356 protein-coding genes, 7 tRNA genes and 1 pseudogene (2 of these 364 running past the window's edge) are annotated in these 461,373 nt (G+C 41.2%); 202 read left to right on the forward strand and 162 right to left on the reverse strand.

The annotated features are described in order from the left end of the window. The 7 genes from P2W73_RS02000 to P2W73_RS02030 all read left to right on the forward strand — a co-directional run. Positions 1 to 510, forward strand: the 3' portion of a protein-coding gene (locus P2W73_RS02000) for a mandelate racemase/muconate lactonizing enzyme family protein (protein ID WP_276500303.1). 987 nt of this gene lie to the left of the window's left edge; only the last 510 of its 1,497 coding nucleotides appear in the window; the start codon falls outside the window, past its left edge; the stop codon is at positions 508 to 510. Positions 511 to 570: 60 nt separating this feature from the next. Continuing rightward, positions 571 to 1,698, forward strand: coding sequence for a bile acid:sodium symporter family protein (locus P2W73_RS02005; RefSeq protein WP_276500304.1), 1,128 nt, complete (start codon positions 571 to 573; stop codon positions 1,696 to 1,698). Positions 1,699 to 1,725: 27 nt separating this feature from the next. Continuing rightward, positions 1,726 to 2,682, forward strand: a complete 957-nt coding sequence (locus P2W73_RS02010; RefSeq protein WP_276500305.1) for an RraA family protein — start codon at positions 1,726 to 1,728, stop codon at positions 2,680 to 2,682. 58 nt (positions 2,683 to 2,740) lie between these two features. After that, the gene (locus P2W73_RS02015) at positions 2,741 to 4,021 is read left to right on the forward strand and encodes a mandelate racemase/muconate lactonizing enzyme family protein (RefSeq protein WP_276500306.1); all 1,281 of its coding nucleotides are present in this window, start codon (positions 2,741 to 2,743) and stop codon (positions 4,019 to 4,021) included. 34 nt (positions 4,022 to 4,055) lie between these two features. Then, on the forward strand, positions 4,056 to 5,174 hold the full coding sequence (locus P2W73_RS02020; RefSeq protein ID WP_276500307.1) for a Gfo/Idh/MocA family protein: 1,119 nt from the start codon (positions 4,056 to 4,058) through the stop codon (positions 5,172 to 5,174). 84 nt (positions 5,175 to 5,258) lie between these two features. Continuing rightward, positions 5,259 to 5,855 (forward strand): DJ-1/PfpI family protein, encoded by a 597-nt coding sequence (locus tag P2W73_RS02025; protein ID WP_276500308.1) that lies wholly within the window; start codon positions 5,259 to 5,261, stop codon positions 5,853 to 5,855. Continuing rightward, a complete protein-coding gene (locus P2W73_RS02030) occupies positions 5,852 to 6,700 on the forward strand; it encodes an alpha/beta hydrolase (protein ID WP_276500309.1) in 849 nt (282 codons plus the stop codon). Before P2W73_RS02025 ends, P2W73_RS02030 begins: the two co-directional genes overlap by 4 nt. A gap of 201 nt (positions 6,701 to 6,901) precedes the next feature. Here P2W73_RS02030 and P2W73_RS02035 read toward each other — a convergent pair whose 3' ends face one another. The 13 genes from P2W73_RS02035 to P2W73_RS02095 all read right to left on the reverse strand — a co-directional run bounded on the left by P2W73_RS02035 (position 6,902) and on the right by P2W73_RS02095 (position 26,179). Next, positions 6,902 to 8,968 carry a polysaccharide deacetylase family protein gene (locus P2W73_RS02035; RefSeq protein ID WP_276500310.1) on the reverse strand — a complete coding sequence of 689 codons (2,067 nt, stop codon included), beginning with the start codon at positions 8,966 to 8,968 and terminating at the stop codon, positions 6,902 to 6,904. Positions 8,969 to 9,307: 339 nt separating this feature from the next. After that, on the reverse strand, positions 9,308 to 11,275 hold the full coding sequence (locus P2W73_RS02040) for a sialate O-acetylesterase (protein ID WP_276500311.1): 1,968 nt from the start codon (positions 11,273 to 11,275) through the stop codon (positions 9,308 to 9,310). 234 nt (positions 11,276 to 11,509) lie between these two features. After that, positions 11,510 to 13,003, reverse strand: coding sequence for a TolB family protein (locus P2W73_RS02045; RefSeq protein WP_276500312.1), 1,494 nt, complete (start codon positions 13,001 to 13,003; stop codon positions 11,510 to 11,512). Between the two features lie 124 nt (positions 13,004 to 13,127). Continuing rightward, positions 13,128 to 13,901 carry a cupin domain-containing protein gene (locus P2W73_RS02050; protein ID WP_276500313.1) on the reverse strand — a complete coding sequence of 258 codons (774 nt, stop codon included), beginning with the start codon at positions 13,899 to 13,901 and terminating at the stop codon, positions 13,128 to 13,130. Between the two features lie 224 nt (positions 13,902 to 14,125). After that, positions 14,126 to 15,535, reverse strand: coding sequence for a putative oxidoreductase C-terminal domain-containing protein (locus tag P2W73_RS02055; protein ID WP_276500314.1), 1,410 nt, complete (start codon positions 15,533 to 15,535; stop codon positions 14,126 to 14,128). 278 nt (positions 15,536 to 15,813) lie between these two features. Beyond that, positions 15,814 to 17,205 (reverse strand): Gfo/Idh/MocA family protein, encoded by a 1,392-nt coding sequence (locus tag P2W73_RS02060; RefSeq protein WP_276500315.1) that lies wholly within the window; start codon positions 17,203 to 17,205, stop codon positions 15,814 to 15,816. Positions 17,206 to 17,625: 420 nt separating this feature from the next. Continuing rightward, the gene (locus P2W73_RS02065) at positions 17,626 to 18,606 is read right to left on the reverse strand and encodes a DUF6807 domain-containing protein (RefSeq protein WP_276500316.1); all 981 of its coding nucleotides are present in this window, start codon (positions 18,604 to 18,606) and stop codon (positions 17,626 to 17,628) included. A 164-nt stretch (positions 18,607 to 18,770) separates the two neighbouring features. Beyond that, a complete protein-coding gene (locus P2W73_RS02070; RefSeq protein WP_276500317.1) occupies positions 18,771 to 19,838 on the reverse strand; it encodes an endo-1,4-beta-xylanase in 1,068 nt (355 codons plus the stop codon). 90 nt (positions 19,839 to 19,928) lie between these two features. Continuing rightward, complete coding sequence (locus P2W73_RS02075; protein WP_276500318.1) at positions 19,929 to 21,014, reverse strand: glycoside hydrolase family 43 protein; 1,086 nt, start codon at positions 21,012 to 21,014, stop codon at positions 19,929 to 19,931. A 73-nt stretch (positions 21,015 to 21,087) separates the two neighbouring features. Beyond that, positions 21,088 to 21,837: an SDR family NAD(P)-dependent oxidoreductase gene (locus tag P2W73_RS02080; RefSeq protein WP_276500319.1), complete on the reverse strand. Its 750-nt coding sequence runs from the start codon at positions 21,835 to 21,837 to the stop codon at positions 21,088 to 21,090. 36 nt (positions 21,838 to 21,873) lie between these two features. Continuing rightward, a complete protein-coding gene (locus tag P2W73_RS02085) occupies positions 21,874 to 24,015 on the reverse strand; it encodes an alpha-glucuronidase family glycosyl hydrolase (protein WP_276500320.1) in 2,142 nt (713 codons plus the stop codon). Beyond that, positions 24,012 to 25,067 (reverse strand): LacI family DNA-binding transcriptional regulator, encoded by a 1,056-nt coding sequence (locus P2W73_RS02090; protein ID WP_276500321.1) that lies wholly within the window; start codon positions 25,065 to 25,067, stop codon positions 24,012 to 24,014. The genes P2W73_RS02085 and P2W73_RS02090 overlap by 4 nt, the downstream gene beginning before the upstream one ends. 50 nt (positions 25,068 to 25,117) lie before the next feature. Continuing rightward, a complete protein-coding gene (locus tag P2W73_RS02095) occupies positions 25,118 to 26,179 on the reverse strand; it encodes a LacI family DNA-binding transcriptional regulator (protein ID WP_276500322.1) in 1,062 nt (353 codons plus the stop codon). 365 nt (positions 26,180 to 26,544) lie between these two features. Between P2W73_RS02095 and P2W73_RS02100 the strand changes: the two genes are divergently transcribed. The 3 genes from P2W73_RS02100 (at position 26,545) to galB (ending at position 34,338) form a co-directional block, all read left to right on the forward strand. After that, the gene (locus tag P2W73_RS02100) at positions 26,545 to 29,643 is read left to right on the forward strand and encodes a SusC/RagA family TonB-linked outer membrane protein (RefSeq protein ID WP_276500323.1); all 3,099 of its coding nucleotides are present in this window, start codon (positions 26,545 to 26,547) and stop codon (positions 29,641 to 29,643) included. Positions 29,644 to 29,667: 24 nt separating this feature from the next. Beyond that, positions 29,668 to 31,368, forward strand: a complete 1,701-nt coding sequence (locus P2W73_RS02105; protein WP_276500324.1) for a RagB/SusD family nutrient uptake outer membrane protein — start codon at positions 29,668 to 29,670, stop codon at positions 31,366 to 31,368. A gap of 123 nt (positions 31,369 to 31,491) precedes the next feature. Beyond that, entirely contained in the window at positions 31,492 to 34,338 is a 2,847-nt protein-coding gene (gene galB / locus P2W73_RS02110; protein WP_276500325.1) for a beta-galactosidase GalB, read from the forward strand. A 14-nt stretch (positions 34,339 to 34,352) separates the two neighbouring features. On the opposite strand, the gene P2W73_RS02115 is transcribed toward galB, so the two are convergent. Continuing rightward, positions 34,353 to 35,222 (reverse strand): AraC family transcriptional regulator, encoded by an 870-nt coding sequence (locus P2W73_RS02115; protein WP_276500326.1) that lies wholly within the window; start codon positions 35,220 to 35,222, stop codon positions 34,353 to 34,355. A 144-nt stretch (positions 35,223 to 35,366) separates the two neighbouring features. On the opposite strand from P2W73_RS02115, the gene P2W73_RS02120 reads away from it, so the two are divergent. From P2W73_RS02120 to P2W73_RS02140, 5 genes are all read left to right on the forward strand, one after another. Further along, entirely contained in the window at positions 35,367 to 36,884 is a 1,518-nt protein-coding gene (locus P2W73_RS02120) for a xylulokinase (protein WP_276500327.1), read from the forward strand. A gap of 15 nt (positions 36,885 to 36,899) precedes the next feature. After that, a complete protein-coding gene (gene xylA / locus P2W73_RS02125; protein ID WP_276500328.1) occupies positions 36,900 to 38,237 on the forward strand; it encodes a xylose isomerase in 1,338 nt (445 codons plus the stop codon). A 29-nt stretch (positions 38,238 to 38,266) separates the two neighbouring features. Then, positions 38,267 to 40,024 carry a sodium:solute symporter gene (locus P2W73_RS02130; RefSeq protein WP_276500329.1) on the forward strand — a complete coding sequence of 586 codons (1,758 nt, stop codon included), beginning with the start codon at positions 38,267 to 38,269 and terminating at the stop codon, positions 40,022 to 40,024. A 130-nt stretch (positions 40,025 to 40,154) separates the two neighbouring features. Further along, a complete protein-coding gene (uxuA, locus tag P2W73_RS02135) occupies positions 40,155 to 41,300 on the forward strand; it encodes a mannonate dehydratase (protein WP_276500330.1) in 1,146 nt (381 codons plus the stop codon). 92 nt (positions 41,301 to 41,392) lie between these two features. Then, positions 41,393 to 42,061 (forward strand): ferredoxin reductase domain-containing protein, encoded by a 669-nt coding sequence (locus P2W73_RS02140; protein WP_276500331.1) that lies wholly within the window; start codon positions 41,393 to 41,395, stop codon positions 42,059 to 42,061. Positions 42,062 to 42,216: 155 nt separating this feature from the next. On the opposite strand, the gene P2W73_RS02145 is transcribed toward P2W73_RS02140, so the two are convergent. Both P2W73_RS02145 and P2W73_RS02150 read right to left on the reverse strand, forming a co-directional pair. Then, positions 42,217 to 42,597: a cupin domain-containing protein gene (locus tag P2W73_RS02145; RefSeq protein ID WP_276500332.1), complete on the reverse strand. Its 381-nt coding sequence runs from the start codon at positions 42,595 to 42,597 to the stop codon at positions 42,217 to 42,219. An 87-nt stretch (positions 42,598 to 42,684) separates the two neighbouring features. Continuing rightward, positions 42,685 to 43,245: a helix-turn-helix domain-containing protein gene (locus P2W73_RS02150; protein ID WP_276500333.1), complete on the reverse strand. Its 561-nt coding sequence runs from the start codon at positions 43,243 to 43,245 to the stop codon at positions 42,685 to 42,687. Between the two features lie 369 nt (positions 43,246 to 43,614). Between P2W73_RS02150 and P2W73_RS02155 the strand changes: the two genes are divergently transcribed. Then, positions 43,615 to 45,162, forward strand: coding sequence for a B12-binding domain-containing radical SAM protein (locus tag P2W73_RS02155; RefSeq protein WP_276500334.1), 1,548 nt, complete (start codon positions 43,615 to 43,617; stop codon positions 45,160 to 45,162). Between the two features lie 6 nt (positions 45,163 to 45,168). Here P2W73_RS02155 and P2W73_RS02160 read toward each other — a convergent pair whose 3' ends face one another. Next, positions 45,169 to 45,420 (reverse strand): hypothetical protein, encoded by a 252-nt coding sequence (locus tag P2W73_RS02160; protein WP_276500335.1) that lies wholly within the window; start codon positions 45,418 to 45,420, stop codon positions 45,169 to 45,171. Positions 45,421 to 45,929: 509 nt separating this feature from the next. Here P2W73_RS02160 and P2W73_RS02165 point away from each other — a divergent pair. The 5 genes from P2W73_RS02165 (at position 45,930) to P2W73_RS02185 (ending at position 50,821) form a co-directional block, all read left to right on the forward strand. Further along, complete coding sequence (locus P2W73_RS02165; RefSeq protein WP_276500336.1) at positions 45,930 to 46,934, forward strand: YHS domain-containing (seleno)protein; 1,005 nt, start codon at positions 45,930 to 45,932, stop codon at positions 46,932 to 46,934. Positions 46,935 to 47,212: 278 nt separating this feature from the next. Then, a complete protein-coding gene (locus P2W73_RS02170; protein WP_276500337.1) occupies positions 47,213 to 47,707 on the forward strand; it encodes a GlcG/HbpS family heme-binding protein in 495 nt (164 codons plus the stop codon). Between the two features lie 35 nt (positions 47,708 to 47,742). Continuing rightward, positions 47,743 to 49,431, forward strand: a complete 1,689-nt coding sequence (locus tag P2W73_RS02175; protein WP_276500338.1) for an SMP-30/gluconolactonase/LRE family protein — start codon at positions 47,743 to 47,745, stop codon at positions 49,429 to 49,431. 34 nt (positions 49,432 to 49,465) lie between these two features. Beyond that, a complete protein-coding gene (locus P2W73_RS02180; RefSeq protein ID WP_276500339.1) occupies positions 49,466 to 50,077 on the forward strand; it encodes a hypothetical protein in 612 nt (203 codons plus the stop codon). Between the two features lie 54 nt (positions 50,078 to 50,131). Next, positions 50,132 to 50,821 carry an SDR family NAD(P)-dependent oxidoreductase gene (locus tag P2W73_RS02185; RefSeq protein WP_276500340.1) on the forward strand — a complete coding sequence of 230 codons (690 nt, stop codon included), beginning with the start codon at positions 50,132 to 50,134 and terminating at the stop codon, positions 50,819 to 50,821. 318 nt (positions 50,822 to 51,139) lie between these two features. Here P2W73_RS02185 and P2W73_RS02190 read toward each other — a convergent pair whose 3' ends face one another. From P2W73_RS02190 to P2W73_RS02205, 4 genes are all read right to left on the reverse strand, one after another. Continuing rightward, entirely contained in the window at positions 51,140 to 51,688 is a 549-nt protein-coding gene (locus P2W73_RS02190; protein ID WP_276500341.1) for a GNAT family N-acetyltransferase, read from the reverse strand. Between the two features lie 373 nt (positions 51,689 to 52,061). Further along, positions 52,062 to 52,925, reverse strand: a complete 864-nt coding sequence (locus tag P2W73_RS02195; RefSeq protein ID WP_276500342.1) for a hypothetical protein — start codon at positions 52,923 to 52,925, stop codon at positions 52,062 to 52,064. A gap of 50 nt (positions 52,926 to 52,975) precedes the next feature. After that, positions 52,976 to 54,010 carry a Rieske 2Fe-2S domain-containing protein gene (locus P2W73_RS02200; protein WP_276500343.1) on the reverse strand — a complete coding sequence of 345 codons (1,035 nt, stop codon included), beginning with the start codon at positions 54,008 to 54,010 and terminating at the stop codon, positions 52,976 to 52,978. A 3-nt stretch (positions 54,011 to 54,013) separates the two neighbouring features. Beyond that, positions 54,014 to 54,499 carry a hypothetical protein gene (locus P2W73_RS02205; RefSeq protein ID WP_276500344.1) on the reverse strand — a complete coding sequence of 162 codons (486 nt, stop codon included), beginning with the start codon at positions 54,497 to 54,499 and terminating at the stop codon, positions 54,014 to 54,016. Positions 54,500 to 54,739: 240 nt separating this feature from the next. Between P2W73_RS02205 and P2W73_RS02210 the strand changes: the two genes are divergently transcribed. Then, the gene (locus P2W73_RS02210; RefSeq protein WP_276500345.1) at positions 54,740 to 54,946 is read left to right on the forward strand and encodes a hypothetical protein; all 207 of its coding nucleotides are present in this window, start codon (positions 54,740 to 54,742) and stop codon (positions 54,944 to 54,946) included. A 28-nt stretch (positions 54,947 to 54,974) separates the two neighbouring features. On the opposite strand, the gene P2W73_RS02215 is transcribed toward P2W73_RS02210, so the two are convergent. Together P2W73_RS02215 and P2W73_RS02220 are read right to left on the reverse strand one after the other, a co-directional pair. Next, on the reverse strand, positions 54,975 to 55,193 hold the full coding sequence (locus P2W73_RS02215) for a hypothetical protein (RefSeq protein ID WP_276500346.1): 219 nt from the start codon (positions 55,191 to 55,193) through the stop codon (positions 54,975 to 54,977). Beyond that, entirely contained in the window at positions 55,190 to 56,878 is a 1,689-nt protein-coding gene (locus tag P2W73_RS02220) for a S8 family serine peptidase (protein WP_276500347.1), read from the reverse strand. Before P2W73_RS02220 ends, P2W73_RS02215 begins: the two co-directional genes overlap by 4 nt. 227 nt (positions 56,879 to 57,105) lie before the next feature. On the opposite strand from P2W73_RS02220, the gene P2W73_RS02225 reads away from it, so the two are divergent. The 4 genes from P2W73_RS02225 to P2W73_RS02240 all read left to right on the forward strand — a co-directional run bounded on the left by P2W73_RS02225 (position 57,106) and on the right by P2W73_RS02240 (position 59,648). Beyond that, positions 57,106 to 57,615 carry a hypothetical protein gene (locus P2W73_RS02225; RefSeq protein WP_276500348.1) on the forward strand — a complete coding sequence of 170 codons (510 nt, stop codon included), beginning with the start codon at positions 57,106 to 57,108 and terminating at the stop codon, positions 57,613 to 57,615. A gap of 499 nt (positions 57,616 to 58,114) precedes the next feature. Next, positions 58,115 to 58,423, forward strand: a complete 309-nt coding sequence (locus P2W73_RS02230) for a YdhR family protein (RefSeq protein WP_276500349.1) — start codon at positions 58,115 to 58,117, stop codon at positions 58,421 to 58,423. Positions 58,424 to 58,619: 196 nt separating this feature from the next. Then, entirely contained in the window at positions 58,620 to 58,988 is a 369-nt protein-coding gene (locus P2W73_RS02235; RefSeq protein WP_276500350.1) for a hypothetical protein, read from the forward strand. A gap of 174 nt (positions 58,989 to 59,162) precedes the next feature. Next, positions 59,163 to 59,648, forward strand: coding sequence for a hypothetical protein (locus tag P2W73_RS02240; protein WP_276500351.1), 486 nt, complete (start codon positions 59,163 to 59,165; stop codon positions 59,646 to 59,648). Between the two features lie 62 nt (positions 59,649 to 59,710). Here P2W73_RS02240 and P2W73_RS02245 read toward each other — a convergent pair whose 3' ends face one another. From P2W73_RS02245 to P2W73_RS02270, 6 genes are all read right to left on the reverse strand, one after another. After that, positions 59,711 to 60,658: a hypothetical protein gene (locus P2W73_RS02245; protein WP_276500352.1), complete on the reverse strand. Its 948-nt coding sequence runs from the start codon at positions 60,656 to 60,658 to the stop codon at positions 59,711 to 59,713. A 97-nt stretch (positions 60,659 to 60,755) separates the two neighbouring features. Next, positions 60,756 to 61,778 carry a VOC family protein gene (locus tag P2W73_RS02250; RefSeq protein ID WP_276500353.1) on the reverse strand — a complete coding sequence of 341 codons (1,023 nt, stop codon included), beginning with the start codon at positions 61,776 to 61,778 and terminating at the stop codon, positions 60,756 to 60,758. A 146-nt stretch (positions 61,779 to 61,924) separates the two neighbouring features. Further along, positions 61,925 to 62,764: an aquaporin gene (locus P2W73_RS02255; protein WP_276500354.1), complete on the reverse strand. Its 840-nt coding sequence runs from the start codon at positions 62,762 to 62,764 to the stop codon at positions 61,925 to 61,927. Positions 62,765 to 62,813: 49 nt separating this feature from the next. Beyond that, a complete protein-coding gene (locus P2W73_RS02260; protein ID WP_276500355.1) occupies positions 62,814 to 63,593 on the reverse strand; it encodes a hypothetical protein in 780 nt (259 codons plus the stop codon). A 151-nt stretch (positions 63,594 to 63,744) separates the two neighbouring features. Further along, entirely contained in the window at positions 63,745 to 64,110 is a 366-nt protein-coding gene (locus P2W73_RS02265; protein WP_276500356.1) for a DUF1622 domain-containing protein, read from the reverse strand. Positions 64,111 to 64,202: 92 nt separating this feature from the next. Further along, complete coding sequence (locus P2W73_RS02270; RefSeq protein ID WP_276500357.1) at positions 64,203 to 65,798, reverse strand: GMC oxidoreductase; 1,596 nt, start codon at positions 65,796 to 65,798, stop codon at positions 64,203 to 64,205. Positions 65,799 to 65,991: 193 nt separating this feature from the next. On the opposite strand from P2W73_RS02270, the gene P2W73_RS02275 reads away from it, so the two are divergent. From P2W73_RS02275 to P2W73_RS02290, 4 genes are all read left to right on the forward strand, one after another. Then, positions 65,992 to 66,435 carry a YHS domain-containing (seleno)protein gene (locus P2W73_RS02275; protein ID WP_276500358.1) on the forward strand — a complete coding sequence of 148 codons (444 nt, stop codon included), beginning with the start codon at positions 65,992 to 65,994 and terminating at the stop codon, positions 66,433 to 66,435. Between the two features lie 284 nt (positions 66,436 to 66,719). After that, the gene (gene nudK, locus P2W73_RS02280; protein ID WP_276500359.1) at positions 66,720 to 67,298 is read left to right on the forward strand and encodes a GDP-mannose pyrophosphatase NudK; all 579 of its coding nucleotides are present in this window, start codon (positions 66,720 to 66,722) and stop codon (positions 67,296 to 67,298) included. Between the two features lie 36 nt (positions 67,299 to 67,334). Beyond that, positions 67,335 to 68,123, forward strand: coding sequence for a PhzF family phenazine biosynthesis protein (locus P2W73_RS02285; RefSeq protein ID WP_276500360.1), 789 nt, complete (start codon positions 67,335 to 67,337; stop codon positions 68,121 to 68,123). Positions 68,124 to 68,306: 183 nt separating this feature from the next. Further along, entirely contained in the window at positions 68,307 to 68,780 is a 474-nt protein-coding gene (locus P2W73_RS02290) for a hypothetical protein (RefSeq protein ID WP_276500361.1), read from the forward strand. 62 nt (positions 68,781 to 68,842) lie between these two features. Here P2W73_RS02290 and P2W73_RS02295 read toward each other — a convergent pair whose 3' ends face one another. The 6 genes from P2W73_RS02295 to P2W73_RS02320 form a co-directional block, all read right to left on the reverse strand. After that, positions 68,843 to 70,900, reverse strand: coding sequence for an amylo-alpha-1,6-glucosidase (locus P2W73_RS02295; protein ID WP_276500362.1), 2,058 nt, complete (start codon positions 70,898 to 70,900; stop codon positions 68,843 to 68,845). A 27-nt stretch (positions 70,901 to 70,927) separates the two neighbouring features. Next, entirely contained in the window at positions 70,928 to 73,627 is a 2,700-nt protein-coding gene (locus tag P2W73_RS02300) for an MGH1-like glycoside hydrolase domain-containing protein (RefSeq protein WP_276500363.1), read from the reverse strand. Between the two features lie 275 nt (positions 73,628 to 73,902). Beyond that, positions 73,903 to 74,724: an SDR family oxidoreductase gene (locus P2W73_RS02305; RefSeq protein WP_276500364.1), complete on the reverse strand. Its 822-nt coding sequence runs from the start codon at positions 74,722 to 74,724 to the stop codon at positions 73,903 to 73,905. A 124-nt stretch (positions 74,725 to 74,848) separates the two neighbouring features. Next, on the reverse strand, positions 74,849 to 76,084 hold the full coding sequence (locus P2W73_RS02310) for a glycoside hydrolase family 57 protein (RefSeq protein WP_276500365.1): 1,236 nt from the start codon (positions 76,082 to 76,084) through the stop codon (positions 74,849 to 74,851). A 277-nt stretch (positions 76,085 to 76,361) separates the two neighbouring features. After that, a complete protein-coding gene (locus tag P2W73_RS02315) occupies positions 76,362 to 77,042 on the reverse strand; it encodes a Crp/Fnr family transcriptional regulator (protein ID WP_276500366.1) in 681 nt (226 codons plus the stop codon). 32 nt (positions 77,043 to 77,074) lie between these two features. Further along, on the reverse strand, positions 77,075 to 77,401 hold the full coding sequence (locus P2W73_RS02320) for a thioredoxin family protein (RefSeq protein WP_276500367.1): 327 nt from the start codon (positions 77,399 to 77,401) through the stop codon (positions 77,075 to 77,077). A 364-nt stretch (positions 77,402 to 77,765) separates the two neighbouring features. On the opposite strand from P2W73_RS02320, the gene P2W73_RS02325 reads away from it, so the two are divergent. From P2W73_RS02325 to P2W73_RS02350, 6 genes are read left to right on the forward strand one after another with little or no spacing between them, the layout of a single operon-like run. Next, positions 77,766 to 78,233, forward strand: a complete 468-nt coding sequence (locus P2W73_RS02325) for a YHS domain-containing (seleno)protein (RefSeq protein ID WP_276500368.1) — start codon at positions 77,766 to 77,768, stop codon at positions 78,231 to 78,233. A gap of 19 nt (positions 78,234 to 78,252) precedes the next feature. Continuing rightward, positions 78,253 to 78,663, forward strand: coding sequence for a DoxX family protein (locus tag P2W73_RS02330; RefSeq protein WP_276500369.1), 411 nt, complete (start codon positions 78,253 to 78,255; stop codon positions 78,661 to 78,663). Continuing rightward, the gene (locus tag P2W73_RS02335) at positions 78,660 to 79,082 is read left to right on the forward strand and encodes a DM13 domain-containing protein (protein ID WP_276500370.1); all 423 of its coding nucleotides are present in this window, start codon (positions 78,660 to 78,662) and stop codon (positions 79,080 to 79,082) included. Before P2W73_RS02330 ends, P2W73_RS02335 begins: the two co-directional genes overlap by 4 nt. Before the next feature lie 40 nt (positions 79,083 to 79,122). Next, the gene (locus tag P2W73_RS02340; protein WP_276500371.1) at positions 79,123 to 79,623 is read left to right on the forward strand and encodes a DinB family protein; all 501 of its coding nucleotides are present in this window, start codon (positions 79,123 to 79,125) and stop codon (positions 79,621 to 79,623) included. Next, positions 79,611 to 80,339 carry an NRDE family protein gene (locus tag P2W73_RS02345; RefSeq protein WP_276500372.1) on the forward strand — a complete coding sequence of 243 codons (729 nt, stop codon included), beginning with the start codon at positions 79,611 to 79,613 and terminating at the stop codon, positions 80,337 to 80,339. The genes P2W73_RS02340 and P2W73_RS02345 overlap by 13 nt, the downstream gene beginning before the upstream one ends. Then, the gene (locus P2W73_RS02350) at positions 80,336 to 81,406 is read left to right on the forward strand and encodes an ATP-grasp domain-containing protein (protein WP_276500373.1); all 1,071 of its coding nucleotides are present in this window, start codon (positions 80,336 to 80,338) and stop codon (positions 81,404 to 81,406) included. The genes P2W73_RS02345 and P2W73_RS02350 overlap by 4 nt, the downstream gene beginning before the upstream one ends. Before the next feature lie 455 nt (positions 81,407 to 81,861). On the opposite strand, the gene P2W73_RS02355 is transcribed toward P2W73_RS02350, so the two are convergent. Beyond that, positions 81,862 to 84,630: a sigma-54-dependent Fis family transcriptional regulator gene (locus P2W73_RS02355; RefSeq protein ID WP_276500374.1), complete on the reverse strand. Its 2,769-nt coding sequence runs from the start codon at positions 84,628 to 84,630 to the stop codon at positions 81,862 to 81,864. A 124-nt stretch (positions 84,631 to 84,754) separates the two neighbouring features. After that, positions 84,755 to 85,243 carry a GNAT family N-acetyltransferase gene (locus tag P2W73_RS02360; protein ID WP_276500375.1) on the reverse strand — a complete coding sequence of 163 codons (489 nt, stop codon included), beginning with the start codon at positions 85,241 to 85,243 and terminating at the stop codon, positions 84,755 to 84,757. 285 nt (positions 85,244 to 85,528) lie between these two features. On the opposite strand from P2W73_RS02360, the gene P2W73_RS02365 reads away from it, so the two are divergent. From P2W73_RS02365 to P2W73_RS02375, 3 genes are all read left to right on the forward strand, one after another. Next, a complete protein-coding gene (locus P2W73_RS02365) occupies positions 85,529 to 86,782 on the forward strand; it encodes a PQQ-dependent sugar dehydrogenase (RefSeq protein WP_276500376.1) in 1,254 nt (417 codons plus the stop codon). Between the two features lie 433 nt (positions 86,783 to 87,215). Next, positions 87,216 to 88,271, forward strand: coding sequence for a sensor histidine kinase (locus P2W73_RS02370; RefSeq protein WP_276500377.1), 1,056 nt, complete (start codon positions 87,216 to 87,218; stop codon positions 88,269 to 88,271). Between the two features lie 200 nt (positions 88,272 to 88,471). After that, positions 88,472 to 89,254, forward strand: coding sequence for a LytR/AlgR family response regulator transcription factor (locus P2W73_RS02375; protein WP_276500378.1), 783 nt, complete (start codon positions 88,472 to 88,474; stop codon positions 89,252 to 89,254). 57 nt (positions 89,255 to 89,311) lie between these two features. Here the strand turns inward: P2W73_RS02375 and P2W73_RS02380 are convergent, their stop codons facing one another. Further along, positions 89,312 to 92,368, reverse strand: coding sequence for a ligand-binding sensor domain-containing protein (locus tag P2W73_RS02380; RefSeq protein WP_276500379.1), 3,057 nt, complete (start codon positions 92,366 to 92,368; stop codon positions 89,312 to 89,314). A 247-nt stretch (positions 92,369 to 92,615) separates the two neighbouring features. Here P2W73_RS02380 and P2W73_RS02385 point away from each other — a divergent pair, with 247 nt between their 5' ends. From P2W73_RS02385 to P2W73_RS02395, 3 genes are all read left to right on the forward strand, one after another. After that, on the forward strand, positions 92,616 to 93,392 hold the full coding sequence (locus P2W73_RS02385; RefSeq protein ID WP_276500380.1) for a hypothetical protein: 777 nt from the start codon (positions 92,616 to 92,618) through the stop codon (positions 93,390 to 93,392). A gap of 147 nt (positions 93,393 to 93,539) precedes the next feature. Then, positions 93,540 to 94,898, forward strand: a complete 1,359-nt coding sequence (locus P2W73_RS02390; protein ID WP_276500381.1) for a glycosyltransferase — start codon at positions 93,540 to 93,542, stop codon at positions 94,896 to 94,898. Positions 94,899 to 95,050: 152 nt separating this feature from the next. Further along, on the forward strand, positions 95,051 to 95,731 hold the full coding sequence (locus tag P2W73_RS02395) for a hemerythrin domain-containing protein (RefSeq protein ID WP_276500382.1): 681 nt from the start codon (positions 95,051 to 95,053) through the stop codon (positions 95,729 to 95,731). A 385-nt stretch (positions 95,732 to 96,116) separates the two neighbouring features. On the opposite strand, the gene P2W73_RS02400 is transcribed toward P2W73_RS02395, so the two are convergent. The 7 genes from P2W73_RS02400 to P2W73_RS02430 form a co-directional block, all read right to left on the reverse strand. Then, on the reverse strand, positions 96,117 to 96,596 hold the full coding sequence (locus P2W73_RS02400; RefSeq protein WP_276500383.1) for a DUF1203 domain-containing protein: 480 nt from the start codon (positions 96,594 to 96,596) through the stop codon (positions 96,117 to 96,119). Positions 96,597 to 96,829: 233 nt separating this feature from the next. Continuing rightward, positions 96,830 to 97,042: a hypothetical protein gene (locus tag P2W73_RS02405; protein WP_276500384.1), complete on the reverse strand. Its 213-nt coding sequence runs from the start codon at positions 97,040 to 97,042 to the stop codon at positions 96,830 to 96,832. Between the two features lie 287 nt (positions 97,043 to 97,329). Further along, positions 97,330 to 97,719 (reverse strand): VOC family protein, encoded by a 390-nt coding sequence (locus P2W73_RS02410; RefSeq protein WP_276500385.1) that lies wholly within the window; start codon positions 97,717 to 97,719, stop codon positions 97,330 to 97,332. Between the two features lie 266 nt (positions 97,720 to 97,985). Further along, positions 97,986 to 98,357: an iron chaperone gene (locus P2W73_RS02415; protein WP_276500386.1), complete on the reverse strand. Its 372-nt coding sequence runs from the start codon at positions 98,355 to 98,357 to the stop codon at positions 97,986 to 97,988. Between the two features lie 56 nt (positions 98,358 to 98,413). Further along, complete coding sequence (locus P2W73_RS02420; protein WP_276500387.1) at positions 98,414 to 99,034, reverse strand: HD domain-containing protein; 621 nt, start codon at positions 99,032 to 99,034, stop codon at positions 98,414 to 98,416. A gap of 164 nt (positions 99,035 to 99,198) precedes the next feature. Continuing rightward, the gene (locus P2W73_RS02425) at positions 99,199 to 99,615 is read right to left on the reverse strand and encodes a hypothetical protein (RefSeq protein WP_276500388.1); all 417 of its coding nucleotides are present in this window, start codon (positions 99,613 to 99,615) and stop codon (positions 99,199 to 99,201) included. 151 nt (positions 99,616 to 99,766) lie between these two features. After that, positions 99,767 to 100,519, reverse strand: coding sequence for a hypothetical protein (locus P2W73_RS02430; RefSeq protein WP_276500389.1), 753 nt, complete (start codon positions 100,517 to 100,519; stop codon positions 99,767 to 99,769). A gap of 204 nt (positions 100,520 to 100,723) precedes the next feature. Between P2W73_RS02430 and P2W73_RS02435 the strand changes: the two genes are divergently transcribed. Then, positions 100,724 to 101,287, forward strand: a complete 564-nt coding sequence (locus P2W73_RS02435) for a hypothetical protein (protein WP_276500390.1) — start codon at positions 100,724 to 100,726, stop codon at positions 101,285 to 101,287. 106 nt (positions 101,288 to 101,393) lie between these two features. Further along, complete coding sequence (locus P2W73_RS02440; RefSeq protein WP_276500391.1) at positions 101,394 to 102,053, forward strand: VOC family protein; 660 nt, start codon at positions 101,394 to 101,396, stop codon at positions 102,051 to 102,053. Between the two features lie 183 nt (positions 102,054 to 102,236). Here P2W73_RS02440 and P2W73_RS02445 read toward each other — a convergent pair whose 3' ends face one another. The 3 genes from P2W73_RS02445 to P2W73_RS02455 all read right to left on the reverse strand — a co-directional run bounded on the left by P2W73_RS02445 (position 102,237) and on the right by P2W73_RS02455 (position 103,618). Next, positions 102,237 to 102,362 carry a hypothetical protein gene (locus P2W73_RS02445; protein WP_276500392.1) on the reverse strand — a complete coding sequence of 42 codons (126 nt, stop codon included), beginning with the start codon at positions 102,360 to 102,362 and terminating at the stop codon, positions 102,237 to 102,239. 50 nt (positions 102,363 to 102,412) lie between these two features. Then, positions 102,413 to 102,997: a cytochrome c family protein gene (locus tag P2W73_RS02450; RefSeq protein WP_276500393.1), complete on the reverse strand. Its 585-nt coding sequence runs from the start codon at positions 102,995 to 102,997 to the stop codon at positions 102,413 to 102,415. A 153-nt stretch (positions 102,998 to 103,150) separates the two neighbouring features. Next, positions 103,151 to 103,618 carry a hypothetical protein gene (locus tag P2W73_RS02455; protein ID WP_276500394.1) on the reverse strand — a complete coding sequence of 156 codons (468 nt, stop codon included), beginning with the start codon at positions 103,616 to 103,618 and terminating at the stop codon, positions 103,151 to 103,153. 377 nt (positions 103,619 to 103,995) lie between these two features. Here P2W73_RS02455 and P2W73_RS02460 point away from each other — a divergent pair, with 377 nt between their 5' ends. Next, positions 103,996 to 104,406: a putative quinol monooxygenase gene (locus P2W73_RS02460; RefSeq protein ID WP_276500395.1), complete on the forward strand. Its 411-nt coding sequence runs from the start codon at positions 103,996 to 103,998 to the stop codon at positions 104,404 to 104,406. Here P2W73_RS02460 and P2W73_RS02465 read toward each other — a convergent pair. The 7 genes from P2W73_RS02465 to P2W73_RS26450 form a co-directional block, all read right to left on the reverse strand. Further along, the gene (locus P2W73_RS02465) at positions 104,386 to 105,504 is read right to left on the reverse strand and encodes a M14 family zinc carboxypeptidase (protein ID WP_276500396.1); all 1,119 of its coding nucleotides are present in this window, start codon (positions 105,502 to 105,504) and stop codon (positions 104,386 to 104,388) included. The two genes, P2W73_RS02460 and P2W73_RS02465, sit on opposite strands and share 21 nt — an antisense overlap. A 67-nt stretch (positions 105,505 to 105,571) precedes the next feature. After that, positions 105,572 to 106,861: an OmpA family protein gene (locus P2W73_RS02470; protein WP_276500397.1), complete on the reverse strand. Its 1,290-nt coding sequence runs from the start codon at positions 106,859 to 106,861 to the stop codon at positions 105,572 to 105,574. Positions 106,862 to 107,240: 379 nt separating this feature from the next. After that, positions 107,241 to 108,908: a pyruvate dehydrogenase complex dihydrolipoamide acetyltransferase gene (locus P2W73_RS02475; RefSeq protein WP_276500398.1), complete on the reverse strand. Its 1,668-nt coding sequence runs from the start codon at positions 108,906 to 108,908 to the stop codon at positions 107,241 to 107,243. Positions 108,909 to 109,113: 205 nt separating this feature from the next. Continuing rightward, positions 109,114 to 110,961 carry a DNA polymerase III subunit gamma/tau gene (locus tag P2W73_RS02480; protein ID WP_276500399.1) on the reverse strand — a complete coding sequence of 616 codons (1,848 nt, stop codon included), beginning with the start codon at positions 110,959 to 110,961 and terminating at the stop codon, positions 109,114 to 109,116. 121 nt (positions 110,962 to 111,082) lie between these two features. Then, positions 111,083 to 112,279: a hypothetical protein gene (locus tag P2W73_RS02485; RefSeq protein WP_276500400.1), complete on the reverse strand. Its 1,197-nt coding sequence runs from the start codon at positions 112,277 to 112,279 to the stop codon at positions 111,083 to 111,085. 231 nt (positions 112,280 to 112,510) lie between these two features. Next, positions 112,511 to 114,136 (reverse strand): L,D-transpeptidase family protein, encoded by a 1,626-nt coding sequence (locus tag P2W73_RS02490; RefSeq protein WP_276500401.1) that lies wholly within the window; start codon positions 114,134 to 114,136, stop codon positions 112,511 to 112,513. A 215-nt stretch (positions 114,137 to 114,351) separates the two neighbouring features. Continuing rightward, positions 114,352 to 114,519 carry a prolyl oligopeptidase family serine peptidase gene (locus P2W73_RS26450; protein WP_369127513.1) on the reverse strand — a complete coding sequence of 56 codons (168 nt, stop codon included), beginning with the start codon at positions 114,517 to 114,519 and terminating at the stop codon, positions 114,352 to 114,354. A 120-nt stretch (positions 114,520 to 114,639) separates the two neighbouring features. Between P2W73_RS26450 and atpD the strand changes: the two genes are divergently transcribed. The 4 genes from atpD (at position 114,640) to P2W73_RS02510 (ending at position 118,713) form a co-directional block, all read left to right on the forward strand. Then, positions 114,640 to 116,139, forward strand: coding sequence for a F0F1 ATP synthase subunit beta (atpD, locus tag P2W73_RS02495; RefSeq protein WP_276500402.1), 1,500 nt, complete (start codon positions 114,640 to 114,642; stop codon positions 116,137 to 116,139). Between the two features lie 291 nt (positions 116,140 to 116,430). Next, complete coding sequence (gene atpC, locus P2W73_RS02500) at positions 116,431 to 116,694, forward strand: ATP synthase F1 subunit epsilon (RefSeq protein ID WP_276500403.1); 264 nt, start codon at positions 116,431 to 116,433, stop codon at positions 116,692 to 116,694. 707 nt (positions 116,695 to 117,401) lie between these two features. Continuing rightward, positions 117,402 to 118,289, forward strand: a complete 888-nt coding sequence (locus tag P2W73_RS02505; protein WP_276500404.1) for a class I SAM-dependent methyltransferase — start codon at positions 117,402 to 117,404, stop codon at positions 118,287 to 118,289. Between the two features lie 40 nt (positions 118,290 to 118,329). After that, positions 118,330 to 118,713 carry a transmembrane 220 family protein gene (locus P2W73_RS02510; protein ID WP_276500405.1) on the forward strand — a complete coding sequence of 128 codons (384 nt, stop codon included), beginning with the start codon at positions 118,330 to 118,332 and terminating at the stop codon, positions 118,711 to 118,713. Between the two features lie 28 nt (positions 118,714 to 118,741). Here P2W73_RS02510 and P2W73_RS02515 read toward each other — a convergent pair whose 3' ends face one another. After that, positions 118,742 to 119,470: a DUF4197 domain-containing protein gene (locus P2W73_RS02515; protein ID WP_276500406.1), complete on the reverse strand. Its 729-nt coding sequence runs from the start codon at positions 119,468 to 119,470 to the stop codon at positions 118,742 to 118,744. A 64-nt stretch (positions 119,471 to 119,534) separates the two neighbouring features. Continuing rightward, a complete protein-coding gene (locus P2W73_RS02520; RefSeq protein ID WP_276500407.1) occupies positions 119,535 to 120,086 on the reverse strand; it encodes a YqgE/AlgH family protein in 552 nt (183 codons plus the stop codon). Positions 120,087 to 120,291: 205 nt separating this feature from the next. Here P2W73_RS02520 and P2W73_RS02525 point away from each other — a divergent pair, with 205 nt between their 5' ends. After that, on the forward strand, positions 120,292 to 121,644 hold the full coding sequence (locus tag P2W73_RS02525; RefSeq protein ID WP_276500408.1) for a sensor histidine kinase: 1,353 nt from the start codon (positions 120,292 to 120,294) through the stop codon (positions 121,642 to 121,644). Between the two features lie 12 nt (positions 121,645 to 121,656). Here the strand turns inward: P2W73_RS02525 and P2W73_RS02530 are convergent, their stop codons facing one another. Next, a complete protein-coding gene (locus tag P2W73_RS02530; RefSeq protein WP_276500409.1) occupies positions 121,657 to 122,913 on the reverse strand; it encodes an S-adenosylmethionine:tRNA ribosyltransferase-isomerase in 1,257 nt (418 codons plus the stop codon). A gap of 45 nt (positions 122,914 to 122,958) precedes the next feature. Beyond that, the gene (locus P2W73_RS02535) at positions 122,959 to 123,462 is read right to left on the reverse strand and encodes a hypothetical protein (RefSeq protein ID WP_276500410.1); all 504 of its coding nucleotides are present in this window, start codon (positions 123,460 to 123,462) and stop codon (positions 122,959 to 122,961) included. Between the two features lie 182 nt (positions 123,463 to 123,644). On the opposite strand from P2W73_RS02535, the gene mraZ reads away from it, so the two are divergent. From mraZ to P2W73_RS02605, 14 genes are all read left to right on the forward strand, one after another. After that, positions 123,645 to 124,109: a division/cell wall cluster transcriptional repressor MraZ gene (mraZ, locus tag P2W73_RS02540; protein ID WP_276500411.1), complete on the forward strand. Its 465-nt coding sequence runs from the start codon at positions 123,645 to 123,647 to the stop codon at positions 124,107 to 124,109. A 17-nt stretch (positions 124,110 to 124,126) separates the two neighbouring features. After that, complete coding sequence (gene rsmH / locus P2W73_RS02545; RefSeq protein WP_276500412.1) at positions 124,127 to 125,098, forward strand: 16S rRNA (cytosine(1402)-N(4))-methyltransferase RsmH; 972 nt, start codon at positions 124,127 to 124,129, stop codon at positions 125,096 to 125,098. A 65-nt stretch (positions 125,099 to 125,163) separates the two neighbouring features. After that, positions 125,164 to 125,505, forward strand: coding sequence for an FtsL-like putative cell division protein (locus tag P2W73_RS02550; RefSeq protein ID WP_276500413.1), 342 nt, complete (start codon positions 125,164 to 125,166; stop codon positions 125,503 to 125,505). 310 nt (positions 125,506 to 125,815) lie between these two features. After that, positions 125,816 to 127,894, forward strand: coding sequence for a PASTA domain-containing penicillin-binding protein (locus P2W73_RS02555; RefSeq protein ID WP_276500414.1), 2,079 nt, complete (start codon positions 125,816 to 125,818; stop codon positions 127,892 to 127,894). A gap of 45 nt (positions 127,895 to 127,939) precedes the next feature. After that, positions 127,940 to 129,403, forward strand: a complete 1,464-nt coding sequence (locus P2W73_RS02560; protein ID WP_276500729.1) for a UDP-N-acetylmuramoyl-L-alanyl-D-glutamate--2,6-diaminopimelate ligase — start codon at positions 127,940 to 127,942, stop codon at positions 129,401 to 129,403. 87 nt (positions 129,404 to 129,490) lie between these two features. Beyond that, entirely contained in the window at positions 129,491 to 130,768 is a 1,278-nt protein-coding gene (gene mraY, locus P2W73_RS02565) for a phospho-N-acetylmuramoyl-pentapeptide-transferase (protein ID WP_276500415.1), read from the forward strand. A 239-nt stretch (positions 130,769 to 131,007) separates the two neighbouring features. Continuing rightward, positions 131,008 to 132,348, forward strand: a complete 1,341-nt coding sequence (murD, locus tag P2W73_RS02570; protein WP_276500416.1) for a UDP-N-acetylmuramoyl-L-alanine--D-glutamate ligase — start codon at positions 131,008 to 131,010, stop codon at positions 132,346 to 132,348. A gap of 57 nt (positions 132,349 to 132,405) precedes the next feature. Then, complete coding sequence (locus P2W73_RS02575) at positions 132,406 to 133,686, forward strand: FtsW/RodA/SpoVE family cell cycle protein (protein WP_276500417.1); 1,281 nt, start codon at positions 132,406 to 132,408, stop codon at positions 133,684 to 133,686. Between the two features lie 123 nt (positions 133,687 to 133,809). Beyond that, positions 133,810 to 134,949, forward strand: a complete 1,140-nt coding sequence (gene murG / locus P2W73_RS02580) for an undecaprenyldiphospho-muramoylpentapeptide beta-N-acetylglucosaminyltransferase (RefSeq protein WP_276500418.1) — start codon at positions 133,810 to 133,812, stop codon at positions 134,947 to 134,949. A gap of 1 nt (position 134,950) precedes the next feature. Continuing rightward, on the forward strand, positions 134,951 to 136,378 hold the full coding sequence (gene murC / locus P2W73_RS02585) for a UDP-N-acetylmuramate--L-alanine ligase (protein ID WP_276500419.1): 1,428 nt from the start codon (positions 134,951 to 134,953) through the stop codon (positions 136,376 to 136,378). Positions 136,379 to 136,584: 206 nt separating this feature from the next. Then, positions 136,585 to 137,556: a cell division protein FtsQ/DivIB gene (locus P2W73_RS02590; protein WP_276500420.1), complete on the forward strand. Its 972-nt coding sequence runs from the start codon at positions 136,585 to 136,587 to the stop codon at positions 137,554 to 137,556. A 443-nt stretch (positions 137,557 to 137,999) separates the two neighbouring features. Next, complete coding sequence (ftsA, locus tag P2W73_RS02595) at positions 138,000 to 139,373, forward strand: cell division protein FtsA (protein ID WP_276500421.1); 1,374 nt, start codon at positions 138,000 to 138,002, stop codon at positions 139,371 to 139,373. 175 nt (positions 139,374 to 139,548) lie between these two features. Continuing rightward, positions 139,549 to 141,477 (forward strand): cell division protein FtsZ, encoded by a 1,929-nt coding sequence (gene ftsZ, locus P2W73_RS02600; protein ID WP_276500422.1) that lies wholly within the window; start codon positions 139,549 to 139,551, stop codon positions 141,475 to 141,477. Between the two features lie 409 nt (positions 141,478 to 141,886). Then, on the forward strand, positions 141,887 to 142,390 hold the full coding sequence (locus P2W73_RS02605; protein ID WP_276500423.1) for a CHRD domain-containing protein: 504 nt from the start codon (positions 141,887 to 141,889) through the stop codon (positions 142,388 to 142,390). A gap of 115 nt (positions 142,391 to 142,505) precedes the next feature. Here P2W73_RS02605 and P2W73_RS26455 read toward each other — a convergent pair. From P2W73_RS26455 to P2W73_RS02645, 9 genes and pseudogenes are all read right to left on the reverse strand, one after another. Continuing rightward, positions 142,506 to 142,601, reverse strand: a pseudogene (locus P2W73_RS26455) (hypothetical protein); the annotation flags it as partial. A gap of 27 nt (positions 142,602 to 142,628) precedes the next feature. Further along, complete coding sequence (locus P2W73_RS02610) at positions 142,629 to 142,811, reverse strand: type II toxin-antitoxin system RelE/ParE family toxin (RefSeq protein ID WP_276500424.1); 183 nt, start codon at positions 142,809 to 142,811, stop codon at positions 142,629 to 142,631. Then, positions 142,805 to 143,026: a hypothetical protein gene (locus P2W73_RS02615; protein ID WP_276500425.1), complete on the reverse strand. Its 222-nt coding sequence runs from the start codon at positions 143,024 to 143,026 to the stop codon at positions 142,805 to 142,807. The genes P2W73_RS02610 and P2W73_RS02615 overlap by 7 nt, the downstream gene beginning before the upstream one ends. A gap of 92 nt (positions 143,027 to 143,118) precedes the next feature. Then, positions 143,119 to 144,627: a pyridoxal phosphate-dependent decarboxylase family protein gene (locus tag P2W73_RS02620; protein ID WP_276500426.1), complete on the reverse strand. Its 1,509-nt coding sequence runs from the start codon at positions 144,625 to 144,627 to the stop codon at positions 143,119 to 143,121. A gap of 190 nt (positions 144,628 to 144,817) precedes the next feature. After that, entirely contained in the window at positions 144,818 to 145,966 is a 1,149-nt protein-coding gene (locus P2W73_RS02625) for an AAA family ATPase (protein ID WP_276500427.1), read from the reverse strand. Positions 145,967 to 146,283: 317 nt separating this feature from the next. Beyond that, complete coding sequence (locus P2W73_RS02630; RefSeq protein ID WP_276500428.1) at positions 146,284 to 147,045, reverse strand: hypothetical protein; 762 nt, start codon at positions 147,043 to 147,045, stop codon at positions 146,284 to 146,286. Between the two features lie 144 nt (positions 147,046 to 147,189). Next, positions 147,190 to 147,975 carry an ABC transporter permease gene (locus tag P2W73_RS02635; RefSeq protein WP_276500429.1) on the reverse strand — a complete coding sequence of 262 codons (786 nt, stop codon included), beginning with the start codon at positions 147,973 to 147,975 and terminating at the stop codon, positions 147,190 to 147,192. A 74-nt stretch (positions 147,976 to 148,049) separates the two neighbouring features. Further along, positions 148,050 to 148,964: an ABC transporter ATP-binding protein gene (locus P2W73_RS02640; protein ID WP_276500430.1), complete on the reverse strand. Its 915-nt coding sequence runs from the start codon at positions 148,962 to 148,964 to the stop codon at positions 148,050 to 148,052. 9 nt (positions 148,965 to 148,973) lie between these two features. Further along, the gene (locus tag P2W73_RS02645) at positions 148,974 to 149,960 is read right to left on the reverse strand and encodes a glycoside hydrolase family 43 protein (protein ID WP_276500431.1); all 987 of its coding nucleotides are present in this window, start codon (positions 149,958 to 149,960) and stop codon (positions 148,974 to 148,976) included. Positions 149,961 to 150,042: 82 nt separating this feature from the next. Between P2W73_RS02645 and P2W73_RS02650 the strand changes: the two genes are divergently transcribed. Continuing rightward, a complete protein-coding gene (locus P2W73_RS02650) occupies positions 150,043 to 150,987 on the forward strand; it encodes a TIGR01777 family oxidoreductase (RefSeq protein ID WP_276500432.1) in 945 nt (314 codons plus the stop codon). A gap of 16 nt (positions 150,988 to 151,003) precedes the next feature. Here P2W73_RS02650 and P2W73_RS02655 read toward each other — a convergent pair whose 3' ends face one another. The 5 genes from P2W73_RS02655 to P2W73_RS02675 all read right to left on the reverse strand — a co-directional run bounded on the left by P2W73_RS02655 (position 151,004) and on the right by P2W73_RS02675 (position 157,908). After that, positions 151,004 to 152,341: a M16 family metallopeptidase gene (locus P2W73_RS02655; RefSeq protein ID WP_276500433.1), complete on the reverse strand. Its 1,338-nt coding sequence runs from the start codon at positions 152,339 to 152,341 to the stop codon at positions 151,004 to 151,006. 237 nt (positions 152,342 to 152,578) lie between these two features. Next, positions 152,579 to 153,952: a M16 family metallopeptidase gene (locus P2W73_RS02660; protein WP_276500434.1), complete on the reverse strand. Its 1,374-nt coding sequence runs from the start codon at positions 153,950 to 153,952 to the stop codon at positions 152,579 to 152,581. Between the two features lie 133 nt (positions 153,953 to 154,085). Continuing rightward, positions 154,086 to 154,772 carry a peptidase M10 gene (locus tag P2W73_RS02665; RefSeq protein ID WP_276500435.1) on the reverse strand — a complete coding sequence of 229 codons (687 nt, stop codon included), beginning with the start codon at positions 154,770 to 154,772 and terminating at the stop codon, positions 154,086 to 154,088. A gap of 45 nt (positions 154,773 to 154,817) precedes the next feature. Then, entirely contained in the window at positions 154,818 to 155,432 is a 615-nt protein-coding gene (locus tag P2W73_RS02670; RefSeq protein WP_276500436.1) for a hypothetical protein, read from the reverse strand. A gap of 82 nt (positions 155,433 to 155,514) precedes the next feature. Continuing rightward, positions 155,515 to 157,908 carry a 3-hydroxyacyl-CoA dehydrogenase/enoyl-CoA hydratase family protein gene (locus P2W73_RS02675; protein WP_276500437.1) on the reverse strand — a complete coding sequence of 798 codons (2,394 nt, stop codon included), beginning with the start codon at positions 157,906 to 157,908 and terminating at the stop codon, positions 155,515 to 155,517. A 320-nt stretch (positions 157,909 to 158,228) separates the two neighbouring features. Between P2W73_RS02675 and P2W73_RS02680 the strand changes: the two genes are divergently transcribed. The 4 genes from P2W73_RS02680 to P2W73_RS02695 all read left to right on the forward strand — a co-directional run bounded on the left by P2W73_RS02680 (position 158,229) and on the right by P2W73_RS02695 (position 162,776). After that, positions 158,229 to 158,948: a head GIN domain-containing protein gene (locus P2W73_RS02680; protein ID WP_276500438.1), complete on the forward strand. Its 720-nt coding sequence runs from the start codon at positions 158,229 to 158,231 to the stop codon at positions 158,946 to 158,948. Positions 158,949 to 159,058: 110 nt separating this feature from the next. Next, positions 159,059 to 160,420: a flavin monoamine oxidase family protein gene (locus P2W73_RS02685; RefSeq protein WP_276500439.1), complete on the forward strand. Its 1,362-nt coding sequence runs from the start codon at positions 159,059 to 159,061 to the stop codon at positions 160,418 to 160,420. A 391-nt stretch (positions 160,421 to 160,811) separates the two neighbouring features. Then, on the forward strand, positions 160,812 to 161,204 hold the full coding sequence (locus tag P2W73_RS02690; RefSeq protein WP_276500440.1) for a hypothetical protein: 393 nt from the start codon (positions 160,812 to 160,814) through the stop codon (positions 161,202 to 161,204). Between the two features lie 18 nt (positions 161,205 to 161,222). Then, positions 161,223 to 162,776, forward strand: coding sequence for a GMC oxidoreductase (locus P2W73_RS02695; protein ID WP_276500441.1), 1,554 nt, complete (start codon positions 161,223 to 161,225; stop codon positions 162,774 to 162,776). 20 nt (positions 162,777 to 162,796) lie between these two features. On the opposite strand, the gene pbpC is transcribed toward P2W73_RS02695, so the two are convergent. After that, positions 162,797 to 165,118: a penicillin-binding protein 1C gene (gene pbpC / locus P2W73_RS02700; RefSeq protein WP_276500442.1), complete on the reverse strand. Its 2,322-nt coding sequence runs from the start codon at positions 165,116 to 165,118 to the stop codon at positions 162,797 to 162,799. A gap of 325 nt (positions 165,119 to 165,443) precedes the next feature. On the opposite strand from pbpC, the gene P2W73_RS02705 reads away from it, so the two are divergent. Next, entirely contained in the window at positions 165,444 to 170,849 is a 5,406-nt protein-coding gene (locus P2W73_RS02705; RefSeq protein WP_276500443.1) for an alpha-2-macroglobulin family protein, read from the forward strand. Positions 170,850 to 170,917: 68 nt separating this feature from the next. Here the strand turns inward: P2W73_RS02705 and P2W73_RS02710 are convergent, their stop codons facing one another. From P2W73_RS02710 to P2W73_RS02745, 8 genes are all read right to left on the reverse strand, one after another. Beyond that, entirely contained in the window at positions 170,918 to 171,739 is an 822-nt protein-coding gene (locus P2W73_RS02710) for a universal stress protein (protein WP_276500444.1), read from the reverse strand. Positions 171,740 to 171,774: 35 nt separating this feature from the next. After that, on the reverse strand, positions 171,775 to 173,151 hold the full coding sequence (locus P2W73_RS02715) for a glycosyltransferase (protein WP_276500445.1): 1,377 nt from the start codon (positions 173,149 to 173,151) through the stop codon (positions 171,775 to 171,777). 289 nt (positions 173,152 to 173,440) lie between these two features. Then, positions 173,441 to 173,839 carry an RNA-binding regulator gene (rbp, locus tag P2W73_RS02720; protein WP_276500446.1) on the reverse strand — a complete coding sequence of 133 codons (399 nt, stop codon included), beginning with the start codon at positions 173,837 to 173,839 and terminating at the stop codon, positions 173,441 to 173,443. A 280-nt stretch (positions 173,840 to 174,119) separates the two neighbouring features. Further along, entirely contained in the window at positions 174,120 to 174,566 is a 447-nt protein-coding gene (gene rplI / locus P2W73_RS02725) for a 50S ribosomal protein L9 (RefSeq protein ID WP_276500447.1), read from the reverse strand. Positions 174,567 to 174,648: 82 nt separating this feature from the next. Continuing rightward, positions 174,649 to 174,912: a 30S ribosomal protein S18 gene (gene rpsR / locus P2W73_RS02730; protein ID WP_276500448.1), complete on the reverse strand. Its 264-nt coding sequence runs from the start codon at positions 174,910 to 174,912 to the stop codon at positions 174,649 to 174,651. A 3-nt stretch (positions 174,913 to 174,915) separates the two neighbouring features. Beyond that, the gene (gene rpsF, locus P2W73_RS02735) at positions 174,916 to 175,272 is read right to left on the reverse strand and encodes a 30S ribosomal protein S6 (protein ID WP_276500449.1); all 357 of its coding nucleotides are present in this window, start codon (positions 175,270 to 175,272) and stop codon (positions 174,916 to 174,918) included. Between the two features lie 149 nt (positions 175,273 to 175,421). Beyond that, positions 175,422 to 177,143, reverse strand: a complete 1,722-nt coding sequence (recJ, locus tag P2W73_RS02740) for a single-stranded-DNA-specific exonuclease RecJ (RefSeq protein WP_276500450.1) — start codon at positions 177,141 to 177,143, stop codon at positions 175,422 to 175,424. A gap of 30 nt (positions 177,144 to 177,173) precedes the next feature. Continuing rightward, positions 177,174 to 178,136 (reverse strand): polyprenyl synthetase family protein, encoded by a 963-nt coding sequence (locus P2W73_RS02745; protein WP_276500451.1) that lies wholly within the window; start codon positions 178,134 to 178,136, stop codon positions 177,174 to 177,176. 195 nt (positions 178,137 to 178,331) lie between these two features. Between P2W73_RS02745 and P2W73_RS02750 the strand changes: the two genes are divergently transcribed. The 8 genes from P2W73_RS02750 (at position 178,332) to P2W73_RS02785 (ending at position 185,295) form a co-directional block, all read left to right on the forward strand. Beyond that, the gene (locus P2W73_RS02750; protein ID WP_276500452.1) at positions 178,332 to 179,957 is read left to right on the forward strand and encodes an OmpA family protein; all 1,626 of its coding nucleotides are present in this window, start codon (positions 178,332 to 178,334) and stop codon (positions 179,955 to 179,957) included. 154 nt (positions 179,958 to 180,111) lie between these two features. Then, positions 180,112 to 180,930 (forward strand): outer membrane protein assembly factor BamD, encoded by an 819-nt coding sequence (locus P2W73_RS02755; RefSeq protein ID WP_276500453.1) that lies wholly within the window; start codon positions 180,112 to 180,114, stop codon positions 180,928 to 180,930. After that, positions 180,905 to 181,246 carry a DNA-directed RNA polymerase subunit omega gene (locus P2W73_RS02760; RefSeq protein ID WP_276500454.1) on the forward strand — a complete coding sequence of 114 codons (342 nt, stop codon included), beginning with the start codon at positions 180,905 to 180,907 and terminating at the stop codon, positions 181,244 to 181,246. The genes P2W73_RS02755 and P2W73_RS02760 overlap by 26 nt, the downstream gene beginning before the upstream one ends. An 89-nt stretch (positions 181,247 to 181,335) precedes the next feature. Beyond that, the gene (coaBC, locus tag P2W73_RS02765) at positions 181,336 to 182,532 is read left to right on the forward strand and encodes a bifunctional phosphopantothenoylcysteine decarboxylase/phosphopantothenate--cysteine ligase CoaBC (RefSeq protein ID WP_276500455.1); all 1,197 of its coding nucleotides are present in this window, start codon (positions 181,336 to 181,338) and stop codon (positions 182,530 to 182,532) included. Next, positions 182,525 to 183,445, forward strand: coding sequence for a type IX secretion system protein PorD (porD, locus tag P2W73_RS02770; protein WP_276500456.1), 921 nt, complete (start codon positions 182,525 to 182,527; stop codon positions 183,443 to 183,445). Before coaBC ends, porD begins: the two co-directional genes overlap by 8 nt. After that, a complete protein-coding gene (locus P2W73_RS02775) occupies positions 183,442 to 183,921 on the forward strand; it encodes a DUF4296 domain-containing protein (protein ID WP_276500457.1) in 480 nt (159 codons plus the stop codon). Before porD ends, P2W73_RS02775 begins: the two co-directional genes overlap by 4 nt. Positions 183,922 to 183,936: 15 nt before the next feature. Further along, positions 183,937 to 184,635: a CoA transferase subunit A gene (locus tag P2W73_RS02780; RefSeq protein ID WP_276500458.1), complete on the forward strand. Its 699-nt coding sequence runs from the start codon at positions 183,937 to 183,939 to the stop codon at positions 184,633 to 184,635. A gap of 3 nt (positions 184,636 to 184,638) precedes the next feature. Continuing rightward, positions 184,639 to 185,295 (forward strand): CoA transferase subunit B, encoded by a 657-nt coding sequence (locus tag P2W73_RS02785; RefSeq protein WP_276500459.1) that lies wholly within the window; start codon positions 184,639 to 184,641, stop codon positions 185,293 to 185,295. 38 nt (positions 185,296 to 185,333) lie between these two features. On the opposite strand, the gene P2W73_RS02790 is transcribed toward P2W73_RS02785, so the two are convergent. Genes P2W73_RS02790 through P2W73_RS02800 form a run of 3 tightly spaced genes read right to left on the reverse strand, consistent with a single transcriptional unit; the run spans position 185,334 to position 187,584 of the window. Further along, entirely contained in the window at positions 185,334 to 185,984 is a 651-nt protein-coding gene (locus P2W73_RS02790; protein WP_276500460.1) for a response regulator transcription factor, read from the reverse strand. 50 nt (positions 185,985 to 186,034) lie between these two features. Beyond that, the gene (locus tag P2W73_RS02795) at positions 186,035 to 186,865 is read right to left on the reverse strand and encodes a sensor histidine kinase (protein ID WP_276500461.1); all 831 of its coding nucleotides are present in this window, start codon (positions 186,863 to 186,865) and stop codon (positions 186,035 to 186,037) included. A gap of 23 nt (positions 186,866 to 186,888) precedes the next feature. Beyond that, positions 186,889 to 187,584, reverse strand: a complete 696-nt coding sequence (locus P2W73_RS02800; RefSeq protein ID WP_276500462.1) for a hypothetical protein — start codon at positions 187,582 to 187,584, stop codon at positions 186,889 to 186,891. 812 nt (positions 187,585 to 188,396) lie between these two features. Between P2W73_RS02800 and P2W73_RS02805 the strand changes: the two genes are divergently transcribed. The 4 genes from P2W73_RS02805 (at position 188,397) to P2W73_RS02820 (ending at position 192,023) form a co-directional block, all read left to right on the forward strand. Next, positions 188,397 to 189,053 carry a response regulator transcription factor gene (locus P2W73_RS02805; RefSeq protein WP_276500463.1) on the forward strand — a complete coding sequence of 219 codons (657 nt, stop codon included), beginning with the start codon at positions 188,397 to 188,399 and terminating at the stop codon, positions 189,051 to 189,053. A 54-nt stretch (positions 189,054 to 189,107) separates the two neighbouring features. Then, positions 189,108 to 189,857, forward strand: coding sequence for an SAM-dependent methyltransferase (locus P2W73_RS02810; RefSeq protein WP_276500464.1), 750 nt, complete (start codon positions 189,108 to 189,110; stop codon positions 189,855 to 189,857). Positions 189,858 to 190,430: 573 nt separating this feature from the next. Next, on the forward strand, positions 190,431 to 191,105 hold the full coding sequence (locus P2W73_RS02815; protein ID WP_276500465.1) for a response regulator transcription factor: 675 nt from the start codon (positions 190,431 to 190,433) through the stop codon (positions 191,103 to 191,105). A gap of 72 nt (positions 191,106 to 191,177) precedes the next feature. Further along, positions 191,178 to 192,023 carry an aminotransferase class IV gene (locus P2W73_RS02820; protein ID WP_276500466.1) on the forward strand — a complete coding sequence of 282 codons (846 nt, stop codon included), beginning with the start codon at positions 191,178 to 191,180 and terminating at the stop codon, positions 192,021 to 192,023. 12 nt (positions 192,024 to 192,035) lie between these two features. Here the strand turns inward: P2W73_RS02820 and P2W73_RS02825 are convergent, their stop codons facing one another. The 3 genes from P2W73_RS02825 to P2W73_RS02835 form a co-directional block, all read right to left on the reverse strand. Next, positions 192,036 to 192,875: a 1,4-dihydroxy-6-naphtoate synthase gene (locus P2W73_RS02825; RefSeq protein WP_276500467.1), complete on the reverse strand. Its 840-nt coding sequence runs from the start codon at positions 192,873 to 192,875 to the stop codon at positions 192,036 to 192,038. 34 nt (positions 192,876 to 192,909) lie between these two features. Then, a complete protein-coding gene (gene mqnB / locus P2W73_RS02830; RefSeq protein WP_276500468.1) occupies positions 192,910 to 193,572 on the reverse strand; it encodes a futalosine hydrolase in 663 nt (220 codons plus the stop codon). Between the two features lie 61 nt (positions 193,573 to 193,633). Next, complete coding sequence (locus P2W73_RS02835; RefSeq protein ID WP_276500469.1) at positions 193,634 to 194,167, reverse strand: Hcp family type VI secretion system effector; 534 nt, start codon at positions 194,165 to 194,167, stop codon at positions 193,634 to 193,636. A gap of 156 nt (positions 194,168 to 194,323) precedes the next feature. Between P2W73_RS02835 and P2W73_RS02840 the strand changes: the two genes are divergently transcribed. The 4 genes from P2W73_RS02840 to fabD all read left to right on the forward strand — a co-directional run bounded on the left by P2W73_RS02840 (position 194,324) and on the right by fabD (position 196,874). After that, positions 194,324 to 194,734, forward strand: a complete 411-nt coding sequence (locus P2W73_RS02840; RefSeq protein ID WP_276500470.1) for a 6-pyruvoyl trahydropterin synthase family protein — start codon at positions 194,324 to 194,326, stop codon at positions 194,732 to 194,734. A gap of 63 nt (positions 194,735 to 194,797) precedes the next feature. Next, on the forward strand, positions 194,798 to 195,211 hold the full coding sequence (locus tag P2W73_RS02845) for a 6-pyruvoyl trahydropterin synthase family protein (protein ID WP_276500471.1): 414 nt from the start codon (positions 194,798 to 194,800) through the stop codon (positions 195,209 to 195,211). A 43-nt stretch (positions 195,212 to 195,254) separates the two neighbouring features. Beyond that, positions 195,255 to 195,857 (forward strand): GTP cyclohydrolase I FolE, encoded by a 603-nt coding sequence (folE, locus tag P2W73_RS02850; protein WP_276500472.1) that lies wholly within the window; start codon positions 195,255 to 195,257, stop codon positions 195,855 to 195,857. Positions 195,858 to 195,968: 111 nt separating this feature from the next. Continuing rightward, complete coding sequence (gene fabD, locus P2W73_RS02855) at positions 195,969 to 196,874, forward strand: ACP S-malonyltransferase (protein ID WP_276500473.1); 906 nt, start codon at positions 195,969 to 195,971, stop codon at positions 196,872 to 196,874. Positions 196,875 to 196,951: 77 nt separating this feature from the next. On the opposite strand, the gene P2W73_RS02860 is transcribed toward fabD, so the two are convergent. From P2W73_RS02860 to P2W73_RS02885, 6 genes are all read right to left on the reverse strand, one after another. After that, positions 196,952 to 197,446, reverse strand: a complete 495-nt coding sequence (locus tag P2W73_RS02860; protein WP_276500474.1) for a GNAT family N-acetyltransferase — start codon at positions 197,444 to 197,446, stop codon at positions 196,952 to 196,954. Between the two features lie 79 nt (positions 197,447 to 197,525). After that, a complete protein-coding gene (locus tag P2W73_RS02865; RefSeq protein ID WP_276500475.1) occupies positions 197,526 to 198,749 on the reverse strand; it encodes a trans-sulfuration enzyme family protein in 1,224 nt (407 codons plus the stop codon). Positions 198,750 to 198,884: 135 nt separating this feature from the next. Next, complete coding sequence (locus tag P2W73_RS02870; protein WP_276500476.1) at positions 198,885 to 199,604, reverse strand: LytR/AlgR family response regulator transcription factor; 720 nt, start codon at positions 199,602 to 199,604, stop codon at positions 198,885 to 198,887. A gap of 24 nt (positions 199,605 to 199,628) precedes the next feature. After that, positions 199,629 to 200,756, reverse strand: a complete 1,128-nt coding sequence (locus tag P2W73_RS02875) for a sensor histidine kinase (protein ID WP_276500477.1) — start codon at positions 200,754 to 200,756, stop codon at positions 199,629 to 199,631. Continuing rightward, positions 200,743 to 201,879, reverse strand: a complete 1,137-nt coding sequence (locus tag P2W73_RS02880) for a sensor histidine kinase (RefSeq protein WP_276500478.1) — start codon at positions 201,877 to 201,879, stop codon at positions 200,743 to 200,745. The genes P2W73_RS02875 and P2W73_RS02880 overlap by 14 nt, the downstream gene beginning before the upstream one ends. A 44-nt stretch (positions 201,880 to 201,923) precedes the next feature. Then, complete coding sequence (locus P2W73_RS02885; RefSeq protein WP_276500479.1) at positions 201,924 to 203,009, reverse strand: hypothetical protein; 1,086 nt, start codon at positions 203,007 to 203,009, stop codon at positions 201,924 to 201,926. Between the two features lie 310 nt (positions 203,010 to 203,319). Between P2W73_RS02885 and P2W73_RS02890 the strand changes: the two genes are divergently transcribed. Beyond that, positions 203,320 to 204,126, forward strand: coding sequence for a DUF5602 domain-containing protein (locus P2W73_RS02890; protein ID WP_276500480.1), 807 nt, complete (start codon positions 203,320 to 203,322; stop codon positions 204,124 to 204,126). Positions 204,127 to 204,490: 364 nt separating this feature from the next. Here the strand turns inward: P2W73_RS02890 and P2W73_RS02895 are convergent, their stop codons facing one another. Beyond that, a complete protein-coding gene (locus tag P2W73_RS02895; protein ID WP_276500481.1) occupies positions 204,491 to 205,486 on the reverse strand; it encodes a beta-ketoacyl-ACP synthase III in 996 nt (331 codons plus the stop codon). Positions 205,487 to 205,627: 141 nt separating this feature from the next. Between P2W73_RS02895 and ruvA the strand changes: the two genes are divergently transcribed. From ruvA to P2W73_RS02920, 5 genes are all read left to right on the forward strand, one after another. Next, positions 205,628 to 206,209, forward strand: coding sequence for a Holliday junction branch migration protein RuvA (gene ruvA, locus P2W73_RS02900; RefSeq protein ID WP_276500482.1), 582 nt, complete (start codon positions 205,628 to 205,630; stop codon positions 206,207 to 206,209). Positions 206,210 to 206,249: 40 nt separating this feature from the next. Continuing rightward, complete coding sequence (sov, locus tag P2W73_RS02905) at positions 206,250 to 213,524, forward strand: T9SS outer membrane translocon Sov/SprA (RefSeq protein WP_276500483.1); 7,275 nt, start codon at positions 206,250 to 206,252, stop codon at positions 213,522 to 213,524. Between the two features lie 85 nt (positions 213,525 to 213,609). Beyond that, positions 213,610 to 214,629, forward strand: a complete 1,020-nt coding sequence (locus P2W73_RS02910) for a Gfo/Idh/MocA family protein (protein ID WP_276500484.1) — start codon at positions 213,610 to 213,612, stop codon at positions 214,627 to 214,629. A gap of 87 nt (positions 214,630 to 214,716) precedes the next feature. Further along, positions 214,717 to 215,205, forward strand: a complete 489-nt coding sequence (locus P2W73_RS02915) for an acyltransferase (RefSeq protein WP_276500485.1) — start codon at positions 214,717 to 214,719, stop codon at positions 215,203 to 215,205. A gap of 18 nt (positions 215,206 to 215,223) precedes the next feature. Continuing rightward, positions 215,224 to 216,498: a nucleotide sugar dehydrogenase gene (locus P2W73_RS02920; protein ID WP_276500486.1), complete on the forward strand. Its 1,275-nt coding sequence runs from the start codon at positions 215,224 to 215,226 to the stop codon at positions 216,496 to 216,498. On the opposite strand, the gene P2W73_RS02925 is transcribed toward P2W73_RS02920, so the two are convergent. The 14 genes from P2W73_RS02925 to folD all read right to left on the reverse strand — a co-directional run bounded on the left by P2W73_RS02925 (position 216,495) and on the right by folD (position 233,657). After that, entirely contained in the window at positions 216,495 to 216,998 is a 504-nt protein-coding gene (locus P2W73_RS02925) for a hypothetical protein (RefSeq protein WP_276500487.1), read from the reverse strand. The genes P2W73_RS02920 and P2W73_RS02925 overlap by 4 nt on opposite strands. Positions 216,999 to 217,194: 196 nt before the next feature. Further along, positions 217,195 to 217,962 (reverse strand): SDR family NAD(P)-dependent oxidoreductase, encoded by a 768-nt coding sequence (locus tag P2W73_RS02930; RefSeq protein WP_276500488.1) that lies wholly within the window; start codon positions 217,960 to 217,962, stop codon positions 217,195 to 217,197. 94 nt (positions 217,963 to 218,056) lie between these two features. Then, a complete protein-coding gene (locus P2W73_RS02935; protein ID WP_276500489.1) occupies positions 218,057 to 220,684 on the reverse strand; it encodes a PKD domain-containing protein in 2,628 nt (875 codons plus the stop codon). 8 nt (positions 220,685 to 220,692) lie between these two features. Beyond that, complete coding sequence (locus P2W73_RS02940; protein WP_276500490.1) at positions 220,693 to 221,496, reverse strand: alpha/beta fold hydrolase; 804 nt, start codon at positions 221,494 to 221,496, stop codon at positions 220,693 to 220,695. A gap of 26 nt (positions 221,497 to 221,522) precedes the next feature. Next, entirely contained in the window at positions 221,523 to 223,127 is a 1,605-nt protein-coding gene (gene lnt, locus P2W73_RS02945) for an apolipoprotein N-acyltransferase (RefSeq protein WP_276500491.1), read from the reverse strand. 67 nt (positions 223,128 to 223,194) lie between these two features. Next, positions 223,195 to 223,713, reverse strand: coding sequence for a 5' nucleotidase, NT5C type (locus tag P2W73_RS02950; RefSeq protein WP_276500492.1), 519 nt, complete (start codon positions 223,711 to 223,713; stop codon positions 223,195 to 223,197). 27 nt (positions 223,714 to 223,740) lie between these two features. After that, a complete protein-coding gene (gene guaB, locus P2W73_RS02955) occupies positions 223,741 to 225,237 on the reverse strand; it encodes an IMP dehydrogenase (protein ID WP_276500493.1) in 1,497 nt (498 codons plus the stop codon). A 163-nt stretch (positions 225,238 to 225,400) separates the two neighbouring features. Further along, positions 225,401 to 227,434, reverse strand: coding sequence for a T9SS type B sorting domain-containing protein (locus P2W73_RS02960; RefSeq protein ID WP_276500494.1), 2,034 nt, complete (start codon positions 227,432 to 227,434; stop codon positions 225,401 to 225,403). 87 nt (positions 227,435 to 227,521) lie between these two features. Next, positions 227,522 to 228,628 carry a DNA-processing protein DprA gene (gene dprA, locus P2W73_RS02965; RefSeq protein ID WP_276500495.1) on the reverse strand — a complete coding sequence of 369 codons (1,107 nt, stop codon included), beginning with the start codon at positions 228,626 to 228,628 and terminating at the stop codon, positions 227,522 to 227,524. Positions 228,629 to 228,860: 232 nt separating this feature from the next. Then, a complete protein-coding gene (locus P2W73_RS02970) occupies positions 228,861 to 229,067 on the reverse strand; it encodes a type II toxin-antitoxin system HicB family antitoxin (RefSeq protein WP_276500496.1) in 207 nt (68 codons plus the stop codon). Between the two features lie 39 nt (positions 229,068 to 229,106). Further along, positions 229,107 to 231,023, reverse strand: coding sequence for an OmpA family protein (locus P2W73_RS02975; protein WP_276500497.1), 1,917 nt, complete (start codon positions 231,021 to 231,023; stop codon positions 229,107 to 229,109). A 114-nt stretch (positions 231,024 to 231,137) separates the two neighbouring features. Continuing rightward, positions 231,138 to 231,962 (reverse strand): DUF8692 domain-containing protein, encoded by an 825-nt coding sequence (locus tag P2W73_RS02980; RefSeq protein WP_276500498.1) that lies wholly within the window; start codon positions 231,960 to 231,962, stop codon positions 231,138 to 231,140. A gap of 163 nt (positions 231,963 to 232,125) precedes the next feature. After that, positions 232,126 to 232,746: a 7-carboxy-7-deazaguanine synthase QueE gene (locus tag P2W73_RS02985; protein ID WP_276500499.1), complete on the reverse strand. Its 621-nt coding sequence runs from the start codon at positions 232,744 to 232,746 to the stop codon at positions 232,126 to 232,128. A gap of 35 nt (positions 232,747 to 232,781) precedes the next feature. Continuing rightward, positions 232,782 to 233,657: a bifunctional methylenetetrahydrofolate dehydrogenase/methenyltetrahydrofolate cyclohydrolase FolD gene (folD, locus tag P2W73_RS02990; protein ID WP_276500500.1), complete on the reverse strand. Its 876-nt coding sequence runs from the start codon at positions 233,655 to 233,657 to the stop codon at positions 232,782 to 232,784. Positions 233,658 to 233,783: 126 nt separating this feature from the next. Between folD and P2W73_RS02995 the strand changes: the two genes are divergently transcribed. From P2W73_RS02995 to P2W73_RS03045, 11 genes are all read left to right on the forward strand, one after another. Further along, positions 233,784 to 234,614 carry a hypothetical protein gene (locus tag P2W73_RS02995; RefSeq protein WP_276500501.1) on the forward strand — a complete coding sequence of 277 codons (831 nt, stop codon included), beginning with the start codon at positions 233,784 to 233,786 and terminating at the stop codon, positions 234,612 to 234,614. Next, positions 234,611 to 236,650 carry a ComEA family DNA-binding protein gene (locus tag P2W73_RS03000; protein WP_276500502.1) on the forward strand — a complete coding sequence of 680 codons (2,040 nt, stop codon included), beginning with the start codon at positions 234,611 to 234,613 and terminating at the stop codon, positions 236,648 to 236,650. Before P2W73_RS02995 ends, P2W73_RS03000 begins: the two co-directional genes overlap by 4 nt. A 289-nt stretch (positions 236,651 to 236,939) precedes the next feature. Next, a complete protein-coding gene (locus P2W73_RS03005; RefSeq protein ID WP_276500503.1) occupies positions 236,940 to 240,170 on the forward strand; it encodes a SusC/RagA family TonB-linked outer membrane protein in 3,231 nt (1,076 codons plus the stop codon). Between the two features lie 10 nt (positions 240,171 to 240,180). Continuing rightward, positions 240,181 to 241,605 carry a SusD/RagB family nutrient-binding outer membrane lipoprotein gene (locus tag P2W73_RS03010; RefSeq protein WP_276500504.1) on the forward strand — a complete coding sequence of 475 codons (1,425 nt, stop codon included), beginning with the start codon at positions 240,181 to 240,183 and terminating at the stop codon, positions 241,603 to 241,605. Between the two features lie 433 nt (positions 241,606 to 242,038). Beyond that, the gene (locus tag P2W73_RS03015) at positions 242,039 to 245,221 is read left to right on the forward strand and encodes a SusC/RagA family TonB-linked outer membrane protein (protein WP_276500505.1); all 3,183 of its coding nucleotides are present in this window, start codon (positions 242,039 to 242,041) and stop codon (positions 245,219 to 245,221) included. A 30-nt stretch (positions 245,222 to 245,251) separates the two neighbouring features. Further along, on the forward strand, positions 245,252 to 246,781 hold the full coding sequence (locus tag P2W73_RS03020; RefSeq protein WP_276500506.1) for a SusD/RagB family nutrient-binding outer membrane lipoprotein: 1,530 nt from the start codon (positions 245,252 to 245,254) through the stop codon (positions 246,779 to 246,781). 18 nt (positions 246,782 to 246,799) lie between these two features. Further along, positions 246,800 to 247,465: an immunoglobulin-like domain-containing protein gene (locus tag P2W73_RS03025; RefSeq protein ID WP_276500507.1), complete on the forward strand. Its 666-nt coding sequence runs from the start codon at positions 246,800 to 246,802 to the stop codon at positions 247,463 to 247,465. A 144-nt stretch (positions 247,466 to 247,609) separates the two neighbouring features. Next, positions 247,610 to 248,101, forward strand: coding sequence for a lipid-binding protein (locus P2W73_RS03030; protein WP_276500508.1), 492 nt, complete (start codon positions 247,610 to 247,612; stop codon positions 248,099 to 248,101). Between the two features lie 367 nt (positions 248,102 to 248,468). Further along, a complete protein-coding gene (locus P2W73_RS03035) occupies positions 248,469 to 251,648 on the forward strand; it encodes a SusC/RagA family TonB-linked outer membrane protein (protein ID WP_276500509.1) in 3,180 nt (1,059 codons plus the stop codon). A gap of 33 nt (positions 251,649 to 251,681) precedes the next feature. Further along, a complete protein-coding gene (locus P2W73_RS03040; RefSeq protein WP_276500510.1) occupies positions 251,682 to 253,130 on the forward strand; it encodes a SusD/RagB family nutrient-binding outer membrane lipoprotein in 1,449 nt (482 codons plus the stop codon). A 172-nt stretch (positions 253,131 to 253,302) separates the two neighbouring features. Next, a complete protein-coding gene (locus P2W73_RS03045) occupies positions 253,303 to 253,614 on the forward strand; it encodes a DUF3467 domain-containing protein (RefSeq protein WP_276500511.1) in 312 nt (103 codons plus the stop codon). Between the two features lie 46 nt (positions 253,615 to 253,660). Here P2W73_RS03045 and P2W73_RS26425 read toward each other — a convergent pair whose 3' ends face one another. The 3 genes from P2W73_RS26425 to radC all read right to left on the reverse strand — a co-directional run bounded on the left by P2W73_RS26425 (position 253,661) and on the right by radC (position 254,783). Continuing rightward, a complete protein-coding gene (locus P2W73_RS26425) occupies positions 253,661 to 253,897 on the reverse strand; it encodes a four helix bundle protein (protein WP_439145487.1) in 237 nt (78 codons plus the stop codon). Beyond that, positions 253,822 to 254,022: a four helix bundle protein gene (locus P2W73_RS26630; RefSeq protein ID WP_439145485.1), complete on the reverse strand. Its 201-nt coding sequence runs from the start codon at positions 254,020 to 254,022 to the stop codon at positions 253,822 to 253,824. The genes P2W73_RS26425 and P2W73_RS26630 overlap by 76 nt, the downstream gene beginning before the upstream one ends. Before the next feature lie 68 nt (positions 254,023 to 254,090). Continuing rightward, positions 254,091 to 254,783, reverse strand: a complete 693-nt coding sequence (gene radC, locus P2W73_RS03050; RefSeq protein WP_276500512.1) for a RadC family protein — start codon at positions 254,781 to 254,783, stop codon at positions 254,091 to 254,093. Between the two features lie 107 nt (positions 254,784 to 254,890). Here radC and P2W73_RS03055 point away from each other — a divergent pair, with 107 nt between their 5' ends. From P2W73_RS03055 to P2W73_RS03080, 6 genes are all read left to right on the forward strand, one after another. Then, on the forward strand, positions 254,891 to 255,109 hold the full coding sequence (locus P2W73_RS03055) for a hypothetical protein (RefSeq protein ID WP_276500513.1): 219 nt from the start codon (positions 254,891 to 254,893) through the stop codon (positions 255,107 to 255,109). An 83-nt stretch (positions 255,110 to 255,192) separates the two neighbouring features. Further along, positions 255,193 to 256,140: a ribose-phosphate diphosphokinase gene (locus P2W73_RS03060; RefSeq protein WP_276500514.1), complete on the forward strand. Its 948-nt coding sequence runs from the start codon at positions 255,193 to 255,195 to the stop codon at positions 256,138 to 256,140. A gap of 41 nt (positions 256,141 to 256,181) precedes the next feature. Further along, positions 256,182 to 256,805 carry a 50S ribosomal protein L25 gene (locus P2W73_RS03065; RefSeq protein ID WP_276500515.1) on the forward strand — a complete coding sequence of 208 codons (624 nt, stop codon included), beginning with the start codon at positions 256,182 to 256,184 and terminating at the stop codon, positions 256,803 to 256,805. 128 nt (positions 256,806 to 256,933) lie between these two features. Continuing rightward, positions 256,934 to 257,503, forward strand: a complete 570-nt coding sequence (gene pth, locus P2W73_RS03070; RefSeq protein WP_276500516.1) for an aminoacyl-tRNA hydrolase — start codon at positions 256,934 to 256,936, stop codon at positions 257,501 to 257,503. 148 nt (positions 257,504 to 257,651) lie between these two features. Beyond that, positions 257,652 to 258,263 (forward strand): fumarylacetoacetate hydrolase family protein, encoded by a 612-nt coding sequence (locus tag P2W73_RS03075; protein ID WP_276500517.1) that lies wholly within the window; start codon positions 257,652 to 257,654, stop codon positions 258,261 to 258,263. Positions 258,264 to 258,459: 196 nt separating this feature from the next. Continuing rightward, a complete protein-coding gene (locus P2W73_RS03080; RefSeq protein WP_276500518.1) occupies positions 258,460 to 260,487 on the forward strand; it encodes an alpha-ketoacid dehydrogenase subunit alpha/beta in 2,028 nt (675 codons plus the stop codon). On the opposite strand, the gene P2W73_RS03085 is transcribed toward P2W73_RS03080, so the two are convergent. The 3 genes from P2W73_RS03085 to P2W73_RS03095 form a co-directional block, all read right to left on the reverse strand. Then, a complete protein-coding gene (locus tag P2W73_RS03085; protein ID WP_276500519.1) occupies positions 260,488 to 261,183 on the reverse strand; it encodes a response regulator transcription factor in 696 nt (231 codons plus the stop codon). A gap of 6 nt (positions 261,184 to 261,189) precedes the next feature. Continuing rightward, the gene (locus tag P2W73_RS03090) at positions 261,190 to 262,461 is read right to left on the reverse strand and encodes a sensor histidine kinase (RefSeq protein WP_276500520.1); all 1,272 of its coding nucleotides are present in this window, start codon (positions 262,459 to 262,461) and stop codon (positions 261,190 to 261,192) included. A gap of 151 nt (positions 262,462 to 262,612) precedes the next feature. Continuing rightward, entirely contained in the window at positions 262,613 to 262,861 is a 249-nt protein-coding gene (locus P2W73_RS03095; protein WP_276500521.1) for a hypothetical protein, read from the reverse strand. Between the two features lie 337 nt (positions 262,862 to 263,198). Between P2W73_RS03095 and P2W73_RS03100 the strand changes: the two genes are divergently transcribed. The 3 genes from P2W73_RS03100 to P2W73_RS03110 all read left to right on the forward strand — a co-directional run bounded on the left by P2W73_RS03100 (position 263,199) and on the right by P2W73_RS03110 (position 266,378). Further along, positions 263,199 to 263,489 (forward strand): hypothetical protein, encoded by a 291-nt coding sequence (locus tag P2W73_RS03100; protein WP_276500522.1) that lies wholly within the window; start codon positions 263,199 to 263,201, stop codon positions 263,487 to 263,489. Positions 263,490 to 263,571: 82 nt separating this feature from the next. Beyond that, the gene (locus tag P2W73_RS03105; RefSeq protein ID WP_276500523.1) at positions 263,572 to 265,974 is read left to right on the forward strand and encodes a TonB-dependent receptor; all 2,403 of its coding nucleotides are present in this window, start codon (positions 263,572 to 263,574) and stop codon (positions 265,972 to 265,974) included. Between the two features lie 158 nt (positions 265,975 to 266,132). Continuing rightward, positions 266,133 to 266,378, forward strand: a complete 246-nt coding sequence (locus P2W73_RS03110) for a hypothetical protein (protein WP_276500524.1) — start codon at positions 266,133 to 266,135, stop codon at positions 266,376 to 266,378. A gap of 74 nt (positions 266,379 to 266,452) precedes the next feature. Here P2W73_RS03110 and P2W73_RS03115 read toward each other — a convergent pair whose 3' ends face one another. Next, the gene (locus tag P2W73_RS03115) at positions 266,453 to 267,796 is read right to left on the reverse strand and encodes a sensor histidine kinase (protein WP_276500525.1); all 1,344 of its coding nucleotides are present in this window, start codon (positions 267,794 to 267,796) and stop codon (positions 266,453 to 266,455) included. Between the two features lie 147 nt (positions 267,797 to 267,943). Continuing rightward, complete coding sequence (locus P2W73_RS03120) at positions 267,944 to 269,302, reverse strand: sigma-54-dependent transcriptional regulator (RefSeq protein ID WP_276500526.1); 1,359 nt, start codon at positions 269,300 to 269,302, stop codon at positions 267,944 to 267,946. A gap of 461 nt (positions 269,303 to 269,763) precedes the next feature. Here P2W73_RS03120 and P2W73_RS03125 point away from each other — a divergent pair, with 461 nt between their 5' ends. From P2W73_RS03125 to P2W73_RS03240, 24 genes are all read left to right on the forward strand, one after another. Further along, a complete protein-coding gene (locus tag P2W73_RS03125) occupies positions 269,764 to 271,020 on the forward strand; it encodes an efflux RND transporter periplasmic adaptor subunit (RefSeq protein ID WP_276500527.1) in 1,257 nt (418 codons plus the stop codon). A 326-nt stretch (positions 271,021 to 271,346) separates the two neighbouring features. Beyond that, a complete protein-coding gene (locus P2W73_RS03130) occupies positions 271,347 to 272,024 on the forward strand; it encodes an ABC transporter ATP-binding protein (protein ID WP_276500528.1) in 678 nt (225 codons plus the stop codon). Between the two features lie 35 nt (positions 272,025 to 272,059). Next, on the forward strand, positions 272,060 to 274,474 hold the full coding sequence (locus P2W73_RS03135; protein ID WP_276500529.1) for an ABC transporter permease: 2,415 nt from the start codon (positions 272,060 to 272,062) through the stop codon (positions 274,472 to 274,474). A 26-nt stretch (positions 274,475 to 274,500) separates the two neighbouring features. After that, complete coding sequence (locus tag P2W73_RS03140) at positions 274,501 to 276,894, forward strand: ABC transporter permease (protein ID WP_276500530.1); 2,394 nt, start codon at positions 274,501 to 274,503, stop codon at positions 276,892 to 276,894. 82 nt (positions 276,895 to 276,976) lie between these two features. Further along, on the forward strand, positions 276,977 to 279,340 hold the full coding sequence (locus P2W73_RS03145; protein WP_276500531.1) for an ABC transporter permease: 2,364 nt from the start codon (positions 276,977 to 276,979) through the stop codon (positions 279,338 to 279,340). A 146-nt stretch (positions 279,341 to 279,486) separates the two neighbouring features. Then, the gene (locus P2W73_RS03150; protein ID WP_276500532.1) at positions 279,487 to 281,871 is read left to right on the forward strand and encodes an ABC transporter permease; all 2,385 of its coding nucleotides are present in this window, start codon (positions 279,487 to 279,489) and stop codon (positions 281,869 to 281,871) included. A gap of 10 nt (positions 281,872 to 281,881) precedes the next feature. After that, a complete protein-coding gene (locus P2W73_RS03155; protein ID WP_276500533.1) occupies positions 281,882 to 284,266 on the forward strand; it encodes an ABC transporter permease in 2,385 nt (794 codons plus the stop codon). 59 nt (positions 284,267 to 284,325) lie between these two features. Next, a complete protein-coding gene (locus P2W73_RS03160; RefSeq protein WP_276500534.1) occupies positions 284,326 to 286,722 on the forward strand; it encodes an ABC transporter permease in 2,397 nt (798 codons plus the stop codon). Positions 286,723 to 286,783: 61 nt separating this feature from the next. Then, positions 286,784 to 289,189: an ABC transporter permease gene (locus tag P2W73_RS03165; protein ID WP_276500535.1), complete on the forward strand. Its 2,406-nt coding sequence runs from the start codon at positions 286,784 to 286,786 to the stop codon at positions 289,187 to 289,189. Between the two features lie 60 nt (positions 289,190 to 289,249). Continuing rightward, positions 289,250 to 289,525: a hypothetical protein gene (locus P2W73_RS03170; protein WP_276500536.1), complete on the forward strand. Its 276-nt coding sequence runs from the start codon at positions 289,250 to 289,252 to the stop codon at positions 289,523 to 289,525. 27 nt (positions 289,526 to 289,552) lie between these two features. Then, positions 289,553 to 291,919, forward strand: a complete 2,367-nt coding sequence (locus tag P2W73_RS03175; RefSeq protein WP_276500537.1) for an ABC transporter permease — start codon at positions 289,553 to 289,555, stop codon at positions 291,917 to 291,919. Positions 291,920 to 291,930: 11 nt separating this feature from the next. Continuing rightward, complete coding sequence (locus P2W73_RS03180; protein ID WP_276500538.1) at positions 291,931 to 294,375, forward strand: ABC transporter permease; 2,445 nt, start codon at positions 291,931 to 291,933, stop codon at positions 294,373 to 294,375. 126 nt (positions 294,376 to 294,501) lie between these two features. Beyond that, the gene (locus P2W73_RS03185; protein ID WP_276500539.1) at positions 294,502 to 296,874 is read left to right on the forward strand and encodes an ABC transporter permease; all 2,373 of its coding nucleotides are present in this window, start codon (positions 294,502 to 294,504) and stop codon (positions 296,872 to 296,874) included. Between the two features lie 10 nt (positions 296,875 to 296,884). Next, positions 296,885 to 299,260 carry an ABC transporter permease gene (locus tag P2W73_RS03190; protein WP_276500540.1) on the forward strand — a complete coding sequence of 792 codons (2,376 nt, stop codon included), beginning with the start codon at positions 296,885 to 296,887 and terminating at the stop codon, positions 299,258 to 299,260. A gap of 151 nt (positions 299,261 to 299,411) precedes the next feature. Further along, positions 299,412 to 301,829, forward strand: coding sequence for an ABC transporter permease (locus P2W73_RS03195; protein WP_276500541.1), 2,418 nt, complete (start codon positions 299,412 to 299,414; stop codon positions 301,827 to 301,829). Positions 301,830 to 301,895: 66 nt separating this feature from the next. Continuing rightward, complete coding sequence (locus P2W73_RS03200; protein WP_276500542.1) at positions 301,896 to 304,301, forward strand: ABC transporter permease; 2,406 nt, start codon at positions 301,896 to 301,898, stop codon at positions 304,299 to 304,301. A 179-nt stretch (positions 304,302 to 304,480) separates the two neighbouring features. Next, positions 304,481 to 306,874, forward strand: coding sequence for an ABC transporter permease (locus tag P2W73_RS03205; protein ID WP_276500543.1), 2,394 nt, complete (start codon positions 304,481 to 304,483; stop codon positions 306,872 to 306,874). A 92-nt stretch (positions 306,875 to 306,966) separates the two neighbouring features. Then, complete coding sequence (locus P2W73_RS03210) at positions 306,967 to 309,384, forward strand: ABC transporter permease (protein WP_276500544.1); 2,418 nt, start codon at positions 306,967 to 306,969, stop codon at positions 309,382 to 309,384. A 45-nt stretch (positions 309,385 to 309,429) separates the two neighbouring features. After that, complete coding sequence (locus P2W73_RS03215) at positions 309,430 to 311,823, forward strand: ABC transporter permease (protein WP_276500545.1); 2,394 nt, start codon at positions 309,430 to 309,432, stop codon at positions 311,821 to 311,823. 29 nt (positions 311,824 to 311,852) lie between these two features. Next, positions 311,853 to 314,225, forward strand: a complete 2,373-nt coding sequence (locus P2W73_RS03220; protein ID WP_276500546.1) for an ABC transporter permease — start codon at positions 311,853 to 311,855, stop codon at positions 314,223 to 314,225. A gap of 165 nt (positions 314,226 to 314,390) precedes the next feature. Further along, entirely contained in the window at positions 314,391 to 315,401 is a 1,011-nt protein-coding gene (locus tag P2W73_RS03225; protein WP_276500547.1) for a carboxylesterase family protein, read from the forward strand. A 199-nt stretch (positions 315,402 to 315,600) separates the two neighbouring features. Beyond that, positions 315,601 to 318,015, forward strand: a complete 2,415-nt coding sequence (locus P2W73_RS03230) for an ABC transporter permease (protein WP_276500548.1) — start codon at positions 315,601 to 315,603, stop codon at positions 318,013 to 318,015. Between the two features lie 10 nt (positions 318,016 to 318,025). Further along, positions 318,026 to 318,718, forward strand: a complete 693-nt coding sequence (locus P2W73_RS03235; RefSeq protein ID WP_276500549.1) for an ABC transporter ATP-binding protein — start codon at positions 318,026 to 318,028, stop codon at positions 318,716 to 318,718. A gap of 212 nt (positions 318,719 to 318,930) precedes the next feature. Beyond that, positions 318,931 to 320,349, forward strand: a complete 1,419-nt coding sequence (locus P2W73_RS03240) for a TolC family protein (RefSeq protein WP_276500550.1) — start codon at positions 318,931 to 318,933, stop codon at positions 320,347 to 320,349. 204 nt (positions 320,350 to 320,553) lie between these two features. Here the strand turns inward: P2W73_RS03240 and P2W73_RS03245 are convergent, their stop codons facing one another. Continuing rightward, the gene (locus P2W73_RS03245) at positions 320,554 to 321,825 is read right to left on the reverse strand and encodes a sensor histidine kinase (protein WP_276500551.1); all 1,272 of its coding nucleotides are present in this window, start codon (positions 321,823 to 321,825) and stop codon (positions 320,554 to 320,556) included. 219 nt (positions 321,826 to 322,044) lie between these two features. Here P2W73_RS03245 and P2W73_RS03250 point away from each other — a divergent pair. Both P2W73_RS03250 and P2W73_RS03255 read left to right on the forward strand, forming a co-directional pair. Continuing rightward, a tRNA-Met gene (locus P2W73_RS03250) sits at positions 322,045 to 322,118 on the forward strand. Between the two features lie 125 nt (positions 322,119 to 322,243). After that, positions 322,244 to 322,825 carry an arsinothricin resistance N-acetyltransferase ArsN1 family B gene (locus tag P2W73_RS03255; protein WP_276500552.1) on the forward strand — a complete coding sequence of 194 codons (582 nt, stop codon included), beginning with the start codon at positions 322,244 to 322,246 and terminating at the stop codon, positions 322,823 to 322,825. Between the two features lie 38 nt (positions 322,826 to 322,863). Here the strand turns inward: P2W73_RS03255 and P2W73_RS03260 are convergent, their stop codons facing one another. Further along, a complete protein-coding gene (locus tag P2W73_RS03260; protein WP_276500553.1) occupies positions 322,864 to 325,713 on the reverse strand; it encodes a TonB-dependent receptor in 2,850 nt (949 codons plus the stop codon). A 233-nt stretch (positions 325,714 to 325,946) separates the two neighbouring features. Beyond that, entirely contained in the window at positions 325,947 to 327,173 is a 1,227-nt protein-coding gene (locus P2W73_RS03265; protein WP_276500554.1) for a pyridoxal phosphate-dependent aminotransferase, read from the reverse strand. Between the two features lie 248 nt (positions 327,174 to 327,421). Between P2W73_RS03265 and P2W73_RS03270 the strand changes: the two genes are divergently transcribed. The 4 genes from P2W73_RS03270 to P2W73_RS03285 all read left to right on the forward strand — a co-directional run bounded on the left by P2W73_RS03270 (position 327,422) and on the right by P2W73_RS03285 (position 337,099). Continuing rightward, positions 327,422 to 328,261 (forward strand): hypothetical protein, encoded by an 840-nt coding sequence (locus P2W73_RS03270; RefSeq protein ID WP_276500555.1) that lies wholly within the window; start codon positions 327,422 to 327,424, stop codon positions 328,259 to 328,261. Positions 328,262 to 328,397: 136 nt separating this feature from the next. After that, entirely contained in the window at positions 328,398 to 330,776 is a 2,379-nt protein-coding gene (locus P2W73_RS03275; protein WP_276500556.1) for a hypothetical protein, read from the forward strand. Positions 330,777 to 330,824: 48 nt separating this feature from the next. After that, positions 330,825 to 331,853: a hypothetical protein gene (locus tag P2W73_RS03280; RefSeq protein WP_276500557.1), complete on the forward strand. Its 1,029-nt coding sequence runs from the start codon at positions 330,825 to 330,827 to the stop codon at positions 331,851 to 331,853. Positions 331,854 to 331,858: 5 nt separating this feature from the next. Further along, the gene (locus P2W73_RS03285; protein ID WP_276500558.1) at positions 331,859 to 337,099 is read left to right on the forward strand and encodes a hypothetical protein; all 5,241 of its coding nucleotides are present in this window, start codon (positions 331,859 to 331,861) and stop codon (positions 337,097 to 337,099) included. A gap of 58 nt (positions 337,100 to 337,157) precedes the next feature. Here P2W73_RS03285 and P2W73_RS03290 read toward each other — a convergent pair whose 3' ends face one another. The 4 genes from P2W73_RS03290 to P2W73_RS03305 form a co-directional block, all read right to left on the reverse strand. Continuing rightward, the gene (locus P2W73_RS03290; protein WP_276500559.1) at positions 337,158 to 337,469 is read right to left on the reverse strand and encodes a hypothetical protein; all 312 of its coding nucleotides are present in this window, start codon (positions 337,467 to 337,469) and stop codon (positions 337,158 to 337,160) included. A 149-nt stretch (positions 337,470 to 337,618) separates the two neighbouring features. Then, positions 337,619 to 338,083 (reverse strand): DinB family protein, encoded by a 465-nt coding sequence (locus P2W73_RS03295; protein ID WP_276500560.1) that lies wholly within the window; start codon positions 338,081 to 338,083, stop codon positions 337,619 to 337,621. Between the two features lie 81 nt (positions 338,084 to 338,164). Continuing rightward, positions 338,165 to 338,566, reverse strand: coding sequence for a DUF1573 domain-containing protein (locus P2W73_RS03300; RefSeq protein ID WP_276500561.1), 402 nt, complete (start codon positions 338,564 to 338,566; stop codon positions 338,165 to 338,167). Between the two features lie 12 nt (positions 338,567 to 338,578). Next, on the reverse strand, positions 338,579 to 339,019 hold the full coding sequence (locus P2W73_RS03305) for a DUF1573 domain-containing protein (protein WP_276500562.1): 441 nt from the start codon (positions 339,017 to 339,019) through the stop codon (positions 338,579 to 338,581). Between the two features lie 122 nt (positions 339,020 to 339,141). On the opposite strand from P2W73_RS03305, the gene P2W73_RS03310 reads away from it, so the two are divergent. The 4 genes from P2W73_RS03310 to P2W73_RS03325 all read left to right on the forward strand — a co-directional run bounded on the left by P2W73_RS03310 (position 339,142) and on the right by P2W73_RS03325 (position 343,506). After that, positions 339,142 to 341,535, forward strand: a complete 2,394-nt coding sequence (locus P2W73_RS03310; RefSeq protein ID WP_276500563.1) for an alpha-ketoacid dehydrogenase subunit alpha/beta — start codon at positions 339,142 to 339,144, stop codon at positions 341,533 to 341,535. 80 nt (positions 341,536 to 341,615) lie between these two features. After that, positions 341,616 to 341,981 carry a four helix bundle protein gene (locus P2W73_RS03315; RefSeq protein ID WP_276500564.1) on the forward strand — a complete coding sequence of 122 codons (366 nt, stop codon included), beginning with the start codon at positions 341,616 to 341,618 and terminating at the stop codon, positions 341,979 to 341,981. An 86-nt stretch (positions 341,982 to 342,067) separates the two neighbouring features. Next, the gene (locus P2W73_RS03320; protein WP_276500565.1) at positions 342,068 to 342,694 is read left to right on the forward strand and encodes a trimeric intracellular cation channel family protein; all 627 of its coding nucleotides are present in this window, start codon (positions 342,068 to 342,070) and stop codon (positions 342,692 to 342,694) included. Then, positions 342,691 to 343,506: a PhzF family phenazine biosynthesis protein gene (locus P2W73_RS03325; protein WP_276500566.1), complete on the forward strand. Its 816-nt coding sequence runs from the start codon at positions 342,691 to 342,693 to the stop codon at positions 343,504 to 343,506. The genes P2W73_RS03320 and P2W73_RS03325 overlap by 4 nt, the downstream gene beginning before the upstream one ends. 95 nt (positions 343,507 to 343,601) lie before the next feature. On the opposite strand, the gene P2W73_RS03330 is transcribed toward P2W73_RS03325, so the two are convergent. From P2W73_RS03330 to P2W73_RS03345, 4 genes are all read right to left on the reverse strand, one after another. Continuing rightward, positions 343,602 to 344,006, reverse strand: a complete 405-nt coding sequence (locus tag P2W73_RS03330) for a thiol-disulfide oxidoreductase DCC family protein (RefSeq protein ID WP_276500567.1) — start codon at positions 344,004 to 344,006, stop codon at positions 343,602 to 343,604. 37 nt (positions 344,007 to 344,043) lie between these two features. After that, complete coding sequence (locus tag P2W73_RS03335) at positions 344,044 to 344,766, reverse strand: YebC/PmpR family DNA-binding transcriptional regulator (RefSeq protein ID WP_276500568.1); 723 nt, start codon at positions 344,764 to 344,766, stop codon at positions 344,044 to 344,046. 101 nt (positions 344,767 to 344,867) lie between these two features. Beyond that, positions 344,868 to 346,031 carry an ATP-binding protein gene (locus tag P2W73_RS03340; protein ID WP_276500569.1) on the reverse strand — a complete coding sequence of 388 codons (1,164 nt, stop codon included), beginning with the start codon at positions 346,029 to 346,031 and terminating at the stop codon, positions 344,868 to 344,870. A gap of 183 nt (positions 346,032 to 346,214) precedes the next feature. Continuing rightward, positions 346,215 to 347,867, reverse strand: coding sequence for an amino acid permease (locus P2W73_RS03345; RefSeq protein WP_276500570.1), 1,653 nt, complete (start codon positions 347,865 to 347,867; stop codon positions 346,215 to 346,217). 183 nt (positions 347,868 to 348,050) lie between these two features. On the opposite strand from P2W73_RS03345, the gene P2W73_RS03350 reads away from it, so the two are divergent. The 3 genes from P2W73_RS03350 to P2W73_RS03360 are packed head-to-tail and all read left to right on the forward strand — an operon-like array spanning position 348,051 to position 351,452. Next, a complete protein-coding gene (locus P2W73_RS03350; RefSeq protein ID WP_276500571.1) occupies positions 348,051 to 349,451 on the forward strand; it encodes a dicarboxylate/amino acid:cation symporter in 1,401 nt (466 codons plus the stop codon). 18 nt (positions 349,452 to 349,469) lie between these two features. Then, positions 349,470 to 350,201 carry a DedA family protein gene (locus P2W73_RS03355; protein WP_276500572.1) on the forward strand — a complete coding sequence of 244 codons (732 nt, stop codon included), beginning with the start codon at positions 349,470 to 349,472 and terminating at the stop codon, positions 350,199 to 350,201. 6 nt (positions 350,202 to 350,207) lie between these two features. Then, positions 350,208 to 351,452, forward strand: a complete 1,245-nt coding sequence (locus P2W73_RS03360) for an MFS transporter (protein ID WP_276500573.1) — start codon at positions 350,208 to 350,210, stop codon at positions 351,450 to 351,452. A 9-nt stretch (positions 351,453 to 351,461) separates the two neighbouring features. Here P2W73_RS03360 and P2W73_RS03365 read toward each other — a convergent pair whose 3' ends face one another. The 5 genes from P2W73_RS03365 to P2W73_RS03385 form a co-directional block, all read right to left on the reverse strand. Next, positions 351,462 to 352,493: a glycosyltransferase family 9 protein gene (locus P2W73_RS03365; protein WP_276500574.1), complete on the reverse strand. Its 1,032-nt coding sequence runs from the start codon at positions 352,491 to 352,493 to the stop codon at positions 351,462 to 351,464. Beyond that, positions 352,483 to 353,097, reverse strand: coding sequence for a DUF4254 domain-containing protein (locus P2W73_RS03370; protein ID WP_276500575.1), 615 nt, complete (start codon positions 353,095 to 353,097; stop codon positions 352,483 to 352,485). The genes P2W73_RS03365 and P2W73_RS03370 overlap by 11 nt, the downstream gene beginning before the upstream one ends. A gap of 105 nt (positions 353,098 to 353,202) precedes the next feature. After that, on the reverse strand, positions 353,203 to 353,445 hold the full coding sequence (locus P2W73_RS03375) for a hypothetical protein (RefSeq protein ID WP_276500576.1): 243 nt from the start codon (positions 353,443 to 353,445) through the stop codon (positions 353,203 to 353,205). Between the two features lie 28 nt (positions 353,446 to 353,473). After that, complete coding sequence (locus P2W73_RS03380; RefSeq protein WP_276500577.1) at positions 353,474 to 353,986, reverse strand: RNA polymerase sigma factor; 513 nt, start codon at positions 353,984 to 353,986, stop codon at positions 353,474 to 353,476. A gap of 356 nt (positions 353,987 to 354,342) precedes the next feature. Further along, positions 354,343 to 356,238 carry an ABC-F family ATP-binding cassette domain-containing protein gene (locus P2W73_RS03385; RefSeq protein ID WP_276500578.1) on the reverse strand — a complete coding sequence of 632 codons (1,896 nt, stop codon included), beginning with the start codon at positions 356,236 to 356,238 and terminating at the stop codon, positions 354,343 to 354,345. 120 nt (positions 356,239 to 356,358) lie between these two features. Between P2W73_RS03385 and P2W73_RS03390 the strand changes: the two genes are divergently transcribed. Further along, positions 356,359 to 356,919 carry a hypothetical protein gene (locus P2W73_RS03390; RefSeq protein ID WP_276500579.1) on the forward strand — a complete coding sequence of 187 codons (561 nt, stop codon included), beginning with the start codon at positions 356,359 to 356,361 and terminating at the stop codon, positions 356,917 to 356,919. A 4-nt stretch (positions 356,920 to 356,923) separates the two neighbouring features. Here the strand turns inward: P2W73_RS03390 and P2W73_RS03395 are convergent, their stop codons facing one another. Together P2W73_RS03395 and P2W73_RS03400 are read right to left on the reverse strand one after the other, a co-directional pair. After that, a complete protein-coding gene (locus P2W73_RS03395) occupies positions 356,924 to 357,574 on the reverse strand; it encodes a DnaJ domain-containing protein (protein WP_276500580.1) in 651 nt (216 codons plus the stop codon). Between the two features lie 64 nt (positions 357,575 to 357,638). Continuing rightward, a complete protein-coding gene (locus tag P2W73_RS03400) occupies positions 357,639 to 358,490 on the reverse strand; it encodes a dienelactone hydrolase family protein (protein ID WP_276500581.1) in 852 nt (283 codons plus the stop codon). Positions 358,491 to 358,677: 187 nt separating this feature from the next. On the opposite strand from P2W73_RS03400, the gene P2W73_RS03405 reads away from it, so the two are divergent. Beyond that, positions 358,678 to 360,129, forward strand: a complete 1,452-nt coding sequence (locus tag P2W73_RS03405; protein ID WP_276500582.1) for a DUF6600 domain-containing protein — start codon at positions 358,678 to 358,680, stop codon at positions 360,127 to 360,129. 150 nt (positions 360,130 to 360,279) lie between these two features. Next, entirely contained in the window at positions 360,280 to 360,774 is a 495-nt protein-coding gene (locus P2W73_RS03410; RefSeq protein WP_276500583.1) for a hypothetical protein, read from the forward strand. Positions 360,775 to 360,779: 5 nt separating this feature from the next. On the opposite strand, the gene P2W73_RS03415 is transcribed toward P2W73_RS03410, so the two are convergent. The 4 genes from P2W73_RS03415 to P2W73_RS03430 all read right to left on the reverse strand — a co-directional run bounded on the left by P2W73_RS03415 (position 360,780) and on the right by P2W73_RS03430 (position 365,661). Continuing rightward, positions 360,780 to 362,756: a glycoside hydrolase family 97 protein gene (locus P2W73_RS03415; protein WP_276500584.1), complete on the reverse strand. Its 1,977-nt coding sequence runs from the start codon at positions 362,754 to 362,756 to the stop codon at positions 360,780 to 360,782. Between the two features lie 74 nt (positions 362,757 to 362,830). Next, positions 362,831 to 364,075, reverse strand: a complete 1,245-nt coding sequence (locus P2W73_RS03420; RefSeq protein ID WP_276500585.1) for an MFS transporter — start codon at positions 364,073 to 364,075, stop codon at positions 362,831 to 362,833. A gap of 326 nt (positions 364,076 to 364,401) precedes the next feature. After that, on the reverse strand, positions 364,402 to 364,566 hold the full coding sequence (locus P2W73_RS03425; protein ID WP_276500586.1) for a phosphatidate cytidylyltransferase: 165 nt from the start codon (positions 364,564 to 364,566) through the stop codon (positions 364,402 to 364,404). 141 nt (positions 364,567 to 364,707) lie between these two features. Then, positions 364,708 to 365,661, reverse strand: coding sequence for a CvpA family protein (locus tag P2W73_RS03430; RefSeq protein WP_276500587.1), 954 nt, complete (start codon positions 365,659 to 365,661; stop codon positions 364,708 to 364,710). A gap of 163 nt (positions 365,662 to 365,824) precedes the next feature. On the opposite strand from P2W73_RS03430, the gene P2W73_RS03435 reads away from it, so the two are divergent. Together P2W73_RS03435 and P2W73_RS03440 are read left to right on the forward strand one after the other, a co-directional pair. Beyond that, positions 365,825 to 367,243, forward strand: coding sequence for a sensor histidine kinase (locus tag P2W73_RS03435; RefSeq protein WP_276500588.1), 1,419 nt, complete (start codon positions 365,825 to 365,827; stop codon positions 367,241 to 367,243). Positions 367,244 to 367,441: 198 nt separating this feature from the next. Beyond that, entirely contained in the window at positions 367,442 to 368,461 is a 1,020-nt protein-coding gene (locus tag P2W73_RS03440; RefSeq protein WP_276500589.1) for a hypothetical protein, read from the forward strand. 47 nt (positions 368,462 to 368,508) lie between these two features. Here P2W73_RS03440 and gcvP read toward each other — a convergent pair whose 3' ends face one another. Beyond that, positions 368,509 to 371,394 (reverse strand): aminomethyl-transferring glycine dehydrogenase, encoded by a 2,886-nt coding sequence (gcvP, locus tag P2W73_RS03445; RefSeq protein ID WP_276500590.1) that lies wholly within the window; start codon positions 371,392 to 371,394, stop codon positions 368,509 to 368,511. Between the two features lie 184 nt (positions 371,395 to 371,578). On the opposite strand from gcvP, the gene P2W73_RS03450 reads away from it, so the two are divergent. Then, positions 371,579 to 372,064 (forward strand): YkgJ family cysteine cluster protein, encoded by a 486-nt coding sequence (locus P2W73_RS03450; RefSeq protein ID WP_276500591.1) that lies wholly within the window; start codon positions 371,579 to 371,581, stop codon positions 372,062 to 372,064. A gap of 9 nt (positions 372,065 to 372,073) precedes the next feature. Here P2W73_RS03450 and P2W73_RS03455 read toward each other — a convergent pair whose 3' ends face one another. The 4 genes from P2W73_RS03455 to folK form a co-directional block, all read right to left on the reverse strand. Further along, positions 372,074 to 373,333, reverse strand: coding sequence for an MFS transporter (locus P2W73_RS03455; protein ID WP_276500592.1), 1,260 nt, complete (start codon positions 373,331 to 373,333; stop codon positions 372,074 to 372,076). Between the two features lie 230 nt (positions 373,334 to 373,563). Continuing rightward, on the reverse strand, positions 373,564 to 374,196 hold the full coding sequence (locus P2W73_RS03460; protein ID WP_276500593.1) for a deoxynucleoside kinase: 633 nt from the start codon (positions 374,194 to 374,196) through the stop codon (positions 373,564 to 373,566). Between the two features lie 37 nt (positions 374,197 to 374,233). Next, a complete protein-coding gene (locus tag P2W73_RS03465) occupies positions 374,234 to 374,620 on the reverse strand; it encodes a GxxExxY protein (RefSeq protein ID WP_276500594.1) in 387 nt (128 codons plus the stop codon). 108 nt (positions 374,621 to 374,728) lie between these two features. Further along, on the reverse strand, positions 374,729 to 375,214 hold the full coding sequence (gene folK, locus P2W73_RS03470; protein WP_276500595.1) for a 2-amino-4-hydroxy-6-hydroxymethyldihydropteridine diphosphokinase: 486 nt from the start codon (positions 375,212 to 375,214) through the stop codon (positions 374,729 to 374,731). A gap of 62 nt (positions 375,215 to 375,276) precedes the next feature. Between folK and sppA the strand changes: the two genes are divergently transcribed. From sppA to P2W73_RS03510, 8 genes are all read left to right on the forward strand, one after another. After that, positions 375,277 to 377,025, forward strand: coding sequence for a signal peptide peptidase SppA (gene sppA / locus P2W73_RS03475; RefSeq protein WP_276500596.1), 1,749 nt, complete (start codon positions 375,277 to 375,279; stop codon positions 377,023 to 377,025). Positions 377,026 to 377,103: 78 nt separating this feature from the next. After that, positions 377,104 to 378,207, forward strand: coding sequence for an ABC transporter permease (locus P2W73_RS03480; protein WP_276500597.1), 1,104 nt, complete (start codon positions 377,104 to 377,106; stop codon positions 378,205 to 378,207). Between the two features lie 248 nt (positions 378,208 to 378,455). Next, positions 378,456 to 378,845 (forward strand): hypothetical protein, encoded by a 390-nt coding sequence (locus P2W73_RS03485; protein ID WP_439145488.1) that lies wholly within the window; start codon positions 378,456 to 378,458, stop codon positions 378,843 to 378,845. A 62-nt stretch (positions 378,846 to 378,907) separates the two neighbouring features. Continuing rightward, the gene (locus tag P2W73_RS03490; protein WP_276500599.1) at positions 378,908 to 379,423 is read left to right on the forward strand and encodes a DUF2911 domain-containing protein; all 516 of its coding nucleotides are present in this window, start codon (positions 378,908 to 378,910) and stop codon (positions 379,421 to 379,423) included. Between the two features lie 135 nt (positions 379,424 to 379,558). Further along, a complete protein-coding gene (locus tag P2W73_RS03495; protein WP_276500600.1) occupies positions 379,559 to 380,119 on the forward strand; it encodes an RNA polymerase sigma factor in 561 nt (186 codons plus the stop codon). After that, on the forward strand, positions 380,106 to 381,623 hold the full coding sequence (locus tag P2W73_RS03500; RefSeq protein WP_276500601.1) for an outer membrane beta-barrel protein: 1,518 nt from the start codon (positions 380,106 to 380,108) through the stop codon (positions 381,621 to 381,623). Before P2W73_RS03495 ends, P2W73_RS03500 begins: the two co-directional genes overlap by 14 nt. Before the next feature lie 53 nt (positions 381,624 to 381,676). Further along, positions 381,677 to 382,939: an LVIVD repeat-containing protein gene (locus P2W73_RS03505; RefSeq protein ID WP_276500602.1), complete on the forward strand. Its 1,263-nt coding sequence runs from the start codon at positions 381,677 to 381,679 to the stop codon at positions 382,937 to 382,939. Position 382,940: 1 nt separating this feature from the next. After that, on the forward strand, positions 382,941 to 383,513 hold the full coding sequence (locus P2W73_RS03510; RefSeq protein WP_276500603.1) for a hypothetical protein: 573 nt from the start codon (positions 382,941 to 382,943) through the stop codon (positions 383,511 to 383,513). Positions 383,514 to 383,522: 9 nt separating this feature from the next. Here P2W73_RS03510 and P2W73_RS03515 read toward each other — a convergent pair whose 3' ends face one another. Then, the gene (locus P2W73_RS03515) at positions 383,523 to 384,725 is read right to left on the reverse strand and encodes an anhydro-N-acetylmuramic acid kinase (protein ID WP_276500604.1); all 1,203 of its coding nucleotides are present in this window, start codon (positions 384,723 to 384,725) and stop codon (positions 383,523 to 383,525) included. 128 nt (positions 384,726 to 384,853) lie between these two features. Here P2W73_RS03515 and P2W73_RS03520 point away from each other — a divergent pair, with 128 nt between their 5' ends. Genes P2W73_RS03520 through P2W73_RS03530 form a run of 3 tightly spaced genes read left to right on the forward strand, consistent with a single transcriptional unit; the run spans position 384,854 to position 390,114 of the window. Then, positions 384,854 to 385,603: a DeoR/GlpR family DNA-binding transcription regulator gene (locus P2W73_RS03520; RefSeq protein WP_276500605.1), complete on the forward strand. Its 750-nt coding sequence runs from the start codon at positions 384,854 to 384,856 to the stop codon at positions 385,601 to 385,603. A 47-nt stretch (positions 385,604 to 385,650) separates the two neighbouring features. After that, complete coding sequence (locus P2W73_RS03525) at positions 385,651 to 388,815, forward strand: SusC/RagA family TonB-linked outer membrane protein (RefSeq protein WP_276500606.1); 3,165 nt, start codon at positions 385,651 to 385,653, stop codon at positions 388,813 to 388,815. Positions 388,816 to 388,827: 12 nt separating this feature from the next. Then, complete coding sequence (locus P2W73_RS03530; RefSeq protein WP_276500607.1) at positions 388,828 to 390,114, forward strand: RagB/SusD family nutrient uptake outer membrane protein; 1,287 nt, start codon at positions 388,828 to 388,830, stop codon at positions 390,112 to 390,114. A 70-nt stretch (positions 390,115 to 390,184) separates the two neighbouring features. Here P2W73_RS03530 and queG read toward each other — a convergent pair whose 3' ends face one another. Next, entirely contained in the window at positions 390,185 to 391,123 is a 939-nt protein-coding gene (queG, locus tag P2W73_RS03535; RefSeq protein ID WP_276500608.1) for a tRNA epoxyqueuosine(34) reductase QueG, read from the reverse strand. A gap of 109 nt (positions 391,124 to 391,232) precedes the next feature. Between queG and P2W73_RS03540 the strand changes: the two genes are divergently transcribed. Further along, positions 391,233 to 393,239: a DUF3858 domain-containing protein gene (locus P2W73_RS03540; protein ID WP_276500609.1), complete on the forward strand. Its 2,007-nt coding sequence runs from the start codon at positions 391,233 to 391,235 to the stop codon at positions 393,237 to 393,239. Between the two features lie 2 nt (positions 393,240 to 393,241). Continuing rightward, positions 393,242 to 395,149, forward strand: a complete 1,908-nt coding sequence (locus P2W73_RS03545; protein WP_276500610.1) for a DUF3858 domain-containing protein — start codon at positions 393,242 to 393,244, stop codon at positions 395,147 to 395,149. Between the two features lie 19 nt (positions 395,150 to 395,168). Here the strand turns inward: P2W73_RS03545 and P2W73_RS03550 are convergent, their stop codons facing one another. After that, positions 395,169 to 395,513, reverse strand: a complete 345-nt coding sequence (locus tag P2W73_RS03550) for a hypothetical protein (protein ID WP_276500611.1) — start codon at positions 395,511 to 395,513, stop codon at positions 395,169 to 395,171. A gap of 55 nt (positions 395,514 to 395,568) precedes the next feature. Continuing rightward, positions 395,569 to 396,621 carry a serine hydrolase domain-containing protein gene (locus P2W73_RS03555; RefSeq protein ID WP_276500612.1) on the reverse strand — a complete coding sequence of 351 codons (1,053 nt, stop codon included), beginning with the start codon at positions 396,619 to 396,621 and terminating at the stop codon, positions 395,569 to 395,571. 351 nt (positions 396,622 to 396,972) lie between these two features. On the opposite strand from P2W73_RS03555, the gene clpB reads away from it, so the two are divergent. Continuing rightward, positions 396,973 to 399,600 (forward strand): ATP-dependent chaperone ClpB, encoded by a 2,628-nt coding sequence (clpB, locus tag P2W73_RS03560; protein WP_276500613.1) that lies wholly within the window; start codon positions 396,973 to 396,975, stop codon positions 399,598 to 399,600. A gap of 170 nt (positions 399,601 to 399,770) precedes the next feature. Then, positions 399,771 to 400,868, forward strand: coding sequence for a hypothetical protein (locus P2W73_RS03565; protein ID WP_276500614.1), 1,098 nt, complete (start codon positions 399,771 to 399,773; stop codon positions 400,866 to 400,868). Between the two features lie 55 nt (positions 400,869 to 400,923). Here the strand turns inward: P2W73_RS03565 and P2W73_RS03570 are convergent, their stop codons facing one another. Then, the gene (locus P2W73_RS03570) at positions 400,924 to 401,496 is read right to left on the reverse strand and encodes a thymidine kinase (RefSeq protein WP_276500615.1); all 573 of its coding nucleotides are present in this window, start codon (positions 401,494 to 401,496) and stop codon (positions 400,924 to 400,926) included. A 171-nt stretch (positions 401,497 to 401,667) separates the two neighbouring features. On the opposite strand from P2W73_RS03570, the gene P2W73_RS03575 reads away from it, so the two are divergent. Further along, the gene (locus P2W73_RS03575) at positions 401,668 to 402,336 is read left to right on the forward strand and encodes a DUF8457 domain-containing protein (protein WP_276500616.1); all 669 of its coding nucleotides are present in this window, start codon (positions 401,668 to 401,670) and stop codon (positions 402,334 to 402,336) included. Here P2W73_RS03575 and P2W73_RS03580 read toward each other — a convergent pair. Then, positions 402,309 to 403,586 carry a 3-deoxy-D-manno-octulosonic acid transferase gene (locus tag P2W73_RS03580; protein WP_276500617.1) on the reverse strand — a complete coding sequence of 426 codons (1,278 nt, stop codon included), beginning with the start codon at positions 403,584 to 403,586 and terminating at the stop codon, positions 402,309 to 402,311. The two genes, P2W73_RS03575 and P2W73_RS03580, sit on opposite strands and share 28 nt — an antisense overlap. Positions 403,587 to 403,777: 191 nt before the next feature. Between P2W73_RS03580 and P2W73_RS03585 the strand changes: the two genes are divergently transcribed. From P2W73_RS03585 to rfbD, 6 genes are all read left to right on the forward strand, one after another. Beyond that, entirely contained in the window at positions 403,778 to 404,920 is a 1,143-nt protein-coding gene (locus P2W73_RS03585) for a DegT/DnrJ/EryC1/StrS family aminotransferase (protein ID WP_276500618.1), read from the forward strand. Positions 404,921 to 404,951: 31 nt separating this feature from the next. Further along, entirely contained in the window at positions 404,952 to 406,283 is a 1,332-nt protein-coding gene (locus tag P2W73_RS03590; protein ID WP_276500619.1) for a UDP-glucose dehydrogenase family protein, read from the forward strand. 55 nt (positions 406,284 to 406,338) lie between these two features. After that, positions 406,339 to 407,352: a UDP-glucuronic acid decarboxylase family protein gene (locus tag P2W73_RS03595; protein ID WP_276500620.1), complete on the forward strand. Its 1,014-nt coding sequence runs from the start codon at positions 406,339 to 406,341 to the stop codon at positions 407,350 to 407,352. Positions 407,353 to 407,421: 69 nt separating this feature from the next. Beyond that, the gene (locus P2W73_RS03600) at positions 407,422 to 408,711 is read left to right on the forward strand and encodes a nucleotide sugar dehydrogenase (protein WP_276500621.1); all 1,290 of its coding nucleotides are present in this window, start codon (positions 407,422 to 407,424) and stop codon (positions 408,709 to 408,711) included. A 1-nt stretch (position 408,712) separates the two neighbouring features. After that, the gene (gene rfbC, locus P2W73_RS03605; RefSeq protein WP_276500622.1) at positions 408,713 to 409,273 is read left to right on the forward strand and encodes a dTDP-4-dehydrorhamnose 3,5-epimerase; all 561 of its coding nucleotides are present in this window, start codon (positions 408,713 to 408,715) and stop codon (positions 409,271 to 409,273) included. A gap of 4 nt (positions 409,274 to 409,277) precedes the next feature. Next, positions 409,278 to 410,165 carry a dTDP-4-dehydrorhamnose reductase gene (gene rfbD / locus P2W73_RS03610; RefSeq protein ID WP_276500623.1) on the forward strand — a complete coding sequence of 296 codons (888 nt, stop codon included), beginning with the start codon at positions 409,278 to 409,280 and terminating at the stop codon, positions 410,163 to 410,165. Position 410,166: 1 nt separating this feature from the next. Here rfbD and P2W73_RS03615 read toward each other — a convergent pair whose 3' ends face one another. Further along, positions 410,167 to 412,263 carry a TonB-dependent receptor gene (locus P2W73_RS03615; protein WP_276500624.1) on the reverse strand — a complete coding sequence of 699 codons (2,097 nt, stop codon included), beginning with the start codon at positions 412,261 to 412,263 and terminating at the stop codon, positions 410,167 to 410,169. Positions 412,264 to 412,502: 239 nt separating this feature from the next. Here P2W73_RS03615 and P2W73_RS03620 point away from each other — a divergent pair, with 239 nt between their 5' ends. From P2W73_RS03620 to P2W73_RS03650, 7 genes are all read left to right on the forward strand, one after another. Next, on the forward strand, positions 412,503 to 415,493 hold the full coding sequence (locus P2W73_RS03620; protein ID WP_276500625.1) for a family 78 glycoside hydrolase catalytic domain: 2,991 nt from the start codon (positions 412,503 to 412,505) through the stop codon (positions 415,491 to 415,493). Between the two features lie 129 nt (positions 415,494 to 415,622). Beyond that, the gene (locus P2W73_RS03625; protein WP_276500626.1) at positions 415,623 to 417,965 is read left to right on the forward strand and encodes an alpha-L-rhamnosidase-related protein; all 2,343 of its coding nucleotides are present in this window, start codon (positions 415,623 to 415,625) and stop codon (positions 417,963 to 417,965) included. Positions 417,966 to 418,076: 111 nt separating this feature from the next. Continuing rightward, complete coding sequence (gene rhaT / locus P2W73_RS03630; RefSeq protein WP_276500627.1) at positions 418,077 to 419,219, forward strand: L-rhamnose/proton symporter RhaT; 1,143 nt, start codon at positions 418,077 to 418,079, stop codon at positions 419,217 to 419,219. After that, positions 419,194 to 421,341 carry a bifunctional aldolase/short-chain dehydrogenase gene (locus P2W73_RS03635; RefSeq protein WP_276500628.1) on the forward strand — a complete coding sequence of 716 codons (2,148 nt, stop codon included), beginning with the start codon at positions 419,194 to 419,196 and terminating at the stop codon, positions 421,339 to 421,341. Before rhaT ends, P2W73_RS03635 begins: the two co-directional genes overlap by 26 nt. 422 nt (positions 421,342 to 421,763) lie before the next feature. Continuing rightward, on the forward strand, positions 421,764 to 422,078 hold the full coding sequence (rhaM, locus tag P2W73_RS03640; protein WP_276500629.1) for an L-rhamnose mutarotase: 315 nt from the start codon (positions 421,764 to 421,766) through the stop codon (positions 422,076 to 422,078). A gap of 9 nt (positions 422,079 to 422,087) precedes the next feature. Further along, a complete protein-coding gene (locus P2W73_RS03645) occupies positions 422,088 to 423,362 on the forward strand; it encodes a sugar isomerase (protein WP_276500630.1) in 1,275 nt (424 codons plus the stop codon). Then, positions 423,362 to 424,750, forward strand: a complete 1,389-nt coding sequence (locus P2W73_RS03650; RefSeq protein WP_276500631.1) for an FGGY-family carbohydrate kinase — start codon at positions 423,362 to 423,364, stop codon at positions 424,748 to 424,750. The genes P2W73_RS03645 and P2W73_RS03650 overlap by 1 nt, the downstream gene beginning before the upstream one ends. A 98-nt stretch (positions 424,751 to 424,848) precedes the next feature. On the opposite strand, the gene P2W73_RS03655 is transcribed toward P2W73_RS03650, so the two are convergent. After that, positions 424,849 to 424,919, reverse strand: a tRNA-Gln gene (locus P2W73_RS03655). 104 nt (positions 424,920 to 425,023) lie between these two features. Continuing rightward, complete coding sequence (gene cphA, locus P2W73_RS03660) at positions 425,024 to 427,672, reverse strand: cyanophycin synthetase (protein ID WP_276500632.1); 2,649 nt, start codon at positions 427,670 to 427,672, stop codon at positions 425,024 to 425,026. 229 nt (positions 427,673 to 427,901) lie between these two features. Here cphA and P2W73_RS03665 point away from each other — a divergent pair, with 229 nt between their 5' ends. Both P2W73_RS03665 and P2W73_RS03670 read left to right on the forward strand, forming a co-directional pair. Beyond that, positions 427,902 to 429,197, forward strand: a complete 1,296-nt coding sequence (locus P2W73_RS03665; RefSeq protein ID WP_276500633.1) for an aminotransferase class V-fold PLP-dependent enzyme — start codon at positions 427,902 to 427,904, stop codon at positions 429,195 to 429,197. Positions 429,198 to 429,321: 124 nt separating this feature from the next. Then, positions 429,322 to 430,218 (forward strand): cyanophycinase, encoded by an 897-nt coding sequence (locus tag P2W73_RS03670; protein ID WP_276500634.1) that lies wholly within the window; start codon positions 429,322 to 429,324, stop codon positions 430,216 to 430,218. Between the two features lie 17 nt (positions 430,219 to 430,235). Here the strand turns inward: P2W73_RS03670 and P2W73_RS03675 are convergent, their stop codons facing one another. Continuing rightward, positions 430,236 to 430,874 (reverse strand): alpha/beta hydrolase, encoded by a 639-nt coding sequence (locus P2W73_RS03675; RefSeq protein ID WP_276500635.1) that lies wholly within the window; start codon positions 430,872 to 430,874, stop codon positions 430,236 to 430,238. A gap of 13 nt (positions 430,875 to 430,887) precedes the next feature. After that, positions 430,888 to 432,165 (reverse strand): tyrosine--tRNA ligase, encoded by a 1,278-nt coding sequence (gene tyrS / locus P2W73_RS03680; protein WP_276500636.1) that lies wholly within the window; start codon positions 432,163 to 432,165, stop codon positions 430,888 to 430,890. A 207-nt stretch (positions 432,166 to 432,372) separates the two neighbouring features. Between tyrS and P2W73_RS03685 the strand changes: the two genes are divergently transcribed. Both P2W73_RS03685 and porU2 read left to right on the forward strand, forming a co-directional pair. Beyond that, positions 432,373 to 433,494, forward strand: a complete 1,122-nt coding sequence (locus tag P2W73_RS03685; RefSeq protein ID WP_276500637.1) for a putative type IX sorting system protein PorV2 — start codon at positions 432,373 to 432,375, stop codon at positions 433,492 to 433,494. Between the two features lie 31 nt (positions 433,495 to 433,525). Then, the gene (gene porU2 / locus P2W73_RS03690) at positions 433,526 to 438,610 is read left to right on the forward strand and encodes a putative type IX secretion system sortase PorU2 (protein ID WP_276500638.1); all 5,085 of its coding nucleotides are present in this window, start codon (positions 433,526 to 433,528) and stop codon (positions 438,608 to 438,610) included. 96 nt (positions 438,611 to 438,706) lie between these two features. Here porU2 and P2W73_RS03695 read toward each other — a convergent pair whose 3' ends face one another. The 5 genes from P2W73_RS03695 to P2W73_RS03715 form a co-directional block, all read right to left on the reverse strand. After that, a complete protein-coding gene (locus P2W73_RS03695; protein WP_276500639.1) occupies positions 438,707 to 440,305 on the reverse strand; it encodes a hypothetical protein in 1,599 nt (532 codons plus the stop codon). Further along, positions 440,302 to 442,425 carry a YfhO family protein gene (locus P2W73_RS03700; RefSeq protein ID WP_276500640.1) on the reverse strand — a complete coding sequence of 708 codons (2,124 nt, stop codon included), beginning with the start codon at positions 442,423 to 442,425 and terminating at the stop codon, positions 440,302 to 440,304. Before P2W73_RS03700 ends, P2W73_RS03695 begins: the two co-directional genes overlap by 4 nt. A gap of 2 nt (positions 442,426 to 442,427) precedes the next feature. Next, a complete protein-coding gene (locus P2W73_RS03705; RefSeq protein WP_276500641.1) occupies positions 442,428 to 443,138 on the reverse strand; it encodes a class I SAM-dependent methyltransferase in 711 nt (236 codons plus the stop codon). Further along, the gene (locus P2W73_RS03710) at positions 443,135 to 444,082 is read right to left on the reverse strand and encodes a glycosyltransferase (RefSeq protein ID WP_276500642.1); all 948 of its coding nucleotides are present in this window, start codon (positions 444,080 to 444,082) and stop codon (positions 443,135 to 443,137) included. Before P2W73_RS03710 ends, P2W73_RS03705 begins: the two co-directional genes overlap by 4 nt. 532 nt (positions 444,083 to 444,614) lie before the next feature. Beyond that, a complete protein-coding gene (locus tag P2W73_RS03715) occupies positions 444,615 to 445,205 on the reverse strand; it encodes a riboflavin synthase (protein ID WP_276500643.1) in 591 nt (196 codons plus the stop codon). Positions 445,206 to 445,388: 183 nt separating this feature from the next. Between P2W73_RS03715 and rpsU the strand changes: the two genes are divergently transcribed. From rpsU to P2W73_RS03775, 12 genes are all read left to right on the forward strand, one after another. Continuing rightward, positions 445,389 to 445,586 carry a 30S ribosomal protein S21 gene (gene rpsU / locus P2W73_RS03720; protein ID WP_276500644.1) on the forward strand — a complete coding sequence of 66 codons (198 nt, stop codon included), beginning with the start codon at positions 445,389 to 445,391 and terminating at the stop codon, positions 445,584 to 445,586. A 76-nt stretch (positions 445,587 to 445,662) separates the two neighbouring features. Beyond that, a complete protein-coding gene (locus P2W73_RS03725) occupies positions 445,663 to 446,562 on the forward strand; it encodes a tyrosine-type recombinase/integrase (RefSeq protein ID WP_276500645.1) in 900 nt (299 codons plus the stop codon). Between the two features lie 160 nt (positions 446,563 to 446,722). Further along, positions 446,723 to 447,022 carry an HPF/RaiA family ribosome-associated protein gene (locus P2W73_RS03730; RefSeq protein ID WP_276500646.1) on the forward strand — a complete coding sequence of 100 codons (300 nt, stop codon included), beginning with the start codon at positions 446,723 to 446,725 and terminating at the stop codon, positions 447,020 to 447,022. 321 nt (positions 447,023 to 447,343) lie between these two features. Then, a tRNA-Thr gene (locus P2W73_RS03735) sits at positions 447,344 to 447,416 on the forward strand. A gap of 29 nt (positions 447,417 to 447,445) precedes the next feature. Next, positions 447,446 to 447,528: transfer RNA gene (locus P2W73_RS03740), tRNA-Tyr, on the forward strand. 66 nt (positions 447,529 to 447,594) lie between these two features. Continuing rightward, positions 447,595 to 447,667 (forward strand) — tRNA-Gly (locus P2W73_RS03745). Between the two features lie 87 nt (positions 447,668 to 447,754). Continuing rightward, positions 447,755 to 447,826, forward strand: a tRNA-Thr gene (locus P2W73_RS03750). Between the two features lie 175 nt (positions 447,827 to 448,001). Then, complete coding sequence (tuf, locus tag P2W73_RS03755; protein ID WP_276500647.1) at positions 448,002 to 449,189, forward strand: elongation factor Tu; 1,188 nt, start codon at positions 448,002 to 448,004, stop codon at positions 449,187 to 449,189. Between the two features lie 153 nt (positions 449,190 to 449,342). Next, positions 449,343 to 449,413, forward strand: a tRNA-Trp gene (locus P2W73_RS03760). Positions 449,414 to 449,512: 99 nt separating this feature from the next. Next, on the forward strand, positions 449,513 to 449,710 hold the full coding sequence (secE, locus tag P2W73_RS03765) for a preprotein translocase subunit SecE (RefSeq protein ID WP_276500648.1): 198 nt from the start codon (positions 449,513 to 449,515) through the stop codon (positions 449,708 to 449,710). Further along, on the forward strand, positions 449,710 to 450,291 hold the full coding sequence (gene nusG / locus P2W73_RS03770) for a transcription termination/antitermination protein NusG (RefSeq protein ID WP_276500649.1): 582 nt from the start codon (positions 449,710 to 449,712) through the stop codon (positions 450,289 to 450,291). Before secE ends, nusG begins: the two co-directional genes overlap by 1 nt. 142 nt (positions 450,292 to 450,433) lie before the next feature. After that, positions 450,434 to 452,194, forward strand: a complete 1,761-nt coding sequence (locus tag P2W73_RS03775; RefSeq protein WP_276500650.1) for an LTA synthase family protein — start codon at positions 450,434 to 450,436, stop codon at positions 452,192 to 452,194. 4 nt (positions 452,195 to 452,198) lie between these two features. Here P2W73_RS03775 and P2W73_RS03780 read toward each other — a convergent pair whose 3' ends face one another. Then, a complete protein-coding gene (locus tag P2W73_RS03780; RefSeq protein WP_276500651.1) occupies positions 452,199 to 452,480 on the reverse strand; it encodes a type 1 periplasmic-binding domain-containing protein in 282 nt (93 codons plus the stop codon). Between the two features lie 28 nt (positions 452,481 to 452,508). Continuing rightward, a complete protein-coding gene (locus P2W73_RS03785) occupies positions 452,509 to 456,510 on the reverse strand; it encodes a hybrid sensor histidine kinase/response regulator transcription factor (protein WP_276500652.1) in 4,002 nt (1,333 codons plus the stop codon). 493 nt (positions 456,511 to 457,003) lie between these two features. On the opposite strand from P2W73_RS03785, the gene P2W73_RS03790 reads away from it, so the two are divergent. Continuing rightward, on the forward strand, positions 457,004 to 460,123 hold the full coding sequence (locus P2W73_RS03790) for a SusC/RagA family TonB-linked outer membrane protein (protein ID WP_276500653.1): 3,120 nt from the start codon (positions 457,004 to 457,006) through the stop codon (positions 460,121 to 460,123). A gap of 130 nt (positions 460,124 to 460,253) precedes the next feature. After that, positions 460,254 to 461,373: the 5' portion of a RagB/SusD family nutrient uptake outer membrane protein gene (locus P2W73_RS03795; RefSeq protein WP_276500654.1), read on the forward strand. It continues 614 nt past the right edge of the window; only the first 1,120 of its 1,734 coding nucleotides appear in the window; its start codon is at positions 460,254 to 460,256; its stop codon lies off the right edge, out of view.

Genomic DNA, 461,373 nt, shown 5'->3' on the forward strand with positions numbered 1-461,373 from the left:
GAATATACGGAACAATGGAAGCGATTGACAGATGCGTTAGAAACCCCTACTCTTACCGGGGAAGATATTTTTCTTTTGAAATACTTTAAACCGTTGATAGATGAACGTGCAGTCGATATTGTTCACCCAGACCTGGCTTCTTCCGGCGGATTGTTAGAAACAAAACGTATTGGCGATTATGCTGAAGAATACGGTATAGCAATGGCGATGCACCAGGCCGGTACACCGGTTTCATTTATGGCGAATGTTCATTGTGCTGCCGCAACGCAAAACTTTTTAGCACTGGAGCATCACTCGGTTGATATTCCGTGGTGGGAAAGTTTGGTAAAAACAACCGACGGAAAAAAGATGATTAATAAAGGATTTTCTGACGTTCCGCTTTCACCGGGGTTAGGTATTGAATTGAATGAAGAAGTATTGAAACAACATCTTCATCCGTCTGATAAAAATTATTTTGCTCCTACGCCTGAATGGGATGCCAAACGTTCACACGACAGGATATTCAGCTAATGAAAAATAGTTTCCTGTTTGTATAAGTAAAAAAACTGTATTGAACCTTTAACCTGTTTTATGGCTTCAAAAAGAAACGCTATCATTTTTTACAGCCTTGCAGCGGGTTGCCTGGTCTTGTATATTATCCTTACTGCGCTGGATAAACATGAATGGTCGGGTTGGTTGCTGATGTTATTCTTCGCGGGTCTTGCTATTGCATTTCGAAGTAAGAAATTATTAAAAGGCCTTTCCTTTACGCTGATCATTTTTGCTGCGGTTACATTGGCTTTATATCATCCTGAATATTTTCAGCAATGGGGTAGTTTTAAGTTAAGCGGGTTGATCATTCCATTGATACAACTGATCATGTTTGGAATGGGCACGTCCATGAGCGTAAATGATTTTGCCAGCGTGATCAAAACACCCAAAGGCGTGGTGATAGGAGTATTGAGCCAGTTTATCATTATGCCAATGATGGGATTTTTGTTAGCATCCGTCACCAATTTCCCTCCTGAAATCGCTGCAGGTATTGTTTTGATCGGTTGTTCACCCAGTGGTCTTGCCTCCAATGTGATGTCTTATTTGGCAAAAGCTAATCTTGCGTTATCCATCACCGTTACATCCATTACAACCTTGCTTGCGCCTGTTGTAACACCGCTGCTGATGAAACTGCTTGCAGGTGCATTGGTAGAGATTGATGTGCTGAAAATGATGTGGGATATTATGAAGATGATCATTATTCCCATTGGAGCCGGATTAATTTTCAATAAACTGCTCAGCGGAAAATCACAATGGCTCGATAAAGCCATGCCGCTTGTGTCCATGTTTGGCATTGCATTTATCATCACCATCATTACTGCTGCGGGGAGAGAAAATCTTTTAACCATCGGCCCTGCACTGATTGGTGTAGTGGCTATTCATAATTTGTTTGGATATTTTTTGGGTTATTGGTCAGCAAGATTGTTTAAAATGCCGGAAAGGGATTGCCGCACTATCGCTATTGAAGTAGGCATGCAAAATGGCGGTCTTGCTTCCGGTATCGCCAAAGAAATGGGAAAGATTGCAACAGTTGGTTTGGCTCCTGCCGTCTTTGGACCATTAATGAATATTACCGGTTCTGCATTGGCAAGCTGGTGGCACAATCGTCAACCTGAAGAAAAAGCAAATGAAGAGGTAACAGAACAACAGGTTTTAACCGCTAAATAAAATTTAACGTCAATACATTTAATTCTTATGCGTTGCCTGAAATACTTATTTCCTTTTTCATTGATGATCTGCTTTCATTTCTCTGCAAGAAGCCAGCAGATACAAATTTCAAAAGTGCAGCTTATAGACCTAACACCCCTTTGGAAAGGCGAACGTTTTGCTGATGGTCGGCCGAAAGCTCCCGATAGTTTGCTTGACCGCTTGAAGCAGGTAACGCTGGAAGAAGCATGGGCCGTTTTGCGCAATGAAAATTATAAGTTTCAATATGAAGATGGCTGGCAAACTATCAATCCTGACAGTGTATTGGTAGGTCGTGCTGTTACAGCCATGTTCATGCCCGGACGGCCGGATATACATCGTGTTATTGACAGCTTTGGGCATTCAAAAGGCGGTAGAATAAAATCACAAAACTCCTGGCCGCTTGATCTGTTGGTGAAACGTGATGTTTATGTCGCGGATCAGTTTGGCGCACATAATGACGGACCTACTATTGGCGATAATCTTGGCAATTCCATTTTTGCAAAAACAGGTAATGGTATCGTGTACAACGGCGCTATCAGGGATATAAACGGATTGAAGGAATTAGGATCATTCACTTCGTTTTTCCGCAGCTATCATCCCTCACATCATTTGAATAATCCGGCGGGACAACTGAACACAACACTTGTTGCCATTAATCAGCCGACAAGAATTGGCAATGCGACCGTGATGCCGGGTGATGTTGTATTGGGAAGAGACGGCGGTGTACTATTTATTCCGCCGCATCTTTTAGAAAGAGTTGTGAAGACTTCTGAGATCGTAAGATTGAGAGATATGTTTGGTCACCAGCGATTGCGTGAAGGGAAATATACACCGGGGCAAATAGATACAAGATGGAGCGATGAAATTGAAAGAGATTTTTCAAAATGGCTCAATGATCATATTAATGAATTGCCTGTTCCAAAATCACAGATACAGGAATTGCTAAAAGCCCGTACCTGGTAAAAGTCAATTGGCAATACGCAATTGGCAAAAATCAATTAACCATATCAATTAAAAGACAATGTCAACTTCAACTTCACGAAGATCATTTATCACGAAAGCAGCTCTCGCATCTGCTTTTGCACCATTGGCGTCACTATCCACTTTCGGCCAGGGCTACCAGGATGCGATTGATAAAACATCAAAACCATCAGCACCATCCGATCTCAAGATCACTGACATCAAATGCGGTTATATAAGAGGTAGTTTATTTGTAAAGATTTATACCAACCAGGATATCTGGGGCTGTGGTGAAGGAGTGGATGCTATTTCGGGTACTTATCATTTGGTAAAAAATTTTGGTGCGAGGATCAAGGGAAAAAATCCGTTGAATGTACACCGCTTGTTTGAAGATATCCGCAAGTCAGGTTTTTTCCAGGGTGCACAATCGGGAATGTATATCGCGGTTTTATCAGCGATTGAAACAGCGTTGTGGGATATTGCCGGCAAGGCATTGAATCTGCCCGTGTATCAATTGCTCGGTGGTAAATTCAGGGATAAGATAAGAGTGTACTGTGATACCGCTTTGTATCAACGTAATTTACCCACACCAAAAGATTTTGCAGAAGCTGCGCTCAAATCAAAGCAAATGGGTTTTAATGCCATCAAGTTTGACCTGGACCAGGCCAATGATCCCAACAAATATGATTTTTACAACTGGACGGCCAGTCCTGCGGAATTGAAAAGAATGGTTGATCAAATGACAGCGGCCCGTGAAGCCGTTGGACCGAATATTGATATTTGCGTGGATATGCATGGACGTTATGATGCGCTAACCGGGCAGGCTGTTGCCAAACGATTGGAACATCTCAACCTGATGTGGTTGGAAGAACCGATACCGGCGGAGAATGTAGAAGCATACAAACTCATTACTGAATCAACGAGCACACCGATATGTGCCGGTGAAAATCATTATCTCGCTTATGGCTTCCGGCGATTGCTCGAGATCGGTGCCGTTGATATTGTGATGCCTGACCTACAGAAAGCAGGTGGGTTAGGCGAGGGTCAGCGTATCGCCAACCTCGCTAACTTGTATTATACTCCATTTGCTCCGCATATGGTGGCTTCATTTTTGGGTGCAATGGCCGCAGCACATGTGTGTGCATCCGTACCCAACTTTTTAATTTTAGAATGGCAATCTTATTTTCATACACAACCCATGTTTAAAGAAATAGTAAATTATGAAGGCGAATGGGTAAAGAACAGTTTTATTACGATTTCAGAAAAGCCCGGTATTGGTGTTGAAATAAATGAGGAGGGAATGAAAAAATATGCGATCCCCGGTATTCCATTTTTTGAATAAATTTTGATCATATCATTTTTAAAAGCCTATTGTTATGAATACACGTCGTGATTTTTTACAAAAGATTACTGGTTCTTTGATCATCTTACCTGTTTTATCAGTGGAGAATGTTCTTTGCAGCAACGATGACAAAACCAAAACCTATGATGGCCCCGTATTAAGGGTTGCGATTATGGGACTTGGTGGTTATGGAACCCGGGTGGCCGATGCAATGAAGGATAGTACGAAGGCCAAACTGGTGGGAGTAATTAGTGGCACACCGTCCAAGATCACCAACTGGCAAAGTAAATACGGCATTCCTGAAAAGAATTGTTATAACTACGAAAACTTCGATGCCATAAAAGACAATCCTGATATTGATGCGGTGTATGTTATTACTCCCAACGCATTGCACAAAGACCAGGCAATACGGGTGGCCAAAGCGGGCAAGCATGTTATCTGTGAAAAGCCGATGGCGCTGAATGCCAAAGAAGGAGAGGAGATGGTTGCGGCTTGTAAAAAAGCGAATGTGAAATTGCTGGTAGGTTATCGTATGCACTTTGAAGCGAAAACATTGGAAGTAATCCGCATGCGGAAAGATGGTGAATTGGGCAAGATCATGTTCTTCCAGGGATTGTGCGGATTCAGGATCGGCGATCCTACGCAATGGAGATTGAATAAGCAACTGGCCGGTGGTGGTTCGTTGATGGATATTGGTATTTATGCCGTCAATGGTGCCCGTTATATGGTGGGTGAGGAGCCTGTTTGGGTTACGGCGCAGGAAACCAAAACGGATACCGTAAAATTTAAAGAAGGCGTTGATGAGACCATTCAATTTCAATTGGGTTTTCCCAGCGGTGCCGTTGCAAGTTGTTTGTCAACTTACGCAATGAATGGTTTAGATAAATTTTATCTAAATGCAGAAAAAGGATTTGCAGAAATGCAGCCATCAACAGGATATGGTCCAATAAAAGGAAGAACACATAAAGGAGAGCTTACACAGGAACATAAAACGCACCAGACTGTTCAAATGGATGAGATGGCTGCCATTATTTTAGAAGGCAAACAGCCTGTTGTACCGGTAGATGGTGAAGAAGGGTTGAAGGATTTAAGGATTATGGACGGCATCTATGCAGCAGTGAAATCGGGTAAGAAGGTAAACTTAAAATTGTGATGCAGAAATTGTTTTCATAAAAAGATTTTAATACAGATTTGAAATAGGACCTGCGATACTTGGAAACCTTAAAACATTATTATCATGATATCAACAAATAAAATACTCATCATAACCGGCGATGCCGGTGAAAGTTTTGAAATTCTTTATGCATCGCACCGGTTAAAAGAAGCAGGTTTTGTTCCTGTGATAGCAGCACCCGCCGTAAAAAAATTGAACCTGGTAATGCATGATTTTGAACCGGGGTGGGATACCTATGTAGAAAGAAAAGGTTATCTCGTGGAATCGGATATTCCATTTGATGATGTAAACGCGGCAGATTATGAAGCTGTGTTAATACCTGGAGGCAGGGCGCCGGAATATTTACGCAACGATAGAAGAGTAATAGAAATAGTAAAGGAATTTTCAGAGAGTGACAAGTACGTATTTGCTATTTGCCATGGCGTACAGGTGTTGGTAACTGCAGGTTTGGTGAACAAGAAAAAAATCGCCTGCTATGAGCATGTAAAGTTTGAAGTGGAGTCCTGCGGTGGTGAATACATAACACCTGATGAAGCAGTACAAGATGGTAAAATTGTTACGGGGAAAACCTGGCAGTCGCACCCGGAGTTTTATAAATTGGTTTTTAGCTGCCTGGCAGAATCAACTGAAAGCATAGCTCGCCCGGCTCTTATTAAATGATAATTTATAAAAAATACAACCAGCAGGAGCTGGACCTTCAATACAATAACCGGTTTCATGTTCCCGGTTTTGAAAATTATCTGCAGCGATGGGAAAAGCTAAGTAGTAGTGCTCGGAAACAATACAAGGTTTATCAAGACATCCCTTATGGCGACAGATCCCGTGAGTGTTTAGATATTTTTTCTTCACCCAATCCGTTTTCAAAAACAGTGGTCTTTATTCATGGTGGATATTGGCAAAAGTTTGATAAAACTTTATTTCATTTTATTGCCGGGGCTTTTGTGAGTTATGGAACTACGACCGTGTTGATAAATTATCCGTTGGCTCCAGATGTTTCTATAGATCAAATAGTGAAGTCATGTTCGGAAGCCATTAGTTGGATAAATAAAAACAGTGCATCATTCAATGGAGATGCTGATCAAATTTACATTGCCGGGCATAGCGCCGGGGCACATCTTGCTGCTATGTTAATGACAGCTGAAGAAAAACAAAAACACAGAACATCTATTAAAGGAGTCTGCGCCATTAGCGGGCTGTTTAATTTGACACCTATTCAGCTTTCCAATATTAATGAAGTGTTGAAGATGGATAAGGAGACTGCGATCAGAAACAGCCCGGTTTTCAAAGAACCTGTTGAACAATGTCCGTTACTAGTCGCAGTGGGCGGCGAAGAAACGAATGAATTTTTAGATCAAAGCATGGAACTCTATAGTAAATGGAAGAATAAAACCAGTTCTATAGAGCTTATAGTAATGCCCGGCCTGAATCACTTTTCACTTCTTGATTCATTTTGTGATGCAAATTCTTTACTGCATCAGTCAATGTGCAAACTGATGAAGATGTAATTTGCTTAACATGAGTTTTGGATGTTCTAACATTCTAACATCCCGTAGGGATGATTCGTGGGTAAAAATCAATGTAAACAAGCACGATGCGTCCCGATAGGGACGCTTGGTGCAAACCTTTATTAATAACTACTACCCACGATTTGTCCCTACCGGGACAGTTATAGCATTCATACTCATTAAAAACATCCAAAACTCATGTTATTTAATATACCGGCTTGCCCAGGTTAAAAACGTCGGCCAGTTAGGTCCCGTTGTATGCCCGCCGCTATGTTGACGAAATGCAATCTCACCATTGGTCAATGTTGTTTCGAGAGGAGGGAATTCAATTGTACCCAGATCTTTTTTCCCTAAAAGTTTATAAACAGGTCCTGCATGCACACCACCCAAAAACATTCCTTTGGCATCAACCCATTGTCCTTCTACGGAGGGTGAGCCCGAACTGATGAAAACCGGTCTTGGAGCACACAAAGCAACCAGTTCATGTGCATCAACCCGTAAGTCATTTGCAGTAAACGGCCCTGCATATTTTATGAAGTTGCCGGCAAACCAATGATAGCCTCCTGATGAAGCAAGGTTTTCTACCTGTTCACCAAAAATGCGTCTTAATATTTTTACACCTCCTGCACCGGATGAACCAATGAATCCAATTGCAATGCGCGGCTCATAGGCCATGGTGACAACCGCTGCCTTTCCATATCTTGATAATCCTTCAATTCCTATCTGTTTTGCATCAACCGCTTTATCTGTTTCAAAATAATCAATGGCACGGCTGGCGCCCCATGCCCATGCACGGAGTGCACCCCAGTCATTGGGTTTGCGAGGTTGGCCTTTATTCACTAAACCGATGATGCCTTGTGTTAATCCAGCACCGTTATCAGCCTGGTAACTGGTTGGAACCAGTATGGCAAACCCCCATCCTTTTTCCAGCACTTGTTCCTGCCAGCTTTTCTGAGGTGTTGTTCCAACGGGTGGTAATGGAAACCTAAAACCAGGAGGAAATACAAAACCAAATTCCATCATGACAGGAACGGGTTTATTACTATTTTTCGGAACAGTTAATGAAAGCTGTATATCCACTTTAAGTTGCGGATAGGATGAATTGTCAACATGCCCCAGTAAATTTTTTGTGATTGCTTGTGTGTTGCCAAACATTGTATCAACCGTGCTGACTACTTCCCAGTTTACTTTCGGTGTGTTCTTTGGAACACGGCCGTAAATTTCACGGTCAAATTCTTCTGCAATTTCAGGACGGCGTTTCTTCCACCAGGTCTTTGCATCAGTTACCTTCTTTCCGTTTTTTAACACTAATGGATCGGGCAAGGATGCGTATTGTGTAGCTTTTGATTCATCTGTGTTGGCAGCATTGGGTGCAGAAGGATTACCTGATGGTCCTCTGCGTATGGAATCAATCTTTAATAGAGCAAGCATATTTTTATAATCAGCCTGTGTAGCTTGTTGTATTGCCTTGTTTTGTTTATCTCTCACTTGCCATTCGTTGACATGTTCCGCCACCTCCAGCATGGTGCCGATCATTAAGTCATTTTCATTTTTCTTCAGGTACTGAAGCAGTTCACGATGTGCTTCTGTTGAAACATTTATATTATGCTCTCCACCCACGCCATGAAATAATATCACCAGCAATGAATTTGTTTCAATCGCCTTGTTTACCCATTCAATCATCTGTGCGCCGGTTTCTCCATTTACCGCATAGCAATCCACATTGTACAAATCAATCTCACCGATCTTGTGCATTTCATGTCTTACGGCCCTTGCTGCCGCAAAATCATTTTTCATTCCCTTGATAAATAACGAGTCGCCAATCTTCATATCGCCGCAGGTAAATGCAAATGTTCTTTTTGTTTTCCCATCTATCGCCTGTAGAAAGACATTGGTCATTCTTACTTCATTCACCATTCGCTGCAGGGAATATTTGCTCATGTCTGTTTCGGCGCTTACCCACTCTCTTCCTTTGCCACCGATGCAGGGATGAAATAACGTGTGATTGCCCAGTTCATGACCGTTGGCAGCCGCTTTTCTCCAGTCAATGATCCTGTTTGTGCTGCCGGGTGCAAATGCTGTGAGGTAAAAGGTTCCTTTCAGTCCTAATGAATCGAGCAGGGGAATGGCGTTATCCAGGTGGACATTTAATGCATCATCATAGGTGAGTACAACGGCAGCTTTCTTTCCACGCCAGGGCTGGTTGAATTGGGCTGAAGCATTTAGTATGGTAATAAGAATGATAAACAGCAGGCAAGACTTTTTCATCTTTAACGTATAATTAATGAATATTCAATTTACTTCCGATTGTATCGGAATCAATGTTCAATGCACAATCAATATCGTTTAGTTAAGCTCCGTCCGGAGCTGCCTGCTTATTAGAAACAATTAGTTAGACCGTAGTGGCTCCATTGGAGCCTGCTGTTTCGTTTAGGCGACTCCTACGGGAGTCTTTATAAATGAAACAATGGGTTTCTAATAAACAGGATGCCACTACGTGGCGCTAAATATGCCTACTAAACGACAATGGTCAATGAATAAACTCACAATATCTTAATATCGCAATGTCGTAATGCCCCATTTCGCTGTTCCTTTCATAACTCCCCTTTAGGGGGTGGGGGTATCAGTTCTGAAGGGCGATGCCGGTAATCCTTCTTTGTTGTATAGATTCGGATTCACGGGGTTATCGGCCCAGGCATAGCGCACATACAAAGGGTCGGTGAGATCATCGCTCCATACAATTATCTTATCGCCTTCTATTTTCACTTTTGCCCATACAAATTTTTTATCCGCACCTGCAATGGCAAAGGCCCCCTCCAACTCCCCCGAAGGGGGAGAGATAAGGGAAGAGTCTTTGAATATCAAGCCGCTTCCAATATGATCAAACGTAATGATGATTTTATTGCCTTCTTTTTTGAACGATTGATAAATGGGGCCGGAATAAACTATGTCTTCTTTGTAAACAATCTTTTTTGCTGCTAACGCCAGTCGTTCACCTACGTCTTTCTTATTGTCGGGATGGACATCATTCCATTCTCCCAGATCAATCGCAACGGCCATCGCTGTATTAGAAACAGACAATGCTTTCAGTTGTGCTTCTCTCAATACAGCCCATTTACTTTCCGAAGGCAGATAGTTGTAATCCATAAAACCCGGAAGCTGCACATAGAAAAAAGGCAACTCTCCCTGTTTCCATTTGCTGCGCCAGTCATGTATCAGCGCCGGCAACAACTTTGCATACTCGTCCGGCCGGCCCGCATTGCTTTCACCCTGGTACCAGAGTATTCCTTTGATGTTATAATTAATAACCGGCGCTACCATGGCATTGAATAAAGCTGTGGGCTGATGGGTTGCGTTGATCCCTGTAACCGCATTCCTGTTATTTACCGGTTCAAATACCTCGCCTACTTTATACTGCCAGTAACCTTTCAGATCAATGCTGTCTTTTCCTGCAAAGAGACAATAAGGTTTGTCGGGAACAAATCCTCCTTTGCCACCTGTGTTTGTCACCCTTATGACAAAAATGTTTTTACCAGCTTTCAATACATCCGCTGGTACATTGTACCTGCGCTGTGGATATTGATAAGCGGTACTGCCAACCTGCTTGCCATTGATATATAAAACATCGGCATCCACAATTCTTCCTAAAAAAACGCTGGCTGGTTTACCAATCATCGAGGCCGGCACATCAATTTCTCTTCTATACCAAACCACGCCGTTTAACTCTTTAATGCCCTGGTCCTCCCAATAGCCGGGAATATTAATAATGTGCCAGTTTTTAGGAACATAGGAAACGTCAAACCATTTTTTTTCACTCATCATGCCCAGGTCTTTTGAGGGATTAGCTTTTATGCCTGCGGCTGCAGCCCGGTTGGTTTGATTGACGTAAGCCGTGTCTTTATTTTTTTGTATAGTATTGATCACTGAGGAAAATTCTTTCAGCCCTTCTTCACTGGTCCATGCTTCAATGGGAGTGCCACCTACGCTGGCATTGATGATACCAATCGGCACACGGTACTTTTCATAAATCTTTCTTGCAAAGAAGTAGGCAACCGCAGAAAATGGTCTCACATCTTCACCTACAGCAGATTTCCAATAACCAGTTGGTAAATCATTTTGTGGTGTTTGTAAGTTAGTGAGTGTTGGAATCCAAAATTGTCGTATCTGCGGATAGTTGGCTTCGGCTATATCTTTTGCATAGGTTACATCATGAATATTCATCTGGTGTACCATGTTCGACTGGCCGCTACAAAACCATACATCGCCGAAAAGAATTTCTTTCAGTGTGATCTTATTGCTCGCAGTAATATCAATGGTATAGGGGCCGCCTGCTTTGGTCGGAGGAAATATCACTGACCATTTGCCGTCTGCACCCGCCTTTGTTTTATAAGTTTTGCCATTGAACTTAACATTTACTTTTTCATTGACAGCAGCCCAGCCCCAGATAGTTGCTTTGGTATCTCTTTGCAGGATCATGCTATCCCTTACGATTTGCGGCAGCCTTGCCTGCGAAAAAGTTAGAGACGACTTCAGCAGGAAGAAGACAATAGTTGTATTTATTATGACAAACTTCATTTACTTGAATTAATTATTCTCTTTTAGGCAATGTCATTTAGTTAAGCTCCATCAGGAGCTTCCTGTTTATTAGAAAAATATTTTATTTAGCCGTCATAGGCTCCATCGGAGCCTCCTGTTTTATTTTAGGCGACTCCTACGGAGTCTCTTACAAATGAAACAATGTTTTTCTAATAAACAGGATGCCACTACGTGGCTATGATGATATCTATCTAAACGCATCTTCTTTTTGGGTTAGGGATATTGGGTATTACTGACAAATGCAATTTTCTTACTATCGGGTGACCAAGATGGAACATTGATGGTACCCTGCCCACCATATACATAAGCAATCGTTTTTGGCACACCGCCACTCGCCGGCATCAGGCGCAAATAAACTTTCTGATACCAGGGATGATCAGTGGCACTGACATCTTTCGGATACGATAAATAAACAATCCATTTGCCATCGGGTGAAAAATGCGGGAACCAATCGTTGTATTCATCAAATGTTACCTGTTCGGGGTTGCTGCCATCGGGTTTCATACGCCAGAGTTTCATTGTTCCTGTTCTGGCTGAATTAAAATAAATCCACTTGCCGTCAGGGCTATACTCCGGCGAATCATCCAATGTGGGCGTATTGGTCAATTGTGTTTCCTTTTTAGTTGCAATATCAACGGTCCAGATATCGAATTGATTTTTTCTTTGTCCCGTAAAAATTAATTTTTTCCCATCCGGTGACCAGCTATGCAAATAGGAATGGCCTGACTCAGGTGAAGTAATTTGTACAGGATTATCTGAACCCGTTACGGGTAATGTAAATAAAGTTGAAGTTCTTTTTTCGCCCGCATGGTGGCTGATTGCTAATTGCTTTCCGTCGAATGAAAGAACATGATCATTGTTATTCTGGTTAGCAAAACCGGTGTTTAGTTTACTTACCGTATTAGTGGAAAGATCCAGTTTGTACAACAAGCCTTCGGAATTATAAATGAGATGTTTGCCATCTTTTGTCCAGTTGGGAGCCTGCAATGAATTGGATGCACTGTACAAAATTTTCCGGAGACCGGTAAACACATCCATTACTTCCACATGGCTGCCGATATAATCACTGTAAGGCTTGAAATCTTTTGGAGCAGGTATGATGATGCGGACATTGCTGAAAACAGCTTCTTCGGTTATATCTTCATTATGAGAACAAATAAACAGACCTGCATACACTTCTTCATTCAATGCGATTTCTTTCGAAGCGGATTTATAATTTTCTCCCGGGGTGGCTGCAGAAAAAGTAAACACATTTCCTGTACGTTGCAATTCGATGTGAACAGGATTGTTGGATGTCAGGGTGACCTGCTCTGTCTCTGCCCCATCAGATTGCCGGTATTGCAATGATGTCAACCCATCCCCATGCACACAAGCATCTGCATAACGGGAATCGGTAGTAAGTTTATCTCTTGCAATGATGCCGATCTTACGATGCGCATCAGTGCCTTTGCCAATGAAACGAATAGTGGCAGAAATAATAAAATCGCCTTTGATCTTTTTCCATAAAAAATGAAACTGGTCGGACGCAGCCCACATGTTGCTACCGGAGCCACGCATGATGTACTCCTGTGTGTAGGTATTGTACACGACACTCCCGGAATTTTTGGGATTGCCTACATCTTCATGGTTTTCGAAAATGCCGGTCTTTTGCGAGAAAACCTGGAGAATGCAGATAACTGTGATAAAAAGTAAAGCTGTTTTTTTCATGCATTATTTTTTATTGTTTTGTTTGACACATGGAATTCGACATGAAATTTTCATCGGCGATTGGTATAATTTGCCTCGAAAATTTTAAGTCTCATTTCATACAAACTATATTTAAGTCTCGCAATTAGTTTCTCCATTGAAAAGCGAAATATTCACATTGTTCCTTTCCTGTATTCAGCAACGCATGCGGAATGCGGGAAGAAAGAAATATCAAATCACCCGGTGCTGCGGGAAACAGTTTTCCATCTATATGCATCGTTACATTTCCCCGCAATATCAAAATGATTTCTTCCTGCACATGTGTATGCGGCGCATGGCTGACTGAATCGGCATTTAAGGCTGTGGTGTGCATTTCAAATTGTGCCAGCTGCGATGTGGGCCGGTTGAAAAAATCTCTGCGGTAGCCCTTGCCCGTATTATTTGTTTTCAACTCATTCCAGTCAAGCGTAAAGGAGCCGCCGGCTTGTTTTCCCCTTTGCTGATCCGGCAACCTGCCTTTGTATTTCAATATATAATACGTCGCATTTGCGTTGCCTGCATTTTCTATTCCATGTTCATCTCCGGGCATGGCAAAGGCAATGCTGCCGGGACCTACTATTTTACTTGTTCCATTGATGGTGATCTTTACGGTTCCTTCTTTTATAATTATCAATTCTTCCTGGTTGTCATGTTTGTGTGACGGGTGAGGGGCTTTGCCGGGTTCCAGCGTGGAAGTATGTATTTCAAAATGAGAAAGCGAGGTGGTGCTGCCTTCCAATATTTGTCTTCTTATCCTTGTATCTTCTTTTACAAGCTGCAGGCCATTCCAGTGATACACACGGGGATGAAGCGAGTCATTTTGCTGTGCCTTTGATGCGAAGACAAGGAACATAAGAGGCATTAAAAAAATATATTTCATTGCATACCTGTTTGTTTCAATCGTTCGATGCATCACTTTATGACCTTAGTAGAAAAAAAGATGAATGAAAGCCCAACCTTATTACCTTATTTCGGCTTGAAATAAGGTTTTTAGTTTTGCTTCTTCATGCTACTAAGGTTTATTCTTTGCAATTCTTAATAACCCTATCTCTATAAAACAATTACTGTCACCACATTAATATTATCAATACCTAAATACTAATCTTATTGTTTGATTGTATTTTGACTTGAGGATAAGGTTGCTGTTTCCAATGCCTTGGTCGTTGTATAATACTTCGCCAGCATATTCGGCACTTCCCAGGCTGGCATGTTTTTATTTTTTAAATAATCCAGAAACTTTTGCATTACTCTCGCAAAATGCGCTTCATGTCCTTCTATCAATTGTGCCGGCAATTTAATATTCCATCCTTTCGCAGTCTTGTATAATTCAACACCGGGAAATTTTGTACTTATTTTTTTGAAATGTTCTTCCAGTATTGCTGCATACGATCCATCACTGCTTACGGGTTCGATATACAGCACAGGTTTATAATTTTCTTCTTTACCCTGGCGGATTACCAGGTTGGCCTTTGTTCCCCGCATGATGGAGTAATGGGTGTCGCCGGTTCCTTCCAGAGCTTTATAGTTCCAGATAACGGATGTTTTTGCGTGCACGCCTTTGATCGTATAGTTGATCTCGCCGTTACAATACACTTGTAGTATTGAATCGCTGGAAACATTTTTGGCCAGGTAGGAGGGGAAGCTATCGAGTTTTGTGATGGCTTTAAATTCTGAAAGGTTCATTGCTGTTGTCCATCTTTTAGCAGTGTTGATGGAAATATCTTTGGTATAATCGATGACCTGTTCGGGGAAACATTCCCATTGCACCAGATCAACGAGGTGTGTCATGACATCCACGATGCCTTCGCCCTGCTGCGATACGTCCATGAACCAGCCTGGTCTTGTCAATATATTGCCGGAAACATATTTATAAAAATGATGCACACTTTCTTTGGTGATAGCGGGATTATCCGGTGATCCTTTTTCAAGCTGACCAAATATTTCCGGTATCATGGAAAGCTCCAGCTGCAGCAGCGTAGTGATCTCGAACCGTTCGGTCATGATATCATAGAGCAACAAATTGTTTTTCTTTGCTATGTTGAATGCTTCTTTCAATTGTTCAAAGCCTTTGCCATCGATCACCATAGGTTTGTCGGCAAATACATTCAATCCATTTTGCAGTGATTTTAAGATGTAATCGGTTTTCTTTTGGTTGTTACCAGATAAGACTACCACATTCCCTTTCTTTTCCGCAATCATCTTTTCAAAAAAATCAGCACCGGTATACACTTCTTCTTTCCAGCGGGTGGGTGATTCGCTTCTTGTATTGTATGCGTTGATCCTGTCAAGATGCAGTTTCAGGTCGTTGCCTTCCGGGGCATACACATGCACAACCGAGTCCACATCTTCATACATTGTCTTTTGCACCAGGGCAGCATGAAAATGCCCGGGATCGAGGGTGATGAGCTGAACGGGTTTTGTTGTAGCCATTTTATTATTCGTACAGGAAACTAAAAATAGAATGCTTATGACACGAATTTGCCAGGGAACATTGATTTTTTTTAAAGCTTTCATTTTGGAGATTAATTATTTTTTCAAAGTAGATAAGGTAATAAGGTTAGAGTTGCTTTCCGCTCTATTTCCACTAAGGTAATAAGGTTAATTGCGACCGATTTAAAACCTTATTGCGTTAGTAACTACAATTATTAAAAGAATTCAACCTTATTTGCTTATTCACTGTTCGCAATTTTTATTTCCGGCACATTATAAAAAGCTCAATAGCGAACAGAACGATAAACGGAGCGTCGCAAGGGACGATCAATCAGGGAACCGAATCCGGCAACATAAAAATTCTAAGCCTTCACTTCATATCCCTTACGTTGCGTACGACTCAGCATTTTATTAGCCTCATCATCATTCTTAAATTGCTCTTTTAGCGGGTCCCAATATATTTTTCTTTTCAGCTTCATCGATATGTGATGTAGCAGGCAAGCCGAGCAGGAACGATGGGCTTCCTCGGCTGGTGCGATCGTTGCTTTATTATCACGAATAGCTTCCAGCCAATTGCCATGATGATCTTTACTAACAGGAAGATGAAATTCTTTTTCACCAATCACCGAAGTAAGAATCTTTGGATCGCTGGCATCAATCTTCTTTGCCTGCACAGCACCGGCACCGGGATCGCTGCTCGTTGCCTGGTAGTCACCTCTCGAAACAAAGCTCCAGCCATCAGTGCCTTCAAACTTTATCCCGTTTGGAAATTCATTACTTACAATCATCTTTACACCATCGGCATATAAAGCCTGCGTTTTAAAGATACCATGTACATCCCATAAACCACCGGTTGCAAACTCGGCTTTATCACACCATATTTCCACAGGGCCACTGCGTTCCATCCCCATGCCCCAATGCGCCGAGTCGATATGATGAGCACCCCAGCCCGTGATCATACCGGCGCCAAACTGTTCGCAACGCAACCAACCGGGCCGTCCATATCCCTCTTGTGGATGCACCCGGTCGTCGGTATAGTACACCATTGGTGTACTGGCCAGCCACATATCATAGTTCAGATTTTTCGGCACGGGCATCTCTGCTGTTTTGCCGCCGGGCGGATCACCGGGCAAACCAACATACACCGTTTTCAATTTGCCAATGCGTCCGTTGCGCACCAGTTCTGCACCATAGCGAAATTGTTCTGCGGAACGTTGCTGACTCCCGATCTGGAATTTCACCCCGCTGCGCTGCACTACCTCACTGATCACTCTTCCTTCCTGTATGGTGAGTGATGCAGGCTTTTGCATATAGATATGTTTTTTGGCATTGGCCGCTGCCACACCAATCAGGGCATGGGTATGATCCGGGGTGCTGATGAGCACGGCATCAATGTCTTTATTGTGCAGCAGTTCACGGTAGTCAGTGTAGACCTTTACACCATCGTAGGGTTTGCCATCTCTTTTACTGTAATATTCATTCACTAAAATTTTGCCTTCTTCAGCTCTTTTGGAATCTACGTCGCATACAGCCATCAATTGGGCATAATCATGTTTCCACACTCCCGGCATATCATGACCGCGGGAGATGCGACCGGTACCGATTGCCGCTATATTGATGCGATTGCTTGGTGCATTTTTTCCAAATACACTGACAGGAACGATAGAGGGAAAGCTCATGGCTATCGACGTACCTAAAGCAGTTTTTGCCGTGTTGCCAAGAAATTGCCTGCGGGTTTGTTTACTTTTTTTCATCCTGTTATTTTATATGATGAATTATTTTATGTTACCAGCTTCAGTAATTATTATCATCGTCCTTTGCGCCTGCCCCGATGAGGAGCGAAGCGACGGAACTCGGGGTCGCACACTTGTACTTCCTGTTCTCTATTCGGTCTCATCTCTCTTATCCCTTCTCCACTCCATCGACAAGCTCAGGACAAGGGACGGTACTGCATTGCAAATCCAAACTACATATCTACCACATCAGCATTATATCACTACTCAACATTTTCGAAGACCCCAATAATTATTTTGAGTCGTCGAAAAGCAGGGGCAGTGTGTTGTTCCTCTCCGCCGCGGCGGAGAGGTTAGGTGAGGCCCTATTCAGCATTTTCGAAAACTCCGATATGATGTGGAATCTCCAAAAAGCGAGGGCTGCGCACCAGCAAGCCCCCTTTAGGGGGCTTGGGGGCTTGCAAAACTCCCCCATGCGTTTTCCGCTTTTTCCCTTGTCATCTTCCCATTAAATACAATCAATCTATATTTTAACGTATAAGTCTTTCCCGGTTCCAGTAACCAGTCTTTATCTTTTGTCGGTGCAAAATTGGCAAACACATCACCTCTTCCACCATTTGCTTTCTTGTCCCAGATACGTAAGGGCTCGGGGTGATTATAATTCGAAGGATGCGATAGCATTACGATACCGCCTTCATCGTTACCCGGTAAGTCGCCATACACTATGATCCATTTTCCTTTTGTGTTATCCGTATTGTCTCTCGTTTTTCCTTCAGAGGTTAGCATTTCCGAATTATCCTTGTTCCAGTATTCGGTAGCCCGCCATCCCAATCCTGCATAGCGATAAGCGAGAATCAACAGAGGACTTTGCGAAGCGCAACTCATTTTGGAAGTAATATCAACGATGTAATAATTACTGTCGGGTTTCGGGTTATAAACCCGTACTGTTTGCAATTCATTTAAAGCAACTTTTTCGGAACCATCTTTTTTAAATACCACATGTTCATGTAAAGCCGTAAACTCAGAAAATTCCAATGCAGTCGTTTTCGAAATAAATTTTACAAAGCGAACAGTCCCTTGCCGGCCTTTTATGTTCCAGAAATCGACGGTGTCATTTTCAAACAGGGTATGTGTCCAGGGATTCCAGATACCGTAGTGGTGATAATGATCGGGTGGCTGTATCCGCGTCAGCACCTGGCCATGCGGCGTATAAAGCGGATGGATAAAACCACTTCGCTTATAGTTAGTATCCTGGCCCGCAGGCGGGTACACGGTTTTATACTGGTAGCTCAGCAGATCTTTATTGCCTGCACGAAAGGTGAGGGTGCCATTGTTATCATTCAACTCCATTTTTTGAGCCAGGCTTTTCTGGGTTAAAAAGCAGGTAACAATTAGAGATAGTAAGGTAATTCGATTCATCATGGTTATAAAAATGAAATGGTTTTGACAAGTACATTGCTGGTCGTCTTATTTTTTACTCCCGGTTGCCCGCCACCAACGCTGATAGAAATTTTTCCCTTTAATGGTTTCAATCCGCCTTTGCCATCCGTAACGGAAAGGTCTTCAGGCGTTTTTATTCAATGCACTCAGAACTTCACTACTTCCCAAAAGGCTTTCTTCGGTTTCAGCTCTTTATCAAACAACAATGGGTAATCTTTTCTTTGCGGCACGGGAAAATTATCCAGCCAACTGGTACGGTCGCTGATATTCCAGAACGTAACACTGGTCAATACATTTTTATAATTCCTGAATACACGGAATAACATCTTATACATTTCAGCCTGTTTGGCCTCCCGCTCTGCTGTATAGTCTGCATCGGCATCCTCCGGCTTTCTTTCCCTGCGGCTATGCTCTTTCGGGTAAACGGAAATATCGAGTTCTGTTACCTGTACCTGTAAACCGAGTCCTTTGAATTTTTCCAGCGTGGCTGTCAGCACTGCTTCCGTGGGTTCATAGATGGACCAATGTCCCTGCAACCCGACGCCATGAATAGGGACGCCTTTATCCTTCAGACCTTTTACCAGTTTAAAAATCTTGTCTCGTTTTACCGGGTTGATTTCATTGTAATCATTATAGAAAAGCAACGCTTTTGGATCAGCTGCATGTGCATATTCGAATGCTTTGGCAATAAACTCTTCACCACAAATCCGGTAGAAGGCAGAATTTCTATAAAACTCGTTGGGGCTATCAGAGATTACTTCATTTACCACATCCCATGCATAGATGACATCTTTGTATCGTGTTACTACAGTCGTGATATGTTGTTTCAACCGCTGCAATAAAACTTCTTTGGTAACGGTATCACCACTGGCATTGGTGAAAAACCAGCGTGGCGTTTGATTATGCCAGCATAAAGTATGTCCACGCAACTTCATATTGTTTCTTTTGGCAAAGGCAGCTATCGAATCACCGCCGGCCCAATTGTATTTATTTTCTTCCGGGTGTACCGGGCCCATTTTCATGGCATTTTCCGGGGTCATACTTCCGAATTGCTGCACTATCAGTGACGCTTCGTCTGTCTGCAGGGCCAGGGGAGATACGGCCACACCGATAGTAAAATAGTTTTTGTAATAATCTTTCAACCCTTTTTCCTGTTGTGCTATGCAGACAACCAGTTGCGTCATAAACAGGAATGTCACAAAAACATTTTTCATCTGTATATTTTTTTATTTGATTTTGGTCCCGAACCTGTTCGGGAAACTTATCATGGACGTTTCATTTGCTTTCATTTTTTGCGACAGAAACTATTTATGTGCTGTCAGTGTCTGTATGCTTCCATCTTCATTAAACCTCAACTCTGCTACTTTTACATTTCTCAAATGTGTTTTGCCGCTCAACTGTACATCATGATAAAACAAATACCACTTGCCATTGAATTCAATGATGGAATGATGATTGGTCCATCCGTCAACAGGATTTAATAATACTCCTTGATAAGTGAAAGGTCCGTAAGGATTGTCACCGGTGGCATAACAAAGAAAATGCGTATCACCGGTTGAATAAGACAAGTAATATTTGCCATTATACTTATGCATCCAGGCTGCTTCAAAGAAACGCTTGTCGTTATCTTTTTCCGTAAAAGGTTTGCCATCTTTGTCAACGATCTTTATTTCTTTTACCGGTTCAGCAAAACTTTTCATATCCGCACCCAGTCTTGCTATTCTTGATAAGATGGCTGGCTCTTCGGGTTTCCGGTTGCCGGCGGCCGAATCATATTTATTATTGTTCCAGCGTTGCAGTTGTCCGCCCCAGATCCCACCGAAATACATATAATATTTTCCATCGTCATCTTTAAACACGGTTGGGTCGATACTGTAACTATTTTTGATTGGCTCCTTCTCTGCGGTAAAAGGCCCTTCGGGTTTGTCGCTTACAGCCACGCCAATTTGAAAAACACCCTGTTTATTTTTTACGGGGAAATACAAATAATATTTTCCGTTGGCAAAAGCTGCATCGGGCGCCCACATTTGCCGGCCTGCCCAGGGAACATTTTTAATATCCAGCGCTACACCATGATCCGTAACGGGTCCTCCAATGGAGTCCATCGACAACACATGGTAATCCCGCATATCAAAATGACTTCCTAAATCATCTTCTTTGGTGCCGGTAGCTGTATCATGCGAAGGATAAATATAAATACGACCATTGAATACATGGGCTGATGGATCTGCGGTATAGATATGCGAAACCAGGGGTTGTGAAAGATATTCTTTCTTAGCCTCCTCCGTTGTGGTATCAGCAGCAGTCTGCTCTTTTTTTTCTTTTGATTCATTATTGCAGCTTAGAATCATGGCGACAATAAAGACAATTGGAAATATCTGTTTTTTCATTTTATGGAGTTGTATTTAAGATAATTATTGTGTTTGTTGTTGTATTTTCTATCTCCCCATTAGGGGATGGGGGTTAAAATCCAATACTGTTGCCACCATCTACGGGCAATACGACGCCGGTGATATATTTTGACGAATCGCCGGCCAGGAAAAAAGCTGTTTCGGCTATATCTGATGGCTGACCCATATGGCCCATCGGTGTCCGGCTGAATACTTTTGCTTTTCTTTCGGGATCTGCGTTTAGGGCTGCATCCGTCATCGCCGTTACGATAAAACCCGGAGCAATAGCGTTTACCCGGATGCCTTTTGGCGAAAGTTCTACGGCCATGGCTCTTGTCATTCCTTCGATGGCCGTTTTACTGGCACTATAAGCCACTACCAGTGGGATGCCATACTGTGCCGCCATCGAACTGATATTGATGATAGAACCTTTTCCTTTGGACAGCATGTGTTTGGTGACTTCTCTTGAAATAGCAAACACCGAACAAAGATTGGTGGTAAGCACCAATTGAAATTCTTCATCCGTCACTTCTGTAAAATCTTTTTTCATATTGATACCTGCGTTGTTAACAAGAATATCAATATGACCAAACTGTTTGATGATCCCATCAATTAAACCGGGGATGGATTTTAAATTGCTGATATCACATGGCACCGGGTAGCACAATTCTCCAAGCTCGTTTTTAGCTTCGGCCAGTTTTTTTTCATCACGGCCAATGATGATGCTGTGAATGCCTTCGTCGACAAACTTTTTGGTAATGGCAAAGCCCAAACCCGAACCACCACCAGTGATAACAGCTATCTTTTTATTTTCTTTGGTCATACATTTTTATTTATAACCGGGCTGTTCAGAACGAAATCAGTTTCCCGGTGCATAAGGAAATTTTAGTTTTTTATAATAATCTAATGTTTGGCCGGGTTGTTCATATTTGCCAGGTATTGGCATGCCGCTGAATGACTGAAAGTAAAGCAGGCAGGCATTTCGCCACCATACCGCTTCCTGTTCCTGAATGGCCAATAACATTTTAACCTGGCGGAAGCGTTCGGCGTCAAGATATTTTTCCAATAAGTTCCATTGCTGCTGCATGTTCCGGATATCACTAACTCCTTTATAATAATGATAGCAGAGTTCGTCCCACAGCGACCTGCCGGATTTCATCGGATGTTTCCAGCTCACATGATGAAACCATAACAGGTATTTTTCATCACAGGTGTTCGGGTCTTCGAATTGCTTTCTTACTTCCGGCGCATATTGCGCTAAGGCATTAGAACCTTTAGCCGTACGATCAAAGCCTATTCCGGTGGAATCTGCTTTATGATAATAAACAGGATTCCAGTCTGGCCGGGGTAAATTATTGCTCCAGGGCGCGGGACCATAATGGTGGCCGTTGCCCATGATATGATGCAGACCCAATGGCGTCATATAATTTACCATGGTTTCATGTGAGGACAGCATGACTTTTTTTGTTGCTGCAATGAAACCTGCATTGTTATTGAAAGTCTGTCGTATCCATTCATCCGCTATTGCTTCACTACTGAGTGTATAATCCCAGGCGAGCCGGCCAAACGCATACCAGTTAGCTTGCCCAAACAGGTGACCTGTCCAGTTCCTGTCATTACCAATATTAGCAACCCCGGCTATTCCATTCAGTGAGAAGTTATATAAACTTCCATCTACTATTCGAGAAACCAATGACCCTTTGCCTTTTGCCCAGGTATCGGCATCCAGCACTTCTTTAAACATGGGTGCTTCATACACCAGGTGTGTTCCTTGACCAAGATATTCCTGCGTGAGTTGGAATTCCATCATCACGGGTGTTTTTTTCATAGCGCCGAATAATGGTGAGAAAGGTTCTCTTGGTTGAAAATCTATCGGGCCATTTTTTACCTGCACCAATACATTTTGTTTAAACTTTCCATCCAGCGGTTGGAATTCTTCGTAAGCCTGTTTGAAACGATCATCCGACTGTTCTCCATACACAAATGCACGCCACATCACGATACCGTTAAATGGTTCCAAAGCATTGGCAAGCATATTGGCGCCGTCAGCATGTGTGCGGTGATAGTTTTGCGGACCGGGTTGTCCTTCGGAATTTGCTTTTACCAGGAAACCGCCGAAGTCGGGGATGAGTTCATAAATTTCCTTCACTTTATCGTTCCACCATTGCCGCACCGTATCGTTTAATGGATCAGCTGTTTTTAAACCGCCTATTTCTATCGGCGCACTAAAGCGGGCAGTGAGATAAACTTTGATCCCGTAAACCCGGAAGAGGTCAGCAAGAGCTTTCACTTTTTCGAGCCATGGTTTTGTCAATATGTATGCATTGGCATTTACATTGGTAAGCACTGTTCCATTGATGCCAACAGATGCATTTGCTCTTGCATAATCAATATATCGCTGATCGATATAACCCGGTAAGCTGTGCCAGTTCCAAATGGAAAAACCGGCATAACCTCTTTCTACGGTGCGATCTAAATTATCCCAATGATTTAATACCCTGTTTTTTATTTTAGGCATGCTTACAACAGCAAGTTGGGTGATTGACTGCTGTGTTTGTAACAAACGGAGAAAATGAAACACGCCGTATAAAACGGCTTTATCAGTATTCCCCGCGATAGCGATTATTTTTTTTCCGCCTGTTATTTTAGTTTGAATAAGAAATCCTTCGCCGCCTAATTTTTGTAAGTCGTTAGAGGATACGAGTGATTGAAGGGCAGGAGATGAGGCCGACGTTCCGGCTAGAATGCATTTGTCTGTTATTGATGACAAGCCAATCGTTTTTTTTGCCAGCAAGCCATTCAAACCATTGTATAATTCTTCTTTGGCCGCTTTTAAAGTAGCAGTAGTGGCATTGATCAAAACTCCTGAAATCGTATTCCGGTATTGTTGAAGCAGTGCAGCATTATCTATTTTATCATAGCGAAGCCATAGCCGGTAACCGTCCTCTGCATTGACAGTGATGGTACAAAGCAACCATATGAAAAGAAATGTTTTTTTCATAGTGAACGGCGATGTTTAAAATTGCTTTGCTTTTTTAACGATGACTTACGGATGATCAGTTCCGATCTCACCACGATGGTTTGTGTATGCCTGATATTGGATCGCCCTGTTAAATGACTAATTAAATTGCGGGCCGCTATTTCTCCCATATCCATCCCCGGATAGTAAATAGTGCTAAGCTGCGGTTCCACGATTTTGCTGATCGCATCATTGTTAAAGCCTACTATTGCTATATCTTCCGGGATGCTCACACCATGATCTTTCAATGTCTGCATGCAAACCGCCGCTGAAAAGTCGTTGGTGATAAAAGCTCCGTCGGGCATTGGTTTCATTTTTAAAATTTGGAGTGCCGCTTCCACACCGCATTGTTCGCTAAGGTCTTTTATCAATACCAGGTCTTTTTCATAGCTGATGCCGTTAGCAAGCAGGGCTTCCATATATCCCTTATGACGCTGGGCGTACACATTTCGCTTCAGGTTTGCAGTAACCAATATTATTCTTTTACAACCCTGATCAATTAAATGCTGTGTGGCCTCATAGCCACATTTATAATTATCAATAACGACTTTGGTCGTTTCACTGTTTTCCTCCACCCGGTCAAAAAAGATAACAGGAATGCCTTTGTCTTCAAGCGGCTTGAAATGATCAAGTCCGGTTGTATCAAATGCCAGCGAAGCGATCACTCCATCAACCCGCTTGTGAAAAAGATTCAATGCATTGGCCGCTTCTTTCTCATAGCTTTCCGATGAATGGGCGATGATCAGGTCATAACCTGCGTCTGTCGTCACTTTTTCAATACCGGCGAGCACAGAGGTAATGAAGTTACTGTTCAATTCATGTACAATAACTCCGATAGTATTTGTTTTTTGTTTGCGCAGGTTGCTGGCAAAATTATTATGCCGGTAACCCAGCTCTTTAGCGGTGTCCTTTATTTTCTTGCGGGTGTTTTTGTTGATCGCGGGATGGTCCTGCAAAGCACGGCTTACAGTGGTTGATGAAAGGTCAAGCTGCTGGGCAATATCATAAATAGTAATGTCTTTTTTCGGCTTCATTTTGCAATCGGTTGCATAAAAATCGAAAAAAAATGATCAATTACAAATTTTTATTTTTTTAACGATGAATCGCGGATGATAAGATCCGCACGAAGGATGATGGTATTAGTTGTCTTTACATTGGAAATACCGGCAAGATGGCCTATCAAACTGGTGACAGCGGCCTGGCCTATGTCATAACCGGAATAATTAACCGTCGTAAGATTGGGTTCGATGATTTTGCTGATGGGGTCATTGTTAAAGCCGGCAAAAGCGATGTCAGCGGGTATTTTTATCCCGGCTTCCTTCAATCTTTTCATACAAAAAACAGCGGCCGTATCGTTGGCAGAGAAAACAGCATCGGGTTTCTTCGCCATTTTCAAAATCAGTTCAGCTGCCTTATTACCGGCATCCTCACTCAGGGTACTAATAAAAACCGATTTCTTTTCATCGAACGGCAGGTGGTGATCAGCCAGGGCTTGTTTAAAGCCGCGAAGCCTGTCAGCATACACATTGCGCAACGTATTGCCACCAAGGTGCATTAGTCGGCTGCAGCCCTGATCTATCAAGTGTTTCGTGACATCGTAGGCCGCTTTATAGTTATCAATTACAACACTGGTGCTGTCATTGTGCGGATACACCCGGTCAAAGAAAACAACCGGGATGCCTTTCTTAAAAAAGGGCTCGAAATGATCGATATTCTTTGTGTCATAGGCCAGTGACGCCAGCAATCCATCCACCCGTTTGTTGAACATGGTCTGCACATTTGATACTTCTTTTTCCAGTTTTTCAAGCGACTGGCTGATGATGAGGTCATAGTTTTCCTGGCTTGCCGCATTTTCCATACCCGCTAAGACAGACGACATGAAATAACTGTTTAACCTTGGCACTATTACCCCGATCGTATGAGTTTTCTTACTGCGTAAACTGCTGGCAAATGTATTGGAGCGGTAACCCAAAACGCTGGCAGCATCGGCTATTTTCTTCCGCGTATTCTTATTAATGGCAGGATGACCTTTCAGCCCGCGGCTAACGGTGGTAGCCGAAATGTTCAGGTGTTTTGCAATATCATAGATCGTTATTTCTTTTTCATCCGCCATGCTTAGCCATTGTTTTACAAATAAAAGAAGCATTATTCAAAAAAAAAATTGCAATCGGTTGCAATTTTCAAAAAAATGTCTTTACATTCGGATTGCCAAATCAATTTCATGCTTGCCATAACTACAAAAAGAAATCTGTTGAATGAGCCGAAACCCTCTCCGGAACAGGGTTTCGTCCTTCTCCCCATCTTCACCCGGGGTCTTTTCCTTTTTTTCTTACTTGTTTTTAGCGCAATTGCCGGACTTGGGCGGCTACAAATCAGTCACCCGCTGCGACGGCCTGGGCTGACAATGGTTGGCTGAAATGATTCCATCCCGATGAAACAGAGCTACCAGTAAAAATTTTGACAAGTTGGTTACCAACTTTCTAAACTTAAACTCAAAAAAAATTGCTGTTTATGAAAGTTTTATTCAGAGAGAACTTAAAACAAACCTGCCCGCCAAAAAACCGGCTATTCGAAAGAGCAATAACCTGGTTATTATGTTTCCTGCTTTTCGCTTTTGTGTCGACGCCTGCGTCAGCACAAGGCAACATTAGTGTGAAAGGCCGCGTCACCAATGAAAACGGCCAGGCTGTACCAGGAGCCTCTGTTACAGTAAAAGGTTCTTCATTGGGAACAACGGCAGATGGCAATGGTGATTTTAGTATTAATGCGCCTGCCAATGCAACGCTGATTATTTCTGCCATCAATTATCTCGAACAGGAAATAAAAATAAGCAACCGGCAAACGGTGAACATTGGTCTTACTTCGCTGGCGAAGACAGAGACCGAGGTGATCGTGGTAGGATATGGAACGCAGAAGAAAATAGATGTTACTGGTTCCGTGACAAGGGTTAATCTTGAAGCAATGGGCAATGCGCCTAATACTAATATCGGCCAGTTTCTCCAGGGAACGGTGCCGGGATTGAATGTCGGCTTATCAACTTTTGCAGGGGGTACTCCTCCTATATCCATTCGTGGTCGGGTTACAATTAACGGCAGCCAGAGTGTTTTAATCATCATAGATGGGGTTCAATACACCGGGTCATTATCTTCTATCAACCCTGATGATATTGCATCAATTGATGTGCTGAAAGACGCCAGCTCAACAGCTGTATATGGCGCACAGGCAGCGAACGGGGTTATTCTTATTACTTCCAGAAAAGGTAAGTATAATCAAAAACCGCGTATAGCTTTTTCAACTGCTTATACCACTCAAAACCCAACTGTTGATCTGCGACCGTTAAACCGTGAGGAATACCTGGAACAATTTAAAGACGCCTTTTATACCCAGGCTTTTATGGGTCCCGATTATACACAACCCAATCCGGCCTTTAATGTTGCTGCAGTTATGGATCCCACAATGGTTAATGCAACAAGAACAGAAGTACTGCCCAATGATTTTGATTGGTGGGATGCCGGAGTTAACACTGGATCTATTTTTGAAAACACCCTTAGCTTTTCAGGCGGTGGTGATAAGGTTACCTACCTCCTGTCTGGCGGACTGGTAGATCAGAAAGGCTATATAATCAATGATAAGTTTAAAAGAAAATCAATCCGGGCCAACCTGGAAGTGAGGCCGGTGAACTGGTGGAAAGTGGGTTTGGTATCATCCGGTTCTTTCGTTAACCAGGATGGGGCAGAGCCTTCGTTAGGTAATTTGAGTATTGCATCTCCGGTACTGGTGCCATTTGATTCAGCCGGTAATATTATACCCTTTCCAACCAATACCGTAGTGCCCAATCCCTTTAATACCTATTATGTGGATGATTACGACAGGCACCAATACTACTTTGCCAATATTTATTCTGACCTGGATATTCCTTTTATTAAGGGGTTAAATTATAGAATGAATTTTGGAAACAACTACAGAACTGATCAGCATTATTACGCCAGCAAATTTGATGGTGGATTGCAGGGCCGTGCCTATAAAGAAAACCAGACTTATTATGATTACACATTTGATAACATCCTTACCTATACCAAAAATTTTGGCCGGCATGATATAACTGCTACAGCCTTATACGGAGCCATTGAAAGAAAATACAGCAGAACTTTTGCTGAAGGAGTCGGCTTTTCACGGCTTAACCTTAGTTATAACGATCTTTCAAGCGCCACCACTAAGAATATAACTACCAATGCAAATACTGAAGCCCTGAATTATCAAATGGGAAGGGTGAACTATAAATATAATGACAAGTATCTGCTAACAGCCACGGTGCGCAGGGACGGATATTCTGGTTTTGCCGAAAACTTTAAGAGTGCGGTCTTTCCAACTGTTGCGCTTGGCTGGATTATTTCAAGTGAGAAGTTTATGGCTAATGTAAATGCTGTTAACTTTCTTAAGCTAAGAGCCGGTTATGGAGCAATAGGCAACCAAACCCAAAGGTATCAGTCACTTTCCCGTGTTGGTACAAATTCTTCCTATGTTTTTGGTGATGGTGGCGGTACAGCATTTGGTCAACAGGTAAATTCTCTTGAGAATCCGAACCTGAAATGGGAAAAGACAGAAGGTGTGAATTTTGGCCTGGACTTTACCCTTTTGAAGAACCGCTTAACAGGTACCCTGGACTATTATAATAATAACACCAAAGACTTATTGTTTGATGTGTCTATTCCTTCTGTTACAGGTTTTCTCCTTATAGCTTCAAACGTTGGAAAAATTAATAACCAGGGGTTTGAAGCCGGACTCACTTATAAAATAATTGACAAAAAGGATTTTACATGGTCTTCCACATTTAATTTCTGGACCAATACAAACAAAATCAAAAAACTTACCGGTGTGGATGCAAACGGTGATGGTATAGAAGATGATCTTGTGTCAACTGGTTTGTTTATTGGTAAGTCCATCCAAACTATTTTTAATTACAAGGTTGAGGGCATTTACCAGTTAAATGATACAAGATTACCAGGCTTTCCCGTTGGTAGTAACAGGATCGTTGATCTTGACAAAAACAATGACATTACTGCTGCCGACCGGATGTTTCTTGGCCGGCAGGAGCCTGCTTACCGGATGAGCTGGTACAATACGTTCTCCTATAAGAATTTTTCTTTAAGCTTTTTCTTCAACTCAATACAGGGAGGAAAAGATGGATACCTTGGTGATAATACACGGGAGTATTTTCGTGAAGACAATTCGGTTCGTAATAATGAACTGAATGCAGTTGATTTCTGGTCGCCCCGGAATCCTGGCGGCAAATATCCCAGAAACATCTCAGGCGGCCGCACTAAAGTAGCTGGTAATAATTATGAAAGCAGAAGCTTTGTAAGATTACAGGATGTTTCTCTTTCTTATAGCTTATCTCCTAAAATTCTTGAGAAAATCAAAGCCCAGGCGATCAATATTTATGTGAGCGGAAAAAATCTTGCTACATGGACCGATTGGGAAGGCTGGGACCCGGAGTCTCTTGTTCCTGTTTTTAGGGATGGCAGGACTATTGACGTTCCAGACGGGCTTTTATTAGACGGAAGGCCGGCGCTAAGGGCAATTACGGTCGGAGCTCATATAACTTTTTAATTAAACACCGGTAAAAATTATTATATGGAAAGAATAAAATCATTTTTAATACTGTCTTTACTCCTTACCGGAACGTTTTCCTGTAAGAAAGAATTTTTAGATGAAACGCCGCTTGACTTTTTAAGTTCAACAAATGCTTTTAAAACGGCCGCCGATTTTAATGCGTCAGTTAATAACCTGTACCGGTTAGTGCGTGCCGAATTCTATACAGAGAATGATAATAATCCGATGGAGTACCAGTATAGAACAGATATTGCATTTTATGTTCCGGCTGCTTTTCCTGCTAATCTTTCCGGCGAAATAAGCCCAACCTCGGGTATAATGGAGCGGCATTGGCGGGCACTTTATAAAATAGTGTCAGAGGCTAATACAGTTATAAGTCGTATTCCTGCATCAGAAATGTCAGATGCAGACAAAACATTGTTTGAAGCAAGGGGACGTTTCTTCAGGGCGTTTGCGTTTAGATCTCTTGCATACATATGGGGCGGTGTCCCATTGGTAACCGAAGAGGTGACAGAGCCAAAGGTTGATTATGTAAGAGCAAGCCGTAAGAACGTATATGCACAGGTAATTGAAGACCTGGCTTTTGCTGTAGCTAATTTACCCGGCATTACGATAGTAAAAGATGGAGAGATTTCCAATCTTGCTGCACAGCATCTGCTGGCAGAAGTTTATCTCGCCGACGGACAGTTTCAGAATGCCATTACTGCTGCATCCGCTGTTATTGACGACCCCGCCACAGATCTTATGACAGCAAGGTTTGGTACACGCAAAACAGAAACACCCGGCGATGTTTATTGGGATTTATTCCGCCGGGGTAATCAGAACAGGAAAACTGCCGGCAACACAGAAGGCATATGGGTAATTCAGATTGAGGCTGATGTACCTGGCGGAGCAGCGACTACTGCAACCAGTTTTGCAAGCGGTGATGGTTTCTCGCTGGAAAGGGTGCATGCGCCACTGGTTCGTGATCTGACTATTAATAATATTGCAGCTTTCCGGTGGCCCACCAGTGATTATTCGGGTGGCAGAGGTGTAGGATTTTGGGCTCCTTCAAAATATTTTATAGACAGCGTTTATTCATCTGATCCGGTAAATGATATCAGAAATGCTAATCACAATTTTGTAAGAAAATTTAAAGCTAATAACCCAGCAAGCCCTTATTACAATACGGAGATTGACTTTCATAATCTGCCTGCGGGAACAAAGGGGACAAGCGGTGCTGTTTTAACTTCAGGTGTTCCCAGCAGGGCTTTTTACCCATACCAGACAAAATGCACTGATCCTGGTAATCATCCTGCTAGTCTTTTTTCAGGTGCTTATCCAATGGCGTTAAAGGGCGGTGCAGGATTTACCTACCAGGATCAATATTTGTTCAGGTTGGCTGAAACTTATTTGCTCAGGGCAGAAGCTTACCTGGGAGCCGGAAATACCGCAGCTGCAGCTGGCGATATTAATGTAGTGAGGGCAAGGTCTGGCGCAGCACCAGTTGCTGCAGGCGATGTAAGCATTGATTATATTCTCGATGAAAGAATCAGGGAACTGGGTACAGAGGAAAAAAGGCTGTTGACGCTAATGCGCTTAGGAAAATGGTACGACAGGATTGTCAAGTGTAATCCTTTTTATGCGAGTGCGGCACAGCCCACGTACAATCTTTGGCCGATACCACAATCAGAAATTGAAAGAAACAGGGGTGCAGTATTGGAGCAAAATACAGGTTACTGATCCGGTAAGTTAAATACCGATAAATATCGTTTTGACATAGCAAGGCAGTTACAACAGCAGTTAGACAGAGGAGAGATGCAATCATCTCTCCTTATTTTTAAAGAAAATTAGAAACTGATAATGATGAGATACATGCCTGTTTGTTTATTTACTTCAGTGATTCGTTTTTCATACGGTCGTATAGGTTTACTGATCCTTATAGGGTCACTCATGCTGGAGAGCTGTAAAGGTTCCCAATCGTCTGCAAACTCCGGAAATGTAAAACAAACAGGATCTCCATACAGGGAACGCATCACCATCAACCAGGGCTGGAAGTTTATGCGATATAATTCGGAGCCCGATAAATTAATTTACGATATACGACCCGAGGTTACTGACCGCAATGATAATGTAGTGGCCGATACCAAACCCACAGAAGCAGTAGTACTGGGTTCTTCAGAGAAGGTTTTAAAGAAATGGATTTTACCTTCTGCAAATGATTTTATCAAAGATCCGTCAAAACATTATCAACGCCCTGCTGGTAATCCCGGAAGTGATTTTCCTTTTGTACAAAACAATTTCAACGACAATGCATGGGAACAGGTGAATTTGCCGCATGATTGGGCCATCAAAGGACCGTTTTATAAAGAAGACAATGCAATAGTTGGCGGCGGAATGGGACGCCTTCCCGTTCATGGCGTGGCATGGTACAGAAGAAAGCTGGATATCTCTTCTGCTGATAATGGAAAAAACATTTACCTCGATATGGATGGCGCTATGTCATATGCCATGGTTTGGCTGAATGGTAATCTCGTTGGCGGATGGCCATATGGTTATAATTCTTTTCGTCTTGATCTTACACCTTACATAAAACCAGGCGGCGATAATCAATTAGCTATAAGACTGGACAATCCAACCAATTCGTCACGGTGGTATCCGGGTGGAGGTATTTACCGCAATGTATGGCTTACCAAAGTAAACCCTGTGCATATAGCGCAATGGGGAACATTTATTACTACAAGAAACGTATCTGCATCATCAGCCACTATTGATCTTAAAGTTGATATTGAAAACAAATCAAGCGTAAATAAAAATATTGAAGCAGTAACAGAAGTGTATTTATTGGATGATAAGCTAAACCGAAAAGGAAAAGCTGTGGCAATTTTTCCTAAATCAGTTTCAACTATACAAGCAGGAAAAAAACTAAAAGTTGAAAATTCCGCTGTCATAAAAGATCCATTGCGGTGGGGACCTCTGCCCACACAAAAACCAAATCTTTATGTGGCCGTTACCCGGTTGTATGCAGATGCCCGCCTGAATGACGCAGTCGGGCAGGGAAAACCTGTTGATGAATATGAAACCCGCTTCGGAATCCGTTCATTGCAATTTGATCCTTTAAAAGGCTTAATGGTTAATGGTGAGCAAGTACGCATGCAGGGTGTGAATCAGCATCATGATCTGGGAGCATTAGGCGCTGCATTTAATACAAGAGCTGCGGAAAGACAATTAGAAATTTTAGCTGAAATGGGATGTAATGCCATTCGTATGGCACACAATCCGCCGGCACCTGAATTGCTGAATCTGGCCGACCGAATGGGTTTCCTGGTCATTGATGAAATATTTGACAACTGGGAAAGAAAAAAAACGCCGCTTGATTTTCATTTGGTATTTCCCGATTGGCATGAAGCGGATGCAAGATCTTTTATCAGGAGGGATAGAAATCATCCATCCATCATCGCATGGAGTTTTGGCAATGAAGTGGGAGAACAGTATACGGCTGACACGGGTGCAGTACTGGCAAAAAAACTTTATGACATAGTCAAAGAAGAAGATTCTACAAGACCTGCTACCGCATCTATGAATTATGCTAAACCTAACATGCCTTTTCCGAAAGTGATGGATATAATAAGTTTGAATTACCAGGGCGAAGGGATACGTGATGCACCGGCCTATGCACATCTCAAAGGAATCAGAACATCGCCCTTGTATCCCGCCTTTCAAAAAGCATTTCCTGATAAATTAATTATTAGCAGTGAAACGGCATCTGCACTAAGCACCCGCGGCACTTATATATTCCCGGTATATGAGGGTATAAGTGCGCCTGTAAGCGACAGCACCGGTGGTGATCCGCAAAAAAAATATGTTAGTGCTTATGAATTGTATACGGCCGCGTTCGGATCATCGGCTGATAAAGTCTTTGCATCGCAGGATAAACATCCTTATGTGGCCGGTGAATTTGTTTGGTCAGGTTGGGATTATTTAGGTGAGCCTACGCCTTATTATTCCGCACGCAGTTCTTATTCAGGCATTATAGATTTAGCAGGGTTTAAGAAAGATCGTTTTTATCTCTATCAATCACGTTGGCGACCTGGTTTACCAATGGTGCATATTCTGCCGCATTGGAACTGGCCTGATCGTATCGGGAAAATTACACCCGTGCATGTTTTCACCTCGGGTGATGAAGCCGAACTTTTTTTAAATGGCCGTTCATTGGGAAAAAAGAAAAAAGCAGCATTTGAATACAGGCTGCGTTGGGATGATGTAAAATATGAACCCGGCGAACTGAAAGTTATTGCTTACAAAAACGCCCGCCCGGATGACCTGGTCGGACGGGGGAAACGATGGGCAGAACAAATTGTACGCACTACTGATAACGCTGCTCAATTAGTCATCAGTGCGGACCGAAATGTGATTAATGCAGATGGTGAAGACCTTTCATTTATAACAGTTAGTGTCGCAGATAAAAATGGGTTAACAGTACCGGAAGCAAGTAATAAAATAAGTTTTACTATTGAAGGGCCCGCAGAAATTGTGGCAACTGATAATGGAGACCCTGCCAACCTGGTTTCTTTTGCATCAAAAGAAAGGGAGGCCTATTTCGGACTGGTATTGGCCATTGTTCGTTCCGAAAAAGGCAAGCCTGGTACAATAACAATCAGTGCATCATCAGAGGGTTTGAAAATGGCGACAATGGAAATAAAAAGCCAATAGATAGTATCAATCGACTAAACTTTCACCGGTTTCCAAAGCTCGGTAGTAAAATTTTTGCGGAAGGAAGAGGGAGTTGTTTTTTTCAATTTTAAAAATTGCTTATTAAAATTAGCCACGGTATTGAAACCGCTTTCAAAACAGATTTCGAGGATTGTTTTTTGTGTGTCGATCAATAACTGGCAGGCATGGCTGATGCGGATTTCGTTTAAGAAATCGATATAGGTTTTTTTAGTACTCTTTCGAAAGTAATTGCAAAAAGCCGGGACACTCATGCCGGCATAATCGGCGATAGTGTTTAATGAAATCGGATCCTGGAAATGATCAATGGTGTAGCGAAAAATTTTGTCAATGCGTTCCTGTGTTTTGGAAGTAAATGATTTTACCTCATGTGTTGAAACGGTTTCATATTCTTTGCTATCCGCTATCAGCTGCAGGCAATCGCAGAGGCAGGTGATGCGGCGGAGGCCCGTTAGGGTTTCCAGCCGGCAAATCATCGGGGCCAATTTTTTTTTGGTGTTGCCGGTTAGTTTAAGTCCCTTTATAGACTTTTCGAACAGGCGGCGTATAGACCGGCATTCAGGCATCCCGAGAAAATCTTTACCCCAGAAATCTTCCTTAAACTGTACTACCACGGCACTCGTAATCATGTTTTTCCCGGCTTTTTGAAACGTATGCGGCAGGTTGGCGCCAAGAAAAAATATATCATCAGTCTTAAAATCACCCACGTAATTCCCAATGAAACTACTTCCTTCGCCTTCCTTGAAAAGTATGAGCTCGTACTCCTCGTGCTGGTGCCAGGGCACTTCAAAGTTAGGTGTACGGAAGGTGCAGGCCAGGAAAGAGTTATTCCTGTTACTGGGAAGTTTTTCGATCATGGGCTTCATAAAATACTATTTTAACCTTTTATGGGGGTTCAAATTAATGTTTTTATTAAAATAGTTTATGTTTTTGAAAATAAAGTAGAAGCTTTTTGTTTAAATCACTTATACCTTCGGTTCTGTTTTTAACTAACGAAAATTTTTTGCCGTATGCTTTTGATGGGTATTGATCTTGGCACTTCCTCAATAAAGATTTCCATTCTCGATGCACAATCGCAACAGTGCATTACTTCCGCTACTTATCCCGAAACGGAAGCAGATATTATTTCCTTACAACCCGGCTGGGCGGAGCAGGATCCGAATGGTTGGTGGGAGTATGTGCAGCAAGCCATTTTAAAATGTAATGCAACCGGCAAGTATAATCCAAAGGACATAGCTGCAATCGGTATTGCTTATCAAATGCATGGGTTGGTATTGGTTGATCAGCAACAGCAGGTTCTTCGTCATTCCATTATCTGGTGTGACAGCCGTGCGGTAGAAATCGGCGAAAAAGCATTTCATGCAATCGGTGAAGAGCGATGCCTGTCATGTTTGTTAAACTCACCCGGTAATTTCACGGCAAGCAAATTGGCCTGGGTAAAAGAAAATGAGCCGGCCTTGTATGAAAAGATAGATAAGGTGATGTTGCCCGGCGATTTTATTGCAATGAAAATGACGGGCAGTGTTACCACAACAAGTTCTGCTTTATCAGAAGGTGTGTTTTGGGATTTTGGCCAGGATAAAATTTCTGATGATATCATCAATCAATTTGGATTTCACAGTGACCTGTTTCCGGCAATACATTCTTTGTTTTCATCACACGGTGAGTTGAAAGAAGATATTGCCTCAGCCTTATCATTAAAGAAAGGAATTCCCGTTGCCTATAAAGCCGGTGACCAGCTCAACAATGCCTTATCATTAAATGTGCTGAACCCCGGTGAAGTAGCTACAACAGCGGGCACATCAGGTGTCATTTATGGCGTAAGCGATGAGTTGTCGTATGATCAGCAATCCCGCATCAATAGTTTTGCCCATCTCAATCATGATAGTCATAAAAGAAGAATTGGAATCTTGCTTTGTATAAATGGCACGGGCATTTTTAACCGTTGGATAAAAAACATGGTCGGTCCGAATCAATCCTACCAGTCATTGAATGAAGCTGCTGCCAAAGTCTCCGTTGGATCTGCAGGTCTTTTGAGCTTGCCATTTGGCAATGGTGCAGAGCGGATGCTCAATAATAAAATTATCGGCGCTCATTTTCACAATTTGGATTTCAATATTCATGGTGCAGCGCATATGGTAAGAGCGGTACAGGAAGGTATTGCTTTCTCCTTCCGGTATGGATTGGACATTATGCGGGAAAATGGTATCAATCCAACAGTAGTGCGTGCCGGCAGGGCCAATCTTTTTTTAAGTGATGTATTCGCCCGGTCATTTACCAATGTAAATGATGTGTCGCTTGAATTTTATGAGGGCGATGGAAGTTTTGGCGCTGCGGTCGGTGCCGGTATTGGAGCAGGCATTTATCAGTCGGCCGAGACTGCTTTACAAAACAGGAAGCCCATTGGAGTGGTTTCACCTGAAAGCTCCGGTCAATATGAAGAACTATATCAGCAATGGAAAGAACGACTGAATGATCAGTTGCGTAAAATAAATCAACCGAACAGTTTGTCCTTGAGTTTATCTTAATTTTTTAACTTAACAATGAAGAAAATGCCAGTTACAACAGGTCAAAAAGAATTTTTTAAGGGAATTCCTCAAATAAAATATGAGGGAAGAGAAAGTGATAACCCGCTTGCATTTAAATGGTATGATGAAAATAAAATGGTTGCCGGTAAAACCATGAAAGAATATTTACGTTTTGCGTGTGCTTACTGGCATTCCTTCTGCGGCAACGGTGCTGATCCCTTTGGTGAGCCTACGCATTTATTTGCCTGGAACGATAAAAATGATGCCGTGGAAAGAGCAAAAGATAAAGCCGATGCTGCATTTGAATTTATCACCAAGCTAGGTTTGCCGTACTATTGTTTTCATGATGTGGATGTGGTGGATTATTCCAATAATGTCACAGAAAACGACAGCCGCCTGCATGCAATGACGACTTATCTTGCTGATAAGCAAAAGGCGAGTGGTGTAAAATTGTTATGGGGAACGGCAAATCTTTTTTCCAATCGCCGCTATATGAATGGCGCAGCTACCAATCCTGATTTTCATGTGCTGGCACATGGTGCAGCCCAGGTAAAAGCTGCATTGGATGCCACCATTGCATTGGGTGGTGAAAACTATGTTTTCTGGGGTGGACGTGAAGGGTACATGAGTTTGTTGAACACCAACATGCAAAGAGAAAAGGCGCATCTCGCCAAATTTTTACATGCTGCAAAAGATTATGCAAGAAAGAATGGCTTTAAAGGAAAATTTTTTATTGAACCAAAACCCTGTGAGCCATCCAAGCATCAATATGATTATGATTGCGAAACCGTGATTGGTTTTTTACGGCAACATGATCTGTTGAATGATTTCAGTTTGAATATTGAAGTAAATCATGCTACATTAGCTGGTCATACTTTCACACATGAATTACAGGTTGCCGCTGATGCGGGTTTGCTGGGAAGCATTGATGCCAATCGCGGCGATTATCAAAACGGGTGGGACACAGATCAATTCCCCAATGATATTAATGAGCTGACAGAAGCCATGCTGGTGATATTGCAAGCAGGTGGTTTTAAAGGAGGCGGTATCAACTTCGATGCAAAGATCCGCCGCAACTCTACTGATCCGGAAGATCTGTTCCATGCACATATCGGCGGTATGGACGTTTTTGCAAGAGCATTGATCACAGCAGATACTATTTTACAAAAATCAGATTATAAAAAGATCCGGAAAGAAAGATATGCTTCATTTGATGCAGGGAAAGGAAAAGAATTTGAAGAAGGCAAACTATCTTTAGAAGATATGAGGGCTTATGCTATTGAAAATGGTGAACCGAAGGTAGCAAGTGGCAGGCAGGAATATTTAGAGAATATCATTAATAGATTTATATAACAGCAATATTCAAATTCTAAACCACTGCTATGAACACCTATCTTACGGGGTTGGACTGGGCTATTATTTTATTTTATTTCGCCATTATTGCCGGCATTTCCTGGTGGGCTGTCAAAAAGAAAGATAAAACTTCAGCTGATGACTATTTTCTGGCCGGCCGTCATTTGGGCTGGTTTGTGATCGGCGCTTCCATTTTTGCATCCAATATAGGATCAGAACATCTCGTAGGCCTGGCGGGTTCGGGTGCAACTGATGGAGTAGCACTTGCCCATTATGAATTGCACGCATGGTGCCTGCTGGTACTAGGATGGGTAATGGGGCCGTTTTTTATGCGGTCAAAAGTCTTTACGATGCCAGAGTTCCTGGAAAGAAGATTTACTCCAAAGGCAAGAACTGTTCTTTCCATTATTTCACTCATCGCTTATATACTGACAAAAATAGCGGTGGGCATTTATGCAGGAGGTATTGTATTCCGGGCCTTGTTGCCTGAAATAAATTTCATGGGAATGGATACCTTCTGGATCGGGTCCATTCTATTGATAATATTAACCGGTATATACACCATCATCGGCGGATTGCGTGCAGTGGTTTATACGGAAACGCTTCAGACTTTTGTGAAAATAATCGGGGCAATATTTGTTACCTATTATGGTTTACAAGCGCTGGGCGGATGGGATAAACTGAAGGAAATTTGTGGTAGCGAAATGTTTAATTTATGGAAACCAGTTGTGCCAGAAGGTGTGGATGCCACCTGGGCCCCGGTAAAAGAAGCCGGCAGGCAAGCCTGGTATTTTAATGATAAATACCCATGGCCAGGCATGTTGCTCTGTGCACCCATTATCGGTTTATGGTATTGGTGTACCGACCAGTATATTGTGCAGCGCATATTGGGAGCACCGAATGAAAAGGAAGCAAGGCGTGGTTCTATATTCGCGGCCTTTTTAAAACTGACTCCTGTTTTTCTTTTTATCATTCCGGGAATGATCTGTTTTGCATTGGCAAAAAGCGGGATCAACCCTGACATTCAAAAAGAATTATTTGATGCAAACGGAGTCCTGATCAGGGATCGTGCACAAGCTGCTTTTCCTCTATTGGTCATGCATGTGCTTCCGATAGGAGTAAGAGGGATTGTGGTGGCGGGACTATTAGCTGCTTTGATGAGTGCCCTTGCCGGAGTATTCAATGCTTCTTCATCTCTCTTTACAATGGATTTTTATTCCAGGATAAGACCCAGAGCCTCGCAGGCTCAGTTGGTTCGGGTAGGTCGTGTGGCAACGGTCGTGATGGTAATTATCGGGATACTTTGGATTCCCGTGATCCAGGGAGCAAAAGGGCTTTATGATTATTTACAGGGTATCCAGGCATACCTCGCACCACCGATATTTGTGGTTTTCTTTTTTGGAGTTTTTATGAAGCGGTTAAATGGTCCGGGATGTCTTGCCACCTTGCTCACGGGTTTTGCTATGGGACTTTTTCGCCTGATTGTGGACACGCCAGTTAAACTCGGGGGTGCTGCTTATGCAGAAGGCTCTTTCCTTTGGATCGTTAATAATATTTTCTTCCAATATTATAGCTTGCTGATAACTATTGTCTGCATCATCGTATTCTTGGTTGTTAGCTATGCAACAAAGCAACCTGATTATACAAAGATTGCCGGTCTCACTTTTTCTACAATGTCGGAACAGGACAGGATGGAAACCCGTTCATCATGGAATTGGAAAGATGTGGGCCTCTCGGTTCTGCTTGTTGCAGTAATCATAGCCATTTATCTGTATTTCACAGGATAGATTATTTTTAGGTGATTGGTTGAGTAGTTGAATTAAAAAAACATAATCTTTGCCGACTATTCAAACAAACCGATTTTCAATCAATTAAATAACTATTCAACTGATATAACCAATGTTGATGCATCAAACTATGCGATGGTTCGGACCCAATGACCCGGTTAGCTTATCAGATATCCGGCAGGCAGGATGTGAAGGAGTGGTAACCGCTCTTCATCATATAGCGGTCGGTGATGTATGGACGGTGGATGAAATCAATAAAAGAAAAGTGGCGGTGGAAGAAGCCGGTATGACATGGACCGTGATCGAAAGTCTGCCGGTTCACGAAGACATAAAAAAACAAACCGGGAAATATCCTGAATACATCGAAAATTATAAACAAAGCCTGCACAATGTTGCCGCCTGTGGATTAAAGGTTGTGACGTATAATTTTATGCCCATTCTCGATTGGATGAGAACGGATATTTATTACACGGTAGCAGATGGAAGCAAAGCGTTGCGATTTGAGAAATCTGCCTTTATTGCTTTCGATCTTTTTTTATTGAAACGTCCCGGTGCTGAAAAAGATTATACCGCTGAAGAAATAAAAAAAGCGCAACAACGCTTAAAGTCAATGACGGATGAAGAAGAGGAAATTCTTTACCGCAATGCCTTATTAGGCTTGCCGGGAAGCGAAGAAAGATTTACACCCGAGCAGATATTGGCAGCATTAAAGACGTATGAACATATTGATGCTGCTAAACTGAAGGAGCATCTCTTTTATTTTTTGCAACAGGTAGTACCGGTAGCCGAAGAATGTGGTTTGAAAATGGCTATTCACCCGGATGATCCTCCTTTTCCGCTATTAGGTTTGCCACGAATTGTGAGTACAGAACAAGACGCTAATGAACTGCTCGCGGCTGCTCCATTGCCTGCGAATGGTTTGTGTTATTGCACGGGTTCATACGGGGTAAGGCCCGACAATGATTTGCCGGGCATGGTCAAAAGGTTGGGCGATCATATTCACTTTATTCATTTAAGAAGTACCAAGCGGGATGCAGAAGGTAACTTCTTTGAAGCCGATCACCTGGATGGCGATGTAGATATGTATGCCGTGATCAAAGAAATTGTTTTGTTAATGAGACGCAGAAATATTTCCATACCTATGCGACCCGATCATGGTCACCAGATGCTCGATGATCTGAAGAAAACAACCTATCCCGGGTATTCGGCTATCGGAAGGCTGCGGGGCCTTGCGGAATTGCGTGGTGTGGAATATGCGATAAGCAGAAGTTTATAAACAAGATTTGGCAATAAGCTTTTTGTCGTCTTATGCAGCCTTAGTAGCTTTAATAAGCATAAGCATCATTTTCACTTTTTCAAAATTGAAAAATGGAATCGCATATTCTGAAGATAAAATCAATTGGTAAAGTAACACATGATGTAGTAAGGATAGTTTTGCCAAAGCCGGATAACTACAATTTCTTACCAGGACAAGCAACAGAAGTAGCGATTAACAAAGAAAAATGGAAGGAGGAAAGAAGGCCGTTTACTTTTACCTGTTTACCCACTGATGATTACCTCGAGTTTACGATCAAAACATACCCATCCCGTAAAGGAGTAACAAACGAGTTATTATCGCTGGTGCCGGGCGATGAATTAATATTGCACGATGTGTGGGGAGCGATTTCATACAAAGGTGAAGGACTTTTTATTGCCGGCGGCGCTGGCGTTACACCCTTTCTTTCCATTTTCCGTTATTTGAATTCCACCAGCCACATTGGCAACAACAAATTGATTTTTGCCAATAAAACAAAGGCTGATATCATTCATGAAGATGAGTTTAAAAAAATGCTAGGTGACCGGTTTGTTAATATTCTATCCGATGAAACGGTAGAAGGTTATGCTCACGGATTTATCACGGAAGATTTTATAAAGAAAAATCTTCCGGCTGCAAATGGCAAATTTTATTTGTGTGGTCCTCCGCCAATGATGGATGCTATACAAAAAATTTTTTCCAACCTGGGAGTGGGAGAGGACTCTGTGGTTGTGGAAATATAACAGTTACATAATAGCAGATGACATAGAAGGGTGGAGAAGGTGGTTGAGTGTTTTCATGGCTACCATCTGTATTTGCCTGCATATATCAACAATCTATTTTTCGCCAGGTGAAATAACCGGAATACATAGCAATGGCTTGTTTTTGCTTTGGAAATTTATTCATACCCGCTTTTGATGATTGTCGAAATCAGTTTAAAACGTCCGTTAGGCCTTATCAGGTTGGAGCGGTGAGCAGGGATAATAATACCCTGGCCGGTTTCTATTATACTGGATTTGCCATCAATAACTATCTCTGCTTTCCCTTCTATTATTTGTATAAAAGTGTCGAAAGGGGAAATTTGTTCCGTTAACCCCTCGCCGCTGTCAAATGACATAACGCTGACATTGCCGGTTGATTTTTTAAGGATTGTTTTTATCACAACCGAGTTTGGAACATATTCAATGATCTCAACAATAATATGGATTTTTGATTTTTCTATATCCGTGGTGATCATAATGCAGGTATGCCCTGGGTTGATATTGCCGCCGGTTTCCATTGCAAGTGGTGAAGGTGAATACTTAATTTCAAATTAGTGTTACATAATTAATTTTGTCGTTTACAAAATTCACACATCCAACGATGCTTATAGGTTTTCCAGGTTTTGGCGCCGCTTCTTTTTCAACTTTTTAAAATGGGAAGGAGTCAACCCGGTTGTTTTTTTAAACTGGTTCGACAAATGAGCTACACTACTGTAACAAAGCTTATCCGCGATTTCTGTAAGATTCAGATCGTCATATATCAACAATTCTTTCACCCGCTCAATTTTATGCAGGATGATAAAATGTTCAATGGTAATACCCTGTACCTCTGAAAAGAGATTTGCCAGGTAAGTATAATCGTATTGCAGTTTTTCACTCAGGTAAACGGAATATTTAGTTTGAGGGGGTTCATCGGCGTAGTGGATCATCTCAACAATTACATTTTTGATTTTTTCGACAAGCATGGCTTTTTTGTCATCCATCAGTTCGAGCCCAGCTCTTTTAAGGGATTGGTTCAGTTGATCCCTTTGAGTATCTGTAATTCCCTGGGGAATATTTACTTCTCCTAGTTCAACGGTACTGTAATGAATCCCCAGGTTTTCCAGTTCTGCTTTTACGAGCATTTTGCAGCGGATGCTTACCATGTATTTAATAAACAACTTCATTCTATGTTATTCTTTTTCGTTAAAGATGGCATTACTAAAAAAATAATCACAGCGGCGCTCTGAAAATCGGTAGTAAAGTTATTAATGCAGTCATAATTTTCAACCACATGGATGTGTGAATTATGTAAGGGCGACCTGCAATTGTGTAACGTTTAATTTCCCCGATAAGCTGAACTTTAAATTTGTATGATAACGAATCCGATAGCTATCGGATCTATGTGGCCGGTATAAAAACTAAAATGTACGCATGAAATGAGCCATAAAAATTTTCGAGCAAATTCATACTAGCCGCGATGAAAATTTTTATGGTGAATTCCCTGCCCGTCCGGTCAGGCGGGCATTTGACTAAAAAGCAATAAAAATTACCGCATGAAAAAACTTAAAATTGGCGTAATTGATCTTGTTGCAAAAGGCCCCACCAATACTTTATGGGCGAAGATCATGTATGCTAACCTGGCCAGCATCATGCCCCAGGTAGTAGCTACCTGGTGTGAGGAAGAAGGTCATGAAGTAACAATGATTTGCTACACAGGTCAGGAAGATCTCAGCAAAGAATTACCGCCAGAAGCTGATCTTATATTTATCAGTTCTTTTACACATGCAGCATTACTGGCTTATTCGTTGAGTAGTTATTTTCAAAGCAAAGGCGCAGTGACGGTTCTGGGCGGCCCTCATGCCCGTTGTTACCCGGATGATGCAATTCGATACTTTGATTATGTATTAGGGTTTACCCATAAATCTACTATTGCAGAGGTGTTAAATAATTGCATGCCCCAAAGACCTGTGGGAATACAACTTTCTGCAGGCAGGCAACCTGATAGCCTACCAGGCGTTAGGAAAAGGTGGAAATTTATTGAACCAACGCTTGCCAAGGCGCCCTTTATTAAAATGGTGCCTATGCTCGCCAGCATGGGTTGCCCATATACCTGCCCCTTCTGCATAGATTCCGTTGTGCCTTATCAGCCACTTGATTTCGAACTGATCAAAGGAGACCTGAGATTTCTTCTTACCAAATTTAAGAAACCACTGGTCGGTTGGCATGATCCGAATTTTGGGATAAAATTTGAAGATAACATGCAGGCAATTGCTTCTGCAGCCCCGCTAAATAGTTTTCGGTTTATTGGTGAAAGCAGTTTATCTATTCTTACGGAGGAGCATTTGAAGGTAATGCAGCAAAATGGCTTTTGCGCAATTTTGCCCGGTATCGAATCGTGGTATGAACTGGGTAATAAATCAAAAACTTCTCACATTGCAGGTAAAGAAAAAGTAAAACAGATATCTGAACATATCAATATGCTAATACGGTACATTCCTTATGTGCAGACCAATTTTGTGCTGGGCCTGGATAGCGATGCCGGAGAAGAACCATTTGAACTAACCAAACGGTTTGTAGATAAATCGCCTGCAGCTTTTCCCGGCTATTCATTGCTTACCGCTTTTGGCGAAGCTGCGCCACTGAATCTTGAATACCAGAAAACAGGCCGTGTATTGTCTTTCCCGTTTCATTTTCTGAACAACCACCTGGCTATGAATCTTAAACCAAAAAACTATGAATGGGTGGATTTTTATGATAAGATCATTGATCTCACCCGGTACACTTTTTCTAAAAAAGCTATTTACCGCCGCTTTATGGCGACGCCCAATCTTACTTCAAAGTGGATGAATTTTATGCGGGCTATTTCGTCGGAAGGCTATGGCCGTATTCGGTTCTATTCCCGGGTCCGTGAGAATCTTATCCATGACCGTGCATTTAGAAAATATTTCGAAGGCGAGACAAAGGAGTTGCCTGTTTTTTATAAAAATATAATAAAACAGGACCTCGGTATATGGGGGCAATGGCTTCCTGAAAACGCAATGGAGCATAACCCCAATATTTATCTGCAGAAAACATTTAGAAAAATAGTTGCAGTGAATTAACTTTTTCTAAACGTCTGAATTTTCTTCGTTCACTTTTAGGAGTTTATAAGAAATGGATTGTTTTGAAAAAGATATAAAAAATTCAATTCCAATATATTTCCCGCGGTATTCATAAAGGTAAATAAGGCCTTCTTTTTCTTCCATGATTCCAATGATTGTTCGTTCCTCTTCGTTGAAACTGTACGTAATCATTTGTTTTGAGTCAGGAAATGATTTCTGCTCATGCTTAGTGTAATAGTTGGAATATTTTGTGTTCATTAAAAGTGAGTTCAATTGAGCAGGCCTAAAATTCTAAACGAAAAAACTCATACAGCTCCGGCAAGGTAAATCATTTACAATAAGAACATCTTATTATTTTATCATTACTTCTTTAAAGCATACATACTGATCCCTGCTGCACGGGTGAATAGGTGTTGAACACTTTTAGTCCATGAGTATGAACAAAATAAACAGCAGGTAACAGAATGAAATTCATCTGAACTGTTTACAAGGTTGTTCGGTTATGTTCATTATTAAACCAGGAGGAAAGACACTTCGCCCCCTGAAGACAATAAGGTGCCGGGTGAGAGAAAACAACACTATACCTGGTTCCCCCTTCAATTACTGATCCATCAATTTGTATGAGCCCGGCATACACTAGCCCCCGGTTTTGTAAACCGCCCGACACACAGCCCTCTTTTTTATTTTGATGTGCCTGTATTTGTAAAAAACCAGACACCCGATCGCCATGAGCATGGGTTTCTTTGTTATTCAATAAAAAAAATAAAATGGATACAAGAATAAAAGCTCTGCGGGTAGAGCAAATACAAAGAAAAAAAGCGGGTGAGAAAAGGCTTTTCATGTATGCTTTTGCAACGATCATGTTGCTGTTTGCGATGTTGCTGGCTGTCGGATCATATGCCCAGGAGCATAGTGGGAAGCCCTTCAATAATGTAGATGCAAATGGGGTGATACTCGACGGGTATGATGCAGTTGCATTTTTTACCGATAACAAACCGGTAAAAGGTGATGCGAAGTTTCAGTATAAGTATGAAGATGCCATTTACCAGTTTGCATCACAGGAACATCTCGATCTTTTCAAGGCAATGCCGGAGAAATACAAGCCGCAATTTGGCGCCTGGTGTGCTTATGCGGTATCGCTGGGAAGAGTGGCGCCGATTGATGTCAATACATTTTCAATTGTGAATGATCGGTTGGTAATTCAACATAATCAAAGGGCAGTGAATGGCTGGAAGAAGGATGTACAGGGCAACCTGGCTTTAGCCGATAAGTATTGGCCAAAGGTGGCAGAGAAAGGCGGCAAACAAATAACTACCGATGCGGAAAAATCATTTCTGAATAATACGGATCCGGATGGTGTCACTTTGCAGGGATATGACGCAGTAGCTTATTTCACCCAAATGAAAGCGGTAAAAGGCGATCCTAAATATGCTGCCCGCTACAATGGCGCCACCTATTGGTTCTCTTCCGAAAGCAATGCCGGCATGTTTAAAGATCATCCCGAAATGTTTGCACCACAATTTGGCGCTTTCTGTGGTTATGCCATGGCTTTGAATAAACTTAGACCGATCGACCCCGAAATATTTGATGTAATAGACGGCCGGTTGATATTACAACATTCAAAGGATGCTTATGAAAGATTTCACAAAGATGTTGCGGGTTTAACTGCCAAAGCCGATCACAACTGGCCGGGCCAGGTGAAAAAACATGCGGGTAAAAAAGTAAAGTTTGATAAGCCGGCGAAGCCAACGGAGACGGTTGCTGCTAATTGAAAAGCCGTCCTCCTCCCGATCCCGTCAGGGCGGGACCATCAACACGCAGCCCTCGCTTTTCGGAAATGTTGATAATAGTTTTGAATGTTGAAAATGTCGAGTGGCGATATAATGTCGATGTGGTAGATATGAAGTTTGGATTTGCAATGTAGCACCGTCCTTCTCCCTTGGAGAAGGATGAGAGGATGAGGTCTGATGAGCAGTGAACAGAAAGTACAAGTGCGACGCAACGAAGCCGAATAGAATTACTAAAGCTGACACAATAAAAAACAAAAAATATGCAAACAAGTAAACTAGCTGCTGTATTATCAGTTGCTGCTATGGTCATGGTCGCTACAAATGCCCATTCACAGACCATCGCTACAAAAAGTATTTCACTCGAAGGTGCCAAAAAAGTAGCAGGCGCTGCTGTTAAGTATGCAAAAGAAAATAATGCTCCGGGCGGCGCCATTGCAGTAGTAGACAATGGTGGCAACCTGGTATATCTCGAAAGACTCGATGGTACATTTGCAGCCTCTGCCGAAGTATCGATAAAAAAAGCAAATACTGCTGCGTTATTCAAAGCGCCATCAGTAAAACTGGAAAATTCAATTAATGGAGGCCGCCAGGCTTTGATTACAGTGGGCCATACTTTTTTGCAGGGCGGTATTCCCATTATAGTAGATGGACAGATGATCGGTGCTATTGGTGTGAGCGGTGCGTCAAGTGCACAGCAAGATGAAGAAATTGCCATCGCCGGCAGTAAGGCAAAATTTGAAACCCCCAACCCCTAAAGGGAGTTATAAAAGCGGACATAAAAATAGAAGTCATGAGCAGGATATATGATTTTTTAAAACTGTACTTATTGGTGTTGCTTGCATTGTTGTTGGCAATAGCGGTCTTCAGCCAGGAAACAAGACAACTGGCAGTTGATAAACCACAGGCTATCGCTGATTTGAAAACAATAGAAGGAGCGGCGCTTGTGAATGCAAAATGGTATGTGCAGCCCGCACATATCATGGATAAAGAGTTTTACCTGCCAGGTCCTAAAAAAGGTGGTGGCGATGCTTTGTTATTATATCCGACCGGGCGGGCGATACAAACACAAACCCTGCATCCGCAACCCGGCGCCGCCGATTTTGAGAAAGGATTTGTGTCGCTAAATCCAAACGAACTGGAGAGCCGCCAGGGCACTGGTTTGCTTTCCTTCGTTTGGTACAAAGTTGAACTCACTATTCCGGAAGCAATAGGAAAATTGAAGACGGATGGAACAACGGCCGTTTTTGAAATAGTAGTAGACGATTACAGCGAGATATGGGTAAATGGTAAACAGCAGGCAGGTTTGGGACAAACTGGCAATGGATTGATCAGCGGGTATAATGCAAGAAATCGTGTTATACTTACTAATCATGCCAAAGCCGGTGAAAAATTCCTGGTTTATATCCTTGGAATAAATGGTCCTGTCGGCAAGTTGCCTGATAACTATATCTGGGTAAGAAATGCTGTAGTTGATTTTTATAAAGATGGATTACCCGTCAATGCTTCCTGGAAAAATACCGGCAAGATCTATACGATCGATGGAAAATTAAACAACATCATTGCTCCCGGTACAATAGTTGAAAAAGTAGCCGACGGTTTTTCTTTTACCGAAGGGCCAGTGTGGCATCCCGATGGGTATTTACTGTTCAGCGACCCCAATACCAATACTATTTATCGCTACAATCCTACCAATCATAATGTAACAGTGTACATGAGTCATAGTGGGTACACCGGCGCCGACATTGGTGAATATGGACAGCCGGGTAGTAACGGCTTAGTGATCGATAACGAGGGTAGATTGATCATTGATCAGCATGGTAACAGGCGGGTAGTTCGTATTGAGAAGAAGGGGCCTGTTACCGTACTTGCTGATAAAATTGATGGTAAGCGGTTTAATAGTCCCAATGATATTGTGCTGAAAAGTGATGGCACGATTTATTTTACTGATCCACCTTATGGACTGCCCGGTTTTTTTAATGATCCGAAAAAAGAATTGGATTACCAGGGAGTGTTTATGATAAAAAATGCCCGCCTGCCGGACGGGCAGGGCAGGACACAGGTTGTATCAAAAGATTTGGGCGGGCCCAATGGGCTGGCTTTTTCTCCCGACGAAAAATATCTCTATGTCACCAATTGGGATATTCGTGATATCCATCATACGAAAACATTGTGGCAATATGAAGTGCAGACTGATGGCACTTTAAAGAATGGAAAAGTTTTTTATGATTTCAGTTTCACTGAAGACGATGAAGCATTAGACGGAATAAAAGTGGACAAAGAAGGAAATCTTTTTGTATCAGCGCCGGGTGGGTTGTGGATATTAAGCAACGAAGGAAAATTATTGGGTAAAATCGTAACGCCGGAGCGACCGGCCAATATGGCCTGGGGTGATAAAGATGGAAAAACATTGTATATGACTGCTCATACCAGCTTATACAAGATCAGGATTAATACGGGTGGTAAATTTTCATGGCAGTAATACTTATCTATAATTCCTACAAAAAAATAATATCATGCAGATAGTAAAATATTTGTTATTGGTCACAGTTAGTGCGGCTGTACATTCGGTTAATGCCCAGGATAGTAGCAAAGTTTTTGTTACAACCGGGGCGGGAATAATAAAATCCCCCGGGGCTTTAAGTCATGTTCTGCATCCTTCCATAGCTTTCAATTCCGGTTTGGAGCTCGTGAATAAAAAAGGTTGGTTTGCGCAGGGCACCGTTGATTTTAATTCGCTAAAGTATAATCAGCGAATTAAAGAAGATGGATCGCCCTACCTGTTTAAAAATACAAGCAGCTCATTGATCATGCTGGCGATAAATGGCGGTAAAAACTTCTATTGGAACGAGAGAAAATGGTTTGCTTCCCTGTATACCGGTGCCGGCTATTTAAACATTGGCGAGCCAAGATTGTTGCAGGATAATGAGACCACCATCCGGCAGGAAGTGAGCCGCAAGGGATCAGTTTTTGGTAAGGCAGGAACGAGGATCGCTTACAAAACAAAATTGAAATTGCTGCAAACAATCTATTTTGACGGATCGTATTGGCGTTCGCCATTGACAGTGCAGGGATCAAAACTGAGTGGTGTGTCATTGTTCCTGGGACTTCGTATGACCATGAAATAGCTCCGGCAGTTTCAACAAATTCTATTTACGTAAATTGACAATAAAATCATAAGTATGCAAACAGCTATCGTTACAGGAGCCTCAGGTAATTTAGGACAAGCCGTGGTGAAAAAATTTATTGAAAATGGTTTCCATGTGACAGGTACGATTTTGCATAATGATGCTTCAGTAATGGATTTTCCAACCGACCGTTTTGAAGCGAAGGTGGTTGACCTGTCCAGTGAAGCTGGTGCTGCTACTTTCGTGCAGTCCGTGCTGGAAAAAAATAAATCGGTTGATGCGGCTGTTTTGACGGTCGGTGGTTTCGCGGCGGGTAAGATCGTCGATACACCAACCGCTGATATTTTAAAACAATACCAACTCAATTTTGAAACGGCTTACAATATTGCCCGGCCCGTATTCACCCAAATGCTACTGCAAGGGTATGGCCGCATTTTTTTGATAGGTTCCCGTCCCGGTTTGGATGCAAAGAGTGGTAAAGGAATGGTGGCCTATGGCTTGGCCAAGTCCCTAATTTTCCGATTGGCTGAATTAATGAATGACGAAGCAAAGGGACATAACGTGGTTACCAATGTGATTGTTCCCAGCACGATTGATACGCCACAGAATCGTAAGTCGATGCCCGATGCCAATTTTGATAATTGGGTAAAAGCAGAAGATATTGCTGACATTATCAGTTACTACTGTTCGGCCGAAGCAAAGACACTGAGAGAACCGATTATCAAGGTGTACGGCAATGCCTGATCATGGGGCGAGAGGACATTTCATGTTTTGTTCAGTAGCACAGTACACTAAGAGTACCCAACGGGCACTAAGAGGATGGCGATTCTGTTAAATACGTTGTGTTCTTCGTGTCATCCCCTGTGTTCGTTGTCCTTCTTGCTTTTGTTTTAATAATGATGACCTGAGTTTTGATGTTGTTGCACCACAGGAGGACAGTTGCATAGGCAACACATCAAAATTTATTTCAGCTTATTTATGTATTTTCTCTATGATTACTATCTGTGTGGTGACTCTTGAATTGTAAGTCTAATGGATCGGGCTGTGAAATTGATTTAAGGATTAAGTTATTTCCTTCACCATGTCATAGTTATCTTTTCCATCATGCCAGAAAGATGCGATAAAGTGATAGCCATTCTTTTTATAAAAGTTCAGTGCCTTTTCATTCGAAGCCTGCACACCACCCCATAAAATTATCTGGCGAACTCCTTGTTTAATCAATTCTTCTTCGATGATCTTGTGCATGGCGGTGCCCAGCCCGGAACTTTGCCAATCGTCAGCGACGGAGGGAGCATACGTGACAGTAGTATTATAGTCATAAAAAAGATTTCGTTGACCATAGCGTTGCTGATCATGCTCAATCAACCCTCGTTTGACGAGCATGTAAGCGATAATGCCTTCACCCGTTTCGTCCAGTGCAATGAAGCGTTGAATAGTATTGTCGGGTAGGGTAGAAAATGCCCCGATGGTTTGCTGATCAAAAGCATGTGGTCCAAATCTTGACCGGCTTTCCGCTGATAATCGCACCAGGTAATTCAACAAGCGACTGGAATCACCCGGTTCAAAATGCCGGACAGTTACCGTCTTTCCGTTGGCCAATGATAATCTCATTGTTTTAAGCTAATGATAATTGCGAATAGAACTGGTCGGTTGTTGGTTAATTCATATTTTGAGGTGCTGGGTTGAGTTGTAAATATTCCAAAACCTTATTTTTATTTTCGGTATCGCTGAATGGTAAGCTAGTTCTTAACCTTGGTAGAAAAATGATTGGTTTGAACCTTTAAACCTTATTTCGGCTAATGCTTCGCAAGATGCAAAATTACTTTTCCCGGATAAGGTAATAAGGTTAAATCAGTAATGTAATTTTTTTCTACTAAGGTTTGTTCAAAAATTGATTGATATGTTTTTTTAATCACCACAGCAATGGAGAACATCAAAGACCCGTATATTTTTTAGCACCTCAAAATATGAATTAGCCCGGTTGTTATCGGGCGGAAGTCCCGCAGGAAATAGTTTTATCCTGCTGTTTAAACCAGCTTAAGCCACCGGTTCTTTTGATACTTGCTTTATTAACGTATAACACGACCCAGTCATCATGCTGTACGGCCCTGGCGGTGAGTGATACAGGTTCGGCGATATGATCTTTTATGGCCTCATTCAGTTTCCTCCCATTTTCATCCAACAGCAGGTAATAGTTTGTTTCCCCGTTTTCATTGCGTACCCAGAATACTGGACTTATGCCTCCGGCTATACAACGTATGGCACAATCACGATGTGGTTTGCCATGGCCGGGTTTCATGACGCCGAAATAGCATTTGGGATCGAGTATTTCACCGGTTAATTGAACCGTGCCTAATTCTTTTATTTCATTGCTGATGTTGGAGATGGAACTGCTAGCCGCTAACAGCGGGTCATCGTTTTTGTCGATCTGCAACAATGTTTTTCCATCATTATAAATGAGAATTCCTTTCAGCGTTATTTCTTTTTTATCAAGGATAATATTTTTTTCTTTTTCCAATTCAGCCATCACTCCTTCGGCGCCAAATTTTCCATAGCCCACCAATGGCATGGTGATATACGAAGTATTTCCAAATGCATCCGGTCTTGTCATTACTTTCAACGAAGGAATGGGAAACCGCTGATAGATTCCCTTTACTTCTGTCAATTGTCCAAATTCAAAACCAGACGTTGAAAATTTTTTCTGCTGCAATGCCAATATAATTCCTCCTGCAATGACAAGAACAATTAGTACAATGACTACTTTGCGAACATGTTTTGCAAAACCAACTGGCGCATTTGGCATCCAGCCTATATAAAACTCGTTTGTATTCATCTTCTGTTCTGACATATCAATTATATATTTTCAATCATCTGGTTTGTGGGCTGGCATGCCCCCCTTCAGGGGAGGTCTGGAGGGGTTCTCTCTGTCCCTTCCGGGTACGGTGTCGGATTCAGCCACACTTTATTGTCCACTATTTTTACATCGTATGTGTTTACTTTTTCTTTGAAGGGTGGAGGAGATTGCCCATTATGCGGCAGGTATTGATAACCATGCCAGGGGCAGGTGATACAACCATCAATAATTTTCCCTTCGCCCAGCGGTCCGCCCTGGTGCTTGCAGACATTATGAATAGCATACAATTTTTTTTCGTGGCGATACACGGCGATCCGCTCTTTATCCACGCAAAATATTTTTGCCCGGCTATCTTCGATCTCGGTTACATCACACACCAGCACAAAACCGTCCTCCTGTAGTTTGAATGTCGTTGTGTCAATTTTCTTTTCTTTAAAAGCCGCTAACAAATGAAGGGTGACTAATATAGTGGTGCCGATAAAAAGAAGGAGAACAAAAACCGGGTTCTTCTCATATTGTATTACGCCCAGCATCACATGCATTACCACCAGGAAATAGGCGAGATAGACAAACATGTGCAATGTTTTCCAAACCTTCGGCGACAGGTTATGCAGCCAGAAATCGTGACTGGTAATAGCCATCAGGAAAAAAATAATCAACGCAAAAAATCCCAGTGCCTGGAACGGAAAGGCCGGTAATGAACCGAAGTTGGTGTTGGATGTAAATAGAGACACAATAGGATTGGTATTGCCCAACGAATGGAACTGGAGAATACTAAACACTCCATGGATTGCAGCAAAACAAAACATCGTTACACCTAAGTGGCGGCGATTGTATAATAAGGGAAGAAATTTTTTATTGAGCCGGCATAGAGGCCCGATAGCCAATATTACATGCAGGATCAGTAAAGCTAAGGTGGAAGTACTGCGTATCAGCAATGTTTCAAACGTTACTTCTTCATTGAACAATAGTGTCAATGAAATGAAGAAAGCCAGGTAGCTGGTACAAAATCCTGCGATCAGCCAGTCATATATTTTCTTCTGCCGGTTCCAGCCTACGGCCGAATAAGATGTACTCATGCCCTATCCCCTAAAGGGGAATTTAAAATTTAAAAAATCAATTACTCTTTCATGAATAAAATCATATACTACCAGATTCAACTGTTTGTTTTGAGTTGAATCAGTTTTCAATGGAAACACATAATCACCTCTTGCCTCTATTCTGCCGATCAGTTGAGCATCTCCTGGTTTAAACGACCCGGAAATCCCTTCTTTGGAGGGGCTTGCGGAGATTTTGTAAATAGCCGCGGACGGCACAGTCAATGCCAGCTTGTTCTTCCATTCCAGTTGCCAATTGGTCTTTGTTTCATTCGTACGGATATTAATGCAATATTGATCAGTTTCTTTTTTTGCCTGGATAATGGGTAATAATGCGGGCTTTTCTGTTTGTACTATTTTTACCGGCATAGGGTTGGGAATTACCAGCCAGGAAAAAATTATTCCTAATGGCAGCACTACGGCGAGAGCTGCCCATATTTGTAAATGTCTTTTTCGTAGTGGTTTGATCATTTTCTACCTCCTGTAATCGGTAAGTCTACATCTTCTATATGACATCAATCGGTTTTTATTATTGTTCCGCAGGAACAAATGATGGGTACAAGCTTAACCAATAACTAACGATACGTTCCGTAGGAACGTTTGGTGCGTTGCACCATTAACACCAGGCGTTCCAACGGAACGCTGAACCCGCCATCAAAGTTGCGTTACCCATCATTCGTCCCTCGGGGACGATTAGCCAAGAACTTTTATATGTTTATTCTTTCAATTCCTTTTGCTCAGCAGCGAATACCGGCGATGAATGTCGGCATCTCAATCGGCTCTGCTGCATTGGGACCAACTCTGAAGTATCCCGACGAAGCGAAGCTTGTCGGGATACTGATCGAAGTGTCAGCATGCGATGTTTCGGCTTCGCTCAGGACAGTAATGCAGCCTTGTACATCATACAGCCTTCAATGAAACAGCTTACATGCAATAAGAACTTTCCTCACTCCCCTTTAGGGGCGGGGGTTTTCATCCACTTCTTCAAAAGCATTGGCCAGAACACAATCACTCCCGGTATGATGATCACCCGGAAACCCCATTTGGAACCGATGGCACTTTCATCAATTTGCGTAACACCTTTTATCACAAACGGGATGGCAAATGCCAGGCCCGCTAATAAATAAATGGCGACGATGATCAATATGATATAAACGATGGTCATTGATTGTCGACGATTAAGATGCTGTTGAAACCGCTAAAGCCATCAGGCTCACGGTACGGGTTGTTAATGTCTTCCATCCACGACCGGTCGTCCACAAAAAATTTGTAGAGGTAACGACCGGCTGGCAGCATGGGAATCTCAATTTTCCAGACGCCATTGGTGCCGGGTTCGAGCAACAACACATCGTGCTCCCAATGATTAAAAGAGCCGGCTAATGATATTTGCGAAGCACACTCATGCTGCACATAAAACCCAATTGTTTTTTGCCGGCTGTTGATAAGCGGCGAAATTTCCGGTTTGATCATGAGTGGTTTGTTTACGATTTTCAGAATTGCTTTTTTCGGCTGCACTGTTCCAAATCCTTGTCGTTCGGCAGGAAAATTATTTATTCGTTTCGCGGTACTGAATAGAAGGTGACGGATCATAGCCGGTGTAAGCGTTGGATCGGTCTCCAGCAATTGAGCAATGATGGAACTAACGATGGGTGCGGCAAAGGATGTTCCGTCGACATGCATATAATGCGGAGAAATATACCTGCAGGTCTGGATGCGCTGCAGTACGGAGTCTTTTATTAAACCTGCATCACCTGATTGCAAAATTGCTGGATTGATTTGTATATCGCCGGAAAATTTTTCAAAGGCTGTGTATAAGTCGCCTGTTTGCAGGATGCAATGCAGCGCTTCGGCTTCCCGTTGCTCCCTTGTTTCGGGTAGTATCGGCGCTGCTATCCAAATGGCTGGCGCTACCAGCTCGGGTTTCATGATGTCGTCGGCAGTTTTTCCAAACGTAGAATGATAGAGCTTGCCGGCGGGAACGGCCAGTTGATTATCATCATCCGTACCACCCACGGTGATCACGTTGGGTGAGTTGGCCGGCGCTTTGATCATACCGTTTTCATCATTGCCTGCGGCTGCTACTACCACGATGCCTTCTTCAATTAGTTGTTCCGCCAGCAGGTCCACCGGGCTTTGCTTGTAGGAAACAGCTTCGTCATTGCCAAGGCTGATATTGACAACACGAATATCATATTCGCGGTGATGCTGCAGAACCCACTGCAAAGCCTTTACGATATTTTCACTCCTGATACGGGCCTCCCCTAAATCCCCTCCTAAGGAGGGGACTTCGGATACCTTCAGCAATACAAGTTCTGCATCGCTGGCGATGCCTTTGTATAAACCTTTGCTGAGATAACCATCACCGGCGCAAACAACGGAGGTCATGGTGCCGTGCCAGGCGGCCCCCTCTAAATCTCCTCCGCCAGTTGGCGGAGAGACTTTAAGAACCCTATTGTTTGGAATGTCTAATATTAATTTGATGCGGTTTTTATGGGCTGTGAGATCGAGGTGGGGATAGAAGCCACTGTCGATAAAACAGATGGTGACACCTTTGCCGGTATAGCGGGGATCAGCATTCAACCGCAAACCGGTTGGTAGGATGATAAAATCATCGGCTGATTTAATGGGGAAATGCGGGCCAATCTCCGGCAATATCCTTTGCTGCATCACCAACTCTGTATGATAATAATCCACGCAGCGGCTGCAGGCTCCATCGTTCACCGTCCAATCAGGATTATTTGCTTTGATCTTTTCCAGCACTGCTCTTTCATTATCGAAATGATAACGGTAAAGCAATTTATCGACCTGGTCATTGCAAAGAGGGCACAATATGGTAACAGCTTTGCTCATCTTTTGCAAAGCAACGATGGATTGGAATTTTTGGGTGTCGGGTGGGTGACGGATGAGATGAAAAGAAAGACAAGACTTCGCAAATCAGTCTTTATGGGTTGTATTTGCGAAAATCATTTAGTTCGTATATTCGGCAATACACACGTTGTGTGGCATCCGAAGTTCGACCAACGACTGCAATCATTATGAGGACAAGATTACTACAGCGACACAGTTTCATTTTTCTTGTGACTTTGCTTTTTGGGGGGCTTACCGGCTGTAGTGACACGCCAAAGAAAGTTACCAAAGACGAACAACAATATTCCAGTAATCAGCGGTATTTGTTTCAACTTCTTGATGATTATGAAAGGAATTACCGTGCTGCAAAGGAAACAAATGAAAGAGAAAAAATTCGGGCAATCTTTCAGGACAGGATGAAGCAATTTCTTGTCGACTCGCTGGGGCGCTACATTGACAGTATGACCGTAATCGTTGACTCAGTAGTGCAAAAAGATTGGGTTGTAACGACACAGTTTCATTCAAGAAACATAGAGTTCACATATGGCATGAAGTTTCAGGACAGTATGCCGCCTTCAGGAGACTCGATGTACCAGTTCATGAAAGGCTTTACTCCTGGTCAGCAGGTGAATGTTGGCTTTGTTCATTTGGGCGGTGGTGAACTAAATTACCCTGACGACAAAAGCAGGAGAACAATGCGGATTTTTGCTTACCCGGTGCCTTTGAAAACTGCCAATTGAAAAGGACGGGCACACAACAGTGCATTGCTGCAAGTGTGGCTGGACGTAATTCTATTAGGATGCCGAATAAAACGGCATCTGATTAACTTTACTGATCAGCACTGCGGCCAATGCCACACCTGACAGCAATGCTTTAACGTTAGCGGTAATGCTATGACGACACAAATACCGACAGAAGGCTAAGAATTAAGCTTGACTACTACTAATTTTGCTAAAATACTTCAATCGGTTACAAATAAAAATCCATTAACAATCCTACACGACCGAATAATACAAGAAGCAAAGAGACTTTTATTTATACAAATGAAAGAAGTAAAACTATTGCTTACGAACTTGGTTTTGAAAATAAAGCACATTTTAGTAGGTTCTTAAAAATAGAACAGGTTTCAGTCCGAAAGAATTCACAAAAGAAATGTGTATTAAATTTTATGATTTGTGCATTTTTTAGGTGCTGGTACACTTTTACTTTTGCATTATTATTAATTTAAAATATCGAACAATGCAAGCACAAATAATCACTTATCAATTAAATGATATTTCTCAAGCGGAATATCTTAAGCAAATGGTGGAACCAGATGCACCAATTTTAGCGGAAGTAAAAGGTCTTATTTCAAAAGTTTGGCTCGCAGACATAGAAAAAAACACTTTTGGCGGTTTCTATTTATGGGAAAACAAAACGGCAATGGAAGATTTTATGAATTCTGACTTGGTAAAAGCAGTTGTAAGCCGACCGTTCGTAAAGAATGTTTCTTCGGTTGACTATGAAGTAAATCAGAATGCTTCATTAATTACTCGGGGACTCAAATAGGAATTAGATCTTCTATTGTGTTGACAGAAGCACTTCCGCTAACATCGGCCGTTGGCTGCAAGCATAGAAGACCATCCATTCATATAAAGACTTAACAAAATACTTTGGAGCTCCTTTATCAGACATAAACTTTCTGACATTCATTAAGAGTACATTTAGCGACTTGATCGAGTATAATGTCACAGATAGTAATTATATGCCATCAGAAAAGTCTGGATTGGAGTTAGGTTTTGTGAATAATGAAGAAGTTTTTGATGAAGACGATAATGTTGTTATTGAAAAAGGCAATCCTATTTTTTCTACCGTCAACATCTTTCCAAAATCTACTCTGACTGAACTTCCGTTTAATATCACTTTTGGTGATTACAGAGCGCAAGTTTTTGAAAAAGCGGGAAAGCCCACGCAAACACGACAAGGCGAGGCATCCTTTCTTGGCTCAGCCTACTTGGTAGACAATTACAAGGTAGGTGATACTGTAGTATCTATCGACTACGAGCCAAAAAGGGAAAGCATCAACTTTATACTAATCAGGGATAACAACTTAGTAGAACATTTGAAGCTGTAAAATGCCAACAGCAAGCATCGATTGACGAATATGTTGTGGACAAATTATCTTTAACGAGCAGCAAAAAGTAAATGAAGCTGAAGTTTTCAAATGCTCTTACTTCTTAAGGCTATTCTACTTTGTCTGTAACGTTATTTATAGATAAATTCAAGTTAAATTCAAGAAGAACAAGAAATGAAATCTGACGAAAGGAAATCAAGATTAACGTGGCACAAAGACATCTTATTAGCCACACTTGACTACATTCTTGAACAGGCTGTAAAAGATTTATCAAACAGCGAATATGAATATGTGGTTGAGCATTATCAGCAGCAAAAACAACAGATTGAAAAATATTGTCAACAGGGTAGAATGGACAGGCTTCAGCAAAAACTCAATAGCTTAGCCGAACACCCAAGGCGAAGAAGTGACTTGGCTTTTCGCAGTTATATCAAAGAAAAAACAGGTCACGATATTGACATTTTTGAAAGTGTGGAAGCCCGGGTAGATGGGATTATAAGACAAAATCAAATCAGGAATAAAAAGGAACTTCAAGATATCAGTATAATGCTATTCGTTTATGAACAAAATCCAATGAAACAGGGGAAGGTTAATGTTTTGAAAAGCTTACTTATTGATTTCGGCAATCGAACTAAATCACCAAAAAATCCTAAATTATAAATGGTTGCAATCGTATTAAGAGATTGTATTTCCACCAATTGCACAAGACCGGGAAATCATTTTCAAAAACTAAACTGATACTCCAAACTTGTCACAAACGATCTTGTTAACCCATCAGGGCGTTGATCTCTTACGACAAATGGCGCACCAATTGAAAGTTCAAAACCATTTCCATTTTTAAGGCGACAGTCAACAAATACATTTCCATTCAGTGTAAGCCCGGGAGAGTTATAAATCTTCCGCCTGGTTTTATTATCATCTGCATAGCTGTCATTGCCCAAATGATAAATGCCCAGCAGGCTTGGCCGTATCGAAAATCGTTCGCCTGTGTGAAAGCTATAAGAAACTCTTCCAACAATATCTCCTCTTCTTTCAAACTCATTGGTAGGCCAGTATTTTAAGGTGAGTGGTGTAGCCGGGTAATCACCCGGCAGGAATTTATTTTCATTGTTTGCTTTCAGTGGCTGCTGCAAAGCCAGGGTAGCGCCAAAATTTTTCCGGTTATAGTTCAACGCCAGCACCAGGTCAATCGTACCCAGGCTTGTTTGATAGGGCATGGGTAAGTGAATGCCATGCTTCACAATGTCGGCGCCATCTAAGGGCAGCTTCAAGCCCAGCACAAAAGATTTCTGCCATTTTTTATTGGCGCCTTTCTTGTCAGCCGGCTGGTCAAAAGCATGGTTGACGGAAAAAAACAAATCTGTCCAGCCATTGGTATTGGCTAGTTCTCCATTGACAAATGAATAGCCGAGTTTCCCCGTTACAGATGTTTGGTTGGTTATACTCCTTGTGTATTCGAGATAACCGGTATAGTTGTCGGTTGACCGTTCACCCTTGCCAAAGGCAAAGCCCACTGAAATATCATTCTTCTTTCCTTCTTTTGATTCATGGGCTTCCGCATTGTTTTTTATCGAATGCAGTGTACATACACCCGCATCGCTGCAGCCCTGAGAATGAGATTGGACAGAAATGATAGTTACAATTGATAAGATCGGAAGTATTTTTTTCATTGTTGTTGTTTTCATTGAACATTGAGCGTTGAGCATTGAAAATTGAACATTTCCTTCACCGCAACAAGAATGTTCAATGCTCAATTTTCAATGTTCATTATTTATTAACATATTCTTTTATCAATAAGGCGTGTCCATCCGGATCACGCACTATAAATGATTTGTTGTGTATTCCGTTGACATCCTGCTGCACTAATTCTTTTGAAACAAATTTTGCATGACCGGTTTTGAATTTATTGTATAAAACTTCTGCATCCTTCACGATCAGCTCAGTTTGCCAATGCCAGGCATCATCGGTTCTTGAATCTGCGGGATAAGGCTTGCCGGGTCCGGGCACGAGGTATTGCAAAAACTCAATGCCCGGGCCTTGTGCGGCCCGGTAACCGGTAATATGCAACGATGCTCCTTCTACATTGTTTAAATGCTCCTGTTCTTCGCCCTTGTTCCAGCTATCACCTTTTCGTTCTATGCCCAGCATGTCCCTATAAAAGGCATGACTGTTTTCAGTATTGCTCACCCCGATGGCAGTATGGTCGATGCCGAGAAATAATTTGCCGTTGTTCCGATAGCTATCGGGATGCCATTTTCCCAGGCCTTTTCCTTTTGGAAAAAATATCAGTTCGAGATTGTGCTTATCGGGATCATGAAAGTAAAATGCTTTGATGCCCTCAGCCGCAGGTATAGATTTGGGCAATGTTTGCGGTGCAGTGGATACATGTTCCACCTTGTATTTCTTTAATTGCCTGTAGGCTTTATCCATATCACTTACCACGATAGCGATATGCTGGAAAAAAAGATCATTGCTTTTGGCATCTTCGGGAATGCTGCGGCCACCGGTGGTCAGGTAATCTGTCAGCTCAAGGAATTCATCTCCCAGCTGCAAGCGAACCACTCTTGCATTTAACCCAAACAGGCCATTTAGCTTTTCAACTTTTTCACCACTCCACTCCGTGTCACTGATTTTTTTAAAACCCAATACTTCAGTATAGAATTGCACAGAACGATCCATATCCTTTACCGTCATTCCAATCGCTTCCACTTTGCTCACCTGTGAAAGAGAAATAATGGAAATAAGGATGGCTTTGATTAAAGCCATTGTATAGCGTAATTTCCTTTTCATGTGTTGTTTTTTACATAACTCAAAACTGATTAGCTGTTTAAACAGGAGACTCCCACGGAGTCTTATCCATTTATTGTTATTGTTTTTTATAAACAGGTAACCACTACGTGGTTTAAGAAAGAAACGGTTCAAGGTTAAGAGATCTTTCATAAGAATGAGTCTTGCGGTTCGGTAATTTTACTAGCTGTGTTTTTGATATGCACCACACGACCTTGATTTATGTTCTTTCTTCGTTGGATAAAAAGAAAAACTTCGGTGGCTGTTAACATGCCGGCAAAAGGAATAAAAAGGTAGATCCAAAAAGATGTCCAAATGCCGGAAGGCAATGCCGATGCAAAACTGCGGACCGGGTTCATACCAAAGCCGCTAATAGGTCCGGCAATTATTACCCAGCAACAAACCAGGATAGCGGAAACGATCCGGGTATATCTTTTCAACTTTTCATGATGCGAAGTGAATAGTACCATGCTCATCGTGATAAAGGCAATGATGTATTCTGTGAGCAATGCATAGCCTGGTCCCCATTTGCCCGGAATGGTAACGGATGAGTTCACCGGCGGATCGGTTAAAATAGTTCCCATCAATGCCTGCATGATAAAAACTGCTGCTGTGCCACCAATGAATTGAAAGATGACGAAGAACAGAGCATCGTAGCGGCACATTTTGCCGATGCGTAAAAAACTCAGCGTAACAGCAGGATTGATCTGCGAACCGCTTGGCGCCGTCCAGGGAGAATAAAAAATAAACAGCGCAGTAAATCCCATCATCAATCCCATCAACAAATTCTTCGCCATTTCACCAGGGATAGCATTATGCCATGTACTTTTTTCTGAAAAGATCATCGCACTGAAAAAGCAGGCCGAGATCATAAAGATGGCAAGACCCAATGCTTCCTGCAGGTAGTGTTTCCAGTTTTTACGGAACACTGCCTTCATCTGCTTTGCACCTTTCGTGCCGGTAAATACCTGTATCGGCATTGCTCTCATGATGCAAAAAGAAGCAATGTCATGAGTGGATGCTGTCGGGTGTTTGACTTTAAGCGCTTATTTCAGGATAACCCAATAAATAAGTCACTTTCATGCCAAATTTGTTTTTGAGGTTTCCTGCCTTCCAGGTAAAAGAATGATTGTTGATTGAATTGGCTATTACTAACAGTTCAGCCGGTTTGTATAACCGCATGATAGAAACTACTCCATCCCAAATGGTGCAAAGTGGGATAAGCGGTACCAGGTAAGTGAATATGATCCTGGAAAATCTGAATGGCCTGAAAAATGGAGTAAAAAGAAAAAAGATAACCGGGTGAAAAATGATAATTCCCAATACTGTAAAAATATTTTTATCACCCCCGTCAAAAACGGCGATTGGTTGCCGGGCTGTTACAGCATCCTGCAACACTAGCTTTGCGTGTTCTTTATTGAAATGATGGAAGGCTGAGAAAATGGTCCTTAATCCTTTTAACTCCGGAGGCACGTTCATTGCATCAACGGGATAACCGGCAAAGTCAATATCTCCGTTGCTTTCTTTTTTAAGAAGATGGAATGCTTCAAAGTTTGGGAATTTATCGGTTAAGATTACCGGTAAGCTGAGGAAATAAGTGTCGTGGAAATTTTTTTGAATCTTTTTAATTGCTCCGCCACCCCCGGAGCATAAATCAATAATTGTAAAACGTTCAGCATTTTCCAGTCCTTCCCTGATAATTGTTGTTACCGGATAATAAAAATTGACAGCACTAAGAACGAATCGTAAATAATCCGTCATGCTCTCCCTTAAAAAATCAGGGAACCAGTCCAGGTCTTCAAATTCAAATAAACGCATGGCCTTGAAAAGATAGGCAATTTTAACATCGCAGCTTTTGAGACTATGCTTATTGTACTTAATCCAGCTAAAGGAAGTTGTGAGAGGAGTAGTGAAAAGCGAAAATTCAAAAGTTAAAATTATTTCGGAACTATTTCTGTCCACTTAGCACTCACTGTTCCCTACATGCTATCCCGATCTCTTTTAATTCTTTTCCCAAAAAATAATTCAATGCGGTTCTCAATATGGCAATGGCGGCGAGTTTCCCAATATCGTTCCAACTGGGTGCAACAGCAGTGGCTAATACATCAGCACCCAACAACAATTCCAGGGATACAGCCACTGCACTGCCAAATCTTACTCTAAGCCCCTCCAAACCTCCCCGGTGGGGAGGACTTTTGAAAAACTCCTTTTTAAAAGTAAAACCCACATAACGGTATAATAATTTTAAAACAGCGATGCCGATTATTGTTGCTGCCATTATTTCCAGTCCATGACTGATACAAACGGTTATTTTTTTTGCAAATTCTTCCATCATTTTTTAAGAAAGCCCCATATCCCTTAGCAGGACAGGGGCCCATTAACCCCTGCCTGACGGCAGGCAGGAAAACCAACTGTTATGAGAGAGCGTTAAGAAAGGACACGTTGAAAAGCATTTTGTTTGTCTGCTTTACTTGCTTGTTTGTTCAGTACCTGGTTGATGATATGATCACCCACCCGCAATGCATTGGCTGCAATAGTCAACGCAGGATTAAAAGCACCACAGCTTGGGAAAAAACTCGCATCTACGACATAGAGATTTTCCAGGTCATGGGCTTTGCAATTTATATCCAGCACCGACGAGGATGGATCAGTGCCAAATCGCAAGGTTCCATTCTGGTGACTCATGCCACTAATGTCCAGGTCATAGCCACCCCATTTCACATTTTTATAATCCGCATCTTTTTCACCCAATTTTTCAAAAATGCCTTTTAGTTTTTCTTTTAATTTTTCGTAAGCGGTATAATTATTCCGGGTGTAATTCACCTGGATGTTTCCATCATCCCGAAGGGAGACACGATTGTCGGGACCAGGAAGATCTTCCGCCGTTAACCAAAAATCAATACTCATCTCTTTGAGTTCTTCGTAAGTTTTGCCCGGGAATAATGTTTCGCCCATCCATAATATTGTGTCGGGATCGTTTCTTCCCATCAACTGTATTTCGCCCAGGGGGTATTCGCTGTCATCAGCACCGTGATAAAAATCGGCGAGGCCTAAACTTTTTTGAAAGACACAATCATTTTTCTTTTTGGTAAAAGCCACCAGGCAGCCGTTGTGATGCAACATCAGGTTTCTTCCCACCTGGTCTGATGAATTGGCCAATCCTGTTGGATGTTTTGCATTGGCACTGCGCAATAACAAAGCAGCGGAGTTCACCGCGCCACAAGCCACGATCACTATGTCGGCATTAAATACAATGCGTTCGCCTTTTACATCGGCAATCACTTTGGTTATTTTAGTTCCTTCTTCATTTGTATCAAGCTTTTCCACGTAAGCATGGGTGAGTAGCGTAACATTTTTATTCATCAATGCGGGACGCAGGCATCTTACCTGTCCATCGGCTTTGCTGTCGGTGAGATCAGGAAAGCCATCAAAATTTTCCAATACCAGTGGTGCTTCCGTTTCCGTATAGTCCTGTGGCAGCCGCACACCCATTGGCAGGGGAAAAGGTTTTAATCCCAGTGTTTTCATTTTTTGTTCCAGGTCCATGATCAATGGCTCATAGGGCAGTGGTGGTAATGGATATTCACTATTGGCAGGCGGCTCGCTGGGATCAACACCTCTTTTGCCATGAACACTGTATAACTGCTCGGCCTGGGTATAATAATTTTCCAGCGTAGGATAACCAAATGGCCAGGCAGGCGAGGTACCGCCATAATGTTGTACTTCTTCAAAGTCAGATTCACGGAAGCGGAATAAAGCAGCGCCATACATTTTGCTATTGCCACCAACATTATAATGGATATAAGGTTTGAAAGGCTTGCTATCTTTATCATACCAATCTTCTTTGGGGCGATAGCGTCCCAGTGTTACCACTTCATGCGGATCCCAGTTTTGTTTTTCTTTGGGAATAAAGCCACCTCTTTCCAGTATCAAAATTTTTTTGCCGGTCGGCGCCAGTTTATAAGCCATGGTGCTGCCACCGCTACCGGTGCCAATGATGATGATATCGTAATGGTTGATCATATTTGAAGTTTGAGATTTGAAGTTTTCATTTCTTCTGTTGATACAAAGAGAAGATGAAAACAAAAAAATCTTTGTCGGGCAAGTGACGGAAAATTTTTATTACCCGAATCCACGGCATAATGTGGACAGAAGTGTCAGTTCTTTTACAATTGGCGCCGCGGCTCCTGATCAACTTTGGTTAAAATTTGATTGTATGAACAAAATAAAGTGGTTACTCATTCTTACCCTGTTGGCAAATCTTTCTTTGCAGGCGCAACGATCTGCTACATTTATTGAGTCTGGAAAAGCGATCCGCGGTTATGACCCTGTTGCTTATTTTACCCAAAGCAAAGCGGTGAAAGGAAATGATAAACTCATTTACCAATGGAATAATGCCAGCTGGCATTTTTCTTCGGCGGAAAACCTGGAGCTTTTTAAGACAAACCCCGAAAAATATGCGCCGCAATACGGTGGCTATTGCGCCTATGGGTTATCGAATGGCTACAAAGCACCGACTTCTGCTGATGCATGGACTATTGAGAACGGAAAACTTTATCTCAATTATAATTTAAAAGTAAGAGAGGAGTGGAACAAAGACCGGCAACAGAGAATTGAAAAGGCTGATAAGAACTGGCCGGAAGTAAAGGATAAGGGATAGGCTAAAAAAAATGTCACTTCAATTTTCCCGGGTGGTGAGTTTATAACGGAAAAGGTTAGAACAAAATCATAAATTACATGGCTGTAAATTTTTGCCGGCGCATTTCCAAGTTTCGTTATCCTAAGAATAGCTATGTGCTAATATCTATGTGCCTGTGTTTCTATTGTGGTTAAAATTTTTTACCACATCGGCATAGAGAAAACATAAGTGTTCACATAGACTGGTAGTTAGTGAAACTTTTAAATGCGCTGCTTAACCCCTGCAACTATAAATAACCCTTCCTGATGAATGAAAAAGTAAAGATCATTAGCACTGAAATTCTTTCCAGCAACTGGTATACGCTCAAAAAACTCACTTATCAAATTCAAAAAACCAATGGGGATCTGCAAACGCAGCAGCGGGAAGCTTATGACCGTGGCAATGGCGCTACCATCCTGCTCTATAATAAAGAAAAGAGAACGGTGATACTGACCCGCCAGTTTCGGCTGCCTACTTTTATCAATGGCAATGAAACCGGCATGCTGATAGAAGCATGTGCTGGTTTGCTGGACCAGGATAACCCGGAAGATTGCGTCCGCCGGGAAACCGAAGAGGAAACTGGTTATAAAGTATCGGATGTCCGCAAGATATTTGAAGCCTATATGTCACCGGGTTCGGTAACGGAACTGATCTATTTTTTCATCGCCGAATATTCACCGCTGATGAAAGTGCACGATGGCGGCGGGATGGAACATGAACAGGAAGATATTGAAGTGCTGGAGCTGTCGATGGACAAGGCCTATGATATGATCAGCAACGGTGAGATCAAAGACGGAAAAACGATCATGCTTTTACAGTATGCAAAGTTGAATAATATTGTTTGAAGCAATCAAAAGGACGACAATTAAAAATTTTGGAACATGAAACTAAATTACTACCAGGTTGACGCTTTTACCGATGCCATCTTTGGCGGTAATCCAGCTTGCGTCGTACCGCTGGATGAATGGTTGCCTGGTGAACTGCTGCTGAAGATTGCGAAAGAAAACGCTGTTCCGGAAACCGCTTTTTTTATACCTTCTGGCGATGCATTTGCATTAAGATGGTTCACCCCGGAGATCGAAATGGATCTCTGCGGCCATGCCACACTGGCGACCGCTCATGTTTTAAAGCAACATCTTTCGCTGGAAAGTGGCAAGATTATTTTTCAGTCGAAAAGCGGTGAATTGCAGGTGACGATAGCAAATGAATTGTATACGCTGGACTTTCCATCGCGGATGCCGGTGCGGGCAGCATTGCCGGCTATCATTCAAGCTTCATTGAGTGTACAACCTGCGGAAACCTGGCTGTCGAGGGATTATATGCTGGTGTATGAAAATGAACAGGCAATCAGGGAGATTCAAATAAACAGGCAGGTATTGGACCAGGTTAACCTCGATCCCGGTGGCATCATCATTACAGCTAAAGGTGAACAATGTGATTTCGTATCTCGTTTTTTTGTACCACAGGCTTCCATCTTTGAGGACCCGGTTACGGGTTCGTCGCATTGTAGCCTGATACCTTACTGGAGCAAAAGATTGGGTAAGACAAAAATGACAGCCCGCCAACTTTCTGAAAGAGGAGGCAAGTTATCTTGTGAGGATAAAGGAGACCGGGTATTGATTGCCGGCCATGCGAGAACTTATTCGATGGGAACATTGTGGACGGAATGAGGTTGTTTTTGTTATGAATAAGAGGGATAGTTGTTATGTTTGGGGTAAAAAATACGGACACCCCGGCGTCAGCAGCATCTCATGAGACTAGTCATCATAATTTCAGTTTTCTCTTTCTTGATTTCTTGCAGTTGGAAGAAATATCCAGCAGAGAAGTACACAATTTCCAAACGGCATAGAGATTTGATATCTTCTTACAAAGTGGGCGATACATTGAAATTTAAGAACAGCAAAGGAAACCTTGCTCTCTACTTAATTCCCAGGATCGATTCTTCACTACATAATGAACGAGGATTCTTTATGAATGCAAGAGAGTATAAAGACATTTCAATCGCTTGTCATGAAATAACAAATCCAAGAAGAGGGTATGATGACTATAGCCTCATTTTGATAACGAAATATCCTGACGAAGATTCAATATATTTCAATTTACGATTGAAAGACTTTTACGGGATAAACCCAGGTGACCAGTTTTGCCATAACAAGGATACGGTGATTGTTAACGACTTTTCATTTTCAAATTATTACTCGTTTCGACCGTATAATTATGCACAGCAAAAAGATTCTAACTCTATTGCAAAAATTTATATGACCAACGATCAAGGCATTGTTGCTTATCAGTACGTGAATGGAGAATGGTGGACAAAGGTAAAATGAATGCTCACTTGCCTAGTAGTCAACGATTATTTGTGCAACCTTATGCAGGCAATAGTTTCCTTTCACACTTCCTCTACTTCCACTTTCATCTTTGCTTCTTCCATTTTACTTTCATACAAACGATATTGCTTTATCACTCTCAACACTTCTGCTACACCCCAGGCCTGGGCTACGCAACCCCGTGGATGATGCGGTGGGGCAGCATCAAATATTTCAGACACGGAACCAATACATCCTTCCGCCAGGTGATAACTGAAGTCTGCGATTATTTTTTTGGCTTTGCTTTTTCCCATCAATCCATCTAATCCCACAAATTCCGGTACAGACATGATCGCATCTACATAAGGACCCAACAGCCAGCTCCACACAGTGCCCTGGTGGTACGCTGAATCCCGGTGCCATTGATCGCCGCCATACTTAGGTATATAATGAACGTCTTCAGCCGGTAAACTTCTTAAACCGACAGGTGTGTACAATTTTTCTTCCACCACCTGCAGTACTGACCTGGCTTTTTCTCCTTCTATCAAAGCAAAGGGCAGGCTGATCGCCAATAGTTGATTGGGTCTTAAAGTCGCATCTGGTTCACCGTTTTCATCGATGACATCGTATAAATAATTGCCTGTTTCATTCCAGAATTGACGGTTGAAACTGTCTTTGGCTTTTTCAGCACTGAGATTTACCACAATGGCATCATGCTCCTGTTGATTGAGCCGTAATAATTCAGCAAATATTTTTAGTGCATTGTACCAAAGAGCCTGTATCTCCACGGCCTTGCCCATTCTGGGTGTTACTACCCAGTCGCCGATCCTCGCATCCATCCAGGTCAATTGTTGTCCCTCTTCTCCAGCATACAATAAACCGTCGGTGTCCACTTTGATATTATACCTTGTGCCTTTGAAATGCCAGTCAATGATCTCTTTTAATACCGGTAATATTTCGTTTAAGATAAACTCGTTGTCCCCGGTAGCCTGCAGGTATTTATAGGTGGCTACAAAATACCACAGCGTTCCATCCACATTGTTGTATTCCGGCTCTTCACCATTATCCTGGAAGCGGTTGGGCAGCATGCCGCGACCTGTATTTTTTGCAAAAGCCAATAAGATTTTCCTGGCATCTTCATAACGTCCGGTACTGAGACAGAGGCCTGGCAAACTGATCATGGTATCACGTCCCCAATCAGTAAACCAATGATAGCCGGCGATGATGGTGGCGGCCTCCCCTAAATCCCCTCCCATGGAGGGGACTTGCGAAGACTCCGCTATTTGTATTCTGCGTTTTACAATGAATTGATCAGCGGCGAGTACTAATTGCTTTATTGTTGCATCATCCGGTTGATCGGTGAGTAGTAATTCTCTTCGCTGCCTTTCTTTTTCCATCAGCTCATCAGCATTACGACTTGCCGGGTTTTCTGTAGATACGATAATGCTCAACGAATCACCCTCCTGTAATGAGATGGAAAGAATTCCATGATTGAAAAGATCTTCCGTGTAATCCAGGCCACGGTATTGCTCTACGCTATATTGAAACTGGTTGAACCATCGCGGTGAATGCTGGTAAGCAGCACCGGGCATTTGAATATATAAATTTGTTTTACCATCCGGCACTACATGCAATAACCCATTATCAAAATTTGCATCCCAATGCATTTGAGGACCTGCCTGCTGCAGTGAATGGTATCCTCTTGCTGCAACGAGCGGTAAGAGTTCCATGGTGAACGATCCCGGTGCCTGCAACACATCATAACGAATAACGATAGTATTCTCGCCGTGTATCATCCCGATTGCCTTTTTCAAACGGATACCATTTATCTCATATGTCCATTCCGGAAAAATTTGCCTGCTAAAAAGGCTGAGATACTGATGACCTTTCGGGTGTATGATATTATCCGGGTAAAGATTGGTACCCAATTCAATTCTTTCTTCGCCGACTATAATGATTTCATCCAGTTTGGAAAGTAAAACCATTCGCTCTGTCGGTGGCACAATGGCGGCTACCAGCAAGCCATGATAGCGGCGGGTATTGCAGCCGATAATCGATGATCCCGACCAGCCACCGAGCCCGTTTGTTTCCAGCCACTCGGCCCCCTCCAAACCTTTTTGAAAATCATAAATGAATTTCATCTTCTAAATTTTATGCTGAGAAGAAAACTACAGTTGATGTGTTAGCACAGCAGATGATTGTTTAACCGCTGCCTGGCCTCCCTCTCCTTGGGAGAGGGAATGAGGGTGAGGTTTACTGATCCTATTGATCAATTCTGCAACCACACCGGTCCATCCTGTTTGATGCGAAGCTCCCACACCTCTGGCCGTGTCACCGTGAAAATATTCATAGAAAAGAACGAGGTCTTTGAAATGGGGATCATCACGATAAACAGCATAGTGATCATTAACCGGGCGGTGTCCTGTTTCATCTTGCCGGAAGGTAGACACCAGGCGTTTTGAAATTTCGTCCGCAATTTTTTGCAAGGGCATTTGATTACCTGAACCAGTTGGCAACTCAACAGTCAGTTCATCTTTGTAATACTCTGCATAATGATTGATGGCGTTGACCAATAAATAATTCATCGGCATCCATACAGGGCCGCGCCAGTTGCTGTTGCCACCAAATAAATTGCTGTTGCCTTCAGCCGGCTGATAATTCAATCCAAACTGTTGTCCATCGATATCTATAGAGTAGGGTGTTTCATGCAGTTTTGAAATGGAGCGAATACCAGCTTTGCTCAAAAACTCTTTCTCATCCAATAATGCTTTTAATAATTTTTCCAGTCTTTGCCTTGGTACCAGGGACAATAAGATGTCATCGTGATTTTTTAATTCTTCGATCACGAGGTACTGACCATTGTCCCGCCGGTAACGTTGAAACCATTTTAACCGGCGATGAAAATCGGGTAGTTTTTCCAGCAAATCTTTTTTGAGCACCATTACAGCAAACAACGTTGACAAGCCAACAAGACTGCGAACCTTTAACGGTATATATCGTCCATTGGGTAAGGAAAGCACATCGTAGAAAAATCCTTCGTCTTCATCCCAGGCGCCGGTCCAATTCTCGCCAATGCGGTTGAGTGATTCTGCAATGTAAACGAAGTGCTCAAAGAATTTTGTGGTCACATCTTCGTACCTGGGATTGTGCTGTGCAATTTCCAACGCCATCTCCAGCATGTTCAGGCAATACATCGCCATCCAACTGGTTCCATCTGCCTGCTCCAGTGTGCCGCCACCGGGTATCATATTGCTGCGGTCAAACACGCCGATATTATCCAAGCCTAAAAATCCGCCTTCAAAAACATTATTGCCCTTGTGGTCCTTGCGGTTGACCCACCAGGTAAAATTGATCAGCAGCTTTTGAAACACTCGTTCTAAAAAATCAATATCGGGTTTTCCTGTTTTTGCCTTGTCCATTTTATACACCTGCAAACAACTCCAGGCATGTACCGGCGGGTTCACATCACTAAAGGCCCATTCGTAAGCGGGTAGTTGTCCATTGGGATGCATGTACCATTCCCGCAAAAAAAGAATCAACTGGTCTTTGGCAAATTGCGGATCGATCATGCTAAGCGGTACACAATGAAAAGCGAGGTCCCACGCCGCATACCAGGGATATTCCCATTTGTCGGGCATTGAAATGATGTCTTCATTATTCAGCGTATGCCAATGATGATTGCGACCTGTCTTTCTTGACTCCGGTGGTGCTGGCTGGCCGGGATCACCATTTAACCATCGGGGTATATCAATATTAAAATACTGTTTGCTCCAGAGCATACTGGCAAAAGCCTGCCGCTGGATATTGATAAGGTCTTTGTCTTTGGCTGTTGTGATGCCTGCATAAAACTCATCCGCTTCCTCCATTCGTTGTTGAAACAGCTCATCAAATTTTTTTCCAAACGGTGATTCCTTTATTTCTTCTTTTGTCAAACGCAAATGAATAGAAGCGGATGAGTGGCCGGGAATATTGAATTCATAAACAGGAGAAAATTTGGTGCCTTCTTTTCTTTCCTGCAACCAATCGAAATTTTTATGGATGACAGCGTCATGAAAAGCATCTTTTACAAAAGGAGACGGATTGCGCTGACCGTATAATCGCTCTGTATTGGTTTCATTCTCCGTAAACAGGCAATGATCAGTCTTTTCAAAATAAAAATGATAGAGACCATTTTGTTCATGCGTAATAGTTGCTGCACCATGTTCATTCGTTAACTCAGCTAACCGGATCGATGGTTTCTTTTTCATCAACCCAAAACTCCAGAGGTTGCGCAGCCACAAAGTGGGCAACAAAGCTATATAAGCATTTTCGCTGCCGCGGTTGTGGACAGTAATGCGGATGCCAATATCTTCTGCATTATTTTTTGCATATTCTGTAAATACATCAAAGTATTTGCCTTCGTTAAAGACACCGGTATCCAGCAATTCATATTCCGGTTCATACCGTGACCGGTTGCGGTTGGTGTTTACCAGGTCTGCATAGGGATATGCAGCCTGCGGATATTTGTACAGGTGCTTCATATAAGAATGGGTCGGCGTGCTATCCAAGTAATAATAGAGCTCTTTCACATCCTCACCGTGATTGCCTTCGTTGCCCGTCAGGCCAAACAATCTTTCTTTCAATATGGGATCTTTTCCATTCCACAAAGTCAATGCAAAACAGATACGCTGCATTTCATCGCTAATGCCGGCAATGCCATCTTCACCCCAGCGATATACTCTCGACCTCGCATGGTCATGCGGAAAATGATCCCATGCATTTCCATACTCACTATAATCTTCCCGCACGGTGCCCCATTGACGTTCGCTGAGATAAGGTCCCCATTTTTTCCAGTGGTTATTTTTTAATCGAACCTGTTCTGCATTCATGGTAAATGATTTTTTATTTTTATGTAGCCGGCTTCAGTTATTCTATTCAGCTTCGTTGCGTCGCACACTTCAACTTCCTGTTCGCTATTCGGCCTCACCCTCCTTCTCCCTCTCCCAAAGAGAGGGAGCGGAACTGAATTACTAATCCAAACTTTATAACTACCATATCATCATTATCTCTCTATTCAACATTTTCGAAGACTCGGATAATTTTTTAAGTCGCCGAAAAGCAAGGGCTGTGTTTTGCAAGTCTCCCCTTTAGGGGACAGGGGGTTTTACCCATTATCCTCAAACCCCGGATACAATGTCATGCCACCATCTACAAACAAGGTTGTTCCGTTTACATAATCAGCATCATCGCTTGCCAGCCACACGGCCGCTTTACCAATATCTTCCACTTGTCCCACTCTTTTTTGCGGGATCAGTTTCAATAGATTTTGTAAATGCTCGGCGGTGTCCCATGCATCATGATTGATAGGTGTTGCAATAGCACCGGGAGCAATGGAATTGATACGAATTTTCTTCGGGGCAAATTCCTGTGCAATGGTTTTCATCATCAGGTTTACACCGCCTTTGCTGGCGGCGTAGTTGGCATGGCCTGCCCAGGGAATTACTTCATGTACACTACTCATACAAATAATTTTACCGGCACTCTTTGATTTGCCATTGACCCCGCGGCGCAAAAATTCCTTGATGGCTTCCCTGGCACATAAAAATTGCCCGGTGAGGTTTACGCCCAGCACAAAGTTCCATTGATCCAATGTCATTTCCGTAAATGGCGCATCTTTTTGTAAACCGGCATTGTTCACCAGTATATCTACCGTTCCAAACTGGCCGATCACATCGGCAAACATTTGTTGAACATCTGCTTCTTTACTGACATCTGCCTGGTAGCTGATCGCTGTTCCGCCATTGGCGGCTATTTCATCTACTACCTGTTGCGCCATTGCTTTGGTAGAAGCAACCGGGTAGTTTACTACGACTGTAGCGCCGGCTTTTGCCAACTCTTTGGCACAGCCGGCGCCAATACCGCTGCTGGCGCCTGTTACAATGGCGATTTGTCCGTCCAGTTTTTGTTTCATTTGTATATTTTTCATTGTTTTTTGGCCAAATGCCCGCCTGACCGGACGGGCAGGGAATTCGCCATAAAAATTTTCATCGCGGTTGGTATGAATTTGCCCGAAAATTTTTATGGCTCATTTCATCTGTTTTTTGATTGAGTTAATTGCTTAAAATGTTGAAAGGAATATGCCTGGAGGAACTCTTTTTTCCCTCGATTACTTTTTTGATCAGCGAGATTTCAAAATCGGCAACCAGGTTGGTATAATGTTGAAATACTTCTTTGGCGCTGGAATCGGTGACATATTTGCCGGCGCCATCCTTGCGGCTATCTTCCGCCATATAGTAGAAATAATCTGCAGATTGTAAACGTCCCCAAATATCAGCGGCCCTTTTATCCGTTGATTGCAGTACCAGGTTTTCGATGCTGTAAATTTTTTTCAGCGTATTATTCTGCATGACGTTTTCACACCAAACACAACTTGAACTGGACCGGTCTTCCCATGAAATAGTTTGCGGAACATCGTACAATCCTTTCGGGTATTTTTCTTCGAGTATATTAACCGGTGTAGAAAAAGAAAAGTTGTTGTTCGCCAATACGGCTGCAGGCAGTGAAGCGAGAAAATCGAAAATACCTGTTTCACTTTTTTTGTGTACTCCAAATGTTTCGTAGTCCATGAAAAGATTGATCACATCCGGATCGGCCGGGTGGTGATGCAACCATTCGGCAAACTTATCGGCCGTCAACGGATGCTCTGTCCAGTTAGCATCGCCAAAACGAAAAGCTATATCATCGGATAAAGTGACATTGCGCAGTAATACATACAAATCCTCATTTCCCGGTGCTGCATATACCAGGTTGCAGTCACGTCCCTGTAATATTCTTTCGGCCCCTTCACACAAAACGGCTTTGAATCCCATGCCCGCTGCGAGTTTAGCAATTCGGTTGTTATGGATAAGTTCTGTATTCCTGAAAATAACGGGATCGCTGTCAAAAAGAGTATTGATCAGCTCACAGTGTTTGTGAACCTGGCGTTGAAACTCTGCTATCGAATAAAGGGAACTCAGGGAATGGTAATAAGTCTCTGCTGTAAACTCCACGCAGCCGGTAGCAGCGAGTTCCCTGAATGATTGTATTACATCAGGCCGGTATTGTTGAATAAGCTCCAGCACAGTCCCACTGAGCGAAAAGCTGCAGCGAAATTTTCCTTTTTGTTGTCGGATCTGCTGGTATATGATTTCATTAGCCGGTAGCCAGCATTCATTAGCCAGCCGGTTAATGTTTTCTTCATCTGCTGCGGCATCTTCGTAGCAATGACAGGCATCAATATCTTTCGCCTCATATTTTTTCAGGCGATACGGTTGATGCACTTTGAAGTATAAGCATACTGATACCATTCGATTTGTTTTAAATACCGAAATAGAATTGTGAGTACTGAATTGGAATGGTGAGTAACCAGGAATTTTTTTTTTACTTGTCACCCTGATCAATCAATTCATCACGATGCATAGTAAGCAGGATTAACATGGCAAAAATTGCGGGCAGGGGAGTTACTTACTATTCTCATTTCTTCTCATCACTTGTCAATGTAAAACTAATACCGCGTGAACAGGTTCGCTGTCGTGCTATTTACATTCCTAACAAGTTTGTTGACTTTTTTTTCACTTCTCACTTCTAGTTCCACGCAACAGGGTTATTCAATTCAATTGATTTGCGATTGTAGCATAAGAGACCGGAACTGCGGAGTTCATTCAACAGCATATTTACGCTCTGGCGGGAGGTAGCGATAAAGCCGGCGATATCGCTATGCGTAAGATAATTATTCAGGATGATCTTATCGCCCTTACGATTACCATCGGTGCGGGCCCAATTTTTAATGAAACGTATCAACCTGTCTTTTGTATCAAGAAATACCAGGTCGGCATGTCGGGTTTCCAGTCGTTGTAATTTACTGGTCACTTTCCGGGCATAGTTTAATATCATCTGTGGATTATCTTCCAGTATGCGCCTGAAATCGCTGACATGAAAAGTACAGATAACCGTATTTGCCGTTAATGCTTCAGCACACTCGTCGCTGGTAAGAAGGCCTTCCAATCCCAGGTCGCCAAAGATGTCCGGTTCAGTAAGAATATCCTTTACTAATTCATTTTCCATGGCGCCGTTGTCAGTGATCTTTACTTTTCCTTTTACCAGGAAATGTATTTTGCTAAAACCTGTTTCGCCATAGCCGATGATCTCACCGCGGTATACGGTTTTCATTTTTGCCAGCGAGGCGGCGACTTGCAATTTTTGTTCTGGTAAAGAAGCCAGTAGTGGATGATTCTTCAGATAGAAGTATTTCATTTCGTCAGACATGGTAAAGTGGTTTTAAGATTTTCAATAAATATTTAGTAAGTGGTTAATGCATTTTCAATTTTAGAGATCATTACATTTTTGGGTGTAAGACCTGTTACATGGTCGATTACTTCGCCACGGCGGAAAAAAAGAATGGTGGGAAATTCCATTACACCGTATTCACGATCAATACCGGTTTCTTTTTCTACATCCACGGTATAAAAATCAGCCTGCCCTTTATAGGATTTTGCCAGCTCTTCATAGATCGGGGAAATGATCTGGCAGGCGCCGTTCCATTCTATTTTAAATTGTACCAATGTTAACCCGGTGCTGTTGACTACTTCCTGTTTGAAGGCTTTCCTGGAGATCATTTTATTCATGAGTTTTTGTTTTGTCTGTGACTATTAGCCAACCGGCGTGCCAGAAAAAAATAGGTGTCGTGGTATGTTTCATGAAAGCCTTTGCCGCAAAGGATTTCAAGGTTTTTTTCTGTGAAATTTTTCCAGGCCAAAGACGCCCTGTTTTTCCCAAAATTTTGGGATTGTCCCGAAATATTGGGAGGCCCTGTTGGGAGAAAATTTTTTATTTACACAGGTAAATCCCGGGGACTAAAAAAATCGTATTAGCCATATGATTTGTCTTTCGGCTCTTTCAATTCATTTAACAACTAAAACCCCGGGGTTGTCAATCAGCCGACAGGAGACGGGACCGACGATTGCTAGTTTTGAGAAATAAAAATCAGACATGAACAAACAATTTTATTTGACGCTGGTCCTGACAGGATTTTTTATTTCCCTTTTTGGCCAGGAACCTTCTGCTCTGCGAAAAAGGCAGTTTAACCTGGAAGATAATATTGCAATAGAGGGTTATGATCCTGTAGCTTATTTCAAAAACAACAAGGCTACTAAAGGCAAGAAAGAATTTGCGGTCAGCCACCAGGGGGTGATCTATTATTTTGCTTCCGCTGAAAACAAAGAGGAGTTTAAAAAAACACCAGGCCGTTACGAACCCGAGTATGGCGGCTGGTGCGCCTATGCTATGGGTGCAAAGGGAGAAAAAGTGAGTGTAGACCCCGCCACATATAAGATCGTCAACGGTAAGCTTTATCTTTTTTACAATAGCTTTCTCAACAATACGCTGAAGAGCTGGAATAAGGATGAAGCACACCTAAAGACCGAAGCGGATAAGAACTGGAAAAAAATCTATCATTAATCATTCAATACCATAACCAATGAACTGGACTATCGCCGGGATCTGGGCTTTGCGAATACTTGCCGCCCTGATCCTTTTGCAAACCTTATTTTTTAAGTTCTCCGGAGCGGAAGAATCGATATATATCTTTTCTACGCTGGGTATGGAACCATGGGGCCGTATCGGCACGGGTGTACTGGAGCTGATAGCTTCAGTGCTTATTTTGTATCCCAGGACAACTTTTATTGGAGCGGCCCTGGGGGCAGGACTGATGGCAGGTGCCCTGTTCTTTCATCTGGCAAAGTTGGGCATTGCGGTACGGGGTGATGGGGGCCAGTTATTTATTTATGCATTGCTGGTGTTTATGAGCTGTCTTGCTTTAATGATCATTTACAAAAAAGAACTGAATAATATTTTCAAATTAATCTTACATAAACCATTTAATCTATGAAAGGGATATTGATGACGATGATAGGCGCAGTACTTTTTTTAGCTGCCTGTGTCAAGGAAAATACTCCGGAAATTCAGTTGGATAACAACGTAGACACTACGATTGCAATACCACAGAATAACGGTAACTTCATGAACGGGCCGTATGGGTCAGTATCTGGTATGGCGACCGTCTATAGAAAGAACGATTCATTGCTTCTTGCATTGACTAATATGTCCATTTCAAACGGACCGGATCTCCACGTGTATATTTCCAAAGAAGTGCAACCGGCCAACTTTATAGATTTGGGCAGCCTTCAATCCACCAAAGGGAACCAATTATATGTCATTCCCGGCAATCCTGATTTTTCCCAATATAAATATGCACTGATCCATTGCAAAAAATATAATCATCTTTTCGGCAGTGCGGAATTAAAATAGGAAAATAAAAACCATAGATCATAAACCATAAACTCATAGTATGCTGCTAAAACAACCCATTCAAAATGTATTTGTGCAGTTGTCTGAGTCGCTGCACCAGTTATCGGATGCCGAATATTCACAGCCGAGTAAAATATTATTCAATGCCAGCATCGGGCAACATGTGCGGCACATTATTGAACTGTTTCTCTGCCTGGAAAAAGGCTACGAAACCGGTGTGGTGAATTATGAAAAAAGGAAAAGAGATTACCAGATCGAAACGAGTAAGGGTATCGCGGCCGAATTGCTGAAAGACATTTATCACCGGATCGACAGGCCGAATATTGACCTGGTGATGGAAGCGGAAGACTATGAAGATAGCGAAACAGTGATTGCTATTCCCAGCAACTACTATAGAGAAATAGCCTATAACCTGGAGCATACCATACATCACATGGCACTGATCCGGGTAGGCATCAACGAGGTTTCAGCTATTCAACTGCCGGATGATTTTGGTGTTGCTTACTCAACTATAAAATTCAGGAAACAATGTGCACAGTGACTTATATACCGTGCAGGGAAAAATATTTCATCACCTCTAACCGGGACGAGAAATATAGCCGCAGCACCGCGATAGCGCCTGTGGTTTATGAGGTCAACCAGCGAAAACTCATCTTTCCCAAAGATGCGGATGCCGGTGGAAGCTGGATTGCCCTGGATGAAAATGGTAATACAGCGGTTTTATTGAACGGCGCATTTGAGAAGCATGAGCCAACTCCGCCTTACAGGCAAAGTCGTGGCCAGGTTTTTTTGGCCATCGTTACTGCTCAAAAACCGGTTTTGCATTTTCAAGTGGTTGATTTATCAGGAATCGAACCGTTTACTATTATTATTCTCGACAGGCATCATTTACACGAATGCAGGTGGGATGGCGCGGACAAATACAGCAAGCAGTTAAAAAAACACCAGCCCTATATTTGGTCTTCTGTGACTTTATACGACAGTGATACAATAGAGAAAAGGGAAAAATGGTTCGTTGATTTTTTGAAACTTCATGGAGAGCCAACACAGAAAGATATTTTGGAGTTTCATCGTTTTGCCGGGGATGGAGATCCGGATAATGACTTGCTGATGGAAAGGGATGGTATGTTTTCAACAGTAAGTATCACCAATATTTTATTAACAAGCGACCGGGCCAGTATGAAATATATTGACATAAAAAACAATCGTACAACAGAACGAAAGATTGAACTTCTCAACACAATGGAAATGGCATGATCCGAAAAATTTTATACCGGCCTTTTTTTATACGCCTGCTGCATTGGGAATATTGGCCCTTTCATGTGGTGTATGGGCCCATGTATGTTTACTGGCTGATGCTTTGCGCCAGGTCCCGCTCATTCTTTTTTTTCAATACGGCAAATCCATCGATCATCAATGGGGGCTTCCTGATGGAATCCAAAAAAGCGATCTATGATCTGATACCAGGGGATTATTATCCTAAAACCATATTGTTTAAGGCTGGTGCCAGCGAAGAAAATATTTTACTTACGATCAGCGAACAGCAACTCCGGTTTCCACTGGTAGGTAAACCCGATATTGGCATGCAGGGCAAGGGCGTCAAAAAGTTGCACAATGCCAGCGAACTCTTTGCTTATGCATCGTATTCAAAAGTTGATTTTTTGGTTCAGGAGTTTGTGCCGTATGAAAATGAGTTGGGAATTTTTTATTATCGGTATCCGGACCAAACCCGGGGTCGCATTTCCGGCATTGTAGAGAAAGAATTTTTATCTGTTACCGGTGATGGCATTTCCAGTATTGAAACATTATTGCGAAAAGAAAAGCGATATGTGCTCCAGTTGGATGAGCTTCGAAAAACTTATGGTGGAAAATTAAATGAAGTGCTGGCACATGGCGAAAAATTCCTGCTGGTGCCCTATGGCAACCACGTTCGGGGTGCTAAATTTTTGGATTCAAGTCACCTGGCAGACGAGAAACTCCGCGGAGTGATTGACGAAGTTTGTCAACAGGTAGAGGGCTTTTATTTTGGTCGCCTGGATATTCGCTACAATACCCTGGAAGAATTGAGGGAAGGGAAAAATTTTTCAATCATAGAACTAAACGGCGCCGGTAGCGAACCTACACATATGTATGACCCCGGGCACAGCATCTTTTTTGCCTGGAAAGAAATTATCCGCCATTGGAACATCTTATCCCGTATCAGCCGCATCAATCACCGCTTGCTGCAAAAGCCCTATATGAAAATGACAGATGGTCTTGAAATGCTGAAGGCGAATAAACGCTATGTAAAACTGATCAACGGTCATGAACGACAAAGGGCCTGACTAAAGAGAACAGAGTTTCATTTTTTTTTATGACACCGATATGCACCCTCCGATTTGTGGGGATAATAATTTTTATTCTGCTTGCATTTAGCATCAGCAATCACTAAGCATTGAATCGATTCGACATTTGAACCAGTAAAATTTTCAGTGAATAATCAATGGTGTTTGATTCAACAAAATGTTTTGGGAAGATAAACCACGGGGTCAAAGAGCCGCTGAGATACACAGGGATATTTCAACCTGTCTCTTACGTGTAGTTCAATCAAACTATGCAAGCAGTTCGGCGTAAGTTTCACGCAGAGAACGCAAAGGGGCAGTGACGCAAAGGGTCACGATTCAAATAATCTTTGTGTCCCGGTGACTTTGTGCCTCCTGTGGTTCAAAAATATTCTTACCTAAACGACAGTGAATGCGCAATGTTCAATAATAAAAGTGACCTTTAAAAATATTGCTCGTTAGCGATTAGGAGTTTCTCTTTTAATTCCCAGCTTCTTCATCCTTGCTTCAAGGGTGGTGGCATTAAGCCCTAATATTTTTGCCGCGCCTTTCTCACCACTTACTTTCCAGCCTGTTTTTTTGAGTATTTCGATGATATGTTCTTTTTCTACATCCTCCAATCTTGCGGTGGTACTAGTAGCGCCATTAGTCGAATCATCCATTTTTTCAGTGGGTATCCAATCGCCATACTCCAGCGAACCATTGCGGCTTAAGATCATGGCCCGTTCAATAATATTTTCCAATTCACGGATATTGCCCGGCCAATCATAAGCCATCAGCGCTTCAATGACATCGGCGGGTACATTGGTAACCTTCTTACCGATCTTGCCTTCATGTTTTTGGCAAAAATGTTTTATCAATAATGGAATGTCTTCTTTTCTTTTTCGAAGCGGAGGGCAGATGATAGGAAAAACATTCAGGCGATAGTAGAGATCTTCCCGGAATTCTTTTTTTTCAATAGCCTGTTGCAGGTTGCGGTTGGTGGCGGCGATCACCCTCACATTCACCTTCATTGTTTTTGGATTGCCTAATCTTTCAAATTCTCCTTCCTGCAATACCCGGAGCAGTTTGGCCTGCAACTCAACCGGCAATTCACCGATCTCATCTAAAAAAATAGAACCGCCATCAGCCAGTTCAAAACGTCCGATCTTTCTTTCCATGGCGCCGGTAAAAGCGCCTTTTTCGTGACCAAACAATTCACTCTCGATCAGGTTAGCCGGTAACGTAGCACAATTTACTTTTACCAACGGCCGCTTGCTGCGGTTGCTTACATTATGCACGGCCCGTGCTATTAACTCTTTACCCGTACCGGATTCTCCCAATATCAACACCGTGGAGTCAGTTGCTGCAACCTGTTCGATCTGTTGTAATACTTTTTGAAAATTGTTGCTCTTGCTGATGATCTCTTCAAAATTGTAAGTCAGCTTTATTTCTTCCTGCAGGTATTTATTCTGCGCCTGCAATCTTGCCTGTTCCTGCTCCATCAACACCTTGTCGGTGATATCGACAAACATAGTGCGGGTAAATTGCCCGCCTGCATCCGGGTTTGACCACCATTGTATCCAGATAGGTTTGCCATTGTCTTTTCGTCTCAGTTCGAGAACAACACCACTCGTATCAGTGCCTCTGCCAATCGAGTCGAATGCTTCTTTCAATCTCCGCTGTGCATCCGGGGTATCAGGCGCCAATGTCTTTCCATATGTATAAGGGACCTCGTCCGGTCTAACTCCCAATATGCGCAAAGCGGCACGATTAGCTTTGATAAATTTTGAATCCAGCCCTTCATGAACATAGGCAATGGGTGCTTCTTCAAAAAGATCACGGTAGCGTTGATCACTTTCTTTCAGCAATACCTGCAGTTCGGCATTGGCGATTTTTAATTTCTCTTCAGCTTTCATTCTTTCCATTTCAGCGCCGATACGGGCTGCAAATATTTTCAGAATGGAAGTTTGATTTTTTTCGGTGGTTACAGGTTGGGGATCCAGGGCCAGGATATGTCCTATCACTTCGCCGGTTTTACTGCTATAGATCGGTACGCCAACAGCTGATTCAATTCCTTTTTCTTTGGGATAATTCAATTGCACATCACGGGCCATAAAAAATTCTCTTCCCGTCATAATGATTTCGCAGGGAATGCCCGCAGTATCGTATTCTATATTATCCAGGATTTTTTCGCCATCAACATAACAGAGAGTTCGCAACCTTGTTTTTTCTTCGTTGGCACATTCGGTAATTAATGCATAACGCATCTTTAGCGTGATGGTTATATGCCTTGCCAGTTCTACTAAAAAATCTTCGCCGGTCAATCCGGAAGTGGCTTCTGAAACAGTGCGAAGCAGTTCCTCTTCCATTTTTCTTTGGCGAATGTCTCTTACCGTGCTGCAGAAGTACTCATGCCCATCATGTTCCAAAAAATTATTCGTCACTTCAACCGGGTAGCGCCGGCCGTCTTTCGATTGGTGTTCTGTTTCCAGCACCTGGTGGCCAAGCTGCTTTGTTTCTTTCCAATGTGCATCCCACTCTTCCCGGGTTAATGTGGGGTTGACGTCAAATACCGTCATTTTATGCAACTCGTCTTCACTATATCCTGTTTCCCTGGAGACGGCAGCATTTACCCGGATAAACTTTCCATCGCTGTTTAACCAGTACACTTGTTCCCGGAGATTTTTTAACGTGGTATCATACAATTCAATTTCGTATAATCGCTGGTGGAGCTCCGCATTTTTTTTCTCAAGTTTTTTTTCGGCTTTCATCCTCTCAATTTCGGCGCCAATGCGGGAGGCAAAAATTTTGAGGATTGTAGTTTGATTACTTTCTTCTGTAACGGGCTGTAAGTTGGAAATGATAATGTGGCCAATAATCTTGCCCGTCACGGAGCTATGGATGGGTACACCTGTAGCGGCCTCAATGCCCCGGGCTTCCGGAAATTTTTTATAGACATCCTTTGGTACAAAAATTTCTTTTCCCTGCAGGATGAGTTCACAGGGACGGCCAGTAGTGTCGTATTCGATATTATCCATAACGGAGTCGCCGTTGACCATGCACAGTGTTCTTACCTGTGTGCTGCCTTCCTCAGTACACTCAGCGATCAACGCAAACTGCATGTTTAGTGCCCGGGTGAAATTGCGGCAAAGCTCTTCCAGTAAATCTTTACCTGCCAGGCCGGATGTGGCTTCGGAAATTGTATGCAAAATATCAGGCTTCTTGTTGGCGGCGGCTTTGGCCATAGATCAGGTTTCAAAAAAGATTGCCTTATAAAGTTAATGAATGTGGAAATGTAGCAACAAGGATTGATTCAAATTGTCACTTTAACGACAATGGGATAAAATGAGGTGCCGGGAGCAGTGAGTATCAATTCAACTTCTGATACATAATGTATGCGTTGGTCAGCCCCTTTTCAATATGATCAAAGGCTTCTGGTATCTCGCCGATAATTTGAAAGCCGATGGTTTTCCAAAGTTGTATCGCTGCATCATTTGATTTTACCACCAGGTTAAACTGCATGGCTTTATTACCCAGTTTTTTGGCTTCTGCCAACGAGTATTCACCCATGAATTTGCCAATGCCTTTTCCCGATTTGGCCGGTGACACGGCATAGCCGGCATTGGCAATGTGGGAACCCAATCCCGGTTGATTGTCCTGTATAAAAAAAGTACCTGCGATTTCACCCTCATCCACCGCTACGTAGGTGTGTTTGTCAAGGCCACACCAATAGCTTATCCTTTCTTTTTTAGTGGATGCGGGTGAACAGGCAAATGAATCTCCTTTTCGAATGATCTTTTCCAAAATTTCCCAAACCTTATCATAGTCTGCGGCTTTCACTTTTCTTACCTGCAACATCCCGTTTATTTTTAAGCGTAAGTAAAATTAAACACAGTTGACACAGTTAAATGTCCACGGGTAAATTTCAAGAATTTATAAATAGAGCATTGCCGAAAGAATCGCCGAAGGAGGTAAATGAATCGCCGAAATAGCTGTCATAATTGCCGGCTATGAAAAATGCTTTATATCGCCAATGATTAGGCATGATTGTGGAGGCATTTGCAGGATGCCAAAGAGGTGACGCCGAAGATGCGCTGGCTGCAACTCATAATCTTTAAATTTGTCAAATTAATTCATCAAAATATGTCAATCGTGAATAAAGCATTGCCAGGCCTTGTTATAGCCACCAGCTTTTTTTTAACCGCCTGTGGTAATCAGAGTCAGCAGGAAAAGGAAAGCAAACAGGTAACGACGGATACAAGTTCCACCCATGTGTCTGTGGAAACAAAAAAAGCCAACACGGATTATAAACCAGCATTTGCCGGGCAGACAAGAATTGCAGCGGTAAAAACAAAATCCGCTTTTGAAGCTAAAATAATTACCAAAGAATTGAAAATGCCCTGGGGAATCACCTCACTTCCGGATGGCCGGTTTTTGATAACAGAAAAGGAGGGAACAATGCGTATAGCCAGCGCCGATGGTGCTACCAGTGCACCTATTACCGGTATACCTGCCGTTGATGCCAGCGGACAGGGTGGCTTGTTAGGATTGACCATTGATCCTGATTTTTCGAGCAACAGAATGGTATATTGGTCTTTTTCTGAAAAGAAAGCCGGTAAAAATCTTACAGCGATAGCCAAAGGAAAATTATCAGCCGACGAGAAAAAAATAGAAAATGCTATGGTTATCTATAGGGCAGAACCAGCTTATGATGGCAGTTTGCATTACGGTGGCAGAATTCTTTTTGATAAAACAGGCAACCTGGTCATCAGTACCGGCGAAAGATCTGATAAAGAAACAAGACCACAGGCACAGGATATTAAGTCAGCATTAGGAAAAATCATTCGCATTACAAAGGATGGACAACCTGCAGCCGGTAATCCATTTGCGAACAATTCAGCAGCGAGGCCTGAATTGTATTCATACGGTCATCGCAATGTGCAGGGCTTAGCATTTCATCCTGTTACCGGTGATTTATGGGAAACAGAGTTTGGTCCAAGAGGTGGTGATGAGGTAAACCGCGTTGAACCCGGCAAAAACTATGGCTGGCCTAATATCACCTATGGAATTGAATATAGTGGTGAAAAGATTGGTGACGCCATTCAGCAAAAAGAAGGCATGGAACAACCGGTATATTATTGGGACCCGGTGATATCACCAAGCGGCATCACTTTTTATAGCAGTGATAGCATTCCTGAATGGAAAAACAATTTATTCATTGGTGGTTTAAGCAGTACCCATATTGCCCGGTTGGTAATTGAGAATAATAAAGTGGTGGGTGAAGAAAGATTATTATCCGAAGAAGGACAACGCTTCAGGGATATAACGCAAGGAAAAGATGGTGCTTTATATGCGATTACGGACGGTGGCAGATTGTACAGGATCAGTAAGAAATAAAACCGATTTTACCTGATATTGATAACAAGAGCCTTTCATTAAAGGCTCTTGTTATTTTAAAAAATTTGATTGATAAATTGTGTCACCCATTCGGGGTTTTCGTTCATAAATAAGGTTTTAATGGTTTGTTTGTTAATTGACACGGTAAAAATGTTTCAAAAGCAAAGGTGGTACAATCGCCGATCCCGTGTGATTTGTTACTGAAAGCGGTGAAGGGAGAGATTACGACAATGATGGAAACAAACAAATGTTTATTGAATGGGCAAAAAAATCAGGAAAACCTTGCTATTTTCTGCCAGCAAATCCGATCTTAATTAATAATTTGCCTTCTACAGTTCATCCCAAAAAATAACAATTCATCGTCAATAATAACAATTCATGCTGCGCCTGAAGCCTGTGCGGGGTTCAAAAAGATAATTTAGATATACAGCGCATGAGTGAGTTATTTTACAATATGAAGGCATTGAGCTACAGTAGTAAAGAAAAGCTAATAGGTGTTTTGATCATACCGCCGGTAGCCATTGTGATCAACTATTTTGTATTTGGGGCGATCTATTTTGAGAAATGGCGTTATTTCCTGGTCCCCACTTTAGTCACCAGCATCGTCGTGTTGATCATTTATATACTCTGTGGGATGATCGCCACGATACTGCTGAATCGTTTCCCTGAATATCACCAGACATTTAAGCGAATAGGTATTGAACTGCTTTGCTTTGTAGGTATAATGGCAGCCGCCATCACTATTTTGTTTTTCGGCTATGAGTATATCGACATACAGGGCATGCCGGTAAAAATGGAAAACTATTGGTGGGTGGTGATCGTAGGTGCTACCTGCAACCTGCTTGCCACCAGCTTTAATGAAGGTGCCGCCTTTTTTGAAAAATGGCGGGAGGTGGTGGATGAGTCGGACCAACTAAAAAGAGAAAATCTGCAAAGCCAGTTGGAAGGATTGAAGGGACAGGTGAACCCGCATTTTCTTTTTAATAGTTTGAATTCCCTTTCCTCGCTTATCAGTGTTGATCCTGACCAGGCAGAAAAGTTTTTGGATGAGATGAGTAAGGTGTACCGTTACCTGCTCCGAACCAACGAAGAAGGGCTTACGACACTTGAAGCCGAAATGCAATTCATCCATTCTTATTTTCACCTGCTAAAGACAAGATATGGTGATGGGCTTGAGATGGAGATCCGTATCAATGATAAATACAGTAGCTATCAGCTGCCGCCGCTCACCCTGCAAATGCTGGTGGAAAATGCCGTCAAGCATAATATGATCTTAAAGGACAGTCCGCTTCATATCCTGATTATGACGACCAATAGCGGTAAGCTGGTGGTCACGAATAACCTGCAGCGGAAAGACCGCATGGTGTCTTCCAATAAGGTGGGACTAACCAATATTGTAAAAAAATATCGCCTGATGAAAAAGGAGGAGATCAGTGTGCGGGACGACGGTAAGGAGTTTGCTGTAGTTGTTCCGTTGATACAACCTTAGGCATAACTTGTTTCCGGTTTCCTGTTGCTGGTAACCCAGAATTAAGACTCGCGGACTCAAGGTCAGACCTCATACTTCCTGCCTTTACAACTCATACCGGAAAAAATCAGTTCATCCTTAGAATATAGCAAATAAAAGGTGTTGCTGTTTTGTAATAGGTTTGGTTGAAGTATCTTGCTGAAACACACAAAAACTGAGCTATGAAAGTATTAATCATCGAAGACGAGGAGTTGGCAGTCAAGAAACTTCGTAAAACCCTGGAAAGTGTTGACAGTTCTGCTGAAGTAGTAGGCGTGGCCGACAGTATCCGTTCCTCTGTAAGCTGGTTGGAACAAAATCCAACTCCCGACCTGATCCTGATGGACATCGAGCTGGCCGACGGGCAGAGCTTCGAGATATTCGATAAAATTGAAGTGAAAAGCACTGTTATTTTCACTACTTCCTACGACGAATATGCGTTAAAAGCGTTTAAGGTAAACAGTGTGGACTATCTGCTGAAGCCTGTGCAAAAAGAGGACTTACAGACTGCGTTGAATAAGCTGAAAAACCTGCAATCCATGTATGGCAGCAATAATACCCCGGCTGATCCACTGAATGTAGACAGCCTGGTAAAAGAGTTAAGACAAAAATTGCAACCCAAAGAATTCCGCAAACGGTTTTTAGTAAAACATGCCCAAAAGCTCATTAGCATTGAAGTACAGGACATCGCTTATTTTTATAGCGACGGGCGGCTCAACTTTTTCAAGACCAATGACAATAAAAAATATGTAGTGGATTATACCATGGATGAACTGGAAGATATGCTGGATCCGGACCGGTATTTCCGCATCAGCCGTTCCTTCTATGTTTCCATTGGCAGCATCGACCAGATACATGATTATTTTGGCAACCGGCTTTTATTAAATCTTAAACCGGCAGTGGATAAAGAATCGATCGTAAGCCGTGAAAAAGTAGCCGACTTTAAAAAATGGATGGGGAAATAGCAAGAGAGATTGTTACTAGTTACCGGTTACCGGAAACTGGCAACCGGTAACATTTTCTTATATATTCATTTCCAACTTCACAATACTCCCTGTATTCATATTCGACTCAATGTAAAAAGAAGCATCGATAGCTGATGCACGACGGCGCATGTCGCTGATGCCGCGGCCCAGTACACCAGTCTCCAGGTCAAAGCCTTTTCCATCATCTTCTACCAGCATGATCAGTTTATTATTCCGAAGCCGAAGACTAAGTTGAATATGTTTAGCCAATGAATGACGGGCAGCGTTAGTAACCGCTTCCTTAAAGATGGATAGTAATTCATAACGGTATTCCATATCCAGCTTCAGTTTCATCACCTGCTGCTCAATATCAAAAACAACGGTTACATCGTACGAATTTTCGATCTCTGCGGCGAACTCCCGCATGCGGGCAATGGTATCGGGTAAATTGTCATTGCCGGGATTAATGCTCCACACCATATCATACATCGCCTGTACCATCCGGTTGCTGGCATCACTGATCTGGCCGATATATTCTTTGGTACGGGCGGTGTCGGTGTCAATTTTGTTTTTAGCCAGCTCACTGGAGATATTAATGCTGCTTAATGAATTACTCATGTCTTCGGTAAGACTGGTAGCAATCCTGGTACGGATACTTTCTGTGGCTCTTATCTTTTGTGTTCGCTGTTTATCGATCCAATAAAATAAACCCACTGTGGCAAAGACCGCCAGGCCAAGAAACCACCAGGTACGCCAAAACGGGGGTTTTATTTTCATCACCAACCGGGTAATGTTTTTCGAAGGATTTCCTTCTGCATCTTCTGCTTTTACCAAAAAAGTGTAATTACCCGCCGGTAAATAAGAATAGACAGCCTGGTTATTATTGTCGGCCACGATCCAATCCTTATCAAGACCCTGCAACATGTATTTGATGATATATGCACGGCCATAACCCAATCCCGAGAACTCAACGGTAATAGAATTCTCTTCCGGCCCCAGTGTTACCTGGTCGTTTTTCATCAGCGAGTCTACCAGCAACGGTTTATTGCGCAATTTAAAACCAGTGATCACAATATCTGGCGCGGGATCGTTCAGCATCACTTTCAAGGGATCAAAAAGGATAAGCTGGTTATCAGTGCCAAACACCAACCGTCCGCTCGGTAGCTTGTAAGATGCGGCCGTCACGAAATGATCATTCATCATGCCATCGATACGGTCAAAATGAATAAATATTTTATTGCGCGGGTTGAGACGGTATAGTCCATCACTCAACGACAGCCAGATATAACCATTCTTATCTTTTTCTACAGCAGCAAGATTGCTGGTACTGGATTGAGGCAATTGGATGGTCTTCGTGATCTTTCCTCTTTTTGTATTAAAAAGATGAACACCTTTAGCCGCAATGACGATGGTTGAATCATCATATTGTGTAATACCCGGCGCCCAATCGCCTAACAATCTTCTTTCAGGTGGTTCTGTCATGCTTAAATGAAAAACGATTTTATCGGTGACAGGGTCAATGGCATAAACACCAAAGTTGGAAGTGCCTACCCACACAAATCCCTTGCTGCAGACAAATATTTTCAAGATCTGGTTGACGGGAATGGCATCAAATGCCTTTACACCATCATCAAATCTTTTTTGACCGTTGGTTGCTGTCCATTTAAAAAGGCCTAAGCTTTGTGTTCCCATCCACAGGTTGCCAAACCTGTCTGCTGCTACTTGCCTTACCGTCCTGTTTTTCATGATTGGCGGATTGTAAGCGGTAACTGCTTGCGTAGTTTGGTTCAATGCATAAATGCCGGGCTGCGCTGCCATCCAAATGGTATTACTGTCGGGTGATAAACACATGCTCCATACCCATGGTGGGGCTTTCTCATCAATGCCCCGAATATTTAGTGGCAACATCCTGTAGTTACTATCAAAGCGATAAAGTCCGTCGCCCCAGGCCCCTGCTAATAAGGTTCGTTGTTTTGTCAAAATAAACGACATCATCGCACCTTTACCCGGTAACCTGGTAGAGCGGTTGATATGACGGATATTGGAAAAAAATTGCTCTGCAGGATTGAAAGAATACAAGCCATTGTTGTTGGTGCAAACCCAAATATTACGGTCACGGTCCTCGAAAAAATCATTGACCCGGTCATAATCGATGCTTTGTTCATTTTGATAGCCATTATAGACCTGTTGAAATTTTCTTTCCTTTTCAATATAACGGGCAAAAACATTTAGTCCCTTTATCCAGATGGTGCCATCTTTTTGTTGTAGTAATCCCCGGAGCTCGTGATATCCATCAATGATCGGAACAAAGCTGTACTTATTCAGAACAATTTCTTTTTTCTTCAGATCAAACACAAAAAGACAGGCTGCGCCCAGCCAGGCATCAAACCAAAGCCGTTCCTGTTTATCGATCATGATGCGGGTGGCGCCCGGCACATCACCCAACGAATCGATGATGGCTTCTTTGGCAACATTGTGTCCTTTATAGCTTAATTGTTTTGTTTGGTCATCGTATACAGCTAATCCTTTGGGGCCAGCGATCCAATATTTTTTAGTACCCCGTTGTTGTATGCACCAGGACGTTTGCCAATCGGGTGGTAAGGGGATAAAATTATGAGCCGATGAAAATTCACGGTTGACTTCGCTCCATGTGACAAAGGCGAGATGGGCATAAATGATATATAAATGACCTTCTTCATCCATGGTCAATACCCGCTCAGCAGGCAGGATGTTTTTATCTTTTACTCTTACCGGCATCTCCTCATATTTAAATGTTTTGGTATTAAATCTGCCCACTTTACCATCTCCGGTCAGCAGCCATAAATTCTTTTTTTTATCAAGGAGCAACTGTACAATATAATTGTTGGGGATGGAGGCCGGATCCTCTTTCTGATGAACAAAGTTTAAGTATCGCTGCCCATCGAAACGTTGTAAGCCCCGGTTGGTACCTACCCATATAAATCCCTGTTCATCCTGCAGGCTGGCGGTGGCTTCATTGGAAGCCAGGCCTGATGATACACCGTAGTGAGTGAAGGAGTATTGCCTCTCCTGTTGAGCACCGGCAGTGATAGCCAGCCATAACAAACAAAAAATATGCAGCCAATATTTTTGCAACAGCAGGAATTTGATATTCCCAAATATAACCAATGATGCTACAAATTGAGTATTTGCAAAGATGGATTAGATGCAGTGAAGATGAATTGTATAAAACAAGGTATGAATTGTAGAGAAAACGTTTGTCTGATGACGGTTTCATCCTGCCGAATTTTCAATTCATACAAGGGCCGGTTGACAACAGGCGATTCTTGTTTCAACTTTATGCCATCAAACCATTAATCATTAAACCTTTTAAGCATTAACAATGAAAAAATTTTTATTCCTCGCCCTTATAGCTGGCGTTAGTTTGACATCCTGTAAAAAAGACAAAGACGAGAATGGCGGTATCTTCAAAGGACCGGTTCAGCAGTTCCAACACGGCAAAGCCTGGACATGGGTGCAAGTAGACAAAGACAACAAACCAGAACGTATCGGCATTTCAATTGATGCAGAAGCTATGAACAGTCTTGACCCCGGTGATGAACATAACGGCGGACATAATCATGCCAATGCTCTTTCACTGGCTTTTCATCCAAAAGCAAATGTGACACCCTTTGTGCATGCCCTGTTAGACTGGAATCCTCATGGTCACGAACCAGAAGGTGTTTACACATTGCCCCATTTCGATTTTCATTTTTATATGACAAGCGAAGCAGACAGGAAAGCAATCCCTCCATTTGATGTCGACAATACCGGTTTTCTTAAGTTCCCGGCAGAAGGATATATGCCTGCGATCTATGTTCCTACGCCGGGCGGTGTGCCACAAATGGGTACGCATTGGATAGATGTAACCACCCCCGAAATAAATGGCGGAACGTTCACACAGACCTTCATATATGGAACTTACAATAGCGAGGTTACCTTTTACGAGCCTATGATCACCAAAGCATTTTTAGATGCCAACCCATCGTTTACCAGGGATTTTCCGGCGCCTGTCAAATTCAAAAAATCCGGCTACTACCCTACGAAGATGCGTGTAGAAAAAATAAACGGCGTAACGAATGTAGTACTGGAAGGATTTGTTTATCGCCAGGCCTCATAGAGACAGATAAAATAAAGTGTTGTGCCGCAAAATAATTTTTCGAATGCTTCTTGTCATGTTTCGACAAGCTCAACATGACAAGAAGCTCAACATGACAAGAAACAGGCACAACGGATCAGGATCATTAATTGTTAAACCTTATCAATCATGCAAAGTAGTGCCAACACTAAAGCATTAGCCGGTCAAAAAATTCTTTTTGCCAGCATGCCGGCTGAAGGTCATGTGAATCCGCTGACAGGTCTTGCGAAATATCTTCAATCCATCGGTGCAGATGTTCGCTGGTACACCGGAGCTTCTTACCAGGAAAAAATGGATAAACTCGGTATTCCCCTTTATCCTTACCGCAGGGCCGTTGATGTGAATGCCGCCAATTTGGAAGAAGTATTCCCCGGTCGCGAGAAGATCAAAAGCCAGGTAAAAAAACTGGTATTTGATATGATCCATTTTTTTATCGGCCAGGCACCAAAATTTTTGGAAGATCTGAAAGAAATAAGACAGGAGTTTCCTTTTGATTTAATAATAGCGGAGTCTACTTTTACCGCCATCCCGCTGATCGAAAAAACAATGAACCTGCCAGTGATTGGTATCGGTATCGTACCATTGGTTGAAACATCCAAAGACCTGGCACCTCCAGGCTTGGGTATTACACCTGTCCCCGGCATTGCTGGTAAAATCAAACATAGCGTATTGCGATATGTGGCTGACAAAATTTTGTTTAGTAAACCCAACAAGCTCACGCACCAGATCATGGAAAATCATGGCGTGGAACATGGTGGCTCCAATATCTTCGACCTGATGGTAAAAAAGCCGACTATCTTTTTGCAAAGTGGTACGCCGGGATTTGAATACAAGCGGAGTGACCTGGGAAAAAATATTCGTTATATCGGCGCACTGCTTCCTTATTCAAACAAAAAAGAATTCAAACCATGGCATGATGCCCGGTTGACGCAATATAACCGTATCGTGCTGGTGACACAGGGTACCGTAGAGAAAGATGTAGAAAAATTATTGGTGCCAACGCTGGAAGCCTTTAAGAACACGGACACCCTCGTGATTTGTACCACCGGTGGATCACAGACAGCAGAACTGCGCCAGCGGTTTCCGCAAAGCAACCTGATCATCGAAGATTTTATACCCTTTGCCTGCGTGATGCCTTATGCGAATGCGTATATCACCAATGGCGGTTATGGCGGTGTCATGCTGGGCATTGAAAATAAATTACCCATGATAGTAGCCGGTGTGCACGAAGGTAAAAACGAGATCTGTGCGAGAGTGGGCTATTTCAAACTCGGTATTAATTTAAAAACAGAAAAACCAGGACCGGGACAAATAAAGCAGGCAGTTAATAAGCTGATGGCTTCATCGCTGTATCGAAGTAATGTAGAAAAGCTTAGCAAAGAATTTCAACGATACAATCCCAATGAACTATGTGCCAGCTATGCGGCCTGGTTGCTGGAGCAGCCGGCAAGCAGAAAGACCAGGTTTTTATCGGAAGCAGCGGCGTAGGTCCGGGATCAAAAGAGAAAAGGGAAAGGTGAAAAGAGAAAAGTGAAAAGTCAAATATAGAAATTCCATTCCCTTCTCACTCTTCACTTTTGCCTAACAAGAGTATTCAATTCAAATCAAACAATTGCAACAGCAATTATAAATTCTATTTTATGACACGATTTAATATGTTCAACCAGATCCATAAAGCGTTAAGGGCTCTTTTATATGATACATCACTGGTGCTGCAACAAACCTGGTTTGGTGATGCCGAAGAAGCAGAAATTTCATTGGATAAAGTGAAAATGGTGGTCGACATGTTTGACAAGCATGCCCGGCATGAAGACAATTATGTATTGGCTGCCATTCAGCAATATGAACCATCGCTGGTTGATACGTTCGAACTCGAGCATATCAAGGATCATGAGATGACTGAACGTCTCCGTGGTTTGTTGACCGTTTATAACATGGCGCAAAAAAGCCAGGTAAAAATGGAAACCGGCCAGGCCATCGTATTAGCTTTCCAGGAGTTTATGATCTTCAACCTGCAGCATATGGCTAAAGAAGAAGCTGTATTGAATAAAGTGTTGTGGCGGTATTATTCTGATGAAGAATTACTGGCAATCAACCAAAAAATCATTGCTTCTATTCCCGCCGGGGAAATGGCGCTAAGCAGTGCGTGGATGATGCGTGGCTTAAGCAATACCGAGATCAGCGGTTGGTTAAAAGCGGTGGAGAAGAATGCACCGGAAGTTGTTTTCAATAACCTCTTCAGCATTGCGGAGAAAGAATTACCGCATGATCGCTTCCGCAAATTGCTGGAAAATTTGACGGAGGGAACAATGGTGGCTTAGGAATCATTGAAAATTGAACATTGAGTACTTGCCTGCCGGCAGGCAGGTTGAGCATTTTAAAAATGTTCCAGGTAGATACAAATGTTCAATTCTCATGTGACGAGGAAGCAGGATTACTTATATGGCGGCAGTTATTTCAAACCCAGCACCTGGTAACTTATTAAGCCTTATACCATGCAACGAATTATCCACTTTTTTGAACTCGCTTTTATTGTCGTACACCTGGCTGTAAAAAACGAAGACGCAAGAAGAGCTATGTTCAATAGCATCAAACCGGTGTTGTAAAAAATTTCTCAGGGCAACGGGGTAGTGATGGCAGTAGCAGGCATTGCAGCGGTGCCGCTACAACAGCCATCACTTTTTTATTCTTTCGATATTGTCCGATTTATGTAGCAGGTACTCTCCTGGCAACACAATTGTAACAGCCGGCTTTTGCATTGTGAATATGGATATACGAAATAGCGGGGTCATCAAATTTGATAGAGAGATGTTCTGCCAGCTCTTTGCCTTCAATAACAGTTGATCCTTTCATCATGCCAGCGGTATCATAGCTGCGGACGGAAAGTAAACGATGTTGCAGCATGAGAGGAATTTGATTGCTTTCAAATTGAGCAGTCTCCGCATCTTTTCGCACAAAGACCGGCCCGCTGGCCCGGTAGGGTGAGGCAGTTTCGTGAAACGCATAAGGCAATAATAATAGCTCGTCGCCAATATCAGCATCCTGCAAACTAACCCGGCAGGGGAAACCGGGTTTTGTATCAGCCGTCATTCTTCGGATACCCTGTCTTTTTAATTCGGTGTCACTGAGTGAAAACAAATTTTCAAACTCTTTCTTTTGTAATGATTGAATGATAAAGTCCGCCATAATTTTTTACTAAAGGTCGATGGGGGAGTGTGTGACGGCAACCCGGAACTTGCGGAGTTAGGTTTGTTAAGCTGATGTTTGCAAATGGTATTACCCGTTCTTATAATTTCCTAAAGTAGGATTGTTAATGAGTTCAGTTTCTAACTTAAGCAGATATTTCTGAAGAGAAGGATACTTTTTGAGGAGAGGTTTGGCAGCAGCTTTGAAACTCCTGGAAGCCCTGAAAACTACAATCACTTCAGGAAATCTTTAAGTGGTTGTAATTTTTTTCCCGATTTTTTATTTCGTTTTACTTCTGCAAGCCCGTCACGAACACCGCTTAAAACAGCAAGTTTTGCCTGGAGTTTTTCATAATTGGTATTTAAATCCTCCCAAACTTTCACAGGGACAAGTACAGACGTTTTATTTCCGTTATCATCCACAATATATCTTAAGGCTCCTGCCATGACTTTTTTTTACGAATTTAAGAAACAGTGATTAATGTATCCGTTCTTGCTTGTATGAATAATTTTACACCGTCGCCGGTAAAAAACACCCAGCGACCTGTCTTTAATGAATGCTAATTTTCTGAAAATTTTTTTAATCAATTCCGTTGGTGAAGGAAACTCTAGCTGCGGCGTAAAGAACTTTGATTATCGAAATACTTTTTAAGATCAGCGGTTGGTGAGCTGCCTTATATGTTAGCGGTTCGTTGCTTTTTGATTTATGGCTACGTGCAATTTTTTTTTCATACTTACAAGGTGTAACCAATTTCCCAAATGTGGCCAAATGGGTCTTTCAGTTTTCCTATTCGCCAATCACTTTCAGTTGTCATTGGACAAATTTCTGCCGCACCAAACTTTAGTGCTTTTTCAAATAATTCGTCAGCATTTTTAGTTTGTAAAATTATTCTGACTGGGCTATTTGATTTTAGGTCCGGGCTTAAATTTCCATTATGAGGTTCTTCGTCACCCACATAAAACTCTGCATTTTCTATTTCAATTATCGAGGATAGTTTTTGGTCTGGCATTTCAAACCTTTTTGTCTCAATGGCTCCAAATGCAGAAATGTAAAATTCTACAGCTTTTTTTCCATTGTTTACTGTAAGAAAGGGCTTTACCGATGTTATATCATTGTCTGTCATAAAAAATCTGTTTATTTCTGTTTTAGTCGTTTCTGAACTTACTTGATATTTAGTTGATGCGAATGTTGTGTCGGTTTGCAATGACCACTAAACCTGTATTGATGTAATAGATGCTATTGTACTAAAAATACAAATTATTAAGAAAGAAGAAAGTAATATTATACATTTTGTATTGTTTCTAGCATCAATACAAACTATTGGCTGTAATCTTTGCACATGCCTGCTTACCGGAGATACTTTAATGATCAGGTTTTGTTGGGAAAGCACTACATCCATCGTGCATCTTTTTCCCTCACTTCTTTAGCCCGAAAAGCAGCGATCTTGCGAATAAGCAATTTCGGCAGTGGTTTGTCATAAGGGAACTGAATCGTGTCTTTGCCGGTAGTATACGCTGCTAACTTCTCTTTGAAGGGCTCCATTGCGGAATGAGTCGGCATGAAATTAAGATGTGATTTAAATGCAGCATATGCAAAGAGTATTCGTTTTTCTTCAAATACAGGCGATCCCCATTTCAGCGTCTCTTTTGCATTTGGCGCAACCTTCTTCAGAATTTCACGTAGCTCACGCAATTTCTTTTGAGCTTCTTTGGGAGCAGCGTTGATGTATTCAGTAACCGTTGTTGGTTTATTAGTTGGCATGGATATTATGAATTATCCTTTTAGCATTGCTTGTAAAGTTCAGCCATTGCAACGGTTTACGAAGAAGAAAGTTCTTTCAATTCGTCGTTAAGATTTTTCCTTGCCTGCATTTCATATTTATTGCGAAAGAACTCCGTCTTGTAAATGTTTTTCATTTGGAGAAAGTGCTGCAATACTTTTTGCCGGCCGGGTTTATAAACAAAGTCCGGGTATAGCTTATATTCCTTTCTTATCATCGTCGAATACTGCTTATATAAAGTATAATCCGCACCCAAAACTGCCAGGTCTGCGTCGGTGAAAAAGTTGGTATCGTCATCAGAAATAGCGTGTCCTTTTGTCGCCATTATCTGGTTAAAGCATTTCTCTTTTTGGGAAGATGGTATTGACAATTTTGATAACCTGTCATAGGCGAATTTTGCGCTTTTTTCTTCGTTATCGTTTTTTACAGTGTTATAAATGATATCATGATAGGCGATAGAAAAAACCAGAGTCTGCCAATCGGCAATTTTGTCTTTGACCGGGAGAAGTTTTGAAACCAGATTGTCCAGGTGAGATAAGGAGTGATAGTATCGTCTCGGTTTTGAATAGGCTCTTTTGATTTCCTCCCAGAGATTTTCGATAAGTTCTTTATCGCTGGTAATAGTGGCGAGTTCGGTGTTGAAGATATGTTGAAACATAGGACGAAAAAGCGACTAACGCCTGTGCCGATGTAAGAGATGTTAAAGTCATTAAAACTACGAATTATTAAGAAGCAGCTATTCATTTCGTATTTCTAAATACAATCTATTCAGTCATGCCCGGCGAAGGCATAGGAACCCCATGTTGTGCGCTTTTTGGCGAGTTAGTTTTTCTTCTTTTTGACAAACAGTGCTTCTGAAAAGAGACTATCCAACAAGTTGTCCGGCTTATCAAAATAGATTTCATTGCCGTTAAATCTGGCAGTAGTTGTCACGCCGCCACCTTGAAGAAGTATGCTGTATTCCTTTGGTCCATTATTTTGAACATTCCAATAACCGATGATATTTATGTTAGTCCCATAAATATGAAAGTTGTTGCTGTCCTTCAGCGAAATTGTCCAATCCGATGCTTGTTGTGCACGAAGTATCGAGTTGGAGTCAAGTGGAACGACTGTGTCAATCTTGTAAGTGCCTATAAATTCGTTTTGTTCAGTCACATGTTTACAGGAATGAATCCCTACTAAAAGAATCAACAACACGTATTTAGTAGAACTGGATAAGATATTTTCAAGTATGTTCATTTAAATGACTGTTTAGAAAAATAGCGCACAACGTTTATCGGCTTGGCGAAGGCAGGTAAATAGAATTACGTCAGCATACACTTGCACCGATGTTTAATAAAGATATAAAGCTTAGCCGATGTTCTTCAGCCCTGCTTTTGCCAAACCGCTGTTACCTGCCGTTTGTTTCGTCAGGCTTTAACTTATTCATTTGTTCTTTTGCTAATTCCTGCATTTCGTCAAAACGGTCATACACCCAAGTGGCTTTTGATTTCAGTCCTGCAGCAATTGCACTTTGATAAGAAGTCAAACTGATTTCTTCCAGTCCGTTGATTTGCTCAATAATGCTCCAAAGCTTAGTGTCTATAATTTCTCCTATAATGCACGTAACAGCTTTGTTATTCTTAGTCAGTTGGTCATTGAGGATTTGAAAAAGTTCTTGGTCTTTATGCGGATGATGAAAAAGATAGAGCAGGGCAATGATTATCTGTTGCGGGTCGGATGAGTTTAAATAGTCCGGTAAAAGCTGATTATTAAAGTCGAGCCCGAACGAACTAAATGTAAGAGTCTCGTCCGTTATTTTCCCTGGACTAATCAAATTCTCCAATGAGCTTGCACAACGAGAACTGATGTACTGTTCTTCGTTGCCAATCCCAGTTATTAGAACAGGTAGAATTTTAAAAAGCGGATAGCTTCGACATGTCTCTAAAAACATGTTAATAGATAGATAGGCAACGTACTTTAATTCAGGATCTTTCAGATAAGTAAGAAAAAGGTCTAATGCTGCTTCACCTTCACTGTCACTGTAAGCAATATTCAGTAAAGCATGTTTTTTGTCGTCATAATTACCCGTCTGCAATGCCTGTAGTAATTCACTGTTGTCAGCAAACTGTTTTAAAACTTCGTATTGAGGTTTGTCGCTCATTAATGGCAGGTAACGGTTGTATTGATGTTATTACATGCTACCACGCTAAAGTACTAATTATTCAAAATCAACAAAATAGTGTTATACATTTTATATTGTTTATAGCGTCAATACAAAATAGTGCGTTATAATGCATCATTTATCAAAAGGCACAATTTGTCGGCCTGCGCCGACATTTATTAAATAGTCGTCTAACTTTATGACATGACCAACCATTTTCTTATCATCATTGGATTGTTTTATTTTTCGAATCAAACATTTAGCCAATCGACTGGTATAACATCTTTTATTCCGGCAGGCTATGCCATTTTAGACAGTGCCTCCGGTGATCTCAACAAGGACAGACTGAAAGATTATGTTCTTATACTCAAGGTAGATGAAGAAGAGGAGCATGCCGATACTACCCGGCCATTGTTGTTGCTGATGGGAACAGTTAGAGATCAATACCAGCTCCTTGCCCGGAATGACAGCGTGGTGCTCTGCAAAAGTTGTGGCGGCGTATTTGGCGATCCTTATGCTGGCATCACCATAAAAAATAATTTCTTTTCTGTCGAGCATTATGGTGGCAGCAACTGGCGCTGGACAAGGATCATTACTTTTCGTTATGATGCTAAAACAAAACAGTTCCTATTGCATCGGGATGCCGGTGAGTCATTTCATACATCGGACCCCGACAAAATGAAATTGAACCTTCACGAAAAAGAAGATTTTGGCAAATTGCCTTTTGCAAAATATTCTTACGATAAAGCATGGAGGGAACTGCCATGATCGCTAGCGGGAATTACAAAGTTATTTTCCCGTGTCAAGCTAGTAAGCGGCGCTGATTCAGTTAATTTTGATGGGAATAATGCCGGCGATAATTTAAACAAAACGCATGAACATTTTTGAAGTGCAACTGCAGACCACCAACCTTGAGGAAACAAAGCAATTTTATCATAACAAGCTGGGCATGGACCTGATGCCTTCCAATGGTGACGAGCTAAAATTGTCCGCTGGTCTTTCTACATTGGTCTTTACAAAAGCCACCAACAGTCATCCTTTTTATCATTTTGCATTTAATATCCCGCCAAATAAGTTTGAAGAAGCATTTGAATGGGCCAGGACGACAATTCCACTGATACCGGTGAATGGTAGCAATCCTGTCGCCGATTTCAGAAGTTGGGATGCAAAGGCTTTTTATTTTTATGATAACAACGGTAACATTGTAGAGTTCATCGCCCGGTTCGAACTGCCCGAACGTTCTGACAAACCCTTCGACGGATCAAGTGTTGTTTCGATCAGCGAAATTGGATTGGTAGGAGATAGTGCAAAAATCTATAGCGAACAATTGATGGCTGATTACGGGCTGAGTTATTTTTCCCGCCAGGCGCCTGCAGATGATTTTGTAGCACTGGGTGATGATAATGGTCTTTTCATTGTAGTAAACGATCAACGAAATTGGTATCCCACACAAAAAAAATCGGAAAAGCATTTTGCGCTGGTCAAAGCAGAGATCAATGGAAAATTATACACCGTTGAGATGAAGGGCGAATGATTGTTTGTAGAAGGTTTTATGAAAAGCCTAACTGATTTCAGCAAATGATAGAAGCTCTTTCTGGAATAGGGTTTTTGCCCCTCTCCCTCGGAGAGGGGTTGGGGTGAGGTATAAAAAAGAGCACAACTTTCATTGTGCTCTGCGTTGATCCTGGTTCTACATCGGCCCCATTCGAAACAAGTCTTATTTTGTTTTTACCACCAGGTTACATTCCCTGCATTGATCATGATGGCGGCCCGCCTGTATCGCAAATGTGATCACGATAATGCATACAGCCAGGAAGCCTGCGATCTCCAATTTCTGTTTCATGTATGATAAGGTTTAAGGTTATGTATGGTGAGAGTTAGTGTTATTAACAATTACAACTCATTCCATTTTTTCCATTCGGGCACCCGGTTCTCAACAGGTTTGGTTGATTTGAGAAAAGCAAAGATGGCTCTCAGGTCATCGTCTTTCAGATTGCGATATTGCGTCCATGGCATAGGTGGCAACAAGGGACGACTTTCTTTTAATCCTTTTGATTTGCCCTCACGGATGGCACGGAAAAATTGTTCTTCGGTCCAGTTGCCAATACCGGTTTGATCGGAACTGATGTTGGCTGCAAATGACATACCCCAGGGGCCCACTGCTGCTGTCAGGTCAGGTGCAAAAAGCATCCAGCCTTTTTTTGCAGTGGTAGTGTCCACTTTTGGTAAAGGTGAATCGGCATGGTGGCCGGAGAAGCGCTGGTCGGCGATAAGTTCAGGTCCATTCGGTCCAAATGTTTTGGGTGAATGACAATCATCACATCCCATACTGTTTACCAGGTAACTGCCGCGGCTGATAAGGCTGTCTTGCGAGATCTGCACTTTGGCGTTTGTTTCTGTTGGTTTGTTATTGCAGGCAATGATGGCTACTGCTACAGTAGCTGCCATAAAAAACATGATAAGGCTGATCTTTTTCATTCGTATATTTTTTGTTTTTTAACTATGTCGAATGGAACTTACCATGATAAAATTTTCATTTTCCTGTTTGTTATAATGAAAATTTTATCATGGCCGTTTCATCTTGATATTTATTATTGTTTAATGTCTAAGCTGAGTTTGTTGTTTGAAAAATCAGGCGCCGAATATCCATCCTGCCAACAGGCTGATAAAACCGGTGATGTTGATGGCCTGGCGGGTGTGATAATGCGAGAACCATTTGGCCCGGTATTGCTGCCAGTTGACCGGGTAGTTGGCAGTAGTCCAGCTGTTGATGTATTTGTTCAACGGGATATTTCCTTTTACCGCCAGCAAAGCATCAGCTACCAGGGTGATCAAAGCGATCACGGAACTGATAAAAAGCCAGCCGGTTGGATTTACCACACAAAAGGCAACTAACAACAATGATGAACCCAATGCCAGATAGTAAACAACCTGCAAGGGTGTTTCCAGTTTTTGTGTGAGGAGGTTCCTGGTTTCGATATAGGTTTCAGCCTGCATTTTTTTCATTGTGCCCGACATAGCCAGGATATAGAAAAAACTTTGGCTGATGACAAACGCATAGAGGAGCAGCGTTATGAATAAGGTGATTTTAATTTCCATGATTAAAGGTTTAAATGGTGATGCAAAATAGACCGGTAATAAGACGGGGTCAACGACAGCATGATTGGATTGCGTCAAATAGGGGATGAATTGTGATGAGGCTGTCCAAAACTATTAGTAACCCAGGTGCAACAAGTTTACACAATGAACACTAAGAGAGCTTCTACCTGATAGGTTGTGTTCTTCGTGGCATTCTTTGTCCGTTGTGTTCTATGGGGCATCAACTTTGAAAATGCTGAAGCAACATGAATTGAAGTTTAAGGCTTTTCTTTGAGTTGTTTTTTGCGTTATTTTGTTACCAGTTCCTGTCAACATTCCTCCCTTCCGAAGCAATTGTCCCGGCCCTTTTCCGATTTATTAACCTTTAATAAAACAATATGGAAAAGCAAATCCAGGTAATAGTAGAACTCAGCATTGTCAGCGGCAAACTCGGCGATGTAAAACAACAAATACCTGCCCTTGTTCAAATGGTAAAAATGACGGAGTCGGAATGCATCTCGTATGAATGGTTCTTAAACGAGGAGAAAAACAAATGTTATATCCTTGAAGGATTCAGCAACTCTGAAGCATTGTTGGCTCATTTGATAAATGTAGGGCCCTCACTACCCGCTTTATTTGCTAATGCACCGATCACCCGCTGGGAAATATTTGGCGACTTATCAGCCGAAGTAAGAGATGCTATTTTACCAATAGGTGCGGTTAATAATATTGCGCCTTTTATTTCAAGATCCGTGGTAGGGTTTAACCGGCAAAATAAAGTGGAGGAATTAACGGCGGGCCATAGTTGAAGAAGAGTCCTCTACAAAATATTCACCTAGGAAAATGGTTTTAAGGGCGGTTGCATACCTTTCAAGCTGTTGTTGGCAAAATTGCTGTTGTTTAGGTTGTAAATAATCAACCGGTCTTTTGCTGCCGGGAAATTCCATGGTGATCAGGCGAATGGCCTCCCTGTTTTTACTTGGATTGTTTTCATCCATTACGGCTGTCGAGGCCCAGGTACCCATCGATACTCCGCCACCTTTATGCCCGGGCATGGGTGAGCCACTAAAGTTTCTTTTTTGAAAAAGACCTTTTGCTACCGGCACGGGATCTTTGTAATATAGGGCTGTCGGTTTGCTGTTGATGCGATTGCCTGGTACATGACCACCATTTTCATAAATATGTTTTGCCATGCCAATCGCTAAGCTGCTGTCTGACGTATAACCTAATGCGATGCCATTTTGATCAGTTCTTGGATCGGCATACACACCAGCATTTTCTGTAGTGCGGATCGCATGCAGGTTAACGATACGCTGAGGCCGGTATTGATCGATCAGCTCCAGCAGGATCGCATTTTCATTTTCTGTTTTTCTGCCCACATGATCAAGGCTATCATCTTCATCAAAGGGTTTACCGGGTGTTGGCATTTGCCGATTAGGATCAACAGCACCCGGATAACTGTAACGCCCAATATTGTCGACACTGCCGATCAACAAGGAATTTTGTTTAGCCTGTTCTGCATTGTCAGGAAATAATGAAGGGATGATGATGACGTTATAATAAATGCTGTCATTCTTTTTTAATTGATCAAGCAGCTCATAGGCTATTTCAATAGATGATAACTCAGATCCATGCATGCCCCCGATCACCAATGCCCTTTTATCACTCGTACCGGGAAAAAAGAATGCATCGATCGCCCTGCCCAATTTTGATTTGCCAATAGTGAATCGGACGGCTTTACGATCCAACAAAATTCTTTTAAGCTCTTCCGGGTATAAAAAACCGGGTATGCCGATGTCTGGTACAACATTATTCGGGGTTACCGGCATTTTGATTTTATTGCTATTGCTGGCTGCCGACAAAACGGTGAAGGCAAGAATAAGAAATATGGATGGCCTGAGTTGCATGAGGTTTAATGGTAATGGCTGATTAAAATAAAAAGGGGAATATGAACCATTCCCCTTTTATGGATTTTTATAGTTTGATGAATTCTACTCTTCGGTTTGCCACTTTGCCTTCTTTTGTTTTGTTGTCACCAACGGGCTGAGTCTCGCCTTTTCCTTCCGTTTCCAGGCGACTTGTATCAAGACCAAATTCATTCACCAGTAATTCTTTTACGGCTTCGGCTCTTTTTTTCGAGAGTTCTATGTTGGCTTTATCGTCGCCATCACTGCTGGTATGCCCAACTACTTTTACGCGGATCGATGTATTTTCTTTTAATACACCGGCAATATCTTTTACTACCGCATAAGATTCGGGTTTGATCACCGCACTTTGAAAATCGAAAAGAATACCGGTTGTGGAGAATTTGCCTTCTTCAATCAGCTTATGTCTTGTATCAGGCTTGCCGGTAGCAACTTTAATATTGCTTACGTACACGGCATATTGTTCTTCGCTATAGTTGGTATGACCTACTTCAAAATAGATCTGGTTCATAATGACACCAACGGGTATGGCTTTGGGCACATCAAACAGTTTGTCTTCATTGATCCACATCCGCAATCTTTCTTTTTGAACCTGGATAGCTACGTGTACCGGTTTGCCATATGATTTTTCCAATCGCTCATACATTTTGTTGTCGCCGGTGAAATAAGATCTGCTTTCCAGGTATGAGTTCACTCTTGCCTTCGAATTTTTAAATTCAGCAGGATAGATCGTAGTCACAACCGATGCATACTTTTTTTGATCCTTTAAAAAATTGTTACCGCCATTGGGTTCATCTTTGGAGGAGAATAAGCCGAAATAAAATTCAGGATACATCCAGCCGGTATTTTTTAATTGCAGGATCACATCAAACTCGATCGTATAGTTTTCACCAAACTGTTTTTGATTACTACTGAGATAAGTAAAAGGCTTGTGCAGGCGCAGCCAGTTGCCGGCGAATTTATCCAGCGTAGTTACTTCACCCGTGCCACTGGTATTCCAGTTGGCAGGCAATTCAGCTAAAGCTTCGCCTTCGAAATTATCGTAGTATAAAATTTGCTCGCCGGGAATAAAATCATATTTGGTAAAACTCTTTGGTCCTGCTTCCTCGACTGCCTCTTCTTTTGTTTCTGTTTTGGGTGCAGGGCTTGCAGATGATGTTGTAGTTGTTGTCTTCTTTCCTTCTATTTCATCCAGTGATTTATCTATCCCCCGGTCAACTTTATTATCAGCTCTTTGTTTAGCTTTTGTTTTCACTTTATTCAGGATGCCTGAAAATTGGGCATCAGCTGCAAAAGGTAGGGCTGCAATTAATAATGCAATGATGATCTTCCTGTTCATGTCAATAATTTTAAAGTATATCAAAACTATTGGTGCGATATTGCAGCTGAAACAAGAAGATGTTCGAATTGCTAAAAAAGCAGGCTGAGATGAAAGAATAGGAGAAATAAAGAAACGTGTTTATCCTTCGTTTTCTTTTTGGATTGCGGTAGGAACAGGGTTAATTCTATATCAATGAGAGTACCTAACTGGCGGGGCTTATTATTCAAAAGAGCTTCCCTGCTTTTTCTTTTTAAGCAATAAAAAAACCGTCTCGCTATAAACAAGACGGTTTTTTAACATCATTCAAAAAAGATTATTGGCCTCCTGAGTTGCTTACGAATTATGTATTCAAGTTTTCTTTATTCTCATTATTCTCAAAAATCTCAGCAATCCCGGTTCAGACAAGCATCCTCAATGGTTCTTCCAGCAGACCTTTTAATGTTTGCAGGAAGGCAGAGCCGGTAGCGCCGTCTACAACACGGTGATCACAACTCAGCGTTACTTTCATCACATTGCCCGGAACGATTGCGCCATTTTTCACCACAGGTACCTGGCTGATTCCGCCCACTGCCAGTATACAGGCATCCGGCGGATTGATGATCGCAGTGAATTCTTCAATGCCAAACATACCCAGGTTAGAAATCGTAAATGTATTTCCTTCCCAATCGGCAGGTTGTAGTTTTTTATCTTTTGCTTTCTGCGCAAAGTCTTTTACTTCCGTAGCGATTTGTGAAAGCGATTTTGTATCTGCAAAACGAACAACCGGTACCAGCAAGCCATCTTCCACCGCTACTGCCACACCGATGTTAACATGATAATTGGTCCTGATCTTATCACCCAACCAGCTACTGTTGACAGCAGGGTGTTGTTTCAACGCCACTGCGCAGGCTTTCAACACCAGGTCGTTGAAAGATATTTTTACTTTGCTTACTTCATTCAATTTTGCCCGGCTGGCGACGGCTGCATCCATATCGATCGACATGGTCAGATAGAAATGGGGAGCGGAGAATTTACTTTCAGCCAAACGCTTAGCAATCACTTTCCGCATTTGCGATACTGGCACTTCGGTAAAGCTTACTTGTCCTGCCGGAGCAGCAGGTGCGGCTGCAGGTTTCGGAGTTTCGGCAGTAGCCGCTTTCGCTACAGATTTATAATTGTCGATGTCAGCTTTGATAATGCGGCCTCCATCGCCGGAGCCACTCACTTTGCTGATATCAATTCCTTTTTCAGCGGCCAGTTTTTTTGCAAGCGGGGATGCTTTTACCCGGCCATTTTCAACAGAGCTGCTCACTTCATGGCCACTTTCTTCAACCGGTTGAGCAGCCGGGGCAGCTTGTTGTTGTGGCTGATCTGCTGATTCTAGTTTAGGAGCCGGAGCTGCAGTTCCACCTTTAGCAGCTGCTACAATAGCATTAACATCTACTTTTCCTTCTTCACCAATGATACAAAGCAAATCATTGACGGCGATCTTTTCTCCTTTTTTAGCACCCTGGTATAATAATTTTCCATTTTTATAACTTTCCAATTCCATGGTAGCTTTGTCAGTCTCTATCTCTGCCAGCACTTCACCTTTTTTCACGGTATCGCCAACATTTTTCAACCAGCCGGCGATCACCCCATCTGTCATAGTATCACTCAGGCGGGGCATCAGCACGACTTCCTCCATTTTGGAAATATCAACGGCGGTAGCGGCAGGTTTTCCATTGGATGCCTGGGGAGCACTTGTTTCCTGTGTCTTTGTATCCGGAGTTTTTGTTTCCGCTTTCTTTTCCGTCTTCGGTGGCGCAGCGGTGCTGCCCCCTGACAAGAGCCCTGAAATATCTTCTCCTGCTGTACCAATGATGGCCAGCAAGTCGTTTACCTGTAATTTGCTTCCTTTGTCAGCACCCACATGTAAAAGAGTGCCATCCTTGTAACTTTCCAGTTCCATTGTAGCTTTGTCAGTTTCCACCTCAGCCAGCAAGTCACCTTTTTTTACTGTATCACCCACTTTTTTATGCCATGCAGCGATCACACCTTCTGTCATCGTGTCGCTTAGGCGGGGCATCAATATCACTTCAGCCATGTAGCTTTAAATTTTCGCCGAAATTAAGGTAAAATGATGAATGATAGGCCAATGAGAATTCGGGCAATAACACTCGTTAATGGTAATAGAAATATTTCATACCCAGAGCCTTGTTGATTTCGGTGATGCTTTACAGATGAATATTGGTAAAATATATCAATTTCACTTGTAAGTTAGAAGAACACCGTCGGAAAAGAAAGTAATATTAACCCCAATCGAGGTCAAGACGTAACCGGTCCTTTAATTCGATCAGGAGGGGATATTGTTCGGCTAACTTCATAAACTGCTCCTTGGATGAAAGTGGTGCATCGGGGATGGTTCTTTCTTCCTGGTTTTCGTTGACTACTACAATAAATTGTAGCAACCGGTTCTTCAATTCCTGCTGCAAAAAGGAGAATAGTTCATTCCGTTCCTGCTCTATAAATTTTTGTTCAATATTATTGGCTGTAATGACTTCAAACGAATTTTCATCGTTGATCTGTAATTGAGCCAGTTCAAAAGGCTGGGCTGCCGGATTTTTAGCAGCTTTTAGTTTTTCTATATAACCGGCCCACGCTTTTTGCAGTGCATCTTTCTGTAAAGGAAGATGCAGCAGGCTATCCGCATTCTTTCCGTTTCCTTTGTATTGTTTCCGGATGCTTTCGAGGGCCGATAATTTTGTTGCCGGTTGCCGGCCTGTCTGTCCGGTAGGCAGGTGACCTGTTGCCGCTTGTTGATTGATTGCCGCCGATTGTGGGTAAACTGGTTTTTCTTCCGCCAGTTTTATTTTTTCTATACCCGTACTTTCAATTATGAGTTTGGGTTCTGACTTTTCACTTTTCACTTCTGATCGCTGGCCCCCGGCTTCCTGCTTTGGATTTTTTACTTCAAATGCTGTTATTTGCCGGAAAGCGATGGGTCTTGCTGACTCAACCAGTTTTTTTTTACTTACCGTTGTTCCTTCTGAACTCAATTCGATCGCTTGTTGCAGGTAACAGAGTTTTATTAAAACCAACTCCACATGCAATCGCTTATTGCGGGCTGCTTTATAATTTATCTCCGCCTCATTCAAAATATTCAGTGAGCTGATGAGAACTGCCGTAGAAACATTGCGGGCAGTGTCGGTATACTTGTCTTTAAAGCTTTCTACTACTTCCAATAAAATAGCGGCTTTACCATCTTTGCAAACCAGGAGGTTTCGGATAAACTCGGCAAATCCATTGATGACAAGATCACCCTCAAATCCCTTACGATTGATATCGTCGTATAAAAGCATGGCGCCGGCCAAATCCTGCTGCAGCATGCAATCGAGCAGTTTGAAATAGTAATCTGCATCGAGGATGTTCAGGTGTTCGAGAGTGTTTGTATAGTTGAGCTCTCCACCGGTAAAACTGACGATCTTATCCATGATGCTGAGTGCATCCCGCATACAACCTTCGCTCTTTTGAGCTATCACCTGCAATGCAGCCTTTTCAGCTTTTACTTCTTCCTTATCACATATTTCCTGCAGGTGGTCAACGGTATCGTTGGTGGTGATGCGTTTGAAGTCGAATATCTGGCAACGGCTTAGGATCGTTGGGAGTATTTTATGTTTTTCCGTGGTTGCCAAAATGAAAATGGCGTAGGAGGGAGGCTCTTCCAGTGTCTTTAGAAAAGCATTGAACGCTGAAGAGCTGAGCATATGCACCTCGTCAATGATATACACTTTATAATTGCCTGCCTGTGGCGCAAACCGAACCTGCTCCACCAGGGTGCGGATATCATCCACCGAGTTGTTACTGGCGGCATCCAGTTCATGAATATTTAGCGAAGTGCCTTCGTTAAAAGAAACACAGGAGTTGCATTGATTGCAGGCTTCGCCATCCTTCGTTTTATTTTCGCAATTGATTGTTTTCGCCAGTATACGGGCACAGGTGGTTTTGCCTACGCCCCGCGGACCACAAAATAAAAATGCATGGGCCAGTTGGTTATGCTTAATTGCATTTTTTAATGTAGTAGTGATATGCGACTGCCCGACAACTGTATCGAAAAGCTGCGGCCTGTATTTCCTGGCTGAAACGATGAATTTGTCCATAAGCCCCAAACCCTAAAGGGGAGTTATAATCCCTTTAGCAGAACCTGCAAGATAAGAAAGGGAATTATTTCCGGGCATACGATGATTTTGCTGTTAATAAATTCCGTCCTGTTCCAGGAAATTAAAATAGTATCGGATGTGGTTTGAACTCTTTTGACTGGTCGAACAAATAACGGTAGGTAGTTAATATCCTGCTGCGATAGGTGCCGAGGTTTTCCGCCACATTGATCATTTTAGGATTAAACTCGCCGATCCACTGCATTTCATAGTCTTCATATATCGGCTTGCCGATTGAATACACGCCGTTTTCAATGCTGAGCTTTTGTATTATCCTGGCGCCTTCTATGATCATATAACTATCGAGTCCTTTGCCCTGCCATTCGGGCACAATGCCAAATACGAGCCCCACAAACTTGTCGCATTTTTTTGTCTTTTTCACCCACAGAAATTTCAGCTTATCCAGCAATCCGAACTTGCCGTGCAAATGTTTGAACCATTGATTAAGATCGGGCAGGTTGATCCATAGGCCGATCGGTTCATTTTTATGATAAATAAACCAGCTCAGGCGTTCGTCCATCACAGGTTTCATTGAATTGAACATCTTACGAACCACTTTTTCTTCTAAATGTTTCAGGCCGCCGTGTCCTGCCCACGCCTTATTATATACGATGGTAAAATCCTTCGCATATTTATCCAGTTGGTTCTTTTTTATATGTTGTGAACTGAAGTCCGGATTTTTTGCGCATTCAGCATGGCGGGTATAAAATTTTTCCTGCAGGCGGTTGCCCACTTTTAAAGCGAAGCACACCTGGTTAAAATAATTTTTAAAACCATAGTTTTCAAAAAGAGGCTGATAATACGGAGGATTATAATTCAGGCAATAAACCGGTGGTTCAAATCCTTTTACCAATAGCCCCCACCAGCGGTCACGTTCACCAAAATTAATGGGACCATCCATCGCCTGCATTCCTCTTTGCAGCAGCCAATGCCTGGCAACGTCAAAAAGCATGTCAGCTGCCTGCTGATCGTTGATGCAATCAAAAAAACCTACTCCACCGACCGGACCATCATCACCTTTGTTCTTGTATTTTTTATTGACAAAAGCGGCTATGCGTCCAACGGGTTTTCCATCGTCGCTTTTTAATATCCAGCGAATGGCTTCTCCATGACGAAACGCTTTGTTCTTTTTTTCGTCAAAAACATCATTGATGTCCTTGTCAAGCGGTTGGATATAGTTTGGATTGTTACCATTTATAATCTTGTTTACCTCCAAAAACTCCTTTGCTGCCAGGTCATCTTTTACCTCGAACAACTGCATAAATAATTCTTTGAACGGCAAAAGTAACAGAAACTGAGAACTGTGAGTAGAGAGGTGAAAAGCGAGAAGTGAAAAGCGAAAAGTAAAAAAGAGGGGAATAAGACGTAAAGCGTCTTGTAGGCTCACAACTTACCACTCACTATTCACCCTAATTGTTGCAATGCCTGATCTGCGTGGAAAAATAAAAAATCTTTCTGCTTAAAGGTTTTTTATAAATGGTAGCGGGATAGTTTAATAAACTTTGGTAAACATCTTTTGATAAAGACTTGCATCGTGACCATAGATATCTTCCCGGAAGTTTAGCAAACCTTTTTCATCTACCCATGCGGTGTAATAGGCAATGATCACCGGCACAGATTTTTTTAGTTTCACAAACTTTTCTTCGCCGCTGTTCATTGCTTCTTCAATTTTTGATTTCGTCCATTTCGGATCGTCACGCAAAAGATATTCAGCCATTTTTTTCGGATCGCTAAGCCGTATACAACCATGACTAAAGGCCCGCTTGTCACTGGAAAATAGACTTTTGGAGGGTGTATCATGGAAATAAATATTGAAGCTGTTTGGGAAAAGGAATTTCACTTTCCCCAACGCATTTTTTCCTCCCGGCAATTGGCGAACAACGGGCAATCCGTCTTCTTCCCCAGTGATTTCCATATTTTCCTTTTCGAGGTAATTGGGATTTTTTTCCATCGCCGGAATGATTTCTTTTTCCACGATACTTGGTGGCACATTCCAGTAAGGACTAAAGACCACCTGGTTGAGATTGCCGGTAAAAATTCGGGTGTCATGCCCATCTTTTCCAACCACTACATTCATGTCAAAAACTTTTTGTTTTCCTTCCATCACATGTAACATGAACTCTGGAATGTTGACGACAATCAGGTTGCCAGCCGGCTGGGAAGGCAACCAGCGCATCCGGTCCATATTAATTAATAGCTGTTGTATCCGGTGCATCACGGGCACATTCATTTCTTTTAATGTTGTTTCGTTGATAATACCATCGGTCTTCAGACCATGCCGCTGTTGAAAATGCCTGACGCCATTTTGTAGCGTGCTGTCAAAAACCTTCGTCGTATCTGCTGTAGCAATGTCGCCTGTCAATTGCAATCGCTTTTTTATGGTAACAATTTCCGGAGCCGTTATTCCTTTTTTATACAATTTTTTCTTTGCCTGGATGATCGGCCAGCCACCTTTTTTCTGAATATCGGTGTACAAAGCCAATTGCTCCTTTAACAACCCATACATTGGATTTACGTCCTCATAATATTTATCATCCTTATGTTTTTTTGAAACCAGGGAGTCGGCATATTCGAGCGCATCTCTTTTTTGAAAGGGGACAAAACGTTCCATCTCCTTTCTTTTTACATAATCACGGTCATAGGTTTGCAGGGTATGGCGGATGAATTGAGAAGTAAGTTCAACTTCTGTATTGCTATAAGTTTTGTTGTTTGACGAAGGTGACAGGCTGTCTTCTGAAATAAGCTTATCCATTCTTTTTTTCAGCGACTTGTTGTTAAGAGTAGTATCGTTTGTCGAACTGATATAATTGTTACGTAAATTCCAAAAGCCGCGGGCCTGTTCGGTAAGACCGTCGCTGGAAAACCAGGCAAATTGATAGTTGCGGGTATTATAAAAACTACGGATACGCCAAGCGATGGAATCGGGAATTTTTTTCTCACTGATGATTTTTTCTACAGTAGCACTGTCTAAAAATAGATCGCTGTATGAATTAGAACGGTTAATACCGTAGTTGCGGGACGATAGCTTTTTGTTTTTTTTACTGCTTTCTCCAGTGGTATCAGCTGCATTATTACAGGCAATAAAAATAAAGGGTACGGCTATCAATAATTTTTTCATACCTATTATTTTGCAAAGATTATGCCTGTGAAAATTATGCATCTGCAATCGAAAAAAGGCTGTTAAAAGTATTTTCTCGCAACGGGTAAGAAAGCATGCAAAGATTTAAAACTACTTTTTTTTCTTTGCGTCACTTTTCACTTTGCGATACTGAGCGAAGTCGAAGTATGCGTGAAATTATAAGCTTTTGACAGCTCTCCTGGAAAAAATAGTCTTTAATCTCTTTTAGGATTGGCAGGTTGGCCTTTCAAATGTTTATCTAAAAATTGCAGAATTTGGCCATAGCCTTTTATTTCATTTTCTTTTTTTACAAAACCATGTTCTTCGTCGGTGAAGATGGTGAAGTGAACCGAACCCTGAACTGAGCGTCGCAACAAGTCCAATCAAGGAACTTGAAGCCTGTTTAATAATGCTTTCTACCATTTTCAAAATTGCCGATTTTCGTATTTGCACATTCACCTCACTCCCTTACCTTTGCGGCCGAAATAAACCCCTCCTTATATATGGCTAACGTTGGTAAAGTAAAGCAAGTCATTGGTGCGGTCATCGATGTACAGTTTGATGGCACCCTTCCCGATATCTATAACGCCCTGGAACTGAAAAGAGAAAACGGTGAAACGCTGGTTTTGGAAGTACAGCAGCATCTTGGTGAGGATAGTATTCGTGCCATTGCCATGGATGGAACAGAAGGTTTAGTTCGTGGTACTGAAGTAGTTGACACAGGAAAAGGGATAGCTATGCCAACAGGTGAGGCTATCAAAGGACGTTTATTTAATGTAACGGGTGATCCCATCGATGGACTGCCTGTAGTATCAAAGCAGGGCGGACGTCCTATTCACGCCAAACCACCCATGTTTGAAAACCTGAGCACAGCATCTGAAGTGCTTTTTACCGGTATCAAAGTAATTGACCTTATCGAACCTTATGCAAAAGGTGGTAAGATCGGTTTGTTTGGTGGCGCCGGTGTGGGTAAAACGGTATTGATCCAGGAGTTGATCAACAATATTGCAAAAGCTTATTCTGGTTTATCCGTATTTGCAGGAGTAGGAGAGAGAACCCGTGAAGGGAATGACCTGATGCGTGAGATGATCGAAGCCGGCATCATGAAATATGGCGACGCATTTAAGCATAGCATGGAAGAAGGCGGATGGGACCTGAGCAAAGTAGATATGAAAGAATTGGCTGATTCCAAAGCGACTTTCGTATTCGGCCAGATGAATGAACCTCCCGGCGCCCGTGCAAGGGTGGCTCTGTCCGGTTTGACAATCGCCGAATATTACCGTGATGGTGATGGCGAGGGCAAGGGTCGTGACATCCTTTTCTTCGTGGATAATATCTTCCGTTTCACCCAGGCGGGTTCCGAGGTATCAGCCCTGTTGGGTCGTATGCCTTCAGCCGTAGGTTACCAGCCTACCCTGGCAACAGAAATGGGATTGATGCAGGAGCGTATCACATCTACCAAAAATGGTTCGATCACTTCCGTACAGGCGGTATATGTACCTGCCGATGACTTAACAGACCCCGCTCCGGCCACAACTTTTGCACACCTGGATGCAACAACAGTTTTGAGTCGTAAAATTGCCGACCTTGGTATTTATCCGGCTGTAGATCCTCTTGATTCAACCTCTCGTATCCTTACACCGAAGATCGTAGGTGATCTGCATTATGATTGCGCCAACCGTGTGAAATTAATCCTGCAGCGTTATAAGGAATTACAGGACATCATCGCCATCCTTGGTTTGGATGAGTTGAGTGATGAAGATAAAATGATCGTTGCCCGTGCACGGAAAGTACAACGTTTCCTTTCTCAGCCTTTCCATGTGGCTGAAGCCTTTACCGGTTTAAAAGGGGTGTTGGTACCGATTGAAGAAACGATCCGTGGTTTCAATATGATCATGGATGGTGAAGTAGATGATCTGCCTGAAGCGGCATTCAACCTGGTGGGTACTATCGATGATGCTATTGAAAAGGGTAAGAAACTGATGGCGCAGGCGCAGGGTTAGAACCCTCTGTCTCCGCCAGTTGGCGGAGAACTTAGGTTGATTAGTCATTATTTGTACTGATAGTTCTTTATACGAGTTAGTTGGTTGTTGTGTAACGAGCATTTGTTTTCATGGCATCTTCGTGCAGCCTGTGCCGAGCGAAGTCGAAGCATCGCACTCTTCAACTTTCTGTTCCTTACTCATGAGGGTATTAAGAAGTCACAAAAAGAATATTTGAAATTATTCTATAACGAGCTTTAAAGTTTTTACAGCTTTAGGGTTCTAAAAGTCCGCCGCGGCGGATTGGTTTTTATGAACTTAGAAATACTTACACCAGAAAAAAAAATATACAGCGGCGAGGTATACGGCGTGCAAATGCCGGGTATCAGTGGAAGCTTTGAAGTGCTTGATAAGCATGCTCCGCTGGTAAGTGCATTGAAAGCCGGCCGTGTGAAAATATTAAAAGACAGGCAAAATCATTTTGCTTACTTCGACATACAAGCTGGATTTGTAGAAGTGCTCAATAACAAAGTGACTGTATTGGCTGAAGGAGCAATGCCGGTGGAAACTACCTGAGACCTGACGCCTCCTCCGCTGAATGACTTTATTCATGAGAGGTAGAATAGACTGGCGAAAAACCAGCCTATCCGGATAATGAAAACTGTCCTTAGCCCTCCTGATTTATTTCGGGAGGGTTTTTTTATCCCATAAAAAATGCGGGGTTGCAAATTCCGCATTTTTACTTCTACTTATTAAAAAATAGAAATGTCCAGTATTTGTCGTTCCAGAAGGGAATGAAATTTTTCCAGAAATCCTGTTTTTTGATTTTCTTATTTTGACTTAATCTTATGCCACATATAAATGGACGATAAACGATAAAATAGGTAATGAATAGTAAGATGAATGTATTGTTACTAATATAGTCCTGCTTCACGGATAGTATAAGAGCCGCAAAAGGAATTAAAAGCAACAGATAAAAGAAAAATATATTTTTTGATAGCATGTAATGGATATTTTGGAATGAAATTTAAATAATTATGGACAGACCACATACGATTAGAAGGTATTTGGGTCAAAGAAATATGACCCTGCTTTTTTATTTGGAGTCATTCACCGGTTCTTATCCTTCCATCTCTCATGAAAAATGTTGTTGAGAAAGGAAATATTAGACAAACAAATCAAAAAGCTTTGACAGAAAGAATAAAATGAGTATGTTTTCAGATCAAAAAGGTTAGGTTTTTACGGCCATACCGAAGGAAAAACAACACTTAAAGGTACTCTTCATGGAAAATACAAACGATAAAATTGAACTGATAAAAAAGCATGTTTGCTGTCCGGACTGCAAGACAAGCATCCGGTACGAAGGCTCACATTTTAGGTGTGATAATTGCCAACGTCAATTTCCTTTTTATGAAAACGCCATTTTAGAAATATTACCAACGGCACCCTCCAAATATGCCTTTGATGTGCGCAGTGGTTATCATGAGAAAGTTTACAACCAGCTTTTTTCTTCTAAACGTGAAGTGGTTGATCCGGAGACATCCTGGGCCAACCCGGACAAAGTACCAGTTAAATGGCTAAAGAAAAAAAATGAACATGTAGGATTTATAAAGAATATAATTGAAAAGAATATTCCTGGACGGGAAGTTCTTTGCGATTTCACCGGAAGTTCGGGCTATTACACCTTCGAACTGCGAAAAATGTTCAGATGGGTTTTTCATTGCGATCTCAGTATTGAGTCGTTGTTATTTGCAAAAAAAAGAGCGGAGGCTCAACATATCGACAATCTCATTTTTATAAGAGCTGATTATACTAAGCCGCCATTTAATTCCACTCTCGACCTGATCATTTGTGGTGATACGCTGATTTATTCGCCTTATCATGAAGGTTTGCTGCTGAATGGTATGCAACAATCATTGAGGGAAGGCGGCCAGGCGATTTTTGATTTCCACAACTGGTGGCATAATCCGTTAAAGCAAATCGGAATCATGAAAACGGAGTTCGGATTTTGCTATAGCTATACTAAAAAAGAAACGGATGGATTTGTAAACCAATATTTCTCTTCTTTCAAATACTGGCCTTATTACCAGGAATTTTCCACCGGCCGGCCAGGGACCCTGGTGCCCGGTTTTTTCCCAAGCACCAGACATTGTTATATTGCCAGGAAATAAAGAGTAAGGTCAATTATTTTTTAATCATAAGATTTAACAGGTGAAAATTTTCAATATCATATTTTGTATTCTTTTCCTGGTATCGGCCGGTCTGCAATACAATGACCCCGATCCTTATATTTGGATACCCATCTATTTATATGGAGCAATCCTGTGCTGGCTTGCGTTTAGGAATAAGTTTTATCCTAAAGCTTATATTCTTGGCATCGTCGCATTTGCCGCCTATGCATTGTATTATTTTTTTACTGAAGATGGCGTCCTGGATTGGATTCAAAAACATGATGCTGAAAATATAGCGGCTACTATGAAAGCCACCAAGCCCTGGATCGAAGATACCCGGGAATTTTTTGGATTGGTTATACTGATTGCCGTATTGTCTATAAACTTAATCTATGCCAAAACAAAAAGAAGCCGGCTCTATTGAACCGGCTTCTTCGTTACTTTTTCAATAGCTAGTTTTGTTGTTGTTTTCTTTTCTTTAGTTGTTCGTCTGCGTAGGCAAATGCCTTTTTCATCATATCTGTTTTGCGAAATTCGTATTTGGTCCGGATATTTTCTTCCTCATTAGCGACGGATACAAACATTGCATCGATAGCCCGGGCAGCAATAAAATCGGTAAGATTTGTTTCCAGTGGTTTCTTGATAAAAGGTATCTTGTTGTAAACAGTGACAAGGTTGTTCCATTCCTTATTGGCTCCTTCCGTTTTTATGGTGCTATCTACGATGGGCCGGAAGGCTACCATTAGCTCAGGTGACATGTTGGATTTGAAATAGTCAGTTGCCGCATGCATGTTATCTGTTACTAAGATACTTGCCGCATCCCTGATCGACATTTGCTTAACGGAATTTAAAAAAATGGGCTTAGCTGCAACAACAGCAGAAGACATGGCCCGGGTAAATTTTGCTGTCACCTGGTCTACCACTTTATCCATTCCTACATCCTTTAAAGTTTTTTCGATTTTCGCCGCATCTCCGGGGAAAGCAAATCGAACCAATGGATTACCGCCAGGATTTGCAAAAGCATCAAACCCCCTGAAAAGGCCCTGCGACAAAGCATCTTTTAAACCCGCTGCCATTTCAAATTCAGTGATGCCTAGTTGTGATGCTACTTGTTTCAATGTATCACAGGAAGAAAGAAAAATAGAACTGCATAGAATTAAGCTAAGATAAAAACGTTTCATAGTGTTGTTTTTTCAGGGATGAGAATTGAGTATAATGCGTTGCAAAGAAAGGAAGTTTTCCAATTTAATTAAGCTGGGGATCTGTTGGAAAATGAATCATCATTTCATAATCGCCGCCAAGGTGCTTAAGCGACTCTTTCCATATTTCTTCAGGCTTGGTTTGGAAGATCAGTTTTCGGTTTGACTTTACGGTGAGCCATGATTTCTCCTTTATTTCCTCGGCCAGTTGGTCTTTGCTCCAACCGGAATACCCGATAAAAAAGCGGATCTTGTTTTCATCCAATTTGCCATTCTGTATAAGCTCAACCGTTTTACTAAAATCGCCACCCCAAAATACGCCTTTCATCACTTCTTCACCGCCGGGAATTTCTTCAGGATACTGATGCAGGAAATGAATAGTATCCATTTGTACGGGACCTCCATAAAAAACCGGGAGTTTAAACCCCTCCAGATCAGGGATCAATTCATCCAGCGTATTTTCATATTTGCGATTTAACACAAAACCAAAACTTCCATCTTCATTATGCTCGCAAAGAAAGACCACTGTGCGCAGAAAGTTGGGGTCTTTCAGGAAGGGATCTGCTATTAAAAGTATGCCTGGTCCGGGTTCAATCATACTTCAAGTTAGGACATTAAATCTTTTTTAAAAAAATCTTGTTTCAAATACTTTCGCCAAAAAATTGGCTAGAATACTGGCCTTAAAGCGGCGTTAAAAATCCATGTATTACCTGTCAAATTAAAGATGAAAGAACAACACGTAGTATTTTTGCAGGATGGGTTGGTAAAACCCTTTATCTTTCAGTACAAATAATTTTCTCTTTGTGAAACGCATCTTTACCGTAATTACTTTACTCATAACAATTTCTTTAATCGGCATCATCATCATTCAAATTTCATGGTTAAAGAATATGATCCTGCTGAAAGAAGAACAAATTAAAGGGAAGGTGGAGCAGGCGGTAATAATGGTGGGAAATGAGCTGTCCCAATACAAAGGAAATTATTTAAGTAGCAAGATAAGTTCACCTAATACAATTTTCCAGGATGAGTTTACGATGGAGTTTCTAAGACCTGTTACCGTGGGCAAACGGTTTACGGCTACCGAATTGCAGGATAAAATAAAAAAAGCTTTTAAATCACTGGAGCTCGATAATTTGAAATTTGAATTCATGCTGGCGACTGTCAGCCCCAGGACAGGGGCCATAGGCGCAATTGAACAGCGGTCAAAGAATTTTCCGGAAGAGTATGAGGACACAATAAACAATTACTCGAAAGGCTACGCCTTGTTTGCACCAAGCGGTTCGGCGGCAGAAAACCTTGCAGCGGATGAAAGTCTTATAATTGTAGCACTTGACTGGAAGGTTGCGGCGCTAAAAGAATTGCGTTTACGCATCGCTACTTCTATTCTTTTTACCATTATCATTATTACAGCTTTTTATCTTACTGTTCGTACTATGCTTCGTCAAAAAAAATTAGGTGAGATCAAAAATGATTTCATCAATAATATGACGCATGAATTTAAGACACCCATTGCTACCATCTCATTGGCGGTTGATGCTTTGAAGAATGAAAAAGTTTTACAGGATAGGGATAAGATGGGTTATTTCAGTGCTATCATCAAAGAAGAGAACCAACGTATGAATCGCCAGGTTGAAACGATTCTTAAAGCATCTCAACTGGAAAAACAGGAGATTGAATTGAATATGCAACCCTTACATGTACATGAAGTAATTAAAGACGTGGTTGATAATTTTGCTTTGCAATTACAGGAAAAAGGTGGAAGGGCCGAGCTGGTATTAAATGCGACCAATGACCTTGTGATGGCAGATGAGGTTCATTTTTCCAATATGATTAACAACCTTATTGATAATGCTGTCAAGTATTCAAAAGATAATGTTCCCCTGCTTGTCAAGGTCGCTACTCACTCCAATGGAAAAAATTTGACAATTAAAGTGGAAGACAATGGCATTGGCATGAGTAAGGAAACAGTGAAGCGGGTTTTTGAACGCTTTTACAGGGCTCATACCGGCAACCTGCATAACGTTAAAGGCTTTGGGTTAGGATTGAGTTATGTAAAAACAATTGTGCAGGCGCAGGGCGGTGAAATTAAAATCGATAGTATGTTGGGTCGCGGCAGCATCTTTATTTTAGATCTTCCATTGAAGAAAAGCAGTTAAAATTCCTGCCAACTATTCCTGGACCTGTGGGTACAGCAGGCAACCATCGCCGTAGCTTAAAAACCTGAATTCATTTTGAAGAGCATGATCGTAAATCCTTCGCCAATCCTCACCAATAATTGCAGCAATCAATAGCAATAAGGTGGATTGTGGTTGATGAAAATTGGTGATCAAGCCTTTTGCAATCCGAAGCTTGTATCCCGGTGCTATTATGATGCGTGTCCTGGTGACCAGTTTTTTCAATTTATTTTTTTTCATCCAACCTAGCAAAGACTCCAACGCCTCTTTCGCTTGTACATCCTGGGCCGGCATATCATAAGCCTCCCATTGATTTAATTCTGGAATTGCTAAATAGTTGTTGACCGTTGCTTGTTGACCGTTGCTTGTTGATAGTTTCACTCCCAACCAGTAAAGACTCTCAATGGTTCGCATGGACGTAGTACCTACCGGAATGATTGTTTTGTCGAGATATGCAATAATCGTTTCAATTGTTTCAATGGATACATCAATAAACTCCGCATGCATTTCATGCTGTTGCATAGTTTCACTTTTCACAGGTTTAAATGTGCCGGCGCCAACATGAAGCGTCACAAAATCTTTGTCAATATTTTTTTCTTCTAAACTTTTGAAAATAGCATCGGTAAAGTGCAGACCCGCTGTTGGCGCAGCCACTGATCCATCGTAATGGGCATAAATGGTTTGGTACCTTTCGGCATCACTTGATTCTGCCTTTCGTTTTATATAGGGTGGAAGAGGAATGGCGCCTGCATGATGCAATAATTCCGCAAAACTCATTTCCGGATCATTCCAGGAGAGTTCGATTACAAAAGAATCTATTCTCTTTTCCAGGTAAATGGCTTGCAATATTATCTCCTTGTTGAACGCATAAATTATTTTTTGAAGTATCTGTCCATGTTTCCATTTTGATGCGCCGCCAACCAGGCATAACCAATATACTTTCCCGCGTTGAAGCATGGCAGTCGTAATATCTGCATATTGCTCATGCGGCTCGAGACAAAATATTTCTATTACACCGCCAGTCGGTTTTTGAAACAGTAGCCTTGCTTCCACAACTTTGGTGTTATTAAAAATCAGCAACGAACTTGCCGGAATATGCGAAGCAATATTTTCATAGGTATCATCCCGGATATCTCCATTTCTATAAACAAGTAATTTGGATGAATCTCTTTTTTGAAGGGGGTAGCTGGCTATTCGATCCTCGGGAAGTGAATAGGTAAAATCAGCAATAGCAATATCTTTTGGGTGCATAAACAATTGCGACCAACTGTCGCAGTTTGATGAGTTACAAAAATACTAACGTTTCGCAAGTGGTACGACGAGTTTTAGTCCGCTCCAGATATCACTCACTGCACAAACTTTTACATCTACGAGATCATTTTTCAAAGCATAATTTCTGATAGCGTCTTCGGTAATATCAGTGGGAATTTTCGCCGATTTTTTATACCACGAGACCCAGATAACGATTGCAGGATTTTTTGAAAGCAAGGGCTGCAGTTTTTTTATTGCTGATTCAAAGACTTTGTAGCTTTCTGCAAATAAATGAATAAGATCCGGCAATTCATTTTTGGCGCATAGCTGATCACTAATATCTGCTTCCAACAATTCAAAATAGTTCGAAGGTGTATTGATCAACCGGATCTTCATGCCCGGTTTGATACCCAATTTTTTGATCAGGGGTGTGCCTGAATAGCCTGCAGTTGCCATGGCGCCAAAATACGAATGCCGTTTTAAATTATGGGCTGTAGCCGATCTGTATTCACATTTGCGATGGTTCCATTCACCGTTTTTCCACCGCAATTCACAAGTAATCCACGCCTTTTTTGATCAGTACCGGATAAAATCCGCGCAAATGTACTACAGGCAGGCCTTCCAGGCATCAGGAGTCTGTGGACAAAATAAAAATCCCAAAATTTGGAAGGTAAGTGGGAAAAAGTGTTATTTTGTGTGAATTAGTACAAAATTGACCCAAGAACCTGATAATGATAGATATTCTCGGCGAATACCAGGCGACTTTAGACTCAAAAGGTCGCTTTCTTCTGCCGGCTGCCTTCAAAAAGCAGCTCTCCGAAGAAGAGGGTACCCGCTTTGTTATGAACAGGGGTTTGGACAATTGTGTCACGTTATTCACATTAAAAAATTGGGAAGCTTTTTCGGCGAAGATCAGGACTTTGAATGATTTTAATGAGGAGGAAAGACCGGTTCGCCGATTTTTTTTAAATGGAGCCGCTTACGTAGAACCGGATAGTGCAGGAAGATTGCTGGTACCACCGCATTTGAAGGAGCATGCCGGTTTGCAAAAAGACCTCGTGATGCATTGGGCGGACGATAAATTAGAAATCTGGGATAGTAATAAGTACAAACAGCTCTTTGATTCAATCTCACCGGAAGCATTAAGCAAAATGGTACATAAAGTATTAGGGGGAGGGAACGGATTGGCAGGTTAAATTGTTAAATAGTTGACATGAAGAAAAAGTTGAAAAAAGAAGAACCGCTATTAACTGATCAACCAGCCAACCCGTCAACTGAAGCCTATCACATACCTGTTCTTCTACAGGAGACAATAGCAGGGTTAGCTATTCAACCGGAAGGCATCTATGTCGATTGTACGTTTGGCGGTGGCGGTCACTCAAAAGCTATTCTTGAGCAATTGGGTGCCAAAGGAAAACTGATTGCTTTTGACCAGGACGAGGATGCGAAACGAAATCTGCCTGACGATGATCGTGTCATTTTTGTGCCGCATAATTTTCGTCATCTGCAACGGTTCCTGAAGCTGCACCAAATAAACGCTGTTGATGGCATTATGGCGGATCTGGGTGTCAGCAGTCACCAGTTTGATGAAGCAGAAAGAGGGTTCTCGACCCGCTTTGATGCAGCACTGGATATGCGAATGGACCAGCGCCAAACCCTGACTGCCTTTGATGTTGTGAATACCTACACTGAGCAGCAGCTGCACAAGCTGTTTGAGCAGTATGGCGAAGTGACGAATGCCAAAACATTGGCGAGGACGATTGTCAATGTTCGCAATCACGTTTCATTGAAAACCATCAATGCTTTTAAAAATGCTCTCCGTGAGGTGGTAAAAGGAAATCCCAATAAATATTTTGCCCAGGTTTTCCAGGCGTTGCGCATTGAAGTGAATGATGAATTAGGAGCATTGAAAGAAATGCTGCAGCAAATCCCAAAACTGCTGAAGCCCGGTGGCCGGGCAGCTATCATCACTTTCCATTCTTTAGAAGACAGGCTGGTTAAAGTTTTTTTTCGTCGTGGTTCATTTGATGAGCCGGAAACAAATCCTTTTATCAATGAAGAGCCGGTGAATGAATTAAAAATCATCACCAAAAAATCGATACAGCCAACTGAAAAGGAAATGAAGGAGAACCCAAGATCAAGAAGTGCAAGATTAAGAGTGGCAGAAAAAATAATGATGGTGTAATGCGGTGGATAGCGAATGGTGAATGATAAATAAATGGTACTGAGGTTTAAAGTTTATTATACACAATGCAGGAGCAGGAAATAAATAAGGTAAAAGAAACAAAAACAAATTGGAAGAAGCTTCTTAATTATCAGTCGGTGGTAAGGCAGATCCCATTTTTTTTGTTTCTGACATTTCTTGCAGTGCTGTATATCTATAATGGGCATTTGGCTGATAAAACCGTTCGGAATATCAGCAAGACAACAAGAGAGGTACGAGAGTTGCAGCATGAATATAAAACGGTGAAGAGTGAAGTGATGTTTCGGAGCAAGCAAAGTGAGCTGGTAAAAGCAGTTGAGCCATTGGGATTAAAAGAGTTGATGGAGTCGCCGGTGGTGTTAAGGCCCCATCCCGACCTTCCCCAATAGGGAAGGCCACCAACACTCAGCCCTGCTTTTCGGAGAATTCGAAAGAAATCGGGGTCTTCGAAAATGTTGATTAGAGATATGAAGATGATGTGGTGGATATGAAGTTTGGGTTTGCGGTGTAGCACCGTCCCTTCTCTTTCGGAGAAGGGAGAGAGGGATGAGGCCGTGAACAGAATGATGAAGAGTGCGACGCAACAGACGATGATAGTAGCACTGAAGCTGGTAACAAAAAGAATAACAATAACAATCGCAGCAGAAATTGGAAGTAAGGCGTGACATATTATGGCGTGTTTATCTATGCTTTATCGGCATGGTGCTTTTATGTGTGCTGATCCTTGGGAAAGCATTCTATATACAGCGTTTCCAGGGTGAGCACTGGCGGAACATGAGTGATAGTATGCACCAGCGCATTGTTGAATTAGATGCCGACAGGGGAACAATTTACAGCGAGGATGGCCAGATGCTGAGTACCTCTTTGCCTGAATTTGATATCTATCTTGATTTCCAGGCCGATGGTTTGCGTGATAAGAATGGGAAGGTGTTTAGAGAAAACGTAGACTCATTTGCCATAGCCATGGCAAAATATTTTGGTGATAAAACCACGGCACAGTATAAAAAAGAATTGCAGGAAGGGTATAGAAAAAAAAGCCGCTATTATTTGCTGAAGAAGAAATTGTCGTTTGAAGAATATAAAAACTTCCGCCAGTTTCCATTGGTAAAATTGGGAAGAAATAAAAGCGGTGTAATTGTAGAAGAAAACAGCAAACGGTTATCGCCATTTGGATTACTGGCTAACAGGACCATCGGCCTTTCCCGTGAACATATTGCGAGCAATGGCAAAGTGAAAAAGCAAAATGTAGGTCTTGAAAAAAGTTATGATACGTTGCTGACTGGTCAAAAAGGCCAGCGGCTGGTAAGATATGCTTCGGGCGGAGCTATCCCGGTGGAAGGTTTCCAAATAGAACCTGAAAACGGGAAAGATATTTTCACTACACTGGATGTGAACATACAGGACATAGCAGAAAATGCTTTGTTGAAACAAATGGAAACAAGCGAATCGTTGTATGGCACCTGTATAGTGATGGAAACAAAAACCGGTAAGATAAAAGCGATTGCCAATCTTGGCCGCAGGCCGGATGGAGCTTATTGGGAGGATGATAACTATGCGCTACGGGTGACAGAACCGGGATCCACGATTAAGTTGGTGACATTATTAGCAGTGCTGGAAAAAGGTTCTTCAAAATTGAATGACCTGGTAGAAGTTGGCAGCGCTGGTCAAATGGTAGTGGGCCCGCGGAATGTAAATGATGCAGAACGTCAGCCAAAATCTGTACAGACAGTAAAGGAATGCTTTGCACATAGCTCAAATGTCGGGATGAGTAAGGTGGCATATAAAGCGTTTGCCCAAAACCCAAAAGAGTTTGGCGATTACCTGCACAAGTATCACATGGATGTTCGTTCACCCATCGATCTTTCAAATATTCCAAAGCCACAGCTGGCACCATTGGATAAAAATAAAGGCGGGGTGATGAATATGATCACGATGAGTTTTGGTTATGCTGCCCAGGTCAGCCCAATGCATACCCTTACCTTATATAATGCTATCGCCAATAATGGTAAAATGATGAAACCTTATTTGGTCAATAGCATTCAGCAGGATGGCATCGTGATAAAACAATTTGAACCGACTGTGCTGGAAGAAAGTATTGCACGGCCAGAAGTAATACAAGCGGCGAAAGAAAGTATGGAAGCGGTGGTTACCGAAGGTACCGGCAGAGTTGCTTTTAAAGACATGCCTTTTGCCGTGGCAGGGAAAACCGGAACTGCACACGTTGCAGATGGCAATATAAAATATAGTGCAGGTGTATACCAGGCATCATTTGTAGGCTACTTTCCGGCAAATGATCCCCAGTTTACCTGTATAGTGGTAATCAGATCCAAACCATACGCAGCATTGCACTATGGTGGGACGTTGGCAGGCCCGGTATTTAAAGAAGTGGCTACAAAATTGTATGCGATGTATGTAGAGAAAAAAGCATCGCATATGTATGCCGCGAAAAAAGATAGTAGCGGTTATTTCTATGCCGGTAATAATGCAGATATAAAAAATGTTTTCAAAACATTGAATATCGGGTACCGGGATTCGGCAACGCAGGGTGATTGGAGTAATGTGTTTGCAGTGGATTACCAGCCGGTAGTAAAAACAAGTGTGATCAGGAAACAGGTGATGCCCAATGTGAAGGGAATGGGATTGAAAGATGCATTGTACCTGTTGGAAAATATGGGAGTAAAAGTTTCGGTGAAAGGAAAAGGTAAAGTGACGAATCAATCGGTTGTGGCAGGAAGTGCCCTGTCAAAGGGAATGACTGTGGTTTTGGACTTGAGCTGATTAAAAGTTTGAAGTTAAAGGTTTAAAAGTTTTAAAAAGTTGACCGTGTTATTGCAGGATGTGTTATATAAAGTTTCGATCAGGTCTGTTGCGGGGAGTACTGCGATAACGGTAGATAATGTGCAGGTTGATTCAAGAAAAGTAAAACAAGGATCATTATTTATAGCGGTAAAAGGATCAGGAGCGGATGGTCACCAGTTCATTGACAAGGCAATAGAAAACGGTGCAGTAGCAGTGCTGTGTGAAACGTTGCCTTCTTCATTGAAAGAAGGTATTGTATATGTGCAGGCGGAAAACAGTGCGATGGCAGCCGGGTGGGTAGCAAATAATTTTTTTGGCCAGCCATCCGAAAAGCTAAAAGTGATTGGTGTCACCGGCACCAACGGTAAGACGACAATTGCCACCCTGTTGTTCAAGCTCTTTTCAGGATTGGGTTATAAATGCGGGTTGCTTAGCACAGTTGAAAATCACATTGGCGATAGAATCGTGCCGGCAACGCATACAACCCCGGATGCTATCAGTTTGAATCAACTACTGAGGCAGATGGCAGATGAGGGATGTTCACATGTTTTCATGGAAGTCAGTTCACATGCAGTGCACCAGCATCGCATTACGGGTTTAAATTTTGCCGGCGGAGTTTTTAGCAATATCACGCATGATCACCTGGATTACCATAAGACATTTGATGAATACATCCGGGTTAAAAAATCTTTTTTTGATTCGCTGCCTTCATCCGCATTTGCGATCAGTAATGCAGACGACAAAAGAGGAATTGTGATGTTGCAAAATACAAATGCCCGAAAGTATTTGTACAGTTTGAAGACGCTGACTGATTTTAAAGGAAAGATCATTGAAAATAGTTTGACCGGGCTGGTGATGACGGTAAATGACCAGGAAGTTCACTTCAGGTTGATCGGTGAGTTTAATGCCTACAATTTACTCGCCACCTATGCGGTGGCAATATGCCTGGGTGAAGAGAAACAGGAAGTGTTGAGATGCCTGAGCCTGTTAACCGGCGCTGAGGGAAGATTCGATTATATGGTATCACCTAAAGAAAGGATAATTGCTATCGTTGACTATGCTCATACTCCCGATGCTTTGTTGAATGTGCTGGCAACGATTAAGAAGTTAAAAAAGGGATATGAGCAGGTGATAACGGTAGTGGGTTGCGGTGGCGATAGGGATAAAACCAAACGGCCTATTATGGGTGAAGCGGCCTGCGAGCATAGTGACCGGGTGATTTTCACCAGTGATAATCCAAGAAGTGAGGACCCGGCGCAAATCATCAGGGACATGGAAGAAGGGTTGCCGGCAGCTGCAAAAAGAAAGTATATCTCGATTGTGGATAGACGGGAGGCAATTAAAACGGCGATCAGTTTAGCGAAGCAGGAGGATATCGTTTTGATTGCAGGCAAGGGACATGAGAAATACCAGGAAATAAAAGGTGTGAAGAATCACTTTGATGATAAAGAAGTAGTGAGAGAAGTTTTTGAAATACTAGATAAATAGCAGGAAGTTAAAAAGTTCACAAGTCAAATTGGTATTACCAATACTTGTAAACTAGTAAACGGATAAACTTATAAACCAGAGCAACGCATGTTGTACCATTTATTTGATTGGCTAAGGGAACAGGGAGTAAAATTTCCGGGCAGTGAGCTTTACAGGTTCATTACTTTCCGGGTTTTACTGGCCGTATTGCTTTCCTTATTCATCACCATGGTATATGGTAAGAAACTAATCCGTTTTTTACAAAGGAAGCAGATAGGTGAAAGTGTAAGGGACCTGGGACTTGCAGGAGAACAAACAAAGAAAGGAACGCCAACCATGGGCGGCATCATTATTATCCTTGCGATATTGATACCAACGCTTTTACTGGCAAGATTAGATACTGTGTATATCGTCCTGATGTTGGTAGCTACCGTGTGGTTGGGAATAATTGGTTTTGTGGATGATTATTTAAAACTGCGGGCCAAAAAAATTGCTCAGCAGCAAGGTATAGCCTATAAGAAAGGGGATAAGGATGGTTTGGCGGGATGGTTTAAAATATTGGGGCAGGTTGGTTTGGGAGTTACAGTAGGCGCAGTTCTTTATTTTAATAGTGATGTCACAATCTGGCGGGAGTACCAGGGCACTCCCCCGCCTGGTGATACAACAGTAAAAACAAGGCAGGTAAATAATCGGACAAAACATTTTGTGGAAACGAAAGAACCGATTACCACTATCCCTTTTGTAAAAAATCATGAATTTAATTACACGAAATTATTGCCGGAAGCAATAAGAAAATATTCATGGGCATTGTACATTTTGGTAGTGATATTCATCATCACTGCTGTTTCCAACGGTTCGAATATTACCGATGGCCTTGATGGATTAGCGACGGGGACATCGGCATTGATCGGTGTTTTGTTGGGAATTTTTGCGTACGCAAGCGGTAACTTCTTTTTCGCCGACTATCTCAATATCATGTATATACCGGGATTAGGAGAATTGTCCATATTTATCGCTGCGATGATAGGGGCTTGTATAGGATTTCTTTGGTACAACTCTTATCCGGCGCAGGTATTCATGGGTGATACGGGTAGCCTGACCCTGGGTGGAATCATTGCAGCGCTGGCTATCATCGTTCACAAGGAATTGTTGATACCGATTTTCTGCGGAGTGTTCTTGGTAGAAAATATAAGTGTGATACTGCAGGTCAGTTATTTCAAATACACAAAGAAAAAATTTGGTGAGGGAAGAAGGATCTTTTTAATGAGCCCTTTACATCATCATTATCAAAAGAAGGGATATCATGAGGCGAAGATTGTGACGAGGTTTTGGATTGTGACGGTGCTATGTGTGGTGTTGAGCATTGTAACATTGAAATTAAGGTAAAAACAAGGATATAGTTTTTAGGAACGGATTTTTTGAAAAACCACGCCAGCTGCTATCGAACCCCTTTGAAGATTGTACTCTGATGTGAAGTAATTGTGAGACTATTGCAAAGTTGATACTTGTGAAGAACCATTTTTTCCTAACCGCTGAGAAACTAACATAAGTTGAATCATGTGCTGTTGCAACAGGCAGCACCAAAAATGGATGAAGGCTGAGATTGAAGCCGGATCAAGTGACCTATGAGCAAACACATCATCATATTGGGTGGAGGTGAAAGCGGTGTTGGTGCCGCCATCCTTGCGAAGCAAATGGGATATGATGTATTCGTTTCAGACCAAAGTTCTTTGAAGGATAATTATCGTAACGATTTGGTACAGGCAGGTATTGAATTTGAAGAAGGGCAACAGGATGAGGCACGAATTCTTTCGGCGGATGAAGTAATGAAAAGCCCGGGCATTCCTGAAAAAAATGAGTTGGTTAAAAAAATCAGGGCCAGGGGTATTGAGATCATCAGTGAAATTGAATTGGCCTACCGCTTCAAGGGCGAAAGCAAGATTATAGCCATTACCGGCAGCAATGGGAAAACAACCACTACTGCTTTGACCTACCATATCTGTAAGAAAGCGGGATTGGATTGCGCCCTTGTAGGAAACATTGGTTATTCTTTTGCCCGCCAGGTTGCTGAAGATCCGAAGCCACTATACGTAGCAGAGATCAGCAGCTTTCAACTGGACGATATTAAAACGTTCAGACCTGATATCGCCATTCTCACAAATATTACCGAAGATCACCTGGACCGTTACGATTACAAATTTGAAAATTATATCCGGAGCAAATTTCGCATCGCTATGAACCAGCAGCCAAATGATCATTTCATTTATTGCGCCGATGACGAAGTCACGATGAAATATATTAATGAGCAAAACATTCACTCAAACCAACTGCCAATCAGTATGAAAACAGAACTATCAAAAGGAGCATTTATTAAAGACGGGGACATGTACGTAAGAACGGGAGAAGAATTTACCAGTATGAGTGTATATGATTTTGCCCTGAAAGGAAAACACAATCAATACAACACGATGGCGGCTTGCGTAGCAGGAGCGACGATGGATATCCGCAAAGAAAAAATCAGGGAAGCGGTGCAGGACTTCCAGGGATTGGAACATCGGATGGAGCCTGTGGCAACGATCCGTGGTGTTGAGTTTATCAATGACAGCAAGGCGACCAACGTGAATTCTACCTGGTATGCATTGGAGAGCATGACGAAGCCAACGATCTTAATTCTAGGTGGAGTGGATAAGGGAAATGATTATTCATTAATTGAAGAGTTGGTAAAAGAAAAAGTAAAGGCGATCATTTGCCTGGGAGTTGACAACCGGAAAATTCACGAGGCTTTTGGAAATATCGTGAGCACTATTGTGAATACAGATAATGCCATAGATGCTGTGCAGGCTTCTTTTCATTTTTCGGCTAAAGGTGATGTGGTGTTGTTAAGCCCGGCCTGCGCCAGTTTTGATTTGTTTAAAAATTATGAGGATCGGGGAAACCAGTTTAAGAAAGCGGTGAAAGAGTTGTAACCCCCATCCCCTAAAGGGGTGAAAAGAAATCGTGAAATATCTATTCGGAATAACGAAATGAACTATACATCAAACATAGAACAAAATTCAATCCCCCCCTTTAAGGGATGGGGGCAAAATTTTACTCACAAAACCAAAGGTGATAAAGTGATTTGGGCTTTAGTGGTGTTACTGGCATTGGTGTCTTTATTAGCGGTGTATAGTGCTACTGGCTCGCTGGCCTATAAAAATTATAAAGGCAATACTGAAGTTTATTTATTTAAACAGATCGCTTTTATCATCATTGGCATATTGGTTGTATACTTTGCGCATCTTGTGAATTATACGTTGTATTCAAGAGTTGCCACCATCATGTTTTTGCTGATTATTCCTTTACTAATATATACGTTGTTTTTTGGAGTTAGAATGAATGAAGGAAGCCGGTGGATAAGATTGCCGCTGATCAATATGACGATGCAAACTTCTGATTTAGCCAAGTTGGCTTTGTTCATGTACCTGGCACGACTGTTAAGTAAGAAGCAGGATGTGATCAAGGATTTTAAAAAAGGGTTTTTGCCGGTCATGATACCTATCGGAATCATTTGCTTGCTGATTGCCCCTGCTAATTTATCAACGGCTTTGTTGTTAGGAGCCAGTTGTATGATGCTGTTGTTTATTGGCCGGGCAAGAGCAAAACATTTATTACTGGTGATTGGAATAGCCATGGTTCCCATCTTGTTCCTCATCATTGCAGCAGTTGCCAATCATAAATCAAAAAATGAAGAGACAGTTGCAGTGGCAAAATCTTCGTCAGGTTTATTTGGCCGGGTAGAAACATGGATTGGTCGTGTTGAAAACTTCATCTACGGAGGGAAGGAAGCTGATAATGATGAAATGTACCAGGTGAACCAGGCAAAGATTGCTATTGCACAAGGAGGAATTTTGGGTGTGGGACCCGGCAATAGTACAACAAGAGATTACCTGCCGCAGGCGTATAATGATTTCATCTTTGCGATCATTATTGAAGAGTATGGTTTTGTTGGCGGCGTGTTCATTGTGTTTGTCTACCTGGTCTTTCTATACAGGTGTATAAGAATTTTTAAACGTTGTCCCTATGCGTTTGGAGCGTTCCTGGCTTTGGGGCTAAGTTTTACATTGGCCATACAGGCCATAGCCAATATGGCTGTAACGGTAAATCTTTTCCCGGTAACAGGTGTAACACTGCCATTGGTAAGTATGGGTGGATCAAGTTTCATTTTCACCTGCCTTGCCATTGGAATTATTTTAAGCGTGGCGAGGAACGTGGAGCAGTTAGAGGGAAAATCCACAAACCTTCCGCCGGCTGGCGGAGAGGCTTAAAAAGAAAACCCTCCCGACCTCCCTAAAGGGAGGCTTTAGGGAGACTCTGATTAGAATGAAGTTCAAGAGTGATGGGTGAGAGTATTGAAAGGTGTAAGAAAGTTTTTTTATAAGTTAACTAAAATGAGTGAACGATATAGCGATAGTGAGGCATCTGGCCCCCCCTTTAGGGGGCGGGGGGGGCGAATTATCATAGCGGGTGGCGGAACTGGCGGACATATTTTTCCGGCGATTGCAATTGCCAATGCGTTGAAAAATATCGATGCGAACATTGAGATCCTGTTTGTTGGGGCAAAGGGAAAAATGGAAATGGAAAAAGTGCCACAAGCAGGATACAAGATAGAAGGGCTGGATATAGCAGGATTCAACCGTAGTTCTTTGATAAAAAATATCGGCTTGCCATTTAAATTGGTAAAGAGCTTTTTCCAGGTAAGAAAAATTGTGAATCAATTTAAGCCGGATGCGGCTATTGGAGTCGGCGGTTATTCCAGTTTTCCTGTACTACGCTATGCACAGGCAAAAGGAATACCCACATTTATTCATGAATCCAACTCCTTTGCTGGTAAGTCAAATATGTTATTGGGGAAAAAAGCTACAAAAGTGTTTACCGGTACAGAAGGAATGGAAAAATTTTTTCCAGCCGACAAGATCATGGTGACAGGTAATCCCGTGAGAAGTACGATTGCGCAAACAGCAATAACGAGGGCAGAAGGGATTAAATTCTTTTCGCTGGATGAAAATAAAAAAACGGTGCTTGTTGTCGGCGGCAGTCTTGGAGCAAAATCGATCAATGAAGCTATCGGGAAAAGTATAGATGAACTAATAAACGCCGGGTTGCAACTAATCTGGCAAACCGGAAAACCTTATGCTGCGAAAGCCAAAGAGCATACAGCAGGAAAATCATCTGTTTGGGTAAATGAGTTTATTACACAAATGGAATATGCGTATGCTGCAGCTGATATAGTGGTGGCCCGTGCGGGTGCCATGACAGTAGCTGAATTATGTGTTGTTAAAAAGCCCGTTTTATTCGTACCCTACCCATTTGCGGCCGAAGATCACCAAACAGTGAATGCAAAACAATTGGTGAATAAAAACGCCGCTTTGATGATCAAAGATGATGAGGCACCCGACAAACTGGTGCCAATGACGATCCAGCTGGCAAAAGATGAAACTCGTCAGCTGGAAATGAAAAAAAATATTTCTGCACTGGCTATTAGTGACGCAGACAAACGAATAGCCGAAGAAATATTGAAATTGGCTTAGAATGAAAAAAGATTCAGATACTGTCCTTATGAACACTCCCTTTCCAGGAAGTGACGAAATCCGTGAAGTCTATTTTATCGGTATTGGAGGGATTGGTATGAGTGCTATTGCCAGGTTCTTTCATTCAAAAGGAGTAAAAGTGAGTGGTTATGATAAAACACCCACCAGGCTGACAAAGGAATTAGAGGCAAGTGGTATCGCTATTCACTACGAGGAGAATATTGAGAAGATACCGAAAGAGGCGCAACTGGTAGTGTATACACCGGCCGTACCAAAGGACCATAAGGAGCTGCTGTTTTACCAGCAGCAGGGAAGCAAAGTGGTGAAGCGAAGTGATGTACTGCAAATGATATCTGAAAGTTCTTTTAATATCTGCATTGCCGGCACCCATGGAAAAACGACAATCACTACCATGGTTGCTCATTTGTTGCGGGACAGCGGTTTTGGATGCAACGCATTTTTAGGAGGGATATCGGTAAACTACGGGACAAACTTTTGGAGCGATCCAAAAAATGTTTGTGTGATTGAAGCAGATGAATACGATAGAAGTTTTTTGAAATTAAGCCCGGATATAGCGATCATTTCAGCAATGGATGCAGATCATCTCGATATATATGGAACGGCCGAGTCAGTCGAGCAGGCTTTTATCGATTTCAGCAGAAGAGTGAAACCCGGTGGCTTGCTGATCCGGCAATTTGGTTTGAAACGCGGAAAGGAATTGGGTGGGGACAGACAGTTGACCTATAGTTTACAAAATGATGCGGCCGATGTGTATGCTGCGAATATCAGGATGATGAATGGCAGCTACGAGTTTGATGTAATAATGAAGGATAAGATGCTGGACAATGTAGTGTTGAATATGGGCGGCATGCATAATGTGGAGAATGTAATTGCGGCGATTACAGCAGCCAGTTCTTTGGGAATAGAAAATGAAAAGATAAAAGCAGCAGTTGCTTCCTTCAGGGGTGTAAAGCGCAGGTTTGAATATATCATCAAGACGAATGAATTGGTTTATGTAGACGATTATGCTCATCACCCCGAAGAGTTAAGGGCATTGATCACTGGTGCGAAAACATTGTTTAAAGGGAAAAAAAGCACCATCATTTTTCAACCGCACTTGTACACAAGAACCAGAGACTTTGCGGATGGGTTTGCAGAAGTGCTGAGTATGGCCGATGAGGTGATCCTGTTACCGATTTATCCTGCAAGGGAATTGCCGATAGAAGGGATAACGAGTGAATTGCTATTGGAAAAAATAGCGAACCTTAAAAAATCTGTCAAAACAAAAGATGAAGTGATGGAATGGATAAAAAATGATTATAAAAAAAACATCGATAAGGAGTCGGGCAATCTTTTGATAACCGCAGGAGCAGGCGATATAGATACGCTGGTGGAAAAAATAAGAGCTAGTCTGAACCAGGATTTGTAAGATGTATGAGATTATTGGGAAAGTGTGTCGCAGAAGGCGATAAGAAGGATTTAACAATTGAAATGAGCTCCGTAGGGGCGACATATAGGTGGAAGAAAGGACAATAATTACCAGTAAGCTCCGGTAGGTGCGACATATTGGTAGAAAGAATTAAAGAACGAGCTGAGCTCCGTAGGAACGACATATAAAATAGAGAGATAGTAAAAGTGAATACAAAAAAAGCGATACGGAAAATTTTATTTGTAGCCATGTGGATGGTGATTGGCAGCGGGATGCTGGTATTGCTGATCGCCGCCATGGGTAAGCAGAAAAAGAATACCTGCAAGGATTATGTGGTGGCGATAAAAGGCAACCAGGAAGAAAATTTCTTCCTGGATAAAACGGAGATCGTCAAATTGCTGAAAGTGGCTGCTAAAGGAAATATTAAAGGGCAATCCAAGGAGTCGTTCAACCTGCTGGAAATGGAGAGCTTGCTGGAAGATAATGTCTGGATAAAGGATGCACAGCTTTACTTCGATAATAAAGATGTGCTGCACGTTTCTGTTACGGAAAGAGAACCAGTAGCAAGAATATTTACCGGCAGCGGTAAAACATTTTATATCGATGCGGATGAAAAAGGAATTCCCTTGTCAGAGAACGTAAGTACAAAGCTGCCCGTGTTTACTAATGTGCCGGATAAAAAGGACAGGACAAAGAAAGATAGCTTATTGATTCATGATATAAGAACTACAGCGCAATTTATCAACAGTAATCCTTTCTGGAAATCACAGGTAGCACAGGTTGACCTCGTGCAGTCGGATGCGGATGGTTCCTGGCAATTTGAAATGGTGCCTGTAGTAGGTAATCATATTGTAAAACTGGGTGATGGTGAGAATATCGATCAAAAATTCAACCGGCTTTTTATTTTTTATAAGGAGATACTAAGCAGGACTGGATTTGATAAATACAAAACCATTGACGTTCGTTTTGCAGGCCAGGTGATCGGAGGAAAAAGCGAAAATCCTAAAGTGGACTCAGTACAGTTGCGCAAAAATGTAGAGGAACTGCTGCAACAGATAAAGAAGATAGAGGAGGAAAATGAAACTCCCAAACCCCCTAAAGGGGGCTTAGCCGGGGCACAACCCCTGCTTGTCGAAAACACTGATAGTAACCGGGCTCTTCGAAATAATGACTACTAAGCTCACATGTCCTTTCCATCCTTTGACAGGGTCAGGGGAGAGGACAGAGCAAGGCCATCGCTTTTCGAGGATGCTCAATATATAATAATGCATTTCGAAAAGGGTGAGTAGCGGGCTTCCTCCCGATCCCGCTGTGGCGGGACAGCTCTTTTCCCAACGAGGAGTCCATCTGAACACAGCCCTGGCTTTTCGAAGAGGTTGACAAAAAAAGAACTCTTCGAAAATGTTGAATAGAGAGATAATGATGATCCCGAAGAATCGGGACAAGTTGTGGTAGTGATGAAGTTTGGATTAGTAATGCAGCACCATCCCTTCTCTTTGGGAGAAGGGATGAGAGGGATAAGGCTGAATGATAAACGGAACGCAAACAGGCGATGCCCAAAGAAAAGAACGTTGGAAAAATAAAAGCTCTTTCGATAAAAACAACAACTAAAAACAACATTATGAACCACGAACAACCCATTATTGTAGGTCTTGACATTGGGACAACCAAGATCGCAGTGATTGCCGGGCGAAAGAACGAGTTCGGCAAACTGGAGATACTTGGATTTGGTAAGTCCAACTCCAATGGTGTAAAGCACGGCCAGGTGCTGAACATCGATGAAACGATCAAAGCTATACGAACTGCTTTGGACAACTGTTTTGCTTCGAACCCCAATTTGGAAATTAATGATGTGTATGTTGGTATTGCCGGCCATCATATCAAAAGTTTGCAAACCCGCGGCGATATTGTTCGCCAGGCAAACGACGAAGAAATTTCTCAGCGGGAGATCGACCAACTGATCAGCGATCAATACAAAACTTATATACCTGCCGGCGACCAGATCATTGATGTGATCCCGCAGGAGTTTACTGTGGATAATTTTCAAAATATTCCTAACCCAATTGGCTACGGTGGCGTGAAAGTTGGAGCCAACTTCCACATCATCACGGGTGATAAAAATGCAATTCGTAATATCAATCGCAGTGTTGAAAAATCAGGCTTGCATACAAAAGATTTGGTGTTACAGCCATTAGCTTCTTCTTCAGCCGTAATGGCACAGGAGGATTTAGAAGCCGGTGTAGCCATCGTTGATATTGGTGGTGGTACTACTGACCTCGCTGTATTTTATGAAGGTATTTTGAAACATACTGCAGTTATCCCTTTTGCCGGTGAAAATATTACCAACGATATCAAGACAGGTTTGGGTGTGCTGAAAACCCAGGCCGAACAAATGAAAGTGCAGTTTGGTAGCGCCTTGGCGAATGAGGCTAAGGGCAATGCCTACATCACTATTCCTGGTTTAAGGGGTATGCCCGCTAAAGAGATCAGTGTAAAAAGTCTGGCCAACATTATACAGGCAAGAATGAGTGAGATCATGGATTTTGTTACTTATCATCTGAAACAGGTGGGGCTCGATAGTAAAGCTTTGAATGGTGGTGTAGTGCTAACCGGTGGCGGTTCTCAACTAAAACACCTGATTCAACTTACCGAATATGCTACTGGTTTACCGGCAAGAATCGGTTTTCCGAATGAGCATTTAGCAGCCGGGCATATAGAAGAGTTGGCGAAACCAACTTATTCAACTTGCATCGGGCTTATATTAAAAGGTTATGATGACTATGAGCACAACAGGAAAAAATTTGAAAAGGAATATAAGAAGGTAGATGTGCCTGAGACTTTGAAAAAGGCCATCGAAAAAGAAGAGGAAGAAATTGAAATTGAAGAAGTGAGTGCGGAGAAAGTAAAACAAAGAAAAGGTTTGAACAATTTCTGGGGCAAATTCAAGGACGGCATCATTGATCTTTTCAAAGAAGAAGAAGATAAGCACTTATAATAAACAAGCCCTAGGTTCCGGGCAGGGAATTTAGGGTTTAGCTCTTTCAATACTAAACTAAAAAACTGCAATGAAACAGTAATGGATCGTTGCAACTACTAACCCATTTATTCAGAGTCTTCGCAAGTCTCCCCTATCGGGGGAGATTTAGAGGGGGGCCTTAAACCAGTTAATTATGATACATTTTGATTTGCCAAAAGAAAAATCATCTATCATCAAAGTGATAGGTGTTGGCGGCGGCGGTGGTAATGCGGTAAACCATATGTTCAGCCAGGACATTGAAGGTGTCAACTTCATTATTTGTAATACAGATGCGCAGGCATTGACCAATAGTGGCATTCCCAACAGGATCCAACTCGGTCCGCACCTGACACAAGGGTTAGGTGCCGGCGCCAATCCTGAGATCGGCCGCCAGGCAACAGAAGAATCACTGGAAGAAATAAAGCGCATACTTGAAGTAAATACCAAAATGGCCTTTATCACTGCCGGCATGGGTGGTGGTACAGGTACGGGTGGTGCACCTATCATTGCGAAGATCTGTAAGGACCTGGGCATACTGACAGTAGGTATTGTTACAACGCCTTTTGCATACGAAGGAAGAAAAAGACAATTGCAGGCCGAAGAAGGTATAAAAATTCTAAAAGGATACGTAGACACACTGCTGGTGATCAGCAATGATAAATTGCGTCATCAGTTTGGCAACTTAAAAATGCGGGATGCATTTGCCAAAGCAGATAATGTATTGGCAACTGCTGCAAAGTGTATCACTGATGTCATCAACAGCACGGGCCAGATCAATGTGGACTTTGCGGATGTATGTACCGTGATGCGCAATGGTGGTGTGGCCATCCTTGGAAGTTCAGCTGTTGCCGGCGAAGGCCGTGCATACAGGGCTATTGAAGAAGCATTGAATTCACCGTTGCTGAATGATAACGAGATCAGCGGTGCGAAGTGGATACTTATCAATATCAATTCTGCGGAAGGAGAACATGAGTTCACTATGGATGAAGTAGAGATCATTCAAAACCATTTGGTATCGCAAGCTGGTGAAGGTACCGATGTGATCATGGGATTGGGATATGATAATTCATTGGGTGATCAATTGGGCATCACATTAATCGCTACCGGTTTTCAGCACAAAGATCCTTTTACAAAACAGGCACCAAAGAAGGTGGAAGTAAAGAAAGAAGAAAAAATTGTAATGACACTGGGTGAGGTCACTAAAAAAGCCCCAGTAGCAGAAGAAAAGAAAGAACAAACAAAAGAAGATTTGCTGGCTCCTAAGCTGATTGATGACTTTCATTTGCAGGATGCACCGATGCCCGGTGTAAATGATGCGATTGAAATGGAGTACATCAAAGAAGAAGAGCCGGTTGTGCTGTGGCAATTGAAGATCGAAGAAAAAATACCAGGTAAAAACACGGTGGAAGAAGGTAAAAATACTGTTGGCAAAATGTTAACCCCGGAGAAAAAAGAAGATATATATTCGATCTCAGAACGCACTCCAGTATCCCTCAGCGAACCGACCTTATCCACCAATTCATCAAAAGAACAAGAACGTAAAGATAGTACGAGTACTAGTACAAACAGCCCGATGCCTGCAGCTTCGGGAGGTTACCAACTGGCCAGACCTTCCAATATCTACGCAGAATCAAAAGCAGAGGCCAATGCCTCAATGCCTGCGGTTGAGAAGCCAGTCTCCTCCCATGCTGCCGCAAAACCAGGTGACGAACTACCTGATATGCAAATGCAGCTGGTGGAAAAAGACATTCCAGCGGCGGATATGCCGTTAGCCCACCATACTCACACACCTTTGTATCCTGAGGCTGAGGATTCGCCGATGGCGAACGAAGCCGAAGAACAAAAACGTAGGGCTGCTGAAAGGCTGCACAAGTTGCGCAACTTGTCGTTCAATGTCAATTCAGCTGACCCAAATAATGAGTTTGAAACAGTGCCGGCCTATATCCGCCGCAATATGGAATTGTACAACAGCAGTTCCCAGATTGAAAGCTTTTATAGCAACTACGAGGTCAAGTCCGACCAAAATAACCAGGCACATATCAGCACCATTAATACTTTTTTAGACGGTAAAAAACCCGACTGATAAATCTTTCGGCACATCAACCCTATTGGAAGCTGAGTCGAAGGACGTTCCCAATAAGGCCAATAAAGTGGCTGAGTTTTTAGTTGTTCCCCCGGTGTTTGCATCGGGGGTTTTTCTGTCACCCTGAGCCTGCCGAAGGGTGATCTTCACGAAGGATGAGTTTAACGTGTTAGGAGTTTATCAAAAAAATATTTATATAGCCAGCAACAGTGCTACTAGCATCGTTCGTAGCACTCTTCATCGTTCTGTTCATTATTCAACAAATACATTATCAACAGGCAACCTGTTAAAGATTTCCGCCGTTTCATAGAAATCCGTTCGTGACGACCTTCCTGGATGGGTTTCACCAGCCATTCTTTTCCTCCCTTGACAACAGGTAATCAATTTCTCAACATTTAAAATTTGAGCTATGCCAAAAAGAAACTTTACACTTTCGCTGTTGGGCCTTTTCCTTTTGTTTTTTTCCTGCAGCAAAAAAGAAATTCAGATTGAAAGCTGTGCCGTGCCCGAAAAAAAGGCGGTGGTTGCAGAAGCCAACAGGAACGGAGGTGGCCCTTATGTGCTGAACATGGTAATCCAGCTTTCCGGTGAAAATGAAGTACCTGCTGTTAATACGCCTGCCAAAGGACTTGCACACCTGAGGGTAAGCGCCGACAAAAAATTGTATTCAAAAGTGATCGTTCAGAATCTTGCGGAAGGGGATGCACTTCGGTTTGCACATGTACATGCAGGTGCAACAGGTGTCAACGGACCGGTCCGGATTTTCCTGTGCCATACAGCGGATGATTTCGGCCAAAATATTGTTACCGATCTTACAGATGAAGAATATAATTTCCTGCTGAATGATCCTGCTTATGTCAATGCTCATTCAAATTTTAGCCCTCCCGGTTTGATAAGAGGGCAAATACGTTAAACTAAATGGGATCCCCATCAATCACTTTATTGCGACGGAGTCTGAAAAGGGACTCCGTTTTTATTTTGGAAATTTCCTTCAGAGACAGTATTCTCCTTCAAGAAGAGATTCTCTTTCAATAATCTTTAGGTTCCATGCTGGTATGACGGACTCTTAACACTCTGATAGCGTTATTCGTAAAGCGGTATGCGATCCGGTAATGATGTTTCTCAAAAGCCCGATAGCTGCCATCATTATTTTACTTGTATTTATCAGCGGCATAAAACTCTGGATTTGAAATGGCTTTATTAACTGCGATAACAATATCTTCCAGCACTTTTGCAGCATTTTGAAAAGAATCCTTGCTGATATGATCGTATGCCTTTTTCATGTGCTGCTGTGAACGTTTTGTCCATACTACCTCATATTTTCTTTCTACCATTGCCGGATAAGCTTTAGCATTTCCTCGGAACTGATATAGTTTCCTGCCTGGAATTCGGCTTCGGCTTCTTCCAGTTCATGGTTATATTGCTCCCTGGTAATTCTTTCGGAGGATTGAACGAAAGATTTAATTACGTTCAGAAGAGATTCCTTTTGAGCCGGCGTTAACAACGACCAGTATTTACTCAACTCTATATCCAGTGGAGAAGCTGGCATAATTCATAGTTTATACAAATTTACTTTTTTCAAAGAACTATTTTAAATGTGGTTGAGGCAGCGAAATAGCATGATTATTTGGAATTTGAAACTTAACCCTTCAACTCCTTCTCCGCCTCTTGTCCATATCTTACAATGATCTTTGGAATGCCTTTTATATCTTCCAAGGAAGTGCGAAAGTTAACAATACAACTTCGCAAAAGATATTTTCCATCCAGCATGGCATTGCTGACAAACAACTCGCCATTTTTTTGAAGATTGTTGAGTAAAGCGGTATTTAACCGGGTTAGCCATTCTTCCTTTTCTTGTTCATTTGATGGCGCATTGTCGGGTGTGTACCGAAAAGTGGTAATGCTTAAGTCATCGGTGTATACTTCAATATTTTTCTGTTTTTTCAATTCATTGAACAATTGTTTTGACAATGCAATATCGTCACGTATCATTTCGGTGATGCCATTCCTTCCTGCCTGTTGCATGACCATCCAAACTTTAAGGGCACGAAATCCTCTTGAGTTTTGCGGGCCGAATTCATAAAAGTTAACCGGCGTTTCATCGCCCACTTTATCAAACTGGTAGTAGGCGGGATGAAATGAAAATGCATCAGCCAGCAGATTGGGATCACGAACCAGGGTGCAGCCGGCTTCCAGCGGACAATACAACCATTTATGCGGGTCAATGGCAATGGAATCGGCATCTTTTAGTCCTTCAAACATTTCCTGCAATTCCGGCAACGCTGCAGCCAGGCCGCCATAAGCACCATCGACATGAAACCAGGTGTTATGTTTTTTACAAATGGCCGCAATGCCAGCTAACGGATCTGTCGTGCCAAAACCAACACTACCCGCTGTGCCTACAACGGCTAATGGAATAAATCCGGCGGCTTTGTCTTCCTGTATTTGTTTATCCAGCGCTTGCACATCCATACGTTGTGAGTCATCCATCGCTATCCAGCGGATAGCCTGTAATCCCAGGCCGAACAGGTCAGCTGTTTTATGCAGCCAGGTATGCACCTGTTGTGTAGCGTATAGCGTAAATTTTAATCCTTTTTCCGTCAATCCTTCTTCACGGATATTCCACTGTGCCATATTTTTCCGTGCTGCCCAAATGGCGACGATATTGGCCATGTTGCCGCCGCTCACCAGCACACCACCACAGCCTTTTTGATAACCTATCAGTTCCGATAACCAGCGGATACATTGTAATTCTATTTCCGTGGCGACTGGCGACAAAATAAAAGCGCCGCAGTTGGGATTGGTTAGCGAAGCGATAAAATCAGCCATAGCGCCGAGTGGTGCGGGAGAGGAGGTGATATAGCCAAGGAATTTTGGGTGACCGTTAAACAACGAATGATCAGTGAGTAAAGAAGTCGCTTGTTGAGCAAGAGTAGCCGCATCACTTCCATTTTCCGGTAAATGATTGTCGGCACCCATCGATTTTCTGACTTCCGAAGGTGTCAAACCTTTGGTGACTTTTTTACCGGGTAATTGTTCTAAAAAATCAGCAAGCTGATCGATCAATGCATGGCCAATAGTTCTGAATTCTTCCGCAGGCATATTTATTATTGCCTGGCGATTGACTGTGGTAACAGGTAAGGTTTGCATATAAAAAAATTGGAGGTAGAAGATACTGAATAGTATGCAAACGGGGAGAGGAACGGATTAGCTGCTTTAACGTATGTGATCGCCAAAGGCGATAAAAAAGAACTTCGAAACCAGAGGTTTCGAAGAGCGGAATAGCTGCAAGCAGTAAATATGTCTGACTTTGTTTTCTTTTGTTGCTTCTATAAAATGTTTATATGAAATAGGATTGGTTAAAAAATTGCTTTTTAAACCATAATTCAAATGCCGGGTCAACAAATTCAAACTGACCATTTACTTCATGTATTAAATCATTATTTATCAATAAAATTTTGTTTTTACTTACATTTCGGGGAGTACCCAATTGATGGGTTTGCATTACCGCCGCACTGGTAAACCGGGTTTCGTTTTTTGCTACAGCTTTCAATAAATTTAGTTGCGTAGTGCTTATCGTTTCTATTTCTTTTTGATACAAAGGGCTGTTTGCATTGATTAATTCTTTTAGGGCGGTTTCAATTTCAGAAGCTCCCGCTTTTTTTTGCGTTAGGTTCCATGTATAATGAGCCATTTGTTGAACATACCACGAATGATTTTTCATTAATAAAGGGATTTTTGAAGCTTCGGTTTTATCTATTTGTTTGCCACTTACCGCAAAGCTTTCGCAGATAAATGTCACCCATTTTTTCATTTCAATTTTTTGCAGCAACATGATATCTCCAAAACGATAAAATGGCTTCGATGGGTTATTGAAAATATCTGTCATCATGTGACGTTTGCTTCCAAACAGACAATAGGTAACTGATTTCTGCCGTTGCCAGGCTGCACGCATTTTTTTCTCGAAGTCCGGGTAATCAGTAAATGAAGAGAGGTTTTGAAATTCATCCAGGCAAACAATCATTTTAATGCCTTTGTTTTGTGCGATTGTTTCGGGAAGATTCAGTACTTCGTCACTATTTTTCTTTAGTTCCTTCCAATCAAAACTCAGACTGAAATCAGTGGCTGGATCCATCCCCAAGCTCAATTTTGGCAGCAGCTTTTTAAAAAAATCCTTTCCGCTTGTCATCCATTCCTGCCATCTAGAAGAGGAGGCTTTTATTACTTCACGGGCAAAGCTCTCTAGAAATTCCTGTTCGTTGCTTACTGAAAAAAGATCGATAATGACTGTTTTTGTTTTTTTCTCTTTTTTTTTGATGTCATTGATGACCTTTTCCACCAATGATGATTTGCCCCAACGTCTTGGAGAAATAATCATCGTGTTGATGCCGCTTACCAGGTTGCTGCGAAGTTTTGCAGCTTCAACTTCCCGGTTGGTAAACGAATGGGTGCTAACCGTGCTGCCATAAATAAAAGGGGAATCTTTCATAAAAACTAATTATCCCATCCGGTATTATACCAAATGGTATTATACTCAAAGGTATAAAAACTGGAAATTAGAGAAAAGATATTTTATAAATTCGGGAAGCTTGGAATTTTAGCCTGGCAACAACCTTGCGTAGTATATCGCCTGGCGGTTGTTGGTGGCAACAGGTAAGGTTTGCATATAAAAAAATTGGAGGTAGAAGTTACTGAATAGTATGCAAACGGGGAGAGGGTGGATCAACTACTTTGCCGGATGTAATCGCCAAAGGGCGATAAAAAAGAACTTCGAAACCGGAAGTTTCGAAGAGCAGGGGGTGGCAGTTATTTTTTGTCATCATGTTCTGAAAAATGATTTCCCTCTCCAAGCCACTCTCTTTTTAGCCCTGTTGTTTCTATAAATTTCTTTTGTTCGTTTTCTGTTGCATAATCAATTACAAATTGTTGTCCACCGTCATCATAATATGTGTAATGTCCTTTGGTTTTAAATTCTGTTGGTAAATATGAGAAACGCTGAAAAAATGAATCATCTATGTAGCCAACTTTAGATAATTTCCATTTTTTAATTGCTCCGTTAACTTTGAAATCTATCCATTCGTAGTTGTTTTCGTCAACTCTTAATGAAATGTCAGTATAATTCAATTCTCCCTTTGTTATTGTTCCCATGCGTTTCATAAAAGTTATATACTCACTGCTTGGGTCAATAAATTCAATGTCGTACCAAACACAATTGTCCGTGTAATGAACTGGATGACCAGAATGTCTCCAACCTAAATAATAGTACAACAGTTGAAATGGCGATTTTCTGAACTCTGCTTCAAGGTCGGTGCCAGGTAAATAATTACCCTTCATGTTTTTAAATATTATTTCTTTGGTAATTCCTGAATTTAATTGATAACCCAAAGTGTTGAATATTTTCAACTGTTGGTCAAAAGAAAGAGTGTCAGCCGAGATTGTCAGCTCTGTTTTGTTAGAATTATTTTCGGGGTTTTCTTCCTTTTTGATTTTGTCAAAATGTTTCTTAAACAGTCCAAATAGTCCCATAAATAGAATTGTTACAAAACTCGCTATTTTTATTGTTGTCATTCTTTAAGGTCGCTTTGTCATAATTGCACCGCACCCATAAATTTATACCGTTGAAACCACCCGGTCAGGAAAAATGGACATTGATTTTTAGAAAATGTAGCATTCTCCATTCAATTTTTATTACGTCAATACCGTTCTTAAATCTTACAAATCATCCACCAAAAATTTCTTCCTTGCAAAAAACACATAAGCCGTGATATAGGCGAGAACTGCAACAATTAAAATACTGGTAGATGGACTATCAGGATAAAAAACTTTTTTACCAAAGGGGATTGGAATCAATACATCAGACGCCTGCAAGGGTAAAAAATAACCAGCCGGGGAAAGTTTGAACTGGAAATTAGTTAAAGCCGAAATCAGCCATTCAAAGATGATCCCGTATAGAAAAAAGATAATGATGGCCAGTCCGCTTCGCCTGAACAGTACCGCCAGCATTAGGGCAAAGAACAAATAAGCCAGTGCTTGTATGAAAACATAGAATATATAGGCTGTTCCATCCATGGAGAAACTGCCGGAAGAAATAGAGCCAAAAACAACGCAGGTGATAATATTGATAAGGGTGATCAATAATGAAAAGATGACCACCAAAGTGATCTTAATGCCAATGAACTGGTTGCGGCTCCAGCCGTCTATGATGTTTTGGCGGTGGGTTTTAAAATTGAATTCATTTACCATCAGCATGATGATGATCATCCCGGGAAAATATAATAACCAGCTGCTGAGCCAGCCTACTGTTTGCCACACCTTGGGAAAGGCAAACGAATCACCGAGGAGCATGGATGCTTCCGGCACCTGCGCCTTGGTGCGTTGTTCAATATACCAACTGATATAGGTAACGATAAAAATACTTACCAGGTAGAGCACAGCAAACACCCAAAAGGCCCGGTAATTTTTTATTTTTAGCCATTCGATTTTTAAAAGGTGTAACATGGTGTTGTTTGATTTCTTATATATTGAACCAGTAAACTAATAAACCAATAAACTGATAAACTGGCAAACTTCTGTCAATGCTCACTCTTTGTTCCCGTAATTTCCAGGAAGGTCGATTCCAGCGATTTTCTCTTTACATTCAATTTGCTCAGCACAATTCCTTTTTCAAAACAAAAGCGGTTCACATCTTGTGCTGTGATCCCGTTGCTAAAAACCGCCTGCAGGTAGTTATTTGTTATTTGTGTTCCCATTAAACCATTCATTTGCTGGATGACGGATTGCAGTGCATCCAGGTCATCGGCCGCCAGTTCAATGATCGTTTCATCCAGTGTTTTTGTATCGAGAATATCTTTTACACTTCCTACAGCCTTTAAATCTCCTTTTTGAATGATGGCCACATGGGTGCAAACTTTTTCTACTTCATCCAGTATATGGCTGGCCATAATAATAGTTTTGCCCTGCCGGTTTAGCTGTTTCATTAGTTCCCTGATTTCTGCAATGCCTGCGGGATCGAGTCCGTTGGTAGGTTCGTCAAAAACTAGAATGTCGGGACTTCCCAAAAGGGTTGATGCAATCGCCAACCGTTGTTTCATCCCTAGTGAATAGGTGCTGAATTTGGAATCTTTACGTTGATAGAGATTGACAAGGTGCAGCGTCTTTTCGATATCTTCTTTTCCTCTTTGTTTGATTTCAGCAGCTATGCGCAGGTTTCTTTCACCGCTTAAGTAATGATAGAAATTGGGTGTTTCCAACAGTGTTCCTATTTGTTGCCGCATCGCGGCTGTTGCCGGTTCTCCTTTCCAGAGGTAATTCCCTTCGGTTTGCTTTAGAATATCCATAACGATCCCGAGCAGCGTTGTCTTACCGCTTCCATTGGGACCAAGTATACCAAATACACTTCCCTCCGGCACTTCAAATGACACCTTATTGAGAGCATGGATGCGGCCATAAAATTTAGTGAGGTTGTGGATAGATAGAACCGGCTTCATAAATGGTATTTATTTTAATGTTCTTTTCTTTACACCTTCTTTGGTGATAACAACAGGTTTGATCATTCCTTTTTCATCGAAGTACATTCTGTCAATACAGGTTTCTCTGGAATTACCATCTTTTTCACTAAGTGGACGGCGATGATAAACAATATACCATTCATCTTCTTTAGGGATTTTAATCACGGAATGATGACCCGCACCGGTTGCAATATTGGGATCCTGCTGAAGAATTTTGCCCACTCTTTCAAATGGTCCAAAAGGTGAATCGGCAATAGCATAAGCCACACTGTAATCAGGACCTGTCCAACCGCCTTCAGACCACATAAAATAATATTTACCATTGCGTATAAACATAAAAGGTCCCTCAACATAATCTTTCGGTGTGATTTCACGAAAAGTGGCGCCATCTTCAAATGGAACGAATCCGGTAAAATCATCGTTCAGTTTGGCAATATTACAATGCTTCCATCCGCCATATATCAGGTAATGCTGACCATTTGCATCACGAAAAACAAACTGGTCAATCGGCTGTGCGCCATTGTGAAATTTATCGATGAGTGGTTTTCCCAGGTGATCTTTATAAGGCCCTTCGGGTTTATCAGCAACCGCCACACCTATTCCGCCATATTCGTTATTGTTTTGAATGTCGTTGGCGCCAAAAAAGAGAAAATATTTCCCCTTGTTTTCAATAACGGATGGAGCCCACATGGCTCGTATAGCCCACTTGATAGCAGCTGTATCGAGGATAGAGTGATGTTTTGTCCAGGTAATAAGGTCAGGAGAGGAGAAGGCATCAAAGGAAACCTGTTTATTATAGGGTGTTGAGTAAGTAGGATAGATCCAATACTGTTTTTTGTAGATTATACCTTCAGGATCTGCATACCAGCCCGGAAACACGGGATTACCGGCGTTGGTTTTTTTCAATCCTTTGGCTTGTTGCGCTGTTGATGTAACAGCGAAAGCAATGAAAAGGATCAATAATGAAAATCGCATGAAGTTTTTTTTCCCAATTTACTAAAGCATTTTGTCTTGTAACTTGGTTTTATTTTTGTTGAATGTATTTTAGCTTTTATATATGACCACAATATTGATAACAGGCGGCACGGGAATGATTGGCAAGGCTATCACAAAAGCATTGCTGGAAAAGAATTATAAAGTAATTATTTTATCAAGGAGCAGCGATAATAAACAGGAGCATGGCGGAAATGTATCTTATGCGCTATGGAACGTAGAAAACCAAACGATCAGTGAAGAGGCAATTGGCAAAGCAGACTATATCATTCACCTGGCCGGAGAGGGTATTGCTGACAAACGATGGTCAGAAAAAAGAAAACAACAGATCAGGGATAGCCGGGTAAAAGGCGGCGAACTTTTGTCAAAAGCACTGCGGGACATGCCGAACAAGGTAAAGGCCGTTGTGAGCGCATCTGCCATTGGATGGTATGGTGAAGATCCGGTGGTTCCTAATCCCAATCCTTTTACCGAAACGGCGACTGCCGATAACGGATTTTTGGGTCAAACCTGTTTGGAATGGGAAAAAAGCATTGACCCCGTAGCTGAATTAGGCAAACGGGTAGTTAAATATCGTACAGGAATCGTTCTCAGTAATAGTGGCGGAGCGTTGAGAGAATTCGAAAAGCCGGTACGATTTGGCGTGGCGGCGATTTTGGGTTCCGGCAAACAAGTAATAAGCTGGATACACATTGATGATCTCGTAAGATTATACATCACCGCTATTGAAAGTGATGATATGAGAGGGGTTTTCAATGCTGTAGCTCCCAGACCTGTTTCCAATAAAGAATTAACTCTTCAATTGGCGCAAACAAAAAAGGGTAAATTCTTTATTCCCTTATATGTTCCGTCATTTGTTTTAAAGACCGTGCTGGGTGAAATGAGTGTTGAGGTGTTAAAGAGCGCCACGGTAAGTTGTGATAAAATTCATTATACCGGCTTTACTTTTTTATTTCCCTCGATAGATGCTGCATTAGATGATCTGGAAAAGAAAAAAGCCTCCGGTTGAGGAGGCTTACTGATCATTAGAAAGCTTTCTTTTCCTCGGGTAGGTTGGGCGTTTGTTTTTGCGTATACATTTTCGGATCTACTTTTTTAATGTCGCCCTGGTATACCCAGGTAATATTATTGATATATTTTTTGAACGCATTATTCATTTGATCCAGGCTCACTTTTTTGATATCGTCTTTGATGGTTACTGCCCTTCTCCAATCACCGAATAATACTTCGGCGTTTGCAAGGGCTGATGCCTGGGCTTCATTTGTTTCCTGGCGATAATAAACTTCTGTTAAGTAGCCTGTCTTTTCATTTTTTAATTCTGAATCTTTAAATCCTTCCTGTTTCACTTTGTCGATAAGTGCCCTGGCCGTAGCAATATATTTATTCGGCTCGGTGGTTGAAACGGAAATAGTAGAGTAGGGTGTAGTGCCCTGGCTGAACCAGGCCCATGGCGCATAGGATAAACCATTTTTGGACCTGATCTCGACGAAATGCCGGGTCGAAAAAATTCGCATCGCTAATATGAAAGCATTATAATCCGGCGAACCGGCAGAAGGGCCTCCTGTTATTCCCCTGATATAATTGGTTGCATTGTCTCTTGATTTTGAATTGAAGGTATTGACCACCGGTGTGTAATTTTCTTTTTTAAATACAAAGGGACTTCCTGCAGGAATTTTGGCAAAAAAATCAGCCAGTTTATTTTCAATTTCGCTCCTTTCCAGATCACCGACGATAACAACTGTCATACGTGAACGGGTGAAAATGGATTGCCAGTATTTTTTTGCTTCAACCGCTGTGATCGGCTGCACACTTGCAATAGTGCCGAGCGGATCTTTTGCATAGTTTTTCCCTTTGAAGGCGGTTTCTTTCGCCATTTTGTCGATAGCATTATCAGGAAACGATTCATTGGTGCGGATAAAAGTAATAGCATCTTGTTTGATCCTGTCAAATTCTTTTTCATCAAAACGGGGTGTTCGTAAGGCGTCGGTATATAATGGCCACACTTTGTCGAGATCATTTTTTATGCAATTCATGCTGACGCTGGCATAGTCCATACCACTCCACCCTGATACTTGTGCACTTACCTTATCCAGCTTATCTTTAAAACTGTTTTTATCATCCTTGATGGTTCCGCACTCAGTAAGAGCTCTTACGGCGAGGTTTTCGATGCCGGCCTTGTTTTCCGCATAGTTTTGAACACCGCCTTTGATTATCGTTTGTATGACCACAATTTCATTGCCGCTGGGCTGAACGATTACTTTTACCCCATTTATATTTATATCATATGGCTTGCCTGTCTGTGCCATGACCAGGCAGGGTATTAACATGGTGATGATAACCATATATTGCAATATCTTTTTCATCTGTTTATTTTTTATTGTTTTTTGGCCAGATGGAACGCCCGATCAACATTCCCGGGTGTGTCGAAAATTTCAAATGGGCGTTTCATGTGTATATTTTTTATTTTTTCTGTTTGCAACATGGTCCCGACAAGTCGGGATTCATCGGTCGTTGGTATAATACCTCGAAATTTTTTTTGCTCATTTCATTGTTTTGATTCTAATTGTTACCAGTGATCAGGTTACTGTAAAACCTGCGGATCAGAAAGATTTCCCGGAAACGAAGTATTCTTCAGGTTTGTATTCTTTTTTCATTGCGTCATTAATGATCATTCCGGCTACATACGGTTTAGAGACAATGTATTTTTTTAAATAATCCTGTATATCTTTTCTTGTTACCTTCTGCATGTTGTCATCATAGTCAGTAGCATAATCAATGGACGTGCTGCACCACCAGTAGGTAAGACCAGATGCCTGTTGTGATGGTTTTTCCTCGTTCCTGATTTTGTTCCTGATTAATACATCTTTTGCTGTTTGCAATTGTTCATCGGTAAAATAATCATCGTCGGCCCATTTACTCACTTGTTTCAGCATTTCTTCATAACACTCTTTCAATTTGGATGGGGTAGGTAAGGCTAACGCATAAACAGGGCCTGCATAACGACAGGTTTGGTAGGTAACATTGGTAAAACTAGCGAGGCCTTTATCGATTAAGGCTTGCTGCCATTTTGAAGAATTGAGACCCAGTATAGTTGAAAATACATCTGCGGCTAAAGTGGCTGCTGAATCCTTGCGATATTCGGGACCAATCCATTGAAACATCATGAAAGGAGTTTCGGCTATCGAAGACGTTTTGATATTGTAATCCGGTTTTTCCAGGGGCTTAAATTCAGGGATGGGGTATTTTTCATGTGGGTCAAATCCACTGTGTTTCCAGTCACCATAAATTTTTTTGGCCAGCGCAAATGCTTCACCCGGTTTTACATCGCCGCAAATCACCAGTAAAGAATTGTTGGGATGATAATATTTGTCCTTTATGATCATCATTTTTTCAGGGGTAGCCGTGTTAATGATGTCATGATCGCCAATTGGATTTTTGCGGGTAAAGTTTTCGCCCCAGGTTCTTTTGCCTACATCAATCCACAATTGGAAGAAGGGATTACTTTCACCGCGTTGAAATTCGCCATCTACTACCGGTCTTTCTTTTTGCATGTCTTCAGTGCGGTAAATGGGATAGCGAAGTGCTGCATTCATGAATTTTAAACCAGCTTCCAGGCTATCACTGGAAAATGTAAAGAAATAATTCACTCTTTCTTCACCTGTAGTGCCATTGAAGATGGCGCCCAGTTCTTTTGTTCTTTCAATAAACTTCTCCTGGTCCGGATAATCTTTGTTGGCTTTGAAGAACATGTGTTCGAACAAATGCGATAGACCGCTATATTCAGGACCTTCGGTATAAGCACCGTTTTTCACAGCAATTTCGATGGTGGCCAATGGAACTTTGTGATTTTCGATCACCACTACTTCAAGGCCATTGTCCAGTTTTTGCCAGTAATAATTTTTGGGAAGCCGGGGCTGGGCCGATGCAGCAAATGTGGCTGCAACAACCAAAATGGTTAGCCATTTCTTTGCCATAAGGATATGTTTTAGGTTTAATGCCTGCCTGACCGGTAGGCAGGGAATACTCTTATAAGCTACGGAAGATTTGGATGGCAAAAAAATAATTTCTACCTGCGGCCGGGAGTAATGTGAGAGGGGAAATATGATTTTATCCATGAATGCCCGGAAATTCATTCGCCGGAATAGCTGCATGGTCAGGATGCCAGATGCTGGTAAACTCACCGATAATAGACTTACCATTTTCAAAACTCAGCTTGTGTAGCTTCAGCAAGGAAATGTCTTCCTGTTTCACCTTTCGGTACATGGGGTGCATGGTGCCGCCATTGGTATTATCACCAGATTTTGCGGCGGGGTTGTATTGATATTGAGCATCTACTAAAGTTCCCCGGGGATACATAATACCCGGAACACCTTTGCCGCGAAGATCAATATCGGTTGGATGGTGCAATCCGATCGTGTGACCATACTCATGAGCCGCTGTTGTCGAACCCTTGTAGAGGTTGTCCAGTTTGAAATAACCCGTATTGCAACCCAGTCCATCTACAAAGGAAATATTGCCATGGGCAAACTCTTCTATGCGGAAATAATTATTGCGGGGATCAATGTTCTGGTAAATCTCCATATCGGTGATAGCTGGCTGAAAGGAAGCGGTGATCCTGAATACAACATGGTAAGAGTAATCTTCAATCTGCACAATACCCCTGGCTTCATTCCACATCGTTTCAATTTCATCCCGGATATTTTCAGTAACTGCGGCATCGGCTGCGTTCCCATATGTTGTAATATGAGACGAGATGATTAGCTGTTGGTTGGCTTCCTGTTCTACTGTGCCCATAGTTGGTGAGGTGGTGGTCTGACCGTCCCGGTCTGACCATAAAAATTATACGAAGTAATCTATGATTTTTTTATCAACTAATGCCTGAGATTTTTCCATAAAGTTTTCGAAAGTATAATCACAATATGAAGTTGCTAATTCTTTTTTACAAAGATTTCCATTTCGCAATTTTGCATAATCCCTGAATGATGAGAATTCCCACTCTTCAGGTTTTGTGGTCAACTTTGCAACCACAGGATTTTGATGGATATAATGGAAGCAGTTAATAAAATAATCTTGTGCCAGATATTGGCTGCCCGGTTTTATGATTATGTCGCTCAGGCATTTTGATTTTGTCTTTTGCCGAAACATCGAACCGGTTCTTTGATTTTGAGAATTGAAAATTCTTGCATAACCACTTAGTAGCTTTCGGAAACCATTTGTGACAGGATCAATAAAAATTCCTCCTTGTTTAATGATTGCAGAACATCTGTCATCGGTGTAGATCATGAAATGAAAATGATTGGGCATGAGACACCAGGCTATGGTATCGGCAGTTGGATGAATCAATTTTTTATAAAGATTCAAAAAAAGCAAATAATTCTGTTGTTGAAAGAAAATGGTTTGACGATTGTTACCCTGGTTATATACATGATAAATATTGTTGGGAGAAAAGTTCATCAACTTCTTTTTATCAGTTAGCCGGCAGGTATCAGATATGGTAGATGAATGAAATGGTCAGACGGCGGACCGTCAGACCGGGTTAGTTTCGGATTGGTCTCCCACTCTTCAACACACTTTGTATTCTCTCCAGTGTTTTCTTTTCACCGCAGAGAGACAGGAAAGCCTCCCGTTCGAGATCAAGCAAATATTGTTCGGAAACCAGGGTTGGCTCGCTTAGATCTCCACCACACATGACATAGGCCAGTTTTTTGGCTACAAGTGCATCATGTTCGGTTGCATAATTAGCGATTTTCATTGCATGAACACCAGCGTACAATGCACCTAATGCCGACTGCCCCAATACTTTTATATCTTTTCGTTGCACGGGAGCTGTATAACCGCTGTCAAATATTTCTATCACGGATCGTTTTGCTTCTGCAATGCGTCTGCCCTGGTTCATGACTACTTCATCTAATCCTTTTCTATATACACCAATCTCAAAACCTTCATGAGCTGAAGTTCCCACTTTAGCAGTGGCTATAGTTAAAAAACGATTCTTTAATGTGATGGTATCAGGCTCGTCGTTATGCATTTCATCAGAAGCTCTTAATACAAATTCTTTGGTACCACCGCCACCGGGAATTAACCCGACGCCGAGTTCCACCAGGCCTGTATAGGTTTCAGCGGCGGGGCAAACTTTATCAGCATGAAGGCTTAATTCGCAGGCGCCCCCTAATGCTAAACCATGTGGTGCTACTACAACCGGGATTGAAGAATATCTTGCTCTCATCATGGTGTTCTGGAAAAGGCGAATTGCCATATCCAGTTCGTCATATTCCTGATCTATTGCCAGCATAAAGATCATGCCCACATTGGCGCCGGCACTAAAGTTAGAGCCCTCATTGGCTATCACTAAACCTTTGTAACCTTTTTCGGCTTTATCAATCGCTGTTTGAATACCGCTCAATACATCACCGCCAATGCTTCCCATTTTTGTGAACCATTGAAGACCTAATACATCATCGCCCAGATTGTACAACCGGCAGCTTGCATTTTTCCATACCAGCTTATCCTGGTAGTTACCCATCACGATGAATGTGGCCCCATCCCGTCCTTCCCCCAAAGGGAAGGAGTAAGAACCCTTCACAGGCGAATAGCTTAAGCGATTCCCATTTTCTATTTTATAAAATGACTTATTGCCTGCTGCAAGCATTTCCTCTACCCATGATGCTACTTTATAGCCTGCTTCTTTCATTGACTTAACGGTTTTCTCTACACCCAGTACATCCCAACTTTCAAACGCACCAATTTCCCAGCCAAAGCCCGCCATCATGGCGTCATCTACCCGGTACAGTTCATCACTGATTTCAGGAATACGATGAGAGATATAGGAAAACAAGCCGTAATGAAAATGGCGATAAAACTCACCGGCTTTATCTTGGCCGGCTACCAGCATTTTTAAACGGGTATACAAATCGTCTATGGGTTTGGCTGCCTCTATTGTGGAAAATTTGGGTTTTAGCCTAGGACCATATTCCAATGTTTTCAGGTCAAGTGTAAGAATTTCTTTTTCGCCACCCGCGCCTTTTGTTTTTTTGAAAAAGCCTTGCCCGGTTTTATCGCCGAGCCAGTTATTGTCAACCAGCTTATTTAGCCAACCTGGTATAACGAATGATTCTTTCGCTTCATCATCGGGGCAATTATCATAAACTCCTTTCGCCACTTTTACCAATGTATCTATACCTACTACATCAGCCGTTCTGAACGTAGCGGACTTCGGCCGGCCAATGATTGGGCCTGTCAATGCATCTACTTCATCAATGGTCAATCCTAATTTATCAACCAGTCCAAAGATGGCCATGATGCCATAAACACCAATACGATTGGCAATAAACGCTGGTGTGTCTTTACATAGCACAGTAGTTTTGCCTAAATACAAATCGCCGTAGTGCATCAGGAAATCAACAACAGCAGGATCGGTATCGGGTGTTGGGATAATTTCAAGCAGGCGCAAATAACGCGGCGGATTGAAAAAGTGCGAGCCACAAAAATTCTTTTTGAAATCATCACTACGACCTTCTGCCATCAGGTGAATAGGAATACCTGAAGTGTTGGAGGTAACCAATGTGCCCGGCTTGCGGAACTGCTCTACTTTATCATAAATAAGTTTCTTAATATCCAAACGTTCCACCACTACTTCAATGATCCAATCGCAGGTGGCAATATCTTTCATATTGTCATCAAAATTGCCGGTAGTTATTTTCTTTACCACGTCTTTGGTGAAAACAGGAGAGGGGTTGCTTTTTATGGCTGTCGCCAATGCATCATTCACCAGTTTATTTCTTTCAGCAGGTTTGGTGCTTTCGGCAGCTTCTTTAGGAACCATATCCAACAACAATACTTGCACACCCACGCCTGCAAAATGACAGGCAATACGGGAGCCCATCACACCACTTCCTAAAACAGCAATTTTTTTGATCGTGCGATTATTCATATGATTAAGCTTTGGAATTAAGCAGGATTAAAATTAGTTAGCTAAACAACTATTTTGTGTGAAGGTAAGAGAAAAAGATATGTCTTAAAAGCAGGAAGAATAAAATCTTAATGAGGTTTTTTTGCAAAAAGGCTGCGGTTTTTACTATCCCGCATTATATAAGGACATAATTTCCGGTTAATAAATGGTAACCTGTTAGCTCAATGTGGCGTCATATTAATTTTAAAACCGGCTTAAAAGACGCAAATTTGTCAACACAAAAAGCTAAATAAAATGTCCCAGTGAATTTCGGGATGACCAAATACCAAAAATATATACACATGAAACTAATGTTCTTGTTTTGCTGCCTTTTTGTTATTGTTTCCTCCTGTGACTACATCGGGGGAAAGCGTATTCATGGAAATGGCAATAAAGTTGCGCAAAGCCGCAATACCGGTAAATTTAATAGCCTCGATGTCAGCGGTGCTATTGATGTGTATGTAAAGCAGGACTCAACCCAGTCGGTAAAAGTGGAAACCGACGAAAACCTTCAACAGTATGTTGAAGTGTATGAAAGTAATGGAGTGTTGGTAGTTTCACCGAAAGACAACTACAACCTGGATCCATCGCATAAAATAAAAGTATTTATAACTGCACCGTCTTTCAGAGTTATTGATGTATCCGGAGCAAGCACTATTACGGCAGAGGGCAAATTGGTTTCAGATGAAAGCCTTGACATTGATCTAAGCGGCGCATCAGAAGCAAAAGTAGATTTAAAAGCCCCGCGTATCAACGCAGAAGTCACAGGTGCCTCAAGTATTACATTGACGGGGGAAACAAAAGATTTGAATGTAGTTGGGTCAGGTGCAAGCGGTGCAAAATGCTTTGACCTGATGACAGAAAATACAACCGTTGATGTTTCGGGCGCCAGTTCAGCCGAGGTTTTTGCCAGTGTAAAATTAGATGCGCAGGCAAGTGGCGCTTCAGAAATAAAGTATAGGGGCAACCCAGCCATCACCCAGGATATGAGCGGCGCAAGCAGTATTAGGAAAGTAGATTAATGAATATTGAACCTTATGTTCTTCTGCCCTCATTAATGGGGGCTTTTTTAATTTTAGAAAGTTTGTCACAATTGGAATAAATCAGGAACTTAGGCTGCAACCAAAATTATATGCTTTCACGCAGGGAATTTATCAAAAGGTCAACGCTGGCAGCGGGCGGCGTTTTAATTGCATCCTCTTCATTTGGCAATTTTAGTATCGGCAAAAAGCCAAAAGTTATTATTATAGGAGCGGGGTTTGCCGGTTTGTCGGCTGCTTATTATTTATATAAGAAAAATATTGAGTTTATAATCCTGGAGGCAAGAAATCGTATCGGTGGCCGGGTATTTTCTCATACTATCGATCCACAGGAAAATCTTGTAATTGAGTTGGGTGCAGAATGGGTAGGTAATTCACATACCCGCTTACAAAACCTCTGTAATGAGTTTGGACTGGAGCTACAAAACAATCAATTTGAATCACACCTGATTTACAAGGGTAAGTATTATAAAAACAATGAGTGGAGCTACAGTGATGAATGGAAGAAAAAATTTGAGTCCATTATCAAGGGCTATGAAAAACTGACTAAGGCAGATAAGATAAAATTGGATAAGATAGATTGGTGGCGGTTCCTTGTAAATAATGGTTGTGAAGGAAGAGACCTGGAATTAAGAGAATTATTGGACAGCACGGATTTTGGCGAAACGATCCGGAGCGTATCTGCTTTTGCGGCTTTAGCTGAATACGCTGAAAGCAGTGAAAAAAACGAAATGGATTTGAAAATAAAGGGCGGTAACAGCCAGCTTGCAAATGCTATCGCTGAAAAGATAGGAATGGATAAAATAAAATTGCAACATAAAGTAAAGCGGGTGAAGCAAGACTCTAAAGGAGGTGTAGAGGTTTTTTGCGAAAGCGGTGAATCCTTTAAAGCTGACAGGATCATTTGTACAGTTCCAACTTTTTCGGCCAGGCGTATTAAATGGGAGCCGGGTTTGCCTGCAGACCAGGTGGATGCAATGAATGAATTACAATATGCCCGTATTAATAAAAATCCTTTGCTGTTTAAAGAGCGGTTCTGGAAAGACGAGAGTTTCGATATGGTCACTGATCAAACGCCTCATTATTTTTATCATGCCACCAAAAATCAGCCTTCAGTAAAAGGAGTTTTGATTTCTTATACCATTGGCGAAAAGGCTGCTGTTGTTGCTAACCAGTCTGACGAATGGAAAGCTGAGATGATACAGCAAACATTGCAACCTCACTTTGGTGATGTAAAAAGCTTGCTGGAAAAGCAAGCTAATTATTATTGGGGTGACGATGAATTCTCCCGGGGAGCTTATGCTATTTATGGCAAAGGCCAGTGGTTCAGGTTGGGCCCGATACTAAGGCGTTCTCATATTCATACGCATTTTGCGGGGGAACACCTGGCCGATTGGCAGGGTTTTATGGAAGGTGCTATCAATACAGGCGAATTTGCAGCGGCAAAAATTTAAAGGCAGTAATGAGACTACTTTAGTTGTTAGCCGGCTAATAACCTTAGCGAATGGTGTTAAACTGAAAATTGGAATAAAATAAAATTTTCATGACCTTAGTCAATTGAGCGGTTAAACTTAATCAGGCGACGAAACTATTTTTTTAAACAACTTCGTGTCATTAATTAGGCAGTATTTAGTCGGTATTTTTTTAAGAAATCCAGCTTTACAAAATGCTATGAAACCTTATTACACCTGTGGTAGGGATATATCCGGCAGTTATCCGGCCTAAACGGATAGCTGCTTACAAGCAGGTAGTATTGAATACTTTTTCTAAAATACTTACCTTAAATGTAGCTTCCAATAATCAATATCCTTGCACAGCAAAATGTGCTAACTTTTTTACTTAATTATGAAGCGACGCACCTTCATCTTAATGACCCTGGCAGCTACTGCGGCGGTTACATGCCCGATAGTACATAATAAGGCCAGCCATAATCCAGCAAAAGATCCACTAGCATGGCCTGAAGATCTTGGGAAATTAACGGACCAAAACACGATTCGTGAAATAGGTCTTTACTATAAAAAGCTACTTCCGTCAAAATATAAGGAGGAAAAATTAAGACGGATATTATTATCCGATTTCAATGGTACACAATTGACGCCAACAGATGATTTTGGGCTGAAGGAGTGGCTTAAGAGAAAGATACGCCATGATTTTTTGACGTTCAACATGATTACTGTAAATGGATGGGTGATTTCAAGTACAGAGTTTCGTCAATGCGCACTTTTTTCATTACTGTAGAAATAAGTTTGGACTTTTATGCATATCGACACAAGAGAATTAGACGATGAATCGCTGATTGAAGGAGATATTTGTATTGTGGGCGCCGGGCCCGCAGGGATAACTATGGCGCTGGAATGGATCAATAGTCCTTACAAAATTATATTGCTGGAGGGAGGCGGGTTTGAATATGATGAACGAGTGCAAAACTTATACGATGGCAAGATTACCGGTCATCCTTATTATCCTATGAAATCCAGCAGGCTGCATTATTTCGGTGGTGCTTCCGGTCATTGGGGAGGAATGTGTTCCACTTTCGATGAAATAGATTTTAAAAAAAGGAATTGGGTAGATCATAGTGGTTGGCCTATCAGGCTGGGCGATTTAGAGCCTTATTACAAAAGAGCCCATCCTGTACTTGACCTGGGACCTTATCAATATGACCTGGCTTACTGGCAAAACAAATACACGTCTTTGATCCCGCTGCCATTCAATGAAAATATTATCTGGAGTAAAATGTGGCAGTTTTCTCAGCCCACACGTTTTGGTGAAAAATATAAAAATACAATTGTTAATGCGCCGAATATTCATTTATATACTTACGCAAATGTGACCATGATCCGGACCAATGACAGTGTCTCATCAATAACAGGAGTAGTGATCAAAAACTATTCGGGAAAGCAACACACGGTTAATGCGAGATATTTTATCCTGGCTTGTTGCGCTATACAAAATGCCCGTTTGCTACTGGCGTCTAATCAGCAGGCGCCTGCAGGGCTGGGCAATGCCTACGATTTAGTGGGACGGTACTTTATGGAACATCCGGAATTGAAGACGGGTGAATTATGGCTTGCTCACTCCCAGCCGCTAGAATTATATATAAGAGGTGAGTTGAGAGTGAGAGCTGAATTAGCCGTGTCTGCAAAAATGCAGGAAGCACTGAGATTGCTGAATGGCACCGCTTCTTTAATGCCTGTTTCAATATTCAGGAAAATGCAACCCGCTGTTAAAACATGGCAAGATAAAGATCCAAGGAAAAGCCTTCATTCCTTTAACGAAGATTATGGAAAAGCCTACAGGAAAAATTTATACGAATATTTCAGTTCAGAAAATACACACTGTTATGGTTTATATACAAGAATTGAGCAGGCTCCCAATCCTTCTTCCCGGGTATTGTTGAGCGTTGAAAAAGATGAATTGGGTGTGCCCCGTGCCAATCTGCATTGGGCCATGACGTCACTTGATAAATGGACTATACGGAAGGTGAACGAACTGATCGGGCAACAGGTAGGTGCTGCAGGGATCGGCCGGGTGAAATTAGCGGAATTCTTATTGGATAATAATGATGACAATATGCCTTCATTTACCAGTGGCGGCTGGCACCACATGGGTACTACAAGAATGAGTGATGATCCTCATACAGGTGTTGTCGATGCTAACTGCCGGGTACATGGGATCAGTAATCTCTTTATCGCCGGATCTTCCTGTTTTCCTACGGGCAGCGCTGTTAACCCCACACTCACGTTAGTCGCTTTATCGTTGAGGCTATCCGATCATTTAAAAGAAAGAATTAAAGAAAATGTAATCACGTAAAAGTTTTTGAGTATGTGACTTTATAAGTTCACATATTTCACTATGATCTTTATATCCCTGTTTCTGCCTTTGTCGTCCGTGCAGGATATTTTTACAGGACCTTCATTCGGAACAAAAAATTGTTTCTCGCCTGTGTTTGAACTTTTGTAAAATTTATTATCGATATACCAATACACTTTACTTACATCATTCGCAGTTTTACAAACCAGTTGCAGCGGTTCAGGGTCTTTTTTATTGATAAGATATTCCACGCCGTTTGCGGGTGAACTTATCATAGGTGCACTTCCCTTAAAGATCAATTCGCAATCCGGGTTATGAAGAGGAATTTTTAGATAGGATATTTGATGCTCTTCAAACCATGCCTGCATTTCAGGTTCGATTGATTTATACCATTTCTTTTTATAACCCGTTTCGGGAGCACAGGTTTTGCAATAGGATATTTCTTCGCCGGGGCTGATCATTATTTCCTGGCGATTACTACATTCTTTTGTAGACGAAACCAGCGGAATAAAATAATCGGTAATCAAATTGGTACAATGGGAGGAGGGAATTAACCCCGTTTCGCTGCAAACCTGTCTTATCTCGCAATCTTTGGGCTGGCTGAACCATTCTTTGTCGTTGTCATAATCAAGTGTGTTGAAGATTTTAAATAGCAATGGAGTGGCGATAGTGGCCCCGCTGAGGTCAGCGACTCCTACGCCTGAAAAATTACCCACCCAAACACCAACGGTATAGTTTTTATTATATCCAATGCTCCAGGCATCTCTCCGTCCATAGCTGGTGCCTGTTTTCCACGCTATTTTTGGCATTCGCTCCGTGGCGGTCCAATTGAGCGGGAAGTCGGGTCTGTTTACCTTTGACAGTATTTCATTGATCATATAAACTGCTGCCGGGCTTACAACTCTTGTCTTCCTGGTAATGCTGTCATCCTGCAGAAATGAAGGGACATAGTAAATGCCATCGTTCGCAAATGCAGCAAATAGTCCGGTTAGCTCTTCAAGGGTTGTGCCGCATCCTCCCAATATCATGGAGAGACCTAATTTTGGTTTGTCTTTTTGTACCTGTTTGAAATTGCAGTCTGATAGTTTTTGAATCAGCTTTTCATGTCCTAATAATTTTAAGCTTTTGACAGCGGGGATATTCAACGAATGCTCCAATGCGTATTCAGTGGTGATGTAGCCATTAAATTTTCTATCATAATTCTCAGGGGCATAGCCTTCATAATTGACAGGTACATCGGTCATTACCGTTTTAGGAGTCAGCAGACCTTCATCAAAGCACATCGCATATAGCAAAGGTTTTAAAGTGCTTCCGGGCTGACGTATGGCTTTGGCGCCGTTGACCTGCCCGCCATCTGTGGTATCAGTAAAGTCAGACGAGCCTACGTAAGAAATTATTTTGTGCGATTTATTGTCGATAATAACAACGGCGGCATTTTTTATATTTCGGAGCCTTTGAGCTCTTACATAATCTTCAACCAGCTTTTCAGTTTTTAATTGTGTATTTAGGTTAATAGTGGTTTTGTTTAAAATATTTCCTTGCTGTTTGAGTTGATAGGAAAGATGAGGCGCATAGTGCGGCACTGTTCCCCGGGTTGCAGTTAACGGTTCTGCCAGTGCATCTTCAATTTCCTTTTTTGTAAATACTTTTTCATTGGCGAATTTTTGTAACCACTTGTTTCTTTCGGCGACAACATGATCATTGTTTTTCCCAATTACCAGTGAAGAAGGCCTGTTAGGAATTATGCTGAGTGCGGTGATCTCAGCAAGCGAAAGATGATCCGGATTTTTTTTAAAATATAAAAAAGCTGCTGCTTTCACTCCTTCAATATTACCTCCATAGGGTACAAGATTGAGATAGAGTTGCAGTATTTCGTTTTTATCATATTTCCATTCCAGTTGAAGAGCCCGGAAGCTTTCCCTGATTTTATTTAAAATATTTCTTTTACCTGGATCCAGTGCTCTGGCCACCTGCATAGTGATGGTGCTGGCGCCCGAGGTTCTTTTCATCCGCAGCAGATTTTTAAAGAATGCCCTGGTAATGGCCAATGGATTTACGCCGGGATGGGAATAAAAATATTTATCTTCTTTAGCGACAATCGTCTTCCGGAGTAATGGCGATATTTCTTGAAGCTCTGTTTTCATCCGCCACTTCTCGTCTGCGGTTAGATAGACGTTGATGACTTCACCCTTGTTGTCAGTAATGACCGTTGAGTATTCTATTTTATCGGGTAATGGAAAGATCAGGTTCAACAGCAGGAATACAACAAACAATAACAGTAAGCCAATAAAAGAATATTTTAAAAGACCGAAGATTTTCTTGCTGGTAATCCTTGACTTCATTTTTGGCAGGTGCACTGTAAAGATGGATAAAATTTTTGCCCGATTTTGCTGACCGAAAGCAAATTACTTCAGTTAACAAATATTTATCGAATCAAATTTGCAAAGGCTCTGACAACTGTATTAATTTTCCATTCAAATTCTCCCCTCTCTTTATGGACTCCGAGCATCGCAAGCCAGCAAAAGATATTCCTCCCTAAATATTTTTGCCAATAAAAAAATCCGTTTAGTTTTAGCAGGTCCGTAGTTTAACGGATCTCAATGGAAGCTATTGAATAATACCGCTTCCTGCTTTATTAATCAACCAGGCCATTAACCAAATCTATATATGCGTATTCAATCATTACTTGTTCCGTTGTTAACCGGGACAATTATTTTATTAGCCTGTAGTAAAAACATTGTTAGCCTTTCTTATACTAATGCAAAAGGAGAAGTGCCCGTATTGGGCAATTTGATATTTCGGTTTAATCAAAGCATGGTAAAAGATTCTATGCTGAATGCCTGGGATTCGACAGATTATATTTCTTTTGAGCCTTCTATTAAGGGCCGGTTTAGATGGGAGAGTCCCGATCAACTGGTTTTTTCTCCCGCGCAGCCATTAAGCCCGGCTACCAGCTATAAAGCAAAGGTCAGAAATGAAGTGCTGCGTTTCAGTAAGTACAATGATGTAAAGGAAGGCGATAAAATCGAGTTTCATACTCCCGATCTGTTGCTTGATAATTCTCAGATAATATGGATAGGTGAGACAAACACTTCTGCAATTCCGCAGGTTGATTTGTATTTTAATTACCGGGTAAGCCCTGCATCTATCAAAGACAAACTAAAGGTGGAAATTGACGGAAAGACGGCTGATTTTAATATGATCACGGCTTCGCCGGATAATAAAATATCGCTGCGCATCCGGGGATTGAAAACAGAGGATAAAGATTATACTGCAAAAGTAACGATTGACAAAGGACTAAAGCCGGAGAGTGGTACAAATGGTATTGATGATGCAATTATTACGTCGTTATCCATTCCGTCGCCCTACGTGCTGACCGTGCAGAACATGGAGTCGCAACACGATGGAATGGAAGGTACCGTTGCGGTGACGACAAGCCAGCAACTGACCGGCGAAAACCTGAAGTCGCTTATTAAGTTTGAACCAGCGCTGGCATATACAGTAGAGCAATCTGAAAATGGCTTCACTATCCGAAGTGATAAATTTGATGTAGAAAAAAGTTATGTACTGACTATCGCAAAGGGATTGAGAGGAAAGATTGGCGGTGTGTTGAAAGAGGATTATTCCGGCAGTGTCGCTTTCGGAGAATTGGAAGCTAATATCAGGTTTACAAATAGCAAAGCCGTTTACCTTTCAAAGAAGGGAGGAAGAAATATCGAAGTACAGATCACGAATGTGCCAAAAGTAAAATTGGTTATTTCAAAGATATACGAGAACAATCTCCTGCTTTCGCAACGATATGGCTACTATCCGCAGGAAACGAAAGCAACCACAGCGAGTTATGACGGTGAATATGAAGGCGACTATTATGAAGATGGTGGTAGCGATGCTTTGCTTGGTGATGTAATTTATGAAAAGGAAATTGATACCCGGTCATTGCCAAAAAGTGGTGTAGGCAGGCTGCTTAATTTTTCGCAGTTTGAAGACCGGTTGCCGGATTTTAAAGGGGTGTATCATATTGTCATTCGCTCCTCAGAAGATTATTGGGTTAGAGACAGTCGCTTTGTGTCGCTGTCAGACCTGGGATTGATTGCTAAAGAGGGGCAGGATAAAATTTATGTTTTTAGTAATTCGATCAAAACAGCTTTGCCGGTTGGCAACGTGAACATTTCATTATATGCGGCCAATAACCAGCTGATAGGAACGGGAGCAACCAATGAAAAAGGAGTAGCGGAAATTGCTTATGCAAGAAAAGAGTATGCCGGATTTAGAGCTGCGATGATCATTGCAAAAACTGCGGATGATTTTAACTATCTGCCATTTAATAATACCCGGGTGAACACGTCACGGTTTGAAGTAGGAGGCAAGAGAACAAACCCTTCCGGTTTAGACGCTTTTGTTTACGCTGAAAGAGATATTTACAGGCCGGGAGAAAAAATAAATTTTGCTGTCATCATTCGGGACAGGCAATGGAAAGCACCGGGCGATATTCCGTTAAAAATGAAATTCCTGTTACCAAATGGGAAAGAGTTAAAGTCATTCCGGAAAAACCTGAATGAAGAAGGCTCAATAGAAGGAAGTATTGATATTGCGACTTCCGCTATTACCGGTGGATATACGCTGGAGGTTTATACTTCAACAGATATCCTGTTAGCTTCAAAGAGTTTTTCTGTTGAAGAGTTTGTGCCAGATCGTATCCGTGTAACTACAAAACTTGACAAAAGTTCGCTGAAGCCCGGAGAGTCGGCTGACTTATCCATCAAAGCCGTGAATTTCTTTGGCCCTCCTGCTGCCAATCGCAATTATGAAACGGAGATCCAGGTCAAACAAAAAGCCTTTGCTCCGGAAAAATTCAGGGAGTATGAGTTTAGTCTTGCCAATCAGAATAGTTTTTTTGACAAACAGGTAAAGCAAGGTAAGACTGATACCGAAGGAAATGCCGCTGAAAAATATGAAGTACCAGCCAACTACGCCAACATTGGTGTGTTGCAAACTAATTTTTACACAACTGTTTTTGATGAAACGGGCAGACCGGTAAGCCGGGCTGTTTCCGCCGATATATTTACCCAGGACGTTTTCTATGGAATAAAATATGACTGGTATTTTTATTATCCTTTGAACCAGGCAGTAAAATTTCAACTCGTTTCCGTTAGCAAAGATGGCAATGCAGTTAGTTCGACAGCCAGGGTTGAGGTAATCAAGCATGAATACCGGACGGTGTTGACAAAAAGCGGCAGTTATTTTCGATATGAGTCACAGAAAGAAGATAAGCTGATGACTGAAAGCCAGGTTGCTGTTGGCAGCAATACGGTCTATTCATACATACCAAGATCGCCGGGTGACTACGAACTACGTATTTACAGACCCGGCGCCAATAGCTATGTGAGCAGAAGTTTTTATAGCTACGGTAGCTGGGGCGGAAATAACAATTCGTTCGAAGTAAATAACGAAGGAAATATTGATATCGAACTGGATAAAAAATCTTATCTCAGTGGTGAAACGGTGACAGCATTATTTAAAACACCGTTTAGTGGTAAAATGCTTGTTACCATGGAAACGGACCATGTTCTGTCGTATGAATATGTGGATGTCAGCAATCGTTCTGCAAGTCTTGATCTTAAGCTTTCCGGCGATCATGTTCCGAATGTTTATATTACAGCTACTCTTATTAAGCCGCATGAGGTTTCAGATATCCCTTTAACGGTAGCCCACGGATTTCAAAATGTGGTTGTGGAAGAAAAGAGCAGAAAGATTCCGGTAAGTATCCAGGCGCAAAAGTCTGTTCGTTCCAGGACCCACCAGAAAGTAAAAGTAAAGGCTGCTCCAGGCAGTTATATTACATTAGCTGCTGTTGACAATGGAGTGTTGCAGGTATCTGATTTTAAGACTCCGGATCCCTACAATTATTTTTATCAGAAAAAAGCATTACAGGTTTCAGCCTATGATTTGTATCCTTTGCTGTTTGCCGAAGTGAGAGCCAAATTGAGCAGTACCGGTGGGGACGGGGAGTTAAGCATGGATAAACGGGTGAACCCCATGCCGGCAAAGCGAATAAAAGTAATGAGCTATTGGAGCGGCATAAAAAAAGCGAACGGAAGTGGTGAAGCAGAGTTTGATTTTGATATACCTCAGTTCAGCGGAGAGATAAGATTAATGGCAGTTTCCTATAAAGGACAAAGTTTTGGCGCAACTGATAACACCATGACTGTAGCAGATCCTATAGTGATCAGCACAGCCTTGCCAAGATTTTTAAGTCCGGGAGATACTGTTAGTGTCCCAGTCACGTTGAGCAACACTACTGATAAATCAGCAAGTATCACTGCTACGATTAGCACCGAAGGGCAAGTGAAACCTGTTGCCGGTAATAGTCAAAGCATCAACATTAATGCAAAGAGTGAAGGAAGAGTTTTGTTTAATGTAATAGCCAACCCTGCAATTGGTATTGCTAAAATCAGGATCCAGGTTAATGGATTGGGCGAAAAGTTTGAAGATATAACAGAAATCGCTGTTCGTCCTCCGTCCACTTTACAGAAAGTTACAGGTAGTGGTTCAATCACAGGCGGTAGTTCACAGAAGTTGAATTTAGACCTGGGCCGCTATATACCGGGGAGCGCAGATTATAGTTTAGTCGTCAGCCGTTCACCGATGCTGGAATTAGGTGAGCAACTGCGGTACCTTGTACAATATCCTTATGGATGTACAGAGCAGACTGTGTCGGCTGCTTTTCCGCAATTGTATTATAGTGATATGGCTGACTTAATGCAATTAAATAAGCAGAATAAGACGAGTGCTAATAACAACATCCTGGAAGCGATCCGGAAAATAAAGATGCGACAACTATATAGTGGTGCGGTTACGCTCTGGGATGGCGAAGGAAGAGAGGACTGGTGGACTAGTATTTATTCAGCCCACTTTTTACTGGAAGCCAAAAAGGCTGGCTTTGATGTTGACAATAGTTTATTAGAAACCATGTTGGGTTATATCAGCAATAAGCTTAAAAATAGAGAGACGATTACTTATTATTTCAACCGTACGCAGAATAAAAAAATTGCGCCTAAGGAAGTTGCGTATAGCTTGTATGTTTTGGCGCTGGCGGGACGGAGCAATGTGCCTTCAATGAATTATTACAAAGCGAAACCCGGGATACTGGCTCTCGATAGCAGGTATCTTTTGTCGGCCGCTTATGCTGTTGCGGGTGATAAAAAGGCCTTTGCCACAATGCTGCCTTCCAGTTTTGCAGGGGAGGAATCAGTGGCGCAAACGGGAGGTAGTTTTTATTCTGATGTAAGAGATGAGGCCATTGCTTTAAATGCTTTGCTCGAAGTAGACCCCGGAAATAATCAAATAGGAATCATGGCAAGACATGTGGCCGATAAGTTAAAAACCCGCAGATGGTTGAGTACACAGGAAAGGGCATTTGCCTTTCTGGCGTTGGGTAAATTGGCTAAATCTTCAAATAATTCAACCGTTATCGCTGACATAAAGGTTGATGGAAAAACTATTGCTAAAATAGATGGCGGTCAATGGCGGGGTGATAAAGCTGCTTTGAAAGGAAGTAATATAGAAGTTGTCACGAAAGGGAGTGGAAGATTGTATTATTTCTGGCAGACCGAGGGTATAAGCGCAACCGGGGATTATAAGGAAGAGGACAACTATTTAAAAGTGAGGAAGCGCTTCTTTGATCGTTTCGGCAGACCCATAACCACTAACACATTTAAGCAAAATGATCTTGTCATTGTTGGAATTACCATGGAGCGATCTTTTTCAACTTCTATTGAGAATGTTGTGATCTCTGATCTATTACCTGCAGGATTTGAAATTGAAAATCCGAGGACAAAAGATATTCCCGGTATGGATTGGATTAAAGACGCCGCTGTGCCAACGGCATTAGATGTAAGGGATGACCGGATACATTTTTTTGTCAATGCTGACTATAATAAGCAAGTCTATTACTATGCTGTTCGTGCGGTGTCACCAGGTCAGTATAAAATGGGGCCGGTTAGTGCAGATGCTATGTATAACGGCGAATATCATTCATATAATGGGGCAGGGGTGGTTCGTATTGAGCAATAAAGGAATGATTCAAAAAAGCAAAATGCCACCTTTTAGTGGCATTTTGCTTTTTTTATGATATTGCCTGGTCAACTATTGTTACTCGAAGCAACAGTTACTACCGGAATTTTAGATCCGTACGAAAGTAATTTATTGGTTAATTTATTCCATAGACCAGGGAGACAAAAATCTTTAATTGGGTTCACCATAATGAGGTCTGCATTAATCTTTCTTGAAAATTCCAAAGTGCTTTTGGCCAGGTTTTGCCCTTCCAATAAAACACATTGAACCGGTATTGTTGAAATACTTTGTACCATTTCCAGGGCCTTGTCAAGTATGCCTTTTGTAATATCGTCCGCATTCTTTCGAAGGGATACAAAGTAAACGGTAGATTTAAAAGCTCTTCCGAGTAAAGCGGCGAATCGAATTTGGCGTATAGGTATTTCACCAGATACTGGCAATACAATTTTTTTGAAATGACAAACCAGGCCGCCCGAACGAATGGCCAACACGGGAATATTTGCTTTTTTTGCCAGTCGGCTGATAGAAACAGAGGAAATAATACGATGGACGAAGTTGATTTTTGATAAACCAGTTATCACCAGGTCCATTTCGTATTGCTTTATATAATTGAGAAGTTGCTTTTGCACATTTCCCTGGAGTACACTTATTTCCACATCACCTTCGCCGCAAAGCTGATTTTTGTATAATGTCTTTACCTGCTCCAGTTTTCTGAAAACAGTTTCATTATTTATACTTCTTCCCATGAGTGAATTCGCCGGCCTATTGACATATACCAAGTGTATGTTGCAATCAAAGCTATTCGCTAATTCAATAGCTTTTGCAATAGCCCATTTATTCCTTGTGGTGAAATCGATGTGGACAAGTATGTTATAAAGTTTGTTTGCCATAAGCAGCCGGATTTGAATCTTTAAATTAAGAATTATTATGCGAATGCAAGCAAGGGTTCAAAATCTCTTGTCCTGATATTACTGTCTGCTATTTTTTCAAGCAATTCATCCCTGGTACAAAATGCCACACCTTTTCCGGCATAAGTAATCATGCATCGGTCGTCCTTACTATCGCCAACTGCTATACAGTTTTTCATACTCACATTATATTTTTCACATAAATGTTGCAATGCATTGGTTTTACAAAAAGCATGACCACAAATACTTTCCGGTGATCCAAAGAAATAAGAAGGAAGATTTACTTCACCGGTTGCTTTGCCTTCAAAAAACTCCAGTTGATGTGCCACGGAAAAATCAGCGCCGATCTGTTGTTTTATGTAATTGGTAATAAGGGTGTAGCTATGACTCAAAATACCAACTAAATAACCTTTCTCTTTGTAAGCCCCCACTACTTCTTTTATGTTATCGGCCATTTGCATGTTACTGATAACATTAAGAAGATCGTCCATTGTTTTATTTTTCAATAAGAGCCCAATGCGCTTGGTAAGTATAATCGGGTCTTTTTCATTAAAACGCAATTCGTCTAATCTTGTTTTAAAGCCAAACTCTTCGGCACATTGATCGATAAAGCGTTTTATCAGGATCGTATCGTCCATATCGAGGACGATCATTTTTTTATAAGCCGAAAGATTCTCCCGGATCACATTGTTCATTTCCCGTTGAATGGCTTCCATCGAATTTACACTCTCCTGTGTTAGCTCGTCATTGTGATGACGTTGGGCTTTGCTTAGAATCGCCCGGGAAACTTCGCCGCTCATCTTGCTAAGTGCCTGCCAAGGTTTGCTCTTATTCTCGATATAGCCAATGTTTACTTCTTTTACCCTTGCTTTCATTAAATACATATCAATTAGGATGCCTATGTCAACACCATAATCGTTGAAGAAATCAATTTTTTTGAAGAACGTTTTTTTACCTGCGATCATTCCGCTCAACGGCTGTGAAAAATGCGACAAGCCGGGAAAAATTATCGCCAGTAAGGGTTTGGCTACTAATTCTGTCACCCTGCCCGCGTTTCTCGCAAACGCACCTTTCACAAAATCAGCTTCGTCGTTGATAAGTGGGGCAGCAAGTTTAGAAATTGAGTTATCGGGATAGGGGTCTATATCGGCATCCAAAAAAATAATAAACTCATTAGTCGCCACTTCAATCCCTTCCCTCATCGAAATGCCTTTTCCCCGAGCAGCGCTTATGACAATTTTTGCTCCTGCCTCTTTAGCTACGGAAACCGTTTCGTCTTCAGAACGGTCATCTACCACTATTACTTCAGAAACTCCTGGCTCTGAAAAACAAAACCTTACCACCTGGCCAATAGTTTTTTCCTCATTTAAAGCGGGGATAATAACAGATAGCATGGTTTAATTCCTTTTTTTGATGTAAAAATGCTATTGCCTGATACAGTGCGTCAGGCAATTTTATTAAATGCGACTCCCGGTATAAGTCAAAGATTAGGCCTGAAATCTAAATCGCTGAAACAGATTGAATGCGACTACAGACGATATATCGGAAGGTAGGGATATTACCAGAAAAGCAGTTCATTTTAATGTTTAAGAATTGATTACAATTTTCCATTCAACTTATAATAAATAAAAAAAAAGTCTGGCATTGCCAGACTTTAAGGATCTATACTATAATTCGGTTGCATTAATAGTCGTTACCATATCCACCACGGTCACGATTGTAACCGCCGCCACCGCCTTTGTTATAACCGCCGCCGCCGCCTTTTTTAAAGCCGCCGCCACCGCCGCCGTTGCCAAAGCTTCTTTTCTTGAAGCCACCACCGCCACCGCCAGAGCCTTCTGGTTTAGGACGGCTTTCATTAACTACAATGTTACGGCCATCAACTTCGCTGCCGTTGAGTGCTGCAATGGCAGCTTGGGCCTGGTCGTCATTCGGCATTTCTACGAAACCAAAGCCTTTGCTGCGGTTGGTAAATTTGTCGTTAACGATTTTGGCTGAAGTTACTTCACCATGTGCGGCAAAGAGGTTAGAAAGATCCTGATCTTTCAAATTCCAACTAAGGTTTCCTACGTAAATGTTCATTTTGAGAAATTTAAAAAATAAAAAAAGTGCTAACAGTAAACAGTAACCGATGAACATTCTACGTTTATTTCGAAACGTTCAGGACTTATAAAACTGTAAAGAACACCAAGACCATACAAAATAACGGATTTTTTTTTGACATTCTGGTAAATATTATTTATAACATCCAGAATTTCATAAAGCTTTGGTAATGAAAGGCGACAAATACCGTTAAAATTAAAGCCCTCCGGCCAGCCGGAGGGCTTTAATTTATCATTTAAAAGAAATTTTAGGTTTGGCTTTATTCAGCTCCAACCTCAAATTCAACTTCTGTTGAATGACCGTTGCCGAAATCGATTGATGCTTTATAAGAACCAAGTTCTTTTACTTCATCAACAATACTTATTTTTCTGCGGTCAATCTCGTAGCCTTTTTGTTCGCGAATCGCACGGCTTAATTGCAATGACGTTACACTACCGAAAATCTTTCCACTGGTACCCGTTTTAGCGCCCAGTTTAATTGGAGATTCTTTCAGTTTTGCAATTACACTGTTTATTTCAGCCAGCATTTTCGCTTCTTTTTTGGCTACTTGTTTCAGCTTTTCTTCCAGTTGCTTGCGGTTGCCCGGATTGCTCTCAATAGCCAATTGGCGAGGGAACAGGAAGTTGCGGGCATAACCATTCTTTACTTTTACTACCTCATTGGCAGCACCCAGGTTGTCAACATCCTGGATTAATATTACATCCATTTTTTTCTTTTTGTTCACCATTACCCAGTCTTGATTATGATCAGACTGTCTTTTCTGCTGTTAGCGGAAAGTTAGGGTGAGGTTATTTTAAAAGGTCTGTTACATAAGGCAATAATGCCATCTGGCGAGCTTTTTTAATCGCATCTGATACTTTACGCTGATATTTCAGGCTGTTACCAGTCAAGCGACGAGGTAATAATTTACCCTGCTCGTTCAGGAATTTTTTCAGGAACTCTATATCCTTATAATCGATATAGTGCATGCCGTACTTTTTGAAACGGCAGAATTTTTTTACCCTTTTGTCGCTTTTGATAGCGGTCAGGTATTTAATTTCATTTTTTGCCATGTCTTAAGCCTCCACTACTTTTTCAGTTCCTGTTTTTACACCACTTCTCTTTTTAGCGTTGTACTCGACGGCGTATTTATCGAGTTTAGTACAAAGGTGACGCAGGACAGCCTCGTCACGCAGAAGCTGGATCTTCAGCTTCTCATTGAAGTCGGATGGCGCAGTGTATTCCAAAACCCAATAAAGACCGGTAGTCTTTTTCTGGATTGGATACGCCAGTGATTTTAGTCCCCATGCGTTTTCAGCTACAATAGAGCCACCGTTTTCGGTAACCAGCGCTGCAAACTTTTTTTGTTCTGCTTTGAATTCATCATCGCTCAGAACAGGGGTAAAAATCACCATCAATTCGTAATTGTTCATTTACCTGTGTTTGTGATTTAAAATTTGTTTATCCCGGTGCTTTTGGCTACGGGGCGGCAAAGATAAGTATTTGAAGGTAGAACAAGGAGGGTGATGTCAAAGTTTTTTAGACTTTCGGTTTAATAGGAATCTTTATAGGGCAACCAAGTCTAATTCGTTGACTTGTAATTAATTTCATCAGAAGGTAAGCAATCAATAACCCTTAGCTGAAGATTTTTTTCTCCGTTCCACTCATTCACATCAATTTTAAAAACTACGTCAACCGGCTGTTTATATTTGAGAAACTCGTATTTAGGTGCCATGTTAAACCCGATTCCCGTGAGAGTAATATTATTCTTTTTTAAACAAAAGCGAAGGTGTTCTTCTTTCACTATTTTCGAATAGCCGTTGTCAGTAACATTTTTGACGAGAAATACCGGGCGAAGATTTTCAGGTCCGAATGGTTCCATTTGGGAAATAATATTGTAAAAAGACCAGGTAATATCCTCAAAGCCTATTTCAGCATCTATGACAACTTCCGGAACCAAAAAATCGGGATTGATGGTCGAAGCGACGATCTCCTCAAATTTGTTTCTAAACGCATCAATTTTATCTATTTCCAGTGTCATTCCGGCAGCAGCAAAATGCCCTCCATATCCGAGTAAGTGTTCTTTACAGGCATGAATGGCTTCATAAAGATTAAAACCCGGAACACTCCTGGCACTCCCTGCAGCAAATTCTCCTGATTGAGTTAAAATGATCGTCGGACGGTAATAGTGTTCTATCACTCTTGACGCAACAATTCCAACTACACCTTTATGCCAATGAGGCTGGAATAGAACGGTCGATTTGTTTTTTTGCCATTGATCATTGGCTTCAATAAGAGACAATGCTTCAAGCGTAGTGTTAATATCAGCCTCTTTTCTATCACTGTTATCGCTATGAAGCATTTCAGCAAATCCCAAAGCTTCATCATAAGTTTTTGCAATAAATAATTCTACTGCTTTCCTGGCGTCATCCATTCTTCCCGCTGCATTCACCCTTGGAGCAATCATGAAAACAAGATTGTGAATATGCAATTCACTTTTTAGCCCGCTCAGGAAACTCAAAGCCGTGATGCCATTATTAGGATTTTCGTTGGCTTTTTTTAAACCATGGAAGGCCAAAACCCGGTTTTCACCAGTCATTGGGACAATATCGGCGGCGATGGCCACAGCTACAAGATCAAGAAATTCATAGGAATGCTCCACCCCAAGATTCAATCTCTCGGCCAAAGCCATTATCAATTTAAAACCAACGCCACAGCCACAAAGTTCCTTATAGGGATAGTTACAGTCTTTTTGTTTTGGATTTAAAATAGCAACAGCCGGCGGCAATATTTCGTCAGGCATGTGGTGATCGCAAACGACAAAATCGATGTTTAGCCCTTTTGCATAATAGATCAGATCAACTGATTTAATGCCACAGTCCAGTGAAATGATCAAACCAAAGCCATTTTGTTTTGCGAAGTCGATTCCGGCTTTGCTAACGCCATACCCTTCCCGGTATCGGTGAGGGATATAAAAGTCAACATTGGAATGTTGTTTTATAAGGAATTGATACATGCAGGCAACAGCAGTCGTGCCATCTACATCATAATCCCCGAACACTAATATTTTTTCATTATTAGTAATTGCCCGCAATATTCTTTCAACCGCTTTATCCATGTCTTTCATAAGCCACGGGCTATGTAAATGGGATAACTGCGGCCTGAAAAAGTCTTTTGCGGTTTCAAAATTTGAGATACCCCGTTGAGATAAAATTTTGCAAAGGATGGGATGAATATTGAGGGCCTTTTGTAAAAGCAGGGTATTCTCATTGTCGTCTTGTAATATTGTCCACCGTTTCTTCATTCTTCCTAAATCTTTTAAGCAAGCTGTCAATCAATACTTCCTGTCAGTTACATATAGGACAAGATTTTCTAACCCCTGCCTGGCGGCATTCTCCGGGAATTGATTGAGAATATCTAATGCTTCTTTCTTGAATTGGTTCATTTTTTCGGCAGCATATGCTATGCCGCCGGCTTCCTTTACTTTTTTAATTATCCAACTTACCTTTTCTTTATCCTGGTTTTTATTTTTGACAATATAAATAATTTCCCGCCTTGTTTTTTTATCAGTATTGTTCAATGTGTAGATGAGGGGAAGAGTTAGTTTTTTCTCTTTGATATCGTTGCCGGTTGGTTTGCCGACATTCTCGCTTGAATAATCAAACAGATCATCTTTGATCTGAAAGGCCATGCCGGTTTTCTCACCAAAGAGCCTCATCTTTTCCGCTATTTCTTCGTTGTTGCTGGTTGACCACGCACCTGCCGAACAAGCTGAAGCTAACAGGGATGCGGTTTTATTGCGAATTATCTCAAAATAAACATCTTCGCTTAGGTTGAGTGACCGGGCCTTTTCGATCTGTAAAAGTTCCCCTTCGCTCATTTTCCTGACCGCATCGGAAAGGATGTGAAGAATTTTATGGTCATTATTATCGAGGGACATTAATAGTCCTTTTGCGAGCAAATAATCACCCACCAAAACAGACACTTTGTTTTTCCACAATGCATAAACGGAAAAAAATCCTCTTCTTTCCTGGGAGTCATCGACCACATCATCATGTACAAGGGTCGCGGTATGTAAAAGCTCAACCAGTGAGGCGGCCCTATATGCTGGTTCAGTGATCTCACCGCACAATTTTGCGGAAAGTAACACGAACATGGGCCTAATTTGTTTGCCCTTTCGCTTAACGATATATCTCATTATTCTATCCAGGAGGGGGGTCTGACTGCGGACAGCCTCTCTGAACCTGGTTTCAAATACCTTCAATTCTGTTTCTATCAATCCTGCGGGTAAGCTCATATGTTAAAAAACGGCAATTTACGTTGCAAAAAATTAATGCAGCGAATGCAACGAAATTGACCTTTTTTGTGACTAAGTAATTGAAAAATAAGAACAAACTACATGAAAAATTTTCACAAAAATTTGGTTATTGTGGTTCAAGTCATATTTTTGCGTTTTATTAGGACATTGTTTTCTCAATCTTAATCCTTAGTTATGATAAGCAAAAAGTACACATTACTGGCAGGTTTATTCTGTCTAATGACATCATTTGGTTTCGCCCAAGCGCAAGTTGGAAGCAGCTATAATGTGTCAGATTCTTCCGTAATTCCGTCTAAAAGAATGCCTCAGCATACTGAGTTTTTGAACGGAACCAATAATTTTCCGGCCAAACCTCGTAATCAATGGGAAATAGGTATTAAAGGTGGTGCATTTACCGTTAGTGGCGATTTACCTTCTGTTTTTCCAACTTTGGGTTTTGGTGCTCATGTTAGAAAATCGTTTGGTTATGTGTTTTCTATGAGACTGGAATATTTGCATGGTACTGGTAAAGGTTTGAACTGGAAACCTTCTAGCTACATCCCTGCAAGACCTGATAACCCTTGGTCAGCAGCCGGATATACTGGTGGAGTATACTACAATAACTATAAAACAAGTGTAAATGATCTCTCCCTTCAGGGAGTTGTAACCCTTAACAATATTCGCTTTCATAAAGCTAAAACAGGGTTTAACATGTACGTATTTGGTGGTATAGGCGGAACAATTTATGATACGAAAGTAAATGCACTTAATGGGACAGCGTCTTATCAAACCGATTTCAGTGGAGTAAATGGCGGCGTTTATAAAGATCGTAAGGATACTCGTAAAACTTTGAGAGACATATTGGATGATTCTTATGAATCGCCTGCTGAAAACCATGGTGAAACACGTCCTAAATTGTTCGGCGATACATTTAAACCCTCTGGCACAGTTGGTTTAGGTATGGCTTTCAAATTAAGCAATCGTATCAATTTGGCTATTGAAGACCGTGTAACCTTCATTAAGGATGATTTATTAGATGGACAGCGTTGGTCTGAACAAGGTGACCTTACCGGGGATTTTGATTCCTATAACTACGCAACTGTTGGTTTAAACTTCAACCTGGGTGCAAAATCTGTTGAACCTCTTTACTGGTTAAATCCTTTGGATTATGCTTACAGCGAAATCCGCAATCCTCGCCTGATGAGGCTGCCAAAACCAGTTTTACCAGATGCAGATGGTGATGGTGTTACTGACCAATTTGACCAGGAGCAAACTCCTGCCGGTGTACCTGTTGATTCCCATGGGGTGAGCCGTGATACTGATGGTGATGGTGTTCCTGATTCTAAAGACAAGGAATTGATCACTCCAACTCATTGCCAACCAGTAGATGCTGACGGTGTAGGTAAATGCCCATGCCCAGATAAATCTTGCTTCGAAGGATTGGTTGCTAAAGATGATTGCGCAGAGAAGTTAGGTGCATTACCAAGCATTTCCTTCAAAAAGGGATCAAATGTGCTGAGCGATGATAATAAAGCTGTTTTGGCTACAGTAGCCGCTAAACTGCGCAACGCACCAGAGTGTAAGGTAGTTGTGATCGGTTATTGCTCTTCAAGCAAAAAAGAACAGCAATTGAGCTGGGATCACGTAAACAAAGTAATCACTCACCTGGTTGAGAAAGAAGGTTTAAGCGCAGACCGCTTTATCTTCAACTATGGCCAGGAAGGTGGTGATTGCGATACAGTTGATCTGCGCGGCGCAGCTGAAGGTGAAGAAGGACCAAATACTGTGGCTCCTCCACACCCTAACCTTCGCAAAAAATAAAAATTAGCGATTTACTTTTTGCTGATATACAAACCCTTCCGCTTTTGCGGGAGGGTTTTTCATATTGGCTTTATCAAAACCTTAACTGCATGATTTTGGCAACTTATCTTTTTTACATAAGTTTTGTTGCCATCCATTAACTTTGCACACCTTTATGCGTTTTATACCGGTATTACTGATAACTGTTTTATTAGCAAGCTGCGGAGGAAAAAGTATTAATAAAGTACTTAAAAGCCCTGATCCCGAATACAAGTTGCGTATAGCTGAAAAATATTTCGTTCAAAAAAAATATAGCAAAGCACAGGTTTTATACGAAGATGTAATGCCATTTTATAAAACGAGACCCGAATTTCAGGACATCTATTATAAATATGCATACTGTGCCTATAACCAGGCTGATTATTTAAATGCAGAAAATCTCTTTAAAACGTTCCTCGAAATTTTCCCCAATAGCCCCAAGGCTGAGGAAATGGATTATATGAGGGCTTATAGCTTTTATAAACAATCGCCGAAGCCGGAATTGGATCAAACCAATACTATCAAGGCTATGGGAATGATGCAGGTTTTTATCAATACTCATCCTGGCTCGGAAAGAAATAAACAGGCTTCTGAAATAATCGACGTATGCAGGGGGAAATTGGAGATAAAAGACTATAAAAGTGCGAAGCTATACTTTGATATGGGGCAATTCAGAGCTGCTGGAGTTGCCTTTACGGCTTTGCTAAATGGGTTTCCCGAATCCCCACAAGCCGATGAGTATAAGCTTATGATCATAAAATCGTATTTTCGGTACGCTGAAATGAGCATCGAGGAAAAGAAAACGGAGCGATTTGAAAAAGTGATCAACGAGTGTGAGGATTTTGTTGACCGTTTTCCTGAAAGTAAGTTGCGCAAAGATGTTGAAGACTACATGACTTTATCTCAAACTAATATTAAAAATTTAAAAAATGAGCAAGCTAAGACGTCAGCTTAGTGCTGGTATTGCCAACAATGTGGAAACAAAAAGCCTTGATGACCTGAGGAAAAAGACTGGCAATTTATATGAGTCTATTGCCGTTGTTGCAAAAAGAGCAAACCAGATAAACATATCTCTTAAGGAAGAGCTTCATAACAAACTGGATGAATTTGCCAGCCATACAGATAGCCTGGAAGAAATCCATGAAAATAAGGAGCAGATAGAAATTTCCCGCGCCTACGAAAGAATGCCAAACCCTGCCTTATTGGCCACGCAGGAGTTTATGGATGATAAAATCTATTTCCGCAAAGGAGAAGATCAATTATTTGACTAAGCTAGATAAGTACAATAATACTCTGGGCGATATGGTGACAGCTATATCGCTTTTGTATTTTATGGGCAAATAGATAATTTTGGAAGACGATGCTACATGGGAAAAAGATATTATTGGGTATATCCGGCAGCATCGCTGCCTATAAAGCTATTTATCTTGTAAGATTATTGATCAAAGAGGGAGCGGAGGTAAAGGTAATTATGACCCCGTCCGCTAAAGATTTCGTGTCATCACTCACTTTGTCTACGCTGAGCAAAAATCCGGTACTAATAGATTTGTTTGATGAGCAAACCTGGGCTAACCACGTCATGCTTGGGCGTTGGGCCGACCTTATGTTGATAGCTCCGTTAAGTTGTAACTCTCTTGCAAAAATGGCCCATGGCCAATGTGATAATCTGTTAATGGCTACTTATTTTTCGGCAATTTGTCCGGTAGTTGTAGCTCCGGCAATGGATGAAGACATGTGGCATCACCCTTCTACACAGAGCAATTTGCGGTTGTTACAATCATATGGCAACACTATACTCCCGGTTGTAAAGGGAGAGTTGGCCAGTGGCCTGTTTGGTGACGGACGAATGGCGGAGCCTGATCAGATTTTTCGGTTTATTACTGACATTTTTTTTTCAAGCAAGCCACTTGCAGGTAAAAAAGCCCTGGTAACGGCAGGTCCTACATACGAAGCCATTGACCCGGTTCGTTTTATTGGTAATCATTCATCCGGAAAAATGGGTATTGCTATCGCTGAGGAATTACGCCAAAGGGGGGCAGAGGTAACGTTGGTATTAGGCCCTTCTCCAATATCATTTCCCTCAAATAGGATACATCTTGTTAAAGTGACTTCAGCTGATGAAATGTACCATGCCTGTCACGAGGTTTTTGAAAAAACAGATATTGCCGTCATGGCAGCTGCAGTAGCTGATTATACTCCCGTTACAAAGGCAGATCAGAAAATTAAAAAGAAGGACGACGGCCTTGTAGTTGAACTTACGAAAACCAAAGACATCTTAAAAAGTCTTGGTGAAATAAAAAGAGACAATCAAATATTGGTTGGTTTTGCCCTGGAGACTGTGAATGAAAAAGACTATGCGCGGGAAAAACTGAATAAGAAGAATGCAGACATGATCGTTCTCAATTCATTGAATGACGCCGGTGCTGGCTTTGGACACGATACTAATAAAATTACCATCTTTCAAAAAAATGGTACGGAGATATTATTTGATACCAAATCAAAGAGTGAAGTAGCGAAAGATATTGTGGATACAATTATAAACTCATACTATGCTTAAAAGAGTATTGTTTATTTTTCTTATTGCGATTGTGCTTATAAATGAGACAAGGGCGCAGGAACTTCAGGCCCGGGTTTCTGTTTTATCGAGCAAGGTCGGTTCCCAGGTAAATAAAAATATCTTTCAAACTTTACAGACTGCTTTGAACAATTTCGTCAATAACAGAAAATGGACTAATGACGCATTTCAGCCCGGTGAAAAGATCCAATGTAATTTTTTATTAAACGTTGAGCAGGATTTAGGCAATAATTTATATAAAGGAAAACTTACTATCCAGGCTGCGAGACCTATTTTCAATAGTTCCTATAATTCTCCAATTATTAACTTTCTGGATGATGACGTCGTGTTTCGCTACCAGGAATTTCAGCCTATTGAATTCAATGAAAATCGGGTGCAGGGAAGTGATCCTTCCGCTGCAAATCTGCCCGCAATTTTTGCTTATTATATCAATATCATATTGGGATTTGACTATGGATCTTTTTCGTTGCGGGGAGGTGATGCGTATTTTAAAAAAGCATGGAATATTGTAAACAATGCTCCCGAAAGCAGGGATATTACGGGATGGAGATCTTTCGAAAATATCAGGAACCGTTATTGGTTAGCTGAAAATCTCAATAACAATCGATTTGCATTAATGCATGATGCGATTTATGCTTATTATCGAACCGGCATGGATTTGTTTTATGAAAATGAAGAGCAGGCAAGAAGTGGAATTTCCAATTCTCTAAATTTCTTAAACACTATCAACACCGAAAACCCCAATTCCATGATCATGCAATTTTTTTTCCAGGGAAAGAGCACTGAATTGGTGAAGGTTTTTAGCCGTGCAAATGCAGATACAAAAACCAGGATAAGAGATATTTTAAGCAAACTGGATATTACCAACGCAATGGCATATAAAGAATTAAAATGAGGAAGTTTTTATTAGTTGGTTTGATCTTTCCAATTGTATTTAGCTGTTCCAATAAAGATAAACTTCCAGCAGGAATTTTGTCCAGGCAAAAAATGCGGGAAGTGGTTTGGGACATGAGCCGTACTGCAGAATTTCTGAATGGTTTTGTTTTTAATAAAGATTCGTCAATTGATAAGATAGCCGAAAGCGAAAAATGGTACAATAAAGTTTATCAATTGCATAAAACGACAAAAAAAGAGTTTGAAAGAAGCTATTCTTATTACCAGTCTCATCCCGATTTAATGAGAGAGCTATTGGATTCATTAAGCAAGAAAACAATGCCGATCAGGCCGCCTAAGCCAACTAAAGATTCTACCATTCTTAGTGATTCTATTAAAAAAAGAATTCCACCTCCTTTCAAGAGCGAAATTCAAAACAGAATCATAGATTCGATCAGGAAGCGAAGAATACAAAAGAAAAATATAAGGGCAGTTTAATACTTAAGTTTTGCTATGAAAAAAGTGATTGCAAATGCCGATGAAGCCATTTTTGATATAATGGATGGGAGTGTAATAATGTTGGGAGGGTTTGGTTTGTGTGGTATCCCGGAAAATTGTATTTCAGCATTAGTAAAAAAGAGAGTGAAGCACGTGACTTGCATTTCCAACAATGCCGGTGTCGATGACTTTGGAATTGGGTTAATGCTGAAACAACACCAGGTAAAAAAAATGATTGCTTCCTATGTTGGTGAAAACGCTGAATTTGAACGCCAGTTGCTGAGCGGAGAGTTGGAAGTGGAGTTAATTCCTCAAGGTACATTAGCCACACGTTGTCTCGCCGCAGGTTATGGCATACCGGCTATTTATACTCCTGCCGGTGTAGGAACAGAGGTCGCTGATGGAAAGGAGGTACGGAATTTTAAAGGAAAAGATTACCTGATGGAATACGCTTTCGAAGCTGATTTTGCTCTTGTAAAAGCCTGGAAAGGTGATACACACGGTAATTTAATTTATAAAGACACAGCCCGAAATTTTAATCCACTTATGGCAATGGCCGGCAAGGTTACCATCGCTGAAGTGGAAGAATTAGTACCTGCCGGTTCGCTGGATCCTAACAATATCCATACTCCCGGTATTTACGTTCACAGGATATTCCAGGGAGTTAATTATGAAAAAAGAATAGAGCAAAGAACCGTAAGAAAAAAATTGTAAAAAATGGCGTTAACCAAAGAACAAATTGCCCAACGCATTGCCAGGGAATTGAGAGATGGATATTATGTAAACCTGGGAATTGGGATACCTACCCTGGTAGCCAACTACATTCCTGAGGGGATTAGCGTGGTATTTCAGAGTGAAAATGGTTTATTGGGTATGGGACCATTTCCGTTGGAGGGAGAGGAAGATCCGGATTTGATTAATGCGGGGAAACAAACCATCACTACGATTCCCGGTTCTGCTTTCTTTGATTCAGGGATGAGTTTTGGGATGATTCGGGCAGGCAAGGTCGACTTAACTGTTTTAGGAGCCATGGAGGTAAGTGAAGAAGGGGACATAGCTAATTGGAAGATTCCCGGGAAAATGGTTAAGGGCATGGGTGGAGCAATGGACCTGGTAGCAAGTGCCAAAAATATTATAGTGGCCATGATGCATAGCAATCCAAAAGGCGAATCCAAGCTTTTGTCTAAATGCACCCTTCCAATAACCGGGCTGAAATGTGTCAGGAGGATTGTATCAGAGTTGGCGGTACTGGATGTGACGCCAAAAGGTTTTCGGCTACTTGAAAGAGCTCCGGGTGTAAGTATTGATGAAATAAAGGCAAAAACAGCCGGTAAGCTCGTAATAGAAGACGAAGTTCCCGAGATGAGTTTTTAGGCCGATATGGTGAATTAAATCAGGTTTGAAGGGAAGGCTTAGTCGATTAGGTTATTCTTTACGGCGAAAAAAACCAGCCCGGCGGTATTCTTGCTCCCAAATCGTTCCATAAGTCGATCTTTAATCGCCTCAACTGTCCGGGGACTTATTTCCATTTTTTGGGCTATTTCCTGAGCGGTAAATTCCATACAAATAAAGCGGAGCACGTCTCTCTCCTTATCGCTCAGTGTAACCTCATTATTAAGAGATGGCACCACCTTTTGACGGGAGTGGGATTTCTTTAAAAGAATTCGGTTGACAAAGTTGTTGAGGTAGTAGCCTTTTTCATACACTTCCATTATTGCTCTGCGTATTTCCTGGGGATCAGCATTTTTCAGCATATAGCCGTTTGCCCCGTTCTCCATGAGATGATAAACGAAACGCTCATCCTCGTACATACTCAGAACCAGCACTTTTATGTTGGGGTATTGCTTGCTGATAAATTTAGTGGCCTCGATACCGTCTTTACCCGGCATGCGAAGATCCATTAGCACAACATCGGGCTCAGATTGTGCAATCCCACTCAGCAATTCGTCACCGTTTTCTGCCTCTTGTACAAATTTGATGTTGGTAAATGGACGCAATGAAAGGATGACTCCTTTTCGGAAAATTTTGTGGTCGTCAGCAATAGCTACCTTAATGATTCCCATAGTTTCAGATAAGGGGTGAAATTAGCAAATAATCAGCAACTAACTAGCAACTACTCGTATGGATCGTCCTTAGGTAATTCAATGGTTACTTTATAATACGTTTGCGAAATATCCTTTTCGAAATAAATATTCCCTTTAGCTACACGCAGGCGGCTGCTAATATTTTTCAGGCCAAGCCCGATATTACTTTTATTCAGTTTGTCAAAATCAGTTTGAATGATACCTCTTCCATCATGATGTATCCGGAGGTAGAACTTATCGCCGTGCACGTTCTGTGTCAAATGAATAAAGCTGGAACTGCTGTGCTTTAAAATATTATTGATAAGCTCCTGGACGATGCGAAAAATAATCAGCTCCTTTTCTGGTTTTAACCTGTCCTTATAGTCATGGAAGCGGCTACTGGCATTCATGCTGCCTGAGCCACTGATTTTTTGAAAAACATCATTGATGGCAGACTCAAGCCCGAAATTTTTCAATGTGGGCGGCATAAGGCTGTGGCTGATATTCCGGACCAGCTGAATAGTATCGTCAATTATTTGTCTTGCCTGGAAAATGGCTTGCAATTGGGTTGCTTTGTCCTGGTTTACCAGGTTTTCATTGAGGTATAGACGGGCGGTTGCCAGCAAAGGGCCGGCATCATCATGCAGATCGGCAGCAAGGCGCTGTCTTTCCTCTTCCTGCAGCCTTATTGATGCATCAAGAAGTATCTTTTGCTGCTCCTCTTCCATTTTTTGAAGCGTACGTTGGTAGCGGGATACCTTACGCTGGTGGAAAATTATAAATAACACCAGTCCAACGGTTAATACAAGCATACCCATTGTGCCGATAAAAAGCACGGAGGATACTCCTGAAGATGGGCTGGTGGCTTGTAGTAAAAACATATCGTGGTTGGGTGGGTAGGGTTTTAATTCATGTCAAGGTCTAGGTAAGGTACAGATTTGGGTGGAAGTTTTTGCTTATGACGGTTGCGGGCATATACGATGATAGAAACACAAAAAAACAGATTTTTAATAGTATCTGCTATAAAAGTCAGGAACCAATATTTTTTAATTTGAGTTTCATCGATATGATTAACCAGAATATTAAAGAAAAAAGTACCGCCAAGATAAATAAGAATGCCGAGAGATAACCAAAAGCCTGGCTGGCTGAATATATATTCATTATTTACACTCTTAAAGCTCTGGTAAAAGTAAAATGATATATAGATGAAAATTAAAACGGTTTCAATTCCTACGGATATTGAATCAAGCTTGGCCAGCTGATTGCTTAAATAATAGTAAGTCAAAAAACCTGTAAAAAATATTGATAGAATTAATATTATTATTCTAAAAGTTTTAATCGCAATGTTTTGGAAAAGCAAATAGGTCAAAAAAGAATATTCGCAAAAAGTATAAAACGATTGATAAAATCGTAACATTCCTCTAGGAATAAGATATCTATCCTGAAGGAATAGAAAAGTAAAAAAGACAACTCCGTAAACTCCAATAATCAAATCGATATTTCTTTTACTTCTAAATAAAATAAAGATGAGGGGGAGAAGCAAATAGGAGTAGATAAGTATATGTAAAAAAAGCTTTTCTATTATATGGATTTTGTCCAAAAATAGAAAAACTTTTCAGAAATTGAAACTTTCAATTAGCTTATTCAGCGTCTTCCCATACGAAAACCGAAAGGTCTTTAACGTCGATAAGGATGCGTGAATTTTTCAGTGCCTTTTTCATAACAGTAACGTTTTTTTTAGTTCAAGAATCGATTCTGGATGTAAAAATTGACATTGCAAGGGGGGAATTCCATGGGGTTCTTTTTGTTGGTAAACCATTAGAATCGAACAAAACCCTTTACAGTAAAGAATCGTAGACTATTTACTAAGTAAACATACTTTCGAAAATAGGGTATTTTTTCGAATCATAGACAGTATTTTCACTATTTTAGCGAGTAGTTTAACGAAGTTAATTTCCTATAGGAAGAGTAGAGAAGGAAAAAGAAAATTGGGGCTATTTAAAACTTAGCGTGGAAAAGTAAAAATAAGTTGATTGACATTGGATTTGCTTCAGGTTTTCAATGGATAATTGGAAATCTTGTTATGGACGGTTTACCGGTCAGGATATTGGATGCTGCTAATCTTCGTCAATCAACTTGCAACAAAACTATATCCACATTTTTATGTGAACAAGAGCAGTATTGCTGCTTTTAAAAACTCAGTTTTTTTACCGTCATTGTAGTAGACTTCCGACAAATTCTACTCATTTGAAAATATGAAGCACCTATATTAAAATGTAATATAATGTATATCCATGCTCAATTATATCGCCCAAAAATTTGAAAACGAAACAAATAAGAAATGCAAAAAAAACTACATTTGGAATCGAAAAATCACCATTCATTAATTGACTGCTTAAAATCAAAGTTGTAATGCATAGCCAGGAGATAAAAATTGCAATCGCCGATGATCATAAAATTTTCCGCGACGGAATCAGAATGGCATTAAAAGACCGGGAGTATTTAAAGATATTATGGGAGGCGGAGGACGGAAAGGACCTTATGCATAAGCTGCAGCTCAAATTGCCGGATGTGATACTCATGGATATTCGGATGCCGGAAGTAGATGGCATTAATGCTATCAGCATGATCCGTAAGGAGTACGAGGCACTTAAGATAATTGTGCTCACCATGTATGACGACCAGGAAATGATTACGAAAATGATGGAGATGGGTGCCAATGCTTATCTCACAAAAACAACAGATCCTGATGAAATATACCAGGCCATCCTTACCTGCATGAACGATGATTTTTACTTTAATGAGTTAGTTAATAAAGCCGTATTATTGAAACTGCAGCATAAAAAAACGGTTCGTCAATTTTATCCCAACCCGGTAAAAATGTCAGAAAAGGAGATACGGATTTTAAAACTTATTGCCGAGGACAAGACTACTGAAGAAATTTCCAAAGAGGTTTTTCTCAGCCCGCGGACCATTGAAACCATTCGTCAAAACATGAAGCAAAAAGTGGGGGCCAAAACCATTGCAGGATTAGTAATGTATGCGATGAGAAATAAACTTTTGGAGTAATTCTATTCATTTGCGTGTAATTTCTCTGGTGCCGAATATTTTTACAAATTCTTAATGGAAAACATTAATAATACCTATTTCGACGGCTACTATAAAGATATATGGCGGGCAATCATTCCGCCTGAATTCTCATTAAAAGAAGCCGATTTTATTCAGCAATATTTTAATCTTAAAGAGGGGAGTAAAGTGCTGGATATGATGTGCGGCTACGGCCGGCATGCTATTGCATTGGGGCAAAAAGGTATAGAGGTTACAGCAGTGGATAATTTGGACGAGTATATTTCCGAAATAAAAGAAAGAGTTGTCCAGGAGCAGCTTCCCGTTTTCCCGGTTAAGGCTGATATACTGAACTATACCCCTGAAGGCATTTTTGACCTGGCAATATGTATGGGCAATAGTCTTTGCTTTTTTAATAAAGAGGACACACTTAAAATTTTAAGAACAGTTTTCTCGCATTTGAAAGAAGACGGTTTTCTTTTTATCAATACCTGGATGTTGGCTGAGATTGTTTTTAATAAATTTAAGGATAGGGAATGGAATAAAATCGGCGATGTCAAGCTTATAACCGAGAGCAAATATTTGCTTCAGCCTTCCCGAATTGAAACCGAACACATGATCCTTGATCAGCATGGAAACGTAGAGTTTAAAAAAGCTATTGACTACATTTATTCAATTGCTGAAACTGAACAAATACTTTCAGAAGCTGGCTTCAGCACGAAAGATGTTTATAGTGTGCCGGGACGAAAAAAATTTAGCCTGGGCGATACAAGGGCTTATATTGTTGCTCAAAAAAAGCCTTCATAATAATCTTTTCATTTGGTAAAACTGTTCCATAAAGAAACCCCTTCTCTCGAAGGGGCTCTGAACGTTACTGTTATGAAAGAAAAAATTTATTATGCTTTGAGTAATAATAGGAAAAGGCTAATGGCTTCCGGTTTTAGTTTGACAGTTTTCCATAAAAGAACGGATCAAAAAACAGGTTGATAACTATAAAAACAGAAAGTTGATTAGTAAAGGAGAATCATTCAGGGTTTTTCAAAGGATTGGGAATGACTTTTCTGGACGGTTTGGACATTGGATGATGGGGAACGATCTTCCGATATAATCAACTTTCTGAGACAAAAATATATCCACACTGTAGTGTGGACAAGAGCACAACTTCTCAATTTAATCTTATCGGCTTTTACGGTGAGAATAGTAAATAGACTGTACTAATGCATAGTTATTTTTCGTGTCAATCAGAGTAGAAGCCCTACTGGTACTTTCCACAAATTTGAAATCAAGTACTTCTACTATGGTATATATTGCAGGAATTTTTCAACTTGCATTCGTAGAACAAATACCAAACCCTATAGCTTTACAAATTTAAATTGATCCATGAAAAACCCAGAATCTAACTCCTTAATCAAAGTAGCCATTGCTGATGATCATGCTCTTTTCCGTACTGGCGTAAAAACTTCACTGTCAAGCAGGAAAGATATTCAAATGGTCGCAGAAGCCGAGAACGGCATGCAATTACTAAACCTATTACGCCACATTCAGCCGGATGTAGTTTTGCTGGACATCCAAATGCCAATCATGGATGGTTTAACTACATTGCCGGAAATAAAGAAACTTTATCCGGGTGTAAAAGTAATTATGCTTTCGATGCATAATGACCATTCGGTTATCTCAAGAATGATGGAAATCGGGGCCAATTCCTACCTGACAAAGGAATCAGGATCCGAAATGATCTACGATGCCATCAGAGCCGTATATGAGCAGGATTTCTTTTTCAATGATCTTACTAATAAAGCTTTGTTGAGCGGCCTTCGTACAAAACGTACAGCCGAATCATCTATGCCACAAGACGTGCAGCTAACGGATAAAGAAATAACTATTTTGAAGTTGATGTGCGACGAAAAAAGTACAAAAGAAATTGCTGATATAGTAGACCTGAGTCCCCGAACTGTGGAGGCAATCCGTGATAAATTAAAAACAAAGACCGGAACAAAATCTATGGCAGGCCTGGTAATGTATGCCGTAAAAGCCGGTTTGGTAGAACAAGCATAACTGCATCTCTGACTAATTGCTTATAGGGTCATCTCTTTTGCGGGATGACCTTTTTTATTTTACTTTCAGCCCATGAACTATATATGCCTGAATGGGAAAATTGTAGGAGGTGCAGCTCCTTTATTAATGGCGGATAATAGGAGCTACCGGTATGGAGATGGGTTATTTGAGACAATCAAAGTGGTCAATAAAAAAATTTCCTTAGAGTCTTATCACTTTGAAAGACTATTTCAAAGTTTGGCAATGATGCACTTTGCAATTCCATCATTGTTTACACCGGATAAAATCAGGAAAGAAATAGTATCGCTGTGTGCAAAGAATAGATGTGATGAGTTGGCCCGGGTGAGATTTTCGGTTTTTCGGGGAAATGCTGGTATAAACGAAAGCCTCGGCGATTTACAGTATCTTATTGAATGCTGGCCATTAAATGATTCATTCAATTATCTAAACGAAAATGGCTTAGTCATCGACGTATGCCCCGATACCAGGAAGAGTTGCGATAAGTTTTCAACTATTAAGTCAGCCAATTTTTTGCCATATGTCATGGCGGCCCTGCATGCAAAAGAGAATCAACTGAATGATGCAATCGTTTTGAATGTACACGGCCGCATCGCTGATAGCTCTGTCGCAAACATTTTTATTGTAAAAGGTGATAAATTAAAAACACCTTCCTTAAGTGAAGGGTGCGTAAACGGAGTGATGCGAAAATTTTTGCTTGATAATTCTAAGGGAAGCGGGGTGGACCTGGTTATTGAAGAAACCGGCTTGTCAGTTGATGATCTCTCCTCGGCAGATGAAGTTTTTTTAACCAATGCTATTTCCGGGATCAAATGGGTAAAGCGATTTAGAGATAAAACCTATACCAATAAAATTTCTTCCAGTATTTTTCAAAAACTCCTGGAACCAATTTGGAAATAAATAATTCTGGCATCATAGAAATAGTACTTCTTCACTACTGCTTCCAGTAATGCCATTTGTTTTTTGGTAGACATTAAAAAGCGTCCAGACCGCTTCCCTGCCATCATTACCCAAATCCAGTGAGTAGTTGTTTACATACAAGTCAATATGTTTTCTCATGACTTCTTCGCTCATCTCCTGTGAATGTTGTTTCACAAAATCGCTTATAAACGGATAATTTGAAAAAGCATATTCAAGGCTTTTTCTGATCAGCTTATTTATTTGCAAGGCTATTGACCTTTTTATAGATTGACTAATGGCGATACCACCTAATGGAACAGGCATTTTAATTTTTTCCTCCCAATAATTTCCAAGATCCAGCACTTTATGCAGACCTTTTTCCTGGTAGGTAAACCTGTTTTCATGAATTATAACTCCAAGTTCTGCCTCTTCCATCAGAACAGCGTTTTCAATAGCAGAAAAAATCATCGGTTTTTTGTTCTTAGCATCGGGGAAAGCAAAACTCAATAATAAATTGGCTGTAGTATTCAAGCCGGGTATTGCAATGGAACTGGCTGCAATCTTTTTACTGTTGACTTCAGTTTGGTTTTTTGAAATTAAGAGTGGGCCAACTCCTTTTCCCAATGCACTTCCTGAACTAAGTAGCGTATAATTATCTAACGATTGAAAAAAAGCGGGAAAACTCAATTTAGTAATATCCAGTTTTCCCTCTAAAGCCCATTGGTTGAGTGTTTCAACATCTTCCAATACTACTTCAAATTCCAGGCCTTCCGTATCAATTTTGTTATTAACTAATGCATCAAAAATAAAAGTATCATTTGGACAGGGAGAAAAACCAAGCGTCAGTTTCATAGTTGTTCTATGTTATAATTTTCATCAATGTTAATCAGAGCACAGCAATTATTTTTAATAGATCTGCTAATTCAATGTTGAGGCTGTTAATAGAAGCCTGAAGCTTCCAGTTTTTTTTATTTCTTTCACCGACATAGTTGGACACACTCCTGAGTTGAATGAATTCAATTTTTTCCATCAAACACACATGATGGAGAGCCGCTCCCTCCATAGATTCCAATACCGGATCAAAACTTTCTTCGTAAAATTTAATTCGCCTTTTTTGGGTGCTTATTTCATTTACTGATATTGCTTTCACTTTCTTAAGCTTTGTTTTTTTAAAAGCCTCGCTTTTATTAACGAGCCATCCGCGGGTATGCGGGTAGTGATCAGGAGGTACAAGACCTGAATCAAACAAACTTCTGAATTCATTTTTTTCCATTACCCCGAGATCAGCAATCCTGTCTTGCCTGATAGTAAAAACCGAAGCCAAAGGAATGTTTCTGTCAAAGCAACCGGCAACACCTGCCTGTATAACAATATCAGGTCGTTTAAGGTTTATTTGTTTGGTAATTGAGTAGGTACTTGCAGTCAAGCCTATACCCGTTATTAAAATGTCCAGATCATGCTTGCCGGGAAATTGATTGTTTGAATTCCTGTAAGATTCAATAAAAGGCGAAATCTCAAAACTCGTGGCGGCTACCAATAAACAGGTCATGATAACAAAAATGCCAGTTTGATTCAACTGGCAGGGCAAAGGTATTGATAAATTAATATGCTTAGCGTGGCAAATTATCCTGTACGATAACTCCCGATCTTTTATGGTCAACTACGATTTCACGGAAACTAAATTCTATTTCATCATACAGTATGGTATTTCCTGGAACATTAAATTTTTCATTCTTAACGGAGCCTGAGAATTGTTTGAAGCCGCTAATATTTACGTTTCTTAAAGTAATGACATAATCTAATGTTTGAACGCCTGTTCTGTCCTGTTTATAAAACTCAATAGCCACATCTTTGATCATCCGGCCCATATAGAAGTTTTGAAAAAGTACAGGACTGGCGGCTCCCGATTGCTTAAGTATTATCACAGGTTTATAACTGCGTTTGCCTGCGGCCATTCCACCACCTGTTGCGATTGCTTGCGGAGAAGTGCCTTCCAATATAAACGCTAATAGCTCTGTTTTATCTTTGAACTTAGCGGCCAGGCTTTCTCCGGGAACACCATCTATCTTCATCACCATATTTTGAGCAGTAGTAATGCCTGCCATGATGAGTAACAGGATAAGCAGTGAGCAGGTTCTTTTCATATACAAGGTATTTTTATACTGCCAAATTAGGATAAACTCAAGCTTTCTAATCGAACTTTCTGAAAGTCAAATTCGCTTACCTTTGCGCCTGCCTGCCAAATGGCTGGCCTCATCCATTCCTCCGCCCAATGCTGAGAGGAAAATAATAAGTGAAGCATGGTTTACTTAACAAGAAACGAACATTTCAACGCCGCACACAAGCTTTATAATCCAGCCTGGAGCTATGAGAAGAATGAGGAGGTGTTTGGCAAATGTGCCAACGAAAACTGGCATGGTCACAATTATGATTTGCATGTAACGGTTAAGGGCGATCCGGATCCTGATACCGGTTTCGTGTTTGACGTAAAAAAACTCAGCAACATTATCAGGGATCATGTGATAGAAAAAGTGGACCATCGCAACCTAAATGTGGATGTGGAGTTTATGAAGGGAAAAATGTGCAGTACTGAAAACCTCGCCATTGCAATCTGGGAGCAATTAACCCCGCATTTGCCGCAGACAATAAAACTTCATTGCATACGGCTGTATGAAACCCCACGTATTTATGTAGAGTATTTCGGGGATTAATGGGTAACTCAACTTTTGCATAGTTGAAACGTTACCCTATATGTAATTTCGTAAATTGAAAGTATGAGCAACAAGGTAGCTGTTTTCCGAAGGGAGCATTTCAATGCAGCGCATCGGCTATACAATCCCGGATGGGATGACGCTACCAATGACCAGGTGTTTGGAAAATGTGCGTTGCCTAATTATCATGGCCATAACTACGAACTGGAAGTAAAAGTGGTAGGGGAGCCAGATGCTGACACTGGCTATGTGATGGACATGAAAACACTTTCTGACCTGATAAAAAGAGAAATACATTCCCGTTTTGATCACAAAAACCTTAACCTCGATACAGAAGAATTCAAAAATCTTAATCCAACAGCTGAAAATATTGTAATTATTATTTACCGGTTATTGCGTCCGCATATTGATAAAAAAATGGACTTGCAGGTAAGGTTATATGAAACTCCCAGGAATTTTGTTGAATACCCGGCATAAATAATGTTGCTGTATTTTCATAAAATAAGTTCAAACCAGCAATATGGCATATAAAAGAACAGAACATTACGACGAGGAAACAACTTCAGGTTTGATAGATAGCTACCGCAAAGTTTTAGGTTTTCTTGGTGAAGATCCCCAGCGTGAAGGTCTTCATAAAACCCCTGAACGATTGGCCAAGGCCATGCAGTATATGACCCAGGGCTATCAGTCCGATGCCCGTGCTATTCTCAACTCAGCTAAATTTCATGAGCCAATCAGCGAAATGATTGTGGTCAAGGATATTGAGATATATAGCATGTGCGAACATCATATGCTTCCTTTTTTTGGAAGGGCGCATGTAGCCTATATACCCAATGGATGGATCACGGGTCTGAGCAAGGTAGCAAGGGTAGTGGATGTATATGCACGACGTTTGCAAGTGCAGGAACGGCTCACCGTTGAGGTCATGAATGCGATCAAAGAAACGCTTAACCCGCTGGGGGTGGCCGTTGTTATTGAGGCCCAGCATTTGTGTATGATGATGAGAGGAGTTCAAAAACAGAATTCTGTGACCACTACCTCGGCATTTGATGGGGAATTTCAAAAAAATTCAACCCGTACAGAATTTTTGAAGCTTGTTTCATCCGATCTCAGTCGCAGATAAAAGGGATGACTTCGGGTTTAATAGTTTTATTGGAAATACCTGGTTATTGTGCCACAAAGATTTTTTTTCTTAAAACCTTTGTGGCATTTTTGTTTTAATAACTACCTTAATATGAAGCATGCATATGTCTTTCCCGGTCAGGGCTCACAGTTTCCAGGAATGGCCAGGGAGCATTATAACAACAGTGTTTTTGCTAAAAAATTATTTGAACAGGCTAATGAAGTGTTGGGCTTTCGCATTTCTGATATCATGTTTGATGGTAGCGAGGAAGATCTGAAACAAACAAACGTAACCCAACCGGCAGTTTTTTTACATTCGATTATTGCTTTTAAAAGTATTGATCCTTCGACTGGCTCAGGATCTAAGCCGGATATGGTAGCCGGTCATTCGTTGGGAGAGTTTTCTGCATTGGTGGCTAATGGTGTTTTGAGTTTTGATAGCGCCTTACAATTGGTAGCCATCCGGGCTAAAGCTATGCAACGGGCTTGTGAATTAAATCCCTCCACGATGGCAGCTATACTTGGGCTTGCTGATGACAAAGTAGAAGCGATTTGTGCAGAAGTTCAAAAAGAAACTGGCGAGGTGGTTGTTGCTGCAAATTATAATTGTCCGGGTCAGTTGGTAATAAGCGGTTCAATAAAGGGAGTAGAAATAGCCTGCGAAAGAATGAAAGCCGCAGGAGCAAAAAGAGCATTGGTTTTGCCTGTTGGCGGCGCATTTCATTCCTCGTTAATGGAGCCAGCAAAAGAAGAACTACAAGCAGCTATTGAATCAACAGATTTTCACAATCCAACCTGTTCGGTTTATCAAAACGTGGCGGCAAAAGCTGTATTTGACAAAGAAGAAATAAAGCAAAACCTGATCGATCAACTCACTGGTCCTGTCAGATGGACGCAAAGTGTTCAATCAATGATTGCAGACGGAGCTTCAAAATTCACCGAAGCGGGGCCTGGAAAGGTATTGCAGGGGTTGGTGATGAAAATTGATAAAACAATGGAAGTGGATGGTGTTAGTTAATGTGAAAATGTGGCGATGTGAAGATGTTGGCCATGCGACCGGTATTTTTCACATTTCCACACTTTCATATTTCCACTTTAAAAATTAATACTGCAATTCACCCATTCTGCGTCAAAATTGGCTTTGTATTTTTTATAGAAATTAATAGCTGGTTCATTCCATTCCAGCACCTGCCACATCATTCCGCTGAATTGTTTTTCTTTGGCTTCTTCTATTAAGCGATCCATTAATAGTTTGCCGATTCCTTTGCCTCTTGCTTCTTCGGTTACTATAATGTCTTCCAAATACATCCGCTGGCCCTTCCAGGTAGAATAACGAATATAATAAAGTGCAAAGCCAAGAATTATCTCACCACTTTGAGACTCTGACCCTCCCTCTCCAAGGGAGGAGTTGGAGGGTGAGGTCGCTACAAAAGCCCACCATACCGGATTTTTCCCAAATCCGCTTTCTTCAAAATGCTCCAGCGTTACAGTGACTTCATTTGGCGCTTTTTCATACACTGCCAGTTCATGCACCAATTCCAGTAATCTCGGACAATCCTGTTTAACTGCTCTTCTAATTGTGACTTCCATTTTACTCTTGTCTTATTTTATTAATGATAAGAATCTTTTTATTTCCTAAAAATCTTTTTAATCCAACTAATCGTGGTTCTCACAATGCCTGGTCAAGATCGGCTATAATATCCTCCAGGTTTTCAATGCCAACACTCATCCGTATCAATCCGTCGGTAATACCATATTTCTCTCTTGCTTCTTTGGGAACACTGAAATGAGTCATGGAAGCAGGATGACAAAGCAAGGTATCGCAGGTGCCTAATGATACCGTACGGGTACACATTTGTAATTTATTCATGAAGTCCACGCCGCCCTTGAAACCTTTTTTTAGCTCGAAACTCATCATGGCGCCGGGATGCTTCATCTGTTTCATGGCAACTGCATGATCAGGATGATGTTTCAATCCGTTATAATTCACTTTGGCAACAGCCGGATGTTTATCAAGAAAATTGGCTACTTCCATCGCATTACTGCAATGCCGTTCCATTCTCACTTCCAGCGTTTTCATGCCGTTAATAAGCAAAAATGTATCAAAGGGGTTACTGGTTCCTCCCAGTGTTTTACGCATCGTATTGCCTTTTGATTTCATTAATATCAGATCTTTTCCTAATAATACTCCACCGATAGCAGTCCCGTGGCCGTTTAAAAATTTAGTAGTTGAATGAACGACAAAATCTACATTGTATCGAAATGGTTGTTGGAGGTAAGGAGTGGCAAACGTATTATCACAAGCGACAATGCAATTATATTGTTTTGCAATGTTGGAAAGGGATTCAATATCCACGCATTGAATAGTAGGATTAGCCGGCGTTTCGATATAAACCATTTTGACAGAAGGATCTGCTTTCAACACATCAACAGCTTTATTGCTATCCCGTAAATCGGAAATTACCGGTTCTACTCCAAATGAAGGAAGAACGTTACGGAGGATTTCCTCAGTACCGCCATACAAAGAATAATGAGTAAGTACTTTGTCACCCGCTTTTAAGTTCATAAGAAAAAGGGTGGAGATGGCGGCCATACCGGAAGCATGTAACAAAGCTTTTAGCTGCAATGGCTCACCATTTTTATCTTTTATTCCAAAACTTTCCATCGCAGCTATTTTGAGTTCCGCTTCGGTGAAAGTAGGATTGCCCCAACGGCTGTAAATATAACCTTCTTCCTGGCCGCTAAAACGACGCATGCCTTGTTCCGCATCATCATAAACAAATGTGCTGGTAGCGTAGATAGGAGTGAGATGGGCATAATTAGGATCCTGAATATGTCCCGCATGTACGGCAAGAGAACTGAAACCGGAAATGGAAATTTTTTTGTCAGGCATAGTTATCAATTATGAGTGATATTACAAATGTACAGTCTTGCCAAAGCTAAAAGATTTGTTGATAGTAATTTCAATTCGAATTGTACGTGGAAATAAAAAAGGAAGACCTGCCAGGTTATGCTATACTGCATTTATTCATTTTAATACAGATTCTACTTCATGACGGTACATACGGCTGATGGGGAGCTCTTGTTTAGCAATCCACACTAACTCATGATTGTAGGATTCAATTTTATTCAATGACACAATATAAGAACGGTGAATTCGTATGAACATCTCTTTGGGTAACATTTCCTCTACTGAAGAGATGGATTGCTTTGTGATGACAGTATTTGTTACAGTAACTACTTTAATATAATCTTTGATACTCTCTATATATAAAATATCATTCAACGAAACTTTTATCATTTTTCGGTCACTGCGAAAACTTATATAGCCGGGCGCAACTGGTTTACTGTTTTGCATTTCATCCTCATGTTCCATGTCCGTCAATGGAGTTTGCATTACTTTACTTACAGCTTTTAGAAAACGATCAAAGGAGATGGGTTTTAATAAATAATCAACGGCATCCAGTTCAAATCCCTCGATTGCATATTTTCGGTAGGCTGTTGTGAAGATTACTTTAGGAGGATTTTTCAATGCCCGGATAAAATCGGTGCCTAAAAGCTCCGGCATTTTTATATCGAGGAAGATAAGGTCAACCCGTTTTGACTGCAGGAAATTCATAGCCTCAATTGCATCTGAACAGGTACCTGCCAATTCTAACGTACGCACTGAGGTAATGAATTTTTTCAGCACTTCCAGCGCCGGCGGCTCGTCATCTACGGCTAAGCAGATAATTTTTTTACCATTCATATTAAGCAGGTTGAAGTTTTGGTATCAGCTTATATTCACGTCCGATTCAGGAAGCTCTTGCAAACTAACCCCGAGGTGAACAGTATAAGTGTCGCTTGTTGATTCTATTTTTAAAAAATGTTTTCCAGGATAAAGCAGTTGTAATCTTTTCTGCACATTTGCCAGCCCAATTCCTTTTTTATTATTGTTGATCGCCTGTGCAGGTTTACTGTTGCTCAGATGGAAATCAAGCTGATCTTCTTTTATTTGTATGCTCAGCCTGATCCATTGCTGCCCCCGCATAACGCTTGCGCCGTGTTTAAAACAATTTTCTACAAAGGGAATCATAAGCAGCGGAGCAATCATTTTATTTTTGTACGCTCCATTTATTTCCACCCGCATATCCAGGCGATCTCCATACCGGACTTTTTCGAGGCCGATGTAATCATTTATCAATTGAATTTCCTTTTCCACGGGTACAAAAGATTTTTCTCCTTCAGTAGTTATATAATCAATCATGCCGGATAATTTATCTACCAACCCTGCAGCTTGTGGTGATTCCGTAAGCGTAAAAGAATAAATATTATTCAGCGTATTGAATAAAAAATGTGGATGAATTTGTGCCTTCAGCAATTGCAATTCAGCCTGCTTATTTTCCCGGATGAGCATTTCACCTTCGCTTTGTTTTTTGTGCCAATCTTTATAATACTTTATGGCCAGCATCAGGCAGCAGGCAGGAATAGCTCCCGTGAAATTTATATTAGAGTAAAAGCCGTAGAATTTTCTTAAAAACGGAGTTATCCGTATTCCCTCGAACTGACCCCCGACAATAATACCAGGTAAGTGATATATTGGAGTTAAGAAAAAATAGTTTAACCAGTATAAGATAAACGCAAACAAAAGGAAGGAAAGAAGAAAGTATATATATATTCGTTTTGGGATAAATACCGGTACCAGGAAATAGACAGTTACATAACAGAACAGAACAAAAGAGGGCAGCCTTGTTACGGAACGAAGCATTTGATAAAGAACCAGGTCACCCAGGGCCATTGGGCCCGGTTTAAAGTTTGTTAATTGTACCGTAGCTGAAAATAATATCCAGGCCATCCAAAAAATAAGATGACGGAAAAGCCTGTATTGGCCCTTTGAGAATATCAATTCATGCAGGTTCATACAAGGTTTTTTCTTCTGATTTCTTTAGAAGGTCCTGAGAAACCACTTCCGGCCCGAGAATAAGTAACATGGAGAAAAAACCATTTTCTGAATGTGCTTCTAATTTGTGTTTACCGGGATAGGTCACTTGTATTCTACGTAAGGCCTGGTTTAGCCCTGTATTCTGACGCGGAATACCATTTATATTTTCGTAATAACCATTACAACTAAGCCGGAAAATAAAATTTCTCTCTTCTGCTTTTGTTTCTATATTAATATTAAGCCTTTGCTGCAAGGATATGAGAAACTGTTCACAGCAATTCTGAACCAGGGAAAGTAAGATTAACGGCGCTATGGTTTTTCCGGTTATATCTCCCTGTTCTTTCAGATTGATCACAATCCGGTTGCCGTAAAAAGTTTTTTCCAGGTCCAGGTAATCCCGTACCATCAGTAATTCCTGTTCGAGCGGTATTAACCTTTCTTCATTTTCATATAAAATGTAACTCAGCAAATCGGATAGTTTTAATATCACATCTGGTGTTTGTGTCGAATGGCTACGGATGAGATCGGAAATATTCTGCAAAGCAGCGGAAAGAAAATGAGGATGAAAATTCGTTTTGATCATTTGAAGTTCAGTATTGATCTTTTGCTGCTGCAGCCGCTCATTCTCTTTTTGTTTAAGGTGCCGGATCTTTAATAGTTTGATTATAATGGCAAACCCGCTTGCAACAAATCCCAGCCCTAATCCATAAATAACAGGCTGAAAAATCCTGATCTGTATTGGGAGTTGTTGAAATGGAAGTGGTTGAGTGAACTGAACCAATAGTTTTGTCAGCAGGTATGCGCTGGTGAGATTAATTAAGCACAAACAAAAAAAAAGTATAAAAAACAAAAAATATTTTCCTTTTAAGATGAACCGGGGTAGAAAAAAATAGATAGAAATATAAACTGAGAAAATGCTGATCGGTAAGTAGATCATTCGCTGGAATGCTACTAAATATGTTTTTGAAGCAAAAAGATCGTCTGCATTTCTTGGAAAAAAATTTACGGCAAAAAAATAAGCGGAAAAAGCAATCCACAATGCCAGGTGCCTGCCAAGTCTGTACTTTAGCTGATTAGAAAATATAAATTTATTCAGGGTCATCCAATTATTTTGTGCTTCCTGATTCCGAATATGGCTATCAAAAATTACAACTTAAATAAAACTCCTGCAAAAACCTGGTAATTTCCGGAACCTCCCGGACTTACTGTCTTTATTCCTGTGTACCTTGATTTAAATTTATCCGGCACATTCTGACTTATTTTTCTTTCTACAATAATGGGAACATAAGCATAAATGGAAGCTTTTTTCATTTTATAAATTATGCCCGGTTCTACAGATAAGTTATGACCGGCACGCCGAACACCCTCACTGTCACCCACAAGGTCCTCCACCGGAGAACCTTCATTTCTTATTCCCGCTGAAAAGGCCCAGTTCTTTAAATTATAGTAAGCGCCAACCCGCATAGAAAATTGATCAGGCACACTCATTATAATATTGTTGGCTAAGCTATCAATACGGGATGGTATTCTGCCGTTCGTAATTGCTGTACCATTTTGCTCCCTTGGATTTACCATGTAATAAAAATTGCCATAGAGGCTGATTGTTCCTGCCGCATTTAAGAAATAAAACAAATTCAATTCTGTAATAATACCTGTTCCGCCATCTCCCAATTGAATAGAGGGATTAACTGCCGAAAGCAGTTTTGTTGAATCATTCCTGTAGAAATGATCCTGGTATTTATAATCACCCGTTGGAAGTTTTAAGCCCAATCCTAATTGAATATTTCCCTTTTGTTTTACAGTAGGACTTAATAACCATTTGTAAACAGTAAAACGAATGTCGCCGATTCCAAATGAATTGGTTGTATGCCTTGTTGTGTTGGGGCCGCCATGTTCTAATGAGGCTTCCCGGCTATTTGAAGAAATGGGCAAACTTAAGTTCAGCGACCACCCATCTCTCATCAACCTGCTTATTGAAATATCCATTGAATACGACTTAACAACTGATTCATTTTGTTCAGGAGTTTTTTGATCAACTGTTTCTTTAAAATCCCGGAACGACTTGAAATAACGGGTAGTAATATTTAATTGCCAGTCCGTGGTTGCAAAAGCATTATCCGTAAGATTATACTGGCCAAAGCCCGAAATGTTGCGAATGGCGATGCAGCCCTGTGATTGTGCCCCTGTATTGAGTAACCAACAAATAAGTAGCAGAGCGGTAAGCTTTTTCATAACAAAAGTTTTAGGTAAATAATTTCTCTATTTGTTATAGGGCAAGTTTCAAAAGGCAGGAAAGAAACTTTACAGGTTAGAAAGATTGCTTTCATAAAGTTATTTATTCATTTTATTAAACCTGTAATAAAAAGACAGTTACCCTTTTTGGGCGACGAGTGTCATTCGTCGCCAATTACTCGAAAATCGCATCCTTAGTCAGTTCAATATCGTTGTTATTGCTCCTGTAATCTAAATTAAAATATTGAGGCAGGTATGGCGGGTAGCTTTAATCTGAAATCAATTTTTTAAAACTCAAAAATTTATTATCATGAAATCATCATCAAATCTTTCTGGCGCTAAATGGCTGTTGCCATTATGCCTGACCTTAATTATTTCCTGTCAAAAAGAACAAGGTCTAAAACCCGAAACCATTGAAACCTCTATTGCAAATTCATCTGCTGATCGGGAAGCAAAATACAACACGTTCAATGGTGATGAGATTGCAGTCGGAAACGGTTATGCTCACACCTTCATAACCCAGAGCCATACAGGAGTACCACAGGAATTAGGGATTGTCTTTACGGACGAAGCTTTATCCGGTTTGCCAACTACCAATACTCCTTATGTTTTGGATTTTCATCCCAAAGCATTGGAGTCAACTCCTTTTAAACATCTCGCATTGGGTTGGAGTGCTAATGGGCATCCACTGCCGGTCGGCGCATTCATTACATCTCATTTTGATATTCGCTTTTTTATGATGAGCCTTGAAGACAGGCTTGCTATTCCGGCTCCTCCGGCGCCATCTATTTTGTTGCTGCCGCCTGCAGGATATATGCCCTTTAATTATATTGCGGATGCTGCCATACCACAATTAGGAGTGCACTGGGCACCCAATAATTTTACATCGGGTTCTACTATAAATTACACGATGATACTGGGTTCCTATAATGGCAACTTTAATTTTGTTTCTCCAATCGTGACACGAACAACGCTGGCAAGTGGTACATCGGTATCTCTGCCTTATGCACAGCCGCAATACTTTGCCCAACATGGGTACTATCCTACAAAGTATAATATATACGAAGATGACAAAAAACGACATTATGTAACGCTTACTGATTTTGTTTGGAGATAGGATCCTGAAGTAGAAAGAATACCCACTGTATTAACAATACAACCTATTTTATGCCTATTACTTATGTAAAGTTTTTCTGCATTGCTTTCATTGTTCTTTTGCTGGCAATCAGTTTTACGGATGTAAAAAAGAAATATCGTGTGAAGGTTGTGTTATTAACAACAGGCCACTAATCTCTGTTGCAGGACCGGACCAGGTAATCGCTTTACCAACCGATAGCGTTTCTCTGGATTGCATTTCATCCAGAGACCCGGATGGGAGAATAAGTGAATGGATCTGGACAAAATTTCTGGTCCTGCACCTTTTTAATATCGCTAAAGCCAAAGGCGGGTAGCAAAAATATTTTTTGTTTGGAGTGGGCTATTTAATACTCCCACTTCACCAGTGTTGCCCCCCATGTAAACCCACCACCAAAAGCAGCTAATACAATATTATCTCCTTTGTTTAATTGATGTCTCCATTCCCATAAACAGAGTGGAATAGTGGCTGCAGTCGTATTGCCGTATTTCCCAATATTGATCATTACTTTTTCTTTTGGCAGGCCAATCCGGTTTGCAGTGGCATCTATGATTCGCAGGTTGGCCTGGTGTGGTACCAGCCAGGCAATATCGTCACCGGTAAGATTGTTTCTTTCCAACAGCTCTGCACTTACATCTGCCATCCCTTTTACAGCGGCTTTAAATACAGGCTGACCATCCTGGAAGGCATAATGTTCTTTATTCTTTACTGTTTCCAGGGAAGCAGGTTTCAATGAGCCGCCGGCTTTCATATGCAAAAATTCAGCGCCTGAACCATCACTTTTTAAAAGGCTGTCCAAAATGCCATAGCCGTCATGGTTGGGCTCCAGTAGAACCGCACCAGCTCCATCGCCAAATAAAACACAAGTGTTACGATCGGTATAGTCAATAATAGCACTCATCTTATCCGCACCACATACCACTACTTTTTTATAACGACCACTTTCTATTAAAGAAGCTCCAAGTGTCAATGTGTATAAAAAGCCAGAACATGCAGCAGACACATCGAAACCCCAGGCATTTTTAGCGCCCAATTTATCGCAAGCTATATTGGCCGTGGCCGGAAAAACCATATCGGGGGTAACTGTTGCTACGATCAAGCAATCTATCTCCATCGGGCTGATGCCTCTTTTTTCTAAAAGTTGCTTTACAGCAGGCACTACCATATCGGAAGTAGCTTTTCCTTCGCCTTTCAATATTCTTCTTTCAGAAATGCCCGTGCGGGTCCTGATCCATTCATCATTGGTGTCCACCATTTTTTCCAGGTCAAAATTGGTGAGTTTATCGTCGGGAACATAGCCGCCAACTGCGGTAATTGCAGCAGTAATCTTTTTGCTTATCATGTAGTGAGTTTTTCAACTAAAAGTGCTCAAAGGTACGGGGCAACAGGCAATTAGCAATAGACAAGGGCCCAGCTTCCCGGTCGTCAAGTACTGATTGCCAATTGCATATTGCTTATTGTTAATTCTCTTATTTTCGCAGCCATGATAGCTTACCTGAAAGGTGACTTTGTACGAAAAACCCCTTCCCTCGTTTATATTGAAGTGAACGGCGTTGGATATGAAGTACAGGTTACCCTTAATACCTACACCCGCATCCAGGATTTAGAAAAAGGTTTATTGCATACTATCCTTATTATTAGGGAGGATGCGCATTTATTATTTGGTTTTTTTGAAATGGCCGAAAAAGAAATGTTTCAGCAACTGACCAGTGTATCGGGTATTGGTGCTTCTACCGCCCGGATGATGCTGTCGTATATGAAACCGGATGAGCTGGCCACAGCCATTGTGCAATCCGATATCAGGGCGCTGGAAAGTATAAAAGGTATTGGCAAAAAATCCGCAGAACGAATAGTATTGGAACTAAAAGATAAGCTCACCAAGCATCCAATTGAAGTAAATATTTCACCATTGAAAAGCAATACTTTGCATCAAGATGCGTTTAATGCACTGACGGCTTTGGGAATCACCCGTTCAGCTGCCGAACAGGCTGTAAAAAAAGCGTTGGCATCTGAGCCAGGCTTGCCCGTAGAGGAGTTGATCAAAAAGGCGTTGCGTATCCTCTGATAACCTATTATTTACTGGACTAATTGATTCTGAGAAAAACTTGAACGCCAATACTGTTCATATCTTCCGTAAGGTGATAGTGTCTGCCATCATCCTATTGATCGTATCGGGTCATGCGAATGCCCGTTATTTTCAAAACCCAATTTCCAATACACAAGACACTTCCCGTAAAGACACATTGCGTTATCCGCTAACGGATCGCTATGGCGATCCATATACTAATCCCAATCGCAACACTTTTGACTTGAAGGATACTGCCTTCATTAAAAGAAATGTTGAATATGATCCCCTGACGGGTGAATATTATGTAATCGAAAAGATTGGCGGCAAAAACTATCGCACACCTGTTTCCTTCGGACGTGATGAGTTTTTGCGTTTGCAAGGCAAGAAAGACGAAAACGCTTATTTCAGAAAAAGAGCGGATATGCTTTCCGAGATGAACCGCCGCCTTTTCAAGCCAAAATTTACTACACAGAAAGGTTGGTTTAACCGGATAGTGGGTGTTGGAAAAATAGATATTAAACCTTCCGGTTATGTAGATCTGCTGGCCGGCTACCAGGGACAGAATATCAAAAACCCGACACTACCCGAGCGGGCAAGAAGAAATGGCGGTCTTGATTTTAATATGAATGCCCAGTTGCAGGTGGATGCAAATATTGGCGACAAATTAAAACTGCCGATCAACTATAATACCCTGGCAAATTTTGAATTTGAAAACCAGCTTAACCTCAACTACCAGGGTAAGGATGATGAGATCATCAAACAGTTTCAACTGGGAAATGTAAACTTTACTTCTAAAGGAACATTGATCCCGGGTGCACAATCTTTGTTTGGTATCAAAACGCAGTTGCAGTTTGGAAAATTATTTGTCACCGGTGTGCTGGCCAATCAAAGGGCGCAACGCCAATCGTTGGATATGCAGGGTGGTTCAGCAATGCAGGCATTTTCTTTGAAGGCTGATGAATATGAGGAAAACCGGCACTTTCTGTTAGCTCAATATTTCCGCAATAATTATAATAAAGCCATGAGCAATTTGCCGGTAGTAAATTCGGCTGTACAAATCTTGCGCATGGAAGTGTGGGTCACCAATCGTAACCGGGCCGACACGAATGTGAGAGACATCGTTGCGTTAATGGATTTGGGTGAAGGCAACCCTTTTCGTCCACCAGGAGGTAATCCCAATGCCTTGCCGCATAATCGGGTGAATACTATTTATGATGACATCCTTTCCAATCCCAACTCCCGCAACTCTACTTTAGTGCAGGGTGTTTTGACAGGCATGGGGTTTTTACCGGTGCAGGATTTTGAAAAAACATTTGCCCGTAAACTGTCACCATCCGAGTATTACTTCAATCCGCAAATTGGATTTCTTTCTTTGCAACAACCTTTGCAACCTGATGAGGTATTGGGTGTGGCATTTCAATACACCTATAATGGAAGAGTATACCAGGTAGGTGAATTTTCACAGGATATTCCACCCGATGTCTCCGGAACTACACAAAAAGTACTGTTCCTGAAATTATTGAAAGCAACTTCACAACGTACCAATCTTCCCATCTGGGACCTGATGATGAAAAACGTTTATTCCGTCGGTTATGGCCAACTGGAAAGAACGGATTTCAAACTGGACGTTTTATATGAAGAGCCAAGCCTGGGTGAAAAAAGATATTTGCCACCCGCCGATGTATTACCGCAGTACCAGGGACAGCCTTTGATCTCGCAGGTAAATCTTGACCGGTTAAATAATCAGAACGATCCGCAACCCGATGGTATATTCGACTTTATAGAAGGCTTCACCATTTTATCATCCATGAGCCGGATTATCTTCCCGGTGCTGGAACCTTTCGGTCACGATCTCGACTATGTGTATCCATCGCAGGTAGAACGCGACAAATATTTGTATTACCCGTTATACGATACTATCAAGGCCATTGCTCAAACCTATGCCAACTTAAACAGGTTTGAAATAAATGGTAAATCCAAAACTTCTTCGACGGGTGACTACCAGTTAGGATTTAATATACCGCGGGGCTCTGTTACTGTGACAGCCGGTGGCCAGCTACTGCAGGAAAATATAGATTACGAAATCAACTATGACCTGGGAACGCTGAGGGTTATCAACCAATCTATCATTAGTTCAGGTGTGCCGGTAAATATTCAATATGAGAACCAGGCGGCCTTTGGTATACAGCAGCGAAACTATATGGGCCTGCGCCTTGATTATTTTGCCAATAAAAAATTAACCCTTGGTGGAACGATTGCAAGATTAGGCGAAAGACCATTCTTTGTAAAACAGTCGTACGGTGATGATCCCATTCGTAACACCATGTATGGTTTGGATGTAGATTATAAAAGTGATTGGCCAAGACTTACCAAATGGTTGAACAAATTACCTTTTTACAACTCGCAGGAAACATCGTCCGTATCGGCCTATGCCGAAGCGGCTATGCTGCAACCGGGGCATGCGCCACAAATTGGAAAGGGGAGTGCAGGCCAGGTATATGTTGATGATTTTGAAGGAACCCGTTCAGGTATTGATCTTCGTTTCCCACTCATCAGTTGGAACCTGGCATCTGTACCACAGGGTAATAATGGACCCGGTGGAGTGTCGCCGCTATTCCCCGAGTCTGGATTGACCAATGATTTGGGCAGTGGTTACAACCGGGCAAAACTGGCATGGTATAATATCGAGCCTGTTTTACAGGAAAGAAACAATACCAATAACCCGCTTCGCAACAATCCGGCTGAATTATCAAAGCCTGAAACAAGACAGGTTTTGCAAAGAGAAATCTTCCCGCAACGAACTACCGATTTTGGCCAGGGCTTGTTAACCACCTTTGACCTCGCCTATTATCCCAAAGAGAAAGGTCCCTATAACTATGAGTACAGGGGAGGCCGCATCAACTCCGAAGGAAAATTGATAAATCCAAAAGCGGCATGGGGAGGTATCATGCGTAATATCGATCAAACGGATTTTGAGACCAGCAACATTGAGTATATCGAATTCTGGATGCAGGATCCTTATATTTTAAATACCGCTAGCAGTGGCGGTAAACTATATTTCAACCTCGGTACCATTTCTGAAGATGTACTAAAAGATGGAAAGCGTCAATATGAAAATGGATTGCCAACACCTACCAACAATGCCCAGGTTGATAACAATACAGTTTGGGGTAAAGTGCCTTCCAATCCTTTGCAGATCACTAATGCATTCAGCAACGAACCCAGCGACAGGCAATACCAGGACGTTGGTTTTGACGGATTGACTGATGATGAGGAAAAAACAAAATTCAGCACTTATTTAAGCAACCTGCAGGCGACTGCTCCGGCAGCTTATTCCAAAGCATTGAATGATCCATCGGCTGATAATTTTAAACCTTATCGTGATGCCAGCTATGATGCGGCAAATGCAGGGATCCTCGCCAGGTATAAAGACATTAACAACCCGAATGGCAACTCGCCGGTTTCGAACAATAACAGCCAGTTTGTAAACGCCTTTACGCAATATCCCGATGCGGAAGAATTGAACCGTGATAATACGTTGAATGAGGCTGAAGAATATTTTCAATATAAAGTTGATATCAAACCTTTCATGGCTCCCGGTACTAACTTTATTACTGATGTAAGAAATGTAACGGTATCGCTGCCCGATCAATCAAGCAGGAATGAAAGATGGTACCTTTTCCGTATTCCGGTTTCTGAATTTGAAACCAAGGTGGGAAATATTCCGGATTTCAAGTCGGTACGCTTTATCCGGATGTTTTTAACTGACTTTGATGATTCGGTTGTCATGCGTTTCGGAAAGATTGAATTGGTAAGAAATCAATGGCGTCAGTTCCAGTATAAAATTGATACAACCGGTCAATATGTAAACCTTCCGCCAAACGATCCCGTGGTTGTAAATACCCTGGCTGTTAACCTGGAGGAAAATGATCAACGTGAACCGATAAGATATGTAAGTCCCCCCGGTATCGAAAGACAACAGCAATTAAGCAATAACAATGTTCAGTTGTTTTTAAATGAGCAGGCCTTGAGCATGCAATTGTGCAACTTGCCTAACAAAGAATCCCGTGCTGTATTCAAGACCATGAACATGGATATGCGCCAATATGGAAAAATGCGGATGTTCGTTCATGCTGAAGGAAGTGGCAGTGACGCGGCTATACAGGATAATTCATTAACTGCAATTGTGAGAATAGGAAATGATTTCCAGGGCAACTATTACGAAGTAAGAATTCCATTGAAAAAAACATCCTGGGGTGAAACGGATAGCTTGAGAATTTGGCCCGAGCAAAATAACCTTGATTTTGATCTGCAGGAGTTGAGCCGGCTTAAATCACGCCGTAATCAACAAGGCGCACCTCCTTCAGTTTATTATAGTGAAGTTTTGGCTGATGGCAGAACATATGCAGTGATCGGAAATCCAAACCTTGGTGAAGTGAAGGGCATGATGCTGGCTGTTGAGAACACCAATCTGCCAACAGCTTGCGCCGAAGTATGGTTCAATGAGCTTCGGTTTTCCAACCTGGATGAAAAAGGTGGCTGGGCGGCATTGGGTCGTGTGGATCTTAAGTTAGCTGATTTAGGTAGTCTTACATTAGCCGGTACAGCCCGCAGTCGTGGCTTTGGTACATTGGAACAACGGGTGAATGAACGGAGTCGCGAAGACCTTTATACATTTGACCTTTCTGCAAATATTGATGCCGGTAAATTATTGCCTAAACAATTAGGCATACAGATTCCTGTATATGCCGGAATTAGCCGCATCACCAGCACCCCGGAGTACGATCCTTATGACCTGGATATAAAACTCAATGATAAAATCAAATCAACCCCAGACAAAGCTGATAAAGATTCTATCAGGAGGGATGCGCAGGATATCACTACTATCAAAACAGTGAACTTCACCAATGTCAAAAAAGTAAAAACAGATGGTAAACAACCTAAGATTTGGAGTGTCACCAATTTTGATTTGAATTATTCTTATATAGAAACCCAGCAGCAAAACCCGCTTATCGATAATTATGAAATGCGGCGAACCCGTGGTGCAGTGGGTTATAACTATGCACCGCAGCCAAAATATTTGGAGCCATTTAAAAATCTGAAATCAAGATCGAAATGGATGGCATTGGTAAAAGACATTAACTTCAACTATGTGCCTTCACAGTTATCGTTCAGGGCCGATCTTTTCCGCCAGTTTGGAGCTACAAGGCCACGCAATGTAGGCGGTGGTCCATATAAAATACCTGAGACTTACGACAAGTACTTCACTTTCGACCGGTACTATATTTTGCAATGGGGTCTTACAAAATCGATCACTCTTGATTTTACGGCTACCAATTATGCCCGCATCGATGAACCTTTTGGTCGCATTGATACAAAAGAGAAAAAAGATTCGGTTAGAAAAAACGTCTTCAATGGCGGTCGTAATACCCAATATGCGCAACAGGCAAGTTTATCTTATACCGTGCCCACACAAAAAATTCCTCTGCTTGACTGGACAACCTTAAGAGGAACCTACACTACTCAATATAACTGGTTAGCGGCGTCATTGCTGGCAAAAAGTCTTGGTAATACGCTGGCCAATACGCAGACAAGAACCATTGCCAGTGAGCTGAATTTTGAACAATTGTACAGCAAGTCGAGGTTCTTAAGAGCCGTGAACACAGCGCCAACAGGTAATAAAAAATCAAAAGATACCGCAGGTCTGAAGGATACAAAAAAAGTCGATAACAAGTCCGTAAAACCTAAGTTCGGGGTACCTGATTCGCTAAAAGCAAACATGTCTGCGAAAGAATTAAGAAAAGCTAAAAGAGAGGCCCGCAGAAAGGAAAGAGAAGAAAGAAGAAAGCTAAAAGAACAACGAAGGAATGAGCTTCCGGAATTAAACGGAATTGTCAGAGCAGTGGGAGGAATCGCTACTTCATTGAAGAGAGTGGGTATACAATACAACGAAGATTTTGGAACGACGCTGCCAGGCTATATGGATAGTACAAAAGCGTTGGGTCAAAATCTGAAGAGCGGTGAACCTGGTTTTGGATTTATTTTCGGTTACCAGCCCGATACCAACTGGATCAATCGTTTTGGAGCGAAGGGATTGTTGTCAAGAGATTCGTTGGTATCAGCGATGATCCAGCAACGTTATAGCCAGCGACTGAACATCACAGCACAGGTGAGCCCATTCCGTGATCTCAATATCGATTTAAACCTGGATAAATCATTCAGCAAAAACTATTCTGAGCTTTATAAGGATACAACAGGCAGTGCAGGCCTGGCAAGGCTGAATCCTTATGCATTGGGAAGCTTTAGCATCAGCTATATTTCTTATCAAACTATGTTTACCAAGTTTGATCCAAATGTGACATCTGAGACATTTAAACAGTTTGAAGCTAACCGGGTTATCTTATCTCAACGATTAAAAGGGTTGAATCCATATGCTGTTAACAATCCAAATGATCCTGATGGTTACGCACAGGGCTACGGTCGTTATGCGCAGGAAGTAGTGATCCCATCTTTCCTGGCTGCCTATGGCAAAAAAGATCCTGGTACGGTTTCGTTGTTTAAAAACAATAACCCCAATGTCAGATCGAATCCGTTCAAATCTTTGATGCCGAAGCCAAATTGGACCGTTAGTTATAATGGCTTATCAAGAATAGCCGGGTTAGAAAAAATATTCTCCAACGTAAATATTAAACACGGGTATCATAGCACCTTAAGCATGAATAGTTTCAATACGGCTCTGCTTTTCCAGGATCCGTTTAGAGTTGGCTATCCTTATTTCTTTGATACGTTAACGGGCTATGTGCCTTATTTCCTTGTTCCTAATATCACCATCCAGGAAAGCTTTGATCCACTGATCGAAGTAGACCTGACTTTTACCAACCAGTTATCCATCCGTACGGAATTTAGGAAATCAAGAACATTGAGTTTGAGCCTGATCGATTATCAATTAGCGGAAAATCGCTCTACCGAAATGACTTTCGGTTTCAACTATCGGAAGAAAGGGTTGCCGTTGCTGAAAAATGTCAAGATTGGTAAGAAAGGAATGAAGCTCGATAATGATGTAACCTTCCGTTTCGACTTCAGCTTGCGTGACGATGCTACTGCAAATAGTAAGCTGGACCAGGGGACTTCTTTTGGAACAGCCGGGCAGAAAGTGATAAGTATTAAACCATCTATTGACTATATTTTAAATAATCGGGTAAGCCTCAAGTTCTACTTTGATCAAACCCGCAGTATTCCCAAGATCAGTAACGCATTTCCTATCACCAACACCAGGGGTGGCTTACAAGTAAGGATATCATTGGCCCAATAATCTTCTGTGATTTTTGGAATAAGGCCTGATAATAAAGCTTTCGGCTTATTTTAGCCCCAATTTTAACTTTGCGAAGCATTTGAAAATGGCAAGCATAAATATTGGCGTTATTGGTTACGGTTATTGGGGACCTAATATTGTAAGGAATTTCTTTTTGAGTGATGATTGTATGGTGAAGGCAATTGCTGACAGCCGTACTGAAAGATTAGAAGTTGCCAGCAAAATGTTTCCTTCCGTGCATTGTATCAGCCGGCCGGGGGATATTATCAATGACGCCTCTATCAATGCAATAGTGATTGCTACACCTGTTTCTACTCATTTCGACCTCGCCAAAAAAGCATTGCAGCAAGGTAAGCATGTACTGATCGAAAAGCCAATGACGGCAACAGTGGCGGAGGCGCAGGAATTGATTGAGATTGCAGCGAAGAAGGATCTTAGTATAATGGTGGATCATACTTTTCTTTATACAGGTGCCGTAAAAAAGATAAAGGAACTGATCGATTCTGGCGTGGTAGGCCAATCCCGCTATTTTGATTCATCCCGCATCAACCTCGGATTATTTCAGTTTGATATAAATGTATTATGGGATCTTGCGGCACATGATATTTCAATACTTCTTTACCTGGTCAATGAAACACCGGAAAGTGTAAACGCTACTGGCATTTCTCATACACATAATGGCGTAGAGAATATTGCCTACATGACTATCAACTATCATTCGAACTTTATTGCTCATATCAATTCTTCCTGGACTTCACCTGTTAAAGTCCGCCAGACATTGATTGGTGGAGACAAGAAAATGATTTTATACAATGATATTGAGCCTTCGGAAAAAGTAAGGGTTTATGACACAGGTTACGAATACAAAACCGATGAGGATAAAAAAAGAATTCTCGTTGATTATCGTGCCGGGGATATTTACATACCAAAGCTTTCAGGAGAAGAAGCGTTAGCAGGTGTTGCCCGTGATTTCATTCAATCAATAGTCAGTAAAAAAGAACCTGTTTCAAATGCAATGCTGGGATTGGAAGTAGTAAAAATTTTAGAAGCGTCGCAACAGTCCATAAAGGGAAAAGGAAAAGAAGTTAAAATAAACCAGGAATGATATGAGTCATAATCCCGAAAGCATTCGGGACGGGCATTCCGATAGCTATCGGGGCTATCTGACCAAAAAACAATAGAAAATGTACAGATGAAAAAAATTACGATAAATAGTGATAAGCAAAGCCTGGTTGATATTACAGTAGGTGAGAATGTGCGAATATTTGACTTTGTAAATGCATATGGTTGCACTATCGATGACAATACGAAAGTTGGAGCTTTTGTCGAGATACAAAAAGGGGTAGCAATCGGAAAGAATTGTAAAATTTCAAGTCATAGTTTTTTATGTGAAGGTGTTCATATTGAGGACAATGTCTTTATTGGGCATGGAGTGATGTTTGTGAACGACCGGTATCCCAGGGCAACTACAGAAGAAGGAAAGCAAAAAACAGCTGCTGACTGGCAAGTTATAGAGACATTTGTAAAAAAAGGAGTATCTATTGGAAGCAATGCTACCATTCTTTGTGGCATCACCATCGGTGAGAATGCTATGATTGGAGCAGGCTCGGTGGTTACAAAAGATGTACCCGCCAACACATTGGTTATAGGTAATCCTGCTAAAATTGTAAGGCAACTTTAAAATTCATGCTGCTGAAAAATGAAGACAATTGCTGTAATTGGATTTGGGAAAATAGGACAGGCTATTGCAGCCAATATTCTGCAACATCATATTCGGGTTATTGCCATAGATGTCAACATGGAGTTGTTGGAAGCATTTCAACAGAACTCCTATGGGACAAAGGAGCCGGGTTTAAAAGACATATTGGTAGCGGCTTATAAACGGGAAAATCTCATTATTAGTCATGATTATTCATTCATAAAAGGCAGTGATTGTATCATCATTACAATTCCGCTTCTTATTGATGAATGGCAAAAAATCCAGGATGGTCCTTTTTTGGAAGCCATTGGCAGAATAGCTATTTACGCCGAACAAAAAGTTCCAATAATTATTGAAACATCCGTTCCGGTAGGATTCACACGACAAAATGTGTTACCCGTTATAGAGTCAAAAGGGAAAAAACATGGCAGGGATTTTTTATTGGCACATAGCCCGGAAAGAATCAAGAGCGGCACTATGATGGAACAATTGACAAAAGTTCCTAAGGTTATTGCGGGCGTTGACCAGGAGGCGACTGACGGCGCCTATAATGCGTATCTACATTTTTTTGATAAGGCATTGCTTCAAAAGGTTGAGACAGTTGAATCTGCAGAAATGCTTAAACTGGCGGGCATGATCTACCGCGATGTCAATATTGCATTATCCAATCAACTGGCGGGATTTGCCAATTCAGCCGGAATTGATTTTGTAAAACTGCTTCCATTGATCAATACAGATGGCGAAGCTAACTTATTACAACCCGGTATTGGAGTGGGAGGTCATTGTACACCGGTGTATCCCTATTTTTTGATCGATAATTTTAGTCGGGCCGGTTTGGATTTTACACTGGCTAAACAGTCGCGTTTGATCAATAATGGCATGGCTGATTACGCTGTATCACTGGTAAAAGAAAAAGTAAAGAACAAGAAAGCCCTGATTCTCGGTCTGGGGTTTCGGCCAAATGTAAAAGAGGATGCATTGAGTACTACTTACCTCCTTCATGAAACTTTGATCAGAGATGGTTTCGAAGTTTGGGTACACGATACTGAATTTTCACCGGAAGAAATTAAAGCAAAGGGATTAGATGCTGCTGTTGATATTTACAGCAACAATACAGAAGTGGTATTCCTGGTCACTATGCACAAAGAGTACGGAGAAATTAATTTTGTGCAGTTGTCAAAATCCGGAACTAAATTTTTTGTGGATGGCAGAAATGCTGTCGACAGGAAAGAAGTTGAAGTTGCCGGGATCCTATATTTTGGAATAGGCCATTAATGATTTTGTCCTATGCTGGCACTATCGTTAGCTGGCACATTTTTGCGAAACAACATAACATAGCCGCAAAGATTTTTCTTTTTCTTCTTATTGACCTGTACCGGTTTCATCATATGAAACTCAGACAACTTAGGAATATACGAGTAAGATATAACATTGCCATCTACATCGCCCCATCTTTTTTGTTGAAACACTACCTGCTTTTCGTCCCAGTCAAACATTCTCACTTCATATAAGCGTGACGTGTAGTCGCCAATGAAAACAAATTGGTACCAGCTACCTTGCGTAAGGGGAACAATAACGGGCATTTCAAATTCACTTTCCATTGCGATGGATGCTTCTTTCAATAAAATAAATCCATCTTTTCCATAAAGCGTTTTGAGACTATCAACCTGTTTGCTTATCAGGCCATCTTCACAAGATTGCAGTTTTATATCCTGGGCAAATAAAAACTGGCTGCAAATGGTAGTTATCAGTGCTAAGGAAAATGTCTTAATCATAGTGGGATGCATAGGGAAATTGGATTGCAATAAAAATACTACGCAATTTCCGTGACTTACTAATTTGTGAGTAGAAATGATCTCATATAAGGGCATTTTCCTCGTAAAATCACGGCAAATTTGAGACCAGTATTTAGGCAGCGACGGAAAGATCAGTAGTAATGTTCCTAATAAATTCTTAAATCAGGGAATTCCCTTAAACAGGTTTGTTTCTGAAGAAATAAATAGCATCGGCCTGTTGGGTACAGGTGATCACGAGATCGTTTATACAAACATGTGGCGGCAGCGTAGTGCAATAGTAAATTACATCGGCCACATCATTGGCAGATAACGGTTCAATTCCATCGTAAACACTTTTTGCGGTTGATTGATCGCCTTTAAAACGAACCATCGCAAATTCTGTTTCTGCAGCTCCCGGGTGAATGGCAGTTACCTTTATGTTATGCCGCAGCAAATCAATTCGCATCGCCTGGTTTAGTGCATCTACCGCATATTTGGTAGCGCAATATACATTTCCTCTTTCGTACACCTGTTTACCGGCAACAGAACCCATGTTGATAATATGTCCCTCTTTGTGTGATGCCATCAATTGCGAAACCGCTTTTGCCACATACATAAAACCTTTTACATTAGTATCTACCATGGTATTCCAATCTTCCAGATCAGCTTCTTCAAAATAATCACGGCCAAGGGCCAGCCCGGCATTATTAATGAGAACGTCAATTTTTTTCCATTCTACGGGAAGCCCTGCAATTGCATCGAAAACTTCTTTTTCATTTCTGACATCGAAAGGCAGCAGCAGCCCGGCGATATTATATTTTCTTTCGAGAGAATTGCACAGCTCCTGTAAACGGTCTTCACGCCGGCCGTTTAGTATCAGGTCATAACCATTTGCAGCAAATTTTTCAGCGCAGGCTTTTCCAAAACCAGAAGTAGCTCCGGTGATAAAAACAATCTTTGGCATGTAGCAAGTTAAGAAAGTTTACGGGTTTAAAGGGGCAGCGGGAATGAGCGGTGAACACTTAAACCAATTGAACTTCTGAAACTTTTTAAACCTTTTACCTGATAAGTGTAACCGTGCCTTTTAGAAATATGGGTTTGCCGAGATAGTCGATAGCACTTACCATCCATACGAATACATTGCTGCCCTGGAGTACGCCGCTAATTTTTCCATCCCATCCCTGTTCATTGGTCGTAGTGCTGAATATCATTTGTCCCCAGCGATTGAAGATGCGGAAGTATTTGATTTGGTGCACACCTACTGCAATAGGCCGTATCACGTCATTTAATCCATCCCCGTTAGGCGTAAAGGCGGTGGGAACAAAAACGTAGGGGATTGTTTTAAAAATTTTTACGGTTACAAATGCGGAATCGGAACAGCCTGCTTCGTTAAAAACCTGCACGGTGTACCGGACTGTATCAACCTGTTCATATGTGGCAACTGGATTTTTTACAGAATTACTGTTAAGTCCTGATGACGGTGACCATAGGTATCGAACACCTCCTTCTGCATTTAACTGCAATGGCTGGCCAACTACTACCATGGTATCATTTCCTGCAAAAGGGATTATTTTAGGCAAGACGGTCACCAATACTGTATCGAATCCTGGTTTGGGACATCCTTTCGTGTCAAAAGAAGTAAGTGTATAAGCTGTCGTAGAAAACGGATAAGCTGTCGGGTTTAACGTGTTTGCATTTACTAAATTGCTGTTTGGTGACCAGGTGAACGTACTTCCATCGTGTGAACCATGTAAAAGAGCCGGGGTGTTGTAACAAATAGTAGTATCATTACCGGCGTTAGCAACCGGGTAAGGTACCGTTCGTACAACAATATTTTCGGTTGCCGTACAACTTCCAATACGGGCCAGCACCCAGTAGGTTGTAGTACCAGCAGGAAGCGCAGTTGGATTTTGTAATGTGGGGTCATTCAAACCAGCTGCAGGCGTCCATTGGTGTTGGAGGCCATCGCTCACAATATTTAGCTTTACAGAATCTGTCAAACAGATTGTTGTATCATTCATAGCCCGTGTTGTTACAACTCTTACAACTCTTATTCTTACCGAATCGGTATTTATGCATCCTTGTTCATTTAATTGTACGGTGTACGTGGTTGTTGTTGTTGGATTCACAGTTGGGGTGCCCGAGTTTGAATTTGTCATTGCCGTAACCGGGGTCCAGCTGAACACACCGGTTCCCGACGCCTGCATTTGAACAGCATCGGGAACACAGATCAGCGTATCCCGAAAAGCTAATGTGATAGGCGGTTTCGAAATGATGCGTAATGGTTTTACCAGGGTGTCAAGACAACCTTTGCTATTGCCGACTATCAATTGAACATTCTTGGTGCCAGTATCCGCGAAAGTCCAGTTTGGATTTTTTATCGTAGATGTGTCAGCATTGGTTGTATTGTCACCAAAATTCCAGTTCCACTTGTCTACAACTCCGTAATTAGTGGTGGTTCGGTCAGTAAATAAAACGGGGTTAGTAAGACAGATTCCATCAGAATTAAATGCAGGAAAAAAGCCGGGCCATACCCGTACTATGGCTGTGGTGGAATCAGAACATTCCTGGTTACGATTCGTGACCAACTTAATGGTGTAATCGCCGGCGGTTGAATAGGTATGTGTCGGGGTTTTTAATGTTGATGAGTTATTGGCAACTCCGCTTCCGGGATCTCCAAATTCCCAGTAGTACGAGTTGATCATAGGGCTACTGCTAATATTATTAAAAGTTAATGTGAAGCCATCGCAGGAAATGTATTCAGGATTCAATTGTGCTTTGGCAATATCACAACCACCGGCCTTTATTTGAAGATCTTTTCTTTGAACAGCTATAACTTTTCCGTCTCTAATTTCACTTACACATACGGTAACTACATAAATACCCTCTACAGGAGACTTTCCTGAAATGAGACCTGTATTAGGATCAATTGTTACACCCTGACCTAACGGGGCTGTACTAAAAAATGGGAAACTATAATTTACGGAAGAATATGGCGGCGCAACCGGGGGATTGGGAGCTGGTGTATTGGGACCTCCGCCTGATCCACTTTGACCGCCACCAAGGTAGGCATTGCAAAATTCGTAACGCAGCACATCATTTGGATCTTCATCCACCGCTGCAAAACTATACGTGAAAGGATAACCACCACAAACGATGACTGTGTCCTCTCCAATAAATTGTGCGCTATTATTTTTGGGAGCGTCAGCCAAAACATTTGTACCCGGTATGTCGGCTGTATAAGTGGCCCCCTGACTGCCAGAAGAAGTAAGGTTACTAATACCATTGATCCGGCAACAGCGCTGGTAAGCAATTGTGTAACCTTTTTCGGATGCAGGAAGTGTTACTGTAAATTCATAATAGCCTACTTCGTAGCATACTGTTGGTGCATTGGTAATGCAGGGGCCGGGAGTTCTCAGACGAAGTTCAGTGCTGCTAGTTCGGGTGATGGATTGATTCCATACCATTACATTATTGGTCTTGTTAAAAATGCCGATCGCAGCAGCGGGGTCCAGGGGGGCGCCAACATCGCCACAATTTCTAAAAAGCTTTAAGGTAACATTGTAAGTGTACATATTGCCATTGACGCTTACAAAGGAGTAATATATCTCACCACCGGTTATATGTTCAGCCAATAAAAGTTTGGAGATAAAAAGGGTGGTCAATATAAGTAATAGACGTTTCATGGATTGGATCAGGGGCGGTTCATATCACGTAAGAACTCCTTAAGTATAGTATTGCTTTTTGTGGTTTCTTCCAGCATGCCCATATGCCCCGATTGATGCAAAATATGAATATACGATTTTTCGGGTAGGTGTGTTAGCGTCAGGCTATCCTGGAAGGGAATGGCATTGTCGTGCTCACCGATGACAAATAGCACCGGCAATGAGGTGGTTTTCAATAAGTCTGTCGTATCCTGTCTGTCCATCATGGCTTCGTAGTAAGAAACGAGTGCAGGGGCAGAAAAGTTGTTTAAACCACGTATAAATTCGTCGATTAATTCCGGCCTTTGCTCTTTGGTAAAGGCCGAAAACAGGTTGGGCGTGGTGCTTTGGAGAAAAGTAAAAGCCCCATTTTTATTAATGAACTCAATTCCTTTTTTGCGGGTGGCCTTTTTTTCTTCGCTATCCGCATAAGCCGTTGAATGAAACAGTCCAAACGCTTTCAGGTATTCAGGAAACTTCTTTGCAAACGCCAAGGTAATATATCCACCCATGCTATGTCCGATCATTACCAGGGGCAGGCCTAACGCTTCTGCGTCGATAATCAGTTTGACAATTTCTGCCAGTCCTTCCATACTCATATCCTCAACCATATCTGATCGGCCGCTGCCTGGCAAGTCCGGAACAATTAATAAAAATTCATCTTTTAAAAAATCAACCTGGCACTGCCATACGTCACCCTGTTCTCCGAAGCCATGGATCAACAGCACTGGCTGTCCTTTACCAAATAATCTATAAAAGACTTTTTTATCACGGACGATTATTTCTTTATTCATAAAAGATGATTTGAAGTAATGGCCACTTATTTTCTAATCCTGTTGAAAATGGGTACGGCTATCGTCAACAGCAATAACAAAATTGCAACTACGGTTGCCGCACGGGAAAGAATATCTCCATGCCTTACAAAAAATGTTTGCCTGCTATCAACAGGAATTGTCATTTTTATGGAGGCTTCTGTATCCCATGGTTGAGGGTTGATAACATTACCCAGCGGGTCAATAAAGCAGCTGATGCCGGTATTGGCACTTCTCGCTATCCATTTTCTTGTTTCAATGGCACGCAGCCTGGCGTAACTCATATGTTGTTTGTAGCCCGGTGTGTTGCGCCACCATCCATCGTTGGTAATGATCGTTAAAATATTAGCGCCCTTCCGTACATATTCCGTGATGTAATCGCTGTAGATACTTTCATAACATATGATCGGTGCAGCCTTAAAATGATTATCCCACGGCACAAAAACTTTTCTTTCTGAATCTCTGCCAAGCGTACCACTGATGCCGCCAAAATCTTCAAACCATTTGCCCATGAAATTAAGAAAGGAGGGCAGGGTTTCTACCCCTGGAACCAGTTTTGCTTTATGATATAATTGGATACTGGTATCTTCTTCAAAAAATGCGGCTGTATTAAAGGCATCGTAATAGGTTTGGCTGGTAGGTTCAAGCCTTGCTGTCTTTGGCGCTTTCTCTTTATCAGGGCCGTAATTTTTATAACTATCAATGCCCGTTAGTAAACTTACAAATGGATGCCGGTGAAGAAAGGACCACACGGGATAATAAAAAAAATTAGTCTTTATCTGGTCTTCCCACACTTGTGCCGGGATCGCCGTTTCGGGCCAAACAACCAGGGAAGTGTTTTTGTCAATCTGTTTTTCAGACAGGACTACCAATTTCTGTATCTGCGATTCGATAGAGCCGGTAAATTTTTCAGTATAGGGATCAATATTGGGTTGGACAATCACTACATTTTTTTTTGCAGATGCCATTTCTTCGCTGGCAATTTTTCTCTCTTTGTTCAAAATAATTCTTGAAAAAAGTATTGGTGCAGTTATTAAAGCAATCCAAATGGCTAGGGTGATATAATAGGTTTTTGTTTTTCCTGCTGTTCTGTATTGTGAAAGAATGGCGTAAGCAATGATGTTGGTAAGCAATATCCATAGGCTACCACCTGTAGTGCCGGTGTATTGATACCATTGCACCCATTCGGGATGAGTAGAAAACGAATTACCTAATGTGAGCCAGGGCCAGCTTAAGTCCCAGTTGTGATGAATATATTCAAATGTCAGCCAGAAAATAATTAATGAACCATATCCTATCCACTGCCCAAATTGTCTTTTGGTGAAATAGAATAGCAACCAGGGCACACACATAATAAGACTATTGGCGATAAATGCTCCCATAGCTCCGGGCGGACTGGCATACCATATCCACCAGGTCGTAGCAATATTCCAGATGAGCATCTGCAGGTAGGTAAGACCAAAAATTTTTTTCCAATTGCCACTATTATCTTCAAGCCACAATAGTGGTACCCATGCAACGAAAATTAGAATTGTCACCGGCGAAGTGGGCCACGCAGCCCATAATAGAAGACTTCCTGAAAGAGCGGTAAGGGAACTGGAAAAACGTTTCACAAAAGTTTATTTCTGTAAAAATAGTTTTTGTGAGTTGGAGTGCAAATAAATCAAAGGCTTACGCCTGTTATAATAACATTTGCGCTATTTCCTGCCAGCTATATACCCGCCTGTGACGTCCATTGTCTGCATGTGCATTATGCGGCTGTGTAAATAGAATGCTGGTATGACCTTTAAAGAAATCAAGATTTTTAAAATGATCATCGATCATTATATCAGCTTTCACAATTTCTTTTGATCCGCAAAAAACCATTTGTTGCCAGGTGATAAAAGGGAAGTGCTCATTTAACCAGGCTTGTTTTTCAGTCAGGCTTAATGGAAATTCGGTAGCAGCCGATACTATAAAAACTTCGTACTTCTCATTCAGCCTCGCCAGTACATCCTGGCTGTCCTTAATTACTAAAGCAGTACGGAAAAAATCCCTGGTATGCAGGTGTTTTTTTGAATTGGGGAAAGCCGCGAGTTCGGGAATACCCATTACTTCTTCTACCGTCTTTCTAATACCGCTTTCTTTTTCTTCCCATGCTATAAATTGTTCGACAGTGTCTGATAAAACACCATCCATATCAACCGCTATTCTTTGCATGAACTTGTGAACTTTTAAACTTTAAACTTATTTCCTGCTGTAGTTGGGAGCTTCTTTAGTTATCTCTATATCGTGTGCATGACTTTCACGCATACCAGCGTTGGTGATCTTTACAAAGGTTGCATTCTTTAAATCGGTCATGTTTTTAGCACCGCAATAACCCATGCCTGCACGAAGACCCCCTACATACTGATATACTACTTCCTTTAAAGTTCCCTTATAAGCAACACGTCCTTCTATACCTTCCGGTACGAATTTTTTCACATCATCTTCAGGATCCTGGAAGTAACGATCACTGCTACCGGTTGCCATAGCACCCAATGAGCCCATGCCACGATATTCTTTGAATTTTCTTCCTTCGTATATAATTGTTTCACCCGGGCTTTCTTCTGTACCGGCAAAAATGCTTCCCATCATTACACAATCGGCGCCTGCTGCCAATGCCTTTACCATATCACCTGTATAACGAATTCCCCCATCCGCAATCAATGGAATATTTTTTTGTTTGAGTACAGAATGTGCTTCCATGATAGCCGTCAACTGCGGCACACCTGCACCAGCAACGATCCGCGTGGTACAAATTGAACCCGGTCCAATACCAACTTTTACTGCATCTGCACCAGCATCAGCTAATGCTTTTGCTCCGGCAGCAGTTCCTACGTTTCCAGCTATTACATTTATTTTTTTGAAATTCTTTTTTACCAGTTTTAATGCATCGATTACCCCTTTGCTGTGTCCGTGTGCGCTATCCAATGCTATGATGTCAGCACCTACTTGCTGCAAGGCAGCAACACGATCTAAAAAATCTTTAGTGATACCTACACCTGCGCCAACCAGCAACCTTCCAAACTGATCTTTTAATGCATTGGGAAAGCTATAGAGTTGCAGTATGTCACGGTATGTAATGAGACCGATTAATTTTCCTGTTTTGTCGACAACAGGAAGCTTTTCAATTTTATATTGGCGTAATATTTTTTCGGCTTTTTTCAGGTCAGTTCCGTCGGGAGCAGTGATCAAATTTTCTGAGGTCATTACCTCGCTCACTTTCATCTTCGCATCTGTTTCAAAACGCAGATCCCGGTTGGTTAAAATACCCGTGAGTTTACCGGTTGCATCAATAATAGGGATACCACCGATTTTATTTTCACGCATCAGCTTCAGTGCATCACCGATCGTTGCGTTCTCCAGTAAAGTGATTGGGTCCAGTATCAAACCACTTTCGCTTCGTTTTACTTTTCTCACCTGGCCTGCTTGTTTCTCGATGCTCATGTTTTTATGCAAAATTCCAAGGCCTCCTTCACGGGCCAATGCAGTAGCCAGGGAGGCTTCAGTTACTGTATCCATTGCTGCGGATAAGAGGGGAACATTTAACGAGATATCTTTTGTCAGGCGGGTTTTAATGTTTACATCCCGGGGTAGCACCTGGCTATAGCCGGGCATCAACAATACATCATCGAACGTTAGACCTTCACCAAAAAATTTAGGGGATTTGCTCTTCTGAGCGGGGGAAATTCTTGTTGCCATGTGCAAAGATAGGGCAGTGGCCGATTACGTGCCAAATTTTTGTAGTAAGCGGTGAGTAATGAGATTATAAATCCCGTGAGCAAAAGTCAATTGGAGCGTTTTTCTTTTCGAAAATTAATTACAATCAATAATTGGAAACAGGTAGCATGTAGAATTAGGCTACTCACCTGATTAATGTTGTTGTCCCTTTCTGAAAAACTTTTTTCCCCGTATCGCGATGAGTATATTCCAAAAACCAAACATATACGCCTGTAGCCTGTAGCAGACCTCCGATCTTTCCGTTCCATTTTTCCTGCCAGTTTCGTGAAGAAAATACCAGTTGCCCCCACCGGTTAAAGACTTTGAACTGCAGATTATCTGCTTTGATGGCATTGGTGGGATAAAGAAAATCATTCAAACCATCGCCATTCGGTGTGAAGGCAGTAGGAACGGCTATGAAGCAATTGTTAAGTACTTTGATCGGTTTACTGATACTGTCACTGCATCCTATCGCGGTATTGGATGCAACTAATTTAATTATATAAGTAGTTTCAATATTGGTATTGGGAAAATAATATGGATCGGGTGCTTGCAAATTACTTGTTCTTAACAGACCAAAATTCCATCTCCAGGTATCAATAAGCCCTGTGCTTGTATTTTCCATGATCAACGGATCTTCAGGACAAATGATGTCAGGCATTTGAAAGTTAGCCGTCACTTCATTGTCTAATGTGAGTGTAATAGCAGAAGTATCGCTGCAAATATTATTTGTAACAATTAGCTGGACGGTGTTTGTACTGGTAGCCGGAAAAATTAAACTGTGCGAACGGCTGGTGGCAGTTTCGGTGCCATTAAATAACCAATTCCATTTTGTTACTCCATGTGCGCCATCATGTGAAAATGTCAGGGTATCCTTTCTGCATCCCATTTCATTGATATAGGTGAATGCTGCAGAGACAGTATCAACGGTCGTGAATGAAACAGGTAGTGGTTGAATGATCTTGCCGCATTCATCTCTTACCGCACCGCCATTAACACTTAGTTTCGGTATTACTGTATATGATCCTTGTGTGTAAATGGGTTGATCAAATGTGACGATGATAATATCACTTAATCCGTCTGTGCAATTGCTGCCTGCAGCGCCAGTAATATTGACCGTAGTCGGGCCAGTTATTAAAAAGTTTGTTCCATCAGGTGCAATTGTGCTGCAATCAATTTTTTTACTGAAATGCAATTTTATAGAATTGGGTGCGCACCCCGCAGCACCAACGCTGTCAATGGGGATCGGTTGGGGGACGAAAAAGCTAAACGGTGTTGGTTCGGCAACAGGAATTCCTCTTTCACAATTGTCGAGAACAGTATTATCATCAGAACCGTCATTGATAATAAGTTCATAGTCGCCGGTGGTAAGTGGCGCAGCCAGGGTGAGTGTTATTTCATCAAAGTCAAATGATGATGAACAGTTGGTTGCTACAGCAGAAATGACCGTGGTCACGGCAGGTGCAATACTAAATTCACTGCCGGAAGCAGTGAGGCTGTTACAGCGCATTTTTTTATTTAGTTTAACAACGATCTTGCTACCATCACAAGAAGCTGTTGCCTTTTGTAAGTGAGGTTCTTTAGGATCTGTTATAACGGCTGTACCGCCACCAAATGATAATGAATAACCACTTTGTGAATCTGTAAAATGGCTCACCAATAAAATATATTCATGACCCGCAATAAGGTTTGGCATTTTGGCAAATCTTGGCTTGTCTTCAACAGCAGGATTGGATGCACACTGAATAAAATTAACACCTGAAGCGGAAGCCCCTGTAGTGCCGGAAGAACCGGACCAATTGCCCGAAACAATTATGTTTTGATTGGTGAAAACTTCGTCGGGATCAAGACCGGTTATATCATAAAGCTGCCAATCGTAATCATCTCCCAGGTTTTTGGGAGTTATTGTAAAACCCAAGGTGCCGGATGTATAACAAGTAAACTTATACCAAAATGGATTTTTATTCTCATAGTTGGCATTACCGCTCCCCGAGCAGCCGGGAACAAATAAACTGGCTGTGCTGCAGATGGGCACATTATTCTGTTCAAAGGTGGTAGTGCCACAGACCGGGAAAGCGGTTTTGGGAGTTTGCCCTAATGTAGTACAAGCTTGTCCTAAGGCATTAGATCCATAGAGACAAAGGATAATAATTGTAAGCAGTACTTGAACTGGCTTCACTGACATAATTAAGAGGCGTAAAATAGTAAAAATCGGGCTTATGTATTGACAATAAAACAGCTAATTACGTTGCCTCGGAGAAAACTTTCAGGCAATCTGGTACACTTTGCCTGGTAAAGACAACACCACGTTTTGCAATTCGAGGTTGAGGATGGCGGCAGCGACCGAACTGCTGCTCAAGCCACTTTTCAGGTTTATTTCATCAATGTGAACTTGTTCTTTTTCCCGCAAAATGCCAATGATTACTTTTTCATCATCGTTCAGCTCAATAAATAGTTCCCTCTGTTTTTTTGGCTTTGCGGACCGGGATGATACTTCATCCCAACCCATCAATTCAATCAGTTCCTGCGCATCGGTAAGCAGGACAGCTTTGTTATTTTTGATAAGATAGTTACAGCCAGCACTCTTTGTATCGGTTACTTTGCCGGGAAATGCAAAAACATCTTTGTTATAATTATTCGCCAATTCAGCCGTTATCATACTTCCACCTTTAGCCCCGGTTTCGACCACGATTGTTGCATCGCTAAGGCCGGCTACAATACGATTGCGGGTAGGAAAATTATGCTTGTCAGGTTTGGTTTTACTTCTGAATTCAGTCAGCAAGCCGCCACCTGCTTTAATCATTTCCTTTGCAAGACTGGTATGTTGCGATGGATACACCTGGTCTAAACCATGTGCCAACACACCGACGGTCCGGAGATTATTTTTTAAGGCAGCCTTATGCGCAATTGCATCAATACCATACGCAAGGCCGCTAATGACCATCACATCCTGTTCGGCCAGTTCTTCGAGGAATGTTTCTGTTATTTGCTTTCCATAATCGGTATGATTTCTTGTGCCGATGATGGAAATAATTTTCTTTTGATTTAGATCGGCTTCGCCCTTATAGAATAAAAGAGTGGGAGAGTCGTAACAATTCAGCAATCTTTCCGGGTAACCTTTGTCAGCAATAAAAAGTGTGTTGATCTTGTATTTTTCAATGAAAGTTATTTCTTCTTCCGCCTTCGAAAAATCAGCAAATGATTTGATGGATTCGGCTCTGACGGAGCCAATACCTTCCAATTTCTCTAACTGAGATTTTTTTGCTTTGAAAATATCTTCCACATCATATTGTTGCAATAATATCTTGGCCTGTACAGGTCCGATATTAGGAACAAGTGTTAATGCAAGTTGGAAAAGCAGTTCGTCATTCATTTGGAGAATATGTCATCCCGTGAAGATACAAATTTGAGAAAGTTACATTTTAGGAATTGATAGTTGTTTACATATGGCATCACAAAGAAACTTTTCCAATTTCGGATGGCGGGAATCGTTGTTTTCTTTTTGGTCAGGAAATTTTGATATATATCATGTTTTGCACCATGACGATGCAGATAACAATCGTGATTGGCCAGGTGTTGAAGAAACTCTGTTCGCTTTATCGACACTAGGCGACAATCTTTAAGTCTTCTTCCAATACGGTGTTTTCAAATCCCGGCTCCTGCTGCATGTCCTGTAGGTAAAGTTCAAGCGCATCCAGCACATTTGCTTTTGCTTCCTCTACAGTTGTTCCCTGGGATAACACAGCTGGGATTTCTTTTATTGAGGATACAAAAAAATCTTCACCTTTCGTGATAACTATTGTAAGCTTCATCCTTTGTTTTGTTTGCTTAAAGTTAAAACTTAAAGCCGATCATTGCCCCACCACTTTCATTTCTGTCCGCCTGTTCTTTGCTCTTCCTTCTTCTGTTTTGTTATCGGCTACGGGCTGTGTTTCTCCAAAACCTTTAAATGTAAGTCGCTTCGGGCTGATCCGTTTATTGATGAGATAGGCGACCACTGTTTTAGCCCGGTTGTTTGATAGTGTGATATTCTCAGCAGGTTTTCCAACATTATCGGTATGTCCCGAAATCTGGATTTTTAATGTTGGATTATCATTCATTAATTGGATGATCTTGTCCAGCTCAGCCTGTGATTCCGGCTTAAGATCAAATTTGTTTACATCAAAGAAAATATTGTTTAAGACAACTGACGCATTTACTTCAATTGGCTGAAGAGGAATGTTTTTTTGATAAACAGAGTCAAGCGTTCGCTGACTTAAAAAGAAATTGTCTGAGTAAAACAAATACCCTTTCCTGTTAACATTAAAAGCATAGTCTTTTCCTACGGGTAAAGTAACAAGGTAATTTCCCTGTTCATCTGTTTGCACTTTCGAAATGGTCTGTTTAGTAGCGATATCAATCAGTTCAACTGTCGAGGGCAAACCTTTTGTTGTTTTTTTGTCGAAGACATTGCCCTTTATCCAAAGCGTTTTATAGGGACGAACATCTTCACGCAATTCAAAGCTATAAATATCAAGACCACCCTTGCTGTCATTACGGTCGCTGGCATAATAAGCAGTTTTTCCATTGGCGTCAATGAATAATGTTCCCTCACGGCTGATTGTATTAATTGGATAACCAAGGTTTATAGGCTTGCTCCAATCGCCGCCTGGTCCTTTCCGTACATAAAAAAGATCATCATCGCCATAGCCGGGCCAATAGTTAGAAGTGAAGTACAAAGTTTGGTTATCAGCATGCATGAAGGGACATTGTTCGTCGCCGCTTGTGTTGATCCCTTCACCCAGGTTTTCGGGTTCGCCCCATTTTCCATTGGATTGTAAATGCGAAACGTAAATATCGCTGCCGCCAAATCCGCCCTGCCTGCGACTGGCAAAATAAAGATCACGTTTGTCAGGCGACAAGCAGGGCTGTGATTCCCATTGATCGGAATTTACCCATCCACCCAGATTGATGGCTTCGCTCCAACCTCCTTTTTCGAGATAGGAAATATAGATATCGCAACTGCCAAAACCATCAGGTCGATTGCAACCAGTAAACACCAGCCATTGTCCATCCTGCGAAATATTTTGTGCGCCTTCGTTCTGACTTGTGTTGACACTTCCTTCCATTGATTTCGCTTTTTGCCAATGGGCACTATCCTTTTTACTGGTAAAAAAATCTTCATTAGCTCCATTCAGCCTCCTGGTAAAAACAAATTCTTTACCATCAATGGTCATCGAAGGAAAATACTCGGATTCCGAAGTATTAATAGATGCACCCATATTTTGCGGAGCAAATAGATAGTTTTTGTTTGCATTTTTTCTTGCATAGTCAACTGCAAATTGAAAGCAACGCTTCCGGTATTCTGCCGCCTTTAAGGAAGTAGAATTTTTTGGAGGATTTTTTTCTAATAGCTCATTGATGGCGTTTAATGCTTTTTCAAATTCACCGAGGCCCGCAAGATTAATAGCGTAGGGTAGTTTATATTCGACAGTATAGTTCGTGTCCTGGGGAAAGGCCTTCTCGTAATATTCAACACTAGCTTTATAATTTCTTAGCTGACCATATACGCCTGCCAGGGATAAATAGGCATCCAGGTATTTATTATCTATTTCTATGCATCGTAACAATAATCCTGCTGCATGGGTCAGGTTGCCATCCTGGGCTCTTTCCATCGCCTGGTTGTAAAGGACAATGGCGTTCTTATTGACTTTTGACGGATCATAAGATTGACAAAAACTAGTGACAGAATACAGCAACGCTAAAAAAAAGATTAACAGTCTTTTCATCAATTATCATTTCATTACTATAACGAAACTAATTGATTTTTATTCCACTATGTGTCAAAAAATAAACCAGGAAAATTTGACTCCTGGGTGGAGATTATTTTGAAATAAAATCGCTTACCATGATTCCACTGGCTCCTCAGGTTTATTTGCGACTTTAATTCTCACGGTCGGTTGCGATGATGAAGTTGAAGCAGTTGGCCTGGAAATTTTCGATGTGATTTTTAGTGACGGACTGAAAGATGCTGCATACGAGAGCAAAGTATAATTGAAAAGGATAATACTTGACATTTCTAAAAACTCTTCCAGCGAACAAAATAAATAATATTCATATCCATCTCCATAAATTTCTATTAGGTGACCTTCAATTGGTTCAAACCCAATTGTCGAAACAACATAACCAATTCCTGAGATAACAAACAGGATGCGGATCCGGGATGGAAGATGAAATAAAAATTTATAAAAAAATAATCCAACCAGAATGGCAAAAATGCCATAAGGAAGAATCCAGGGATAATCAAGATAACCGGAATAATTGCTTTGCAACAAACTTCTGATCCTGTTAAATTGCTCATGAATTCCCAGAGCCTCATCTACCGCTAAAAATAAAAATATGCCGCTTAATAAAAGCCAGTGAATTTTATAGGCTAAGGATTTTAACCTATAGATGAGATAGTTGATAAACAACAATAAACTAGCTGTAAATAAAATCAATGTAGAAAACAAAGCGGGTATATTATTCTCTTCGCTTACATCAAAAAACACTACAAGGGCCCTTAGAAAAAAATTATCATAACCCAATATCTTCTGGAGTACCAGCCCAACCAGATTTATGATTTGGAGTACGCAGGCTGCATAGAAAAAAAACTTAGCCACCCCTTGGGGAACAAAGGAAAAGGACGGTTGACGAATGCCGCTATTAGCAGAAGCATTTACCTTCATGTGGGTGAGATTACAAATGAATAAAACGAATGGGAGCGGATGGGAGGCGGTCTACTATAGGATTAGAAGTAACGTCATTCAGGTAGTAGAGAGTAATAGAGAATGGCAAAACTATATTAAAAAAGATTTCCAGCCAAGTGTCAGATACGCTTTTAAAATTGTATCAGGGTACATTAATATACTTATGTATCTGCAGACTTAGTTCCCATTGGGGATGTGCCTTAATGTAATCGACCATCAATGGAGTCATTTGGTCAGCTTTGCTCCACTCGGGTTGCAAATACAGTTTACATGCGGCCGGTACCAATGCCGCATATTTCTCCGCCCATGCAAAGTCGGATTTGTTGTAGACAATGATTTTCAATTCACTGGCGACATTTATGACCTCGGACAACGGTTCCTTAAATTTTTTCGGAGATAGACATATCCAATCCCATTTTCCACTCAATGGCGATGACCCCGAGGTTTCTATATTCGTTTGTAATCCTGCATTTTTTAATTCGCTGGTTAATGCGTCCAGGTCATGCAACAACGGCTCACCACCTGTTATTACTACTATTTGTGCGGGGGTCTTTTTTATTTCCTTTATAAGATAATCGATTTCAATAACCGGATGGTTATCCGCATCCCAGCTTTCTTTTACATCGCACCATACACAACCAACGTCACATCCGCCCAGCCGGATAAAATAGGCGGCCCTGCCCTGGTAGTATCCCTCACCCTGCAGGGTGTAGAAATGCTCCATCACTGGAAGCGTTGAAACGTTATTTTTTACAATTGTCATTAATTTTCCAAACTCCCATTTAGGGGTTGGGGGTATTAATTCTTTAATATACAGGACTGGTAGGTATTCTTCATCAATGCCGCTATTGTCATAGGACCGACACCTCCGGGTACAGGAGTAATCCACGAGCACTTGGGTGCCACCGCCTCATAATCCACATCACCATTTAATTTAAACCCGCTTTTCCGGGAACTATCTTCTACCCGGGTTATTCCCACATCGATGACGACAGCGCCTTTTTTCACCATATCAGCTTTTACAAATTCGGGTCTTCCCAATGCAGCTACAATAATGTCGCCTTGCAGGCAAAGTTCCTGCAGATTTTTTGTTTGAGAGTGACAAATTGTAACTGTACAATTACCCGGATTGCTATTGCCACTTAATAAAATACTCATTGGTCTCCCCACGATGTTGCTACGGCCTATCACAATGGCATGTTTTCCTTTTGTGTGAATTTTATAGTAGTCCAGCAAAAGCATGATGCCATAAGGCGTTGCGGGTATAAAAGACGGCAAGCCCTGCACCATTTTTCCAACATTTACCGGGTGAAATCCATCGACGTCCTTATCGGGATTGATTGCATTAATCACATTTTCATCGGAAATATGTTTTGGTAAAGGAAGTTGTACCAATATGCCATCAATATCCGGGTCTGAGTTCAATTCTTCAATTTTCTCCAACAGTTTGTTTTCAGAAATACCGTCTTCAAACCGGATAAGAGTTGATTTAAAACCTGTTTCTTCACAGGCTTTCACTTTGGCGGCTACATAGGTTTCGCTGGCGCCATTATTTCCCACTAAAATTGCAGCAAGGTGGGGGACTTTTTTTCCTTCATTTGCCCGTTGAGCTACATCAATTTTGAGATCATTTTTTATCGCCTGGGCGGCTTTTTTCCCATCTAAAATTTGCATGGCGCAAACCTACACAAAGTTTCAGTCCGAACCTTAATTCACTCAAATAAACACCGGCTTTAAATTATGCCTAAGGATTGTTTGGATTAGTTTGATTTAGTATTTTTCTAATACCAAACCTTACGGATGAGAGCCCCATCAACCTGCCTGTTCCTGTTCTCGTTGTTTATCATACTTAAGAGTAATAGTCAAACATTGCGACGTCCGGTTGCCGCCAGCTATGTTGGATTGGGAGCTTATAGTCAAAATAGTCATGATGTTTTCTCTTTTACAACCAACCAGGCTTCACTAGCCCAGCTAAAATCGGGAGCGGCAGGAGTGTATGGTGAAAAAAGATTTTTGTTAGATGAATTGAGTAATTATATCGCTGTGGCCGGTCTGCCAACTGCATCGGGCAATTTTGGCTTGAAAGCAAGCTACTTTGGATCAACTATCTATAATGAATCACAACTTGGCTTAGCATATGCCAGGCAGTTAGGAAGTAAAATTGATATTGGCACCCAGTTTAATTATAACGGCTTGAACATCGCAGGTTATGGCAATTCTTCGGCTATAAGTTTTGAAATAGGAACAATACTGCACGTATCAGAAAAACTGAATGCCGGCATTCATATCAACAATCCTGTTGGTGGGAAATTCGGAAAGGATCAACAGGAGAAACTGGCGTCGGTTTACACCATTGGTCTCGGCTATGATGCATCTGATAAGTTTTTTTTCAGTGCAGCTATTGAAAAAGAAGAAGACCAGCCTGTCAACGTCAATGCCGGAGTGCAATATAAATTCATACCACAGTTACTAGCGAGACTTGGAGTTTCTACGGCAACATCTGCGGCGTGGATGGGAGTCGGATTATCATGGAAGCAATTTCGGATGGATGTCACCGCTGCTTATCATCCTCAACTGGGAATTTCTCCCGGTTTATTACTGTTGTTCAATTTTAAAAAGAATGAAAATTGAAAAAGGTTTGTGCCATACTATTTGCTTTTCACTTTTCACTTTTCACTTGCCTTGCCCAGGATATTCCGCCTTCTGCAGAGCAACAATTAGAAAACCTGGCTGAAGCCGAACAAACTGAACCAGAAGATGATTCATATTTGCAGCAATTAGAACATTTCAGAAAAAATCCGCTCAACCTGAATGATGCTGAGATGATTGAATTAAGGGATTTAAGGATTTTGACGGATTTGCAAATCGCTAACCTGCTTTCCTACAGAAGAGTATTTGGGCGGTTCGTGAATATTTATGAATTGCAGGCCATCCCTACCTGGGATATAAATACTATCCGAAAATTATTGCCTTTTGTCACGGTGACATCCATTGTACCTCTTAAAGATGATTTTAAGGAACGCTTCAAAAATGGAAAAAATAGTTTTCTTTTCCGCTATTCACAAACAATAGAGAAGGCTGAAGGCTTTGAGAAAACAAGCACCGGAACAAAATACCTGGGTGATCGTAGCCGGCTATTCTTTCGCTATCGCTACAATTATAAAAATCTTTTGCAGTATGGTGTTGTTGCTGATAAGGATGCGGGTGAACAGTTTTTCAAGGGCTCCCAAAACAAAGGGTTTGATTTTTATTCCATTCATTTATTTGCCCGAAAAATTGGAATTATAGAATCATTAGCACTTGGTGATTTCACCGTGAATATGGGGCAAGGATTAATTCAATGGCAGAGTCTTGCCTTCAAAAAAAGCGTAGATGTGATGGGTGTTAAGCGACAGTCAGCTGTGCTAAGACCTTATAATTCTGCGGGTGAATTTAATTTTCAACGTGGCGCCGGCGTTACCATTCGAAAAAAAAATCTGGAGGCAACAGTATTTGCTTCCATGCGAAAGTTAAGTGCCAACTTTGTTAACGACACTGTGGGTTTTGACGATTACATTTCGTCTTTTCAAATGTCAGGATATCACCGGACAGCGGCCGAAGCGGCGGATAAAAACAGCGTGAGGCAAACTTCCTTTGGTGGTAACTTAAAATATATTGGTGATCGCGGGCATATTGGCGTCAATGCTGTTCGTTATCATTTTTCTCTGCCTCTGCAAAAAAGAGATGAGCCGTACAATTTGTATGCAATCAATGGCGACAACTGGAGTAACGTAAGTATCGATTATAGTTACACCTGGCGAAACATTCATTTTTTTGGGGAAGTTGCCGCCGATAAAAATTTTCATAAAGCTTTTCTGAATGGGGCGTTGATGAGTGTTGATTCACGGGTTGATCTTTCTTTGGTACATAGGCTTATTGCAAAAGACTACCAGGCTGTGAATGCCAATGCATTTACTGAAAATACTTATCCAACAAATGAAAGCGGTTTATATGCCGGCATTACTATCCGGCCGGCTTCGTCCTGGCGCCTGGATGCTTATACAGACCTGTACAAGTTTCCCTGGCTTAAATATTTGGTAGATGCCCCCGGTTCGGGAAAAGACTTTTTAGCGCAAATAACTTATACGCCCAATAAACAGTTAGAGATCTATTCGAGATTTAGAAACGAAACCCGCCAATTGAATCAGCCAGATAACAACACTGCGACTAATTTCCTGGTCAGTATACCGAAGAAGAATTGGCGAACACAAATGGGTTTTAAGCTAAGCCCGTCATTTGCACTTAGGAGCAGAGTTGAATTGATTTGGTACAATCAGAAAAGCGCTATAGAAAGAGGATTTCTGTCATTTGTGGATGCTATTTACAGACCCATGATGAAACCTTTTTCCGGAATCGTTCGATTGCAATACTTTGAAACAGATAGTTATAATACCCGGTTGTACGCCTATGAAAATGACGTTTTGTATAGTTATTCTATTCCTGTTTTTTACGATAAGGGCTACCGATACTACATGGCATTAAGCTATGACCTAACCAAAAAGCTATCTTTTTGGCTCCGTTTCGCCCAGACTATCTATCCTGACAAACAATCTATTGGAACCGGACTAGATGAGATTCCCGGTAACAGGAAAACTGAGCTCAGAATACAGGCTCGCTACCTGTTTTAGCTCATTTTAAAGGTGTTAGGATTTCTCATTCTTGTGTCATAGTTAAAAATGCCTCAATTCTGATGCAGCAACTCAAGCAAAAGTCATGTCTAATCTAACAGTCGTAAGTAAAACATAGGCTCTCTTCAACTAACTGCCACTCCGGTTAGTCCTACAACAAGGAAATGTGCTAGCATTGGCTCTCTTCTAATTATCTAACAAACGTGATTTAATCTGTACCTGGCGCCAGCATCTTCTCCGTAGCCCTTAGGAGGAATTTAAAATTGTTGTAAACCTAAAATTTGTTCACATGAGAAAAATTGCATCGCTGATAGCAATGTTGATGCTATTTCATGCATTGGCATTTGCTCAAACACGAACAGTTACGGGGCAGGTAAAGGACAGCAAGGGTGACCCCGTCCCATTTGCCAACATTACCGTTAAGGGAACCAACACCGGTGTAGCCGCAGATGTCAACGGTAATTTTTCCATAGACGTTAAGCAGGGCGAATCGCTCCTGGTAAGTTCCGCCAGTTTTGCCGAACAGGAGGTAAAATTGGGAACCTCTACTACGCTAACGGTTACATTACAACCACAGGGAAATTTGCAGGAGGTAGTGGTAACAGCACTGGGATTAAGGAGGACCAGGAATCAGGTTCCATTTGCCGCCCAACAAATAAAGGGCGATGAAGTATCAAAAACCCGGACAGCAAACTTTGTACAGAATCTTTCCGGTAAAGTTGCAGGGTTGGATATAAAGCAAAACAATACATTGGGTGGATCCACTAATGTTGTCATCAGGGGAAATAAGTCTATTACCGGAAACAACCAGGCTCTATTCGTAGTGGATGGAGTTCCTTTTAATAACGCAATTACAAATACCCGGAATCAACGGACAGGCAGGGGAGGCTACGACTTTGGTAGCGCCGCTGCGGATATTAATCCCGATGATATAGAATCCATTACCGTTTTAAAAGGTGCTGCAGCCAGCGCCTTGTACGGATCACAGGGAGCCAATGGAGTGATTTTGATAACCACTAAAAAAGCAGTAAGAGGATTGGGTATTACTGTTAACTCGGGTTTCTCAGTAGGCGCAATTGATAAAAAAACTTTTCCAAAATACCAGAAAGAATATGGCGGGGGATATGGCGCCTTTTATGAAGATCCTACTCACTTTTTTTTATACAGGGATATAGATGGTGATGGAACGGAAGATCTCGTCACTCCCTTAGACGCAGATGCCTCTTATGGTGGGAGATTTGATCCCAATTTAATGGTGTATCAATGGGACGCATTTGATCCATCTTCTGCCAATTTTGGAAAACAAAGACCTTGGGTAGCGGCCGCCAATGATCCTGTTGAGTTTTTTGAAAAATCTTTTTCCTCTAACCAAAGTATTTTTATAGATGGAGCTTCCGATAAAGGAACTTTTAAGCTGGGTTACACCCGAAATGATGACCAGGGAATTATACCTCTTAGCAAGATCAGCAAGAACCTGATAAACTTGGGTGGCACATACAAAGTCACTGATAAACTTACCGCAGGGGCCACTATTAATTTCTCAAATATCAAAGGGAAGGGCAGGTACGGTACCGGTTATGAATCAAGTGTAAACCAGATGATGAGTTTCCGCCAATGGTGGCAAACCAATGTTGATATAAAGGAGCAGAAAGCAGCCTATTTCAGGGAAAGAAAAAATGTAACCTGGAACTGGTCGGATCCTGGAAATCTCACCCCAATATATTGGAACAACGTTTATTTTACACTATACGAAAACTATCCAACTGATGATCGAAACCGGTATTTTGGAAATGTAAATGCCAATTATAAAATAACCGATTGGTTCACTATTTCCGGTAGAGCATCATTGGATGCGTATGATGAAATACAGGAAGAAAGAATAGCTGTAGGAAGTGTTACTGATAGCAGGCTTGACGCTCCGTCAGGCTATATAAGATTTAACCGTTCTGTGAGAGAAGCATTATACAATTTGCTGGCAAATGTAGATAAGGATGTCACAACAGATATTAATATCAAAGGGGTGCTTGGCGCAGGCCTCCGAAAAGAATATACCTCGACCATCAGGGTGGAAACCAATGGTGGACTGATTGTACCAAAGGTCTATAGCTTGTCAAACTCATTGAATACGCCTAATGCTCCTGAAGAATTTGAAGGAAGGAGAGAAGTGCAGGGCGTATTTGCAGGGGCTACTTTTAGCTGGAGAGACATGATCACCTTAGATGGAACCATTAGACGAGACGCTTCATCCACTTTGCCTAAAGGTAATAACGTCTACTACTATCCATCCGGCTCTGTCGGCTTTGTATTTTCAAAATTGCTGCCTGCTGCCAAATGGCTTTCCTATGGCAAGCTTCGGGCAAATTACGCACAGGTAGGTAATGATGCTCCCTTGTATTCCGTTCTTGATGTATACGCATTTATACCACCTTTTAGCGGCAATCCACAGTCTTCTGTAGTGGGAACAAAGAATAATCCCGACCTGGTACCCGAACGAACAAGAAGTTATGAAGCTGGTTTGGAAATGGCATTTATTAATAATCGTGTTGGCTTTGATATTAGTTACTACAAGGCAAAAACTATTGACCAGATTATCCCGGTTGTCGTGTCCACAGCTACCGGCTATAATTCAAAATTCCTGAATGCGGGAACTATTGAAAATAAAGGAGTAGAAGTTTCATTGAACGGATCGCCTGTTTCAACAAAAGACTTCTCCTGGAATGTAAATGTCAACTGGGCGAGAAACAGGAACAAAGTGACTGAGCTTTTTGAAGGAGCAGATAACCTGGTGCTGGCAGATTTCCAGGGTGGTATATCACTGAATGCTACACTTAATCATGCGTTTGGAACCATTCGGGGAGAAAACTTTGTGTATACAAATGGACAGAAAACAATTGGCGCCAATGGTCGTTACAAACTATCACCTACTTCCAATGAAGTAATCGGAGATCCAAACCCGGACTGGGTAGGTGGTATCAACAATACACTTCGCTATAAAAACTTGTCATTGAGTTTTCTGATCGATATGAAAAAAGGCGGAGATGTATTCTCCCTTGATTTGTATTACGGAATGGGTTCAGGAATGTATCCCGAAACGGCTGGTTTGAATGACCTGGGCAATCCTTCACGCAATACTATTGCAAATGGAGGAGGTATTATCCTGCCCGGGGTTAAAGAAGATGGTAAGCCCAATGATATCCGGGTTAGTAATACCAATTATGGAAGTTATGGCGGTTATGGACCAAGAAGGATGCCGGCAGCCAATTTCGTTTATGATGCAGGCTATGTGAAACTCCGGGAGGCAACAATTAATTATTCGCTGCCAAAAGAGTTGATATCAAAACTCAAACCATTTAAGGGTATTGATGTGTCTTTGATCGGAAGAAATCTTTGGATCATAGATAAAGATCTTCCCTACGCAGACCCGGAAGATAACTTAAGTGCTGGCAACCTACAAGGTTACCAAAGTGGATCTTATCCAACCATAAGAACCTTTACGCTAAACTTAAAGCTGAATTTTTAAAAAAATGACCATGAAAAAAATACTCATCTACCTTGCTGTTATTTTTTTGATGGCAGCGGGTTGTACCAAGGAACTGACGAGTTTGAATGTCGATCCTAAAAATCCATCTACTTCTCCCTCCTATGCATTTTTTACCAATGCACAAAGGGCATTCGCAAATACGATGACCTCGTCAAATGTTAATTTAAATATATTCAGGTTGATTACACAGTATTGGCAAGAGACCACCTATACTGATGAAAGTAATTATGACCTGGCTACGAGGGAAATAAATGATGCGATTTGGAATGCCTTATACCGGGATGTATTGCGTGATTTCCAGGAAGCAAAAACTTTGATACCGTCGGACGTATCTGATGCAACACTTCAGAAAAATCAACTGGCCATCACCGAGATACTGCAGATATACGCTTTTTATTACCTGGTTACTACTTATGGTAATATTCCCTACACCCAGGCCCTGGACATAGCCAATGCATTTCCTGTTTATGATGATGCAGCAACAGCTTATAACGACTTGCTGACAAGATTGGATGCAGCTATTAACAATTTGGATGTTGCCGGCGAAAGTTTTGGCTCAGCAGATATCATCTATGGAGGGGATGTCGCTTTATGGAAAAAATTCGGGAATTCCTTGAAATTAAAAATGGGGATGACTATTGCCGATGCGGATGCGGCCAAAGCAAAAACAGTTGTTGAGTCAGCAGCTACATCGGGTGTATTTACTTCAAACGACGATAACGCAAAATTTGCATACCTGGGAGCTCCGCCCAATACAAATCCGATCTGGGTAGACCTGGTTCAAAGCGGACGGCAGGATTTTGTCGCTGCCACTACTATCGTCGAAGAAATGAAAGACAGGAGTGATCCCCGGATTCCTTTATATTTCACCGTGGACGGATCTGGCGTTTATTCAGGTCTGGACCCTGGAGTGGCGGGTAGCTATTCAGCTTTTTCAAAACCCGACGAAGCTATTGTATCACCAGACTTTCCTGCTACGCTGTTGGATTATGCAGAAGTGGAATTCTTGCTTGCAGAAGCACTTCAAAGAGGGTTTGCAGTGGGAGGAACCGCAGTTACCCATTATAACAATGCTATTACTGCTTCAATACTTGACTGGGGTGGTACGGAGGCCCAGGCAACCGCCTACCTGGCACAACCTACGGTTGTATTTAGTCCTGCCAACTGGAAAAAAAGCATTGGCGAGCAAAGGTGGATAGCGCTTTATAATCGTGGTTTTGAAGCATGGATCGAATGGAGAAGGCTCGATTACCCACAGTTGCTGCCCGCTGCTGATGCTGATCCCCAAGTCATTCCTGTGCGTTATCCCTATCCCGTAAATGAGCAAAACGTAAATACAACAAATTACAAAGCTGCGGCTGACGCAATCGGCGGCGATGAAAAAGAAACAAAGCTTTGGTTTGATAAATTTTAACCAGGTGAAATTTTAGCTTTAATAAGAGGCTGTCTTAAAAGGACAGCCTCTTCATTTAATTATGTAGAAAATTGCGTCATGGCAGGAGGAAGTGGTATAGTAAATATTGTATGAGCACTAATTATATGTTTAGCAACAATACTGGTTTACTCGTAGCTATATTAATGTCGGTAATGATTTGTTAAGAAAATCAATTGTTGATGCAGCAATCATTGCTATAGTTCTGTCCTACCAATTGTCATAAAGCAAAAAAACTGGCTTTCCGCGTAAACTAACTATCCAGCTACAGTTAGTATTTAAAAGAGGTATTGTTTTTTAAAGACCGGAATCTCACTTCTGTTTACAACCACTATATCTCCGTACCGTACACAAGCCGCCACTACTCCGTGCCTACACGAGGATTTTATTTGTTGTAAACTTTAAATTAATTCACATGAGAAAATTCGCATCACTGTGTGCAGTGCTGATGCTATTTAATGCATTTGCATTTGCTCAAACCCGTACTATAACCGGGCAGGTCAGGGATGACAAAGGTGAACCCATTCCCTTTGCTACCATTACTGAAACCGGAACCCGGAAAGCTACCAAAGCCGATGATAAAGGGTTTTTCAGCATCATTATTAATGAAGGAGGTAAGATCACAATCACTGCTGCAGGTCACCAGCAAAAAACCATTACCCCTGAAAGTGGTTCTCAGGACATAGTGCTGACTATTAGTGCGGGTGAATTAACAGAAGTTGTCGTTACCTCTTTGGGGGTTAGTAAAGCGAGAGAAAAAATTGGATACGCTACAACAACCTTTAAAAGCGAAGATATAAACAGAACTGCCCCTGTCAGCGCACTGGACGGGTTGCAGGGTAAAATTGCCGGGGCTGATATTTCTACCGTAGGGGGGCAGCCTGGTGCTTCTTCAAAAGTAATTCTAAGAGGATATTCATCACTGCAGGGAAGTAACCAGGCCCTGATTATCATTGACGGTGTTCCTCTCAACAATAGCCGATTGGGTTCAGGTGGTGGTCTGGATTTTGGTAACGGATTAAATGATATTAATCCCAATGATATTGATAATATAACTATTCTGAAAGGTGCGGCAGCTACTTCGCTTTATGGATCCAGAGCACAGAATGGTGTAGTGGTTATTACAACAAAAAAAGGCAGGTCCGGTAAATTAAAAATTGATTTTTCCAGTTCCTATATATATTCGACGGTGGCAAAACTGCCGGAATTTCAAAACACCTTTGGACAGGGTTGGAATGGTCTGCATTATAAAGAGGAGAACGGCAGTTGGGGACCAAAACTCGATGGTGTGGAAAGGCTTTGGGGCAGTACAGTGGATAATTCACGGTTGATTAAGCCTTTTTCGGCTGTGAAAGATAACGTAAAAGATTTTTATGATCCGGGACTGGAAATGAATAATTCAATTTCTCTAAGAGGCGGAAATGAAAATGCCAATTTCTTTTTCTCTTATGGGAACGTACATAGCGATGGTATATTACCTTCTGATGCTGACTCCTACAACAGACACACAATTTCTTTGCGAAGCCAATTAAAAGCAGCTGATAAATTTACCATCAGCAGTTCCCTGAATTATATTAATAAATATGGCAGCAATGTGACTACCAATGATGATGAAGCTGGCTCAGGCACATTTGAAAACATCATTCAAATTGCAAGAGATATACATATTGTTGACTTTAAAGATTATACTAATAAATTTTTTAATGTCGACAACTATTTTACCCCCTATGCGGCCAATCCTTACTTTTCACTTTATGAAAATGGCAACCGGTTAAATAATGACCGTTTCTTTGGTAACCTCGAATTGGCTTATATTATTAATAAATCGCTAAATGTAAAATGGAGAACAGGTGGTGATTTTACCAACGCAAGGCTTAAAGATTGGCAAGCTATCGAGCGCCCCAAACCAGGCTCCTGGAGAGGACCTTTGCCTACAAATTTTGAAGGTGCTTCCTACACCGCGAAAGTAGGAGGGGTTACTGAAAGAAGTGATTATATAGGTGAGATCAATTCTGATATCTTTTTAAATTTTGAAAGGGATATTACAAACGATTTTAATCTTTCCGGTTTCATCGGGGGAAACTTTAACCAACGGCAAGGACGGGCACAGGTTTCAAGAATCACCGATTTGTTAATTCCGAATTTTTACAATCTCTCCAACACGACAGGTATCCCCAACACAACCGAAGCGATTTCCAAAAGAAGACTTTTTGGGGCATACGCACAAGCTAACCTGGCCTATAAGGATTATCTGTATTTATCATTAAATGCAAGAAATGACTGGTCATCCACTTTGCCGGAAGGAAAGCGTTCTTTCTTTTATCCCGGCGCCAACCTGAGCTTTGTTCTTTCAAAACTGGTGGATATTAAACCGGCTAAAGTTGATTATTTGAAAATCAGGGTTGCCTATGGACAAACTGGTAAAGACGCCGATCCTTATCTGCTGGAATCAGTGCTAGCAAGAGGCAATGTGGGGTTGGGATTTGGTAACATCCTTTTCCCTATTGGTGGTGTATCAGCGTTTGAATTAGCGAATGTTATTGGAAATAAAGCTTTGGAGCCCGAAATTACTACTGAATTTGAAGTTGGGTTAGAGGCTAAGTTTTTAAAAAGCAGGATTGGAATAGATGTTTCTTACTACAACAAAGTATCTGATGGTCAGATACTGAATATACCCATTGCCCCAAGTACCGGTTATACATCACAGGTAGCAAACTTCGGTAAGCTGGAAAACCAGGGTATAGAGGCCACCCTGAATATTGTGCCGGTGAAAACGAAAGATTTTACCTGGGACATCAATTACACATTTACCAAAAATACCAATAAAATCAAAGAGCTGCCTTCTGGTTTAGACAAGGTTGACTTTACAAGTTATTTTGCGATAAAGATGGTAGGCCGGGTAGGTGAGCCGATGGGAATTATTGAGGCTCCCATACCTACGTTGACCGATGATGGAAAATATGTTGTTAATGGCTCTAACGGGTTTTTAATACCAACAGGTGAGGACCATTCTTACGGCAATGTGCAGCGTGATTTTATTATGGGGCTAAATAACTCTTTCACCTACAAAAACTGGAGACTCGGCTTTACCCTGGATTATCGTAAAGGGGGTCATTTTGTTTCGCGGACAGCTGATCTTACATATTTTGTTGGCAATGCCTACCTGTCTCAATATAATAACCGCCGTCCATTTATTATTCCTAATTCAGTGGTTCAGGACGGTGTGGATGCTCAGGGCAAGCCCGTTTATATTGAAAATACTCATCCGATAGATATGACCAATTTTAATTCTTATTGGTACCATACTTCCAATGACGCTTTTGCCTGGGGTAACATGATTTTGCCCAGGGATTTTTTAAAACTCAGAGATGTTAGCTTAAGCTATACTCTACCCAAAACATGGTCTGGGAAAATTAATGCCGAGTACATTACCCTAACAGCAATTGGAAGAAATATCCTGCTTTGGACTCCTGAGCGTAACATCTTTATTGATCCGGAAATTTCTGACCTCGGAAACGATTTTCTCAGTGAGTTTGGTGAACAGGCTGCGGCTCCTTCTACAAGGTCATACGGCGTTTCTCTTAGAGTCGGCTTTTAAAAATGTATAATTTTTTAAATTATTCAGAATATGAAACGATTAAATAAAACCCTTTTCTTCACGTTGGCTGGAATCATATTTCTGGCCGCTTGCAAAAAGGAACTCGATATTAATACAGATCCCAATAACCCATCTTTATCTCAGGGTACTCCGAAATTAGTATTTCCAGTAGCTGTTGCTTCAACAGCCGGAAGACTGGGTGGAGACCTTGCTATCCTGGGTGGTATCTGGTCGCAATACTGGACCCAAAACACGACTTCAAATCAGTATAAGGAAATTGATGCGTTTGGATTAACCAAGACGGATTTTAATGGGGCCTGGAATGAATTATTTTCCGGCGCTTTGTCTGATTTGTCTTTTGTAAGAACCAAAGCAAAAGAAAGTGAAGACTGGACTTTTTATCTTTTAGGCACAGTTATAAACGTATATACATTTCAAATGTTAGTGGATTTGTATGACCAGGTGCCTTATACCGAAGCTTTTCAGGGTTCTGATAATCTGCAACCGAAATTTGATGACGGCGACACCGTTTATAAAGCCTTGATTGCAGCTTTAGATGATGCCTTGTCCAAAGATTTCTCACTAAGCACCAATACTTCACCCGGCAGGTATGATCTGTTGTTTCCAGGAGTTGGTAATGATGATGTGGAGGCTGAAATTGATTGGCTTAACAACAATAATTTGGACAAATGGATTCAATTTGCCAATACGCTAAAGCTGAAATTATATTTAAGAATGGTTTATGCTAAACCAACGGAAGCAGAAGCCGGAATAAAAGGCATGATTGATAACGGAGCAGAATTTTTAAGTGAAAACGCCTGGCTTAATGTTTTTGAGAATCTTGCTGATAAAAGCAATCCGTTATATGAGTATAATTTCAGAAAGTTGAATACCGATGCCAATCTGAAAGCCAGTTTTACTTTCTTATCCTGGCTCCAGGCCAATTCTGATCCTCGCATACCTTTTTATTATCAACCGCGTACCGGAACCACCAATCAATACCAGGCTATTCACCAGGGCGATTACCTGAACCCGGACCCTGCATTTAACACGGCTTCAAAGGCACTGGTTTTAGCTATTGATCCGGTTGATTTTATTTCTTTAGCTGAGTCTTATTTTCTACAGGCCGAAGCCCTGGAGCGTTACTATGGAGGCGCAGGGGCAAAAGCTATGTATGACGCCGGCGTATCTGCTTCATTTACCCGTTATGGGTTGAGTGCAGCAAGTTTTTTGGTTCCCGGAGGTAATTATGAATATCCCGCAGGAGATTTTGAGCAGAAACTGGAAGCCATTATTACTCAGAAATGGGCTTCTATGCCAAATTCCCATTCCTTGGAAGCTTTTTTTGAAAAAAACCGGACAGGTTATCCCAAATACAGCCCGGTTTATTCCACAGATGCAGCATACATTCCAGGGCAGTTTGTTTATCCTTTTAATGGAGTAACTCCCGGAAAACAATTTGCTAAACGGCTGGTATTTCCGGATTCAGAAAGAAGCAAAAATTCCAATACACCGCCGGAAGAGCCCATTACTAAAAAAATTTGGTGGGATGTTAAATAACCATTTAAAAATCATGATATGGGAACAATATTAAAAATCATTTATGCTTCTTTTATTTCAGGACTGATACTATCAGCCTGTGCAAAAAAAGAGGAATTTAATAATAATGATCAGCATGTTGGTAAAAACTCAAGAATAATTTATTTCCCATCGGTAACTATTAAAGGGGATCGTTTAATTATTCTGGATGTCGGTGCATCTTTTACCGAGCCCGGCGTAACAGCCCTGCTTAATAACGAACCGGTAACTTTTACAACAACGGGTTCTGTTAATACGGCCAGCCCGGGAGTTTATGTACTTGAGTATGCCGCCGAAAACCAAGAAGGATACACGGCTTCTGATTGGAGAACCGTAGTTGTAATAGGCAATGATGTAGCCGCAAATGACTTTTCAGGTACCTATAACAGAGCGGTCACAAATGTTAATAGCACATGGACAAAAACTGCAAATGGTGTTTATACGGTAGAGAATCCGGGAGGCGCAGGGGTTGGCGCCGGATTGGAAGTGATCGCTGTTAACTACCAGGGTAATAAAATTAAAATACCAAGACAGATTTCGCCTGATTTTGGCGAGGTTAGTTCAGGAAATGAAACTTATACACCAACGCCTCCACCTGCGAAATATTCCTGGAGTTTTTTTGCCGGTGGTTACGGTACACAGCTTAGAACTTTCATTAAACAATAAAATGAAAAAAAATGAAATGAGCCATGATAATACCTGTCACCAACCGGAATGATTATTTAGCGAACCTGTCTGCCGACAGGCAGGATTCCATCTCGAAGCAGGTCTGGGACAAGTTATGGCCAAAAAACAATAAAAAATAAGCATATGAAAATAATATTATCTAAATCTTTGGTTGTTGCTGTTGCATTAGGATTTGTGATTAGTTCATGTCAGAAAAAACCGGACATTGAATATACTTCTACGGTCAATATGTCTGCGGAATGGTTTGTCAGGTATTATGATGATACAGCCCCTACTGTGGCATTAATCCCCTATCGCGATTTGCTGACTTATAACACCTCAGATCCAAATCGTAGCCAGGTATGGATTGATGATCATTTTTGGCCGTTTAAAGCAAAAGCAAATGTGGATTATACTAATTTGACCTTTGTTACGACCGACAATGCGGAAGATATATTGAGTGGTGGGAAGGTTAAAATTTATGAAGGAAAAGTTATTCAGGGAGCAGGCATATCCAAATCCGGGAACAAGGTCGACAGTATTTTTTTAAGAGTTGAATTTCTTGATGATGATCCTGGTTTCATTTATCAGATTCGTGGTCATCAGCGTACTGGTTTTTTTGAAGACGAATATTAATTCATCAGTTATCAGAAAATCTTAATATAATAACAGGAACTGACTTCTGGTTCAAAACATACTTCGGTTCAAGAATTTTCAATTGCACTGACTTTCAGAGTTGGTGCAATTCTTTTAATACCCTCTAATGCGATCTTTCTTAGCAGACAGCTACATAGCAGGCTGCTATGAAATGCAGAACCCTTACAATTTTAATTTTAATCAAGAAGTTATTTTTTTATTAAAGGCGGTAATGATTTGTTAAAAAAAAAGTTATCTTGGCGCAGCAAAATTCATGGTTAGGGTGTCTCATCTAACGGTTCATTACTTGAACCTGACCTTTTTCCATTGGATTTTAATGTTTTAAAAAACTAAACAAACAATTAACATGAGAAAAATTGCATCACTGCTTGCGGTGCTGATGCTGCTATGCTTTTTTGCATTTGCACAAACTACCCGCACTGTAAAAGGGGTAATTAGGGATGACAAGGGAGAGCCTATTCCCTTTGCAACTATTTCCGAAGCCGGTACTAAAAATGCTACAACTGCAGACGCAACCGGATCTTTTTCAATTAAAGTAAAAGAAGGGGCTAAACTAACAGTTTCTGCTACTGGATTTAACACTAGTACAGAAACTCCCGGAGCTGGAGATTTTGTGGTTTCTTTGGCCAAAAAGGTCGGAGAAATGCAGGAAGTAGTTATTACAACTGCTTTAGGTGTGGCTAAAACTAAAAAGTCACTTGTTTATTCGACTCAAACAGTAAATGCAGCCGAGCTAAATAAAGTTCGGGCTACAGATATTTCCGCTGCTTTGGCCGGTAAAGTATCAGGATTGCAGGTACTTGGAACTCCCAGTTCTAACTTTGGCGAAGGAAACGTAAGAATTCGTGGTTCTGCTTCGCTGGAAGGAGGAAATCCTATTTATGTAGTAGATGGTACGGTCGTAAATCTTGGTGCTATAAACTTGGATGATGTCGAAAGTCTTACTGTATTGAAAGGGCCTTCAGCTACTGCAATCTATGGTGTTCGTGGTTCGGGGGGTGTTATTTTGATTACTACAAAAAAAGGAACTAGAAAAGCTCCTTCAGTTATGATCAATTCGCTGACAGAAATTGGAAAGGTTTCTTTGCTGCCTAAGTACCAGAATGAATATGGTGGTGGATATTCCCAAGATTGGGAAACATTTGAGTTTAATCCGGCAGTTCATCCTGCCGAATGGGCTGCTTTCGAAGGCCAGAAACTGGTTGACTATGGCGCTGATGAAAGCTGGGGACCAAAAATGGATGGTACTCCTCACCGTTCAGCATATAGCTGGTATCCTGGAGAAAAATTTGGTAAACTAACACCATTTTCCCCTCAGCCTAATAATGTAGAAGATTTTTATACCAATACACTCCGCCTTAATAACAATGTAGTTTTTGAAGGGGGGGGGACAAATACTACTTACAGGTTAAGCTACAACAACAGGGTTACTACACTTCCTTATCCTAATACAAGAAAGGAGGAAAACATTTTTTCGATTAAAGGTGCTGTAGATATATCTCCTAAATTAACAGCCAGTTCAAATATTAACTTTTTAAATATCAAGCAAAAAGGTGATAGAACTGAAGGCTACACGAACGATGGTCAAAACATAAGCCAGAACTTCAACCAGTGGTGGCAGCGCCAGATAGATATTAAAGAGCAAAGAGACTACATAAATCCGGCAGGAGGGTTTAAAACATGGAATATAAGAAGCCCGATAGATTCAAGACCTGCCTATTGGGATAATGTTTACTACCAGGTATATGAAAGTATCCGCAGAAGATGGCAAAACAGAATCTATGGTGATGTAAATCTTACGTACAAAATCATAGATAATCTGAAGGCTTCTGTGATCTTCCGGGCGAATGTGCTAAACAACGGTGGTGATGGACGCATAGCCAGTGGTGGACTTGAGCTAGATAAATATGAAATTTTTAACGGTCAAACCGCGGAATACAATGGAGAGTTTTTGATTGAGTACAAAAAAAGATTTGGCAATTTTGGTTGGGAGCAATTTGTGGGCGGTAATAAGCGTAAAGATATCCGTCGTGAAAACTCAGCTAATACGGTTGGCGGTTTATCCGTACCGGATTTATACAGTATAACTGCAAGCAAAGACAGGCCGAATGTAGATAATATCTGGAGAGAGTATAAGATTAATTCTCTTTATGCAAGAGGTACGTTCGACTATAAGAATTTCCTGTTTGTTGATTATTCAATCCGGAATGACTGGTCATCTGCTTTGCCAGAAGGTGAAAATTCTTATTTATACCCATCTGTCGGCTTAAGTTTTGTATTTACTGATCTGCTTGCAGGTTCTAATGTAAAACGAATCCTGAACTATGGTAAATTAAGAGCTGCTTATGGAAGAGTAGGATCTGACCTCGATCCTTACCAGCTACAAGCTACTTATGGCTTAGGTACACCATATGGTAGTAGTCCAACAATGAATGTTCCTACTACTGTTTTTGATCCGGCTATTAAACCATCTCTTTCCAGCGAATATGAGTTTGGAACTGAACTTCAATTTTTTAATAGTAAATTGGGTGTAGATTTCAGCTGGTATAGAAAAGACGGGATTGATCAAATTCTTCCTCTTACCACTACTCCTTCTTCAGGGTCATCAAGAGTATTTATCAATGCAGGGTTGATCCGCAGCCAGGGATGGGATTTGATCGTAAATGCAAAACCTTTCAGTGGTAGAGATTTTCAGTGGAATATTCAATTTAACCTTGCAAAAAATACCTCAAAAGTGCTTGACCTGGATACTACAAGAAATATCCGCAGTTATTTATTAGGTTCATCTTCTGGTAATAATCAGGCTGCAGCATTTGGTCCACAGGTGCAATCAAGGGTTGGAGATGAATGGGGTACTTTCATCGGTACAGGTTATAAAATAGATGAAAAAAGTGGATTGCCGATTGTTAATCGTGATGCTACTTCTGGCCTTTTTACTGGTTTTGCAAGACAGACAAGTAAAAATCTTGGTTCGGCCCTGCCAGACTTTACAGGTGGATTTCTTACCAGTTTTTCATATAAATCATTTTCTGCCAGCGCTACTTTCTCTTTTGCGAAAGGTGGAAAGTTCTTTTCAACAACCAAAATGTTTCTTTTGTACTCCGGTCTGCATGAAGAAACAGTGGGTTTAAATGATAAAGGAAACCCGGTGAGAAACGATCCTGCTGCTGGGGGTGGTGTTCGTCTTAATGCCGTAAATGCTGATGGTACTGCTTATACAGAGTATGTTGATGCCCAAACTTACTATGGCGCTCTACAAGGGGTAGATGATCCATTTATGTTGGATGCATCTTATGTGAAAATGTCCGAGGCAAGAGTTGGTTACGATATTCCGATGCATAAGTGGGTTAAAACTGTTAAGAGCCTCAATGTTTCACTTTTTGTTCGCAACCCATGGATGATTTATTCAAAAACAAAGAAGTGGGGGATTGATCCTTCTGAACTGGAAAATGCGAATGCTTTTTATGAGGGTGGACAATTACCACCAGTAAGAAGCTTTGGATTGAACGTATCAGTTGGCTTTTAATTTAAATGTTAATTACGATAACAAATTAATTATATGAAAAATAAAATAATAGCATTTGCGATTGGTTCAGCTGTGGTGGCAAGTGTTGGACTGACAGGGTGTAAAAAATTTGAGGATACCAATGTTAACCCTTATGCCACTACAACCCCGGTTACCCAAAATCTGCTTACCGGTGCGCTTCGTTCTTTGCCAAGTGTTACCAACTCTGCCGTCGGCGCTCTTTATGCACAGCATATAGCAGAAGTACAGTATACAACTACCAGCAGGTTTGCAGATATTAATGTATCATATGCTGCATTCTACACAGGTCCGTTGCTTTCTTTACAAAAGATTATCGACTTTAATTCAGACCCTGCAACTGCTCCGACTGTTGTTGACGGTGGGTCTAATGCCAACCAAATTGCTGTGGCACGTATACTAAAGGCTTATTTCTTTTTTCACATTACTAACAGATGGGGAGATATTCCTTACAGTGAAGCATTGAAGCAAGGCGACAATTTGGCGCCTAAATTTGATAAACAGCAGGATGTTTATACAGACCTTTTCAAGGAGTTGAAAGAGGCAGCTAATCAATTTGATGGTGGTAAAATAGTTGCGGGTGATATTTTCCTGGGTGGCAGTGTAAACAAATGGAAAGCATTTGCTAACTCACTTAGACTTGTAATGGCTTTACGCCTTTCTAAAGCAGATCCTGCTAAAGGTAAAGCAGAGTTTATTGATGCAAAAAATGCTGGTGTTATCCTGACAAATGCAGAAACCTACAAATACAATCATTTAAATGAAACAGCAAATGAAAGTGCATGGTATGCCCGTTATTTGACCCGTTTTGATTATGCAATCAGCAAACCATTTCTCGATTATTTGCAAAGCGTAAATGACCCAAGAATTCCTGCATTTGCAGATAAGCCTACAGATGGTAATGCAAACTATAAGGGAATGCCTTATGGGTTAGATGTTACTACTGGTATTCCTAATAATTCCATTTCATATATTGGTACAAACCTGAGAAAGCAAAATTCGCCTGAATACATTCTTTCGGCTGCACATGTGTTATTTACATTAGCTGAAGGTGAAAAAAGAGGATGGAATGCAGGTAATGCACCAAATGATGTGGAGGCTGCTAAATTTTATCTTGATGGTATAAAAGCATCAATGGAGCAATATGGTGTTTCAGGTGGTTATGCTGCTTACGTATTGCAGCCTGATATTGTATATTCGGCTACGGATGCGATAAAACAGATTTCATATCAAAGATGGATTGCACTTTATTTGAATGGATTTGAATCCTGGATGGAGTGGAGAAGAACAGGATTCCCAACTCTCAGCCCTGGACCTGCTCCCCTTACCTCTGATGGGCAAATCCCAAGAAGACAAGCTTACACTACTTTGGAAAGAGATTTAAACCTGGATAATTATAAAGCGGTTTTGCAATCGCAGGGCCCGGATGAACTTAATACAAAAATTTGGATAGATAAACCATAGAATTATCATTGCAAATAAAAATGAAAAGGCTGTCTTGATAGGCGGCCTTTTCATTTTTGGTTGTCTTGCCTTAATAAAAGTTCGGTTTTTGAGAATTCAAAATAGTCTGGCTTAAAGCGACTTAAAAAGCGATATTTGCTTTTATAATTAATTATTTATTTAATTTAAAAAGATGCCCGACCAACCCCAACCCAATCAACTCAATATAGAAATCTCCGAAGAAGTAGCAGAAGGTTCGTATGCCAACCTGGCGATCATTACCCATTCGCATGCGGAGTTTGTCATCGACTTCGTGAATGTGATGCCTGGTACACCAAAGAGTAAAGTCAAATCACGAATTATACTGACACCACAGCATGCAAAAAGGCTCATGAAAGCCATCACAGAAAATATTAGCAAGTACGAAGCTGCGAATGGAACAATAAAGGACTTGGAAGAAATTCAGTTACCATTAAACTTTGGCGGCCCTACTGCACAGGCTTAGGGAGTCAGGAGACTTGAATCTGGAGTTCGGAGCCGGGAGGTATTTTTCAAATAAATTTTTCAGCGTTATTAATCATATACCAAATCAATTTTCCAACCTCTGTATTTAATGTAGTCAATTCATGATATTCAACTTCAGTTAAATAAGAACAGTCTTTGGCGAAATCAAGCCAGACTTCTGTCTCCGCATTTTCTGTTTCTGAGTCATTTAACTTACTAATAAAATAGCCTTTGTAGCTTTTTCTTCTGAAAGCCTCAGCAAGATTTGCACATACAGCCGGGATGACCTTCTTATCTGATCGGTAAGTGAATATCTCTCTTCAGGGGGATTTTTTTTTGATAGAATAAATATTTTCATAGCAATATCATACCCTTTTTGATAAGCTAACAAATCTTTATAATGTCCCATAAGTTTCTTTATGATGTTATTGAACGTTTTTTGCCTTAGCTCCCGACTCCGAACTTCCGGCTCCCGCCTTAAAGTAACCCTTCATCCGCGAAACTATAATAGCCATCGTCACTCACGATGATATGATCAAGAACCCGGATATCTAAAAATTTTGCTGCTTCTTTTATTTTGGTAGTTAACTCCTCATCAGCACGACTGGGTCTCAAACTGCCGGAAGGATGATTGTGACAAAGAATAATACTGACAGCATTTTGTTCCAATGCTTTTTTTAATATTATCCTGGGATCCGCTACAGTACCGGTAATACCACCCTCACTGACAATCTGAAAATGATTGACCTTGTTTGATCGGTTTAAAAAGATAACAGCGAAAACCTCGTGGGGATAATCTTTTAAAGCTGTCTGTAGATAATTGGCAATATCAGAGCTGCTGTTGACAATAGCTTTTTCCAACGATGCACTTGATTGTCTTCTTCGTCCAAGTTCCAGCGCTGCGACGATAGTTATTGCTTTGGCTTCCCCGATTCCTTTAATTTTCATCAAATCCTTTACTGAGAGTTTGCCCAATTCGACCAGGTTATCCTTTCCGAGTTTTAGAATCTCTTTGCCAAGATCAACTGCCGTTTTATTTTTCGATCCATTGTGAATAAGAATAGCAAGCAATTCCGAATTGCTGAGGTTTTCCGCACCCCTGGATAGTAATTTTTCTCTGGGTCTATCGTCTTTTGCCCATTGCTTAATAGAGTGTTTATTCTCTTGCATAAAACAAGTTTAACTAATATTTTTATTCTTACAATACAACATTAGTAGTATTGCTATCCTGAAAAGTCAAAATCCAATTTTTACTGAAAAATCTAAATCCTGCAATTATGAGAACTAAAAAGTCTTCAACCATTGGTGCTTTGCACCCCATTCTTTTCTTTGCAGTAATGTACGTGGTAGTATTATTTTTCTCCATCTTCATTTGTTCTTCGTTGTTTTATAGCTTTAACTCAGACTTTGCAGATGAGCCTGTGGTGAAGACGGAGCAGCCAGCTAAACAAAAGAATTTTCCAGTACAGGTTTCTACAGCAGCAGTAGTACGTTAACCTTTCCCGAAGCATGATTTTTTAACCCCGCAGGTGTGGCGATTGCGATGATAGTAATATCTTCGCCGCACATTTTTAAATTCATGCAATCTGCTAAAATTTTCTCCGGAACCAGCTCTGAATTATTGACCCAGGAGATTTGCAAGAGATATGGAACAAAGCCGGGAAAAATTAATATTCAACACTTTAGCGATGGTGAAATGTGTCCCACTTTCACCGAAAGCATCCGCGGTGATTTTGTTTTTTTAGTGCAAAGCACCAATTCCCCGGCCGACAATATTCTTGAACTGTTATTGATGATCGATGCTGCCCGTCGGGCCTCAGCATATAAGGTCATCGCAGTTTTACCTTATTACGGTTATGCCCGCCAGGACAGAAAGGACAAACCTCGTGTGGCAATTGGAAGCAAGCTGATAGCCAACATGTTGGTTGCTGCGGGTGCGGACAGGATCATTACCATGGACCTGCATGCACCGCAGATCCAGGGGTATTTCGACATACCGGTTGATCACCTGGATAGCCATGCAGTTTTTATTCCTTATATAGAGAATCTGAAGATGGAAAACCTTACCTTTGCCGCCCCTGACGTGGGTTCAACCAATCGTGTAAGGGAAATTGCCAACTACTTTAATGCAGAAATGGTCATCTGCGATAAGCACCGTAAGAGGGCTAACGAGATTGCGAGCATGGTAGTGATAGGAGATGTAGCCGGAAAGGATATTGTCATCATTGACGATATCTGCGACACCGGAGGAACTTTGGCAAAAAGCGCAGCTCTTTTAAAGGAAAAAGGTGCCAAAACAGTACGGGCCTTAATTACTCACCCGGTACTGAGTGGCAAGGCTTATGAAAACATTGAAAATAGTGTATTAGAGGAACTGGTTGTTTGTGACACTATTCCCCTGAAAAATCATAGTTCGAAAATTAAAGTGATATCGGTGGCAGAACTTTTTGCTGTAGCCATCCGGAACGCTTTTGAAAATAAAAGCATCACCAGTCTATTTATTCATTCGCAAAGACGGGATAAATAAATTGGCAGAAACCATAGCAAACAAATAAATAAACATAAAAAATGAAAACAATTACAATCAAAGGACAACTGAGGACCGGATTCGGGAAAACCGCCACCCGCCAGCTCCGCTCTCAGGAACAAGTGCCGGGTGTAATTTACGGGGGTGCTCAGGAGATCAATTTTTCAGCTCCTGCAGCGGCGTTTAAACCTTTAGTATACACTCCAAGTTTCCAGTTAGCTGAAGTAGATGTAGATGGCAAAATCTACAAATGCATCTTAAAAGATCTGCAATTTGATAAGGTTACAGATAGTCTTACCCACGTTGATCTTATGGAGCTGGTAGAGGATAAAAAAGTGATAGCGACTATTCCACTGAAATTTACTGGTAGCTCAAAAGGGGTGAAAGATGGAGGTAAGTTTATTGCTAAAATCAACTCACTGAAAGTAAAAACATATCCTAGATACCTGAAGGAGCAAATTGAAGTGTCTATTGACAACCTGGAGCTGAATGGCAATATCCGGGTAGAAGATGTAAAAGAAGAACATTACGAGATTTTGAACTCACCTCGTATTCCAATTGCTTCTGTTGTATTGACAAGACAGTTGAAGCAGGAAGAAGCTGCTGCACCTGCTGTTAAAGCCGCTGCGCCTGCCGCAGCACCAGCTGCCGCTGCAAAAAAATAAATCAGTAAAAGAATATTGTATAACCCGTGTCGCATTGATACGGGTTTTTTATTGGTTAATACGATATTTGGCAACTAAATGTGATAATTAAAAGACGCTTCTTTGAAATTATCTGTCCAGGATAAGCTATGAAATACTTGATTGTTGGCTTGGGAAATGTGGGTAATGAGTATGCTCATACCCGGCATAATATCGGCTTTGATGTAGTGAATGCCTTTATAACAAAGCACGGCGCAACTTTTCGTGTTGACCGTCTGGCTTATGTTGCAGACATAAAATGGAAAGGCCGGTCATTTATTTGTATTTGTCCCACCACCTATATGAATTTGAGTGGCAAGGCCATTAAATATTGGTTGGATAAAGAGAAAATAAGTCTTGAAAACATGCTGGTGATACTGGATGATCTGGCAATTCCGCTTGAAAAGCTCCGGCTTCGGCCTTCAGGGAGTGACGCTGGCCATAACGGTCTTAAAAGTATTCACGAGACATTGGGTAGTATTGAATATCCTCGCTTGAGGTTCGGTATTGGAAATAACTTTCCAAAGGGGAGGCAATCTGATTTTGTCCTGGGCAAGTGGCGAAAAGAAGAAGAACCATTAGTAAAATTGAAAATTGACAAATCTGTCGAAGCCATAGAGATTTTTGGCACGCAGGGGATAACGGCGGCTATGAACCTGGTAAATAATCACAAGTTTTGATTATGATAAGTCATATTGATTACTTATTTTAGCACTCCGACCCTGCGAGTTTTAAACTCCACTTACCCTATAGATTACCTGAATATATATGGGATCAACAGTCCATGGAGTAGTATCCGATGTATTTTAACACCAACCATCCAGATTTATGAAGATTTTTTGTGTAGGCCGTAATTATGTTGCTCATGCCGAAGAGCTTGGTAATGATGTTCCTGACGAGCCGGTTATTTTTATGAAGCCTAAAAGTGCAATGTTGCAGCCACATGCACCTTTTTATTATCCCGAGTTTACCAATGAATTACATTACGAATGTGAATTGGTGCTTCGCATAAGCAAAAATGGGAAATACATCCAGGATAAATTTGCCAGTAAATACTACGATGCAATTACTACAGGTATCGACTTTACGGCAAGAGATATACAAACAGAGTTAAAAGCAAAAGGATTACCCTGGGAGAAAGCAAAGTCCTGGGATAATTCAGCAGTGATAGGAAAGTGGGTACCCCTGACCGAGTTAAAAAACAAGAAAGACATCAATTTCAGCTTGTTTAAAAACCAGGAATTGGTGCAAAAGGGATCTTCAGCCAATATGATTCATGATTTTGACAGTATTGTTGCTTACATTTCTAACTACTTTTCGGTAAATATCGGGGACGTAATTTTTACCGGAACACCGGCCGGCGTCGGGGAGGTAGTGGTAGGAGACGAATTGGAGGGTGTACTGGAGGAAACAAGCATGTTCAAATTGGAAGTGAAATAAAGCCAATCGAAAAATCCACTCAAACAAACCAATTGCTTATAGCCATTCGCTCCGCGGATGGCTTTTGTTTTAATGCCATACTAACACTTGTTCCCCTTAAATTTGCCTTTCGTCCGGGGCCCCGAGCATGACGAAGGGACGGCGGATGCTTGCTTACATGACTGATATTTCATTACTACTGAAAGCATATAAGGCCATGAGCCTTGTAAAAAAAATGGCGGAAACTTATGAAAATAATCGCCCCATTTGCAAATACGTCCATTCTACCTCACGTGGCCATGAAGCTATACAATTAGCTACTGCCTTTCACCTGCAGCCGCAGGATTTTGTAAGCCCTTATTATAGGGATGAAAGCATGCTGTTGGGGTTGGGCTTTACTCCATTTGAACAAATGCTGCAATTGCTTGCCAAGGGAAATGATATTTTCACGGGTGGCAGAGAATACTATTCACATCCCAATTACAGGGGAGATGATAAGCCTACCATCATTCATCAAAGCAGTGCTACTGGCATGCAGACGATTCCGACAACAGGAGTTGCACAAGGAGTACAATATTGGGAGAGAAATGATTTAACAAGATTAAAAAAAGGAGCAGGAGGAGAGTTGCCCATCGTGCTGTGTTCGTTGGGAGATGCAAGCATTACTGAGGGTGAAGTAAGTGAAGCCTTCCAGTTTGCAGTATTAAAACAGTTGCCTATTGTCTACCTGATCCAGGATAATAACTGGGGGATTAGTGTTTCGGCAGAAGAAGCAAGAGCGATGAATGCCTTTGAATTTGCTGCCGGGTTTAAAGGGATGAATCGCATACAGGTCGATGGCAGTGATTTTGAAGCATCGTACGAAGTAATGAAGCATGTGTGTAATTCAGTTCGTAAAGAAAGAAAACCCTGGTTGGTTCATGCACAGGTGCCATTGCTTGGTCACCATACAAGTGGTGTCAGGAAGGAGTTTTATCGTACTGACAAGGATTGGAGCAAACACCTGGAACACTGTCCGAATAATAAGCTGCGGAAAAAATTATTAGAAAAAGGGCTAAAGGAAGATGAGCTATTGGAAATAGAAAAAGAAGCTGCTCAAGAAGTAGCTAATGACTTTGCACAAGCAATTGCATCACCTGAGCCTGATCCTTCAACCGCCACTGATCATGTATTTGTTCCCACTACTATCGTCGAAGAAAAAGGTACAAGAGAACCCGCAAATGCTGAAAAAGTATTAATGGTCGATGCTGCTCTCTTTGCTATTCGTGAACTGATGGAAGATCACCCTGAAGCTATGTTATATGGCCAGGATGTGGGACAAAGATTAGGTGGTGTATTTCGTGAAGCCGCGACATTGGCTGATCGTTTTGGAGATAACAGGGTTTTTAATACTGCCATACAGGAGGCTTATATTGTTGGGTCAACAGTAGGTTTGAGTGCAGTCGGGATAAAACCCATTGTGGAAGTGCAGTTTGCTGATTATATCTACCCGGGATTTAATCAACTGGTAACAGAGATTTCCAAGAGCTGTTACCTCACTTGCGGAAAATTTCCGATATCGATGATACTCCGGGTACCGACAGGTGCTTATGGCGGCGGGGGGCCCTATCACAGCGGTTGTGTTGAAACAACTCTTCTTTCCGTCAAAGGAATAAAAGTGGTATATCCTTCCAACGCTGCCGATATGAAGGGATTGATGAAAGCTGCTTTTCACGATGGTAACCCGGTAGTAATGCTGGAGCACAAAGGTTTGTACTGGAGTAAAGTACCCGGAACTGAAGAGGCAAAGACTATCGAACCTTCAAGAGACTATATCATTCCTCTTGGTAAGGCAAACATCGTACTGCAAGCCGGCAATACTGCCATAGAAAAAGGAGAAACTTGTGTGGTTATTACATATGGTATGGGAGTTTATTGGACTAAAGCTGCAGCTAAAAGTTTTCAGCAGCAGGTTGAAGTTGTCGATTTGAGAACACTATACCCGCTTGATGAAGAGTTAATTTTTGAAAGGGTAAAACTTCATGGTAAGTGTTTAATAGTTACAGAAGAGCAACAAACAAATTCATTTGCAGAAGCGTTGGCCGGGAGAATTAGCAAAAACTGCTTTTCTTTTTTAGATGCGCCTGTAGCAGTATTAGGTGCCGCGGATGTTCCCGCTATTCCTATGAATATTTTATTGGAGCAGGCTATTCTTCCCGAAAAAGGGAGAGTGATGGAGGCTATTCAACGTTTACTGAATCAATAGTTACTGGCTTTCAGTAGTAAAACGATAGCCAACGCCATGGATGGTTTCGATATTTACTGCAGGTTCAACCGCCAGCAGTTTTCGTAGTCTTGTTATAAATACATCCATGCTTCTGCCAAGAAAAAAATCATTCTTACCCCATACATTGGATAATATATCTTCCCGTTTCAACACTTTTCCGGGATGAAGACATAAAAATTCAAGTAGTTCTGCCTCCCGTTGAGTAAGGCTGACTCTTTCCGAGCCTTTTGTAAATTCCAACTCTGCAGGAATAAAATGAAAGCTTCCCACGGCGTATGATTTTTGCGTTGTAGGCATGATTAGCTTGTTTCGCCGTAGAAAGACATTAATCCTTGACAGCAATTCTTTCATGTTGAACGGCTTTACGATATAGTCATCACCACCGGATTCAAATCCTTTTAATTTATCTTCCTGCAATGATTTTGCAGTAAGAAATAAAATGGGAACCAAATCGCTTTTTTGCCTGATCTTTTTGGCAAGACTGAATCCATCGCGGTAGGGCATATTCACATCAAGTATACACAGGTCAGGATTTGTTTTTTGATATTGCTCCCAGGCTGTTTCACCGTCCGGACAGTTAATTACATTAAAACCTGCATCATTCAGGTTGTCTTTAATGATAAAACCCAGTTGCAGATCATCTTCGGCTACCAGTATGTTTATTTTTTCTTGCATAAAAATTTATTGATAAGGTAATTCGATAGTAAACTTGCTGCCATTGCCGGGACTGCTGTCTACTTGTATATTTCCATTATGCGCTTTTACTATTTTTTTTACAAAACTCAGGCCTATTCCAAATCCTTTAGCAGTGTACACTTCTCCGTTTTGTATCCTGAAGAATTTGTTAAATATTTTTTTAAGCTGCTTGGTATCCATTCCTATTCCATTATCCCGTATGGATAGTAGTACATGTGAGCCCTCGTTTTTCGTTGTAATATCTATGACAGGATCTTTCGAATATTTGATAGCATTATCGATAAGGTTCATAATCACTATTACCATATAATCTTTATCAGCTGATAAAAATGAATTGCTGGTTCCAGGTTGAAATGTCAGCTTAGCTTTTTTCTCAATAATGAGTGGATTAAGGTTGGTGATGGCTTCGCCGATTAATTGGTTCAGCTCCAGCTTTTCTTTATGCAGGTGTAGTTGATGTGATTCAGTATGGGCAAATCGTAAAAGATTTTCAATTTGTTTTTGTAAATATTGTGATTGATATTCTACAATACCGGCATAGGTGGAAAGCTTTTCCGGTTTTGAAATAATAGTAGGATCCTTTAATACTTCTGCGGCTAGATTGAGTACCGATACCGGTGTTTTAAATTCATGCGTGACACTATGAAGGAAGTCTTTTTGTGTTTCTGTTAAAAATTTTTGTTTATAAAAATAATATAGGCTGGCGCCAAAAAAGAGAAGTAACAGGAGTAAAATGATGCTGCTGGCTATCCAAACATTTAATTGCGAAAGAATGTATTGTTTCCGGTTAGGAAAATACAGGCTCAGGTAATTGTATGACGTTTTAATAACCGGCAGGGGTTTGCCGTTTTTGTGTTTACTGACAGGAGCGGCTAATAAGTTTGTGTAAGTATATTTGGCCGAATCAGCATTATATAAGCCGATATAGCAATTTGTGAATATGCCAAAATCTTCCAACTCGTATTGAAGGTAAGTAGAAAGCGAGTCTGTACTGACAGGCAAGCTGATATTGGCAAGGTATAAATTTGGTTGTGGGTTTTCAATCAGGTCGGTGAGTGTTGACGAATTGTAAATTTTAATGTTAAGATCTTCGTATAAACCTCTTACTGCTTTTACTACACTATGGTCAAATTCTTTTTGCTCGAACAAATAGACTTTTCGTAACCATACCAATTGAAATATCAGTATGATAGCGATCACCAGGCTGCTGATAAAAATGCCAAGCCGTATTGTAGAGGATCGTAGCGTGATAGCCATAGCTTAGTTACTGACACAAAGCTTTAAAAAGCAAAGAATATGTTTTGTTAACATTGGTTAATCGAAAGTTAACTGTTTTATACCTCGCACCAAAAAAAGAAGACGATCCAACAGGATCGTCTTTGCTGTAATCGAAAAACCACCAAACCAACTACTTATTTTCTACTTTTTTTGCCGCTTTGCTTTTGTGATGATGTTTCCTTTTTATAGGTACCATCGTCTTTTTTGATGTGGCAGGCTTAGGGCTTACACTGGTTGCAGCGGTTCCGCTTGCTGCTGACGTTGTCCTGGCACTTACTTGTTTGGGAGTCGTTGTTTTTGCCACGGATTTTTGTACCTGTGCATTTGCAGCCCCTGTTGCCAGTAAAAAAGCAAGTGCAGGGATCATGTACTTTTTCATAACTGTATTTTTATTTTCTTGAATTGATACTGCTAAGTTGCACCAGTTATTTTTCCCTTGTATAAAATGGAGGCCTCCTTAACCGTGGATTAACAGCTATTAATGAAATGTAAATAGCGGCGCTTCGGTTTAATTCAGGGAATAAAATGGCATTCCTTTGTAAGTAAAATAAATTAGAAAGAATAAAGTATCTGTAGAACTTTTCGTCGATGATTATAAAATAGCATAAGCGTAATTGTAGTTTTTTTGTTATAAAAATGAAATATAGTTGCAAATTTTTCTTTTCTTTGCAAAGTCAATGGGGCACAATAATTCAATACGGCGAGGAATATCACTCATGCTGCTGCTGGTTTTCTTCCAGCAAATAGGCGCCGGTTTATTTATTCATAACCTCCTTCACAACAAAAAACAACCAGTACAAACACAGGCCAAAAAGCACGAAAATGCAAAGGAGATCAACTTTGCTTGTTCTTGTGTTGACAATTTTTTAATGCCTTTTATTGAGGCTGACGAGCCTGTTGTCACGTCTCCATCGGTAGCTTATAGTAGCCCAGCTAATGCGGTTGCCGAGCCGGTTTATTTTACATCATTGATTTTTTCTTCTCTTCGCGGTCCGCCCATGTCTTAGAATAAATTTTTGTAGTTCCGGTTATATTCCGGGAGGTTGGTATTTATTTATTGAAAGGACTTTCTTTTTAATTTATTCTATTATGACAAAAAAGCGAATCGTATTTTTTTTCAGCGGGTTATTCTTTCTATATAACATTAACATTAATGCACAGGAAAGATCTGTTTTAACGGGCAGGGTAACTGATCAAAAGACAGGAACGCCATTGCCGGGTGCTAATATCCACATTCATGACATAAACCGCGATGCCGTGTCAAATGACAGCGGGCAGTATAAAACTTCTTTTATTCCTGCAGGCAACTACCTGGTTGAAGTGTCTTATATCGGGCATACCAGTACGGTGGAGAGAATAAATATAAACGGCGTTACTATCAAAGATTTTTCACTTAATACTGCGATTATAGAGCAGGAGGGAGTCACCGTCACAGGTGTGTCTACAGCTACCCGCCTGAAACAATCACCACAACCTGTTACTGTGCTGAAAAAGGCGGAGTTGTTAAAGATCAGCTCTTCTAATATTATAAATAGTCTGACACATGTAGCAGGCGTTAACGCATTAACAACGGGCCCTGCGATTTCAAAACCTTTTATTCGTGGCTTGGGCTATAACCGGGTATTGATTGTGAATGATGGCGTAAAACAGGAAGGGCAACAGTGGGGTGATGAACATGGTGTGGAGATCGATGATTATAGTGTGCAAAGAGTGGAAGTGTTGAAAGGGCCAGCCTCTTTGATGTATGGCTCTGATGGTCTCGCAGGTGTTATCAATATTCAGTCACTGGCGCCGGCACCCGAAGGAACAATCAATGCAAATATCCTGGGTGAATATCAAACTAACAGCAAGTTGCGGGGTTACTATGGTAATGTGACCGGTTCCAAAAATGGATTTAGTTTCAATGCGTATGGTTCTTACAAGGGAGCGCAGGATTATAAGAATAAATATGATGGATATGTATTCAACTCAAAATTCAACAACCGGAATGTTGGTGGAATGTTGGGTTATAGCGGATCATGGGGACACAGCTATTTGCGGTTAAGCAATTTTGACCAGCATATTGGGATGATAGAAGGGGAACGGGATGATGCGACGGGACAATTCTTAAAAGCGGTTGCCGGAGGCGGCGAGGAAATTGCCAATAAAAATGATTTTAGATCAATTGATCCTTTTGTTCCTTTCCAGCAGGTGCAGCATTTCAAAATTTCCTCGGATAATAGCTTTAATGTTGGCAAAAGTAAATTGGATATAGCTGCTGGATTCCAAAGAAACCAGCGCAAAGAATTTGGTGACGCTGACAATGCAGACGTGCCCGTTGCTTATTTTGATTTAAAGACAATTAATTATTCAGCTAAATTGAATATACCTTATAAAGGTCAATGGAAAACCAGTGTCGGCATATCAGGCATGAATCAAACCAATAAAAACAGGGCGGAAGAAGCAATTATTCCAGACTATCTTTTATTTGATTTAGGGGGCTTTGTTTTTACACAATATCATAAAGATAAGCTATCGCTGAGCGGTGGTTTGCGCTTTGATAACCGGCATGTGGAAGGCAAACAGATGTTGGATGGTACTGATATAAAATTTGCATCATTCACTAAAAATTTTTCAAACTTGTCAGGTAGTGCGGGGTTGAGTTATGAAGCCAGCAAGGAGCTGACATTGAAATTAAATCTAGCAAGAGGTTTCAGGGCCCCGACATTGGCTGAACTGGCAAGCAATGGTGCACACGAGGGAACCAATCGATATGAATTAGGTAACCAGGACTTGAAATCTGAAACCAGCTTACAGGCAGATGCCGGCATTGAATTTAACAGCCAGCATATCACACTGGGTGCAGGTATTTTTTTCAATGCCATAAATAATTTTATTTACTATCGTAAAGTGTTGAATGCAGCAGGTACAGATTCGCTGGTTGTAGATCCTGAAAGCGGGAACCTGTTAAATGTTTTTGCCTTTGATCAGCAACGGGCAAATTTATATGGCGTAGAATTTAACATGGACATTCACCCGCACCCGTTGGATTGGCTGCATTTTGAAAATACATTTTCGTATACGAGAGCCCGGTTTTCAAACGCTATCGATGGATCTAAAAATGTTCCGAATATTCCGGCCGCAAGATACTTGTCACAACTCCGGGGAAATTTTTTGCAGAAGGGAAATCTTGCCCGCAATTTTTACATAAGCCTGGAAAGTGATTATACATTCCGGCAAAACAAAGCATTTACGGGCTATGGTACAGAAACCAACACACCGGATTATTGGCTCATCAATGCGTCTATTGGTACCGATATTATTCGTAAAGGTTCAACCTTATTTACACTAAGCCTTAGTGGAAATAATCTTACTGACGTGGCATATCAAAATCACTTAAGCCGGTTAAAATATACAGCTATCAATAATGTTACTGGCCGGCAAGGTGTTTATAATATTGGCAGAAGTTATGCGGTGAAGCTGAATGTGCCGCTGAGTTTTAAGTGGAATTAGTATCATTAATGTCCGGGTAATTTTTTTCGATTTCTTTGAAACTCTAAAGCCCCGGTTCGTGTCTCACGAACCGGAATCAAGTATAGTAGATCACCTTATAAATGAGCTAAGTTCTTCTTTTAATGAATTTATAGGAAGTATTTTAAAATGGTTGGTTCGTGAGACACGAACCAAGGCGTAGGCTCATCAATGCAGCTGTAGGCGCAGATATTATTCGTAAAGGTTCGACCTTGTTTACACTAAGCCTTAGTGGAAATAACCTTACTGATGTGGCGTATCAAAACCATTTGAGCCGGTTAAAATACACAGCGGTGAATAATGTTTCCGGCCGGCAAGGTGTCTATAATATTGGCAGAAGTTATGCGGTGAAGCTGAATGTGCCATTGAGTTTTAAGTGGAATTAGTATAAGCAAAACTTGGGTTCAAAAAAATTAAGCTGGTTGTTGCGACCGGCTTAATTTTTTTATCCCTGTCAATTTCAGAACTGCAACTGAAATGCCGTTCCTTCTCCCTCTTTTGATTGCACCGTAATATTTCCTTTGTGCAACATCATGATCTGCTTGCAAAGACTGAGGCCAATACCGCTGCCGCTCTTCTTGGTGCTGAAGAAAGGAATAAATATTTTATCCATTAATTCTTCCGCCATGCCATGACCATTGTCAGCTACTTTAATGACAATCTTCCGGTTGCTGGACATAAAAGCCGATAATACAATCCGTGGTTCTTCCTTATCTTTTACGGCTTCAATGGCGTTCACCACCAGGTTGATCAGCACCTGCTCAAGTAGAGCGGTATCGGCTTCCACAACAAGATCAGTATCTTTTAATATTGTTTCCACCTCAATATTTTTTTGTTCCAGTGTGGGCTGCATCAGTTGAAGCAGGTTTTCAAAAATATCCCTGACATATGCTTTTCTTAAGTTTAGTGTGGTGATCTTATTGAGGTTCCGGTAGGTTTCAGCAAACTTCAGCAAACCTTCACTTCTGCGCTTAATGGTTTCAATGCCTATTTCCAGGTCATCAACAGAGCCCGAATCATTATTCAATGCACCGACTGATTCCTGCAGGCGGCTTTTTAGTGTAGAAGCCAGTGAAGAAATGGGCGCCACGGAATTCATGATCTCGTGTGTCAATACACTCAATAATTTTTGCCAGGCTTTTGATTCCGTTTCATCCAACGCTTCACTCACGTTTTGAAAAGCGATCAGCTTATATACTCTTCCCTCTGTTTGAAAAGCGGTGGCTGATAATAATATCTTGAAAGATGATCTTTCAGGGTGAGCCGTAGCAATCTTGTTCTCACCGGGTTTCAGGCCCATGATCTCGTGGTAAAGTTCTCCATCCCTTTTTTGTAACGAATGGATTGTTTTCAGATAGGGAAGTTGTAACATTTTTTTCAGGGTCTCATTCATCCATACTACTTCTCCCGAACTTTCTTCATAGGAAAGAATGCCTGTATCGACAAGCTCCAAAATCTTTTGCAGGTATTGATACTGTGTTTCTTTCTCCTTGCTGATCACTTTAAAAGTAGTGTTGATCTCGTTGAACCCTTTACGCAACGGTTGTATATCTGCAGAAGCATGCTTGACATCAAAATACCTGGAAAAATCCCGGTAATGAATGGATTCAACAAATTGATCCAATTCTTTATGCGCTTTATTGTGAAAACGATAAAATTCAACCAGTTCATAAATGATCACAGGTAGCAGCAGCACCAGGTATATGTACAATCCTTTTACTAACAGGAATGACCCTGCGCTTAATGTAATAAACAGCACCAGCACTCTTAGTAATATCCGCCACTCAATTTTTTTAAATAACATAACCTTTAGTAGTGTGAAAAGTGAAAAGTGAGAAGTGAAAAGACAAAGGATAAAGGACAAAAGTGAAAAGAAAAACTGAAATCAACTGCCAACTGCAAAATATTAACTGCTAACTGCCAACCGTCAACTGTCAACCGTCAACTTCTCTCATATATCATACTTACTTAATCTTCTATATAACGCAGTCCTTGTCAAGCCCAGTTCCTTTGCCGCCCGGGTAATATTTCCATTGTGTTTTTCAATCACTTTCAGGATGGTGTTTTTTTCGACATCGCTCAGTTTTGTAGCTTCATCTTCGGTGTTGGCAACAACGTTGGATTCAATAGGGGAAAAGAGCAGGTCCTTGGCCTCCAGCACATCTGAATCGGCCATGATCACAGCCCTTTCGATAATGTATTGCAACTCTCTTACGTTTCCGGGATAGTGGTGCTGCGTCAATTTTTCCATGGCCTTGGTATCAAGCTCCAATTTCGGCTTCAGGTATTTATTGCAATAGAGTTTGGTAAAGTATCTCGCCAGCAAAATAATATCATTTCCTCTTTTGCGCAGCGGGGGTACGGTAATCTCTACCGTATTGATCCGGTAAATAAGATCCTTGCGGAAACGGGTTTCGTTGGCCAACTCACTTAATGGAACATTAGTGGCGCAAATCAACCGAATATCAATTGGCGTAGGTTCATTGCTGCCCAATCTTATCACTTGCCTGTTTTGCAATACGCTTAATAATTTCGCTTGCAGGTGCAGCGGTATATTGCCGATTTCATCTAAAAACAATGTACCGGTGTTGGCGGCTTCAAATCTGCCGGTGCGATCTTCCCTTGCGTCGGTAAAAGCTCCTTTTTTGTAGCCGAACAATTCGCTTTCAAATAATGATTCGGTTAGAGCCCCCACATCCACTTTCACATAAGGTTTGGAAGCCCGAAGCGATTGTTGGTGGATGGCTTTTGCAATCAAGTCTTTACCCGTTCCATTTTCACCCAATATCAGGATGTTAGCATCGGTAGGTGCTATCTTTTCAATCTTATAAAAGATCTGTTGCATCGCTTCGGATTCACCTAGTAGTTCTTTTCCTATAATCGAGTCGGTATTCGTAAGCGTCAATCCATTTGTCTTACCGCCTTTTCTTTTTAAAATCTCTTTAATGGTTGACATCAATTTTTCATTGTGCCAGGGTTTTACCACAAAGTCAGCCGCTCCTTCTTTCAATGAGCGAACGGCAAGGTCAATGTCACCATAGGCTGTAATCATGATAATAGCAGCATCCGGGCGAAGCTTTTTAATTTCCTTTAGCCAAAACAACCCTTCATTGCCGGTATTGATGGAGCTGGTAAAATTCATATCCAGTAGAATCACATCATAATTGTCCTTTGACAAATGCCAGCGGATATTCTCCGGGTTCTTTTCCGTAACTACATCTTTTACTTCATTTTTTAATAATAGTCTTACCGCAGTCAATACGTCGGTATCGTCGTCAATGATCAGGATGGAGGCGTTCTTTAAATTCATTTGTCTGAACCGGGATTTTTGGGATTTTATGGATTTGTGGGATACTGTTTTTTCGTAATGCTTTTTTGGTGTGACTAAATTTTATCAAACCACAAAACAATTCTTTTTTATACGACTCCAAAAATAGGAGAGTCTGCAGCCAATTTCTTCAAAATCATTTTAATCTTATTAATCATGGTTCAGACTGCTTTAACTATACCATAAATGCAAAGTGCTGGCAACGAAATTTTTAGAAAAAGAGTGTTACAGACAGTGTATCAAAACCGGACAGTTGTTGTATCGGAAGTGAACGTCCTTACCGTCGTTCAAATTTATAACTAATTACAAATCATATGTTTTAGGAGTTGGCATATTTATCATATAGGAGTAATAGCAATCCAGAAAAAAAACAGGCTGTAACCAAAATTATTGTACCGCCGTTTAAAAATGGACAGTTTCGAAATCATTAAAGCTTACACAAAGTGGATAGAGTAGTTGAAAAAAAGAGATGGACTAAAAAACGGATATTAACCATTAGCGGGGTAGTCGGTATAGCCGCACTGGCATTCGCCAGTTATTACTTTACATCCGGCAAAAGCAGGTTGAATGTTGATACCGAAAGATTAACTGTCAGTGAAGTAAAATCAGGCCCCTTCCAGGAAACTATTCCGGTAAACGGTATCGTTCTTCCCATCACTTCCATTTACCTGGATGCCGTTGAAGGCGGACGGGTGGAGGAAAAATATGTTGACGATGGAGCTGTGATGAAAAAAGGTGAGCCCATACTCCGTTTATCCAACACGGATCTCGAACTGAGCTTGGTAAACCAGGAAACTTCGGTTTATAACCTGCTTACGCAAATGCAGATTTCCCAAAATGCGGCCCGCCAGAATACTATTGGTAAACTAAACCAGGGCACGGACGTGGAGAGTGAATTAAAAGAAGCTGAACGCATTTATACACTGAATAAAAAACTCTACGATCAAAAAGTGATCGGTTTGCAAGAGTTCAAACAATCAGAGAACAACTACAATTACCAGCTGGAGAAAAAGAAATTAACTGACCAGGTATTGAAGCAGGATTCTATTTCTGTAAAACAGGAACTAAACCAGGGCAGGCTATCCTACGAACGTACACAAAATGCTCTGAATGTTATGCGCAAAAAAGTCGGTGACCTGATCGTAAGGGCGCCTGTCGATGGGCAGTTGACTTCATTGGATGCTGAAATAGGTCAATCAAAAAATAAAGGTGAAAGACTGGGACAGATAGATGTCCTGAGTGGATTTAAAGTAAGAGTGGATATTGATGAGCATTATATCTCCCGCATCTACACCGGTTTGATGGGTTCATTCACCCTGGCTGGGAAAGATTATAAACTTAAGATCAAGAAAGTATATACGCAGGTGACCAACGGCCGCTTCCAGGTCGATATGGAGTTTGACGGAGAAGTACCCCAGGGGATTCGCCGCGGGCAAACACTGCAAATACGACTGGCTTTTAGTGATGAAGTGCAGGCAGTACAGGTAGCCAAAGGCGGCTTCTATCAACAAACGGGTGGTAATTGGATATTTAAATTGAGTGACGATGGAAAAACGGCTTACAAAGTTGACATCCAGTTGGGCCGTCAAAACCCTGATTACTATGAAGTGTTGCAGGGATTAAAACCCGGTGACAAGGTTGTTACTTCCAGTTATGAAAATTATGGCAATATGCAGGAACTGGTGTTAAAGGCCCCCTAAATCCCCCGAAGGGGGACTTGATGCAAAATCTTATTTTAAAAGAATCAAAGACCATTAACCATAAACCTTAGACCATTAACCATTAAACCCTTATCAATGAAACGGAAAATTATTTATGTCACGGCTATCATCTGCTGCATGAGTTTGTTTTCATCAGCAAGGCAAATGGCAATTGGAACTTCCGTGGAGTGCAAAAAGCAAGAAGCATCAGACTGCCCAAAAAAGGCAGTGAAAGAACAAAAGAGTTCTTGCCGCAGCCAGCGCCCATTCAATTTTTTTCTTTTCAATATATAACCGGTAAACAATCCAATTTTAAATACGACAGTATGATTAATATTTCTAACCTGGAAAAAATTTATCGCACAGAAGAAGTAGAAACTGTAGCGCTTAATAAGTTGTCCTTTGAAGTAAAAGAAGGAGAATTTGTAGCAGTGATGGGCCCCTCGGGCTGTGGCAAGTCCACCCTGCTGAATATTTTGGGATTGCTGGACGATCCTGATTCAGGAAGTTTTTTATTCAATGGTATTGAAGTAGCCAGGTTCAATGAAAGAAGACGGGCTGACTTGCGCAAACGAAACATTGGATTTGTGTTCCAGAGTTTTAATCTTATTGATGAACTGACCGTATTTGAAAATGTTGAACTACCGCTTATTTACACCGGTGTGAAAACTGGTGACAGGAAAAAAAGGGTAGAGGAAGTGCTGGATAAAATGCAGATCATGCATCGTCGTAATCACTATCCGCAACAACTATCAGGCGGCCAGCAACAAAGGGTAGCGGTTGCCAGGGCCGTTGTTAACAAACCCAAATTGATTTTAGCGGATGAGCCTACCGGTAATCTTGATTCATCCAACGGTAATGATGTCATGCAATTGCTGACCGATTTGAATGAACAAGGAACCACAGTGATAATGGTAACTCACTCCGAACATGATGCAAGGTATAGTCATCGTATTGTTCGCATGCTTGACGGTCAGGTAGTATTGGAAAATATTATGGTGTAAATAACATTAAGAGTCGCTGCGATAAAAGTAAAACGATGATCCGAAATTTTTTTAAAACCGCTATCAGGAATTTGATTCGTAAAAAAGGCTATGCTACCATTAACATTGCAGGCCTGGCAGTAGGTATTGCTGCCTGTTTGTTGTTGTTTTTGATTGTGAGCTATGAATTGAGCTATGATAAATTTCAACCGGAGTATAAAAATATCAGCCGCGTAGTAACACAGGATAAATTTTCCGATGGCATTACCTATAATGCAGGTATACCCGTACCGGCATTGGATGCATTGCGGTTGAAAATGCCGAATGTAGTGTTTGGTAGTATGCATTCGGCATCCGGCAGCCAGGTTACTATTGATGGCGGTAATGAATCAACTTCTTCCAATAAAAAATTTATTGAGGAAAACGGCATCTTTTTTTGCGACCCACAATTCTTTAGCGTATTTAAATACAAATGGCTTGCAGGCAGTGCTAAAGTTTTAAGTGAGCCCAACATGGTGGTGCTGACAAAAAAAATGGCGGAAAAATACTTCACCAATTGGGAAAATGCGGTCGAAAAAATCATTCGTTTAGACAATGTTATTACGCTGAAAGTAGCGGGTATATTGGAAAATGTTCCCGGGAACACCGACTTCCCCCTCGGCGTAATGGCTTCACTGGAGTCGTTAAAAAATGGTGGAGAAAAATATAACTACTATCAATCCTGGAATAACACGTCCAGTAATTTCCAGGTGTATGCATTACTGCCGGCCAATCTCAGACCTTTTGATATCAATCAACAGTTGCAGCAGTTTAATAAGGATAATTATAAAGGAAGATCAAGTTCTGAGCGTTCCAATTTCCTCCAGCCTTTATCAGAACTCCATTTTGACCGGAGGTTTGAAACGTTTGGCGATCATGTTATCAGCAGGTCTTCGTTGAAGATATTATCGCTGGTTGGAGTGTTTATCATCATTATGGCATGTATCAACTTTGTCAACCTGGCAACAGCGCAGGCCGTCGGTCGCTCAAAGGAAGTAGGTATCCGAAAAGTATTGGGCAGCGATCGTAAGCTTTTATTTTTCCAGGTGATGGGCGAAACGGCGCTCGTTGTATTAATAGCAGGAATCGCAGCTTTTGGGATAGCAACATTATGTCTTCCCTTTATAAAACATATCGCTTCCATCAGCGAAGACCTGAGTTTGATCAATCCTGAAACCATTCTTTTCCTGGTTGCTGTACTGGTGGTATGCACCCTGTTTGCAGGTTTGTATCCGGCACTTATTCTTTCTGGTTTCAAACCAGTGCTGGCCTTAAAAAATAATATGACATCTGCAAAGGTGGGTGGTATTTCTTTACGGCGTGGATTGGTGATTACGCAGTTTGCCATCTCGCAAGTGCTCATCATCGGAACCATCGTGGCTGTAAGCCAGATGAATTTTGTCAACAAAGCCGACCTTGGATTTAATAAAGAAGCAGTTCTCATGCTTGCGGGTAGTTCGGATAGTCTCAGCATTGCCAAACTTCCCGCTTTCAAGCAAAAACTATTGCAAACTCCCGGTATACAGTTAGTAAGTTTTAGCAGCGATGCACCTTCTTCTGAAAATACATGGAGCGGCAATTTTGCCTTTGATCACAGGGACGATGAAAAGTTCCAGGTAACCATGAAGTTTGCTGATGAAGATTATTTTAAAACGTATGGACTGCAGTTAGCTGCCGGACGGGTGTATGAGAAGAGTGATTCCATGAAGGAAGTGGTCATCAATGAAACTCTCGTTCAAAAGTTGGGACTTAAGAGTGCCCAGGATGCGGTTGGCAAAGATATCAGGATAGGAAGAAATGCCTGGAAAACTATCAGCGGCGTAGTTAAAGATTTTAAAACAAACTCGCTGCGGGAAAATGTAAAACCTTTATTGATTGGTCAATTCAATAATTACTATACGCTTAGCTCGGTAAAATTGCGTTCAGCCAATATTCAACAGACACAAACTGCTGTTCAAACCTTGTGGAATGAGTTCTTTCCTGAATATGCCTATGCCGGCACGTTTATGGAAGAAAGCATTAATCGTTTCTATGAACAGGAAAATCAATTGTCCTTGTTATATAAAATTTTCGCCTGCCTCGCCATATTGATCTCAAGCCTTGGCTTATACGGACTTGTTTCTTTTATGGCCGTACAAAAAGTAAAAGAAGTAGGAATCAGAAAGGTGCTCGGGGCGTCTGCGGGAAATATTGTGTATTTATTTTCAAAAGAGTTTACCATTCTTATTGCCATCTCATTTTTAATAGCGGCTCCGCTGGCGTATTTCATGATGAAAAACTGGTTGCAGGACTTTGCCTATCGTATTGACCTCGGCATCGGATTTTTTGCATTAGCCATAGTTATCTCGATAGTCATTGCATGGATCACGGTAGGATACAAAGCCATACGGGCAGCTATCGTCAATCCTGTAAAGAGTTTGCGAAGCGAATAACAGCATGCTGATATAAAAATGAAGCCATGATAAAAAACTATTTTAAAATCGCGTGGCGGAATATTTGGCGCAACAGATCTGTAAGCCTGATAAACTTATTTGGCTTATCAATTGCAATGGTTGCTTTTATCTTTATTGTGCTATGGGTACAAAATGAATTAAGCTTTGATAAGTATAACAAAGGGTTTGAAAATATTTACCTGGTGCAAACCTATTCGGTTAAGAAAACAGCGGAAAAAAACGGAATAACTCCGTTGCCGATGGCAGACCTGTTAATGAAAACTCCCGGTATTGAGGCAGCGGCAAGAGTAGTTCCATGGAGAGGAATAATAAATGTTAAGGACAGATTATTTGAACAGAAGGATGCTGTAAATATTGATAGTAGTTGGTTTAGTGTTTTTCAGTATGATATTGTTGCCGGTGATTTGAATACATTCAATAAGAATCCCTTTTCACTTGTTCTTACCGAATCAAAAGCGAAACAATTTTTTGGAAAAGAAAATCCTGTCGGCCAGGTAGTAAAAGTTGATACTGTTTTATACCAGGTCCTGGCTGTTGTTAAGGACAATCCTGTAAACTCAAGTATGCAGTTTGATGTGCTAATACCTATGGCAGCCAGGTTGTCCAATCCAAGGACTTACAAAAATGATAACGGGTGGTCTAATTCGAGTTACCGCTGTTTTGTAAAGCTGCACCCTGCTGCTGATCCTGCAATGGTTTCGCAAAATGTAAGCGCCACGTATCAGCATGAATCAAAGTATGCAGAAGGTTCTGTGGCCTTTCAGCCAATAAGTAAATTGCATTTCGACTCAACGTCAAACGATCCTTTATTTAGGCGCGGAAATTATACGGCAGTTTACGTCTTTACCATTCTTGCAGTATTGTTAGTTTTAACGGCATGCATTAATTATATAAACCTGACTATTGCGAAAGCAAGTACCCGCACAAAAGAAATTAGCGTAAGAAAAATTGTTGGAAGCAGCCGCAAACAACTATTCCTGCAGTTTATGTGCGAATCGTTTCTGTTCAGTTTTATAGCAATAGCGCTGTCAATGTTTTTGCTACAATTTGCGCTACCGTATTTTAATCAATTTGCCGGGAGCCAGTTTCGTATATCAATAGTATCTCCAATTATTTGGAAAATATTTTTTGGAACATTATTGTTTGTTGGTTTACTTAATGGCGTCTACCCAGCCATAACGATGGCTGTCTTTAGCCCAATGGCTTTTTTGAAAGGCGAGTCAATACTAAAGTTTAAAAACGTTTTATTGCGTAAGGGTTTGGTAGTAGTGCAGTTTACAGTTGCTATTGTACTTATTATTGGCACGGTGGTTATTTTTTTACAAATGCGGTTGGCAAGAATGTCTGGCCCTGAATATAACCGTGAACAAATAGTTTCGTTTGATATACCATTTAGTACAATGCGCAAATATGATTATGATGCCGGAAAGGTTTCAAGTCTCACCGGGGCGATAAAAAATGAGTTGCTAAAAAGCAGTTCTATACAGGATGTTGCGTTGTCCGATCAGTCTGTTGAAGATGTTGGTAATTCAACGGGCATTAAAGGCTGGTATTTTAATGGTATTGATACAAGCAGTAATGTTTCTATTAATCGGGTGATTGTTGAACCGGGAATAAAAGATCTGTTCAATTTGCAACTAAAAGAAGGTCGCTGGCTTAAAAAGGATAATTCCGATAAAAAGAATTTTGTATTGAATGAAACAGCGGTTAACATATTGGGGATTAAAACGCCGGTGATAGGACAGCTATTTATAAAAAATGGGGATGATACAGGTAGAATAATTGGTGTTGTAAAGGATTATAATTTTAGCCCATTATACAAAAAGATTGAACCTTTGATTTTTTATGATAACGATGAGTTGAAGCATTCTTTTTTTGTAAAAATTGCTCCGGGAAAAGTTTCAAACGCCATGTTGGCTATTGAGAGCGTATGGAAAAATTTTATTTCGGATGCGCCGTTCAGCTACCAGTTTATGGATGCAGCATTTGATAATCTTTACAAAGATGATTTAAAGGTATCGAAGCTTATATTGGTTTTCAGCTCTCTCTCCATTATCATATCTGTTTTAGGTCTGTTTGGGCTTTCGGCATTTATTGCGGAGCAAAGAAGAAAGGAAATAGGCATCCGAAAGGTATTCGGAGCCAGTGTAAAAGGGATTACTGTATTGCTTACCGCTGGTTATGTAAAATTGGTAGCCTTATCTATTGTTATTGCTTTTCCAACAGCCTGGTGGAGTGCCGGTAAATGGCTGGATAATTTTGTTTATAAAATACAGTTGAGTTGGTGGATATTCTTTTTAGCCGGGACAATTGTTTTAAGCATTGCATTTGTCACTGTTTTTTTACAGACCATCCGCGCCGCCACCGCCAACCCTGTTAAGTCTTTACGAACAGAGTGAGTAAAGATTTAATCCCGGCCGCAGCGTCGGGGTAAAAAGCTTGCGAAGCGAAAAATTGTATGCGGGTTTAAAAACAGAAGTTATGATCAAGAATTACTTAAAAATTGCCTTACGCAATCTTGCAAGAAACAAAGGATTTTCCTTTATAAACATATCTGGTCTTGCCATTGGTATGGCTGCCGCTATTCTCATCCTGTTGTGGATTCAAAATGAAATGAGTTATGACCAGTTTCATGAAAAAAGAGATCGTATCTATGAAGCATGGAATAAAGCGCATTTCAGTGGAAAACTGCAGTGCTGGAACACAACGCCTAAAATACTGGCCAGGACAGTCGAAAAAGACTTGCCTGAAGTAGAGAGAGCGGTGCGGGTTAACTGGCCAAGCAATTATTTGTTTTCAATCGGAGATAAACGATTAACGGTATCCGGTAACATTGTAGACACGGGGTTTTTGCAGATGTTCAGTTTTCCATTGTTGAGAGGCGACGCCAAAACAGCTTTGAACAGTGGGTCGTCTATTTTGCTTACGGAAAAACTGGCCAAAAAACTTTTTGGTGATGAAGATGCGATGGGTAAAACGATCAGGCTGGACAATAAGGATAATTTTACTGTTACCGGCATCCTCAAAGATCTTCCTAATAATACAAGATTTAAATTCGAATACCTTCTGCCCTGGGATTACATGGTGAGATCGGGCGGTGATGACAGTATCTGGGGTAACAATTCTACCCGCAGTTATGTTTTGCTGAAAGAAAATGCGAGCCTCGCTGCTGCTAATGCAAAAATGAAGGTGTTGAAACCCCGCTATGATAAAGATGAAGATCCAACCTGGGAAATGTTTTTATATCCCGCCAGCCGCTGGCGTTTATATTCCAGCTTTACGAATGGCGTTGAAGATGGTGGGCTGATAGAGTTTGTGCGGTTGTTTGGAATTATTGCTTTATTTATCCTGTTGATCGCTTGCATCAACTTCATGAATTTAAGCACCGCCCGCAGTGAGAAAAGAGCCAAGGAAGTAGGTATCCGGAAGGTAGTAGGGGCGCAGAAAAGATCGTTGGTCGCCCAGTTTATCGGCGAATCGATCCTGCTCTCGTTTATTGCCGCCGTTTTTGCCGTTATTATCGTGCAACTTGCTTTGCCGGCCTTTGGTCGCCTGACTGATAAAAAGCTTTTCATTGATTATGCCGATCCAATGTTTTGGCTGGGGAGCATAGGGTTTGTATTATTTACTGGCTTAATTGCAGGTAGCTATCCTGCCTTTTTTCTTTCTTCTTTCAATCCATCCAAAGTTTTGAAAGGTACATTCAAAGCAGCCAATGCGCTGATCACACCAAGAAAACTGCTCGTTGTGCTGCAGTTCACTTTTGCGATCATCCTGATTATTTGTACTGCTATTGTAAAGCAACAGATCGATCATGCCCGCAACAGGGAAAGTGGTTATGTAAGAGACAATCTCGTTTATCATTTTCTGACAGGCGACCTGGAAAAGAAATATGATCTTGTTAAAAATGAATTACTGTCGACAGGTGTTGCAAAATCGGTGACCAAGACCAGTGCGCCTATTACCCAGGGGTGGAGCGATAGCTGGGGTTTTCAATGGGAAGGTAAGGACCTCAATGATAAAACTGACTTTGACAGGTATTGTGCGGATGATAATATTACTGCAACCATGGGGTTGACATTGGTGAAAGGTCGTGACTTTAACCTGAAGGAATTTCCGACTGATTCAGCCGGGATGATCGTTAATGAAAGTGCGGCAAAGGTCATCAACTTTAAAGACCCGCTCGGCCAGATCGTAAAAGACGGCGATAAGAAATATCATATCATCGGGGTGATAAAGGATTTCATCCTGCAATCTCCTTACTATCCAACCAAACCAATGCTGATCACCGGAGCGCAGGGATGGTTCAATGTTATTCATTTTAAATTGAACGGCGCTAATAATACTACAGATAATTTGAAAAAAGCGGAAGCCATATTCAAAAAGTATAATCCTGAATATCCTTTTGAATACAAATTCATAGATGAAGAATATGCTGCGAAGTTTAAGGCAGAGGAGAGAACAGGTACACTGGCGGCCTTGTTTGCGGGACTGACAATATTCATTTCCTGTCTCGGGCTTTTCGGCCTGGCTACATATATGGCGGAAAATCGCATCAAGGAAATCGGTGTTCGCAAAGTATTAGGAGCTTCTGTTACCGGCATCACCGCGTTGTTGTCCAGAGATTTTTTAAAGCTGGTGATGATCTCATTCCTGATTGCAAGCCCGGTTGCATGGTGGATGATGCATCAATGGCTGCAGGATTATCCCTATCATGTAAGCATCCAGTGGCAGGTGTTTGCTTTCGCCGGGTTTTTATCCTTGCTGATTTCCGTTATAACAGTAAGTTATCAGTCCATTAAGGCAGCCGTCGCCAACCCGGTTAAATCGTTACGAACCGAGTAGGTCCAGATCGATGCGTCGGGGCAGAGTGAGTAAGGATTTAATGATCGGAAGCAGTATCAAGCCAGGCCAACTCGTTGCGTAGCGAGTAGCTTGTTCACATGAAGAAACCAGCGTTAAAAGTTTGACGAACAAATAAAGTATTTGTTATGATAAAGAACTATTTAAAAATCGCCTGGCGAAACATCACTAAGAACAAGTTTTCTTCATTTATTAATATGGGAGGACTTTCCATTGGTATGGCAGTGACGCTACTCATTGGTTTATGGATTTATGATGAAGTGTCTTTTGATAAGTACCATAAAAATTATCACCAGATTGCCCAGGTATTACAGAATGTAACAAATAACGGTGAGGTGCAAACTGTGCCTACATTGCCTTATCCATTGGCCAGTAAGCTTAGTACGAATTATAGCAACGATTTTAAAGCGTTGGCGATGTCTGGTGGAGGAGGCGATCATATTTTATCATTGGGTGACAAAAAGTTGACAAAAAAAGGAAGCTTTTTTGAACAACAGATGCCGGAAATATTAACGCTGAAAATGATAAGAGGCGAATGGAATGGTTTGAAAGAACCGTCATCAATTCTGTTATCTCAATCAACAGCAAAATCTTTTTTTGGGAATGCTGACCCTATGAACCAGGTGATGAAAATCGATAATAAGCTGGATGTAAAAGTTACTGGTGTATATGAAGACATTCCTTACAATGCCACATTAACGGATATAAGTTTTATGGCGCCCTGGGATCTGTATTTCAACAATACTGAATGGATAAAAACAGCTTCGGATCCATGGAGGCCAAATGCCTTCCAGATTTTTGTGCAGTTGGCTGACAATGCAGATATACAAAATGTTTCAACAAAGATCAAAGATGAGAAGCTGAAAAATGTGAATGAGCAGCTTGCTAAAAAGAAGCCACAGCTTTTTTTGCACCCTATGAGCAAGTGGCATTTGTATTCCGACTTTAAGAATGGGGTAAATGCAGGTGGAAAAATTAAATATGTGTGGATGTTTGGTATCATTGGCCTGTTCGTGCTTTTACTGGCTTGTATCAATTTCATGAACTTAAGTACCGCACGTTCGGAGAAAAGAGCTAAGGAAGTTGGAATTCGCAAAGCAGTTGGTTCTTTGAGAAGACAATTGGTTGGCCAATTTTTTAGCGAATCAATATTGATAACCATTCTTTCTTTTTTGTTTTCGATAGTGCTGGTGCAGCTTTTGCTTTCTTTTTTCAATGAAGTAGCCGATAAAAAAATGTTTATCCCATGGAGCAATCCTTTGTTCTGGGCGACAGGTTTTGTATTTAGTCTCATTGCAGGTGTGATAGCAGGCAGCTACCCGGCCTTTTATCTTTCTTCATTTCACCCGGTTAAAATAGTGAAAGGAACTTTTAAAGTAGGGCGGTGGGCTTCAGCGCCACGCAAAATATTAGTGGTATTACAATTCACTGTTTCTGTGGCCATGATCATTGGAACAATTGTGGTATTCAGGCAGATACAGTTTTCCAAAGATCGTTCCATAGGTTACGATAGTAATGGATTGATCACCATTCCAATGGTGACGGAAGATATTCACAAGCATTTTAATGCAGTTGAAAAAGAACTGGTGGAATCCGGTGCTGTATTGTCAATGGCAGAAACAGGAAATCCAACAACCGAGATATGGGGAACCAGTAGTGGCTTTGAGTGGAAAGGGAAAGATCCCAATCTGTCTGTTGACTTTCCGAGAATTGATGTCTCCTATGATTACGGTAAAACGATTGATTGGAAATTTAAAGAAGGTCGTGACTTTTCAAAAGATTTTGCATCAGATTCTTCTGCACTTATACTTAATGAGACCGCTGTAAATTTTATGGGCTTGCAAAGCCCGATTGGTGAAACGATCAAATGGTTTGGAGAACCTTACACAGTGATTGGCGTAGTGAAAGATATGATCATGCAATCTCCTTACGAGCAGGTAAAGCCTTCTGTTTATCGTTTATACACGGAGGCTCAGAATTTTGTTATCATAAAAATAAATCCTGCTATTAGTGCCAGAGCAGCCTTAGAAAAAAGCGAAAAAATATTTAAAAAATTCAACCCTGCTCAGCCATTTGAATACAAGTTTGTAGATGAAGAATACGCAAAAAAATTTGGTAATGAGGAGCGTATTGGTAAGCTGGCAGGCTTCTTTGCTATACTGGCTATTTTCATAAGCTGCCTTGGTTTGTTTGGTATGGCATCTTTTATGGCCGAGCAACGTACAAAAGAAATAGGCGTGAGAAAAGTATTGGGTGCCTCTGTCTTCAATGTATGGAAGTTGTTGTCAAAAGAATTTGTCCTGTTGGTTTTGGTTGCTTTATTCATTGGAATTCCGTTGGCCTGGTATTTCATGCATAACTGGTTGGAAAATTATCAATACCGTACGGAAATTTCCTGGTGGATACTTGCTGTAGCGGCATGTGGTTCGTTGGCAATAACCATTTTAACGGTAAGCTTCCAGGCAATAAAGGCAGCTATTAAAAACCCGGTGAGATCATTAAGAACTGAATAAAAATATTGCTATGATAAAAAGTTATTTCAAAACAGCCTGGAGAAATTTAATTAAAAACAAAGGATACAGCGCTATTAATATTGGAGGTCTTGCTGTTGGTATGGCTGTGGCAATGTTAATTGGCTTATGGGTATACGATGAGCTATCATTTGACAAATACCATAAGAATTACGACCGCATTGCGCAGGTTATGCAGCGTGTAAACTTTAATGGCAAATTAGAAACACAGGTTGCCAATCCTGCTTTAATGGGCCCTGAATTGCGGAATAAATACGGGGACAATTTTAAGTATGTTGTACAAACATCATGGCCGGGCGGCCATTTACTTTCCGTTGGAAATAAACAGATCTCTAAAGTTGGAATCTTTTTTGAGCCGGATGCCCCCGGGATGTTGTCGCTTAAGATGCTTAAAGGAACAAGAGCAGGACTGAAAGACCCTTATTCCATCATGCTTTCAGCATCTGCTGCCGAATCCATCTTCGGTAAAGAAGATCCAATCAATAAAGTAATAAAATTAGACAGAATCTCTGATGTAAAGGTTACCGGCGTTTACGAGGATTTGCCTGGTAACACTTCTTTCAGGGACTTAAAAATTATGATGCCATGGGAACTGTGGTTAATTCAAAATCCATGGACCAAACAAATGGATCAACCCTGGGGAAGTAATTTCTCCCAAACATTTGTACAGATCGCAGACAATGCCGATATGGGAAAAGTTTCTGCGAAAATCAAGAACGCCAAATTGAATAATGTAAGCAAGGAAGAAGTAAAATATCAATGGGCTGTTTTTCTGCACCCCATGCGCAAATGGAACTTGTATAGTGAGTTTAAAAATGGAGTCAATACGGGGGGAAACATTCAATATGTATGGTTATTTGGTATCATTGGCATTTTTGTGCTACTGCTGGCCTGTATTAATTTCATGAATCTTACTACTGCCCGAAGTGAAAAGCGGGCCAGGGAAGTAGGTATCCGCAAAGCGATAGGTTCATTGCGCTGGCAATTGATAAAACAGTTTTTTGCGGAATCTTATTTAATAGTGTTGCTGGCGTTTGTATTTTCTTTGATTTTAGTGGCGCTATTACTTCCTTTGTTTAATGAAATAGCAGGCAAAAAAATCGGAATTCCCTGGCAGAGCCCGGTGTTTTGGCTTTTCAATCTTGTATTTATCCTGGTAACAGGGTTGCTTTCCGGCAGCTATCCCGCCCTTTATCTTTCTTCGTTTCAACCATTGAAAGTGCTGAAAGGAACATTTCGTGTGGGCAAGTTCGCCTCAATTCCCCGCAAAGTTTTGGTAGTAACACAGTTTACTGTTTCGGTAATGCTGATCATTGGAACTATCATCGTTTACCAGCAAATCCAGCATGCTAAAAACCGGCCCATTGGTTATACCCGTAATGGTTTGATCAATCTCGGTATGCAACCTGAAATAAGAAAACATTTCGATGCTATTAGAGCCGAGTTAAAAAATTCAGGCGGCATTGAAGAGATGGCAGCTTCCAATAGCCCTTTAACAGGGGTGTGGAATACGAATGGTGGTTTTGATTGGGAAGGTAAAGATCCTAACATGGCGGTTGATTTCCCCAACAATAAGGTATCGTATGAGTTTGGAAAAACAGTGCAATGGAAAATCAAAGACGGCCGTGATTTCTCAAGAGAGTTCGCAACCGATTCTGCGGCTTTTATCATTAATGAATCGGCAGCTAAATTTTTAGGGTTTGAAAACCCCGTTGGTAAAATGCTAAAATGGGATGGGCAACCTTTTACCATCATTGGTATTGTTAGCGATATTATGCAGGAGTCGCCGTTTTACCCGGTTCGGCCCACATTATATCATACAAGTGATTATGACGGTATGTTTAACGTGATATTGAAACTGGGCCCGCAGCAAAATGTCAAACAATCATTGAGCAGTATTGAAAAGGTTTGGAAAAAATATACACCTAATGTACCGTTTGATTACAAATTTGTAGACGAAGAATTTGGAAACAAGTTCAGAGCGGAAGAACGTATCGGAAAACTCTCTTCTTATTTTGCTATACTCGCCGTTTTGATTTCCTGTTTGGGTTTGTTTGGTATGGCAAGTTTTGTTGCGGAACAGAGGACAAAGGAAATTGGCATTCGCAAAGTGCTTGGCGCCAGCGTTGTTAATTTATGGCGTTTGCTTTCAATTGAGTTTTTTGTGTTGGTTCTTCTTTCCTGCATCATAGCTGCACCGATAGCGTGGTATTATTTGACCGGCTGGCTTACTAACTACGATTACAGGGTTGAAATAAAATGGCATGTATTTGTACTGGCTGCATTAGCTGCGCTTATGATTACTTTATTAACGGTGAGTTTCCAGGCAATTAAAGCCGCCATTGCTAATCCGGTGAAGAGTTTGAGAACGGAGTAGTCAGGAGTTCGGAATTGGGAGTCGGAAGTCATGAACATTATAAAATAACCTTTAACGATATGATCAAAAACTATTTCAAAATCGCCTGGCGCAACATGGTAAGGAGCAAGGGCTATAGCGCCATTAATATCGGTGGGCTCGCCGTAGGTATGGCGGTAGCCATGCTGATTGCATTTTGGATCTATGATGAGCTGAATTTTAATAAATATCATAAGAATTATGATCGTATAGCGCAGGTGATGCAGCACCAGACCTTCAATGGAACGAAAGTGACCGGGACTGCTATACCATTTCCATTGACGGCCGCCATACAAAGTAAATATGGAAACGATTTCAAATACCTGGTGATGTCCTCGTGGCAGGGCGACAAAAGCTTATCTGCGGGTGATAAGAAATTAAGAGTGGAGGGCAATTTTATGGGGGCCGATGTTGCCCGGATGTTGACATTGAATATGATAAAAGGTAGTTATGATGCATTAAAAGATCCTCATTCCATCATTCTTTCCGCGTCAACAGCAAAGGCGCTGTTTGGTAATGAAGAAGCGATGAATAAGCTGGTGAAAATTTCAAACACCCTTGATGTAAAAGTTACGGGTGTATATGCAGATCTTCCCCACGACACCCGATTCAGCGAACTTCATTTCATTGCTCCCTGGGATTTGTTTGTGTCGTCTGAAAAATGGGTGCAGGACACCCGCGATCAAAACCAATGGGGTAATAATTCATTCCAGCTTTTTGCGCAGGTGGCAGATAATGTGGACATCAATAAATTAAACGCAAAGATTATTCATGTAAAGCAAGATCAGTTGCCGGCTGAGGAAAAGAAGTTCAAAGCTGAGATATTCCTTAATTCCATGGCCCATTGGCACCTGCGTTCCAATTGGGAAGAGGGAATAAGAACCGGCGGACCGATCCAGTATGTTTGGATGTTTGGAATTGTAGGGATCTTTGTATTGCTACTCGCTTGTATCAATTTTATGAACCTGGCCACCGCACGTTCGGAAAAAAGAGCGAGAGAAGTAGGTATCCGCAAAGCTGTTGGTTCCGTACGCTGGCAAATCATCAAACAATTTTTTGGGGAATCATTGCTCGTAGTGTTATTGGCATTTTTAGTCGCTTGCCTGGTTGTTTGTTTATCATTACCCTGGTTCAACCAGGTTACTTCCAAGGAAATGACCTTCCCCTTTGATGAAACTTTTTTTTGGATAATGAGCCTGGCATTTGTTTTTCTCACAGCCCTGTTGGCTGGAAGTTATCCGGCGTTTTATTTATCATCGTTCAACCCGGTAAAAGTTTTAAAAGGCACATTCAGAGTAGGGCGTTTTGCATCCGTACCCAGAAAGGTGCTGGTGGTATTGCAGTTTACAGTTTCCGTTGCACTGATCATCGGAACTATTCTTGTATACAGGCAAATGCAACATACAAAAAACAGGCCTTTAGGGTATGACAATAAAGGAGTGATCATGATACCGATGAGTTCGCCTGATTTCTTTGGTAAGTATGATCAGCTTCGAAATGAGTTAAAAGGAAAAGGGATTGTTATTGAAATGGCAGAGTCTTCAAGTCCTTTGACACAAATATGGAGCAACTGGGGTGGTTTTACCTGGCCCGGTAAAGATCCGAATACCGATGCTGATTTTTCTGCTATTTGGGTAACGCATGAATATGGAAAAACAGTGGGATGGCAGTTTACAAAGGGCCGCGATTTTTCCCGGGATTTTTCGACAGACTCAGCAGGGTTAGTGATTAATGAAGCAGCGGTGAAATTCATGAACCTTAAGGACCCTGTAGGAACAGTGGTGGAAAACGAACGGAACAAGGAAAAATACACAATTGTAGGAGTGGTAAAGGATATGCTGATGGAATCACCTTATGACCCCATACGACAGGCATTTTATTTTTTAAATTACAACAGGTCCAACTGGATCTTTTTAAAACTCGATCCGGCAAAGCCAGTAAAAACTTCACTTGCAGCAATAGAAGCTGTTTTCAAAAAACAAATTCCCGCTGCTCCTTTCGATTACAAGTTTGCCGACGAAGCTTATGGCGAAAAGTTTAAAAGTGAAGAGCGGCTAAGTAAGCTGACTGCTTTCTTTGCTATACTGGCCATATTCATTTCTTGCCTGGGTCTTTTTGGTTTAGCATCCTTCGTTGCGGAACAACGTACCAAAGAGATTGGTATAAGAAAAGTGATAGGTGCATCGGTATTTAATCTTTGGAAATTGTTATCCAAGGAATTTTTCTTGTTAGTAATTATCTCCTGTTGTATAGCTGTGCCCGTCGCGTATTATTATATGAATGAATGGTTGCATAACTATAGATACCGTACCGATATTACCTGGCACGTGTTTGCGCTGGCAATAGGAGGTGCGTTAGTAATTACCTTATTAACGGTAAGCTTCCAGGCGATCAAAGCGGCTATTACCAATCCTGTTAAATCATTGCGAACGGAATAAAATGGTTAAATGGTTTTATTGTAACCGTCAAGCTATCAGACAATCAAACAATTTATTAAACATGATTAAAAATTATTTCAAAATTGCATTGCGGAATCTATGGAAGAGCAAAGGCTTTTCTGCTATCAATATTTTGGGTTTGGCTATTGGAATGGCCGCCTGCATTGTAATCATGCTTTTTGTTTTCTATGAAAAAAGTTTTGACGGAATGCATGCGAAAAACATCTATCGTCTGGATGAAGTGCAAAAGTTTGAAGGCATGGTACAGCCACAAAATGTGGCCTTGTCCATGTACCCGATGGGACCCACGTTGACAGCTGATTTTCCGGAGATAAAAAATTTTACAAGAGTAAGGCAGGCCAGCAAACTGGATTTTACTTACAAGGACAAACGTATTTTTTTACCAACGATTCTGTATGTTGATTCCACTTTTCTTCAGCTATTTGATTTTAAGATAGCAAAAGGAGACAGGAATACATTATTGCAAAAACCCAATAGCATTGCTTTGACAGAGTTGAGTGCTAAAAAGCTTTTTGGCACCGAAGATCCCATTGGCAAAACGTTGACAAAATATGTAGGCGATACAATAACTTTTACCGTTACAGGCATTATGAAAGATGTGCCGGAAAACTCGCACCTGCAATTTGATGGCCTGGCATCCTTCAGTACCATCGCAGGTCCTGACAATATGAATAACTGGGGTGGCAATTGGCTGGTCACCTATCTCGAGCTGCAGCAAGGGACAAACATAGCTTCACTGGAGAAAAAGTTTCCTGCATATCTGAAGAAATATATGACGGAAAACGAAAGGTGGAAATTTTATGAGCTATTCCTGCAGTCGCTTAACAACGTGCACGACAGTTCTGCCGATATTACGCATGACTATGTCAACTATAAAAAATTTGATAAAAGGTACACATATATTTTTTCCATTATTGCCCTCATCATACTGGTGATTGCCTGCATCAATTTTATGAATCTCTCTACTGCGAGGTCGGCAGAAAGAGCCCGTGAAGTAGGGATACGAAAAACAGTCGGCGCAGGACGTTATCAGTTAGCGGGTCAGTTTTTAGGGGAATCCGTTTTGCTTTCCCTAATGGCTTTGATAATTGCCATTGTGATTGTTAAACTTTCTTTGCGTACAATAAATAATCTTAGCCAGCGCCAACTTGAATTACCGCTTACTGATCTGTCTTTATTGTTATCAATACTTGCTGCAACTATTGTCGTTGGGATATTTGCAGGTTTATATCCCGCCGGTTATCTTTCTTCCTTTCGACCTATTCGTGTATTGAAAGGATCGGTGCAGACAGGAAAAAGTAAAAGCGCATTTAGAAATGCTCTTGTTATTGGCCAGTTTACCGGAGCGGTATTATTGATAATAGGAACTGTGTTTGCGGTAAGGCAGTTGCGCTATATGCAAACGAAAGATCCGGGTTTCAATCGTGACCAGGTAATGATCATACCGCTTAACAGGGTTACTTCAGGAAAGTATGAAACGCTGAAGAAGGAACTAGTGACGAATACAGTGGTAAGCGGAGTTACTGCATCGCAGCAAACACTTGGAAATAACCTGCACCAGTCAGGTATGATATTTCATGGAGAAGGTCCCGCCCGGCAGCTTACTTCATCGCGGGTAGTTGTTGATCCTGATTACCTTACTCTTTATAAAATACCCATTATTGCCGGCCGAAACTTTACAAATGATGTCACCGATAATGCGAGGGCCTATATTATTAATGAAACAATGGCTAAAGAGCTGCTGAAAGATCAACCTAAAGCATCCTATGAGACGTTGATCGGGAAACATTATGGTTTCGGCGGAATGGATTCAACCGGTTTTATTGCAGGTGTAGCCAAAGATTTTAATTTCAATTCACTTCATCATAAGATAGAAACACTAAGTATTTTTTGCCAGAAAGATTGGGGTTACAGCGAAGCGTCTGTTCGTATCAACGGTGCCAAAGTCCAGGATGCGATCAATCATATTTCCTCTTCATGGAAAAAAGTCAATCCTGATCAGCCTTTTGAATATCGTTTCCTTGATGAACATTTTGCAGAAATGTATACCGCAGATCGTGCCGTTAGTAAGGTTGTTGGAATTCTCGCCGGACTGGCTATCCTGATATCCTGTCTTGGCTTGTTTGGGCTGGCTTCCTATTCCGCCGAAAGAAGAATAAAAGAAATTGGTATAAGAAAAGTGTTGGGCGCATCGGTTCAGAATATAACAACGATGTTATCGAAAGATTTTGTAAGGCTGGTATTTGTATCCAACCTGATTGCCTGGCCACTTGCCTGGATAGGGGTAAACCGCTGGTTGCAGGATTTTGCTTATCGTGTGCCTGTAAGCTGGTGGGTATTTGTCGGGGCTGGAGGCATAGCCCTTTTGATTGCTTTGCTTACAATAAGTTTTCAGGCGATTAAAGCAGCGGTTGCTAACCCTGTTAAATCATTGCGAACGGAATAGGATGGTTAAATGATTTAATTGAACAAGTAGTCCGGGAAGGCACGATGAAGAGTTTGAGAAATGAATGTCGAAAAAAAATATAAAGCGGTCGAAGATCTTTTAATGGAGGATAGTTTTTTGGCCTGGTATCGGCGGATGGATGATGCAGCCACCAAGACATGGGAAGCCTGGATCGCTGCCAGCCCGGAACATCATCAATTAGCCAATGAAGCTGTGTATTTGCTGGAACTGCTGCTTTCGGTAATCGAAATGAAGGTTACGGAAGATGAGATCACAACTGCAAAAGATCGTTTGTTCCGTGCCATTTCGGAAGAAGAGAAGCAACATTTGCCATAGTAACTATAAAAAGCAAAAGAAAAGATTATGCTGAAAAGTTATTTTAAAATCGCCTGGCGCAATTTAGTGAGAAACAAAGTTTTCTCCTTCATTAATATTATTGGTTTAGGTCTTGGCATTGCTGCAAGTTTATTTATTTATCTATGGGTCCAGGATGAAAAAAACAAGGACAACTTTCATGAAAATAGTGATCGCCTTTACCAGGTAATTGTAAGTGATAAAGACAAAAGCGGAGCTCTGACTAATAGCTATGATAATACGCCGGGATTGCTGGCAGATGCTTTGAAAGAACAGGTTCCCGAAATAACAGAGGCCGCCACAGTAATATGGGAAAATGATTTTTTATTTACTGTCGGTGAAAAGATTGGTAAAGAAAAGGGAAGATATGTTGGAACTGATTTTTTTAGTTTGTTCAGTTTCCCTTTGCTGGAAGGAAATAAAGCCACCGCTTTATTATCACCGGATAATATCGTGATTTCCCGGAAAATTGCTGACAAATATTTTGGCAAACAAGATCCTATCGGTAAAACTATCCGCATCAATGATAATAGAGACTATCTGGTAAGTGGAATAGTTGCCAACGTTCCGGAAAATTCTACGCTGACATTTGATTTTATCATACCCATCCAGCATGGTTTTGAAGAAAGTCATTGGATGATTGATGGCTGGAATCATTTTGGACCGTTCACTTATGTGATGTTACATAACGATGCTTCCCTGGCCAGCGTGAATGCTAAACTAAAAGACTTCTTATACAAACAGGACAAAGTTCTTAATGATAAAGTGATCTCATTGCAATTGTTTAGAGACAGGTACCTCTATTCGCGGTTTACCAACGGGATTGCCGATGGAGGACGCATAGAATATGTTCGGTTGTTTTCCATTATTGCCGTTTTTATTCTGCTCATCGCATGTATCAATTTTATGAACCTCGCTACGGCTCGTTCTGCCAAACGTTCAAGAGAAGTAGGTGTAAGAAAAGTAGCAGGCGCCATGAAGGGCACATTATTCAGGCAGTTTGTGTTTGAAGCAATCATCACCGCATTTTTGTCTGTATTGGTCGCCTTAGCGCTGGTTGTTCTTTTATTGCCATTCTTCAATCGTCTTACAGAAAAAAACGTTTCCTTGCATTTAGGCGATCCTTCACTTATCGTCAGCTTGTTTTTACTTACATTGATCACAGGATTTATTGCCGGGAGTTATCCGGCATTATTCCTTTCGTCTTTAAAGCCCATTTCCGTTTTGAAGGGAAGTTTGAAGTTTAAAAACGCCGATAAAATTTTTCGCAAAGGGCTGGTTGTTTTTCAATTCACCTTATCAATCGTGTTAATCGTTTGTACAATCGTAGTGTATAAGCAGATGAACTACGTACAGAAAAAAAATCTTGGACTTGACCGTTCCCGGCTTATCTATATGCCTGTCGAAGGTAATCTTGTTAAGAACTATGAAAATTTTAAACGTGAAGTGCAGTTATCCGGAAATATCGAAAACATTTCTTTTTGCGGAACGGAACCAACCAATGTAGGATGGTGGTCTCCCGGTATGCAATGGGAAGGAAAAGACCCGGAGGATAAAACACTGTTTGCGCAGGTAGAGGTTAGTTATGATTTTCTGAAAACGATGAAGATTGATCTTGTTGAAGGCAGGGATTTTTCTCCATCGCTTCCTACGGATTCAACCAATTTTATCATAAACGAGGCGGCGGCAAAATATATGAAGATGCAGCATCCTGTTGGGACTTTATTTTCTCATGGCAATATGAAGGGAAAAATAATTGGGATTATAAAAGATTATCATTTCCGTTCGCTGCACAATCCTATTGCTCCAGCATTTATTAATCTTGCTCCGGAGCCGGAAAACGGGGTTGCTATTATACGAGCCTGGCCCGACAAAATAAAACAAACCCTGGCGACGATAGAAGCCGTTTCAAAAAAATATAATTCCAAGTATTCTTTTAGCTATTCATTTGTGGACGATGACCTGAAAAGACAATATCATAGTGAGATGGTAGTAGGGCAGCTTTCCGGTGTATTTGCTTTTATTGCCATTTTCATTTCGTGTATGGGATTATTCGGGCTTTCAATGTTTATGGCAGAGCAGCGTACCAAAGAGATTGGCATCCGGAAAGTAATAGGAGCTTCTGTTTCAGGAATTGTTGGATTGCTGTCCCAAAATTTTTTAGTGCTGGTCGTAATTGCTTTTCTTATTGCATCCCCGGTTGCATGGTGGGCAATGAATAAATGGCTGCAGGATTTTGCTTACAGAACAGATATTGGTTGGACAGTATTTGCGGGTACGGCATTAATCGCTTTGTGCATTGCAATGCTTACTATAAGCTTCCAGGCAATAAAAGCAGCGATTGCAAATCCGGTAAAAAGTTTGAGAACAGAATAAAAATGTTTCTTATGTTTAAATACTATTTCAAAATAGCGTGGAGAAATTTTCGAAGAAATAAAGCTTTCTCGTTGATCAATATTTCCGGTCTTGCGATCGGTATCAGTGTTTGCCTGGTTATATTTTTAATTACCAGTCATGAATTAAACTATGATCAGTTTCATCCTGGTAAAGAACGTATTTACAGGATCGTAGGCTCAATTAAGTTTAAAGATGAAGCTCCCAGGCAGGTAGGTTATATACCTTCCCCATTGCCTATGCGTATTCGTGAGCAGCTCACAGGATTTGAACAGGTGGCTGGGTTCTATAATTATTATGCTAAAGTAACGGTACCACAGGCTGGAAATAAAGCAAAGGAGTTTGAGCCAATGCGTGATATTCCTTCTCCTGTCATAGTTGCTGAAGCATCCTATTTTTCCATCTTTCCATATCAGTGGCTGGCTGGTAATGCGGCCACGGCATTAAATGAACCTTTTAAAGTAGTGTTAACTGAATCATCCGCAAGAAAATATTTTGATAATGAAAAAGCTGATAAACTAATTGGCCGTATAATAACCTACAACGATTCATTGCAGCTTATTGTATCAGGCATTGTAAAAGACTGGAAGCATAATAGTGATTTTGCATTTACCAATTTTATTTCTTTTCCAACTGTACGGTATAGTTTTTTAAAGAATGATATTGACATGAATAGCTGGGGAGTTTGGGATTATTTTTCGCAGGCTTTTGTAAAACTGGCGCCTGGTGTTAGCCCTGCCCAGGTAGAAGCGCAGCTCCCCCGGTTTGTAAAAGATAATATCAAAGGCGAAGGAAATACTTTGCAACTGCAACCTCTGACTGATCTTCATTTTAATGAGAATTATAAGGATGGATACTCCCGGAAGGTACATTTGCCGACGTTATATGGCTTAATGGGAATCGCTCTCTTCATTTTGCTGATCGCTATTGTTAATTTCATCAACCTGTCAACCGCACAATCCATTAAGAGGGCCAAAGAAATTGGCATAAAAAAAGTATTAGGCAGTGATCGCAAGAGTCTGCGTATCCAGTTTTTTGCCGAAACGTTCATGATAACCACGGCAGCCGTTATACTTTCAGTAGTATTGCTGAACCCTGTTCTGTCGGTTTTCAAAGCATTTATTCCTGAAGGTGTTATACTACATCCTTTCCAGGAATCAATATGGGTGTTCTTATTGATAGTTATTGTAGCCACTACTTTACTTGCAGGGTTTTATCCGGCCAGGGTATTGTCATCTTACCTGCCTGCTATTAGTTTAAAAGGACAGGGATTACCCAAAGGAAACCATAAAAATTATTTACGCAAATCACTTATAGTATTTCAGTTTGCCATTTCACTTGCGTTTATCATAGGTACCCTGACCGTCGGCAAACAAATCCACTATATGTTGCATACTGATATGGGATTTGATAAGGATGCCATTATTAATCTGAAACCCGGCAGAGAGGAAACCCCGGATAAAAAAATATTGTTTGCACAAAAATTAAAACAGATACCCGGTGTCACTGCAGTAAGCATTCATGCAGAAACGCCTGCAGCTGAAAGACATGGAGGTACTTCTATCAAAAGCATAGGGAGTAACGGTACAAATAAAGAGATATTGTCATCCTTTGAGTTTGCAGATCAAAATTATATTCCACTTTATGACATCAAAATAGTAGCGGGGCGGAATGTATTGCCTTCCGATACATTACGTGAATTTGTGATCAATACCAATGCGGTCACAGCATTAGGATTTAAAAAACCGGAAGATGCGGTGGGTCAATTAATGCAGGTTGGTATTTCCGGTAAAAAAGGACCTGTTGTAGGAGTTATAGAAGATTTCCATTCCCGTTCATTCCATGAACCTATTAACCCTTTCTTCATTACTACCACAATAAAATCTTCCCGGACGATCAGTATAAAACTTGCCACTACAGGCAAACAGGCCGGCTATGTGAAACCAACAGTAGCAGCTATAGAAAAACTTTGGAAAGAGTTTTATCCGGATAAAGAATATGAAATGAGCTTTTTTGATGAAACCATCGCGGCGTTTTATGAAAAGGAAAATAAAACTGCACAATTAATGAATACAGCTATGGTTATCGCTATTCTCATTTCTTGCATGGGGCTTTTGGGACTGATTAGTTTTATTACACAGCAGCGTACTAAAGAAATCGGTATCCGGAAAGTATTGGGCGCCAGTATTGCCAATATTGTTCTTTTGATTTCGAAGGACTTTCTGGTACTGGTGCTAATCGCTTTAGTTATCGCAGCTCCGGTTGCGTATTATTTTATGCATCAATGGCTGGAGGATTTTGCATACAGGACTACTATCAGTTGGTGGATATTCGGCGTAAGCTGTGTCGCAATGCTTGCTATTGCTTTTCTTACATTAAGTATAAAGGCTATTGGTTCAGCAATGGCCAATCCGATAAAAAGTTTAAGAACCGAATAAAGTAACTCGTGAAGTCGTTGAGAGTGGAGTAATGGATAGATGGTTATCCCGATAGCTATCGGGAGGTTTGATGGTTGGATTGTTAACCCTCTAACCACTCAGCAATCAAGCAATAATTAATTAGTCATGATAAAAAACTATTTCAAAACAGCTTTCCGAAATATTGCCCGGCATAAATTGTTTTCAGGTCTGAATATAATCGGCCTGGCAACGGGGATGGCCTGCAGCATCCTCATCATGCTGTGGGTACAGGATGAATTGAGTTTTGATAAATTCAATAGTAAACCCGATCATATTTTCAGGTTGACCTGCAAAGTATCTGATGTGGAAGCAGCTGTAGTACCCCCGTCATTGGCGAATGCCATCAAAACAGAAATATCAGCTGTCAGGAATGCGACACGGATAGCAGCCTTGCAAAAAATGATCACTATCGGCACAAAAAAATTTAACGAAAAAAGAATTTTATATGCCGACAGCAATTTCCTCCAAATATTCAACTATCCTTTACTGAAGGGCAATGCGGCCACCGTTCTTTCCTCTCCCAATAATGTTGTTATTACAGAGGCAACGGCCAAAAAGTATTTTGGCAGTGCGGACGAAGCGATGGGCAAAATCATTTATATAGATAATGATATAAAAGGAACCAACCTCGCCGTAACAGGCATTTTAAAAAATACTCCCTCTAACTCACACCTCCGGTTTGATATTCTTATTCCAATCGACTTATATGACCGGGTAAACAATCCGGCAGGAGCATGGAGCAATTTTGATGTGTACACTTATTTCCAGTTAAAAGATGAAGTAAAACCTTCTTCATCGGTTGTCAGCCAAATTGAAAAACAGGTAAATGATATACTGAAGAAAAATCTCACAGAATTTGAGGCCGCATTATTTTCTCAGCCTCTTACCGATATCCATCTTCATTCTCATTATATGCTGGATGTAGACGGGCAGGGTAACAGCCAGCATGTAAAAATTTTCTCTTTGGTAGCCATATTTATAATTCTTATCGCTTGTATCAATTTTATGAACCTGGCTACCGCGGTTTCTGGTCAGCGGGCGAAGGAAGTTGGCTTGAGAAAAACGGTCGGTGCATTAAGATTACAGTTGATAGCTCAGTTTATCGGCGAGTCAATGTTATTATCTTTTATCTCGCTGTTGTTGGCACTGGCAATCGTTTTTCTGGCTCTGCCTTTATTTAACCAGCTTGCCGCCAAGTCCATTTCATTTGATCTGTTGAATATAAAAATGCTGGCAGCGCTTTTGGGTATTGCCATTGCTACCGGTTTGCTTTCGGGTTGTTATCCGGCTTTCTTCCTGTCGTCCTTCAACCCGGTAAAAGCATTAAAAGGAGTAAAGCTATTACAAGGCAGAAGATCTTTTTTTCGAAACGGATTAGTGGTTCTTCAATTTTCTATTTCTGTCATACTAATGATAAGTACATTGGTTATTTACAACCAGCTCCAGTATATACGAAACAGGAATATCGGCTTTGACAAGGAGAACCTGCTTTATATGGCCATGCCCGAAGTTGGCGACCTGAAGAATAATAAAGATGCGATGAAGGCGACGCTGGATCAGTATCCTGATATAAAGGACTATACGTTTACGGATAATTTGCCCACTAATCTTACAAGCGGTTTTCAATTGGCGTGGCGGAATATGGCGCCGGGAACACAGGTAATTGCTTACCGTTTAAGAGTAGATGAAAAATTTGCCGGCACGTTCGGTATGCAAATAGCGGCAGGTCGTTTCTTTTCGAAAGATTTTGGCGGCGATGATAGTAGTTATGTTGTAAACGAAACGGCTTTAAAGGTGATGAATATAAAATTATCCGAAGCCGTCGGTAAGATCATTGTCATGAATGATAAAGAAGCGCCAATAATCGGGGTAGTAAAGGATTTTAACTTCAAGCCGGTGCAGCAACCAATCGAACCATTGGTCATGCGAAGCAATTTCGCCGGTGGTTTCGTCGTGATGAGAACCACTCCTGCCAATATTCAAAAAGTGATAAGCTCACTGCAAAAGAGTTTTCACCATGTGTACGGCGATTTCCCATTCTCTTACGGTTTTGTTAATGAAGATCTTTCCAAACTATATATAACGGAGCAAAGAATGGGTAAGCTCTTTAATGTATTCTCAGTATTGTCTATCCTTATCTCCTGTTTGGGGTTGTTTGGGTTGGCAACATTCGCGACGCAAAGGCGCATAAAAGAAATCGGTATACGCAAGGTACTGGGAGCCGGTGAAGCAGGCATCGTGGCATTGCTTTCAAAAGATTTTATAAAACTGGTAGCCGTTTCTCTCGTAGTCGCTTTTCCTGTTTCATGGTGGATGATGAATGATTGGCTTGACAATTTTGCCTATCGCATCAATATCAGTGCATGGGTATTTGTGATAGCTGGGGTATGCGCTTTATTGATCGCTTTGGTAACGGTAAGTTTCCAGGCAATCAAAGCGGCGATTGCCAATCCTGTGAAAAGTTTGAGAACAGAATAAAATTATAGCCATGATAAAAAATTATTTCAAAATCGCCTGGCGGAACTTGAAGAAAAACAAAATGTATTCCTTCATCAACATTGGCGGGCTTGCTGTGGGTATGGCGGTTGCTATGTTGATCGGTTTATGGGTGTGGGATGAATTATCATTTGATAAGTATCACAAAAACTATGATCGTATTGGCCAGGTTTGGCAGTTTGTAAAGTTTGATGTGGAGAAAGCTTCTTACAATTCAGTGCCCGTACCACTGGCAGAAGAGTTTAGAACCAAATACCCGGATTTTGAATTGGCAAGTGTAACAACATACAATCGTACTACTGTTCTTGGAACAGATGATAAGAAAATTTCCAGGACAGGTATGTATACAGAACCGCAGTTTCCGGAAATGATGACAGTAAAAATGCTGTCGGGAACAAGAAACGGATTAAAAGATATGAATTCCATTTTACTTTCTGAATCACTGGCGAAAGTGTTATTTGGTAAAGATGATCCATTGAACAAGATTGTAAGAATGGATAATAAGACCGATGTAAAAGTAACCGGTGTGTACGAAGATTTTCCGGGCAACAGTTCTTTCAAAGATGTTTACTTTTTATCTCCCTGGTTGTTGTTTACAAGTTTTAATAGCTATGCCAAAAACGCAAGCACACAATGGGATGAGAACTCTTTTCAATTATTCGTTCAATTAAAAGAAGACGCTGATTTTGCAAAAGTTTCATCTGCTATTAAAGATCTGCGAATGAAACGGGATGATCCGCCAGCGTATAAGCCGGAATTTTTTGTTCATCCGATGAGCCGCTGGCATTTGCATGGTGATTTTAAAGATGGTCAGAATACAGGAGGGTTGATCCAATTGGTAAAAATGTTTGGCATGGCCGGCATTTTTGTATTGCTATTGGCTTGTATCAACTTTATGAATTTGAGTACCGCCCGCAGTGAAAAAAGAGCAAAAGAAGTGGGCATCCGCAAAACAATTGGTTCAGTAAGAAGCCAGTTGATCTATCAATTTTTCAGCGAATCCTTATTAGTTGTTTTTATTGCTCTTTTATTTTGCTTTGCGTTGGTACAAATTTCTCTTCCGCTCTTTAATGATATAGCGGGTAAAAGTATGACGATCCCCTGGGCTAATCTCAATTTCTGGTTAATGGCAATAGGGTTTTGCTTGATTACAGGATTGATAGCGGGAAGTTATCCGGCATTGTACCTGTCTTCTTTCAGGCCCACCAAAGTATTAAAAGGAACGTTTAAAGCAGGCCGTTTTGCTGCATTACCCCGGAAAGCCTTGGTGGTTTTTCAATTTACCGTGTCCGTCGCATTAATGATAGGGACGATAATTGTTTTCCGCCAGATCAACTACGCCAAAGATCGACCTGTTGGATACGACAGTGATGGATTGATCGAGGTGAATATGACGACCCCGGATCTTTATAAAAATTATGAAGCACTGCAAACCGAATTGCTCAATAGCGGCTATGTGCGTAATATCTGTCAATCGTCCGGTTCGGTCACGGCTGATTATGGAGGAACAACAGATATAGGATGGAAAGGCAAAACAGGTAATACACGTCCATTATTTATCTCTAATAAAGTGTCGTATGAATATGGTAATACCATTGGTTGGAAAATTTTACAGGGAAGAGATTTTTCCAGGTCATTTTCAACCGATACAGCGGCAGTTATACTCAATACTTCAGCCATACAAACAATGGGATTCAAAAATCCATTGGAAGAAGCAATCAGGATTTCCGGAAAAAATTACCAGGTGATCGGTGTTGTAAACGATATGATCAAGTTCTCACCTTACGACCAGGTGAAGCCTTCCATTTTTACGCTTGATAAAAATGGAGTGAGTGTCATTACTATAAAAATTGCACAACAGGCGGGAATCAGCACTGCATTAAACAAAATAGAAAACCTATTCAAAAAAAATAATCCTGCAGCTCCATTTGAATACAAATTTGTAGATGAAGAATATGCAGCTAAATTTTCTAACGAGGTAAGAATAGGTAAGCTGGCTGGTTTTTTTGCTATACTGGCTATTTTCATTTCATGTCTTGGTTTGTTTGGCCTGGCATCATTTGTTGCCGAACAAAGAACAAAAGAAATAGGAGTACGCAAAGTATTAGGCGCAACTATTTTGAGCGTCTGGAGACTGTTATCAAAAGATTTTGTGCTATTGGTATTTATTTCATTATTGATCGCTTCACCGCTCGCTTATTATTTCATGCACGGATGGTTGGAAAATTACAGGTATCGCATAAATATTTCATGGTGGATTTTTGCTTTGGCCGGGGTGATTGCATTCTTGTTGACATTGATCATGGTAAGCTTCCAGGCAATAAAAGCGGCGATTGCGAATCCAGTGAAATCGTTGCGAGCGGAGTGAACGTCGCTGCGACAGTTACTGCGAGCAGGGCGAAGTAGGAAGCAAGAACGAAATAGTGCATGGGCAATGGTGAGCGACTAAGTATAAGCAATGAATAATAGTATGGCAACTTGTAAACTCTTGAACTTGTAAACCTTTGAACTAATAAACCATGATAAAAAACTATTTCAAAATCGCATGGCGAAATATAAAACGGCAAAAAGCTTATGCAGGCATTAATATTCTCGGATTAGCAATCGGCATTGCAGCATGCCTGCTCATCCTGCAATACGTGGCATTTGAATTAAGCTATGAAAATTTTCATACAAAGAAAGACCGTATTTATCGGGTGCACCAGGATCGCTATGATAATGGTAAGCTTAGTACGCAATGGGCCGGTGGAGCGTTCGCTGTGGGGAACTCTTTTAAAGATGTAATACCGGAAATAGAAGACTATGTAAAAGTAGTTGGCAATGACCAGGTCACTGCTGAAGTCAACAATCAACCATTAAAAATTGAGAAAGTTTTTTTTGCAAGTAGTTCTTTTTTCAAAATATTTACCTATCCCTTACTTGCCGGTGATGAAAAGAAAGCATTAACTGAACCTTTTACTGCTGCTATATCTGAAACAACAGCCCGTACCCTATACGGTAATACAAATGCTGTAGGCAAAGTGCTCAAATTAAACCGCAACAGCGATTATACCATTACTGCGGTTTTTAAAGATGCTCCGGCAAATACACAACTCAAACCTGATGTCCTGCTGTCCTACGCTACCTTCTTGAAGTTCCAGGGACCCGATAATAATCCTGAAACTGCCTGGGCCTGGGATGGTTGCCTTACCTATTTATTATTGCGTCCAGGGGTAGACCCTGCGGCTGTTGAGGCAAAATTTCCTCCAATTGTTGAGAAAGGCGTAGGTGAACTTTTGAAACGATTTAATGCTTCCGTTACCTATTCGCTGTTGCCGATGAAAGATATTCATTTGTATTCTCACTTTATGCAGGAGCCGGGGCCAAACGGTGATGGTAAAACTGTTTATCTTTTATTGGGTATTGCATTTTTTATTGTAGTGATCGCATGGGTTAATTATATCAATCTTGCTACGGCCCGTGCTATCAACAGAGCTAAGGAAGTGGGTATTCGTAAGGCAATCGGGTCTCAGCGCAGGCAACTCATTTTTCAGTTTCTTACCGAATCAACCTTACTGAATGGTTTTGCAGTAGTACTTGCATTATTATTGATGATTGTGGCTATACCAGCCTTCAACAAATTGTCGGGTCAGAATTTATCATTCTCCTTGCTGGGCAATGCTGATTTCTGGTTAGGACTTACAGCGTTATTTGTTACAGGTGTATTCTTTTCCGGACTTTACCCGGCTTTTGTTTTGTCAGGCTTCAAACCCATTGAAGTATTGAAAGGAAAAATGGTTACGACCAGGCAAGGTTCTTTGTTAAGAAAGGGATTAGTTGTGTTTCAGTTTGCTGCTTCATTGTTTTTATTGATAGGGACTGTTGCTGTTTATCAGCAGATACAATATATGCGAAAGCAATCGCTGGGGATTAGCATAGGACAAACATTGGTCGTCCGGCCGCCCATCGTGGGTTTAGATTCTACTTACCTGCAAAAGATGACAGCATTTAAAGAGGCTTTGAAACAGCAGACTACCGTTCAGGCAGCCACCATCTCATCGAGTATACCCGGCGAAGCGGTTGGTTGGAATGCCGGCGGTATCAAGTTGGTTGGCACTGATGAGTCTACGCAAAAACAGTATCGCGTCATTGGAGTGGATTATGATTTTATAAAAATGTATGGGTTGAAACTTATAGCAGGGCGCATTTTCTCAAACGGCTTCGGTACGGACGACCATGCTGTAATATTTAACAGGAAAGGAGTAGAGCAATTAGGATTTGATAAACCAGAAGAAGCATTGGGTAAAAAAATCGACTTTTGGGGACAGCAATATACCGTAGTGGGTGTAACAGAAAATTTTCATCAGCAATCTCTTCGTGAAGCTTACGAGCCATTAATATTGCGACTGATACCCGACGTACGGGGTTACTTATCTGTTAGAACAAATTCTTCACAGGCAAGTCAAACCATCGCGAATGTAAAGGCTAACTGGAACAAGTTTTTCCCCGGCAACACTTTCGAATATTTTTTCCTGGATGACCATTTTAATGATCAGTATAAAGCCGATCAACGATTTGGTCAGGTGTTTGGTTTGTTTACAACGCTGGCCATATTAGTTGCATGCCTTGGTTTATTTGGACTTGCATCGTTCACTACACTTCAGCGAACCAAAGAAATTGGTATACGCAAAGTGTTGGGTTCTTCTGTTCCCGGAATCCTAAAGCTACTTTACCAGGAGTTCGCAGTTCTCCTGGTAGTAGCTTTTTTGATTGCAACACCATTGGCCTGGCTCACCATTTCTAATTGGCTGCAAGGCTATGCCTTTCGTATCAATATACAATGGAGTTATTTTATTATACCGTTTTTGACAATTGCTATTATTGCTTTATTGACCGTAAGTTTTCAGACGGTGAAAGCTGCGCTGGCTAACCCGGTGAAGTCACTCAGAACGGAGTAAGTGAGTCGATAGTCGCTAGTTGGGAGCCGGGACGATGCTTAACCTTAATCTTAACCTTGTATTATTATGATAAAAAATTATATCAAAATCGCCTGGAGAAACATTAAAAGACATCGTTTCTTTTCTATTGTAAATATCGTAGGATTATTTACCGGCATTCTGTTTACTTTATTGATTGGCGCTTATATATGGGGCGAACTGCAGGTAAATAAAAAATTGCGTAATCATCAGCGGCAATATATTCTGACAACTATTTCAAAAGATCCAAACATTGGATATGAACTGGCGACTTTTGGTCCGTTGGCAAAACGATTGAAAGAAGATTATCCTCATCTTGTTGCCAACTATTACCGGTATGATGGCATTACGTCAGTTGTTTCAAAGGCCGATAAAAATTTCCGGGAGGGCCTGCAGGTAGGCGACAGTAATTTGCTTAACATGTATGGATTTGAAATTTTGCACGGCGATGCTAAAACGGCTTTGAATGATCCTTATTCGGTAGTGATCACTTCAGATAAGGCTATTAAGTATTTTGGAAAAACAGGCGTAGTAGGAGAATCTATTACTATACAAAGCTTTTCAGGAGGCAAGCATGATTTCAAAATTACAGCGGTATTAAAAGAAATACCGCAAAGCACAGTCACCGAACTTGCTAAAAATTATAAGAACTCTTTTTTTATACCAATGAACACGGTGTCTTTTTTCGGAAGACAGGATGTGGAATCATGGAGCAATATATTTATCGCTTCTTATGTTGAATTAAAAAAAGGCGTAACTGCCAAAGACATTGAAAAGCCGATTAAACAATTGATACAACAAAATGCTCATCCGGCGCTGCATAAAGTAATCACTGTTAAACCGGTTTTATTGTCTGATTATCATTTGCAGCAGGATAATGGCCTGGTAAAACGAATGCTTTATACGCTGGCTTTTACAGGGCTTTTTATTTTGCTCATGGCCATTGTGAATTTTATCAATATTGCTATTAGCCGATCTTCTGCCAGGATGAGAGAAATTGGTATCAGGAAGGTGCTGGGTGGATTAAAAAGACAATTGATTCTGCAGTTTCTTTTTGAGTCAATCATATTGGTATGTATTGCCATGTTACTGGCAATAGCTGCATATCCATTGCTGAAACCAATGTTTGAACAGATAGTGGGTAAGCAAGTCCCGGAATTATCTTCCTTTCCTCTCTATTTTGTTTTGGTGCCGGTTGGTATTGTTTTTATTGTTGGTTTGCTTGCCGGGTTGTATCCCGCCTTTGTTTTGTCCTCCTTAAAGTCAGTTGATTCGTTAAAGGGAAAGCTGAAAACGGTAAAACAGAATTTTCTATTGAGAAAATCATTAGTAGGTTTCCAATTTGCCGTTGCCATTATTGTATTGGTGGCTGCCGCAGTTGTAGCCGGGCAGGTTGCTTATTTTTTTGGCCGGGGACTTGGTTACAATAAAGAATATATTGTTTCATCGCAGGTGCCAAGAGATTGGACAATTGATGGCGTTAGAAAAATGGCAACAGTTCGTAATGAGTTTGCAACAATGCCACAGGTGAGCAATATATCTTTATCGTATGAAATACCGGACGGCGCCAATGCAGGGCAGGTGCCTGTTTACAAATCGGGCAGCGATTCAACCAGTGCTATGTCCATGCAGTTGCTGCAAACAGATGAAAATTATCTTTCAACTTATGAAGTACCGTTAAAGGCAGGGAATTTTTTTGACAACCGTGGGCTTGACTCCGGTAAAGTGGTGATCAACGAAAAAGCGCTGGCTGCGCTGGGCTTGAAAAATCCTGAGGAAGCGATAGGTCAGCAGTTGAGAATTCCCGGCGATCCGACTGTATTTACCATAAAGGGAGTATCAAAAGATTTTCATTTCGGCTCTATGCAAAAAGCAATTCCGCCGATACTGTTTTTCAATGTCCGTTATTCTCCGTTTTATCGTTATCTCTCATTCAAATTAAAACCGGGAAGTATCAATGCAACTATTGAGACAATTCAAAAAAAATGGTCGCAATTGCTACCGGGCAGCTCGTTTGAATACACGTTTATGGATGATACATTGGAAAAATTGTATGCCTCGGAACTGCAGTTGAAGAAAGCAGCTTATACATCAACAGTGTTGGCATTAATTATCGTATTGCTGGGCGTACTGGGCCTTGTTTCATTAAGCATTCAAAAGCGAACAAAGGAAATTGGCATACGCAAAGTGTTAGGAGCTTCTGTTTCTTCCATTATTTCCCTTTTCATGAAAGAATTTGTTTGGGTAATACTTGTGGCTGGCTTCATTGCCTGTCCGCTTGCATGGTTTATCATGCAGGGTTGGCTGAATGATTATGCCTATCGTATTAGTCTTACCGCAGAGCCATTCATCATAAGTATCGCAGGGTTGGGAGTAATAACAATTATGTTGATTGCTTTGCAAACAATTAAAGCGGGGTTAGAAAATCCTGTTAAATCTTTACGGACAGAGTGAGTAAGATTTAATGCTGACCTCAGCGTCGGGGTGAAGTCATTAAACTGAATGAATTCAATAATATGCTGAACAATTATATCAAGATATCTGTCTGCACCTAAGGAGAGAAATCGCTTGGTTGAATGCTAAGGGCTGGTCTGCTTATTTACGGACAACTATCAACTAGGAAAATTATAAACATGCTTAAAAACTATTTCAAAACCGCCTGGCGAAACTTAACAAGACAAAAAGTTTTTTCCTTCATCAATATTTCGGGACTGGCATTGAGTCTTACAGCCGTTTGGCTGATTGCACTTTATGTTGCTAACGAGTTGAGCTACGACCGGTATCATGAAAAGGCAAATAGAATTTACCGGCTTGCAACGCACGGAAAATGGGGTGATCAGAGATTCGATATCACCGGCACATCCGGACTGGCAGCAGGAGCGCTTAAGAACGATTTTCCTGACGTGGAAAATGCCGTGCGCATGAATCCTGGAGGTGGCGGTGTTATTGAGTATGATAACAAAAAAATAAAAGATGATGCCATCTTCTATTCTGATCCTTCCTTCTTCACCGTATTTACGTATCATTTCCTTTCAGGCAATGTACATGCTTTAGAAAAGCCAAATAGCATTGTGCTTACCAAAACGCTTGCTGCAAAGCTTTTCCCCGATCCCATTTCGGCTATTGATAAAACAGTATATATCGATAAAAATCCCGCTGTTGTAACAGGTGTTATCGAAGATATTCCGCGTAACTCGCATTTTAGTTTTAACGCCTTTCGTGCTTTACCTGCAGATTACAAAGGCGACTGGGGCGGTTTCAATACTTTCACCTATGTCCTGCTAAAAAAGAATGCCGAAATCAACCAACTGAGGGCAAAGATGCCAGCCTTTGTGAACAAATACCTCAGGATAGATGCAGTAAAAGCCAATAATATTCAAATTACCCTGGAGTTACAGCCATTAACTTCTATTCATCTATATTCTCATTTGGGTTATGAATTGGGTGAGAACCGTGATGTAAAATATATCTATGTATTATCCATTGTTGGATTGCTGATATTCATTATTGCCTTTATCAATTACATCAACATAACTACAGCACGGGCTTCAGTTCGTTTGCGTGAAGTGGCCGTGAGAAAAATAATAGGCTCCAGTAAAAAGAACCTGGTTGAGCTTTTTCTTATGGAATCTATCATCACCATACTTTCTGCTGCCTGCATTAGTATGGTGTTAGTGGCACTTGTCATGCCTTTGTTCAACGACATTGCAGCAAAGCAATTCTCTATCTGGCAATTCGGTACTATCCGCACCATTGTGTACATGTTGGGCTTCGCCACTCTTGCCGGACTTATCGGTGGATGGTATCCTGCTTTTTTCTTATCGAGGTTTAAAACCATACCGGCTTTAAAAAACCAGTTGGGTGACGTAAAAGGGCAAACGCTTTTCAGAAAGTCGCTGGTAATGTTTCAGTTCGCAGTTACATTGATGATGATCACTGCTTCATTGATCATTTATCTTCAACTAAATTATGTACTCAATACCGATCTTGGTTTTAATAAAAAACAAGTGCTGACTTTTCATTTAGATTCAAGAGAGGTGAGGCAAAAGGCTTCTGCGTTGCGCACAGCGTTATTGCAAAACACACTGGTGAAGGCTGCGGCTTCAGCAGGCAGTCCCATTGGCAATAATGACATTGGCATGATGGATTACAGCGTGGAAAAGAATGGTGTGCTGGATGAACACAGCAACCTGGCATATGGCTTAACCATTGATGCTGGTTTTATTCCTGCTATGCAGATCAAACTGGTAGAGGGGCGCAATTTTTCAAAAGACATTCCATCAGATAGTGACCAGGTAATTGTGAATGAAGCCTTCATTAAGAGACAAGGCTGGGGCTCTGGCATGGGTAAGCGAATGTCAAGGGGGGCAGATTCCACAGGCAAAATACATTTTGCCAACATCATCGGTGTGGTAAAGGATTTCCATATCTATTCTTTGCAACACAAGATCGAACCCCTCATCATGACACTTCCCGGGAAGGCGGAAGAACAGTACGACATGTATGTGCGGTTGGACGAACACCACCTCGCTCAATCACTTGCCTTTGTTGAGCAAACATTCAGAAAATTTGATGCCGCTTCCCCTTTTGTTTCTCGTTTTCTGGATGAAAAATTTGCATCCCAATATAGGGCAGAAGGAAAACAGGGGCAGGTGTTGCTTGCGTTTACCATTCTAACCATAGTTATTGCCTGTCTGGGTTTGTTTGGGTTGATCACCTTTACGGTTGGAAAGCGGGTAAAAGAAATCGGTATACGCAAAGTGCTCGGCGCCAGCGTGGGCGGCATGGTTTCTTTATTAACAGGAAGTTTGCTGAAAGTGGTGTTGCTCTCTATGCTGGTGGCTATACCTGTATCCTGGTTGGTGATGAATAAATGGCTGGAAGATTTTGCTTACCGCATTCATTTGGAATGGTGGATGTTTACTTTGGCTGGAATTATTTCACTAATCATTGCCATGATTACATTAAGCCTCCAGGCAATAAAAGCAGCTATAGCCAACCCGGTGAAATCTTTGCGAACCGAGTAGGTCCAGACCAAATGTCGGGAGAGTGAGTAAAGAGTTTAATCTCGACCGCAGCGTCGGGGTGAAATCATTAAGAACTGAATGAATTGAATAATATGCTGAATAATTATATTAAAATATCCGTACGTCACCTTTGGCAAAATAAGCTGTACTCCTTTATTAATGTAGTTGGGCTGGCCATTGCTATCACCTGTGTATTGCTCGCTGTATTGTATATTAAAGAAGAGAGAGGCTATGATAGGTTTCATGAAAACAAAGAAAATCTCTATCGCATTCTGACATCCAGAACAGATGATAAAGGTGCCAGGGGCACAGTGGCAGGTACCGGTCAGCCGCAGGGGCCGGCGTTTAAAGAAGCGGTGCCTGAAATAGTAGATTATGCCAGAGTGCTCGGAGGTGATATAAAAGGAGATGTGATCGCCAATAATAAAACGCTTAACCTGCAAATTCTTTTTGCAGATGAAAGCTTTTTCAACTTGTTCAGCTTTTCGTTATTAAGAGGAGATAAAACAACAGCGTTGAAAGATGTTTCAGCAGTAGTGATCACTGAAACAGTTGCTCTTAAATTTTTTAATAGTATTGATGTAGTAGGCAAGCGAATAGATATGGATGCTGATCCTTCGGCAGATAAACTGGGCAGGCCATCCATGATAACGGCGGTAGTAAAAGATCTTCCAAAAAATTCATCTATCCGTTTTGATGTCCTGATGCCGATGCGTTACATGCAGCTTTCGTTTACAGATACAGCCTGGCTCAACCAATACCTTGGCACTTTTGTATTGCTTCGACCCGGATCTGATTTGAATAAAGTAAGCCGGAAATTCGACCAGGTATTTGCCTCTCATGCTAAATTCCAGCTTGAAGAGACTAAGAAACTGTACAATTATGATCCTAAGATCAGTTATAGTTTACAGAATGTTGCCGATATGCATCTCAACCCCCGGCTTACAGGTAGCTGGCGGGAAGGAGGTATCGTCAACGAAAGCAATCCCATTTTTTCCTGGCTTTTTTTGGGCATTGCGTTATTTATTTTATTCATGGCAACTGTCAATTTTATTAACATCAGTATTGCCGGTTCATTGAAGCGGGCAAAAGAAGTAGGTGTCAGGAAAATAACGGGAGGAAGTAAGAAGCAAATCATTTTTCAGTTTTTATTTGAATCCGCAATTGTTTGCCTGGCGGCTTTTGTTGTAGCTGCTTTTTTAACCAGTATCAGTTTGCCTTTATTCAATGAATTGGTAAAAAAGCAATTGGTGTTTTCGGAATCCATAGACCTGCAGCTTTTAATCTGGTTTGCAGGCATATTATTGCTGATCATCTTGCTGACTGGTTTTTATCCTGCTTATATGTTGTCTGCATTCAAGCCCAAAGAGGTATTGTATAATAAACAAAAGCTTTCCGGCCGCAATTTGTTTGGCCATTCATTAGTGATTCTTCAATTTTCATTAGCTGTCTTTTTTATTATTTCGACAATCATCTATTACAGGCAAATGAATTTTGTACGAACAAAAGATTTGGGTTATGATCCTTACCAGGTGGTTCGCACTCATATCAGGGGAAACAGGGAGTACAAAGCCGTTCAGGAAATACTCAGGAACGAATTGTCGAAAGAGCCGGCAATAAAACACCTCTCATTTGGCGGCTATGGGCAAGTGGATGCTGTAAAACTGGGCGACAAAAAACTGGACGCTGTTCATGAGGTAATTGATGAATACCGTTTACCTGTTATGCAAATAAAGCTGAAAGCCGGTAGAAACATTTCTTCAGCTATTCCTCCAGATAAGCATCATGCTGTTATCGTAAATGAAGCATTTGTGAAAGCGGCCGGTTTGGAATCGCCTGTCGGCTCTCAATTATATACCAGCGACAGGTTTGATAAAGAATTAAAAACAATTGTCGGCGTCATTGAAGATTATCATAGCGGTTCATTGCACGAACCTATCAAACCGATGGTGATGCTCCTTTGCGATTGGGCCTCCGATGGTATCTGGATAAGAATCGAAAAACAAAACCAGCAGCGGGCACTGAAAGCAATAGAAGCAGCTTATAAAAAAGCAATGCCTACTGCTTTGTATGAGTATAAATTTTTGGATGAATTAAATGCACAAGCCTATGAGCAGGAACAACGCTGGCAAAAGATCATTGGCATAGCGGCGGTGCTTTCTGTTGTGATTTGTTGCCTTGGTTTGTTTGGATTGGCTCATTTGGCAGCACAGCGCAGGGTAAAAGAAATCGGCATTCGGAAAGTATTAGGCGCTACTGTTGCAGGTATTGCTTCGCTGCTGACAAAGGATTTTTTAAAACTTGTTCTGATTTCACTGCTTGTTGCTTCGCCTGTAGCCTGGTGGGTGATGAATAACTGGCTGCAGGATTTCGCTTATAGAATAAATATTGGCTGGTGGATGTTTGTGCTTGCAGGACTTATAGCAATTGTTATTGCAATGATCACAGTTGGTTTCCATGCGGTGAGGACTGCAATTGCCAACCCTGTGAAGTCATTGAGGGCGGAATGAAGAATAATAAAGAATCTGTAACAGATTTGAAAATGAAACAAGACAATGTTATATAACTATATCAAGACAGCATTCAGGCATCTTTGGAAAAACAGGTTGTATTCCGTAATTAATATATTGGGATTAGCTGTTGCGTTAACCTGCGTGGTGTTATCTATTTTGTACTATAAATACGAGCACAATTTTGATTCGTTTCATAAAAATGGCTCACAGATTTTCCGCATTACTACCACTTATACAGATAATAAAACAGCTGAAATACAAAGAGGCGCCGGAACTGCCCAAGTGCAAGGTCCAGCATTTAAAGCGCAGGTGCCAGAAATCCTGGATTATGTACGTATCTATGGCGGCGATGTGATGGAAAATGTCAGATCGTCTGATAAGGCCTTTACCCTGGGCGCCGGATTTGCGGATTCCGCATTTTTTAAAGTATTTTCATTTCCATTGTTATTTGGCAACCCAAATACAGCATTAAGTGAGAAATATTCAGTTGTAATCACTGAAAAAACAGCGCTCAAGTTTTTTGGAACATCCAATGTAATTGGCAAACGATTGGATATAGAAGATAACCCTGATTCGCTTTTTGCTTCATTCATTATTACTGGTGTGGCTAAAAACCCACCCGCCAATTCATCTATTCAATTTGATATTTTAATCCCATTCAGTTACCTGCAGATAATGTGGGATGATAAGACGTGGTTGAACAATTATCTGCCCACCTTTGTGGTCTTGCATCCCGAAGCTGATTTAAAAGCAATCCAGCAAAAATTTCTTGCCATTCATAATGTGCATGCAAAAGAGCAACTGGAACAGGGAAGGAAAACTGGGGAATTTGATAAAAAGACCTTTTACTCACTTCAATCCTTAACAGATATTCATTTAAGCCCCGAAGGAGGATTTGCTAATGCAAGTAAACCTGCTTACTCCTTGTTTTTGCTTGGCATATCTGTTTTTATTCTTTTAATGGCTTCTATCAATTTCATTAATCTAAGCATTGCAGGTTCATTGAAGCGGGCAAAAGAGATCGGGGTAAGAAAAATTTCTGGTAGCAGTAAAATGCAAATTATATGGCAGTTTTTGATTGAGTCATCCATTATTTGTTTTACTGCCCTGTGTATGGCTATTGTACTTGCTCAAAGTTTATTGCCATTTTTTAATCAATTAGCGGGCGGACAAATAATATTTTCAACATTACTGGACTGGAAATTATTTGTTTATTTTATTGGTCTTCTGATAGTAAATATTTTGTTGAGCGGTTTATACCCCTCCTATGTGTTGACAAGATTCCAGCCAAAGGAAGTATTGTATAATAAGCCGGCATTATCAGGCCGTAATTGGTTGGGAAAGAGTTTGGTGGTTTTGCAGTTTTCAATAGCAACCTGCTTAATCATCGGGTCTATTATTTATTACAAGCAGATGGATTTTGTTCGTACAAAAGACTTAGGTTATAATCCTCATAATATTGTTCGTGTTGATGTTCCTTTTAAACGTGATATGAAGCTCGTTTACCCGCTCATTAAAAATGAATTGGCAGAAGAGCCGGGGATAAAACAAATGTCTTTGGAAACACATAATGATGGATCCAAAATCTATATTGGGGACAATGTCATTAAAGCTACTTATAAGCTGGTAGAAAAATCGTATATCTCTATGCTTGAGATCCCTGTAAAACAAGGTCGAAATTTTTCTGACTTATACAGGACTGATCAAACAAATGCCGCTGTTGTCAACGAAGCTTTTGTGAAAGCAGCGGGTTTGAAAGATCCTATCGGCACCCAAGTACAGATTAAGGACTGGTTTCCAAGGGAAGCATTGATTATTATTGGAGTTGTAAACGACTATCACAGGGGTTCGTTGAAAGAAATTATTCAACCTGAAATACTCTGTATAAATGACGGTTCGCAGGGAACAGTATTGGTAAAAGTTGACAAGCTTAGACAAAAGCAAGCGTTGGTTGCATTGGAGAAAGCATATAATACGGCAGTGCCGGGCTCTGAATACAATTATACTTTTTGGGATGAACTAAATGCAAGAGAATATCATAAGGAAAATAAATGGAAGCAGATCGTTAATGCGGCTACGGTATTATCCATTTTGATTTGTTGTTTGGGATTATTTGGTCTTACACATCTTGCCACTCAAATGCGTGTAAAAGAAATTGGTATTCGTAAAACATTGGGTGCATCTGTCAGTAATATCGTGTCACTTATAACAAAAGATTTTGTAAAGCTGATAGTAATTGCCGTTGTCATTGCTTCGCCTGTTGCATGGTTTTTCATGAATAAATGGCTGCAGGATTTTGCTTATAGAATAAATATTGGCTGGTGGATGTTTGCTCTTGCGGGAATCATAGCCATTGTTATTGCCATGATCACAGTTGGTTTCCAGGCGGTGAAGTCTGCAATTGCTAACCCGGTGAAATCATTGCGAACAGAATAAAATTAGTATAACAGTTATAAAATGAGATTATGATCAAAAATTACCTGGTTGTTGCATGGAGAAACCTGTTGCGTTATAAAGTTTATTCTTTTATAAATATTGCAGGTCTCGCAATCGGGCTGGCGGTTTGCATGTTGATCGTACTTTATGCCGGTCACGAAGCAAGTTATGATCGCTTTCATAAAAATGCGGAAAGAATTTTTTGGCTGCAGACCAAATTAAAAATCGGAACTGATTCGGTCTTCATGCCTTACTTAAATTACTCTGCGGCACCCATGGTGAGCCAGCGGGAGCCAGCTGTCGAAAGTTACCTGCGGCTAAGAAAAGATCCTCAAAATGCAATCATTCAAAATCCCGCTATACCTTCCCTGAAGTTTGCTGAAAGCAAATTTATTTTTGCCGACAGCAATTTTTTTAGCTTCTTTTCTTTCAAACTTTTACAGGGGAGTAAAGAGCAGGTGCTTCGTAATCCCTTATCTGTTGTTATTTCCCGTGATGCAGCGAAAAAATATTTTGGTAACGATGATCCTGTTGGTAAAATCATCCGCTATAATAACAATGATGACTTGCTCATAACCGGCGTGGCAGCAAATGCTCCTTCCAATTCAACAATCGAATTTGATTTTGTAGCATCACTTTCCAGCATGAGGGCAATTAAGGAACAACAGAGTCTGGTGTTGAAGGAAAAAAATGATTTCACTACCTATTTTCTGGTAAAGCCGGGGGGGCAGATTTCCCGCATTGAAGCAGCCTTATTTCAGCTGGCCAAGATGCAGGGAAATGATGAAGAGTTTAGTTTCCGTTATGTGAGCACTCCTTTAACAAAGTTGCATAAGGTCGCAAGCACCGATATCTCGGGGTTTAAATACGTCAAGATATTTCCCTTTGTGGCTGCGCTGGTTTTGTTGCTGGCGCTGATCAATTATATGAGCTTGTCCACGGCCCGGTCAGCTATTCGGGCCAAAGAGATCGGCGTGAGAAAGGTGATGGGCGCCGGTCGTAAAATAATCGCCAGCCAGTTTTTCATTGAATCGGCATTGTACACCGGTATCGCTTTTATACTCGGTTATTTTTTATGTATTTTTTTCCAACCCTTCTTTTTCAATTTTTTGCAGATCAGCATTGACCGGTCTTTTCTCCTGCATCCATGGGTGATAGTAGCATTCTCAGCATTGTTCATGGTTACAATTCTTATTTCGGCGACTTATCCTTCGTTGCTGTTGTCGGCCTATAAGCCGGTATCGGTATTGTATGGCAAACTTGGGAAAAGTGGTGGCATTAGTGTAAGGAAATTTTTTACAATTATCCAGTTTGCGATTGCAGTTGCATTTATTATCTGCGGTATTGTAATGCAAAGGCAACTGCTTTTTTTCAGGCACAAGGATACCGGCATGAACCGCGATAATATTGTAATGATGCCTTTCGGTACAGGTGTTACCAAACACTACGCAGCCTTCAAACAAGAACTGCGATCTGTTCCGGGCATTCAACAATTCAGTCTTGCATTGCACCCGTTGTTTAAAGGATATGATATGATGGGGATGATGCCGCCGGGCAGCAAAGAGATGGTATTGATGCCGGTGATGGATGTGGACCAGCATTTTATTCCGTTGCTGGGGTTGCAATGGAAACTGCGGCCGGATGAATCTTTTTTTTATAAGAAGAAAAATAGCATTATCCTGAATGAAACGGCGGTTGAAAGATTACATCTTGGTCAGCAACCGGTTAATCAAAAAATTGATCAGTTTGAAGTCGCCGGTGTGCTGAAAGACTTTAACTGGTCGTCGCTTCAACATAAAATAGAGGGATTGATTTTATCTGTTTCTAATGATGAAGACAGTACATCTATGTGGGCTGCAAAAGGAGGATGCTTATTTGCTAAAATTAATGGCGGTACCAATATTCCCTCGCTGATGGATCAAATGAAGAATCTTCATAAAAAATATGATAGCGAAAAGGCCTTTGAATATTATTTTTTGGATGATGCTTTTAATGAGTTGTATAAAGCTGAGGAAAGGCTTTCTCAAATGTTAATGCTGTTTACCGGCCTGGCGATATTTATTGCCTGTCTTGGCTTGTTTGGGCTGGTAACGTTTATGGCGATACAGCGAACCAAAGAAATCGGAATAAGAAAGACACTGGGTGCCTCCGTACAAAATATAGTCAGTTTATTATCCGGTGAGTTTATGGTTCTTGTATTACTTGCCGTGATAATCGCTTCACCTGTTGCCTGGTATTTTATGAACAAGTGGTTGGAGGAATTTGCCTACCGTGTTTCTATTGTATGGTGGGTCTTTCTTTTGGCTGCTATCATCACCATGCTGATTGCTTTGATGACTATCGGCTTCCAGGCCATTAAAGCGGCTATTGCTAACCCTGTGAAGTCACTCCGAACGGAGTGACGGAATCCCGATGGTCCTGAGCGAAATCGAAGGATCGGGATGAAATCTTTACGAAGCGAATAAACTAAATGATCCAGAAATAAATAGTATCAACCTGCATCCAGGATGGTTCACTTTGTTGTTTAATCATTAACTTTTCACTTCATGTAAACTAAAATAAGCTTTATGAGCTATTCCCATTTTAAGAACATTATTGTTGCAATATTATTTGTCGTATCAGGTTTCATTACAAAAGCCCAGCAAACCGCTGAGAAATTTGTGCTGGAGACGCAATACCTGCTTTATCTACCCGAACAATATGCTGTCGATACAGCTACCAAATGGCCATTATTGATTTTCCTGCATGGATCGGGTGAAAGTGGAACGGATTTAGACAAAGTAAAAGTGCACGGTCCACCCAAGCTGGTTGAGCAGGGAAAGAAATTTCCTTTTATCGTTGTGTCACCACAGGCTCCACCGCGGGCCGGCTGGAAAGTGGAAATATTAAAACAGATGTTGGATGATATAAAAAAACGATACCGGGTAGATAATGATCGTGTTTATTTAACTGGTTTAAGTATGGGAGGCTTCGGTACCTGGAACCTTTCCGAAAAGTACCCGGATGAGTTTGCAGCTATTGCGCCAATTTGTGGTGGAGGTAATGCGGAGCAAGTATGGAAATTGCGGCACATGCCAGTGTGGTGCTTTCATGGGGCTAAAGATGATGTGGTCCCGTCTTCAGCATCACAAACAATGGTAGACGCTTTAAAAAAATATAATTCAAATGTTAAGTTCACATTGTATCCCGACGCTAATCATAATAGTTGGGATGTGACTTATAACAATGACAGCCTTTATAGCTGGCTATTGGCCCAAAAACGATTTCAATTTAAACCTGCGGCTCAGCCGCAATCTCTGTTAAAAGAATATGAGGGCATTTATGTCAATAATGTGAATAAGGATACGGTAAAAATGGTTGTTGAAAATGAGAAGTTATTTGCAAAACTTGGAAAGAATTCGATAGCGCTTAAAGCCTCTGCTAATAACGATTTTTACTGGGATGATAATTCGGTTGATGAAGTTCGCTTTACCCGAAATAGTAAGGACGTTGTAGGAGGCTTCATATTGTTGGCTGATGAAAAGGTGGAATTCAGAAAATTGCCGGTAAACAAAACGGTAAGGACAAAACAAAAATGAATCAGGAAACTGCAACTGGATACTGAACGGAGTGTACGAATTTGAATAGCAACTGTTCGTTTTCGTACACCCTGACTAATAACGTATATACAAACAGTTGATTTTAATAAGTTTATCTATTGGCATGTCTGTTGGAGACTGTTCGCATAAACTGATATAATGGAGGTAAAATCCTTGCGAACTGAACAATGACTAATGTATGTTTAAAAATTACCTAAAGATAGCTTGGCGCAATCTGTTACGACGAAAATTTTATTCGGCGATAAATATTTTTGGGTTATCGATAGGTGTAGCATTCGTTTTTTTGGTAGGAAGTTATGTATGGGGAGAATGGCAGGTAAATAGAAATTTTAAAAATGCTGACAGGTTATTTTTATTGCAAACCGTCCATCGTGGTTCTGAGGGTATAGCAGCGGCACCCTCACCATTTGCACAGGTATTAAAAGAAACCTATCCGCACCTGGTATCCAATTTTTATCGTTCGTTTTGGAAAAACACAATTATCTCGAACGGGGAAAAACATTTCAGGGATAATGTGCAGGTTGGGGATAGTACTTTAATAGATATGTTTGGGTTTTCATTGTTATATGGCAACCCGGGCACTTTGTTTGATAGTCCTGACGCCGTTGTAATCACAGAAGAAAGAGCTTTGAAATTTTTTGGCAGCACAAATAGTGTAGGCAAAACGCTTACTATTCAAAATACGGAAGGACAAGACCATGACTTTATTGTAACCGGTATATTGAAGGATATTCCGGCTAATTCCATCAACACTGTCCGGGCAAATGCCAAAATACCTGTTAATTCAGTTTTTCTATCGGTAAATGGTGTAAAACAATTTTATAAGGGAGGGGATTTTCTAAAATGGCAAGCTTACAGTAATAGTTATGTAGAATTGAAAGAAGGAGTTAATCCAGCCGATTTGGTGCAGCCGATCCATCAGCTTATTAATACCCATGTTCCAGGGGAAAATAAAGAAGGGTTGCAGATCAGTCTCAAGCCTTTATCCAATTATCATTTAGATGCAAACAATGGTATCGTCAGAAAAATAATCTATACACTTTCTCTCACGGCTTTGTTCATACTATTGATGGCAATTGTGAATTTTGTGAATATGTCTATTGCCAGCTCAATGGCCAGGTTAAAAGAAATTGGCTTACGCAAAGTGATGGGCGGAATTAAACGACAATTGATTTTACAATTTCTTATTGAAGCAACCATTATTTCTTTTATTGCGGTTGGATTTTCATTGCTTATCTACCAGCTTATTCAACCGTTTACCGCGACATTGCTGGGCAAAGAGTTTCCGCAACTATCTTCAATGCCCTTCTATTTTATCTGCATCCCTGTTGTACTGATCCTGTGCATAGGATTGCTGGCGGGAACTTACCCTGCCCTGGTATTGTCTTCTGTCAATACTGTTGAATCTGTTAAAGGAAAGTTGAAAGGAGTTAAGGAAAACATTTTCCTGAGAAAGGCCCTTGTAAGCTTCCAGTTCTTTATAGCCATTGTCGTTTTTATTTCAGCAGTTGTTATTGCCAGGCAGGTTCATTTTTTCCTGAATACCGACCTTGGCTTTCATAAAGATCAGGTATTGAATGTAGAATTGCCCCGCAACTGGACAGAGGCCGGTGTAAAGAGGATTCAAACTATAAGAAATGAAATAGCTGCTTCAAAGGGTGTAGTGCAGGCATCAGTTTCTTTTTCGATTCCCAATCGAAATACTACAGGTAGCCCCGGTTTTTATAAGTCAGGAAACGACCCATTAAATGTAGTAGAACCATCGGGAATTATCGCTGATGAAAAATATGCGGAAACTTTTGGAATACCTGTTATCGCAGGCTCTTTTTTCAGTAGGACAAATACAATATATGATTCCTCCGCAATTGTTGTAAACGAGGCATTTACAAAAGCATTGGGCTGGAAGTCAGCCAATGAGGCAGTCGGCAAAAAACTTAGCAGGCAGGATAATAATGAAAGCTATACCATTTGTGGTGTGGTTAAAGACTTTCACTTCGAATCAAAGCAAGAGGCTATAAAGCCATTAGTGATCTTTCATATTCAAAGTAGTACGATATTCCGTTTTATGTCTATAAGACTCGAATCTTTGGATATGGAACAAACTATTGCCGGTCTTGAAAAAAAATGGATGGAATTGATGCCTGGTTCTCCCTTCGATTATTCATTTATGGATGAAACAATAAACACTGTTTATAAATCAGAAATACAACTTAAAAAGGCATCTTACTTTGCCACCATACTAGCAGTAGTGATAGTGATGCTGGGAATCATTGGAATGGTATCATTAAGCATTGCCAAAAGAACCCGTGAAATAGGTATACGTAAAATACTGGGATCATCTGTTTCCGGGATTATCCTGTTTTTTATCAGGGATATTTTCCGTGCAATTCTGGTAGCCAATTTAATTGCATGGCCGGTTTCTTATTTTATTATGAAAAAATGGCTGAGCGATTATGCCTATCGTATAGAAATGGGCCTCTATCCATTTATAATAGTCTCAGTTTTACTGACTATAGCAACAATGCTTTTGATCAGTATCCAAACAACAAAAGTCGCAATTAAGAACCCTGTAAAAAGTTTAAGAACAGAATAAATAACCAATTATGCTTGAATTAAAACATATCTACAAATGGGTGAACACCGGCAATAACCGCACCTTTATTTTGAAAGACATCAATCTCTCTATAAAAGAAGGAGAATTTATTTCGATCATGGGACCTTCAGGCTCAGGCAAATCAACTTTATTGAATGTGATCGGCATGCTGGATGAATTCAATGAAGGTGAATATAATTTTTTACATGAATCTGTACATAAACTAAAAGAAAAACAGCGATCAGCCCTGTATAAACAATATATCGGGTTTGTATTCCAGGCTTATCACCTCATTGATGAGCTGACAGTTTATGAAAACATTGAAACTCCACTTATTTATCAAAATGTAAAATCAGCGGAAAGAAAAGCTTTGGTAGCAGATATGCTTGACCGCTTCCAGATTGTAGGTAAAAAAGACCTTTTCCCCGCACAGCTTTCCGGTGGTCAGCAACAATTAGTTGGCATAGCCAGGGCCCTGATAGCAAAACCAAAATTATTATTAGCCGATGAGCCTACCGGCAACCTCAACTCCAAACAAGGCGAAGAGATCATGGATCTTTTTAAGCAATTGAATGAAGAAGGTGTTACGATCATACAGGTAACTCACTCCGAAAAAAATGCGGCCTATGGTAAGCGCATCATTCACTTACTGGATGGCATGGTGGAAAAGAGAGTAGAGTTAGCAGTTGGCACTGAGCGATAGTCGAAGTGCTAACAGTTTTATGCTAAATCAATATCGATGAACTATAAAACGTTCTGCTAGCGTTGCGAAAACGAACAATGTCTGTATCAAAACCGGACAGGTGAAGAACCCTACATTTCACTAATCCGTTATCTTTCAATAGCTCTGAAGTTTGGTATGTATTTGATAAAAGAATGAACAATTGTAGCCAGGGATTTTAAATAACAAGGGTAATGAATACAAAGAAGTTTATAGGATTAGTATTAATAGCTTTTTCATTGCAGGCCATGGGGCAAACCACCATGACACTTAAGCAATGTGTAGAGACTGGGATCAATAATAATTTTGATGTAAAGCAAAGAGAATTGCAGTTGCAAAGTGATGAAGCTAACTGGAAGCAGTCCAGGTTGAATATTTTTCCTGATCTCAATGCGAATGCAGGACATAGTTTTAACCAGGGACGTAGTATTGATCCTTTTACCAATTCACCCGTTACTCAATCTTTCAATTCGTCAAGCTATAGTGCGGGCAGTGGTATTACCTTGTTCAACGGGTTGTCCATTCAGAATTCGATCAGGCAAAATTCACTAGCCTTCCAGGCTTCTAAGATGGATTGGCAGCAGGAAAAAGATAACCTTACTATTAATATTATCCTTGCTTATTTGCAGGTGTTAAGCAATGCAGAACAACTGGAACAGGCCAAAAACCAGGCTACTTTGTCGAAGCAGCAAGTAGAGCGTTTGGAAATTTTAAATAAGGAAGGCGCCATCAAGCCATCTGATCTTTCCGATCTGAAAGGACAGTACGCCAGTGACCAGTTATCAATTATAAGCATTCAAAATTTATTGGAAACGGCAAAAATCAATCTCTGCCAGTTGATGAACATACCTTACAATAAGGATCTCGTTTTAGAAAAGATAGATCCCGCATCTTTTGCCGACCGCTATGAAGGAACACCAGACAAGATTTATCAAACGGCATTGGAGCAACTGGCGATGATCAAAGCCGCTGAATTGCGCAAACAAAGCGCAGCAAAAGCTATAAAGGTGGCAAGAGGACAGCTTTTTCCCGTATTGCGATTCGAGGGTGGCGTCAGTACCAGTTATTCAAGTGTGGCTATGCAAAATAAATACCTCAATACAACTGATAAAACTTCCAATGATTATGTATTGATAAATGGCACTCCATCGCCGGTAATTTACAAGCAGGATAATTTCAGCAGCAGTAAGATCAATTATAATGATCAGCTGAATAATAACCTTTATACATCGTTTGGGTTTAACCTGCGGATTCCTATTTTCAATTCATTGCAACAGCGAAATCGTATTAAGCAGGCACAGATCATTTATAAGACCCGTGAATTGTCTGCCAATACAACGAAAACACAATTAAGCCAGGCTATTGACCAGGCTTATATCAATATGAATACAGCTTCGAACCGTTATAAGACGATCCTGGAACAGGTAAATGCTTTCAATGAATCATTCAGGGCGGCGGGCATCCGGTTCGATTCCGGGGTTGGTAACTCGATTGATTACCTTACCGCCAAGAACAATCTGGACAGGGCCAGCATTAACCTCATCATTGCCAAATATGATTATGTATTAAGAACGAAAATCCTGGATTATTACCAGGGGAAACAATTATGGTAAAGATTGGCTCCTTAATTCAACGTGAGCTTTAGGTCTTTACCATCCCGTTAGGGATGATTCGTGGGTGAAAATATCAAAAGAAAAGGCACGAGGCGTTCCGAAGGAACGCTTGGTGCTTCTATCTATGAATTGTTACCGACGATTTGTTCCTACGGAACAATTTTAGTAAACCTGATTATCTGTGAAAAAGATCCAAGACTCACGTTAATTCATTAAAAATTCGGAACGTAATTCACATCCATTGCCGGGCGATGAGATAACCGATAGTTTGCCATTGAAAAGGTTCAGCCTGCTGCGAATGTTTTTTAACCCGATACCGCTTCCAAGATTGGTAGCATCAAAACCGATGCCGTCATCCTTTATCTGTATTTCCACCTGCGGAGCGTCTATATCTATTTTTATCAGTACGTTTTTTGCTTCAGCATATTTGATGATATTGTTTAATTGTTCCTGCACTACACGATAGATCATTAATTTTTGTTCATCATTCAGGTATTGATTAACTTTTTCATCATCCACGATTAACGAAAATTTCAGTTCTTTTACCCGCCGGATATTGGCAATTAAATTTTGAATCGATTCTTTTAGCCCTTCCTCTTTGAAGACAGGAGGCTTCAGGTTGGCGGAGAGGTGCCTGATCTCAGTTATTGATTGCCGGATCAGCTCAGTCGTCTTTTTCAGTATTTCTTTTTCATTTTCAGAGTGGCTGTCTATCATCCCAATATGCAATTTTACCACACCCAGCGTTTGTGCAATATTGTCGTGCAATTCTTCCGCCCACCGGTTGCGCTCCCGTTCTTCCGCCTTTATAATATTTCGGGTGATCTCCGTTTTACTTCTTAGCTGTTGATCGTGATATTCCCGCTGCAACTGGCGGTGTTCACTGATATCCTGCAGGGCGCCAATAATGCTATAGGGTTTATCGTTACTGTCTTTCAGTAAATAAATGCGGTGCATTACTTCCCTGTATCCTTTGCCCGGAATTAAAAACCTATATTCTCCCTGCCAAAACTGGTGTCCCGGCGTATAGGCTCTTTTTATACCTTCCATCACCTGTTGTTTATCGTCAGGGTGAATATGGTTTTCCCAGTAAGACACTCCGTTTTTATTTTGTAATACTTCATTTCCCAAAATCTCATCAATATTGTTTCCCATCTTAACCGTTTCAGTCAGGATATCATATTCGTAAATACCGTCTTTTGTTGCATTCATCACTGCTTTATATTTTTTCAGCATGTCCTCGTTGGTCTCCAGTGAATGAATTAGTTTTTTATAGATGGTATAAGCCACTGAATAAATAAACAGTGAGGACACCAGTACAAAGGCCAGTCCTTTATAATTTTCTATTTTCTGAAGAGTGTTTGTATTATCGTTGGCCAGCCATTCAGCCACTTTGCCGCTGCCTAATATCCAAATGGCGCCAAAAAGAAAATAGTAAAGTCCAAGTCTTGCCGGAGGGGATAGTTTGGAAAACATACGAAAGGGTTTACGTAATTATGTGGCGTGCAGTTAAAAAACTGGAGGTTTACGGCGGCAATTTATGGAATTACAAAAGGGTATAGCATGGAAAATTGTTTACCGGATCAAAGAGTTGAAGATGAATTTTATACCCGAGAACGGTGGGCTAATCCCAGAAAGACCAAATTTGATTTTCCGTTTTAGGGCAGAATCTTTATTTTTGCCGCCCAATTAACTGCCGGGGTAGCTCAGCTGGTTAGAGCACAGGATTCATAACCCTGAGGTCGGCAGTTCAAGTCTGCTCCCCGGTACAAATAAAAGGTTCTGATTAGTCAGAGCCTTTTTTATGAGTATAAACCCTGCAATTCAATATACATTATAAGGCTTACTTCATTAGTCAGGTGATGCCAATCTTACAATTACTTAATTTTAAGACATGATTCGCCTGGCAAATCCTACTGACGCAACAGCCCTGCTTGCCATTTATACACCATATATCCGTGGTACCTCCATTACTTTTGAAACAGCCATTCCGGCCGTGGCCGATTTTGCCAACAGGATCCGCTCCTATATGGAAAACTGGCCCTGGCTGGTGTATGAAAAAGACGACCAGGTGGTTGGATATGCCTATGCATCAAGATACCGTGAGAGGGAGGCTTATCAGTGGAGCATCGAATGTTCGGTATATATTCATGATGATTACCTGCGTGCCGGGATTGCCAGTCAATTATATGCTGCCTTGTTTGCAATCTTAAAGGCCCAGGGATTCAGGACGGTGTATGCCGTCATCAATCTTCCCAACGACAGAAGTGTGGCTTTTCATGAAAAAATGGGTTTTCGCTATTTTGCTACGTATGAAAATGTAGGGTATAAGTTGGGTCAGTGGAAAAATGTTGGCTGGTGGCAATTGCAATTAAATGACTATACCATCGAGCCGCCGGCGCCTGTAAAGTTTAACGCCTTAAGCAATGAAGTGATCAAAAAAATACTGGATGAAAATCAAAAATCTCCTACATGAGGAGATTTTTGATTTAGTGGTTTACCCAAACAAAAATATCAGAAACTAAAGGCCAGCTTCGCAAATAGTCTTCGGCCGTTGAAGCCCATCTGTACGGAATCCCAGGCGCCACCTGTTTCATTATCGCCATACCACCATTTAGCCAACGGGTTTACGCCGAGGTCAGGATGCACATTGAATATGTTGTCGGCCCCAACAAACAATGTTATTTTTTTTGAGAATGCATAGGAAACAGAAAGATCGGTTGTGATCTTATGTTTATAATTAAATATTTCGGGAACATACCCATTACCATCATCTCTTGGCACCTGGGGATTGATGCCTGATGCATTAGGGTTGTCACCCGTTGGAGAACCGGAATCACCAAAGCCCATCAAAACAATTTTACCAAAAGAAGTGAGGTTGACATTAAAGCCCAGCTTATCATAATTATAATTGATGCCAAGAGAAAATTTACTATTTGGCGACGAAGCTTCAAGGAAGGCTTCTTCCCGGTCGCTATAAAATGTTTTCTGGTGAAGTTTAGTATCATTCAATGCCGTGGGAACATGTATTTCATCAATCTCCACTTCCTGCAGATTTCCGGCTAATAAAAGTTTCAGGTTGTTTTTACCCCATCTTTTTGCATAATCCAAAACGACATCTACTCCATAATTGGTGGTGCTTACTGCATTTGCAAAAAACTGCGCAGTTGATACGTCTGCCGGGAATTGTGATGTAAATGCCGGGGAAAGTGTTGGATCATCTTTGCTGAATAATCCCGAGAGCACCACCCTGTCATCCACTTTTACCCAATAGCCATCAATTGTTACGGTAAATGATTTAGCAGGCTTCCAGGTAAAGCCGAGACTGGCGTTAACTGATTTTTCTTCTTTTAAATCAGGAATGCCTGCAGCTTTTGTGATAGCATTGGTGTTGGGTGCAATCAGTGATTGTACAAGTATACCGCCGCTAAAAGACGTAAGCGTATTGCTGAAATGGATTTGCGCCAGCGAAGGAGCCCGGAAGCCGGTGCTTACAGACCCACGTATATTAAAATTATCTGCCGCTTTCAACCGGGTAGCCAGCTTTCCGGTAATAACGGATCCAAAATCAGAATAATTTTCGAAACGAACTGCTCCGTCCACCAACCATCGGCTGGTTACATCTAAAGCTGCATCAACATAAACGCCGATATTGGTGCGGTTGGCGTTTACTTCATCATTGGGGCTAAAACCAGGAAATCCCTGCGATCCGGGCGCAGGATTGTATGTCTCGCCATCTACTTCGTACACGATGGGATTAGCATAATAAGATTTCCAGGAAGCTTCTTCACCTTCATAAATCTTATATCGTTCATAACGGAATTCAGCGCCGATACCCAGGTTGAGTCCGCTGGCAACAGATGGTATGCTTTTAGTAAAGTCAAGATTAAGGGTGTTTTGCAAAAGGTTGAAGCCGCCGTCATCGAAGTGATTGGGATAGTTTTGGCCGATCAGTGATGCGTTGAAAGTTTTGTCTCCGAAATAGTGAAAATCATTAAAGCCGGTATTATTACTTAGATCCCAATTCCAATCCTTACCCATTTCTCCACGTAAACCCACAGCCAATGAGGCATCCTGGATATGTGTTTGAATATGCGGGTTAAAGTAAATAACTCCTGCACTATTCGATCGCAGAATGGATGGGGTTGGTATTAATGTTCCATCTGAATTAACCGGAAATCGATTGGGCCGGGTGTACCAATCATCTACCCAGTTGCGGGTGTATGCAAATGCATCAGATGATTTGTAATTGTAACCGCCAAAAGAATAGAAAGTAGTTTTTTTAGCATTAGCAGAAGGCAGTTCCAGGTTATACATCACTCCGGCTGTAGTGAGTGATGCGTCTCCAAAGCCACGACGATAAATATTCACGTCAGGCAATGCATCTTTATCGGATAAATCGTCCGAAACCGGAGCCTGGCGATAAGTTTTTCCCTGGGTTAAAAAAGCAAGAGAGTAATTAAGAAACCCTCCGTTTTTTCCAAGGCCGACGCCATGGTTTAAGGTGGCAGTAAATGTGTTACCATCTATTTTGTTTCCTGAATAATACTCGTTGTTGTCATTAAAGTCGGCAGCATTAAACTTTGTATCGTAATAACCACTCCATCCTGCATTAGCAGAAAGATGATTGATATCTTTTTTCAAAATAACATTGATCACACCTGCAATAGCATCAGAACCATATTGGGCCGAAGCACCATCCCTGAGAATTTCAATCCTGTCCACCGCGGCCTGCGGAAATCCATTCATGTCCACTCCCGAACCGCCCCGTCCTCTTGTTCCAAACAATCCAACGAAAGCGGTTGGGTGCCTTCTTTTTCCATTAATTAAAACCAATGTATGGTCAGGTCCCAAGCCTCTCAGCGTACCAATATCAATATGATCCGCTCCATCAGCCCCGCTTTGTTTATTATAATTAAAAGAAGGTGCTGCTACATTGAGAATGGAAGTGAGGTCCATTTTGGCGGTAGGTAAACCAAGCTGGTTTATTCTAATGATATCTACCGGAACAGGTGTTTCTGTTTTTGCCCTCCCGCTACCACGTGTGCCGACAAACACAATTTCGCCCAGCTCTGTGATCTCTGATTCAAGTGTAAGGGATAAGTTATTGGCTGAACCAACTTTCAGGGATTGTTTTTTATAACCAATAATCGAAATTTCCAAAACATCATCGGCATTGGCCTGTATGCTGAAGTTGCCTTCATTGCTTGTTTGTGTGCCACGGCCGGTCCCTTTTACTTTAACAGAGACGCCGGACAAGGGGAGTCCATTGCTGTCAGTTATTTTCCCTGTGATAGTTTGTTGTGAAAAAACGGTGAGAGTGAAAAAAAGTAATCCTGCAATTAACAACAGTTGATTTCTCATAAACAGTTTTTTAGTTAGTAAAATCGTTCAAGTGGCATTCAATTTCCAATCAGGCAGGCAGTCGATGGCGGCTTTGGTTGCGGAAAAAAGACAATACAATTTAAGAAAAAAAGTAAGTTGAATGCGGGATTTTGCACGTTATTATAAAAGTCCCTTGACGGAATAAAAAAATAAGACCGGAATGAAATTAATTTCATTCCGGTCTTATTACTATAGGAAGCTTTTAATCCAGCTTACTTTTCCATGCTTGCTCTCTCCATCACCTTTTCCACTCTTCCGGGATATTCTTCCAATGCTTTTTCGAGGCAATCCATTGCTGCATTGATGGCGGTAAGATTTAATACATAAGCCAGGCGAACTTCATTTTTACCTAAGCCAGCTGTGCCATAAAAACCTGTAGCTGGTGCCAGCATTACTGTTTGGTTATTGTAAGAAAACTCTTCCAGCAACCACTGGCAAAATTTATCCGAATCATCGATTGGCAGCCTGGCGATGGCATAAAAAGCACCACCGGGATTGGGACAATATACACCGGGCATAGCGTTCAACCGGCTTACCAATAAATTTCTGCGGGAAAGATATTCGGCCTTAGGTGCGGCAAAATAACTGTCGGGAAGATCAATTGCTGCTTCACCCAAGATTTGCGCCAGACCGGGAGGACTTAACCTTGCCTGGGCAAATTTCATTGCTGCATCATACAAGGCTTTATTCTTGGTAATCAATGCGCCGATTCTCGCACCACAGGCACTGTATCGCTTACTGATCGTATCAATCAGCACCAGGTTTTCTTCCAGTCCTTTCAAATGCATGGCACTTACATAATCACCAGCATAGCAAAAATCACGGTAAGCTTCATCACTGAAAAGATAAAGATTATGTTTAAGGCAAATATTTTTCAGTTCTTCCATTTCTTCGCGGCTGTACAAATAACCCGTAGGGTTGTTAGGACTGCAAATGAGAATGGCTTTTGTCTTAGCGGTAATCGCTTTTTCAAAATCTTCGATAGGAGGTAAGGCAAACCCGTTTTCAATATACGAGGTGATTGGTACTACGTTGACTCCCGCTGCGCAGGCAAATCCATTATAGTTAGCGTAGAACGGTTCTGGTATAATGACTTCATCACCGGGATTGAGACAGGCAAAAAATCCAAACAGAATGGCTTCACTGCCGCCCGTCGTGATCATGATCTGGTCATAATTGATGTCGAAGCCCACCTTCTTGTAGTACCCCACCAATTTGCGGCGATAACTTTCGTTTCCTGCACTATGGCTGTATTCCAACACCCTGATATTGGTATGACGCACCGCATCCATAATGGCCGGTGGCGTTTCTATATCCGGTTGGCCAATATTAAGATGATATACCTTTGTTCCTTTCTTTTTGGCTGCTTCTGCAAAAGGAACCAGTTTGCGTATGGGTGAGGCTGGCATCTGCTCACCACGTTTTGAAATTGTAAGCATGCTCCAAAGGTAAGAGGAATTGATAATTTGCGTTTAGTATGCAGCCCCTGTGAAATTTTATGTAATAAAGCGCTTACTGCATTTCGCTGCTTGTGAAATCATAAAAAAATGTTGTAATACAATTTTTGAAGCCATCCGATTGTTTAAGAATGTATCTTTTCATTCCAAAATTCTTTTACCACTTTTAAAAAAATACAACCTATTTGACTGCTTTCTACTATTAAACAACCAAACACATAAATCCCTGGATGGAAAAATATTTGTTCACTGATGGAACGAATGTGGTAAGGGAAGTGCAGTCAAAGGAAGAGTTACAATCATTAATACGGGCTTCCGGCGATACCGGTAAGATAAGGATTTGGGTTTTTAGTACCAGCGAGTGGATATCTTTCGCTGAGTTCAATAAACACAACATTACCAGCAATCCTCCATTAAAAAAAGCAGAAAAAGCTGAACGGAAAAGTGAGCCTGTCGCCATTCATAAACCACCCAAGGCTAAGCAATCGGCATGGCCGTTGAAGCTATTTATTATGCTCATTACCGCCGGTGCCATATTCCTGGTGTACAATTTTACCCGGGAGAAATGGCATCATGCTACTCCACTAACAATCGAAGCGGGCTATCCGGAGAATGTTCCTGTTATGAATATTGATTCCCTGCTGTGGGAGATTGAAATGACCAGAGGCCAGAAATTGGATAAGGTTACCGCTACTAATCTTCGTATCCGCAATAGTTGGCCCGACAGGGTGCAATTGAAGTTACATGCCGACAGGGACACGAGTCTTTCAGGCAGCAAGTTTTTCAACCTGGAAGTGGTAATAGATAATTCTACCGGGTACAACATTGATAAAGCTGCAGTGGAGGTAAAAAACTGGAAAAAAAATAGCCTTGTTAATACAGATACGGTTCATTTCAGCAATATCAATTATACAGCACCGGTAAGATCAAAACTTAATGCTGAGTATAGGGGTGACAGTCTTTCCGTTTCTTTCCTCTCGCTGAAAGCGAAGGCGTTTAATTTCTGTTATGCATCCGACAAGGAAAGTAATTATGGAAATTTTAATGACCGGTGGTTTTGCAGGGATTGAGGAAAGGGAAAAGTGAAAGGTGAGAACTGAAAAAGTGTTAGAACAGGGGGCCCATTAGTTACCAGGGATCAGGCGTTAGGCATCAAGCATTTCGACTAAGCGTTTAACATTATCAAATTCATTTAAAAATAAACACATGGCACTCTATTATCTTCCTTTGTTGATCCGGAGCGATCGTTATTTTATTGCCAAGCTGGATCAGGATGCTTTTACTGGTAACAGGGAGGAAACTGAATATAATTTTGTAGTTCCTGCTGATGATCGGGTTGTGACACCCTTATTGACAATAGAAGACCCGGGGAAGATTGTTTTAAATCAAATGGCTCCGTCCGAGCAACAGGATATTCCCCTGAGGGAATGTCATATTTCATTACAGCAGAAAGGCAATGATGTTGAATTACTGATAACAAAATCGAATAACTTTTCTTTACAGCCTTTCGCAGATCAGGAGAAAGGAATAAGGCTCGATTATTCCGACAGCCAGAAAAGAATCTGTTTGAATTATTACAAGCACCGTGTAGAAAGAGCTGCCTTTAATATTTACGTTACCCTGGTAATGGAAGACCAGCAGACCTGGTCCTGTAAGTTTCAATATACAGTTGTCGGCTCCAGGGAGTGTCAGCGGGTGGTAATTGATTTTGGAAGTGAGGCCAGCCAGGTGGGCTATAAAAACTGTGGTCCGCAATCATCCGTAATGCAATATGATATCCTGGAAAATATTATCAGCCAGCTGAACAGAAGAGATAGTTCAAGAAATTGGCGGCGTGAAGATTTTTTAAATTATGAGCAGGGACAACCACTGCTGTACCGCTCCTTTTATGCTGTCAGGAAAAATATGACAAGACTGGACAGAGCAAATTTTCCTTTCAATTTCACCAATGATACATTAAATGACGAAGTCCGGTTATTTATTACCAGGCAGGAAGTAGGAGCCACTCAACTTGCTTTCAGGGACAATTATGAGATCATCCCTAACCTGAAATTGGGAATTGAGAAAAGCCTGCAATTAGTATTGGATAACTACACAGAAGATTATAGCATTCGTTCGCACAAAAAAGAATTGATTAGCGCTGTCTTGCTAAGAATGTTGCGGTTGATGATAAGTACCAAGCCGGATTTTCAACGCGGAGGCATCATTGTTACCTTACTGGTTCCTAATATTTATACCCAGCATGATGTATTCGAATTGTTGAATGAATTAAGAAAGCATACAGCCAGCCTTTTAACTTCCTTGCATATCAATACGGGTGAGTTGCATATTGAATACGAAACAATTTCTGAAAGCGATGCAGCTTTTATGGGTTACCAGCAAACAAATCCGTCCAATGTACAATTGTCAAATGGCGAAATGGCGCTGGTGATTGACTGTGGCAAAGGCACTACCGATATTTCAATGGTCATGGCCGATGATAATGAAAACTATTCCAGTTTTTTCAGGACAGGATTTGCAGGCGCAGGAAATGTACTATCGTATGGTTTCGTAGAAGATTTTTTGACCATTGTGCTGAAAGCAATACCAGGCAGCAATGAAATTTCGGTAAAAGATTTTATCAGCCGGCATATCCTGGATCAAAACCTGACGGTGGATGTGCTCAATTTTATCCAGCTTATCGAGAACCAAAAAAAGCGATACAAGCAGTTGGCTGCTGTTGGCATTACCCAATTTGCCGCTTTGACAGAACATTCGGCAAGTACAGAAAGAGCGATAGGCACTTTATATAAAGATCAGTCGATGTTACTGCAATACGCCGACGCAATTTTGAAAGACAGGAATATTCGATGGGATGATGAACTGACAGGGCTTATAAAAAAAGCAACGGATTGTATCGTGTTCAGTATTATCAACAGTATAAAAGATGTAATTACAAAAGACATCAAAAAAAGAATTAAGGTGGTGATGCTGAGCGGCAGGGCTTTTTATTTTGACGACCTGAAAGCCAAGCTGGAAACGGAGCTGAAAGCTTTACTTGGCCCGGTAAAAATCAATACTGTTCAACCGGGTCGTGCACTCAATAATAAAAACATTGCCATACACGGTGCTTTCAGCGGAGCTTACAAGATTACCGATTTTACTGGTATCCCTATTGATGAGAAGGAAGGACTGTCGAGAAATAATGATGTGCTGAATAATAATCTTTACCTGTATCGCGGGATTAAAATTCAACCGGGTAATGACATTCTTTATAATACCTCGGTAGTCAGGCGAAATAATCAGCAACTCAAAGTATTCAAAAATAAAGCAGTTGATATCTATTTCACCCGCGACAATATTTACCTGCGACTGATGGAAAATCAGAAAGTAAAAGATGTAAAATCCTTGTACAGCATCCTGGTTTCGATTGGCGAAATGTATTCGTCCCTGCAGGATATAAGAGCGATCTCAATGTTTCCGGTGCATGGTGGCGAACTGGCATCGGTCAATACTGTGTACAATGATGTGATCAAAGAAAAGGAATCGGGCATTATGATCCAGGAGAAGAAAAGAACGGGCATTCTTCAATTTTTTCAATTCTGAGCGTAGCCGAAGAATGAGTAAACGAATATCAAACCAAAAATAATACTGATGTATAGAAAACTCATAGTATCGCTCTCGTTCTGCTTGCTTACGGTTTTCCTGTTCGGACAAGAACCCGCAAGACGAACCTTACGCATTGCAGATACATTAACGGCGAAGGAGAAGGCCGGTGATAATACTGTTTTGCTGCGCTCCGAGCTTGATTCGCTGATCCAATTGTATATGGCCAGCCAGCCAAAAAAAGCAATAGACGAACCCACGCAGCTGGTACAGCAGAAAGATGAATTGTCTTTGTATTTATTGATCGTTGGGGCGGCCGTACTAATAGTTATTGCTTTCTTTTTGTATAAATTATTCAGGAGCCAGGAAAAATTCCGGCGCACTATTTCTGTGCTCAACCGGCAGATACAACACCTGGAGATGAACATAGCCGCTGCAAGTGCGAATGATAATGCAATAATGGGCAAAAAATCTAAGTTATCAGCAAACGGCATGGAAAAAAAGATACAAGCTTTGACGAGTCAATTGGAAGCTACCGTAAAAGAAAAAGAAGAGATTGAAGAACAGTTGGCCGGTTATATAAACAGTAAGCAGGACTTCGACCTGGTAAAGCAGCAGATGATGGAAGTTTATAAAATCAGGAACTACCCGGGATTCAACAAGGAAAAATCAGAAACAGAAATTGTAAGAAGTTTGCTGGATACGGAAAGATCGGTAGCCCTGTATGCTTATGAACATTTTTTAAAGCCGGTATTAGCAATCGCCGATGCCAACAAAAACAACCCGGCAAAGATCAATGCCGAAGAGCGGGAAAAACTATTGAATCTGCTCATTTCCCTGTCACTTTTGTATAGCGAATATTTATACCTGCGCATTGGCGATCTTTCTATTGGCGGCAAAATAGTGGAACGAATCGGCAGTTTGAAGAATGGGAACCACATCGATCCGGCTTCACTGAAAGAATTGAATACAGAGCATGGCAGCCGGGCACTGGTATTGCGAATGGTGCTGGATAAATCGTCGATCCAAAACTTGTCTTATCCTGTTTTTGATGAAACAAACCTGAATTTATCTTAAGCTCCATGCTCAATACCCTTACAAGTTTGTCTTTTCTCTATGCGTTGGTCATAGTGATACTGCTGGCATATGGGTTTGCCTATTATCGTGAATTTGAAAAAGGTGGCAGGCAAAGCAGGAGATTCCCCTGGATTTTTATCACCATCAGTATGGCATGTGTTGCTTTTCTCTGGATCAACTTTCATGCACCATTGCGATTGAAGACGTTTAGTAACCTGGATCATCATTTCCTGCAACATGATGGTTTTTCGGTAACGAAAAAAATAGAACTGGGAAAAGGTGATACGGTGAATTATGAGAATAGTACCACGAACAGTTTTGTATTTTGGAAGCAATCCGGGTCAGTAGTTGTTAATTCCGCTTATTCCGAAGATCCGCTGTATGCAAATGACGAAGACAGTTACAGGATACTGTCTGTTAATTATCCGGCGGCAGGACATGTGGTTTCTTTTATTACAGGTAAAGCCTCTGTTTCAATCAGGGTTAAAGATGAAAACCAGTTTGAATTGAAGATTGACGAGGAAGTGTTCAATAAACAGATGGACATAAAGAAAGGGATTTCTGTATGGAATCTTTTCAGGGACGACGATGCCTTTATCAGTTCAGACCACTTCGATAATGAGAAATTGCTTGCAGCCTTCAAAAATATCTTTTTATTGAGAGATGATGTATCCCGAAAGGGAGGAAAGGATTTGAAATTCTTTTTGTCGGGGAGGCTTTTTACCGAAGTCAACGCTGTAAAATATGAAGGCAGAAACATAGGGCTAAAAGACCTGGCCTTTTCTGCCAGCCTCCCCGATAAAGCTAATGTAGCCTGGGGGATTGGGTTTTTGGATAACAACCGAAACCAATATAAAGTAGTCTATGGAGCGAATGACAGCTTTTCATTACTCAGCCGTTATCCAATCGCTTATCCTTTGACAGAAGAAAGCAGAGCTGACTGGTCGCCGCATGTGGTCAGTAAATTTTTGATGGCGGATGCAAATGATATGCACCAATTGCCCGCCGTCTTTAAAGAGGGCTTTATGTTTTCAGCAGAGGAGAAGCCCGTAAGTTTTGCGCCGGTATTGCTTACGTATTATAAGAATCCCGGTAATGAGCCGTTGAATTTGAAGATTAGTATATTGAATCGGCTGTCGAAAACTATTCCGCAAAAAGCCGGAGATTTTTTTCTTCCGGCCAGGGCCGGAGGGTTTGATTGGAAGTTTTCAATAAAGGATACTTTTCAATGGGAGTTTGCCGGTTTTGAGTTATCGTTTTTGCAATGGCAGTCCATCTTATTCGGCAGTCTCGTCCTTTTTATTTTGTTGGTTTTTTGTACTGCTCTTGTCAAGCCTGCGGCAAAACAAGAATGGTTATGGCAATTACTTTCCTGTATTGTGCTGGTAATGGTGACGACCAGATTCTTTCTTTACTGGCGGTATAAAAGCTTTCCTCCGTTTGAAGGAATGGACCTGCCATCTCAACAGCAGTTGTTAAGTGTTTCGAATTTTGCCATTATTGTTTTCGCCATAATATTGTTGGGAGTCATTTTTGGATTTGGATTCTTACGTTATTGTTACTATTCGTTAAAGGGACTGCCAGCAAAGCGATTCGGGGATAATTCAACGGACTACGGCCCGGCCTGGTTGCAGCGAATGAAAGTTCCAATGGTCCGTTCAGCTGGTTTGAAAGAATTCATGATCCTATGGTTCGTTGTGTTGACAGCCTGCGGAGCTATTGCCGGCATTAATCATTTTGATCCGGGTGTGAACCGGCACCTTGCAATTGGGTTAATGATCGCTTATTTCCTCTTTCTGTTTATCTCTTATCGCCGGTCCCCGTTGGTTGTAGTTACAGGAGAAAGCTGGTGGCGAATTGGCACTGACAATAAATTTCAACTGCTTATCAATAATCCTGTCAAGATCATTTTATCAATAAGCCTCTTGGCATTATTTCTGTTTATTGATATTGGATTTGCGATTGTATTCTTAAATTTTTTGCTTTTCAATGAAGCGTTTTTATGTATCAATTATGGCGTTTCGGGTTTATCTGCAGGAAATAAAAAAAATGCGGGTCTCTTTGGAATAATAGGCGTTGTTTACTTGCTCTTATTTGTATTCAATCTTCTCTTTGCTCCGTTTGTATTCCGGTTTCTGCTCAACATGCCACAGGCTATGTATATAGCCGGATATTTATTATTTGCATTCGCTATCGCCTGGCTTGTATTGCGAATCTCGCCGGCCCTTGAACAGAAAAAGAAAAGGCTCATTGGATTAGGGACAGTTGTCTCCATTTTTCTTATAGCATTTTTCTTTTTTCCCAAAGAAAAAATTTTGAAGAAGGCGGCCATGACGAAATACCGCATTGATGTGCTGACATCGCCGGTGAATGAGGCAATCATTGGTGCCTATGAGGAAGGTGCGACTTATGAACCGGTGATCAGGGCGGCTCAGAACCAGTGGTTCATTAATACTTTCATTTATGAAGGCAACAACCCGGAGGTTCAAAATACCGGCTTTCATTTACTGCCACATGCACCACAAAATAAAGGCGCAAAATATAATGCACAGGCTACTGACTTAGTGACGAGCCGATTTTTGATTGCCGAACATGGAAAGTCGGCGGTGCTTTTATATGTGGCTTTATTATTATTGCCCTTTGTGATCCTGGTTTCATTTTACAAACTATATCCTGACTTCACCAGTCGTGTCAATCATCAGTATCCTAATGTTGTCACAGGCTTTTCTGTTTTCAATTATTTACTGACTGCTGCCCTACTGGTGATTCTCGCTGCAACCGGCCGGTACATTTTCTTTGGACAGGACCTGCCCTTTGGAAGTATATTAAGTAAGCAATCGATTTTATTTCCAGGCTTGCTTATTCTCATAACGCTGTTGTTGTTTAAACAAATTCCGGTTGAGCGTTATGCCAACCGACGGAAACTTGTTCCGGTACCGGTCGTATTCATCTTATTGGTGGGCCTCCTTTTTATTTTCAAACCCCGGTTTAATAAGAATAAAGAGTTTGCTGTGGCTGATTTGGCAAAGGAAATGGATGACTATGTCCAGGTCAGGCTACAACCTTTATTCAATTATTTTGATTCGGCAGCAAAAACAAGGCGGCTCCCTGTTTTCAAAAAAGATAGACTGTTTTGCGATTCACTCCGCAGGATGGCAGAAAGCGGGATGTTGGATGATGCCAACAAGTTTTTTGCAAAGGAGGTTAGTTTGTACACGAGAAACGGTTTTCAGCAACATTTAGATCAGCGGCATATGTTATTCCTCGATTTAAACAGTGGGCATCCGCAGCTGGCCGTTAATGAAAACTATTTTAGAGTGGAACCGCCACCACACCTGCAGCAGTTTTGGACAGGAAACCTGTATGGGGATACAACTATTTATAATGTTGCCCTGTGGAATGCAGTGGATGGTTCAGTTATCTCAAAAAGTAGTTTGAGTAACTATACCAGTGAACCGGTGCAAATGCTTTCTAAGAACCTGCAACTGTCATTTGCATCCTCACAAGGCGAAAATTTTTTCCATGATTTATACCTCATCAACCGGTCAGGCATACCCCTGCAGGTAAAAGACGAGACAGCTGAACGGTTGTTGGAAAACAATGACAGTATAAAATTGTCTAACCCGTACAGAGCCGTAATTACGGATACTTCTGTAAACGCCGGGCAGGTATTAACGGTAGAACCGGATGCATTCATGAAGAATTACTATGTGAATGGCAGCCGCTATTATGTGTACCCGATGAAAGAACAGTTTATTTGGGCAAGACATTTTGCGGAAGCTGTTTCGGCCGATTATGCGGCCAATAAAGCGAAGCAACATGCCTTTGTTTCGCTTGATTTTGGAATCATGAATTCTTTGTCCGCCAAAATTCAATCGATGATGGCCGGTGACACCGCTTATAAAAAAGGAGCTGAATATGGAGTTTGTATTGCCGATGGCGATGGAAGAATTATTGCACTGTCAGATTTTATCAGGCAATCACAGCGTCCTGATCCGAATGATAAACCTGCATTCAATAAACTGATCAGGGGACAAAACGGATTTGTATCGCAATCATTGTTAAGGAAAGAAATTGGCAATATCAACCTGCTTCGTATGAATCCGGGTCCGGGTTCTACTTTTAAGCCGATCGTTTTTTCTGCTATTGCTTCTCAGCTCAATTGGGACTGGGACTCGTTTGGTGCGGAAGGGTTTTTGGAAAAGCAAAATTATTATGGCGGCGAAAAAGTTCCTGAATACGATTTTGAAAAAGACAATGGGCGGATAACAAGAATAGCAGATTATTTAAAATATTCTGATAATTATTATCACTCCAATGTATTGTTATTGGGCTCTTATCCCAAACAGGACCCCTCAAAGATTCTTGCCAATTATTTTGTGGAAAGTAAACCCGGGGCCGGCTTGCATTGGCCTTATTTTACTTATACCGGTAAACAGTATTGGCTGAATGGGTTTCAAAACTGGCCCGGTTATAAGAATGGCAAAGCTGATTTTGGCCTTGACAGTTCATTTACCACCGTCGGGCTTTTAAATAACTACGGCATTTACACGCATAGCGTCGATAAAAATTTTGACATGTTCTCATCCGGCTATGACTCATTACTGTTTTTAAAAGCGGGAAAGAAATCCGGATTTATTTTACCAGAATATTCATTATTTGATCAGCATGGCGCTGCTGTCAATCATCGGGTGCCCTATGATTTATTTACCAGTTGCTTCCGGGGACATGTAAAGGGAAGTAGCCAGGTAATGGTGGCGCCTGTTAAAATGCTGGATGCCTTTGGAAAAATGATCAGTCAAAGCCGCAGCTATTCGTTGACGTTGAATCCACATCCGGCACCTGTGGACTTTAAGGCTTTTGATGTTGATAATAGCATTCCGTATAACCATTATCTTTCGATTATGCGGGACAATGTGTTTGAGGGAATGAAGGAAGCCCTATTTGCAGGCACGGCAGCAAGGCTTGGGAGTATGCTGAAAAATGGAGCACCTTATTTTTATTATGCCAAAACCGGTACTACGGGTGATGACGAATTAAAAACCAAGTCCAAATTATTGATCGTTGTTATATCGTCAAAAGATATCACGGATCCCAACTTTAACTTCCGGAATAATAAGTTTTATATGATCTATTTTACCTCTCAAAACGGACCAGCCAAACAAAATGAAGAGTTCCAGGCAGAGGTTATCCGGCATGTTCAACAGTCACCGGTTTTTAACCGATACATGGCTTCAACAAAATAAAAGCAGCTGTTAACTACAGCTGCCCTCGCTACTATCAGTTTATATTTAGTAACAGAAACTAATAGTTCTCTTCCATAAATCCTGAATGGAGGTTATCGGGAATGTACTCATTATGCTTATCCCAGGGCCGTCGGGTTGTATCCAATTTATTGTATTGATCCCTGGCATGTGATTTCAGCGAATTCATTTCAAGAAAAAAATCGGCATCCATTTCTTCCGGGGTTTTGAGGTAGTTGTTAATTGTATTTTGGAGGTACAGATCTGTTTTAGTCTTATTATAACTAAAGGAGTTGTGCTGAAGAGCTCCAATCGTTCTTAATTCGGGAAGAGAAAAAGCAGCCTCCATGCGTAAGGTTTCGGCTTGTGTCATATCGGCAAGTTTATAATAGTGCTTAGAAATTCATGCCGGATTTTTATTGCTGTTGATAAAGATTGACAATCATTTATTTCGATAGAATGAACTGAAAAAAGGTTTGCAGGAGGCTTGAAGGGATATCTTAACTGCCAGGCAGGTGGTCATTATTTTCCCCATTCCCATAATCCCCATTTTATGGCATCGGATAGCTTCTCGCCGGACTGCTTTAAGGTCAAAACCATATTTCCCCGATGATGAGATTCATGTGAGATAAGGTAGCCGAGGAGCGGAATGACGCCTTTTTTAAAACCTTTTACCTTGCCGCCATTGTCATAACAATTGCCGGGTAATATAGAAATGGCTAGAGCGGAATCATTGAGTGAATCAACGAGAAGTTTTTTATTAACCTCCAGGTCTTTGTCCAGCATTTTATATTGTGAAAAAATATCCTTTGCACAAATTTCGAGCCGTTGCATGCACACATTATGAATATGTATCCACTGCTGAAAGATCGTTCGGCCGCCCCGGGTGCTCAACGTTTTTTGCATGCCGGCTTCACTGATATTATCAATCAGCAGGATATTTTTTTGTTGGTTGATTTGCCAGGTTTCAAGCAGTTGATCTTTCAACGCAGGTCATTATGAAGTGGTAAGATAAAAAAATCCCTTCAGCTGACTGAAGGGATTTTTTCAATGGTTTATAAGGGGTAATTATTGTTTTGCCGGATCTCCTGCTACTACTTCACCGGTGATATGTACGGTCTTGGGTTGCTCGATGCCTGCGAGTTTAATGTGAACATCCTTATTGAAAGGAGCTACTGCCGAAGCATTATATTGAACTTTTATTTTGCCTGTTGCACCCGGAGCGATGGGTTTTTCAGGTTTTTCGGGAACTGTGCAACCACAACTTGAGGAAGCATTTTCTACGACAACAGGTTTATCACTAATGTTTTTGAACTCAAAAAAATACGTAACCGGCACGCCTTGCTTGATCTTACCAAAGTCATGTTTTTCGCTGGTAAACTTGACAACATCATCAGCTTTCAATTGTGTTTGTGCCATTACAGCTACGCTGAATACAAGAGCAGAGGCAATAAGGAAAATCTTCTTCATCGTGGTATAATTTTAAAGTGTTTGGTTTTTTAAAAATTGAACAGAGGCATTTGCCGGAGCAGATCCTTCAGGAGCTTTCCAAACAGTGCCTTTTATTTTTAATACTTTAGTTTGATTAGTGTTGTAAGTGATTGTAATAGTTTTTTCAAAGTACCCTTCGGCTGCTGCGTTATACCCTACTTTAATATTGGACGTGCTACCGGGGGCGATGGCGTCATGGCTCCATTCAGGGGTGGTGCAACCACAGCTGGCGTGCACATTATCCAATTTCAGCGGTTGACTGCCTGTATTTACTATTTCAAAACTGTAATAAACGGGTTTGCCTTGTGGTATTTTGGCAAAATCATGTTCTGTTTGTTTGAGCTTTAAGGGGTCTTCCACGGTGGAATTGTTCTGTGCACCGGCAAAAAAGAAAGCCGCTAACAGGACAAGGAGGGCAGGTATTTTTTTCATAATTAGGTTTTTATGAAGCTCCAAATTTACACGAAAGATGGAGGATTGCAAACATTGGTTGCAGCCCTTTTAGGCAATTTTTAGAAAATTTACAACTGGTCGTAATCTCCTATTTTTGCCTCATGGATAATGCGACTACATTAACGATCCCCGTTGATATAAAATTATCTTTCGATAAATTTCGGGAAGAAGTACTTAGCGATTACCGTATTGCCTGCATCAGCCGGGAAGCCAGCCTGTTAGCCCGTAAAGAAGTGCTCACCGGCAAAGCCAAGTTTGGCATTTTTGGCGATGGCAAAGAGATCGCACAGGTGGCCATGGCCAAATTTTTTCAGCCCGGCGATTTCCGAAGTGGTTATTATCGTGACCAGACCTTTCATTTTGCCATAGGCCAGTCTACCGTTGAGCAATTTTTCTCGCAATTATACGCTGATCCGGATATCAAGAATGATCCCAACAATGCCGGGCGGCAAATGGTGTCCCATTTTTGCACCCCGCTTACTGATGAGAACGGCGAATGGGTTGACCTGGCGAACCGCCATAACATAGCCAGCGATATGGCGCCGACAGCTGCTCAAATGCCGCGGTCACTCGGCCTGGCATTAGCGTCAAAGCTGTTCAGGAATGTAGAACAACTAAAAAAAATGAAACAGCTTTCTGATAACGGAAACGAGGTTTGCTTCTGCACTATTGGCGATGCCTCAACTTCAGAGGGCCATTTTTGGGAAACCGTTAATGCAGCCGGTGTTTTGCAGGTGCCGCTGGTGATTTTTGTTTGGGATGACGGCTATGGAATTTCGGTTCCCAAAAAAATACAAACAACAAAAGGATCGATATCAGAAGCCCTGGCCGGCTTACAAAAGGAGGATGATACCAATGGCATTCATATTTATAAAGTAAAAGGATGGGATTATGCCGGCATGTGCGAAGTATTTGATGAAGGTATCCGGACTGCAAGGGAAACACATGTCCCGGTGCTTTTTCATGTTGAAGAAATCACACAGCCACAGGGGCATTCCACATCCGGTAGCCATGAGCGTTATAAACCGCAGGAGAGGCTGGCGTGGGAACGTGAATGGGATGGGTTGAAAAAAATGAAGGAGTGGATCATTGAAAACGCTTTGGGTGATGAAGAAACCGTATCGCAAATAGAACAGCAGGCGAAACAAGAGGTGAAACAGAGCCGCGATCTCGCCTGGCAAAAATACCAGGCGCCTATCAAGCTGCAGGTGAGTAAAGCCTCAGATCTGTTAAACAGTCTTGCTGAAAGTATTCCCGACCAGGCACAATTGATAAAAAGAGTGGCTTCCACTCTTACTTCCAACCGCGAACCATTCCGGAGGGATGTTATGAAAGCCTTGTATAATGCTATTGACATTGCTGGTAATAACGATAAGGCATTTTGGACAAAGGATTACTATAACGACTTACTAAGGGAAAATAAGGAACTCTATAATTCGTATTTATACAATGAAGGGCCGAAGAGTGCTTTAAAGGTGGGAGAGATAAAACCTCATTATGAAGAAGATGCAGTCTCAATCAATGGATACGAAGTATTAAATAAATATTTTGACCAACTATTTGCCAACAATGAGAAAGTGATTGCATTTGGTGAAGACCTTGGACAGATAGGCGATGTAAACCAGGGCTTCAGTGGTCTGCAGGCAAAACATGGCACCGACAGAATTTTTGATACGGGCATCCGTGAATTAACAATTATGGGGCAGGGTATTGGTTTGGCTTTACGGGGACTGCGGCCAATTGCCGAAATACAATACCTGGACTATTTGTTGTATGGCTTGCAGCCATTAAGCGACGATGTAGCCAGTTTGCATTACAGAACCTATGGTCAGCAAAGCTGCCCTATTATTGTAAGAACCCGTGGTCACCGGTTGGAAGGCATCTGGCATAGCGGTTCTCCCATGGGGATGATGATCAATTCACTCCGGGGTATGTATGTCTGTGTGCCCAGGAACATGGTACAGGCGGCTGGTATGTATAACACGTTGCTGCAAAGCAATGATCCTGCCATCATGGTGGAATGCCTGAATGGCTACAGGCTGAAGGAAAAATTGCCCGCCAATTTGTTGGAAATGACAGTGCCACTTGGTATTCCTGAAGTGATAAAAAAGGGTAATGATATTACGATTGTTTCATACGGTTCCACTTTGCGGATTATACAGGAAGCCGTCACTTCCCTGGAAAAGAAAGCCATCAGTTGTGAGATCATCGACGTGCAAACCTTACTTCCTTTTGATATTAATCATAGCATTCTTGAATCGCTGAAAAAGACAAGCCGCATTGTATTTATTGACGAAGACGTACCGGGTGGTGCTGCCGCTTATATGCTTAATAAAGTAATGGAAGAACAGGGTGGCTATAAATATCTCGACATTGCCCCAAGAACCATTACCGGCAAGGCGCATCGTCCCGCTTACGGAAGCGATGGCGATTATTTCAGCAAACCCAATGCAGAAGAAATTGAAGCAGTCATTAAAGAAATGATGGCGGAGTGAGAATCAACAGGCAATAAGCAATACGCAACAGACAAGTCAGCGTACATATAAGGGCTTCAAAGCTTAGTAGCAGATTATTTATGGCTGCAATAAGCGTTAAAGAAACAAGGGTCTATAAATTGGCCTTTGAACTGGCTATGGAGATATTTGAAATTTCCAAAAGCTTTCCCAAAGAAGAAACATTTTCTCTTACAGATCAAATTCGCAGATCATCCCGGAGTGTCTGCATTTGCTTATTGGAAGCTTATCGCAAAAGACAATATTCTGCACATTTTGTATCAAAGGTTTCAGACAGCGATATGGAAAATTCAGAAACTTCCGGCTGGCTTGATTTTTCTTTGTCCTGTAAATACATTAATGATACAAAGCATAAAGAGCTAAGTGAAAAATGTGCTGAAGTCGGCAGATTATTAAATCACATGATTAAAAATCCTGAAAAATATTGAGCATAAGGTTTACAATGAACAAAAGATCAGTATTGATTTTATTTTTGCCTATTGCCTATTGCCTATTGCTTATTGTCTATTGAAATATGCCAACCAATTTTCTTTATATCATTGACATACTGGGTACGTTTGCTTTTGCTGTTGCCGGCGCTTTTTCAGCCATGGAAAAAAGGTTAGATCCTTTCGGTGTGCTGGTTCTTTCTTTTGTTACGGCTATAGGTGGCGGTACATTACGGGATATATTGATTGGCAACCTGCCGGTAGGCTGGCTTCGGAATGAAACAGCTACTATCGTCATTTTTGCATCATCCATTGCAGCGATGTTTTTTAGCCGCTATCTCAGGCAATTTACTACCACTTTATTTGTGTTTGATGCTTTGGGGCTGGGCCTGTTTACCATCATCGGGCTGGAGATAGCCATAGAAAAAGATTTTGGCATGGGTATTTGTATTGCTATAGGAACTATTACTGCCTGCTTTGGCGGTGTAACAAGAGACGTGTTGCTCAATAATGTCCCTCTACTTTTTCGAAAAGAGATTTACGCCATGGCCTGTATTGCAGGTGGTTTGTTATACTTTTTGCTAAAATATTTAAATGTGGATGGTGACCTGGCGAGAATCATTTGTATCATTGCTATTTTTACCATTCGTGTACTGGCATTCAGATTTAAGCTTTCATTGCCGGCATTTTATATAGAAAAAAATAAATCATGAAATTGAAAATTTTCCAGGTAGATGCATTTGCTGATAAATTATTCGGCGGTAATCCTGCCGCCGTTGTTCCTTTAAAAAAATGGCTGCCCGATGACATGATGCAACAACTGGCCATGGAAAATAACCTGGCTGAAACAGTTTTTTTTGCGCCCTCTGATAAAAAAGATGCCGACTATGATATCCGCTGGTTCACGCCGGCCATAGAGATCAATCTTTGTGGCCATGCTACGCTGGCATCTGCATTTGTATTATTTGATATTTTAAAGGAAAAAAAGAAATCGGTGACATTTAACTCCAAAAGCGGTTTGCTGACTGTAAGGAAGAAAAAGGATATGTTGCTGATGGACTTTCCAAGTTGGAAGCCCGAGATGATCACTGACTATCCTTCGGATTTAAAGGAAGCCCTCGGCGTAAATGAAATAGTAGCCATATATAAACACCGGGATATACTGGTAGAGTTGAACAAAGAAGAAGATGTGCAAAACGCCAATCCTGATTTTACGACGTTAAAGAAAATGGGACTGAAAGTAATTATTACTGCCCCTGGCAAAAAGGTTGATTTTGTGTCCAGGTTTTTTGCACCTGTTGCAGGTATAGATGAAGACCCGGTGACAGGCTCTGCGCATTCCCAGCTTATTCCTTTTTGGAGTGAAAAGACTGCTAAAAAAATCATGCAGGCAAGGCAGTTATCCCAGCGGGGTGGCGATATTTATTGCGAGCAGCACGGAGATCGGGTGATCATGGGTGGGCAGTGCGTATTTTATATGCAGGGAGAAATTATTATTCCCGCGCCGAAAAACAAGCAAAACTAAGTAGCTCATCAGACGTCAATCAGGCAACGCTCCATGTTTAGGTTCCATTCACTACTTCTGTTTTTATTGTGCAGATAAATTCCGTCAATCGTGGCTTAAACTAAAAACCGTTGCCTGACTTCAGCACCAGGCACCATACACCTTTCTTTTTTTCCAAACCATTTGTAGCGGTTCTTCGCTATCCATTTATAAATGGGCTGGCGGATAAATTTGGGGATAATGATTAAGCCATATAAAATTTTTGCAGGCCATCTTAAATATTTTGCAATATGAATGGCTGCATCTGAATAAGTGTACACAATATTGTTTTCAATAAAGATGACACTGTCAATTTCAGCTGGTATTTTATACTTTTCTTTTAACTGGCTTCCTGCTTTTGACTGCAGCGGGGCAAATTTCAGGATCGCCTTTTTATCATGACGGATAGCAAAATTTACCATTGCATTGCAGTAATTACACACTCCATCAAAGAGAACAATATTTGTTGCCAAATCCTCCATAAAAAAAGACCAACTTATTGTTGGTCTTAGTTAAGCTTTATCCCATATTATGAAATACTTTTTGCACATCATCATCCTGTTCTAATCGTTCGATCAGTTTACTGACATCTTCTGCCTGCGCATCTGAAACAGGAACCGTTGTAGAGGGTATCCATTCCAGTTCAGCACTGATAGGAGTGATGCCTTTATCTTCCAGTGCTTTTTGCATATTGCCAAAATCGGTAAAGCCTACACGTATCACCAATACTTCTTCGCCATTTTCGCCTGTTCCTTCCCCCAGCTCTTCCAGTCCATAATCGATCAACTCCAGTTCCAGGTCTTCGGCATTCAATCCCTCTGGTTTTAGTTTGAACACACCCATTTTTTTAAACTGGAAAGCCACACTGCCACTATTACCCATCACGCCGCCGCCTTTATTAAAATGTGATTTCACATTCGCTACGGTCCTTACGTGGTTATCCGTGGCTGTTTCTACCAGTATCGCTACACCATGCGGACCGTATCCTTCGTATAAAATTTCATCATAGTTCACCAGTTCTTTTCCCTGTGCTCTTTTAATAGCCGCTTCCACACGATCTTTGGGCATGCCCACGCTCCGGGCATTTTGAAAACAACGGCGAAGGGCGGCATTGGAATTAGGATCCGGCCCACCGGCCTTAACCGCAATAATTATCTCTTTACCAATACGGGTAAACTGCTTGGCCATCCTGTCCCAGCGGGCAAACATGGTAGACTTACGAACTTCAAAAATCCTTCCCATCGTATAAGTTAATTAGTTGATAAGTTGATTGGTTTGAAATGGGAAGCAAAATTAAGGCAATGAGTGTAAAAGAAGATAACTCATCTGTAAAACCGCTTTGGTTATTTAATGGTTATGCTTTCCAGGTTTTTCCAGCCTGTAACCGAGTTGCCTTTATAATTATATTCTTCATCACCGCCATATGCACATATTCCCTTCACTTTCTTTTTGCTCAGGGCTGAATAGTAATTCAACCCCTTAAAAAAAGCGTCGTTAATAGTTTTTGCCGATTTTATTTCAATGGCATAATCAAAACCAGCCTGCTCTATCAGCAGATCCACTTCATTTGCATTACTGTCACGAAAGTAGTGGAATGAAGGTTGCACATGTTTATTATAGCAGTTCTTCATCAGTTCATTGATGACAAAATTTTCATACAATGCCCCCCTGGCAAAATGGTTTTTCAGATCACCGGCACTACGGATGTTCAGCAAAAAAGACGCAATACCGGTATCATAAAAGTAAAGCTTCGGTGTTTTTATCAACCGTTTATTAAAGTTGTTGTGAAAAGGCTGCAGTAAATAAATAATATAACTACTTTCCAGTACGCCAAGCCACTGCTTTACCGTTTTGTTATCTATTCCAAGGCTGTTGCCAATGTCGTGCATGTTTAGGATCTGCCCGACCCTGCCTGCGCAAAGGCTCATGAATTTTCTAAACTGTCCCAGGTCTTTGATGTTCATTATTTGCCGGGTATCTCTTTCAATATAGGTGGTAATATAATCCGGGTAAAACAAGTCCGGCTTTATATTTCTGTGATGCAGACGGGGATACATTCCTTTCCAGCAAAGATCTTCCCAGCTTTTTGGTTTTTTTAGTTCGCTCAGTTCGTTCATCGCAAATGGAAGCAGGGTACAAAGTGCAGTTCTCCCGGCTAAGCTCTGACTTATTTTCTCAAACAGTTGAAAGTTTTGCGAACCGGTCAGGATGTACAAACCATTTTTGCCAACAGCATCAGTATGTACCTGCAGTTGCGACAGCAGTTGCGGTGCATTTTGCACTTCATCGAGGATAACGTTGCGACTGTACCGTTCAATAAAACCTTTAGGATCATTGCTGGCAAAGCGGCGATGATCAATGTCTTCGAGGTTCACATATTCAAAGGCGGGCTTCAGCATTTTTGCAAATGTAGATTTACCCGACTGGCGTGGCCCGGTGATGGTAACGATAGGATACTTCCGCAGCAGCAAAGCCGCTATCGAAGTCATTTGCCTTTGGATTATCATTTTTTTGATTTATGTAAATTTGGACTACCACTCCTAAGTTACATGAACTAAGATAGAACTGTTTCGGAAAAAAATGAATTTTGAAGCATAATTTTTTATGCAAATATGGACTTGCACTCCCAAATTGCATAAAAAAACCATCTCACCTAAGGCGAGACGGTTTTGAAAAATAGGATTTATTTATTACTCAGCCGGTTCTTTTCTTCCCAGCTTCCTTCCAAATACAATTAAATGAATAGCCGCAAATGCAATTGAAATATAAAGTAAGGTTCTGTCAGTTTCAAAACCCATTACATATTGATGCAATAGACCCGCAATAGCGAGCAGTACGCAAAGGCCCAAACCTGTAAAACGTGCTATCCTCATTCCTTTTCTACTGGTAGTACCGTTGCCCAGATGGCTATGTTTAGCGCCATATACCAGGTAAATATCGAGACCTATCAGCATCCAGAGAAGCAGGCGGATCCATGTATCCATAGGCAGAAATACCATCATGAATAAACAGGTACCGATACCAAGGATGGGGACTAACGGAACCAACGGCGTTCTGAAGGCTCTCGGTAAGTCAGGCATTCTTTTGCGCATTACCCAAACCCCGATACAAACCAGGATGAAAGCAAACAATGTTCCGATGCTGGTCATTTCACCTACGACTCTTGCCGGAACAAATGCTGCGAACAAGCTTACAAAAAGCATGAATAATAAATTGCTTTTGGCGGGCGTTTGAAATTTAGGGTTTACACTCGAAAAAATTCTTGGTATCAAGCCGTCCTTACTCATGCTGAAGAACACACGGCTTTGTCCCATCAACATCACCAGTATCACGGACGAATAACCGGCAAGAATGGCCACCACAATTGCGCGGTTCAACCATGGATAGTCAGGCTGTATTACACCAGCTGCATCAGGTGTGCCCATGTGCTCAATAGCAACGGCAACAGGAGCAATACCATCTTTACCTGCAAACGTAGTATAACTGGTGACCCCGGTCATTACGTGTGCAAAGAGTATATATAATATTGTACAAATAGCCAGTGAGCCTAAAATTCCTATTGGCATATCACGTTTTGGGTTTTTTGCTTCCTGCGCTGCTGTGCTTACGGCATCAAATCCGATGTAAGCAAAGAATACTATGGCCGCAGCCCGAATAATACCGCTAAAACCAAAATCACCAAACTTGCCGGTATTATCAGGAATGTATGGTGTGTAATTATCGTTGTTGATATATTTCCAACCTAAGAAAATAAATACTAATACTACGGATACCTTAAGCGCAACGATGATCGCATTTACAAAAGCGCTTTCTTTAGTTCCTTTTATTAACAGTAAGCTCATCAATACAATAATAAATACCGCGGGCAGGTTAATAACTCCTCCATCCCACGGGCCTACTGTTAGTTCAACCGGAAGATGTACATCAAATCCCTCAAGAAACTTAACAAGGTAACGGCTCCAGCTTATACCAACAGTTGCGGCGCCCACTGCGTATTCAAGAACAAGATCCCAGCCAATGATCCAGGCAACAAATTCTCCCATGGTGGCATAAGAATACGTGTATGCACTACCTGCAACAGGGATCATGGATGCAAATTCTGCATAGCACAATCCGGCAAAAAGACATCCAAGTGCAGCTACTACAAAGGAGATAGTGATGGCCGGCCCTGCATGATTAGCAGCCGCCATGCCTGTGATCGAAAACAAACCGGCTCCGATAATAGCGCCGATACCTAATGCAACTAATCCTCCGGCGCCAAGTGTTCTTTTTAATGTATGAGTACCTGTTTCCTTTGCTTCATTTAGCAGGGCATTCATGGGTTTCCTGACAAATAAACTCATAAGTAGATTGATTGATGTTTAGTGTGTTCTGATGTGATTGTTTTAAAAATAGGCGGAAAAATAGTGATTTCTGCCAAAAATGAACAAAAAGATTTATTAACGGTTAACGCTAAACTCGATAGTTGAAATTGTCCATATTTGAAAGTAAACCTTTAGTTTTGACGCTTTACTATAGCACACTATATGAATAAACGCCAGGCCGGATTACTCTCACTTATTCTATTTACCGTAGTAGCTATTTTTCATTTTTTGCATTGGGAAAATTTGGTCACCTTCTCCGGCAGTTTACTTTTCGGTTTGCGATGGTTATTGGTGGCAAGTCTTGTTTTATTTGCCATTTATAAAAGATCTCTCACTACCTGGATATTAGTGGCTATGGCGATAGGTGTGGAGATAGGGTTAGACTTCCCTGCCTTTTCGCAAAACCTTTCATTTCTGAGCAAGATATTTCTTCGCCTGGTCAAGACAATTGTTGCTCCATTATTATTTGCGACATTGGTGGTCGGCATCGCCAGCCATTCCAACCTGAAACAGGTAGGAAGAATGGGATGGAAATCGCTCTTGTATTTTGAAGTAGTAACTACCGTTGCTCTAATCATTGGTCTTATTTTTATTAATCTCACAAAAGCCGGTACCGGTATCGTTGTACCGGAGAATCTTTTGAAGGAATTGCCCGAAGCAAAAATCAAAGGCTGGCAGGATCACATTATTGATATATTTCCCGAGAATATCATTAAGTCCATCTATGAAGGTAATGTACTACCTATAGTCGTTTTCAGTGTAATCTTCGGTATTGCCCTCGCCTTATTAAGTGAACATAAGAAAAAGCCAATGCTTGATTTTACAGAAAGCCTGGCGGAAACTATGTTCAGGTTTACGAATATCATCATGTACTTTGCCCCGTTCGGCGTGGGAGCAGCCATTGCCGTAACGGTCGGTCACCTTGGAATTGATATTCTAAAGAATCTGGCTTTATTGCTCGTTACCTTATACCTCGCCTTGTTTGCTTTTATACTATTGGTGTTATTTCCAATTGCTCTTTGGGTGGCAAAAGTGCCGGTCAAAAAATTTGTGCAGGCGATAAGAGAACCTGTATCAATTGCCTTTGCAACCACCAGTTCTGATTCTGCTTTGCCAAAGGCCCTGGAAAATATGGAGAAGTTTGGCGTGCCAAGAAAGATCGTATCATTTGTAATACCTACCGGTTATACATTTAACCTCGATGGGACTACGTTATATCTTTCACTGGCCTCAGTGTTTGTGGCACAGGCAGCTGGTATGAATCTTTCCTTTGGAGAGCAACTGTTGATCGGCCTGTCGCTCATGCTGACAAGTAAGGGAGTGGCAGCAGTACCACGGGCATCGCTGGTGATTTTAATCGCCACGGCCAGTACGTTTAATTTCCCCTTGTGGCCCATCATGGCAATTTATGGCATTGACGAGTTGATGGACATGGCCCGTACGTCCGTAAACGTGATTGGAAATACACTGGCAAGTTGTGTGATTGCAAGATGGGAGGGAGAGTTTGATGATAAGAAGGCATTAGCTTTTAACGAAAAAGAGGCTGATACCATACTTGGATAATTAAAAGAATAAAATTTTATGACGGAGATGTTTGATATTTATTTATTGTCAGGCGGATTCATTGACAGGTTTATCAATTGGATCATTGACTACGGTGGTTTTTATATCCTTTTATTGGTTGTGTTTGCAGAAACCGGTTTATTCATTGGTTTTTTCTTTCCAGGCGATTCATTATTGTTTGCGGCAGGCGTGTATATGAATAAATTGGCCAATGAGGTGTTCAACACAAATATTCCTGAAAATGCGTCTGTGCCGGTTTACCAATGGATGAGCATTATAATTTTAGTAATGATTGCTTCCGTATTGGGGAATGTGGCTGGTTACTGGTTTGGTAAGAAAACAGGGCCTTTGCTTTTTGAAAGAAAGGATACCTGGATCTTCAAAAGAAAACATTTGATAAGAGCCAAAGAGTTTTACGATAAATATGGCAAGGCAACCATCTTTCTTGCCAAGTTCCTCCCGATCATCCGCACATTTGCACCTATTGTTGCCGGCATTGTAAAAATGAATCCCGCTCATTTTATTTTCTACAATATTGTCGGCAGCGTTGCCTGGGTTGCATCTATGATGCTGGGCGGATATTTTCTGAACAGTTGGGTGCAGCGGGAATTCGGTTTCAGCCTGCAGGATTATATCGAGCCTATTACGATCGTTATTATCCTGGTAACGACATTGCCTGTATTGTATAAATTGTTTTTTGTCAAAAAATCAGTTGTTCCCACACCTACCGATACGAATGTAAATTCCTGACGAATTATGCAGCCAGCCAAAACCGGTTCTATATTTAACATAGCAGTGATCGTTGCTGCTTTAGGTTATTTTGTTGATATATATGATCTGTTGTTGTTTACTATTGTACGGGAGCCAAGCTTAAATGATCTCGGAGTCAACCTTCAGGATAATAAAGCGGTGTTAGCCGCCAGTACGAAAATCATCAATTGGCAGATGGTAGGATTGTTAATTGGCGGAATAGTTTGGGGGATTATGGGGGATAAAAAAGGAAGGCTTTCTGTTTTATTTGGTTCAATTATTTTGTATTCCGTTGCTAACTTTATTACGGGCTTTGTTCAAAGTACTGATCAATATGCCTATGCCCGGTTTGTCGCCGGAATCGGCCTCGCTGGTGAGTTGGGAGCAGGTATAACACTGGTTAGTGAGTTGCTACCAAAAACAAAAAGGGGTATAGGTACTTCGATGGTTGCTGGTATCGGTTTGTTCGGCGCCGTGTTTGCTTATTTCACATTCAAATTCACGCAAGATTGGCGGCTGTGTTACAAAATTGGAGGAGGATTGGGAATAGCGTTGTTGTTCCTTCGAATAAGTGTAGCTGAGAGTGGAATGTTTAAACAGGTAAAACACCAGAACGTTTCCAGGGGTAACTTGTTAATGTTTTTTACTAACGCAAAACGTTTTAAGAAATATTTGCTTGCTATTTTGATAGGCTTGCCAACCTGGTATGTGATCGGTATTTTGGTCAATTACAGCAATCGTTTTGCAGGCGCATTTTATGACAATAATAAAATTGAGTCAGGAAGGGCTATCATGTATGCTTATGCGGCCATCGCCATCGGAGATATTACGGTTGGGCTGGTTAGCCAATACTTCAAAAGCAGGAAGAGAGCATTATACCTGTTTTATTTACTTACTATCATTTCAGGAATTCTTTTTTTCAGCGGTGCAGTCAAAAGTGATATGACGATGTACCTGGTTTGTGCATTACTGGGCTTTAGCACCGGTTTCTGGGCCATCTTTGTTACGATGGGTGCCGAACAATTTGGAACCAATCTTAGAGCTACCGCCGCAACAACTATTCCTAATATGGTCCGTGGCGCACTGCCATTAATCAACATTCTATTTTTGGATATATTTCAAAAAAGCTGGGGCTGGGATATTGTAAAAAGCGGTATAGTAACTGGTGTTTTGGTTATGACGATTACACTAGTCGCCGCTTATTTCACAGAGGAAACTTTTCACAAAGACCTTAATTATATAGAGGAGTAGTTATTGTGACTATTTTACTTTTTCCATCAGTTTCGTAATAATCTTCTGCTCTGCCAATTGCTGCATGCACGCATGATCACCCCTGTAGCAAGGTTTGTTTCCAAATACAGAACAGGGCCGGCAATACAGGTCAATTTGTACTGCATTATCGGCCGGCTGGTTCCATCCATAAAAACCGGCAAAGGGATGAGTGGCTCCCCATACAGATATTACCTGCACACCAAACAGTGACGCTAAATGCATATTAGCAGAATCCATACTTACCATGGCATCCATGTTGCTGATGATGGCCAGTTCTTCCTTAAAAGAAAATTTACCGGCCAGATTAATACTACCGGGGAATTCTTTTTCTAAATCGGTTAGCATTGCTGTTTCTGCCTTGCCACCACCCAGCAAAAAAAGCTGCAGGTTATTTTGAGTGGATAAATTTTTCAATACAGCTTTCATTTTTGCCAGCGGATACATTTTTTCCTTATGTTTTGCAAAAGGAGCAATGCAGATATTTTTTTTTGTTGCTAACAATAACTGAGCAGCAGCGGGGGGGAGATTCTGTTTTGGAAAAACCCCTTGTAAATTATTTAAGGCGAGAGATAAGCCTAGTTCTGTAAAAACATCAGCATAACGTTGAAAAGATGTTTTTAACTGAACCAGTTTTTTGTTTTTCTTCCTGGTGAGTAGTTTTTTTTCCTGGCGGCCCTTATCAATGGTGACTGTTTTAATTCCGGATACACGGAAAAAAAAACTGATCAGTTTTGAACGCAATACATTGTGGAGATCGGCTACCGCATCAAAGCGATACTGTTTTTTTAGTTCTTTAAACAACGTAAAAAGTCCACTTAATCCTTTGTGTCGCCCTTTTGTTTCTGCTACATACATGTTGGTTCTTTCCAGTGGCTCAAAAAGGGGCTTAAACAAATTTTGAGTTAGTACGGTGATTTGCAGATCGGGATTTTGTTGTAACAACTGTTGCAAAACGGGGACTGTCATCGCAACATCACCCATCGCAGACAAGCGAATAACAAGTATGTGCTTAAGCTTCATTGGCTTGCTGCTGGTATAGAACCGGGTTTAAAGAAGGATCATTATACATCTTCATTTGCTTATACACTTTCATGTATTTTCTGCCTTCAGCGATATCCTTTAGCAGTTCGTCAATGGCCTGTGAAAGATCTTTGCGTTGTTCCAGTAATATGGAAAGCTTGAGCTGGCAACTGGCAATATGTTCGGCAGAAGCATCCGGACGATCTACCTCAGCTTTCATGTGATATATTTTCAATGCCAGTATCGACAGTCTGTCGATGGCCCAGGCCGGACTTTCAGTATTAATGGATGCTCCCTGCACTGGTGTGATATTTTTATATTGATCTAAAAAGTAGCTGTCAATATATTCTACCACATCGGTTCTTTCCTGGTTCGATGTGTCAATTCTGCGTTTAATTTTTAATGCTTCCACCGGGTTGATCGACGGGTTACGTATAATATCTTCCAAATGCCATTGAACAGTGTCAATCCAGTTCTTTAAGTAAAGAAGATGTTCGATCTTATCTTTTGGATAAGGGTTGCTGGCAGGTGTGTCGATATCATCTTTTTCATGGTAGCGAATAATACTTTCTTCAAAAATGGAATTGCACAATAAACTGATCATAACCAGGGGGTCAAAAATTAAAAAGTTCAAGAAGCTTCAAAGTTACACCGGTTGGATGAACTAAGTAAACCTTTTGAACTTTTATCCTGTGCTTACCAAAAAGCTTTAGAATAACGCCGTAATCTTCTGCCACCAGGGCTTTTCTTTTTTTGGAAAAAACAAGGGGTAGGCTGTATAGGCTTGTATTTCCTGTAGTATTTCCATTTCCAGCAGTGATTTTTCCTCTGCTGTCAATTCTCTTTCCTCAGAGGTGCAGGACAGCCAGGTTTGTATCTGCCTTGCTTCGGCTGGCAAAGATTGACCGTTAAGATATCTTTGAAGTTTACGTTGTAGAATTTCCGATTTCATGGTTAATTTTTTTGGATAAGATAAAAGGTTATAAAAGGTTGTTGAGCGAAAATTTATTGGTTAATGAGTGAAACATCCATTTAATTGTTGCGAAGGAATGGTAATCCGTCGGCCCCACTTGACCTGTTTGCTGGCGCAGTAACTCAGAAGGTTTATTAGTAAAGGCGAACTTTCTTCTTGCTGGTTTCCGGGCTTGTTGTAAAGCTTCTATACTGAACTCTTTTGAAAAACGTCTATCGTGTGCCGGCGAATCACTGGTATTCGTCAATTTTTCTGACAGGCATTTTACAACTGATTTTCTCACTTCTTTGTATAAGTAAGTGGAGATAGAAAAAGATTCTGGTAATGAATGACGCTGTTCCCAGATAGCAATAAATAATGTGCGAACGATGATCCTGGCATCTTCAGATGACTGTAACTTCTTGAGGCAATACACGTAAAGTCCATACCAGTAGTGACGATACAATTCTTCAAAGGCATCTGTGTCGTTGAGAATGAGTCGGTCGATCAGGTGTTGATCGGTGGAAGGAATCCTGCTCATAAAGGGTACATTTAAAAGTTAAACAATGCAGGACATTGGAAATCTTTTTTTCGAAGGAGATTGAAAAATAAAACGAATCGTTTCTCGCAGGAATGGAAATTAAAAATGTGGTGGCTCTCGCAGGATAGATCCCGTAACCGGGATGATAGAACTGAAATGAATTGAGTGCTAAACTAAACAACGTAATCTATTAGTGCAAGTATTTGGTAAGCTAATTTATTAACATGGTAAGTTTACGAACTTCTTTTAAAATGCCTGTAAATAAGCTAATTGTACAAAAGTGCGGATGTGAATAACCTGTAGCCAATTGTAAATAATTAGTTAACCAAACAATTATAAAAAAGGTGGAACGGTCATCAGATATATTCACTTAACTCGAGCCAGCGCATTTCTTTTTCATCCAGTAGTTGTGTAACCTCACCTATTCGTACCGAAAGCTTTTGCAGTTCTTCAAAAGAAGTGCTGCCATTATTCAACTTTTCTGTGATTGATTTTTTTTCATCAGCCAGGTCAGCAATCTCTTTTTCCAATACTTCGAACTCTCGTTTTTCTTTAAAGGAAAGTTTTCTTTTGTTACCAGTTACCGGTTTCATGTTACCGGTTTCCAGCTCTGTCTCATTTCTTACAGGTATCTGGGAACTGGCAACAGGCAACTCTTCCCTGTCTTTCAGCCACTCTCGGTATTGCGTATAATTGCCGGGGTAATCCGTTATTACACCGTTGCCTTCAAATACAAACAGATGATCCACCAGCCGGTCCATAAAGTAACGGTCGTGGCTCACGATGATCAGGCATCCAGGAAATTCACTTAAGAAATTTTCCAATACTCCCAGTGTTGGCAGATCCAGGTCATTGGTTGGCTCATCCAACACAAGAAAATTTGGATTTCTGAAAAGAATTGAAAGCAGGAGTAATCTTCTCTTTTCGCCACCGCTTAGTTTGCTGATATAAGTGTATTGCTTGTCCGGGTCAAACAAAAAAAGCTGGAGAAACTGGGCTGCGCTCAAAGAACCACCGCTGGCCAGTGGAAAGTGTTCCGCTATGTTTTTTACAAATTCAATGACACGCATGTCTTCTTTCACTATCAATCCCTGCTGCGAAAAATTACCAAAGATGACAGTGTCACCGGTGTTCACTTTTCCGCTATCCGGCTTTTCGAGCCCCTGCAGGATGTTGATAAAGGTTGATTTACCGACTCCATTTTTACCAACAATGCCAATGCGATCGCCTTTTTTGAACGTATAATCAAAGCCTTTTAAAATAATTTTCTCGCCAAAACTTTTATACACTTTTTTTAATTCAATAATCTTACCACCCAGGCGATTCATTTTCATTTGTAATTCTACCTGCTGGTCTTCAATTCTCTTCTTTGCTTTTTTCTCTACTTCATAAAAGTTATCCTGCCTGCTTTTGCTTTTGGTCGTTCTTGCTTTAGGTTGCTTACGCATCCATTCAAGTTCCTTCCGGTAAGTATTTCTTGCTTTATCGATGCTGGCAATTTCACTTTCAATGCGGGCAGTTTTCTTTTCCAGGTAATTTTCATAATCACCCTTATAAACGTATAAGTTACTGCCATCCATTTCCCATATCTCATCACAAACGGCATCCAGGAAATACCGGTCGTGGGTTACCATCAACAATGTTACATTTTCTTTGTTCAGGTAATTTTCCAGCCACTCTACCATTTCTACATCCAGGTGGTTGGTAGGCTCATCCATTATCAGCAACACATGTTTATGCTCAAATCCGATATCGATCAATGTTTTTGCCAGGGCCACCCTCTTACGCTGACCACCACTTAATGAATTGACCGGCTGGTTCAGGTGATGAATATTTAGTTTACCCAACACCTGTTTCACTTTTGTATCAAAATCCCAGGCGCCCAGGTCATCCATCTTTTGAATAGCAGCATTTAATAGTTCGGGGTCACTGTTTTCATCCAGTGATTCAAATTGCCGGATAGCATTGATGACAGGATGGTTATGAAAAAAAATATTGTCGAGTATTGATTTAGATTCATCAAAAACCGGCTCCTGTTCAAACAACGCCACATCAACATCTTTGTTGATCCAAACCGTGCCACTATCAGCTATTTCTTTGCCGGACAAAATTTTTAGAAGGGTAGATTTTCCTGAACCATTCCTGGCCACTAAGGAGATCTTGTCACCCTCTTCTATATGAAAAGAGATGTTTTCGAAAAGAGGTTGGATGCCATAACTCTTGGTCAGATTTTCTACAGAAACATAATGCATGCGGCAAAGATAATGTGCTGCCTGTATAAGCGGGCTTAAACTATGATTTGTTGATTATGAAAGAATTAAAAAGAATGATTTGTGGCATAGTTTTTCTATTAAGTATAGAAAATCAATATCATGACAACTAATATAATCGAAGCCATTCAGAAAAAGCTGGGATACCCATCCTTGCAAAAAATAGATCCCAATATTCAGGAGACTAAGGATAAATCGCTTAGAACAACAGAAGAGAAATTAGCACAGTCTGCAATACCCGTGGTATTGGCAGGGTTTTATAAATATACCAGCACAGATGAGGGAGCGAATGCATTGCTTAATACAGGAAGAGAAGTGAAGTGGCTGGATGAAATATTTGGTGACCAAAAGCAAAAAGCTGTAGAGAAAGTTGCCCACTATGCGGGAGTTTCTGCGGATGAAGCCGTTGCAGATATGGAACAAATTTCGAGAGAGGCTTCACAACTGATAAAAGATGCGGGTGGGGATAAACATTCGGCTGAAAAGGTAAAAACATTTATGAGTAATCATCGGCATAATATTTTGGTTTATCTCCCGGCTGCATTGCAAGCAGGATATTTATTAGACGATAATGCGATTGATGACCGGACCAATAAAATGGAGGGGCCCGTTTCCAGTTTTATGCATAGTCTTGAAGACAAACTTGCGGGTGGCAGATCCTAAAAAATTATCGCGATGACAAAAAGATGATCAGGCATAGGCAAAGGACGATAAACAGCATGAACCATACTTTTCTTTTTTCCCAGGTATCAGTCTGTTTATGCTGACGTTTGAACTGTTCAATCCTCGCTGTTATTTGTGTATCGTTGGTAGTAAGTTTCGTTAATCGTTCTGATAGCAATTGGATATATTGATAGGGAAGTGGGCGGCTACTTTTAAAGGTGCTTAAAATAATTTCTTTATTAATAGCCGGGTCGTTGAAAGAATTTATCAAGGTAATGTTCTCATCTGACAAGATCGTAATAAGGTGATCGTATAGCCCCCGGTGATACATTCGGTGGGCGTCTAACTTTGAGACATACCGATCCAGTTCCAATAGTTGTTTCAAAATAGAAACAGGAGTAACTAGCTCCTGTTTTATTTTTTTACCCATGCTTTGGGCGTACCAGCGTTGTTGCAGGTAGTAGTCTTTTTTTAAAGGGTTGCTTAATACTTCATACGCTTCCTTTATTTCGCCAAATTTTGCAGTAGCATAAAGATCATCCTGTTTTTTATCAGGGTGATAGGTATGGGCGAGCCTCCGGTAAGCCTTTTTTATTTCTTCGCCTGTTGCTGATGGCTCCAGTTCGAGTATGCTATAATAATCCTTCAATTGCAAAGCCCTGCGAAGATAGGAGAGAAAAAAAATGTCGCATTGTCCGGATTTCCCGTAACTGAAAAAATTATTTGAGGTATTTGTTAAAAAAGTCTATCGTTCTCTGCCAGGCAAGTTTAGCGGCTTCTTCATTGTAGCGGGTTGGCGCTGTATCGTTGTGAAATGCATGATTGACTCCATCATACAAATATTGCTCATATTTAACACCTGCTTTCTTCAAGGCTTCTTCGTAGGCGGCCATGCCTGCATTTATCCTTTCGTCGAGACCGGCATAATGTAGTTGAACAGCTGCTTTTATCTTAGGAACGTCAGCAAGTTCAGGTGGACGGCCATAAAATGCAACCGCTGCTTTCAATGAAGACACATTTACTGCCAGGCTATTGGCCATAGCGCCGCCCCAGCAAAAACCAACGCAGCCAAAATTGCCATTGGCATCTTTCCTGGTTTTTAAATAATCAAAAACTTTAATAAAATTTAGCAAACTGTCTTCTGCTTTCAATTGCTGGAATTTTGTTCTTGCCTCGTCTTCATTCGCCGGCGTACCTCCCAAGGGTGACAATGCATTTGGCGCAATCGCTAAATAACCTGCATTGGCAGCACGTCTCGTTACATCTTCTATGTGTCCATTCAACCCCCGGTTTTCGTGAATGACGACAACAGCCGGATATTTTTTTTCTTCTTTAGGCCGGGCCAAATAGGCCTGCATTTCGCCATTCACACCCGGATAAGTGATGCGTTCAGTGAAAAGATCCTGTGCAGAAGTAATGGCAGCACGGGTAGCATTTACTTCAATCATTGGCAATATGGCCAGGGCAGCAGCAGTGCTGCCGGTTAATAATGCAAGCCTGCGGAGAAACTCAGTTCTTGAAAGTGGTTTATGAGTATACTCGTCGTAGAGGTTAATGATGCGCTGGTCCATAAAAAAGTTTTAGGTGTCTGAAGTTACGAATTGAGTTGTTAAAAAAATTTACCAAAAGTTTTCACAACAATGGCTATCAGAAAGAAGGCGTGCAACTTCATGGCATGTTAATAGCTCATATTTGTGGTATCAGATCTTTCTATACTTCAATATTTTCTTGCTAGTGAAAACAATTAAACATTCTTACATGAAACGCCTTTTATTTATAGCCGGCATGGTAATATCCATCCTGGTTTTGGGCTCATTAAAAAATTCCGTATCGGCTCAGCGAGTAGGTATCAGCATTTCATACCAAACTTTTTATGATGAATTAGGTCCTTACGGTCGATGGATCGATTATCCTGATTATGGTTATGTTTGGACGCCTGACATGGGCCCTGATTTTCAGCCCTACAGTACCGGTGGCCACTGGGTTTGGACGGATGAATATGATTGGATGTGGGTATCTGATTATTCCTGGGGCTGGGCTCCTTTCCACTATGGACGCTGGTTCTATGATCCATTTTATGGCTGGATGTGGGTGCCGGGTTATGATTGGTCACCTGCATGGGTATCGTGGAGAACGGGTGGCGATTATTACGGCTGGGCGCCTATAAGCCCGGGTATCAACATCAGTATTGGCTTCGGCAATTACAATCCACCTTCTAACTACTGGTGTTTTGCGCCCCGTCAATACATTGGCTCACGTCATATCAATAATTATTATGTTGACAGGAGCCGCAATACCACTATTATTAACAACACCACCATCATTAATAACTATGGTAACCGAAATAATGTTTTTGTAAACGGACCAAGACGTGGTGATGCTGAAAGATATGCAGGAAGCATACGTCCCGTTAGCTTCCGGGATTCGGACAGACCAGGTAGAAGAGAATTTAGAAATAACCAGGTGAATTTGTATCGTCCGCAGATACAACGTGACAATAACCGGAATTTTGCGCCAAGAAATTTTGATCGTTACGAAAGGAATGCCCGGAACAATGATAATAGAATAAGAAGAAATGATAATAACCTGCCTGAACGCAGAGAATTGAATGCAAACAATAACCGGAGAAATGATATTGCTGATCGTCGGGGAAATGATTTTGACCGGATACGAAACCGACAGCTGGCTGAAAGAAATCAGAATAGCCGAAGAGTAAATGATGATGTGCAATCACCTGCCGAAAACAGACGTTTTGAAAGACAAAGGCAAGATGTAATCAACAGGAATGCTGATCGTCCACAAATTGACAATGAAAGAAACAATCGTCGTTTTGAAAGAAGGGCAGATGAGATGCCGCGTAATAACCGTCGATTTGAAAGACGGGAAATAACAAATGAGCCTGCACAACGACAAATAGAACGTCAGCAACAACAAAGACAATTTGAAAGACGTGAAATACGAAATGAACCTGTGCAAAGACAAGTAGAACGTCAGCAGCCACAGCAACAGCAGCGACAGTTTGAAAGACGTGAAATTGACAGGGGCAATCGTTTTGAACAACCCCGTCGTGAAGTAAGAAGCGAGCCTTCACAACGGCAAATAGAACGTCAGCCACAACAACAACAGCAACAACGACAGTTTGAAAGTCGCGGTGGTGATAACAGGGGAAATGGTAATGGTCGTGGAAGATCCGATCGCCGTGACGGATAAGTAACGACTTTAACGAGATCATCAAAAAGACCCTTCGGGGTCTTTTTTGTTACCTTAAAATCAACCAAACTTCAAGTTTCGAAATTCCTGGATATACCTGCCTGATAAAAAGCGGCCGTTAATTTGCTGTGGCATTTAGTAAATCATTTTATGAAAACTTGTTTTGCCCTTGTCTTTAGTTTACTCCTTTTATCCTGCAACAATGCCTCAAATACAAAAGAGGAGGCACCTATTCCGGATGCAAATAGTTCAGTGCATGTTGAACAAAAAGATAGCATGACAGCAGCAATAGATAGTGTTCCTCAAAACATACAGGTAGACAGTGTTATTCATCTTTCATTTCCAACCGATAGTGTTTCGATAACTGTGAAAGGTCATGTGGATAAGAAAGGGAATCCGGTCATTTGTTATTTGCCCGTCACGAAGGGAAGTAAGTTGACGGCTTCTGTAGTTCCGGATAATACGAAGGCGACAATACGTTTTAGTCATCTCTACCTGCCGGACGGAAAAAGCGACGGACCGTTTGGAAACACGTTGAAATATGCACTCAGACAAAAAGGTACTTACAAACTTTATATTGGGCCAAATAAGATGGCCGGTGATCCATTTAGCACAGATTTTATATTGAAAATAAAAGTGGAGTAGCGATCTTAGTTTTTCTTTTTCAGTCGCATAATATATCCACCTCCGGGAGCCATTTTTACTTTAATCGTATTTGTTCCTGAAACCTGCATGGTTGATAATTTATAATCGGATGGATAGCGGTCAGCATTTACACCGTCTTCACAAATACTGGCTTCATAATTACCGTCTTCTAAAAAGGAAAGATCAACAGATAACTCTCTTGCCGTCCAGTCTGTCATGCCGCCGATGAACCAATCGTTTCCTTTTTTCCGGGCTGTAACAATATAATCCCCAACTTTTGCATCCAGTACAATAGTTGTGTCCCATGTAGTAGGAATGCTGCCAAGCAACTCCATAAATGATGGTTCCATTAATCCCTGCGAAGGATTGCCTGAAAACAACTGAATGGGGCTTTCATACACAACGAACATGGCGGCCTGGTGGCAACGTGTGCCCATTGACATTACTTTATCACCAATCGGCCGAAATGTTTTTGCTGTTGCATTATCTAAAATGCCTGGTTCATAATCCATAGGCCCTGATACCATCCGGATAAAAGGCAAAAGCAGATCATGTTCAGGTGTAGCCTTTTCACTCCAAATATTATACTCCGACCCTAGTACTCCTTCACGGGTTATTGCATTCGGAAAGGTTCGGTTAAAACCAGCCGGCTTAAAAGCACCATGATACATGATCATGATCTTGTGCCTGGCGCAAGCTTCTGCAATCCGGAAATAAAAATTGACCATGAGTTGATCATCCCGATCCATAAAATCAGTCATGATAAAATCTACGCCCCATTTATTAAACTGTTCCAAGGCCGGTTCTAATTGCCTGGATAATGTCATAGCAAGCGTCCACATGCTGAGTTTTATATTTTTCTCTTTTGCGTAGGCCGCAATCTCGTCCATATTGATTGCAGGATTTATTTTGAACAGGTCTTTATAATCACTCCAGCCTGCATCCATCATGATGCGATCAAAGCCAAATCGCCTGGCGAAATCGATATAGTATTTATATGTAGCAGTATTAACACCGGTTTTAAACGGTACATTAAAAAGATTAATACCAATGATCCATTCATCAGTGCCTTTGCCGGGATTTATCCATGATATATCTTTCACCCGGGACGGAGACGCCAGCCGGTATACCAAATCATTAGCCGGTAGGTCTTTGTCATTCTCCGCAATAAGTAAAACTCTCCAGGGAAAATTTCTTGTGCCTTTTGTCCTGGCAATATAACCGGCCCGTTTTGTTACAATGGCCTGGGGAAATTCGCCTTCAGCCGTTTTTTCTTCTAATGGATAGGGTGCAAAATGTCCACTCAGTAAATTATTATTATTGCCATTTATAAACATGCCGGGATAATCTTCCAGGTCGGATTCGGTGATGATGATCTTAGGGCCATTTGATGGCGCAATAAGCACCGGAGTAAAGCACAAATTGTTTTTAGTTAAACTGTCAAGCGGTTTAAATTGATAAGGTTCCTCAAAACTGGTGTGATAGATATCTGTATTTTCCCGTTTAACAACTTCAGGATAATAGATCGGATGGTTTGCCGGAAAATTGAAGCCTGCTATTTCCTGCCTGATAATAATACTGTCTTTACTATGTGATAGAAAACGGTAAGCCACACCATCATCATACACCCTGAATACAACACTAAAAGGTTGCTTGAAGCGGATGGTCAGCTCATTAAAAACATCCGGAATGGTTTTTCTTTTTTCCGGAACAGGTGAAATGATAATTGAATTGTTGTAACGGGTGCTGGCTTTTTTAAAACTTAGGTTGCCCGACAGATCGGTACCATCCTGCAGTTGCAGATTTATTTCAGAAGGCAGCAGTATTATTTCATTGTTGTATCGTATTGAATAGAATAGTTTATCCTTTGCTTCTACGATCAATTTTATTTTTCCGTTGGGCGAATTGATCTCCTTTTTGTCAGCACCATAGCAAAAATTGAATAGTAGCAAAAAAGATATGGCAACGCAATTCTTATTCATCAAAAGAATATTTAATGAATGAAAATAGCGAATGTTTAGCTTTTGGAAATTCGGCTCATTATGAGCAGGTCGAACTACTTCAGCGCCTTAATTTTTGAAACCATGAGGCTAATGCTAATACCCAACAAACCAATTACGGCAAAAGAATAACGAAGACTAAAGAGTTGGGCAATATAACCGATCAATGGTGGTCCCATCAAAAAGCCAAGAAAGCTGATACTGGAAACAGCTGCTAATGCCATGCCGGGAGGAATTTTTGACTGCTTTCCGGCTGCGCTGTATACCATCGGTACAATAGAAGAGACGCCAAACCCGACAATCAAAAATCCAAGTGTGGCAGTGATGATATGAGGAAGGATTACTGATAAAAACAACCCGGAAGAAATAAGCACGCCGCTAATCTTTAACATCGTCTGGCGGCCATATTTGCTAATTAGCCGATCCCCGACAAATCTACCGGATGCCATAGCAATCATGAAACACATATAGCCCAGGGCAATCAACGATTTTGGTGCATGTACTACATCCTGGAAGTAGACACCACTCCAATCAAACATCGCTCCTTCACTCGCCATGCTGAAAAAACCAATAACTCCAAATTGCATCAGCATGCCATCCGGTTTGGAGAAGAAAGATTTTTTTTCTGGTGGATTAGCCGCTTTACCCCATTGCAGGTATCTCTGTGAAATAACAATGGTGATAAAAACCAACGCTGTAATGATCCAAAAATGAATATAGGGAGTGATATGTTGCGACATCATCAAAAGGCCGATCGCAGCGCCGGCAAAACCTGCGGTGCTCCACACTCCATGAAATGAGGTCATGATTGGCCGGCCATATAATTTTTCCGCCCTGATTGCCTGCGTATTTACGGAGATATTACACATGTTTCCGCAGATGCCAAACAGGAAAAGACCTAAAGCCAGGTGCCAGGGTTGTGTGGCCAGTGCGAGGTTGGTCAAACAAATAGCATACAACACCAGGCAAATACGCAAAACTTTTTTACTTCCGTAATGGGTGATCAATCTGCCGGAGAATGGCATCGCTGTTAACTGTCCGGCAGGAAGCATTAATAGAATGCTGCCCAAAGCTGCATCACTCAATTGCAACGAGGTTTTGATGTCCGGGATGCGACTAGCCCAGGATGCAAAGCAAAGCCCCTGGCAAAAAAAGAAAGCGGATACTGCAATGCGTATTTGTTGTTTTGAATACGTTGGCGCAGTAATATCCATATCGTTCTTTGTCTTTGTGAACGAACCTGTTAATGGGGTTATTAATCGTTGTGAATTTCTAAATACACTTACCAAACTTAATTTCATCGAGTTGCTATTTTAGTAACTATGGCGAGCAACTCCCTGAGGGAATGTTCTGTTTAGAACGCGGCAAAAATACGAATTATAATTAAGCGATATGTTAACACTGTTTATTATCTCTTAAAAACTTCTCTTTTCCAATTTTTCTCTTTCAAATTCATTGGGTTAGAGAAATCATCTTATAGACGTGCCTTCAGGTATTGTGAAGGCCAGCCAATTATCTCTTCCAATTCCTTTGCAGGTAGATATTATAAGATGCCTTTCGACAGCTTCCAGAAAAGTCCATTAGGTGTAGGAGCTTTTTCATAGTTCGATTATGGGGAAACGGTTTGTTATTTCCTCACTTTGGACACAATGATCAGGATAATTACTACAACTAAGCCAACCAGGAAAAAAGCCCACCACATACCTGCCTTGAATATTGTTTCAACTGCGCCGCAACTGCTCAAGACAAATAGGGTAAAGAAAAAAGGAAATAAATACGGTGATAATTTCATAGTCAAATTCTTTAATAAAATAAAAATTCAACTATTATACCATTTTACATTTCTGAATCGGTGGGGAAAATTTGCATCGTTGAATCGGGAACAAAATGATCTTTTTGAATCAACAAAAACTGTTGACGATATGATTGGATATTAGTTTCTAAACTCCTGGCTGATCATTAAACCATAAAATCCGCCATCAAGTATACCGATACCTAATCTTCCGAAAGATGGTTGTAAGATGTTTGCCCGATGCCCCGGGGAGTTCATCAGGTTTGTATGTGCAATTTCCAAAGTTTGGGCTAAGGCAAGATTTTCTCCTGCTGCACTGAATTGGACACCAGCAGCTCTCATCCGGTCAAAGGGATTTTTTCCTTCCGGCGTGTTATGAGCAAAATAGCCTCTTGAAAACATATCGTTGCTGTGTGCACGGGCAACCGCTGTTAATTCGGGGTCAGCCCGTAAAGGCTTTAAGCCATGTTTTACCCTTTCTTTATTTACCATTTCCAGCATTCTTGACTCAAGCATTGGCCTTATCTCTGCTTTGTTATAAGTAAAACCGAGTGGTACTTTTTCATTTGAATTGGGATTAACTGTCAGGCTATTCATCGTATGCCGGATAGCTTCATCAAAAACGGGAGCCAATTTTTTGTTGGCCCATTCTGATTGCATAGCCAGTTGAGTAGCCCACCGGCTATTGCGTGTCTCGGCAGTAATATTATTGTTTATAGGCAGTGCTAATAATAATGCTGAGACAACAATGGCTGCAATCCATCCATTGATAGCACCCGGTACCACACCCAGGAATTTATTGATGAAATTGTTATTGCTTTGTTCAGGTAAAGAACGAATAATAAGACCAGCGATCCAGGCAATGATCATGCGGCTAATGATTAAAATCAAGAGGAAAGAGACAGGCAGTATCCATATCTTAAGGTCAATCACTTTTTTTATAAGCTCAGCCGCCTGGCCATAAAACATATAAGCCAATATAAAACTGCCAGCCCAACTGAGGAGATCCAGTGAGCCAAGGATAAAGCCACGGCTATAGCCGGCAAAAAGCATAATAAGAAAAACAGCGATAAGAGCCAGGTCAACCCAATTCATGCCTAAAGTTTTGAAATTGAAATAAATCAAATAATATGCCTGTGGAAAAACTGTACCAATATGATTTAATTGCAGGAAAGGAGGAGTTATTTTTTCATGAATGGTTAACTAGTTAACCAAATAATTGCTATTTTGTTAGGCGATCAAATCGTCCGGATTCCCTATGAGATACTTTTTGCAGGTTTTGCAACCAAGTCATGATTATTTCAAGACCAGCCTTGTGCGACTGGCTGAATTTTTCAATTTAGTAGCTGAAATATTGCAATCAATCCTACATACTATTAAAAACATTGGTGTCACCGCCGAAATGAGCCAATATGAAAAAAGCCGCTTAGGGATATTTAATTCCCTGAATTTTTTTCAGCTTATATCTGGTTTTGTTGTTCCCCTGCTTGGTATTTTTAGCGCTGGCAAAATTCCTTTAACTGGATGGTTGGTTGCCTGCATACCTCCTTTAGTAAGTAGCCTGGTTTTATTTTTGAACAACAAGAACAGGTACAATGAAGCCCTGGTAGTTTATTTCACTTTATATCCTCTTTTTACCTGTTTTAGTTATATCAACGGGATCAATTTTGGTATCGAACTTTCTTTCATTCTCTATGGCATATTAGCTGTTTTTTTTATCAGGGATATCGGCTATATGTTTTTTTCGATCAGTTTTTCGATGATCAGCTATTTTATACTGTCGGTAGTATTGACCAAATATCGTTATCAACTGGAGGATATAAATTTCATCGGGTATCTTTTTAACCAGGCTTTGGCTCTTATTTATATATTCTACGGTTTATACCTGATCAAAAAGGAAAATGCGGATTACCAGGCCAGCATGATGATCAATAATTCAATCTTGCAGCAAAATAACCAGGAGATCCAAAAGCAAGCAGAGGAACTGGATCAGCTGAATTCGCTAAAAAATAAATTGTTTTCTGTTATCTCTCATGATCTCAAGGCTCCAATGTATGCATTACGTAATCTTTTTGATGACATGCAAAAACAAGATATGCCTGCGGATGAGATCAAGGAATTAATCCCCGATGTCAAAAATGATTTGAACTATACCGTCAGTTTGATGGATAACCTGTTGCAGTGGGCCAAAAGTCAAATGCAGGCTGATACGGTCAATGCAGGACCCATTAATGTAAAACAAATGATTGATGACGTATTGCACATACTTTACCTGCAGGCAGAGGCCAAAAAAATTCATATTGAAAACAGGGCCATTGATGGTTTCAGTGCCTGGGCCGACAGGGATATGATCAGTCTCGTATTGCGCAACCTTATTTCCAATGCTATTAAATTTTCTCCTTCAGGCGGACATATTTATATCGGCACATTTGAGCAGGCGTCTGTTACCGAGGTGTATGTAAAAGATGCAGGTAAAGGGATAAGCCAGGAAGAAATGAAGAAAATTGCCAGCCAGGATTTTTACACCAGCAATGGTACAGCACAGGAGCAAGGCACGGGGCTGGGCCTCATGCTATGCAAGGAGTTTCTCGCAAAAAACAACGGTCACCTCCGCATTCAAAGCGAAATAGGTAAGGGAAGTATTTTTTCTTTCACTCTACCGAGGCAAGAACTTTAAGCTGTATAAGCCTGTAAATATTTATAGTCAGTCCTCCCGGTACTTTTATTTCAATTTCAATGAAAACATGAACGTCTATTTGGAGTTTTAATAAAAATTAATAATTTCGTTGCCTGCAAGCATCCGTGCTATAACACTCCCCCTGAGGGATTCCTTTAAAAGACCCTATGCAATATTTTATGAATAAAAGGAAATGTTATGGCGAGACTTTTACTTATATTCATTTTACAGGGTTTTCTTATTTCTTCAGTCCGGGCTCAGTCATTTCAGCTTGAAGACCTGGTTACACTTTCTTCTCTCCCCCCCAAGAAGTTTGACAATTATATGCATGAAAAGGGCTATTCGTCTGGCGTCAAAACGATGCAGGATGATGCAATGGCCTTTACTTTTTTCGAAAAAAAGAAGAAAGATGAAGTGGATTCTATTGTCGGGCATCGACGAGTGAGCCTTTTTAAACAGGAGAAGGACTATTGTTTTGCCTTTTATACCACATCATTAAAAGAATATCATTCAGGGTTGAATTATCTGCGGGCCAATTTTTTCTATGGTCGTAACCAGGATTCCAGTCAATCGCCTCTCTACCAGCGTAAAAATATGACGGTCGAAACGTCACAGTCGGTGGAGGATAGCATAACAACTTATAGCTTTTTACTTAAAAGGAAAGAATTACCCGGGAATGTAAATTTTGCCGAAGACCTTTTGAATTTTGATTCCCACGAGTTACTCGCCGCCTTCTTTGGCGAGCAAAATGTGAAAAAAGATGTTTACTATTTCTCTGAAAAGAAACTGAAAAAGTGCTCGGTATTGTTTGGCAATAGTAACCGGCAGGTAGTATTTGTGTGGGAAGATGAAGATAATCTCCGCAAGCTTTCTTATATCTTGATCAGTGGCGTTTTGCCAACGGAAAACGGCCTGCCTTTCAACGATAATATCAGCCGTAATAAATGGACTTTTAAAAGTGGGATTTATTCGGGTATGAGCATCCGGGATTTGTTGGATATAAACGGAAACGATTTTAGTTTTTATGGTGAAGAGTCAGAGTTTTCCATGATGATTGAACCGGAGAACACCGGCAATATTGATTTCAAAAAAACGGGTATAATGCTTACTAGCCTGGATGGCAGCCCTGGCATTTTAAGAAAAGCAAAAGTTAGCGCAACAGCGGCCATCGAAAACCACATTGCTCTGCATATATTTTATATCATGTTGACACCATAAAAAAAGAGAGCCGAAGCTCTCTACGATAAATTTATTTGACCGGTTTCTTACGCTTCAGCTTCCATATAGCTTTCGATAGGCTCACAGGTACAGATCAGGTTTCTGTCACCGTGGGTGTTATTCACCCTTGCTACTGAAGGCCAGAATTTATTGAGTGTAACGTAATATAATGGGAAGGCGGCTGATTGTCTTGAATAAGCATGCTTCCATTCATCAGCCGTGACGACAAACTGTGTATGCGGTGCGTTTTTTAATGCATTATCTTTTTTATCAGCTTTGCCTTCTTCGATTGCTTTTATTTCCTCCCGAATAGAGAGAAGCGCATTGCAAAAACGATCCAGCTCAGCTTTATCTTCACTTTCTGTGGGTTCGATCATGATTGTGCCGGGAACAGGAAAGCTCATGGTTGGTGCATGAAAACCATAATCGATCAAACGTTTTGCCACATCTTCCGCCTCTATCTCTGCGCTCTTTTTGAAAGGACGAAGATCAACAATGAATTCGTGTGCACATTCACCATTATGATTGGTATATAAAATATCATAAGCACCTTCAAGCCTTGCCCGCATGTAGTTTGCATTGAGGATGGCATTTTCGGTTGCGGCTTTCACTCCTTCATTACCCAACATTCTGATATAACCATAGCTGATCAAAAGAATGCTGGCGGAGCCATAAGGCGCAGCACTTACAGCATTGCTTTTAACTTTTAACTTTTCACTTTTCACTTCTACATGTCCCGGCAAAAATTCAGCTAAATGCTTCTTTACACAAATAGGCCCCATGCCCGGGCCGCCACCACCATGTGGAATAGCAAATGTCTTGTGCAGGTTCAGGTGACAAACATCGGCCCCAATTAAACCGGGAGCTGTTAATCCAACCTGGGCATTCATATTAGCGCCATCCATATAAACCTGTCCGCCATGTTGATGAACTATAGCTGTAATTTCTTTTACCGTTTCTTCGTAGACACCATAAGTACTGGGGTAGGTGATCATAATACCTGAAAGATTAGCACTATGCTGTTGTGCTTTTGCTTTCAGGTCTTCCACATCGATATAACCATTTTCCAAAGCTTTGACCACAACTACTTTCATGCCCGCCATAACAGCAGAAGCGGGATTGGTACCATGAGCTGAAATAGGAATCAACATCACGTTACGATGATGATCCCCGCGGCTTTCGTGATAAGAACGGATGGTTAACAATCCCGCATATTCTCCCTGTGCACCGCTATTGGGTTGTAAACTACAGGCATCGAAAGCAGTGATTTCGCATAAATAGTTGCTTAACTCATCAATGATGTACTGGTAGCCCTTTGTTTGATCTGCTGGAGCAAACGGGTGGATCTTACTCCAATGGGCCCAGCTCAATGGCATCATTTCGGAAGCTGCATTCAGCTTCATGGTGCAGCTTCCCAACGAGATCATCGATGTATTCAACGAGAGATCTTTATTTTCAAGCAATTTAATATAGCGCATCATCTGGCTTTCGCTGCGATGCGTATTGAAAACAGGGTGTGTCAAAAATGCTGAATGACGAACCAGTGTTGTTGGAATATGTTGTAGCTCATCATCCAGGTAAATATCAAATGCCACCGGGTCCCGGTCATTTTCAAAACAATTGATCAGGTCGTAAAGGTCTTCTGTCGTTGTTGTTTCATCCAGTGAAATGCCAATATGGTTGTTATCGATATAGCGAAGATTGATAAACTGTCTTTCCGCCTTTGCTTTTATAGCAGGTAGCTCATCTGTTTTAACAACAATTGTGTCGAAGAAGCTTTGCGATATGAGGTCAAAACCTCTTTGTTCAATAGCTTCGGCAACTGTTTGGGTAAGCAGTGCTACCCGTTTTGCAATATTTTTCAGGCCTCCTGCACCATGATAAACAGCATACATGGCAGCCATATTGGCCAGCAGGGCCTGGGCCGTACAGATATTGGAAGTCGCTTTTTCTCTTTTGATATGTTGTTCCCTTGTCTGGAGAGCCATCCGCAAAGCACGGTTGCCTTGAGCATCAATACTAACCCCGATGATGCGGCCGGGTATGCTTCTTTTGAAATCATCTTTTGCCGCAAAGAAAGCAGCATGCGGTCCGCCATAACCAAGCGGCACGCCAAACCGTTGCGCCGATCCTACGGCCACATCAGCGCCGAGTTCTCCGGGCGGTGTTAATAAAGTGAGAGCCAGAAGGTCGGTGGCCATAACAGCAAAACCACCAGCCGAATGAACTTTGGAAATAAACTCACGATAGTCTTCTATCGAGCCTTTGTCATTCGGATATTGAATAATGGCGCCAAAATAAGTGCCGTCAATAGCAGCAGTTTTATAATTGCCTTCAACAATTTCAATCCCCACCGGAATAGCCCTGGTCACCAACACATCTTTTGTTTGGGGGAATATTTCTTTGTCAACAAAAAACCTGGGCCTTTCAATATGGTCCTGTTTGTTCAGGGAGTTAAAAAACATGGTCATAGCCTCTGCCGCGGCTGTAGCTTCGTCGAGCAGTGAGGCATTGGCAATTGGTAAGCCGGTCAAATCGCTTACCATGGTTTGAAAGTTCAAGAGGCTTTCAAGTCTGCCCTGCGAAATCTCGGCCTGGTAAGGGGTGTATTGGGTATACCAACCTGGATTTTCAAAAATATTTCGCAGGATGACAGATGGAGTAATAGTATCATAGTAGCCCTGGCCAATATAAGTGGAAAATATTTTATTTTTTAATGATATTTCCTTGATGTGCTTGAGGTATTCGTTTTCACTCATCGCAGCCGGGATATTGAGCTCATGACTCATCCGGATGGCAGGAGGCACTGTTTTATCAATCAGCTCATTGAGGCTTCCGACCCCAATTTTCTTCAACATCACTTTTGCATCAGTTTCATTGGGCCCGATATGGCGGGAAATAAATTCGTTGGACTGTTGTTCGAAAATGCTCATTGTTGTATTCATTTTATTCACCATGTCAAATAAGATTGAGCTCTGGAGTACAAGCTAACAATGACTTTTTTTGACCGGCTCGTTTTTTTGTGGCTCTCCTGGGAAATGCGGGCAAAGTTACGGGAGGAAAAGGATAAAAAAAGAGCGGAGCCAAACTGTGGAAAAGAGGTTGTTACTTTGCAAAATGAGCAGCGACCTATTGAAAAATTGGGAAAAAAAATCAGGTGAAAGGCAGAAATTATACAAACAATACCTGCAAAGGGTAGAAAAAAATAAATTGCTGAAACAGCTGCCAGCGCTTCATGAGGAAGCGTTTTCAAAGGTTGACTGCCTGCAATGTGCCAATTGCTGCAAAAATTACTCGCCACGTTTTAAAACAACGGATATAAAGCGGATAGCAAAGCACCTGCAAATGAAAGAAAGTGTTTTTATTGAAACTTACCTAAGGGTGGATGACGACGGAGATTTTGTGGTGAAAACAAAACCCTGTCCTTTTTTGGGTGCTGACAACTATTGCAGCATCTATGAAAACCGGCCTTCGGACTGCCAGCGTTTTCCCTATACGGATGAAGATGTTATTTACAAACGCCAGGCATTGACGTTAAAGAATTCTTCGTTCTGCCCGATTACTTACTATGTATTGGAAAAATTGATGCAGGCAGGAAAATAGCTTTCCGGGTCAATATTCAAATTTCCGTAAGGTAGGCGCTTTTATCCAGGTGGTCACAACAACGGCTAAGGTCATGCATCCGCCAAAAACTACAGATGGTACCACGCCCAGAATCCTGGCGGCTAACCCGCTCTCAAATTGTCCCAGTTCGTTGCTCGAATTGATGAACATAGAGCTCACACTGCTTACCCGTCCCCGCATATGATCAGGCGTCTTCAATTGCATCACTGTTCCTCTTACCACCACGCTGATGCCATCCAGCATGCCGGCGATCATCAGGGCAAGGAAGGAAAGTATAAACCATTTGGATAAAGCAAAAAGAATAATGCAGATGCCAAAGCCGGCAACCGCAAACAGCAGTTTTCTACCCTGCGCTCTCTTCATCGGGGCAATGGTAAGCAATACAACGACAACAATGGCGCCTATATCAATGGCCGCGTTAAGCCAGCCGAAGCCGATAGGTCCAATTTTCAAAATATCCCTGGCATAGACTGGCACCATAGCAACAGCACCACCGAATAATACGGCAAACATATCAAGCGATAACGCAGCCAAAAGTTCTTTCGTTCTGAAAACAAATTTCACCCCTTCCTTTACACTTTCCCAGGTTCTTTTTTCTCCCGATTGCTGCAGAGCTGGTTTTGGCTTTAGTTGTGTGAGAATAAAAAAAGCGATGATCAATAAACAAAAAATTACTATTTGTGTACCCATGGTTCCTATAAATGCTATTAAAAAACCACCCATGGCATGACCGGTTACCGAAGCAGATAGCCAGCTTCCCTGGCTCCAGGTCGTTGCGTTCTGGAGAAATTGTCGTGGCACTATTGTGGCGATCAAAGCGCTGAAACTGGGCCCCGCAAATGATCGTATGATGCCTGTACAAAAAATAACGCCATAAATGCAGTAGCTGATATGCACTTTATCTACCCTGTGATGAATAAAGGGAGTTGTTAAGAAGAGTAAAACCGCTGCTGCGCAGATATAACCAAAAACACTTTTCAGCAACAGTCTTCTTTTTTCACTTATGTCGATAACATGGCCGGAGTAAAGCGCCATGCTAAGGGCAGGAATGACTTCAGACAAACCGATAAGGCCAATCGCAAAAGGATCGTTTGTTAATTCATAGATCCACCAACCTACAAGAGTGCTCATCATCCGTAAGGCCATGATGAAACAAAACCTTCCCAGTACAAGATTTTTATATTCAGGAATGCGAACAGCTGCAAAAGGATCGTTGGTTACCTGCGTGGTCGTTGGGTTGTCATCCATATTCTAAGGATGCAAAGGTAAGAGCAGCCAATTTGAAAATGTTAGAATTTGAAAATTTGAAATTGGTGATCTCAAAAGCTACAAGAAATAGGGATATACTGATAGGCGAAATCAAAATGAATAATGATGCCATGAAATTCAAAAGTTAGAGAGGATATAACAAAATTTCGAAAAGCAAGGGCTGGGTGAGGCAGCCTTCCCTTTGGGGGAAGGTCGGGATGGGGCCGGTTTTACGGCAGCGTAATATAATGTTGACCCTGTTCATAGTCTTTTTCCAACGCATCGGTGATCACTTTCAGGTGAGCTTCGTTTCCCAAAAAATTAGCATTGGACGCATCCACAAACAAGGTTTTGATATTATGTTGTTTGATATAATTAGTGTAGGTCTCCTGTATCTTAAACAGGTATTGATCCGGGATGTTTTGTTCGTAGGAGCGGTTTCTTTTTTTAATATTGGCCTGCAATTTTTTGACGGGTGCATGTAAGTAGATCAGCAGGTCGGGCTGTATCAATTGCTGGTGAATAATATCAAACAATCGCTGGTAGAGACGGAACTCATCATCCGGCAGGGTCACTTTGGCGAACAAGAGACATTTGGTAAAAAGATAATCAGAGATGGTCAATTGCTGAAACATATCCTTTTGCTGCAATAATTCCTTTAATTGCTTAAAGCGTTCCGCCATAAAAAATAATTCCAGCGGAAAGGCATATTGTTCTGGGTTTTCATAAAATTTTGGCAAGAAGGGATTGTCAGCAAATTCTTCCAGGATCAGCCTTGCATCATAATGTTTCGATAGTAAGTGAGCCAGCGTGGTTTTACCGGCACCGATATTTCCTTCTATGGTGATAAAGTGATACTTCATAATTAGAGGCCACGGAGGGCCACAGAGGGAAAGAGGGTCACAGAGATTGATTTCTTGCTGCTAACCTTTTTACTCCTGTTGTCAGTTTTAATACATTAAAGTTTATGATCAATCCGATTTCTGCTCCTGATAATTTTAAGTAGGTCAACGTTTGGGCTATATGAACATCTGCGATAGCTTCCACCATTTTTATTTCTACCACCACACGATTTTCCACCAGTAGATCAATTCGATAGCCTTGCTCCAACCGAATTTCTTTATACACCAGTGGCTTCGGAACCTGCCTTTGCACATTCAACCCGGCTTTGATCAATTCATAATGCATGCATGCCTCATATGTCGACTCAAGTAAACCTGGTCCAAGTTGCCTGTGCACTTCAATGGCACACCCGATAATCTGTTCGGTAATTTTATTGATTTCCATAAGCGATGGTTCTCATGACCTCAGTGGCCCTCTGTGGAAACCGCAAAGTAAATGAAATGACTGATAGGGTTTTTGGAGAAATATATTTGTGGATAAGTCAATCACTATCTACACTGGAAAAGCGGATACTTCCAATTTGTCGGGACATATTGCCAGTAGCGTTGTGATGGTTTTTTTAAAAATCGGATGAATAATTTCGCCGGCGATTTCTGCCAATGGCACTAATACGAAACGACGGTTTTGCAATTCGGGATGAGGGACCTTCAATGCAGGCAGATCATAGACCTCATTATTGAAAAGTAAAATGTCAATATCAATAATTCGGGGGCCATATTTTTCTTCCCGAACCCGACCCAGTTTTTTTTCAATCATTAATATTTTCCTAAGAAGCTGCTGAGCTGTTAATGTCGTCTCAATTTCCAATACCTGGTTCAGGAATGGAGGCTGATCGTTTTTACCCCATGCCGCCGTTTCATATACCGATGATGCTTTTGTCACTAATCCGCATTCCTCGTTAATATAGTCAAAGGCTTTTGCAAGATTTTCCCTGCGATTGCCCATATTGCCGCCCGTCAGTAAATATGCCTGATTCATAATGCTGCTTTCATCATCGGGTCAAATATCTTTATTTTTGGCATTCAACAATGAATTAACGGATGCGGAGTTTTTTTAAGATATTTTTTGCGTCACTATTGGCCCTGATCATATTTAGTTTGCTAGTTGTTTTCTTTCTTATCACTATCGCAGGCAGTATTACGGCTAAAGACAAACCAAGAGTGGAAGCAAAATCTGTTTTGGTACTGGATCTCAGCCAGCATTATGCCGAGCAGGAAAAGCAAAATCCCTTGTCGGTGATTAGCAGCGAGCAGCGGAATGTACCGGGTTTATATGATGTGTTACGGTTGATCAATCGGGCAAAAACGGACAAAAATATTTCTGGCATCTATGTTATTGCCAATAATAACCCCAATGGCTTTGCCGCCAGTGAAGAGTTGAGAAATGCATTAAAGGATTTTAAGAGCAGCAATAAATTCCTCCTGGCGCATGGTGATGTGATCACACAAAAGGCTTATGGTGTTGCCAGCGTTGCCGACAAGATTTATATAAGCCCGCAGGGCTATCTCGAGTGGAGTGGTTACAATGTTGACTATGTATTTTTAAAAGGAACGCTGCAAAAACTGGAGATAGAGCCGCAGATTTTTTATGCCGGTAAATTCAAAAGCGCAACTGAACCTTTCCGGGCGGATCAAATGACGCCTGAAAATGAATTGCAGACCTCCGTTTGGTTAAATGACCTGTACAGTGATTTCTTATTGAAAACAGCAGAGGTGCGAAAAATTGATACTGCTATTTTACATCAACTTGCCAATGATGCTAAAATCCAAAACGCAACTGATGCAGCCAACTACAAACTAGTTGATGGTGTAAAATATGACGACCAGGTAAAAGACGAAATCAAAAACAAGCTGGGAGTTGATAAATATGAACGATTAAATTTTATTACCATCAACAGTTATTTCGCTGCCAGGGATATCAGCAGCGGCAGCGGCGAAAAGATTGCATTGATCTATGCCGAAGGTGATATCGTGGATGGAAAATCGGATGAAGGCATCAGTGCGGAACATTATCGCACTCTCATCCGCAAGGCAAGGCTGGACAGGACGATAAAAGCCATTGTATTTCGTGTCAACTCAGGTGGCGGTAGTTCTATGGCCAGTGAAACTATCTGGCGGGAGCTGTCATTAGCTAAACAGGAAAAACCTGTCGTCGTGAGCTTTGGTGATGTTGCTGCTTCCGGCGGTTACTATATTTCCTGCGCAGCCGATAGCATCTTTGCATTGTCAACGACTATCACTGGTTCTATCGGTGTGTTTGGTATCATTCCCAACATGCAGGCATTTTTTAAAAATAAATTAGGAGTAACCTTTGATGGCGTGAAAACGGCGCCGTATGCCGATGCCGGCAATATTTATCGTCCCATGAATGAAAAAGAAAAACAACTGGTGCAGGCCAATGTCAATATGATCTACGCACAATTCAAACAACGGGTAGCAGATGGAAGAAAAAAAGATACAGCTTATATTGACAGCATAGCGCAGGGCCGGGTATGGACAGGGTTAAGAGCTAAAGACATTGGTTTGATCGACCGCTTTGGCGGCATTGAAGATGCGATACAATCAGCGGCATCTATGGCAAAACTGAAAGAATACAGGATCAGGGAATATCCTGAACCGAAGAATATCTTCGATCAGCTTTTTGGCAAAGCTGATCCGATGAACTATGCCGACAAGATGAAATCGGAACTCGGCGAGGAGAACTATAAAATTTACCAGGAAATGAAGCGGGTAAAAGAAATGAGCAATACGGTGCAGGCGAGATTGCCGTTTCAGTTTTTTATACATTAATGGCCGGTTAAAGCAACTATTTATCCCGGGCCACAACTTCAATCCTTTTCCCGTAGGTTTGCTCACCAATTTTTGTGAATGTCAAAATCCTATAGTCAGTCCAGGGCTCTATGGGCCATTATCAGAGCAAGTTTTAAGGCCATCTTCGCCCAGCCAACGTCCATCGTTTTCAGCTTACTGTTTCCGATCATATTTATTTTGATCTTTGGCGCCTTTGGCAACAATGGAGTGCCGATACAAAAGATAGCCATTCGTCCCGGCAGCGATACCACAAATGCCATCATGGATAGTTTAAGGGCTGATAAATTCGTCCGCATCACCCATTATGCCGATACTCTGGACATGAAGAATGATCTGCTCAAAGGAAACCTGACGGCGATTCTATCGATACAAACAATACCAACAAGTGCTGATAAAAAATATTTAGTTCATGTGCAGGCAAGCTCTGCCAGTGGTAATACCCTGTATCTTTTCTTACAATCACTGGAAAATCTTACGCTGAAAATTCAAACAGGCAATATAGCTGAAGTGCAAAAGCAATTTATTGTACAACCCGAAATTGTAGAAGGACAGAAATACCGGCAGATAGATTTTATCTTACCGGGTCAGCTTGGATTTTCCATTTTGTTTTCCACCCTGTTTGGTATCTCTTTTACTTTTTTCAGCCTGCGGGAGCAACTGGTGCTGAAACGATTCTATGCATCTCCGATAAAACGAATTAATATTTTGATCGGTATCGGTACCAGCCGTTTGTTTTTTCAATTGGTAAACGTGATGGTGTTAATACTGGTAGGATATTCCTTTTTACATTTTACCTTACAACATGGTTTTATCACGTTTGTAGAAATGATCATTTTGACAATGGTTATGCTTTTCCTGCTGATGGGTGTCGGGCTTATATTCAGCAGTGTTTCCAAATCCGATGCCAGCATTCCTTTATTTATAAACTTGTTTGGCTTTCCGCAAATGCTGCTGTCAGGAACATTTTTTCCCGTTTCAGTGTTCCCCAGGTGGTTGCAGGACATTTGTTACTTTTTGCCGCTGACTCAATTCAATAATGCGATGCGAAAAATTTCTTTTGAAGGGCTTCATCTATACGATACCTGGAAAGAATTGGGTATACTGGCTATATGGACACTGATTATTTATCTGATCGTGGCGAGGGTTATTAAATGGGAATAACGAGGTTCCTGGTTCCTGGCTACAAGTACATAAGTGGACAAATTTGTGCAGTTCCGATTTTTCAATACTGGTAAACGTGTAAACCAATAAACTTTTAAACCTAAAGAATGCGCTTCATAAAATTATTGCTGATCAGTGGACTTTTGTTGTTTGTGTTGATCACGGCTATTTCATTGCTTATCCCTTTTAATGTTCGCATTTCCCGTGCGACAAATATTCATGCTCCCGCTGAAAAAATTTGGGAACAGGTGGATGATATGAACAAATGGAAGGATTGGAATCCATTCTTTTCCAGTCTCCCCGCTGGTGCTATCCAGGTTTCAGATACCAGTGGCGGTAATATGACTTCCATGGAGGTAAGCGGTACTATGGTGCAATGGAGAGAGAAAAAAGCTGATGAACGTATAGCCGTGATGCAAAGAAAGAATGGCAAGCCTATGATTAACGGGTGGAAATGCATTCAGCATCCGGGTTCTGATTCAACTACGCTGCAATGGTACATGGATTTCCAGCTTCGCTGGTACCCGTGGGAAAAATTTTCAAGCCTGGTGTTTGACAGATCTTATGGCCCAAAAATGGAACAGGGATTAAATAATATTAAAAAAATTGTCGGCATCGACCGTACATCAATAAAGTAGAATTCGTCTGGCAGGTTATTTGTAGCTTTAAAGCATCTTCAAATTTTCAAAAAAAAACATTTATGAAATCAGCATTGCTATTGACGATTGCCTCTGTATCCATGCTTGTTGCCTGCGGGCAAGATGATAAATCAAAAAGACCCAGTCCACCTGCGCAGGCAAAAGAAACGTTGGCCAGCGGCGCTGTTGTTTCTATCGATTATAGCCAACCATCTGTAAAAGGCAGAACCATTGGTAAAGATTTGGAGCCAATGGCTGGAAAAGTTTGGCGCACCGGTGCCAATGAAGCAACTGTTTTTGAAGTGAGTAAAGATGTAAAAATAGAAGGCAAGGACCTGCCTGCTGGGAAGTATGCTTTGTTTACCATTGCTAACGAAGGCGAGTGGACCATCATTTTCAATAAAAACCCCAAACAATGGGGCGCCTATGACTATAAGGAATCGGAAGATGCCTTGCGGGTAAAAGTAAAAGCTGCTAAAGCGGAAACCTTTGCCGAAAAGATGACCTTTGTGGTAGACAAAAATGGAACTGTTTCCCTGCTTTGGGGTGACAGGAAAGTGGATTTTAAAGTAGTATAAATTATAAAGCTATTTTTGCAGGCCGTTTCGAAAGAGACGGCTTTTTATTTTGACCTCACCCCAACCCCTCTCCAAAAAGAGAGGGGCGGGTGCAACGATTGGCTTTCTTTTATTGTCACCCGGTTACTGAACTATATGGATCACCAAAGACTGGTTAAAGACTGCCTGAAGGGCAAGCCGCAGGCGCAGCGGGAACTTTACGAGCAATTTTCAGAAATAATGCTCGGGGTATGTTATCGCTATACCCGTTCTATGCGTGATGCCGAAGATGTTTTGCAGGAAGGTTTTGTAAAGGTCTTTCGCTACCTGCACCAGTACAAACAGCAAGGGGAGTTGGGTGCCTGGATTCGCCGCATCATGGTCAACACCGCCCTCAATTATTTGAAACGGCACCGGAAGTACCAGGAGGAAATGTTTTTTACCGAGGAATATATGCACCCGGTGGCTGATGATGATCCGGCTGTGCGATTGCAGGCAAAAGAAATAGCTGATTTGGTCCGGCAATTACCGCAAGGCTACCAGGTTATCTTCAACCTGCATGCGATAGAAGGCTATACCCATGTTGAAATAGGGGAGATGCTGGGCATCAGCGATGGTACATCACGTTCGCAATATTCCAGGGCCAGGAACCTGCTTATTACCTGGATTGAAAGATATACTCTCGAAAAGAAAAATGAAAAGTATGCGGGAAAATGAATTTGAAAAAAGAGTGCAGCAGCAGATGGAGGAGTTTAAACTCCGTCCCTCAGATGCTGTTTGGCAAAAAGTAGAAGAGGAGTTGAGAAAGAAAAAGAAGCGGCGTGTTGTTTTTTTTATCTTTCTTTTAGCCGGCTTTAGCTTGCTCGGCTATACAGGATATTTTTTAGTTAATCATTCCAAACAAAACATAGCGGATCAAACTTTTACACAACAAACCAATAATAATTCTGCAGAGAAAAATAATACTGTTGATTCACCTGCTGCCAGTTCAACTACTTCCAATGAAAACGGATCTATCAATCAGGACCCATTAACCATTAAACCTAATCCAACTGAAAATTCGACGATCGCGGAAGAGTTGAAAAACGATCGTGCTCCTGAGATCACCAAAGAAAGCGGGCTGAATGATAAGCCGGTAACTGCCAAAATTCTTCGTGATGCTATTGTCAAAAGATCAAATGCTATCACGGAAAAGACTGCATCCAGGAAAAAAATCACTGACAAAAAACAGGTTCAGCCTGGCAATGAGCAGGCCGAAAGTATGACAAGCAAGGAAACGGCTGATATTAAAAATGATGTTGCCGTTGGCGATGAAAAAAGAACAAACGAAAACATTGCTAAATCACAACCTGATCCGTCATCCAATAAAACTGAAAGCAAAGATGAGTTAGCCACTGACTCGGTAAGGAAAGATAGTTCCCTGGCTAAATTGGATGAAAAGAAAACAGAACAAGCGGTAACTAAAACAACACAAAAAATGAATGCTAAGATCAGGTGGGGTTTTGACTTCGGCGTTGGGCTGTCAGGGATGAGAGATAATGCTTTTCTTTTTTCAAATGGCCAGAAAAGTATGGACAGGTTTTATAGTTCCCCGATCAATTCCGGCAGTGGTGGTGTTTATACGCCGCCCGTTTCTCCCTCTTCTACCAAGGCCGGACCTGCTTTTAAGTTGGGAATAGTAGCTCAAAAAGAAATTACCAAAAGAAGCAGTGTTTCAGCCGGCTTGCAGTATGCCTATTTGAATACAAGAATGAAGGTCGGTTCTTATTGGAATACTTCTGTGGTAGTCAGCAATGCCGTTACGCAATCGCTACGGTTAGATGCGGTCTACAGGGCAGCACCGCAAAAAGATTATACCAATCACTATCATCTTATCCAGTTACCAGTTCAATATCACCTGCAGTTAAACAAGGGAAAAAAACTTCCGCTATTGTGGAATGTCGGTGCGTCACTTGGTTACCTCGTAAATACCAACGCACTGGTATATGACACTACAGCCGGCGGTATTTATTATCGGGACAATGATATTTTCAACAAGTGGCAGGTAAACCTGAATACTGGTTTCTCATTTCTTTTTGGAAAGTCTCAAAAAATACAATGGTCCGTCGGTCCCGAGATTTCATTCGGCATGAACAAGCTGATGAAAGATGCTTATAGCGATAAGCAATATCTTTTATATGGCGGCTTAAGCGGCCGGATTATTTTTCCGCGAAAGAAATAAAACAGCGCAACGTTATTTCTTGTACAGTTGTCAGCATTTTCAAACCACACATTATGAACAAGCGACTAACTGTTGAAATTACCAGCTTCCTGCTCATCGGGTTTACATTGTTATTTACAGCCTGCGTTAAGGATAGCTGTAAAGAAACACATACCTATACTTACTTTGTACCGGTATATAAAGCAAAAGAAGAAGTAAAGGCTAACATCAAAAGCAATGCTTCAAAAGAAATAGAAAAACCGGGAAAGATATATACACTCGGTAATTACATTTTTCTCAATGAAGTAGATAAAGGCATACATGTCATTGATAATAGCAATCCTTCCAGCCCGGTTAATATTTCGTTCATTGATATACCAGGCAATATGGATATGGCTGTAAAAGGAAATATACTGTATGCCGACTTGTATGGCGACCTGGTCACTATTGATATTACTGATCCCAGAAATGTAAAACTTACCAAAACAATCGAAGGCATTTTTCCGGAGCGAATGTGGGGAAATGGTTTTAGAGGCAGCGGGGATATAGTTGTTGACTGGATAAGAAAGGATACGACCGTAACGGAAAGTTGCAAACGCCGAAATTGGTTATTTGAAGGTCGTGCAGATATTTTTTTCGCCTCTTCACAAGTAAATGCGGCAGTATCTGCTTCGCCGGTTGGCGTCGGCGGTTCGATGGCGAGATTTACGATCGTTAACGATTATATGTACACAGTCGACATGCATAATTTAAAATGTATTTCTATCAGCAATGCGGCAGATCCTGTACTCAAAAGCAATGTAAATGCAGGATTTGATATTGAAACCATTTTTCCATTTAAGAATACATTGTTTGTAGGATCAATGGGAGGGATGTACATATTTGATATCACCAACCCGGAATCACCTGTTGCCAAAAGCACTTTTGTACATAGCCGTGCCTGCGACCCTGTTATCGCGGATGATAAATATGCCTATGTCACTTTACGTGCCGGTACCACCTGCGGGCCATCTGCCAATGAATTACAGGTGATCGATATAAAAAATCTTGCATCACCTTCTCTTGTCAAGTCGTATCCTTTAAGTGGTCCATATGGTTTAGCAAAAGATGATGACCTGCTTTTTATCTGCGATGGAACGGCGGGGCTAAAAGCATACAATGCGGCCGATGTGCAAAACCTCCAATTGAAAAAAACAATCAGTGGTATAGATACCTATGATGTTATTGCGATGAATAAGATTGCCCTGGTGGTAGCAAAGGATGGATTGTATCAATATGATTATTCCGACGTGTCGGACATAAAGTTGCTCAGTAAAATTGTAATAGAAAAGAAATAATATGAAAAAGGAAATTGTGTTAATGTTCTTGCTTTGGCCGGTGATGCTGTTGGCGCAGGTAAAACAAAAGCAACAACTAAAATGGAGTACCATCGCATCTGCAGGGCTTGCAACAGGTGAATCCAATACCAAACCTGTCTTTCATTTATCAGGAGGAATTAACTGCAATCGTTTTTTTACTGGTATTGGGGTTGGATATGATACGTATGAATTCAATTCTGTCCCTGTATTTGCTGATTGGCGAATGAAGTTTGGTAAAAGGCAAGCTGCCTTTGTGTACGCCAATGGCGGATACAATTTTCCGGGTAAATACAAAATGGACAATGACTTCTCAAAAACAGCGGACGGTATAAAAGGCGGTTTATATACAGACATTGGTATTGGTTACCGGATACCGCTTGGCAGTTTACACCGGCTTGCACTAAGCGCAGGTTTTAGTAAGAAAAATATAACTCAGCGAAAAGTTTTTGTATTCCCCTGCCTGACGGGTGATTGTCCAGACGATATTAGGGAGTATAAGTACAGTTTCAACCGCATTGTTGCTAAACTGAGTTGGGAAATAGGATCCAGGTAAGTTAAAGTGTCAGCCAGGGAAACTTATTTTACCCATCGATACATTGGGTATTCCATTTCTTCCCTTGCCAAAGTTGATAGCATTGCCACAGATAGTTTCGTTTGCCAATACAGCAAACAAAACAGCTTCTTTAGCATCCGGGTTTATGTTTAATTCATTAGTGCTTCGAAATTCGGAATGGGGTAATTGCTCTTTAATATTTTTCATCAGCAAAGGATTGTGCATCCCGCCGCCACTCACGTAAAATGCAAAGTCGTTTTTATCCGCAATGCATTTTTTTATAGCATGGGTGATGGTGTCCCCTGAAAATTTATTAAGGGTAGCTAATATATCATTGTTAGCAATCTCTTCTGTTCCTGATTTTTTTTGTGCAGCCTGCAGGTAATGTAAATTGAAGAGTTCAGGCCCCGTGGTTTTAGGAAAAGATTGGTGAAAAAAGGAATGATCTATTAAGGCCAGCAATAATTTTTCATTGATCACGCCCAGCGAAGCCAGACTGGCATTTTCATCAAAATATTTTCCCGGATAATGTTTTTGTACAAAAGCATCCATCAGGGTATTGCCGGGTCCTGTATCGGTACAAAAGACCTCATCGGCGTTTAAGTTGCCCGGCAAAAAGGTAAAGTTTGCAATGCCGCCAATATTCAGCATGATTCTGTTTTCATCTTTTTTGGAGAAAATCAGAAAGTCACCATAGGCTGCTAACGGAGCTCCTTCACCGCCGGCAGCAACATGTTTTTGTCTGAAATCGCTGATGGTAATGATACCCGTTTCGCAGGCTAAATGATCACCATCACCTATTTGTAGCGTCGCATTTCCAAACTTGTCAAGTTTATGTAATGATTTAGGTGCATGAAAAATGGTTTGGCCATGACTGGCAATTATATCAATGCTGGCAGCATCAATGCTCCATTTCTTTAAACATGCCATTATCATGGCTGCATGCTGCCGGGCTACCCATCCATTTAGCAAACAAAGTTTTTCGAGGTCCACATTTTTTTTGGAAAACACTGAGCTGATTTCATCCTTATAATCCTTATCATAGGGGACAGTTTCAAACTGGTTTAATTCTATTTGAGTATTATTTCCCGTACCAGAAAAATGACAAAGCACAATATCGAGACCATCTACAGAGGTACCGGACATCAGCCCAATGATGCATCTTTTGTCCTTGTTGGCTATTGTATACAGCCTTTGAATGTTGTTATTCATGGGATCAAAAATTCATGTTTGAAGCCTTGTTTTTGCAGGTATATGCCTGAGTAATTATGAATGTATGCATTTTTTTGCTGCTTTCTGGAAAATGCCCTAAATTGTATCTGATTGCAAACCAAAGCAACATGCTTAAAAAAGAGAGACAAGCTTTTATACTACGACAAGTAAACCTGCATAATAAAGTCTTATCCGTGGATCTGAGCCAGGAAATGAAGGTATCTGAAGATACTATCCGGCGTGATCTGAATGAAATGGCCCAAACGGATAAATTGATAAAAGTTCATGGTGGAGCCCTTTCCAAATCTTTCCATCTTTCCATTGAGTCCAGTACCCACGTATATGCCTTGATCGGCAAACAATCCATTGCGCATAAAGCTGCCCAACTCATCAAAGATGGAATGTTTGTATTGACAAGCGGCGGTACTACCATTATTGAATTAGCCAAAAGTTTGCCGGCTGAATTAAAGGCGACTTTTATTACGGTAAGCTTGCCTGCTGCCTATGAATATATTCATCACCCGAACATTGAGGTGATATTTATTGGCGACAAGATTTCAAAAAGTTCACAAATCGCCATCGGGGGTGAAACGATTTCCAAAATAAAAAACATCCACGCCGATCTGTGTTTTTTAGGAACGAATGCTATTGATATTGAAAATGGATTAACCGATAATGACTGGGATGTGGTGGAAGTAAAAAAAGCAATGATCGAATCATCTCAAAAAGTTGTGTCATTATCTATTTCTGAAAAGCTGAACACCTTTCAGCGCATAAAAATATGTGATCTCAAGCGTACCCATACATTGATCACCGAATTGGACCCCAGCGATGATCAGTTGAAAGCTTACGTAAATACGGGCCTGGAAATTTTGTAAACGACGATCAAATTTTATAATCTTTTTGCTTCATTAAAAACTGCATTATGAAAAATCTGCTTAGGTTAAGGCAAAGGAAATGGAAAACATATTCTTTTGTCTTGTTACTTCAACTTATGTCTGTATTGGCATTGGCGCAAGTTCGCATTACAGGAAAGGTAACAGGGCCGGATGGCAACGGGTTGTCGGCTATTTCTGTTACAATAAGGAATACAACTTTGGGGACCTCCACTGATGTTGATGGGAATTATGTTATTAGTGCCGACTTAAAACCCGGTACGTATATCCTTGAGTTTTCTGGTGTTGGGTATAAAAGTGTTGAGAATTCAGTAAAGGTAGAAACAGCGTCATCCTATACACTGGATGCTGGTTTGCTTGAAGATGCGTTGAGTCTTGATGAGGTCGTAGTTACCGGTACCAATGTCAGAACTTCAAAAAAACAATTAGGAAATTCTATTTCTACTATCAGTGCCAAGCAATTACAAAATTCGGGTGCCAGTAATTTAAGCGCCATTCTTAACGGTCGTATTATGGGAGCGCAGGTAACCCAAAACTCTGGCGAACCGGGTGGAGGAGTTTCCATAAAATTAAGAGGTGTGGGATCTGTCTTTGGTTCTTCTGAGCCCTTATACATTGTGGATGGTATTATTATTGACAACAGTTCTGCCAATGTTATAAATTTAAATGCAGATGCACAGGGAGCAAGAATTCAAACAGGATCCAATCGCCTTGTTGATATTAATCCAAATGATATTGAGAGAATAGAAGTGATTAACGGAGCGGCCGCTGCAGCTATTTATGGATCCAGGGCTTCCAATGGTGTCGTACAGATATTTACTAAGCGGGGGAAAAATGGCCAGACAAAAGTTTCCCTTTTTACAAGTATTCAATTTAATTCACTCCGGAAACGACTGGAGCTTAATGAAGAGCCTTTTCGCTTTGGCTATCCCGGTGATGCCAGGTTGTCGACAGTAGGTGACAGATTAACCACGATTGCTAACCTGCGTGGTGACCAAGCTACTACACCTGGCACAGGGCCGGCGGCATTAGGCGGCCGTCTGGATCAAAATAAATATCCTGTTACAAGGTATGATTACCAGGATAATATTTTTAATAATTCCACCGGAACGGATAATCATATTTCTGTAAATGGGGGGAATGACAAAAGCTCCTTTTATTTATCTGCTTCTTATTTAAAAAATGAGGGCATTATCCGTAATACAAATTTTCAACGCTATGGATTAAGGGCGAGAGGTGATATGACTATTAACAAATGGGCCAAAATATCTGGTGGTGCTATTTATTCGAATACAAGTTCTAAAGATCTTCCTAATGGCAATAATTTCTTTTCTCCCATCAGTACTATGACTATTATTGATAATGTTTGGAATATTGACGAACGGGATGCAAACGGAAATCTTTTGTCGGTAGAACGAGTAAGAATGAATCCTTTGTCAGTAATAGAAGGATATGATTTGCGTCAGGAAACCAACCGTGTATTAACAGATGTAAAACTGAACCTGACGCCGTTGAAAGGATTAAATATTGACTTTACCAATGGATTTGATACTTATTCTCAAACTGGCAATACCTATCAGGCAAGAGTACCATATGAGAATGTATCGGCTGCATTTTTTCCGGATGGTTATGTCAGCGTTGCCCGGTATAATTATTTTCAATGGACGTCAGATGTCACCGCTTCTCATAAATTTGATCTCTTAAAGGACTTGCAGTCTACGACATCTGCTGGTTATTCGGTTCAATATATCAAAACAACTTATACTGCCCAGGAAGGCAGGGATCTAATCCCCATTGTAAGAACCATTGGAGCAGCGCAGAATTTATTTAATCTTCCAATTGATACAAGGACGCAGCAATCTATTTTTGGCTATTTTTTTCAACAGGCATTCGGGTATAAAAACAAGCTTTTTCTCACGTTGGCGGGACGGTTTGATGGTTCATCCGCATTCAGTAAAGATGCCCAGAATATATTTTATCCCAAGGCGAGTTTAAGTTATAATATTTCAGATGAAGAATTCTGGAGAAGCAGCAGAACTGCCAACTGGTTTAATACACTTAAACTCCGGGCCTCATATGGCAAAGCTGGTAATCTAACGGGTGTGGGTGCCTATGATCGCTTTATTACTTATCTGCCGATAAACTATACAGGTGGCGGATTTGCTCCACGCAATCGTATCGGTAATGTGAATATCCGTCCGGAGATAAAAGAAGAATGGGAGGGCGGGGCCGATATGCAGTTTTTCAGTGGCCGTCTGGGTTTACAAATTACAGGGTATAGTCAAAAAATTACTGACCTGGTATTGCCCTTTAACATTGCTCCCTCTAATGGAGCCGCATCCCTGGTAGATAATCTTGGTGAAATGACAAATAAAGGAATCGAATTAATGCTAACTGGTACACCATTTAAAACAAGGGATTTCCGATGGGATGCTTCTTTATTATTTAACAAGAATAAAAATAAGATCACCAAACTTTATAAAAACGCTGGCTTTATCGGGTTTGATCCAGACCCGGGTACACAAGGTGTTCTGGAAGGTTTTCCGGTTGGAGTTTACTATGTCAATTATTATGCAAGACAAGATGATGGAAGCCTATTGCTCAGGGATGTGAATGGGTTTATGCTGCCTCAGATAGAAAGAGGCGATATAATAAAAGGCTCTCCATCCCGGGACGCTAACGGTCAGCCAACGGGGTCTCCATTACGTAAAGTATTGGGTGACCCTAACCCGGATTATACAGCCACATTTGTAAATGAATTTTCTTACAAAAACTGGTCCCTCAGGGTACAGTTAGATAGAGTAGATGGCTTTGAAGTTTATAACTGGGATTGGATAACGAGGAACAACGTAGGGAATGGCAAACTGGCTGAGAAAGAACTGCGGGGAGAGTTACCACGTGGCTGGGTTGCAGCTATTGGTGGTTTCATCGGACCACGTATTCAGGAAGATCATGTACAGGATGGTACATTCACTAAGCTGAGAGAATTAGCTCTTTCCTATACGCTTGATAAATTAAAATTTGCTGAGAGTATTAAAGTTTCATTGATTGGAAGAAATCTGGTATCATGGGATGATTATGTTGGATTTGATCCGGAAATAAGCTCTGCAGGTCAATCTATTGTCAGGGGCGACGATTTTGGAGCTTTCCCGATTCCAAGAACTTTCCAGGTTTCTGTTATTGCTAATTTTTAAAAAAGAATGATCATGAAAAAAATAATTAGTCTTTTTTTACTCTATGTGCTTATTCTAAGCAGTTGTAAAAAAGAGTATAATAATCCTAATGCGCCTACAGAAACGGATGTTTTTAATTCTCCTGAGGCGATGATTAAAGTGATAGTCGGGATAAAAAACAGGTTTGCTGCCAATAATCTTGGAGCGGCTTCTATCTATCAAGCTATCTCTGCAAGTGGATTAACAACAAAAGAGTTGGTGGTGCAAAATGCTGGTAATGCAGATTTAGCTCAATTGGATAATGGCGGAAACAATCTCGGGCCAAGCAATGGTGTGATCAGCAGTTTGTGGACAACCACCAATATTGTAAATAGCGAGGCGCAAAAGCTTATCACCAATTCTGATAAAATTGGTGAAACGAATTTGAAAAATACCATCCGCATTTATGGCCATTTGTACAAAGCAATGGCATTGGGAACATTGGCTGCGTTTTGGGAAAAGCTGCCCATTAACACGGGGGCTAATGCAACTTTCAATACAAGAATAGAGGCTTTGACCAAAGCTGTTGAACTTTTGGATCAGGCTTCAACCCTGCTGACAAGTACTACTATCCCGGCAAGTTTTTTAACGCAGGTAGGATCTGAAATTGATTTGAAAAACACCCTTCTTGCTTTATCAGCCAGATACAACAATATGCTGGGAAATAATGACCAGGCAATTGCAAAAGCCGCTTCGGTTGATCTTACCAAAAAATCAATTTTCTTTTATAACAATGTAAATACAAATCCTGTTTTTCGCTCAGGTATTACAACTGCAAATGTTTATGGAATCAGGGATAACTTTGGTTTGAGTGGAACTTTAACGCCGGATCCTAACGATAAGCGTATTGTGTTTCATTTAACTAAAGTGACTGCTAATGGATCGGGTTTCTTTCAAAATGATGCAGCCCCAATCCCAATTTATCAGCCAGGTGAAATGTTACTGGTGCAGGCGGAAGCATATGCAAGGAAAAATGATTTGGTGAATGCAAAGAAATTCCTGGATATGATATTAACTAAAAAACCAGCAGATGATGCATATGGTGTAGGTGCTGATTTACCTGCTTACTCAGGTACGGTTGACCAGGGTTCTTTACTTCTTGAAATTTATAAAAACCGCTGTATTGAAATGTATTTAAGCGGAATGAAGTTTGACGACAGCAGGAGATTTGAAAGGCCAGGCCCCGGCGCTGCTTCTCCTGAGAGAACAAGAAATTATTATCCCTATCCACAGCAGGAGAGAGATGGTAATTCTAATACGCCAGAAGACCCGGCTGGTTAAAAAATAATCAAGCAAGCAGTTCACATAGATACATTGCAGTTGTTAAGTAAAGGTTGCCACCCGGCAACCTTTACTTTTTATCGGGTTGAATGAATTGTATGTTTCGCTGGATGCCTTTCCATTTTGTACGGCGGATAGGAGAGTCTTTGAAAATCTTTTTAAACGATTCTTCCGTCATGGCTTCCCATTCTTTGGTGGACAGGTTTAATACTTCTGGTATAGGTGTAAAGGCAGGCTCATGATGGGGACGGCTAAAACGATTCCACGGGCAAACATCCTGGCAGGTATCACATCCAAAGGCCCAGCCATCGAAATGGCCTTTCATTTCTCCCGGTATTAGCATTTCTTTTAATTCAATGGTGAAGTAAGAAATGCATTTACTTCCGTTGATTATTTTATCCGGCAAAATGGCTTCCGTCGGGCAGGCATCGATACAGCGGGTGCAACTGCCGCAATAGTCTTTTGCAAAGGGATCATCGTATTCAAGTTCAAGATCAGTGATCAATGTGGCAATAAAAAAGAAGGAGCCATTTTCTTTGGTAAGCAGGTTCCCGTTTTTACCAACCCACCCGATACCACTGCGTTGTGCCCAGCTTCTTTCCAGTACGGGAGCAGAGTCAACAAAACCCCTGCCATGCACTTCGCCAATTTCATCATGGATCATTTGTAAAAAAGACCGCAGCTTTGCTCTTATTACTTCATGATAATCTTTGCCAAATGCATACTTGGAAATCTTAATAGTATCCTCTTTTTGTTGCTCCCGGGGAAAATAATTTTGTAATAAGGTGATCACTGATTTAGCCCCCGGAACAAGCTGCCCGGGGTTCACTCTTAATTCAAAATGATTTGCCATGTATTGCATCGATCCGTGAAAGCCCTTATTCAGCCAGCTTTCCAGCCGGTCTGCATCTTCATTCAATCGTTCTGCTTTTGCAATGCCGCAGTAATCAAAACCTAGTTGTTTTGCCAGGCGCTTTATGATGTTAGTATGATTACCCCGGTAATTCACGGAACTGCTGACAGTGATTAAGTTTGATTGATTAAAAAACAAAGATAGTATAGAAGATTTCCGATATTTTGATTAAAATTGTTGCCACACCAAAACAAAAACCACCACTATGAATTTCAGGTTCGTACTTACGTCCCTCCTTTGTTTAGTTGTATTCAAAAGTTTTTCACAGGAAAAAGCAAAGATCAAATTTGGAAAAATAACTCCCGAAGATTTCAAGCAGACCATTTATGCTATTGACAGCAGCGCCGATGCAGTTGTTATCGGGGATATCGGTTCTACAGAAATGGTCGGAAATACCAAAGGCGGTTTTTCGCTGGAATTTAAACGATACAGGCGGGTCCATATTTTAAATAAAAATGGATACGATATCGCTAATGTTGAAATCGGCATTTATACCAATGGCTCATTGGAAGAGGAGCTGGAAAGCCTGAAAGCTGTAACCTATAATTTTGAAAACGGAAAGGTGGTAGAAACAAAGTTGGAGAAAGCAGCGGTGTTTAAAGATAAAATCAGTAAAAACCTCGTTGTAAAAAAGTTTACGTTTCCCAATATTAAAGAAGGGTCAATTATAGAATACGAATATAAGCTGGAGTCGGACTTTACCTTTAACCTGCAGCCATGGGACTTTCAGGGCCAGTATCCTTGTTTATGGAGTGAATACAATGTGACATTGCCGGAATTTTATTATTACGTGACCTTATCCCAGGGATTTCAACCTTACCATATTCAAACAAGAAAAGATCGCACAGGCTCTTTTTCTGTCGTTGATGATAATGGGGCAGCAGCTTCAAACAGATCAAATTTCACGGCAGGTGTTACGGACTTTAGATGGGTGATGAAGGATGTGCCAGCGTTAAAAGAAGAAAGTTATACATCTACTATCAACAATCACCTTGCACGAATTCAATTTCAGCTGGCTGAGTTAAGACATCCATTCGTGCCAAAAAACATTATGGGAACCTGGCAGCAGGCAAGCTCAGAACTATTGAAGGACGAAGACTTCGGATATACACTGGGCAGGGACAACGGTTGGCTCAATGACGTAATGAAAGAAGCAATAGGTAATGCGCAAACCGACCTGGCAAAAGCAAAAAATATTTTTGCCTATGTCCGGGATAATATGACTTGTACAAACTACAACAGGAAATATCTGGAGAAACCACTCAAAACCGTATTAAAGACGAGGAATGGTAATGAGGCTGAAATAAATCTTTTATTAACAGCTATGTTATTAAAGGCCGGGTACACGGCCGACCCTGTGATGCTCAGTACCCGTTCTCATGGTTACACTTATGCGTTATATCCCTTATTGGATAGGTTCAATTATGTCATCAGCCGTGTGGAGATAGAGGATAAGTCCTATTATCTTGATGCCAGCCAACCCAGGATGGGATTCGGAAGATTGAGCTATGATGCTTATAATGGCCATGCCCGTGTGATCAATGAAACGGCAACCCCGGTTGATTTTGTTTCGGATTCTTTACTGGAAGGAAAAATAACATCGGTTTTTATCATCAATGACGACAAAGGAAATTTTGCCGGCAGTATGCAGCAGGCACCCGGATATTATGAATCATATAGCTTACGCAACAAGATCAAAGAAAAAGGAAAAGAACAATTGTTTGCGGATATTAAAAAAGCATTCAATGCTGAAATTGAAATAACTGATCCTGAAATTGATTCTTTGGATAAGTATGATTATCCGTTAGGAATACGCTATAAGTTTGAGATGAAACCTAACGATGAGGATATCATCTACTTCAATCCCATGTTTGGGGAGGGCTGGAAAGAAAACCCGTTTAAATCGGCCAACCGTACTTACCCGGTCGAAATGCCGTATGCTATTGATGAGACTTATTTATTGCGGTTGGATATACCCAAGGGGTATGTTATTGATGAACTGCCAAAACAAATAATGGTGAAGCTAAATGAATATGATGATGGATTGTTTGAATACAGGCTATCAGAATCAAACGGTGCTATATCGCTTCGGTCGAGGATCAAAATTAAGAGAGCTTTTTTCATGCCGGATGAATATGAAATGCTGCGTGAATTTTTCAACCTGGTGGTAAAAAAACATAGTGAACAAATTGTTTTCAAAAAGAAAAGCTAGTCATGAGAAAGTTGCCAATTTTATTCATGTTGATGGTCTTGCTGAATAATGTTCTGTACGCAGGGGATGGAGATTATGCTGTGTCGAAAATATCGCCTGCATTAATTAAGAATGCGAATGCGGTTCTTCGTTTTGAGGAGGTCCGTCTCGAGGTGATTAGTACCAAACAGACGAAGCTTCGTAATCACTATGTTATTACCATTCTAAATGAAAAGGGAGACCATTGGGCCGAATTTTCCGAGTATTATGATAAACACCGGGAAGTCTCGTCTGTAGAAGGGATATTGTACGATGCTAATGGCAAGCAACTAAAACGGATTAAGAAAAAAGATTTAATGGATCTGAGTGGAGTGTCTGATGGTACGCTGATAGATGATAATCGTGTAAAGCAACACAATTTCTATTATAAGGCATATCCTTATACAGTAGAGTATGATATAGAGATCGAAAATAAAAGCACCTTATTTTTTCCAATGTGGTCACCACAGGGAGGCGAAGGACTTTCTGTGGAATACAGTTCAGTTAGTATGATATCGCCGGCAGACTACCATATTCGCTTCAAATCATTCAATTACGCCGGAGCGCCGGTTGCTACACAGGAAAAAAATAATAAAGTGATGACATGGTCGGCAAAAAATATGACAGCTATAATCGAAGAACCGTATTCTCCGTTATGGCATGAGATGACAACGGTGGTGTTGTTTGGTCCAACCGATTTTCAAATGGACGACTACAAAGGGAATATGAAGAATTGGCAAGACTTCGGAAAATTCGTTTATTCTTTGAAGCAGGGCCGGGATCAATTGCCTGATAACATTAGGCAAACGGTACATGGTATTGCGGATGGCATTCGCAATACCCGGGAAAAAATTTCAAAGTTGTATGAATACATGCAAAAGAACACCCGTTATATCAGTATCCAGTTAGGTATTGGAGGCTGGCAACCGTTCGATGCAAAAGATGTCGCTGCAAAAGCGTATGGCGATTGTAAAGCGCTGACCAATTATATGTACAGCATTTTGAAAGAGGTAAATATTCCTTCCTACTACTCCCTGGTCAGAGCGGGAAAATATGCCAACTATATTACGGATGATTTTCCTTCACAGCAGTTTAATCATGTCATTCTTTGTGTGCCGATGCAAAAAGATACTATGTGGCTGGAATGTACCAGCCAAACTATGCCTGCCGGGTATTTGGGGGATTTTACTGCAGACAGACCAGCCTTGCTTATAGATGAAAACGGAGGTAAACTAGTAAGGACGCCCAAATATGGCATCATAGAAAACATACAAGTAAGAAATATCAAAGCAGTATTAGAAGATAATGGAACATTGAATATAAAAGCTGATTCAAAATACAGTGGTTTGCAACAGGACGATATTCATGGAATGATCAATGCGCTGTCCAAAGAAAAAGTAAAAGAGCATCTTCATGAACAACTGGACTTTTCTACTTATGATATTAACCAGTTTGACTATAAAGAGCAAAAAAGCTCTCTTCCTTATATCAATGAAACGCTGGATATAACCGTCAGCAATTATGCTACGATCACGGGTAAACGACTATTTATACAGCCTAATGTAATGACCAGGTCGGGTCGTAAATTAAGTCCCGATTCCACCCGTAAATACGATATACAATTAGGGTTTGAATATAAGGACGTCGATTCGGTAGAAATTGAACTGCCAAAAGGTTATACGATTGAATCGATGCCAAAAGATGTTGCCGTAGTAAGTCAATTCGGGAAATATAATTCTTCGGTAAAATTAAAAGATAATAACCTTTATTATTACAGGACTATTGAACACAATAGTGGCCGCTATCCGGCTAAGCAATATGGCGACCTTGTCGATTTTTACCTGGCCATTTATAAAGCCGATAGAAACAAAGTGGTATTGGTCAAAAAATGAAAATCTCAAAGCATTTTGATCATTTCTCATCTGCTATATGCAAACGGTGAAACATCCTGTGCATAGCCGGCGCCAGTATGATGCCGATATTCGTTATAAATACAATGCCGCTGAATAAGGCATAACAAGAAGAGAACCACTTGCCGCCAACGGTTTTTATTTCCACTACCGGTCCCATACCACTTAGTATCATGGAAGCATTGTGTAATGAATCCAGCCACGGAATATTCGCTGTAAAATGATAACCCAGTATCCCGATCATGAGGCAGACAAGCAGGATAAGCGTGGCAAGCAGTATATTTTTTAATACCCGCTGGTAGAACACCCGCATAGGAGCCAACTTCTGTTTACGATGCTCATACATTCGGGAAAGGTTTAAGAGTTTACCAGTTCAATAGTTTAAAGTAAAGGATGTTTCTTTATTTACAAGCAGAGGGGAATTGTTTATCAATAGTCGTTTTGAAGTTGAGATGGAGGCCAGCCCGTTCTTCACCCAATAAATTTTTTACAAAAACAAGATAGGCATAGCCCCTGCAAAAATCGATCATCGGCCAGGTGCCAAACAAGCCAGGACTTGCTAAGGCTTCAGCTTTACCATTTTTCTCTTCGATTGCCCAACTGCCCAAAGCATAGTTGTAACCGGTGGCGGATTTCGGCGCATATTTAATTTGCTCCGGCTTTGTTTGCACCTGCATTAGTTGGTTTACCGCGTCTTCACTTAATATTTGTTTACCGGCATATTTCCCTTTATTCATCAGCATCACCAAAAACTTCATATAATCTTCAGGTGTGGAAGTGGCGCCACCTGAAGGATTGATGGCACTGGCATCCGCCGTGGTAAAACTGGTCCTTCGCATCGTCATCGGATTGAATAACTTTTGCTTTATCAACACGTCAAATTTTTTCTTACTAATCACTTCCAGCACACGGCCGGCGATATTTAAGCCAATACTCCCATACCAAAAATCAGTGCCGGGGTTAGTACGGATTTCACGGGCTGCAAAGCTGTTGACCTCATCTTCCAGCGAAGCAAATTTTTTGCGCTGAAACATTTTTTTCAGAAAGCCACCTTCGTCATCTATGCCCGTAAAATGCGACAGACAATGGCGAATGGTGATATAATTTTTGCCATATCGTTCAAATTCAGGTATCCACTTGCTGATCTTATCATCAAGGGATAGCTTGCCTTCATCAACAAACTGCATCACCAATGCCGCTGTCAACCATTTACTGCAACTGGCGACCGGTGCGGTTGTTTTGCTATTAAACTCACCAATCTCCTTTTTATAAATAAGAGTGTCATCCTTTTTCCACAGCATCACTACGAAGTCTTTTCCCAATATTTTCTGATTCGCTAAAATCTCCTGTTCGAGGTCCGAAAAATTATATTGGGCAAAACCAGTCTGTAATAGTAGCAGAAAACCCGCTATGAGACTGCTTTTCAGGCAGATTGAACTGAATTTGTATGACATTATTACGTAATTTTTGGCTTGGATTATGTTTTGAGAAAAGATTAAGGCCTCACCTAACCTCTCCAAAGGAGAGGAACAACGCACCAACCTAGCTTTTCGGAAACGCTGTGTTAAATCGGAGCTTTCGAAAATGCTGAGTAATGATACAAAGTTGATGTGGTAGTGATGCAGTTTGGATTTGTAATGCAGGACCGTCCCTTCTCTTTTGGAGAAGGGATAAGAGGGATGAGGCCAAATAGCGAACTGGACGCTGAAGTGTGCGACGCAATCCCCATAACTATCGGGACTGATAGTAGCAATACAGCTGGCTAAAAACAAAAGATAATAAACGATAAACAAGAAATTAATAATATGAACTTAGGAAATTTTACCATAAAAGCTGCTGAAGCCTTTCAACAGGCACAGCAATTAGCTTTTAATTCACAGAATCCAAATATAGAGACCGAACATATTTTGAAAGCATTGCTCGATCAGGAAGATTCTCCTGTTGAATACCTTTTGAAAAAGAATAATGTTACACTCAATTTGGTAGACGCAAAATTGGATGAGTTAATCAATAAACTTCCGAAGACATCAGGCGAACCGGCACAACAAATAAGCCGTGAAGCCAACAGCGTTGTTTTAAGGGCAGGTGCGTCATTGAAACAATTCAATGATGAATTTATTACCCCGGAGCACCTGGTTTTATCGATTGTTCAGGGAAATGATTCCACAGCCAAATTACTGAAGAACGCAGGACTTACAGAAAAGGGCCTGATTGCCGCGATCAAAGAATTGCGTAAGGGTGGCACTGTTACTTCACAAACCCAATCGCAGGAATTCAATGCGTTGAATAAATACTCCAAGAACCTGAACGAAATGGCCCGCGAGGGAAAGCTCGATCCTGTTATTGGCCGTGATGAAGAAATAAGAAGAACACTGCATATACTTTCACGCCGCACCAAGAATAATCCCTTATTGGTGGGTGAGCCGGGTGTTGGTAAAACGGCTATTGCCGAGGGCATTGCGCATCGTATCGTTAATGGTGATGTGCCTGAGAACCTGAAGTCAAAGATCATCTATGCATTAGATATGGCCTTACTGATCGCCGGAGCGAAGTATAAGGGTGAGTTTGAAGAGCGGTTGAAAGCGGTAGTAAAAGAAGTGTCCGGCAGCGATGGCGAGATCATTCTTTTTATCGACGAAATACATACCCTGGTTGGTGCAGGTGGCGGAGAAGGAGCCATGGATGCCGCTAATATCCTGAAACCGGCGCTGGCAAGAGGTGAATTGAGAGCGGTGGGCGCCACCACATTGAATGAATACCAGAAATTTTTTGAAAAGGACAAGGCTCTTGAGAGGCGTTTTCAGAAAGTGATGATCGATGAGCCAAGCGTGGAAGATGCAATATCCATTCTTCGTGGTTTAAAAGACCGTTACGAGACACACCACCATGTCCGGATCAAAGATGAAGCTATTATAGCAGCGGTGGAATTGTCAAGCCGGTATATCACAGATCGGTTTTTACCCGATAAAGCCATAGACCTGATCGATGAAAGTGCGGCCAAGCTTCGCCTGGAAATGAATTCCATGCCGGAAGAATTGGATAGACTGGAAAGACAAATACGTCAGCTGGAGATTGAAAGAGAAGCGATCAAAAGAGAGAACGATGAGGCAAAGTTAAAAGAGCTCAATACAAGCATTGCAAATTTGGCGGTAGAGAGAGATACATTCAAAGCTAAATGGAAAGAAGAAAAAGAGATTGTTGAAAAAGTACAGGATGCCAAGGCGCAGGTCGAAAAATTAAAACTTGAAGCTGAACAGGCGGAACGTAATGGCGACTACGGAAAAGTGGCCGAGATCCGATATGGTAAAATAAAGGACCAGGAAAAACTGATCAGCGATTATTCGGCTAAACTGGCTGCCATGAGTGAGAACTCAAGGATTATGAAAGAGGAAGTAGATGCTGAAGATATAGCTGAAAGTATTGCAAAGGCAACAGGCATTCCCGTGACAAAGATGATGCAGAGTGACAAGGAAAAATTATTGAACCTCGAAGATCATTTGCATGAAAGGGTAGTTGGCCAGGATGAAGCAATTACAGCTGTAGCCGATGCGATCAGGCGCAGCCGGGCCGGCCTGCATGATCCGAAGAAGCCGATCGGTTCATTCATTTTCCTTGGTACAACCGGTGTGGGTAAAACAGAATTGGCCAAGGCATTGGCAGAATACCTGTTTGATGATGAAAGCATGATGACCCGTATCGATATGAGTGAATACCAGGAAAAACATACCGTGTCAAGGCTGGTGGGTGCGCCTCCCGGATATGTAGGTTACGATGAAGGTGGTCAATTGACTGAAGCTGTCCGCCGCAAACCGTACAGCGTGGTGTTGCTGGACGAAATTGAAAAAGCTCATCCCGATGTGTGGAATGTATTGCTCCAAGTATTGGATGATGGTCGCCTGACAGATAATAAAGGCAGGGTAGTGAATTTTAAAAACACTATCATCATTATGACCAGCAATATTGGTAGTCATATCATCCAGGAAGCATTTGAGAATATAAAAGAAAATGCGATTGAGGAAGCGGCTGAAAAGGCAAAAGTGGAAGTGATGAATCTTTTAAGACAAACCATCAGGCCCGAGTTTCTAAACAGGGTAGATGAGATCATTATGTTCCAACCGTTGTTGAAAAAGGAAATACGATCAATCGTCAATATTCAGTTGAATAACCTGAAGAAACTAGTGGCGGAAAGTGGGATCAGGCTGGAGTTTACCGATTATGCATTGGATTTCCTCGCAGAACAGGGTTTCGATCCACAGTTTGGCGCCAGGCCATTGAAAAGATTGATTCAAAAGGAAATTGTGAATAAGCTGAGTAAACGAATTTTGGCAGGTGATATTCAAAAAGATCAGCCAGTGCTGATGGATGTGTTTGACAACAACGTGGTTTTCCGGAATGAAGCGCCACAATTAGAAAAACAAGGCAGAAAAAAATAAGGAAAAACCCCGGCGAAAGTCGGGGTTTTCATTTCTCCGTTATGTGGAATGGTTTGGTTTTTGTACTTCTTGCTCATATTAAATGTAATGAAACCAATGCGGCATACTTTTTTTATTATTTTTACGTTACACACTTACGATAGATTTAATACCTTATCAAAACAAGCATTATGAGTTATCCAGTATCCACACCCTCTACGGAAAACGGTCGTCCCTACACCCGTTACGTAATCCTTAGCTTATCCTTAGTACTTGTTGTTGCGCTGGCTTTTGGCGGATACAGAATTGTTTTCAACTCTTCGGCGACGCCGGGCGGAAATCCAACTAATAATTCGGCCACTGCTGCAGCTACGCCTCTTGAGAAAAAGGAGGAAGTTGCAAAACCTGTTATTGCTTCTCCCGAGGAGTATGATCGCAAAATTCAGCACATCGTTAATGGGGACTCTACTGGCAAATGGCCCGTGAAAAAAGATTATCCGCTCGAAGGCTCAATTTTTCCCTTTAAAAGGATTATTGCTTTTTATGGCAACCTGTATTCAAAACAAATGGGGATTTTAGGAGAACTTCCACGTCAGCAAATGCTTGCCAAATTGAAAGAAGAGGTAGCTGCCTGGCAAAAAGCGGACACGGCTTTGGAAGTAGTGCCTGCTCTTCACTATATAGCTGTAACAGCGCAGCAGGCTCCCGGAAAAGGTAACAAGTATCGCCTGAGAATGCCATTTCACCAAATAGATTCTGTGTTGAGCATGGCAAAAGAAATTAATGCACTTGTATTCATTGATGTTCAGGTAGGGCACAGCACATTGCAGCAGGAGCTCCCCGAATTGGAGAAATACCTGAAAATGCCAAATGTACACCTGGGTATCGACCCCGAGTTTTCAATGAAAGCCGGTCATGCTCCTGGTAAGATTGTGGGTACATTCGATGCCGCAGATATTAATTATGCCACCGAATATTTGGCTAAGCTGGTAAAAGAAAATAATCTTACTCCAAAAGTTTTTGTGATTCATCGTTTCACTCAAAACGGTGTTACCAACTACAAACAAATAAAACTCAGACCAGAAGTACAAGTGGTAATGGATATGGATGGTTGGGGACATCCGCCGTTGAAGATCGGTACGTATAAAAATTTTATACACAAAGAACCTGTTGAGTACACCGGCTTCAAAATATTTTATAAGAATGATTTAAAGAATAATGGCCGCTTGTTGACTCCCGGCGAAGTGCTTGCGTTAAAACCGCAGCCGGTTTATATACAATACCAGTAAAAACGAAGTAAGACTCAAACTTTTTGGAATAGCTTGTTGCAATTGTTGTGACAAGCTATTCTACTTTATCCATATAACATTTCCTGCACCTTGGTTCGTATACGTCTTTAGCACCCAGCATCACCTGATCTTCATTAGGGATTTTACGATATGAATAATTGGCGATATGCCCGCATTTTACACATATCGCATGCAGTTTGGTTACATAATCAGCTTTGGCCATGATAAATGGCATTTGACCAAAAGGCTTACCGGTAAAATCCATATCCAGCCCTGCGACAATAACCCGCATGCCCCTATATGCCAACTGGTCACATACATTGGGCAGTTCATTGTCAAAAAACTGGGCTTCGTCAATTCCTATAACATCCACATCCTGCGCCAATAATAATATCTTTTGCGAGTTATCGATGGGTGTAGACTGGATTTCGTTGGTGTCATGTGATATGATCCTTACCTCATCATACCGGGTGTCTAAGGCAGGTTTAAATATCTCGACTTTAAGATTAGCGATCTTTACTCTTTTAAGTCTGCGGATCAATTCTTCCGTTTTTCCGCTAAACATAGATCCGCATATCACTTCTATCCAACCGCGGCGTTCACCACGTATATTGGGTTCAATAAACATTGTTAAGATTAATTTTCGGGATTCGTAATCAATTTATTGGCAAACTGTTTGTAATTTTAAAACATTGGTTTGGTGGATAAGAACAGACTGCACGTACCATTTTGGGAATTTGCTGAGAGTATCTGCGAAATCAATTTTTAATCCTTTATTCCAGCGATCAAAAGTAGCAAAATGGAACGAATAGAAATTTTGATATCCAAGTTGAACGATCAATTAAAGCAAAAGGCAGCCCCGGAGCACATGCTTTTTACAGTTCAACTTTTGCAAAACGAGCTGATGGCTCAAAACCAGGCCGGAAAAACATTGGGTACTTCGAAAGTTTCTGTCGTTTTACCATCTGTTATGAATATCGATGCTTCTCAATATGAAAAATATGCTCCCAAACCTGTAGAGCAACCAAAGGAAGTAAAAGAAAAAGAAAAGGTGTTAATCGAAAAAGAATCTGTTTCAATCGTACAGGAAAATGGCCAGTTGGACATGGTATTTGACCCCATGGTTGAAATTCCCACTCTTAGTCATCAATTAAAGGAAAAGCAGGCAGAGTCGCTGAATGATAAACTAAAGCAGTCAAAAACTGAACTGGTAGAAGTATTAAAGGAAACTCCCATCAAAGATCTCCGTAAAGCAATTGGCATTAACGACCGGTTTGTATTCATTAATGATCTCTTCCGTGGTGATGAAGTAATGTACGAACGCAGTATAAAAACAATTAATAGTTTTAATATTTATCCGGAAGCTGAATATTGGATAAGCCGCGAATTAAAAACTAAATTAGGTTGGGATACCGATCTGCCCATTGTAACACAGTTCGATCAATTGGTTAAAAGGCGTTTTTCCTGAATGTAGTTCAGAATTTTTTCTGTAGCTCCCCTGTTTGCATACACATACTCTTTTGATTTTTCGCAAGCTTTATTATACGTTATTTCATCGTGCATAAATGCTTCAAGTGCCGTAATGCCTTCTTTTGTATCGCTAATGCTTATGGCGCCACCTGCCGCTATTAACTCAATTGCCTCATTGAATTTTTTATGATTTGGACCAAATAAAACGGGGCTGCCATATACAGCCGCTTCGAGGGTGTTGTGTATCCCTTTTCCAAAGCCACCCCCGATATAACTGATGGTCGCATATTTATACAGTCTGGATAGCATCCCAATATTATCTATTATGAGAATATTACCGGTTGATGGTAACGAATCAGGATGGTTATCCGCCACCAATTGTGAAAATAAGTGCGACCCGGGAAATAATTGTTGAAGTTGGGAGAGGTGTTCTTTTTTTATTTCGTGCGGTGCGATTATCAATTGCAAAGAAGAGGTGTCCTCAATGGCTAGCAATGATCTATGTAACAATTCCTCATCTGCCGGCCAGGTGCTTCCGGCAACAATTGTTTTTTTGCCCTGTCCAATAAATTTTTCGATAGCGGGGATTGGCGAGAAGTTTTCGGCAATTTGTATTACCCGGTCAAAACGGGTGTCGCCAGCTATTGTGCTTTTCCCATCAAGTTTTATAGAAGCCAGCATTTTATGAGATGACTCATTTTGTACAAACAAATGATCGAAGAATGATAGCATTTGTCGTTGTAAGCCTCCATACCATTTAAAGAATATGGAGCTTTTCCGGAACAGAGCGGAGATAAGTATGAGTGGAATCTTTTGTTGATTGATTTGTTTCAAATAGTAATACCAAAATTCATATTTCACGAATATGACAAGTGATGGTCTTACTATTTTAAGGAAAGATTTTGCATTATGAGCGGAATCCATCGGCAAATAAAACACCCAGTCTGCTTTTTCATAATTTTTTCTGACTTCATACCCCGAAGGAGAGAAAAATGTTAAAACTAATTTGTAATTTGGATAATCGACTTTAAGTCTTTCGATAATTGGCCTGCCTTGTTCAAATTCCCCTAATGAAGCGCAATGTACCCAAATGATTTCTGATTGCTGGTCAGCCATTTCGGTTGACATTTTTTCCCATATGTCTTGCCTGCCTGTGATCCATTTTCTGGCTTTGGAGTTAAAAATAGCAGCCAGCCTGATCCCTGTACCATAGAGAAATAAAAAAATATTGTAAAAAACTAATCCCAAATTCCGGATTTTATTGATTATGAGTTGGTCGCAAATGTAAAGTCAAACTAGGAAACTACCTGTATTTTACTATTTTTGCGCCGCTACAAATTGAAAGGCTGGAATGAATAAAGATATGTATGTCATTATGTTCCGGGGTTTTAATACCCGATGGCTTTTCTAAAAAAACAGCAGGATATAATATACCCCCTATGCGTCCAATACAAATGGTGGATACTAAAACGCAGTATCATAAAATTAAGACAGCAGTTGATGAAGCAGTATTGCAGGCGATGGAAAGCTCGGCGTTCATTAACGGGAAACCGGTTCATGATTTTGCGGCTAATCTTTCAGCCTACCTGGGGGTTAAGCACACTATTCCCTGTGCCAATGGGACAGATGCTTTGCAAATAGCGATGATGGCTTTGGAGCTGCAGCCGGGAGATGAGGTGATCACTCCCTCTTTTACTTATATAGCCACAACAGAGGTAATTGCCTTATTACGGTTAACACCGGTTTTTGTCGAGGTTGACCCCAAAACTTTTTGCATCGATCCGGTTGAATTGGAAAAGGTCATTACACCAAAAACCAAAGCTATAGTTCCTGTTCATTTATATGGCCAGTCAGCCCCTATGGACGAAATAATGGCTATTGCAAGAAAGTATAATCTCTACGTAATTGAAGACAATGCCCAGGCAATAGGTTGTGACTATACTTTTTCGGATGGAACAAAAAGAAAGACGGGAACTATCGGCCATATCGGGGCCACCTCTTTTTATCCTTCCAAAAATCTTGGGGCGTTTGGAGATGGTGGCGCTATTTTCACTAATGATGACATCCTGGCTGAAAAGCTGAAAATGATTGCAAATCATGGTCAGAGCAGACGATACTATCATGATGTGGTTGGATGTAATAGTCGTTTGGATACTATACAAGCTGCCATATTGGACATTAAGCTAAAACATTTGGATGAGTATAATATAGCACGGAGAAAAGTTGCTGATTTTTATGATAAAGTTTTTGCGGGAAACGCAAAAATTAGGACTCCACATCGGGCTGACTATTCCAATCATGTATTTCACCAGTATACTTTATTGCTTGAGGATGGAAATCGTTCGGCCGAAATAAGAGCAGGGCTGGTCGAATTCCTGGCAACACATAAAATTCCTTCCATGATTTACTACCCGATTCCAGGTCACCGGCAAAAAATGTTTGATCATTTTAAAACCGGATCACAATCCATGCCGGTTACTGACTGGCTTACCGAACGGGTATTTTCCTTGCCAATTCACACTGAACTTGATGATGAGCAGTTAGCGTTTATCGTTTCAAAAGTATTGGAGTATTTAAAATAATTTTCAATTAAAATTTTAAACAATAACATCCATGAAAATTGCAGTAATAGGAACAGGTTATGTAGGATTAGTAACAGGAACTTGTTTTTCCGAGACAGGTAATACCGTAACATGTGTGGATATAGATGAGGCAAAAGTTAACAAACTCCGGAATGGAGAAATAACTATTTATGAGCCGGGATTGGAAAAGATCTTTCTTCGCAATCTTAAAGAAGAAAGACTTTTGTTTACCACTAATCTCGGGGAAGGGATTAAAGATGCATCTATTATTTTCCTCGCCTTACCAACACCTCCGGGTGAAGATGGTTCAGCAGATCTGCGATATGTGTTAGGTGTGGCCGCTGAATTGGGCAAAATATTAAAGCCAGATGATTACAAAGTTATTGTTGATAAAAGCACAGTACCGGTGGGTACCGCGGAAAGGGTAAGAGCCGCTGTAATTAAAACCGGATCAGAAAGTATAGCAAATGCTTTTGATGTCGTATCAAATCCTGAATTTTTACGGGAGGGTGTAGCGGTTGATGACTTTATGAAACCAGACCGGGTGGTCATAGGCACGCATTCCGAGAGAGCCAAAAAATTAATGGGAGACCTATATGCTCCTTTTGTGCGCCAGGGTAATCCTGTTATATTTATGGATGAGCGTTCCGCTGAACTAACAAAATACGCAGCCAATTCCTTTCTTGCTGCCAAAATATCTTTCATGAATGAAATAGCGAAATTATGTGAATTGCTGGGGGCTGATGTAGACATGGTTCGCCGGGGGATTGGAAGTGATGAAAGAATCGGCAAGCGGTTTTTATTCCCCGGGATTGGCTATGGTGGAAGTTGCTTTCCAAAGGATGTGCAGGCCTTGGTGAAATCCGCAAATGAAGTGAAATATGATTTTAAAATTTTGAATGCGGTAATGGACGTAAATGAAACACAGAAACTTCATTTAATTCCAAAAATTAAAAAATACTTTAATGATGATCTAAAGGGCAAGCATTTTGCATTGTGGGGGCTTGCTTTTAAACCAAATACTGATGACATTCGGGAGGCACCGGCTTTGTATATGATCAATGCATTGATAGCCGAAGGTGCAACTGTTTGCGCCTTTGATCCTGAGGCAATGAAGAATGTAAAACAGGTACTGGGAGATAAAATTGAGTATGCCGAAAATCAGTATGTCGCCTTGAAAAACGCAGATGCATTGATCATTGCTACAGAGTGGAATGAATTCCGCACTCCTGATTTTCTAAAAATTGTTTCCAACCTTAAAAACAAAGCCATATTCGATGGACGTAATCTTTTTGATGTGGCTGCCGTTCGTGATTTAGGCTTCCATTATGAAAGTGTCGGCAGGGCGTATGCTAATCGATAGTATTCAATGGTTAGACATATTTGTTTTCCTTAATCCAAAATAAACTGCTTTAATCATGACAATTCAAGGTGAAATGAGTCAACAAAAATCTTCCGGAAGAGTTTTGATCACCGGCGCAGCCGGATTTTTAGGTTCGCATTTATGTGACCGCTTCATAAAAGAAGGATACAAAGTGATCGGGATGGATAACCTGATAACCGGTGATTTAAAAAATATTGAACACCTTTTTAAACTTGAACATTTTGAATTTTATCATCATGATGTGACCAAATTTATTCATGTTCCGGGTGATCTTGACTATATCCTGCATTTTGCTTCTCCGGCCAGTCCTATCGATTATTTAAAAATCCCTATTCAGACCCTGAAAGTAGGAGCAATGGGTACGCACAATTGCCTGGGATTGGCGAAAGCGAAAAAAGCGAGGATATTGGTAGCCAGCACAAGCGAGGTATACGGTGACCCTCTTGTGCATCCGCAAACCGAAGAATATTGGGGAAATGTAAATCCCGTGGGTCCGCGGGGAGTTTATGATGAGGCCAAGCGTTACATGGAGTCTATCACTATGGCTTATCATACTTTTCATAATGTTGATACCAGGATAATCCGCATTTTTAATACCTATGGCCCCCGGATGCGATTGAATGATGGAAGAGCTTTGCCTGCATTTATTGGGCAAGCATTAAGGGGAGAATCCTTAACAGTTTTTGGTGATGGATCACAAACAAGAAGTTTCTGTTATGTAGATGACCTGGTCGATGGGATTTATCGTTTGTTGTTAAGCGATTATCACTTGCCGGTTAATATTGGTAATCCCAATGAAATCTCACTAAAAGACTTTGCCGAGGAGGTGCTTGCTTTGACAGGAAATTCAGTAAAGATGACTTACAAACCGCTACCGGTGGATGATCCAAAACAGAGACAGCCCGATATTACTAAAGCGAGAAAGATTCTTGGTTGGCAGCCAAAGGTGAGCAGGAAGGAAGGATTAAAAATGACCTATGATTATTTTAAATCTTTACCAAAAGAGGAGTGGAGCAAGCAGCCGAAAGAATTTGTGAGTATTAAATAAAAACCAATCTGAACAATAAACTGCGATGCGTATTTTTAAACCTTAAACTTTATAATTTAAAGCATTTTCATGTATCAGGAATTAATTGAAAAAAGGGCAAAATTGGCTGTGATAGGCTTGGGATACGTAGGTCTCCCGATAGCATTAGAATTTGCAAAGAAAATATCGGTGATTGGTTTTGACATCAACGCCAAACGTGTTGAAATGATGAAGCAGGGCATTGACCCGAGCAACGAGCTGGAAAAAGAAGCGTTTGATGGCTGTGATATTGTTTTCACAAACTCATTGGATGTGTTGAGGGAAGCGAAGTTTTTTATAGTAGCGGTACCTACACCCGTTGATGAGCACCACGTGCCTGATCTTGTTCCGGTGCAAAAAGCTTCTGAAACAATAGGTAAGGTGGTAAAGAAAGGAGATTATGTTGTATTCGAGTCAACAGTATATCCGGGTTGTACGGAAGAAGATTGTTTACCGATCATAGAAGAATTATCAGGACTAAAAAATATCGTTGATTTTAAATTGGGATATTCTCCTGAAAGAATCAATCCGGGTGATAAACACCACACGCTGGCAAGCATTGTGAAAGTAGTTTCAGGATGTGATGACGAATCATTGGAAGAGATTGCGAAAACCTATGAGTTGGTAGTAAAAGCAGGGGTACACAGAGCTTCTTGTATCAAAGTGGCAGAAGCTGCTAAAATTATCGAAAATACCCAGCGGGATTTGAATATTGCGTTGATGAATGAATTGTCAATCATTTTTGACAGGATGGATATCAACACGTTTGAAGTATTGGAAGCTGCAGGAACCAAATGGAATTTCTTAAAGTTTCAGCCCGGTCTGGTAGGCGGACACTGTATTGGCGTTGACCCTTATTATCTCACGCATAAAGCAAATGAGCTGGGATACAAATCACAGGTTATTCTCGCTGGCCGCACGATTAATGATGATATGGCTAACTATGTAGCCCGTAAAACCGTGCAGCATATCATTAAAACCGTAGGGGATGTAAAGTCTGCGAGGGTTTTGGTTAAGGGAGCTACCTTCAAAGAAAACGTAAGCGATATCCGTAATTCCAAAGTGGCCGATGTGGTAAAGGCATTGAAGGCATTTTATGTAAATGTGGATGTCGAAGATCCTCATGCTGACTCGGCAGAGTTGGAGCATGAGTATGGGTTTGGTCTTACTGAAGAGATAGGCAAAGAATATGACGCGGTTATCGTAACTGTTCCGCATAATGATTACATAAAATTAGATGACGATTATTTCTCTGGTATTACTAAACCTCATGCACTGGTCGCAGACCTGAAGGGAATTTATCGCAATAAAATCAACAATAGAAAATACTGGAGTTTATAGTATGCCATTTATAACGACAGACATCCCCGGATTGCTTGTGTTTGAACCAAAAATTTTTGAAGACAGCCGCGGGTATTTTTTCGAATCCTATAATGAAAAAACGTTTCAGCAGCAGGGAGTCAATATCCGGTTTATCCAGGATAATCAATCATCTTCTTCCTATGGCGTGATACGTGGCTTGCATTACCAGCTAAATCCACATGCACAAGCCAAGTTGATTCGTGTATTGCAGGGCAGCATCCTGGATGTGGCGGTAGATATAAGAAAGGGCTCTCCCACCTACGGAAAGCATTTCGATATAGAGTTATCTGCGGAGAATAAAAAGCAATTATTAATACCCCGGGGATTTGCACATGGATTTTCTGTGCTGAGTGAGAAGGCAGAGGTGCTTTATAAGTGCGATGCGTTTTATCACAAGGAAAGCGAAGGTGGTATCCGTTTTGATGATCCTTCATTAAATATTAATTGGCAGATACCCGCCGATAAAGCTATTGTATCGGATAAAGACCTGGTGTTACCATTCCTGGCAGAAAGTCAATCCAATTTCACATTTGAGCAGTAACGGTATGCGTAAAAAAATACTAGTGACGGGTGCTAATGGCCAGGTAGGAGAAGAACTGCAGAAATTAGCAAAGTCATACACCAGCTTTGAATTTATTTTTACCACAAGGGAACAGTTAGCGTTAGATAATCCTGCAGCAATCAGGGAGTATATTTCCAATAGTAAACCCGATTATCTTATTAACTGTGCGGCTTATACAGCAGTTGACAAGGCGGAATCGGAGAAAGAGCTGGCTTATACAATAAATGCGGAAGCTCCCAAAGAGATGGCTATTGCCTGTGAAGCGGGCAACATTCAACTCATACACCTATCCACCGATTATGTTTTTAATGGTAAAGGCAACTTTCCCTATAAAGAAGATGATATTACTGATCCGGTAAACCTGTATGGCGATTCAAAGCTTGAAGGAGAAAAAAGCATAATTCAAAATAATCCTTCCGCAATAATCATTCGCACCGCCTGGGTTTATTCAGAGTTTGGAAAAAATTTTGTCAAAACAATGTTGCGTTTAATGGCCGAGAAAGACCAGGTGAATGTTGTCAGTGATCAAAGAGGCGCTCCGACCCATGCGGCTGATTTAGCAGAAGCTATTATGAACATCATTTCGAATTTGGAAATTAGCGATCATCAAACACCCGGTTACGGAGGCATCTATCATTTCAGCAATGACGGCAATATTAGCTGGTATGATTTTGCAGTTGCGATAAAAGAATTGTCGGGAAGCAACTGTGTAGTCAACCCAATTCCTACTTCACATTTTCCAACACCGGCTAAGAGGCCTTTCTATTCCGTGTTGGACAAGACAAAGATCCAACACCGTTTTGGCATTGAGATCAAAGATTGGAAGAAGAGTCTTGCAACATGCATCGATAAAATCAAACAGAAGAGTTAAGTTAAAACTGCAGTATAACTCCTCCGAAATAGTTTCGTAAGGGAGAAGGATTGTAATATCTTTTGGCAGGAGCAACTGCATTAATATCATTTCCCAGGCTATAATGTTCATCTAAAATATTGTCAACGCCTGCAAATAACTCCATGGCAATCGAAGAAGTTAGTTTCCTTTTCCAGCCCAGTTTGGCTTGCAACAAGTAATATTCTTTAGCAAATGCATCGTTGGCATCGTTCAGTGGTAATTTAGACATGTAATTAAGATTTGCATGTAAATAAAATCCTGGTGATGTAGAGATATCCAACCCGGTTATTGAGTTGTATTTGGGAACCCCTGTCAAAGCATTGCCTGAATAATCTAGGGTATCGTTAAAATAATTGGTGAAATTATAGTCATTGTACGTAAAGCCGGACCATAGCTTTACCAGGTTAAAAAAGTTCGAAGTGTTATTGACAAATGCATAACCTATATACAATTCGGCCCCTTTTTGCTTAGTACCTCCTGCGTTCACAAAATACTCCGCGCCTATAGCATTTGTTCTTCTCACAATGGCCTGCTTCAATTTAAAGTAGTAAATGGAAGCATCATATTGTAAACGGTTATTAACAGTGCTTCCGCGAAAACCAAATTCATAATTCCAGCCAAACTCAGGCTGAAGAGCTGTATTAAAGCTTCCTTCTGATGGCCTGATTTCAGCCAATGTAGCTGGTGAAAATCCTTTGCTTGCCGAAGCATATACTGACAGGTATTGTTTGAAAGGATACAAGACCGCTATACGTGGCAAAAGTTGCTCATCAAACGTTGTCTTTCTTTTTGCATCATCAGCTCCGGTTAAGCGCCTATACTGGAATGTATATTTATTAGTGCTGGCACCCGCCTGTATCAACAATTTCTTTTTTATCTGCCATTCCAGTTGTGCAAAGGGAAACCATTGGCTGACCCATATTTTGTCTTTGGCTTGAATGGTATCAGGCACCCCTTTCCTGTTACCGTATTCATTAATACCAGCATAGCCATGCATCCATTCCATGCCACCAATTACTTGTAAGCTATGAGCACTGAAGTTTGCGTTATAAATAAATTTCGTTCGTGCTGCCAGGTTCGCTTCATTTCGCTTTTCATATTTAGTAATAAAAGGATTTTTTAAATCTGTATTCGAAAACGAAACAGAGCTGACATTTGTCCATCGCTGATTGAACGTGTGTGTATGGCTTAAACCACCAAAAAAAGTCTTGTTGTAAATAGCAGCCTTTTGCTCAGCGGCACTGGGTAGGGTAGCAGTAGCCGGTCTTGATTGCCTGGGATTCTGCTCCATCTGTGCCAGCGTCAATCCACCGGGTGTTTGATAATATAAATCGGCATATAATAACAACCATTCTGTTTTGTCTTTTTCTGAAAATTTGTTTTGGCCATTCCATTGAAAAACATCCCGTCGCAGTTTGCTATTGTCTCTATAACCGTCGGCTTGTTGATGACTTTGATTAAATGATGAACTAAATCCATTTTTCCGGTATTTCCACTGGGCCTGCTCTCCCAGGCTACCGTATGAACCTCCATTCAACTGCAAGCGGAAACGATTTGATTTTGTCTTGCCGCCATCATCAACAATTGGTAGTTCATCCGTATGCAACACCACAACACCCCCTGTGTTAGCTCCATACAAACTTCCTCCAGGTCCTTTTAAAATTTCAATAGCGCCAATAGTCACCGGGTCTACCAGGTTTAAATAAGTATTGCCACCGGCATCTGTAAACGGCATGTCGTTCCAATAAACTTTTATATTTCTTACTCCAAACGGTGAACGAAGCAAGCTGCCCCTAATATTCAGCCGATAACTTCCCGGAGATCGCTCTTCCATTTTTACACCCGGAATAGCATTAACGGACGGTAGTAATGTTGTATTAGAAAGTCTTTCGATATCGCTGGTAGTGATATAACCGACTGCGACCGGTGTTTCTGCTAATGAGCGGTTCGATTCATAACCTTTTAATAAAACCGGGGATAATTCTTTTATGGAGTCTTTCTCAATTACAGGATTTTCTGTTTGGGCAAAACTTGTTAGCTGCAACAGCAACAAGAAAAAGCAGAGTTGGTGTTTCATATTGCATCAAAACTACTTAAACATTGCAAAAAAATAGCAAAGAATTAAAGTCATTTAATTGGTGCCAATTTTTATCGGGGATCAATGAGGTTGTTTTTTAGATTGGCGGTAGAATCTTTTTATATTTAAGTTGACAGTAACTACGTATAGAATCAGGTCCGAGACAGTACAGGATGGAAGAATTGTGATGCAGAGTTATCTTAACTTTTGTAAACTTTCAACCTCAAAAAAAGCTTGTCATGCGAAATCTCTTTCTTTTGCTCTCCAGTATCTTTTTTGGTTCCATTTGCCCGGCCCAACTAAAGGTTCAGAATTTGTTAACTGAAAACCTAAGTAATCCAATTGGTATCGATTCAAAACAACCAAGGTTTAGCTGGCAATTGATAAGTGATAAAAGAAATACACTTCAGACGGCTTATGAAATAAAAGTAAGTGCCGGTAAAAACGCAGTATGGTCAAGCGGGAAAGTATCGTCGGATCAATCTGTACAGGTACCGTACAAGGGCAATTCATTACAGTCCGCAAAAAAATATCAATGGCAGGTAAGAGTGTGGGATAATAAAGGAGGGGTATCCGGTTGGAGTAACCTGGCTTTTTTTCAGACGGCATTGCTGGATAAGGCAGACCCGATAGCTATCGGGTGGAAAGCTAAATGGATCGAAATTGGATATACTGAAGATTCCATTAACCGGCCGGCCCAATATTTTCGCAAGCAATTTTCGGTCAATAAAAAAATTGCTGCAGCTACAGTTTTCGTTACAGCCCATGGCATGTATGAAGCCTCAGTCAACGGGAAAAGGGTAGGCGATTATTATCTTACTCCCGGTTGGACAAGTTATAATAAGCGGTTGCAATACCAGGTGTATGACATCACCAATTTACTGGAGCGTGGAAAAAATGCTATTGGCATAGTGGTGGGCAACGGATGGTACCGCGGATTTCTTGCCTGGGAAAATAGTAAAGATATCTATGGTAAAAAGTTGGGTGTACTGGCTCAATTACATATACATTATGCTGATGGCTCCGAAGAAATAATCAGCTCGGACAATAGTTGGAAATCTTCTACCGGCGGTATTCGTTATGCTGAAATTTACCATGGAGAAACCTATGATGCCAGGGAAGAAAAGAAAGGCTGGTCAACCGCTGCTTTTAATGATGCTGAATGGTCAGGTGTGAAGGAGCAGGCAAGCTCGTATGATAATCTTGTTGCCACCTGCAATGAACCTGTAAAAAAGCATGAAACTTTTAAAGCCCTGAAAATTTTTACAACACCTACGGGGGAGCGGGTCATTGACTTTGGGCAAAACCTGGTGGGTTGGGTCATGGTGAAAGGCTGGGGCAAAGCAGGTGATAAGATCACTTTGCAACATGCTGAAGTTTTGGATAAAGCAGGAAATTTTTATATCGAAAATCTTCGGGCTGCAAAAGCTACTGCCCGGTATATTTTAAGTGGTAATGGAGAAGAAAATTTCGAACCTCATTTTACTTTTTTTGGTTTTCGATATGTCAAGGTTGTCGACTATCCGGGGGAGCTGAAACCCGAAGACTTCACCGCAGTTGCCCTTTATTCCGATATGAAACCAACGGGCAACTTCACTTCCTCGCATCCATTGATCAACCAACTTCAGCATAATATTCAATGGGGACAACGGGGTAATTTTCTCGACGTTCCTACTGACTGTCCGCAGCGGGATGAAAGATTGGGTTGGACAGGAGATGCCCAGGCATTTTCAAGAACAGCTGCTTTCAATTTTGGTGTCAATAATTTTTTTGCCAAATGGTTGAAAGATGTAGCGGCTGATCAAATTAATGGAAGCGTTCCGTTTGTTGTGCCAAATGTTTTGGGAAGTGGGTCAGCCGGATCTGCCGGCTGGGCCGATGCGGCTACGATCATCCCTTGGAACATGTACCTCGCTTATGGAGATAAAAAGATATTGGAAGATCAATATGAAAGCATGAAGGCCTGGATAGGTTTTATGGAGAAGAACAGCACGAATTTTTTATGGAATAGAGGTTTTCATTTTGGCGACTGGCTTTTTTATCGTCCTTTTGATGACAATGACGGACGATCTGCTGTAACGGATAAATATCTTATTGCTCAATGTTTTTTTGCCCACTCTACTCAATTACTCGTTAATGCAGCAAAAGTGTTGGGCAAGAGCGAAGATGTTTCAACTTACTCCAACTTATTGCAAAAGATCAAAGATGCTTTTCTGAAAGAATATGTAACGGGTAACGGCCGCCTCGTATCCAGTACACAAACAGCTTACGTACTCGCCTTGAATTTTGATGTGCTGCCCGAAAACCTGCGGCAGCAGGCAGCGCAACGGCTGGCCGATAATGTAAGAAACTATAATAATCATCTTACCACCGGTTTTTTGGGTACACCTTATTTGTGTCATGTGCTTAGCCGTTTTGGTTACACTGATATTGCTTATAAATTATTGCTGCAGGAAGATTATCCTTCATGGTTATATCCTGTAAAAATGGGAGCTACCACTATTTGGGAACGCTGGGATGGAATCAAACCCGACGGCACTTTTCAAACTCCGACGATGAATTCATATAATCACTACGCCTATGGTGCTATTGGCGACTGGATGTATAGAGTAATGGTAGGTTTGGATACACATGAAGATGGCGTCGGATATAAGCAGATAAAAATAAAACCGTATATCGGCGGTGGATTTACCAATGCTTCTGCATCATTAAAGACTTATTATGGCACCCTTAGCAGCGGATGGAAGGTGGAAGCAGATAAAATAATAATGAATGTGGAAATACCTGCCAATACAACAGCCACTATTTATATTCCTGCTGCGGATGTTGCAACCACCATGGAAGGTGGCAAAAGCATTTCCTCCTTAAAAGAAATATCAATTGCGGGAAAGGAAGAGGGATATGTTGTGGTAAAATTGGGATCAGGCATATATCATTTTGAAGCATCCAGGCCGGCAGAGGCGAGAGTGAAATTTAATCCGGCTGATTATGTTGGCAACTACAAAGTGGAAGGAGGTACGATCAGCAATATCGAAATAAAGACGCAGAATGATAAACTGGTGGCTGTCATAATGAATAATAGTGGGGAACTGGAACCTATAAGAAATATCAAAGATCAATTCGAAGGAACAGATGGTTCGACGATTAGTTTTATCCGGGACGATAAAGGGAAAGTGGTAAGGTTAAAATTGGAAGGAGGATGGACGGCGTTCGAAGGAGTGAGGCAATGACAACTTTTGCTAAAGAATAAATTTGATTTACTGCAAAACAGTCTAAGATTTTCATTCACTATTATTGTCCCTCAAATGCGATTTCTAAATTTTTCCTTGCTGTGGTTTTGTTTGCTATTTGCTGTATCAATGACCGCGCAAACTAAGCTGCCGGTATATCCTCAAAAATGGAATGCCTTTTGGATAACTGTTCCGGATGCTCCTGCCAAAACTTATGGTGTTTATTATTTCAGAAAAAAAATTTCATTGCCGGAAAAACCGAAAACCTTCATTGTTCATGTCTCGGGTGACAATCGTTATGCATTAATAGTTAATGAAAAACTGGTTTCGCATGGTCCGGCGAGAAACGACTTGAATCACTGGAACTATGAGACGGTGGACCTGGCACCTTTACTTGTGCAAGGTGATAACGTAATAGCTGCTGTTGTTTGGAATGAAGGTGAGCACCGCCCCGAAGGACAGATCTCCAACCGCACGGGTTTTTTGTTGCAGGGTAATACAAGCAAAGAAGAAATAGTTAATACAAACAATGGCTGGAAGTGTTTAAAGAATACTGCTTACACAGCATTGGCCGGTGGTATTGGTTATAATGCTTATTATGTTGCCGGTCCGGGTGAATTGATTGATATGCATGCCATGCCGGATGACTGGATGAAAAATGATTTTGATGATAATGCATGGGGTAATGCAACTAAAGTTGGATGGCGCAGCGCCACACCGAAAGGAACAGTTGATATTGCTGACTGGATGCTGGTGCCGTCTCCCTTACCGCAAATGGAATTAACAGCGCAACGTTTTTCCGCTGTAAGAAAGTTTGAAGGTGTCAGTATTCCCAATGGTTTTCCATCTGTAAAAACTTCACTTACTATTTTGGCCAATACACAAGCCTCTTTTTTACTCGATCAGTCAGTTCTTACCAACGCTTATCCTGAAATGATTTTCAGCAACGGAAACAATGCAGGTATCTCCTTTACTTATGCAGAAGCATTGTTTAGTGAAAAGCCTGACGGACCCGGTAAAACATTTCGCAAAGGCAACCGCAATGAAGTGGAAGGAAAGATTATAGCGGGAAGAAAAGATAGTATCATTTCAAACGGAAAAGTCAGCCAGCGTTTCAGCACCCTGAACTTTCGAACGTTTCGGTATATACTGGTGAGAGTGACAACAAAAGATGAACCGCTGATCATTGAGGATATTTATAGTGTGTTTACCGGGTATCCATTTAAGCTGAATGCAAAGTTTGATGCCAATGATAAAATACTGGATAAAATTTTTGAAACCGGCTGGCGTACAGCAAGGCTTTGTGCATGGGAAACTTATATGGATTGTCCTTACTATGAGCAGTTGCAATACATTGGCGATGCAAGAATACAGGCACTGGTTTCATTGTATAACAGCGGTGATGACCGTTTGGTGCGCAATGCCATTACTCAAATGGATCATTCAAGAATGGCTGAAGGTATCACGTTAAGCCGTCATCCTTCTTTTTCGCCACAGCAAATTCCTACCTTCTCTCTGTGGTATATTGGTATGGTGCATGACTACTGGATGTATCGTGGTGATAGTACATTTATAAAAGATAAGATACAAGGCATAAGAGATGTGCTTTGGTTTTTTAGCAAATACCAGCAGGCTGATGGTTCATTGCGAAAAGTGCCCTACTGGATATTTACCGATTGGGTAGAAGGGAAAACAGGATGGCCGGGAGGTGTAGGCCCAATTGGCTCTGATGGCAGTTCTTCCTTATTGGATTTTCAATTGTTATGGGCATTGCAATTGGCAGTGCAACTGGAATCACAATTAGGTATAAAGGGAATGGCTGATATGTATAAACAAAAAGCTATGCAGCTTCAGCAGACGATACGGCGCAGTTATTGGAATGCAGAGAAAAAACTATTTGCCGATACCCGTGATAAGGACCGCTATTCCCAGCATGCCAATACGCTGGCCATTCTTACCGAAACTGTCACAGGTATTGACGCCACAGAACTTGCCAAAAAGTTATTCAACGATCGTACACTTTCGCCTGCTTCTATTTATTTCAAATATTATTTGCATAGGGCAGGTATCAAAGCGGGATTAGGCAATGATTATTTAAAATGGCTGGATAAATGGAAAGAAAATATTGAAATGGGGCTGACGACCTGGGCCGAGATATCAGAAATTGACAATGCCCGTTCTGATTGCCATGCATGGGGATCAAGTCCGAATATTGAATTCTTCAGAACGGTATTAGGGATTGACAGTCATGCACCGGGGTTTTCACAAGTGAGAATTGAACCGCATCCAGGGTCATTAAAAAATATCAAAGGTGAGATACCACATCCAAATGGAACGTTATCCATAAGTTATGTGTATAATAAAAAATGGGATATCGAAATCAATCTGCCTCCCCAAACTGCCGGCATTTTCGTTTGGAAGGGCAAAACATTTCGGTTAAAAAGCGGGAAAAATTCCTTTACAATGTTATAGGAAGTTGGCCAGGCAGTTAGGCGTAGTTTCAAAAGACAGACCATGACAGTTACAAATCGACTGTACTTTAGTTTTGTCGTCATTGCCATAATGAATAAAAATAAATAACGAATGCAGGTCATACTAGGTGTCATCTTTCATTTTATCGGTGGTTTTGCCTCTGGCAGTTTTTATATTCCTTATAAAAAAGTCAAAGGCTGGCATTGGGAAAGCTATTGGATAACAGGCGGATTATTTTCATGGCTCATCGTTCCGCCCATTGCCGCATGGTTAACCATACCCGGGTTTGCAGATATCATCAGGGGTGAAGAGTTTTCAACGTTTTGCATTACTTATTTGTTTGGTGTGCTGTGGGGAATTGGTGGCTTGACCTACGGTCTTGGAGTTCGCTACCTCGGTGTATCATTGGGCAGCAGTATCATTCTGGGTCTTTGTATGGTATTCGGTGCACTGATACCCTCTATTTATTATGATTTTTCACCGGTGGAAGGAAAAGATACGTTCAGTATGATGGTAGGTTCCAGTTGGGGCCTGACTGTGCTGGCAGGACTTCTCGTTTGTATCATTGGAATCATTATCTGTGGTAAAGCGGGAATGATGAAAGAAAAACAGCTGAATGCTGCCGGTACAGATCCACATGGTGTGGCGGCAAAAACGGAGTATAAGTTTGGGTTGGGTATGCTGGTGTCGATTATATCCGGCGTATTGAGTGCTTGTTTCAATTTTGGTCTCGAAGCGGGTCAATCGCTGGCAATGGTAGCCAATGATGCATGGAAAGCCGTCAATCCAGGTGAAGGAGAATTTTTATACCGCAATAATGTTATATACGTTGTGTTATTGTGGGGAGGTCTTACTACCAATTTTATCTGGTGTATGATACTCAATGCCCGCAACAAAACATTTGGTGATTATACCAACAAGAAGACGCCATTACTTTCCAACTATTTGTTTTCGGCCCTGGCCGGCACTACCTGGTTCCTCCAGTTTTTCTTTTATGGAATGGGCGAAAGCAAACTGGGCAATGGCCCGAGTTCATGGATACTGCATATGGCATTCATCATACTGGTGGCGAATATGTGGGGACTGGTTTTAAAAGAATGGAAAGGTGTAAATAAGAAAACCATTACAACTATCACGATAGGTATTATCATTATCATACTATCTGTGTTATTGGTTGGTCGTGGTAATAATCTGCATGAAAAATCAAAACAAGAAAAAACTACAACATATGTCAGTGGCGACAACAAAATTTAAACATGTAAGTTACCTGTGGGATAAGGAAAAAGCTGCATCGATGCAGGGAGATGAAGTAGCACTATTGGTGTATCGCTCCAATTTATTGGGTGCTGATCTTAGGCTCACTAACTATGGTGGCGGTAATACATCCTGTAAGGCAATGGCTAACGATCCGCTTACAGGTAAAGAAACTGAAGTGATGTGGGTGAAAGGTTCGGGCGGCGACCTGGGCACGATGAAAAGAAATGGCCTGGCTGCATTGTATGTTGACCGGTTAAGAGCATTAAAAAATATTTACCGCGGCATTCAATTCGAAGATGAAATGGTTGAGCTCTTCAATCATTGTATTTACGATCTGTCATCCAAAGCTCCGTCAATCGATACTCCCTTGCATGGATTTTTACCCTTTAAACATATTGATCACTTACATCCGGATGCAGCCATTGCTATTGCTGCCGCAGAGGATGGGGAACGCATTACCAAAGAATTGTTTGGCGGAACGATTGGTTGGGTAAAATGGCAGAAACCAGGTTTTGATTTAGGATTACAGTTAAAGCAGTGCCTGGATGAAAACCCGGGCATTCGTGGTATCATGTTAGGCTCTCACGGCTTATTCACCTGGGGAGATACGGCTTACGAAAGTTATATGAACACATTGGAGGTAATCGAACGTTGTGCGCAATATTTGGAAGATAATTATGGGAAAAAAAGTCCCATATTCGGTGGACAAAAAATTCAGTCATTGGAAAAAGAGGAACGCTTGAAAAAAGCAGCCACCTTAGCGCCAATTCTGAGAGGTTTCTGTTCAAATAGTGATCTTAAAAATTCCCCTTCAGGGGGTAGGGGTATGATCGGCCATTTCAGCGATGACGACAGGGTATTGCAGTTTATTAATTCGAATGACCTGGGAAGATTGGCGCCGATGGGTACAAGCTGTCCCGACCATTTTCTTCGTACAAAAATTTCTCCGCTGGTATTAGAGTTGTCTCCTGCTGAAGATATAAGTGATACAACTAACCTAAAAGCAAAATTGTCCCCTGTCTTCGATGCGTATAGAAAAATGTATGCGGAATATTATGATACCTGCAAACATCCTAATAGCCCTGCCATGCGTGATCCCAACCCCGTTGTGATTTTATATCCCGGTGTGGGTATGTTCACTTTTGCAAAAGACAAACAAACAGCAAGAGTAGCTGCTGAATTTTATATAAATGCGATCAATGTAATGAAAGGAGCCGAAGCAATTTCGGAATATACCTCGTTGCCGCGGCAGGAGGCATTCAATATTGAATATTGGTTGTTGGAAGAAGCCAAGTTACAGCGGATGCCAAAACCAAAACCATTGAGTGGTAGAATTGCATTGATAACGGGTAGTGCTGGTGGCATTGGTAAGGCTATCGCTAAAAAGATGGCGGAAGAAGGAGCTTGTGTAGTATTAAATGATATGAATGCTGAAAGACTGGAAGAAGCAAAAGAAGAGTTTAAAACAATCTTTGGTAAAGATATATTTGCGGCAGATGTATTGGATGTGACGAATGCAAATACTATTGATCAAACTTTGCAAACGGCCGCGTTGGCTTTTGGTGGCATTGATATCATTGTAAATAACGCTGGCCTTTCCATATCCAAGTCGATAGAGGATCATACCGAAAAAGATTGGGATCTGCTATATGACGTTTTAGTAAAGGGACAATTCCTCGTAACACAAAAAGGAGTAGAGATCATGCGCAAGCAGGGATTCGGCGGAGATGTGTTGAACATTGTTAGTAAAAATGCATTGGTTAGCGGACCTAACAACGCAGGCTATGGATCAGCTAAATCAGCACAACTGCATTTGGCAAGATTAAATGCGGCCGAATTGGGTAAGGATAAAATAAGAGTGAATGTAGTGAACCCTGATGCTGTAATTGCTGGTAGTAATATCTGGAATGGCGGATGGGCCGAAGGTCGTGCAAAGGCGTATGGCATTAAAGTGGAGGAGTTGCCTCAATACTATGCAGGACGTACTTTGCTGAATGAAATTATTTTACCCGAGGATATTGCCAATGCCTGTTTTGCATTTGTGGGGGGGCTTTTAAATAAGTCGACAGGTAACGTATTGAATGTGGATGGAGGAGTTGCGGCAGCGTTTGTGAGGTAAGAGACCCCATCCAGCCTCCTCCCGACCTCCTCCGAAAGAGGAGGCCACCAGCGCACAAGCCTCGCTTTTCGGAGATTCAAAAAATTATCAGAGTCTTCGAAAATGCCGGGCAGCGATATAAAGCTGATGTGGTAGGAATGCAGTTTGGGTTTGCACAGTAGCACCGTCCCTTCCCTTTCGGGGAAGGGATAAGAGGGATGAGGCCGATTTGGTAGTGATTAAGGTTGGATTTACGAGAGAGCATTAAGGGCACTTCCCCTCGTGGAGGGGCGAATATAGGAGTCTGAATGCTGTAGTAAATTGGGGTGGGTTGCCTCTACTTCGACATCGCTCAGTAGCGAATAGAATGATGAATGGGGCGTCGCAATCCGGATAGGTATCGGGACTCAATCGGAGTTACTAAAGCTGGTATCAAAAAATATATGAAACGAGTTGCTTTTAAAATGAAACTTTTCAAAGGCTATGAGGCGGAATACAAAAAAAGACACGATGCTTTATGGCCGGAGTTGGAAGCCTTGTTAAAGCAGGCAGGCATCAGCGATTATTCTATATTTCTCGATGAAGAAACCAATGATTTGTTTGGTTATCTTACAATAAAAGATGCGGGTCAACTGGAAGAGTTGCCCAAACACCCGGTAATGCAAAAATGGTGGGCCTATATGAAGGATATCATGGAAACAAACGATGATAACTCACCCGTCAATATCCCATTGAAAGAAGTGTTTTATTTACCATAAAAGATTGCTATGCAAATTGAAAAATATAAAATACAGGAGTTTAACCAGCCATTGCTGTTGGATCATAAAAGAAAGTTTGAATTCCTGGCTGCAGATATAAAAAATGTAGATGCAGTGCTGCAAAAATTGATGGACTTTAATGTAGCTATTCCCAGTTGGGCACTTGGCACAGGTGGTACCCGCTTCGGTCGTTTTTCCGGCGCCGGCGAACCTGGCAACCTGGAAGAGAAAATGGAGGATGTTGGATTATTGCATGCATTGAATCAGTCGAGCGGTGCTATCTCACTACATATTCCCTGGGATATACCGGAAAATTATGCGTCCATCAAAGCATTAGCGGCGCAGTTAGGATTGCGGTTCGATGCTGTTAACTCCAATACATTCCAGGACCAGAAGGACCAGGAATTGAGTTACAAATTCGGTTCATTGCAACACGTTGATAAATCTGTTCGTAAACAAGCTATCGAACACAATATCGAAGTAATCAGGCATGGCGTCGAATTGGGTTCAGAATCATTGACGGTTTGGCTGAGTGACGGCAGCTGTTTTCCCGGTCAATTAAATTTCAGGAAGGCGTTCCAAAATACGCTGGAGAGTTTGCAGGAAATATATGCTGCGCTACCGCATAATTGGAAGGTGTTTGTAGAGTATAAAGCCTTTGAACCAAACTTTTATTCCATGACGGTAGGGGATTGGGGGCAGTCATTATTGTATGCAAACAAGTTGGGGTCCAAAGCCTATACGCTGGTTGACCTGGGTCACCATTTACCAAACGCAAATATTGAGCAAATCGTTTCTTTATTATTAATGGAAGGAAAGTTGGCGGGTTTTCACTTTAATGATAGCAAGTATGGCGATGATGATCTTACCGTGGGAAGTATAAAACCATATCAGCTTTTTTTGATCTTTAATGAACTGGTAGAAGGGATGGATGCAAAGGGTATGGATCATGCGAAGGATCTTGGCTGGATGATCGATGCCAGCCATAATGTGAAAGATCCATTGGAGGATCTGTTGCAGTCTGTTGAAGCCATCATGCTGGCTTATGCGCAGGCGTTGACGGTGGATAGAAAAAATTTAATTACGGCACAGGAGAGTAATGACGTGGTAGCAGCACAGGAGATATTACAAAATACATTTCGGACAGATTTGCGGCCGCTGGTAGCCGAAGCAAGACTGAGAAGCGGAGGCGCTCTTCAACCGCTGCAATTCTTCCGTGATTTAAAAATAAGAGAACAGCTGATAAAAGAAAGAGGTACTAAAACAGTTGCAACCGGATTGTGATGAAAAGAATTCCAGCCATAGCCATATTTGATGTTGGCAAAACAAATAAGAAACTGGTATTGTTTGACGAGCAGTACAAACTGGTATATGAAGAGAGCAGGCAATTTGAAGAGATAAAAGATGAAGACGGATTTGCCTGTGAAGATGTAGCTGCATTAGCCAGGTGGGTGAAAGGTTCTTTTACTGCATTATTGGGCGATAAAAGATTTGACATCAGGGCTGTTAATTTTTCTGCTTACGGTGCAAGCTTTGTGTATTTAAATAATGACCTGGAAGTTACAGGTCCATTGTACAATTACCTCAAACCATATTCCGCTGAACTTCAAAAACAATTTTACAATACTTACGGAACGGAAAGCACTATTGCACGGCAAACTGCTTCACCTGTATTAGGCAGTTTAAACTCGGGAATGCAATTATATCGACTGAAACATGAAAAGCCCGCTTTCTTTGCACAGATCAAATGGGCTTTGCATTTGCCTCAGTACCTGAGCCATGTTCTTACATCCGGTATACACACTGATATTACAAGCGTCGGTTGTCACACCGCCCTTTGGAATTTTCAATATAAAAAGTATCACCGGTGGGTAAAGTCGGAGGGTATTGAAGATAAGTTTGCGCCAATTTTAGGTTGCACGGAGATTGCCGGATATACAGAACAACGAATCCCGGGAGGGGCAGGATTGCACGATAGTTCCGCAGCATTGATACCGTATCTCGCTTCTTTTAATGAGCCCTTTATTTTATTGTCAACAGGTACCTGGTGTATTAGTTTAAATCCGTTTAACCATGCACAGCTTACCAACAATGAATTAAACCACGATTGTCTTTGCTACTTATCGTATGAGGGCAAGCCGGTAAAAGCGTCCCGGCTATTCGCAGGCTATGAGCATGAACAACAGGTAAAAAGGTTAGCGGCGCATTTTAATGTAGCCAGCGATTATTACTCTGGAGTTAAATGCGACACAGAAATATTGAAGAAATTAAAACCATTAAACCAAAAAATGCAAGGGTTGAATGACAAGGTCATGGTTGGTCAATCTGCCTTTGCGGAAAGAGATCTTGCCAAATTTTCGAATTACGAAAAAGCGTATCATCAGCTGATCGCTGATATAATCCAGCAGCAGGTAAAAAGTACGAGCCTTGTGTTGAAAGGAACAATGGTCAAACGAATTTTTGTGGATGGTGGGTTCAGTAAAAACTCCATTTACATGTATTTATTGGCAAAAGCCTTTCCGTCGATAGAAGTATATGCGGCCTCCGTAGCACAAGCCAGTTCGCTGGGTGCCGCATTGGCCATTCATCCTCATTGGAACAATAAGCCGCTGCCGGCGGACATTATTGAGTTGAAATTGTTTTCCGTCAATCAAGCTAAGGTGTCAGGGTAAAAGTTGGCGAAAAGAGGGAAATCCCGAATAACAAACAGATTTATGTTGATCCTGGTAAAAAACAAAGCCGCTATAAAAGCGGCTTTTACGTTATTCCGTTGGCCCATAAGGATTCGAACCTTAAATGACTGAACCAAAATCAGTAGTGTTACCATTACACCATGGGCCAATAACACTGCGAAGTGCCAATTTTTAAATTGGAGTGCAAAAATAAGGGTTGATTGCTTTCCTCCCAAATGGTTTTTAGAAAGAAAAACTGTTCTTTTTGGCCATTTATAATTGCTTTGCGGCAGCGATTTTCTCCTCTTTGTCCTCTTTTTCTTTCAGCTCCCGGATCTTATCCAGCGCCCCGGCCACCACATCGCACATGATCGTCACCAGCGTTCCTGGTCTCGCATTGGCGTAGGCATATTCCAACGCCTCGTTCTCATTCGGAATGACTGTGGTGGGAATTTCAGGATTTACTTTATCGAGCCCTTGTTTTAATAAATTAATAATATCATCTGCAGTACGACCCCTTAGGTTTTTGTCGCAGCGGATAATTATTTCATCAAAATACTGCGCTGATATTTCTCCCAGTTCACGGATATCTTCATCCCGCCGGTCACCGGTACCGCTTATTATTCCCACCCGGTTTTTATAATCCAGCTTACTGATGAAGTCGCACAGGAGGCGAAGACCATGTGGGTTATGAGCGAAGTCAGCGAGAAATGTAAAGTTTTTAAATTGGAAAAAGTTTAACCTTCCGGGGGTTTGCAATGAAGAAGGAACAAAAGTTAATAACCCCTGCCTGATATCCTCAATGGTAATGTCGCGATACAAATAAGTGGCCAGCACTGCCGGCAAGACGTTTGCAATATTATGAATAGCTTTACCCTCAAAAGTGATAGGAATATCTTTTACATTCGAAACTCTTATTTTCCAGGTGCCTTTCATGATACTGACATAACCGTTCTCATATACAGCAGCCAGCCCACCTGTGGCGCAATGTTTTTTAATGCGTGGATTTTTTTCATCCATGCTGAAAAATGCAATATTACATTTCAATCCATCTTTCATTTTATACACCAGGTCGTCATCTGCATTCAATACGGCATAGCCGTGGGGGAAAACAGTTTCAGGCACCACTGCTTTTACCTTTGCCATTTGTTCAACTGTATTGATGCCGCCCAGTCCAATATGATCTGCCGCTACGTTTGTGACAATGGCTACATCGCAATGCTGAAATGCCAATCCTGATTTTAAAATGCCACCCCTGGCACATTCCAACACTGCAAAATCAACGGTCGGGTCTTTTAATACAAACGACGAGCTCACGGGTCCGGTGCAATCACCCTTCATCATCATTTGATTTTGGATATATACGCCATCTGAAGTCGTATAACCAACTTTTTTGCCGGCACTTTTAGCAATATGGGCCGACAGACGGGTAGTAGTAGTTTTGCCGTTTGTACCTGTGATCGCAATAATTGGAATTCGTCCAATACTCCCTTTCGGAAAAAGCATATCAACCACAGGCTCTGCCGCATTCCTTGGTATTCCTTCCGACGGATCAATATGCATCCGGAAACCGGGGGCTGCATTTACTTCTAATATTGCTCCACCCGATTCTGCAACAGGATTACGGAGATCTTTTACCATAATATCGATACCACAGATATCCAAGCCAATGATCCGGGCTATGCGTTCAAACATAAATATGTTAGCAGGATGTACCTCATCGGTTACGTCAGTCGACGTACCTCCTGTTGAGAGATTAGCGGTGGGTTTTAATAAAACCAGTTCACCATGTTTAGGAACTGTTTCTAACGTGTAACCGGCATCGTCCAGCATTTTCTGGGTAAACTGATCGATAGTGATTTGCGTTAGCACTTTTTCATGTCCATATCCCCGCCGCGGATCCTTGTTTGTTTCATTGATCAAATACTGTATCGTATTGATTCCATCACCCGTAACAGCCGCCGGGGTGCGAAGAGCTGCACAAATAAATTTGTAATTAACCACCAGTGCCCTGAAATCAAAACCTGTAATGAATTTTTCTACGATCACATTCCTGCCATATTCTTTGGCTGCTTCAAATGCTTTTTGTGCCTGCTCACGATTAACGATATTGGTCGTATTTCCTTTGCCATGGTTACCATCGACAGGTTTTATCACCAATGGATAACCCAGGCGCTCAATGGCGTCATCCAAACCGGCTTCCGATCTAATAACTACGCCTTTTGGTACCGGCACTTCCGCAGCTTCGAGCAAATTTTTTGTTTCTTCTTTATCACAGGCAATGTCTACCGCAATGTTAGAAGTAGTTGAAGCAATGGTAGCTCTTATTCTTTTTTGGTGTACACCATAACCGAGTTGAACAAGACTTTGTTTATTCAGACGTATGTAAGGGACGCCTCGTTTGGCTGCTTCTTCAACAATACAACCTGTAGAAGGACCCAGACGTGTGTCTTCCCTGATCTCCCGCATGGTTTGCACATCTTCATCGAAGCTGTAATCTATTCCATCAATCAATGCCTGTGCAATTTTTACGGCGGCCTTAGCGGCATAGATGCCGGCATCTTCTTCCATATAGTCAAAGATGACATAGTACACGCCTTCTTTTTCGCCGGTGCTTCTTGTGCGGCCAAAACCACAATCCATGCCCGCCAGTGTCTGAATTTCCAAAGCAATATGTTCAATAACATGGCCCATCCAGGTGCCTTCTTCCACCCGGCTAAAAAAGCCACCGGGTGCACCTTCACTGCATCGATGGTCGTATAGGGTAGGTAACAAATTTTCCAATCTTTCCCGGAAGCCTTCAATCGTATTAGTGGGTTTTTGCTCCATCTCCTCCAGGTCAAGTTTCATCTGAATCAATTTGGGCCGGCGAACACTCCAATAGTTAGGGCCCCTCAATACTTTTATCTCCAGTATTTTCATCAGTTTATTTTTTATTATTTTTTGGCCTGGTGGAACCCCGCAAATAACCATTCCTCAGTAAGAGAAAAATTTATCATGCCCGGTTTCATCTGTGACTGCTTTTATGGTAAGTTAGTTTTTTTTCTGTTAAGTTGCCGGTGTAATGAAAGCCGGTCAAAAAGATAATTTGTGTGTTGTGATATTGTTCTTCAAGTGAGTTTTTAATTACATTTAGTCAAAACAAGTCGCCATGCCGAACAGCCGCCGGAATTTTCTCCAAAAAGCGGGAGCAATAACCTCCAGTGCCTTTCTTACTTCTGTTACACAGCCTTTGTGGGCAAAAGATCTGGACCGGGCAATTCAAAATGCCAAAGCTGTGCCAGCTGATAAGCTATCCACCGAAGAAGATTTCTGGTATTATATTCAGCAATCTTTCACCCCGGCAAGTGGTCTTATCAATTTGAACAATGGCGGTGTGTCGCCTGCCCCTAAAACAGTACAGGACGCCATGAAGCGCTACTATGACATGACCAATGAGGCACCCAGCTATTTTATGTGGCGTGTATTGGATCTGGGACGTGAACCATTGAGAAAAAACCTTGCAAGACTCGCTGGTTGCCCGGCAGAAGAGATTGCGATCAACCGTAATTCATCTGAAGGCCTTGAAACAATCATATTTGGCTTGCAATTAAAAGCAGGGGATGAAGTTGTGGCTTCTAAACAGGATTATCCCAACATGATTAACGCATACAAGCAGCGGGAAAAAAGAGATGGGATAAAAGTCAAATGGATAAATCTGGAATTGCCCTCGGAAGATGAAAATTATCTGGTGCAACAATATGTCAATGCTTTTACTTCCAGGACAAAAGTGGTGCACATTACACATGTCATCAACTGGAATGGCCAAATATTGCCTGTTCGAAAGATTGCTGATGAAGCGCATAAAAGAAATATTGAAGTGATCGTGGACGGGGCGCATAGTTTTGCGCATTTTGATTTTAAAATTCCTGATCTCGGAGCTGATTATTTTGCGACAAGCTTACACAAATGGTTATATGCGCCCATCGGCACAGGTATGCTATATGTAAAAAAGGAAAACATCAAAAAGGTATACCCATTATTTGCGAGTGGGGAAGAGCCATTGCGGGATGATATCCGCAAATTTGAAACGCTTGGAACAAGGCCCTTTTTTATTGAACAGGCAATAGGAGAGGCGATTGTCTTTCACGATATGATAGGTAGTGAGAGAAAAGAGAAACGTCTTCACTACCTGAAAAATTATTGGATGGAAAAATTGAAAGGCATACCCGCCATGAAGTTAAACACATCATTGCAACCAAAATTTGGCTGTGCTATTGGCAACATCCTGGTGGAAAGAAAGAAGCCCGCAGAGCTGGAGAAATTTCTATTTGAAAAATATAAAATTCATACAGTAAGCATAGAGTGGGAAAATATAAAGGGAGTAAGAATTACTCCCAATGTTTATACCACTACAAAAAATTTAGATGAATTAGTGGAAGGCATTATTGCTTTTTCGAAAAGCTAATAGCCAATATCAAACATTCTCAAGTAAACTGACACAGCACATTCACTTTTCCACATGTCTGCGTTTATTATCTTTTCATTAAATCGATTTTCTTTTACATTTGTTGCTTACCAAATGAGCTTGAATGGGCCATCCTAAAGGAAAACTAATCGCTGTTGGCGGCGCTGAAGACAAAGGAACAGACCTGGAAACAGGAGAAATTCATCGCAGTAATTTGAACTTTTTTGAATTAGGCATTCTTCGGCGAATCGTAGAGGAAGCCGGAGGACCCTCGTCCCGTATTGAAGTGATCACCACAGCCTCGATGATACCCTATGAAGTGGGTGAAAATTACCTCAATGCTTTCGGTAAAATAGGTTGTACTAATGTGGACGTAATGCATATTCGTAACCGCCAGGATACGATAAAAGCAGAATATCTTGACCGGATCCGTAGTTGCGATGCGGTAATGTTCAGTGGCGGAAATCAGTTACGCTTAAGTGCTAATAATGGCGGTACCGAGTTCTTACGAATTATAAAGAGACGTTACCAGGAAGAAAATTTCGTGGTCGCGGGTACCAGTGCCGGAGCTATGGCGATGAGCAATACGATGATCTATGAAGGCAACGCAACAAGAGCACATTTAAAGGGTGAAGTGAAAATTACAACAGGGCTTGGATTTATTTCTACCCTGATCATTGATTCGCATTTTGAAAAGCGGGGGCGTTTTGGAAGATTGGCACAGGCTGTAGCTGGTAACCCCGGATGTATTGGCATCGGCTTGGGTGAGGATACCGGAATGCTTATCACAGAAGGGGGTAATAAAATGGAAGCAATTGGTAGCGGATTGGTCGTCATCATCGATGGCCATGAAATCATGCATTCGAATTTTGCAGATATACCAGATGGCAATCCAGTCAGTATAGAAAATATCAAAGTACATTTTTGTGAGAAGGGTAATGGTTACCTGATCAATGAACGAAAATTCCTACCCGAAGCAAGCGAAGGGGCTGTTATCAAAAAGCAGGTGAATGTGGAATGATATCCGTTGGTGTTGCATTAAGCAAGAAGTTGTTTCAGTAAAGAGGAAACTTCCCGGGGATTGTTGATTGACATTAAATGTGTGCCACCTTCTATCGGATAATCAGCTTTTACATAGCGGAACGGCAGCAACTTATCAGCCGTGCCATGAATATGTTTTACGTTTGGAGGGATGGTTTTACCCTTCCAGTTTAGAATGGCGCCAATGGCCCATTTAAGAAAGCTGGGATCTACGTCAGCCAGAATAGCCGCCAGTAGCTGCGTATGTTTTTTATCGTTGACGCCAAATAGCCATTTGAACCGATAGCTAATTCTTATCAAAACCGTCGGTAACCATTTATACAGGGGCAAATATTTTCCGATACGCAGGTAAAAGGGAAATTCATCTGCCGATTTATTGCTGGCAATAATAATCGCATTTACCCTGGCATCAGCTTTTGCCATTTCGGTTGCAAGCATACCGCCAAATGAAACACCGATAACGGTGGGATGATCATCCGGAATTTGCTTTCGAAGTCTTAGGGCATAACTTTTTAATGATTCGTTGGGTACCGGCTTAATCCAATCAACGAATACTGCCTCACAAAAAGACAGATCTAATAAAGAAAATGCCCTGCTATCCGCTCCTAAACCACTAATGAAATATATTTTTTGCATAAAGCAGCTGTTACTAAACAGCCTTTACCAGGTAATAATTTCGACGGCCCTTTTGAACCAGTAAATATTTTTGATGAAGCAATAAACTACTGTCAACTGTCAACTGTACGTTGTCAACTTTCTTACGGTTAAGACTTATTCCGCCGCCCTGTACCATTTTCCTGGCTTCGCCTTTACTTGGAAAAATACCTGTATCGGCTAGTAGCGAAACAATATCAATGCCGGTTTCAATTTTTTCTTTTGCAAATTCGGATTTAACAACTCCCTCCATTCCTTCCAGGTCTTCAACGCTTAAATTCTCGGCCGGTGCAGATTGCCCCGCAAATAATTTTTGCGTTGTTTCTACTGCCTTTTCATATTCCTCTTTACCATGAACAAAAATAGTTACCTCCTCAGCCAGGCGCTTTTGCAAAATACGTTTGCCGGCATCTATTTGATGTTCTGTTGTGATAGCATCAATTTCGGTCTGGGGTAAAAAAGTAAAGATTTTGATCCAGTTAATCGCGTCTTCATCACTTGCATTTAACCAAAATTGGTAGAATTGATAGGGTGAGGTCCGAATGGGATCCAGCCATACATTTCCACTTTCGGTTTTTCCAAATTTGGTTCCATCAGCTTTCGTAATCAGTGGGCAGGTAAAAGCAAAGGCCTCGCCGCCTGCTTTTCTGCGAACCAGTTCAGTGCCAGTGGTGATATTGCCCCATTGGTCGCTACCACCCATCTGTAGTTTGCAGTTTTTATTTTTATACAGCCAGTAAAAATCATAGCCCTGCATTAACTGGTATGCAAATTCTGTATAACTCATTCCCACTTCACCTTCAATCCTTTTTCTAACACTGTCCTTTGCCATCATATAGTTGACAGTGATATGTTTGCCTGTATCCCGCAAAAAATCTATGAAGGAGATATTTTTAAACCAATCATAGTTATTAGCCATTTCAGCAGCATTGGGCTTTGCCGGATCAAAGTCAAGAAATTTTTCCAACTGGCTTTTCACCCCGGCAATATTCCGGGCCAGAGTGGCTTCGTCCAGCAAATTTCTTTCTTCGCTTTTTCCGCTTGGATCACCCACCATACCGGTGGCGCCACCCACTAGTGCAATCGGTTTGTGACCTGCTTTTTGAAGATGAACCAATAAAAGTATGGGTACGAGGCTGCCGATATGTAAGCTTTCAGCGGTTGGGTCAAAGCCGATATAGGCTGTCGTCATTTCTTTATCTAACTGCTCTTCCGTGCCGGGCATAATATCACGGATCATCCCTCTCCAGCGTAATTCTTCGATCAGGTTCATTGGTATAAATTCAAATTTTGCGACAAAAGTAAGGCAGAAGATTAAAGCAGCCGGCAAATACAATATTTTTCTAACGCATTCGTTTTCAGTTGTTATGTTTTTTCATTTTGAAACCCATAGGATTTACAAATTGAAAGATTAGTTTTACAGGCGACTTAGCACTGTAAAGCCGTCCTTATTAATTGCTTATAAGAAAATTTGCCCCGAATGAAGTCGCCCCGATTTTGCGTGACCCTATTAGCAAGTCTCATCACTATTGCTACATCTGCACAGTTTCGAAAGTATTCCAACGAGTTTTTAAATATTGGGGCAGGAGCCAGGGGGCTTTCAATGGGTAGTGCCCAAATTTCTTCGGTAAATGATGGAACAGCTGGTTATTGGAACCCTGCCGGCCTGGTAGGAGTAAAAGAAAACACCCAGGTAAACCTGATGCATGCAGAATATTTTGCAGGCATCGGCAAATATGATTTTGCCAGTATTGCATTTCCTTCTGTCAATAACAAAAGGACATTTGCGATCACAGGATTAAGGTTTGCCGTGGATGATATCATGAATACATTGTTCCTGGTAGAGCCAGACGGATCAATCAACTATAATAATATCCAGGCTTTTTCTTCTGCCGATTATGCCTTCCTTTTATCTTTTGCCCAGCGATTAAAAGATACTGAAAAGAAAAAAGTTCAGTTTGGTGTCAACGCAAAAATCATACACCGAAACGTAGGAAAGTTTGCTAAAGCATGGGGTTTTGGAATCGATGCCGGATTACAGGTTCAACAGGGGAAGTGGCGATTTGGTTTGGTCGGTCGTGATATTACAACCACGTTCAACGCATGGTCGTTCACTTTTACTGAAAGAGAAAAAGAAGCTCTCTATCTTACCAACAACGAAATACCTGTTAAATCGACGGAAATGACAGCACCCCGTTTGGTATTAGGCGCAGCCCGGGAATTTCAATTGAGTAAAAAAACAAGCCTGTTAGCTGAGGCGAATCTTGATCTGACATTTGATGGGCAGCGAAATACATTGATCAGTGCTGACCCGGTAAGTGCCGATCCAAAACTTGGATTGGAATTAAATGTGAACAATGTTTTTTTCCTGCGGGCTGGTATTAATAATTTTCAACGTGCTCTTGCCGATGAAGATACCCTCAACCAGAAAAAAGTTTGGATTTATCAACCAAGTGCCGGGGCTGGATTTAAAGTACAAAGTGTGACGATTGATTATGCGTTTGCCAACCTGGCCAACCAATCTAATCCACTGTTTACCCACGTATTTTCTCTGCGCTTTGATATGGTTGATCAAAAGACAAAAAAGAAAAAAAAGAAATAATACCATCTGTACCACCAATAAACCAAGTTGAATGAAACGAATTTTGCTTTTATTGTTGACACTAGCCTTCTTGCATGCAGGAGCACAGGTTTACAATAATGAATGGATTGATTACAATAAGACCTATTATAAGTTTAAAGTTGGCGCAACGGGCTTGTATAGAATCACACAGGTTTCTCTTGCATCGATAGGACTGGATAACACGAACGCCGACCATTTTAAGCTTTGGAGAAACGGAAAAGAAATACCATTATATACGTCAGTTCAAAACGGGCCATTAGGTACAAATGGCTATATAGAATTTTGGGGTGAAATGAATGATGGAAAAGCGGATTTACCCTTATATCGCCAGCCAGATTATCAATTAAATGATAAGTGGAGTTTACAAACAGATACAGCAGCTTATTTTCTTACTGTAAACCTGGCGGGAAATAATTTACGTCTTATTCCAACCGTCAATGACGTAGCAGGCAATACACTTCCTGCAGATCCTTATTTCATGTATACGACAGGAGTATATTACAAAAATAAAATAAATATTGGCCGGCAGGAATTAGTGGGAAGTTCTTATACATACTCTTCATCGTACGACATGGGAGAAGGTTATACTAGCGGAGATATTGCCAATGGTGCAACAGTTACATCCAATATTGCTAACTTAAGACCTTATATCGGTGCAGGAGCTCCTGATCCCTTTGTAAAGATACATGCGGCAGGAAATGCGACAAATGCGAGAAATTTCAGGTTAAGGTTAAATGGTGATTCCATTTTGGGAGCCGCAATGGATTACTATGACTATGTAAAGGTTTCGAGAACGGTACCAAATACTTTATTAAACAGTGGTAGTGCCAGTTTCCAGGTGACGAATTTATGTACCACACCATCGGATCGAATGGTAGTTGCGCAAATCGAGCTAACTTATCCGCGTCTTTTTAATTTTACTGGAACAACTAACTTTTATTTTGAATTGCCTGCTAATACGGCGGGAAATAATCTTGTTATTACCGGATTTAATTATAGTGGTGGCGCTCCTATACTTTATGATCTAACAAACGGCAAACGATACGAAGCAAACACGAGTACTGCGTCTCAATTAAAAATTGTTTTGCAGCCATCTTCAGTCGACAGGAAACTGGTTTTAGTAAGCCAGGCGGCAACTAATATCAAAGGTGTTACATCATTTGAGCAACGCAATTTTATAGATTATAAAATTGCGGCTAATCAAGGTAATTATTTGATCATTACCCATCCTGCATTAACAGCTGCAAGTGGCGGAGCTGATCCCGTAGAAGACTACCGGGCTTATAGAAGCTCACCACAGGGTGGGAGTTATAATGCAAAAGTGTTTATAATCGATCAACTGGTTGATCAATTTGCCTTCGGTATAAAAAGACATCCGCTATCGATCCGCAATTTTCTGAGATGGGCCAGGGCTAACTATTCTTCTCCGCTGAAGAGTGTTCTATTGATAGGCAAGGGCGTTATCTATACACAGTTTAGGGCGCAGGAAAAAAATCCTGATATAGATAAATTAGACCTGGTACCCACTTTTGGGAATCCTGCATCCGATAACCTGTTAAGTGCTGCAGGAAGTAGTTCTGTTCCGCTAACACCGATTGGCCGAATATCTGTCATTAATAAACAAGAACTTGGTGATTACCTTGAAAAGGTGAAACAATATGAGCAGGTTCAAACATTTAGCTCTCCGGGAATTGCAGATAAAGCATGGATGAAAAATATCGTTCATGTAACAGGGGCTAGTGACAATAACACATCAGACATATTATTAGAATCTTTAAATGGGCATAAAAAAATTATTGAAGATACTTCGTACGCCGGCAATGTTACCACCTTTACAAAAAGCTCAGCAGATGCTGTTCAACAGGTAAGCAGCCTTCGTTTGGAAAATCTTTTTAAAGAAGGAATAGGAATTCTTACTTATTTTGGACATTCCTCTGCAAGCACTTTAGAGTTTAACCTGGATAAGCCACAGGCATACGATAACCAGGGCAAATACCCTGTCTTTATCGTGATGGGATGTAATGCCGGAAGTTTCTATAATTATAATGTAGCGAGATTCTCAACCAAGGAGACAATTTCCGAAAGATTTGTATTGGCAAAGGAAAGAGGGGCGATCGCCTTTCTGGCCAGTACTCACTTAGGCATTGTTCACTATCTCGACATTTATAACAGTAGAAATTACAATGCTATTTCCAACACAAAATATGGCGCCACCTTAGGTGAAATTATGGACGAAGCCATTAAGGAGGTTTTTGGCCTTACCACTGAAAATGACTTTTATGCAAGATTTCAATGCGAACAATTTGCCCTACACGGTGACCCCGCTTTAAGACTTTATAATTTCGAAAAACCGGATTATGTAATCGAGGAGCCATTGGTAAAAATATCTCCCTCCTTTATATCTATTGATCAGCTCAGCTTTAAGGTGAATGCTGTCTTTATGAATATCGGAAAGGCTATTAATAAGGATATCATTATAGAGCTAAAACGAACCCATCCTGACCAGATCGAAGAAGTATTCAGAAGGGATACGATTCGGTTTACAAAATTCTCTGATTCTCTTTCTTATACGATTCCGATTGATCGATTGAAGGACAGGGGATTAAATAAAATTACTGTGACCATTGATGCAGGAAATGCCGTAGATGAGCTTTATGAAACTAATAATACTGTTACTAAAGATGTTTACATCATCGAAGATGATATAAAGCCAGTCTATCCATATAGCTATTCTATTATTAATGATCCAAACCTAAAATTAGTGGCGTCTACAGCAAATCCTTTTGCAAGAAGCAGGGATTACATGATGGAGATAGATACTACTGAATTATTTAATTCGCCGTTAAAGGTAAGCCGGTCAATAACTAGCGAGGGAGGGGTGATTGAATTTACTCCGGGAATTACTTTCACTGATAGCACAGTTTATTATTGGCGGGTTGCGACGGCAGTCATATCTGGCAGCCCTAACTGGAACAGTTCTTCGTTTGTGTACATACCAGGAAATGAAACTGGATTCAATCAGTCACATTACTTTCAACATGCCAAATCGGTGAATCAGCGTCAAAAACTCGTTCCGGAAACACGACAGTGGAAATATGAAACTACTCACAACAGTCTTTTCATCACCCATGGGTGTTGGGTTACAGCTGTTACCCAGGAAGCTGGAGTGGCTGTTTCGCTTAATAATAATCAGATAAGTCATAATACCTGTGCTTTTTCTTCGCTTGTTTTTAATGTAGTGGATTCTGCTTCACTTATACCCTGGGTTAATACTACGATTAATAATACAGGTAATGGAGGATTGGGACTCGCACAATACGGCAGTGTTCGTAACAACTGTTTTTCCGGAAGAACAATAAATTTTGAGTGGCGTTATGACACCCCGGAAAGAAGGAAGATGATGATGGATTTTATGAAAGATACCATTCCGGATGGTAAATATGTTATTGTTCGCAATTTTACCCTTGATCCAACGAGGTTTCCAACATACCCACAAGCTTGGGCGGAAGATTGGAAAAGTGATGAGGCATTATACGGAACCGGCAACTCCCTATATCATTATTTAAAAAATGCGGGGCTGACATCCATTGATTCATTTTACCGGGCAAGACCATTTGCACTGGTCTATAAGAAAAACGATCCTTCTTTTGCGCCAAGATGGATCATGGGTGAAGGCATTTATGATAATCCTTCACTGACTGTCGATTTACCGGGAATTGAAAAAAATGCTACCCTTACTTCTCCTTTACTGGGTCCCGCCAAGCAATGGAATGAGTTCAGATGGGAAGGTTTTTCTTTGGAGAATCCCGCTAAAGATATCGCTACTGCCAGTATCATCGGCGTTAAGCCTGATGGCGCTGTAGACACATTGATTAATAATATTTCAAAAACTGACCAAGTAGTTGATGTTTCGGCTATTGATGCCAAACAGTATCCATATTTGAAATTATCAATGAATACAACCGACACATCTGTTTACACTCCATATCAATTGAAATATTGGCGATTATATTATGAACCTGTTCCTGAAGGCGCTATTGCACCAAATATTTATTTTAAAACAAAAGATACTGTAACAATCGGTACACCGGTAGAATTCGGAATAGCTTTTAAGAATGTAAGCAAAGTTAATTTTGACAGCGTGAAAGTAAAGTTTGCGATTACTAATGAAAAGAATATTGAGGATACTATATGGGTCCCACGTCAAAAGATCCTGGTTGCGGGAGATACAATCAAATTGAATGTATCGATAGATACTAAATCCTTATCAGGTAACAATACACTTTTTGTGAACTTTAATCCTGAGGAAGATCAACCTGAACAATACCTTCTTAACAACTATGCATTCAGGAATTTATTTGTAATTCCGGATAGTTTGAGCCCTGTCATGGACGTTACATTTGATGGCACTCATATTTTAAATAAAGACATCATTTCGGCAAAGCCGAGGATACTTATTAAGCTGACCGACGAAATGAAATCTTTGCTGTTAAATGACACAAGCCTTGTCACGGTGAATGTGAGATACCCGAATGGTGATACCCGCCGCTTTTACTTTACCGGTAATGATACTTTACAGTTTATACCAGCAGACCAGAACAATAACACCGCCAGCGTCAATTTTACTCCCTATTTTCCCGAAGACGGCGAGTATGAGCTGATTGTAATCGGAAAAGATCGTAGCGGCAATTTTGCCGGGCAGCAATATAAGGTGGCGTTCACGATAATAAATAAGCCAATGATATCGAATATGCTCAATTATCCTAATCCCTTTACCACTTCAACTTCATTTGTATTCACTCTTACCGGAGCGGAAGTGCCCCAAAACATTCGGATACAGGTGCTGACAATTACTGGTAAAATTGTCAGAGAGATCACTAAAGAGGAATTGGGGCCTTTACATATTGGAAGGAATATCACTGAATTCAAATGGGATGGAACAGATCAATATGGGCAGAAATTGGCCAATGGTATTTATCTTTATCGGGTCATAACGAACCTGAATGGTAAGTCTCTCGATAAGTACAAGGCCAAAGATGATAATACAGACAAATATTTCAACAAAGGATATGGTAAAATGTATTTGATGCGGTAACCTATTTTGCAATGTAAATAATAATTCTGGCTATTTAAAACAGCCATTTTTTTTCAGGTAAAGCCTCTGACAGGGTTGTAAATGGATATTCTGGCTTTAGTGATAATCAAAGGGTACCTTAACTTTCAAAATCTTATAGGAAGGCATTTCGGCCAACAATGTATGATCAGAAGGCAGATGAAATGCGGGTTGGATCTTAAGTGCACTTCTTTTGTCAAATACAAAAATAAGTTCTCTTCCCCGCCAGGAAGGATCAATTGTCCCGGATTTCAAAAAAAGCGTTAATGCATCTTTCTTTTCTCTTACAAATGGCGTAGTAAAGGGGTGGGCTATCCATGGATAGGCGTCAGTATAGATTGTACTTAGATAGGGGATTAATTCAATGTTTCCAATAAGTAGGGTTTGGTTGGTTGACTGTTGGTTTAATAATTTTAAAATATCTCTTTGTTCTTGTGTCAGGTAGGAAGTTGAAGCTGTGGTTGACCTGAAAGATGATTGGCTGTAAATCCAGCTCGCATTGTCGGAGAAAAAAAATGTAATGAACAACACAACAAAAATTTTTTGGATATTCGATTGGGTGGATCTTTCAAAAAGCCAATGAAGTGCAGGTATGCCCAGTAAAAATAAAGCAGTCCAAATATATCCGCGTGCAAAATGGATCGGTTGCATTGGTTTCATAATGAGCTCATGATTTGCCAACCCGAAAGCCACGAGAAACCAAACGAGGAACAGTCGATTATTGTTGTTTTTTAAAAAAAGTAGTGAGTCGTTCTTGCAAATATTAAACAAAGCCAGGAGGCCCACCAGGCAATAGGCTGGAAGCATACTGAAAAATCTCAGCCGCCAATTAAGGCTGTACTGTTGACTAACAGAACGATGCTCGGGAGATTGATTTAGAAAAAAAAGATAGTAATAAAGGTGAAAAATTAATACCACTGACACGCCGGCAAGGAACCATCGGGGGATCTCACGGTTGCGAAAAATAAATTTTTCGAAAAGTGACCAGGGTATGACAATCAACAAAAGCTCAATACCTGTAAACGGATGCGAAACAGATAACAGGGCGGAGGCAACAAAAGCAACTAACCACTTTTGTTTTAAAAGACCATAAATAACTGACAAGAAAAGGAAATGATACCATGACTCGCAGGAAAAAAATAAAGATCTTCCCAGGTTTAATCCCCACCATCCGACCGCGGGGTCTAAAAAAAACACACTGTGGACTTTAGCTGTGCCATAATAAAGTTGCGTAAAAAAACCTGCAACAGTTAAGAGCCCGCCGCCCCACGCAAATAGCCAAATGCTGATGATTCTATATTTTCTTGTTGAAACAATATGATCATATATAGCTATAATCAATTTAAAGCACAAGAGCGAACACAGAAATGTGAAGGGAATGAGTATCCACCCAGGTGGAATGCCAGCCTTTAGCAGCCCCGCAAAAAGTAGGGTCTGTATTTGAAAATAGATAGGCCGATAGTTGTCAGCGTCATTGAAGGGATTGCTGTATAAAATACTTGTTTTGTCTGTGTCGAGATATTGCTTTGCATAGGCTATATAGGAAATATTATCATGCTGAATAAAACCTGTAGGATGAAGTGATGTATCATGGTTAAGAAGGTACGCAATGAAGAAAAAACACATCGGCAATGTGAGCATCAGCGCAAAAAGCCAGTTTTTTCCTTTTTGATTCATTTGAATCTTACGTCTTTTATAAGGTGAAATAAAAGAAATGCAGTTATTGCAAAAAGCATTACTAGCGATGTATACATTGCTGGTTTTATAGCTAAGGCCGGTCTAAACTGAAAACTTATTTTGTGACGCCCCTCAGATACAGCAACGGCCAGGAAGGCTTTATTTGCCCTGTATACAGGAATTGGTATATCGTCTTCAAATGCGTGCCAGCCATGATGATATTGTTGAAACAACACAAATAATCTCTTTGAATTTGTTATGGTTTCGAAATCGATGCAATTGTTATTGAACTTTAATACTTGTACTGAACTAGCGGTACTGTCATTCTTAAAAAACATCCGCCCAATTTTTTCTACCAGTACAGATCTGCCCGTAGCCGGCAGTTTCTCCAAAGAGGAAATGAGGCGGTCGGGGAAATAAGCAAAGGGATATCCGTTCAAAGCTGACCGGAGTAATGGGCTACTTAAAAAATTCAGGTAATTGCTGTTGAGGGTTGGCGTGATGACGTGATCTTGAATAGTTATTGTTTTGTTGTAAAACTTTTCCTGGCCTAAAGCCGAATTTGTTAAAGTGTCTTTATAGGTCCCAATAGGTTTTGTAAGATCTGGTAGGGGATATCCTTTTGGAAATGAAGATAAATACCGGTTTACCGTGGATGTCTTTACCTGCGAAATAAAAGTAAATGGCAATGCCATCCAACAGAAAATAATCAGATTGGTAGCAAATAGTCCAAGAACAACTTTTTTATTTTTTTTAAGCGAAAAGAATAAAAAAAACAATATAAAAACTATTTGTAAGGAGCCCTGTAGTGCCATCATATCGGCAAAGCCAAGCCGATCAAGCAAGTTCTTTCCCATTTTGGTGAACTGAATTTCACGGAGATTCAGAGTTGGTATATAAATGATAAGCAACGTCAATAAGATACCCAATATACTCAGGATAATATTTTTCAGCCTTTTCAACGAAAAATTGGCGCCGTTAAAATAACTGTTCAGGGGCTTTGCTGCCAAAAGAATGATGGCAATACTGCTAAAGATGCGCATAGAGGCGGGATGGCGAAAAGTGTTCATCAAAGGGAGCAGCCGGTGGCACCATCCTCTCAATGGCGTAGCATCACCCAAGCTAAAAAGAAAAGAAAAAATGGATATACTTAAAAGAAATTTTTGAAGTCCCTGTATTTTTTCTGTAAGAGCCAGTATAAAGAAAACAAATACAAATATTCCTACAGAAGCATTCCTGGCACTGCGATCGGTTAATAGCCATTCATGATTTTTTGACACAGCAGACGGCAGCAGATAGGAGATAGAGCTGAAAATTGGGAAAGAGTTGGTCTGCGCCCTCACCAGGGTAGCCCCACCCCCTCTTTCATAGTACCTCATAAAATCCCACCAGGACAGAATTACAGGGCTGCACAGAATAATGAAAGTAATAAGTGCTGCAAAAAGGTAAAAGAGCACTGGCTTTAGTCGTTGGTTCCTGAAATGTCTGGTGAGCCAAACAATAAGGGCGGCGAGTAAGATATAGGTGCAGAAAATGAAATAGCTTGGATAACCGGCTGTAAGAAGCAATGATAAGGCAAGGGAAAGTTTAAATGAATTTTGCAGACATGGACTATTGAGAAGCCGGAAAAAATAAAGAAAAACAAATGGCAGGTATGCTGCACTTGTTATCCATGGAATAATTGAGCCACTATCTGTCATAAATCCGCAGCAACAGTAAGCCGTCGCAGTGATAATTGATGTATTTTTTTTATAGCCAAACTCTCTTGTGAGTTTAAACATACTAGTGGCAGCAACAAACAAGTAGAATAGTAACTCCCATTGTAAAACAGTCAGATTATAAGTTGTGAAAAAGGAAATAAACATCATCACAGGATTCCACACACCACTTTGGATATCGCTGTGTAGCGGCAGGCCTGTATAGAGGTAAGGGTTCCACCAGGGAAATTGCCCGTTTTGAATTGCTTCGCTAATATGGTAACGATAAGGAAGAAAATAAACCAAGGCATCATTTTTCAAACTAAACACATTAAAAGTTAATGGCCAGTAAGCGATCATGGATATCAGCAACAAAAACAGGTAGTGATTGCGGTAAAGTAAAAAATTGCGGAGCTGCTGCATTTTTATTGTTTCTTCCAAATAGCCAAAATACTTTTTCCAAAGGAATAAAAGAAAATATGATCAGTGATTTTTGAAATTGGCACCAGCCATTTGTCCCAAAAAATTATCTGTCTTGTGGTAGGATAGGATTGCCGCAACAACAATTTGTTAAGAAGTGATGCAAGAAATCCCATAGAATCGAGATAAATTTTTTTTTGAATGGTCATTAGCGGGGTTCCGATCGCTAACAAATTTCTCTTGTTGTATCTTCTATAATGTCCGATTGACTTGTCAAAAGGACTGTACAGGAATTGAAAAGCCGGCGCAAGTATGATCAGGTGGCCGCCGGGTTTTAAGAGTGCCACGGCATTTATTATTTCCTTTTTGTCGTTTTCAATATGTTCAAGCACATCAATGTAGACGATGGCATCAAAAAGGTTATCTTTACTGATCATCTCGATACTACCAGCTGCTAACTCGCAGTTTGGTGGAAGCATGTTATCATGGATTTTCCTTTTTAGAATCTTTTGCATTTCATTATCAGGTTCCAATAAAAGCCATCTGTCTGCAACGTTTCTATTTAATAGATGAGTCGTTGTGCCGAGTCCGGCGCCAACTTCCAGCACGTTTCCTTTTAAAAAAGGAAAAACTTGTCGCGCAAAGTATTTTTTCCAATTAACAGCACTTTCGAATATTTCCAATTCCTTTCCGGGGTATTTGTATTCGTTGCTCATGATTTTATTGTTTCAACCTCGCCAGCATAATCTTTATAATGATGAGCAGGCACAAATTTCCTTTGCGATTCTGAAGAAAAATAAAGAAACATAGTGATTAGAGACAGCAAAAAACTTTGCAATAGCACAATCAACGTGGATGACATCACGGTTGAAGTCCAACCTGGAATAGCCAATTGGGTAAACAATTTTATTCCTAATAAACTCAAGATGATAAGAAGGGAAATGGCGATCAGCAGGAAGGAAAAAATTAACAGGCGTCCTGCAATAATTTCCATGAAAACAGAAATGGCGCCTAAGCCTAATAGAAGCAATTTCCCAAAATTCATTTTAGACCGGCCCGCATATCTTACGCCTTTGTGTGTTTGAATGGTGGAGTAGGCGATACCTGATTTAACGATGCCACCTGCAAGATGATTCCAGATTTCGCTATAGTAGACAATCTTATCGAGAGATGCTTTTGGTAACACCATATAATTACCAAAAGAAATACGTCGCCCTGTAAGCAACTGAAAACTAATTTTATACAACAGGTAAAATAACTTGAATATTAGATCTTCCCGCCGCGAACCTCGCTGGGCAAAAATGACTTCACTGGTTCTTTTTTCAGCGGTGAGTAACAATTGGAGCGCATCTTCGGGCCTATCTTCGCCATCGGAATCCATAATCAATACTTTGTCGCAACTAATTTGATCTTTAATATAGGCCAAACCAATGGCAAGTGCTTTTTGATGGCCGATATTTCTTTGCAGATGCAGAATCTGTAAAGAAAAAGAATCAGATGGCTGAATACGTAAGGGTTCGGTCGATCCATCGTCAACTATTAAAACAGTAAAATTATAATGATTTAAAGCGTCAAAAGTTTTTTCCATCTCTCGTAAAAGGCGGTTCAATGACTCCGTGTCATTAAATAAGGGACATAATATCGTTATGGTTTTCAGCATATATTAGCATTAAAGATACATTCCATCTTAAAATAAAATACCTGCGTTTATGTATAACCTATTTTGAGTTTAAGAAAATAATTTTCAAAATATTGCTAAATCAACCAACTCAGAACCGCGGTAATGAAAGTAGAAGCTATTGATATGGTTGGATCGACCGGCATCGGGAACAGTAGCCTATTGATTGTCTCCTTGCACCATGTATTTAAAATAAGGTAAACTGACCAATGATTGATATAAAATGAATAAGAAATCCGGCCAAAAATTTCAATGGCCGGATAGAGAAAATGGTATTTATAATCTTTGACCGACTTTTGTCGACTTCGTGAACCAAAATGCCAAACATCATGGCGAAGGCAGTATGGCCTATCAATCCTAAATAGGAAAATTCAAAAGCTGAATAACGGTTTATAAAGTAAGATGCAAAATTAATAGAAGCAAAGGCGGTGACAATAAACATTATTTTTTTCAATAAAAGCTGGGTAGTAGGATCGGCTGGCGTCATTTCCTTTCATATATGGAGCTGGACGAGTTATTTTTCCAAAGACAACCTCCTGACCAAATACTTCCCGAGCAGATCGAATTCGAGATTTACAATATCTCCGCTCTGAATCGTTTGAATATTTGTATGATTAAAGGTATAAGGAATTATACCCACAGTAAAACGAGTATTCGTGACATTAAAAACAGTAAGGCTGATACCGTTTGCGCAAATTGATCCTTTTTCAATAATGAGTTCCGCAAATTTTTCGGAAAATTCAATTTCAAACTCCCAGCTACCTTCTTTTTCAATTCTGTTAACACAGGTACCAACCGTATCCACATGCCCCTGCACAAAATGCCCATCTAACCGCCCGTTCATCGCAAGACACCTTTCCAGGTTTACCAATGCACCGGGCTGCCAGATCCCCAGGTTAGTTTTTTGTAACGTTTCATCAATGGCAGTTACCCGGTAAAGTGGGGCGTTCACTTCCTCGACTGTAAGACAAACACCGCTGTGGCTTACGCTTTGGTCAATTTTCAATTCGCCGGCCAAAGTAGATTCCAGCCAAAAAGTTTTATTGGAGCCATCGGAAATAACATCCCGGACAATTGCGGTTGATTCGACGATACCGGTAAACATTCGGCAAATTTAAGGAAGTGAAATCGACTGAGGAGATAAACAAAACAATTGTAAACCAATAGTGTGTGTCAAGAAGGAGATTTTTTTACTGAAAGTTGTTTAAAATGTTTAAACAGAAGTTTTATACTTACCCGCATTCCCCTATCTTTGCCGTCCTAAAAACATACCAGGGAGGTATATACTATGTTAATTATTGATTCGAAAGATTGCGAAAATATCGACAAGGCGCTTAAAAAGTACAAGAAGAAGTTTGAAAAGTCGAAGACCTTGTTGAAACTACGTGAACGCCAAAGCTTTACAAAGCCTTCGGTAAAACGTAGGGGAGAAGTGCTTAAAGCAATCTATAGGCAGAACATTGTTAGCGGAAAGATTGAGAAATAAATAGTTTTATTTGTGATAAATTTGAATAGCTACAAAGCTTTGCTTTGTAGCTATTTTTTTACCACAACTTACCATAATGGCAAATGAATCTGCCGAAATTCAGTCGTTTATTGACTACCTCAAATATGAGAAAAGATATTCTCCCCATACCATTATTTCTTACGAAACAGATATCAACTCTTTTTTTCAATACTTGGGGGAAATTTTTGGGAATACGCCGCTGAAGGAAATAACTCACAGTATTATACGCAGTTGGCTGGCTTCACTGAAGGAGGAAAAGCTGACCGCAAAGTCAATCAACAGGAAAATCTCCACGCTGCGGTCTTTCTTTAAATATCACCTTAAAAGAGGAAATATCAGTACCGTGCCGACCGCCAATATTATTTCACCCAAAATTGGGAAAAGGTTGCCGGTTTTTGCAAAGGAATCAGAGACGACACTATTGTTAGAAACTTTAAGTGTGGCTACCGAAGACTGGAAGACGTTGAATGCCAAAATGCTGATCAGTTTTTTTTATGCCACCGGCATGCGACTTAGTGAGTTGATAAACTTAAAGGAAAAACAACTCGATTTTTCACGATCTCAGGTGAGGGTGCTTGGAAAAGGAAATAAGGAGCGAATAATCCCGGTTGCCAGGGAATTATTGCAGGATATTGACGAATATAAAGCTCTCAAAAAAAAGACGTTTGAAAATTCTGATGAATTTTTACTGGTAACAGAAAATGGCAAGAAATTATATCCCAAATACGCCTGGCTGTTGGTTAATAAATATCTTTCACAGGCCAGCACACTCGATAAAAAAAGTCCCCATGTATTGCGTCACAGTTTTGCTACCCACCTCATGAATAATGGAGCGGATCTGAATGCAGTCAAAGAACTGCTTGGCCATGCCAGCCTGGCTGCGACACAGGTTTATACTCACAACACGATTGAAAAGCTAAAAGACGTCCATAAGAAGGCTCATCCCAAATCTTAAAATATAGAAATCAAACAATAAATTTTCACAAGGAATAGTTTGGTTTTTTTTCATTTTGGCGTAACTTCATATCAACCACAAAAGCAATAAAATATGTAATAAATTTCCAATCTTATTATAAGCTCTTTATTTATTATTTCACCGTTAAAATGTGACGACTATGAATGTAAACATTCAAACTGTTCGATTTGATGCGGACATAAGGTTGATTGATTATGTAAACCGAAAACTGGAAAAATTAAACACCTTCCATGACCGCATCATCAAGGTAAATGTGTTTCTGAAGTTGGACAATGTAGTTCATAACATTAAAGACAAGATAGCTGAAATTAGAATCCATGTACCACGCCACGAGTTCTTTGTTAAATCAACCAGCAAATCATTTGAAGAATCTTTTGACGATGCCTTTGATTCTATCGTCAACCAAATAAAACGAAAAAAAGAAAAGCAAGCCGCCTAAAAAATTAGAAGACCTCTCCCCGGAGGTCTTTTTTATTTTTCATCCTGTCTGAAGAGCAAGTAACCTTTTATCGGAAAAAATCATTGGCCCATTTTAATCTATAATTTTATCACCGGTCAATGGATTGATGAATACTGGTGTGGTCAATTACTGCAAGTCAATTTCGAAGGGCATGCAACTTGCTGAAAACAAATAAAAAATTCCTTGTGCAAAATTTTTGCAATTATCAAATTCCCTTACCTTTGCCTTCCTAAAATTTTAGGGTAGTTCTTTGTAAATATATCGTTATGGCAACGAATCAGTTCCATAACATTCAATAACGCCACTTTAGCTCAGCTGGTAGAGCAACTGATTTGTAATCAGTAGGTCGTTGGTTCGATTCCGACAAGTGGCTCAGAGTTTTGGACGAAACTCCTTACTCATGGGCAGATGGCCGAGTGGCTAAAGGCGACAGACTGTAAATCTGTTCTCTTCGGAGTACGGAGGTTCGAATCCTTCTCTGCCCACAGTTCTTTGCAGACCCGGAACCCTGGTTCCGGTTTAAGTTTTTCACCGGTGTCAATACCGGTTAAGCGGGAGTAGCTCATTTGGTAGAGCGATAGCCTTCCAAGCTATAGGTGGCGAGTTCGAGCCTCGTCTCCCGCTCTCAGGAAGAGCAGTCAAAAAGTCAAATTGGTCAAAAAGGTCATTGGATCTGGCTTATTTGACTCGCTGACTTCAATGACTTAACCAGCCGTTGTAGCTCAGTGGTAGAGCACTTCCTTGGTAAGGAAGAGGTCGTGAGTTCAATTCTCATCAACGGCTCATCCCTGTCTGCGGAAGGCAGGCTTCGGTAAGCCCAGGATGAAAGGACTTACAAAAATGATGAATAGAGGACTGAACGATGAAGTGTGCGACGCAACAGGTGATGACCAATATTACAGTTGCTGACTACATAAATAGAAACAAAAATTAGAAACACAACTAAAAACCGATAACAATGTCAAAAGAGACCTTTAAGAGGGACAAACCCCACGTAAACATTGGTACGATTGGTCACGTTGACCATGGTAAGACCACTTTGACTGCCGCTATTACAGAGATCCTATCTAAAAGGGGCTTGGCGACAGCAAAAAAATATGATGAAATTGATGGAGCTCCTGAAGAAAAAGAAAGGGGTATCACTATCAATACTGCTCACGTTGAGTATCAAACAGACTCTCGTCACTATGCTCACGTTGATTGTCCTGGTCACGCTGACTATGTTAAGAACATGATTACTGGTGCTGCTCAAATGGACGGCGCTATCCTGGTTGTGGCTGCTACTGATGGTCCTATGCCTCAAACAAAAGAACACATCCTGCTGGCTCGCCAGGTAGGTGTACCTCGTATGGTTGTGTTTATGAATAAAGTTGACCTGGTTGACGATCCTGAACTGTTGGATCTTGTTGAAATGGAAATCCGTGATGAGCTGACAAAACGTGGTTTTGACGGTGATAATACTCCAATCATCAAGGGTTCTGCAACTGGCGCATTAGCTGGTGAAGAAAAATGGGTGGGTGCGATTACTGAGTTGATGGATGCAGTTGATAGCTATATTCCATTGCCTCCCCGTCCGGTTGATCTTCCGTTCCTGATGTCTGTTGAGGACGTATTCTCTATCACTGGTCGTGGTACTGTTGCTACAGGTCGTATCGAAAGAGGTCGTATCAAAGTGGGTGAAGGTGTTGAAATCGTAGGTTTACAGGAATCGCCGCTTACTTCAACTGTAACAGGTGTGGAAATGTTCCGCAAATTATTAGATGAAGGTGAAGCTGGTGACAACGCAGGTCTGTTATTACGTGGTATTGAGAAAACTCAAATCCGTCGTGGTATGGTTATCTGTAAGCCAGGTTCTATTACTCCTCACACTGAGTTCAAATGCGAAGTTTACGTATTGAGCAAAGATGAGGGTGGTCGTCACACTCCATTCTTCCAAAAATACCGTCCCCAGTTTTACTTCCGTACAACTGACGTAACAGGTGAAGTTGAACTGAATCCTGGTACTGAGATGGTAATGCCTGGTGATAACACTTCTCTTACTGTTAAACTGATCCAGCCAATCGCGATGGAGAAAGGTTTGAAATTCGCTATCCGTGAGGGTGGTCGTACAGTAGGTGCTGGTCAGGTGACTGAGATTATTAAGTAAACTCCTAAATCTCCGCCGCGGAGACTTAGTAAAGGTTCATAAATTTGCAAAGTACTTAGGTAAAAGATATCCTAAGTACTTTGTTCTATAGTAAAGTTCTTTTAATAGCATCTTTATAAGCCTCCCTTTAGGGAGGTTTGGAGGGGGTTATCTACGGGCATGGTGCAACGGTAGCATACGGGTCTCCAAAACCTTTGATCTGGGTTCGAATCCTAGTGCCCGTGCAGGATAATTTGAAAATGAGCTTAACTTTAAGGCCTCATTTTCAAGCTTGCACAGTTTCAAAACAATCCCGTCATGGCGAGGATTTTCAACTTTGAAAAATGAATAAAATAGCAACTTATTTTAAAGAGTCGTACAAAGAGCTGACTGAGAAAGTAACCTGGCCAAACTGGGATCAGCTTCAGCAATCAACTATGATCGTACTGGTATCGACATTGGTGATTACTGCTCTTGTTTCGCTGATGGACTTTGTAGCGGGTGGTGCTTTGAAGTTTATTTACAACCAATTTTTTAACTAATGGAAGCAACTACCAATAATACGGAAAATAAGCAGCAGGAATCGAAGTGGTTTGTGCTTCGGGTGGTGAGTGGCAAGGAGCGCAAGGTCAAGGAATATCTTGATAAAGAAATTTCAAGAGGTGGCTGGAGCGAGGTAGTAAAGCAGGTTTTCCTGCCGGTGGAGAAGGTCTACAAAGTGGTGAATGGTAAGAAGGTAATGCGTGAGCGGAACTATTATCCGGGTTATGTAATGATTGAGGTGCTGGAAGGAAAGCTGAGTGATGATTTGAGAGATACCATTAAAAACACGAATAGCGTTATTCATTTTTTAGGAAAGGAAAATCCCATTGCCCTTCGCAAGGCTGAGGTAAACAAAATGCTGGGTAAGATGGACGAGATGGCGGAAGCCGGTGGTATCAGCATGAGTGAGCCTTTCATCGTGGGCGAAACAATTAAGATCATCGAGGGACCATTTAATGACTTTAACGGTGTGATCGAAGATGTGAACGACGAAAAGAAGAAATTGAAGGTAACAGTGAAAATATTTGGCCGTTCTACTCCTGTTGAACTGAATTATATGCAGGTCGAGAAACTTTCTTAAACTAATAATAAATTTCTTACGAAAGCCATCCGCATTTGTGGGTGGCTTTTATGATTATACAAGCATGAGGGCAAAATTTAAATTTCTGCTTATTTACTTTTTTAGCTGGGTCATTTTTTTTGAGCTGCTACGAATTGTGTTCATGCTTTATCATTTTGATAAAACCCGCCTTCTTTTCTTTCCGACAATACTTTCATCACTATGGTTTGGAGCGAGAATGGATTTGGCAGTGGCAGCTTATATTCTCGTCCCCGTTTGCCTGTTTGTATTGCTTAGTCTTTTTATTCATTTTTTCAGGCGGCTTTTGATCTACCGGGTATATACCTTCATTATGCTGCTGCTGGTGGCTTTGATATCTTTTTTTGATCTTGAAGTATATAAGCAATGGGGATTCAGAATGGATACAACGCCTTTGAAATTCATGGCAAATCCGAAGGAAGCCTTTGCGTCAATCAGTCACCTGCCGCTTTTTTTTCTTACGGTTATATTTCTTATTTGCTATGGATTATTTTATTTCTGTTTCAGGTATATACTAAAGAGCACGTTCTTTCAGCAACAAAATAAATTCAAGTTTGTTACTGCGGGATTGGTGTTGTTATTTATGGGCTGCCTGATCATTCCAATGAGAGGTGGTCTGCAACTGGCGCCTATCAATCAAAGCAGCGTCTATTTTTCCACTAAAAACTTTGCCAACCATTCTGCTATTAATGCATCATGGAATTTTTTACATAGTCTTACCAGCAAAGGCTCTTCCGGAAAAAATCCTTATCAATACCTGTCGGCGCAGGAAGTAAAACGGATCACCGACAGCTTATATAATCATAGCTCTAAGACAGAAAAAGTTGTCAATATTTCTCCTGGTAACCCATTAAATGTTGTCGTCATTATTTGGGAAAGCTTTACCGAAAAGGCTTTGCATATTTCAATCGATAATAAAGAAGTTACGCCTCAATTTAACCGGCTTAAAAAGGAAGGGATTTACTTTAGCAACTTATATGCAAGCGGTGATAGAACGAATAAAGGTATACCTGCTATATTGAGTGGCTATCCCGCCATGCCCAATACCACTGTCATTCATTCGCCGGGTAAATCTCAAAAATTAGAAGTGCTGTCAAAATTGTTTAAGGGAAAAGGATACAGTACTCCATTCTTTTACGGCGGAGAGCCAGAGTTTGCCAATATTAAATCGTACTTACTTACAGCCGGCTTTGATCCAATCGTTGGAAAGGATGATTTCGGCGAAAAGGACATGAATTCCAAATGGGGAGCTCATGACGGCGTGGTAATGAACCGGGTCTTTGCGGATTTGAATAAAACAAAACAACCTTTTTTTGCGACCTGGCTCACCCTGACAAGTCATGAGCCTTTTGAGACACCGGTGCCGCCTGTTTTTGCAGGAGGTGACAACACAACAAAGTTTCTAAACGCAATACACTATACAGACCAGGTTATAAGTGATTTTATTGCAAAATGTAAAGCACAACCCTGGTGGAGCAATACTATTATTATCATTACGGGTGATCACGGGCATCCGCTTCCGGAAAGCAAGAACAAAGCACAGGATTTTAGAACACCCATGCTTTGGATAGGAGGGGCTTTGAACAAAACCGGTGTTATCATTGATAAGGTAATGTCACAACTCGACATAGCAGCTACACTATCATCACAGACTGGATTGGATACAGCGGCTTTTCCGTTTAGCAAAAATGTACTGGACTCATCAGCAAAAGCCTGGGCCTTCTTTTCTTTCAATGACGGTTTTGGTTTTGCAGATTCAACAGGAAAGCTGGTTTATGACAATGTTGGAAAAATGCCGATCCTGCAGGAGGGAGGAGGTCCCAAACAAATTGACGCCGGGAAAGCAATGATGCAATGGGCGTATGATGATTTTATAAAGAAATAGACGGCTAAGCCTGTCGCTGGCGGCAAACAGCTGCATATATTTCATCTGTTATCATTCCGCCATGCGCACAATATTTTATATAGCTGTCATTCGCCATTATATTATTTTCTTCAAATGCTTTTATATAGCCGGCCATTCGTTCAATAGTGATAAATAAAAAACCGGAGCTGGTAATATGTGCGATACGTTTATACCCTTGCTGAATAAAATGGTGAGTAACATTTGGGGAATTGAAGGAACAGATTTTCCGCAATGGATACAAAACGTTGCCTGAATTAGAAAGCATATTGTGTCAGGTAAAATGGTAACTATGATTAATCATTGGTTTCTTTTGATTCAGCAGCTCTGATATATTCACTCGGTATTTTGCCAAACCTTTTTTTAAATTCCCTGCTAAAATGTCTTCGGTCATAGTAGCCGACTGCATAAGCTATCTCGTTTACCGTTTGTTTTTTTTGTTGGAGCAGTATTGCCGCTTTTTTGAGCCGGAGTGATTTTACAAATTCATTCACGGACATATCTGTTACTGCTTTTATTTTCTTGTACAGAACCGGGGCGCTCATACCTACTTTTTTTGAAAGCATTTCGACGCCAAATTCCGGATCATCTATATGGTCTTCCACTATCCGGATTACTTTCTCCAAAAATTCTTTATCTACCGTATTGACAATACTATCTTCAACCGTATTAATGAGAGGGACATCAGCCTGATTTTCTTCAATGATATGCCTGCCGAATTTTTGTCGTAGTTTTTCTCTTGAAGCCAATAAATTTCTAACATTCAATTCCAGCACTTTTGTACTGAATGGTTTTGTGATATATACATCAGCACCGGTTTCCAGGCCACTTACCTGGTCGCTTTGAGAACTTTTAGCCGTGAGCAATATCACCGGTATATGACTGGTGCGCTCATCTGTTTTTAATTTCCCGCACAATTCAAAGCCATCCATTTCTGGCATCATCACATCACTGATGACAAGATCGGGCACCTGGTCTGTAGCCGTCCTCCATCCCTGCAACCCATTTTCACATAACAGTACCTGGTATTGGCGACGAAAAGTTTGATGTATCAATGTTCTTATTTCGGGATTGTCTTCTGCGATAAGAATTGTAAACTCCTTATTCCCGTCATCTTCCGGAAGTTCGTTTACAACGGCCGGTGGTGGCAGCTTTTCCGTTCCTGGCATGCCAGCGCTTTCTTCACATGTGACAGGCAACAAATAATCCGTTCCTTCAAAATGTTTATTGCCCTGCAGAAGTGTTACCGTAAAAATGGTTTTGCCTTCCCTGTCATTGGTTGCCGCTTCGCTTTCTACTTTTATATTTCCCTTATGCAACTCTACAATGTGCCTGGTCAATGCAAGTCCAATCCCATAGCCCGTATTTTGCAAACCATGATCAGCTACCTGGAAAAAATTGGTAAATAATTTATCTAAGTATTGCGGCGCTATACCTCTGCCATTGTCTTTTACCGATATGGACACACTCTTTTCTTTCTGTTCTGCATGGAGAATGATCTGCCCATCGGCCGGCGTAAACTTAAATGCATTTGCCAGAAGGTTGAAAAAAACTTTTTCTAACTGTTCCTTGTCAAAATAGAGAGGTACGTCATCGGCGTCATGAATAAAAGATATTTTAATATTTTTTGCCAATGATAACTCGCGGAAACTTGTATAAATATCCTGGAGAAATGGAATAAGATTGTAGCGGGCGACACGTAATTTTAAATGTTGCGTTTCCGCTTTACGGAAATCCATCAGTTCGCTTACCAATTTTAATAAGCGGTTAGCGTTGCCTTTCACCTGGGCCAATTGCTGGTGTTCAAATTCATCTTTCTTTTTTTGATCAAGCAAGTGGTCGACTGGCGCCATGATGAGCGTCAGGTGTGTTCTTATCTCGTGAGAAATATTGGTAAAAAAATTCAGTTTTAACTGGTGCAGTTCATCTTCTTTCTTCAGCAAGGCTTTCAGAAAAAAGAATCTTGTTACAAAAAACAATATGGCAGCCAGCAGGACGGCATAAATACAATAAGCCCACCAGGTAAGCCAGAACGGGGGCAGGATTTTTACGTTAATAGAGACAGGCTCACTCCATATACCATCATTGTTAGCACCCTTTACCCATAGCGTATAGCTTCCCGGTGAAAGGTTGGTATAAGTAGCTGACGGCGTCGTTGTTTCCCTCCAGTTTCTGTCAAATCCATCCAGCTTGTACGCATACTTGTTTTTACTGCTTTTGATAAAATTCAATAAAGCAAATTCAATGGTAAATACATCCTGGTTGTGTTTGAATTCAAGTTCTTTGGCAAAAGCTATGTTTTCCTTGAGCAGCTTATCATCACCATTTATCTCTATATTATCATTAAACAACTTCAGTCCTGTAAATACAACTGTTGCTGTGTGTCTGTTTGTTTCAATTTTGTCGGGGAAAAAGCTGGTGATACCATTAAGTCCTCCAAAGAAAAATTCTCCCTTGCTGTCTTTCAGGTAAGAATTGTAATTGAATTCATTTCCTGGCAGCCCGTCCCTCGCAGTATAGGTTTGAGCTGTGTTTCGTAAGGGATCAAACTTTATCAATCCTTTATTTGAGCTTAACCAAAGATTTCCTTTATCATCCTGGAGTAATCCGAAAATATTAGTATTCGACAATTCACCCGAAGCTGTATAGCGTATGATTTGTTTATTTCCTGTGTTGTAGCTGGCAAGCCCGCCATACGCCAGGCCAAACCAAATATTACCTTTCTCATCATCAAGAATACAATTCACAGCAAGAGTAGAGTCAATGATGCTGGCGGTACTGCCTGAAACTAAGTAAACACCCCTTGCTGTACCTATCCAAATATTTTTATGATTATCCTCATACATTGTATTCGCCAGGGGTGGAAGAAATTTTATCTCAGCATTTGCGTTCAACAGTTCCAGCGCTGTTTTATTTCTTTTAAAAATTTGAATGCCTGCCTGTGTGCTTACCCATAAGCGGCGATTACTGTCTTCCAGCAATGAACCTATTTCGCTGTTAAGTGTCGCCGGATCGTTTTCTTTATACAAGTGGCGGATAAATATTTTTTTCTCCCTGTCAAAAACGTTTAACCCACCTCCATGAGTGCCGATCCAGGGATTACCATCCTTATCGAGGTAAACAACTTTTACGAGATTTGAACCAAGGCTGGATGGATCGTTCAGTTTGTTTTTATACACAGTAAATACACCCGATGCCTGATCCAAATAATTCAAGCCTCCGCCTTCCGTGCCAATCCATAAATTATGCTGCTTATCTTCTACGATACTGCTCACAACGTTATTGCTAAGGCTGGATGGGCTACTATTATTTTGAACGATGTTAAAAGACGTGCTATAAGAATAAATGCTATTGGCGCCTCCAAAATAAGTGCCTACCCACATAGAGCCATTGTTGTCTTCAAAAATGCTGTAAATAGAATTCTGGCTCAGGCTTTTTTTGTTAGCCGCATCATGCTGGTAAGAAGTAATCGTTTTTGTATTCGGATCAACGATACTGAGACCTTCTTGGGTACCGATCCATATCTTACCATTCCGTGCAGTAGTTACTTTCCGGATGTTATTATTAATAAGTCCGCTGGAAGAATTGTTCGTATGAAAGAAAGATACAAATGAATTGGCAACAGGATCATAAAGATTCACACCGTCGTTTTGCGTGCCGATCCATAACCTATGAAGCGAATCTTCTGAAATGTTTGTAATATAATTGGCGCTGAGGCTACCTGTTTTTCCCGGCACATGTTTAAACGTTTCATATTGATACCGGCCATTTGCCCATTTCATTTTTGTCAATCCATTATCGGTGCCGATCCATAGATTATGCTGATAGTCTTCTACGATTGACCGTACGATATTTCCTGCAATGCTGTTACCACCGGGAAAAGCATAGAAGGATTGGAATTCGTTCTTTTTGCGATCGGTCAGCAGGTGCAGGCCATTAGAACTGCCTACCCAGAGATTACCTTTTCTGTCTTCATAAACACAAAAAATATTTCCGGCCCTTACGCCGTTTATCCAGATCCTTTCAAAAATATCTTTCTTTGGGTCGTATTTATCCAATCCACTCCTGGTACCTACCCACAAGGTTTGACGTGAATCACAAAAAAGAGAGGTAATAACATCACTGGAAATACTGGAGCTATCCTTACTATTATATCTGTAAACCCGGAACCGGGTACCATCGTAACGGTTCAGGCCAATTTGGGTGCCAAACCACATAAATCCCGTTGCATCCTGCATAACCGATAACACGGAGCTGCTTGACAAACCGTTTTCTACCGCCAGGCGATTGAAGGCCATGTTTTGCCCATAACTATTTTTCGTGCCGGTAAAACATGACAATCCGACGGCAACACACAGCACTGATATCTTTCTCCAAATCATTGAAACAAAATTAGAGTAAGACATTTACCTGATCTCACTTTTTCAAGAACCATTTTTTGAAAAGAACGCAAAAATGGAAATAATCTTTATTGAAAAGCAACATCTTACATTAAGTTTAAAAAAATCACACCATTCTTTTAGGATCCTCACACCTCCTTTCTTATATACGATAATAGTTTAGAGGCAGCATTATGTAAGATAACTGGATGAATACAATTTCCGGATCTTAAAACAGACTATTAATTATAAAACGATTGCCAAAACCAAAATTAGCCAATGAAAAAAAGTCCTCCTTTTTGACCATCCTTTGCCCGTTTCCTGGGGGTCACGTCCTGACGAAAATAATAAGGATTGATTTTTAAATACTCCGCCAAACGTTAATCCAATCATTAATTACAAAAAGAAAAGAATGCAAAAAAAACTGCTTGTCAAAAAAATGCTGCTGTTGGTGACTGCCATAAGTCTATATGGCCTTGCCATGGCACAATCCGTTACCGGAAAGGTAAACGGTCAAAACAATACACCCCTCTCCGGCGTATCGGTGCAAATCAAAAACTCCTCAAAAGGTGTAACTACTAATGGCAATGGAGAATTTTCCATTGATGCGGCACAGGGCACTGTGTTGGTTGTTTCTTATGTAGGGCATAAATCACAAGAAGTAAAAGTAAGCGGGGCCTCTCTGCTGATTAGTTTGGAGCAAGGTGCTGATAATGTTTTGTCAGATGTGGTTGTTGTTGGTTATGGCACCCAGAAAAGATCAAGTGTAACCGGCGCCATCCTATCGGTAAATAATGAAGTAATTAAAGATCGCCCCGTTACCAATACAATGGCAGCGCTGCAGGGTGCAGTTCCCGGGCTTGTTATAACCAGGACCAACGGACAACCCGGTAATGAAAAATGGAAGGCGCAGATCAGGGGGATCACTTCTTTAGGCACCCAAAATTCTCCTTTAATAATTATTGACGGAGTGGAAGGTGAACTGGAATCATTAAACCCGAATGACATACAAAATATTTCTGTTTTGGAAGATGCGGCATCTGCAGCAATTTATGGTGCTAAGGCTGGCGCAGGAGTTATTTTAGTCACCACCAAAAGTGGAAAGCTTAATCAAAAACCAAAGCTGGAGCTATCAAGCATATTCACAAACAGAAAACCTTATGCAAGACCTGAACTCATCAGCTCGGCTGACCAGGCCAGGTTGCAAAATGCAGCGCAGTTTAATACCAACCAAACTACTGCCTTTACTGATGAGCAAATTAAATGGATGGATGATCCGGATGTCAATGAGATATATAATACCGGCACTAAAGCATGGGATTATTATTACAATCATAACCTTGTTGATATACTGATGAGAGAATCCAGCCCTCAGCAAAATCATAATATTTCGTTGAGTGGCGGTACGGATAAATCAAATTACCTGTTTTCATTCGGTTACCTGTCACAGAAAGGCGTATTCAACTTTGGACCGGACAAATACGACAGGTATAATACCCGCCTTAATTATAACACCAGGTTTAACAGCAAGATCAGTCTTGACGCGAGACTGGCGTTTTCCAAAGAGAATATCCTGGCTCCGTCTGTAGCTGCTGACGGCGACGGCGGTTTAATTTATAATATCTATTCGATAAGAGCTGCACGTAATCCCATTTTCGCGCCGGGCACTACTGATAAATATGCTTTTATTGGAACGATCTCAAACGCTTATCCCATATTAAAGGACGGTGGATATAACGACCGGGATGATTACAAGCTGAACGGCGTTTTTGCGCTTTCTGCTAAAAGTGTTTTGAAAGGATTGGATTTGAAACTTGTTTACAGTCCGGGATTGCGTGTATCTAACCAGGAAATTTTCGGCAGAACGGTACCACGTTGGAGTATTGATCCCAATAAAAACCTGATAGCAGGTACGCCTATTAACCAGACGAATTCTTTTACCAAAAACAGGAATAATTATTTTACGCAAAACCTCCAGGCATTAGTAGATTATGATCATTCTGTCGGTAAGCACAATTTTCATGCGCTGGGCGGATTCGAATACAGGTATTACAACTATGATGCTGTAATGGCCAGGCAAAGAGCTTTATTGCTGAATGATTTTGCTACCTTAAATTATACCACCCTGGCCAATGCAGACGTGAGTAATGTAAGGGATAATATCCAAAGGAATGTATGGGTATCTTATTTCGGGCGCCTTACTTATAATTTTGATGAGAAGTATTACCTCGAAGCCATTTTGAGAAATGATGCTAGCTCCCGCCTGGCCCCGGGCTATCAAAACCATACTTTTCCCGGTGTTTCATTAGCGTGGCGTGTATCACAGGAAAATTGGTTCAGGAATACTGTTGATTGGATCGATGAATTGAAATTGAGAGCTTCCTACGGTACTGCGGGTGGTGCGCAAACTGCAGACCTGAATGCCAACAACTACGATTTCCAGGCCACTTTATCTGCGGGAGCTTATCCGTTTAATGATGCCCGTACAGCTTATATTTATCAGGCTGATTTGCCAGCTGAAAGTAAAGGATGGGAGGTGATCAAAACATCTAACGTGGGTGTTGATGTATCAATGCTCAGAAGAAGATTGTCTTTGACATTTGATTATTTCGTAAGAAATAATGATGATGTTTTTGCTGAAGTGCAACTGCCACAAGTATTGGGGGTAACACCCAATAACCAGAACATCGCATCTGTACGAGTGAAGGGATGGGGAGCGGTAGTAAACTGGAAAGATGTTTTCAGAAATGGTAGTTATTTTATTTCCGCCAACCTGAGTGATAATACAAACAAGGTAACAAAATACGAGGGTTCATTTGCCTATACCGCAGGTATCAATTCCAACCTTCCCGGCATGCCGGTCAATTCAATTTTCGGATACCGCACGAACGGGTATTTTAATTCACAAGATGAATTACAGGGCGCTCCCGTTCTTTCCAATGCTACCGGTGTAGGAGATATAAAGTATGCAGACATTAATAAAGATGGAAGAATCACCAGTGGAATAGGAACAGCTGAGAATCACGGTGATCTTGTATACTTAGGCAACACCAATTCACGCTACACGTTTGGTTTAAATGCCGGCATTAACTGGAAGGGTTTTGACTTGTCCTTTCTGGTCAATGGTGTAGGTAAAAGAACGATTTTACTCGACCCTACATCTTCCATAGCATTTTATGACAGTTGGAGAATGCCCTGGGCTATTCACCAGGATTACTGGACGCCAGAAAATACAGATGCACGGTTTCCTAAATTAAGAATGGGTGACCGTGTTAATAACGCCCCTTCTTCCAAATGGATACAGGATGCCAGTTACATACGTTTAAAAAACCTGCAATTGGGTTATACCCTTGCCAGGAAGCAACACCATTTAAAATTCATTGACAATATCAGGGTTTATGTCAGTGGCCAGGATCTATGGGAAAAAACGGGAATGTGGTTTGATTACTATGATCCTGAAAATACAGACAGGATAAGCTTCTCCTATCCATTGTGGCGCAGTTATTCAGTGGGACTGAATGTGACTTTCTAATAACACCAATCACTTTTTAATAACAAAGAGTAACAAAACGAGCCATAAAAATTTTCGAGCAATTTATACCAACCGCGATGAAAACTTTTATGGTGAATTACATGTGGCCTAAAAACAATAAAATTAACACATGAAAAAGGTAATTATAAACTATATTTTTCTTCTGACAACAGGAGCTTTCTGCATAAGCATTGGCGGTTGCAAAAAGATGCTTGATCAGAAATCACAAACAACCATTACGGACCCTGTTTTCTGGAAAACAACAAATGACCTGATTACCGGCACCAATTATTTGTACACCTTTCTTCCGGATATTAATACACCGTATGATGATACGTACAGCGATATTGCCATGAGCATCCTCGGCTCACTCAATAATATTAGTAATGGGTCACGGGTTGCACCAGCTACATCTGGTCTTTGGGAGAGCCAATACAAATTGATCAGGGCTGCGAATAATATTATTGAAAAATCAACAGGTATTACAGGTGACGATGCTGTAATCAAGAATTGTATTGGACAAGCCCGTTTTTTCAGGGCACTCGCTTATTTTAATCTGGTGCGGGCATTTGGCGATGTTCCCTATGTTGCTAAAACATTACTGCCAGGTGACCCTGAACTATACGGACCACGTGTAGCCAGGCAAACCATTATCACCTCAATGTATGAAGACCTGGATTTTGCTGCAGCCAATTGCCCACAGCCGGACCAGATTGCCAGCAGCACTTCACAGGCAGGGCAGATGGGAAAAGAATATGGAAGAATTACCCGTAGCGCAGCCCTGGCGTTTAAATCGAGGGTAGCGCTTTTTGAGGGAAGCTGGGAAAAATTTCATACTGAAATGCAAGGTGCAAAAGATCCTAATAAACATTTCCAGGCGGCCATTGATGCGTGTAAAACAATTATTACGGAAGCAAAGCATAGTTTATTTGCCAAAGATGGGGCCAATAGCTTTCAAACATTATTCAGGTACCAAGGCGAGACTTATGCGAAGAACAAAGAAAATATCCTGGCCAGGTTATATGGACAAAACCTGACAAACAATGTCAGCGGTCATAGTTATATGCGTACTGGTCTTACAGATGGTGCCAATGCCTCAACCAGGGCCTTCGTCACGATGGCTCTCTATTCTGATGGATTGCCTGCTGGTAAGTCTCCGTTAGATTCGAATGGCAAAGAAGCGAATTTATTGACAGACTATAGTAACAGGGACCCGAGAATGGTACTGACCTTATTCAAAAAAGGCGATC

The sequence above is a fragment of the Terrimonas pollutisoli genome, assembly GCF_029360765.1.
GTDB classification, from domain to species: Bacteria; Bacteroidota; Bacteroidia; order Chitinophagales; family Chitinophagaceae; genus Terrimonas_B; species Terrimonas_B pollutisoli.

Bases quoted from the DNA above. Each gene is read 5' to 3' on its own strand.
- P2W73_RS02005 (WP_276500304.1), top strand. From the start codon at position 571: ATGGCTTCAAAAAGAAACGCTATCATTTTTTACAGCCTTGCAGCGGGT.
- P2W73_RS02010 (WP_276500305.1), top strand. From the start codon at position 1,726: ATGCGTTGCCTGAAATACTTATTTCCTTTTTCATTGATGATCTGCTTT.
- P2W73_RS02015 (WP_276500306.1), top strand. From the start codon at position 2,741: ATGTCAACTTCAACTTCACGAAGATCATTTATCACGAAAGCAGCTCTC.
- P2W73_RS02020 (WP_276500307.1), top strand. From the start codon at position 4,056: ATGAATACACGTCGTGATTTTTTACAAAAGATTACTGGTTCTTTGATC.
- P2W73_RS02025 (WP_276500308.1), top strand. From the start codon at position 5,259: ATGATATCAACAAATAAAATACTCATCATAACCGGCGATGCCGGTGAA.
- P2W73_RS02030 (WP_276500309.1), top strand. From the start codon at position 5,852: ATGATAATTTATAAAAAATACAACCAGCAGGAGCTGGACCTTCAATAC.
- P2W73_RS02035 (WP_276500310.1), bottom strand. From the start codon at position 8,968: ATGAAAAAGTCTTGCCTGCTGTTTATCATTCTTATTACCATACTAAAT.
- P2W73_RS02040 (WP_276500311.1), bottom strand. From the start codon at position 11,275: ATGAAGTTTGTCATAATAAATACAACTATTGTCTTCTTCCTGCTGAAG.
- P2W73_RS02045 (WP_276500312.1), bottom strand. From the start codon at position 13,003: ATGAAAAAAACAGCTTTACTTTTTATCACAGTTATCTGCATTCTCCAG.
- P2W73_RS02050 (WP_276500313.1), bottom strand. From the start codon at position 13,901: ATGAAATATATTTTTTTAATGCCTCTTATGTTCCTTGTCTTCGCATCA.
- P2W73_RS02055 (WP_276500314.1), bottom strand. From the start codon at position 15,535: ATGAAAGCTTTAAAAAAAATCAATGTTCCCTGGCAAATTCGTGTCATA.
- P2W73_RS02060 (WP_276500315.1), bottom strand. From the start codon at position 17,205: ATGAAAAAAAGTAAACAAACCCGCAGGCAATTTCTTGGCAACACGGCA.
- P2W73_RS02065 (WP_276500316.1), bottom strand. From the start codon at position 18,606: ATGATGAATCGAATTACCTTACTATCTCTAATTGTTACCTGCTTTTTA.
- P2W73_RS02070 (WP_276500317.1), bottom strand. From the start codon at position 19,838: ATGAAAAATGTTTTTGTGACATTCCTGTTTATGACGCAACTGGTTGTC.
- P2W73_RS02075 (WP_276500318.1), bottom strand. From the start codon at position 21,014: ATGAAAAAACAGATATTTCCAATTGTCTTTATTGTCGCCATGATTCTA.
- P2W73_RS02080 (WP_276500319.1), bottom strand. From the start codon at position 21,837: ATGACCAAAGAAAATAAAAAGATAGCTGTTATCACTGGTGGTGGTTCG.
- P2W73_RS02085 (WP_276500320.1), bottom strand. From the start codon at position 24,015: ATGAAAAAAACATTTCTTTTCATATGGTTGCTTTGTACCATCACTGTC.
- P2W73_RS02090 (WP_276500321.1), bottom strand. From the start codon at position 25,067: ATGAAGCCGAAAAAAGACATTACTATTTATGATATTGCCCAGCAGCTT.
- P2W73_RS02095 (WP_276500322.1), bottom strand. From the start codon at position 26,179: ATGCTTCTTTTATTTGTAAAACAATGGCTAAGCATGGCGGATGAAAAA.
- P2W73_RS02100 (WP_276500323.1), top strand. From the start codon at position 26,545: ATGAAAGTTTTATTCAGAGAGAACTTAAAACAAACCTGCCCGCCAAAA.
- P2W73_RS02105 (WP_276500324.1), top strand. From the start codon at position 29,668: ATGGAAAGAATAAAATCATTTTTAATACTGTCTTTACTCCTTACCGGA.
- galB (WP_276500325.1), top strand. From the start codon at position 31,492: ATGAGATACATGCCTGTTTGTTTATTTACTTCAGTGATTCGTTTTTCA.
- P2W73_RS02115 (WP_276500326.1), bottom strand. From the start codon at position 35,222: ATGAAGCCCATGATCGAAAAACTTCCCAGTAACAGGAATAACTCTTTC.
- P2W73_RS02120 (WP_276500327.1), top strand. From the start codon at position 35,367: ATGCTTTTGATGGGTATTGATCTTGGCACTTCCTCAATAAAGATTTCC.
- xylA (WP_276500328.1), top strand. From the start codon at position 36,900: ATGAAGAAAATGCCAGTTACAACAGGTCAAAAAGAATTTTTTAAGGGA.
- P2W73_RS02130 (WP_276500329.1), top strand. From the start codon at position 38,267: ATGAACACCTATCTTACGGGGTTGGACTGGGCTATTATTTTATTTTAT.
- uxuA (WP_276500330.1), top strand. From the start codon at position 40,155: ATGCGATGGTTCGGACCCAATGACCCGGTTAGCTTATCAGATATCCGG.
- P2W73_RS02140 (WP_276500331.1), top strand. From the start codon at position 41,393: ATGGAATCGCATATTCTGAAGATAAAATCAATTGGTAAAGTAACACAT.
- P2W73_RS02145 (WP_276500332.1), bottom strand. From the start codon at position 42,597: ATGGAAACCGGCGGCAATATCAACCCAGGGCATACCTGCATTATGATC.
- P2W73_RS02150 (WP_276500333.1), bottom strand. From the start codon at position 43,245: ATGAAGTTGTTTATTAAATACATGGTAAGCATCCGCTGCAAAATGCTC.
- P2W73_RS02155 (WP_276500334.1), top strand. From the start codon at position 43,615: ATGAAAAAACTTAAAATTGGCGTAATTGATCTTGTTGCAAAAGGCCCC.
- P2W73_RS02160 (WP_276500335.1), bottom strand. From the start codon at position 45,420: ATGAACACAAAATATTCCAACTATTACACTAAGCATGAGCAGAAATCA.
- P2W73_RS02165 (WP_276500336.1), top strand. From the start codon at position 45,930: ATGGATACAAGAATAAAAGCTCTGCGGGTAGAGCAAATACAAAGAAAA.
- P2W73_RS02170 (WP_276500337.1), top strand. From the start codon at position 47,213: ATGCAAACAAGTAAACTAGCTGCTGTATTATCAGTTGCTGCTATGGTC.
- P2W73_RS02175 (WP_276500338.1), top strand. From the start codon at position 47,743: ATGAGCAGGATATATGATTTTTTAAAACTGTACTTATTGGTGTTGCTT.
- P2W73_RS02180 (WP_276500339.1), top strand. From the start codon at position 49,466: ATGCAGATAGTAAAATATTTGTTATTGGTCACAGTTAGTGCGGCTGTA.
- P2W73_RS02185 (WP_276500340.1), top strand. From the start codon at position 50,132: ATGCAAACAGCTATCGTTACAGGAGCCTCAGGTAATTTAGGACAAGCC.
- P2W73_RS02190 (WP_276500341.1), bottom strand. From the start codon at position 51,688: ATGAGATTATCATTGGCCAACGGAAAGACGGTAACTGTCCGGCATTTT.
- P2W73_RS02195 (WP_276500342.1), bottom strand. From the start codon at position 52,925: ATGTCAGAACAGAAGATGAATACAAACGAGTTTTATATAGGCTGGATG.
- P2W73_RS02200 (WP_276500343.1), bottom strand. From the start codon at position 54,010: ATGAGTACATCTTATTCGGCCGTAGGCTGGAACCGGCAGAAGAAAATA.
- P2W73_RS02205 (WP_276500344.1), bottom strand. From the start codon at position 54,499: ATGATCAAACCACTACGAAAAAGACATTTACAAATATGGGCAGCTCTC.
- P2W73_RS02210 (WP_276500345.1), top strand. From the start codon at position 54,740: ATGTTTATTCTTTCAATTCCTTTTGCTCAGCAGCGAATACCGGCGATG.
- P2W73_RS02215 (WP_276500346.1), bottom strand. From the start codon at position 55,193: ATGACCATCGTTTATATCATATTGATCATCGTCGCCATTTATTTATTA.
- P2W73_RS02220 (WP_276500347.1), bottom strand. From the start codon at position 56,878: ATGAGCAAAGCTGTTACCATATTGTGCCCTCTTTGCAATGACCAGGTC.
- P2W73_RS02230 (WP_276500349.1), top strand. From the start codon at position 58,115: ATGCAAGCACAAATAATCACTTATCAATTAAATGATATTTCTCAAGCG.
- P2W73_RS02235 (WP_276500350.1), top strand. From the start codon at position 58,620: ATGCCATCAGAAAAGTCTGGATTGGAGTTAGGTTTTGTGAATAATGAA.
- P2W73_RS02240 (WP_276500351.1), top strand. From the start codon at position 59,163: ATGAAATCTGACGAAAGGAAATCAAGATTAACGTGGCACAAAGACATC.
- P2W73_RS02245 (WP_276500352.1), bottom strand. From the start codon at position 60,658: ATGAAAAAAATACTTCCGATCTTATCAATTGTAACTATCATTTCTGTC.
- P2W73_RS02250 (WP_276500353.1), bottom strand. From the start codon at position 61,778: ATGAAAAGGAAATTACGCTATACAATGGCTTTAATCAAAGCCATCCTT.
- P2W73_RS02255 (WP_276500354.1), bottom strand. From the start codon at position 62,764: ATGAGAGCAATGCCGATACAGGTATTTACCGGCACGAAAGGTGCAAAG.
- P2W73_RS02260 (WP_276500355.1), bottom strand. From the start codon at position 63,593: ATGCGTTTATTTGAATTTGAAGACCTGGACTGGTTCCCTGATTTTTTA.
- P2W73_RS02265 (WP_276500356.1), bottom strand. From the start codon at position 64,110: ATGATGGAAGAATTTGCAAAAAAAATAACCGTTTGTATCAGTCATGGA.
- P2W73_RS02270 (WP_276500357.1), bottom strand. From the start codon at position 65,798: ATGATCAACCATTACGATATCATCATCATTGGCACCGGTAGCGGTGGC.
- P2W73_RS02275 (WP_276500358.1), top strand. From the start codon at position 65,992: ATGAACAAAATAAAGTGGTTACTCATTCTTACCCTGTTGGCAAATCTT.
- nudK (WP_276500359.1), top strand. From the start codon at position 66,720: ATGAATGAAAAAGTAAAGATCATTAGCACTGAAATTCTTTCCAGCAAC.
- P2W73_RS02285 (WP_276500360.1), top strand. From the start codon at position 67,335: ATGAAACTAAATTACTACCAGGTTGACGCTTTTACCGATGCCATCTTT.
- P2W73_RS02295 (WP_276500362.1), bottom strand. From the start codon at position 70,900: ATGAAATTCATTTATGATTTTCAAAAAGGTTTGGAGGGGGCCGAGTGG.
- P2W73_RS02300 (WP_276500363.1), bottom strand. From the start codon at position 73,627: ATGAATGCAGAACAGGTTCGATTAAAAAATAACCACTGGAAAAAATGG.
- P2W73_RS02305 (WP_276500364.1), bottom strand. From the start codon at position 74,724: ATGAAAAATATACAAATGAAACAAAAACTGGACGGACAAATCGCCATT.
- P2W73_RS02310 (WP_276500365.1), bottom strand. From the start codon at position 76,084: ATGGTATCAGTATGCTTATACTTCAAAGTGCATCAACCGTATCGCCTG.
- P2W73_RS02315 (WP_276500366.1), bottom strand. From the start codon at position 77,042: ATGTCTGACGAAATGAAATACTTCTATCTGAAGAATCATCCACTACTG.
- P2W73_RS02320 (WP_276500367.1), bottom strand. From the start codon at position 77,401: ATGAATAAAATGATCTCCAGGAAAGCCTTCAAACAGGAAGTAGTCAAC.
- P2W73_RS02325 (WP_276500368.1), top strand. From the start codon at position 77,766: ATGAACAAACAATTTTATTTGACGCTGGTCCTGACAGGATTTTTTATT.
- P2W73_RS02330 (WP_276500369.1), top strand. From the start codon at position 78,253: ATGAACTGGACTATCGCCGGGATCTGGGCTTTGCGAATACTTGCCGCC.
- P2W73_RS02335 (WP_276500370.1), top strand. From the start codon at position 78,660: ATGAAAGGGATATTGATGACGATGATAGGCGCAGTACTTTTTTTAGCT.
- P2W73_RS02340 (WP_276500371.1), top strand. From the start codon at position 79,123: ATGCTGCTAAAACAACCCATTCAAAATGTATTTGTGCAGTTGTCTGAG.
- P2W73_RS02345 (WP_276500372.1), top strand. From the start codon at position 79,611: ATGTGCACAGTGACTTATATACCGTGCAGGGAAAAATATTTCATCACC.
- P2W73_RS02350 (WP_276500373.1), top strand. From the start codon at position 80,336: ATGATCCGAAAAATTTTATACCGGCCTTTTTTTATACGCCTGCTGCAT.
- P2W73_RS02355 (WP_276500374.1), bottom strand. From the start codon at position 84,630: ATGGCCAAAGCCGCCGCCAACAAGAAGCCTGATATTTTGCATACAATT.
- P2W73_RS02360 (WP_276500375.1), bottom strand. From the start codon at position 85,243: ATGTTGCAGGTAAGAAAAGTGAAAGCCGCAGACTATGATAAGGTTTGG.
- P2W73_RS02365 (WP_276500376.1), top strand. From the start codon at position 85,529: ATGTCAATCGTGAATAAAGCATTGCCAGGCCTTGTTATAGCCACCAGC.
- P2W73_RS02370 (WP_276500377.1), top strand. From the start codon at position 87,216: ATGAGTGAGTTATTTTACAATATGAAGGCATTGAGCTACAGTAGTAAA.
- P2W73_RS02375 (WP_276500378.1), top strand. From the start codon at position 88,472: ATGAAAGTATTAATCATCGAAGACGAGGAGTTGGCAGTCAAGAAACTT.
- P2W73_RS02385 (WP_276500380.1), top strand. From the start codon at position 92,616: ATGAAAAAATTTTTATTCCTCGCCCTTATAGCTGGCGTTAGTTTGACA.
- P2W73_RS02390 (WP_276500381.1), top strand. From the start codon at position 93,540: ATGCAAAGTAGTGCCAACACTAAAGCATTAGCCGGTCAAAAAATTCTT.
- P2W73_RS02395 (WP_276500382.1), top strand. From the start codon at position 95,051: ATGACACGATTTAATATGTTCAACCAGATCCATAAAGCGTTAAGGGCT.
- P2W73_RS02400 (WP_276500383.1), bottom strand. From the start codon at position 96,596: ATGGCGGACTTTATCATTCAATCATTACAAAAGAAAGAGTTTGAAAAT.
- P2W73_RS02405 (WP_276500384.1), bottom strand. From the start codon at position 97,042: ATGGCAGGAGCCTTAAGATATATTGTGGATGATAACGGAAATAAAACG.
- P2W73_RS02410 (WP_276500385.1), bottom strand. From the start codon at position 97,719: ATGACAGACAATGATATAACATCGGTAAAGCCCTTTCTTACAGTAAAC.
- P2W73_RS02415 (WP_276500386.1), bottom strand. From the start codon at position 98,357: ATGCCAACTAATAAACCAACAACGGTTACTGAATACATCAACGCTGCT.
- P2W73_RS02420 (WP_276500387.1), bottom strand. From the start codon at position 99,034: ATGTTTCAACATATCTTCAACACCGAACTCGCCACTATTACCAGCGAT.
- P2W73_RS02425 (WP_276500388.1), bottom strand. From the start codon at position 99,615: ATGAACATACTTGAAAATATCTTATCCAGTTCTACTAAATACGTGTTG.
- P2W73_RS02430 (WP_276500389.1), bottom strand. From the start codon at position 100,519: ATGAGCGACAAACCTCAATACGAAGTTTTAAAACAGTTTGCTGACAAC.
- P2W73_RS02435 (WP_276500390.1), top strand. From the start codon at position 100,724: ATGACCAACCATTTTCTTATCATCATTGGATTGTTTTATTTTTCGAAT.
- P2W73_RS02440 (WP_276500391.1), top strand. From the start codon at position 101,394: ATGAACATTTTTGAAGTGCAACTGCAGACCACCAACCTTGAGGAAACA.
- P2W73_RS02445 (WP_276500392.1), bottom strand. From the start codon at position 102,362: ATGAAACAGAAATTGGAGATCGCAGGCTTCCTGGCTGTATGCATTATC.
- P2W73_RS02450 (WP_276500393.1), bottom strand. From the start codon at position 102,997: ATGAAAAAGATCAGCCTTATCATGTTTTTTATGGCAGCTACTGTAGCA.
- P2W73_RS02455 (WP_276500394.1), bottom strand. From the start codon at position 103,618: ATGGAAATTAAAATCACCTTATTCATAACGCTGCTCCTCTATGCGTTT.
- P2W73_RS02460 (WP_276500395.1), top strand. From the start codon at position 103,996: ATGGAAAAGCAAATCCAGGTAATAGTAGAACTCAGCATTGTCAGCGGC.
- P2W73_RS02465 (WP_276500396.1), bottom strand. From the start codon at position 105,504: ATGCAACTCAGGCCATCCATATTTCTTATTCTTGCCTTCACCGTTTTG.
- P2W73_RS02470 (WP_276500397.1), bottom strand. From the start codon at position 106,861: ATGAACAGGAAGATCATCATTGCATTATTAATTGCAGCCCTACCTTTT.
- P2W73_RS02475 (WP_276500398.1), bottom strand. From the start codon at position 108,908: ATGGCTGAAGTGATATTGATGCCCCGCCTAAGCGACACGATGACAGAA.
- P2W73_RS02480 (WP_276500399.1), bottom strand. From the start codon at position 110,961: ATGGACAAATTCATCGTTTCAGCCAGGAAATACAGGCCGCAGCTTTTC.
- P2W73_RS02485 (WP_276500400.1), bottom strand. From the start codon at position 112,279: ATGCAGTTGTTCGAGGTAAAAGATGACCTGGCAGCAAAGGAGTTTTTG.
- P2W73_RS02490 (WP_276500401.1), bottom strand. From the start codon at position 114,136: ATGAAAAAATTATTGATAGCCGTACCCTTTATTTTTATTGCCTGTAAT.
- atpD (WP_276500402.1), top strand. From the start codon at position 114,640: ATGGCTAACGTTGGTAAAGTAAAGCAAGTCATTGGTGCGGTCATCGAT.
- atpC (WP_276500403.1), top strand. From the start codon at position 116,431: ATGAACTTAGAAATACTTACACCAGAAAAAAAAATATACAGCGGCGAG.
- P2W73_RS02505 (WP_276500404.1), top strand. From the start codon at position 117,402: ATGGAAAATACAAACGATAAAATTGAACTGATAAAAAAGCATGTTTGC.
- P2W73_RS02515 (WP_276500406.1), bottom strand. From the start codon at position 119,470: ATGAAACGTTTTTATCTTAGCTTAATTCTATGCAGTTCTATTTTTCTT.
- P2W73_RS02520 (WP_276500407.1), bottom strand. From the start codon at position 120,086: ATGATTGAACCCGGACCAGGCATACTTTTAATAGCAGATCCCTTCCTG.
- P2W73_RS02530 (WP_276500409.1), bottom strand. From the start codon at position 122,913: ATGCACCCAAAAGATATTGCTATTGCTGATTTTACCTATTCACTTCCC.
- mraZ (WP_276500411.1), top strand. From the start codon at position 123,645: ATGATAGATATTCTCGGCGAATACCAGGCGACTTTAGACTCAAAAGGT.
- rsmH (WP_276500412.1), top strand. From the start codon at position 124,127: ATGAAGAAAAAGTTGAAAAAAGAAGAACCGCTATTAACTGATCAACCA.
- P2W73_RS02550 (WP_276500413.1), top strand. From the start codon at position 125,164: ATGCAGGAGCAGGAAATAAATAAGGTAAAAGAAACAAAAACAAATTGG.
- P2W73_RS02555 (WP_276500414.1), top strand. From the start codon at position 125,816: ATGGTGCTTTTATGTGTGCTGATCCTTGGGAAAGCATTCTATATACAG.
- mraY (WP_276500415.1), top strand. From the start codon at position 129,491: ATGTTGTACCATTTATTTGATTGGCTAAGGGAACAGGGAGTAAAATTT.
- murD (WP_276500416.1), top strand. From the start codon at position 131,008: ATGAGCAAACACATCATCATATTGGGTGGAGGTGAAAGCGGTGTTGGT.
- P2W73_RS02575 (WP_276500417.1), top strand. From the start codon at position 132,406: ATGAACTATACATCAAACATAGAACAAAATTCAATCCCCCCCTTTAAG.
- murG (WP_276500418.1), top strand. From the start codon at position 133,810: ATGAGTGAACGATATAGCGATAGTGAGGCATCTGGCCCCCCCTTTAGG.
- murC (WP_276500419.1), top strand. From the start codon at position 134,951: ATGAAAAAAGATTCAGATACTGTCCTTATGAACACTCCCTTTCCAGGA.
- ftsA (WP_276500421.1), top strand. From the start codon at position 138,000: ATGAACCACGAACAACCCATTATTGTAGGTCTTGACATTGGGACAACC.
- ftsZ (WP_276500422.1), top strand. From the start codon at position 139,549: ATGATACATTTTGATTTGCCAAAAGAAAAATCATCTATCATCAAAGTG.
- P2W73_RS02605 (WP_276500423.1), top strand. From the start codon at position 141,887: ATGCCAAAAAGAAACTTTACACTTTCGCTGTTGGGCCTTTTCCTTTTG.
- P2W73_RS02610 (WP_276500424.1), bottom strand. From the start codon at position 142,811: ATGGTAGAAAGAAAATATGAGGTAGTATGGACAAAACGTTCACAGCAG.
- P2W73_RS02615 (WP_276500425.1), bottom strand. From the start codon at position 143,026: ATGCCAGCTTCTCCACTGGATATAGAGTTGAGTAAATACTGGTCGTTG.
- P2W73_RS02620 (WP_276500426.1), bottom strand. From the start codon at position 144,627: ATGCAAACCTTACCTGTTACCACAGTCAATCGCCAGGCAATAATAAAT.
- P2W73_RS02625 (WP_276500427.1), bottom strand. From the start codon at position 145,966: ATGAAAGATTCCCCTTTTATTTATGGCAGCACGGTTAGCACCCATTCG.
- P2W73_RS02630 (WP_276500428.1), bottom strand. From the start codon at position 147,045: ATGACAACAATAAAAATAGCGAGTTTTGTAACAATTCTATTTATGGGA.
- P2W73_RS02635 (WP_276500429.1), bottom strand. From the start codon at position 147,975: ATGTTACACCTTTTAAAAATCGAATGGCTAAAAATAAAAAATTACCGG.
- P2W73_RS02640 (WP_276500430.1), bottom strand. From the start codon at position 148,964: ATGAAGCCGGTTCTATCTATCCACAACCTCACTAAATTTTATGGCCGC.
- P2W73_RS02645 (WP_276500431.1), bottom strand. From the start codon at position 149,960: ATGCGATTTTCATTATTGATCCTTTTCATTGCTTTCGCTGTTACATCA.
- P2W73_RS02650 (WP_276500432.1), top strand. From the start codon at position 150,043: ATGACCACAATATTGATAACAGGCGGCACGGGAATGATTGGCAAGGCT.
- P2W73_RS02655 (WP_276500433.1), bottom strand. From the start codon at position 152,341: ATGAAAAAGATATTGCAATATATGGTTATCATCACCATGTTAATACCC.
- P2W73_RS02660 (WP_276500434.1), bottom strand. From the start codon at position 153,952: ATGGCAAAGAAATGGCTAACCATTTTGGTTGTTGCAGCCACATTTGCT.
- P2W73_RS02665 (WP_276500435.1), bottom strand. From the start codon at position 154,772: ATGGGCACAGTAGAACAGGAAGCCAACCAACAGCTAATCATCTCGTCT.
- P2W73_RS02670 (WP_276500436.1), bottom strand. From the start codon at position 155,432: ATGAACTTTTCTCCCAACAATATTTATCATGTATATAACCAGGGTAAC.
- P2W73_RS02675 (WP_276500437.1), bottom strand. From the start codon at position 157,908: ATGAATAATCGCACGATCAAAAAAATTGCTGTTTTAGGAAGTGGTGTG.
- P2W73_RS02680 (WP_276500438.1), top strand. From the start codon at position 158,229: ATGAAACTAATGTTCTTGTTTTGCTGCCTTTTTGTTATTGTTTCCTCC.
- P2W73_RS02685 (WP_276500439.1), top strand. From the start codon at position 159,059: ATGCTTTCACGCAGGGAATTTATCAAAAGGTCAACGCTGGCAGCGGGC.
- P2W73_RS02690 (WP_276500440.1), top strand. From the start codon at position 160,812: ATGAAGCGACGCACCTTCATCTTAATGACCCTGGCAGCTACTGCGGCG.
- P2W73_RS02695 (WP_276500441.1), top strand. From the start codon at position 161,223: ATGCATATCGACACAAGAGAATTAGACGATGAATCGCTGATTGAAGGA.
- pbpC (WP_276500442.1), bottom strand. From the start codon at position 165,118: ATGAAGTCAAGGATTACCAGCAAGAAAATCTTCGGTCTTTTAAAATAT.
- P2W73_RS02705 (WP_276500443.1), top strand. From the start codon at position 165,444: ATGCGTATTCAATCATTACTTGTTCCGTTGTTAACCGGGACAATTATT.
- P2W73_RS02710 (WP_276500444.1), bottom strand. From the start codon at position 171,739: ATGGCAAACAAACTTTATAACATACTTGTCCACATCGATTTCACCACA.
- P2W73_RS02715 (WP_276500445.1), bottom strand. From the start codon at position 173,151: ATGCTATCTGTTATTATCCCCGCTTTAAATGAGGAAAAAACTATTGGC.
- rbp (WP_276500446.1), bottom strand. From the start codon at position 173,839: ATGAACATTTACGTAGGAAACCTTAGTTGGAATTTGAAAGATCAGGAT.
- rplI (WP_276500447.1), bottom strand. From the start codon at position 174,566: ATGGATGTAATATTAATCCAGGATGTTGACAACCTGGGTGCTGCCAAT.
- rpsR (WP_276500448.1), bottom strand. From the start codon at position 174,912: ATGGCAAAAAATGAAATTAAATACCTGACCGCTATCAAAAGCGACAAA.
- rpsF (WP_276500449.1), bottom strand. From the start codon at position 175,272: ATGAACAATTACGAATTGATGGTGATTTTTACCCCTGTTCTGAGCGAT.
- recJ (WP_276500450.1), bottom strand. From the start codon at position 177,143: ATGAAGAAACGGTGGACAATATTACAAGACGACAATGAGAATACCCTG.
- P2W73_RS02745 (WP_276500451.1), bottom strand. From the start codon at position 178,136: ATGAGCTTACCCGCAGGATTGATAGAAACAGAATTGAAGGTATTTGAA.
- P2W73_RS02750 (WP_276500452.1), top strand. From the start codon at position 178,332: ATGATAAGCAAAAAGTACACATTACTGGCAGGTTTATTCTGTCTAATG.
- P2W73_RS02755 (WP_276500453.1), top strand. From the start codon at position 180,112: ATGCGTTTTATACCGGTATTACTGATAACTGTTTTATTAGCAAGCTGC.
- P2W73_RS02760 (WP_276500454.1), top strand. From the start codon at position 180,905: ATGAGCAAGCTAAGACGTCAGCTTAGTGCTGGTATTGCCAACAATGTG.
- coaBC (WP_276500455.1), top strand. From the start codon at position 181,336: ATGCTACATGGGAAAAAGATATTATTGGGTATATCCGGCAGCATCGCT.
- porD (WP_276500456.1), top strand. From the start codon at position 182,525: ATGCTTAAAAGAGTATTGTTTATTTTTCTTATTGCGATTGTGCTTATA.
- P2W73_RS02775 (WP_276500457.1), top strand. From the start codon at position 183,442: ATGAGGAAGTTTTTATTAGTTGGTTTGATCTTTCCAATTGTATTTAGC.
- P2W73_RS02780 (WP_276500458.1), top strand. From the start codon at position 183,937: ATGAAAAAAGTGATTGCAAATGCCGATGAAGCCATTTTTGATATAATG.
- P2W73_RS02785 (WP_276500459.1), top strand. From the start codon at position 184,639: ATGGCGTTAACCAAAGAACAAATTGCCCAACGCATTGCCAGGGAATTG.
- P2W73_RS02790 (WP_276500460.1), bottom strand. From the start codon at position 185,984: ATGGGAATCATTAAGGTAGCTATTGCTGACGACCACAAAATTTTCCGA.
- P2W73_RS02795 (WP_276500461.1), bottom strand. From the start codon at position 186,865: ATGTTTTTACTACAAGCCACCAGCCCATCTTCAGGAGTATCCTCCGTG.
- P2W73_RS02805 (WP_276500463.1), top strand. From the start codon at position 188,397: ATGCATAGCCAGGAGATAAAAATTGCAATCGCCGATGATCATAAAATT.
- P2W73_RS02810 (WP_276500464.1), top strand. From the start codon at position 189,108: ATGGAAAACATTAATAATACCTATTTCGACGGCTACTATAAAGATATA.
- P2W73_RS02815 (WP_276500465.1), top strand. From the start codon at position 190,431: ATGAAAAACCCAGAATCTAACTCCTTAATCAAAGTAGCCATTGCTGAT.
- P2W73_RS02820 (WP_276500466.1), top strand. From the start codon at position 191,178: ATGAACTATATATGCCTGAATGGGAAAATTGTAGGAGGTGCAGCTCCT.
- P2W73_RS02825 (WP_276500467.1), bottom strand. From the start codon at position 192,875: ATGAAACTGACGCTTGGTTTTTCTCCCTGTCCAAATGATACTTTTATT.
- mqnB (WP_276500468.1), bottom strand. From the start codon at position 193,572: ATGACCTGTTTATTGGTAGCCGCCACGAGTTTTGAGATTTCGCCTTTT.
- P2W73_RS02835 (WP_276500469.1), bottom strand. From the start codon at position 194,167: ATGAAAAGAACCTGCTCACTGCTTATCCTGTTACTCATCATGGCAGGC.
- P2W73_RS02840 (WP_276500470.1), top strand. From the start codon at position 194,324: ATGGTTTACTTAACAAGAAACGAACATTTCAACGCCGCACACAAGCTT.
- P2W73_RS02845 (WP_276500471.1), top strand. From the start codon at position 194,798: ATGAGCAACAAGGTAGCTGTTTTCCGAAGGGAGCATTTCAATGCAGCG.
- folE (WP_276500472.1), top strand. From the start codon at position 195,255: ATGGCATATAAAAGAACAGAACATTACGACGAGGAAACAACTTCAGGT.
- fabD (WP_276500473.1), top strand. From the start codon at position 195,969: ATGAAGCATGCATATGTCTTTCCCGGTCAGGGCTCACAGTTTCCAGGA.
- P2W73_RS02860 (WP_276500474.1), bottom strand. From the start codon at position 197,446: ATGGAAGTCACAATTAGAAGAGCAGTTAAACAGGATTGTCCGAGATTA.
- P2W73_RS02865 (WP_276500475.1), bottom strand. From the start codon at position 198,749: ATGCCTGACAAAAAAATTTCCATTTCCGGTTTCAGTTCTCTTGCCGTA.
- P2W73_RS02870 (WP_276500476.1), bottom strand. From the start codon at position 199,604: ATGAATGGTAAAAAAATTATCTGCTTAGCCGTAGATGACGAGCCGCCG.
- P2W73_RS02875 (WP_276500477.1), bottom strand. From the start codon at position 200,756: ATGAACCTGCATGAATTGATATTCTCAAAGGGCCAATACAGGCTTTTC.
- P2W73_RS02880 (WP_276500478.1), bottom strand. From the start codon at position 201,879: ATGACCCTGAATAAATTTATATTTTCTAATCAGCTAAAGTACAGACTT.
- P2W73_RS02885 (WP_276500479.1), bottom strand. From the start codon at position 203,009: ATGAAAAAGCTTACCGCTCTGCTACTTATTTGTTGGTTACTCAATACA.
- P2W73_RS02890 (WP_276500480.1), top strand. From the start codon at position 203,320: ATGAAATCATCATCAAATCTTTCTGGCGCTAAATGGCTGTTGCCATTA.
- P2W73_RS02895 (WP_276500481.1), bottom strand. From the start codon at position 205,486: ATGATAAGCAAAAAGATTACTGCTGCAATTACCGCAGTTGGCGGCTAT.
- ruvA (WP_276500482.1), top strand. From the start codon at position 205,628: ATGATAGCTTACCTGAAAGGTGACTTTGTACGAAAAACCCCTTCCCTC.
- P2W73_RS02910 (WP_276500484.1), top strand. From the start codon at position 213,610: ATGGCAAGCATAAATATTGGCGTTATTGGTTACGGTTATTGGGGACCT.
- P2W73_RS02915 (WP_276500485.1), top strand. From the start codon at position 214,717: ATGAAAAAAATTACGATAAATAGTGATAAGCAAAGCCTGGTTGATATT.
- P2W73_RS02920 (WP_276500486.1), top strand. From the start codon at position 215,224: ATGAAGACAATTGCTGTAATTGGATTTGGGAAAATAGGACAGGCTATT.
- P2W73_RS02925 (WP_276500487.1), bottom strand. From the start codon at position 216,998: ATGATTAAGACATTTTCCTTAGCACTGATAACTACCATTTGCAGCCAG.
- P2W73_RS02930 (WP_276500488.1), bottom strand. From the start codon at position 217,962: ATGCCAAAGATTGTTTTTATCACCGGAGCTACTTCTGGTTTTGGAAAA.
- P2W73_RS02935 (WP_276500489.1), bottom strand. From the start codon at position 220,684: ATGAAACGTCTATTACTTATATTGACCACCCTTTTTATCTCCAAACTT.
- P2W73_RS02940 (WP_276500490.1), bottom strand. From the start codon at position 221,496: ATGAATAAAGAAATAATCGTCCGTGATAAAAAAGTCTTTTATAGATTA.
- P2W73_RS02950 (WP_276500492.1), bottom strand. From the start codon at position 223,713: ATGCAAAGAATAGCGGTTGATATGGATGGTGTTTTATCAGACACTGTC.
- guaB (WP_276500493.1), bottom strand. From the start codon at position 225,237: ATGGCAACAAGAATTTCCCCCGCTCAGAAGAGCAAATCCCCTAAATTT.
- dprA (WP_276500495.1), bottom strand. From the start codon at position 228,628: ATGAATGACGAACTGCTTTTCCAACTTGCATTAACACTTGTTCCTAAT.
- P2W73_RS02970 (WP_276500496.1), bottom strand. From the start codon at position 229,067: ATGAAGCTTACAATAGTTATCACGAAAGGTGAAGATTTTTTTGTATCC.
- P2W73_RS02975 (WP_276500497.1), bottom strand. From the start codon at position 231,023: ATGAAAAGACTGTTAATCTTTTTTTTAGCGTTGCTGTATTCTGTCACT.
- P2W73_RS02980 (WP_276500498.1), bottom strand. From the start codon at position 231,962: ATGAAGGTAAATGCTTCTGCTAATAGCGGCATTCGTCAACCGTCCTTT.
- P2W73_RS02985 (WP_276500499.1), bottom strand. From the start codon at position 232,746: ATGACAATTGTAAAAAATAACGTTTCAACGCTTCCAGTGATGGAGCAT.
- folD (WP_276500500.1), bottom strand. From the start codon at position 233,657: ATGCAAATTTTAGATGGGAAAAAAGCCGCCCAGGCGATAAAAAATGAT.
- P2W73_RS02995 (WP_276500501.1), top strand. From the start codon at position 233,784: ATGAGAGCCCCATCAACCTGCCTGTTCCTGTTCTCGTTGTTTATCATA.
- P2W73_RS03005 (WP_276500503.1), top strand. From the start codon at position 236,940: ATGAGAAAAATTGCATCGCTGATAGCAATGTTGATGCTATTTCATGCA.
- P2W73_RS03010 (WP_276500504.1), top strand. From the start codon at position 240,181: ATGAAAAAAATACTCATCTACCTTGCTGTTATTTTTTTGATGGCAGCG.
- P2W73_RS03015 (WP_276500505.1), top strand. From the start codon at position 242,039: ATGAGAAAATTCGCATCACTGTGTGCAGTGCTGATGCTATTTAATGCA.
- P2W73_RS03020 (WP_276500506.1), top strand. From the start codon at position 245,252: ATGAAACGATTAAATAAAACCCTTTTCTTCACGTTGGCTGGAATCATA.
- P2W73_RS03025 (WP_276500507.1), top strand. From the start codon at position 246,800: ATGGGAACAATATTAAAAATCATTTATGCTTCTTTTATTTCAGGACTG.
- P2W73_RS03030 (WP_276500508.1), top strand. From the start codon at position 247,610: ATGAAAATAATATTATCTAAATCTTTGGTTGTTGCTGTTGCATTAGGA.
- P2W73_RS03035 (WP_276500509.1), top strand. From the start codon at position 248,469: ATGAGAAAAATTGCATCACTGCTTGCGGTGCTGATGCTGCTATGCTTT.
- P2W73_RS03040 (WP_276500510.1), top strand. From the start codon at position 251,682: ATGAAAAATAAAATAATAGCATTTGCGATTGGTTCAGCTGTGGTGGCA.
- P2W73_RS03045 (WP_276500511.1), top strand. From the start codon at position 253,303: ATGCCCGACCAACCCCAACCCAATCAACTCAATATAGAAATCTCCGAA.
- P2W73_RS26630 (WP_439145485.1), bottom strand. From the start codon at position 254,022: ATGGGACATTATAAAGATTTGTTAGCTTATCAAAAAGGGTATGATATT.
- radC (WP_276500512.1), bottom strand. From the start codon at position 254,783: ATGCAAGAGAATAAACACTCTATTAAGCAATGGGCAAAAGACGATAGA.
- P2W73_RS03055 (WP_276500513.1), top strand. From the start codon at position 254,891: ATGAGAACTAAAAAGTCTTCAACCATTGGTGCTTTGCACCCCATTCTT.
- P2W73_RS03060 (WP_276500514.1), top strand. From the start codon at position 255,193: ATGCAATCTGCTAAAATTTTCTCCGGAACCAGCTCTGAATTATTGACC.
- P2W73_RS03065 (WP_276500515.1), top strand. From the start codon at position 256,182: ATGAAAACAATTACAATCAAAGGACAACTGAGGACCGGATTCGGGAAA.
- pth (WP_276500516.1), top strand. From the start codon at position 256,934: ATGAAATACTTGATTGTTGGCTTGGGAAATGTGGGTAATGAGTATGCT.
- P2W73_RS03075 (WP_276500517.1), top strand. From the start codon at position 257,652: ATGAAGATTTTTTGTGTAGGCCGTAATTATGTTGCTCATGCCGAAGAG.
- P2W73_RS03080 (WP_276500518.1), top strand. From the start codon at position 258,460: ATGAGCCTTGTAAAAAAAATGGCGGAAACTTATGAAAATAATCGCCCC.
- P2W73_RS03085 (WP_276500519.1), bottom strand. From the start codon at position 261,183: ATGCAAGAAAAAATAAACATACTGGTAGCCGAAGATGATCTGCAACTG.
- P2W73_RS03090 (WP_276500520.1), bottom strand. From the start codon at position 262,461: ATGGCTATCACGCTACGATCCTCTACAATACGGCTTGGCATTTTTATC.
- P2W73_RS03095 (WP_276500521.1), bottom strand. From the start codon at position 262,861: ATGAAAAAGTACATGATCCCTGCACTTGCTTTTTTACTGGCAACAGGG.
- P2W73_RS03100 (WP_276500522.1), top strand. From the start codon at position 263,199: ATGCTGCTGCTGGTTTTCTTCCAGCAAATAGGCGCCGGTTTATTTATT.
- P2W73_RS03105 (WP_276500523.1), top strand. From the start codon at position 263,572: ATGACAAAAAAGCGAATCGTATTTTTTTTCAGCGGGTTATTCTTTCTA.
- P2W73_RS03115 (WP_276500525.1), bottom strand. From the start codon at position 267,796: ATGTTATTTAAAAAAATTGAGTGGCGGATATTACTAAGAGTGCTGGTG.
- P2W73_RS03120 (WP_276500526.1), bottom strand. From the start codon at position 269,302: ATGAATTTAAAGAACGCCTCCATCCTGATCATTGACGACGATACCGAC.
- P2W73_RS03130 (WP_276500528.1), top strand. From the start codon at position 271,347: ATGATTAATATTTCTAACCTGGAAAAAATTTATCGCACAGAAGAAGTA.
- P2W73_RS03135 (WP_276500529.1), top strand. From the start codon at position 272,060: ATGATCCGAAATTTTTTTAAAACCGCTATCAGGAATTTGATTCGTAAA.
- P2W73_RS03140 (WP_276500530.1), top strand. From the start codon at position 274,501: ATGATAAAAAACTATTTTAAAATCGCGTGGCGGAATATTTGGCGCAAC.
- P2W73_RS03145 (WP_276500531.1), top strand. From the start codon at position 276,977: ATGATCAAGAATTACTTAAAAATTGCCTTACGCAATCTTGCAAGAAAC.
- P2W73_RS03150 (WP_276500532.1), top strand. From the start codon at position 279,487: ATGATAAAGAACTATTTAAAAATCGCCTGGCGAAACATCACTAAGAAC.
- P2W73_RS03155 (WP_276500533.1), top strand. From the start codon at position 281,882: ATGATAAAAAGTTATTTCAAAACAGCCTGGAGAAATTTAATTAAAAAC.
- P2W73_RS03160 (WP_276500534.1), top strand. From the start codon at position 284,326: ATGATCAAAAACTATTTCAAAATCGCCTGGCGCAACATGGTAAGGAGC.
- P2W73_RS03165 (WP_276500535.1), top strand. From the start codon at position 286,784: ATGATTAAAAATTATTTCAAAATTGCATTGCGGAATCTATGGAAGAGC.
- P2W73_RS03170 (WP_276500536.1), top strand. From the start codon at position 289,250: ATGAATGTCGAAAAAAAATATAAAGCGGTCGAAGATCTTTTAATGGAG.
- P2W73_RS03175 (WP_276500537.1), top strand. From the start codon at position 289,553: ATGCTGAAAAGTTATTTTAAAATCGCCTGGCGCAATTTAGTGAGAAAC.
- P2W73_RS03180 (WP_276500538.1), top strand. From the start codon at position 291,931: ATGTTTAAATACTATTTCAAAATAGCGTGGAGAAATTTTCGAAGAAAT.
- P2W73_RS03185 (WP_276500539.1), top strand. From the start codon at position 294,502: ATGATAAAAAACTATTTCAAAACAGCTTTCCGAAATATTGCCCGGCAT.
- P2W73_RS03190 (WP_276500540.1), top strand. From the start codon at position 296,885: ATGATAAAAAATTATTTCAAAATCGCCTGGCGGAACTTGAAGAAAAAC.
- P2W73_RS03195 (WP_276500541.1), top strand. From the start codon at position 299,412: ATGATAAAAAACTATTTCAAAATCGCATGGCGAAATATAAAACGGCAA.
- P2W73_RS03200 (WP_276500542.1), top strand. From the start codon at position 301,896: ATGATAAAAAATTATATCAAAATCGCCTGGAGAAACATTAAAAGACAT.
- P2W73_RS03205 (WP_276500543.1), top strand. From the start codon at position 304,481: ATGCTTAAAAACTATTTCAAAACCGCCTGGCGAAACTTAACAAGACAA.
- P2W73_RS03210 (WP_276500544.1), top strand. From the start codon at position 306,967: ATGCTGAATAATTATATTAAAATATCCGTACGTCACCTTTGGCAAAAT.
- P2W73_RS03215 (WP_276500545.1), top strand. From the start codon at position 309,430: ATGTTATATAACTATATCAAGACAGCATTCAGGCATCTTTGGAAAAAC.
- P2W73_RS03220 (WP_276500546.1), top strand. From the start codon at position 311,853: ATGATCAAAAATTACCTGGTTGTTGCATGGAGAAACCTGTTGCGTTAT.
- P2W73_RS03225 (WP_276500547.1), top strand. From the start codon at position 314,391: ATGAGCTATTCCCATTTTAAGAACATTATTGTTGCAATATTATTTGTC.
- P2W73_RS03230 (WP_276500548.1), top strand. From the start codon at position 315,601: ATGTTTAAAAATTACCTAAAGATAGCTTGGCGCAATCTGTTACGACGA.
- P2W73_RS03235 (WP_276500549.1), top strand. From the start codon at position 318,026: ATGCTTGAATTAAAACATATCTACAAATGGGTGAACACCGGCAATAAC.
- P2W73_RS03240 (WP_276500550.1), top strand. From the start codon at position 318,931: ATGAATACAAAGAAGTTTATAGGATTAGTATTAATAGCTTTTTCATTG.
- P2W73_RS03245 (WP_276500551.1), bottom strand. From the start codon at position 321,825: ATGTTTTCCAAACTATCCCCTCCGGCAAGACTTGGACTTTACTATTTT.
- P2W73_RS03255 (WP_276500552.1), top strand. From the start codon at position 322,244: ATGATTCGCCTGGCAAATCCTACTGACGCAACAGCCCTGCTTGCCATT.
- P2W73_RS03260 (WP_276500553.1), bottom strand. From the start codon at position 325,713: ATGAGAAATCAACTGTTGTTAATTGCAGGATTACTTTTTTTCACTCTC.
- P2W73_RS03265 (WP_276500554.1), bottom strand. From the start codon at position 327,173: ATGCTTACAATTTCAAAACGTGGTGAGCAGATGCCAGCCTCACCCATA.
- P2W73_RS03270 (WP_276500555.1), top strand. From the start codon at position 327,422: ATGGAAAAATATTTGTTCACTGATGGAACGAATGTGGTAAGGGAAGTG.
- P2W73_RS03275 (WP_276500556.1), top strand. From the start codon at position 328,398: ATGGCACTCTATTATCTTCCTTTGTTGATCCGGAGCGATCGTTATTTT.
- P2W73_RS03280 (WP_276500557.1), top strand. From the start codon at position 330,825: ATGTATAGAAAACTCATAGTATCGCTCTCGTTCTGCTTGCTTACGGTT.
- P2W73_RS03285 (WP_276500558.1), top strand. From the start codon at position 331,859: ATGCTCAATACCCTTACAAGTTTGTCTTTTCTCTATGCGTTGGTCATA.
- P2W73_RS03290 (WP_276500559.1), bottom strand. From the start codon at position 337,469: ATGACACAAGCCGAAACCTTACGCATGGAGGCTGCTTTTTCTCTTCCC.
- P2W73_RS03300 (WP_276500561.1), bottom strand. From the start codon at position 338,566: ATGAAGAAGATTTTCCTTATTGCCTCTGCTCTTGTATTCAGCGTAGCT.
- P2W73_RS03305 (WP_276500562.1), bottom strand. From the start codon at position 339,019: ATGAAAAAAATACCTGCCCTCCTTGTCCTGTTAGCGGCTTTCTTTTTT.
- P2W73_RS03310 (WP_276500563.1), top strand. From the start codon at position 339,142: ATGGATAATGCGACTACATTAACGATCCCCGTTGATATAAAATTATCT.
- P2W73_RS03315 (WP_276500564.1), top strand. From the start codon at position 341,616: ATGGCTGCAATAAGCGTTAAAGAAACAAGGGTCTATAAATTGGCCTTT.
- P2W73_RS03320 (WP_276500565.1), top strand. From the start codon at position 342,068: ATGCCAACCAATTTTCTTTATATCATTGACATACTGGGTACGTTTGCT.
- P2W73_RS03325 (WP_276500566.1), top strand. From the start codon at position 342,691: ATGAAATTGAAAATTTTCCAGGTAGATGCATTTGCTGATAAATTATTC.
- P2W73_RS03330 (WP_276500567.1), bottom strand. From the start codon at position 344,006: ATGGAGGATTTGGCAACAAATATTGTTCTCTTTGATGGAGTGTGTAAT.
- P2W73_RS03335 (WP_276500568.1), bottom strand. From the start codon at position 344,766: ATGGGAAGGATTTTTGAAGTTCGTAAGTCTACCATGTTTGCCCGCTGG.
- P2W73_RS03340 (WP_276500569.1), bottom strand. From the start codon at position 346,031: ATGATAATCCAAAGGCAAATGACTTCGATAGCGGCTTTGCTGCTGCGG.
- P2W73_RS03345 (WP_276500570.1), bottom strand. From the start codon at position 347,867: ATGAGTTTATTTGTCAGGAAACCCATGAATGCCCTGCTAAATGAAGCA.
- P2W73_RS03350 (WP_276500571.1), top strand. From the start codon at position 348,051: ATGAATAAACGCCAGGCCGGATTACTCTCACTTATTCTATTTACCGTA.
- P2W73_RS03355 (WP_276500572.1), top strand. From the start codon at position 349,470: ATGACGGAGATGTTTGATATTTATTTATTGTCAGGCGGATTCATTGAC.
- P2W73_RS03360 (WP_276500573.1), top strand. From the start codon at position 350,208: ATGCAGCCAGCCAAAACCGGTTCTATATTTAACATAGCAGTGATCGTT.
- P2W73_RS03365 (WP_276500574.1), bottom strand. From the start codon at position 352,493: ATGAAGCTTAAGCACATACTTGTTATTCGCTTGTCTGCGATGGGTGAT.
- P2W73_RS03370 (WP_276500575.1), bottom strand. From the start codon at position 353,097: ATGATCAGTTTATTGTGCAATTCCATTTTTGAAGAAAGTATTATTCGC.
- P2W73_RS03375 (WP_276500576.1), bottom strand. From the start codon at position 353,445: ATGAAATCGGAAATTCTACAACGTAAACTTCAAAGATATCTTAACGGT.
- P2W73_RS03380 (WP_276500577.1), bottom strand. From the start codon at position 353,986: ATGAGCAGGATTCCTTCCACCGATCAACACCTGATCGACCGACTCATT.
- P2W73_RS03385 (WP_276500578.1), bottom strand. From the start codon at position 356,238: ATGCATTATGTTTCTGTAGAAAATCTGACCAAGAGTTATGGCATCCAA.
- P2W73_RS03390 (WP_276500579.1), top strand. From the start codon at position 356,359: ATGACAACTAATATAATCGAAGCCATTCAGAAAAAGCTGGGATACCCA.
- P2W73_RS03400 (WP_276500581.1), bottom strand. From the start codon at position 358,490: ATGGACCAGCGCATCATTAACCTCTACGACGAGTATACTCATAAACCA.
- P2W73_RS03405 (WP_276500582.1), top strand. From the start codon at position 358,678: ATGAAACGCCTTTTATTTATAGCCGGCATGGTAATATCCATCCTGGTT.
- P2W73_RS03410 (WP_276500583.1), top strand. From the start codon at position 360,280: ATGAAAACTTGTTTTGCCCTTGTCTTTAGTTTACTCCTTTTATCCTGC.
- P2W73_RS03415 (WP_276500584.1), bottom strand. From the start codon at position 362,756: ATGAATAAGAATTGCGTTGCCATATCTTTTTTGCTACTATTCAATTTT.
- P2W73_RS03420 (WP_276500585.1), bottom strand. From the start codon at position 364,075: ATGAAATTAAGTTTGGTAAGTGTATTTAGAAATTCACAACGATTAATA.
- P2W73_RS03425 (WP_276500586.1), bottom strand. From the start codon at position 364,566: ATGAAATTATCACCGTATTTATTTCCTTTTTTCTTTACCCTATTTGTC.
- P2W73_RS03430 (WP_276500587.1), bottom strand. From the start codon at position 365,661: ATGAATTGGGTTGACCTGGCTCTTATCGCTGTTTTTCTTATTATGCTT.
- P2W73_RS03435 (WP_276500588.1), top strand. From the start codon at position 365,825: ATGAGATACTTTTTGCAGGTTTTGCAACCAAGTCATGATTATTTCAAG.
- P2W73_RS03440 (WP_276500589.1), top strand. From the start codon at position 367,442: ATGGCGAGACTTTTACTTATATTCATTTTACAGGGTTTTCTTATTTCT.
- gcvP (WP_276500590.1), bottom strand. From the start codon at position 371,394: ATGAGCATTTTCGAACAACAGTCCAACGAATTTATTTCCCGCCATATC.
- P2W73_RS03450 (WP_276500591.1), top strand. From the start codon at position 371,579: ATGAGCAGCGACCTATTGAAAAATTGGGAAAAAAAATCAGGTGAAAGG.
- P2W73_RS03455 (WP_276500592.1), bottom strand. From the start codon at position 373,333: ATGGATGACAACCCAACGACCACGCAGGTAACCAACGATCCTTTTGCA.
- P2W73_RS03460 (WP_276500593.1), bottom strand. From the start codon at position 374,196: ATGAAGTATCACTTTATCACCATAGAAGGAAATATCGGTGCCGGTAAA.
- P2W73_RS03465 (WP_276500594.1), bottom strand. From the start codon at position 374,620: ATGGAAATCAATAAAATTACCGAACAGATTATCGGGTGTGCCATTGAA.
- folK (WP_276500595.1), bottom strand. From the start codon at position 375,214: ATGAATCAGGCATATTTACTGACGGGCGGCAATATGGGCAATCGCAGG.
- sppA (WP_276500596.1), top strand. From the start codon at position 375,277: ATGCGGAGTTTTTTTAAGATATTTTTTGCGTCACTATTGGCCCTGATC.
- P2W73_RS03480 (WP_276500597.1), top strand. From the start codon at position 377,104: ATGTCAAAATCCTATAGTCAGTCCAGGGCTCTATGGGCCATTATCAGA.
- P2W73_RS03490 (WP_276500599.1), top strand. From the start codon at position 378,908: ATGAAATCAGCATTGCTATTGACGATTGCCTCTGTATCCATGCTTGTT.
- P2W73_RS03495 (WP_276500600.1), top strand. From the start codon at position 379,559: ATGGATCACCAAAGACTGGTTAAAGACTGCCTGAAGGGCAAGCCGCAG.
- P2W73_RS03500 (WP_276500601.1), top strand. From the start codon at position 380,106: ATGCGGGAAAATGAATTTGAAAAAAGAGTGCAGCAGCAGATGGAGGAG.
- P2W73_RS03505 (WP_276500602.1), top strand. From the start codon at position 381,677: ATGAACAAGCGACTAACTGTTGAAATTACCAGCTTCCTGCTCATCGGG.
- P2W73_RS03510 (WP_276500603.1), top strand. From the start codon at position 382,941: ATGAAAAAGGAAATTGTGTTAATGTTCTTGCTTTGGCCGGTGATGCTG.
- P2W73_RS03515 (WP_276500604.1), bottom strand. From the start codon at position 384,725: ATGAATAACAACATTCAAAGGCTGTATACAATAGCCAACAAGGACAAA.
- P2W73_RS03520 (WP_276500605.1), top strand. From the start codon at position 384,854: ATGCTTAAAAAAGAGAGACAAGCTTTTATACTACGACAAGTAAACCTG.
- P2W73_RS03525 (WP_276500606.1), top strand. From the start codon at position 385,651: ATGAAAAATCTGCTTAGGTTAAGGCAAAGGAAATGGAAAACATATTCT.
- P2W73_RS03530 (WP_276500607.1), top strand. From the start codon at position 388,828: ATGAAAAAAATAATTAGTCTTTTTTTACTCTATGTGCTTATTCTAAGC.
- P2W73_RS03540 (WP_276500609.1), top strand. From the start codon at position 391,233: ATGAATTTCAGGTTCGTACTTACGTCCCTCCTTTGTTTAGTTGTATTC.
- P2W73_RS03545 (WP_276500610.1), top strand. From the start codon at position 393,242: ATGAGAAAGTTGCCAATTTTATTCATGTTGATGGTCTTGCTGAATAAT.
- P2W73_RS03550 (WP_276500611.1), bottom strand. From the start codon at position 395,513: ATGTATGAGCATCGTAAACAGAAGTTGGCTCCTATGCGGGTGTTCTAC.
- P2W73_RS03555 (WP_276500612.1), bottom strand. From the start codon at position 396,621: ATGTCATACAAATTCAGTTCAATCTGCCTGAAAAGCAGTCTCATAGCG.
- clpB (WP_276500613.1), top strand. From the start codon at position 396,973: ATGAACTTAGGAAATTTTACCATAAAAGCTGCTGAAGCCTTTCAACAG.
- P2W73_RS03565 (WP_276500614.1), top strand. From the start codon at position 399,771: ATGAGTTATCCAGTATCCACACCCTCTACGGAAAACGGTCGTCCCTAC.
- P2W73_RS03570 (WP_276500615.1), bottom strand. From the start codon at position 401,496: ATGTTTATTGAACCCAATATACGTGGTGAACGCCGCGGTTGGATAGAA.
- P2W73_RS03575 (WP_276500616.1), top strand. From the start codon at position 401,668: ATGGAACGAATAGAAATTTTGATATCCAAGTTGAACGATCAATTAAAG.
- P2W73_RS03585 (WP_276500618.1), top strand. From the start codon at position 403,778: ATGCGTCCAATACAAATGGTGGATACTAAAACGCAGTATCATAAAATT.
- P2W73_RS03590 (WP_276500619.1), top strand. From the start codon at position 404,952: ATGAAAATTGCAGTAATAGGAACAGGTTATGTAGGATTAGTAACAGGA.
- P2W73_RS03595 (WP_276500620.1), top strand. From the start codon at position 406,339: ATGACAATTCAAGGTGAAATGAGTCAACAAAAATCTTCCGGAAGAGTT.
- P2W73_RS03600 (WP_276500621.1), top strand. From the start codon at position 407,422: ATGTATCAGGAATTAATTGAAAAAAGGGCAAAATTGGCTGTGATAGGC.
- rfbC (WP_276500622.1), top strand. From the start codon at position 408,713: ATGCCATTTATAACGACAGACATCCCCGGATTGCTTGTGTTTGAACCA.
- rfbD (WP_276500623.1), top strand. From the start codon at position 409,278: ATGCGTAAAAAAATACTAGTGACGGGTGCTAATGGCCAGGTAGGAGAA.
- P2W73_RS03615 (WP_276500624.1), bottom strand. From the start codon at position 412,263: ATGAAACACCAACTCTGCTTTTTCTTGTTGCTGTTGCAGCTAACAAGT.
- P2W73_RS03620 (WP_276500625.1), top strand. From the start codon at position 412,503: ATGCGAAATCTCTTTCTTTTGCTCTCCAGTATCTTTTTTGGTTCCATT.
- P2W73_RS03625 (WP_276500626.1), top strand. From the start codon at position 415,623: ATGACCGCGCAAACTAAGCTGCCGGTATATCCTCAAAAATGGAATGCC.
- rhaT (WP_276500627.1), top strand. From the start codon at position 418,077: ATGCAGGTCATACTAGGTGTCATCTTTCATTTTATCGGTGGTTTTGCC.
- P2W73_RS03635 (WP_276500628.1), top strand. From the start codon at position 419,194: ATGTCAGTGGCGACAACAAAATTTAAACATGTAAGTTACCTGTGGGAT.
- rhaM (WP_276500629.1), top strand. From the start codon at position 421,764: ATGAAACGAGTTGCTTTTAAAATGAAACTTTTCAAAGGCTATGAGGCG.
- P2W73_RS03645 (WP_276500630.1), top strand. From the start codon at position 422,088: ATGCAAATTGAAAAATATAAAATACAGGAGTTTAACCAGCCATTGCTG.
- P2W73_RS03650 (WP_276500631.1), top strand. From the start codon at position 423,362: ATGAAAAGAATTCCAGCCATAGCCATATTTGATGTTGGCAAAACAAAT.
- cphA (WP_276500632.1), bottom strand. From the start codon at position 427,672: ATGAAAATACTGGAGATAAAAGTATTGAGGGGCCCTAACTATTGGAGT.
- P2W73_RS03665 (WP_276500633.1), top strand. From the start codon at position 427,902: ATGCCGAACAGCCGCCGGAATTTTCTCCAAAAAGCGGGAGCAATAACC.
- P2W73_RS03670 (WP_276500634.1), top strand. From the start codon at position 429,322: ATGGGCCATCCTAAAGGAAAACTAATCGCTGTTGGCGGCGCTGAAGAC.
- P2W73_RS03675 (WP_276500635.1), bottom strand. From the start codon at position 430,874: ATGCAAAAAATATATTTCATTAGTGGTTTAGGAGCGGATAGCAGGGCA.
- tyrS (WP_276500636.1), bottom strand. From the start codon at position 432,165: ATGAACCTGATCGAAGAATTACGCTGGAGAGGGATGATCCGTGATATT.
- P2W73_RS03685 (WP_276500637.1), top strand. From the start codon at position 432,373: ATGAAGTCGCCCCGATTTTGCGTGACCCTATTAGCAAGTCTCATCACT.
- porU2 (WP_276500638.1), top strand. From the start codon at position 433,526: ATGAAACGAATTTTGCTTTTATTGTTGACACTAGCCTTCTTGCATGCA.
- P2W73_RS03695 (WP_276500639.1), bottom strand. From the start codon at position 440,305: ATGAATCAAAAAGGAAAAAACTGGCTTTTTGCGCTGATGCTCACATTG.
- P2W73_RS03700 (WP_276500640.1), bottom strand. From the start codon at position 442,425: ATGCAGCAGCTCCGCAATTTTTTACTTTACCGCAATCACTACCTGTTT.
- P2W73_RS03705 (WP_276500641.1), bottom strand. From the start codon at position 443,138: ATGAGCAACGAATACAAATACCCCGGAAAGGAATTGGAAATATTCGAA.
- P2W73_RS03710 (WP_276500642.1), bottom strand. From the start codon at position 444,082: ATGCTGAAAACCATAACGATATTATGTCCCTTATTTAATGACACGGAG.
- P2W73_RS03715 (WP_276500643.1), bottom strand. From the start codon at position 445,205: ATGTTTACCGGTATCGTCGAATCAACCGCAATTGTCCGGGATGTTATT.
- rpsU (WP_276500644.1), top strand. From the start codon at position 445,389: ATGTTAATTATTGATTCGAAAGATTGCGAAAATATCGACAAGGCGCTT.
- P2W73_RS03725 (WP_276500645.1), top strand. From the start codon at position 445,663: ATGGCAAATGAATCTGCCGAAATTCAGTCGTTTATTGACTACCTCAAA.
- P2W73_RS03730 (WP_276500646.1), top strand. From the start codon at position 446,723: ATGAATGTAAACATTCAAACTGTTCGATTTGATGCGGACATAAGGTTG.
- tuf (WP_276500647.1), top strand. From the start codon at position 448,002: ATGTCAAAAGAGACCTTTAAGAGGGACAAACCCCACGTAAACATTGGT.
- secE (WP_276500648.1), top strand. From the start codon at position 449,513: ATGAATAAAATAGCAACTTATTTTAAAGAGTCGTACAAAGAGCTGACT.
- nusG (WP_276500649.1), top strand. From the start codon at position 449,710: ATGGAAGCAACTACCAATAATACGGAAAATAAGCAGCAGGAATCGAAG.
- P2W73_RS03775 (WP_276500650.1), top strand. From the start codon at position 450,434: ATGCTTTATCATTTTGATAAAACCCGCCTTCTTTTCTTTCCGACAATA.
- P2W73_RS03780 (WP_276500651.1), bottom strand. From the start codon at position 452,480: ATGCTTTCTAATTCAGGCAACGTTTTGTATCCATTGCGGAAAATCTGT.
- P2W73_RS03785 (WP_276500652.1), bottom strand. From the start codon at position 456,510: ATGGCCTTCAATCGCCTGGCGGTAGAAAACGGTTTGTCAAGCAGCTCC.
- P2W73_RS03790 (WP_276500653.1), top strand. From the start codon at position 457,004: ATGCAAAAAAAACTGCTTGTCAAAAAAATGCTGCTGTTGGTGACTGCC.